Origin of the sequence: Gardnerella sp. DNF00497B (genome assembly GCF_049262725.1) — a bacterium.
Taxonomy (GTDB): domain Bacteria; phylum Actinomycetota; class Actinomycetes; order Actinomycetales; family Bifidobacteriaceae; genus Bifidobacterium; species Bifidobacterium leopoldii.
Genome location: NZ_CP058400.1, coordinates 749729 through 1211101, shown reverse-complemented (window position 1 = coordinate 1211101; position 461373 = coordinate 749729). Strand labels below are relative to the sequence as shown.

Sequence of the window (461373 nt, the reverse complement as noted above, 5' to 3'; positions counted from 1 at the left end):
ATGGGATTGTTTAAAGATTTCAATACTAGCCGTAAAGAGCATGAAGCTGAGCTTAATTCTCGTTATGCTAATCGTAGAAATAGGGAATTTTAAATAAAAAACGAGTTTTTCATAATTTCGTTACTTTGCTAAGTTTAGTTAAGTTAAGTATTGAAGTACTATATTGAATGTTTGCATGATTGCGTCGTGCGTCATGCGGCACGATTTCGTGTGAGCGTTGCATGTGGCTTTTGTTTGTGACGGTTATTTGTGACGGTTTGCGTGGGTCTTGCTAAAAATTACACAAGGAGTTCGTACGTATGCGCACAGCAGAAATTGCAAAGCGTTATCTTGACTATTTTGCTAAGAATGGTCATATGGTTGTTCCTTCGGCTTCTCTTATTTCGCCGAACCCAACTACGTTATTTACTATCGCAGGCATGGTGCCGTTTATTCCTTACTTGCTCGGAGAGCAGACGCCTCCTTCGCGTCGTATGGCTTCGAATCAGAAGTGCGTTCGCACTCTAGATATTGACGAAGTTGGTAAGACTACTCGTCACGGCACTTTCTTCCAGATGGTTGGTAACTTCTCGTTTGGCGATTATTTTAAGGAAGAAGCTATTCACTACGCTTGGGAGCTTTTAACTAGTCCTCAAGATAAGGGCGGCTACGGTTTTGACCCTGAAAAGCTTTGGGTTACTACTTATACTGACGACGATGAAGCACGCGCAATTTGGAAGAACGAAGGCTTCGACCCAGAGCATATGCAAGTTTTCGGTATGGAAGATAACTTCTGGACTACCGGCGGTCCTGGTCCTGGCGGCCCATGCTCCGAAATCTACGTGGATCGCGGTCCTAAGTATGGTCGCGACGGAGGCCCAGCTGCTGACGAATCTCGCTTTATTGAGATTTGGGATTTGGTTTTCGAAAATTACCAGGTAGATAACGTCAAATCTAAGACTGATTTGCATATTGCTGGCGAACTCGATCAAAAGAATATTGATACTGGCGCTGGTTTGGAGCGTTTGGCTTACCTTATGCAAGGTAAGGAAAATATTTACGAAACTGACGAAGTTTACCCAGTTATTGAAGCTGCAGAAAAGCTTAGCGGCGTAAAGTACGGCGATAATAATGATGCTGACGTGCGTTTCCGCGTTGTAGCAGATCACGTGCGTTCCGCACTTATGATTATGAGCGATGGCGTGCGCCCAAGTAATGTTGGCCGTGGCTATGTGCTTCGTCGTCTTCTTCGCAGAACTGTTCGCGCAATGCGTATGCTCGGCGTTCAAGATCCAGTTTTGCCAACGCTGTTCCCAGTTTCTAAGTCTGCTATGGAACCAAGCTATCCAGAGCTTAACGATACTTTCCACGAGGTTAGCGAAGCTGCTTACGGTGAGGAAGACGCGTTCCGTCGCACTCTTGAAAAGGGCACAACTATTCTCGACTTGGCTGTTGAAAAAGCTAAGAAAGAGCACAAGGATGACCCTATGGTTGGCGGCTCCGACGCGTTTACTTTGCACGATACTTACGGCTTCCCAATTGAGCTTACTCTTGAGATGGCAGCCGAGCAGGGTGTTAAGGTCGACGAAGCTAAGTTCCGCGAGCTTATGAGCGAGCAGAAAGGTCGCGCTCGCGCTGACGCTTTGAAGAAGCGTCACAATGTGGACGTTAGCGTTTACGACGATATTAAGAAGTCGCTCGAAAAGCCAATCGACTTCCTCGGTTACACTGACTTCTCAAGTCGTTCAAACGTTTTGGCAATTGTTGAAGCAGGCAAGGGTTCTGTTAAAAGCGTCACAGCTCCTGCAAACGTTGAGATTATTCTCGATCGCACGCCATTCTATGCTGAGCGCGGCGGTCAGATTGCAGATCAAGGTGAGATTATTTCCGACGACGGCGCAATTTTGGAAGTCGACGATGTTCAGCGTCCAATCAAGGATTTGATTGTTCACAGCTGCCGACTTACTGAAGGTACTTTGAGCGTTGGTTCTCCTGTAAACACGAATATTGATCAGGTTCGCAGGGCTGCGTTGGCGCGTTCTCACACCGCTACTCACACTCTTCACAAGGCTTTGCGCGAAGAGCTTGGTCCACAGGCTACTCAGCGTGGTTCTGTAGTTGATCCAGATCGTTTGCGCTTCGACTTCCAGTGGCCAAAGGCTGTCGATAAAGATGCGCTTTCTCGCGTTGAAGCTCGCGTAAATGAGCGTATTCGTGACGATTTGCAGGTAGTTCCTAAGGAAATGCCAATCGACGACGCTTTTAAGCTTGGAGCAATGCACTTGTTCGGTGAAAAGTACGGCGATGTTGTGCGCGTTGTTGAAATCGGCGACGGTTGGAGCCGTGAGCTTTGTGGCGGTACTCACGCTAAGAGCACTGGAAAGATTGGTATGGTAACTATTCTTTCCGAGTCTTCTATTGGCTCTGGTGTGCGCAGAATCGACGCTCTTTGCGGTGAAGCTGCGTACGAGTATGGCGCTCGTGAACACACTTTGGTTGCGCAATTAGCAGACATGGTTAACGCTCGTCCAGACGAGTTAGCTGAACGTTTGGAATCTTTGCTTAACAAGATGAAGGATTCTGATCGTAAGCTTGCATCTGTTTACGAAGCTCAATTAAATGAAGCTGTACCAACATTAGTTGATGAAGCAAAGAATAGTAACGAAAAAGTTAAGTTGGCTCTTAAGAATGTTGGCAACTTTGGCTCATTCGATGCTTTGCGTAAGACAGTTCTAGATATTCGCGCTCGTTTAGGTGAAGATGCTCCAGTGGTTGTTGCACTTGCTGGTGTTAATGAGGACGATCGTCCAATGATCGCAGTCGCTACAAACGAAGCTGCTCGCGGTCTTGGTGCTAAGGCTGGCGACTTGGTGCGTACTGCTTCCAAGGTGCTTGGTGGCGGCGGTGGCGGCAAGCCAGACTTCGCTCAGGGCGGTGGTACAGACGCTTCTAAGATTGATGAAGCTCTCGAAGCTGCGAAATCAGAAGTAGCTAAGCTCGCCTAGTGCGTGTCTTACAGCTTAAAAATTTACGAATCATACCAAAAGCAACACGAAATATGGTGTGGTTAGGTATTGATTTAGGTGACGCAAGGGTCGGACTTGCACTTTCCGACCCTGGTCTCACCTTTGCACATCCTATTGGTAATGTGCAAGTGTTTGGAGATTCCTTCCGTGCTATAGATGAAGTGCTTGAAGTTATTGAAGATAACAATGTAGAAAAAGTTGTTATAGGCTTGCCTTTGCAACTCGATGGCACTGAAGGAAAATCTGCTAAAAAAGCTCTGCGCTGGGGGAAGAATCTAATAAAACGCATGCAAATATTGCATGATGAAAAAGATTGGGCATTGGATTATATGCCAGAAGTAGTTTGGAAAGATGAGCGTTTGACAACAGTAAGTGCTCATCGTCAGCTTTTGCAAGCAGATCTTTCTACTAAAAAGCATCGCCCAATGGTGGATCAGCAGTCGGCAGTGTTGATTTTGCAGTCTGCTCTCGATTCAAAATATGCGCAACAAAACTAGTAAAAGTAAATGAACAAAAGTTAGAAAGTAGAAGAGGAGTGTCAAATGTCTGATAGTTTTGATGAGTTCTTTGACAATCATGCACAATGGACTGAGCATGATGATTCTCCTTCATCGTCTACTTCTAACGGTTCAGATTCGTCAGGAAAATCTCGCAAACGAGCAAAAGCGCGTCTTGCTGCAAAGAAGCGTAAACGTCGAGCAAAAGCAGTTTTAGCTATATTGATTGTGTTCGTGCTATGTGTTGTTGGTTACGTTGGATACAGTGCTGTGCGTGCGTGGCGTTTGTCTCAGAACAGTGAAGCTGTTGCAGATTGGTCGGGTCCTGGTTATGGATCTGTTGAGTTTACAGTCGATACTGGCGAAGGCGCTATTACAGTTGCTGAAAAACTAGTGAAAGCGAATGTTGTTAAATCGCAAGCTGCATTCACTTCAGCTGTTTCTGCAAATAATAAAATTTTGTATCCTGGCGTTTACTCACTGAAAAAACATATGGCTGCTATTGATGTAGTTGATATTCTTTCAGATCAAACAAAAGCAGGCGGATTCCTTGATGTTCGTGCAGGGGATCACGCAGCAGACGTTTTGCAAAAAGCTTCAACATTATCTGGAATAAGTTTAGATAAATTCAAGGCTGCGTTAGCTGATGGCGCCGCAGGAATTCTGCCTGCTGAAGCAAACGGTAGCGTTGAAGGCTGGCTAGAGCCTGGAGTTTATAACGTAAAAGCTATGAAAAGTGCGGATGCTATTCTTTCCGCAATGATAAAAAAGCGTATTGAAAAACTTGATTCTCTTGGAATTCCTAAAGGTAAAGATAGAGAAAAAGCCTTAATTATGGCGTCTATTGCCGAAGCTGAAGTGAATAATCGCGAATATTATGGCAAAGTTATTCGCGTAATACTGAACCGTTTGGCAAAAGATATGCCGTTAGGAATGGATTCTACTGTTGGTTACGGCGCAGGAGTAAAACCTATTAAACTCACGCAAGCAATGCTTGACGATGCAAATAATCCGTATAATACACGTATTCATAAGGGTTTGACCCCTACGCCTATTGGCATTGCTGGCGACAGCGCGTTGCTTGCAACCATTAAGCCTCAAGATGGTCCATGGCTTTACTTCGTCACCACGAATTTGAAGACTGGTGAAACGAAGTTTGCGGATAACAAAGACGACTTCTTGAAATTCCGCGACGAGTACAAGCGCAACAATCCCGAAGGCAACTAAACTGTTAAATAAAAATATAGCTTTTAACCACATAGATGTGTTGAGGTTGTAACAGTTTCGCAAGTTTTCGTAATCTGCTTTAATGAAGCAATTAATTATTACGATACTATCGGTGCTACCAACGCTCACATGTTTAATTTCAGTTTGCGCAACAGACATAAAAAGTCGCGTAGTGCCAAGACTTTGGGTTGTTATTGCAGGAATTTTTCAATCTTTTGCGAATCTCATATATTCGATTATTTTATTTAGAAATATTAGCGTGCTTATTTTCGGCTGGATTTCTTGCGTAATTATTTTTGTAATTTACTGGAGTATGCGAAAAATTTCCGCAAAAAATGCTATTGGCTTCGGAGATGTTACGAGCGCGTCAATGATTGCGCAAGCCTTGGTATTATTCGGCTTTGACTGCTTAATTTACTGGTTCGCTTTAGTTGGAGCAGTTGGCTTACTTTGGCTTTTGCTATGGAAAATTTACTGCAAAATCTGCTCTCCAACCAACGCATCAATACCATTCGTACCAGTAGAAGCAATATCTGCAATACTCGCAGCATTGCTGTCAATAACAACCAGCTCAATACTTGGTAGTTAGTAGAGTAGAGTATTTAGACGCGTAAATTACTTGAGAATGGAGAAATGGCATGCTTAGATGGCAAACGGCAGGGGAGTCGCACGGTGAAGCGTTAGTAGCCATGATTGAAGGTTTGCCGGCTGGCGTGCACATTACTAGCAACGATGTAGTTTCGGCACTTGCTCGCCGTCGCCTTGGTTATGGTCGTGGAGCGCGTATGAAGTTTGAGCAGGACAAAGTGCGTCTTTTAACTGGAGTTCGCCACGGAGTAACACTTGGTTCTCCGATTGCTGTAGAAATCGCGAATACAGAGTGGCCAAAGTGGACCGAAGTAATGAGTGCAGATCCTTTGGATCACGAGGTTGAGCAAGTTGGCAGAAATGCTCCTTTGAGCCGTCCTCGCCCAGGTCATGCGGATTTAACTGGCATGCGCAAGTACGGTTTTAATGATGCTCGCGAAGTTTTGGAGCGTTCGAGTGCTAGGGAAACAGCTTCGCGCGTTGCTTTGGGTGCTATTGCTGATGCGTTTTTACAGCAGGCTTTGGGTGTGCGCACTGTTGCGCATGTTATCGGCATCGGCGGCGAATACACTAACAAAAGTTTAGCTTTACCAACACCAGACGATGTTGCCGCTCTAGATGCTTCTCCAGTTCGCACTCTCGACAAAGATGCTGAAGCTAAAATGATGGCTCGCATCGACGAAGCAAAAGCAAATGCAGATACGCTCGGTGGAGTAGTGGAAGTGCTTGCTTACGGTATGCCTGCAGGAGTTGGCACATACGTTGAGTCGGATCGTCGCTTGGATGCAGCTCTCGCGAGCGCGATTATGGGAATTCAGGCTATTAAAGGCGTGGAAATTGGCGACGGTTTTGCAGAGGCAGATCGCCCTGGATCGGCCGCGCACGACGAAATGGTAACAGGCGAAAACGGGAAAATTAAGCGTCTTACTAATCGAGCTGGAGGAATTGAAGGCGGAATGTCGAACGGCGAAATTATTCGCGTGCGCGCTGCAATGAAACCAATTCCGTCTATTCCACGCGCTTTGTGCACAGTGGATGTGCTTACTGGCGAAGCTGCTCAAGCTATTAATCAGCGCTCAGATTTCACTGCTGTGCCAGCTGCTTCTGTAGTTGCAGAAGCGATGGTAAGGCTTACTTTAGCTAAGTATGCTTTGGAAAAATTCGGCGGAGATTCTTTGCAAGAAACGCGCCGAAATGTGGAGTCTTACGTAGCTTCCTGGCCGGAGAATATGAAATGAGCAACACTAAACTTCCGCTAGCTGTTATTATTGGCATGCCTGCTGCTGGAAAAACGCGTGTTGGCCGTGAAGTTGCGCATCTTATGAATCTGCCTTTTTATGATACAGATGACATGATCGAGTGCGATATTGATATGTCAATACCGCAATATTTCGAGGAATATGGCCAGGATGCTTTTCGTGAAATAGAAGCTCGCATAGTGCGAGAGGCAATTTTAGGAGATACATCTGCAGAAGATTCTACAAAGGGAATAGTTTCGCTTGGTGGCGGTGCGCCTATGCGTGAAGAAACTCAAAAAGTTTTGCGTGAGTATATGCGTAGTGGTGGTCGCGTTGTGTATTTGCAAGCAAATGCTAAAGAGGCTATTGAGCGCGCAAGCTGGAATAATAATCGTCCTATGTTTTCTGGAGAAGATGCGCAAAAGCGTTGGATGGAATTATTTGAGCAGAGAGATCCTGTTTTTAAGGCGGTGTCGAATATCCACATGCAAACAAAAGGTTCGACTCCGTATATGGCTGCAGAAAAATTAAGGAATATGATTATGCAACGTATTGTGCACGTAACAGGTGAGGGAATTGAACCATACGATGTGCGAATTGGTGACGGTGCAATGCAACTTCTGCCGCAAATGCTTGGAACTGAGCCGGTTAAAGTGGCGTTAGTTCACACGCAACCTGTTCAGCGTCATAGCGACAAAGCTCGAACTATTTTGCGCCAATCTGGTTACGAAGTTTTCGACATGCTAATTCCGGATGCAGAAGCTGGAAAAACTATTAAAGTTGCAAGCGGATTGTGGGCTAACTTGGCAGAAGCTGGTTTTACTCGTTCGGATGCAATTGTTGGTTTAGGCGGGGGAGCAGCAACGGATGTCGCTGGCTTTGTTGCTGCAACTTGGATGCGTGGAATTCGCTATGTAAACTGTCCTACTTCGCTTCTTGCGATGGTTGACGCGTCTACGGGCGGTAAAACTGGTATTAATACGGATGCTGGAAAGAATCTAGTCGGCAGCTTTTACACTCCAGCTGGCGTTTTAGCAGATACTTCTACGCTTGCAACTCTTCCAAACGATATTCTTATTGAAGGCTTGGGTGAGGTTGCAAAATCTGGTTTTATTCGCGACGGTGAAATTTTGAAGATTCTTAGCGATGCCAATAATGCGAAGCTTTTGCGTGAATTTAATGGGGATGATTTAGAAAATAATAACGAACTTCACGAACTGCTCGTGGAGCTTATTGAACGCACAGTTAAAGTAAAGGTGTATCACGTATCGAGCGATTTAAAAGAGCAGGGTTTGCGCGAGTTTTTGAACTACGGGCATACGCTTGGCCACGCGATTGAGCAGATTGAGCATTTCCGCTGGCGTCATGGAAACGCTGTAGCTGTTGGCATGGTTTTTGCGGCGGAGCTTGCGCAAATTTTAGGATATTTGGATGCGGGAGACGTTGCGTATCATCGTTCGCTTTTGGATTCGCTTGGATTGCCAACTTCGTGGCAGTGTGCAAAAGATGCGGATGCTGCTTTTGAGTGCGTGCTTAACCTTATGCATCGCGACAAAAAAGCGCGCGGCAACATGCTACGTTTCGTAATTTTGGATGGTATTTCGAATCCTATTCATCTTGACAACCCGCCTATTGAAGCAGTTAAAGAAGCTTTTGAGCGCGTTTATAAGCAAAATTAATTAATCTTGCGAGGTAAAAATGGAAAATCAGCATACAAAAAAAGTGCTTGTTGTAAACGGACCGAATTTAGGTCGTTTAGGCGTTCGCCAGCCGGACGTGTACGGTAGCGAGAACTTTGAAACTTTGCGCGAGAAATGCGAAAAGTGGGGTGCGGAACTTGGGTTTGAAGTAGAAGTGCGTCAAAGTGACGACGAAGCTCAAATGGTTCACTGGATGCACGAAGCTGCCGATACTCATACGCCCGTTGTTATGAATCCTGCCGCTTTTACGCACTACAGTTACGCGCTCGCGGACGCGGCTCACATGGTTTTGGATACTGGAGTTCCACTAATGGAAGTGCATATTTCTAATCCTGCTGCGCGCGATGCTTTTCGTAAAATTAGCGTAATTAGTCCTGTTGCAACCGGCACTATTACAGGCATGGGATTGTACGGCTATAAGCTCGCTTTGGAAGCCGTTGCGTATCTTGTTTGATTTTGTTCGATTTTTTGCGAATCAACACCCAGCGTCGAGGCTCGAAGATACTATGGAGTTCCATGGTTAGAAGACAACATGGTAACTCTCAGGAGCATATTACAAAGCATATTTTTGTCACTGGTGGCGTAGTTTCGTCCCTCGGAAAAGGCCTTACAGCATCATCTTTAGGCCGACTTTTACGCAGTCGCGGATTGCATGTATTACAACAAAAACTCGATCCTTATATCAATGTTGACCCGGGTACAATGAACCCATTCCAGCATGGTGAAGTCTATGTTACGGAAGATGGTGCAGAAACAGATCTCGATATTGGTCATTACGAGCGATTCCTCGATGTTTTCTTAAGCCAGAAAGCGAATGTTACAACTGGTCAGATTTATCAGTCTGTGCTTCGTAAGGAGCGCGCTGGCGAATATTTGGGTCAGTGCGTGCAGGTTATTCCGCATATTACTGGTGAAATCAAGTCGCGTATGCGCGCTCAAGCTTCCGACGATGTAGACGTTATTATTACGGAAATTGGCGGAACGGTTGGCGATATTGAGTCCCAGCCATTTTTGGAGGCAGCTCGCGAAGTTCGTCGCGATTTAGGTCCTGAAAACTGCATGTTTGTGCACGTTTCTTTGGTGCCTTATATTGCTGCAGCTCACGAATTGAAAACTAAGCCAACTCAGCATTCTGTTATGATGCTTCGCTCTCTTGGCATTTCTCCAGATGCGCTTGTCTTGCGTTCGGATCGTCCGCTTAATCAAGGCATTAAAGACAAGATTTCGCTTATGTGCGATGTCGATGCTGAAGGCGTTGTGAACTGCGTCGACGCTCCAAGCATTTACGATGTGCCGAAGATTTTGTTCAACGAAGGCTTGGACGCTTACGTTGTGCGCGAACTTGAGCTTCCATTCCACGATGTTGATTGGAACGAGTGGGAAGATTTGCTTGAGCGCGTGCATCATCCAAAGCATGAGCTGAACATTGCAATCGTTGGTAAGTATATTGATTTGCCAGATGCGTACCTTTCTGTTACTGAAGCTATCAAGGCTGGCGGTTTTGCAAACTGGGCTAAGGTAAACGTGCGCTGGGTTGCTGCAGACAAGTGCGAAACTCAAGAAGGTGCGGCTGCGGCTCTTGACCAAATGGATGGCATGGTTATTCCAGGCGGCTTCGGAATTCGCGGTATTGAAGGTAAAATTGGCGCACTTCGTTACGCTCGCGAGCACGGTTTGCCAACGCTTGGTCTTTGCCTTGGCTTGCAATCTATGGTTATTGAATACGCTCGTCACGTGCTTGGACTTGAGGATGCTAATTCCACTGAGTTCGAGAAGGATTGTGGCGATCCAGTAATCGCAACTATGGAAGAGCAGAAGGATATTGTGGCCGGTAAGGGAGATATGGGTCACACAATGAGACTTGGCTCTTACCCTGCAACGCTTGAAGAAGGCTCTATTGTTGCTGAGCTTTATGGCACTACGCATGTTACTGAGCGTCACCGTCACCGTTATGAAGTGAACGTGGCATATAAGGATCGTTTGCGTGAAGCCGGCTTGCGTATTAGCGGTCAAAGCCCAGATGGTAATTTGACTGAGTTTGTGGAGCTTCCAAAGGAAGTTCACCCATTCTACGTAGCAACTCAAGCTCATCCAGAGTTTAAGTCTCGCCCAACTAAGCCTCATCCACTGTTTGCTGGCTTGGTTGCGGCTGCTCTTGAGCATCAAGAGGCTTCTCAAAATAGCAAGGAAGATAAGTAGACTTAAGTAAGATTTAAGTAAGGCTTAAGTAAAGCTTAAGTGGGACTTAAGTAAGAATTAAGTAAATAGAAATAAGCGGTAAGACTTGGTTTTCCTAAGTTTTGCCGCTTTTTAATTCGTAAACGACCTTTTCTTTACAGCGTTGTAAAGTTTCTGCCGTTTTTTGGTGCGTAAACGACCTTTTCTTTACACTTGCGTAAAGTTTCTGCCGTTTATGTTTTATTAGATTGTGATAAACATTACGTTTTGCACGTAACACGGCTATACCAAGAAATCGCATTACGCGGTAACCTTAGATAGGTGATAATTGAGTGGGGAGAGTGCAAAAGTAGCGCTTTGGGGAGCAGCTTTTGCCAATTAATACGTACCGCGCGCAGGTGTGCGTTAAGTATGGAGGTGTAACAGGCTTTATGAGCGATACTAGCAATATGAGCGATACTAGCAATATGAATGATACTGGCGTTACTGGCGATCCAAGCGTTGCAGCAAGTGATGGCAATAATTCAGCAAAAAATAAAGCTGCAGACGTTGAAATGAGCCAGTATGTGGCAGATCGCGCTCGCGTAAACGAAGAGAAAATCCGTAAAGACGAGCAGATTGTCGCTGAATTTGGCGATTACAATTACGGTTGGCATGATTCGGATGCTGCAGGCGAGGCTGCGAAGAAGGGTATTGACGAGTCGGTTGTTCGTGCAATTTCCGCTGACAAGCACGAGCCGGAATGGATGCTAAATCTTCGTTTGCAAGGTTACCGCGCATTTTTGCAAAAGCCGATGCCGGATTGGGGCGTGGATTTAAGCGGTTTTGACGCGGATGATTTTAAATACTACGTGCGTCCGGTTCACGATCAAGCGAAAACTTGGGACGATTTGCCGGAAGATATTCGCAAAACTTACGACAGGCTCGGCATTCCGGAAGCTGAGAAAAAGCGCTTAGTTTCAGGCGTTGCAGCACAGTATGAGTCGGAAGTTATTTACAATTCGATTCGCGAAGACTTGGCTGCGCAAGGTGTAATTTTTGTTGATACGGATACGGCAGTGCAAAAGTATCCGGAGCTTGTAAAAAAGTATTTTGCAACTGTGATTCCAGTTGATGACAACAAGTTTGCGGCTCTTAACACAGCAGCTTGGAGTGGCGGCTCGTTCGTTTACGTTCCAAAAGGCGTGCATGTAGATATTCCGCTTCAGGCTTACTTCCGCATTAATACGCCGAACATGGGTCAGTTTGAGCGCACGTTGATTATTGCAGACGAAGGCTCTTACGTTCATTATGTTGAAGGTTGCACGGCTCCAATTTATTCCACGGATTCTCTTCACGCTGCAAACGTTGAAATTGTTGTGGAAAAGCATGCGCGCGTGCGATACACAACCGTTCAAAACTGGTCAAATAACGTGTATAACTTGGTAACTCAGCGAGCTTACGTGCGCGAAGGCGGCACAATGGAGTGGGTTGACGGCAACATCGGCTCCAAAGCTACTATGAAGTATCCTGCTTGCATTCTTGCTGAGCCGTACGCAAAAGCAGAAACTATGTCTTTGAGCTTTGCTGGACGCGGTCAGTATCAAGATACGGGTGCGAAAATGATTCATTTGGCTCCGCACACGAGTTCAACGATTGTTGCTAAGTCGATTTCGCGCGGCGGCGGACGTTCAGCTTACCGCGGTCTTGTGAAGATTATTAAGGGCGCGAAGGGCTCTAGTTCGTCTGTTGTGTGCGATGCTTTGCTTGTTGACGATTTTTCGAGGTCGGATACTTATCCGCATGTTGACGTGCGTGAAGACGACGTTTCGATGGCTCACGAGGCCACTGTTTCCAAGGTTTCGGAGGATCAGCTTTTCTACTTGATGAGTCGTGGACTTGAAGAAAAAGAGGCTATGGGCATGATTGTTCGCGGCTTCGTAGAGCCGATTAGCCGCGAGCTTCCAATGGAGTACGCGCTTGAGTTGAATCGCTTAGTTGAGTTGCAAATGGAAGGATCCGTGGGCTGATGAGCGAAGATTTAAAAGAGAATTTAGGCAATAAAATGACGGAAAAAGAAATTAATATTCCTGTAGCAGATCCTAATGATCCGTATGTGGTTCCTGCGGCAATGCCTTCTAGCGCAGACAAATCCATGCGCTCGTTCAACGTGGAAGATTTTGCGATTCCAACTAGAAAGCAGGAAGATTGGCGATACACTCCAGTTGAGCGAATTTCCGAGTTTTTCGAGCGTTTTGAACCATCTAATAGCATTCAAGTAACGCTTGAAGGCGTTGGTGGAGCTGCTTTGGATGATTCTTATGTTGGAAGCGACGGTTCCGTAAGTTTGCAAGTAAAGCCGCAAAACGAGGCTCCTCACACCGAAATGAAGCCTTCTGATCGCGCGGCTGCAGTTGCGTGGAATGCAACGAAACAAGCGCGCGTGCTTCACGTATCTGGCGAAATTAAAAAGCCAATCGTGCTGAAAATTCAGGGTAATAATGTTAATGCGCTTGACGCACTGCACTTAGTAATCGAAGCGGATTCTCGCTCGAATGCTGACATTATTATCGAACATACCGGCTGCGCGAAACTTGCAGAAGGTGTGGAAATTATCCTCGGAAAACACGCGCACGTTTCTACTACATTTATTCAAGAGTGGGATTCGGGCAGCAAGCACGTTGGAAACCAGCGTATTCACGTTGGGGAGGGAGCTTCGCTTCGCCACACGATGGTCACTCTTGGCGGAGATGTTGTGCGCATTCGCATGGATCAGGATTTTGGCGGCGAGCAGGGCGATTTGAACATGCTCGGCATGTATTTTGTGGATCCGGGCGAGCATGTTGAGCATCGCACGATGGTTGTGCACAATTATCCGGAATGCAAGTCGCGAGTAGTGTACAAGGGCGCTTTGGAAGGAAAAGGCGCGCATTCAACTTGGGTTGGAAACGCGCTTATTAAGCCGGAAGCTCCTGGCACAGATTCGTACGAGTTGAATCGTAATTTGGTGCTCACTCCTGGAGCAATCGCTGATTCTGAGCCGAATTTGGAAATTGAAAACGGAAATATTATTGGTGCCGGTCACGCAAGTTCAGTCGGTAGATTTGACGACGAAGAGCTTTTCTACTTGCAATCGCGCGGAGTTAGTGAGATTGAAGCCAGAAAGCTTGTTGTGCGTGGATTCTTTAACGAGCTGATTGAAGAAATTGGCGTTCCGGAAATTGTTGATCACTTAATGAAGGCAATTGAGCGCCGTCTTGCAAGAACGGAAGAATAGGAGAAAAACATGTCAACTTTGGAAATTAAGGATTTGTACGCTTCTGTAGAAACAAAAGAAGGTCGCAAGCAAATCTTAAAAGGCGTGAATCTTACAGTTAATTCTGGCGAAACGCACGCAATTATGGGTCCTAACGGATCTGGAAAGTCTACTCTTGCATACACTTTGGCAGGGCACCCAAAGTATGAAGTTGATTCGGGTCAAGTTCTTCTCGACGGCGAAGATATTTTGAAAATGACTCCTGACGAGCGCGCAAAAGCCGGACTGTTCCTTGCAATGCAGTACCCGGTAGAGGTACCGGGCGTATCTATGACGAACTTCCTTCGCACTGCAAAAACTGAAGTCGAAGGCAAAGCTCCATCTTTAAGAAGCTGGGTGAAAGAACTTAGCGAGGCTATGAAAAAGCTTCGAATGGATCCAAAATTTGCGTCGCGTTCTGTAAACGAAGGCTTTTCCGGCGGTGAAAAGAAGCGTGCGGAAGTTTTGCAACTAGAGCTTTTGAAGCCAAAGTTTGCGATTTTGGATGAAACTGATTCTGGTTTGGACGTTGACGCGCTTCGAATTGTGTCTGAAGGCGTGAATCGCGCCAAAGAAAACACCGGTTTGGGCATTATGATGGTCACGCATTACACGCGAATCCTCAAGTATATTAAGCCGGATATTGTGCACGTTTTTGCGCAAGGTCACTTTGTAAAGACTGCAGGACCGGAGCTTGCGGACGAGCTGGAAGAAGAAGGCTACGACAAGTATTTGCCGGAAGGTACAACTGAGTCGGCACTGGCTTAAGCGCGGTTCAAGTACAGTTTAATCTATCTGTATATTCGTAAGAATAGCGTCAAAATAGCGGTTTAATATGACTACAGTGACTACAGAAAATATTATGCGAGAATTTAGCGATTTGCGCTCGCAGTTTCCGATTTTAAGTCGCACAGTTCACGGCACTTCGCTTCACGATACTGTGCACGGAAAACCTTTGATTTACTTGGATTCTGCAGCTACTTCGCAAAAGCCGCAAGTTGTAATCGACGCCGAAAAAGAATTTTACGAAACAATTAACGCTGGTGTGCACAGGGGAGCGCACGAGTTGGCTGCACTTTCGACGGTTGCGTTTGAACAAGCGCGTGCGAAAGTTGCGTTGCTTGTTGGAGCGTGCGCGGATGCTGGCAGCGAGGAAATTGTTGTTACTTCGGGAGCTACAGGCGCGCTTAATCTTCTCGCAACTGCTATTGGTAACGCTAGTGCGAAGGCGAGAATTTGCAAAAAAGACAGCGCTACTTTAGCTGACAGTGATTCTGCTGATTCTGCTGATTCTGTCGATCCTAAGCATGATTTCCGCAAAAATTTTGCGCTTCAAGAAGGCGACGTAATAGTCGTATCTCGCGCGGATCACCATTCTGTCTTGCTTCCATTCCAGGAGCTGGCTCTTCGCACGGGAGCAGAGCTTCGCTGGATTGACGTAACAGAAGACGGTCGCGTGCGCACGGATGCAGATTATTTGCGAACAATTATTGACGAGCGCACGAAAATAGTTGCAGTTACGCATATTAGCAACGTTACTGGCGCTATTACGGACGTTTCGTCGATTTGCAAGCGCGCTCACGAAGTCGGCGCGATTTTTGTGCTTGACGCATGCCAGTCAGTTCCGCATATTCCAGTTGATTTTCACGCATTAGACGTTGATTTTGCGGCATTTAGCGCGCATAAAATGTATGGTCCTACAGGAGTTGGATTCTTGTATGGTCGTCGCGAGCTTTTGAATGCGCTTCCGCCTGCGAATTTTGGCGGCTCAATGGTGGAGCTTGCTTGGCTTAACAAGCCGGCGCAATACATGGATGCGCCTTATCGCTTTGAGGCTGGAACTCAGCCTGTTGCGCAAATGGTTGCGGCAGGAGTTGCAGCGGATTGGCTGCGCTCGTTGGACATGAACCGAGTTGCAGAGCATGAGCAGGAAATTGCTGCAGAATTGCTAAAATTACGGGATGTTCCAGGCGTTCGCGTTTTGGGTCCGACTGATTTAGAGAATCGAATTGGCACAGTTGCTTTTGAAGTTGAAGGCGTGCATCCGCACGATGTTGGACAGTTTTTGGACGCGCAGGGCATTGCGATTCGCGTCGGGCATCATTGTGCTCAGCCGATTCACCGTCATTTTGGCGTGTACGCTTCGAACCGCGCTTCTGTTGGCGTTTACAACACAGTTGATGAGGCTCGTGCGCTTGTTGAAGCAGTCTCACACGTTCGCGCCTACTTTGGCGCATAATATTGTTAGCGAGCGAGTTGGAGAAGTTAGCGAGTTAGTCAATCGAATCGGCGAGTCAACGAGTTAGCGAGTAGGTAAGGAGTGTGTATGTTTGATATGGGTTTTGGTGCTGGTTTTGGTGCAGATGCTGGTTTTGCAGATGCGGCTGGTGACGGCTTAGAAAGCATGTACCAAGAAGTAATTTTGGATGCTGCGCGAAATCCGCATGGCAAAACTCATTTCGAAAGTACGGATGAGCTCGCACAAGCGGAATTGCAGGAAGAATCTCAAGAATCTGCAGAAAATACAAAATCTGCCGAAGTTACCTTAAATAATGCTCACGAAAGTTGCGCTGTTGCATCTGGAGAAAACTCTGCTTTAGGTCAATCGCACCAATTCAATCCAACTTGCGGCGACGAAGTCACAATGCGCGTGGAGCTTTCACGTGGCGAAAATAATGACAAAACCCCAATAGTATCAAGTATTAAGTGGGACGGTCACGGCTGCTCGATTTCGCAGGCAAGCCTTTCAATGATGGTTGATCTAGTCGAAGGAAAATCGGTTGACGAAGCCTTGCAATTAGACGCGCTTTTCCACAAACTTATGGAATCTCGCGGCGCAGGTTTTGAAAACGAAGAGGACGAAGATGCGCTGGAAGATGCAATGGTTTTGCAAGGCGTATCGCGCTACCCAATGCGAATTAAGTGCGCGCTTTTGGCGTGGGAAGGCTTAAAAGACAGCATTGCAAAAGCCTCGCAAAACTTAAATCCGCAAATTCTTGGCAACTTGTAAAATCGAATTTTGGTACAAGCAAAGCAAGGAATATTATGGCAGAAAATCAATTGGCATCTGAGGTGACGCATGAAACGCATCCTGCGAATTTAAGCGCAAATGACATTGGCCGAGTTACAGAAGATGATATTTTAGACGCTTTACACGATGTTGTGGATCCTGAGCTTGGCATTGATGTGGTTGATTTAGGCTTGGTTTATGGCATTGAAATTGATGAGCTTGGGCGCGCAATTATTACTATGACGCTTACTACTCCTGCATGTCCGTTAACTGAATTGATTGAGGATGAGTGTGCGAATGCGCTCGCAGGCTTGGTGGAAGAATTTCGTATTGACTGGACGTGGAAGCCGCGTTGGAGTGTTGAAAACATTAATGAGGACGGTCGTGCGCAGCTTGAGGCACTTGGCTACAATCTCAACAGTTTGCAAGCGAGTTTTGCTGCAGGAATGTACGGTTCTGGCGTAGTTGGCGATGCGTCGATGAGTGCCGGTATTCCGCCAACTGTGTGAGTATTTGGTTGGTGTGCTGTTTTGTTTTGTTGTTTCTGTTTTGAGAGCAACGTATTGCACAAGTGGGAATTATGGGCGCTGAAATAAAAGCAGTTAGTACAAGCGGTATCTGTGATATTCGCGAAATCAGTGATGTGCGCGATATAAATGATATGCGCGATGATGTGCGCAAAAATAGTATCCGCGAGTATGCTTCGCGCGGAATGACTGACGTTGTTTTCGACTTGCAATTGCTTGTAGATTGGGATGTGCGCCGCACTCTGGATGCAGATTATCCGGATTTTATTGGGGAAGTGCTCTTTAGTTTCGAGCCGGAATGGGGTTTTGAGTTTCACGAGTCATTGCGCGAGGCTGGGTGGAGCAGAAAGCAAGCGATGGATTCGTTTGATGAGCATCACGGACCGGCAGTTACGTGGCTATATCGCTTGTATTTTGAGCGTTTCGAGCGTGGTTTTGCTGGCGAGCGCGCGGATGCTTCGGCTGTGGCGCGTGAGTTGATTGCGAGCGGCGTGCGCGTGTGGGCACTTGGTAACGCTTCTTGCGATTGGTTAAACTGCGCGCGCAAAACTTGCCCAATACTCGGTGAGTTAAACGGTGTTTGTGCATCTTACGAATCGCATTTGCGCAAACCTGACGTAATGCTTTACCGCGCGTTTTTGCAACACACCGGTCTTTCTGCTGCTTCCACGCTTTTTCTCGAAAGTGATTCTCGCGCCGCTTCTGCAGCGTCGTTGCTTTATTCTTAAGCTGCGCGCGTGCGCGACGACCTGCTTGAGCGCTGCGATTTAGCGCGCGAAAGCAATTCGGAGCGCCGAGCTTGCTCAGGGTTGAAAGCACAGTGTGCTTTCAACGCAAGCGAGGTCTGCCTTCGTCTCGATTGACGAAGGCAGGGCAGGTTCGCGTGGCGGTGCTTTAGAAACTAGGTTGTGATTGGTGTGCGCTGACGACCTGCTTTCGCGCATGTTCCTCACGGCTTTTGGTAGCCGTTCGGCTGATTTGGCATGTGAAGCACAGTGTGCTTTCAACGCAAGCGAGGTCTGCCTTCGTCTCGATTGACGAAGGCAGGGCAGGTTCGCGTGGCGGTGCTTTAGAAACTAGGTTGTGATTGGCGTGCGTAACGAATGAATCCGGCGCTCAAGCACTTTATTGCGCGCGCTCGGCCGCTTCGAGCGAATCGTAGCCATACATGCGCACAGTATTCGCAATTATCATTTGCGTAAGATTTAGATTTTCCGTGCGCAAATTATTTACAAAACGCTGGTATTTTGCGAAAGTTGCGTCAGAATATGTGCTTAATTCGCCTCGCAAATACGTTTCAAAAGACGTATTTTCTGCCGTATCCTCGCTAGTTTTAAGCACGCGCATCGCAAGACCTAAATGCGGGTAGCGATTGCGAAAATCCGCAGCCCACTCGACTTGCGTTAAAATAATCTGCTCCTGCGCGCTTTTTCTAGGCTCCAAAATCGGCTTAATATAAGGCTTAATCGTGCGCTCAAAAATTTCCGGCGCAGTCGACTCCATCATTCGCGCATACTTTTCCGTAATCAAATTGCGTCCATCGCTATTCGCGCGCTCAAGATCCTGTTTATAAGACTCCTGCAAATCAAGCGGCCACGCCAAAAATTGACTCATGCGCATAATACGAAAAGTTGGCCAGTTTCCTTGGCAATTCGCGCGTCCGCCTTCGTTTTGCGTGAGCTGGAACTGATCCCACTCGAGTTTAGTGATTTCTTCCGCAAGCTTTTGCGTTCTCGGATTTTGCGTTCTCGGATTTTGCGTTCTCGGATTTTGCGTTCTCGGATTTTGCGTTTTCGGAAGATTTTGCGTTTTCGGATTTGCTGATAAATCGCACATCATAAGCTCCTTAAGCACGCCGCACGCGAATTAATATGCGCTTCAACATACGGCCGCTGCCATTCCAAAAAAGTTTCGTCGCAATCGCTTAAGCCCTCGTATTGCAGTTCGCGCACAATATCTTCGCAAATGCTGTCAATTATTTGCGAAACTTGCTTTTGCGCAAGTCCAGCGCCCTTGCCGCCTTCGCCAAAACCGTCGCCGCCAAAGCAAGCAGCGGAAGAAAGTTGCATTATCGACTCAAGTTTGCTGCACACTTCCGGAAGCCTAGAAGCCATGCGATTGCTGAGCTTGCGCAATGCTGCAAACTGCCACTTGTAGTAAGGCAAGTAGCCTGCAGTTACGGGATTGTTGAGCAAAAACACGATTGAAGCGGTCGCGCGCACGAATTCGTTGATAGAAAGCCACGCTGCGGAAGCGTCTTTGCGCGCGATCATGCGTGGGAAATTGTACTGGCCAGCTTGCGAAATCATGCCAAGTCTTCTGGAGATTAGTGAGATTCGCACGTCGTCCGGCATGAGCTTGAAGCTTTGGCGCGCCTTTGAGAACTCTCCAAGAGGATCCGCGAAAATTTTGCCATTCGTTGCTGCTGCAAGCGTTGATTCGCTTAGCGATAGCCATAAGTGCGGCTCGTTTTGGCTTGGAGCGGTGGGGAAGCCGGTTAGATTTTCAAAAAATTCGCTTATGCTGAACACTCCGACGCGCTTGCTGCCTTCGCATGATTTTGCGCGCGGTGTTTCGTTGCGAGAGCCAAAACCGGCGTATTTTCGCGGAAGTGCGTCGTAAGCAGTCTGCAAATCCGCGCCGATTTCCGCGTAATCTTCGTTGGTAAGCCATAAGCAGAATCCTGGTCCAAAATCGTGGTCTCGCGAAATCTCGTCGTCAAAACCGTAACATTCCGATCCGTGTCCAACTAATCCCGCAGCTATGCGGTTTTTGTATTTTGCAAATTTTGGCTGATCAAGTAACGGCTTTCCGTAAGTTTGCCAATATGATTGCGCTAATTGCATGCCAGTTTTTATATTATGGTTTGCTGCGTTCTGGTTTGCTGCGTTCTGGTTTGCTGCGTTCTGGTTTGCTGCGTTCTGGTTTGCTGCGTGTGAGTTCGTTGAGTGTTGTTCTGTTATATCTTGGTTTGCTGATCCTTGAATTTTTGTAGATTTTTTCGTAACTTTTTCTGCCAACTCGCGCGTCTGTCGCAAATTTTCCGCCGTAATCGCGTAAGATTCGCTATCTTTTCCGTAGCATCTCGCAATCAAATCAAGTGCCTTACTGTAACTTTCCTCAGCCTGAGCGTACTCGCCGCGCGCGCACTGTACTTGCGCAAAACCTGCCAATGCAGAAGCGTAGTGCGGCTGATTTTCGTTATTCCCCGCGACGTACATGCGAACGCTGGTCGAAGCGTGTTCAAAAGCGGAGTCAAGAGTTGCGGATTTGCTGTTTGTGCTGGTGTTAGGGTGCGAGCACTCCTGTGAGCACTCCTGCAACATTGCAAGCGCAAGATTCGTGTGCGTGGCGGCAATATCGATGTCGCGCTCAGGATCCGTGCTCGTATTTTGCAAAATTTCAAGCGCATGATTGAGCTCCTCAATTGCATCATGAGTGCGACCGGTTTCGCTGTAAAGCATCGAAAGATTGTTGTGAAGCGCGGCAAGCTTGCGGTTTTTAGCGCCGAGCGTTTCGGTGGATTCGTTAAGAGCTTGAGTGTAAATTTTTTCGGCGCGATCGTAGCTGCCTGCCGCGCGAAGGCTTGTGGCGGCGTTAATTAGCGTAGTTGTGCCGGCTTCGGTGCCTGCTAAATCCATCTTTTTTGCCAAATCTAGCGCCTTATCAATGATTGGCTTGTTTTTTGCGTACTCTCCGCGCGAACGATAAAATCCCATGAGTTCGTTGAGAACTGAAAGCTGCAGGGGATTGGTTTCGGCAAGTTTTCGCAAAAGATACGTCTCGATCGCGTCAGCGCCCGCGTGATTCGCAAACATTTCGTCAAGCTCGTTATAAAATTGCGCAGCGTTCTCCATCAAAGCCCCCTTGCTATTGCGCTTGTTCACAATCAATCGACTTCAACTTTACAGTCATGTAAAGAAACTGCCGTTTTTACGTCAAAAACCGGCAGAAACTTTACAGCCGCGCGCAGTTTATGCCGCCTTCGCGCCAAAAAACGGCAGAAACTTTACACACGTGTAAAGAAAAAGTCGTTTGCGTGCGAAATAGCGGCAGAAATTTTACAGCCTTGTATAGGAAACGTCGGAATTGCGGGGGGGGGGTAATGCCAAAAATCAAAAGTCGGGCTGGCGGGATTTGAACCCGCGGCCTCTTCGTCCCGAACGAAGCGCGCTACCAAACTGCGCTACAGCCCGATGCTGAAACTCGCGAAAGCATATGCGCATAAAAGTTCCAACAACGTCCGTAATGTTACAGGTTGGCTAATACAAATTATTGTAAAGCGTGTGCAAGTTGCGCAAAGTAAGTCCCGCGCAAGTATATTGCGTACAAGCTGCGGAATTCCTTTGTAAACATATTACAAATTATCGCTACAGCTTCTGTGTAAACATATCGCAAATTAGCACTGCAAGTCGCGTATAAAACCTGTATTACCTACTGGCTACAATTAGCGTTTATGACTGACACCAATACTGCAATGTCTGCCGCGCAAAGTGCCGCAGAATCTGCCGATAAAAATGCAGCAGAAAACGAAGCAACAGATACCGTCAATGAAATTGACACTGTTGAACATGCCGAAATGTTACTCGCTCAAGACGAAGCAATCGCCAAGCGCGTAAACGAAGGCGCAACTCTGGATGAAGCAATCGACCCAAGCAATAAAGAATTTGGACCGCAAGCTCATCCTGAGCAGGTACAGATGCGCGTTGCTAAGCGCGCAATGATGCTTAAGGAAGGCGTGCAGCCTTATCCTGTGCATCTTAACGTTACGGATACTATCGAAAAGGTGCGTGCTGATTTCGATGGCAAGCTTGAAGCTGGCGAAGAAACCGATACTGAGGTTGGTATTGCAGGCCGCGTGCTTTTCTTGCGTAACGCTGGCGGCTTGTGCTTTGTTAAGCTTTCTGCCGGTGACGGTACTACGATTCAGGCGATGGTTTCCAAGAAGGAAATTGGCGAAGAATCCATTAAAAGCTTCAAGCAGATGGTGGATTTGGGCGACCACCTTTACGTGCGCGGTCGCGTGATTTCTTCTAAGACCGGTGAGCTTTCCGTATTCGCAACCGAGTGGGCGATTGCAGCTAAGGCTTTGCAGCCGCTTCCGGCTTTGCACAAGGAATTAAGCGACGACACTCGTACGCGTAAGCCATATATTGGCATGATTGCGGACGAGAAGATTCGCGATATGGTTCGCAGGCGTTCGCGCGCTGTGGCTTCTCTTCGCCGTACTTTCGACAGTCATGACTTCTTGGAAGTCGAAACTCCAATGTTGCAAACGGTTCACGGCGGTGCTGCTGCTCGTCCATTCACAACTCACATGAACGCTTTCGACATTGATCTTTATTTGCGCATTGCTCCGGAGCTTTTCTTGAAGCGCTGCTTGGTTGGTGGCATTGAGCGCGTGTTCGAAATCAACCGCGACTTTAGAAACGAAGGCGTGGATGCAACTCACGCTCCAGAGTTTACAATGCTTGAGGCTTACCAGGCTTACGGCACTTACGATACGATTGCTGCTCTTACCAAGGAGCTGATTCAAAAGGCTGCACTAGACGCTTTCGGTTCAACTAAGGTGACTTTGCTTAACGGCGAAGAGTACGATTTTGGTGGCGAATGGAAGCAGATTACCATGTACGGCTCGCTTTCTGAGGCTTTGGGCGAGGAGATTACTCCGGAAACTTCTGTTGAGCATTTGGGCGCGATTGCGGACAAGCTTGGCGTTGAGCGCGACGAAGTTGAGAATCACGGCAAGTTAGTTGAGCACTTGTGGGAGCACTTCTACGAGGATAAGCTTTACGCGCCAACGTTTGTGCGTGACTTCCCAGTGGAGACCAGCCCGCTTGTTAAGGGTCACCGCACGAAGCCTGGAATGGTTGAAAAGTGGGATTTGTACGTGCGCGGCTTTGAGCTTGCAACCGGCTACTCCGAGCTTAACGATCCTGTTGTGCAGCGCGAGCGCTTTGTTGCTCAAGCTAAGGATGCTTTGGCTGGAGACGTTGAGGCAATGGATATTGATGAGGACTTCATTGAGGCTCTCGGCGTCGGCATGCCTCCTGCTGGCGGCATGGGAATGGGTATTGATCGCTTGCTGATCGCTCTTACGGGCGCAACTATTCGCGAGACGATTACATTCCCACTCGTAAAGCCTCTTCGCTAGTTGACGCAAAGTCAAAGTTAATGCAAGTAGTCGTATGAAACGAATAGACTAGGTAATTATGACATACAAATTAATATTGCTCCGACATGGTCAGAGCGCATGGAATAAAACCAATCAGTTCACTGGTTGGGTTGATGTACCGCTGACTGAGCAGGGTGTTGAGGAAGCTAAGCATGGTGGCGAGCTTCTTAAAGAGAAGAACGTTCTTCCAGACATCGTGTTCACTTCTTTGCTTCGTCGCGCTATCAATACCGCGAATTACGCGCTTGATGCAGCAGACCGCCTTTGGATTCCAGTTCGTCGCAGCTGGCGTTTGAACGAGCGTCACTACGGTGCTTTGCAAGGCAAGAATAAGTCTGCAATTCGTCAGGAATATGGCGATGAGAAGTTCATGATTTGGCGTCGCTCTTACGCAACTCCACCTCCTGAGATTGATCCAAATGATCAGTATTCCCAGGCTAACGATCCGCGTTATGCTGGCGAACCAGTTCCAGAAACTGAGGCTTTGGCAAACGTCGTGACTCGCGTAACTCCTTACTGGGAGTCGGATATTATTCCAGAGCTTAAGTCCGGCAAGACTGTAATGATTGCTGCTCACGGCAACAGCTTGCGCGCAATCGTTAAGATGCTCGATAACTTGAGCGAGGAAGAGATTTCCAAGGTGAACATTCCAACCGCTATTCCTCTGCTTTACGAGTTGGATGAGAACTTCAAGCCAATCAAGCCTCGCGGTGAGTATTTGGATCCAGAAGCTGCTGCTGCCGGTGCTGCCGCTGTGGCTGCTCAGGGTCAGAAGTGAGATTCTGATTCGCTGGCTTTGGAGCGCTTAAGTTAGTTTTGAGAGCTTAAGTTAGCTTTTACAATAAAAGTAGGTTTGCAATTAATTTGCAGACCTACTTTTTTATTTACGTTTTATTTTCATGCGCACTTTGAGTAACTTGAAATTGCGTAGCGCGTTTCGCTGTAGCCGCTTTACGCTACAAATCTCGTTACGCTACAACAGTGTCTTTATCTGGCTCTGGCTTCTTGGACGGATCGAATCCGGAAACAATAAACACAATTTGCCTTGCGACGGCAACGCAATGGTCTCCAATTCGCTCAATAAAGCGGCTAAGCAGAACGACATCAATTAACTGCCTGCGCGTACCCTTCCAATTTTCGCCTTCTACCAGCTCAAAAATCTTCCCGTGCAATTTGTCGAGCGCATCGTCGCCAGCAATAATAGTTTCCGCAATTTGCACGTCGCGATTTGCAACCATGGTCGTTAAGCGACCTGACAGTTCGCGCAAGAAATCAACCATTGCAACAATAGTTTCGCGTCCTTCTTGTGCAATAGCAGATTCAGGCCAGGTTCGTCTAGTAATTTGAGCGATATGACTTGTTAAATCTCCCATGCGTTCAAACGTTGCAGCTAATCGCATTGTAGCTACAACTTCGCGCAAGTCCGTTGCCACAGGGTTTTGGCGAGCAAGCAAAGTCAAGCATTGGTCAATAGTGTTTGCTTCTAAAGCGTCTAAGTCTGCGTCTTTATCGATAACAGTTTGAGCAGCTTCCAAATCCGCGTTTAAAAGCGCGCTTCCAGCATCGTTCATAGCTTTTGCTACAAGTTCTGCCATGCGTTCGATGTTTGAAGCAATTGCCTTCATTTCTTCGTTGAAAATTACTCGCATGGTGCGTCCTTTCTCAGTGCTGTGAGTTTATTGAACGCCTAGTTTGCACGTCGCTATAAGTCAGGCATCCTATGTAATTATAGACGACGCTGATAACGAAGCGACCGAAACTTTACGGCGGTGTAAAGTTTCTGCCGTTTTTGTGGTGATTTTCGACCGAAACTTTACAGCCGTGTAAAGTTTATGCCGCTTTTTAGTTGCATAGTTACAAAAGCGCGCAAAGTATGAGATTATAGGAGTATGCCTCAAGGTTCTTCTGCGGTTGTGATCGTTGTATTTGTTGCTTTCGGCGTGCTTGCGTTGTGCGTTGTGCTTTCGTTGTGTGTGTTGATGTCGGATTGGTTTTCTACAGTTTGCCGTCTTTTTAAACGAGCGTTTAATTATATTCGTGGCGCAAAGTATGGCGCAAGGTATGACGCAAAGTATGACGAAAGCGACGACATAAGCGACGATTCAAGCGACAACGCAAGTGACGATATCAGCTACGACGCGTCCCAAGTTTTGGCAATGCTCGACATGCCAACTGTTGTAATTGATGCCAACAATGACGTAATTCGCGCAAGCTCCGAGGCTTATTTGCTGGGTGTTGTTAGCGATGATTCGTTATGCCAGCCTCGCGTTCTTCAAGCTGTTAATTCCGTGCGAGCTTCTGGCGGATTCGAGCGCTTCTCTTTGGTTACTTCGACACCTGAGCGTTATGTGTCAATAACTGTAAATCCTCAAGAGTCAACCACTGTTTCGCGCCCTAATTGGCTTACTGTTACGGCTGGAAGCATTGGAGGCGGTATCGTAGTTGTAATTATTGAGGATACGAGTGCAGCTCACCGTTTTGCGCAAACTCGCGACGACTTTATTTCCAACGTTTCTGAGCAGTTAATGCGATCTACTCGCAACTTAACTCAGCTTACGAAAGTTTTGCAAAACGAACAAGTATCTGCGCAAAAAATTAAAGATATTGCGCAAATTGCCGGTAAATCTTCCAAGAAACTTGAGCACATGCTTGAAGATTTGTTGTGGCTGGTTCGCGCTCAAAATCCTATTGACTTAGATTCTGCGCAAGTATTTTCTTTGAATGATGTTTTGTCGTATGTGCAAAATCAAGTTGCTTCATTTGCTAAGGATTGTTGCGTACGCGTTGTGTCAAAAGTCGATTCGCGTTTGTGCGTGCGCGGTGAAATTTCGCAAATTCAAGCTGCAGTGCGGAAATTAGTTGAGAATGCAATTACGTATTCTCCAAAAAATTCTACAGTTTCGCTATCTGCGTCACTATCGACAGATGGTCAATACGCTGTGATCCGTGTTGTAGATCGCGGAGTTGGCATTGATTTGCAAGATCAGTCGCGAATTTTTGAACGATTCTATCGTGCGAATAATCAAAATAGTCAAAGCCAGGATGGCGTTGGTTTAGGGCTTGCAATTGCCAAGCATGTGGCACTTACGCACCACGGAAATATTACTCTTTGGAGTACGCTGGGGCAGGGTACTACCGTAAGTTTTGCGTTACCAATTGCAAATAAATAAGCAACAAATTAGTAAGTTAGAAAATCAGTAAGTCAGCAAGCCAGCAAATCAGCAGTAAATAATTCAGCAAATCAGCAATAAACTATTTTCCTAAGCGCCTGTAGTCCCAGCGGTCAAAATGTTCCCAAATTAATAGCAGAACGCCAATAATTGTTCCCGATGCGCAAAACAACACAGGAAACCAAGTTGTAATATGCAATAACGCAACGATAAGCGCAATTATTGTTGCGACTAGCCACGCGATCGTTCCTATAGCAAAAACCTTTCGCAAATCAACTCGCAGCGGTTTTGGTGCTGCTTTTCGTGCATCAGGATTAACTATAGGTGCAAATTTCATACTTCCAACCATACAACTTACCGAAGTCTAAGTGTGACGAGTGCAGCTTAAGCGCGAAAATTGGCGGATTTAGGCTATGTGCGTTTCTTACATCCTAACCACGTTGTAACCTTTCACATAGAAGATTGAAAGAAAGTCAGTTGGGGGTGTGGCGTTCGTGCGCTGCGTTCCACGTTTAACATAAGAAAGTGATTAGTATGAGACATGCTGCACATGGTGCCACAAAAGCAAAGAGGCGTGGTGATTCGCCGCTTTCGCTGTTTGTCGCTCAGCATGGCGCGCATGGTGCGCATAGTGTGCGTGGCATGCGTTCTGTTCAAGCTAATCGTGTTAGTGAGCGTTTGGCTGCGGTTGCTACTAGCAATGGTGCTGTTGTAGAGCTTCCAGAAGCTGTTTCTGAGCGTTTGCAGGAGCTTGTTCCTCAAAGCAGGCGCGCGCTTAGGTTGTCTAAACTTGCTAATGAGCGTCGTCGCAATGTAATACTTTCAACTTCTCTTGTTGCAATGGTTGGTACTGTTGCAGCTACTATGGCTTTAACTAAGGTTAATAGTTTTGATTCTCGTGCTTCCGAATTTGAGCCATCTATGACTGCAGTTGGCGACGCATCTTCAACAGTTTCGCGTTCTAGCCAACGCGAGTCTCTTGATCCTATGGCAACTATTAATAACGCTGTTGACTCTATTGAGAATGCTGCTAAAAAATCGCATAATGCGGACTCTGCTGATGCTGCAAATAGTGCGAATGAAAGTAGTTCTGCTCGCTCGAATTCGAAGCATAAAAACTTAGCCGATAAGGTTGCTAATTCAGTACAACCTGGCACTTTTTCTACTATATCTTCGAAGTCTGATTCGTGGAATTTAGGTTCTGGTTCAGGCTTTAATATTGCAGAGATGTCACGTTCTGCTGCGAATAATCCTAGGGTTGCTTTGTTGATGGATAAAGACTTTGACGTTTTGCCGAAGGGCTTTAATCCAAATCACGCAACTGGTGATACCGGTAACGCGTATGAGTTCAGCCAGTGCACGTGGTGGGTGTATGTTCGTCGCCATCAGTTAGGTTTGCCTGTTGGCTCGCATTTTGGCAACGGAAATATGTGGGCTGATTCTGCGCGCAATCTTGGCTATTGGGTAGATAATTCCGCTCGTCACGTTGGCGATATTATGGTGTTCCGCTCAGGTCAGGCTGGTTCTGATCCGTTCTACGGGCACGTTGCAGTTGTTGAAAAAATTAATTCAGACGGTTCTATTGAAACTTCTGAATGTGGTGCTTCTTACCAAGGACGAACTTTCTCGCGCAAGTTTGACGCTAAGGAAGTTTCTCAATATCAGTTTATTCATTACTAAATTTGTACTACTGAAGCTTTGTTACTAAAGCTGCTTTATTAAAATTAGTTTGTTTATTACTAAAATGAGTTTGCTTGTTACTGGCGTTGCTAATTTCTCTCGTATGTAATGCCCCGATGATATACTGCAAAGAGTATGCTAAAACAAAGTAGAATTTTCTCAGTTTTTGTATCAGCTGCCGCAGCAGCTTCAATGCTTACTGTTATGGCGCCATTCGCCATGGCAGAGTCTTCGCATGAGCTTTCCGAGTCAGCTGTCACTTCTACGCGCGCATTTCCAAAGGTGACGAATGTGCGTCGCGATATTTTAACTGAATCCACTTCTACTGATGTCGACGCAAATTCTCATTGGGGTGGCATAGAAAGCTTGAATGTACCTCAAACTAAGACTCCTAGCGAACAAGCTGCTGAAACGGCACGCCGTGCTTTTGCTGGAAATGCTACTGCAAGCCGTTCTGGTTTCCGCAGTGGTGTTGAACAGGTTCCTCTTGCTTCTGTAGTTCCTCCTGATGGTAAGTCTGTTGCCTCTCTTTTGAATTTTGCTACTCAATTCTTAGGCAAAGTGCCGTATCGCAGCGGTGGCAATACTCCTGCTGGATGGGATTGCTCCGGTTTTGTGCAGTATGTTTTTGCTAGTGTTGGTATTTCTTTGCCTCGTACTTCTGGAGCGCAGGCAACTGTTGGAACTCCAATCCCAAGTTTGGCTCAAGCGCAGCCTGGAGATATTATCGCGAATGCGCAGCATGCTTCTATTTATGTTGGCAACGGCATGGTAATTAATTCGCAGCTTGCTGGCACTAAGTACGATCCTATCCGCTACGTGTTCCCAGGCGGGTACTCTATTCGTCGCATTCTGTAGCTTCTATAGTTTCTGTAGCTTCTGTAGTTATATATCGCAAAACTGCCAACACTCAATCTAAAATTACGCTACAATAGTATTTACAAGTTGTGCGCGAGTGACGCTGCTGTCGCGAGTGCAAGTATGAGGAGGTTGGCAATGATCCCAGAAAAAGCTGTATTGGTTGGAGTTGACGGCTCACACGCGAGTTATAAAGCGGTTTGGTGGGCTGCAAATTACGCAAAGCATGCTGGGTTGCAATTGCAAATTGTTTGCGCTTATTCGTTGCCAAGTTATGCTGCTGTTTCTTTTGATGCCACCTACACTGCGATTGGTGACGATAATGCAGCTCATCACGATGCGCAAGAAATTCTATCTAAAGCAAAAGCTGTTGCTCTTGAGCAGGGAGTTGACGCGACTACGCTAATTGTTACGGGCGATCCTTCTTCGGTTTTCGTGGAACTTTCTCGTAACTATCAGCTTATTGTGATTGGTAATCGTGGAAAAGGTGGCTTGGCAGAGCGTTTGCTCGGCACAACTAGTTCTTCGCTTCCAGCTTATGCGTATTGCCCAATTGTGGTTGTGCCTTACACTGACGATGACGGTCAGCGTATTCACTTGAATAATACGATTACGCGTGTGGCTGTTGGCTCTGACGAGTCAAAGTGGGGGCTTAAAGCTCTTGAAATTGCGGCTGATTTGGCGGATAGCTGGCATGCTGAGCTTGATGTTATTTCCGCAGTGCCAAGAGTGCAAGGTGCTGAGGGCGATACTGCTGTTATGGGATCGTACATGGAGGATCTTGAGGAGCGCGTGAAGCCAATTTTGCAGCGTTTGCCGGATTTGCAAATTCATCGAACTGTTGTGCCTGGTTCTGCCGTTGAAGCTTTGACTCAGGCTAGTTTGAATCATGATCTTGTGGTTGTTGGTTCTCGCGGTCGCGGTGGCTTTACCGGTTTGCTGCTTGGTTCGATTAGCCAGGGATTGTTGCAGCATTCTTCGAGGCCTGTGTACGTTGTGCCGCGCAAGTATGTGGAATTTAGTGCAGCTCAGGTTGCAGCAGCGCAAAAGCAGCATTCTGAAGCGTCTATTGACGATATTTCCGGAGTACATGAGGTTGATGTGCCGAAGGCTGGTAAAGAAGCTGCTAAGGAGATTGAGCAAACAATCGATCCGCTGCGATAGCGCGAAAGCATGTCGTTACGTGCGCAGTCGCTCATCTGCACCAGTAACGAAAAACGGCAGAAAACTGTGCGGCTGTGTGCAGTTTCTGCCGTTTGCCAGCCGGATTCCGACCAAAACTTTACAGCCGTGTGCAGTTTCTGCCGCTTCCCAGTCGGATTCCGACCAAAACTTTACAGCCGTGTGCAGTTTCTGCCGCTTCCCAGTCGGATTCCGACCAAAACTGTGCGGCTGTGTGCAGTTTCTGCCGCTTACCAGCCAGATTCCGACCAAAACTTTACAACAGTGTAAAGTTTTGGTCGCCTACGCGCTGTACTGCGCTCAAGCATGTCATCGCGACCGCGTTTGGAGCGTGAGAGCGTCTAATCTTGCGATTCTTGCGGCTCCGCTTCAGTATTCTCGCGCTTTTTCAGCATAAAACGCGCGCGCCTGGCATCTCGCTTAGCTTTCTTTTCAGCGAGCTTTTCCTTGTTCATCTCGATTGCGCGCTTGTAAATCTTAAGCAGCTCAAGCGCTTGGCTCTTAAAATCGTTATTCTTCGAATACTCGAGCACGTTCGCCTTAAGCTGAGCCTGCTCAGCCTCGCTCATATTCAAAACTTTACTAAAAACAGTCTTAAAATCTTCCTTAGTATCCCACTGATACCCGTTTTGACCGCTAATAATCTGCTTCTCATTCGGCACATCATGCTTTACAAGCGCAAACAGACCGGAAGCCATTGCCTCTAGCATCGAAAGTGAGTGCATTTCGGAAAGTGATGCTGTTGTGTAGTAGTCCATTGCGTGCAAATACTTTGGAATTTCCGTGTGAGCAATAGGCCCAAGCAAGCAAATTCTGTCGTCAAAACCATTATCTGCCACGCGCTTGCGCAACGATTCCAAATCAGGACCGCCGCCAATAACAAATAAGCGCGCTTTTTCGCGAGGAAAATCGCAATACATAAAGTTGTCAATTAATTCTGAAATATTTTTTTCAGCGCCGATTCTACCAACGAAAACAAACAGCTTAGTAGAGTCAGAAACGCCATATTTTTCGCGGAAAGCTTTGCGGAATGCAAGTCGCTCAGGCGTTGGTAGGAACTTCTTATATTCCACAGCGTTATTCAGCACAATTACTTTTTTATCAACCTTCTGACGGTCAATATATGCCTGTGCTTTAGGAGACATGCTCGTAATAATTGTGGCATTTTTCGAGAATCGCATAAAATATTTCGCCGAAATATTGCGAGAGAACTCAGTAAAATGCTTTAAGCCAATGTAAAACAGGAATTTATCGTATTCTGTGTGAAGCGTATAAATAACGGGAATATGCTCTTTTTTTGCTACTTCCAAGCCGATTTCGCCAATGCCAAATTCGTTTTGAATATGAATGACATCCGGCTTAAATTTAAGAGGAAGTTGCTTTCGCATGTGACCAATCGGGAGCGCAACGCGGTATTTGTAAAGCTTTTTAAGCAATATGCCCGGAACGTAAACAACTCCATCTTCAAGCTTGGTTTTGCGCTGTTTTTCGGAGCCGACCGTGACTACTAGCACTTCATGACCAAGCTCTTCATACATCTTTTTGAGCATATAAGACTGTGTTGCGACGCCATTTATGTACGGTGGATACGTTTCGGTAAAAATAGCGATTTTCAAAGTTTCCTCCGGTTGCATACATGCATGCGTAGCGTCATTATTGCGCAAATATCTTGTGTACTCAATTGTGCCACATGTGGTGAATTTTAGTGTGATTTTAGTGCGATTTTTCGCGACTTTTGGCGCGACTTTTGGCTTATTCTAGCTGCGAACCGTAACGTTTACGCTAACTTGCGCGCCTTTTTCGAGCGTATGCTTAACAGTACAACCCCTGGAAATGTGGCGTTCCATGCGCTCTTTTAGTGCGGACGCATCTTCCTGGCTGAGCGCAGGTTTTGCGCAAGTTGCGTCAAGAGTGACATCTTCTTGAAAACGCAAGTACGTGCCTTCTTCCGCGTCGTACGTGCCGTTTACTACAACTCGCGCTCCAGCGCCCTCGCCAATAGCGTGTTCTGCAGCGTATTGGCTGCTAAGAGCTGTGCAACCAGCTAAAGCGATTTGCATTAATTCAACCGGGTTGAACATGCCTTCGCCGTGACCAAACTTCAAGCTCACACCGTCGTTGCTGTGTGCTTCCCAAGTGCCGTCCTCGTTGCGCTCTACCCATAATCTTCTAGACATTTTTGCTCCTTTGCTGTAGTCGTTTTTGTTCATGTTATCGTAAGGATTGTAACTTTGCGCTCAATTGTCGAATCTAGCGTTTTGCGTGGTAGACATATGGTTTTACGAGCGCAATTCTTTAAATTTATTAGTGCTTTGTTAACATGGCAGCATGGCTTTAACAGAAGAAGAACTTGCAGCAATTCGCGCGCGGGTACCACAAAAACCAGCGTCTAATATTCCAACTCCTTACGAGGATTTAGTGCGAAAAATCCTCACGGAAGGCACTCTAAAATCAGATCGCACAGGCACTGGTACGATTTCGCTTTTTGGCCAGCAAATCCGCTTCGACATTAGCAAATATTTCCCGCTTATCACCACGAAAACCGTGTTTTTCAAAGGACTTGCGTACGAGTTGCTTTGGTTCCTTAAAGGCTCGAGTAATGTGCGTTGGTTGCAAGAAAACGGCGTTCATATTTGGGACGAGTGGGCGGACGAAAATGGCGATTTGGGCCCTGTTTACGGAGTGCAATGGAGGAGTTGGCCGGCGCCGACAGCGGAAAATCCAAACCGCACAATCGACCAAATCGCAAACGTGCTGGATCTTATGAAGAATCACCCGGATTCTCGTCGCATGATTGTTAGCGCTTGGAATCCTGCGGAAGTTGAGCATATGGCGTTGCCGCCTTGCCATTCGCTTTTCCAATTTTACGTTGCTGACGGCAAGCTTTCGTGCCAGCTTTACCAGCGCTCTTGCGATATGTTCCTTGGCGTGCCGTTTAACATTGCGTCTTACTCGCTTTTGACGATGATGATGGCTCAGCAAGCAGGTCTTGAGCCGGGCGAGTTCGTGTGGACGGGCGGCGATTGCCATATTTATGACAATCACGTTGAGCAGGTGCTTGAGCAGCTTTCGCGCGAGCCGTACCCGTATCCGCAGCTTGAAATTCGTAAGGCGGATTCGATTTTTGACTACGATTACAGCGATTTTAAGGTGGTTGATTACAAGCATCATCCGACGATTAAAGCACCGGTTGCGGTGTGATTGATTGCAAATTATTTTGCTTGATTTTGCTTGATTTAGTTTAATTTTTAGCTTGTTTTAGCGTGTGAGGTGCGTATATGGCAAACAGCGTGTCGCATAATTTCCCTGTGCGACTGATTTGGGGCGAGGCTTCTGGTTTGGACGGCAAGCCCGGCGCTATGGGCGTAAACGGAGGCATGCCGTGGCGACTTTCGCCGGATTTGCGCTATTTTAAGGCGATGACTATCGGTTGCCCTGTGATTATGGGTCGCGGTACATGGGATGCGATGCCTCCGAAATTCCGTCCGCTTCCGGGTCGCGAAAATATTGTTGTTACGCATAATCCTGATTTTGTAGCAGATGGAGCGCGTAGTTTTACTAGCATTGACGCGGCTTTGGATTACGCGCGCGAATGGCTGGAAAATAGGGAAGTGCTGGAAAGTCAGGAAAGCGTATCTCAAAACGTATCTCAAGACTCGCCTCAAGATGGCCCAGCAATCTGGGTTATTGGCGGAGCTGCGATTTTGCGCGAAATGCTTGCGAATTATCACGCAGACGCAGCTTACGTAACGCAAATTGATGCGAAAGTTGCAGCGGACACATTTGCTCCGAATATTCATGCATTAGTTGATGCAGGAAAATGGCATGTTGCGCGTGAAGGCGAGCTTGAGGAAGCGCCGCTGAAGGTTGGTAGCGAAAGCAATCCTGCACGATACCGGTTTATGGTATATGAGCCTGTGCAGTAAACGAGAAATCGCAAAGTAAACGAGACAGCAAAATAAACGAGGAAGCATGACTGAAGAATCAAGCAAAATCAAGGTAGACGCACGTCACCCATACACTGTTATGACGGTTTGCACAGGTAATATTTGCCGCTCGCCAATGGCGGAAATTGTGTTGCGCAACGAGTTTCAATTGAGGGGATTGGGCGACGTTGTTGCTGTGCGTTCCAGCGGTGTAAGCGACGAAGAGTACGGAAATCCGATTGATCGCCGCGCGCAAAGAGAATTAACTAAGCGCGGATACAGGCTTCCTGCTTCGCATTTTGCGCATCGAATTGAAGCGGATGAGATTGCGGAAACGAACCTGTTTTTGCCTATGACGGCTTCGCATATGCGTTCGCTTTTGCGTTTGTTGCCTGCGCAAAAGCGCGAACTTGTGCATATGTATCGCGCGTTTGATCCGTCGCTTCCTAAGCCTCAGCCGGGTCGCGAGATGTTGCTCGACTTGGCAGATCCGTGGTACGGAGGTCCTCGCGAATTTGAGGTTGCGATGGATCAGGTTGAGCAGTGCGCGCCTTATATCGTCGATTGGGTTGCCACGCGCATTGAGAGGGCTTGAAAGCGGCAGAAACTTTACAGCCGCGCGCAGTTTATGTCGTTTGCGCGCCAAAAAGCGGCAGAAACTTTACAGGCGTGTAAAGAAACGGTCTCGCAAGCTGACCAAAGTAGATAGTTAAGTTTGCGTCGCGTTTTCTCGCGTTTCCTCATATTTGCGGACATAGTTGCGAATATAGTTTAAATTTGTAGGTATAGTTTTACAGGCATCAATTACCGCTCTGTTACTTTTATTTGGGAGGATTTATGGCAGGTTTGGCTGTCGAAGACGTGCGCGCTCGCGTGCAAAACGCCTGGAATGACGTAGTTTCCGTGCTGAATAAGAAGATTTCACTGGCTGCGGTGTCGGCTAAGGGCATTGCTGGCGAGCATATGCGCAAGTCCGCGCAATACGTGGCTGGGGTATTGCGTGAGGTTGGTATTGACGCGCGCGTCGAGCAGTCTACGAATCCGGACGGCACTCCAGGAGCTTTCGAAGTGGTCGGCTCGCGCATCGTAAACCCAAGCGCGCCAACGGTTTTGCTCTACGCGCATCATGATGTGCAGCCAGTTCCAGATCCATCTGAGTGGGAAACCAACCCATTTGAAGGTACCGAGCGCGACGGTCGCCTCTACGGACGCGGCTCAGCCGACGACGGCGGCGGAATCGCAATTCACTACGGAGCTTTGCGCGCACTGAGCGACGATTTGCGCGTAAATATTAAGGTTTTCATCGAAGGCGAAGAAGAAATGGGCTCGCCAAGCTTCATTCCTTTTATCGAGTCGCATAAAGCCGAATTTGAATCAGACGTAATTATCGTTGCCGACTCCGGCAACTGGTCCGCCGAAATCCCAAGTCTTACAACGAGTTTGCGCGGAAATACCGACGTGGACGTGAAGGTTAAAGTGCTCGGCCATCAAGTGCATTCCGGTCAGTTTGGCGGCCCGATTTTAGATGCTTACACGCTCGCTTCCATGCTTATTGCCTCGCTTTACAACGAGGCTGGCGACCTGGCAGTGCCTGGAATTGAAGCACAGGAGCCGGTTGGCGGTTTGCAGCGCGATTTGGACGAAGCGCAAGTGCGTGCCGACTCTTCCGTGGTCGATTCTTATAAGCTTGCCGGCACCGGTTCTCTCGCAGCGCGCATGTGGACTAAGCCGAGCTTGACGGTAATCGGCATGGATGCACATCCTGTTGAGGGCAGTTTTAATGTGATTGCGCACGAAACTAAGCTGCGTCTTTCGCTTCGTACCGCGCCTTCGCAGCGTCCGGAAGAAGCGCAAAAAGCTTTGTGCGACTTCTTGGTATCTCACGCGCCTTTTGGTGCAGAAGTTACTGCAGAGCCGATTGATAACGGTATGGGTTGGGCAATGGATCCGGATGCTGTTGCAACGAAGGATGCGCTCGCTTCTATGCGCGATGCTTTCGGCGTGGAGCCGGTAAATAAGGGCGAGGGTGGTTCGATTCCGTTTATTCCGGAGCTTCAGCGCATCTTCCCGAAGGCGCAGGTGCTGGTGACGGGTCCGGAAGATCCTAAGTCCAATGCGCACAGCCCGAACGAGTCGATTTCATTGCCTGGTTTGCGCGGAAATATTGTGACGGAAGCGCTGCTTTTGGATCGATTGGGCGAGTAATTCTGACTAATTTTGCGCGCAGGCGGCAAAAACTTTGCAACACTGTGAAGTTTCTGCCGCTTTTTGCTGCGTAGCCGACTTTTTCTTTACACGCGCGTAAAGTTTCTGCCGTTTCCTCCGCGTCTGCATGCGTCTAGTCTGTTGAGTAATCTGCAAACATGACATGGAATCCATTTGCAAAGAAAACTGCCAATAATGAGGGCGCGTCTACTCCTTCGTTGCAAAAGAAAGTAGCGGATGCAGAATCGTCTGTAGCGACGAAATCTCGCGAAAAAAACGCGCCGACTCCTAAGCGCAACGCTGCTCAGGCGCAAAAGCTTCGCCCACTAGTACCAGCAGATCGCAAGGAAAGCGCAAAACGCGCGCGTGCTCGTCTTCGCGAATCTGAGAATTTGCAATACAACGCAATGCGCACTGGCGATTTGGCGCATATGCCAAAAATTGAGCAGCTTCCGTGGCGTGTGTATATTCGCGATTACGTGGATGCTCGAATTAATATTGGCGAGTTTTTCATACCAGTTGCAGTGCTGATTATGATTTGCTTGTTTGCGCTATCTAAGTTTGTGATTGTTTATTTTGTTTTTGCAGTGTTCTTGTACGCGTATTTGTTTGCATCTGTAATTGACATGTTTGTTATGTGGCGTAAGTTGCGTAAGGAGCTGATTCGTCGTTTTGGTGATGTGGCTGTGTCGCGCAAGTCGCGTTCCGGCATGTACGCATTCAGCCGCGCTATGCAGCTTCGTCGCTGGCGTTTGCCTAAGCCGAGTAGCGCAAAGCGTGGTAACTGGCCGAAGTAAGTGCAGAAATAAGTGCAAATTTATTAATATTTGCACAAGCTACTATTATTATTTGGGATACTCAAAATAACGCGAATATTATGGGGTAAACGCATGGCACAAGATAAAGCACAAAGCAAATCGCAAGGCGCGTCGAAGGGTGCGACGCAAGGCATGAAGCAGACTAAGAAAAAGCAGGGCATGTTCTCGCAGATCATACGTATTTATAAGTACACGCATTCTGACGATAAGCAGCTGCCTTTGTGGTTGTCTTGCGCGTTTGCTGCGCCGATTTTGGTTGCTGTAATTCTTGGAATTGCATCTCGTTGGTCCATTTTGATGTGGATTATGATGCTTATTACAGCGGTGATGCTTGGTCTGCTGCTGTTTACTGTTGTGCTTACGAAGCGTGCAGATAAAGTTGGTTATGCAAAGTTGGAAGGTCGTCCGGGTGCGGCTGCCGGCATTATTTCTGCGATTAATAAGGGCGGTTTTACTTTTCCGCAGCAGCCTGTGTGGGTGGATGCGCGCACGAAGGATGCGCTTTGGCGAGGCACTGGTTTTAACGGAATTTTCCTCGTTGGTGAGGGTAATTACGAGCGTTTAATGCATGCTATGGATCGACAGGAGCACGCTATTAAAAGCGTTACTGCCGGATCTAATATACCTGTATACCGTATTGCTGTTGGTAATGGCGAAAATCAGGTGAAGCTTAAAGAATTGCGCGGAAAGGTGTTGCGCTCGAAGACGCTACAGCCTGTGAAGCACAAGTTTGCGTTGTTTGATAAAATTCATCCGAACCGCCGATTCTTCCTTACTAAGACGGAGCTTGCGATTTTGAATGAGCGTTTGCGCACGTTGCAAAGCAAGAGTGGATTTGGCATTCCGAAGGGCATCGATCCAACGCGTCCGCAGCGCATCAGCCGTCGTGCAATGCGCGGTAAGTAAATTATTCTTGCGACGGATTGGCGACAGTTACTTTACGTAAATGTGAAGGAACTGTCGCTTTTTGATGAGATTTCGACATTTTCTGTACACAGCTGTAAAGTTTTGGTCGGAATTTGGTTGGGAAGCGGCATAAACTTTACACCGTTGCACAGTTTCTGCCGTTTTTTGGTGCGCAAGCGACCTTTATTTTACACGCGCGTAAAGTTTCTGTCGTTTTTCGTTACTGGTGCAGATGGGTGACTGCGCGCGCTGTGCTGCGCTCAAGCATGTCGTCGCGCGCACAAAACACAACCGAATTCCCAATAAACTACCATGCAAACCTGCCCTGCCTTCGTCAATCGAGACGAAGGCAGACCTCGCTTGCGTTGAAAGCACACCGTGCTTTCAACCCTGAGCAAGCTCGGCATTCCGAGTTGCTTTCGCGCGCGCTGTGCTGCGCTCAAGCATGTCGTCGCGCCCTCGTTTGGAGGGTTGGCGTCTACGCGCTGCCGTACAATCGTCAATCGACACGGGTGCTCTGTGTTTTCGCTTATGTAAGCGTGAACATTCAGAGCTGAGAGAAAACCGCTTGAACGTGAATCCGGGTAATACCGGCGCACGGAGGTCTGTTTTTCCCGTGCCTGGAGAGGTGTTGCAAGGTTTCTTTGTAACGCAAAGTATTGCATGTAACGCATCGCAATGTAACGCGTTTGACGCACAGCATCGTAATGTACACATGTAACGCAAAATATTGCATTGCGCACAATGTAACGCATTGCAACACGTAACAAGAAAGGCACATTTTTATGTCAGAAGAAAATTATCAGTCCAACATGCAGTGGCGTGTTGCAGACATCGCAGTTGCTTCCGTAATTGGCGTTGTTTCTGCTTTTATTTATTGGGTTGTTGCCATTTTTAGTGAGGTTCCATGGACTGCGCTAAACAGCATTCTTCCAGGTTTTGCAGGTCTTATTAACGGTCTTTGGCTCTTCGCTGCTCCTTTGGCCGCAGTAATCGTGCGTAAGCCGGGTGCTGCTATTTACGCTGAAGTCGTAGCTGGCGTGCTCGAAGCTTTGATGGGCAATCAGTGGGGTGGTGCTGAAACCTTCGCTATTGCAGTGGTTCAGGGTCTGTTTGCTGAAATTGCGTTCATTATTTTCGCTTACAAGAAGTGGAATTTGAACACAATGATTCTTTCCGGCGCATTGACTGGCATTGGTTGCTGGGGTTACACCTTCCTCGGTAAGTTGCAGGCTGTTAGCGTATTCGGCAAGTATGGTCTTCCATACTTCGCCAGCACAGTGGTTTCCGGAATTGTGTTTGCTGGTGTTTTAATGTGGTTCTTGTATGTGGGAATCGCTAAGACCGGCGCGTTGGATCAGTTTGCGTCCGGTCGCGAAATACGCGAAAAATAGCGAATAACGTATTCGCAAAAATTAAAAATCTATCATTGCCATAAAGGATTTACTATGCCTGATGCTGTTAAATCGCAAGAATCTGAAACTTTCCTTCCATCAGCTTCAAGCGATTGCAATAGTGACAGCAGCGCTAATAACGCTAATAAAGCTAGCAAAGCTAATAACGCTGAGCTTCGTTTTGAGCATTGGGGTTATCGTCATGCTTCCCGTCGCGCTTTTGCTGTGCGCGGGTTGGACCTCACAATTAAGGCGGGGCAGCGCGTGTTGCTGCTTGGTGCATCAGGCATCGGTAAATCCACGATTTTAAGCGGCGCGGCAGGTCTTATTGGCAATGATTTTGTGGCGAAAAATAGCGCAAAAGATAGCGTAGAAAATAGCGAAGATAGCGCAAAATCCCAGCAAACCACTCTCGTCGAAGATGCCGATGGTGGTGTGAGCGAGGGTTGCGTTTTGGTTGACGGCGTGCCGGTTCGACGTGCGCGCGGTCGTGTTGGTTTGGTTTTGCAAGATCCGGATGCACAGGCGATTTTCCAGCGTTTGGGGGATAACGTTGCGTTTGGTCCGGAAAATATGAACGTTCCGCGCGGTGAGATTTGGGATCGCGTGCGCAAAAGTCTTAAAGAAGTTGGGTTGGATGGCTTGCAATTGCATCGCTCAACTTCGCATTTAAGTGGCGGTCAGATGCAGCGTTTGGCGCTTGCTGGCGCGCTCGCTATGCAGCCGAGTGTGCTGCTTTTGGACGAGCCGACTGCGAATTTGGATCCGGATGGCACGCAGCAGATTGTTGGTGCTGTGCGCGCGGTTTTGGATTCGACGCATGCCACGATGGTGCTTGTGGAGCATCACGCGGAGCCGTGGATTGACATGATTGACCGCGTGGTTGTGCTTGGGCTTGAGAATGATGAAGCTGCGAACGGAAAAGATGCGAACGGCGAAACCGTTCATAGCGAAACCGTTCACGACGACGATATTGCGCGCGCGGCTTCTTCGCGCACGGTGATTGTGGCGGACGGCACGCCAGACGAGGTGTTTAATCGCACTGATTTGGACTTTGAGGATCTGGGTATTTGGCTTCCGGAGCGTTACAAGCACAACGCAAAGTCTTCCGAAAAGTCTTCCGCAAATGCGGAATCTCCTGAAAATTCTTCCGCAAGTAATTCTTCCGTAAGTAATTCTTCCACAAATGCAGAATCTTCTGAAAAATATTACGAAAACTGCAATCCAGCGGAAGGCTACGGAGAAGTGCTACTTTCCACGAAGGACCTCGCAATCAGCCATAATAGCGAGCCGATTGCGCGTCACATCAATCTTGAGTTTAAAGCCGGGCAGATTACGGCTTTGGTCGGCGCGAACGGTGCTGGAAAATCAACGCTTTCGCTCACTTTGGCTGGTCTTTTGCCGGCAGTAAGCGGCGAGGTTGTGGCGAGTGATGCTCTTGCTCAAGGCGCGAATGGTACGGATCCAATGAAGTGGAAGTCGCCTGATTTGGCGAAGCGCATTTCGTACGTTTTTCAGAATCCGGAGCATCAGTTTGCGTGTGGTTCGGTGTTGGATGAGGTTATGTTGGGACCGCTTCGCACGGGTGTTTCGGCGGATGAGGCGCGCGCGAAGGCTCAGGAGCTGCTGAAGCGATTCCGTCTGGCTCGTTACGCGAAGGCGAATCCGTACACGCTTTCGGGAGGTGAAAAGCGTCGTCTGACTGTGGCAGCGTCGCTTGCTGCGGCTCCGCGTGTGCTGATTTTGGACGAGCCGACTTTTGGGCAGGACCGCAAAACTTGGTTGCAAATTATTCGCTTGATTGCAAGCCTTCGTAGCGGGGGTGTGAGCATTATTGTGGTGACGCACGACCGTGAGCTGGTTGAGGCGTTGGGTGCGCGCTTGGTTGAACTTGTGCCGGATGCGAAAGCTGAAGCTGCTGAAATGAGTGCTGCTGAAGCAAAATCTACCGAAGCGCTTTCCGCAACTACCGGCGCAACCGACATTTCGCGCATCAAAGTGAGCGCAGTAAACAATCGCGACGAGGAAGCGAAACTTTCCAGCAAATCGCCACTTCTTGCGTCAATTAATCCAGTATTTCGCATTTTTGGAGCGTTCGCGGCTTCGATTCCGCTACTTTTTACGCTTGATTGCGTTTCTGCTTCGGTTGCGTTGCTGCTGGAATTTGTGATTTTTGCGTGCATTAAGCTTCCGCCATGGCGTGTGATTCGCCTTTCGTGGCCTGTGTGGGTGGGCGCGCCGACTTCCGCGCTCACTGTGTTACTATACGGCAAAAGTGGCGGAAATACTTGGTTCCAGTGGTGGCTGATGCATGCTACGGATCGTTCGGCTATGCTGGCTGTTGCAACTTCGCTTAGGATTTTGGCGATTGGCGTGCCGTCGATTGTGATGGTGATTGGGCTTGATGCTACGGATTTGGCAGATGCTTTCAGCCAGGTGTTGCATTTGCCGGATCGATTCGTGTACGGCGGTTTGGCTGGAATTAGGCTGTTTGGCGTGCTGCAGGATGATTGGGCGGCACTGACTGCGTCGAGGCGTTCGCGCGGTTTGGGTGATGAGCATCGCGTGAGGGCGTTCTTCCCGCAGTCGTTTGCGCTGCTTGTGCTTTCGATTCGACGTTCGACGACGCTCGCCACTGCTATGGAAGCGCGCGGTTTTGGGGGAGTTGGTGCGCGTTCGCACGCTAGGGTGAGTCGTGTGCGTGCGCGCGACTGGTGGATTTTTGCTGTGTGCGCGATTGTGCCGTCGGTTGCTGTTGCGGCTGCGCTTTACTTTGGCACCTTTGCCTTCCTCGGTGGCGCGTGATGGCTGCGTGCGCGTGAGTTTTTGGTGCGTATGCGGCATAAACTGCGCGCTCCTGTAAAGTTTCTGCCGTTTTTTGCTGCACAGGCGGCATAAACTGTGCGTGCCTGTAAAATTTCTGCCGTTTTTTGGCGCGTAGGCGACATTTATTTTACATGGCTGCACAGTTTTTGCCGTTTTTTCGTGCGTAGCCAACCTTTCCTTTACACCGCTGTAAAGTTTCTGCCGCTTTTTGCTTCGCATCCCCAGTCACAATCTAGTTTCTAAAGCACAACCATACTAACCTGCCCTGCCTTCGTAATAAAGCCGCAGGCAGACCTCGCTTGCGTTGAAAGCACACTGTGCTTTCAACCCTGAGCAAGCTCGGCGCTCCGAGTTGCTTTCGCGCGCTGTGCTGCGCTCAAGCAGGTCGTCGCGCATCCTCACTAGCGTGTATACTTTCTCGAGTTGCGGGCTTGTAGCTCAGTGGATAGAGCGTCTGCCTCCGGAGCAGAAGGTCGTGGGTTCGAACCCCATTAAGCCCACTTTTGATTTTTCTACTTTCCCTACTTATCGTCGTAGTGGCCTCTGCAGGCGTAGATTATAATCGAGTCATCTGTAAATGAGTAAACGATTCTATCCTTATCGTTTACTCGTCTACTCCAGCAGCCAGAATAGTTTCCTTTGAGTGGTTCAGGCTTACCTTTTCCGTCTATTGGATTCCGCATAATCTCTTTAATAATATTGTTGAGCTTTTTGCGAGTCTTATTATCGCTTTCCCAATAGAGATAGTCGTTCCAGGCATCTGGAGTCCAAGCAATCTTTCTCATTGTTTGAACCATACGTCCTAATTCATTATTAGATTGTGCTCTTCGAGCTTGATGGTTCCATTTCTCACGCCGTCAATCTGCGATTTCAAATATGCTTGATTTGACGGTTCGTAAAACGGATCTAGCGAAAAATCTAGCGGTATCCTCTTTTCGCGACCAATAGTTTTAATAAACACGTTCAGCGCGGCGCTCATAGAGATTCCGAGCTCTTTGCAAACTCGTTCCGCGTTGAGTTTGTCTTCTTTCTTTGCTCGAAAGTTTACGTTTACTATATCTGTTGTTGCTGTAGTCATTTTGACTCCTATGTCTATGGTGAATTTTGTACTTTTTCTCATACTCTCATATAAGTATACAATAATTCTATATAATGTAACGTAAATATCATTAATTATGCAAGCAATTATTGATGATTTTAGCGCGCGACGACCTGCTTGAGCGCTGCGATTTAGCGCGCGAAAGCAACTCGGAGCGCCGAGCTTGCTTAGGGTTGAAAGCACGGTGTGCTTTCAACGCAAGCGAGGACGTGAACGCGGCTAATCCGCGCGAGCGACACGACCTGCCTTTTCGCTTGGAGCGTAGCGCGCGGCTGCACAGTTTCTGTCGCTTTTTGCCGCGTAGCCGACTTTTTCTGTACACGCGCGTAAAGTTTCTGCCGCTTTTTGGTGCGCGTAGGCGACATAAACTGCGCGCGGTTGAGTCGTTTCGGTCGTGCCTGTCTACTCGTTGCTTTTCCTGTACTGTTTTGTAGAATAGTTGTATATGCGCTGATGCGTTTAAACGATGCGTTTATATGTGATTTGCGTGATTTTAGTAACTTAGTGATTTGTTTCTGTGATTTGTTTCTGTGATTTTGCAGTGTTGCTTGTGATTTATGGGTCTTGTGTTAGAAGTTACGTTTTTGTTGCACTGCGCTAGGTTTTACGCACATTTTTAGGAGGGGTTTTATGGTAGAGCAGAATAAAAATTTAATTATCGCGGACGCTAGAAGTGTGCCATCTAAAGTGCTTATAGACGCTAAAAGCGTGCCAGTTAAAGCGCTTATAGATGCTAAAACGATAAAAGAGAAGATCTATAACATTCGCAATCAAAAAGTTATGCTTGATTTTGAGCTTGCTGAAATTTATGGGTATACTACGGCAAGATTCAACGAGCAGGTAAAAAATAACATAGAAAAGTTTGATGATGACTTTATGTTTCAGCTAACTGCTGATGAGTTCAAAAACTTGATGTCGAAAAATTCTACATCAAGTTGGGGTGGTCGCAGAAAGCTTCCATATGCTTTTACGGAGCAAGGTATTTATATGCTCATGACTGTGTTAAGAGGCGAACTTGCCATAATTCAGTCGAAAGCGCTTATTAGAACCTTTAAGCAAATGAAGGATTATATTGTTGAAAACAGGGATTTTATTGGCGCGAATGAGTTAGCGCAGTTGGCGATTCAAACGAATCAGAATACTAAAGATATAGCGGAAATAAAATCTCAAATGGCAACGAAGGAAGATTTTAATAAGGTAATGGATAATTTTATTAATCCAAATACGTATAAGCATTTTCTTCTTATGGACGGCAATAAAATAGAAGCGGATCTTGCGTATTGCAAAATATATAAGTCAGCTAAGAAAAGCATTTACGTTGTTGATAATTATATTGGTCTTAAAACTTTGGAACTATTACGTTTTGCTGGTGAAGGGGTGGGAATAGTAGTTTTTAGTGATAATGCTAGGAATAAGAATATGCTTACGGAAAGCATGTTGGGAGATTTTGTAAGCGATTATCCTGGTGTTGATTTGAAGTTTAAGACTGCTGGCAGAAAGTATCACGATAGGTATGTGGTTATAGATTATGGGACGGCTGATGAGGCTGTTTACGTTTGTGCGCGACGACCTACCTTTGCGCTTAAAGCGTAGCGCGCAAAGGTAATTCGGAGCGCTGAGCTTGCTCAAAGTTGAAAGCACGGTGTGCTTTCAATGCAAGCGAGGTCTGCCTTCGTCAATAAAGACGAAGGCAGGGCAGGTTTGTGTGGTGGTTCATTGTGAATTCGGTTGTGTTTTGTGTGCGTGCGTATGCGGCATAAACTGCGCACGGCTGCACAGTTTCTGCCGTTTCTTCCGGCTCCGCACTTCTGCTCGCGCTTTCTGTCTGCACTCGCGTAAAGTTTTTGCCGGATTAAGGTGCGCAAACGACCGTTTCTTTACATAGCTGTAAAGCTTTTGCCGTTTTTTGGCGCGGAAACGACTTTTTCTGTACATGTGCGTAAAGTTTCTGCCGGAATCTGGCTGGGAAGCAGCATAAACTGCGCACGGCTGTAAAGTTTCTGCCGGATTTTGGTGCGTAGACGACCTTTATTTTACACCGCTGTAAAGTTTCTGCCGGAATCTGGCTGGGAAGCGGCATAAACTGCGCACGTGTGTAAAGTTTCTGCCGGATTTTCTTTCTGACGCGATGACATGCTTGAGTGCTGCACAGTATATATAGCAGCATGGCATATAGTGACGAAGCACACAGTATATATAGACGAATCATACAGCAGCACGGCATATAGTGACGAATCTCACACGCCACACAGCAGCGAAGCACACAGCACACAGCACACACTGCATATACCAGCACAGTATATAGCAGTGCGATGCATGCGCCATAACAACATGTAGTACTTTGTGTTGGGAAAGTGGTCGGTTTTTAGACACGCCGAAGACGCGATTTCGTCGTTTTGGCGTCGGAAATTATTCATTATAAATGCGTTTTACAGTAGATTTTTTAGCGATATTCGTGAATTATAGAAATTTTTTATATGCACGAATATAACACGTGTTTTGCTTGAAATCATTCATGGGGGGGGGGGTATAAATATTAGAGGCTTTTCAGCAACCATGCTTGCATATAGGGCATTGTTATACTGACTACCTGTGGTTAGCTCTGTCTATGGCATTTGCAGTAGTATGCGTACAAGGTTTTAGTACGCTAAGCATTGGCATCGTATGCAGGTTGAGTACGTGAAGTCTTAAAGATTAGAGAGTTGGAATTTGGGATATACTGCGGCTTGTGCGGCGGTTGAGGACCAGGAAGGCGAGAAAATGTTACCAGCAAAGTTCCGTGGATTCGCATCACGCGTGGGTCGTCTTGCGTCGCGCGCTTTGGTCTGGCGTAAGACCAGCGCTAACGACGCCGTTCGTACTTCCAGCACCGCAGTTATTTCTTCCAGCAATGCCAATACTTTCGGCGCTGCCAGCACTTCTTTCGACAATGCAGTCACTTCCAGCAACGCAGCCACTTCCGGCAGCGTCACCATCGCTCGCGCAGCACGCCCATCTCACACTCTTCGCCGCGCGCTCTTCGCAATGTTCGTAGTCGCCGCCACCATAGTAACCATGCTCATAGTGCCGCCGGTAAAAGAAGCTAATGCAGCTAATGTTAGTTGGGATTACATTGGTAATGGATATATTTCTCCTAACTCTGTTGCGAGTTATGATGTATATAGGGATTTCGGTGTTCAGCCGCCAGATATAAATACAGTAACCGTTAATGGAAAGAAAACAACAACTATCACTTGGAATGTTCTTTTTAATGCCACTTCTTGCAGAATTAAAAAAATTGCGGATCCATTTATAGACTGTGATGAGGAAGCTGCTGAGCATACTTATGGTGGTAGACCTGACTTTTATCTTATTCTCCCTGCGGATCTTAAGGACAATACTATTAAGATTACGCGTTATAGAACTAAGAGTGACGGTCGACATCCTGTTAAGAGACAGGATGGTGGCTATTCATTTATTAATACGTACTCTTGGGAGACTCGAGGCGAAAATCAATCACCAGGTGATTTTAATGGTGGAAGCAATGAAACCAAATTGCCTGGTGATAAAGGATATGATGGCCTATGGGATAATTCTATTTCAAAATGTGGTATGGGTTCAAACAATGCTTGTGAAATTAATACATGGCGTAGAGCTGGTAAATTTGGCAGAATTCTTAAATCTTGGGAACAAGATAATGGTGTAGATGCTATTCGCTGGATTGTTTCTGCTGAAGTTAAAGATGGAGTGAATCCTTATGACATGCCTTTCCTTGCTGGCTGGATTTCGCTTAGAGGTGACAAGCATAAGTTTACAGCTTGGGGTCCGTATGATCACGATGGTGATGGCATACCAGACTTGGAAGAGTTTAAGTATGGTTTAAATCCTAAAAATGATGATGACATCCAATTCCCAAAGAGGTCTAAAGAGGACGCTGTTTACGGTGAAGTTACTTCCGTGAAACCGTATATAAATACTGGTGAGTGGGTTGGTGATTCTTATAACGGCAATTTTAAATATTATAAGGACATGCCAAATCATGGAGGCAGAACTACGTCTGAGATGATTCCAACTGATGCTGGAATAGAATTTACGTTTAAAAAGAATGAAATTGGGAATAAGGAGATACTCCCGTCTGGTGTTACTAAGGCTAGTAGTCCTAATAATATGAAGCCTGGTCAGGCATATATTAATCCAAGAACAGGCGAAGTTAAGTATAATCCTAAGACGTCTGATAGAGGCAAAACCATACATTTTGATGTTCAAATAAACTATCCTGATCCTAGACCTAACAATTGTAAAATGAACAATTCAATTGTGAAGGTTAAACGCGTTGATATACACGTCGTTTCACAGGCGTCCCGGTATAACCCTGAATATGAAACATTGAAGAATGTGGAACCTACGTCATCGAATGCTTTTACTGAGCGTCCTAAGAGCGTGCGACCAAATGGCAAGTATTGGGTTAAGGAAGGACCATTGCCTGAAGGAACTACTTTTACCTTAAGGCAATATAAAGGTAATGGTGGAAAGGGTGGCAACATTGGTGACCCAGTGCTTAAGTGGTCACATATTGAAAATGAAGATAAGAAAACAGGTAGAGTACATTTTAAGCCAGGTAGAAAAGAAGCTGGACTGAAGGGAAAAACTCCTGTTATTGTTACGTATCCAGATGGTTCTACATCTGAGGATTCTGATGCTGCTAACTTCAATGGCGGTAAAGGTGTAGTGTACGCCAGTGTGGAGGTCAATAAGCTTCCAGTTGGCGATCAAGATATGCATTTGAATATTCATAATGGAAATAATGAATATAGTCTTGCTGGTGCTCCAATCAGAGACTCTGATATTTTGCATTATACGAACAGCATGCCTATTAAGCCTAATTTAGTACTTGACTCATGGTCTAATGTTCAGCCTGGTAAAATTGTTTTCCGAACATTGTGCAGTGAGGATCCTACAGCTAACAGTAAGTACACATTTTTATCTAATGAAAAGCAAGAATTTAATGGCTTGAAAATTGGTAAGCCTGTACAATGGGAAAAGCTCAATATAGCTAAAAAAAATTGCAAAGATAAGCAATGTGATGCGAAAAAATATTTGTACACTGACGATAGTGATACAGCTGAGCGTTCTCGAGCTGTTATTAGTGGAACGCCTAAGAATAATGGCAATTTTAGGTGTGTTGTATTTGCATTGCATGAGGGTAGTCAGATTCTCGGTAACCTTGATAATCTTGGCAAAAATCATCCTGAACAGTTAGCTATGTTTACTAGTCTTACTTCTAAAGATATAGCTTCGCGCACATTCCGTTTCCAAGTGCACCCAATGGCAGAAATGTACAATCCTAAGTACGAGACTTCTACTGTGCAGGCAGGTAACTTTGATAAGAATAATAACGTTTCTAAAGTTCCAAGAAGCTTCAGAAATGCTAATGGAGTTACGAATAATCCTAGCTATGTGAAGAACAATGCACCTTTGCCAGATGGAACTTGGTTTGAGCCTTCGAATCTGAATAACAAATTGTCGAAATGGGCTTCTTTTGAAGATGGCCAAGACAACAAGCCTGCTAGTAATAATGTAGGTAATCATCATAATGATGGAGATGGTGCAAAATACGGTAAGGTAACTTTTAGTCCAGATAAGTGGCAGGAAGCAGACACTTACAATTATCCGGTAGTTGTGCATTATCCTGATGGTTCTAAGTCAACTGACCGTGGGTCTGCTAATGGCGGCAAACCTGTGAATGCTCCAGTTAATGTAGAGCGAAAAACAGCAAATCCAGATTTTCATTTGAATCTGTACACTGGCAGAACTGGCGGAACTATTATTATAGATAACGATCCACAGGGTGTTACTTTCAAAAAGAATCAAAATGTTGATATGTTAGTAGACTCATGGTCTGCTTATAAGCCTGGGCCTATTAATCAGCGAGTGATTTGTTACAAGAAGGATCCTAAAACTGGACAGCCAATTGCTGGCTCGTATCAAGTTGGTGGAATTAATGGGTTGAGCCTTACTGGTGACAGTAATGGTAAGCCTAAGCAGTGGCAGCATGCTGATGTTGAGCATAACAGTGATAAGCGTAAAACATGTAATCGTAATGATAGGAATGGTTGCAAAACTGGAACTTATCTTTACGACTATGATGTAAAAGACAATGTTGATGGCAATAAGGAAACCACAGAACGAACGAAAGCTTATATTAAAGGTAATCCTAAAGATTATGGCGATTTTGTTTGCACGGTTTATGGATTGAAAACTCTTTCGCATAAAGGTAACAAAGGAAATCTTGTTTCTCGTTTCGATGCTGTTGTTAAAAATATCAAAAATGATGCAAGTGGAACACTGAGTAATATTAACGCATTACTCAATAACACAGTAGATGCAAAGAATCCTCAGAATAACTCTGTGCGACACATTGATTGGGAATCTGTTACTTTCCCAATTCACGTGCATCCTGACGCATACTATTACAATCCTGTTTATGATCTTTCAAAAGTGATAGCTGGAAATAAAGTAACATCTAATTCTCCAACGAGTGTGAAGCCAGGTAGTGGAACTACAGATAATATTTATATTCAGAAGGATGCATATGACGCTATTAAGGAAGGCGCTTTGCCTCCTGGCACTTGGTATGAGCTGAAAAAGTATTCTAAGCCAGATAGAAGTAAAACTAAGTATGGCAAAGATTCTCTTGAATGGGCTAAGTGGGATCCTGCTACAAATAGTAACGAACCGGACAACAAAAACGACCCTAATAACCATATAGGTAAGCATCATGATACTGGTGATGGTGCAATATACGGTAAGGTGACCTTTAGACCTGATAAGTGGCAGGATGCCGCTACATATTATCAGCCTGTTGTTGTGCATTATCCTGATGGTTCTACGTCTGAGGATGCTGAGGCTGGTAACAATCAGTTCAGTAAGACTCAGAATGCTAAAGACACATTCAATCCTGTGTATGCTCCTGTTGCTGTTGGTCGTGAAGACGATAAAAATACGCTTAATCTTAACCTGTATAAGCATTACTACGATAAGGGCATGGGCAACGGCTACGACCTTAAAGTAGGCGAGTCCTTAACTAACGATGCAACCTTCGACTCGTGGATGACTAAGTCTGTTGGTAAGTTACATCAGCATGTAATCTGCTCTAAGAAGGGAACGGACGGTAAGTATAGCGAGTATACATATAATGCTTTGCCGGGTCATTTTGATAAAAAAGGTAAGAATGCGAAAGATGACGAAAAAGACGGATTGAGGTTTAAGAGCCAGAAAATCTGGGATCACGCGAGCTTTAAGCAGCAGGAGCAGTGCCGCGCAGATAGTAAGAAATGCGATAAAAACAACTATCTGTACGACAGTGACGGCGCTTCCGAGCAGACGCGCGGATATTTTGGCGGAAAGGCTCAAAAGACTGGAGACTACCAGTGCAAGGTCTACGTTATAAGTGGAGATAAGAAGTCCACTGAGTTTGAGAATGCGGTTAAAGCTAAACTCAAGAAAGATACTTCTGCTGACCCAGCTGTTGGTATGTTTGATAAGACTAAGGACAATAAGTATCCGTACGGTGAAGACGGTAAAGGTTATAAGACTGACTCTTTCGAGGTCCGCATTCACAACGACGCTCACTTCTATAATCCCGTGTATGAGAATGTGAATGTTCAGGCTGGTGGAAGTGTTGAAACTGCTGTGCCTAGTAGCAAGAAGCCTGTTGCTCCTGCAAATGATCCAAACAAGTATGATTACATCAAGGAAGGATCTTTCCCAGATGGTACTTGGTTTGAGTTTAAGACAGAAAAGGGCAAGGATGGCGTTACTCGCGAACTGCAACCAGAATGGGCATATTGGGGAACCGATAACAATGAAGACCAAAGCAATAAGCCTGACAATCTTGCCGATCCTAATAATCACAAGGGCAAGCACAGTGAAAAAGGCGACGGTGCTAAGTATGGCAAGATAACATTTAATCCAGACTTATCTATTAAAGCCAATTCATACAAAAAGTATGTTGTTGTGCACTACCCGGACGGTTCCACTTCGGACGATCCTGATGCTGGCAATAACCAGTTTAAGGCTTCATCGAGCGCAACCAGCACTATGAATCCGGTGTTTGCTCCTGTAAAGGTTACGAAAAAGAATAACTTTAACGACCTTCAAATGGAGTTGCTAAGGTCTGAAGATGCTGATCCTAAGCAAGATTCTCTAGGTACCAGTAATCCACTTACCGTTATGAGCGGCACGAGTCTTACTAAGAACCCGTATGTGCGCGCGTGGAGCGTTACTAATAAGAATCCGATTACATTCCGCATGTTGTGTACAAAAGATGGTCAGCAAAAGTGGAGTCGTGGCCTTGATGATTCGTTGAATATGCATTTGGACGATAAGAAGGGTGGTTACGGCGAGTTCGTAGAGCCATGGCCGTTTGCAACTCGTGAACAAAGAATCGCATGTAGCATGAATGATAACAATTGCTACCCTAATTTGCTGTACGGTTTTACAAAGGGAACTGGTCCTCTCGACAAAGTTAGCGCTGTTGCGCGAAGTGAAGTAGAGATTTCTGGTATTCCTCAGCAAGCTGGGACATACACATGTTCCGTGTATGCTCTTAAAGGCGATAGAGTTGAAAATGTAGGTAACACCGACAAAAAGCATGTTCTTGGCGGCAATCTTGATAAATTCCAAGATATTTATGACCATGCAGATAAAACCAATGACGGAAAGTATATAACAGGCATTGATTGGTCTACTTTGCAGCCAAGTCAAGGTGTGTTTGGCAAAAAGCAAATGGGCGCATTTGGAAACAATTGGCAGCGTATTACCTTCAAAGTGAACGTGATCGATCCGCCTAAATTCGCTCTGCCAAAGACCGGCGGAATGAACTGGAACGTGCTGCTTGGTGCGTTTGCTGTGATTGGCACGGGCGTGATGGCGGCTGGGTTCTTCCTTGAGCAAACCAAGTGGGGGCGCGCGATGCTCGAGGCGTTGCTGCGTAAGACACTGCTTAAAGATTTTATCTGCAAAACTGCCAAAAAGCTTCGCGCTTTAAGGCGACGTAGCGAAAGGTGGCGATGCTGATGAAAACATTTGCACGCAATCCTGCTAGCCGGCTAGTCGTAAGACGTAACTGACTCGCAAGCTTGCAGTGCGATTCTCGCTAAAACTTGTTGCGCAATGCGACGCGCGCAAACAGTGGCTAGCGGAAAACGGTGGCTAGTTCACATACCCTGGTGCGCGGCAAAAAAGTAGCTAGCGGCAAACAGTGGCTAGATCACTGAATGCGGCACGCGTACGGAATGTGGCTCTCACTCGCAAGTTGTGGGAACCTCTGCATGTGGGAACCTCTGAATGTGGTCACACTCGCAAACCGCAACACAAAATAAAACAATAAACGTATTTTCCTCAAAACCTGCCCACAAGGGCACTGAACAAAGGAGAAGAAAGTGAATAAATTCACTAAACAATGCGTGGCGGCATTCGCCTCGCTCGCAATGGCTGGCACGCTGTGCGTCGCCGGCGCCGTGGTGGCAAACAACGTGGCATTTGCTACGGGTGCTGACCAAACAGCTGCTAAGCCAGCACCTTGGTCTGACGCTGGTAAGAAGCTGAAGGGTAAGATCACCATCAATAAGTGGAAGTATGAAGGTGAGAATATCAAAAATACGCCAGTTAATGGTGCAAAGTTTAAAGTTACCAAGGTTACAAAAATTGGCGCAAACAATGTTGACGTTACTACTTATGCAGGATGGGAAGATATTGCTAAGCAAGTAACTAAATTAAACACCAATGATGAGTCAGGTGTTACCCTTGCTACAAATGGTACAGAAAAAGAAATTAAAAATGGTAAAGCTGAATTTACTGATCTTGATTTAGGTCTTTACAAGGTAGAAGAATCTTTCGTTCCAAATGGATATTCCTCTGATGTTAAGCCTTTCTACATGACTGTGCCTCAGATTGATAAAGTTAATGGCGGCGGAGCCAAGTTTGTATACGAGGTTTCTGCTAATCCAAAGAACAAGGATGTTTCTGGTAACATCACTAAGGCTGTGGATGACACTAAGAAGTTTGTAGGTGCTGGAGATACAATTGCCTATACTATTTCTGCAGCTGTTAACAAGAGCAAGCCTACTAGTGGTAATTTAAAAGAAACTGATATTCAAGGTTATACCGTTTTCGATGATGCACCAACTGACGCTTTTGAAACCATTGATGAATCTGTTGTAAAGACAGTTAAGTTTGGTTCAAGCAATTTAAGTAAAACAACAGATTATACAGTCGAAAAAACGACTGATAAGACTCAGGCTAAGAAACTTGCCGATGGTTATACGCGTATATCTGTGAAATTTACTAGTGAAGGTTTAAAAAAGATTGTTGGAGTGTTGAATACAGATGCAGATCCATCAAAACCATCTAAAGTTGTTGTAAGTCTTGAATTTAAGATTAAAGACAACCGAGATAAAAACAATAATCAGAAAAAAGATGTCACTTCCGTAGTAAACAAGTCTGGTTTTACTAATGGTCATGGCGATAACGAAAACCCTGGCGATCCTGTTGTTCCAGGTGAAGGTACTCCTGGTTCTGTAGCTAAGACTGAATTTGGTTACCTTCAGGTAAATAAGGTTAACGCTTCAGATAATGCTAAGAAACTTGCTAATGCAGAGTTTAAGTTATTTGCAGAGCAAGATAAGGCTAATGCTTGCGCTAAGGGTCTTGCTGAAGGAAAAGCAATCGCAAATGTAACTGAATGTGCATCTGCTTCTACATTTAATGGCAAAACTAACAAAAATGGTGAATTTGATACTTCATATAAGGCTAAGGCGGGAACTGCTATTTATCTTGTAGAAACTAAGGCTCCAGAAGGTTATGCTCTTTCTGACACTCCTAAGGCAATTACAATTACTGCTAATCAGACGCATACAGAAACGTTCGAAAACGTTCCAACCAGTGATCATGACTGGTTCAACCTTCCAAAGACTGGTGCTGCAGGCGTGATCATCTTTGCGTTGGCTGGCATGTGCTTGGTTGCTGTTGGCATGTTCATCTTCTTGCGCAACCGCAAGAAGGATGAAGAGCAGCAGGCTGCCTGATTGTAGTTGGTGACTGCTGAGAAAAAAATCAGCAGTCACTGCTGCATGAATGTAAATATCTGTTTGCATGGCATAAATATTGGAGCTGGGTGCGACTTGTTGCTCCCGGCTCTATATTTGTGCGCTTTAATTGAACTAACTAGCGAGCGCAAAATAAATAAATCGTAAATCAAATCTAAATCCAACGAAAAACTCACGAAACGAGGAAGCATGAAATTAAACGACGCTGTTGCTAAAGTATATGCTTTCCTCAACAAAATTGCCCTGAATATCCCCATCGTAAGTAAGCTTTTTAAGAATCGCACTGCTGAAACTAGTACTGCTGAAACTACCGCAATCGAAACTGCTATATCCGAAACTAATCCTGCAGATCAAAACTCTTCCGAGCAGACTTCCGCAAGCGCACAGCCCATCGTAGGCGCGCAAAAATCTAAGCAAAAATCCAAGCTCCGCCGCATCGTTGAACCAATCGCATTCGTGTTGGCAGGTATTTTGTGCTTCAGTTACCCTGTTGTTTCAACGCTTTGGAACAATCGCGTGTCGAAGGAAATTTCTAACGCGTACGACAAGTATAACCACGATCAGGCTGGTGATGTGCGCCGCGCTCACATTCGCGCCGCGAAGCTTTACAATAAAACTCGCAAGAATATGCTTACCACGGATCCGTATGGTCCGAATGGTCAAAAAGACGTAACTAACACGCCTGAATACAAGCGTTATCTTAAGGCGCTTGAGGAACCTATGGGCATTATCGGCATCGTAAAAATTCCGAAAATTGGTGTAAAACTTCCTATTTATCACGGCAGTTCGCAAGAAGTTTTGGCGCACGGCGCTGGTCATTTGTACGGTACGGATTTGCCGGTTGGCGGCAAGAACCGCCACACAGTTATTACCGCGCACACAGGTCTTGCTGACGCCACCATGTTTGACGATTTGGTGAATTTAAAGAAGGGCGACTACTTCTACCTCGACGTGCAAGGCGAGACTTTACGATACAAAGTGTTCCGCATCAGCGTGGTTGAGCCACACGATATTAGTTTGTTGCAGCGCGAAAAGGGGCGCGACTTGGCGACTCTGCTAACGTGTACCCCGTATGGTGTGAACTCGCATAGGCTTTTGGTGACTGGGTATCGTGTGCTGCCGGACCCTGTGAAGCCGCCGGATGACCACGTGCAATGGCCGCTTTGGATGACGCTATTCGTGATTGCAATGGCGTTCTCATTGATTATTTTGTCCATGATGATTGCCGCTGCAACGTCTAAGCGAGGGCGACAGCTCGACATTCGCGGCAAGCATTTGCTGATTCTTTCGCGCAAAATGCTGCGTAAGTTGCGTCGCGAGTAGCGCGACGACTGTGCGGTGAGCGTTGTGACTGCGCACGCTAAATCGCAGCGCTAAAGCAGGTCGTTACTAACGCAGTCACTAATCTGCACCAGTAACAAAAAACGGCAGAAACTTTACGCGCGTGTAAAGAAAAAGTCGGTTACGCGCGAAAAAACGGCAGAAACTTTACAACCGCGCGCAGTTTATGCTGCTTCCCAACTAGATTCCGGCAGAAACTTTACGCGCGCGCTGTGCTGCGCTCAAGCAGGTCGTCAGCGCACACCAGTCACAACCTAGTTTCTAAAGCACAGCCATACTAACCTGCCCTGCCTTCGTCAATCGAGACGAAGGCAGACCTCGCTTGCGTTGAAAGCACACTGTGCTTTCAACTCTGAGCAAGCTCGGCGCTCCGAGTTGCTTTCGCGCGCTAAATCGCAGCGCTCAAGCATGTCGTCGCGCCTGCGTTTGGAGAGCAAAAGTAGCGCCAACCCTCCAAATGTGAGATAAGTTCCCCGCAAATGGAGTGATTCGCAGCAGATAACCCTCCAAATGTGAGATAACACTCGCGCGAGTTTTGTAGGTGAGCGCGTTACTGCGCGAGCGTAAAATTTAGGTCATTTGCGCCTATCGTCGGTTGGCTGAAAAATTTACGGTTTAACTTGCGAGGTGCGCCAACATTAGTTGGTAAATCAGCAATATTTTTTTAAAAAACATTGTCAAAATGCAAGGTTGTTGAAAAATTCTGTAAATTATATGTTAACTACAGATTTTTTACATGTTACTTGCGGAAAGGTGTTTGCGAGAAAATGGCGTAATTTAGCCATTTTCCTATCCTAAATACAATTTTTTCAAATTTTATTTGCTAAATTAACAAGTTAAAAAAATTTTTTCTCTTTAAACAAGTGCTAGAGTATATGAAAAATATTTTGTTGCACTTGCAAAAATGCATCATTATTTGCTGTTTGCATGGGGGGGGGGGTATGCCTCTTATGCGATATTTAGCGGAAATGATTCAAACCAGCGTAACAAAAATATTTACACCCGTATGAAAGATTTTGGCAGTCAGTATGAAATGTTTTGGCAGCTGGCATGAGTTTGTTATAGCTAGAACCGAAATTTTTCCGGGATAACAACCACCATTTTGAAGGAGAGTATGTTTATGAAGTTCAAACGAACGTCATATCTGACTCGTTTAGCAGCATTAGGCGTGGCTGCGGCGACGCTTATGGTACCGCTTGGTACAGCAAATGCTAAAGACAATAGTGCTGAGAACAATAATCTCGCACAAGTTGTAAATCAAAAGAATAAGAATAAGAAGAATAAAACTACTAAATATCTTGATCCTAAGATTGTTAGCAGAATAGTTAATAATCCATTTAATAGGACTGGTACTTCTAATAAGCCTGTTACTGTTATCGTTACTTTGAAGAAACAGCCAAAACTTCCTTCGGAACAAGCTGAAGACAGTAATAAAGTTGACCAGAATCGTCTTATTGGAAAATGGTCTTCAAAATATGGCATGACAGTACGTCGCCAATTTGGTTACCTGATGAATGGTTTTGAAGCAACATTACCAGCTAACAAAGTTGCGGCTTTACGTCATGAACATGAAGTAGCTTCTGTTGCAAAAGAACGTTTGTATTATCCTCTTGAAAATTATGCTCGCGGTTTGCAGGGTGTAAATGAAGAATTTAAGAAGCGTGGACTTGATGGAACTGGAATGCTTGTGGCTATCATCGACACTGGTATTGATCCAAGTCACCATGATATGAAGCTTGATTTCAAAGCTGAAAAAGCTCGTAAGATTCAGAAGACATTCCCGTCTAATGGTGTAAAGTTCACCAATAAAGTTCCTGCTGGATTCAACTATGCTGATGAAAACTACACTATTACAGATAGTGGTGCAGAGCAGCATGGCATGCACGTAGCTGGTATTGTGGCAGCTAATGGTGATGATGAGAATAAGCCAGCTGATAAAAACGGTCATATTAACGGCATTGCTCCAAATGCTCAGCTACTTGCAATGAAAGTATTTTCAAATAAGCCGGGAGCGCACGGAGCTCGTGATGCTGATATAGTTGCTGCAATTGAGGATTCTGTAAAGCTCGGTGCAGACGTTATTAACATGTCTCTCGGCTCAGATAACGGTTTTGGTGGAACTTCTAACGCTACATCTCTCGCTTTAAAGAAGGCTCGCGAAGCTGGTGTGCTTCCAGTTATTTCTGCAGGAAACTCCGGTTTAAGCTTCTCTACATCTGGAGGAACTAATGATGCATTAGGAAAGTGGGATGATGCAACTCTCGGCTCGCCATCTTCTTATCCTTCTGCTTTCAGCGTTGCTTCTGTAGAAAATTCTTATATTATTCAAACCGCTGGTTCATATACGGATAAAGCTAATAAGACAACTGAGATTCCTTACTCTATAGCCTCAGGAAAAGCTGATGGTAAAGAACATGAGATTGTGAATATCGGTCTTGGCAAAAAAGATGAAGTTAAGGATTTGAATCTTCACGGAAAGTACGCTTTAGTTGAACGTGGCGCAATAGCATTTAGTGAAAAATTCCAGAATGCTATTGATAAGGGTGCTGATGGTGTAATCGTTTATAACAAAGCTGGCGATTCGGCACAGTTCCTCGGCATGGCTGGAGTTGATAAGTTCACATGCTTTGGAGCATCAATTCGTCGTGAAGATGCTTTAAAGATTGTTGATGCACTCAAAGCTAATGCAAGTGGTACAGTTAAGGTTTCCTTCTCTGATAAGACAATGGGCATTGCAAATCCTGATAAGTTGCATCCTTCTAGCTTTACTTCTTGGGGTCCAACGCCAGAACTTGATTTTAAGCCTCATATTGCTGGCATCGGCGGTAACGTGTGGTCTACTCAGAACAACAACAAGTACACTAATATGTCTGGTACTTCTATGGCTGCTCCAAACGTTTCCGGTCTTTCAGCTTTGGTGATGGAAAGCTATATGAAGCGTTTCCCTAAGCTTTCTCCAAAAGATCGTGCTACTCGTGTTGAACAAGCCTTGATGAATACGGCTGAGATTCTCAATAATTCCAGCAATGTACCATTTGCTCCCCGTCAAATCGGCGCTGGCTTAGCTCAGGTTGATAAAGCTGTTGCTACTAACGTGATTGCAACAGTCAATGGCAATTCGTACGTGGCTCTACGCCAGGTTAATGGAGATCGTAAGTTCACTGTTAAACTGCATAATTATGGAGATAAGGCTGTAACTTATGAAGTTCCTAAACAAAATGTTGTTAATGAATCTAATAATGCTAATGCAGAAACTACTACCTCTATTAGCTCAGAAACATTAGCTTCTTCGACTAATACAGTTACAGTAGATCCTAAGTCAGAAAAGGAAGTAGAGTTTACATTAACTCCAGACGTGACTCGCGACCATTATGTTGAAGGTTGGGCGCGTTTTACTTCAAAGACTTCTGGGGAACCAGATTTGGCTGTTCCATATCTTGGCTTTGTTGGCAATTGGGATAAGGAACCAATTCTTGTAAAGCCTGGCGAAGAGTATCTTCAAAATGCAATTAATATGACTACTTCGCTGATTGCCGAAAGTTATTTTGGTGATGTGCAAGTTAATGATGAAGCTCCTGGTCATTTAGAATTTTCTCCAAATGGTGATGAGTTATTCGATAAGATACGACCATCATTAGCATTATTCCGTAATGCAAGTTTAATACAGTATTCTGTTTTGGATAATTCTGGTAAGACTGTTGCAGAAGTAGGAGAGGAACATGACGTTTCTCGTTCTAATTTCTCAGAATTATTACGTGATCCAAGAGCATTAAATAGTTCTATTGATTTTGATGGAACTATTTATGATAAGACATCTACTGATATTGCGCATTTTAATAAGAAACTTCCTGATGGCAAATATATTTATCGAGTAAAAGCTTGCTTGACTAAGGATATGTGCCAGACGACTGATATGCATTTTAACCTTGATACTAAAGCTCCAACCGTTACAATTAGCGAACCTGATAATGATGGTACAATCACCATTACAGCTCATGATGAGTTAAGTGAAACGTTGAGTGATCCAGGTGTAAAAGTTAATGGTAACAGTGATTATGTCAAGGTTGATGAGAAGGACTGCAGCGAAACTCATGACGCAAATGGCTATACTCGCACTTGCAAAGTTAATGTAGGTAAGGATGCTTATTACGTCAATGTCAGTTTGCATGATGGCGGTTTCAATGAAACCAATACTTCCAAAGTGTTTAAGGGATTTGCTAATAAAAAGATTCTCATAAATAATGAGGTTAATCTTAAGAATATTGGCATTAAGGATGTCACTGCTAAAAAAGATAACGGTGTTGATAAATACAGCATCGAAATCTCTGGACGTATTGCTGATGGTTGCAAGGATGTGAAAGCTTATGTTCAATCAGGAACTGAAGCAGAAAAAGAATTAGCTGTTAAGACAGATGATTCTGAATTTAGCTTTACTGCCCCTATTAAACAAGGTGCTAATACAATAAAAGTTAAAGCAAAAGGTTCTGATGGTAAAGAAGTAGTTGAAACTCTTGCAACTAATTTCGACGGAAAAGCACCAACAATTAAACTAACTAATGCAGATAGTAATGGGAATGTAACAATTGACCAAACTGGTGCAGTAGAAGTTAAAGGTGAAGTTAAGGACGATACTAATCCAAAGCAGAATCTTACGTTTACTGTCAAGTATAGTAAAGATGAGGTTGTTGATGGTGAAGTCCAGAGTGAACAAGTGGAAGAGCCTGTAAATGTTGCTACTGATGGCTCATTTACTGTAAAAGTTATTCCATCTGCTAGTACATATTCAGTTACCTTGGTTGCTAATGATGGAGTTAACACAGCTACTCAGAATGTAGGTTTCGCTAATCGCGTTATGCCAACAAAGACAGAGCCAAAGCTTTATAATATTTCACTGAGTAATGCTAATAGCTTAGGAGCATACAACTGGATTGTTCCTGGAAATAGTGGTACTTCGCTCGATTCATTCACCGCAAACGGCAAAGTAAGTAACAAAGCTACAGAAATACTATTTACAAAAGCTAATCGAGTTAAAGATGATGGTTCGGGGTATGAGGATTTTGATCCTATAGCTGCAACAATCACTAAGTCCACTAATGCAAATGCTGATTCTACATTCACGGTAACTCTGCCAATGCATCCTGGAATAAATGACTTTAGGATGATTGTCAAAGAGGGAAGTGATGTGGTATTAGACACTCCAGTTGCTTTCTACTTCGACAGACAGGCTCCAGAAGTAATGTTTAGTACTCCAAAGTTGTATGGCGGCAGAATATTCACTAATAATGACACTGTGAAATTCAAGGGTGTTATTAGTGATGATTTTGCTGGCTATACTCTTAAGATTAATAATCTTATTGCTTCAGACAACTTCAGTACTGATTCTAAAGGCAAAGAAACTAATGCTCAGAGCTTCGATAGAGATGTTGAAGTTAAAAATGGAGAGTTTGTGTTAATCCAAGCCATCGATCAGATGTCTAGCGCACTGTATGGTCGTGCTCCTGTTGTTGTTGATAAGGATGCTCCTTCTGTGACACTTGGAATAAAGGACAATGATCATGTTGAAGCAAATCATAAGATTTCTGTAACAGCTAAAGATGATCATTTGAAGTTATTGCGAGTGAAGATTGATGGTAAAGAAGTAAATCATGCAAGTAATGGTCTTAAAGAAACGGATATTAAGCTGAGTAAGAATAATCCTTACGATGCTACTTTTGCCGATCTGAAAGATCTGAAGGATCCGCTGAAGGTAGATGTTGATTTCAATTCACTTTCTGCCGGAAAGCACTTAATCACAGTTGAAGCTGTTGATTATGCTGGTAACGTTGCAACGAAGAATACTTCCGCAGAATTCTTCGTTGAAAAGAAGTCGAATGATGGTCATGGAAACGATCATGGTTCCTCTTCTGTAACTGTCAATCCTCCTTCCGCTTCAACTCCAGCACCTAAAGCTCCTGAATCTACCGCAAAGCTAGATCAGTCGCTTAAGGGAAGCCTTGTTGCTGGTGAACACATGAATGATGTTGTTCGTGCTGGTAAGAGCAATCCTGTGAAGTTGTATTTCGCTGGCATGGATGCTCCTGCTAAGGGTGATGCTGGCTCTAAGTCTCACAAGACTAAGGTCTCTTCTGCCACGAGCGAGTTCATCAAGGAACTTAAGAAAAACAAGGTTGCTTACGCTTATGCTTACATGTATTCTTCGCCTGTGTTATTGAAGGGCGCAGATGGATCTAAGTATGTGAAAGTAACTTTGGATAAGAATGGTCAACCTCAGTTTAATGTTGTGATTCCAGCTGGCTACTTCGGTAAGCATACGATTGTTTTGCTTAACGATAAAGGTGAGCAGCTTGCTTGGGCTAACGTGTGGGTTGTTCCTGAGAATGCTACAGCGTTCGATGAAACAGTTGCAGAGATTAACCTGAAGTATTCGGAGCTTCATTCTGGTACTGGATTCGGCAACGGGCTTGGTACTGGATTTGGTAACGGATTAGGTGCTGGTTCTGGATTTGGCACATTTACTGGCACTACTTACGTTGGTACAGACGGAAATGCCGCCAGCGGAAGTGGTAGCGCAGGTGCTGCATCCGGCGATGCTGCTGCCAATGGCAACGCAAGTGCTGCGAATGGCAACGCAAGTGCTGCGAATGCTAACGCTGCTGCAAAGCAGAAGGCTGCTGAAAAGGAGCAAGCTGCCGCTAAGTCTGCCGCCAAGAAGATGACTTCTGACTTGGCGATGACTGGTAGCAGTGTGATTGGCATGGTTGTGACGTTTATGGTGTTGCTTGCAAGCGGTGCTGTAACGTTTAAAACTCGCCGCCATCATGCGCACGCAAACAAGTAAATAAACAAAATAAGTAAAAAAGTAAATAAACAAAGAGCACTCTTCATCTTCTAGTAAGGTGGGAGTGCTCTTTTTGTATGTAATATATTTTGTGGAATAACCTGAATAACCCATATTTTGTTGTATGTAATATATTGCGAATATTCTAATTGCTCCATAAATTTTAAGGTTAAAATAACGTAATTTTAGATATTTTTCGCAAAATCTTTTAAATCTTAAATAGTGGTTGAAATCTGCCTTGGGGGGGGGGGGTATAGTTGCAAACACTGTGTCTGCAATTAAGAGAGGTTTTGCAGTGCTGTGTGGTTTCTGATTTTGTAATGATGACTACACAAATTTTGAGAGTTTGAACTTAACGAAGGTGATTAGAGATGTTTCCGCAGCGTCGTCGTAACAGTCTTTCTAAGATTATGCGCGTAATTTGCGGTTTCACGTCCTGCGTGCTGACTCTAGCAACTCTCGCGATTGTGCCTATCACTCCGTCGAGTGCTTCAACCGAAGAAACAGTTAAGACTTCAGCGAAGGCTGGTACTGGGGAGAAATCCGGTGCTTCGGAGCAGGGGGACAAGACGAAGGCTGAGCCCAAGACTGAGCAGCAACAGCCTGTTAGTAATCTTGAACAACATACTTCCGCAACGGCTAATACAAATCCTAAGAACGAAGTTTCCAATAAAGATAAAGAAGCTGATCAAAACAGTAAAAATAAAAAAGCTAAAAACGCTGCTGAAGCCGCGCAAACTGGTTCGAACGGTGACAGAAGTTCTACCAACACTACCGAAAACGGAGCGCAATTCTATAATCCTGAGTATTTACGTACTCTGAATATTGTTGCTGGAAATCTTTCTACAAGTGCAAACAATAAGTCGGGCGCTCCTAGGAGTAAGCCAATTCACGGCAATAGGAAAATTAAGCGTGGATATCTTCCTGTTGGTACGCGGTTTGAAATTAAGCCAGATGCAAATGATAAAGAAGACGCGTACGAGTGGGCTAATTTTGAAGGCGAGCAATGCGCTGTAGCCAATGATGCGTCAGCCAATAATAAACAGTGCAAGGAAACGAAAGCTATTCCATCCGATAATTCAAAAAGTTATGGCGTTATAACTTTCCGTCCAAATAGGTGGACTAAAGCAGGTCGTTACAAAGTGCATGTAATTGTGCACTATCCAGATGGAAAATCTACTTCCGATGATGCAAATGCTGGAAATAGCAAAGGTGGTAAGCCTTCGCCTGTTTATGCAAATGTAGTTGTTACGCGATTTGATCCTCACGATAGTGATTTACAACTTTCAATAATTAGAAAAGACAAAGAAGATTTGAAATATGGACAATCTGATAACTCAGATTTAGTGTTATTGGCTGGTCAAGAGGTTAAGAAAACCACTTTTGATGCTTCTGCGCATTTTGGCATAGGCAATATTAATCAGCGTGTGATTTGCTATAAGAAAGATAAGAATGGAAATCCTGTTGATGGAAAATACGAGTCTGGTGGAATTAACGGGCTTGAATTAAAACAAGATGCTAACGTAACAGTTTGGAAGCATGCCAGTTACGATCAGCAAAAGAAGTGCTTTGATGATCCTGCTAATGGCTGCAAGATGGATGATTTACTTTATGACGATTACGTGTACAACGAGTATGTTAAAACACATCCGAATTTTGAACCTAAGCGAGTAAATGAGCGTACAGTAGGACAGTTTAAGGGAACTGTAAAGAAAACCGGTGATTTTGTGTGCAAAGTTTATGCTTTAAGAAATTCTGTTAAAGATGACGGCGCGCAAGACAAGCAAGATGATGCTTTAGTAAAGAAGTTTGATCAAATAGCTGCAGAAAAACACAATAAGATTGATGAAATTGATTCTGCGCTAAAGTCAGAAAATTTGTTTAAGTCAAGTAAAGGCATTACTTGGGAAGCTAAGACTTTGAACATTACTGTTCGCAAAATGTCTTACTATTATCAGCCTAATTATGGTGATGGAATTAATACTCTTCCAGGTCAATATGCGACTTCTATTGTGCCGCTTAACCAGTGCGGAGTTGGCGAAAATTGTAGTAAGAAGTTAGCTAGAACTCGTAATCTTCCTGACGGAACTTGGTTTGAAATAAAGCCATATAAAAATGATTCTGAGCATCCAGTTCCTGATTGGGCCTCATTTATTGATGAAGATGACAGTGATCAAAGTAACAAACCTACCAAAGCTGGAAGTGAAGTCGGAGAAGATAGTAGTGATGCTTCCGGTGCAGTGTACGGAAAAATTACTGTAAGAATGAGCACTTGGATTAAAACAGGGCATTACAATGTGCCAGTGGTTGCGCATTATCCTGATGGCTCCTCTTCAGAGGATGAAGATTCTAGTAACGAAGGTAAGCCTATCTATTTGAAAGTCTCGGTCAATAATTCTCCACGGATTAATAATGATGATTTAAAGTTACGTGTGACGACCGAAAAAGCTTCTGCTGATGGTGAGTCTGACTCGCAAAACGACGATTATGGTGATGTAGATCCAGACCAGGGCATCACAATGATGCGCGGAATGCGATTTTTGAATCCGTATATTGATGCGTGGTCATTGCGTGAAGTGGGTAAGAAAATTTCGCTGAAAGTTTTGTGCACTAAGGTTAGCAAAGATAGCAAAGCTAGCAAAGACGGCTCTGTTAACGCTAATAGCTCTAGTGGTGTGGGTGTTTGGTCTAGTAGCGTTAATGGCTTGACTGCTCCTACGGAGAACCAAATTCATAATTGGGATCATATTAAAACTGTTGCTGAACTTGAAAAGTGCAAGAATAATTCAGCTTCGTGTGATGCAAGTCGTACCCTATTTAGACGAGACGTTGAAGCTAGCGATTGGGATGAAGAAAATCCATTCTATGCAGTCGAACGCACGGATTCGATTATTGGCGGTGCGCCTAAAGAAACGGGCGATTATCAATGCGTTGTGTATGCGTTGAAGCCGACTGCGCTTGCTGCTTATACAAATAAAGTGGGTAGCGCAACTTCCGTACAAAATGGCGATACTCTTCTTAACGGCGTCGCTGGTCTCGAAAAAGGCAAGGACTGGACGATGACCGCGGTCAAAATTCACGTTGTTGAGCCTTTTAAACTGCCAAAGACGGGATTCGCCGGCTGGAACATGATTCTTAGCGTTGCTACAACGATTTTCACAAGTCTTATGGTTCTTGCGTTTGCTCTCGACCAAACACAGTGGGGGCGCGCATTTATGAAAAATTTTGTATACCAAAATTCTGCTCAAAAGGTCAGTGAAATAGCTGTTCAAAAGGGCACTGAAGTATCTGCTCGCAAGGGCACTGAAATAAAGGAGAAGAAATGAATAATTTCACAAAACGATGCGTCGCCGCATTCGCCTCGCTCGCAATGGCTGGGACGCTGTGCGCGGCGGGGGCTGTGACAGTGTCCAGCGTTGCGTGGGCTAGCAAGCCTGCTGTGAATCATGGTGGTGGTCAATCTCAAGGTGGTGTTGCTGGTCTTGGTAATCCATCCCAACCTGTGGAGTCAGGAAAAGCGCCGTGGGAGCTTGGTACTGAAGCTTCAACAAAGACTGGCTCTATCACCATTTACAAGTGGGAAGATGAGGTTGGCGCTGATAAAAAGCAGTTGAAGAAAACTCCTGTAAAAGATGCCGGGTTCACTGTAAAAAAGGTGACGAAGCTTAATGCAAGTGATACGGATAAACTTGACTTAACCAAGTATGCCGATTGGGTTAAGGTAGCCAATAAGATTGATGGTTTTAATAAGGGTACTGCTACTGGATTAACCACTGAAGATGTTACTGGTTCTCCAAAAAATACTGATGCTAATGGCGTTGCAAAGTTCGAAAGTCTTGGAATCGGCTTGTACCAAATTACAGAAACAGCAGTTCCAAAGAACCATTCCGCTGCCGAATCAAAGCCATTCTATATGACAATCCCAAGGATTGAAAAGGGTACTGATGGTAAAGTAGTCTACAACTATGCTCCATACGCGGATCCAAAGAACAAGGATTTGAGCGATAGCGTTAAGAAGACTGCGGATACTTCTAAGACTGTTGGCGCTGGCGATAAGATTTCCTACACCATTAGCGCTGAGCTTGACAAGATAAAGGAGAAGCCTGAGGCTGGAAAAACCACTGCTGATCTTGCTGACACTGATTTTAACGGCTATTCTGTAGTCGATCTCGCTCCTGCTAACTACTTCACAACTTATGAAAACGTAGTTACAAAGGTACAACTTGGAACCGGCGAAGCACCTGTAGAGAGTGATACGACGCTTCCTACTACTGACTACACCGTTAGCGGTCCAGAAGATTTTACGGATACAACCGATAATACTACACGCAAGAAGATTACTATCTCCTTCACTAATGACGGTAAGACTGCGCTTGCTACAGCTGCTAACAATAACGCTGGCAAAGTTGTAAGGGTATTTGTTACTTTGGAGTTCACTCTTGCTGATTCGACAACCCTTGGCAACAAAATTGTTATTAACAAGGGTGGCTTAATTCCTTCGCACACAACTGGTAATCCAGACGTTGTTGAAGGTAAAAAGTACAAGGAAGTGAAGTTCTCGAAGTTTACTATTCAGAAGCTTTCTGCAAAGGATAAAAAACCAATTACAACAGGAAGTGCAAAGTTCAAGCTGTTTGCTGATGAGACTAGTGCAAATACGTGCTCTCAGGCTATTACCGACGGAAAGAAAGATAACGATTTGAATACCGCTTGCTCTGCTGCTTCTACTAATTTCGGTGAGAAAGAAACAAATAATACTGATGCTAAGACTGCTGAATATTCAGTAGTTCGCGGTAAGACGTACTACGTTGTGGAAACTGCTGCTCCAACCGGCTACATTCGTAATCCTAAGGCTGTTGCAGTAAAGGTTGAGGATACTGATGAAACCAAGAACTTCGAGTTTGAGGACGTTCCAGACGATAGCCAACACTCATGGTTTAACCTTCTTCCAAAAACCGGTGCTGCTGGCGTGATTCTCTTCGCAGTTATCGGCATGTGCTTCGTTGGCTCCGGATTCTTTGTGTACATGCGTCGTCGCAAGAAGGAAGAGGAGCAGGCTAAGCTCCGCGCTTAGTTAATCCCTTTCTTTAAGCATTAACGAAAATGGGGAGTCGGGCGCGCGTTAACTAACGCTTTCCCGGCTCCCTGTTTATTTATTGGAGGAATTATGAAGTTGGCTGATTTTGCAGAGTCTGCTCGCGCGCTATTTAAACGACTGACTCGTATGCGCGCTAATAAGTCCTCCAAAAGTGTGGAAGATTCAGCGAGCTCGCAGGATTCCGCAAGCTCGCAAACTGCGCAGTCTCCGCAATCGCGACAAGAGCAGTCTCCGCAATCCGCACAAGAGCAATCTTCCCCAAAACCAATGTCCACACTTCGCAAGCTGGCTGAGCCAATTGCGCTTGTTACTATTGGCATTTTGTGTTTCAGCTATCCTGTGGTTTCTACTTTGGTCAACAATCATGCTGCCAAGGAACTCTCAATCGAGTACGACAAATTAAATAAGGAAAAGCCTAAAGAAAATCGCGCGGAAATTTTGCGAAAAGCGCGTGAATACAACGCTCGCCACAAGGCGATTATTAGCGCGGACCCGTATAACGGCAATAGCGACTACATGGACACTCCCGAATATAAAGAGTACGAAAAAGTGCTTAGTGAGCCGATGGGAATTATGGGCATCGTGAAAATACCGAAAATTGGCGTGAGACTGCCGATTTACCACGGGACTACTCAAGATACTCTCGCAATGGGCGCGGGGCATTTGTACGGCACGGATTTGCCGGTGGGTGGCAAAAGCAGGCACACTGTTGTGACGGCGCATACGGGTATGCCGGATGCCACGATGTTCGATGATTTAAACACGCTGAAAAAAGGTGACTACTTCTATTTTGATGTGCAAGGCAAGACTCTTCGGTACAGAGTGTTTCGCATAAATGTGGTGGAGCCGAACGATATTCGTTTGCTGCGGCGCGAAAAGGGGCGCGACTTGGCGACACTGATTACGTGCACGCCGTATGGAATTAACACGCACAGGCTGCTCGTGACGGGGTATCGCGTGCTGCCGGATCCTGCTAACGTGCCAGGCGACCATATGCAGTGGCCGCTGTGGATGACGCTGTTTGTGATATCGATGGTGATGTCTGCGGTGTTGATGGCGATGATGCTGGTTGCGTCGTTGCGAAAGAAGAATGGTGTGAGTAGTCTGCAAGGCAGGCATTTGCTGGCGGTTTCGCGCAAAATGCTGCGTAAGTTACGGCGCAAGTAGCGCGACGACCTGCCTGAGCGCAAATCGTCGTGTGCTTGCGTGGTTTTTGGCTGGCGGGTTTCTTGTGTGGCTGTGATTGTCGTGAATTTCTTTTGCTGTGGAGCGAGTTTTTGGGGATTTCTCTCCTCGCAAGTTCCCGTCCTTCGTCGCTCTGGCTGTTAAAGACGATTATTGTGTTCGCCTTTCTTTAAAGAATGTTGCTTCCTCAGTCCTCTTTTATTGCTCGTAAAGAAATCCCCCAAACTCTGCGTGTTTAATCGTTAATAACCGTGCTCATCGCAGAGATTTTTCGATTTTTCTTCTTCGCTTGGCGAATCAGCAGCCTGCGGCTCTGACGTTCGCCGCGCTCAGTGCGAAAAATCTCAAATCTCACCGCACGAATATTTGTTCCGACCAAGCAACACCCACCCTCACTACTAGTAAAACCGCTAGTGTTTTGTGGTACGGTAGGAGTGCCTGGTGTGGCGCATGCAGTAGCACGGATGCTAGTGTTCGTTAATCAACAGGAATCAGCGTCTGCAGAGCATTGATGCAAAGCTTCTTTACTCGTCAGATTGTGCTTTCTTAAGATAATAAAGAAAGCACAATCGTGTGCGCGCTTGCGCGTAAAGCCCACTGGGCTTTACGCATTATGCAAGCGCTACCGCATTAGTGTATCGAGAAGCGCACTGTGCTGCTTCTCGATACACTAATGCGACACGCCGGCTTGCGTACGCTCTCATTCTGAGTATAGTAGTTACTCGGTTCGCGAAACGAGCCAAGATAACCAACGCCCCTTTAGCTCAGTTGGTTAGAGCAGCTGACTCTTAATCAGCGTGTCCAGGGTTCGAATCCCTGAGGGGGCACAAACAAAACCCAAGCTTCACCGCTTGGGTTTTTTCATATCTAATCCCTCCGTCATGCATATGCAGCAGCGCGCGTTTGTCCTTCTTTGCAGTCAAGCTGGAAACATGACCTCGTCAAATATGATGCCGCAATTATTCCAGGATGATGCCCATCTTGAACAGCCGCAACCGTCGCAACAACCGCTGCTAAATTTAGCACAGTCGCAGCTAACAGTAGAGCAGCAGCCGCAACCGCTTACTCCGCAGCAAGCTCAGCCGCGCCAGCTTCCTTTGAAAGCCGCCGACACGACTGCCGAAAATCCATGGCCTGTTGCTGTTTTAAGCCAAAAGTTCCACAGTGCAGTAGAACGCTGGCCAGCAGCGTGGATTGAGGGTCAAATCGTCGAAATTAACATGCGCCGCGCATCTTCCGGCTACATCACTCTTCGCGACAGCAACGAAGAAGTGTCGATTTCCGTAATGGGCTTCAGCAATTTCGTGCAGCAGGCGCGCGAACTTCGCCAGGGCGACCGCGTAGTCGTTCACGGCAAGGCGGATATTTGGGTGAAAGCCACACGTTTAAGCTTCGTTGCGGACGAAATCCGCCGCGTCGGTGCCGGCGACTTAAAAGCGCAAATTGACGAGTTGCGAAAAAAGCTTAAAGGCGAAGGCCTGTTTGACGCGGAGAATAAGGTGTCGCTGCCGGAATTTCCTAAGTGCATCGGTCTCGTGTGTGCTCCTCAAGCTCGCGCAGAGGGCGATGTTATTACGAATGTGAATTTGCGCTGGCCTGTTACGCGTTTTAAAGTTGTTCACGCGCACGTGCAGGGCGTGCAGTGCCCGGCGGATATTATTGCCGCAATCAAGCAGCTCGATGCAGACCCAGAGGTTGATGTTATTATCGTTGCCCGCGGCGGCGGTAGCTTTGAGGATTTGATTGGTTTTTCGGATGAAGGCGTGGTTCGCGCTACTGCTGCGTGCGTGACGCCGATTGTGTCTGCAATCGGTCACGAGGACGATTGGACGCTGATTGATTTGGCTGCAGATATGCGCGCTTCGACTCCTACGGATGCTGCAAAGCGCGTTGTTCCGGACGTGCGCGAGCAGTGGCAGCTTATTGATAACGCGTTGCAAACTATGCGCATGCGAATTTCTGCGCGCGTTGACAATGAGATTCGCCTCGTTGAAGGTTATGCGAATCGCCCGAGCCTTACGCGCCCGAGCACTATGCTTGAACCGCACGAGCGCTTGGTTGAGCAGGCTGTTGAGCGAATGCGTCACGGTTTGGTGCGACTTCTTGACGATGCGAGCTTGACTGTTGAGAAGGCTCACGCGAGCTTGACTGCGTTAAGTCCGCAATCGGCTTTAAATCGCGGGTACGCTGTTGTGCAGCTCAGCGGTGGGCGAGTGCTTGACGACGCGGCTTTAGCGAAAGTTGGCGACGATATGACAGTTACGCTTAAAAGCGGTGTGGTTCTTGGTAAGGTGACTGGAACAAAGTCGACTGGAACAAAAGTAGCTGCCGGAAAGTCAGCTGGCGTGCAGAAGTCTGAAACAAAGTCGGCTGACGTAAAGTCGGCTGCCGGAAAGTCTGCTGCCGTAAAGTCAAGTAAGTAATTTTTTAGATATTTTAAATATTTTAGATATAACGAAAGGTTAGATATGAGCGAGAAAGTAACGAAAAAAGCGGAAGAAGTAGCGGCAGAAAGTAACGAAAGCACAGAATTTGCAAGCACTCTTACGAAAGAAGAGCGCGCTGCGATTGAGGCGATGCCGTACGAAGAAGCTCGCGAAAAGCTGGTTCAGGCGGTTCAAGCGTTGGAAGCTGGCGGTTTGACGCTTGACCAGTCCATGCGTCAGTGGGAGATTGGCGAGGCGTTGGCAAAGCGCGCGCAAGGTTTGCTTGCCACTGTTCGCGCTAAGTTGGACGCGGCACAAGCGGAGCAGTCGGCAACGGCGGCTACAGCCGGCACGCAGTCGAATCTTGAATCTTGAGCGCGCGCCGCAGTGGCACGCCATGGTGTATAATTGCCATTTGTTGCCTCGGTAGCTCAGTGGATAGAGCACCACTCTCCTAAAGTGGGTGTCGTCAGTTCGATTCTGATCCGGGGCACTTTTATTACTTGTTTGCTTTGTTCGTATTATTAGCGAGTTGCGAAATCCTTCCTAATGTTAGGGGATAGTGTTAGATTATTTCTAACTTAAGCGATGATCCGTTATCGGCGGGGAGTTTTCGGAAGAACGGCGAGTGTTCGTAAGATTCTCGCTTATTAGAACCGACGGGGTTGGCCCGTACAGCCAAACACGAGAGGCTATGAGAATAGTTCGATTGCGTTGCGTACTTGCGTTACGCACGTAACCTACGTAACTTGCGTTGCATAATCATCTTATAGCAAGCGAGGTGGTACCGCGGCAATAACTGTCGTCCTCGCAGGGAAATATTCACCCTGTTGAGCGAGGAGAGCACAGTGAGCGAATCCACTAATCCAGCAGCAAACGCGTCCGAAAATACGTCCGCAAATACTTCCGAAAATACGTCTGCAAATCACGTATACCCAAAGGTAAGTGTTTCTGCATCAACGCAAGAAAACGCCGGCGCGCAAGTTGCACCAAATCCTTCCTTCCCAAAGCTTGAAGAATCCGTTCTCCAATACTGGGATGCAAACAACACTTTCCGCAAGTCAATCGAATACCGCCCGTCCGGCAAGGGTAGCCAGAACGAGTTCGTGTTCTTCGATGGCCCTCCATTCGCAAACGGTCTTCCTCACTACGGCCACCTGCTCACAGGCTACGCAAAAGACGTCGTTCCGCGCTATCAGACTATGCGCGGCCGCAAAGTAAACCGCGTTTTTGGTTGGGATACTCACGGTCTTCCTGCAGAGTTAGAAGCGCAGAAGGAACTCGGCATCGAGTCAGTTGAGCAAATCGAAAAAATGGGCATCGCGAAGTTTAACGATGCTTGCCGTGCCAGCGTTTTAAAGTACACGAACGAGTGGCAAAACTACGTACATCGTCAGGCTCGCTGGGTTGATTTCGAGCGCGGCTACAAGACGCTGAACATTCCATACATGGAATCCGTAATGTGGGCATTTAAGCAGCTTTACGATAAGGGCTTGGCTTACAAGGGCTACCGCGTGCTTCCATACTGCCCGAAGGATCAGACTCCACTTAGCGCGCACGAGCTTCGCATGGATGCAGACGTTTACCAGAATCGTCAGGACACCACCGTTTCCGTTGCCGTTAAGCTTCGCGACGAAGCCGACGCTTACGCAGTCTTCTGGACCACTACTCCTTGGACCGTGCCAACCAACTTCGCAATCGTAGTCGGCGCAGACATCGACTACGTGGAAGTTCGCCCAACTGAAGGCAAGTTCGCAGGCAAAAAGTTCTACATCGGTAAGCCTTTGCTCGGCTCCTACACTAAGGAACTTGGCGAAAATTACGAAGTTGTGCGCGAACTTAAGGGCGCGCAGATGGCTGGTTGGCGCTACTACCCAGTATTCCCATACTTTGCAAGCGAATCTGCACTCGCAGAGGGTGGCACTCCTGGTCCTAACGCTTTTACGATTTTCACTGCAGATTATGTTGACACCGCTGAAGGTACTGGTCTCGTTCACCAGGCTCCTTACGGCGAGGACGATATGAACACGCTTAACGCGCACGAAATTCGCAGCGTTGACGTGCTCGACGCAGGCTGCAAGTTTACAAGCGACTGCCCAGATTACGAAGGCTTGTACGTTTTCGACGCGAACTTGCCAATTTTGCGTAACTTGCGTGCAGGAGACGGTCCGCTTGCTCAAATGCCGGAAGATCAGCGCGCGTTGCTATTCCAAGAAAAAAGCTACGTGCACAGCTATCCTCATTGCTGGCGTTGCGCAACTCCGCTTATTTATAAGCCTGTTTCTAGCTGGTTTGTGTCTGTTACGAAGATTAAGAAGCGCTTGCTTGAGCTTAATCAGGAGATTAATTGGATTCCTGGAAACGTTAAGGATGGCCAGTTTGGTAAGTGGCTTTCTAACGCTCGCGATTGGTCGATTAGCCGTAATCGTTTCTGGGGTTCGCCAATTCCAGTGTGGGTGAGTGACGATCCAAAGTATCCTCGCGTAGACGTGTACGGCTCTTTGGAAGAGCTTAAGACTGATTTTGGCGACTATCCGCGCGACGACGATGGCAATGTGAATATGCACCGCCCGTATATCGATCGTCTTACTCGTCCAAATCCGGATGATCCTACTGGAAAGTCGCAAATGCACCGTATTACGGACGTTCTCGACTGCTGGTTTGAGTCCGGTTCCATGCCTTTCGCGCAGTTCCATTATCCTTTTGAAAATAAAGAATTCTTCGAAGATCACTTCCCATGCGATTACATCGTTGAATACATTGGTCAGACTCGCGGCTGGTTCTACACGCTTCACATTATGGCTACGGCTCTATTCGACCGCCCGGCTTATAAGAACGTGATTTGCCACGGCATTGTGCTTGGTTCCGATGGCCAGAAGATGAGTAAGCATTTGCGCAATTACCCGGATGTGAACGGCGTTTTCAACGAATACGGTTCGGACGCAATGCGCTGGTTCCTCATGTCTTCGCCAATTTTGCGCGGTGGCAATTTGATTGTGACTGCAGACGGCATTAGGGATACTGTTCGTCAGGTTATGCTTCCAGTTTGGAGCTCGTATTACTTCTTCACGCTGTATGCGAACGCTGCAAACGGTGGTAAGGGTTACGATGCTCGTCGCCTTCGCGCGGATGAGGTTGCAGGACTTTGCAATATGGATCGTTATTTGCTTGCTCGCACGCGTTTGCTTGTTGAGCGCGTAGAAAAGTGCTTGAACGAGTTTGCGATTAGCGATGCTTGCGCGGCAGTTGGCGATTTTATTGACGTGCTTACGAATTGGTATATTCGTGGCAGCCGTGACCGCTTCTGGAATGAAGACGAGACTGCTTTCAACACGCTTTACACTGTGTTGGAAGTGTTCATGCGTACGATTGCTCCTCTTGCTCCTATGGAAGCTGAGGCTGTGTGGCGCGGTCTTACCGGTGGCGAATCCGTGCATTTGGCTGATTGGCCTTATTTGGTTGAGCCTGAGACTCTTTCGGATGGTGAGCCAAATCCTAAGGCTGGCGAAGTCACTGAGCTTGGCGCTGTTCTTGCGCACGACGATGCTTTGGTTGCTGCTATGGATAAGGTTCGCGAGGTTGTGTCTTCTGCGCTTTCGTTGCGTAAGGCGGAACAGTTGCGTGTGCGCCAGCCGTTAGCAAACTTGACTGTTGTTGCAGAAAATACTGCCGCTGTTGAGCCTTACGAGCAGGTTCTTGAGCGTGAGCTTAACGTGAAGAATGTTACATTCTGCACGTTGCAGGATGCAAGCGAACACGGTTTGAAGATTGTTCACGAGCTTAAGGTGAACGCGCGCGCGGCTGGTCCTCGTTTGGGTAAGCAAGTGCAGTTTGCTATTAAGTCTTCTAAGAGTGGTGATTGGCATGTTGACGGCTCTGGCGCTCCTGTTGTTCAGACTCCAAACGGCGAAGTTGCGCTTGTTGAGGGCGAGTATGAGCTTGTGAATCGCGTTGAATCTTCGGATGCTCAAGCGGCTCAAAATACGGCTTCTGCTGCAATGCCAACTGGCGGTTTCGTTATGCTCGACACTGCTTTGACTAGCGATTTGCTTGCTGAAGGTTATGCTCGCGATGCTATTCGCGCTGTTCAGGATGCTCGTAAGGAGAACGGTTTGGATATTAGTGACCGAATCGCTTTGACTTTGAGTGTGCCAGTTTCGGACGTTGCTAAAGTTGAGCAGTTCCGTGATTTGATTGCGGAGGAGACTTTGGCTACGAGCTTCGAGGTTGTTGAGGCTGATTCTAGCGCAACTGATCTTAGCGTAACTGTTAAGCGCGCGTAAAACACAACTAACAGCTAGCTAACTAAACAAAACGTGCCGGTGTATTTCAATAATACGTCGGCACGTTTTTGTTATTGCTGCGCTATATATGTTGAGGCTCGCCATTACGATAGTAAGCGTTTTTAGGAGGTAGTTTATGGCATCGTCGGCAGCAATTGGCGTTTTTGATTCGGGGCTTGGAGGCATTTCCGTAGCTCGTCAGTTGCATGCTGCTCTTCCGCATGAGCGAATTGTTTATTTCGGCGATTCTGCAAACGCGCCATACGGCATTAAAACGCCTGAAGAAGTTAAAAAGCTGAGCTTTGCAATCGTCGAGCATTTTGTTCGTTTAAATGTAAAAGCCATCGTAATTGCTTGTAACACCGCCACTTCCGCAGCTGTGAACGATTTGCGCGCGCATTACAATATACCTATCATAGGTATGGAGCCGGCGCTTAAATTAGCTTGCGATTTAGGTAAAGGTGAGTCTCAGCGCGTAATCGTAGCTGCAACTCCGCTTACTCTTCGCGAGCGCAAGTTTGCGGATTTGCTGCAACGTTTTTCGCAAAATAACACGATTTTTTCGCAGCCTTGTCCTGATTTAGTGCGTATTGTTGAGCGTGGGGAGCTTAATGATCGTGATGTAGTTTTTGCTGCTCTTCATAAGTATTTCGACGAGTATGATTTAGACAGTATTGATTCGGTTGTGCTGGGTTGTACTCATTTTGTGTTTTATAGGGATTATTTCCGCGAGTTTTTGCCTGCGCGCACGAATATTGTTGACGGCAACGAAGGAACTATTAATCATTTGCGCAAAATATTGGAACTTAATAATGAGCTTGCAAGCGATTCTCAAGAAGGCAGCATAACTCTTACTAATTCGGATACAAGCTTGCGCATGCAGCAACTTGCGAAGAGCTTGTGCTGAAAGACTTGCGTTAAAATCTTGCGTTAAGACTTTGCGCTAAAAATCGCTCTTATTCAGCCAAAAAATACTTTAGAATATTGGCACAAAATCAAAGTAAGCAATGCCGCAATCCAAAGCACGTCTATGAGCAAGTCGTATCGCAAACGGTAGTAGCTTTCAACCAAGCTAAAACGCTTAACAAGCAATTTTTGCGAACTTACGCTTGCGTGAGTCAACGATATAAATTGCATTGTTGTGGAGAACATAAGCACAATGCACCACGGGCACAACGCGTGAATTACGAACATAGATTGCGAAAACAGCCAGTAAGCGTAGGCAAGTGCGCATAATCCACCAAGCCAAGTGCAAATTGCAAACCATCGCGGCACACGTACGCGAATCATTCCAATAACTGCGAGCGTTACGAATACGCTTTCTGCAGCAATTCCAAAGAATGCGTTTGGGAAGCTTAATTCGCCAAATTTCACAATTTCTGCCTGCCAAGTTTGCGCAACTCTAGAGCAGGATACTACGCTGTTGAAGTCGCAACTGAGCAGCTTATTAGGTTCGCGTGCTAAAGCAAGGGTTTCAGCAGAAAGTATAAGCGAAGTTACGAGTGCTACCGCAGAGAAAAATAGCATAATGCCATACGTCCATACTGCAGAGTGCCTCCATCCGCTAAGTGTTGTTTCATAGTCTTCTTTAGCGGCGTTAGTTTGCTCCATTGCTGCTCCTAAAAGTTACTAATTGCGAATGATGTGAATAATAATAAATAATAGCAAATAATTATGTGTGCATATTCATTTCTCGTTACATGGCACAGTTTACGATGATTATATGACCGCAATAAGCAACAACCAACACGACGCATCAAATCATGCTAGCGATAGCAACTCCAGCATGATGAATTTTGCGCGCGAACGCTGGGATTTGCACTGTCATACTGTTTATTCAGACGGTACTGCAACTCCAGAAGATTTAATTACGCAAGCTAAAATCGTTGGTTTGCAAGGTGTTGCTATTACCGATCACGACACAACTGCAGGATGGCATGATTTTCAAGAGGCTGCTAAGGCTTCGAATATGCCAGTATTATTTGGTTCGGAGATTACCGCGCAAGACTCAGGCGTGTTTGTGCACATGCTCGCATACCAGTACAATCCGCAAAATAGCATGATTGTGAGCATGTTTGAGCTTACTAGGAAGCGTCGTTTTGATCGCACAAAGCATATGGTTGAATGTATGTCACGCGATTTTCCAATTACTTGGGATGACGTTTTAGCTCAAGCGAAGCTCGGTGACTTAACTACAATCGGGCGGCCGCATATCGCTGATGCTTTAGTAAAAGCTGGCGTTTATAAAACGCGTTCTGAGGCTTTTGCTGGGCCTATTTCTCCGTGTAGCCCGTACTATATACCAACTCCTTCTCCAAATGTTCGTGAAGTTATTGAGGCTGTTAAAGATGCTGGGGGAGTTGTTGTTATTGCGCATCCTGCTGATCCTACGCGTAACCGCGTGCTTCTTTCGGACGATCAAATTATATCGTTTGTTAAAGCTGGTCTTGACGGTTTAGAAGTGTATCATCGCGGAAATTCTAAAGCACAGCGTGAAAGACTGCTTTCTTTAGCGAGTAAGTGCGATTTGCTTGTGACGGGCGGCTCGGATTGGCATGGCTATGGTAAGCCAAATCGTTTGGGCGAAGAAACAACAAGCCGCGAAGTAGTATCGGAAATACTCTTGCGCGGCTATAAGCTCTAAAATGTTGCTGTAGAGTTTCTGCCGTTTTTAGCGAAATTCCGCTATTTTAGTTGAGGGCTCCGAAGCCTACTGAATGCTTTGGCGTATCGCCGATGAGTGCGTAAGACAGCGACGAAGCTGAGACCATAATAGTGCGCCCATTTACGTCCGTAAACTCAAGCATATCTTTGGAATCATCAATCACTTTGCGTACTTCTTCTGCGCTTTGGTTGGTTTCAAAATCGATGGAATCAGAAACGTTTTTTACTCCTAAAACAACTCGCATACATGCTCCTTTTGCTTTTTACGCTATTTATCGTTTTAATTAGTATTTAGTATTTTATTTATCTTAGTCTAAGTCTGCTTGTGCGTCGCGCATCGCTCGTTCTTCACGTTCCAGAAGAGGAATGATTACGGTTTCTGGTTTATCGTCATAGTCTTGCATATTTTTTTCTTCATCTTCAGAAAGTTTTGAGTCAGAAGAAGTATTTGAGTCAGAAGAAGTCTCGTTTGCACTATCGACCTTACTGTCACGCTCAGCTATAACTTTATCCTTAACCTCAGAATCATTGTTGTTCTTGGTGTCCTTAGCTTCCTCAGCGCTACCAGCGTTATTGACGCTTTCAGGCTCATCACTAGCATAGCTATCAGCAGATTTACTCATTGCAGTTTGCACAATAGTTTCTGCGGTTTCGTGTACTGTTTGAGTTTTTACATGAGTAATTACTTGAGTTGCTGTGTCATCAGCGAGTTGTGCTGCTTTTTCAGCCTCCTCAGCGTTAGCTGCGTGTGTGCCAGCATATTGAACTTTGCGCTCATGAGTATCGTCGCTTATAGTTTTGTTGCTATCGTAAGTCTCGTCTTGAGCGTTATTTAATTCAGTATTTCCTTCTGAAGTAATGTCTCGCTCATTAGTTTCGTCGCTATTTCCAGTGTTTAGTTGGTTTTCAGTAGAATTATTCTTAGAAATTTGGCGACTTTGCGTATTGTCATTTTCAAGAAGCGTTCCAACTGTAATAGTCGAGGCAGGATTTCCTGCGGCACGACCAGTTTTAGCAGTTTGTGCATTACTAATACGACTAAGCTCGTGCGCTAAACGTTCAACTTGAGCCTTAAAACGCATAATACTGGTGTTATCTGCACGTTGCAAAGCTTGAACAAAATCGCCAACTTGTTCCATTTGTAGCCACAAGTTTGCGCGGAGCATAATCAAACTATCTAAACGAGAACCCATAATTCTGCCGTATGCAGAAAGCACTGCGTTTCGGCGCTGTTCGTTAAGTTTTGCAAAAATCCAAGCCAAATCGCGCGCAGGATCGTTAATTTGCATTCTTTGCCAATTTGTTACAGCAGTAATCGTTGAGCCGGTAAATAAAATGTCACCATCCATAAAACCGCCGTGTACTGGGCAAGTTTCAAATGACCACAATCCTTCAGTTTCCAACACTCTCGACCAACTGTCAGTAATTTCGGTTGGAATATGGCCGGCTTGACGAAGTCTTTTAATCCAACCGGTTAACTGTGCTCGAATTTGACCAGTAGTAAAAGCAGGGTATTTTCCGCGCGTCACGAAAGTAGGGCGCAAGCGATGAATAGCGCCGATTGCAGTTCCAACATTTGCGCAATCGTCGGTAGTAAGAAGACGCAAGTCGCGAGCGCTACCTTCAAGATGTTCACAAATAAGCACAGTGTCTTCATCGTTGTCGTTGGCAATAATGTTTGACATTCGTGTAGATTGCTGTTGAGTAGATTGCTTTTGCGCATATTGCTGGGTGCCAGCAACTGTAGAATTTCCAGCGGTTACATTATTTGCAACATTTCCAGTGTTATTATTGGCATCTTCGCGTTTTCCTGGCATAAACGTGAGCATAGTGTCGTAAGCGAATCCCAAAGCTGCCAAATCTTTACTGTGCTCAAGAGTCCATGCTGCACGAGCCCGGTCATGCAAACGCTTGCGACCTTTACTATCCGCACTGATAAAAACGTCGTAAAGTTTACCGGAAATATCTTGCACAACGGCGTGAGAAATTCCAGCCGCGGTATCAGTGGCATTAACTTGCTCACTTTGGCGCGTTCCTGCAAACTGTACTTCGGGCATGGCTGCAGATGCCAGTGCTGCCAACTTGAATCTACTGAGTTGTGTCACACTCCCACAGTAATACAAAGCACCGAAATTTTGCCAATTTTTTGTAAGTTATACACATATTTTTATTCTTGTTGCGTAAGCGTTGTTATTGCTGCAACAATAGAATTATGAATTCTTCACCAGAAACTTCGCAAGTGACTTCGCAAGTGACGTCTAAAACTTCGCAAGTGACTTCTCCAGGAGCGCTTTTAGACGGGTTGGATGATTCGCAACGCGAAGCTGCTACCGCGCTAGAAGGGCCTGTGCGCATTATAGCTTGTGCAGGAGCTGGTAAAACGCGCACTATTACGCGCAGAATTGCGTATGCTTGCGCTACTGGTAAGTGGGATCCTGAAAGAGTTTTGGCAGTTACTTTTTCTGTAAAAGCAGCTGCGGAAATGAGATCGCGTATTGAGGCTCTTGGTGTAAGTAATGTTGGATGCGTCTCAACATTTCATTCTGCGGCTTTGCAACAAATTCGCAGCGTGTGGAACGACGTCTGTTCAGCACAATTTCCATCAATTATGAATGATTCTCAGCAAATCATAGCTTCTGCGCTTAAACGTTATCCAGATTTTGCGGATATGACTTTGTTGCAAACTCGCGATATTTTGGCAGAAATTAATTGGGCGAAAGTTTCGCTTATTGCGCCTGACGATTACTTGCGTGTGTGCGCTTCTACGCATCGTTTGCCTCCTGCAGGCTTAGAGCCGCAGCAATTTGTCGATATATATGAAGCTTACGAAACCGAAAAAAATGCGCATACTTGCATCGATTTTAACGATATTCTTCTACTCTGCTGCCATATTTTACGAAATTTTCCGGAAGCTGCAAACCGTATTAAGCAATCAATCGGATGGATCACAGTTGATGAATATCAGGATGTGTCTCCTTTACAGCATGAATTGTTGCGATTATGGATGGGGCAGAACCGCGATATTTGCGTAGTGGGCGATCCTGCGCAAACAATCTACTCGTTTGCAGGTGCGAATAGTTACTATTTGCTTTCATTTCCGCAAGAATTTGCGCCTCTTGGTGCAGATATTAGTTTGAATACTGACTACCGCTCCACAGAACGCATCGTAGGTCTTGCTAATAGAGTGCTTGCTGCTTCTGCACATAAAAAGGATTACGTAAAAGTTAAAGCTGTAACGAAAGGTGGTGTTCGCGTTAGTCAGCAAGTTTTTGCCACCGATGTTGAAGAAGCTTTGGGCGTGGTTGAGCAAATTGCAAAACTTGTAAAAAGCGGTGCTGCGCATCTTGGGGAGTGCGCAATACTAACGAGAACCAATGCTCAACAGCAAGTAGTTTGTAAAGCGTTAAAAGCAGCAAAACTTCCGTATCGCGTGAGAAAAGACGTGGGGTGGCAGCGAAATGTTTTAGAGGATGCACAAAGCTATGGTGCTCAAGGTATTTCTGACGTTTTTGCATCTTCTAATATTTCAACTGTTACTGTTTCAACTATTCATGCTGTTAAAGGTTTAGAGTTTGCGCATGTTTACGTAATTGGCTGTTCTGAAGGGCTTATTCCTTTTGGCTCTACGGCTGATGACAGTGCCTTGGAAGAAGAGCGCAGACTTATGTACGTTGCAATAACTCGCGCAGAAAAGACTTTGCATCTTTCTTACGCTTCTAGAAAAGACAGTGGAACTGGCATGAATCGCGTGCCTAGCCGCTTTCTTGCTTAATCTCGCGGCATAAATTTTACGCTCGTGCACAGTTTATGCCGTTTTTTGGCTTGCAACCGACTTTTTCTTTACACAATTGCACAGTTTATGCCGTTTTTTTGGCGTGAAAGCGGCATAAATTTTACATAGTTGCACAGTTTATGCCGTTTTGAGCGTTGATGTCGATTATTTAGCTGGATTGTTGTTGGGGCAGGAGTTTTATTCGCCGTCAGCATCAGTTTCGTCGGAATTGCCGGTTTCGTCGCCGGTTTCGCTGTTTTGCTTCTTTTGGCGCGCATCCTCTTCCAAAAGCTTGCTAAGTTCAGCATCCCAATCATTTGTGCCTAAATCGTCTTCTGTTAATTTTTCAAACGATTTTTCGTTAGGCGCATTTTCGATAGCGTTAGCAGTATTTTTGTTACTTTCGTAATTGTCCGCACTTTCGTGACTTTCGCTAGTTTTTTCAGTTGCTTCATTAGTTTGATTAGACTGAGTTTCTGTTGCATTTTTTGCAGCAGCTTCCGTTGCATCCTCCGCATCGGATTCTTTCGTAACTTCGTCACCAGCTTTACTTTCGTTACCAGCACCGTCACCTGCATTACCAACGCCAGCGTCTTTCGTAACTTCGCTAGCTTCCGGCAAAGTTGGCAACAAATCTGGATGACTCCACAAGCTATCTCGCTCTTCAATACCGCGCTCGCGAGTCAACTTTTCCCACAATTGTGATGCTTCACGCATACGGCGAGGGCGCAAGTGCAAACCAAGTAACGATTCAAACGTCACTTCTGCAGGCCCTCCCGCAGCTCGCTCGCGACGCATCATCTCTCGCAACTGCTCAATGTGCACAATATGAGCCATTCCAGACTGCCATGTGACGCAATCAACCCAACCTTCAACAAGTGCAAGCAAAGTTTCCAAACTGTGCAAAGCTTGACGCTGCTCTTCAGAATCATTGCTGCCAATATTTTGCAAATTAACAGCTCCTGAAATTGCTTCCGGATTCATTGTTTCCACGTCGCGAAGCTGTTCTTCCATAGCTTCTAAGTCAATGTTTATTCCGTTTGCGTACTTAATAATCAGCGCTTCAAATCGTGGCATAAGCCATGGCACGGATGCAAATAATCTTGCGTGTGCAGCTTCTCGCAAAGCCAAATAATTCATGACTTCTGTAATATCCAATTCCCACACTTTTGCATACTCAATGCAATTATATGGAATTAATCCGCCTGCAGGATTTTGTAAAAGCGCAAGACCTTGATCAAAACTGCCGTGCACTTCGTGTGAAAGTGCTCCAGCTGCTTGACCTAGTTGCATAGCAAACGAAGTGTTTCCAAGCAGTTTCATTAGTTGCGCTGGATTATTCATTCCTTCAGGCAGCGGAATTGGCACAACTCCTGCAAATAATCCTTTTACTTCAGCATCATCCACATCGCGGAATCGCTCTTCAATAACAGAAGTGAGTGCTTCGTTTACTGATTTTGCAACAGGATTAGCGAATTTAACCCAAGCTTCCAGCGTTTTTTCTACCCAATCAGCTCTAGATAATACTTCTGGCGTTCCAGGAGCAGGATTGAAATTGCACGTTATATCTAGCCACAAGTTCGCTTGGCTTAAAGCTCTTCGTGTGGCATCTGCTACGTCTGCATTTACATTTCCTTGATCGCCATTAGCGTGCTGTAGAGCAATAGATTGCGCTAACTTGCGATTAATTGGCCCTTCTTCAAGTGTTGCTTCCATTTCGTATGGATTATTAAGACCGCCTGCACTAAAAGCTTGCATCATTCCGCGAACTTCGTCTGGTTTAGGAAGCTTATCTGGATTCTGATTTAAGAGTTGTTCGCGTAGCTCAAAAGGAAGCTGATCAAGTTGTTTCCATGCTTCTTCTCCTTGTATTGGCCCAAAGCATTCAATGAGCCATTGGTGAATTGCATCGTCATTCATGAGCGTATCCTTCTCGTGCCACGTGTTGCATAATTTACAGTTTTTATTTTTATACGTTTCGTATCTGCACGTATTTGTACGTATTTTATGAGTATTTATACGTATTTTACACGTCTTTATATGCGAGTTTAGCGCATCTTCTTAATAAAAATATTTTTTAATACAAATATTCTACTCGATAATATGGTTTTATGCGCTATAACTTGCGTGCAAATATATTTTAAAGCAAAACTATATAGGGCTTGTGTCATGATACAAACATGTTTCGCTTTTCTACAGGTGCTAGTGTATTCCGTACGTGTTTTAGATTCTTGCGCTCGCTGCCTCATGCTTTAGTTTTGTACATTACTTCGCATTCTTTGCGATATTTTGCAGGATTCTTTACAGTAATTGTTGCAATTTTTGCGTTGTCGCTTCCAAGCGCATACGTTGTAGAAGAGCCTGGTCCAACGCAGGATGTTTTAGGATCCCTATCAAATACTCCTGTGATTGATATGTCTGGTTCTCGAGTAAAAGAGAATCATGATACTGGTAAGTTATTGTTGATTACTGTCAATGTTTCTGGTGTTCCTGGATATGAAGTTTCAACATTTTATTCATTGACTTCATGGATGGATCCTCATAAAACTTTGTTGCCTCGTGAAGCTATTGTGCCAGTAGGGCAGAGTGCTGATGAGTATGAGAAGGAATCCACAAATGAGATGGATGATTCGCAAAGTCTTGCTCAAAATGTTGCGTTGCAGTACGCGTCTAAGCATCTTGGAATTAAAAAAGAAGATGTAAAAGTTCGTTTACATATTGAAGATATTGGTGGACCGTCTGCTGGAATGATGTACACTCTAGGGATTCTTGACAAACTTACTCCTGAACAAGAAACTGGTGGTAAGACGATAGCCGGAACTGGAACTATTGAAAAATCGCAAAAAATTGGCGAAATTGGCGGTATTCGGTTAAAGATGATTGCAGCTAAAAGAGATGGGGCCACTTGGTTCTTAGCACCTTACGATAATTGCAATGAAGTTGTTGGGCATGTGCCACAAGGCTTGCGCGTTGTAAGTGTAAAAACATTGGATGATGCTTACAGAGCGTTAAAAGCTATTGGTTCTGGTCATGGGGCAAATAAATTGCCAAGCTGCAATGTGAAATAAAACTACAAACCAAATAAAGCAGAAAATAGATAAAGCAGAAAATAGATAAAAAAGAAAGTGGGCGATGAGGGACTCGAACCCCCGACATCCACCGTGTAAAGGTGGCGCTCTAGCCAGCTGAGCTAATCGCCCGTTCGCAACAAATTAAAAACATACATGATGGTGTGTACGAATGCAACGTGTGGCGCGCGTCGTAACAATCGCGTACAGTATACTGAATAAGAACATGTGCTCAGGAGGTCGATATTCGATGGCTCAGAAACCTGATACCGCTCGTAATGCTTCAGCAATGGAGCGTGTGGGTAAGCGTAAGTTAGGATATAACGTCGCGCAGGTGAATGCTTTTCTAGAGCGCGCTCACACTTTGTACGAAAGCGATGAAGCTCGACTCACGCAGAAAGATATTCAAGAGGTTTCTTTTGACTTGGAGCGTAATGGTTACATTATTGGTCAAGTTGATGCTGCGTTATCGCGTTTGGAACGTGCGGTAGTAGATAAGTGCACTGAGCAAGAATTGGCGCAATGCGGACGAGTTGCATGGAAAGCTCGTGTAGAAGCGCTTTATCGTAAACTTTTGCAACATGCTCAAAGAGATTATCGAGATCGTTTTGATCGTGGCTCTTCGCGTCACCCATCTTATGCGCGTAAACAAGTGGATATTATGGTCGATCAAGCCTTAGATAAGATTGCTCTTATGCTTGGTCATGAGCTTGAGTGGGAAACCGACAAAGAAACATTGCAAGATATTGATTCTGCTTATGTTTCTAATGTGATTTTTACGCAGAAAAATGGTAAGCACGGTTATGATGAGCGTCAAGTTGATTATTATTTAAACGCTTGTGTGCGTTTGCTTAGCAGCTTGGAATCTTTTGAGCGTGTAGAACAGTATGTTGATGCGGATAATAGTAGTTCCTCATACTCTCGAGCAGAATCTGAATCTTATTCTGCTCCTGCTTCTGTTCCTCCTTCCGTTCCACCTTCTGTTATTCCTGTAACTAAAGCTGAAGAGCCTGCTAAATCTTCAGAATCTACGGAATCTTATAACCATTATGAAGAGCCTGTTCCATCATTTGCTCCTTCAAGAAAGCCTGCATCTGATTTCAGTGCTGCTTCTGCTGCTTCTTCCGCTTCTGCCACTGAACCTTCTGCTTCTTCAATATTCAAACCTGTTGAGGATGCTGTGGAAGATGAAGACACTGCGGATAGGTTGCCTAAGATTGCACCTCGCTCAATACCTAGCGTGCCAAATCATGATAAACAAAGCATTTTTGCTCCTGTAGATTATGCTAATCAAGATTCCAATGATTCGTTTGAAGCGTTAAATAAGTCTGAGCGCGCAATATTTACACCTCATGCTGCTGCAAGTAAGCCTTCTAATGTTCTTAACGATACTGATAGCAATGATGAGCTTTTGCAAAGCGCTACAGTAATGCGAAACTCTTCTGAATCTTCTGTACTACCTCCTTCTTTCACTCCTGCAGCTCGTAATCGCAATAATTCACCTGCTGCACCTAAGCCTGTTGCTGCTCCTGCACCGGCTCCTGCTGAGTCAATTCCATCATTTGCTCCTCAAGATCCTGCACAGCATTCGTCGCAGCATTCCTCGCTTAATATTCCGGAGTTGCATGTTTCTGATTTGCAGCCGAGTAAGCCATTGAGTTTAGATATTCCAGATTTGTCATTCCCAATTATTGGCCATATTGATGAATCTACTAATTTCGGTAGCTCTTCTCAAAGCGGCGACGATTCGGAAAATAACGATCGTAATTAATCTAACTATTAAAAAAGATATAGTTTGATTCATGCCATTGTATCGCGATGAAGCTGTTGTGCTTCGTACTTTTCCTTTAGGTGAAGCGGATAGGATTGTTGTGCTTCTTACTAAGCGGCATGGTAAAGTTCGTGCTGTTGCGAAGGGAGTTCGTAGGCTTAAATCACGTTTTGGTGGTCGTCTTGAGCCGCTTATGCGTGTTGATTTGCTTCTTGCGCAAGGTAAATCTTTGGATGTAATCTCGCAGGCTGTTTCTATTGCTGCTTATGCTGGTGAAATTTGTGCAGATTATACGTCCTATGAGTATGCAAACGTCATGCTTGAAGTTGTGGATTTGCTTGTTTCTAACGAATATACAGATGAATACAGGCGTGAATATCAAGATACGCTAGGGCAGTATCGTCTGCTTACTGCGGCTTTACTTTCATTGTCTAAGCATAAGCATTCTCCTGATGCTATTGGCATGTCGTATATATTGCGAGCATTGTCATTAGCTGGGTGGTCTCCGCGACTACAGGCTTGTGTTGTATGTGGCAAAAATGAAGATTTATGCTATTTTTCGCCTTGCACAGGTGGAATGATGTGTGCAAGCGATCACACTCCGGATTCAATAGTTTGTGCTAATTCGACGCGTTTGCAATTGTGTGCGCTTGCGCAAGGAAACTGGTCTGTTCTTGACGGAGTGTCGGTTGATTCTTCTACTATGCGATGCGTTCAGCAATGGGCTGAATATTATCTTGAGCGACCTATTCGTTCGATGGGGTTGTTACATTCGTAAGTATGGCTTTTGAAAACGTGGATTATAAGTCGCTTGATATTCCAGCGGCTCCTTTTAGTGACCCTTCTCGCATACCAGATTTTCCTAAGGGCAAAGTGCCTCGTCATGTCGGTGTGATTATGGACGGAAACGGACGCTGGGCAAAAGAGCGCGGAATGATTCGAACCGAAGGTCATAAAGCTGCAGAACCGGTAGTTTTTGACGTTATTGCAGGAGCTATAGAAGCAGGAGTTCGTTATTTAAGCTTATACACTTTTTCTACCGAAAATTGGAAGCGATCTCCGCAAGAAGTGCGCTTTTTAATGGGATTTTCTAGGGAGATTATTCATAGGCGAGTTGCACAAATGAACGAGTGGGGAGTGCGAGTTCGTTGGGCAGGTCGTCGTCCTCGTTTGTGGAAGTCTGTTATTGACGAGTTGGAAAAAGCGCAAGAAATCACCAAAAATAATAAAACCATTGACGTTGTTTTTTGCATAAATTACGGCGGTCGTGCGGAAATTGCGGATGCTTGCGCGCAAATTGCGAAAGAAATTCGAGACGGCAAAATTAAAGGCGATCGCGTAAGTGAAAAAATGATTGCTGAGCACTTGTATAATCCGGATATTCCAGATTGCGATTTGGTGATTCGCACTTCCGGCGAGCAGCGCACTAGCAACTTTTTGCCTTGGCAAGCATCCTACGCGGAACTTGATTTTGTGCCGGAACTATTCCCGGATTACGGCCGCGAAGCGCTGTGGAGATCAATCGACCGTTATGCGCATCGCGACCGCAGATTTGGTGGCGTAAAAAACGCCTAGTATCTCACTAAGATTTGTTACTTTTCGCTAGCGAGCCAAGCGCAAGCTGCTACAACTGCAGCTGCTAATCCGCGATTAAGAGTGGGCTGCAAATCTGGGGCGAATGCCGGATTGTGATTTCCAGGAGCATTCTGCATATCCGCAAAACCACCTAAGCCCCAGTAAGCGTAAGGAGTTTTAAAAGCGTTCGCGACTATAGAAAAATCTTCCGAAGCAGAAGCGCGCGAAATATCTACAGAATCTTCTCCAAAGTATTCATCAAAAGCTTTACGCACGCGCAAAGACGCATTCTGATCATTATTCGTAAGCGGATAGCGATCATAATACGTAAACTCTGGTTCTTTAGGACATCTTGCAAGCTCGCACTCTCCACGCACAATTCGTTCAATAGCATTGTGCACAAATTCTTGAGTATCTTCGCTATAAGTTCTTGTGTTAATTAAAAGCTCGGCATCATCAGGAATAATATTCGACTTACTTCCTGCATTAAGCGCGCCAACTGTAACAATTGCGTAATCTTTAGCTGCAAGTTCGCGAGAAACAATCGTCTGCAATTTAAGCACAATTGATGAAGCAACAACCACCGGGTCAACGCTCAACTCAGGCATAGAACCATGCGAACCTTTACCAAAAATGTGCACGCGAATCGAAGCTGCAGTAGTTAAGAATGCGCCCGAACGAATACCGACTGTTCCTGCAGGAATAGCACCCAACACATGCTGACCAAGGTAAACGTCGGGCTTTGCAATCATGCTCGTAATGCCATTTTCCACCAAGTCTTTTGCGCCTTGAGCTGTTTCTTCTCCAGGCTGAAAAATGCCAATGTACGTTCCTCTCCAAGCATCTTTATGTTCATTAAAAGCCTTCAAGGCACCAAGTAGGCTGGAAATATGAAAATCGTGACCGCAAGCGTGTGAAACTCCAACCGTTTTGCCATTTTCGTCTTGCGTGCTAACTGTTGAAGTGTAATCTTTTCCTGAATTTTCTTTAATTGGAAGCGCATCGATATCCGCTCTCATAGCAACAACAGGACCTTCGCCGTTTTTAATTTCTGCCACAACGCCTGTTTTTCCAACTCGCTTTGTTTCAATCCCAGCTTTGCTAAGAATATCAATAATTGTTTGAGCTGTATGATCTTCTTTCATTGACAGTTCAGGATGTTGATGAAAGTATTTGTATTGTTTTTCTCGTTCTGCTTGGGTTTCATCTAAATCGGATAATATTTTTTGAACTGCCGTAAGTTGCAGCATAAATTCCTGCTTTCCTTTGTTTTATTATAACTTTTTTGAGTTTTGAGATTATTTGAGATTATTTGATTTCAGTTTTATTTTTCTTTATTTCGTTCGTTGAGAATTTTATCTACAAGCGCACTTTTTGCGTCAATTTGATTGCTAAAACCAGGGCGAATATCTAATTTTAGTATTACTCCGGTACGGTATCCTTTGCTGACTAAAGCCATTGTAGCGTCTTTTACAACGCGCATAACGTCATCAAATTCGCCCTCAATATTCGTGAACATTGCGTTAGTTTCGTTCTTTAATCCAGAATCGCGAATTACTTGTACGGCATCCGCCACGTACTCGCTCAACTCGTCTCCGACTCCGCTTGGAACAATACACAACGCTGCGACCGTGTTAGTTTTGTGAGCGTTTGTGTGGTCGTTTGTATTCCCGTTATTATTTTCACTCATAGTAACAATCCCTTTAAAATCGTAATCTTACGCAAATTTAGCAAAACAAGACAACGCCAAATAATGCGTCAACAAACTTATAAATTTGCGTTACTTTAACAGTTACTTTAACAATTTTACAAGCGTCACAGGGTTTTTCTATAATAGCAACGTTTTCACCCGAATTTTCTAGTTTTACGAAAAGGTGTATTGTGGCTGTTTCAAAGCTTGATGAAGTCGTCTCCTTGGCTAAGCGTCGAGGATTTGTGTTCCCAGCCGGCGAAATTTACGGTGGCACGCGTTCTGCGTGGGATTACGGCCCACTCGGTGTTGCGTTGAAAGATAATATCAAGCGCGAATGGTGGCGCTACATGGTGACCACGCGTGGAGATGTTGTTGGAGTGGATACTTCCGTTATTCTGCCTTCACAGGTGTGGGTTGCTTCCGGTCACGTTTCCGTGTTTAACGATCCTTTGATCGAGTGCTTGAATTGCCATAAGCGTCATCGTGCAGATAAGTTGGAAGAGTCTTATGCTGAAAAGCATGGCGACAAAATGCCAGAAAATGGCTTAAAAGACATTGCTTGCCCAGATTGCGGTACTCGCGGAAACTGGACTGAGCCACGCGACTTCAACATGATGCTTCGCACTCATTTAGGACCGGTTGAAGACGAAAATAGCTTGCATTATTTGCGTCCAGAAACAGCTCAGGGCATTTTCGTTGACTTTAAGAACGTCATGACTTCTACTCGTCAAAAGCCACCTTTCGGTATTGCAAATATTGGTAAGTCTTTCCGCAACGAAATTACGCCTGGAAACTTCATCTTCCGCACTCGCGAGTTTGAGCAGATGGAAATGGAATTCTTCGTAGAGCCTGGAACCGACGAAGCTTGGCACCAGTATTGGATTGACACTCGCGTGCGTTGGTATGTTGATTTGGGTGTGAAGCCAGAAAACTTGCGCATGTATGAGCATCCTAAGGAGAAGCTCAGCCACTATTCCAAGCGCACTGTCGATATTGAATACAAATTCGGCTTCCAAGGTTCGGATTGGGGAGAGCTTGAGGGTATTGCAAACCGTACTGACTACGATTTGTCTGCTCATGCTAAGCATTCCGGCGAGGATTTGAGCTACTTTAACCAGGCTACTGGCGAAAAGTATGTGCCTTACGTTATTGAGCCTGCGGCTGGTCTCACGCGCTCGCTTATGGCATTCTTGGTTGATGCTTACGACGTTGACGAAGCTCCAAACACTAAGGGCGGAGTTGACAAGCGCACTGTTCTTCGACTTGATCCTCGTTTGGCTCCTGTTAAAGCTGCAGTTTTGCCTTTGAGCAAGAAGCCAGAATTGCAAACTGTTGCTCGAGATTTGGCTGCAGATTTGCGTCAGCATGATTGGGTTATCGATTACGATGAGGCTGGTGCTATTGGTCGCCGCTATCGTCGTGAGGACGAAATTGGTACTCCTTTGTGCGTAACAGTCGACTTCGATACTTTGGAAGATCATGCTGTTACAATTCGCGAGCGCGACACTATGCAACAAGAGCGCGTTTCCTTGGACAAGGTTGCAGATTACGTTGCTAGCCGAATTAACGAAAAACGTGTTAAGTATCCGCAAGGTCCTGTTGAAATCGTTGGTACTCGTGCAGCCGACGGCGCTACGGATATTGCTAAAGAAGCTGGCGAAGACGAGTCTAAGCCTGTACAAATCGCTACTGCTGGCGGATTGTACTAATACGCGTTTGAGTAGTGCTTAAGCATTAATAAGCAAAATTATTATTATAGTGAACGGAGTTAAAGCAATATGAATTTTTCTATAAAACCAGTGGATTTAGGGAAAGTTCATATTGCAACTCCTGTTGTTCTATCTCCAATGGCTGGGATCACTAACTGGCCATTTCGCGTAATTTGCCGCGAATTTGGTCCGGACGGGCTTTACGTAGCAGAAATGATTACAGCGCGAGCTCTAGTTGCACGAAATCCAAAAGCGCTTAGACTTTGCCGTTTTGCTCCTAGCGAAAAAGTGCGCTCTTTGCAGCTTTATGGTGTAAATCCTTCTATTGTTGAGCAGGCAGCTCGAATTGTTGTCGACGAAAACATGGCTGACCACGTTGACTTAAACTTCGGCTGTCCAGTTCCAAAAGTGACGCGACGCGGCGGCGGTTCTGCTCTTCCTTGGAAAACTGATTTGTTGCAAGAAATTTTGCATCGCGTTGTTTCTGTTTGTGAGCCAGCAGGAATCCCTGTTACGGCTAAATTCCGTGTTGGAATTGACGAGAATCATGAAACTTTTATTCAAGCTGGTCATATTGCACAAGAAGAAGGATGCGCTGCTGTAACTTTGCATGCTCGCACAACTGCAGAATATTACGGTGGTCATTCAGACTGGCAGCGTATTGGTGAGCTTGTAGAGGCGCTGAATATCCCCGTTTTTGGCAATGGTGATATTTGGGGTGCTGAAGATGCGCTCGCAATGTTTAAGGAAACTGGTTGCGCTGGCGTTGCTATCGGTCGAGGATGCCAAGGTCGCCCATGGTTGTTTGCTGATATTCGCAATGCTTGCGAAGGTAGCGATAATCGTGTGAATCCTACTTTGGCAGAAGTTGGTTCCGTTATTTTGCGTCACTTGAAGCTTTTAGTTGAGTTTTATGATGGTGACGAGCGTATGGCTGTTCACGACTTGCGTAAGCATGTTGCTTGGTATTTAAAGGGCTTTCCTGTTGGTGGTGGCACTCGTAAAGCGTTTATGGAGTGCGAGTCGATTGAGGATGTTCAACGTAATCTCGATATGCTTGATGGTTCTCTTCGTTTGCCAGAAAAGGTGTTAGACACGCCGCGTGGACGAGTTAGATTTGCTAAAAAAGTTCATTTGCCGTATGGGTGGTTAGATTCTCGTACAACTAGTCACGAAGAGCGAGAGGCGTTATTTGGTGATGATCCAATGGATGCAAGTTACTAGTGTTTTCTAGGGCTTTCGTCATTTTTTTGCTCTGATTATTTCGAGAATATTCTATTAAAATCACCTTGTGCTCATATTTGCATATAGCACGGTGTATTATCAAAGCAGTGACATTTTTTCAGTTTATTGTGAAAACGTCGTCAGTATCGAGCGTTTTGCGCTAAAATATTGTGTAAACGTGCGTGAGTGACAGGAGATAACGGTGAGCGAGATTGCCCAGACTGACAATTTCAACGACAAAACCATCATCAAGGTAGTCGGCGTCGGTGGTGCCGGCGGTAACGCCGTCAATCGGATGATCAGCGAGGGCCTACAGAATGTAGAGTTTGTGGCCATTAATACTGACGCTAAAGATTTACTGCGTTCTGATGCTGATGTAAAGATTTCATTATCTGATGCTTCGAGCCGAGGCTTAGGCGCTGGTGCTGATCCTGAAAAGGGTGCTAAGGCTGCGCAGGATCATCAATCAGACATTGAAGAGGCACTTAAAGGTGCTGACATGGTGTTTGTTACCTGCGGTGAAGGCGGCGGCACAGGTACTGGTGCAAGCCCAATTGTGGCTCGTGCGGCTCATCAGCAAGGTGCTTTGACTATTGCTGTTGTTACACGTCCATTCGGTTTTGAAGGACCGCAACGTGCTGCATCTGCAAAACTTGGTATTGAGAATCTTCGCAAAGAAGTTGACGCGTTGATTGTTATTCCAAACGATCGTCTTTTGGAAATTTCTGATCGTACTATTGGAATTATTGAAGCATTTAAGACGGCAGATACTGCGTTGCTCGCAGGTGTGCAAGGCATTACTGATTTAATTACCATGAATTCTTACATTCATGTTGATTTCTCTGATGTTACAGCTGTTCTTCGCGGAGCGGGTACCGCATTGTTCGGTATTGGTGCTGCAAAAGGCGAGGATCGTGCAACTCAGGCAGCTGAAATTGCTATTAGCTCCCCATTGCTGGAAGAAAGCATTGAGGGTGCTCACGGTGCTTTGATTAATATCGCAGGTCCAAGTGATTTGAAGCTTCAGGAAGCTTCTGCTGCAACTGAACTTGTTCGTAAAGCTATTCATCCAGAAGCTCAAATTATTTGGGGTCTTTCCCTCGATGATTCTTACGGCGATGAGGTTCGAGTTACGGTTATTGCTGCTGGATTTGATGCTCATCCTAAGGCGGAGGAGTCCTCAGCTAAAGCTGGTCAGTTTGTTGATATGCAAGCAGATGTTAAGCCTGTAGCTCCTGCACAGTCTACCTCATCTTTCAAAGAGGAAGCTCAAGCTGCTCCACAAGTAGAACAACCTGCTTCTATGCCTTCTATGTTTGAGCCTGCAATGAATCAGCAATATTCTCCTGCGGCAGCTCCTGTACAGCAGCCTGCCGAACCTGACGAATTAGATATTCCTGATTTTCTGCGTTAAGCGTGACGAGAGGAGGGTTGCTTCATGGCTGGCTTTATGAAGAACGTGATGTCATACGTTGGTATGGCAGATGTGCCTGAGGATGATGATTATGCTGAATCTGATGTTCAAGAAACGTCATTCGATAATGATCGCTCGGTAACTCCTGCTGTGTCGCAACATGGTAATGATTTGCGTGGTGGTTCTGCTCGTGCGAATGCTAGTCGTATGAGTCGTATCACTACAATTCATCCTAAGTCTTACGATGATGCGCAAATGGTAGGTCGTGCTTTGCGTGACGGTGTTCCAGTGGTTTTAAACCTTACTGGTGTAACTGAATCGGTTGCGTATCGTATTGTTGATTTTTCTGCTGGAGTTGTATTTGGTGTTCGCGGTTCTATTGAGCGTGTGACTCCTAGGGTATTTTTGCTAAGCCCAGCACAAGTGAATATCAAAGTAGAGGATGCTCCGAACGACAATACCGCGCGTGATTTGTTCTCCTAAAAATTGTATTTGCTAAAGAATTAATTGAGCAGCGTTTGTTTAACAACTTTCGCTGCTTTTTTATACTTTTTGGTAGCATAAAAGCGATGCGTACGAGCATGACTAAAATCATGCGAATTTAAACTAAAGGCATATAGCCCAAATAACGAAAGTAATCTCATGAGCATTGAAAATGAAAACGAAAACACTATGCAAGCCAAGCAACGCACTGTATTGTCGTTTGTGCGTCGTTCTGGGCGCTTAGATGCGCGTTTACAGCACGCTCAGGAGCGTTATGCAAGTCAGTACCTGCTAGACGTTACTGAAGCGCCTGGCTCATTTAGATTGCGCGAAAATTTGAACATTACGCATGATTGGATTAGCGATAAGTGGGGGAATGATAATCCGCTTATTGTTGAAATTGGTTCCGGGCAAGGCGAAAACATTGTTGCTGCAGCTGAACGTTTGCCGGAAACTAACTTTTTAGCGCTTGAAGTTTATGATCCAGGCGTTGCTCACACAATGCTTCTTGCTGGAAAGCAAGGTTTGACTAATCTTCGTATTGCGCAAATTAACGCTCCTGATTTCTTCGCTGCGTGCGACTGCGGAGTTTTAGAAGAAGTTTGGACTTTCTTCCCGGATCCATGGCCTAAAATGCGCCACCATAAGCGTCGTATTGTGCAGCCAGAGCTTGCCTCTACAATACACCAGGCGTTGCGTAGAGGGGGTGCGTGGCGCATTGCTACAGATATTGAGGACTACGCTTTGCATGTGCATGAGATTATGGATTCTCGCGAAGATTTTGCAAATATTGGCGAATTAAGCGCAAGTCTTCCAATTGAGCATGTAGGGAAAGGTACAGCTGATACTGCAGCAGCTCTTCCGCACGCAGATTTTAGCGAGTCTGAGCGCTTTGCTGGTCGAGTTCTTACGAATTTTGAGCGCAAAGGCTTGGAAGCTGGTCGCACGATTCACGACTTCACCTACATAGTACAATAATGCTTTGCCGCCGCTGTTCTCGTAGCTTTGCAGTTGTACTTAGCCTCAACACGCCGTGAGTTGCGCGACTCTTTTTTGAGTGTTAATATCATATGGTTTGGTTCGAAGCCCCCTTCGTCTAACGGTTAGGACACCAGACTTTCAATCTGACAACAAGAGTTCGACTCTCTTAGGGGGTACAAATTACAACGCCGCTGGGTTTCCAGCGGCGTTTTTCGTTTTTCGTATTTCTGATTTTTGTATTTCTATTTTTACTGCTTACCCTATTTTTGCGCAGCAATTAGTTTTTCATATATTTTTTCTATAAATCGATATAACATCTGACAATGTATTAAATATCACAAAAGGTATGTTGTGCTTTTTAGAGATGATACACTTTCTCATTGGTACTTCTGCCCGGGCTGCGTAGGTCAGGAAGTATTCAATTCAGTAATTTACAATGCGCAGCAGCTTAAAAAAGGATTTCCTATGAGCGATATTTTCAATACAAATAATAATGGATTAGAATCATCTAATTGTGTAACGGATCAAGTGGATAGTAATGCTGCTTCTAGTATTAATAGGGTTGTAAGCATGCGTTGGCGTGTTGCAGATATCGCATTAGGTGCTGCTCTTGCTGCTGTTTTTGGCGTTATCTTGTATGGCTATGGCTTAGTGTTTATTCCTTTGATTCGTACTTTGAATGCAGCTGTTCTTCCTGGTTTTGCAAGCATCACGCATGGTGTTTGGTATTTGTCTGGAACTCTTGCAGTTTTGCTTATTCGTAAGCCAGGTTCTGCAGTGTATGTAAATGTCGTTGCAGCATTTGTACAGGTGCTTCTTGGAACTCCGTTTAATATGCGAGATACGCTTATTTCCGCACTTTTGCAGGGTGTGTTTGCGGAGATTCCGTTCTTAATTTTCCGTTTGCGAAAGTTTAATTTGACTTTAAGCGTTGTATCTGGATTATTGGTAGCGTTTGAATATGGAGTTTACTTAACATTTACTAAGTATCAAGGTAAGGCTCCAACTTATATTACTATTCACATGCTTAATGAGCTTATTAGTGGATTGTTGCTTTCTGGAGTGCTTGTGTGGTTTGTGTATTTGGCTTTGCGCAAAACTGGTGCTCTTGATAACTTCGCATCTGGACGTTCTGACCGAGCTTGAAATCATCTGGATTTCAAGCTCCTTCAGAGCGTCGAGCTTGCTCAGGTTGAAAGCACTGTGTGCTTTCAACGCAAGCGAGGTCTGCCTTCGTCGTTATTGACGGAGGCAGATTTTGGTTGGTGTGGTTTTGTGTTGGGTTTTGTTTGTTTGGATTTTGACTGAGCTTGAAATCATCGGTATTTCAAGCTCAGTAATCTTAAGCAAGGTCAAAAATTCGACTCACTGAGTTGGCGACGTTTATGGGTATGTGCTAATCTAGTCGTTGCTAACTTTGTTAGCGTGGGGCTTTAGCTCAGTCGGTTAGAGCAGCGGACTCATAATCCGTCGGTCCAGGGTTCAAGCCCCTGAGGCCCCACAAGATATTAATAATGCCACTTCATTATGGTTTATGAAGTGGCATTTTTGTATCTTATAATTTAAATTTTATTTTTTGTTTTATTTGTTATTTTCTGCCAATGACAAGTAATCTGGTATTTGCTTTGGATACTTAGGCCATGCTCCTTCTTGAGTGCACACGAATGCTGCAGTATTAACAGCTGCGCGATGCGCCTCTTGTAAGCTTTCTCCTTTAAGAATATGCGCTGTGAATGTTCCTGAGAACGAGTCCCCAGCACCAACTGTGTCAAGAACGTCAACGTGTGGAGTTGGGATAGTTGAGCTTTCTCCAGTGCTAGTAGTAATCGTACTAAAAGTAGAGCCGCCTGTAAGAATCACATAATCTAGTGCATAACGCGCTTGGAACCACTTGCAAGCTTCCTCGTCTGAAGTGTCGCGAATATTGAACATGTCGCGCAATAAGAATAGTTCCGAATCGTTAAGCTTAAATACTGTGGCTTCTTGAAGTAATGTGTCAATAAGATCCTTAGAGTAGTGATCGCTTCTAATATTAATGTCGAAGAACTTCATTGCTCCAGGCTTAGTATGCTTTAACAATTGTAAAATTGTGTCGTGAGTTTCTTGAGAACGTAAGCTTAGAGTGCCAAAACATACTGCATCTGCTCGTTCTACTAAATCAATGAGTTCTCGAGTGTAAAGAATATGATCCCATGCTATATTTCGTAGAATAGTGTACTCTGGTATTCCATTTTTTAGTGTTACTTCTACAGTGCTTGTTGGCCAAGCGTTGCGTTGAATAATTGAAGCGATGCCAGCTTTGTTTACTTTGTCAATCAGCTCATCGCCGAGTTGGTCTTGACCAACAGCACTAATCATGCAACTTTGCGCTCCGTGACACTGTGCGTGATATGCAAAATTTGCTGGCGCTCCGCCAACACGTTTTCCGTGTGGGAGTAAATCCCATAAAAGTTCGCCGAGTGAAAGAACAATTGGCTTAGTCATAAATATTCCTTTCGCGCGCGTCAGTGCAGCAAATTTGTAGAGCTATACTTTTTACTAAATATCTTCTCGCTTCTTCAAAAGCATTTTGATGCAAATTTTGCTTGTAAAAATGCTATATAAACAATTATGGTGCGCCCTTTCGATAAGTAACATGCGCAATGCGTGTTACGTTTCTATAGAGCGCACCATAAGTGCCATATTGCGTACGTTTAACTTAGCTTATGCTGGCGTACTATATTATTATTTCGTTTTATTATATTTTTCTATTATTTTGATTTGCTGCTTAATGTTGGAAAATATCACTTTTGTGAGCTTGTTCAGCCATCCATGCTTCTACATCATCGATTTGCTTTGGAATGTCAATAGAAAGCCATTCTGGACCGTTTTCAGTCATTAGCACATCATCTTCAATACGAATTCCAATTCCGCGCATTTCTTCAGGAAGCATCAAATCGTTAGCTGCAAAGTATAATCCTGGCTCAATAGTGAATATCATTCCTGGAGTAATTTTTGCGCCCTGATAAGACTCATAGCGTGCTTGTGCGCAATCGTGCACATCCAAACCAAGATGATGAGCAACGCCGCAAGCGTGCCAACGACGATGCTGTTGACCTTCTGGCGAAAGTGATTCTTCAACGCTAACTTTCAAAATTCCCCATTCGTGCAAGTGTTCGGCTAGAACGCGCATGCAAGCATGGTGAATATCGGAGTAGGTTGCACCTGGCTTAGCTGCCTCAAAACCGGCTTGTTGAGCGTCAAGAACGCACTGGTAAAGCTTCTTTTGCAAGTCAGTGAATTTGCCATTTGTTGGGAAAGTTCGTGTAATGTCAGCAGTGTAGAGGCTGTTAACTTCAACGCCGGCATCAATAAGTAGCAATTCTCCGCTGGAAACAACGCCAGTATTGCGCATCCAGTGCAAAATTGGTGCGTGCTTGCCTGAAGCAACAATAGTGTCGTAGCCTACTTCGTTTCCTTCCTCGCGAGCAACAGAATTAAAAGCACCCTCAATCATGCGCTCGGAATGCTCATGACCTAAAGCATTAGGCAAACGCGTAAGCATGCGGTCAAAACCAAGTTTTGTGGCTGCAATAGCTTTGCGCATTTCGCGAATTTCGTAGTCGTCCTTAAGCATTCGTGCTTCTGCAGCGAATTCGTGCAATTTGTCGTCTGCGCAAGTGTTTGCATCTTCATCAGTAAATCCACTTGCTTCGCGCATTGTTTCAACTTTTGCAGTAAGCTCAGGATCCGTTTCTCGAACAATTCGCACGCGAATGCCCTCACCATTAGCGTCGTCGCTTACATTCTTTGCAATAGCGTCGTCAAGTTCTGCAATATCGCGCGTTTCAATGCCGGTCATTGCTTTAAGTTCTTTTAAGCCTGCACGAGGGCCAACCCAATATTCTCCATAGTGAGGATCCTTGTAAAATGCTGAAGTGCTGTTATCTGCGCGTGGAGCTACAAAAAGCTCAGGCACATGTGTTTTTCCAGCCTTAGCTTCTTCGCCATCTTTGTTGACTGGCTCCATAACAAGCACAGCACCAGCCTCATAGTCTTGACCTAATCCAGTGTAGTAGGCAAATGTAGTGTCTGGGCGGAAAGCATAATCACAGTCGTTATTACGTACCTTTGGTTGTCCTGCAGGAATAACTAAACGTTCGCCTGGGAAACGTTTTGAAAGAGCCTCTAAACGAGCTGGAATATACCTACTAGATTCAAGAGCCTTAACTTCTGGCTCTTGGTTATCCCAGTTATTCGTCATAAAATCTTTAAAAGAATCACTGTTTGGACGAAGTGAACGGTTATTTACACGATCTTCTGTCTTTTGTGTTCCGTCAGCCTTTAGCTCTTCGCCGTGCTCAGTTGGCGTATATTCTGCCATTATGAGGCTCCTTAATTTTTGCTTGTTAATTTTTGCTTGCGCAAATTATACAAATAGTAAATAAACAGTCAATAAACTAACATAGTCTTATTTAGTGTTTTATGCGAGTTTTTTAGTGCAAAATAGCAAGATTTTATACGCAATTTACAAAGTGCGTTTAAAACGCTTTTGTCATGTGAATATTGTCACAACATATTTATATGCGTGTGTTGTTGGTATCAACTAATCTAGATAGTTGGAAAATGAGTGAGCGAGCGTAAAAATTAGGGGGAGTAGTTATGTCTATTGAAAATCCAAATCGCAATAATGAGCGAATTGTTGATATTGAACGCAATATTATGAGCCGAGCTCCAGAACATAATAAAACTAATCTCGACTTGGACCGCATGCGTCTTATTCTCGATATTTTAGGTCATCCAGAGCAGTCTATGCGTGTTATTCACATAACTGGTACGAACGGCAAAGGTTCTACTGCTCGAATGGCTGAGTCGATTTGTCGAGCATACGGTTTGCGAACCGGATTATATACTTCTCCACATTTGGAGCGCGTAAACGAGCGCATTATGATTGACGGACAGGAAATTAGTGACGATCAGTTCGTTGATGTGTGGGATCAAATGAAAGACATTATCGACATGGTTGACGCTCGCATGGAGGCTGACGGTAAGCCAAAAATGAGCTTTTTTGAAGTGCTTACAGCCATGGCAATTTGGGCTTTTGCGGATGCTCCTGTTGATGTTGCTGTTATGGAAGTTGGCATGGGTGGTGAATGGGATGCCACCAATGTTATGAATGCTGATGCTGCAATTATTGGGCCGGTTGATATGGATCACATGCAATGGCTTGGAAACACTGTTGAAGAGATTGCTCGCACGAAGGCTGGTATTATTAAGCCAAATTGCACTGTTATTTTGGGTCCTCAGCCGCATGAAGCTAAGGTTTTGCCAATTATTAAGGAAGTTGCGGAGCGCAATCATGCTACATTATTGCGCGATTCTTCTTATGGAGATGGCGAACTTGAAGTTGTGTCTCGTACTCCTGCAGTTGGTGGACAGGTTGTTACTTTGCGTACGCCTCTTGGCACTTATGAGGATGTTCCGGTTGACAAGTTTGGCAAACATCAGGCTCATAATGCTTTGGCAGCTCTTGCCGCTGCAGAGGTTGTGCTGCCTGTAAATGGTGCTTTGGATGGCGATTTAGTTGCAGAGGCTTTAAGCCAGGTTAAGGTTCCTGGTCGTATTGAGCAGGTTCGTACTTCGCCTACGATCATTATTGACGGTGGACATAACGTGAATGCTGCTGAGTCTCTTCGCGAAACTATTGAAGAAAACTATCATTTTGAGCAGCTTATTGGCGTTGTGGCAATGATGGCAGATAAGCAAGTTGAAGAATACTTGGGTGTTCTTGAGCCTATTTTGACGAAGATTGTTGTTACGCGTAATTCTTGGCGCGACCGTGTAATGGATCCAGAAGAGCTCGAAAAGATTGCTGTAGGCGTATTTGGCGAGGATCGCGTAATTCGTGTTGACGAGTTGCCGGATGCTATTCAAACTGCCGTTGATTTAGTTGATGAAGACGATGAGCTTGGTGTGGGCTATGGTCACGGAGTGCTTATTTGCGGTAGTTTCGTCACTGCAGGAGACGCGCGCACAATGCTTGTTGAGCACGTGAATCCGGATCTAAAAAAGCCAAAGGATCAGCGCGTAGCAATCCACCCAAATATTGACGAGTCCTGAAAATTAAGCCATCTTTTGCTACTTAATTCGCAAAGATTTAGCTTTTTCTACAGTATTTTTTACGAGTACTGCTTGAGCGTCAACTAACGGTATTTGCGGGAGAGGGAAAGCTTCATTAAGCACGCTTAATTCTGTGCAACCCAAAATAAGTGCGTCGCAACGGCACGCTCCTGCAGGATCGAGCATGTCGCTTAAAACGGACTCGTAACGGCGTAAATTAAGATCGCCTGTGCCTTTTACATCATCATAAATAAGCGATGTAATGCGTTTTTGTAAATCGTCGTCGGGTGCTACGAATGTGTATCCTGCTTCTTCTATAGCGCGCTGATACACTTCAGCTTTACGCGACCCTGCAGTACCTAAGAATCCAATACGGTTACATTTAGACTTTGGGTAACGTTTAGAAACTTCAGCTACAGCACCACGTGGCATATGCATAATTGGCACGTCGGTAAGTGCTTGGAACTTATCGTAAAAGTAATGCGCAGTATTGCACGTGAGCACAATAAATGAAGCACCCATCGCAGTTGCTTTAGCTATGTCGTCTGCAAGAGTAGGGAATGGGCTTTCGGATGATTCGCCAACAATATATGCTGTTCTATCTGGCACAGAAGCATCATTGAACACCACATAATCTAAAAACTCTTGATCATTATGCGCATGCGTTTCTTTGTTAAGTAAACGAATATAGCTTTCTGTTGCAAGTGTGCCCATGCCGCCAAGTACAGCAAAAAACGGACGTTTCATTGTCTCATATTCCCTTCAAAGTTACGTAATAATTTTCACGCTTTATTGCGGAAAAATTCTGCATAACGTCTTGTGTAAATTGAAAACATATGACGAATCATCAACCAGCGTAGCAGATTCATATCTTTTTTATATTCTAGCGTAGTGCCCCAATCGCCACGACGAATCATATTAAGACCGCGCTTCTTTTCATCGCCTTCTGCTACATAATTGCAAAATATCGATCGCGGAATCTCCATCCACAGCTTTTCTCCACGGCCGAACACAGTATTCCCGTCAAAAGGCTTATGGTCAATTAAATCTTCAACAAAATATTTAGCAATATTAAATCCGTTTAAAGTGACGAAATAGCTTGAACGTCCTTGACGTAAATTGATTTCAAAAAGCTTATATTTTCCGTCTCTCTCATCGTATTTCATATCAAAATTAGCTACGCCAACGTAATGTATATCTTCCAAAAATGCTTTAATATTTTGGAAAACTTCTTCATTGTAGTCTGGAATAATAGCTGCATAATTTCCGATTGCTTCTGGAGTTGGATCCTCTAGTAGAGGGTGTCCTAGAAACATCATGCGCACATGATGATTGCTATCAACGTAAGCATTTAGCACACGCATGCGGCTGTCGTCTCCAGGAATAAAGTCTTGCAAAATCATTTCGTCATCGTAGCCAGCTTTGTACGAGCGTTGAATAAGAGTATCAAGTTCTTGCGGAGTATTGATAATAAAAGCTTTTTTGCGTCCCTCAAAATCAATGTCAAGCCATTTAGTGCTATTCGCTGGTTTCATAGCAATAGGGAAGCTGAATGGCAAATCTTCATAAGCGTGCGCTGCTACTTCTTGAGCGTTTACAACTTTAGTTTTTGGATGAGGAAGATTGTATTTTTCACAAGTTTTATAGAATGAGCTTTTAAGGCTAAGCTGGCGATTGAGCGAATTTGGCAATGTGTGGAAAGCAAAATATTCGTGCAATTCATCACCGCATTGGCTTAAAAGGTTCGCATATACGTCGCCGCAAGGAATAAGCAGAAGCTTGGTATTAGGATGATCCTCATGCCATGATTTAGCAAAATTAAGCATTGTATTGCGGAATGTAGGAAGTTCTCCAAAGCCTGGAACAATTCTCACATCGACAATTTTGCTAAATTTCGTAGGTGAAAGTTGGAAGTGCGCAAAAGCAATTGAAGTAATGCCATATTCTTCATGGAATGCTCGAGCCATGCCATATGCGTTTATATCGCTACCGAGTAACACAGGTTGAAATCGTTGATTATTCATTTGTATCTTCTTCATTTGTTTTTAGTTTGTTTGTTATTTAGTTTGTTAGCTAGCTTGTTATTTAGTTTATGTAGTAATTGCGTTTATTTTATTCGTATATTTTCATACTTTCGCATAAGCGTATTACAGACCAAAAAGACGCTTTATTACGAATGAATCACCCTCATATGGCACATGCTTTCGTTTGTTTTTAATCCAACGTTCATCGCCCTTACCAATAGCAAGAAGAATGTTTAATTTTCCATTTTTTTGTTCGCTGTTTGCAGCATCGTTGTAAGCGTATTCTATTGCTTCAGCTCTGTCGATAATAATGCGTGAAGAAACATTTGGGTCCGTAACATAACTTTGCATATCCTCGCAAATATGCATTACGTCTTCAGTATCAGTATCTTCAGTAGTGAAAATAAACTGTTCTATGCGGTTTTGCGCGGCTTCAACAATTTCTTTACGGCGGTCGACAGCTTTATCTCCTGTGGAACCAGTTATTAGTGTGATTCGAGGATTAAATTTGCCGTAGCGTTCTTCTACAAAGTCAAGAACTGATTTTGTAGAAATGTAGTTATGCGCATAGTCGACAACTGCAATCATGTTTGAGTGCGTGTCTTTGAAAACTTCCATGCGTCCAGAAATTTTCACGTTCTCAATAGCGTGTAGTGCGTGTAAATCAGTATCCTGATTAATTCCCAATTCTCCTGCAATAGCGATCGCAGCTAAAGCATTTTCGTAGTTAAAATCTCCTGCAATAGACAATGCGAATTCGTCAATAGGGCAGTAGTGCACGTCTTCTTCGTAGTCGTTATCTTCATAGTCGTCGTCTTCGCTTGAGTCTCGCATAGCGATGCAGTGTGATTCACTATTTTCTACTGGCATTGCAATGTAGTCAGGAGTAAGTAATTCTGTGTAGTCATCATCGTTAGCAGGAGCGCAATAATTTATGCGATCGTCGTCAATATCATCGAAATTGTCATTTTCGCAAGCGTCGCTTTCTATTTCATCTTTTTTAATGCGAGCAAAAGTTGTTACGAGCACATTGTTGCGTTCTGCATCTTGTAAAAGAAGATCTGCGTGATCTGTATCAGAATTTAATACTAAACGCTTAGTATTTGCAATAATTTGTCGTTTGCAATACAAGTAATCTTCAAAAGTTGGGTGTTCAATAGGGCTAATGTGGTCTGGGCTAATGTTTAAGAATGCTGCAACATCGAATTTAAGACCATATACGCGATTCACCTTATAAGCTTGTGAAGAAACTTCCATAACAAGATACTTCATGCCGTTATCTACAGCTTCGCGCATCATTTTGAAAGCATCAAAACTTTCAGGAGTAGTTAAATTAGATTCAACGTAATTTTTTCCGTCTACGCAATTATCTACTGAAGAAAACAGTGCTGCTTTACCGTGCGAATGGGAGTTTAGAATAGCGTGAGTAAAGTAGGCTGTAGTTGTTTTGCCTTTAGTTCCAGTAATTCCAACAATAGTGAGTTTTTCTTGTGGATTTCCAAAGAATGCTGCTGCAAGCACGCTCATTGCTTTTTTAGCATCCGTAACAATTAAACCAACAGCTTTTGTGTATTGTGCGTAGTTTTGTTCAGCAACATATGCAGCAAGTCCTTTGTTGTCTGCATTTAAAAGATATTCCGACTGAAAATTGCCTTTAATAAACAGAAGTGTCCCAGGTGTAATATCGCGAGTATCGTAAGTTGCGTTAGTAAAGCACTCATCTGCATCAATATTTGGGAAATAATACGGATTTAAAGACCATATTTCATTGCGAGAATGAGTAGAGTCTACAGTTTTTTCTTTAGTATTAGCACTATTAGTATCTTCTGCGTTACAATATTGAATCATTTCGCGTAACAAACCATAGTGTTGCAAAATTTCACTTGCGTTTGCTAGTGACAACGTGTTATGCATGATCATAATTTACTTCTTTTCGCCAAATGTTTTATAGCCATGTTCCAGTAATAGGCTCACGTCCGTGAGATTGCAGCCATTGATTGAAGCTATCTCGCCAATTAATATAAGCTTCGCGCTGCCAATCCATCATAGTATTCAGCCTCATGCAACTTACTGACTCATATAGTTTGCTCATTGGAGCAATCAAATCAAGAGCTGCAACTGTGTCTGCTGTAGCATCGTGGAAATCTCCGATTGGTTCAACTCCATAAAATTGAGATGTAATAGTGAGAGTACGCTTGCCGGATCTTCTAGAAACAGCTCTATCGATAACAAGAGGATCAACAGTAAGAATGTCATTAGCGTTTAGTGCATGTATTGAACAAGTTGCGCGTTCTTCTAGCGCAGTAAGATGCCAACGCTTCAAGTCGTGACGTAACATTGCAATATCAAATGGAGCGTTATAAGCAAGTAGTGGAATATTCTTAGCTTGAGCCATGCTTACTGCGCGTGCAAGGAATTCAAGTTCTTCTTCAGGCTCTCCGCCGTGTTCTTGAAGGTATTCGTCTGTGAAACCATTTACTTCGCTTGCCTTAGGATTCATAGGCTGATGAGGGTTAATTAACCAAGTTGATACCACATCTCCATCGTGAGCTAGTTCAGGATTGCGTAATACTAGAGTTGCAGAAACAATGGCATCTTTACCAATATTTGCACCTGTAGTTTCAGTGTCGAAACCAAGTAACCATGATTCAGCAAGTAATGTATTCTCATCTTGCTTAGGTGCTAAATCTAAAGCATTTAACAATTCTTGAATATGAGTTGGCATAGTCACAATACTACCGCAATGTCACGCAATGTCACACTATGCCGCGCTGCATTATTGTGCTGCGATGTGTTATCATCTCGCGCTGCGCTACACTATGCAACACGACAAATTAGTAGCTATATGTGCAAAGTAAAAGTATTATTGACTATATGAGTGAGCAAATCGAGAAGACAAATGTTATGTGCTCTAAAAGCGTAAGAGCTAAAAAACAAAGTGCAAAAAAATGTAATGCTCGCTTATTTAGTGATCGTTTAGTAGATACTAAGCAAAGTTCTGCAATGGAAAGTCGACGCAAAAGATTTGAACAACTTGTATCTACTTGCGTTGATCCTTTGTACACTCAAGCTATGCGTCTTACGCAAAATGCGCAGGATGCGCAAGATTTAGTGCAAGATACTTTTGAGCGTGCTCTTAAATCTTTTGAAACTTTTCAGCCTGGCACAAATTTTGCTGCCTGGATTAACAGGATTGAACGAAATTTGTATTTTAATCAGTACGCGAAAGCAAAACGAAGCCCTAAACGTGCTAACGATGAAACTGGCGACTACAATGATTGGGATATCTATGAGGCTTCTAATCATTGCGCAAAAGGGATGCTTTCTGCTGAACAAGAATATTTAGAAGGGTTTGCTCCACAAGAGATTATTGCTGCGCTTAGTAAGTTGCCGCCTGAGCGTAGAAAAGTTTTTATTGAAGTCGCTATTCGAGGTAAATCTTATAAACAAATTGCCCAAGAAGAAGGCGTAAAAATAGGAACTGTTATGAGCAGACTTAACCGCGCTCGCATGCAACTTAAACGTGAGCTTTCTGATTATTGTGGTGAATAAAAGTATGCTAAAACGAAAAAGCCCACGATTGACGTGGGCTTTACAGTATGTATAAGCGAATTTATAGCTTAAGCATTTGGCCTTTTGCCATGATTCGCTGCTTTTTTACGACGCGCCTTGCGCTTGCGGCCACGCATACCCATAATGCACTCCTTAACGATTAATGAACAACCTTAGGGATTATCGCACGTTGCCAAGACGTTATATTTGTCAACGTACTAATCTCGTGCGAGTAATCACTTGTTAGTAACAATATTTGCAGTAATAAAGCTTATGTTGCTTATGCTGCTATATCAGCTACAGTTGCGTTTAATAATGTTACGATATCTTGAGGATTAAGAACTACGTCCAATCCTCGTTTTCCTCCAGAAACAAGAATCTCATCAAATTGCATTACGCTACTATCTAGTACTGTTTCATGGTGCGTTTTTTGTCCGAATGGTGAGATTCCGCCAACTACGTAGCCGCTTTCTCGTTGCGCAACTTCTGGGCTTGTCATACTTGCTTTCTTTGCGTGTACTGCTCCTGCAATTGCTTTCATATTGAGACGTCCGTTTACTGGAACAATTCCAACTACTCGCTTTTCACCAGTGTCAACCATAAGAGTTTTGCAAACTTGAGCTGCGCTTACGCCTAGCTTCTCAGCAGCCTCAATTCCATAGCCGTCGTCCATGTGATCAGCGTCATGCTCGTATTGCGCTATGCGGAAGGTGATGCCTGCGTTTTCGAGTTGCGCAATAGCTGGAGTTGCTTTTCCGGTTTCTGCATGTTTTTTACTCATTTTGTTACCGTGCCTTATACTCAACTGTCAAATTGTGTTACATGATATGCTATACCGACTGTTGACTTAGTGTATATTAAACATATAAACCCCTTGTGGAGCTTAGAAAGCAGCACAAGGGGTTTATATATTAAATATTCGCACAACCAGCTATTGCTGATTGATGCTTAGCGAAATCACTCGGAGATTTCAGCGAAGTAAAGAAGAGTGCGAATCATGTTGGAAGTGAAGCCGTACTCGTTGTCGTAGAAGGTAACGGTACGAGCCAAAGTTACACCGTCAACAGTGTTCACGTCGGTCTGAGTTGGATCGAAAACGCCACCGTGGGTGTCGCCGATGATGTCAGAAGACACGATGCTGTCTGCATTGTAACCGAAGTACTCGCAGTTTTCGAAAGCCTTCTTGAAAGCGTCGTTAATTTCTTCAGTGGTTGCTGGCTTCTCAAGAACAGTGGTCAACTCGGTAACAGAGCCGTCTGGAACCTGAATGCGCTGTGCGTGACCCTGGAGCTTGCCGTTAACTTCTGGCACAACCTTGCCGATTGCCTTAGCAGCGCCGGTGGAGTGCTCAATGGTGTTGCAAGCTGCGGAACGGTTATTGCGTGGCTTAGAGCCGCGTGGACCGTCGAGAATCATCTGAGTGCCGGTGTAGGCGTGAATTGTGGTCATGAAGCCGGACTTGATTCCCCAGTTGTCTTGAAGCAACTTCACCATTGCAGCCATGGAGTTGGTGGTGCAAGAACCAGCGGAAACAATGTTGTCAGAAGCCTTCAAGATTTCGTGATTAACGCCGAACACAACTGTTGGAGTGGTTTCATCCTTAGCAGGGGCAGAAATAAGAACCTTCTTAGCACCCGCGTTCAAGTGAGCCTGGGACTTTTCTGCAGAAGTGTAGAAACCGGTGCATTCGAGAACGAATTCAACGCCATCGTTCTTAACCCATGGAATGTTATTTGCGTCTTTTTCGGCGTAAACCTTGTAAGTCTTGCCATCTACAACGATTGCGTCTTCGGTGGAGGTTACCTCAACTGGGGTGCCGTCATCGTGGCGGAATGTGCCGTGGGTGCTGTCATACTTGAGCAAGTAGGCGAGCATCGAAGGGGTGGTCAGATCGTTGATGGCTGCGACTTCGATGTCACCTGCTTGACCGCCGCGAGCCTGAAGCTCAAAAATACGACGGAATGCGAGACGACCGATACGACCGAAACCATTAATACCAATCTTGACTGTCATGTGGTTCTCCCTTGAGTGAGACCTCGTGCGCAACGTTTTAAGTCGCGCTATTTTCGCGATGAAAACTCACGCATTTAGGTCATCGTTATTTGAATTAACGGTGTTCATTTTAGTGTGCGGTATGTACGAAGAGTTGTAATATAGCTCACTTTTATTGCAATCATGCACTATGAGAACAGTGAGCGTTAACATGCTGTGTTTTATGAGTGTTTTTGTGAATTTTTTGATAGTTTCCAGTTGCGTTTTTGCATAACATTTTACGAATCAATATTGTTCAATTGAACAACGAGTGTAATTTTAAAAAGAAAAAGGCTGACGAGTTTTTCAAGTAAAAGAACCTCGTCAGCCATTTGCATAAACTAAAGTTTGCGCCTATTCGTTATACGTCATTGCTTCAGCAGCTGCAGTAGTCGAATATGTTGGAGTAGTCTCGCTTTCAAGAGGAACTGCTAATGCCTCAGATATAGAAGTATCGACTTCGCCTAAATCTCCAATTGGTCTTTTAAACCAGCTCACCTGTGGTAATGGAGCATTAATAGGGAATGTTACAATAAGTGTTCCTTCATGAACGTCAATATGAGCAGGCGTATCATTTAATAATTCGTTACTTAAACCTTGTACTGCATCTCCATGCATGGTTGCGTGTTTAAGCTGATACTTTAATCCAACTTCATTTACATCATTAGAAACTGGAGTATGAGAAAAAACGGAAACTATGCGCAAATCATCTCCAGATGATGCTGGAAAATCAAGAGATCCATCATGTATTGCTGTAACAATTTGACCGTCGCCGTACAAGAATCCAATTCCGCCGCGGCGCGCTAAACGAACCATAAGTTGAATATTAGAAATAGTATGGTCAACTCGACCACCTAATCCTCCAAAAATATGAAATTCTCGAGCGCCTTTAGCCCAACCGACTTTCAACGCAGAAAGTAAGTCAGGATCATCTTTTTCTGCAGGCAATCTAGTAATAACTGCATCAGTAGGAAGTTTTAATCTAACAGAGTCAAAATCGCCGATGAGCGCATCCACATGCAAACCTAATTTACATGCATGATCCCAGCCTCCATCAGCTGCAATTGTTAAAGCGCGATCTGGCACATGTTCACGCGTATGATCGTAATAATCTCCTGCTGCTAATACTACGCAGCGTTGCAAAGGTTCCATAACAACATAATAACGCTGCATTTGTACTGATGACATACATTTATAACAAGAGTTTATAAGCGTAGTGTCAATCAACATTTGACTACGTTTTATGCCATTTTTCGGATTTGATATTAGCGCATTTGATTGTTTTTATTCCGGCAAATACAGGAATTTTTAGACTAATACTCGCTTAACATAAAGTGCTTGGTGTAGTATTGCATGGCAAGTTAGATTTTCCAAGTTATTATGGATTTTCGTTAATTATTTGCTAGTAGACTAACGTAATGCTGTGTTGTATATTCTACGAGGAGAAATAAATGTGCGGAATTGCAGGGTTCATTAATGACACCCCAATTAACGTCAAAAGCCAAATTGTAAAAGATATGACAGATGTGATTGCGCATCGTGGTCCTGACGAATATGGAACTATGATTGACGAACATGCAGCACTCGGTTTTCGTCGACTTAGCATTATAGATCTTCACGGTGGATCCCAACCTATGTACAACGAGGATGGGAATCTTGCAGTTACTTTCAATGGTGAGATTTATAACTACAAGCCACTTCGCGAAGAACTTATTAAAGCTGGTCACACTTTCCACACTGATTGCGACACAGAAGTATTAGTGCACGGCTACGAAGAGTGGGGTAAAGGCTTACTTAATCGTTTACGCGGAATGTTTGCATTCGTTATTTGGAACAAAAGTACTCAAGAATTGTTCGGCGCTCGCGACCATTTCGGTATTAAGCCTTTTTATTATGCGCAAATGAATGGTACTTTTATGTACGGATCCGAAATTAAATCTTTACTGCGCCATCCAGATTTTAAGAAGGAGCTTAACGAAAATGCGCTTAAGCCGTTTATGACATTCCAATATCCTGCAATTAACGAAACTTTCTTCAAGGGCGTTTTTAAGCTGCGTGAAGGTAATTGCTTTACGTATAAGAATGGCGAAATGAAGATTGAGCAATATTACGATCCTAATTTCAAAGAAACAAAGCAACGCTTGAATGAATTAGTTGATTCTATCGATAAAACAGTTTGTGATTCTGTTCAAGCTCACCAAATTGCGGATGTTGAAGTTGGTTCGTTCCTTTCTTCTGGAGTTGATTCAAGTTATGTTGCAGCTGTTGCACGCCCTGAACACACATATTCTATTGGTTTTGCTGGTGGAAGATACAATGAATCCAAACAAGCAAGCGAATTGGCAAAAATTATTGGCTTAAACAATAAATCTGAAATTATTGACGCTGCTGACGCATTCCGTTATTTCCCACAAATTCAGTGGTATTTGGACGAACCTGATTCTAATTTCTCTTGCGTCCCATTATTCTTCCTTGCAAAATTAGCTTCGCAAGATTTACGCGTTGTGCTAAGCGGTGAGGGAGCAGATGAATTATTTGCAGGATACATTGATTATGGTGTTCATACGCGTTCTAAACTTATTAAAGTTGTGACTCGCATGCTTGCAAAGTTGCCAAAAAAGTTGCGTTACGCGATTGGTCGAGCTGCAAAGGGTAAGCATTTCCACGGAGCGTGGCATTTGTACGCTAATTTGGCTCCAGCTGAGGAGCATTTTATCGGTCAGTCAAAGGTTTTCAATGAGGAAGATGCTGTAAAACTTTTGAAACCTGAGTATCGCAAAGGTCCTAGCGTTCGCAGCATTGTCGATGCTATTTACAATAGAATTGCTGGTAAGGGACTTTCTGAAGTGAAGAAAAAGCAATATCTCGATATGCATCAATGGATGCCAGGAGATATTTTGCTTAAGGCAGATAAAATGACTATGGCACATTCTTTGGAGCTTCGCGTGCCTTTGCTTGATCGTGTTCTTATGGATGTTGCAGAAAAAGTTCCTACTAAATATTTAATTACTGATGAAAATACGAAGTTTGCTTTCCGACAAGCTGCGTCCCGTCATTTGCCAAAAGCTTGGTATGACAGAGAAAAGCTTGGTTTCCCTGTGCCAGTTAAGGATTGGTTGCGTGAGGAACGTTTTTATAAGATTGTTCGTAAGACGTTTGAAAGTGACGATGCTGCTAAATTCTTCGATAGAGATGCTTTACTTCGTATGATTGACGATAATTATGCAAAGAAAAATGACGATCGCCGTAAGATTTGGACAGTTTACACATTCCTGACTTGGTATGATGTGTACTTTAATCACGATGGATTGAAGCCTGAGCCAATGCAGTTAGCGTAGAAATCGCATAGTTCTAGCTTTGATTTGTGGCAGTCAAAACACGTTTCGTGTGTTGACTGCCTTTTTGTCAAGGCTTCTAGTAGAATAGATATTCGGCTTGAGTAATCAAGAAAGTGGGATGTCCCCACCTGGAAGCCTACTGTGGTTTCGGGTTCATGACTTCGGTCACGCAAGTTAGCTTCTTGTGCTGCTTGCTGCGCTGTTATATAGCGTTTTATTGATATGAAGTAGTGAATCTTAAGCTCTTGGACTTCTTGGTGTATTACATCTTACAAGTATTTAGAAGGATTGGAGTCATCATTAGCGACGAACCACGCATTAACGAGGAAATTCGAGTCCCTCAGGTGCGCCTTATTGGTCCAAAGGGCGAGCAAGTGGGAGTTATCGCAACCTCTGTCGCGTTAAACCTTGCAAGGGAAGCTAACCTCGATCTTGTCGAAGTTGCGCCTACTGCTAAGCCTCCAGTAGCCAAGCTTATTGACTACGGTAAGTACAAGTACAACGAAAAGATTAAGGCTCGTGAAGCACGTCGTAATCAAACCGTCGCAGAGGTTAAGGAAATTCGTTTCCGCCTTAAGATCGACGATCACGATTTCGATGTGAAGAAAGGTCATGTGCTTCGTTTCTTGAACGGCGGAGACAAGGTAAAAGTAACTATTATGTTGCGTGGCCGTGAGCAATCTCGTCCGGTTGGTGGCGTTGAATTGTTGCGCCGACTTGCAGATGAGGTCTCTGAAAGTGGCACAGTAGAGTTTGCGCCAAAGCAAGAAGGTCGAAATATTATTATGACTCTTGCTCCAAAAGGCAAGAAAATTCATACACAGTCTGAGCAACGTCGTCGTGGCGCTGAATCTCGCGCTGAGCGTCAAGCTCGTCAGGCTGCTCGTCTTGCAGCTAAGCAAGAGGTTCAGTCACAAGCTGCAGCTGCAGTAAATGCTATGCAATCCGATCAACATCACAAGGAGGGCAGCAATGCCGAAGATGAAAACTAATTCCGCAGCGTCCAAGCGCGTTCGTCTTACCGGTACCGGTAAGGTGATGCACGATGGTAGCGCCATGCGCCACAACTTGGAGCACAAGTCGGCTCGTAAGCGTCGTGCTCTTTCTGAAGATAAAGTATTGGCTACTGCGCAGAGCAAGAAGCTTAAGGGCTTGCTCGTTAAGTAAGTAACAAGTAAGAATTGCTTGTAAACGAATACGCAATCGAAAATTTTTAAGAAAGCTGAGGAATACTTATGGCACGAGTAAAGCGCGCAGTAAACGCTCACAAGAAGCGTCGCGTTGTTCTTGAGAGGGCTTCTGGCTACCGCGGTCAGCGCTCCCGTCTTTATCGCAAGGCAAAGGAACAGCTGCTCCACTCATTCACTTATAACTTCCGCGACCGCAAGGCTCGCAAGGGTGATTTCCGCAAGTTGTGGATTCAGCGCATTAACGCAGCAGTTCGCGCTGAAGGCATCACCTACAATCGCTTCATTCAGGGCTTGCACTTGGCAGGCATCGAATTGGATCGTCGTGCTCTTGCTGAGCTCGCAGTTTCCGATATTGAAGCTTTCAAGGCTGTTGTTGAAGCTGCTAAGGCTGCGTTGCCAGCTGATGTAAACGCTCCAGTTGAAGCCTGATTTTGCTTTAATAGAGTTCTATTTTAAGCCCACCAATTTAGGTGGGCTTTTTCTTTTAAATCAACAAATTTACTTATTAGCTATAATTATTTTTATGCGCTCAAATCTTGATTCTGACAATAGGAAAAATAATATTCCTGAAGAGTTTGCACTTCATATTCAACGCTTTATTGCGCATATTGATATTGAGCGTGGTCTTTCTAAAAAAACAGTATCTGCATACGCTTCAGATTTGCAAGATTACACATGCTGGCTTTACGACGAACGAAAAATAAAAGATATTACTACTATTTCTCAATTAGATATTGAATCATATATTCGAACTTTGAATGAATTAGGGTTGGGGACTAGGACAGTTGCGCGTCGACTTGCAAGTATTCACGAGTGGCATCGCTTTATGCTTGCTCATGGTGACATACAAGCTGACGTTTCAGCGCAAGTAAAAGCTCCAAAACAAGCAGACTACTTACCGGATGTTTTAAGTATTGAAGAAGTAAATAGAGTTATTGAAGCTGCAGGGAATTTTGGAAGTTCCGATGCTATTTCGATTAGAGATACTGCGCTTCTCGAGTTTTTATACGCTACTGGAGCGCGAATTTCGGAAGCAGTTGGCGTAAAATTCGAAGATATTGATTTAAATGAGTCCGTTGTAAAACTTACAGGTAAAGGCTCTAAGCAGCGTTTAGTTCCGATTGGTGGGTGTGCTGTTCGTGCTCTTCGTAACTATATGGAGAAATCTCGCCCAGAATTAGCGTCCAAGGGCAAACGTGAATTGCACACAATTTTCTTAAATAAGAGAGGTAATGTACTTTCTCGCCAATCAGCATGGGCAATAGTAACGCAAGCTGGCGAGCGTGCAAAACTTGACAAACCATTGCATCCGCATACGCTGCGCCATTCTCTTGCCACGCATCTTATTGCAGGTGGTGCTGATGTGCGCACAGTTCAAGAGTTACTTGGACATGCTTCAGTTACAACAACTCAAATTTATACGCATATTAGTCCTGACGCATTAGTTGAAGCTTACGTAATGAGTCATCCTCGAGCTAAATAATTTTATGCTCAGAGTTTCGTGAGTATACCTGTTGATAAAGTGGGGAGCATGCCTACTGATTTACTTGGACGCGAATACGAAACTTTTCATGCACCAGAGCCGTTAACTTCACACGGTCCTGCTCGCATTATTGCAATGTGCAACCAGAAAGGTGGAGTTGGTAAAACTACAAGTTCCATTAATATTGCTGGCGCACTAAGTCAGTATGGTCGTCGCGTTTTGATTGTTGATTTCGATCCGCAAGGTGCGGCAACAGTTGGACTTGGAATTAACGCAAATGCGCTTGATAATACAGTTTATACGGCATTATTTGATTCGTCTGTGGACGTTCACGACGTAATTCGTCATACTGAAACAGAAAATATTGATATTATTCCTGCAAATATTGATTTATCTGCAGCTGAAGTTCAGTTAGTAACCGAAGTAGGACGAGAGCAAATATTAGCAGGTGTATTACGCAAAGTGCGTGACGAATACGACGTTATTATAGTTGATTGCCAGCCTTCTCTCGGCTTGCTTACTGTAAATGCGTTAACAGCAGCTGATGGCGTGATTATTCCACTTGCTGCAGAGTTCTTTGCTCTTCGAGGCGTGGCTCTTCTTATGCAATCAATTGAGAAGGTACAATCTCGTATTAATCCAAATCTTAAAGTATTTGGAGTTCTTGTCACTATGTATACTCGCACGCTTCATAGTGAGGAAGTGTTGCAGCGCATTTATGAAGCTTTCCAAGATAAAGTTTTGCATTCCGTGATTTCGCGTTCTATTAAGCTGCCAGATTCTACAGTTGCTGCAGTTCCTATCACTATTTTTGCTCCTGAGCACAAGACTGCAAAAGAGTACCGCGAAGTTGCGCGTGAGCTTATTGCTAAAGGTGTTGTTGCTTAAGTTCTTGTGATTCTGCGTTAGTATGTTTTGTAAAGCTGTCTTAGCTCGCTAGTAAAATCGGTGCGGTTTGGCAGCTTACCTATTTGGGCGCTCGTCAATAAGGTATATGGCTACTGTTTTAGCTGATGTTTATAGCTTAAATGGTTGCATGTTAATAATTACTTAAACGCGAAGAATGGAAGAGGTTTGTGATGACTGTTCGCGGTGATATTCGAAATGTGGCAATTGTGGCGCACGTAGACCACGGTAAGACCACTCTGGTAAACGCCATGCTTCAGCAGTCGCACGTATTTTCTGAGCGTGAAGAAGTTCCAGATCGCGTTATGGATTCCAATGATTTGGAACGCGAAAAGGGCATTACTATTCTTGCTAAGAACACTGCTGTTCAGTACACAGGTCCATTAGCTGAAAAGTATGGTCATCCAGAAGGTATCACTATTAACGTTATTGATACTCCAGGTCACGCTGATTTCGGTGGTGAGGTCGAGCGTGGTATCTCTATGGTTGACGGCGTTGTTTTGTTGGTTGACGCTTCTGAAGGTCCTCTTCCACAGACTCGCTTTGTGCTTCGTAAAGCTTTGGAAGCTAAGCTTCCTGTTATTTTGTGCGTAAATAAGGTAGATCGTCCAGATGCTCGTATTGAAGAAGTTGTTGGCGAATCTACAGATTTGCTTCTTGGCTTGGCTCAGGATGTTGTTGAGGAAGGTATTGACCTCGATCTCGACGCTTTGCTTGATTTGCCAGTAATTTATTGCGCTGCTAAAGCTGGTTATGCTTCTGTTAATCAGCCTGCGAATGGTGCTCTTCCGGATAACGATAATTTGGAGCCATTGTTTGATTCTATTATTTCGAACATTCCAGCTCCTGAATACGAAGAAGGCGCTCCTCTTCAAGCTCATGTTGCAAACATTGATTCCTCTGACTTCTTGGGTCGTCTTGGTTTAGTGCGAATTTACAATGGTACTTTGGAAAAGGGCAAGACTTACGGTCTTTCTCGTGTCGATGGTTCCATTGAAAACTTCCGTGTTTCTGAGCTTCTTCGCACTCAAGGTTTGGAGCGCACTCCTGTAGCTTCTGCAGGTCCTGGCGATATTGTGGCTGTTGCAGGCGTGAACGACATTATGATTGGTGAAACTATCGTTGACCAGAATGATCCAAAGCCGCTTCCATTGATTCATGTCGACGATCCTGCAATTTCTATGACTTTCGGCGTGAACGATTCTCCTCTTGCTGGAACTGAAGGCAAAGATCATAAGCTTACTGCTCGTATGATTAAGGATCGTTTGGATCGCGAGCTTATTGGTAACGTTTCTATTAAGGTTATTCCAACTGAGCGCCCAGATGCTTGGGAAGTTCAAGGTCGTGGCGAGCTTGCTTTGGCTGTGTTAGCTGAGCAGATGCGTCGCGAGGGCTACGAGCTTACAGTTGGTCGTCCTCAGGTCGTTACCAAGACTATTGATGGTCAAATTAATGAGCCTATGGAAAGCACTACGATTGATGTCCCAGAAGAATACATGGGTACCGTCACTCAGCTTATGGCTGATCGTAAGGGTCGTATGGATTCTATGAGCAACCACGGTTCTGGTTGGGTTCGTTTGCAATTTACTGTTCCTTCTCGCGGTCTTATCGGTTTCCGCACTGCTTTGCTTTCTGCTACTCGCGGAACTGGTATTGCAAGCTCTATTTCCGCTGGTTATGCTCCATGGGCTGGTCAGATTGTGACTCGTCAGAATGGTTCCATGGTTTGCGATCGCAAGGGTGTTGCAACTCCTTATGCTATGCAGCGTTTGCAAGCTCGTGGTATCTTCTTCGTTGATCCACAAAGCCCAGTTTACGAAGGACAAATCGTTGGTATTAACAATAAGCCAGATGAGCTGGATGTAAATATTACGCTTGCTAAGCACATGACTAACATGCGTTCTTCAACTGCTGACGTGCTTGAAACTTTAACTCCACCAATTAAGATGAGCTTGGAAGAGTCTCTTGACTTCGCTAACGAAGACGAGTGCGTGGAAGTTACGCCTGAAGCAATTCGCGTGCGCAAGATTATTTTGAGCCGCGATGAGTGGTACAAGTGGCGTGCTAAGCAGCGTCGTCAAAACAACAACGCTGCATGATAATCGCAATATACCAATTAGTGATGGAACGTTAGGCTTATTATGTCGTCGAAACCGTGGTCGCATCGCTTGCCTTCGTGGGGCAGGTATGCGACCACGTGTGTTTCTGCGCTAATATGCGCGTTGATTGGTACGTTTGCTCATCGCTGCGGTGCAGTGGATAATATTCCTTACGGATTTGCATTATCTATGCTTTTGCTATTTTTGTCTGCTTGGTGTGCAAGATCTCGTAGTGGTTGGAGTGGATTATTTATTCACGCAATAGTTTTTTCATTTGTAGCTTGGCTTATTGCTTTAGATTTTGTTGGTAGCGCAATTCTTGTACCTGTTGGTTTCACAATACCGTTGCCATGGTGTTCGCAATATGTTGGATATTTTTGGCTTTTCGGCATTCTTGTTGCTCACTTAGTTTTGCTTTGTATGCCTCAGCGTTGGTTTGTTATTGAATAGTAAAATAAGTAAAGAATTTGCAATAATCTAAGTGTGACTTAGAGTTAAGTTTTGCATAAAAGCAGTATTAAGCAGTATTTTTTACAGTAGTCTTGATTACAATATTCTTAACTGCAACAGTTTTTAAGGAATAGTTATGAATGGTAATAAGAACAGTCAGAGTGCTCGTAAATTATGCTATTTAGGGCCGGAAGGTTCTTTTACGTATCAAGCAGCTTTAAAAGTTCAGCAGCAGTTACAATCATTTGATAATTTGCGACTTATTCCAACTGCTTGCGAGAATGTTCTTAGTATTGCTAGTGAAATTGAAGAGCATCACCATTGGGGTGTTATTGCGTGGGAAAACAATATTGAAGGCGTTGTAATACCTAATTTAGATTTACTCATTGATGCAAAAAATATGGTTGGTATTGCTCGCGTAGGTGTTGATATTAGTTTTGATGCTGTTGTTTGCAAATCAGATTCAATCGATAACTGCTCTACTATTGTTGCTCACCCTCACGCGTTGGCGCAATGTCGTAAGTTTTCTCAAGAGCGCGGTTTACAAGAAAAAACTGCGTCTTCAAACGCTGCCGCTTGTAGGGATTTAGTTCCTGGCGAAGTTGCTTTATGTCCTAAAATTTGTGTTGATTTATACAATAGGCAGATTGTGAGCGAAGCAGTTGAAGATTTTTCTGGCGCGCGAACTGAGTTTTTAGTGCTAGCTCCTCGAGATCAGGCTTTAGATTTTGTTAATGTGCAGCGAGAAAACTTTTCATCATTTTCCTCAATTATTGCGTTTATTCCGCGTTGCACAGGTGCTGGAGTGTTAGCAAATTTGCTTGATGTTGTGCGTGATCACGGTCTTAACATGACTTCTTTTATGTCTAGACCGATTAAAGGGCAGGATGGTTTATACAGTTTTATTGCCACTGTTGATGCTGCTCCTTGGGATTCTACGTGTAAAGCTATGATTCAAGAGGTTGTTGAACATGGTGATTGGGTTCGAGTTTTAGCAGTGTATTCTTCTGATAAACGCAAGAATCCGGTGATGAATGATTGGATGCTACCTCATGGTGGAGTGTGCGTTGAACCTTCAGTTGATGCTTTACGTAATTTGAACGTAATGCGTGCAGAAAGAGAATTATTATGGTAGAAGATGCTGAATTTTCGCAAAAATTTTCTGTTGGCATTGTAGGTCTTGGTCTTATTGGTGGATCTCTTGCAAAACGACTTGCTAAACTGGCAAATTGCAACGTATATGCATGGAATCGTCATAATGAGCCTTATGACGAAGCTAAAAGTTTAGGAATTACTTGCGTAGAAAAAGTGCAGGATTTAGCAAAACTTCGTCCAAATGTTTTGATTTTATGCAATGCTTTAGCTGCTATGTCAAGTATTTTGCATGAAATTGCACCTTATATTGACAAATCTTGCACAACTATTAGCGATGTTGGCAGCGTAAAAACTTTAGTTCGAGAGCAAGTAAAAGACGCAGGTTTGCAAGATTGCTACGTTGGTGCGCATCCGATGGCTGGTAGTGAATTTACTGGTTGGAAAGCTTCTAGTGATGAGCTTTTAAATGGTGCTTTGTGGGCTTTAACTGTTGATGATTCTACTGAGTTTTGGCGAGTTTGCAATGTTTTGCAAATGATTGTTTCGCTATGCAAGAATCGCGCAATAGTTTTGGATGATGCAACGCACGATAATTCTGCAGCTCTTATTTCTCACATGCCTCATGTTATTGCAACAGCTCTTGCAAACGTATTATGTGAACAATCTAATCGTGCTATTGCTTTACAACTATCTGCAGGTTCCTGGCGAGATATGACACGAGTTGCTCTTACTGATCCTCAACGCACTCGTGCTATGGTAAGTGAAAATCGGCATAATACTGCGAAATTATTGCGTTCCGTAATTTCTGAGCTAACTTTTGCTGCAAATATGTTAGATAATGATGTTGAAACCGCGGATGCTTTAGAGCAAGAGTTTTTTGCTAAAGCTCAATCTTGGAGAGAATATAAATACCAGCAGCGCAACTCATCTAAAACTAGTACGCAACAAAGCGACGATGCTAAGCAAAATGATGATGCAAATAGCAGATTGTGGAAGTATGATTCTCAAATCAATTGGCAGCAGGAATTACTAGAATCCGCGCGCTCAGGTGAATCCATTATTGAATTTTACGGATTTAATACCAACGAATCTTCGCAACTGCTATTGCGCTCAGATGCTTCCTTGAGAAATGTGTAAAACTTGCTCCTCATCAGACAATTCTACACACTAAGCGGCTTTTGGAATTTGCGTTCTGGGATTGGCTTTAATCGGTAAATAGTTTTGGCATCAATGAACATTTCTTCGGCAGCTCTAGTGCCGTTTGCTGCAGGATCTCGAAGCAAATGAAGCATTACACCGTCCCACTCGAGTACGTGCCCAATCGCATCATGATACTCGGTTTTTTGTGTTCCATTGTTATTGTCTTCTATAATTTTGTAAGTTCTTACTACTATGCGCGAGCCTGCAGGTATTTGCTGTGGTAGTGTAGTTAAATTCCGTGTTTGTGTGTTCATAACATGCTCCTTGTTGTATTATGCATGTGACTGAAGTATATGGCAAACGTTTTGTTTTAAACTTTTATGGAAGGGTGAGTTAAGTATGAGCAACAATAAATTTGTTTCTGAAAATTTCTTAGGCTTACCTTCTAAATATATGAGTTTAATAGATGATTATATTGATTATGTTCGTGCTAATAAAGGATTGGGGGAGCGCACACAGAAAGCTTATGCCAGTGATATTTTGCAATGTTTGGCATGGTGTAATCGGCACGGATTTAATAATATTTCGGAGCTTACTACGGATGATTTGCGTTCGTGGATGGCTGATGAGTCGCGAAGTCATGCGCGTTCAAGTTTGGCTCGCAAAGTAGTCGCGGTGCGTGGTTTTTTTGCGTGGTGTCAGCATGTTGAATACATAAGTAGTAATCCTGCAGAAATTTTAATGACGCCAAAAATTAAAAACATGCTACCATCTGTTTTGGATGAATATCAAGCAGAATCATTAATGAATAATGTTGATTCTAAAGCTAATGTTTCATCTTCGTGTACCAAAAATCAGAAAGCTGTAGGACTTCGCAATGCTGCAATTCTGGAGCTTTTATATGCGACTGGTATTCGTGTTGGTGAGCTTACTAGTTTAAATATTCAGGATATTAATTTTTCCTCGCACACTATAAAAGTTACTGGTAAGGGAAATAAGCAGCGTGTTGTGCCTTTTGGGGTTCCTGCTTATAAAGCTTTATCTGCTTGGATTTCTAAAGATGGACGAGAAATTTTATTGCGGAATTCTGTTGAAGAGGCAGTATTTCTTGGTACTCGCGGAAAGCGTATCGATCAGCGTTTGGTAAGGCGGATTGTGCATGATGAGGCTAAGAGTGCGCATGTTCCGGATATTTCTCCTCATGCTTTGCGGCATAGTGCTGCGACGCATATGTTGAATGGTGGAGCAGATTTACGCGAAGTGCAGGAATTATTGGGTCATTCATCGCTTAATACTACTCAGCGTTACACTCATGTTTCTATTGAATCTTTAAAACGTAAGTATTCTCAAGCTTTTCCGCGTGCATGATATTAAATGCTTTAAGTATTCAATTATTCATATTTAACATGTTTTTTACATAATAAATATGTTAATTTACATTTTTGTAATATACATATACCTGTAAAAAACAATAAATTTTACTATATAAATAATAAAATTTTCGGTATTTATAATTAAATCTAGACTTAAATAATTAATTATTACTAATATACAATATTTTTTTCAATTTTCTTTTACTATTGCATTGTTTGTAAAAATACGTATCATTGAATTTTAATCAACGAAGAGGCCTCGTCATTGGCTTGCGAGAATCCATCTGGCAATAAAAACCGGATGGATTTTTATGTTTTAGCTGATGCTTGGCTTTTTTGTGATATGACAATCCTGCCTACCAGACGTTAGGAGAAAATATATGAAGAATAGGGCTTTGGCTTTCGCTGCTGCTGCCTGCTCGCTGGCAATGTTACTTGGTGGCTGTGGCTCTTCCGCTAAGAATGCACAAACAAACGGTGGCAAGGTTATTATTACCGTTTCAAACTCTGAGCCACAAAACGAATTAGTCCCTGGAAACATTAACGAAAATGCTGGCGCTCGTCCTGCCATGTTGGTTAATTCCACGTTGGTAACTTTCGATGAAAAGGGTAATCCTGTAAATGAGGATGCTGAAAGCATCACTCCAAATGCTGATGCTACCCAGTACACCGTGAAGGTTAAGAAAGGAAAGAAGTTCAGCGATGGCACTCCTATTACAGCCGAAAGCTTTGTGAAGGCTTGGAGCTTCGTCGCTAACGCTAAGAATGCTCAGAAGTGTGCTTCCTTCTTCCAAACCATTAAGGGTTATGCTGATTTGCAGAAGGATGGTACTAAGGGTGACGAACAGCTTTCTGGTTTGAAGGTTGTTGATGAAAATACTTTTACCGTTGATCTGGAACAGCCAGATTCTGTATTCCCAATTAAGGTTGGCTACTTGGCATTTGCTCCACTTCCGGAATCCTTCTACAAGGATCCAAAGGCTTATGGCGAAAAGCCTGTTTCTTCTGGTCCATACTTGTTCAAGTCTTGGGATCACAACAAGCAGATCGAAGTTGTAAAGAATCCTGATTACAATGGTCCGCGCAAAGCTCAGAATGATGGCGTAACTTTCAAGGTTTATACAGATGGTAACGCTGCATACCGCGATGTGCAGGCTGGAAACCTCGATATGACTGATAATATTCCAGATACCCAAACTAAGACTTTCCAGAAGGATACAACTGTTAAGGCTTACAACCGTCCAGGTTCTGTAATCCAGCAGTTCACTATTCCTTCAAGCCTCCCACACTTCGATGTAAAGACTGAAGAAGGTAAGCTTCGTCGTCAAGCTATTTCTATGGCTATAGATCGTAAGGTGATTATCGACAAGATTCTCAATGGCACTGCTTCTCCTGCAAACGAATTTACTTCTCCATTGACTCCAGGCTATAAGGCTGATCTTAAGGGTCACGAGAACGTAGAATTTAATGCAAAGAAAGCTAAGGAACTTTGGGCTAAGGCAGATAAGATTTCTAAGTATGATGGATCTCTTACTTTCTCCTACAATGCCGATGGAAATGCAAAGTCTGTGTTCGATGCTGTTGTGAATTCCCTCAAGAATAATCTCGGAATCAAGGCTGAAACCACTCCAATTCCTACATTCCAGGAATTCCGTAATGCTTGCGCTAAGCGTCAGATTAAGGGTGCATGGCGTGCAGGTTGGATGCCAGATTATCCAAGTGCAGAAAATTACTTGACTCAGGAATTTGCTTCCGTTGCAGCTGATGGCAATGGCTCCAACGAAGGTGATTATAAGAATCCAAAGTTCGACGATTTACTTAAGAAAGCTGCATCTTCTAAGCCAGAAGAGGCTATTAAGCTCTATCAGCAAGCAAACGAAATCCTTCTTGAGGATCTTCCATCTGTCCCATTGTTCTACTCGAACGCTAAGGCTGTGATGGTTCCAACTTTGAAGGGCTTCACAATGGATTGGCAGAATATGCCGCTGTACTATCAGCTTCACAAATAAGCTGGTAGCTAATTAAGAAAACAGCATAGTGTTACATACTTTTTAGAAAGTTAGTAAGTAACACTAGTTGGTTCCTCTCAATAATTTGATATCGCTTATTGCGAAATTGCTGCTCCAGCTAAACTAGTTAAATAAAACTATTGAGCTGGAGCGGCACTTTGTTGTTTTTTGAGTAAGTTTTAACAATTCAAGGAGAATTCGATGGGTAAGTACATTCTGCGTCGTATTTTGCAGATGATTCCTGTTGTTCTCGGCACAACATTATTAGTTTATGCTTTAGTATTTGCTTTGCCTGGAGATCCAGTAAAAGCAATGTTTGGAGAAAAACCTGTTAATCCTGCAGTGGCTGCACAAATACGAGCCGAGTATAACTTAGATAAACCATTTATTATTCAATATTTACTATTCTTAAAGAATGCTCTTACCCTCGATTTTGGTCATACTTTTGCAGGTCAACCAGTTATCGATGAAATTGGTCGTGCATTCCCAGTTACTGTTCAACTAGCAATTATGGCATTCGCTTTCGAAGCAATATTTGGTGTCATATTTGGCATAATTTCAGGTTTGAAGAAAGGCAAGTGGTATGACAGTGTGATCCTGGTTGTATCACTTCTTCTTATTTCTGTTCCAACATTTGTGACAGGTTTCGTAGGACAATACTTATTTGGTGTTAAATGGCGTATATTACCAGTTACAGCTAGTAACGATCCTGGATTCTTCGATTTGCTTCTTCCTGCAATGGTTCTTGGTTCTGTGTCTATGGCGTACATCATTCGACTTACAAGATCTGAAATCTCTTCAAATATTTCGCTTGATTATGTGCGTACAGCTCGTGCAAAGGGCTTAAAAGAAGGCTCTGTTATTGTTCGCCACGTTTTGCGCAACTCGCTTATACCTGTCGTCACCTTCTTAGGCCAGGATTTGGGTGCTCTTATGGGCGGTGCAATGATTTCGGAAACAATCTTCAACATTCATGGCGTTGGATTCCTCACATATCAAGGGATTCTAAAGGGAGAAGGAAACCTTGTTGTTTCCATTGTCACGCTTTTGACATTGATATTTGTATTTAGCAATTTTCTTGTTGATATGTTGTACGCGGCTCTTGATCCGCGCATTCGTTACGCGTGAGGGGAGTACACTATGGAAGATAATTTGATGAAAAATGATTTGATTGCAAATAATGCTTCAAATTGCAATATATTACCGGGGCAAGAACGCTACGTTGCACCATTAGACGATACGCCTATTCAAGAAGTGGATTCCGTAGACGAATCCGCTGCTGCAACGAGTATGTGGGCAGATACCTGGAGAACTTTGCGCAGGAATCCATTGTTTATTGTTTCTGCAGTTTTGATTATTGCAATTATTTTTGTTGCATTCTTCCCAAGCATTCTTACAAAGCACAATCCTAATTATTGCGTTTTGGAACACTCTCTTGAGCCAGCTTCAGCCGCGCATCCATTTGGTTTTGATATGCAAGGTTGCGATATTTATGCTCGAGTTGTTTATGGTACTCGTACATCGCTAAGTGTTGGTTTGCTTGCAACTATTTTGGTTGTACTTGTTGGTTCTTTGATTGGTGCGTTAGCAGGATTCTTCGGAGGCTGGGTTGATACTATTCTCAGCCGAATAACTGATATCTTCTTGGCCTTACCAATGCTTCTTGGTGCAATCGTAGTTTTACAAATGTTCCGTACATCTAAATCAATTTGGAAAATTGTGCTTGTTATGGTGCTTTTTGGATGGGTTAGCGTTGCTCGTATTGCACGAAGCGCTGTTATGGAATCAAAAAATCTTGAATTCAATACCGCATCTACTGCTTTAGGATCTACTCCAATACGTAATCTTTTCAAACACATTATCCCGAACTCTTTGGCTCCAATCATTGTTGTTGGAACAACTTCGCTTGGAACTTATATTGTGTTGGAGGCAACATTAAGCTTCCTTGGAATTGGTTTACCAAGTACTACCGTCAGCTGGGGTGGAGATATTTCTACCGCTAGAAATGTTCTTACTACGAACCCAGAAGTCTTGTTCTATCCGTCTATTGCACTCGCAATTACTGTGCTCGCCTTTATTATGATGGGTGATGCTGTAAAGGATGCATTAGATCCGAAGAGCCGTAAGGCGTGAATTTAGCGTGGAGGAATAAAACTTATGAATACAACACGTAAAGATATAGACATTCGCGCCATGCAGCTAGAGCAAGGGCCATTGTTGGAAGTAAAAAATCTCCAGGTTGATTTCACAACAGACTCAAAAAAAGCTGTTCATGCTGTTAGAGATGCTAGCTTCTGTGTTTATCCTGGTCAGTGGGTTGCAATTGTAGGTGAATCTGGTTCAGGAAAGTCCACTTCTGCAATGGCTGTTCTTGGTCTTCTTCCTGGAACCGGTCATGTTACAGGTGGATCTATTAAGCTCAAGGGTAAAGAAATTAGCAGTTTGAAGCCAAAAGAGATTGCTGCTTTGCGAGGTACTGCAATGGGTCTAGTTCCGCAGGATCCTATGAGCAACTTGAACCCTGTGTGGCGTATTGGCGAACAAGTTAAAGAAGCATTAATCGCAAATGGTGTTGACGTTGATCACGAGAAGCGTTCTTCATTAGCTGAGGCTCTTGCAGGCGATTCTGTTCAAGTCAAAAGCAATGAGGATGAAACATTCCTTGGCTCTAAAGAATTACCAGATTTGATTGAAGTCGCTAAGAAAGCTTTGAAAGAAGTTGGGCTTGATGAGCATAATAATGCTGAAAAGTTCAATGAAGCTATTGATTACTACAAGAAAGAGTGGGTTCCAGGCTCTGAAACTCGTTGGCGCGTAGCAGACGATTTAATCAAATATGGTGTGAATGACGACAAAGCTTGGGAAATCGCCAAAAAGTATGTTGTAGGTGCAAGCGTTGAAGATCGTATTGCTGGTTTGCTTGACGAAGCTGGTTTGCCAGATGCTGCAACTCGTGCACGTCAGTTCCCACATGAGTTTTCCGGTGGTATGCGTCAGCGCGCTTTGATTGCTATTGGTTTGGCTTGCCGACCGGATTTGCTTATTGCAGATGAGCCAACTTCCGCTTTGGATGTTACTGTGCAAAAGCGTATTCTTGACCATTTGCATACACTAACTGATTCGCTCGGAACTTCTGTTCTCTTCATTACACACGATTTAGGCTTGGCTGCCTCTCGCGCGCAGCATGTTGTTGTTATGTATAAGGGTCGTGTTGTTGAATCTGGCCCATCGTTGGAAGTTTTGCAGCATCCTCAGCATCCGTATACAAAGAGACTTGTTGCTGCCGCTCCAAGCTTAGCTTCTCAGCGCATTATTTCTGTTAAAGAACACGGTGGTAACGCTGATAACTTGCTTGAGCATCACGTAGTAGGTGAGCAAACTCTTGAAAAAAGTGAGCATATTATTACTGTGGATCACTTAACTCGTGAGTTTAAGCTTCCTCGCAAGAAAGAGCTTTTTAAGGCTGTTGACGACGTTTCATTCTCTATTAAGCGTGGTACAACGTTAGCTATCGTTGGTGAATCTGGTTCAGGTAAATCTACCGTTGCGAATATGGTTTTGCGACTTCTTAAGCCAACAAGTGGAACTGTTACTTACGAAGGTAAGAATATTTCCGATTTAAAGGGTGCGGATTTGCTTGACTTCCGTCGCCATGTGCAGCCAGTTTTCCAGAATCCGTATGGTTCTTTGGATCCTATGTACTCAATTTATCGTTCAATTGAAGAACCTCTGCGTATTCATAAGATTGGTGATAAAAAGAGTCGTAAAAACCGTGTGGTAGAGCTTCTAGACATGGTTCGTATGCCTGCTTCAGTTATGACTCGATTCCCGAACGAACTTTCTGGAGGACAGCGTCAACGAATTGCAATTGCTCGTGCTATGGCTTTGGACCCAGATGTTATAGTTTGCGATGAAGCTGTATCTGCTTTGGATGTGCTTGTGCAAGATCAGGTTTTGCACTTGCTTAACGATTTGCAGGCAGAGCGTGGTTTGAGCTATTTGTTCATCACACACGATTTGGCTGTCGTTCGTCAGATTGCAGACGAAGTTGTTGTTATGCAGCATGGAAAGCTTGTTGAGCATGCAACTACAGATGAGGTATTCGATCATCCACAGATGGAATACACTCGCGATTTGCTCGATGCAATTCCAGGAGGAAATTTGGAGCTTGGTTTAGACTAAATAGTACAAGCTGATAAAAAGGTGCAGGTTTTATAGAATCTGCACCTTTTTATTTTTCTATTAATTCCGTGTTTATTGGTTGAGCAATCCATAACTTGTAATCTGTGTTGGTTGCGTGATTTATGTCCGTTGTTTAGTGATGGAGCTGTTTGTGTTGTGTGCATATTAGAGTTGATTACATGATTACAATTACGACTTCGAATTTGAATGGTATTCGTGCAGCTGAGCGCAAAGGTATGCTTAACTGGTCTGACGCGCATACTCCAGACGTGTGGTGTATGCAAGAAGTGCGCGCTCCGCAGGATGCAATCGACCCAATTATGACAAAAATTGAAATGGGATATCGTACGTCTGAAAATATCGTAAATTCTATAAAAAACGATAATTTTACTTATACGAATGAAGTTTGTCGTGTAAAAGGTCGAGCTGGAGTAGCTCTAGTTACGTCTCTTCCTGTAGTAAACAAATGCTACGGTTTGCCTGGTTTAAGTGAGGATGTTGATTCTGGGCGATGGGTTGAAACTGACGTGCGTACCCCTGAAGGGTATGAAATCACTATTGCTTCTGTGTATGTTCACGCTGGAAATGTGGACGATCCGCAAAAAATGAAACAAAAATTCCGCTTTTTAGACACAATGCTTACTCGTTTAGGGGAGCTTCGAGATGCAGCAGCAAGTGGCGGAAATCAAGCGATTTTGTGCGGTGACTTTAATATTGCGCATACTTCACTTGATATTAAAAACGCTAAGGCTAATGAAAAAAGTGCAGGATTCTTGCCAGAGGAACGTGCGTATATTGATCGCTGGATTAACGAATATGAATTTGTGGACGTTATGCGCATGCTTGCAGGAGATATTCAAGGACCATACACTTGGTGGAGCCAGCGCGGTAAAGCTTTCGACAATAACGTTGGTTGGAGATTAGACTACCAGTTCGCAACTCCTGAAATTGCGGAAAGCGCTCGCGGATTTGTGATCGATCGTGCTGAAAGCTATGATGCGCGATGGTCTGATCATGCGCCGTTAAGTATAAAGTATGACGTGTGATGCGTAAGTATTAATTTGCATAATGTGAAATAACTAAGTAATCGCATGTGTATATGAATGTACTATATACGCAAATTTTTCAGTGCTTTGCTTGTGCTATTCTGGTGAAGTTAGGCAATTTACAATAATAAGTAATAAATATATTTTTGTAGATTTGTTGTTTTAAGAAATGAGGAATAATGGGTTGGTTATTTGGCCGACATGAAGAAGAAAAATCTTCAAAAGTTGAAGACAAAATCGTAGAGGTAAAAACTGGTCCATGGGATTTCAATGATGAAGATGCTCCTGATTTTAGCGATTATCTAGATTTTGGTTCAATCTATATTCCATACTTTCAAGGCATTGAGTTGCGAGTAAAAAAGCAGCATGAAACATCGCAAGTTCTTGGTATGACAGTAACTTATGGTTCTTCAAGCGTAGAAGTTGAAGCTTTTGCTGCGCCTAAAACATCTGGTATCTGGCTAGAAGTGTGCAAAGATTTGCTTGATGGAAATAGTCAAGCGTGTACAGTACAAGGCGAATTTGGTACTGAGCTACTGTTACCTGTAAAAGTTGGAGAAAAAACCATTACAACGCGTATTGTTGGCGTTGATGGTCCTAGGTGGATGCTTCGCGGAGTATTCTCTGGGCCTGCAGCAACAGAGCTTGCAGATAATAATAACGAAACAAAACAATTAGATGAATGGTTTAAGGGGATTGTTGTAAATCGTGGTGAAGAGCCGCTTGCGCCTCGCGATTTTATTCCTATGCATGATCCAATAACTAGAGAAGAAAAAGAAGCTGCTTTAAATGCAGAAAATAGCGGTAAAGATGGGGAAAATAATACGTCTGATGAAGATGCTAATAATGCACTAAAAAAAGACGATAAACCATTAGGTTACGACCAACAAGTAGAAGTAAAAACTACGCTTACACGCGGTCCAATGTTTGCTGAAATTAGATAATGCAAGTAGTAGAAAGTTAATTGAATGGATTCACAAGAATCTTTACAGAAATCCGAAGAAGAGTTTTCTTCGCAAGAGTTTTCAAATGAAGTAAAACTCAACGATTCTGCGCAAACCAACGATTCTGCGCGAACCAAAAAACGCTCAGGACTAGCGACATTGGCTTCAATCGGAGCCGAAGGATCTACATTTTCTGTAATTGATTCAATGGGTGGCGTTCGAGGCGTAATCGAATCCATGCTTCCAGGCTTGCTGTTTGTTATTTGCTTCGTTGTAACACGAAATGTGCAAACAACGGTTATTGTTGCAGCTGTGATTGCTGTTTTGCAAGTTGTGATTCGTCTTATTCAGAGGCAATCGCTTATGGGAGCAATTAGTGGACTTATTTCCATTGGAATCTGCCTTGTTTGGGTGTGGACGAGTCACCAAGCGCGCGACTACTATATGATGGGCTTTATTACGAATGCTGTTTATGGTGCTCTTCTTGCTATTTCGCTGATTGTGCGCGTGCCTGCTTTAGGGATTGTGATTGAGTCAATTCGCAAAATGCCTACAGAAAACTTTGGTGCGTGGCTTCACGAATGGCTCGATTATAAGCCGCTTAAGCGAGCGTATATGTATGTGACAGGATTGTGGATTGCTGTTTTTGTGCTGAGGCTCGTTTTGCAAGTGCCATTATATTTGACGAATCACGTTGTGTGGCTTGGTACCGTTCGCTTGATTATGGGATTGCCGTTCTGGGCGCTCGCAATTTGGGTTTCTTACTTGATTATTGCAACGCCGTTTATGCGACTTCATCATAAAAATCATGAAGAGAAGCAGAGCGAAGAAAATCAGCTTAACTAAAATCAGCCTAACAAAACGCAAAACTAGGGGGTAGCTTATGCAAGTGACGATGCGAATCGAGCGATATGCGGATCAAGGCAGATGTGTAGGTCATCTTGACGGACGCGTTGTATTCGTGCGATTTGCGCTGCCTGGTGAGCTGGTTATTGTGCGTATGGATGAGCCGATGCGTGCAAAAGCGCACTTTTTTACCGGTGAAGTTGTGGAAGTTTTGGAGCCTAGTGCGAATCGTGTGGAGCCGCAATGGAAGCTCGCTGGTCCTTTGGCTCAAGGCGGCGGAGTTGGTGGCGCAGATTTAATTCACGTTTCTTTGCCTGGGCAGATTCGTTGGAAGGCTTCCGTAATTGCCAATCAATTCCAGCGTTTAGCGCATATGGATGTTGCGGATAACGATGTTAGAGTTGAGCGAATGCCAGGTGATGAGGAGCTTAACGGATTTAATTGGCGTACGCGCATGGAGTTGGTTGCTGATGATGAAGGGCGATTGTCTATGCGAAAGCGTGAGTCGCATGATCGCATTGCGATTGATACTATGCCGCTTGCATCGCGCGCTGTTTTAGCTGTTGCGGATTCTTTGGATTTGTGGAATCGAGAATTTGAGCCAAATTCGCAAATTCGCCTTGCTGTTCCAGAGCCTCGAGTTGAGGGCTTGGACTTTGGTGTTTCTGGTGATAAGTCTGCGCTCCTTAGTGCGATTGGCGAAAATTATGCGCTTATAGTAAATGATGAGTTGGTTGCAGGATCTGCTTTGTTGCGAGAGCGCGTGCGCGTTGCGGTTGATGATGATTCATCGCGTGCGCGTACTTTTGATTACGATGTTGATGCGCGTGGTTTTTGGCAGATTCATCGCGCAGCTCCAGAGCATTTGGTGAACTACGTTTTGGGATTAGTCCGTTCTGCGCTTGGTGGGCGTACTAAGAATACGGTTTTGTGGGATTTGTATTCTGGATCTGGTTTGTTTACGATTCCGCTTGCGACTTTGGCTAATATTGGCGGAGATTCTTCTTGCGCTGCTGGCGCTTTTGGTTCTGCAGAGCCAGCCCGTGTGCTTAGTATTGAGGGTGCGCCGATTGCTGTAAAGAATGCAAGGCGAAACATTGGGCGCGCAGGTCTTAGCAGAGATGTTGTTGAAGCGCTTGAAGGCGATGTTGCGCAAACGCTTGAATCGCAGGTGTTTAAGGCGAGTAAGTCATCTAAGATTGTGCGCCGATTTGCGCATCCGGATGTTGTTGTGTTGGATCCTCCGCGCGCTGGTGCTAAAGCTCAAGTTTGTAAGCAGATTGCGAAGTCTGGAGCAAGAAGCGTTGTGTATGTTGCTTGCGATCCGACCAGTCTTGCTCGCGATGTTGGCACATTTAAGGAGCTTGGTTACAGTGTTCAGTCTTTGCGCGCGTTCGACTTATATCCCAACACTCACCACGTCGAGAGTGTCGTATTGATGTCAAAGGCTGATTAGGTGGGTGCAAATTTGCCCTTGTGTAGCAAGGCTTAGCGAGGGCTATCGTTAAAAGGTTTAATGTGCGGCGGCTTTAAGCTGGGTTCTCGTGATTTTTGAGTGCAGTTTGGCTGTTTGAGGGAAGATGTCGACGCTCTAGGGTTGAGTGCACAGGATGTTAACGTTAAAAGGTGCACACACTTTGCACCCACCCTGTGAAGTGGGAAAATATAGCTCAAAAGGTAAAATGAAACCTGATTATTAGTATGTGCACGAGGAGGTGCTTAAGGAATGGATAATAAGAAGTTTATCGCAGAGACGAAAGATGTTCGTTTAACGGTGAAACGTGCTGATACTTTTGGTGTGAGCTTTGTTAACTGTGAACAAGATATATTGAGGGTTGAGGAAGCGCAAAATGTTATAAGGCTTATTCAAACTAAAAAAGTTTCAGCTTCGAATTGGCTGAGGTGGTTTACTCAGGGTATGCCTGAAATTGTTGTGAGTTTGCCACATGATGTGGAAGTTTGTGAGGTTGAATCTGATTCTAATCAAGTGCTCATCACGGATATTGAGATTGGTAAGCTTTATGTAGAAGTGAACAATGGCAAGGTAGAAGTTGTTAATTTGAAGGCGGATGATGTCTTTCTTAAATGTTATAATGGGTTGGCTTCAGCAACAAACGTAGAAGTAACTCATGTTTGTACGCTTGATACGTTAAATGGCATGAGTATTTTAGAAGGAACAATCACCAAGGATGCAAGCCTTGAAGTAGATTGTGAGAATGGTGTCACCGAGGTTTCAGATAAGAAGAAGGTAAATTGTAAAAACGATGGATTTGCGCATTACATGGTGCACTGTCTTAATGGGAAAGCTATTGCGAAGTAGCAGACATATAGATCAAAAAAGAAGCAATAAAACTTGATATAAGTTGGAATTAGAGCGTATATAGACATACCGATAAAGGAGGAAGCCGTATATGCTCTATGTAAAATTTGATGATTTCGAAGATGTTAGCGTCATGGGAAATGAGAAAGATCATGGAATGTTTATTCCGATTAAGGATGGGAATGTGTATGCTGAGTGCGAACGGTGCGGTGTAGTTGAAAGGATCACCTCACCATGCGAATTCATTGCTAGCACATTTAGGTCAAGAGTGAACTTCAATGAAGGTTATGAACTTTGCGAGAAGTGCTTGCAAGAGGTTGAGTTTGTTACTGTCGCTTTGAGAACTGGAAAATTACCTAATCGAGAATTGAAATGACTGAAAAGCAAAGCAGTGATAACCGTAGTAATACATGAAAAACTAAACGTTAAAAGGTGCACACACTTTGCACCCGGGCGGTAAATGATAATTTAGGGAGGCGTTTTATGTCAGTAATTAAAATTGAAAACCTCACTTTCTCATATTATGGATATGTAAAACCCATATTTAAAAATGTATCGTTTTCCTTTGATACAAACTGGAAAACGGGATTGATAGGAAGAAATGGAATCGGTAAATCAACTCTATTTAAGTTACTTTTAAATCAAGAAACTTATCAAGGTAAAATAAGCAAGGATGTTGAATTTATTAAATTTCCACCAAATATAAGCGATACTTCAAAATTAGGAATTGAGTTATATAAAGAACTAATATCAGATGATGAAGAATGGAAGTTATTTAGAGAACTCAGTTTGCTAAATGTAGATGAGAACCTTGTTTACAGAGAGTTTGAAACGCTTTCTAAAGGGGAACAAACAAAAATCCTTTTAGCTATTTTGTTTACAAGAGAAGATGGCTTTTTACTTATTGATGAACCAACAAACCATTTAGATATGGACGGAAGAAAAATTGTAAGTGAATATCTGAAAAGTAAAAAAGGATTTTTGCTTATATCTCATGATAGAGATTTTTTAGATGGTTGTATCAATCATGTTATTTCTATTAACAGGAATTCTATTGATGTCCAATCGGGAAATTTTACATCATGGTATGAAAACAAAGTGATGAAAGACCAATTTGAAATTAGTCAAAATGAGAGATTAAGAAAAGATATTAAACGATTAAAAGAGTCTGCAAGACAAAGTCAAATTTGGTCTGATAAAATTGAAAATACTAAAAATGGTGTGAAAGTATCAGGTGTAAAACCAGACAAAGGACATATAGGTCATCAATCAGCCAAGATGATGAAAAAATCTAAGAATTTGGAGAATAGACAAAACAAGGCAATAGAAGAAAAACAGAGTTTACTAAAAGATATCGAAATAAAGGAAAGCCTATTACTGCATCCGCTACATCATCATAAAAATCCTCTAATATCGGTTAGCAATTTATCATCATGCTATGGAGAGAGACAGATATTAAGCAATGTAAGTTTTGAGATAAAGCAAGGCGATATAGTGGCTATATATGGGGGTAATGGTAGCGGAAAATCAACCTTGATTAAAATTTTATTAGGTATAAATCACGAGTATACAGGTGAGATAAAATTAGCAGGTAATTTAAAAATCTCGTATATTCCTCAAGACACATCTAATTTAACAGGTAGCCTAAATGAATATATTCACAAGCAAGATGTTGATGAAACATTGTGTAAAACAATTCTAAGAAAATTAGATTTTTCAAGAGAATTATTTGAAATGGATATGAAGAACTATAGTGATGGACAAAAAAAGAAAGTTTTAATTGCTGTAAGTTTATCAAAGCCAGCTCATATATTTGTTTGGGACGAACCACTGAATTATATAGATGTAATATCAAGAATACAGATTGAGGAAATTATAAAAGAAGCAAAACCTACACTCATATTTGTGGAACACGATAAGCGATTTGTAGAAGATATCGCTAATAAAATAATACAATTTTAAGTAAAATCCAAATCCCAGTTTGTAGTGCCTTAGACTTTTATCATCATACGACATTCCCCTTGTCAGCTTCTCTCCTGCAACGAACGTTAAGGCTCTTTTATTGATGCATGGTTATCATAAGGGTAGTCTTGATACACGTGAGACTGTCGTATTGATGTCAAGGGCTTAATAGGTGGGTGCATTTTTGCCCTTGTGCAGCAAGGCTTAGTGAGGGCTATTGTTAAAAGGTTTAGCGTGTGGCTGCTTTAGGCTGGCTTGGCGTGATTTTTGAGTGCTATTTTTCTGTATGAGGTAAGATATCGACGCTCTAGGGTCGAGTGCACAGGATGTTAACGTTAAAAGGTGCACCCACTTTGCACCCACCCTGCACCCACTTTGTTGAGTGGTAAAATATAGCTCAAAAGTTAAAATGAAACCTGATTATTAGTATGTGAACGAGGAGGTATTTAAGGAATGGACAAGCTCGTTCGTTTTTGCCGTGAAGTAGCGACATTCGGCTTGACGGTTGCCTTAATCGCGATGCTGGTTGCCTTAATATGGGATGGCACACTTGCTATTAGAATTGGTTTTACCTCTTTTGCTATTGGTGTCACAGTGATCTCGCTTAAGACTGTCCTTCGAAAGACTGATTGAATTTTGTTTGGTTCAAGTCAATAGTTGAATATCTCACGTTGGGTGACTATTACTGATCTCTGTCAGTAATAGTCACTTCTTTTTATGAATCTTAAAGTCAGGCTCAATGTCCGTCCTGTTTAGCCGGTGATTAGTTAGGGTAATCGTTAAAAGATTAACAACTGTATCAATGAAAATGCACGGAAATTGCAGAACCAGGATGAGTATGAGAAAAAATATACGAGTCTAGTGAACAGGTTTAATACTGTAGAATCAAGGCTTAAGGAAGTAAAAGCTCGCATTGTTGACAAGCAAATGAGGCATGATGAAGTTGAATATTTTATCGAGGACTTGAAAAAACAGGACTTGTTAACAGTGTTCGATGAAAACGTCTGGCTTAGTATGGTTTACTATCTAATCGTGCATCAAGATGGAAAGGTTGATATTATCTTCCTTGATGGGAGTGTAATGAAAGTAGACGAGTAAATAACAAATATACAATATATGAAGGCAAGTCAATATAGATTTTTTCTTGTATGATTAACTCAAGAAAAGTTAGCATAAAAGGTTGGCAAGCCATGAAAAAACTGACAAAATCCTTGACAGACAGACAGCGTAGTTCTGTCTCTTTTCACGTAGAATTTTTAATTGGCAGAAATATATACCTGATGTATAGGTATGCGTTCCTTCCTATCTTTATGAAATTTTTCAAAACAATAAAAGAACATTATTAGATTAAAAAGGAGGATTTATGAAAAATACGAAAAAATGCCCAAAGTGTGGGGGAAGTGAAATTATATTTGTGCCTGGATCTGCTGGGGTTTATGGGACTGGAAATAATATTATGACTGGCCATACAATTATGTCGGCAGTACCTATTGATAGGTATATTTGCACTGCCTGTGGTTTTAGCGAGGAGTGGATTGACCTTGATAATATGGATAAATTAAAAAAGAAATATGATGAGATTTAAATGAGAGTTACTTTTATATGAGGGTGGGATAATAGTTAAAACAGCAGGTCGAGGATTAAAATCGACCTGTTTTTATGTTTAAGGCACTTAGCTTTCAAGATATAATGAGTATTAGAAGATAAATTTGTAAAAGCTCATTTCAATAGATGAAGGAGGTGCTTTCATGTCCAATTCAAACTCAAATTACACTAAGCAACTCATTGATGATTACTGTGTGCTAGATACCGAAACGACCGGCTTTTCTGCGTATTATAATGAGATTATTGAGATTGGTATCTTAAAAGTTAGAAATAATGAGATAGTAGACCGTTATGATCAGCTGATTAAACCGAGTATAGAAGTAGACGGTTTTATTACAGCATTAACAGGAATAACTAATGACATGCTGGAAGGTATGCCATCTATAGACAGTGTGAAAACGTCTGTGCTTTCGTTCATAGGTGATGACATTATCCTTGGTCATAGGACTTCTTTTGATATGCGCTTTTTGAATGAAGGCTTTAAGGAACAACTGACTAACCGGTATATGGATACGATGCAATTTGCAAGAAAACTGTATCCTGAGCTGAAACATCACAGACTCTCCGATTTAACTGACTACTTAGGATTACACAATAATGAACACCGTGCTTTATCAGACTGCACATCAACGAAAGAATTATATGATGCTGTTAAAACACGCATGGCTGAGAAGAATCTAGTAATTGAAGATTTATGGCCTGTTAGCGGAAGTCACGGTGGTAAAGGGATAGATATCAAAGCAATTAAGCCTGATGAAGTGGTTGTTGATAAAGATGGATTTTTCTATAATCGGCACGTGGTTTTCACCGGTAAGCTTGAGAAAATGCTTCGAAAAGATGCTAAGCAGATTGTAGTGAATCTCGGCGGTGTTTTAGATAATAGTGTGACTAAGCAGACGAACTGTCTGATCCTTGGTGACAATGATTACAATGCAATTCTTAAAGGTGAGAAGTCTTCAAAGCATAAGAAAGCGGAAAAGCTCAAGCTTGAGGGGCAAGATATAGAAATTATTGATGAGCGTACTTTCTATGATTTGCTAAATGTGTGAAATTGGATGATTGAGAGGTGATTACGTGTCTAAAATAAATGTTGAAGGTTCAGAAATCAGTATTATTGCCATTGACAATAGAGATTATATTTCTTTAACGGATATGGTTAGAAATATTGATAACGGTTCTGCTTTGATTGAAAAGTGGCTTAGGAATAAGAATACGATAGAGTTTTTAGGTATTTGGGAAGAAATGTATAACACGAATTTTAATTCCACCGAATTCGAGGGAATTAAAAATGAAGCAGGACTTAACCGTTTTATATTATCTGTTAAGCAATGGGTGGAGAAAACCAATTCTATCGGTATCGTTGCTAGAGCGGGAAGATATGGTGGAACTTATGCTCATAAAGATATAGCGTTTGAGTTTGCTTCTTGGGTATCGCCATAATTTAAATTATATTTAATCAAAGAATTTGAACGTTTAAAGGAAGAAGAACAGAAGAAGTTAGGATGGGATATTAAAAGAAATTTGGCAAAAATAAATTATAGAATTCACACAAATGCCATTAAGAACAAACTTGTACCAGATAAACTTTCAAAAGAAAAAATCAATTTTATTTATGCAAATGAAGCGGATATTCTTAACGTTTCTTTATTTGGAATAACAGCTAAAGAGTGGCGTGATGAAAATCCGGATTTAAAAGGCAATATTAGAGATTATGCAGATATATCTCAGTTTGTTTGCCTTTCTAATCTTGAGAATCTTAATGCTGTATTTATAAATGAAGGTATGAGTCAATCTGAAAGATTGGAGAAATTAAATGCAATAGCTATTGAACAAATGAGGATACTATCTGAAAGTGAATCAATTAAAAAATTGCAATAAGTTGCGTCGTATCATTGGGAAACAGTAGCGGTGTCTCGGGAAGAGTTTCATATGCCATAAAACTATATGAACAAAGATGAGTTGTATCTCTTTGTGTCGCGAGATATTCTGGATTCTCATTATGATTTGTCTAAAGTTACTCTTGGAGATAAGCGTATCAAGTTAGTTGACTCACAGTTTAATTTGTCTAGTTCAGGACTTAAAACTTTATTTTTAGTTGGGAAATTTGATTTAAAAGACAAGTCAAGTTCTGATATTCTTAAAGTACCAGGGATTAATAAAACAGGTAATGTTGCTGTAAGTTATAAGAAGAAATAGTAATATTTTGCACTCAAAAACCAAGCTATTAAGCCAATCTTAAACCTTTTAACGATAGCTTTTCCTATCGTTAAAAAGTGCACCCACTATCCATAGTGTGCACTCAAAAAAGTGTAGCTATACTTGGAGTTCTCTCAATCCACGTTGAGAGCGTTGTATTGATGTCAAAGGCTGATTAGGTGGGTGCATTTTTGCCCTTATGTAGCAGGGGTTTGCGAGGGCTATCGTTAAAAGGTTTAATGAGTGGTGGCTTTAGGCTGGGTTCTCGCGGTCTTTGAGAGTGATTTTGCTGTATGAGGGAAGATATCAACGCTCTGGGGTCGAGTGCACAGGATGTTAACGTTAAAAAGTGCACCCACTTTGCACCCACCCTGTGAAGTGGGAAAATATAGCTCAAAAGGTAAAATGAAACCTGATTATTAGTATGTGCACGAGGAGGTGCTTAAGGAATGGATAATAAGAAGTTTATCGCAGAGACGAAAGATGTTCGTTTAACGGTGAAACGTGCTGATACATTTGGCGTGAGCTTTGTTAACTGTGAACAAGATATATTGAGGGTTGAGGAAGCGAAAAATGTTATAAGGCTTATTCAAACTAAAAAAGTCTCAGCTTCGAATTGGGTGAGGTGGCTTACTCAGGGTATGCCTGAAATTGTTGTGAGTTTGCCACATGATGTGGAAGTTTGTGAGGTTGAATCTGATTCTAATCAAGTGCTCATCACAGATATTGAGATTGGTAAGCTTGATGTAGAAGTGAACAATGGCAAGGTAGAAGTTGTTAATTTGAAGGCGGATGATGTCTTTCTTAAATGTTATAATGGGTTGGCTTCAGCAACAAACGTAGAAGTAACTCATGTTTGTACGCTTGATACGTTAAATGGCATGAGTATTTTAGAAGGAACAATCACCAAGGATGCAAGCCTTGAAGTAGATTGTGAGAATGGTGTCACCGAGGTTTCAGATAAGAAGAAGGTAAATTGTAAAAACGATGGATTTGCGCATTACATGGTGCACTGTCTTAATGGGAAAGCTATTGCGAAGTAGCAGACATATAGATCAAAAAAGAAGCAATAAAACTTGATATAAGTTGGAATTAGAGCGTATATAGACATACCGATAAAGGAGGAAGCCGTATATGCTCTATGTAAAATTTGATGATTTCGAAGATGTTAGCGTCGGGGAAATGAGAAAGACCATGGCATGTTTATTCCAATTAAGGATGGGAATGTGTATGCTGAGTGCGAACGGTGCGGTGTAGTTGAAAGGATCACCTCACCATGCGAATTCATTGCTAGCACATTTAGGTCAAGAGTCAACTTCAATGAGGGTTATGAACTTTGCGAGAAGTGTTTGCAAGAGGTTGAGTTTGTTACTGTCGCTTTGAGAACTGGAAAATTACCTAATCGAGAATTGAAATAACTGAAAAAGCAAAGCAGTGATAACCGTAGTAATACAGGAAAAACTAAAGGGTTAGACCAATTTCTGAAAATAGCCTAACAATCTCACATCGAGACGGTAGCACTTTTGTCCAAACTTGATGTCGATAAGCATATAAATATTGAAATTGAGCTGGATGAGTTTGATTTGACAAGTGCTGAGAGTAAGGCAACATATGCTCAAATCAAAGAATATGTTTGGAATAAATTTGAATTAAAAGTTTCGACATTATATATTGCACAGATAAAAAGGAAATGTGGAATAGAATTACGAGAACATTACAACAAGTCTAAAAAGGAGAAACAAATTATTCCACAGTGTACACCTGAAAAAGAAGAAGCCATTATGAATGCCTTGAGACACTTCAAAATGATTGAATAGAAAAGAATGACAGCATACGACTTTCTGCATTTATTACATTCCTACTTGGTATAGGAACAACTATTATTCTTTTCTTGCAAGGTATCAATTAGAAAATAGGGTCAATATAAAGAATGGTAGGATAATATCTATATATAAACCATGGAGGTAGGCATATGAGGTCTTATGAAAGTAAGGAAGAATTAAAGAATGAGATAAAGAAAACTTTTGAAAAATATATTTCAGAGTTTGACAATATACCAGAAGAACTAAAAGATAAAAGACTAGAAGAAGTTGATAGGACACCAGCAGAAAATCTTGCCTATCAAGTAGGCTGGACGACTTTAGTATTAAAATGGGAAGAAGATGAGAAAAAAGGTATAGATGTTAAAACACCATCAGATAAATTCAAGTGGAATCAACTTGGAGAATTATATCAATGGTTTACAGATACCTATGCCCATAAATCTCTATATGAACTAAAAGAACAACTAACAGAAAATGTAAAAAAAATTTATCTTATGATAGATGAATTAACAGATGAAGAATTATTTAAACCACATATGAGAAAATGGGCAGATGAAGCAACCAAAACTGCTACTTGGGAAGTATATAAATTTATTCATGTAAATACAGTAGCGCCATTTGGAACATTTAGGACTAAGATTAGGAAATGGAAGAAATTAGTTCTATAGATAGAAAAGTATAAATAAGTTTACTTAGGAGGATTTTATGGCAGTTGCAAATATCAAAGTTACATTAAATTGCCCAATAGGAAAGGTCGAGTTTACCTTCCTTGATGGGATCGTAATGAAAATAGACAAGTAAATAACGGATATACAATATATAAAGGCTAGTCAATATAGATTTTTTCTTGTATAATTAGCACAAGAAAAATTAGCATAAAAGGTTGACAAGCCATGAAAAGACTGACAAAATCCTTGACAGACAGACAGACAGACAGACAGACAGACAGACAGACAGACAGACAGACAGACAGTGTAGTTCTGTCTCTTTTCACATAGAATTTTTTAATTGGCAGAAATATATACCTGATGGATAGGTATGTGTTTCTGCCTATTTTTATGCAATTTTTCAAAACAATAAAAAGAACATTATTGGATTAATAAGGAGGAAAATATGAAAACATTAGTAAAAAAGACAATGGGTTTATTGATGGCTACATTAGTAGCATTTGGTGTAATGGCTGGAACTACACAGGCATTTGCGGCTGAAGGACAACTTGTATATAAAGTTGATAGTCAATTAAATGTAAGCGGATCCTTTTTCTTAAAGAAAATTACAGGAACCGTTGATGTGAGTAAGACTGTAACTGCATCTCCAGTCACTCCAATTGAAGGGCAAAAAGACTCTTATGCAGGTACTATAAGCGCAAGCGTGGAAGCTGCTGACCTTTTTGAAGGAGCCTACAAAGTATATGAGAAAGAAATAAAAGGACAAGGTTTTGGACCTTGGAAATTTGAAAATATAATCATGTCCAGAGAAGGCGAAAAGTTCCCTATTGCTCAGTATACGGTAAAATTCCCTTCTAACTTCCACGTTGATAAGACGGGAATTAAAGCTACGGAAAATTCATCTGCTATCAGTGGTATTGAGGCTGAATATGTAGAAAAGGATAATTCAGTTGTTATCACTATTCAATTAGGAAATTGGAATGATTATCAAGAATTCTTTAAGCTTGTAGAAAGTGAACGTAATCAAACTGGGCATGAAATTAACGTAAATATCCCATATACCGTAGAAGGAAAAGAAGAATTACTTGGAACTATAACTGGTTCAGGAATTTGCCAATTATACAAATTTGGCAATCACCCAGTTAGTGATCCAATCGTTAACATCACCTCCCCATTAAAGTCACTTGAAATCAAGAGACCGTAGGAGGCTTTGTATGAAATTACTAAAAAATATGGCTGTAACGATAGTATCAGCCACATTGATTGCATCAACAGCATTTGTGTCACCAGTGTTTGCTGCGGATAAGAGCGAACCGCTTCCATATTTAATTAAGGATTTGTTGGCTGCTCCGTCTGAATATTTGACCGATAGTGCACTAAAGAATACGTATTGGGTTGATGTGGAAAAGAAAGAGATAACCGATGGTTTTACAGGGAAAACTTATTATGGGGTATTCCCTAAGTATTTAACCTCTCCAAGTAAAACAGCGATTGCTGATTTTCCATTTAACTCTTTAGACGGCATGACTAGTACTCCAAATGCGGGGATAGTGAATAGCTCTAATACGTATTGGTTCTTGCCTGGGATGAATTTTGAAGAAAGATATGGTTATCTCGCAGGGCAAGATACGGCAGAAGGAGATACAAAACCAGGACAACATCCTACAAGCCCTATCGAAAAGCGTGTCAACCCATTTGGCTTTGGGAAAAATGATTTATTAACTCAAGATGAAATTAAAAATCCAGTTGATAAACTTAAAGTATACGGTGATCTAAAGCTCAAGGATGCAACGGATTCCAAAGCGGTTGGTGAACTACAGCCTGGGGATCAACTGAATCTTGATTTTTCAGTTAGTATCCCATGGTTTAAGCGTTATCTCAATGGTTGGACGCTAAACTATACAAGACTTGGTGGTATGAATGACTCTGATGTTGAGAAATTCCACAATAGCTACGGTAAGGTTGATGCAGGATTTGCTTTTACGTTAGATATTCCAGATGGTGTAGAAGTAGCTAAGGATGTGTCTGCTAAAGTTAGTGGGCTTCAGGGGTTTTCAGCTAATGTAACCAAGACAACTAATGGTAAAACACTCATTGTTACATTGAAGAAAGATAATCCTGGAACAACTCAGAAATGGCAAGACATTATTAAAGAAGTTAAAAATGTAGATACCAGCAATATCGTGATTTCAGTAACTGGTCTATCTGTGAAAAAGACAGCTACTGAAGGTACAAAATATAGAATTCGTGGAACGGTATCCGGTTTCTATGATTTCGCCAATTCTTCCACAGAGAATTTTGTGAAAGCAACCACTGCAAGAGATAATAACTGTGCTAATCGCAATTATTTCTTTTTTGCAGCTGAACAGGATTCTAAAGGGTTAGATGCGAACGGAGAAGAAAATAAGTCTAAACAAATCTCTTATTCCTTCCAAGTGAAGAAGCCTGCTCAAAGCACGGTTACTTTCAAGGATGGCGATAATACGCATGCAACAGTAAAGGTAGAAACTGGTAAGGCTATTGATACTGATGCGTTGACTAATGAGTCTATGCCTGCTGATCCAATGAAGGCTGGTTATACCTTCAAGGAATGGAATACAAAGGAAGACGGTAAAGGTACTGCGTTTACGGGAGCAAGCGTAGTAAATGGTGATATGACTGTATATGCCATTTATACAAAAGATTCTGTGCCGACACCGGATCCGACTCCGAATCCTCCGGCACCAAATCCGGATCCAACTCCAAACCCACCTACACCTACACCGGATCCAGTGCCTAATCCACCGACTCCGGAACTTAAGCCAAATCCTCAGACACCAGCTCCTCAGCCGCAGCCTGAAAAGCATATTGGCATGATTCCTAAGACGGGTGAATCAGCATCATTTGCAGGATTGCTCGCAGCTATAGGGTTCTCGATTGCAGGACTTGCAATTCTTCGTAAGAAGAAAATGATGGAAGAAAACAAGTAAGTAGGCACTGCTTGTTTTAAGTAACGAGCATTGGTTATTAGAAGATGGCTCTAGCGATATGTTAGAGCCATCTTTTTGTATATTATCTTTTGATTGTTATTTGAGATATATTATTTCTTATTTTCAATAAGAAATAATATGATGCTCCAAGTCAAAGTTTCAGGATTCCTATAAATAGTTTCAGAGTTCAAGGGCAAGGTTTCATTGTATACAACACGTAATGAAACTAGAGATACTACAGGAAATGATACAAAGTTTGGTGGATGCTGCTTAGAAGAACACTGTAAATAAGGACTTATTGTAGGTTGATGAAACAGAAGAACGTGAATGAAAGTCTGGCGTGAATTGACGCTAGACTTTTTCTTTTTTTGGGGGGTGTCTTTTTTGCTTTTAAGGGTGTGTGCTATTTAGACAAGGGGGTGTTCTTAGGTTTAAGACATGAGGAATATCCTACACTTTTTCTAACAAAAAAGAGGTAACTTCTAAAATTTAAAAGTCACCCCCTGTACTTTTACGTGTTATTTTTCTTCTTTTGGTGGCGTGTATGGCTTACCTTCTTTGTTGTAGGTGAGATTAAATACCATATTAGATAACCACTTCTTGAATGAAGGGTTATCTTGGAATTGTTTGAATAATTCCATGTTATCGGACATGATGGCAATAATTACTTGTTGTAAAGCTCGTTCGCTTTCTAACCGTGCACTTTGCTCATCAGAATTACGCATGGCATTTTGATATTTTTTGTCCCTTGAAACCATTGCCGGAATTTCCAGAATTTGCCTTTTAACGTTATCGGCATCTTTCCAATCGATATTTCCGAAAATATCATTGAAATTAGAAAGGATGGTAGACAGCAAATCCATCTCAGGATTTAAGATGTGTGGCACACTTGCTGATGGAACGGGAGCCACTTCATTATCTACATCTTCTAATTTTATGGATAGACTATCTCTTGCTTCATTTCGATAGCTTTCCAAGTCAATTGAGTCAAGAATTCCTTGAGATAAGTCTTCTTCCTGTGGTGAAGGAAGCTTTGGAATAAGAAGATTTAGGAATATAGATAGTTTTTCCCATTCAGCATTACCGTATGGCAGAATGGCACCTAAGAATCCATAGGTCCTTACAAAGGATTTAGCCGCACTTTTGAAGGTAATCTGATCATCTGTATCCAATTGCTTGTAGAGTGCTGCGCATGCGTCTAAATGAGGGTCGAGTTGTTCACGTTCTGCACCGTTTAAATAGTTATTAACAAGCAGGTCTACATTATTTTTAGTATAAATCTGATAATTTTCCATTGTTGTTACAAGGTCATACAACTTATTGGGATCAGTTTCACCGGAGAGAATTGTTGTCTTATAGTATGTCAAAAAAGACTTAGCAATATCTTCAGGCTTATTTGCAAAATCAAGCACAAAAGTATCATGTTTTTGTGGGTGAGAACGATTCAATCTTGATAGCGTTTGTACAGCCTTAATGTCATACAAGAGCTTATCGACATACATTGTATGCAATAGTGGTTCGTCAAAGCCTGTCTGGAACATATCAGCCACAATAAGCAGACGATACGGGTCTTTCTTAAATTCTTTCGGAATGTTAGCATCTGGAAAACCGTTTAATCCTGCTGAAGTTAAAGGTGGTTCTTGACCGTTATACGCATGTTCACCGGAAAAAGCGATAATAGCTTTATATGGACTATGGCGATCAGCTAAGCATTTATTAATCGCAAAGTAGTATTCAATACAGCGTGGGATACTTGCTGTTACAACCATTGCGCGTGCTTGACCACCAATTTTTCCTTTTGCTATAACCTGTTCGTGGAAATGCTCTACCATCATGGCAGCTTTTTTAGCTATGGTAAAGCTATTGCCCTCTACAAAACTACGAAGCTTCTTCTGTGCGCGCTTTTTATCAAACATTGGGTCATCTTCCACGGTTTTTATAAGCTTATAATAGCTATCAATAGCTGTGTAGTTTTTCAAAACGTCTAGAATAAAGCCTTCTTGAATAGCCTGTTTCATTGTGTAAACGTGGAATGGCTTGTGCTTTATTTCTCCTGCTTCCTCGTAAGGTACACCAAAAGACTCTAAGGTTTTATTCTTTGGTGTAGCAGTAAAAGCAAAATAGCTGGCATTACTAAGTAACTTTCTGCCTTCCATCATGATGTTAATTTTATCTTCGTTGTCGTTAACATCATCTGAAGCACGACCAGATAGAGCTAAGTTCATCTGAGCGGCGTTTCTGCCGCTTTGACCTGAGTGGGCTTCATCGATAATAATGGCGAAATGGTTGTTTTTATGCTCCGGCCCAATTTCTGAAACTATATAGGGGAACTTTTCAACGGTAGTAATGATAATACGCTTACCATCAGTAATTGCTTTTCTTAACTCGCCTGAATGGTCTGCCCATATGACTGTACTGTTTACCTGCATAAACTGTTTGATCGTATCACGAATTTGCTTATCTAGAATTTTTCGATCGGTGACAACGATTACGGAGTCAAGAATCGGGTGCCCGTCATGTTCAAGCTCTATGAGCTGATGAGCGAGCCATGCAATGGAGTTTGATTTACCACTGCCGGCACTATGTTGAATAAGATATCTCTTTCCAGCACCATGTGCTTTGACATCGGCTAAAAGTTTGGTCACAACATCTAGCTGATGGTAGCGTGGAAAGATTTGTTTTTCTGTCTTCTTCTTGGTCTCTGGGTCAATATCGATAACAACCTGAGCATAGTTTTCTATGATGAGAGCTAACTTTTCCTTTGTTAAGATATCTTTCCACAGGTAATCTGTCATAATGCCATTCGGGTTCGGCGGATTTCCAGCACCATCGTTGTAACCTTTATTGAACGGCAAGAACCAACTATCTTTACCAGCTAGTTTTGTACAGAACTTAATTTGTTCATCATCAACAGCAAAATGAACCATACAACGCTTAAAAGAGAATAGAAGCTCTCGTGGATCTCGATCCATCTTGTATTGTTCTACAGCATCATCTGTATTTTGTTTGGTGAGCTGGTTTTTTAATTCAAAGGTGATTACAGGAAGCCCATTAATGAACACACAAAGATCCAGTGCTAGTTTGGTTGCATCAGAAGAATAACGAAGTTGCCTTGTTACGCTAAAAATATTTTGCTCAAAATGTTCTTGTGCTTTTATATTATTTTCACTCGGTGTGAGATAAAACAGAATAATGTCTGCAGGGTAAACTTTGATTCCATTACGCAAAACATCGATAATACCGCGTTTAGCCAGCTCTGATTGTAGGCGGTTCAGGAACGAGTGTCTTTTTTGTTCAGATTGTCCTATGCCTAACAAATCAAATTGTTCAGGCTGCGTTGTTTTAAGAAAGCGGAAAAGTTGCGTTTCGTCAATGGCATATTCCTTGTTGTAATCAGCGTTGGTGCCTTCTTCATAACCATTATGTTCAACAAGCCAATTGACAATGAGTGTTTCTAGGCCGTTTTCTTTTGTGTTGGTAAACGTCGTCATCGCACTTATTCCTCCGCTTTTTTCTTTGCTGTTTTCTCAAGGCTTTTTATTGTGTCAAGGTAAGATTTTTCAACGGGAGAAAGATTATTGACAATAAAACGCTGATATTCTTTATCTGCTTTTTCTATTGCCTGCTTATGGCTGACTTTGCCTGCACCATTTAAAAGCTTTTCTCCGGTAGCAGAAAGAATGTGATCTAAGTGTTCCACATAATCACTCATATGCATAGGATTGTGACGCATAGCTTGCACTTCAGCAAAATCGAAATATCCTGAAACAATACTATTCAATATCTTCAGCTCATCTTCTGATAAATAATTTTTAGCAATATGCGTGTCTTTTGCTGTTGGAAAATCGCCGGAAAAAGTAGTAAGGCCCATAAAAGGTTTATTCGCATCCGCTCGCTCAAAAATCACTTCAGCTGCGGTGTGTCCATGAGCAGCATAGTGAAGCTTATTTTGCACCATCTTGAAGAATGCAAGGGATTCTCTGCTTTTTGGGTTATAGTCCACGCTTGTGGCATATAAATCCAACACTTGACGATACATGACTTTTTCTGAAGAACGAATATCACGAATACGATCTAAGAGTTCATGCCAATAATTGCCACCTCCGAGCTGTTTTAAGCGTTCGTCGTCCATGGTAAAACCCTTGATCATGTACTCTTTCAAACGTTCAGTTGCCCAACGACGAAAATTAGTCGCAATTTTGGATTTAATGCGGTAACCAAGGGAGATAATCATGTCGAGATTGTAGTGTGGAATATCTCGTGTAACCTGCCTTGTACCCTCTGTTCGAACCTGTCGGAAATTCCGACAGGTTGAAACTTCATCAAGTTCATCTTCTTCATAGATGTGTCTAATATGTTCAGTTATGTTTGTACGAGATGATTGAAATAGCTCAGCCATTTGTTGTTGCGTCAGCCAAACTGTTTCATCCACGAAACGCACGTCAATTTTTGTTTCACCATCATCGCTTTGATAAATGACAAGGTCGCCTTGATTATCGGCACTAGATATTTTTTTGTCTTCAGGCATAATTACACCTCCTCTGGTATTTCATCTTCGCTCTGTAATGTGTCGTTATCATCTGATTTATAGAGAGTTTCTTCAACCTGTTCATAGTCTGGTATCTCAACATCTCGCACATCTATCTTACCGGTAACCACGTCGGCAATAAGGCTTGATTTTAGGTCGTGCAATGTTTTTAGTTCTTCATGTTTACTTAAAATGCATTTATCTATACTCTTTGACCTTTTATCAACTTCCAGTAATATATGTTTTTGCTCTTCAATAGGTGGTATACCAATAGTAAAATTTTTTATATAAGTTAATGGAACACGTTTTTGCCCTGCTGATCCAGTCATTGCTCTTTCACCTAATTTTCTAAATTCTTGCAACACGGTGATTAGGTAGAGAAACTTAGGCAGTATTCTACTATTAGCTCTTAGGTTGATAAGCTCTGTTGTTCCAAATCCTATTGTGGTATCTAACTCATCAAGACAAGCACCTTTACCATTTTCAAAGCAAGGGGTTATCTTAGCAATTACTACATCGCTTTTTGAAAAAGAAGAAAATCCTGAACGTACTTCCTTTAGGGGACGCTTAATAGAACAATCAATATTCCCAGTTTCACTAATATTTTCCATAGGTAAAAATGTAACTAAATCTAGATCTTTTAGCTTAGCTATTTCATTAGCAATAGAAGCATTGATGCGAGATACATGTTTCAACGAAAGTATTTCCCAATGTTGGGGAATTTTTCCTAGCCAAGAGATGCCGCCGTCTTTCATGGGAACGGTTTTATCCAGACCATGCGTAACAGCGTCGCTAATGGTTGCTTTTTTAAGTTCCTTCAGTTCCGTTATTTCTTGTTGCTTGAGGTTGATGAGCTTATTGATGCTCGATATTTTCCAATCGAGAAAACGCACAATTTGCTCTTGCTCCTCGCGTGGTGGTATGGGTAGAAATATAGATTTCATTTCGCTGTATCTTGTGGTCCATAAATCGGCAACTATACCTCGACCATAACGATAATATTCTTCAGAAAATGGCTGACAACGTAATAAATAATGAACAAATAATTGCTCAAGTTTCCTTTTTGGCTCTAAAACAATATTAATCAATGATACAGAGCCATCTAAAGCTGAAACACCGCAGGACCCCTTTCTATCTGAGCGGCTATTAATTACAAAGTCACCAGCTAGAACAAGTTTTCGATTATCGCTATCACTTGATTTTGCTGCATCCGTCAACTGGTGTAGAATACCGCTTTTTGTCACAGAAAGGGGCTGATAATCTTTATCTGAAACTTTTGTCTTTCGCTCTAAAAACAAACTGTTAATCTTCTTATATTCCCAATGCTTCGGTATTTTTGGCAACCACTGAATGCCGGTTGCCTTATATTCCTCGTATGCTTTTCTCATTTCAACCCCTCCATGATGCTATCTACCAAAGTTTTTGTTTCTCTTTCGAGGCAGGTGAGGTTGATTAAAATGTCATCCATGTTCCTAAGCTTAACAGGCTTGTAGAAGTATTTCGTAAAGCTAATCTCATATCCAATCTGGCGTTTGCTGCTGTCTTCATACGCATTGGGAGCATACGGCAACACTTCTTTTTGCATAAAAGCGTCAATACCGCCTTCGTACGTAAAGGGCACAATTTCCGTGTCGCGTAAATCGGGGTCTGCTTCATCTTTGACGGCTTTGGCTGTTTCGTCTCTTTCAGTGATGAATGGACGGATTTTTTTAAGCTGGGCAGCTTTGAGCTTTGTAGCTTTCGCAAACGTCGTCCAGTCATCAAGCGGAGTATAAGCAGGTAAATTCTCTAACGCAGCTCGTACAGTTTGTAAATCCTCATCTTTTTTGAAGGTATCTGCTGGTATTTCCCGCTTAGGATAGATACGCAAACGTAACGGTCGCTCTACAGTAATTGACCAGTAGCCAAAGTCTTCGTTCCTAAAGATTTTGCTGACTTCGCTTTCTTCCATTCCCATGAATATACGTACAATTTCTTTGCGGAGTTCAGGCGTAAATTCGCAGTTTTTCTTACCCATATTCTTGCGCAAAGCCGACTTCATAGCAGTGGCATCAATGAGTTGAATCTTACCTTTGCGACGCTCTTCTTTGCGGTTAGAAAGAATCCAAATATAGGTGGCAATACCTGTGTTATAAAACATATTGTCTGGCACAGCAATAATAGCTTCTACCAGGTCGTTTTCGATAAGATAGCGGCGTGCATTGCTTTCGCCGCTTCCAGCATCACCTGTGAAAATAGAAGAGCCATTGTGAACTTCAGCAATTCTGCTACCAAGTTCGGTATCGTTTTTCATCTTCGATACATTGTTAAGTAAGAACAAAAGCTGACCGTCGCTCACACGAGGAATCATGTTGAGTTCTTCGCCGCCTTCCAAGTATGCATTAAAGCGCGTATCAAGAATTTCTTTCTTTCCGCCCATCTTGTCAGCATCTGTTTTCCAGTTTTTGCCATATGGTGGATTGGAAAGCATGAAATCAAATTGTAGTGAAGGATTGGCATCAAGAGAAAGCGTAGAACCATAGGCAATATGCTCAGCCTGTTCGCCATCACCCTTTAGGAGCATGTCTGCCTTTGCTATTGCGTAGGTCTCTGGGTTAATTTCTTGACCAAAAAGATGAATTGATACTTGCTTGCCACGTCTTTGAGCAAGAGTTTCTAGGCGCTCCTGAGCAACAGTGAGCATTCCTCCCGTTCCGCACGCTCCATCGTAGCAGGAGTAAGTGGCGTCTTTGATTTTGTCTGCAACAGGAATAAAGATTAAGTCGCTCATAAGCTCAACGACATCACGGGGTGTCCAGTGTTCGCCAGCTTCTTCATTGTTTTCTTCGTTGAAACGGCGCAAAAGTTCTTCAAAGATAGTTCCCATGCCGTGATTATCAAGTGCAGGGTGTTTAAGGATTGTTTGTTTTCCGTCTTTGTAAATCGGATTTGGCGAAAGATTAATGTCTGGTGAGACGAATTTTTCAATTACAGCACCAAGGATACCAGCATCAACCATCGTTTTGATTTGTTCTCTGAATTTAAACTTCGCTAAAATTTCTTGAACGTTTGGTGAAAATCCGTCTAAGTAAGTCTCAAAATCGGTTTGTAAAGTTTGCATTTTTCCACGTGAAGTTAAATCACGTAGAGAAAAAGGTGAGGAATTACAGAAAGCTTGTCCTGCTGTTGCGCAAAGCACTGGCCATTGGTTGTCAATTCCAGCACTATCAAGCTGTTCTTTCAGTTTAAGGACAGCTTCTTTTGTAGGTTCAAGAACGGCATCAAGGCGGCGAATAACCGTCATTGGCAGAATAACATCACGATATTTACCACGAACGTAGACATCTCTTAAGCAGTCATCAGCAATACCCCAAATAAAACTAACAATAGCATTATGCGTTTGATTATCCATTATTTTACCTCATTGTTATTTATTTGTTTCACTTCGCAAATATCGGCAATACCACATTCAAGATATTGGCAGATGCGTAGTAGTGTTTCTGTGTTAACGTTTTCGCCTTTATTAAGCCTTGCTACTGAAGCGGCTGATATTCCAGCATCACGTTTTAAGTCTTCTTTTTTCTTTTGCTTATCAATCAGCAATTTCCATAGATTTGTGAAATCGAGTTTGATATGCAATTGTGTATTGTTGTTAGGCATTTTTCTTTTTTCCCCATTCCTTTCCAAATAATGCTTCGGAGTCATGGTCAAGATGCAAGCGAGTATTGTTCTTTATGATCTCTTTAGCCTTATTGTCGTATTTATCAGCTTCGTCAAGTGCGATGAAGATTTGCTTATTCTTAATCGTGTTATAGTGTGCGAGTATTCGATTTACTGCTTCTGTTTCTATTTGCTTAAACAGGAAAGAGTCCTCCATTATAACAGGCAGTTTTGAATGCTCTAATAATGCAAGATCAAAACTTAAAAGACTTCTATAACCTGAACCTGTGCCTGTATCATCAGCAATCGCATAACTGTATGAATCAATCTTCTTTAAGTTAAGCTTTGGTGGATTTCTTTTCTCGTCAGTAAAGCTACCGTCGACTTTTTTCAAATAGTCGTTAATTGATTTTTCTATCTCATGCAGAATATCTTTTGTGCTTTTTTCTATAACTACTTGAGCTTGTTTAAGTGTCTCTCTATTCTTTTCCTTTGTCTGGAAGTTTTGGTTGGCACGCTGAAGATTTGAAATTTCAGTTTTTAACTCATGATACGTTTGAGCACTTGCCGCAGTAATGTTCGGAGCAGTAGTAATATGAGTGATTTGCTCATCAAGTATCCTAAGCTTACTATCTACAACTTCTAGTTTTTCTTCGGTAGTCTTAATTTCCTCATTTACTTGTTTGGTGAGTAATTTCTTAATACCGGTGTGAAATCCTTCAATTTTAGAAAGATAATCGGCATCAAGTTCTGGTACAAACTCTTTAAGTTGTTCAAAATCGGCTTTGCTAAGACGTTTACTTGCGAGCGAATGATTATTAACTAATGCATTTAATTGATTGTTTAACATTGTTCGTTGCCTGAGTAAAGGCGTTTGAGCATGCTTTAATTCAGCAACCGTTTTAGCTTGTTCCTTGGTTAATTCTGATGGTAGTTTCTCACCGAAAGATTCCTGCACGGCTTGTAGTTCATCTTCTAATTCTTGAATTCTCTTAATGTTCTCTTCGAATTCCTTTTTATTTGAAGCCATATTTAGGCAGTAAATTGTTGGAGCTGTTTTTGCCGCATCAATAGCACTCTTTGCTTCTTCTTCAGCGGTGAGAACATTTTGTACAGGTTTTAGCATATCGAAAAGAGCAAGTAGCCTGACAATACCGCTACGATGTGTATCTGTCCTATGTCTTGAGAGCGGAAGAGTTGGTTTGTCGTTATCTCTTTGCCAGATTCTAAAAGTAGGACTTACAGCATCTCTCCACGTAATACCAATAGTGTCCATTCCATATGCGTGAGCAAGCATTTCACGATAGTCTTTTATGGGCATAGAGCTAATAGGGTGATAGTTATTATCGCAGACAAGAACCTCATTAGGCTTTTCAGTTCCACGAATGTAACAGTGTTTGTGTCCATTAAAGTTAAAGGCGTAACGAAAATTGTGGTCACCGATATGAGTCTTTACATCTTTTGAAAGTGTTAAATAATCTCCTCCACCAAAGACAAAATCTAAGATCATTAGAAAGGTACTTTTCCCGATAGAGTTTGTAGCACCTTCTGTGCCAAGCACTATATTCAGTCCGTTGCTAAATGTAATTGGACAAGGGGTACTATCTTTAAATTCGTCACAATACAATTCAGTTAACACGGCATAACACCCCCAATTCTTCATTTAAAGCAATTTTACCTAAGACGTACAAGCAGATAAGTGCGTCTATGTATTCATCAGTTGTTGGACGTTTATTTATAGGAATTTTTGTATAAAGGTTTAGAGGCGTGTATTGATGCCCGTTTAAAGCCTGCAGTATCGGTATAAAATATGAAAAAGTAGATTTTTCAAAAGGCACTGCCTTACTCGGATATTTCATCGAACACCTCACAATTCTGTACGAAAAATGCTGCAATAACTAATGCTTCCTGCGAATTCTCAGATACTCCGGCATGCCTTGCAATCCAGTTTCTAATATCGTAGAAAATTTGGCGCTGGTCATCTGTTTTTTCAGCCACTTCTTTGTAACAAGAACCTACTTGATCACAAATTCTGCTAAACCGTTTAGTCGAGCCATTATCAAGGCTTTCAAAAATAGACTGCACATAAAAATAATATGTGTCAGCCAATGTCTTAATCGACTTAGCCAGCATCCATTCCTCTTTTTTGATTTTTTGTGTAACTTTTTTGGGATTCCAATTTTCAGGCCTATTTTTCTTTAATGCTTCATCCGTAGGTTTTTCTACGAGTTCATTAAGAACACCTTTTATTTGATAGTCAAGATTATTGTTTTCAAAAACCTGTTCGATTTCTTGTTTTAACATATAGTCTTTGTAAATTTTTCTCAGCGTTTCCCAACTCGATGGTTCAGAGCCATCTTTACTTTTTTTGTAGTTTCCCTTGCGATAGCATGTAACACAAATCAGTATTCGTTTCATTTCATCAGAATCGGGAGCATCAGAAAATTCAACAGGATCATAGAGAACAGTAGTACTTGTTCCGTAACTAATCGTTAAACTATTGACATGGCAGATGGGACAAGTGTTATCTGATATATGGATGAGCCATCCGTCGTTTGCGTCTAAATCAATAGACCTTAGCTTATTTTTCAAACAGCACGCATAAAGAAACGTGTTTGAAAGGAATCGAGCTAAGGTTTCTTTTTTGCACAGTAAAAGCAATTCATTCTTTTGTGCAGCAGAAACCTCGGGATCATCTTGAATAAGGTCATACATCTCTCGGAGGAGGTCATTGACTTTATATTTTATGAGTTCTTTTTCTATATCTTTAAATTCAGCAAGTGCATCATCGTCTAAATCGCCAGCTTGGATTCGCTGCACTATTGCTGCATTCATTTCGACTGATTGATTTATAAGCTTACTGGCAACACTATCATCGATGAAGAGAACATTACCTTTGCGATCAGTAATATCATCTCTATCAATTAACCAGGATAACAATCTTAGTACTGTGTAATGCTGTCCAGCCATACTTTGCGTAGGAATCGTTTTATTTGTAGGTGTTAATGTAGTGCCAACATGGTTATTCCACCAAGAATGCTGTTCTTTAAGAGCACGTTGCATCGTAGCTGCAAATGTTCCAAAACAAAGCTGAGTCATATCTTTCCTCCTTCCGTACGCAAAATTTGAAAGTCTGCAACAAGACTCCAACAAGTCTCCGCTAAAGCCAATTGAAATCAGATTTTAGATAATTTAATTAACGAAACGGAGAGCTGTATTCGTGCATAAAGCACGTCTTTATTATACACGAATGGCTCTTAAAAGAGAACCTTTCGTTTCGTAAAAAGACGATGCGAAAAGGAGGTGATGAAAATGCAAAAGAATACTAAGCAGACCTCGAAGCGAGTAGCTTCCAAGGCTAGCAAAGTGATGCGTGACGGACGCTATAGCAAGACAGCTAAGTCTGTAGCTGGCAGTGCTCTCGCACAGACAAAGAAAAGTGGAAAGTAACCACTCTAAAAAATCTAAGTAATTGCAGGTCTGATTATTCAATCAGAATGCACCAGCCGAGGCATATGCCTCAACCTCTATGCGGAAATATCCCTTAGCTAAGGATTATTCGGAGTCCGCATAGAACAACTAAATAAGTACAGCAGTCTTACCGAATAAGGCAGCTGCAAGTCAAGATGAAGGAATTCTTCATTCTAGCTTGTGGTGTTTTGTCATGCCTTATTTGAGCTGAATTCAAGAAATTCCTTCATCGGAAATCAGATGGAGGATTTTTTATGAAAATTCGAGTTCGTTGTGACAAGCATTTTACAACATTCGACCTCAAGCTTGATGAGGTTAAAGGGTGGCTTAATATCGACCTTCTTCCCGATGAAAGCGAAGAAGAGTTTGAGAAAAGAGCACAAGAAAAGGTAGATGTTGAGTTTAACCGTCCCGAGTATAACTCTCTGCATAAATATGAGAGGCATAAAGGTTTTATTAAGCCTTACAGCGGTGACGACGGTGAGGAAACCGATGATTATGAGTCTTGCATGAGTGATGTTAGAGACTCTGGCATCTTTTTCAAAACAGTAAATCAGATTAAAGCTTCAGAAGAATATAGGGCAGTAGAGTCGTTTGTTTACTCGATTTTAAAGCCGGATGTGGCGGATCTTTTTATGGCTGTCCGTATTAGGAATATGGCGATTAACGAAAAAGCTGCATCCATGCTTAGCCATGATGCGTTTGAAACAGAGGCTGATTACAAAAAAGCCGTGGATCGCTTGGCTAACAACATTACACATAAGCTGAAGCGCGCTGAGAAAAAGTTAGTAAAGAATTTCAAAAAAGCGTCAGATTTTGGCATCCGCCGTGGCTACTTCATAGGAGGAACCAATTCCTCCAATAATCCGAAGGAGGTCATGTAGATGACAATCAAGAAAAGAATTGAACAGTTAGAGCTGATGGCCAAGATTCAAAATCAGCAAATCAAAGAACTTCAATATTCAGTTAGCGAGCTATCGCAGAGATTAAAGGGAGGTGTTCACCATGCAAGCAATGATTCCAATGAATAATTACGGCATTATGGCTGACAAGAACAACACCGCCAGAGTAGACAGCCGATTTATCGCACAGTTCTTTGAAAAAAGGCATTCTCATGTGATTCGTGATATCCAGGCAATAACTGAGCCCAAATCTGGGCTCAGTGAAGAATTTACTGAACTCAACTTTGAGCTCAGTAGTTATAAGGATTCAACAGGCAGAAAGCTCCCGTGTTACTTGCTAACCAGAGATGGATTCACCATTTTAGCAATGGGCTATACAGGTCCTAAAGCAATGAAGTTCAAGGAGCTCTATATTAAGCAGTTCAATAAGATGGAAGATTTCATAACAACCCTTGTGTCTGCAAGAGAGATGTTTCCGGTTCTTACAGAAAATATAAGTCTTGTTTATGACCACCCGAAAGCTTATCACTACAGCAACGAGTGCGACATGATCAACCGTCTTGTTTTAGGGATGCCTGCAAAACAAGTAAGAGAAACAAACGGCCTTGAGAAAGGGCAAAGCATACGTCCTTACCTCACATCAGGGCAAATGTATCTAATTGATCGTTTGCAGAAAATTGATGCAGGTCTTCTTATCTCAACACCAGATTTCCAAGCTAGAAAACGCCAGCTTGAATGGTATTTAACCAAGATAGATAAGGAGGCTAAAGATGAGTAAGTCTTATAAAAAGCATTTAGAAACGACACCGAATTTTAAGCCTATCGTCTACATTTGTGCTCCCTACCGTGGAGATAAGGAAAGAAACGTGAGTCACGCTATTCGGTGTGCGGCTTACGCGTATTCACGCGGAGCAATCCCCATCACTCCACACCTGCTTTTCCCGTTCATGGATGATGAGAATCAAAAGCATAGAGGGGATGCGATGTTTATGGACATTATCCTCTTAGGCAAGTGCAACGAACTATGGGTGTTCGGAGAAAAAATCACAGGCGGCATGCAAGTAGAAATCAATCTGGCAGAAAAACGAAAACAGCCGATTAAGTATTTCACGGATAAGGATTTAGGGGGTGAATATTGATGCTTGAATGCAAAATTTATACAGCTTCCTGTGTGGGAAACAGTAGTAACTGCTTGTATCCTGACGAAATAAAAGTCTGTGATCGAGATAGTTTTAATAAGGCTATCTCTTTTGACCATGTCACAGCACAGTTTACTAACAGTTATCGGTCTAAAGATAATTTCATTTCATCTACCTGTATTCCGATGGACTGTGATAACGATCATTCTGATGTTGGTAAAGACTGGGTGACGCCTTTTGATATTGCTTTAGCGTTTCCGAACGTGTGCTTTTACGCGTCTTATAGTAGAAACCACATGAAAGACAAGCATGGGAAGTGTGCAAGACCACGTTTTCACGTTTATTTTCCAATTGAAGAAGTAAGCGATGCTAAAGCTTATGTGGAGCTTAAAACAAGGATTCAATCAGTATTCCCGTATTTTGACAGCAACGCTCTTGATGCGGCACGTTTCCTCTACGGTGTTAAAACTCCGCTGGTAGAACTTTATGAGGGTGAAAAAACAATCACTGATTTTCTCTCGGAAGAAGCTTTTGGTGAATTTGATGCAGGAACAGAAGAAATACCATCAGGGCAGAGAAACTCTAGGCTTAGTCATATTGCCGGAAAACTCATCAAACGTTATGGGGCGACAGATGAAGCGCATGAGAAGTTTTTGAGTGAAGCTGAGAGGTGTAATCCTCCTTTGCCTGACGCAGAATTATCTAAAATCTGGTATTCGGCTAAAAAGTTCGGGCTTAAAGTAGCAAGTCAGGAAGGTTATATTCCGCCTAGCGAGTATGGCAAAAGCTATGAGGAGTATAAGCCGGATGATTTAACGGATATTGCGATGGCTGAGGTTTTTGCCAAACATAACAAGAATAAGGCTGTTTATACGATGTCTGCCGGCTGGCTTTACTGGACGGGAAAGAAGTGGGAAGCGTCTGAGCTTAAAGTTATGAAACTTTACATGCTTATTGCTAAAAAGGTTTTGAAAAATGCCGGTGTTGAGTTTAAGACAGCTTACGAACAGTTCATTCAAGCCGAATCATCAGGTGATAAAGAGCAGGCGGATAAAGCAAAGAGTGAAGTGAATCAGGCAAAACAGTATCTTTCGTTTGCTAAGAAGATGAATGATCACAGCAAAGTGTCCGGGATATTGAAGCTTGCTAAATCCATGCTGGAAGTTGCAAACGAAGAACTGGACCGTGATGCTTTCATTCTAAACACGCCTTGCGGAATCGTGGATTTAAAGACAGGCATGCTAAAAGCACATGATCCGTGTTCGTACTGTACGAAAATGACCGCTGTTTGTCCTTCACAGGAGAACATGGGATTGTGGCAGACAACACTTGATATGGTTACCGCAGGCGATAAAGAGTTTCAGACATTTCTTCAAAGCCATGCGGGTAGTACGCTTATAGGTCAAGTGTTTGAAGAATCGCTTTTGCTAGTGTACGGGTCAGGCGGCAACGGTAAGTCGACCGTGTTTAACGCGGAAGCACATGTGCTTGGAGATTATGCGGGGAAAATACCTGCAGAGTCTTTAACTACTCGGGCTAAAAACGTGAAGGTGGATTTAGCGGAGCTTTGCGGTAAAAGGTTTATTCTTGCCTCGGAAACCGAGGAAGGACAAAGGCTTTCTATTTCCATGCTGAAACAGATAGCAAGCGTGGATGATATTTCAGCTGAGAGGAAATATTATGCTCCTTTTACGTTTACACCAAGCCACTCAACTATTCTCTACACGAACCATCTTCCGAAGGTCGGTTCAAACGATAAGGGAACGTGGCGGAGAATCTTTGTTGCACCGTTTACGAAAGAAATCAAGAATCCGAAAACAGACTATGTTGATGAACTTTTGCGAAAAGCAGGTGGTGCAATACTTCAATGGATGATTGAAGGAGCCAAGCTTTATATCCAAAACAGTTATAAATTCCCTACTTGTAAGGTGGTAGAGCAGGCTAAGGACGCTTATCGGGCTGAAAACGACTGGATAGGCCATTTCATTACTGATTATTGCATTAAGGGTGTGAATGAAACGGAGATGAGTAGGAGTCTTTACTTGTCTTACCGTCAGTGGGCAAACCTTAACGGTGAATATGTTAGAAACGATAGGGATTTTTCTAAGGCTTTACTGTTAGCGGGTTATAGCAAAAAACGGACGGGTAAAGGCTACCAGTGGTGTGGGCTTTCCATTAATCCGAATTTGCAGGCACAGGAGGATTTTCTTTGATGTAAAGCACGGTAAAACTGAAAGATACTTCCTGAAAAATGTATAGGCGTGTAGGCAAACGTTTCGTATGGTAAAAACCGGGTTCAAAGAGAAAAGTTCTATGAGATTTTTTCATACACGAAAATAGGCGTTGCCTACACGCTACCATGCACGCTTTCAAGAAAGAAAAGCCTGATAAATAAGGTTTTTGTATTATAGTGTACCCTTTTTCTTTACTTTTTATATAAGAGAAAAAAATAAAAGAAATATAAGTGTATATAGAGAAAAGTAAAAGATGGGTCTAAAGCATACATGGCTACACAAAGAACATTCGCCTGATGTAAACGGGGCAAAATAAACGAATGAAACAACTCTATTCAATAGATAAAAAATAAGATTTGAGAAAGGTGGAATAAACCATGATTAACAAACAAGAGAGAACAGTAGAAACCTACAAGCAAGCAGGAGCAACAATGCGACTGACTAAGAGTCTGATTAGCCAATTAGTGGTCGATATCAGCCCGGTGCTTTTAGCGAAAGACCAAGACAGACTGCTAAAAGCCATGAACATGATTGATGAAGTATCCTCACACGCTGAGGACAACATGTTCAAAGATCACCCACAATTAAACAATCACTATATTGACGTGTTTTACGGCGATGTTTCCGATGAGCCAAGAAACGAAGTTGATAAGAAAATCATTGAGATGGCAAAAGAGGTATCTGATGGGCTTTTTACGAGAAAAGGAAACTGAGCGAAAACTCGTCCGTGAAGTCAAAGCTGCGGGAGGACTTTGTTTAAAGCTTACCAGTCCTTCCGTTGACGGGCTTCCTGACAGGCTAGTTTTACTTCATGGCGGCAAGATTGGTTTTGTCGAGCTTAAAGCACCAGGTAAAAAGCCTAGAGTTTTACAGGTGAAACGGATGAAGGATTTACAGGCTTTAGGTTTTAAGGTTTTCGTGGTTGATGAGAAGAGTCAGATTGGAGGTGTGATTGATGCGATACGAGCCACATGAGTATCAAAAGTATGCGACTGATTTTATTATTACACACCCGGTTTCAGCGGTTTTGCTTGAAATGGGACTTGGTAAGAGTGTGATAAGTCTTACAGCGATTAACGACCTGATGCTTGACTCGTTTGATGTTTCCAGAACTCTTGTTATCGCTCCTCTTAGGGTTGCAAACACTACGTGGCCTTTAGAGTTAGAAAAGTGGGAGCATTTAAAACACTTGACTTATTCTGTGGTAACGGGTAGTGAGAAGGAGCGGATTCAAGCACTAAAAACGCCTGCTCACGTTTATATTATTAACCGTGAAAACGTGGAGTGGCTGATAATGAAAAGTGGCCTGCCGTTTAATTTTGACATGGTTGTGATAGATGAGCTTTCAAGTTTTAAATCGTATCAGGCGAAACGTTTTAAAGCATTACTGAAGGCTAGGCCGAAAGTTAAAAGGATTGTTGGTCTTACAGGAACTCCTTCTTCTAACGGGCTAATGGATTTGTGGGCTGAGTTTAGGCTGCTTGATATGGGTCAAAGGCTAGGCCGCTATATTACGTATTATCGGCAGAACTTTTTTAATCCTGATAAGCGTAACCAGCACATGATTTTTTCTTATAAGCCTAAAGATGGTGCTGAGAGTTTAATCTATAAGCAGATAGCTGATATTACGATTTCGATGAAGTCGAAAGACTATTTGAAAATGCCTGCGTGTGTGATAAACGAGGTGAAAGTAGAGTTATCCGGTAAGGAGCGAAAACTTTACGATGAGCTTAAAGCAGATATGGTGGTGTCGTTGGAGGGTAAAGAGATTGATGCGATTAACGCAGCGTCTCTTTCAAATAAGCTTCTTCAAATGGCAGGCGGCGCGGTTTATAACGAGTGTAAAGAAAGCGTTCATATTCATGATCGTAAGCTTGATGCTTTAGAGGATTTAATCGAGGCTGCTAACGGTAAACCGGTGCTTGTAGCTTACTGGTTTAAGCATGATCTTGAGCGGATTAAGAATCGTTTTAACGTGCGTGAGATTAAAACGAGTGCTGATATTGCTGACTGGAATGCCGGCATGATTCCTGTAGCGTTGATTCATCCGGCTTCTGCAGGTCATGGTCTTAACCTACAGGCTGGCGGCTCTACACTTATCTGGTTTTCCCTGACTTGGAGTTTGGAACTTTACCAACAAACAAACGCCAGGCTTAACCGTCAGGGTCAAACCGACACGGTTGTAATCCATCACATCATCACTAAGGACACGATTGATGAAGACGTGATGAGGGCTTTAAGCATGAAGGCTAAAGTGCAGGATGCTTTAATCGAGTCGGTTAAAGCAAGACTATCAATTAACGAAGTGAGGGAAAGGGGTTCTAGAGAGAACTTACCTCAAAATGGAGGTAAGAATGAACAAAAAAGAATACTTACGGCAAGCCTATCTTCTTGATAAGCGGATTAAGGCTGACATGGATGAAGTAGTAAGACTGCGTGAGCTTGCTACAAGTGTTTCTTCATTAAGATACGACCGAGAGTATGTGCAAACGACTCGAAGTATAGAAGCTCCGTTTGTGAAAGCTCTTATAAGGGTTATGGATTTAGAAGCAAAGATTAACATGGAGATCACGCTGCTTATCAGTTTGAAAGAGCAGATTTTGGATGTGATTTCTAAACTTGAAAGTATGGATGAGCAGATGATTTTACGCTACCGTTACATGAGTAACATGACGTGGGAGGATATTGGTAAAGAACTCCATGCAGGTGTCAGAACAGTTATCAGATGGCATGGTAATGCGTTAGAGCATCTTGTTTTTCCTGAAAACCCTATTCGAATCTAAAAATTGAGAAAAGTTGGCATGCTTTGGCATGGTTTGGCATGAGATGGCACTGCCTTCTATATGGTATTATAAACTTAGCAAAAATTATAAATACTAAGCCTTGAAAGACTAATCTTTCAGGGCTTTTTTCATGCCCGAGGGAGGATGAGTCTTGCCAAGAAAACCTAAAAGACCATGTTCTTATCAAGGCTGTCCGAACCTAACTGACGGCAGGTTTTGCGAGGAACACTTAAAACAAGAGAACAGACGCTACGAAAAATACGAGCGTCCTTATGATGCTCACAAGCGTTACGGCAGAGCATGGCAGAAAGTCAGAGATTCTTATGTGAAAGAGCATCCTTTCTGTGAGCTTTGCTTTAAGAACCATATGCTTGTGCCTGTTGAGCAGGTTCATCATATTAAACCGATTGCTGAAGGCGGAACGCACGCTAGAGAGAATCTTATTTCTCTTTGTAAAAGCTGTCACTCTAAAATTCACGCTAAGCGTGGAGACCGCTGGCATAACAAAAATGACCATCTCAAGTTAGATGGTCATTTACATGTTAAATAAGTCAGCGTGGCTTCCTGTGCGGGAAGCAACGAGAATAAGCTCATCTTCGTTGACAGCGTAGATTAAAAGCCAATCTGGTAGGATGTGACATTCTCTAAATCCTTGGTAGGATCCGCTAAGAGCGTGGTCTTTGTATTTTAAGTCTAATGTTTCTCTAGCACAGAGTTTGTCAAGGACCTCTTTGAGTAAATGGGTATCAAGACCTCGCTTTTTGATGCGTTTATAGTCCTTACGGAACTTGGATGTTGTTTGAATTTGAAGCATATAACCTAATCCTCTGCATTGAGTGCTTTAAGAAGCTCATCTGTGGTTTTATAGGATTTGGTTTGAATCTTACCGGACATGATGTCACGTGCTTCTTGCATTGCAGCTAGCGTTTCAGCATTAAATCTTGGTTGCTTGATTGTGAAAGGGAAACCACCTTCCATAATGGATGTACGCAAGAAAATATTGATGGCATCTGTTACAGAGATACCAAAGCTACCAAAAAGATCTTCAGCGTTTTGTTTAACTTCGGGTTCAATACGAACGTTAATGTTTGCAGTTTTAGCCATGGTTTTGCACCTCCTACTGCCTATATTGTACTTCAAAAGTGAAACAAATGCAATCAAAATGATGCCCAGGGGCGGTCAAAATCTCTAAAAACCTATGCCCCGGGGAACGGGCGCAGGGTCTCGCGTGCAAAAACAGCATATTCAAAAGGGTAATAGGCAAAATCAGACACAAAAATTTTTTAATAGTTAAAACTCATGCGGGAAGGAGGCGGAAAGTTTGCCTACAAAATCAAATAATATCGGCGGTCGTGGCGGCAGACGCGTAGGTGCCGGGCGAAAGAAGAAAGCAGTTGTTGAAAAAGCGAATGACGGAAACCCCGGTGGCAGGCCTTTAAGCGTTCTTGATATTCCGGAGCTTGAAGGTGCTGAAATGCCTCAGCCTCACGAGTTTTTATCCGCTACGCAAAAAGACGGTACTCAGCTTCAGGCTAGAGAAATTTTTGAAGAAACATGGAAGTGGCTAAAAGACATTGGTGTTAGCAGTAAAGTGCCGTCTCCTCTTATTGAACGGTATGCGATGAGCTGTGCTCGTTGGATTCAATGCGAGGAAGTAACCAGTAAACTCGGGTTTCTTTCCAAGCATCCAACCACTGGAAAACCGATACCATCGCCTTTTATCAACATTGGTATTAACTACATGAATCAGGCAGTCAGGCTTTGGAATGAGATTTTCCAGATTGTGAAAGAAAACTGTTCGACTGAGTTTGATGGTGTTTCACCTCAAAACGATTTAATGGAACGCCTGCTTTTAACACGTAAAAACATATAAGGAGAAAAATTATGATAGAAAAAGTAAATCCAAGTCACCCGGACAAGATTGCGGATCGTATTGCCGGGGCAATTGTTGATCTTGCTTACAAGATTGATGAGAATCCTAAGATTGCTGTTGAAGTGATGCTCGGGCATGGTAAGTGTGCCGTGTTTATTGAAAGCACGGTGATGTTTAAGTTTAAGGATATTAAAAATATTATCCACCGTTTAAGTCCTGGGAAAGTAAAGATTGATATTACGGTTGTGCCGCAGGATAAGCATTTAAGCCAAAACCAAAACGGTATGGTTCGCTGTGGCGATAACGGGATTTTTAAAGGCGTGCCATTAACAGCTGAGCAGAAGAAACTTTCTACTATTGCTCGAAAGGTTTATGAAAAGTATCCGTATGACGGCAAGTATGTTCTTGATGGTGAAAAGCTTATCATCTGCCAGTCTCACGCTAAACGAGAAGACTTATTGAAAGACTATCCGAGTGCGTTTGTTAATCCTTTAGGTGATTGGACGGGCGGTATCAACGTGGATACGGGAGCGGTTAACCGAAAACTCGGCTCAGACATGGCTGATTCTGTCACGGGCGGCGGTCTTCATGGTAAGGATCTTACGAAAGCTGACGTGTCGGTTAACATTTACGCGTTTTTGAAAGCACAGGAAACCGGTCGGGTGGTTGAGTTTTCTTGTGCTATCGGGGATGAAATGGTTGATGGTAAACCGTATGCGCAGATTGTGAAAATTGCGAAAGATTACATTGACTCGGTGGGTGGTTTTGAAAAGTTCGCTTGCTGGGGTCTTTTCTAACGGGAGGAAAGCTTATGGAAAAAGAAATGCAGTATTATTTGGCTGACGTAAGTGAGCTTATCCCGTATGTGAGAAACGCTCGCACGCACTCTGAGGCGCAAGTAGCTCAGATAGCGGCAAGTATTCGCGAGTTTGGTTTTCTATCCCCAATTCTAGTGGCTGAGGATAATACGATTCTCGCAGGGCATGGCAGGCTTGCCGCGGCATTAAAACTGGGTCTTAAAAAAGTTCCGTGCGTGAAAGAAAATCATTTAACTGAAACACAAAAGCGTGCGTATATTATTGCGGATAATAAGCTTTCACTTAACGCCGGCTGGGATAGTGAGCTTTTAGCAGTCGAGTTATCGGAGCTTGAAGGGGCTGATTTTAATCTTGATCTTCTCGGGTTTGACGAGGCGGAGCTGTCCGGTATTTTTGATGCTGATAAAGACGTGAGTGATGATGATTTTGATGTTGAAAAAGAGCTGGAAGAACCGTGTTTTTCTAAAACGGGTGACATATGGATGCTTGGTAAGCATCGTGTTATTTGCGGGGACTCAACCGATTCTTCCACGTTTGAAAAACTGCTGGGTGAAACGAAAGTAAATCTTGTTTGCACGGACGCACCTTATTTCGTGAACCTTGAAAACGCGTCAGGGAAAATTAAAAATGATGATTTAAGTGATAAAGAAGGCTACGAGTTTTTAATGAAAGTTTTTACCAACTTCAAAAACTCTATGGCAGCTGACGCGTCTATTTACGAGTTTTACGCGACCATGAAAGCGCGTGTTTTCTATGATGCTTTTGAGGACGCGGGGTTTAAAGTGGCGGCTGGTTTAATTTGGAAAAAGCCGAGAGCTCCACTTATGCGAACGGACTGGAAGTTTAATATGGAGCCGATTATTTACGGTTGGCGTAAAGACGGTAAACATAAGTGGTATGGCGATCAGAAACAGACAGCCGTGTTTGAATTCGACGGGATTAAAAACTCGAAGGAAGAAGGCTGTGGGCATCCTTCCAGTAAGCCTGTGCCGCTGATTGCTTATCTTATTAAACAAAGCACGCAAACAAACAGTCTTGTGTTAGACGGGTTTTTAGGCTCAGCGTCCACGCTTATAGCCTGCGAGCAGATTGGCAGAGTTTGTTTTGGAGTGGAGCTTGAACCTAAATTCATTGATGTTGCGGTTAAACGGTATATGAAGTTTCACGATGATAAAACCAAGGACGTGCTTCTTATACGAGATGGGAAACAGTATAGCTACGAGCAGGCAATTGCAATGATGAAAGAGGCTGGCGATGAGTAAAACACTTACACTCGCCAGCCTTTTTGATGGCTCGGGCGGTTTTCCTTTAGCAGCTACGCTTACAGGGATTAAACCTTTATGGGCAAGTGAAATCGAGCCGTTTCCTATAAGAGTTACCACTAAAAGATTACCTTATGTTAAGCATTTAGGTGATGTGTCAAAGATTAAAGGCGATGCTGTGGAAGCGGTTGATATTATCACGTTTGGAAGCCCATGTCAGGATATGTCGATTGCGGGTAAACGGGCAGGTCTTAGCGGTTCTCGCTCGAACCTGTTTTTTGAAGCGGTTCGGATTATTAAAGAGATGAGGAGGAAAACAGGTGGACAAAAACCAAGATATATCGTTTGGGAGAACGTTCCGGGAGCGTTTTCCTCAAATAAAGGAGAAGACTTCGAGAAAGTTATCAAAGAAATCTGTGCTGTCAAAGGACATACGTTTAATGCTCTTAGACCTGAAAAATGGAGCAGTGCAGGACTTGTCATGGCAGAAGATTTCTCACTCGCATGGCGGGTACTTGATGCTTCATACTTCGGAGTACCCCAGAGAAGAAAACGTATCTTTCTTGTCGCAGATTTTGATGGACAAAGTGCCGGAAAAATATTATTTGAGCAAGAAAGCCTGTCTGGGGATTTTACGGCGAGCAGAAAGCCGTGGCAAGAAACTGCCGGATATTCTAAAACAGGCACTGGTGATGCAATCGAAAGATACTGTTTAAACGATCAGGGCGGAAGCAGAATGGACGTGTTTGAAAACAAAAGCGGCACGCTTACAGCAAGCGTGGGAAACCATCCACCGCTCGTGTTTGAAAATCACGGGCAGGACTCAAGGTATAAAGGACCTCTTAGCGTGTCTCAAACCGTGCTTTCAACGTTTGGAACTGGTGGGAATAATCAGCCTTTTGTGGTTTGTGATAAAACCTGTTTTGATGTTCGTCTAACATCGCTCAACACGAAAAACAAGCGTGCTAAAGTGTATGAAACGAAACTGGCAAGAACAATTAACACAGGGCTAAATTCCCCTGAAGCTAATCAAGGTGGTCTTGCAATAGTGTACTCTACGAGTAAAAACTCGCATCACACAAACGCTCGTGCGGAAATGACAGACACGCTTGTGGCAAGTGACTATAAAGATCCTCCTGTCGTAAACGATATGAATGAGGATAAACACTATGTGGTTAGACGTTTAACACCGAAAGAATGTGCAAGACTGCAGGGCTTTCCTGACTGTTGGTGTGATAATCTTCAAACAGAAAATCCAAGCGATGAAGAGCTTATCTTTTGGCAGGATGTGTTTGAAACACATCGAAAACTAGTCACAAACGCCTGTAAGTCGAAAAGTAAAAATCAGATAATCAAATGGCTTAAAAATCCCCACACTGATTCGGCAGAATACAAGATGTGGGGCAACGGCGTGGCACTTCCCTGCGTGTATTTCGTTCTTGAAAATATCGCTTATTTTCAGGGAAAAGAAAGCACATAAGACTTGCTAAATACCTTCTTTAGAGTGATGTATATACACAAGGAAAGACCTAAAGGAGGTATTAAAATGAGCTTAGAATATGGTTTAAAAGGTTCTAAAAGAAAACCACTCATACAAGCAATAGAAGATTTAACAGGTCTTAAAGCCACGTATCTGAAAACTCCCAGCATGGCTTACAAGATAGGCCCTTTCACCGTTGGTAAAACTGGGACAGTAACATCTACGGATGATGAAGACCTAAAGGATCTAAAACAAATACTTGAGGGTGACTATGGTATAAGCCTTCCTAAAACACAAGATGAAAGCACACGCATGCTTACACTCGAGTTTCCAAAAGATAAGCTGGATGTGGTAAAGCTTAGAAAAATCATCAAAAACAAGGGTGATTTAATTAAAAAAGCACTCGATGTGACAAGCCTTGAAATAGAAGAAAACGATGAAACGGTTAGTTTTCCCTGGTTTAAAGATGTAAGCCAAGACCGTATGGATACTTACATGAAGCTTATTTTGGCTCTTTGCAAAATGAGTTTGGAAGTAAAACATGTGAATGAAACTAAGCATAAGCCGGTTAATGATAAGTATGCTTTCAGATGTTTTCTTCTTAGACTCGGGTTTATCGGAGATGAGTTTAAAAAGGATAGAAAGATTTTGCTTTCCCGTTTAGCAGGCTCATGTGCTTTTAGAATCGAAAGATGTGAATGATGAGAACATTAAGTAGAGAACAGGTTGAAAAGCTTAGAAAAACTTATCCGATAGGTTGTGTGGTAGAGCTTATCTTAATGGATGATGTTCAGGCACCTCCTATCGGCACTAAAGGCAGAGTACGAGGTGTTGATGATATGGGTTCAATCATGGTTTCTTGGGAAACAGGAAGTGGGCTAAGCGTTGTTTATGGCGTGGATAAATGCCGAAAGATTAGCGACTTGTAAGAACAATAATTAGTGGAAATACCAGCGGTTTTATCCCATTTATTGCTTGATAATATGTGCTTTTAGAGTGATATATAGTATCAGCAAAAGCAAAGAAGCAAAGGAGAAAACCTATGAAAAAAGAAACCTTACAAAGACTTACAAGCGAAGTTAAAGCCTGCAGACGCTACGCTTTAAACGCAATCAAAAAAGCTGAAGAAGGAAAAATTAGCTCGGCTATCAGCATGCTCGATATCGCGCAAACATCAAAAACCTGTGCCATGCAAGCTCACGAGGAGCTTTGGAAGGTAAGCGAAGGAAAACTAAACGATACGGAGTTTGAACTGTTTGCGGATGCTGAAACCTTGGACAAGGATATTCAAAAAGCCTACCAAGTGATTAAACAGGCAAGAAACTAAAAGAAGAATTGGCGAAAAACAAAGAAAAATCGTGGAATTACCTGCGATTTTTTCTCATTTATGACTTGCTATTATGTGCTTTTAGAGTGATATATAGTACTAGCAAAAAGCACAGAAACAAAGGAGAAAAACCATGTGGGAACAAGATACGCTTAAAGTAGAAGATCAGGTTGTAAGCTACAGCATGAAGGTTTTTGAAGAGCCAAGCGAATATGGGATTAACCAGGGAAGAATTTCCAAGCTTACTTTGAAAAACAATAACAAGGTTATCGCAAACTACGATAGAGGCTGGGATATTATGCCAACAAGCAAGCTTGCAAATGAGGCTTTAGAAATGATCCTCGATGCTAGAAACTAAAAACTGAAGTTTTATTAAAAGCAGCAGGGCTTTTAAGGCCCTGTTTCTCGTTAAGAAAAACTAAGAAATGATGTGGACGCTGAAGGCGTCTTTTTTTATGTTTGGGTTATTGTTGTACGCTTTTCAAAATAAAATTAAATTGATAGTTGAATAAAGTTGAAAATAAAAGCTTATTATTGAATATTATTAGAAATTGTGTTAATGTAAGGGAGAAAGGAGCGTGCTTATGAAGAATGATTGGATCTTTAATCTCGATGATAATGAAATAGCATTTATTAAGCAGTTCATTTTATCGTCTGGATCATTGAAGAGCATGGCTGACTATTATGATAGCTCCTACCACATAATCAGAAGTAATCTTAATCAGTTAATTGAAAAGGTAAAGCTTATGGAGGTGGATGAAGACCCGTACGTGAAGTTCATTAAGTCTTTAGCTTTGCAAGATAAATATGATTATGAAACTACGAAGAAACTGATTGATAAATACAATGAAAGGAGACAAGCAAATGAATAGAGAGTTATTGCTTCTATATTTAGTGATGGGCATTGTTTTAGCCGGACTTGAAATTTACGTTGTTAAAAGCAGAAAAGCAAATAAATGGATTATACCTGGTGCAGTTTGGATTATTACGATTGCTGTATCCATCCCATTTTCAGTGAATTTTGGCGCTTTTTCTTCGTTATTGCAGGCTGTCGTTTTGGTAGGCTTTTATATCGAAGATTGGCTTCATAGAAGGAATAGTGAGGACGAAAAATTCAAAATAAAGAACTTAGGATGAAATATCATTCGAAAATTTATCTTGATAGTTTAAAGCGGTAAATCGGAAGGTTTACTGCTTTTTCTTTGAAAGGGCGCAAGTAAGCGTCTTTTTTTATGCCTAAAGAAAGGAGGAGCTTAAGTTGCAAGCATACGAGGTTACTAAGTTTAAAAAAGAAGATTCAACCTATAGTAAAGAGCTTGCGGATTATGCTGTAAGTTTTATCGAATGTTTAACACACACGAAGGGAACGTGGGCTGGTAAGCCTTTTAAGCTCCTAGCCTGGCAGGAGCAGATTATTAGAGACTTGTTTGGCGTGGTGAAACCGAATGGTTACCGTCAGTTTAATACCGCGTATATTGAAATACCTAAGAAAATGGGTAAAAGTGAGCTTGCCGCTGCAGTAGCATTGCTTTTATGCTGTGGGGATAATGAGGAGCGAGCCGAGGTTTATGGTTGTGCGGCGGACCGTCAGCAGGCAACAATCGTGTTTGATGTGGCGGCGGACATGGTTAGAATGTGCCCGGCTCTTAATCGTAGGGTTAAAATTTTAGCTTCGCAAAAACGTATTATTTTCCTACCAACTAACAGTTTCTACCAAGTGTTGTCGGCTGAAGCGTACTCTAAACACGGGTTTAACATTCACGGTGTCGTGTTTGATGAGCTTCACACGCAGCCAAACCGTAAACTTTTTGACGTGATGACTAAAGGCTCCGGGGATGCTCGCATGCAGCCACTGTATTTTCTGATTACCACAGCCGGTACGGATACGCATTCAATCTGCTATGAGACGCATCAGAAAGCAGTGGATATTCTCGAGGGTAGGAAAATTGATCCAACTTTTTACCCCGTGATTTATGGTGCAAAAGATTCGGATGATTGGACTGATCCGAAGGTGTGGAAGAAAGCTAATCCTTCTCTTGGGGTTACGGTTCAAATGGAGAAAGTTAAAGCTGCTTTCGAGTCAGCTCGGCAAAATCCTGGTGAAGAGAATGCTTTCCGTCAGCTTCGTCTTAACCAGTGGGTGAAACAGTCTATTCGTTGGATGCCGATGGAAAAATGGGATGCTTGCGGTTTTCAGGTGAACGAGGAAGAACTCGAGGGCAGGGTTTGCTACGGGGGTCTTGACCTTTCAAGCACTACCGATCTTACGGCTTTTTCGCTTGTGTTTCCGCCTTTAGATGAGTCGGATAAGTTTCGTATCCTACCATATTTTTGGGTGCCTGAAGAAACCTTGAGTTTACGTGTGAAACGAGATCACGTGCCGTATGACGTGTGGGAAAAACAAGGGTTTATTAAAACTACGGAAGGAAACGTTGTTCACTATGGGTTTATTGAAAGATTCATCGAAACATTAGGTGAACGTTTCAATATTCGTGAGATTGCTTTCGACCGTTGGGGCGCAGTGCAAATGGTGCAAAACCTTGAAAACATGGGGTTTACCGTGGTTCCGTTCGGACAAGGATTCAAGGATATGAGTCCGCCTACCAAGGAGCTTATGAAGCTTACACTCGAACAGAAAATCGCACACTCTGGGCATCCGGTGCTTCGCTGGAACATGGACAACATATTTATTAGGACAGATCCTGCAGGAAACATTAAGGCAGATAAGGAAAAATCAACCGAGAAAATAGACGGTGCTATCGCAACCATCATGGCGCTTGACCGTGCTATCAGATGCGGTAATACGAACACTCAAAGCGTGTATGACGCTCGAGGAATCCTATTCATGTAAGGAGGTGCGTATGAACATTTTCAGTAAGATTTTTAAGAGCAGAGATAAGCCTGAAAACAAGATGTTAGGCGGCGGTTATCGTTTCTTAATGGGTACGTCCTCATCCGGTAAGAGGGTGAATGAGCGTTCAGCGATGCAGATGACGGCGGTTTACTCGTGTGTGCGTATCCTTTCTGAGGCTGTGGCGAGTCTGCCGCTTCACGTGTATGAGCGGACGAGTACGGGTACGGCTAAAGCGGTTAAACATCCTTTGTATAAGGTGCTTCATGATGAGCCGAATCTTGAAATGACAAGCTTCGTGTTTAGAGAAACCTTGATGACGCATCTACTGTTATGGGGTAATGCTTACGCGCAGATTATTCGAAATGGTAAAGGCGAGGTTTTAGGCTTATACCCTTTAATGCCTGATCGTATGAGAGTTGACCGTGATGAGAGTGGTCAAATTTTTTACGAGTATACGGTAAATGATAGTGATGTTTTAGCGGGTAAAGAAACGAGTGTGAAACTTAAACCTTTTGACGTGCTTCATATTCCCGGTCTTGGTTTTGACGGTCTTGTTGGCTATTCGCCTATTGCGATGGCAAAAAACGCTATCGGTATGGCGATAGCTACGGAAGAGTATGGTGCATCGTTTTTCGCTAACGGTGCTACACCAAGCGGAATCTTGGAATACCCCGGTACAGTGAAAGATCCGTCTGCTATGAGGGATAGTTGGAATAAGGGGTTCTCGGGTTCTAACTCGCATAAGATAGCGATTTTAGAGGAAGGCATGAAGTATACGCCTATTTCTATTTCGCCTAACGAAGCACAGTTTCTTGAAACTCGTAAGTTTCAGATTAACGAGATCGCTCGTATTTTTAGAGTCCCACCACACATGGTTGGTGATTTGGAAAAATCAAGTTTTTCTAATATTGAGCAGCAGTCGCTGGAGTTTGTGAAATACACGCTGGATCCTTGGGTGACGCGTTTTGAACAGTCTATTACGAGGCGGCTTTTTACTGATAAGGAGAAAGAAACCTATTATGTAAAGTTTAACGTGGATGGTCTTCTTCGAGGAGACTATCAGAGTCGTATGAATGGTTATGCTACCGCTCGTCAAAACGGTTGGATGAGCGCAAACGATATTAGACAGTTAGAAAACTTGGATAAGATTCCCGCCTGTGAGGGTGGTGACTTGTATTTGATTAACGGTAACATGCTCCCACTTAACCGTGCGGGAGCGTTCGCAAACAGTAGCGGAAAGGAGGAACAAGGTAATGAGGAAGTTTTGGCAGTGGAAAAACCAGAAGGAAAACAGTGAGAATAATGAGATTTTGGAGAGGACACTGTTTCTTAACGGTACGATTGCTGAAGAATCATGGTTTGATGATGATATTACACCACAACTTTTTAAAGACGAGTTAAACGCTGGTAGTGGAAATATTACCGTGTGGATTAACTCGCCTGGCGGCGATTGTGTGGCTGCGGCACAAATTTATAACATGCTCATGGATTACAAGGGTTGTGTGACGGTAAAGATTGATGGTATTGCGGCTTCGGCGGCCTCGGTTATTGCGATGGCTGGCACAAAGGTTTATATGAGCCCGGTGTCAATGCTTATGATTCATAATCCTATGACTGTTGCTTTTGGCAACAGAAACGAAATGGAAAAAGCAATATCAATGCTTGATGAGGTCAAAGAGTCCATTATTAACGCTTACGAGATTAAAACAGGGCTTAACCGTGTGAAACTGTCGCATTTAATGGATTCGGAAACGTGGATGGATGCTAACAAGGCGGTAGAACTCGGGTTCGCTGACGGTGTTTTAACTAGAGGTGAAACCACTGATATTGGCATACCACAGGTTTCAACATTGTATTCGAAAGCAAGCGTGCAAAACACGTTATTGGAAAAAATATCTAAAGCCTGCCGGATAAGCGGTAAGGAAACAAACAATATTAGTGCAGACGATCTTATGGATCGTCTTTTTTTAATCAAAAATTGGAGGTAAACATGATGAACACTATTTCAAACATGGTTGAGAAACGTAATAAGGCTTGGCAGGGTGCGAAAGCTTTCCTTGAGTCTAAACGTGACAAGGACGGGCTTATTTCAGAAGAAGACGCGAAAACTTACGATGAGATGGAAGCGAAAGTGAAAGCTTATAGTATGGAAATTGAGCGCTTGGAGCAGATGGAAAAAATGGATAAAGAGCTTTCAAAACCAACATCAGAGGCGATTGTTGCAAAACCTATGAAAACAGGTGTGAAGCCTGAAAAACAAGTTCGTGCGCGTGACGAGTATAAGCAGGCAATGCTTACAGCTCTTAGAAGTAATTTTAAACGAGTCGATAACGTGTTGCAGGAAGGCGTGGACGCTGACGGCGGGTATCTTGTGCCGGAAGAATACGATAATCGTCTGATTGAAACGTTAAAAGAAGAAAACATTATGCGTGTTCTTGCCACCACAATTACTACTAGCGGAGAGCATAAGATTAATATTGCGATGAGCGATCCTGCGGCGGCTTGGATTGAAGAAGGCGCAAGCCTTAACTTTGGTGATTCCAAGTTCGCACAAATCCTGCTTGACGCTCATAAGCTTCACGTTGCGGTAAAAGTTACTGAAGAACTCTTGCATGATAATGCATTTAATCTCGAGAATCATATTCTCACATCCTTCGGCATGGCGTTAGCTAACGCTGAGGAAGACGCTTTTCTTAACGGGGATGGTGTTGGAAAACCAACTGGTATTTTCAACAAGAAAGACGGTGGTACGTTCCTTAAAGAAACTGCCGGTATTAAAACTGATGATCTGATTGATCTTGTTCACGCTTTGAGGCGACCATACCGTAAAAACGCGAGTTTTATTATGAACGATAAAACAGTCGCGAGCATACGAAAACTTAAAGACAATAATGGCGCGTACGTTTGGCAGCCTTCATACCAAGATGATGAGCCGAACAGGATTCTCGGATACCCGGTATACACGTCTGCTTACGCGCCTGAAAACATGGTGGCTTTTGGCGACTACTCGTACTACAACATTGGCGACCGTGGTTCACGCTCGTTTAAAGAGCTTACCGAACTTTTCGCTGGAAACGGCATGATAGGTTTCGTTGCTAAAGAGCGTGTAGACGGCAAACTCGTGCTTAAAGAAGCAGTACAGATTCTGCCTGTTAAAACAAGCGTAGCAGCTTAAAAGTTAAGGAGGGGTGTTGATGATAGTTACGATTGAGGAAGCAAAAAACTATCTTAGGGTGGATAGTCAAGAAGATGATGAGCTTATCAACACCCTTATTCATTCTGCTGAAAAACTCTGCCAGGGAGTAGCTCGTAAAAACGATACTAGTTTGATTAGTGAAAACTTTGACGAGTATAGGCTCGCAGTCTTATACGCTACAGGCTACTTGTATGAGCATCGGGAAGAAGCAGACCACCACGCGCTTATGCTCACTTTACGTTCGATGCTTTTTACTGTTAGAAAAACGGGGTTTTAAATGAGAATAAGTTTATTAAACGAGCGTATTATGCTGCTTAAAAACAGTGTTGAAATTGATGATATTGGTAACCATAAGATTAAGTGGAGTAAATATTACGAGTGCTACGCGACGGTGAGTGCTGAAAGCCCATCTGAGCAGACTTCGGCAGGAAACGTGTGGGATGAGTCAAAAATAGATTTTACTATCCGCTATTCGAAAGAAACAGCCGTAGTCTCATCTCTTGGTTACAGGATTATTTTCCATGATACGGTTTATGAGATTTTAGGTGTTGACCACATGAATTATAAGAAGAAAAGCCTGAAACTTCACTGTAAGAGGTGTAAAAAGTGAGCAAAACAGGAGTAGACAATCTTTCAAACAGGATAATAAAAGAGCTTAAAACTTACGCGGATACTACGAGTGAGAAAGTAAAAGAAGCAGTTAAAAATGTGAGTAAAACCGTTAAAGAAGATATAGAAAACACTGCTCCGAAACACACGGGTAAGTATGCGAAAAGTTGGGCGGTTAAAACTGTTAAAGAATCAGAAAACGCTCTCACACTGGTAGTTCATTCAAAAAACAAGTATCAGCTTACACACTTGTTAGAGTATGGGCATGCTAAACGAGGTGGCGGACGCGTGGAAGCAAGAGCACACATTAAGCTTGCGGAAGAAAAAGCGGTTAAAAGTTTCGAAGAAAAAATAAGGGAGGCGATAGAACATGACTAGACTTTTAAGCATTATGAAAGAGATAGGTTTTCCTTTTGCTTATCACCATTTTGCTGAAGGAGAGTCCCCTTCTCCACCGTTTCTTCTGTTTCTAACGCCTGCAAGCAGTAATTTTGCAGCAGACGGGAAAGCGTATTTTAAAGCAAACGAAGTTCATATCGAACTATACACAGATTATAAGAATCCTAGTGTGGAAGAAAAAGTTGAAGCCGTGCTTGATAGGCACGGCATTTTTTATAACAAAACAGAAGCGTTCATAGAGTCGGAAAAACTTTATGAAACACTCTACATTTTTGAAATGGAGGTAACAGAAAATGGGTAACAAGGTTAAATACAATCTGAAAAACGTGTACGCGGCAAAACTTAAAAAAGACGCAGGCGGAAGTTTTAACTATGATACGCCTAAACCTATTCCGGGAGCTGTGAGCATAAGCCTTGATGCGGAAGGTGAATCCTCACCGTTTTACGCTGACGGGATTGTCTACTTCAGGTCGACTGCTAACAACGGTTACAGTGGCGACTTGGAAATGGCTCTTATACCTGAATGGTTTAGAACAGAAATATTAAAAGAAAAACTTGATAAAAACGGTGTGCTGGTAGAAAAAGCAACTACCGGTGAAGCAGAAAAGTTCGCACTCCTTTTTGAGTTTGACGGTGACGTTAAAGCAATCCGCCACGTGCTTTATAACTGCTCGGCTTCAAGGCCGTCTATTGCCTCGGAAACTAAGGAAGACACGATAGAACCGGGTACTGAAACACTCTCGCTCACAGCTGATCCTAGAGAAGATGGGCTTGTGAAATCCCGTAGCGGAGATACGACATCTGATGAAACTTACGCTAACTGGTATAAGAGCGTGTACGTTCCTCAAAACACGACAGAGGTTAAACCTAAGTAAAAAGGGGTGGTGAACATGATTGAAAAAACAGTAAAAATCGGCGGCAAAGACGTGAAGTTTCGCTCTTCCGCCACTATTCCAAGACTGTATCGCATCAAATTCAAGCGTGATATTTTTCAGGATCTTTCCAAACTTGAAAAATCGTATAAGACTAAAAGCACTGGGTTTGAGATTGACGATCTGGAGATTTTTGAAAACGTAGCCTACATCATGGCCTACCATGCGGATAACACGATTCCTGAAACGATTGAAAAATGGCTCGATGAGTTTGAAATGTTTTCTATCTACGAGGTGCTGCCTGAAATTTTAGAGCTTTGGGGTGCAAATTTACAAACACAGGTTCAATCTAAAAAAAAGTTACGTCAACTACAAGAGAAATGACAACCGCGTTATTTCTTCTTAGATGCACAGAAATCGGGATAAGTATTTGCGAGCTGGATCTTTTAACCATCGGCATGATTTTAGACATGTGGACGGAGAAAGCAAACGATAACGTGAAATACGATAAGCTCGCAAGCCAGGCAGAATTCGACAGGTTCTAGACGAAAACCAAACATTCTTATACCTAACGTTAAAACATCTGATTTTTTTCATTCCTAAATTAAGAGTAAAAGGAGGTGAAGTTATGGCAAACAGGATTAAAGGTATTACCGTTGAAATCGGTGGAGATACGACAGGCTTGGATAAAGCGTTAAAAGACGTGAATACGACTATCCGATCCACGCAAGCTCAGCTTCGTGACGTAAACAGGCTGTTAAAACTCGATCCGTCCAACGCTAAACTTTTAGCACAAAAACAGCAGTTGTTGCAGCAGGAAATAGCAAACACTTCCGAGAAACTTAACGCTTTAAAACAGGCGGATAAGCAGGCTAAAGTACAGCTTGAAAACGGGGATCTCGGTAAAGACAAGTATGATGCGCTGCAGCGTGAGATTATTGAAACCGAGCAGAATCTTAAAAATTTAGAACAGCAGGCCAAGAAAGTCCCATCAGCGTTAGCAGTTTCTATGAAAGAAACCGGGGATAAAATTAAAAGTGTCGGTGAGAAAACAGCCCAAGTCGGCACAAGCTTATCCACGCATGTTACCGCACCGATTGTGGGGCTTGGAGCCGCATCGTTAGCCGCGTTTAACGAAGTTGATGCAGGCATGGACACAATTGTTACTAAAACAGGCGCAACAGGAAAAGCACTGGAAGGTATGCAAGATAGCATGAAAAATCTTGCTACCAGTATTCCTACTGATTTTCAAACCGCAGGTGCTGCTATCGGCGAGGTGAACACAAGATTCGGTTTAACAGGTAAAAGCCTTGAAGACCTGTCAGGCAGGTTTATTAAATTTGCTCAAATTAACAACATGGACGTTTCCACGGCTGTTGATAACACGCAGAAAGTTGTGGCTGCTTTTGGGCTTAAAGCACAGGACGCCGGAGCTTTACTTGATACGATGAACGCAGTCGGTCAGCGTACCGGTGTCAGCATGGATACGCTTGCTAAAACCATGGTTACTAACAGTGCCTCCTTACAGCAGCTTGGGTTTAGTGCATCGGATGCTGCTAATTTCTTAGGCAATGTTGAAATGTCCGGTGCTGACACGTCACAGGTTATGACAGCTCTAACTAAAGCACTAGCTGCTGCTACTGCTAAAGGCACGCCTATGAAACAGGCTTTAGAGAATATTCAAAACAGTATGGTGAATGCGAAAAGCGACACTGAAGGTTTAAAAGTAGCTTATGAGCTGTTTGGTAAGCGTGCGGGCGCGGCTATTTATCAGGCGTGTAAAAACGGTTCACTGTCTTTTGCTGAGCTTGGTACTTCCCTTAAAGATAATGCCGGCAGCGTGGAGAAAACGTTTAACGAAACGCTTGATCCGATAGATAAGTTTAAGACTTCAATGAATAGTCTGAAAATCGTGGGAGCAGATCTTGGCAGTTCTCTTGCAACGGTTTTACAGCCTATGCTTGAAAAGTTCGCTTCCTGTATGAAATCTTTAAGTGAAGCTTGGAACGGGCTGTTTCCGGGAATGAAGGATGCGATAGTAAAAATCACGCTTATTGCTGCAACAGTCGGGCCTGTGCTCATTGTGATCGGGAAAATTATTAGTGCTGTTGGAACAATCACTTCTGCTCTGGGAGGTCTTATCGGACTTCTTGGAGGAACAGCCACAGCCACTACTGCGGTAGGTGTGGCAGGAGGAGCAAGTGCTGCAGGAACAGCGGCGGCAGGGACAGCAGCCGGAACAGCGGCTGTTGGGTTTGGTGCGTTAAACGTTTCACTTCTTCCTATTATCGGTATTATTGCGGCGATTATTGCCGCGGTTGTGGCGATTATTGCGATTATTAAAAACTGGGGTGCTATAAGCGAATGGTTTAAAAACCTGTGGCAGGGTGTTTGCCAGAGCGTGAGCAGTATTTGGCAAAACATCTCGGAGTTTTTCCAAAACGTGTGGCAAGGCTTAGTTCAGGTTTTTACCGGCGTGTGGGATACGATTAAAAACGTGCTCACGGTAGCTCTCATGTTTATCGTAGAGCTTATAAAAGGCTATTTTTCGCTTATCACACTACCATTTAGGTTTATTTGGGAAAACTGTAAAGACGTGATTATAGGCGCATGGGATGCGATTAAAACCACGGTAAGTAGCGTGCTTGAAGCCATAAACAGTGTAATAACAAGTGTTATGAACACGATTATGTCGTTTATAACAAGCGTGCTAAACACTATAAGCAGTGTGTTTACGAGCGTGTTCAATGCGATTTTAAGTGTTGTAACGTCTGTTTTTAACAGTATAAAATCGGTGGCTGAAACGATATGGAATGGAATTTGCAGTGTTATAACCAACGTGGTAAACACGGTTAAAAATACGGTTTCTACAGTGTTTAACGCGGTAGCAGGCGTTGTAGGCAACGTTTTTAACGGTATTAAAAACACAGCCGTATCAATTTGGAACGGTATTAAAAACGCTATCATCACTCCGATTGAAGCGGCGAAAAACAAGGTTAAGGCAGTAGTTGACGCTATAACAGGCTTTTTTGCAGGTATTAGACTTAGTCTTCCTCATATTAAACTGCCTCATTTTAGTATTAAAGGACACTTCTCACTCGCACCACCGTCTGTACCGTATCTTGCTATCGACTGGTATAAGAAGGCAATGGATAAGCCGATGCTGTTAAACGGGGCTACTATCTTCGGCGAGAAAAACGGGCATTTGCTTGGCGGCGGTGAAAAAGGCCCTGAGGTGATTATGGGACTTGATGCTTTGCAGAATATGAGCGCGGGAGCAAACACGCAAATGCTTAGTGTTATGAACCAGATTCTAGCGATTATGGACTCGTATTTCCCACAGTTTTCCAACCAGAGTATTGTGCTTGACTCAGGCGAGCTTGTGGGCGGTATTGCACACAAGATGGACAGTGAGCTTTTCAAACTTCAAACAAGAAAAACAAGGGGGTGGTAAAAGTGTATGGCATGACAATAAACGGGTTGCATAGTTTTAAAGATTTAGGCTTAGTTCCAACACTTAAGCCACATGTTAATCTACCCTCCCCAAGGTTTAGCTATCTGGAAGTGCCCGGAAGATTGGGAAGTTTTGATCTTACAGAAAGTTTAGCAGGTGAAGTTTTATACGAAATGCGTGAAGGCAGTTTTGAGTTCATTGTCGCGGATAAAGGCGTGTGGCAGAAAGCTTACGAGAGGCTTAAACGTGATGTTCACGGGCTTAAAACAACCCTTGTATTGGACAGTGAATCTCCCTTTTACTATCAGGGTCGAGTGTGGGTAAGTGATTTTAAATCAGATAAAAACTATGAAACGATTACGCTTAACTACAGGCTAAACCCTTATAAGCACAGTGTTTTAGACATTAAAACAGGTGGCGTGTACACGTTAAAAAACGTGCAGGTTAAAGACGGGAAAGAAATCAGGCTTACCCGTGATTTTGATATGACGCTTATACCTGAATTTACTAATAAAACACTAAACACAATAAGCGTTGATTTTAAAGGAAAAACCTACAGTCTAAAACAAGGGGTATCTCGTTTTCCTGAACTTAGAACACGCGAAAATAATATGACGCTTACGTTTCAAGGCACAGGCACACTTGATATTTCCTACCTAAGGGGGTGGTTATAAATTGTACAGAATAACTCTTGATGAAACAGCCTTGTATTATCCGGGCGACACTAAGAATGTTCTTCTTGACGCGACGCTTAACGTGGAGCTTAACACTGCAGGCACGCTTGTGTTTACGTGTCCGAAAGGAAATCCCTGCTATGAGAAGTTTTTGAACAGAAAATCAGTAGTGAGCGTGTATCGCGGTGAGAAAGAAATTTTTATCGGAGAGGTAAGAGAACAGGAGAAAGACTTAAACCAAAACAAGAAAGTAGTGTGCGCAGGTCTTTTAACGTATCTGGCAGACAGTATTCAGCCGCAGAAAGAATATCATGATCATACACCTTACCAACTGTTGGAAAAATTCCTAAACATTCATAACGAGCAGGTGGATGACAGGAAGAAGATTCATATCGGAAAAGTCAGCGTGACAGATCCCAATAATTCCTTGTACAGGTTCACTAATTTTGAAACAACGCTTGAAGCGATTATGGGAAAAATGGTTGATAAGCTGGGCGGATACTTAAAACTAAGACGAGAAAAAGACGGGCTGTACCTTGATTATCTTCGCTTGGAAGAAATGGGTAAAATGGCAAAACAGCCGGTTGAGTTCGGTTTGAACCTGCTTGATTATACTGAAAACTTATCGGCAGAAGATGTTACTACAGCGATTATCCCTTTAGGTAAAGAACTGGAAAGTGAAAACAGTAAAAACGAGGTTCTTAAAAAATACACTGATATTACAAGCGTTAATAACGGGAAAAATTATCTTGTTTCCACTCAGGCCAAGAGCGCGTTTGGTTGGGTTTGTAAAGTCGTTAGATGGGATGATGTTGCTGTTCCTGAAAACCTGTTACGTAAAGCCTCTCTTTGGCTTAAAGATAATCAGTTCGAACAGACAGAGCTTAACTTAAGCGCGGTTGACTTATCCGAGTTTGACCTTGATTTTGAAACTATTGAGTGTGGAGACAGAGTTAGGTGCATAGCATCGCCTTTTGGCATGGACCGTGTATTTCCCGTGATGAGACAGTCTATTCCATTGCAAAAACCCGGTGAGATGAAAATCGTCCTGGGCAGTCAAACCAGACGAAGCTACGTGCAAAGCTCGCATGACTCTGTGCAAAGCCTGCGTGAAGAAAATCTTGCAACAAGAAAAATAGACAACGAGCGCGTGCAAAGTGAAATCAACAATATTAAAGCACAGATGAACATCACCTCAGGCGGCTACAAGGTAACAGAATATGATGATTCAGGCAGGTGGCTAAGAGACCTTTACATGGATACGCCTGATAAGAATACTGCTACAAAAGTATTACAGGTTAATATGAACGGGATTGGCGGAAGCCATAACGGTTTTGCAGGACCTTATAATACGGCGATTACTTTAGACGGGCGTGTTTACGGAGATAGGATTATCGGGCATTCGATTGATGCTGAGAAACTTTCAGTTTCTTACACTTCGCAGGTGGAAAAGCAGATCGCGGACGCAAAACAGGAAGCTATTTCTGATAGTGATGAGAAGCTTAAAAGCTACTATACGATAAACGAGGTTAACACCAAGTTTTCTGTAACGGATCGAAAGATTGAGTCAAGTGTTGAAACAGTTAATCAAAAACTGGAGCAGAAAAACGGTAACTATTACGGCACGTATACTCCCTACTCTTCTAATGCTCCGGCTAACTCTTGGACAAGCAGAAGTGAGAAGTTAAACCACGTGGGAGATTTTTTCTTCGACACTCAAACAGGCTACGCCTACAGGTATCGGGTTAAAAGAGACTGCTTAGAGATTAAGTTTAACAGTAATTGCCGTACGGAAAGCGCAAACTATGATTGGGTGGAAGTTTTCTATGAGTCTGAGGGTAAGATTCGCGTTTTACCGAAACTCGGCGGTGCGAACATAGCAGATAAAAGCATCTTTGTGCCAAGCAATACGTTTTGGCTTTATTTTAGAAGCGATGGCTCAAGCCATGATTATTACGGTTTTAAGATTGATGCGATAAGAAAAAGCAGTTCAAGGCAAGAAGTTGAAGATAGTTTAGCGGTTTTACCTAATGATGCCGGAAACATAATAGAACTGTCAGGCAGCAACTATCCTGAGTCGGAGCATGATCCGTATCAGGATAATACGAGAAAACTCTGGCGGTATACGTCAAATGAGAGTCTTGACAGCTACCTGGAGTTTGATTGGGTTAGAGTCAGTGATAAAGACATTCAGGCGGCTAAAGAAACAGCTGACAGAGCTATATCTAAAGTTTCTATTGTTGAAGACTCGATTACTTCCATGGTGAAAAAGGGTGAGTTCGGTTCGTTTATGCGGCAAAACTACAACAGTTTTCTGATTGGATTTAACGAGTCAAGCAACTATGTTCAAATCACTGCAGGGCAAATAGGTCTTTACAATGGGTCGATTGACCAGTATCACAAGCGTGCGGTCTTTGATGAAAGCGGTAACCGTTTCTATCGTGAAGGCTCATATGTCGGCATGATCGGCACGAATCATAAACGTTACGTTGAAGAGTGTAAGGGTCTTGAGTTCGATTTGAGTTACGAGGGTCAATATATGGCTTTCGCACAACAAAAATCATCAAATCATGATGAGCTTAATACGATGCTTTGTTTTTCACGCTCAAACGGTATGTATGACGAGTATGGCTTGCATTTAGGCTGCAACTTTTATGCCCACGGTTTCAAGGTTATAAAACCGCAGTGGGAAGAAGGATTTGGAACTACGGCAACCATTCATTATGTGCAGGTGCTTGATGTGGATGAGTACGGCAAAGTAAGAAGATGGGGTGAAAACGGGCGCATGGTATTTAAAAACGGTATCCTCATGGACTTGACTTTCTACAACTAAGGAGATGAATATGGCAGAACTTATTATTAACACAAACGAGGTTGTGATAAACGAAGGTACTAAAAACAGTGACATAAAAGTCGCTAAAACTGGTGATGAGAGTATGGAAATAGAGCAGTTTATCAGCAACAGTAAGTACGCAAAGATGATAGAAGACATCAATCGCAAACTGGATATTCTAATCGAGGAAAAGGAGGTGGAAGATGGAAAAGCCGACCATTAACTATGCGATAGCTACACAAAAGTTTAGAGCGAAGTTAAGCGATGAGATAGTGTCTTTGCAAAAAAGCATCCCTATCCCGACCTACATGGTTGAAGGCATCATCGCGTCAATTTTAGCTGACATCCGCTCAGCTCTGATAGCTGAAAACACGATGGAACATGTTGCTTTTAGTGAGGAAAACACAAAGTATTACGAAGAACAGTTAGAAAAACTAAACGAGGAAATCCTAAAACTTAAAGCAGAAAAAGAAGAAAAACCATAAGGAGGAAAGCCTTATGTATAGAGGAACAACACCTACAAACGTGTTCAGGACAGATGTGGATTTAGAAAACGCATCTGTCCTTTTTGTTAGCTATAAGCAAAACGGAAAAGTTGTTTTAGAAAAAAGCTTAGAGGATGTGAGTGTTAAAAAGACGCTTGTAACAGTCAATCTCACGCAGAAAGAAACACTTTTGTTTCAAGACGGTATTGTCACGATTCAAATCAGAGCCAAGTTTCCCGACAATACGGCTATCGCTTCAAATCTGATACGAACAACAGCTGAAGAAATAGTAAAGGACGGTGAGATTTAATGGCAGAACTACAGGCAAGTTTTAAACACAATACAGATATGAGCGCATCTTTTGAAAGCATCATAAAAGTAACAGGCGAAGAAACAACGGATTACAACAGGCTTACTAACCTGCCGAAAATTAACCAAGTAAAGCTTATAGGCAATAAAACGCTTTTAGAGCTGGGACTTTGCTCTATCAGCAATATCGAACTCGAAGAACTACTTAAATAAGGAAGGAAATTATTATGCAAACCAAATTTTTAGACAACAACGGACTTTTATACGTTTGGAAGAAAATCAAGGAAAGCTTTGTGAAAAAAGAAGAGCTGACAAAAGCCTTGGAAACCGTGCCGAAGAAAGTCACGGATTTAAGCGATGCGGCAAACTATGCACAAGTATCTTCACTGCCAACCAAGGTGGAAAACCTGCTGGATGCGTCAGAATACGCGAAGAAAACCGACATTGTGACAAACGTAGAAAATCTTCAAGGCATTGACGCGTATGCGAAAACAAGCGCATTACCGACAAAAGTAGAACAGCTGGAAGACGCAGCGAATTATGTGAAAAAGACAGACCTTACTGAAGAGGTAAAGCATCTTGTCGGCAACATTCAATCAATTGATTTTAAGGTGGTTGATAGCCTGCCTCAGACAGGTGATAAGGCAACAATCTATCTTATAAGCGATAACAAGGGCGAAAACGATGCGTATGATGAATACATTTATGTAAACGACAGGTTTGAAAAAATCGGTACAACATCAGTTGATTTAAGCGACTATGTGAAAAAAGAAGATGTTAAAAGTATCAGCAATGAAGAAATTGATGCACTGTTTGTGTAGGTGAAGCTTATGGCAGATAAGTTTTTAGGCAAAGAAGGTTTGTTTAGGCTGATAGAAAAACTGAAAGGAAAATTTGCCACACTGGACAGTCCTGCTTTTACGGGAAAACCGACTGTTCAAACACCAACCTATATACCGGACACCAGAGGAAAAGAAATCGTTAACCGTGAATACGTGGATTTTGTAACAAAGCTGTTGATACATCAGGACATGCCTAAGCTCCCTAAGCAGTTCAAATGGGTTATTACACCTGATTCTTGGCAGGAAGTACTAGATGGTTATGTGTATGGCTTTTTTTACGAAAAATATTACAAGCCACATAAAGAACAGTACCCCAACAATGCACAGGAACAGAATGTAGCACTTGATATAAAAATCGACTTTGAAAGACTTCCGTCTATGAGGTTTTATGGCACGGGAGATATTAAGGAGGTTTGCAAACTAACTATGGCAATCGGCAGTGATTGGAGGATTTACTGTTATGGGGATAAACCTTCAAACGAAATACCGGTAATTATTACATTTATGCAGGTAGAAGATGTAACTGATCTTATTAAGGAGGCGGTAGAATGAAAGAATTTTGGAATACACTACAGCTGGCTTTCACAGTAGTAGGCGGCTGGCTGGGATACTTTTTAGGCGGGTGCGATGGTTTAATCCTCGCACTTCTTTTATTTGTGGTAACCGATTACATCACAGGCGTGATGTGTGCGGCGATTGATAAAAAGCTCTCAAGTAGCGTGGGTTTTAAGGGCATCTTTAGAAAGGTGCTCATTTTTATGCTTGTTGGCATAGCAAACATTATAGATTTTCAGGTTATTAAGCAAGGAAGCGTGATTAGAACCGCGGTAATTTTCTTCTACCTATCTAACGAAGGACTTTCACTCATTGAAAACGCGGCTCACCTGGGGCTTCCCGTGCCTGAGAAATTAAAAAACGTTTTAGAACAATTACACGACAAAGACAGAAAGGACAATACTCATGAGTAAAAAAGGAATAGACGTATCAGTATGGCAGGGTGACATTGATTTCAACGCGGTGAAAGCATCCGGTGTTGAGTTTGTGATCATTCGAGTAGGATACGGTATCGGACACAAAGACAAGTGGTTTGAGGAAAACTATCGTAAAGCAAAAACAGCCGGTCTTGATGTTGGAGCTTACTGGTATTCGTACGCAAGCTCTGCAGGTGAGGCGGCTGAGGAAGCTCAAAGCTGCGTGAACATACTCTCAGGTAAGAGTTTTGAGTATCCTATTTACTTTGATTTAGAAGAAAAAAGCCAGCTTAACCGTGGGCGAGCTTTCTGCGATTCGCTGATTACAAGTTTTTGTAATAAGCTTGAAACTTACGGGTATTATGCAGGTTTTTACACCTCGCTTTCAGTAGCTAATAACCTTGTGTCCGCTCATATTAGAGACCGTTACGCTTTGTGGATCGCACAGTGGAACACGCACTGTGATTATCAAGGCTCATATGGTCTTTGGCAATACTCGTCAAGCGGCAGCGTGGATGGAGTAGCCGGCAGAGTTGACATGGATTATGCTTACGTAGATTATCCAAGCGTGATAAAAAACGCCGGTCTAAACGGATATAAAAACGGCGGCTCTTACACTGCTCCTCAAACATCAAGCATTGATGATGTGGCGCGAGAAGTTATTAACGGCGCTTGGGGTAACGGCAGCACGCGTAAACAGCGTTTAACTTCTGCCGGATACGATTATGCGAGCGTGCAAAATAAAGTTAATAAGCTTCTTGGTGTTAAAGCCTGTAGAAAGTCAGTTGATGAGCTTGCACGTGAAGTAATCCGAGGCACGTGGGGTAACGGAAATGAGCGTAAACAGCGTCTAACTCAAGCCGGATACGATTATGATACGGTACAAAAACGAGTAAACGAACTCTTATAAAACAGTTTGAAACATGTAAAGCCCGAGGCTTGTTCCTACATTGGAGCAATCCTCGGGCTTTTTTTATTTTTAAGGTTAAATTATCAAGCCAAGAGGTTAAAAAACACTGTTTTTTCTTTGCCTGTGATGTAAGGAGGCACAGGCAAATGAATGTGGAAGAAAAACAGAAAGTCAAATTACTAAGAGATGAAGGTCTTAGCTATACGCAGATTGCAAACCGTATGGATGTTTCCGTTAATACGATTAAAAGCTACTGCAAACGTAATAGTCTAGGCGTAATCCAGTCTATGAAAATACAGACGGCATTATGTGAATCTTGTTCAAAACCAATCAAGCAAAACAAAGGAAGAAAAGTTAAACGTTTCTGCTCTGACGCGTGTAGAAACACTTGGTGGAACAAGCATACACAGTTGGTAAAAAGACAGGCAAACTATGAGTGTGCTTGTCTTAACTGCAAAAATTCTTTTATCTCTTACGGTAACAAGGCAAGAAAATACTGCTGCCACGCCTGCTATATAGAACATCGTTTTGAAGGTGGACGTCATGCAAATAAGTAATGATGCTCACGGGCTAAAGGATGTTAAAGCGAGAGCTTGGACAAAAGAGAGTATGCAGGCGGATTTTCGTTTTGAAATAGCCGAAAAACTTACCGTTTCACTCTTTAAAAAAGGGCTTATCAGCGAGCAAGAAAAAGAAAAAATAAGCCGTCTTAACAGGGAAAAATTTCACCCGTTTTACAAGGAATTATTGGGTTAAAAGCTTGATAAACACTGCTTTTAGAGTGATGAATAGTATTAGCTGAAAGTGAGGGAAATAGTGAAAGAAATAATAAAAATAGACTCTACAATACGAAAAACTGGTTTTGAGAAAAAGACGCGGGTTGCAGCGTATGCGAGAGTTTCTAGTGATAGTGATGAGCAGCTTCTCAGTCTAGAAGTGCAAAAGGAGCATTACGAAAACTATATTAAGTCTAATCCCTGCTGGGAGTATGCGGGGCTTTACTTTGACGAGGGTATTAGCGGCACGAAAATCGGTAAGCGTGAAAGTCTTAAACAACTGCTTAAAGACTGTCAGAGCGGTCAGATAGACAGGATTGTTACAAAGTCTATTAGTAGGCTTGCAAGAAACACGGTTGACTGTCTTGAAATAGTTAGAAAACTTACCGGTCTCGGTATTTATTTGTATTTTGAGAAAGAAAACATTGATACCGAGCATATGAGTTCGGAGCTTATGCTTTCTATCCTGAGTTCTATTGCGCAAAGCGAGTCAAAATCCATCTCGGAAAACAACACGTGGTCAATTCAAAAAAGGTTCGAAAACGGAACCTTCGTCATTCCCTGCCCTGCGTATGGGTATAAAAACGAGAATAAGAAAATGATTATAGTTCCAGAGCAAGCCAGGGTAGTAAAAGAAATTTTCAACATGGCTCTTTCCGGCATGGGTGGAGAAGCAATAGCACGAGTATTGACCGATAAAAAGATTCCAACTAAAAAGGGCGGAAGTTGGACTTCAAGTACCGTGAATGCTATTTTGAACAATAAAACATACACAGGGGATGTGATTTTTCAGAAAACATTTACGGATGATAGTTTTAACCGTCATAAAAACTGTGGCGAGAAACAACAGTATGTTATTGAAAACCATCACGAGGCTATCATCAGTCATGAAACTTTTAATCTTGTAAAAGAGATTATCGCGTGGAGAAGAAGTGAAAATAACATAGTATGTGGTAGTGGTAAGTACAATAAGCTTTATGCGTTTTCAGGTAAAATTCGTTGTGGTGAGTGTGGAAGCAAGTGTAAAAGACGAATAATTTATCAACATAATAAGGCGTATGGCATATGGGTTTGTATAACGCATCTTGAAGATATTCATGCTTGTTCACAAAAGTCTGTTATGGAAAGTTATCTTAAAATTTCCTTCCTGCAAATGTTAAACAAGTTAAAAGCAGGATACGTTCAAATATTAACGCCTTTCATAAAAAGCTTAAGAAACGTGAATAATAAAGACGGTTTGAACAAGGTTATCGAACTCGAAGAAAAAAAGCTTAAGCTGCAAGAACAAGAGCAAGTACTCAGTAAGCTTTTAGCCGGTGGCTACATTGAGATGGATTCCTACTATCTGGAAAGCAATCAGCTTAAAACGGAAATAGATACTTGTCTTAAGGAAAAACTTCAGCTTTCCAACAGTTTAAACGGTAACTTAACGCACTTAAACGAGGCGCAAAAACTTCAACGGTTCGTAAGTGTCACAGAAGTATTTAGCGAGTTTAAGGATGAGGATTTTCTGGATTTTGTAGACGATGTCGTAGTTAAAAGCAGAACAAGATTTCTTTTTATTTTGAAATGTGGATTGGAATTAGAAGAAGAGGTGAAAGAAACATGGCACGCATCCCATATGGTTACAGAATAGTAGACGGTAAAGCGGTTATAGATGAAGTAAAAGCTCAAGAAGTAAGAGAGTTTTTTTGTTTCTATCTTGAATTTAAAAATATTTCTCAAGCTGCTAAAAAATCAGGTATAAAAAGGGATTGGCCAGTCACGGGCAAAATTCTTAGCAAGAAATTGTATTTAGGAACAGAGTTTTATCCTCAGATTATCGATGAGGATATGTTTAGACAAGTACAACAAATAAGGCATGAGAATGCTATCAGGAATCATCGTTATAAAGAGCCTAAGCCAATAAAGGAAATTCGGTTTATTACAAGCTACCAGTTAGAAAAGGTAGAAAAGAAATACGATGATCCTTATCGGCAAGCAGTATACGCTTACAGTCAAATCAAGGAGGTGTAAAATGAGTGCCAACGTTATAATTATTCCACCAAGAAAAATAGCGGGGAATACGGTAGATAAGCATGAAGATAAGCCGAAGTTAAGAGTAGTAGCGTATTGTCGTGTCAGTACTGACAGTGAAGAACAGGCAACAAGTTATGACACGCAAGTTCAGCATTATACGGATTATATTTCAAGAAATCCTCTCTGGGAGTTTGCTGGCATTTATGCTGATGACGGTATTTCAGGAACTAGCACGAAAAAACGTGTCGGTTTCAATGACATGATCCACGATTGCATGAGTGGCAAGGTAGACATGGTTATCACTAAGTCGATTAGCCGTTTTGCGAGAAACACTATAGACTGTTTAAAGTTTGTTAGACAGTTGAAAGACAAAAACATTCCGATCATTTTTGAAAAAGAAAACATCAACACCATGGAAGCAAGTGGAGAACTATTGCTTACTATCATGGCTTCTTTAGCTCAACAGGAATCAGCGTCGCTTTCTCAGAATGTGAAGCTTGGACTTAAGTTTCGCTACCAGGAAGGCAAAGTGCAAATCAACCATAACTGGTTTTTAGGATACACAAAAGACGATGAAGGGAATCTTGTAATTCTTGAAAAGGAAGCAAAAGTCGTAAGAAGGATTTATAGAGAATATTTAGAAGGAGCAAGCCTTAGAGATATAGCGGAGGGCCTTGAAAAAGACGGCATTAAAAACGGTGCCGGGCATTTAAAATGGAATTTATCTAATATTAAAGGCATCTTGCAAAACGAAAAATATATTGGTGATGCTCTTTTACAAAAAACCATCACGACAGATTTTATTAACCATGTTCGTATAAAAAATGATGGAACAGAACCACAGTATTATGTCAAAGATAGTCACGCGTCTATTATTCCAAGAGATATTTTCTTTAAAGTTCAAGAAGAAATGTTAAGACGAGCCAACATGTTTAGCGGTGAGGAGAATAAAAAAAGGAGAGTTTATTCCAGTAAGTACGCTTTATCCAGCCTGTGTGTTTGTGCTAAATGCGGGGATGTTTACAGAAGAATTGCTTGGAACAACCGAGGAGTGCATTCTGTTGTTTGGCGTTGTTGTACCAGATGGGAAAATGGTCCTAGTGCTTGCGATGCTCCGACAGTACAAGAGAACGAACTGCAGTCTGCTACAGTGAAAGCCATAAACAAGGTGTTTAGTATATCGGATGAAGTATTGGATACGTTGAATAACAATATTAGAGAAATTATCGCGGGCAACAACTTAAGTGAGATTGAAACGGTTGATAAAAGAATTGCAGATAAACAAGCGATACTATTAACCTTGCTTAAAGCTAAAAAAGACTACACGAAAACTGCCAACGAGATTGATGAGCTTAAAGTTAAGAAACAGCAGCTTCTTATAGAAAAAGCAGGTCAAGAAGATGCTAAAAGACGAATCAGAGAAATGGAAGATTTTCTGAAAAGTGAGAGTCGCGATATTAGTGAGTATGACGAGAAGCTGGTAAGAAAGTACATCAGGAAAATAAAAGTTTACGAGGACAGGTTCAGTATAACTTTTAAATCAGAGATTAGTGTGGATATTGAAAGGGCATCGTAAAAGCCAAAAGAATGTGAGCGTTTGAAATGTTACAAAAGTCAGCCTAGGGGTAATCCTCTCTAGGCTGTTTTTTTGTTTTTATGCTAAAATCAAGTTATTAAGCCAATCTTAAACCTTTTAACGATAGCTTTTTCTATCGTTAAAAAGTGCACCCACTATCAATAGTGTGCACTCAAAAAGTGTAGCTATACTACCCGTTCTCTCAATCCACGTCGAGAGTGTCGTATTGATGTCAAAGGCTGATTAGGTGGGTGCAAGTTTGCCCTTGTGTAGCAGGGGTTAGCGAGGGCTATCGTTAAAAGGTTTAATGCGAAGCGGCTTTAAGCTGGGTTCTCGCGGTTTTTGAGCGTGATTTTGCTGTATGAGGGAACATGTCGACGCTTTAGGGTCGAGTGCACAGGATGTTAACGTTAAAAAGTGCACCCACTTTGCACCCACCCTGCACCCACCTGTTTATGTGCGGTTTGCTTGTAGTATGTTAGCGATTTTGGTATAGGGTGGGTTGAATATTTTTTGAAAAATTGTAGTTTTAAGTGATTTGGGAATATCGATAATATTGTTTCAAGAAAAATTGTGATATGAGTTGCTAGCGTAAAGTTCTTCTTTATAATTGGATTATAATAATCGGTTTTTGGGGTTGGGGGTATTTTATGTATAGTAGGAATACTAATTATACTAGGCAGATTATTGATGATTACTGTGTGCTAGATACCGAAACGACCGGCTTATCTGCGTATTACGATGAAATTATTGAAATTGGTATTTTAAGGGTCAGGAACAATGAAATAGTAGACCGTTATGATCAGCTGGTTAAACCGAGTGTAGAAGTAGATGGTTTTATTACAGCATTAACAGGAATAACTAATGACATGTTGGAGAGTATGCCGTCTATCGCTGATGTGAAAACGGCTGTGCTTTCATTTATTGGTGAGGATATTATTCTTGGGCACAATACTTCTTTTGATATGCGTTTTTTGAATGAGGGTTTTAAGACTCAATTGTCTAATCAGTATATGGATACGATGCAATTTGCTCGTAAACTGTATCCTGAGTTGAAGCATCACAGACTCTCCGATTTAACTGATTATTTGGGTTTGCATAATAATGAACACCGTGCTTTAGCTGATTGTATTGCGACGAAAGAATTATATGATGCTGTTAAAACACGCATGGCTGAGAAGAATCTAGTCATTGAAGATTTATGGCCTGTTAGCGGAAGTCACGGTGGTAAAGGGATAGATATCAAAGCCATTAAGCCTGATGAAGTGGTTGTTGATAAAGATGGGTTTTTCTATAATCGGCACGTGGTTTTTACTGGTAAGCTTGAGAAAATGGTTCGCAAGGATGCGATGCAGATTGTAGTGAATCTCGGCGGCGTCTTAGATAATAGTGTGACTAAGCAAACTAACTATCTAATACTTGGGGATAATGATTATAATGCAATTCTTAAAGGTGAGAAGTCATCAAAGCATAAGAAAGCAGAAAAGCTCAAGCTTGAGGGGCAAGATATAGAAATTATTGATGAGCGTACTTTCTATGATTTGCTGGAAGTATAGTCTCAGATATAAGCCGTAAATAGTAAAAGGAATACCAAGCATTAGATTTAAAAGTGTTAGGTTAAAACTCAGAATGGAAAGTCAAAGTTTCAGAGTTCAAGGGCAAGGTTTCATTGTATCCAACACATAATGAAACTAAGATCACGCTGAGGATGGTTTATATTCCAGTACCAAAGGACGAGGATTAGTCCTATGAGCTTATGCTGTAGCCAGCACAAGTTATACGCATCAAAGATATGAAAGGGGTGAGTTATATGATACTCCCTGAAAATTTGATGAACTTGATTCGTCAGGGCGAGGGGCTGACAGTCGAATTCAAAAAATCAACAAAAGATATTACGAAGGATGTCTACGATACTGTTTGCTCTTTTTCTAATCGGGATGGCGGTCATATTTTCTTTGGCGTGAAGGATAACGGTACGATTCTCGGTGTTGATAAAGACTGCGTTGAACAGATGAAGAAAAATTTTGTTACTACGATCAACAATGAGAGAAAAATGTATCCTCCACTCTATTTGACTACAGAGGAATATGAGATCGATGGGCGTATTGTTCTTTATGTCTATGTCCCGGTTGGAAAAACCGTTTATCGCAATGCGGGCAGAATATTTGATCGCAATAATGAGTCTGACATCGATATTACAGATAATGCGGATATGGTTTTCAACCTTTATGCCCGTAAGCAAAGTACCTATTTTGTGAATAAGGTTTACCCTGCCATCCCGGTTTCAAGCCTTCGCCATGATCTTATGGATCGAGCAAGGAGAATGACGAGAGTGAATACTGAGCACCATCCGTGGATTGACATGACGGATGAGGAGATGCTCAGAAGCTGTGGGCTTATACTTGAGGATCCGGAAACGAACAAAGAAGGTATCACACTTGCGGCAGTCTTACTCTTTGGTACGGATAACCGTATCATGTCCGTGTTACCGCAGCATAAGACAGACGCTATTTTCAGAGTGTTCAATGTTGATCGTTATGATGACAGGGATGTGGTGATCACAAACCTGATTGAAAGCTACGATCGTTTGATGGAATTTGGAAAGAAGCATCTGAATGATGTTTTTACATTGTATGGTGTCCAGCGGATAAGCGCCAGAGATAAAATCCTGCGTGAGATTATTTCCAATTTGTTGATGCACCGTGATTTTTCCAGTGGATATGTACCGAAGCTTGTCATTGAACGGAATAAGATTACAACAGAGAATGCGAACCTTGCGCATGGACACGGCAACCTGAATCTGAACACATTCAAGCCATTCGCAAAGAATCCGCCGATAGCAAAAGTGTTCCGTGAGATCGGTCTTGCTGACGAGCTTGGAAGTGGTATGCGCAACAGCTATAAATACACGAAAATGTATTCTGGTGGAGAGCCTGTCTTTACAGAGGCAGATGTTTTTACGACAGTGATTCCTCTTTCTGAGGCTGCAACTGCCACGGTCGGGCCGATTACCCAAGGTACCCCACAAGTCGTCCCTCAAGATACCCATCAAGTCACCCCCCAAGATCTGGAACAAAGGTTATTGAGATTAATTGATTTTTGCAGTACACCGCGAAGTAAGCGTGAGATGATGGATTACCTTGGCCTTACGGATAGCAAGAATTTCAGAGAAAGGTATCTTGTTCCTTTGCTTAGTGCAGGAAAAATAGAAATGACGATACCAGATAAGCCAAACAGCAGGAACCAGAAATATAAAAAAGTGAACATTGAAGATTAAAAAGCGACCATTGGAGACATAAACCATATATCGAATAGAGGAAAACTGACATTCAATGTATAGTTTTGGTTTCACCAATAGGTATGTCGAGATGATGGGATTTCGGACTTATTTCCTCAGAGCGAAGTCTTGAAACGAAGGTCAAATCTACGGATTTGCATATCATAGGCGGGAACATGTCCTTTGAACTTTTCCGAGAACGTATGAGGGCAAAAATCGGTGTGTTTTCCTCAAAAAATGCGCTTTGACCAATTCCAGCTAATGAGCACGAATCTGGCTACACACTCGACACCAAGATGAAGCAGTCGAGTCATACAGAAAATCAGTGGCGCTCCTTTACAAATCGCGCTGAATTGGAATAGCGTTTTTTCTGATACCTACTATGCGTGCATTCTAGTTGTAGTGTTTTCGTTCTGACATTTGTTTGTGTTCATGAAGGTGAGTATAAGACTAAATAATCTTGTTAGAAAGAAAAAATTTGTGCTAGTTTGAAAGATTTAATAAAATACGCTCATTGGTGTAGCATACGTAAATAACAGTACCCGACGCGCATCTTAACAATGCGGATCAATTCGGGTTTTCTGATTTTTAAGGAGAGAGAATGATGCGTAAAACAATGAAAATGTTATCTGTACCGATTGTTAGTATCTCACTAGTATTGTGTTCAGCTGAAGTGTCTTCCGCTAACACATTGACAGAGCGCGGTAACTTCACATATGCTGCTGGTAGCCTATCTTCTACTACAACTATGACAGATGCAGACTTGGATGCGTTGATCCGTGCATTTGAATCAGTGCCTGCTGATTTGCAGTATGCTAATCCACGTACAACTTCAAATTATGAAGCACGCTTAAATGCAGCATTGCATGGCTTAACGTTTAAGTCACTGATGCGTAGGAATAGGGTTTCTATTGGACATTACGCACCGATGGTTAATTGGGTCGGGTGTGCATTAGCGATAGCTTCATTTGTATTTCAATATAGTGTGCCTATTGCTAAGGCACTTGGTTGGCTGAAGCGAGCGAAGCAAATATATAGAACTGTGTCGGCTATCTGGAAAGCGCGAGGAGAGCTTGAAGCTCATCTTGGTCCTGATGGAGCTAAGTTTTTGGAAATGATTCTCGGTATCGAGCCAATTACTCGTAATTGCCTTTCCTAGGGTTAGATGATGAGTGAGACGAATGTAAGGCCAGTGCTTTTCAAGCATGCTTTTTGGGATAATGTGATTATAGAAACTGTTGCTGGCATTTGCACGCTTATTATTTCGCTGCTTGTACAGCAGTTCGTAGGGCACCGAGTACTAGGTTGGGAAACTGTGGTCATACTCGCGTTGAGTGTTGTGGTGTTTTCGCTGCTAAGTGCAGCGTGTCTGCAGTGGTATAGGCATCGTAGACCGGATGACGGGTATTTGCTTATTGGAATTATCGATTTTGTGCTCAGGCTGTTGGTGACTTCTGGTATTGCTTTATTGCTTGTTTCCGATATCACGTTGCTAAGCATTATTATTGGCGCAGCGATTACTAGTGTGTTGATGTTTGTTTTTGAAAAGCCTTGGCAGCCAGGTATGACGGATGCGCAATTACAGGAAGCTTCAAAGAAATCGGTTGAGCTTGGCGTTCAAATGCTTGAAGAAGAACGCGTAAAGCGCGCCGAGGCGAGAAACATGATTGCATTACAGCATGCGAGCGCAGGTAAAACAGACACTCCTAGAGGTACGTCTCTAACATTCTCATCGTTAATCGTTGCGAATATGCTGATGGAAGCAGTATATGCTGTTGTTACATTTTTGCTTGCATTGATGCTGCAATGGTGGATGCTTTGTACTATCGCTGGCTGGAGCACGCTACTCGTCATATTCTTTGGCAATATGCTATTTTCTTGCGCGGCGGCTGCGATTATGGTTCTGATGGGCGCATTGAAGGCTGATCAACAGAAATGCCTAACAAAAAGTTGGCCTTTCTTAGTTATTGTTGTATTGCTTCGACTGCTGATTTTCGGTGTTCTCGCTTGGCTTCTTACACCGGGTTTGGCATGGGTGAGCGTAGTTGTTGGTATTGTGCTTACCAATATTGTTCTCGTTATCAAGTGGCACCCACGGAGAAGAACCGCAGTAGCTGCGTAAGATTCTGTAAGACTGTTTTCTTCTTCTTTAAGCAAAAGGCTCTACGTAACCCGTTATATCTTTCCTTTTTCCTTGCTATTAGTATTTATAGTTTTTGTTTAAAAAACTTAACAGCCATTTCATAAACAAATGTAACAGTTTTTTACGTGTTATATCTTGGCAATGTTGTATTAAAAAAGAGCCGCATGTTTCGCATATCTCCATCGTGTTTTATTTGCACTGGTTTTACCATTCTTAACCATCTTGTTGCTACATACACTACCAATGGGATTATTGCAAGAGTTCATCATTTAATTACAACAGTAGATTAGGTTAGTTTCATTAGAGTATTCTAATTGTAGTCTATTTGCATAATTTAGTATTTGGGGGAATAACCCTATTTCTATTTGTTACAAGTAAAACTTAGAACACCTTATACATTTTATGTGTTATCAAAAATAACAACAACAATTGTATGGCAAAAAATTATTGGATAGAATGAGTATTAAACCTATTTGGTGTGCGACTCCGTGGAGTAAGTGAGGAGAATATTCTTATGTACAAGGTTCTTATGTTCGTGCTGAAGTTGGTTCTGTTTACAGCTGTGAATTTTATGTTCCTTTACTTGTCGATGGTGGTATTCGGCCATGATTTTGGTGTGATGTTCAAAACGTATGGGAATGCGCTCGGTCCGCTTATGTTCATGCTTGCTTTGATGACAACGATGTCGTTGCCTAATGAAGGAACCATTTTTGAGGATAAGCGGCAAAAAAGTGTGTCTAAAAACCCGAGTTATCGTTGAAATACCACGGAAAACTCGCTGTTATTAAGCTAAAAAAGCTTAACATTCAGCATTACTTGACATTGAAAACAAAAGGGGCTTAGGACAATTTTTAGACATTTTGTGCAACCATAGCACGATGTTCCATAATTGTCTTTTAAGCCCCATTTTAATTCTGTGATTGTTGTAAAAATCAATATAAGTATGAATAGCTTGACGTAATTCTTCTGTACTATCCCAGCTACTGCGACTTAGATAACAAATTGCGAAAAAGTTATGCAATGAGAACGTTATTTGCAATTTTTATATTGCGAGCATGCTGTTAGCGATTAAGCCCTCACTTTGGTGTAAATTCATTTCCTTCCCTTTATCTGCTATTTTTATGTTCAAACTCAAACGAGAAAATAAGCGGGGCTTCCTACCATCACGGTGCTTGATCGTATTATCTGATGTAGTAATGCGAACATAAAAATCGTGTATGACAGTCGAAAAATCCCATTCGTGCAATTGTGTTGCAATATGCGATACAGTATTTTATGGTGTGTGTATGGAGGTTGGTTGATATGGCAGTTACTAAAAGTGCGAATGTGAGTGTGAGAATATCATCCTCTAGTAAATAAACAAGTAACCAGTCTGGCTTGATGTGGCATTCGTGAACTTAACGTTGTACATCAGTCTTGCAACAACGCTTTCTTAAGGTCTTCCATAGAGGAATACGATGGTACGTTAGGGTCTCTGGAAATTCTTCTAGCTTCTTCCATAGCAGCCAGTGATTCAGTGTTATATTGTGACTGCTTAATTATGAATGGGAAACCGCCTTCCATTATGGAAGTTCGTAAGAAAATATTGATAGCATCAGTGACGGAAATTCCGAAGCTGCCAAATAAGTCTTCAGCACTTTGTTTTACACTTGGTTCAATACGTATGTTGATGTTTGCAGTTTTAGACATATTATTACTTCCAACTACTTATAATGTATTGCAAATGTTAAACAAATGTTTTGTGGTTGCTTATATTTGAGTTTTTGACGTAATGCTCATATAATTTTCCACGTAAAGCACATTTAAGTTTATGAGGTGTTGCGCTATGACTGCCCAAATGATCGCTAGTCTTAAGAACGGTTTGAAAGGCATATAAAAGCACATAAAACAGCTTAAGATACATATTCTTTAGCAGTATTAAACACGCATTGCACATGATGTTTGTCATTATGTTTGCACGTGCGCGCTGGTTTTTACACGTTTTTTGCATGTTTTTGCGCGTTCTTATCGTTTCTTGTAAGCAAGCGTTATCTTTTTATCTAACTGATTTTCATTGTTGAAATTTATTCAATAACAGTAAGAATTAAGCTTTAATAACAAGTAAGAACGAAGCAATAATAATGAATAATAATATAGAAAACGCAACTGATAGTCGCGATAACAATAATAAGCAGTCAACTAGCAACTTAATATTGCGTATTGATAATGTAACAAGATCTTATTCTCGTGGATTCGGTCATAAGAAAACAACTCGCCAAGTTTTACATAACGTATCTTTTGATATTCATTCTGGTGAAATATTTTGCTTGCTTGGTCCGAATGGTGCAGGTAAAACAACTACTGTGAAAATTGTTGGTACGTTGTTAGCTCCTGATAGTGGTAGTGTTCGTATTGCCAGTATTGATGCTGTGAGTAATCCTCGAGAAGCACGTAAGCACGTGTCGTTACTTCTTGGAGGTGAGCGAGGATTTTATCAAAGGCTAAGTGCATTAGATAATCTTCGTTATTTTGCGGATCTTTCCGCTGTTCCATATAGGGAGCAAGGTAAGCGTATTCATGATGCTCTTGAGCAAGTTGATTTACTTGATAAAGCTCATGATGCTGTTCAAACTTTTTCAAGGGGAATGTGGCAGCGATTGCATATTGCTCGATCGCTGGTTGCTAGAACGGATCTTATGCTTTTAGATGAGCCTACCACTGGTTTGGATCCTGAAAATGCTAGGAAAGTACGTGAAATTATTCATGCTTTACGAGATCAAGGAATAGCGATTTTGCTAACTACGCATGAGATGAGTGAGGCTGAAAAATTAGCTGATACTGTTGCTGTAATAAATCACGGTAATATTATCGCTCAGGGAAATGTTCAGCAGTTGGCTTCTTTGCAGCATATTGATCATGTAACAATGTACGCGTATGACGGTGAACTATCAAGCGGAACTCCTAGTGTTAAGGAAGAATTGCAAAAACTTGACGGAGTGTTGTGGTGTGATATTTTTGAATCACACGGAGTGTTAAATATCACTATCGCGTGGAGCAAAACAGTATCTCAAGAACGAAATATTAAAATTCCTGTTGATGGGATTACACGTTTAGGTGATCGCGCTGCAAGTTTGGAAGAAACGTATCTTGCTATTGTGCAAAATGATAATATTTCTGCATCAAATACTTCTACTTCTTCTTCTGCTGCTACGCCGTCTTCTTCGCCGTCCTCACTCCCATTAAGTAAGTAGGAGGCTTAATAATATGAATACTTCTACTCGTTCATACGCTTCTGTGATTCGTGGCATGTGGTTTCAGCTTAAAAGTTTAGCGAAAACAACGTTTTTCTTGCAAAATGCGATACTTGCTCCAGTATGTTTTGCGTTGATGAAAATTGTTGCCTACTATGGTTTTTCTCATGATTGTACCAACTGCCTTAATAATATTTGGGTTGATTCTTCTATAGCTGGATTATGGTCTGCTACAACTACTGCTGTTGGAATTATTGGATACCAGCGTTATTTAGGAACATTACAATATTTAATTTTAAGTGTTATCTCACCTTCTGCAGTGTTTCTTCCTATTGTAGGATCCGCAGCTTTACTTGGGTGTATTGGTATGCCGCTTGCGATTATTGCCGTTGCTGTTTTCTGCCATGGGTTCTTTATGATAACATTCACGCAGTTAGTTGGATACTTACTTTCTATGCTTGCTTGCGTAGCTTCTGCTGCATTATTATCTGGAATTTTTGTATTATGCCGTAAAGCTACAGTTTATGAAGGTTTGATTTTAATTCCTGTATGGATGCTTTGTGGAATAGTGATTCCTGTAGAATCAATGTCATTGCCAGTTCGCGTTATTGCGTTTATTCATCCGCTTACGTCTGCAGTGTGGGTGGCTCATGCGCAATCGTTTAATGCTACTACTGTGTTAGCGATTGTGTTATGTGTTGTATTATCTAGCGTTTTGCTTGTTATTGCAGGTTTTATGTTACGTCATGCTATTCGACTTGCAACGCTTAATGGAAGTTTGAACATAATATGATACGAAATAATAATCAGGTTGAAACTATGCGAAATAAAATTATTCAAAATAGTAAGTGCGCTAGATTGCATCAATATAATCAATATTCACAGTATGGTCACGTGAGCGTGTTATCTAGTATACGAACTGGTGCAAGAGTGAGTATACAGAGTATACCTAGCTTAAATAGTTGGAATACTGCTGTTATTCGTATGATTATTGAGCCTCTTTTATCCACGTTCTTATACGTTTTTCTAGCTGGAGCTGTAAGCGGAGGATTCAATGGAGCAGCTAGTGTAGCGACTAGCGCTGGTTTTAATCATAGTTTGATTGCTTCAACTCTTGCTGCTGTGATGGGTGCGTGTTCTATTTCCACAAGTATGACTGTGTCAGAAGCACTAGCATGGGATCGTTTTGAAGGCACAACACCATTCGTGCTTACAAGCGCGAAAGTTGCATTACCATTATGGTTCGGTCGTATTATTGCGCTCGTGACTATTTCTTTAGTGAGTGATGCTGTGACTTTGTTTATAACAATGCTTGTAGTAAGCCCAAGTGCTTTCTTTGTGATTAATATGAGTGTGTTGATGCTGTTGTTCCTTATTGTTCCTGTTGCTTCTACGGGATTTGGTATCGCTATAGCTGCTATAAGCATGATGATGAATGATGTTTATACTATTTCTAACGCGCTTAGTGCAATACTTCCTATTGTTTGTGGTGTGATTGCTCCAATTAGCGTATTTCCTAAGATGATGCAATACGTGTTATATGTGATTCCAGTAACTCATGTTACTCAAGCATCTCGTAGTATAATTGATGGTTCTGTAAATGTTGGCGTATCGCTACTTGTGATTCTTATTGTTGGTGTGTTATGGGCAATTGTTGGTGTGATCATATGGAATGTTGGTGTGGCGGTTCAACGACGTAAAGGTACTTTAACAAATATAGGGTTTTAGCTGATAAATATGGGATTTAGTTAATTAAATAAGGATTTTATTAGCGGGTAGGTGTGGGTGATACTAAAAGCATATTGATTATTGCGTAAGATTGTTCAGCAAACTATTAAGCCAATCTTAAACCTTTTAACGATAGCTTTTCCTATCGTTAAAAAGTGCACACACTTTGCACCCATCTGTTTATGTGCGGAAATGTTGTTTAAGAAATTTTTATATTGCAATTCTGTCAAAAATTGTTTTTTATTGATTTTATTATCGCTTATTTGAATATATTCAAAGATGGTTCTTCTTAAATAAGATATGTTTTGAATCACAATACAAGAGTTTATATGTGTAAGTGAGCAGCGATATAGAAAAAGGAGCTGGGTTTGTGGCTCAGCTCCTTTTTCTTAATTATTTTCAATTATTAGTTTACTTTTGTTTAATTTTGTAGGTGAACTTTTTTACTCGCGATTCTTCTTGCGAGAGAAGAATGCTGCTGCAGCTCCCAGTACACCAATCATTGCGCTGATCAATCCTACTCGTTCCACTTCAGCACCAGTCTTTACTAATTGGGACGAATGCTTTGCAGGAACCTTGTTGCCAGACTTAGTAGATACGTTGGAACCTGAAGCACCAGTGGATGCATTACCAGCTTTGCCGTTGCCAGCATTACCGGTTTCAGCGTTACCAGCGTTGTTAGCATTATCAGCGCTACTTGATTCATTGGTGCTATTTTGAGCGCCGGAATCTGTAGAGATGCTACCACCAGTAGTAGATCCGCTATCTGAACCGCCATTATTAGACGTGGAATCGTTACCTGAATCAGAACCAGAACCGGAATCAGAACCAGAATTTCCGTTGTTGTTTCCGGCTTTACCAGTGGTTTCGTCGGAAGCGGTGTTACCCTTCTTATCTTTAGCTTTTACCTCACTGCCGTCTTTGACTTTGTTTGCTGGAATAGTGACTTTACCAGTGTTTTCGTCAACGGTTACGCCTTCTGGAGTGTTTTCACCCTTCTTCCACTTACCGTTTTCTTTCTTGACAGTGAAGTTGGTTGGGGTGGTGTTTTCACCTTCTGGCGTATAAGTGATTTCCAGACTATCAGTACCGGCTGCTGGTGTTACGTCAACAGAACCATCGTTTTGAGGCTTGACGGTTGGAGCAGTTGGTTTTGCTGCTGGTGTTTCACCGGTTACGGTCGTGTTGACTGGGTCTCCGGTTACGCCATCCTTGCTTGGAGTGAGTGTGAGGGTGGTGTTCGGGTCTTGCTTATCAATATCGACAGTGAAGTTTCCGTCGTTTCCAGCGGTTACCTTACCAACTTCTTTACCGTTCTTGCTGATAGTGACTGTTGCGCCTGGAGTGGTTTTACCACTCACGGTTGTCTTGTTGTTACCAGTCTTGTTTTCAGCTTTCGGATTGCTGACAGTTGGTTTTGCTGCTGGTGTTTCACCGGTTACGGTCGTGTTGACTGGGTCTCCGGTTACGCCATCCTTGCTTGGAGTGAGTGTGAGGGTGGTGTTCGGGTCTTGCTTATCAATATCGACAGTGAAGTTTCCGTCGTTTCCAGCGGTTACCTTACCAACTTCTTTACCGTTCTTGCTGATAGTGACTGTTGCGCCTGGAGTGGTTTTACCACTCACGGTTGTCTTGTTGTTACCAGTCTTGTTTTCAGCTTTCGGATTGCTGACAGTTGGTTTTGCTGCTGGTGTTTCACCGGTTACGGTCGTGTTGACTGGGTCTCCGGTTACGCCATCCTTGCTTGGAGTGAGTGTGAGGGTGGTGTTCGGGTCTTGCTTATCAATATCGACAGTGAAGTTTCCGTCGTTTCCAGCGGTTACCTTACCAACTTCTTTACCGTTCTTGCTGATAGTGACTGTTGCGCCTGGAGTGGTTTTACCACTCACGGTTGTCTTGTTGTTACCAGTCTTGTTTTCAGCTTTCGGATTGCTGACAGTTGGTTTTGCTGCTGGTGTTTCACCGGTTACGGTCGTGTTGACTGGGTCTCCGGTTACGCCATCCTTGCTTGGAGTGAGTGTGAGGGTGGTGTTCGGGTCTTGCTTATCAATATCGACAGTGAAGTTTCCGTCGTTTCCAGCGGTTACCTTACCAACTTCTTTACCGTTCTTGCTGATAGTGACTGTTGCGCCTGGAGTGGTTTTACCACTCACGGTTGTCTTGTTGTTACCAGTCTTGTTTTCAGCTTTCGGATTGCTGACAGTTGGTTTTGCTGCTGGTGTTTCACCGGTTACGGTCGTGTTGACTGGGTCTCCGGTTACGCCATCCTTGCTTGGAGTGAGTGTGAGGGTGGTGTTCGGGTCTTGCTTATCAATATCGACAGTGAAGTTTCCGTCGTTTCCAGCGGTTACCTTACCAACTTCTTTACCGTTCTTGCTGATAGTGACTGTTGCGCCTGGAGTGGTTTTACCACTCACGGTTGTCTTGTTGTTACCAGTCTTGTTTTCAGCTTTCGGATTGCTGACAGTTGGTTTTGCTGCTGGTGTTTCACCGGTTACGGTCGTGTTGACTGGGTCTCCGGTTACGCCATCCTTGCTTGGAGTGAGTGTGAGGGTGGTGTTCGGGTCTTGCTTATCAATATCGACAGTGAAGTTTCCGTCGTTTCCAGCGGTTACCTTACCAACTTCTTTACCGTTCTTGCTGATAGTGACTGTTGCGCCTGGAGTGGTTTTACCACTCACGGTTGTCTTGTTGTTACCAGTCTTGTTTTCAGCTTTCGGATTGCTGACAGTTGGTTTTGCTGCTGGTGTTTCACCGGTTACGGTCGTGTTGACTGGGTCTCCGGTTACGCCATCCTTGCTTGGAGTGAGTGTGAGGGTGGTGTTCGGGTCTTGCTTATCAATATCGACAGTGAAGTTTCCGTCGTTTCCAGCGGTTACCTTACCAACTTCTTTACCGTTCTTGCTGATAGTGACTGTTGCGCCTGGAGTGGTTTTACCACTCACGGTTGTCTTGTTGTTACCAGTCTTGTTTTCAGCTTTCGGATTGCTGACAGTTGGTTTTGCTGCTGGTGTTTCACCGGTTACGGTCGTGTTGACTGGGTCTCCGGTTACGCCATCCTTGCTTGGAGTGAGTGTGAGGGTGGTGTTCGGGTCTTGCTTATCAATATCGACAGTGAAGTTTCCGTCGTTTCCAGCGGTTACCTTACCAACTTCTTTACCGTTCTTGCTGATAGTGACTGTTGCGCCTGGAGTGGTTTTACCACTCACGGTTGTCTTGTTGTTACCAGTCTTGTTTTCAGCTTTCGGATTGCTGACAGTTGGTTTTGCTGCTGGTGTTTCACCGGTTACGGTCGTGTTGACTGGGTCTCCGGTTACGCCATCCTTGCTTGGAGTGAGTGTGAGGGTGGTGTTCGGGTCTTGCTTATCAATATCGACAGTGAAGTTTCCGTCGTTTCCAGCGGTTACCTTACCAACTTCTTTACCGTTCTTGCTGATAGTGACTGTTGCGCCTGGAGTGGTTTTACCACTCACGGTTGTCTTGTTGTTACCAGTCTTGTTTTCAGCTTTCGGATTGCTGACAGTTGGTTTTGCTGCTGGTGTTTCACCGGTTACGGTCGTGTTGACTGGGTCTCCGGTTACGCCATCCTTGCTTGGAGTGAGTGTGAGGGTGGTGTTCGGGTCTTGCTTATCAATATCGACAGTGAAGTTTCCGTCGTTTCCAGCGGTTACCTTACCAACTTCTTTACCGTTCTTGCTGATAGTGACTGTTGCGCCTGGAGTGGTTTTACCACTCACGGTTGTCTTGTTGTTACCAGTCTTGTTTTCAGCTTTCGGATTGCTGACAGTTGGTTTTGCTGCTGGTGTTTCACCGGTTACGGTCGTGTTGACTGGGTCTCCGGTTACGCCATCCTTGCTTGGAGTGAGTGTGAGGGTGGTGTTCGGGTCTTGCTTATCAATATCGACAGTGAAGTTTCCGTCGTTTCCAGCGGTTACCTTACCAACTTCTTTACCGTTCTTGCTGATAGTGACTGTTGCGCCTGGAGTGGTTTTACCACTCACGGTTGTCTTGTTGTTACCAGTCTTGTTTTCAGCTTTCGGATTGCTGACAGTTGGTTTTGCTGCTGGTGTTTCACCGGTTACGGTCGTGTTGACTGGGTCTCCGGTTACGCCATCCTTGCTTGGAGTGAGTGTGAGGGTGGTGTTCGGGTCTTGCTTATCAATATCGACAGTGAAGTTTCCGTCGTTTCCAGCGGTTACCTTACCAACTTCTTTACCGTTCTTGCTGATAGTGACTGTTGCGCCTGGAGTGGTTTTACCACTCACGGTTGTCTTGTTGTTACCAGTCTTGTTTTCAGCTTTCGGATTGCTGACAGTTGGTTTTGCTGCTGGTGTTTCACCGGTTACGGTCGTGTTGACTGGGTCTCCGGTTACGCCATCCTTGCTTGGAGTGAGTGTGAGGGTGGTGTTCGGGTCTTGCTTATCAATATCGACAGTGAAGTTTCCGTCGTTTCCAGCGGTTACCTTACCAACTTCTTTACCGTTCTTGCTGATAGTGACTGTTGCGCCTGGAGTGGTTTTACCACTCACGGTTGTCTTGTTGTTACCAGTCTTGTTTTCAGCTTTCGGATTGCTGACAGTTGGTTTTGCTGCTGGTGTTTCACCGGTTACGGTCGTGTTGACTGGGTCTCCGGTTACGCCATCCTTGCTTGGAGTGAGTGTGAGGGTGGTGTTCGGGTCTTGCTTATCAATATCGACAGTGAAGTTTCCGTCGTTTCCAGCGGTTACCTTACCAACTTCTTTACCGTTCTTGCTGATAGTGACTGTTGCGCCTGGAGTGGTTTTACCACTCACGGTTGTCTTGTTGTTACCAGTCTTGTTTTCAGCTTTCGGATTGCTGACAGTTGGTTTTGCTGCTGGTGTTTCACCGGTTACGGTCGTGTTGACTGGGTCTCCGGTTACGCCATCCTTGCTTGGAGTGAGTGTGAGGGTGGTGTTCGGGTCTTGCTTATCAATATCGACAGTGAAGTTTCCGTCGTTTCCAGCGGTTACCTTACCAACTTCTTTACCGTTCTTGCTGATAGTGACTGTTGCGCCTGGAGTGGTTTTACCACTCACGGTTGTCTTGTTGTTACCAGTCTTGTTTTCAGCTTTCGGATTGCTGACAGTTGGTTTTGCTGCTGGTGTTTCACCGGTTACGGTCGTGTTGACTGGGTCTCCGGTTACGCCATCCTTGCTTGGAGTGAGTGTGAGGGTGGTGTTCGGGTCTTGCTTATCAATATCGACAGTGAAGTTTCCGTCGTTTCCAGCGGTTACCTTACCAACTTCTTTACCGTTCTTGCTGATAGTGACTGTTGCGCCTGGAGTGGTTTTACCACTCACGGTTGTCTTGTTGTTACCAGTCTTGTTTTCAGCTTTCGGATTGCTGACAGTTGGTTTCACGGTTATGGTTAGCTTTGCGGTGCCGGTTTTTCCTGCCGAGTCTTTTACCGTGAAGGTTATAGTATGTGTGCCAACTTCCTTCGGCTGCATATTCTTAACTGTAAGATCAAAATCCTTTTCTTTATCAGTATTAGTTGTTTGACTTGATTTTATTCGAGATGAGAGTTCGTTAAGTTCAAGACCTAAACCTTGCATCAAAGCATTTGCATTAGGTACTTCTTCAACCTTCACATCATCTTTAGCAACAATGTGAATCTTCAGATCTTGCCCAACTGCTACAGACAATGAATCGGCAGTAGCAGTAATTGTTGGGTTTTGAGTATCCTTAGGCGCAGTAGCTTGTTTTTTGTCACTGTTTTCTGAAGTTAGTTCAAATCCTTGAATTGTTACTTTAGGAGTCTTTTCATCAGGCTTCTTTACAGTCGTTGTTGCATATACGTCGCCTGCAGGAATTTCACCATCAACAGTAATCTCCGCTTTACCACCGTTAATCGTTGTAGTAGAGCCGATTTCCTTGCCATTTTTATCAAACAGTTTAACTGTTGTAGTAACTTTAGCGTCAGTAGGAATGCCGCTTCCAACAGATACTGTTACTTTCTGCCCTTTCTTTCCAGCAAGATTAGTCAGATTAGTGTCGATAACTGGCTTCTGTGGTTTAACATTGATGGTTACATCTGCAAAATTCTTGGACTTATCGGAGTATTCTCCCTTAATCTTTCTTTCATAGGTGAATACGCCAACTGTATCAGTTTTTGGAGCAGTGCCGTTCCACCTTAAGTCTGGCTGCTTTTCAAGCTTGTTGCCGTCTTTAATCTCAACAAGTTTTGTCAATTCCGGTAATTTATCACCAACGGTAACATCAATGGTTTTACCGGTAATAGGATGTTCGTCAGCAAGTGTAGTAACTTCGACTTTAACTTTGCGTGTGGTAACGTTGCCAGAGCCATCCTCGGAAGTAATAGTTACTTCCTTGCCGTTCATTTTTTTAGTAACTTTGATGTCGACTGATGGAAGCGGTTTCTCTTCGCTTCCATCGCCTTGCGTGACTGTAGGATTTTTTGTTAAACCAGAAATACTAAACTTCTCAATATAACCCTTGTTATCGGTGGTAGTGAAGCTTAGTTTATCGCCTATATTAAGTTGAATGGTCTGATTGTCAGTTACTTCAGTGCCTTTGTAATAAATTTTTGGCGCTTCACTGTCATCCTTGTGGCGTTGTAATTTTTTATCTTCGTCAGATTGTGGATCTCGTCCAGAAACCCACGCGTAGGATGAGCTTGTTGTTCTTCCATATGTTGCAGAATCTGCCCAAGTCCAAGCATTATGTATATTAGCGTACTTTTCATCATACGTCGTAGCTTTTTCGTTAATTGCTGTATCGTTAAGCTTTACTGCGGCATGCATATGGAATGCAAGATTTACTTCTGTAGTTTGAATACCTATTCCATAATTCTTACTACTATATGGGTACGCTGGGTACGTTGCTTTACCAAGAGCGTAATCATCGTGATTCTCATGGAATAGATTCTTCATATTTGCTTCATATTGTGAATCGCTTGTTAGATTCGGTCCTAAACTATACTGGAACATTGAAGCACCGAAGTTCTTCTCGTTATCGTTAGGGAAGCTTATAGATGTTGATTGGTTGTCTACTTTTTCAAACTTGTCAAAATCGCGCGAAAGAGTAAAGTTCATCTTGCGTTTTATTTTGTCATTTTGTGATGCATCTTTAAGTTTGTAAGCGTCAAAACGTAAGTCGCGAATTGTGTCGTTTTCGAAAAAACCATCGGGATTTAACTTAGCAATTTGGTACGGTACTTGCCATATATACCACTGCCTGTTTGAGAGCTTTACCATCGACTGAGCATCATTGTTGAAGAACACGTCGAATACGAGATATTTAGCACCATTTATTGTTTCGATATGTGCATACATATCCGTTTTTTTAATCAGAGTATTGTGCTCATCGCTACCATACTCGTCGGAATTCATTGTCGTTTTATCTTTATTTTCATCATTAGTAGAACGATAACGCTGGAACTCAAGAATACTAGGAGTTTTAAGCCAGTCTGGATTGTTAACAACTACATCAGCTTCACGATCTTGATACACAGAACCTGTGCTATTCGTAAGCTTTTTAGCTGTTGAAGTGTACGTTGGTGTAGTAATTGTGGTTGCTGTAACAGCCATGGCAGGCTGGCTGCCTAAGCAGGTTGCTGCTGTCAACAAAGCAGCCATTGTTGCTAACGGAAGCGTATGTATTTTGTGAGCAGAATGCTTTCTAGAAGATTTTGATGATGTATGTTTTGAAGGTTTAGCGGTTGTCATAACAATCTCCTTAATTTTCCCTAATCTTTAATGAATTTTTAAACAAATAAATAGAACGAATTCTATGACAAATCTCTCCAATGCTAGTAATAAAACTCTCTATTTAAATGGGTCTACTTAAAATTCTATCATTTTTTGTTATTTTTCATGATATTTTTCAGTTTTAAATTAGTTTAAACTGTAAAATTTCCTACGGGGGGGGGGGTGCTCTAAAAGAAAATTTTTTGCGAAATGTTATAACAACATATATTTTTCGAAAATTTTTTATTATTTTCGTAATCTGTAATACGTCTTATGGTGTGTTGCAGATTTGTGATTGGGTAATCGCTGAACAAATGTTGTAGTTCATTACCTCACTATAATTTTGATACTAAATCGTTTAGTGCTTTATCGAATTCAGACATTCTGTTTTCTTGATTAAAGAATGGAAGACCTATAATCTTGTATCCTCTTCCTAAAATATCGTTAATCTTGTAGTTGTTCTCAATCTGCCCTAAGAATTTTTCTTTCCACTCATCTTCAAATAAAAGTTGACTACCTTTAGGCTCAACATATGCTTGATATGTTTTTAACATCCTCATACTCTTTCTCACGAATAAAGAGTATGAAATCAGGCTCAAAACGTTCACCTGAATCAAAAGAATAAATGGCAAGCTCAGGGATTCTCTCATTCTTAATAAGATAGTATTCAAGTCTTTTTGATTTAAGCTTCGGCTCCGTAAAAGTCGAAAGAATGTGAGCATTTGGAATGTTGAAAATCCAGCCTAGGGGTGCTTCTAGGATGTTTTTATGCTCAAAAATCAAGTTATCAAGCCAATCTTAAACCTTTTAACGATAGCCTTTCCTATCGTTAAAAAGTGCACTTATTTTGCCTATACATCTGTTTATGTATGGAAATAAGATCCTGTGGATTATCGGATGATTTTTAGCTACAATTATTTTGTAGATTGCATATATGCATTCTTTGTCCATAATTTACATCCCGTCAGTTTTATTAGACTCAAAGATGATTTGTACTACGAGATGAATGAATATTGGGCAGATGATAGTGAATAACAGAGTGAAAATTGAACATGATAATCGTAGCTGCAATTAGGTAAAGATTAAGTTGTAGAGGAGGCATAAATGAAGCATATCAAGTATTATGCTTTTTTGACTGTGGTAGTTTGCATTATGTCACTTATTTCAGGTTGTAAGAATCAAAATAGTTTTAGCGATAATAATAGAGAAGTAAAAACAGAAAATAAAAAGTCTGCAAGGAATGAAAAACACTCAGAAAATAATGAAGATGTTGACTGGAAAGAGGTAAGTAAAAATGGTGTTGATGAAACCTTGCTCATAAAAAACATAGATGAAAAGGTTCTCACATATGTGGCTAAACAATTACAAAATCTATGCGACGAGATCGGTGAAAAGGGGATCAAAGATAAATACCATTGGCTGACAGGACAATGGTATAACGATGTAATATATTCTAAACAATACAAGAGTGTTGTGTCGTTGGGTAAAAAAGCAATGAAACCATTATTCCTAATAATATATAAAAGCAAAGAGGCTGGGATGTATGAATGGGTTTGTAGTAAAGCGTTAGATGAAATATCTGGTTTTGATTTCTCGGGATTAAACAATGGCGTAGGCTGGAGTAATTCTAGAGAATTTTTAAAGGCATTTACCGATAAAATTATTGAACAAAAAAATTAACAACTCTCTGTTTACAATTGTCTTGGACGCCTACTAGGCAAGGTGAGATTGAGCATTATCAAGTCTCTTATTTGTGATTGCTAGTGGAGAAACTCGTAGTAGTTTTAGGATGGTTTCTCAGGGCTTTAGATGCAAATTTTGCTTTTTTTTTAAACGAGAGTATAGTGTTATCAAATTTGTCAAATAAGCTATTGGATTTGTGTAGTTTGTAGTGAATTATTTAAGTTGGATAGCAATTTGCAAGTAATCATGCGAGTAGTTATGTAAGTTTGCATTATTTTGAAAAAGTTTTTAGGGGAGAGTTAGTTGCTGTGAAGACGATTTTTAGCAAAGATAATATTTTTATTCGTATGAGATCTATTAGTCCGGCATTGCGATGGGCGCTTGTTGGCTTTTGTTTTTCTATGCTCGGCAATCAGGCGTATGAAGGCTCGGTTTTGCCTTCGATTATTATTGTTGGCTTGCCGGCTTGGGTGATTGGTTTTCGTAAGACTTTTATGACGGTTGCCGATTTTCTTTCGCCATGCTCTGGTTGGATAGTTGATAAGCTTGGCGGTTTTCGCGCTCTTGCTATGACTGAAGGCGTAGAAGGCGTGCTAAGTTTGCTACCGCTTCTTATGCTTGGCTCTCCTGCGTGGAAGTGGTCGCTTGTGGCTCTTTCTTGCGCGTTGTTGATTACTGGGCAAGTTATTGATATTGCTAGCGAAGTTTTCGAGGTTGATGCTGCCGGCGGCGATGACGGCATGATTATAAACTACAGCGGCATTGTGAGCGTTTTGGCGAGTGTTACAGGAACCTTGCTCGGCTCTCCGCTTGGATCTTGGATTGCAAGCTGGTCGATTCCTGCGGTTTTGATTTTCTCGTCCGTGACTTCTTTTGCGGCTTGTGCTACGCGATTTATTATGAAACAAGATATTTCGCAAGCGTCTTGTGCAGAAGAGGAAGCGTTGCAAGATGTAGAGAATGAATCGTCAGAATCGCAAGAAAATCAAGAAAAGCAGACGGAACTGGAAAATAAAGCAGATTCCAAATCTGCAGATAATCAATCTACTATTAAGAAATCTGCGAATCCATCGTTCAAGAGTAAAATCATGCTTCTTGCCGGATCTCTTTTGGTTGCTTTTATTCCTGCATGCTCTGTTTCTTATATTCTTCTTGGTCTTGGTAAGCAATATGGCTCTAAATCCTTAACAATACTGTATATTTTCAGTGGCGTAGGAAGCGTGCTTGCGTCCGTTTTATATGCGCATTCGTCTCAAAAACTCGGTTTAAGAAAAATAGCGGTTTTAGGAATTGTTGTGAGCTTGCTTGCTTATTGCTTTATGTTTAGTAGTCTTTTGCCAATAATGTGGGTTGCATTCTTCCTTGAATCGATTGGTGGAATGTTGTTGGTGGAGCCGATTATTGTTGCGCGTCAGATTCTGTTCAAAGGAAGTGCGCTCGCTAAGTTTTCTGGTTGGGCGCGCCTTGCGTTTGCGATTGGTGCTACTACTGGATCTTGGATTGGATTTGCATTCTCGTCTACGTTCCAATGGCATCTGTTGCCTATACTTGCGCTGATTTTTACTGCCGGTTTGCTGGCTGTTTTACCACAGTTGCCGAATACCAGCTATGCGGCGCTCGCATGATTATTTGTAATATTTAATATTGAATATAGTTATGACCTTAATCACATGGTAGTTTTTGCCTATATTACTTGAATTATTACGCGGGGGGGGGGGTATCCTTTGCTCTGTTAACAAGCTCTTTTACAAGATGTGAGTTTATGTCTGCAGAGCGAGTTGAAGAGAAAATATACAAGTGAGGACTGCTAATGGTTAAGAAAACACAAGCTGCTAAAAACGCTTTACATGTGTCTAAGAATTACGCGTATTTGAAGCCGAGTACACTTCGTTCAATGGCGAAAGAGATAAGTGGAACTCGTTTAGAAGCATGTAAGTCGTATGCGGTTTCACGTTTACCGAAAATTGCTGTGACTGCAACATTGGCAAGCTTGCTTGCTTGTGGTGCTGGTTTGCCAACTCATCAAGCTTGGGCTAATGGTTTTAATCTTCCTGATGGTAGCTATAGGTATGCGAATCGTGATTCTTCTGCGAAGGTGCAGAAATACGTAGATATTAACGCAGTTCCTTGTGATAAGAATAAGGAAACTGATAAAGACAAGGCTGATAGGGCAACATTCGGTCAGTACTATAAGGTTGAGTACCAGTTTAATTCTCATGGTGAATGGTGGGGCGGTCGACCATTCTGGTGGGCGAGCGTGCCTAAGGACGTCACGATTGTAGACGATAGCATTACTTTGTATAAGGACGAAGAGTTGACTGGTGGTTCGGCTTCTCAAAAAACAGGTACACAATATACAAAGGCTACTTGGGATCGGTCTGTAAGCCGTTTCTGGTTTGATAATAATAAAGAGCAAGGTGCTGAATTTAAGAGTAACTGGGAAAGAATGACCGGTGAAGCCGGCGGTTATGATAAATCTGGTAATACTCTCGGTACTTCTAGGGAGTATAAGAATGCTACTAGCGCTTTGATTATTAACTGGGAGAGTAGAGGCAATAGAAGATCTAAGATTAGCTTCGTTATTAAACTGAATAATAAAACGGAGCCTTTGAAGTTTGCTGCAGGTGTGTATCAGGTACTGGGTAACTGGCATTACACTGTTGGTAAGGTTGCGCTTGCGCCGACATTGCCAGAGTATTCCAAGGAATTAGAGCTTACTTATCCTAAAGATAAAGTAGAGGTTGATTCTTCGAAATATGGCAAGAACCTTGCACAAGACGAAAAGAATAATGTTCTTACAAAGTTGTGGGAAGCTAATAAGAATAATGCTGATGTACTGAAAAAGCTTAAAGATATGCCGGAAGTTCCTACTGAAGAGGCTTTCAAGAAGGCTGTAAAAGTCAATAACGATGGTAGCGCAACGGTAACGTACAAAGATAACTCTACGGATACTATTTTTAAGGAGAATCTGACTAAACGCTACGTGCCATTGTCAGAGCGCACAAAAATTACGTATCCAGCTTTGACTTCTGTGAAGAATCCAACTGCTCTTGATCAGTCAGAGAAGAAGCAAGTTGAAGATGCTATTAAGAATGCTAATAAAGATAAGAATATCAAGAGTGTAACTGTTGATGCTAACGGCAAAGCGACTATCACGTTTGATGATAAAATTGGCACTCCTTCCACTAAGACAATTGAAGGCAAATATCTTGTAAAGAAGCAGCGTTCACTTGCGGATAAGTTTACACCGTACTATCCAGTTCCAATGGCTGTTGGAAACCCACAAGGGTTGACTCAAGGTGAGCAAACAGAACTTGTGAAGAAAGTTTATGAAGCCAATAAAACTAAAGCTGACTTCATAGATGCAATTGGTAAGCCTAACAATCTAGAAGAAGCTAAGAAATCTATTACAGTAGATAATAAAGGCAACGTGACTATCACTTATACTGATAAGTCTACTGATAAGCTCGATGGCGGCAAGCTGGTGTATCAAGCGAAGAAGCTTAATGAGACTACTTACATTACGCTTCCAGCTCGTACACCTGTACAAGATGCTAAGAAGATTCAAGAAAAAGAACAGTCAACTATTAGGCAAGCTATCTTAACAGCCAATAATGAGCTTCAAAGCAAGCTAAAAGGTAAGAATGAAAATAGTGCTATCACATTTGATGATAATACGCATACTATGACTGTTAAGTTTAATGATGATTCAACTTCTACCTTCGACTACTCTGAATTGGTATACACCAAGGGGAATCCAGAAAATCCAACGATGCAAAATGCTAGCAGGAATGGTTACAAATATAACATCACTAAGATTGCTGTTAAAGATAAAAGTAAGCTTACTTCAGATGATTGGCATAAGTTTGTTCGCAAGTTTGTACAAGATAACTGGGAAGCTAATCAAGGACAAACCGCAATAACTGATAGATTTATTAATGGCACTAGCGGTTTATTAGATAAGCTGAATACTACTGGCGATAACATAGGAAATGGTATGCAGCTATATAAATATAAGGATAAGTGGCATACCAAAAGCGGCTCAAATCTAACGTTATCCAATGGAAATTTTGGTCAGAATGGTATTGTTTCAATATATCAAGGTAATTCTATAGAGATTAAGAAGAATGGCAACTTTGGTCAGGAAACTGCTTTTATGCTTTCTGCAGATGATTGCTTCGTTTCAGATTCTGCCGCTCCTAATCCTAAAGAGCTTAAAAAGGAAGCTAATGATCTTATTGACAAGATTCTTAAGAAAAATGGCTTGAATGATCAAGAGATTAAGAAGTTCAAGGAAGATCATCAAGGTGAAATCAACAATATTACTAAGCCAGAAGATGTAGACAAGATTATTAAGTCTGCTGATAAGCATGGTAAAGATGAGAAGAAAAAGAAAGATGCTCAACAGCAGATTAATGATGCTAAGAATAATCTTGGTTTGACTCCTGAGCAAAAGACTGAACTTGATAAGAAGATTGGTAATGAGACTGATCCCGAAAAGATTCGCGAAAAGATAAACGAGTTCCAAAAGGATCAGGATCAAAAGAAGCAGGAAGAGCATAATAAGCAGCAGCAACAAGCTGATCAGCAGGCTGAGCAGGAGAAGCAACAGCAGCAGCAGAAAGATGATGCGAAGGTTGATACTGATATACAAACTCAGAATCAGCAAGAACATCAAGACGCAGGCAAGGCTGAAGAAGCTAAGAAGACAGCTGAACTTGAGAAGCAAAAGCAGGCTGCTATTAATGAAATTAACGGGAATGACAAACTCAAGCCTGAGGAGAAAGAGCAGTTTATTAAGCAAGTTAGTGAAGCTCAGAATGCTGAAGATGTAAAAAAAGCCAAAGATGATGCTACACTAAAGGGCAATCAGAATCAGGCTGCTGCTGATAGCAATAATAACAATGGTCTTGATGCTGCTAAGGCTGCTGCTAAAGACAAGATTAGTAAGCTGAATAATCTCAGCGAACAGGATAAGCAGAAGTATCAGGGTGAAATTGGTAACGCTGGAAATCTTGATAAAGTTGCAGAGATTCTCAACAATGCTGAGTTTGAGGATGCTAAAGCTGCTGCTAAGAAGAAGATTGCTGAGTTGAAGCAGAATGGTGATCTTACTGATCAAGAAGCTATGAACTTCAATACGAAGTTGGATGATAAAAATACCGACTCTATACAAGACATTGATTCTATTCTTCAGGAAGTTGAGCTTGCAAAGACTAGAAAAGATGCGAATGCTGCAATAGATAGTCTTAAGAATCTTAATAATGCACAGAAGAAGGCTCTTAAGGAAGAAGTTGCAAATCCTGAAACTAACCCTCAGAGTAATTTAGACACTATCGAAAAAGTGAAAACCGCTATCACTGCTGTTGTTACTAAGGCTAAAGAGCTTGATGGCAAGATGAAGTCGCTCAAGGATCTTGTGACTCTTGTTAATGGTCAGAAGTCTACTCTTATAGCAAAGCCTGATTATAAAGATGATAAGAAGACTGCTTTTGACACTGCATTAACAAATGCATCTACTCTTGTTGATCTAACTAATGGTACGAATGCTGATGGTGCCAAGGTTGATGAGATTAAGAAGGCATTAGAAAAGGCTGTTCAGGATCTCGGTGGCAAAACTGTTGATAAGTCTGCGCTGCAAACACTTATTAACAATGATGCTGATTTCAAGAAGACGATTGCTTATATTAATGCAGATCAGACTAAGAAAATTACTTACAATGAAGCTATTGCTGATGGTAATGCAGTGCTTACTGATGCTAATGCAACTGCTGAGAAAGTAGCTCAAGCTGTTGATGCTATCAATTCTGCTAAAGCTGCTCTTGATGGCAAAGTCAATATAACTGGACTTGAGCAGAAAGTTGCTGAGGCTAAGAAGCTGAAGAAGTCGACTAACCCTCAATCTGCTGGCGATGCTAAGTATGAGAATGCTTCTGAAGCAAAGAAGCAAGCTGTTGATACAGCTTTGCAACAGGCTGAGTCTGCTCTTGCTGATGCTAAATCTACAGCAACTCAAAAACCTGGTGAGGCTGCTAAGACTCCTGAGCAGAAGCAGAAAGCTGTTAATGATGCATTAACTCAACTTACTAATGCCATTAACGAACTTGATGGTGTTGATACTCAGGCGCTTCAAGATGAAGTTACTAAGGACAATGCTCTGAAGAATAATGCGAAGTGTAAGAATGCTTCTGAAACAAAGAAGTCTGCGTTCAATACTGCTCTTGGCAACGCGCAAGCTGCTCTTAATGAAGCGACTCGTAAAACTCAGTCCACTAAGACTCGTGAGCAGAAGCAGAAAGCTGTTAATGATGCATTGACTGCACTCAAGCAAGCTGTTCAAAATCTTGACGGTAATGACGTGAGTGAGTTGCAGACTGCTATCACCAATGCAAAAGCTAAGCAGCAAGAAGTTGTTTACAAGAATGGTACTTCTGCTAAGAAAAAGGCTCTTGATGATGCTTTGAAGACTGCCGAAGATCTTGTTAAGACTCCTCACGGTCACACTGATCCTGAAATCAGCACAGCTTTGAATAACTTGAATACTGCGATAAACGGTCTTGATGGAACGGTTAATACAGCTGAGCTTCAGACGGCTGTTGATAATGCTAAGAAGTTGACCGGTGTTACTACTCCTAAGTCTCAGGACGCATATAAGTATGAGAATGCTTCTGAAGCAAAGAAGCAAGCTATTGATTCGGCTTTGCAACAGGCTGAGTCTGCTCTTGCTAATGCTAAATCTACAGCAACTCAAAAACCTGGTGAGGCTGCTAAGACTCCTGAGGAGAAGCAGAAAGCTGTTAATGATGCATTAACTCAACTTACTAATGCCATTAACGCTCTTGACGGTAACGACAAGACTCAATTGGTAACAAAGCTCACAGAAGCAAAAGATAAGAAGAATGATGTTTCTTATAAGAATGCTTCTACTGAGAAGCAAGCTGCTCTTGACGATGCTATAGCTTCTGCAGAAGGCATTGTAAAGAAAGCTGGTGCAACAGCAGATGAGATTACTCGCGCTATCACTGCTCTTAAGAATGCTGTTACTGGTTTAGATGGTCATGATGCTTCTGGTTTGCAGGCGGCTGTGACTGATGCTGAGTCGAAGAAGAAGACTGTTGCTTACACGAATGCTTCTGATACTAAGAAGACTGCGTTTGATCAGGCTTTGCAAACTGCTCAGACTATTCTTGCTAAGAAGGGTGCAACAGAGAAAGAAATTTCTGATGCTACTACTGCTCTTAAGAATGCTTCTAATGCTCTTAATGGAACTGTAGATACGTCTAAGTTGCAGGCTGAAGTTGACAAAGCTGATTCTTTGAAGAAGTCCGTACAGTATACGAATGCTGTTCAGGATAAGAAATCTGCGTATGATACTGCTCTTACGAATGCTGAGTCTGCTCTTGCTGATGCGGAGAATGCTCAATCAGCGAATACTCCTGATCAGAAGCAGACTGCTGTTAATGTTGCGCTGCTTCGACTTCAAACCGCAGCTGCTGCACTAAATGGTGTTGATATTACTGATTTGCAAGCTGAGATTGCTCTTGAGAACAGTGTGAAAGAATCTGTAAAATACGCGTATGATACTGCTGAAAAGCAGCAAACATATAATAAGGCTTTGCAAGATGCGAAGGAGCTTATATCTAAGCTAGCTGATCCTGCTGGTAAGGGTGTGGATCTTGCTGCTAAGTCTCAATCAGATCGTCAAGCTCTTGTTAATACTGCGTTAAAGAATCTTAAGAATGCTAAAGATGCTTTGAATGGTGTTAATAAGACGGTATTGCAAGCTGAAGTTGATGATGATTCTCACTTTAGCAAGTCATTTGCCTACTTGCTTGGTGAAGCTCCTGATTTGGATGTATATAAGAAGGCGTTGGCTGAGGCTAAACGTGTGCTTGCTGATCCTAATGCTACCCAGGCTCAAGTTGATGCTGCGTTGAAGGATCTTCAGGCTGCAAAGAACAGTATTGCGAATAAGTATAACGGTGCTGGAACCGGCAATATTGGTTCTGGTTCTGGAACAGGCAATGCCGGAACAGGTAATGCTGGAACTGGTAATGCTGGAACCGGCAATACAGGAACTGGTGATACTGGTTCTGGTTCTGAAGCTGGTTATGGTGTGAATGATAATGCGCCTACTACTGTGGATAAGGGCGAGCTGAACATTCAGATTCAGGGTGCTGAGTCTGATTCGCAGCCTGGAAATGCTGGTAACGGTAACGCTGGTGCTGGTGCTAATACTGGTAATTCTGCCAACGTAGCTGGTAAAGCTGGTGCTGGCGCAAACTCTGGTAATGCAGGTAACGCTGCTAACACCAATGCTGCCAACGCTAACGCTAATAATGCTAATGGCGCAAATTCTGCTGCTATGAATGCAGCTGTTGAGAATAATCCGGCTGTGAAGCAGGCGGATGCTCAAGTTGCTAAGGCTCAGGCTGCTCTTGATGCTGCTTTGGCTGAGGCTAAGAAGGTTGCTGCTGATCCTAACGCTACTCAGGCTCAGGTTGATGCTGCGGTTCAGAATCTTTCTGCTGCTCGTAAGGCTTTGGCTGCTGCTAAGGCTCATGCGGCTGATGTTCGTGCTTCTGTGCGTGCTCAGGTGTTGAAGAGTGGTAGTGTTGCTCAGCTTAGTAAGACTGGTAGTGACGTGTCTGTGTTTGGCTTGTTTGCTGCAACTCTTAGTGCTGCTGGTGCTGCGCTTTTCTCGGCTAAGCGTCGTGGTACTTCTCGTCATAGTAATAAGTAGGATATTTGCTAGCTGGTCTGGTTATTGCAGATCAGCTAGTTTTAGAGCTGCTTAATGTTTGCTTAATTGTATTCAGTAAGTTTGCTGAGTATTGGGTTAATTAGCATAATGAAGTTAATGTAAAATGTGCCTCACTTTGCGTCTTTCTTTACTACGCAAAGTGAGGCATTTTGCTATTTTAGTTTGCGATTACACGGGAAGTTATTGTTGCTTACTATATTTTAAGAGTTATCTTGCTTACAAAGCACTTATTGAAGTGTTTAGTCACTGAGTTGCTAAGTTATTGAAACATTGAAACATTAAACCTTAACGATTTGCATATATATGCATCCTTATGTATAATCTTTAAAAAATAAAATCTTGCAAGTGCTAATACACGTAAAAGAGTATAAAACATTCTGCACAAATTACTATACAGGAGACTCTCATGCACAAGATTGTTCAAAAATGGAATAACATTGACCTTATTTTACGCATTGTAATTGGTCTTTTTCTCGGTGCTGCGCTTGGTATTTTTGTGCCAGCTCACGTCTATGTGCTAGATCTTATGGGAAAACTTTTCGTCAGTGCGCTTAAATCTGTTGCGCCAATTTTAGTATTTTGCCTAGTTATTGGTGCGCTTGCGCAAGCAAAAAGTGTTGGCAATATGAAATTGGTAATAGGGCTGTACGCGCTATCTACGTTTACTGCAAGCCTTGTAGCCGTATGTGCTGCTATGATTTTCCCTGTTGATTTTACTTTTGCTCATGTTGCAGCAGCCTCTTCGCCGTCTCCTCAAGGAATTGGTGAGGTGCTTAATTCACTTGTGCTAAATATTGTTGTTAATCCTGTAGACGCTCTCGTTAAAGGTAACTTTATTGGTATCCTCTTCTGGGCGATTGCTTTCGGCGTTGCTCTGCGATTAGCCGAGCCTTCTACAAAAGCATTTTTCGATAACGTTTCATCTGCTATTGGAAAAATTGTTCACTGGATTATTAACGCAGCACCTTTTGGCATTATGGGTCTTGTTTATACAACAGTTGCAAGTAACGGTCTTCGTATTTTTAGCGAGTATGGTTTCGTTATTGCTTTGTTAGTAGGCACTATGGCTGTTACTGCTTTGATTATTAATCCTATTTTGGTTTTCGTACTTACGCGTAAGAATCCGTATCCTCTTGTTTTTAGGACTTTGCGTGATTCTGGTGTTACAGCGTTCTTCATGCGTTCTTCTGCTGCGAACATTCCTGTAAATATGAATTTGTGCGAAAAGCTTGGATTTAACAAAGACAATTATTCTGTTTCAATACCGCTTGGTTCAACTATTAATATGAGCGGAGCTGCTATAACTATTTCTATCATGTCTTTGTGCGCTGCTCACACGCTTGGTATTCGCGTTGATATTCCAACGGCTGTGATTCTTTCTGTGCTTTCTGCAGTTTCTGCTGCAGGCGCATCTGGTGTAGCTGGTGGTTCGCTTTTGCTTATACCTCTCGCATGCTCGTCATTTGGCATTTCAAACGATATCGCTATGCAAGTAGTTGCTATTGGTCTTATTATTGGCGTTATTCAGGATTCTTGCGAAACTGCACTTAACTCTTCCACGGATGTTCTCTTTACTGCGGTTGGCGAATATCGCATGTGGCAGCGTGCAGGTATTAAGTTTAAAATGGGCAGGGATCATGAGCCAGTGCAGCTTAAAAAGTAGCTGTTCTAGCTGTTACTAGTTTTTGCTAAGTATTCTTGCTAGTGCGCGTTCTTACGTTTTTACGTTTTTATGAGCGCGCACTTTTATTATATTTGGATGTTTATTGTAAATGAATCTAACAGATGTTCAAATAAAATAGTAGAAGTGGAATCAGTATTTTAGCGCGCATTAGACTTTAGGGAAGTGGTAGGTTGTGTTTGCAGGAATGCTGCGGTTGATCCACGCGTTTGCTGCGATTATACTTCCGCTTCCTATTGTGGTTTCTCCGCCTAAGATTGTTGCGTTTGCGTAAATTACAACATTATTCCCAATATTTGGATGTCGCTTTCCACCTTTTATAGGATTTCCGTTCTCGTCTAGCGCAAAACTTTTCGCACCAAGCGTTACTCCTTGATAAAGCTTAACATGTTCGCCGATTACAGTTGTTTCGCCGATTACAATGCCAGTTCCGTGATCAATGCAAAAATATGCACCAATTTTTGCTCCTGGATGAATGTCAATTCCGGTTTTTCTGTGAGCATATTCGCTCATAAGTCTAGGAATTAGCGGTACGTTAAGTTCGTAGAGTGTGTGCGCTGTGCGGTGAATAAGCATTGCATAAAAACCAGGGTATGCGAGCGTTACTTCCACTTTGCTTGTACAAGCAGGATCGCCTTCGTATATTGCTTGAATATCTGTTAAAAGTAACTTTTTAATTGTAGGAAGTTTATGTATGAATTGATTGCAAGTTTCTTGAATTTTAATTGAGTTGCTTGTATAGGATTGAAGTTCGTGGAATATAATGCGTTCTATAGTGTCTAACGCGTTTGAAGTAACGGTATTCAAAGTAGCAGTGAGTTGCGCAGTATCGTTACTTACATTGCGTGCATACAACTCAGGCAAAAGTAACACCTGAGTTGCATGTATGAGCGCAATAATATTGTGATAGTTAGGTATGAATGTAGCTTGCCTTATGTCAGAATCATGAATTGAATTGAGTTTGTTTATAAGGTCAAGATGCTCATTCATACATTAATCTCCAGTATTTTTTTGTTTTCTTTATTTTCTCGTTTTAATTACTAATTAATATTTGCATATATTATTTAATCAAAACTTGCGTGTTTATAGTAGTGCTACTAAATACAGTTAGTTTTCAAATAATGCAGTAGACAAGTATCTATCTCCTGAATCTGGAAGTATTGCAACTATGGTTTTGCCTGCATTTTCTTCTCTTTTTGCTTCTTGGATTGCTGTCCAAACCGCAGCTCCGGAAGAAATGCCTACGAGAACGCCTTCTTTTTTGCTTATAAGCTTGCCGCTTTCAATTGCGTTTTCATTTGTTACATGAACAATACGATCGTAAATGTTTTGGTTGAGCACATCTGGCACGAATCCTGCACCGATTCCTTGAATCTTGTGCGCTCCTGGCTTGCCGCCTGCGAGCACAGGGGAGTCGGCTGGTTCTACTGCAATTACTTCAAGCTGCGGATTTTGCTCTTTTAAATATGTTCCTGTACCAGTAATTGTGCCGCCTGTTCCAACGCCAGCGATAAGCATATCCACGTTTTCGTCAGTGTCTTGCCAAATTTCTGGGCCGGTTGTGTTGTAGTGCGCGTGCACATTTGCTTGATTGGTAAACTGTCCTGGAGTCCACGCGTTTGGCGTGTTTTCAACGATTTCCTTCGCTTTGGCAATTGCGCCTTTCATTCCTTCTGCAGCAGGTGTGAGCACGAGTTCTGCCCCGTATGCTTTCATAAGTTTTCGGCGTTCAATAGACATGCTTTCTGGCATCACAATAATGCTTTTGTATCCTTTTGTTTGTGCAATCATTGCAAGACCAATGCCAGTGTTTCCAGAAGTTGGCTCAACAATTACTGAGCCTGGCTTAATTGTGCCTGTGGTTTCTGCTTCTTCAATCATCTGCTTTGCGATGCGGTCTTTTACGGAACCTGCTGGGTTGAAGTATTCGAGTTTTACGAGGATTTTTGCTGCTAGATTGTACTCTTTTTCAATGTGAGCAAGCTCCAGAAGCGGAGTGTGACCTACGAGTTCTTGCACGGACTTGTAGATGTTAGACATAATATTTCCCCTTACTTGTTTGTTTTGTTTAATTTAATTTGTTTAATTTTGTTTATTTTTAATTTTTAAAAAATAATTTTTTATTAATAAAGAGATTGTTGTTTATTAGTTGTTTCTAAAAAATGCCATTTATCTGTTTAATATCTAATCCGTATTAAATTGTTATCTTTTCAACGTTTTATATTCGAATTTTGGCATAAAAAAAGAAACAGCGCGCTGTTTCTTAAATCGTAATTTGCTGTGTTCTAACGTAAATGCTTTTAACACAGGCTAGATGTTATGCACAGTTAGTGCTTGAAAACATCATTTCGATTAAGAAATGCGCAACAGCATACGTTACAACAACAATTTGTCATCATATTTGTATGATACATGTGCACTCCTTTACTCGTCGAAATGGTGATAAGTGGAAACTATAGCGAATGGATTTGCGTTTGTCAAACTTAATTTAAGTTCGCTAATCTTAATTTGTGCTTTATGATCCTATTTTATGTTTGCCAAACTTAATTTTAAGAAATTATATGTTACTTTCATGTATCTTCGTTATTGCTGCTTTTGAGAGTTGGTTGTTTAGCAGATTTGATAGTTTATTTGTGAGTTATCTTATACTGGAATTTGCTAAGTTTGTTTGTTATAATTGGCATGTTAGTTCGGTACGGAAGTTGACAAACTGAGATCATGAAAAATATAATCCTCGACAGACAGACAGACAGACAGACAGACAGACAGACAGACAGACAGACAGACAGACAGACAGACAGACAGACAGCGTGATGCTGTCTTTTTCGTAACATAATTTTTATCGTCTCACCACTCTATACATTGTTTATTTTGTATTGAAATAGGTTAGTGGTTCTGCATATTTACACGCATTTTTGGTTTTGCGTTTGCGCTATATCAATTTTCAAAATTAATAAAAATTATTATTACGATAATCATTAGTTTGGTTGGAAATAAAAATGAATAATAAAATAATAAAAAAAGTTATTAATTTGGTAGTTGCTTTTGTAGCTACGATTGGACTTTTTGCTGGAACAGTGACAGCTCAGGCGGTTGAAGTTAGTAATAAGAATAAGCAACCGCTACAAATATCTATAAACTATGCAGAAAAATTAGGAAAAGGTCATACAACACCTGGAGCACTTGGACAGCTTAGCTCTGACATGGAACGTATGTGGAAAGAACTTCCTATAACAGTTATCGATGGGCAAGGGCATGAACTTGAAGTTAAGAAAGAATTAAATGGTCACTGTGAACGTACTGTTGGCAATTTTGCAAACGGCGAAAAAGTAACAATTAAAGTTGATACTTCAAAGCTTCCTGATGACTATCATCTTTCCTGGGAGTCTGATTACACGTATCCTAAACCAATTAAAAATTATTCTCAGTTCCAAGTAGTTGTTGATAGTAGTATGCCTGTACGTATTTCTTTAGCTAAAATGAAGGTGAAATTTGACCTACAGGGAGGCAATATCAATGGTAATACCAAGAGTATTGTGAAATTTGTCAATAAGAATAACGGTGTTGATTTCCCATCTGATCCAACAAAAGATGATTTGGTGTTTGGCGGCTGGTTTACCGAGTTACCTAATACTGAATCTTATAAGAAACTTGGGATTGTAGGCAAACGCTACTACTGGAATAGCAAATCGCTGTTTTCTGATTATAGTTGCGACTGGATGAGTTATAACGACACTAATACAGACCCATTGTATGACGGAGTATTTTTACTTCGCGCACAGTGGAATGCAAAAGTTTCGTTTGATGCAAACGGCGGAGCGTTTAGCAATGCAAAACAAAAAATAAGTGCTTTAAGACGGCAAGGTTTGAAGATTAAAATATTAGCTGCTCCTACGCGCGAAGATTATCAGTTCTTAAACTGGGTGGATGCTGCTGGTAAAGCCTACAAGCCTGGTGATATGTATACGTTGAATGCTAATACTGCGTTTACTGCTCAGTGGAAGCAGATTCGAAGCACGGTTACATTTAAGGATGGCGATAAGACTCAAACGGTAAAGGTGGAAACTGGTAAGGCTATTGATATGGATGCGTTAAAAGATCAGTCAATGCCTAAGAATCCAACTAAAGATGGCTACACGTTTAAAGAGTGGAATACTAAGGCGGATGGTAAAGGTACTGCGTTTACTGGTAAAACCATAGTAAATAGTGATACGACTGTGTATGCCATCTTTACGAAGAATCTGAAACCAGCACCTACTCCAGATCCAATTTTGCCTGCACCTTTTGAGCCTGAATCAGGGATGGAGAATCCATTGTCAGTTCCTGAATCTCAAACTCCGGAGACTAAACAAGAGCTATCTCATGCGCCTAAGTCGGAGCATGAACATAATACAGCGCATGAATATGTGAAATCTCCTGTTGTTGAGCATAAGACTGAAAAGCATGTTCCAGATATGCCTAAGACTGGTGAGTCAGCTTCAGTTGTTGCGTTGATTTCTGCTTTAGGTTTTGCTATTGCTGGTTTCGCTGTTGTGCGATTGAGGAGAGTGTTTGAAGCAAAATTCGTAAGATAACTAGTGTTTACTTGCGTAAGTTGAAGTTTTACGCGCTTTTATAAGGCTTCGTAAAGTCTTATAAAGTAAATGAGGCGGCCTTGACTAGTTGATAGTTAAGGCCGTTTTGTTTACTGACGCTTGTTTTTGTTTACTTATATAGCTGATAAGTAAACAAATTCGGGGAAGTGCTCTTGTTTTTATTTACTTGTGTACCCTCTAAATAAACAAATTCGGTGAGAAGCTCGCTAGTTAGATCTCTTACGAAACTCACGTTGGAGGTTCACAGTACTTCCAATCCAAGTGAGTTTTTGTATTGAAGGGAATTGAAATCCCAATGATTTCAATCTCGGTCAAAGCGCTATAGTAGTACACGAATGCACGGGTTGTCTTTGGTGCATTAAAGTCCTATGTTAAAAGAAGAGATAGGTGACTTGATATACTGAGCGATTACGCTAGAAAATTTAGGGTTTCAACGTTGATTGCACAGTATTCGGGGGTGTTATTGTCAATGAATTTAGCAGATGTTCAAATAAAAGAGTATGAAAAGTATAATAGCAAAGATATTTTAAGGTTGTATGATTCCGTTGGTTGGTCTGCGTACACAGATGATTTAGTTGCTTTGGAAAATGGTTTTAACAATTCGCTCAAGGTTTTAGCTGCATATAAAAGTGATGAGCTAGTTGGCATTGTTAGAGCTGTTGGCGACGGATATACGGTTGTTCTTATCCAGGATATCCTTGTTTTGCCTAAGCATCAAAGGCAGGGGATAGGGTCTGCTTTGTTAAAGGCGATTGTGGATTGTTATCCTAATGTTCGTCAAATTCAATTGACTACGGATTGTACTGAAAAAACTATTGCTTTTTATAAGTCAGCTGGCTTTATTGAGTTAGCAGAAATCGATTGCTGCGGTTTTATAAAAGACAGGACATGATGCAGAAAATATGATTCTCTAGTGGCCATTAAGTGCGAATTTGCAGCAATTGACCATTTTGTGATCTTTGCGTATTAATGTGTGTATTTGTATATAGGATTGAATGGTTTGTAGGATGGAGTTGATTATATGACAGAATATAATTTACCAATTTTAGAGTATGATTCCGATAAAAGTGCAGTTTTAATGCCAAAACACGATAATATTTCTGTTCAGCTTCCATCTAAAGCGGTTTTTGCTTTCTTAGGCGATGAAATTGATCAGTATGCTTTAAGTAGGAAAGCTACAATTATAGCAAATTTTGAATCTGCAACTAAAAAATATCCGATATATGTTTTGGAAGAAAAAGTAGGAGATACAGTAAGAGAAAATACAAACAGCGCAGTAGAAGAAGAAACGCAAAAAATCTGCTTAGTACAGGCCCCGGTTGGCGCTCCGGCCGCTGTTCAGATCTTAGATTGGTTGATTTCTTACGGTGTTAGTGAAGTTGTTAGTGCTGGTTCTTGCGGATCGCTAGTTGATTATGCGGAAAACGTTTTTCTGGTTCCGTATAAAGCTTTAAGGGATGAGGGGACTTCTTATCATTATTTGCCTCCAAGTCGTTATGTTGATGTTTCAGAGCGTTCGAGGCATGCTATTTTGCAAACTTTGCAGGCGCATAATTTGCCTTATCATGAAGTTAAGACGTGGACTACGGATGGATTTTTCCGTGAAACTAAGACGAAAGTTGCTAACCGTAAGCAGGAGGGATGCGCGGTTGTTGAAATGGAGTGTTCTGCTTTAGCAGCTTGTGCGCAAATGCGCGAGATTGTTTGGGGTGAGATTCTTTATACTGCAGATACTTTGCATGATGTTGAAAATTATGATGAGCGCAATTGGGGTGGGGATTCTAAAGCGTATGCTCTTGAGCTTTGTATTGAAGCAGTGTTGCGCATTTGACACGTTTACGCTGATATCACGTATAAAACCATCGTTCTAATTTGATTTTTTTTTTAACTCTATGCTTATTATTTCTAACAAGCATTACATGTAAGTGTGTTTAACCATTTATAGGTGTTGTCAAGTAGATAAGCATGAACAATCAGGATAAGTATGATAGTGTAGCTTTCAACGTTTTGTAGCGGGCGAATCGGCAAAACAGAAGCGAAAATGCTAGCTACGAAAATGCTATTAGATAGGAAATAGTAGAAATATCGAAAATAGCTATAAAGGAAGTGAGAGGTAGCGAGAATGAACAAAACTGACAATACAGCAAATCAGCAATCGTCCGCGAATCAGCAATCATCCAAACTGCATCCCGACGTAAAAAATTACGTAAAACTATTTTTCAAAGAAAACAAGCTTGTAGCTTTTCTTTCGATGATAGTTTTTATTTCCTTGTCTATGATTTACACTGCTATTTCTTGGATTTTGCAAATTATTTTCGACTATATGGCAGGTAAAGGATCCTACTCTTTAACTACTATTTTGCTGCTTGTCGTTTCCTTTATGCTGGCAATCTCCCTGATTTTCGCGTTGAAGCGCAGTTCGTACCCTCGCTTTCTTGAAAAAGCAATGAATCAGTATAAAGAGTCTGTTATCAAGAAGCTTTTACAGAAGAGTTATAGTGATTTTTCGCTCGCGAATTCCGGCACGTATCTTTCTGTACTTACTAATGATTGCGAGCGTATTCAAGAAAAGTATTTGAAGAAGATTTTTGACTTTGTTCAAGACGTTCTTATGCTGGTAAGTTCGCTAGCTCTTATGATTTACTATAGTCCACTGCTCACTGTTATTGCTCTTATTATTTCCGTGCTTCCTATGGCGTGCTCGATCCTTACAGCTAGCGGAATTGCCACTCGAGAGGAGCAGGTTTCTAAGTCGAATGAGTCTTACACAGCTTTGACGAAGGATGTTTTGAATGGAGTTTCGGTTATTAAGAGTTTTAAGGCGGAGCAGGAGGTGATTAACCGTTATCAGAATCAGTCGATGGAGCTTGAGCATACGAAGAATCTTCGCGAAAAAACGATGACTACTGTTTCTGCTCTTGGAACGATTTCGAGCCTTGCAACTCAGCTTGGCGTGATGCTTGTTGGCGCTTGGATGGTTAATGCTCATGTTGGTGTTATTACTGCTGGAATGGTGTTAGCTTTCACCAATTTGATGAATGGTGTACTTCAGCCTATTGCAAGTCTTCCGCAAATGCTCGGCGAGATGAAGGGCGCTAAGAAGCTGATTAGCAAGATGGCTGATTATATGAGTAACGTTAAGGAAGATTCTGGCGAGATCATTGACGATTCTGTTAAAAACGTTGTTTTGCGCAATGTTTCGTACGCTTATGATGCGGATCATAAAGTCTTGAAAAATGTAAATCTAACTTTGCAAACTGGAAAATCTTACGCGATAGTAGGACCTTCTGGTGCTGGTAAGAGTAGTTTGATTAATCTGCTTATGGGCTACTACAAGGATTATGAAGGTAGTGTGAAGCTGGATAATCACGAGCTTAGTGATGTGAGCAAGAGTTCGCTTTACGATAAGACGACTCTTATGCAGCAGTCTGTGTTTATGTTTGATGCTTCGATTTTAGATAATATTACGCTTTTTAAGCCATTCCCTGATGTGGAAGTGGATCGTGTGATTCACTTGGCTGGTTTGGATGATTTGATTGCTGCTAAAGGCAAGGATTATCAGTGCGGCGAGAATGGTAGTCATCTTTCTGGCGGCGAAAAGCAGCGTATTGCTATTGCGCGAAGCCTGCTTAAAAGGTCCGAGATTCTGCTGGTTGATGAGGCTACGAGCGCGTTAGATAACGAGACAAGTGCGAACGTAACGCAGTCTATTTTGAATTTGCAAGGAATTCTTCGACTCGTGGTAACTCACCGCTTGGATGCCAATTCGCTTAAGCAATATGATGAGATTCTTGTGATGAAAAGCGGCGAGCTTATTGAGCGCGGAAGCTTTGAGGAGCTTATGAATCAAAAGGCTTACTTCTACTCGCTTTACACTGTGTCTATGTGAGGATGTTGATCTGGCTTGGGCTTGGCTTTCGTTTGGCTTGCGCTGAGCAATTTTAAGCTCAGTAGAGACACTGGTGCAGATTGCGTACTGCGCGATGTCTCTGTTTGGCACTAGTGGCCATTAGGTGCAAAATTGCGTTGTTTGGCTACTTTGTGATTGGTTAAATGTGGTTTGACTATTTACACTTTACGATTTGCTTGCGCATTTGATACGTTTATGCTGATATAATATATGAAATCAGTGTAAACGTATCATTAAGTAGGTGGGCAAATGTTAAAGGATCAATTGTGCAATTACATAGAGAAAAAGCAAGTTTTAAGCATTGATAGTGTCATCAAAGAACTTGGAATTAGCCCGTCTAGTGTTTATCGATTTATTAAAGATGAGAGCTTAGAACGCGTATCAAAAGGTGTTTACGTTAAGAGCAATTTGTGGAATGATGAAATGAATTTATTGTCAAAGCGCACATCTGTTGCTGTTTTTTCACATGAATCTGCCCTTCTTCTACATAATTTGACTGATAGAGAACCTTCTTCTTTAACAGTGACTGTTCCGTCAACTTATAATGCAAGTAGTCTAATTAAGACTGGTGTTAGGGTGTTTTATATAAAACCAGATTTTTTAGGAATTGGTAAGACGAATCTTATGTCGCTTGAAGGTAATCTTGTGCCTTCTTATGATTTAGAGCGCACAATTTGCGATATTTTGCGTTCTCGTTCTCAAATAGATGCACAGGTGGTATTTGGTGCGTTAAAAGCTTATGTTAAAAGAAAGGATAAGCGACTTGATATACTAAGCGATTACGCTAAAAAATTTAGGATTTCAAAGTTGATTTCACAATATTTGGGGGTGTTGTTATGAGAATGAAGGATGCTAATCAGCTTAAAGCAAAAATAAAGAATGTTGCACTCCAAAAGGGTGTAGATCCTCGCGTGCTAATGCGCGTATATATGATGGAGCGTTTTTTAGATCGTGTTTCTCGCTCGCGGTATAAAGACAATTTTGTTCTAAAAGGTGGAATGCTGATTTCTTATCTTGTTGGCGTAAATCTTCGTACAACAATGGATATTGATACAACTATGCAAAATATTTCTCTTAGTGAAGATGATGTGCGTATTTTTATATCAGATGTAATATCTATCAATATCGATGATGGTGTTAAATTTACGCTACAAACGCTTGATTCTATTATGCAAGAATCTGACTATCCAGGGGTTCGAGCTAGCCTAATTGCAGATTTTGATGGTACAAAAACTCCTGTTAAAATCGATATTTCAACTGGACATGCTATTACTCCATCTGCTATGGAAGCAGAATTGCCTTTAATGTTCTCATAATCTATCTCTTTATTGACTTATCCAATTGCAACGATTTTAGCAGAAAAGTTGCAAACAATTCTTGTGAGGGAAGAATTTAACACGAGAATGCGAGATTTTTATGATTTGCATGCTCTTAGAGTGTCTCAAGGAGATAATGTCTTTAAGAAAGAAGAGATTGCTAAAGCTTTTTACGCTACTTCTCAAACGAGAAACACCCTTTATTTACTGAGTAACGTGAATGAAATTTTCGATAGGATTAAAGATAGTGAAGTGATGAGAATAAAGTGGAAGGATTACCAAAGGAAAGCACCTTGGGCTAAAAGTCTTTCTTGGGAAGAAATAATGCAAGATATGAATTTCTTTTTGATGTTCTTTCATAATGAGGTTGTAGCTTAAGTTATTTTATTATCTGAATGGCTTTTATTAAATCATCGGGAGACGTGCGATAGTGGCCAATCGTTGCGAATTTGCAGCGATTGGCTACTTTGCGATTGGTTGATTGGTATTTAAAAATAAACGCCAGGGAGTTTATTCAACTCGACTGGCGTTTATTAGTCATTTGTGTTATTCGCTAGTTGCGTTTTTACTTGCTGTGTTTGCCAAAATAATCTGCTAAATAAACTGTGATATTACAATGCCGGCAGCCATAAGCGGAATATTGAAAATAAGGAATGTTGGAACGCAAGTATCCCAAATATGACTGTGCTGACCGTCTGCGTTTAAGCCGGAAGTAGGTCCAAGTGTGGTATCGGAAGCAGGGGAGCCTGCGTCTCCAAGAGCTGCAGCAGAAGACATAAGAAGAATCGTTGCAGGAGTGCTGAAACCAATGCTCTGGCACAGTGGCACGAACAAAACCGCAAGAATAGGAACCGTGCCAAACGAAGTACCAATGCCCATAGTCACAAGCAAACCAATAAGCGTAATAACAAATGCAGCAACAAGTTTGTTTTGTCCCATAGAAGCTACACCAAAGTTTACAAGCTCCTCAACTCCGCCTGTCGCTTGGATCACGTTAGCATATCCGCCCGCAATGAGCATCACAAACGCAATAAGACCCATGAGTTTTACGCCGCCAGTAAGCTGATTGTCAATGTCATTCCACTTTATTGCTCCAAAAATAATCATAGTTGCAAGACCTGCAATAGACGAAAGCGAAAGATCCTTACTAATAACTTGCACTACTACAACAACAATAATTGCGAGAATAGTCACATAATGGCGTAAATTAAGAGGTCCGACAACGGCGTCGGCGGCACGAGTGTCAGTTTCTGTAGTTTTGTATTCGCGAGGTTTTCTGTAGAGCACAAACACTGCAAAAAGTAGTGATGCAAACATCGCAAGACCTAAATACCAGTTCACAGCACTAACGTCTGCAACACTAACCTTCATGCCATTTTTAGAAAGATTCGTAGCAATAACAGTTTGAAAAATAAGACCAAAGCCAAATGGAATGGCAATATACGGAACTTCAAGACCAAAAGCAGTGCAGCATGCTGCAGCTCGGCGGTCAAGCTTCATCTTATTCATAACTCTCAAAATAGGCGGAATAAGAATAGGAATATAAGCAATATGAACCGGCACAATATTTTGAGACATGCATGCAATAATAGTTAGTACCGCAAGTAGAGCGTACTTTTTCATGCCAATAATTGAGCTAATTTTTTTAGAAATAATTTGAGCTAAGCCTGTTGCAGTAATTGCTTCCGCAAAAGTACCAAGCAAAATGTAGGCGAGTGCAGTTTGTGCGTTGGTGGAGAAACCGTCGCAAAGCAAAGCCATAATTGTGTGATTTCCGTCACCGAAAAGAGGAAGATGACCGGCAATGCCACCTGCAATGCAAGCTACTATCATTGATAGTAAAACATTAAGTTTTGCAAGACTAAGCGCGCATAGCACTACAACCGACACAATAACCGGATTAAATATAATATTTAAAATTTGCAAACCTAGCATGCCGTTCACCCCTTTAAATGCTTGAATTTTAATATATTGTTTGAAGCAATACGTTTTATTTCGTATTGCTTACGCTTGTATTTTTGCATATGTATTCTCACATATGTATTTCTTACATTTAGTAATTAAGGACAATATAGCATGGAAGTGTTTACAACATGTTTCTTAATTAAAGATGAAATATAAACAATTCAACAGAAAGATTGAAGTAGCTTAACAATTGTTTACCCAAAAGAGTACCCTAAGGTATCAGTGGTGAAGAATTAAGAATAATCACCAAATGTCCGGTTTTGCACCGTTTTATGCAGCATTGCAACGTGAGTTTATCGCTAAAAATAGCGATAAAGCAATGTGAAAAGTAAAAATTGTTTTGCTAATTGCGAAAATCTAAAAATAAACAACAAACACAAACAACAAAATTAAAAATTGAAAATTGAAAATTGGTTATTTAGAGTAAGGAGGAATGCCTGGCGCTCTAAGCGAAATTTAGATACTGCGTTGTGTCTAAGCAATAAGCGTCAAACATACAAATTATGCAAGAGGAACAAACGTTTTTAGAAGCTAAAGAATTAGGGTTAAAAAGATTTAGAAGATCGCCATTTTGGGATGTGTCGCTAAAAGTTGCACCTCATCAAATCGTTGCAATTTCAGGCGAACATGGTTCTGGAAAATCAGCTTTGCTGCTTGCATTATCTGGTTATATGAAATTCACTAATGGAATTCTTACTATTGCGGACGTAACTCTTCCTAATGATTTCCAAGAATCTCGACAATACGTTGGTTTGGGATTATTTAGCGGAATTAACGAATTTTATAAAACGCAAACAATAGAAGAAGTTCTTATGAGCGAGTTGAAACTAGCAGCGCGCTCGCCTCTATTTTTGAAGCAATACAAAAATGATGTTAAAAACCGTGAAGCTTTACAGCAGTACGCTTACAACGTGTTAGCTCAATGGAAAGTATTTTCTCCTCACGAAACAGCAATAGGAGAGTTGACTCCGTGCGAGCGCATGCGTTTGGCAATTGCGCTTGCTTTGTTAAAAAAGCCGTGGCTGCTATTTGTTGATGGAATTGAAACGGAGCTTACTAGCGAGCAAAGCGAATGCCTATTTTCCGATATTCGCGCGTATGTTAGTAAAAATTACTGCTCTTGCCTTGTTGGAGTTTTGCAAAGTGAGTTAGAAAAGCAAGCTGATCAAGTCTTAAGACTAAGCCCAAATCATGGGGAATCAGAAAATTCTCATATTGATTCACAGCTTGGTACAAGTGAAGCAAATGGTGGTGAAAACAATGCGCGTTAATACTCTTGCTCTTGCATTTCGAGAGCTTAACAATACGTTGAAAGGAAAAGCTCGAAAGCTTGTTATTGGAACCGTAGCTTTGATTCCACTTTTATACGGATCGCTTTATTTGTGGGCATTTACTAATCCTTATAAGACTTTGAATACTGTGCCTGTAGCTGTTGTTGTTGAAGACAATGGCGCTGTGATTAATGGCAAAATGCGTAACGTTGGAAACGAAATTAAAACTCGTTTAAAGAATCAAAAAGATGGTAGTGAGGGCTTCCAATGGAATTTTGTTAATAGTGATGAAGCAAACAAAGGTCTTAAAAATGGCAACTATTTTATGGTAGCAACCATTCCAGCTTCCTTCAGTAAGTGCATTGCTTCTGCGCAATATGAAACTCCTACTAAAGCAAAACTTCATGTAAAGTACGATCAGGCAAGTAATATGCTGGCATCTCAGATTGGCAAAACTGCTTTCCATACTATGCGTAGCGAAATCAGCGAGGCGATTGCTCAAGAGTATTGGGAGAACATGTTTGCGAAAGTTAATTCTGCTTCTGATTCTCTTGGTGACGCAGTAAATGGTGCTGGTGCTTTGCATGAAGGCTCAAAATCTTTGCAAAATGGAGTAAATAAGCTTGCGGATGGATCTAATCAACTTTCACAATCTTTGCGAAAACTTCAAGGCGGATTAAGTGAGCTTCAAAAAGGAGCGAATACTCTTTCTAAAGCAAACGCTAGAAGTAAAGCAGGCGCGCAATATCTTGCTCAAAAAACGCAAGATTTAGCAAACGGAGCTCAACAATTAAGCAAAGGAACTCAAAAACTATCGGCAGCAACAAGCGAATTTTACGATGGTGCGCAAAAGCTTTCTGCTTCTAGCAGTGAATTAGAGGAACGCGTTAAGGCTGGAAATGCTGAAACAAAAGCACAAATTATGGGTCTTCTTATGAAAGCGCAAGATCCTAGAGTTACTAAGGAAGACGTGCTTGCTAGTTTGCAAGGTTTGGCTGGAGGATTAAGTGAGAATTCTGATCTTCTAGAAACAAATCTTTCTGCTTTAAGCGCTGGAGCAGACAAGCTTTCTGCTGGAAGTTTGCAAATAAAGGGCGGAGCTGACGCAATATCTCAAGGTTTTGAAGCTGTTAATACTGGCTCAAATAAGCTTGCTGCTGGAGTGAATAGTCTTGCTGAAGGCTTGGCTCAAGTAAGTAACGGTAGCGAGAAACTAAATAATGGTGTGAATGCAGCTGCACAAGGTTCAGCGAAAATAGTGAACGGTTCTGATCAGCTTAATTCCGGAGCTAAGAAGCTATCGGATAATACTCCAAAGCTGGTTGAAGGCGCAAAAAAGTTGCATGACGGGCTTAAGAATTCTCAAAAGTCTGGAAAAATCAACAATATCGTGCAAAAAAGTAAGATAATGAGCGCGCCGGTTTCCTTGGAAGAACACGAGTATTCTCACGTTGAAAATTACGGAACAGGTTTCGCTCCTTACTTTATTTCCATCGGACTTTGGGTCGGTGCTCTTATGGCAACCTTTGTTTTGAGAGTTATGGATAGGCGAGCGATACTAAATGGCATGAATCCGCTTAAGAGTGCGCTTATTAGCTTAACGCCGTTTGTGATTATGGGCGTTGTACAAGCTGTAATTCTTATGGGCGTAGTGCACGTTGTGTTAAAGTTGCAAATTGACAACGTTCTTGCGTTCTATGGTCTTGGAATTATTGCATCCATAATGTTTATGGCAATAATGCAAATGATTATGGTGATTTTCCACATACCAGGGCGAATAGTTGCAATTGTGCTGCTTATGTTGCAAATCACAAGCTCTGCAGGAACATTCCCAGTTCAAATGACGCCGGCATTCTTTAGAGCTGTTCACCCATACTTGCCAATGACGTACTCGATTATGGGGTTGCGTCAAGCAATGGCTGGAAAGAACAGTGGCGAAATAGTTTTCGGCATTGAAATGCTTGTGCTTTTCGGCGTGATTGCGATTGCTATAACAAGCATCGTTGCGCGCATGAAGCGTACTGTAACGATGTTTGATTTGCATCCTGTGATAACGCTTGAGGCGTAAGCGTCGCTTATCTAATACTAACCTGCGTAAGAGTGAATAGCTTTTGCGCAGGCTTTTTATATTTAAGTAACCTAAATTTATGCAGTTTCCAAACATTACAACGTAGTATTAGAATATTTAACTTGCTTGCTTACAATTAGTTAAAGTTTGAGAAGGGGTAGTTATGCCTAATGGAATTGCGGTGAAGCTAAAAAAATTTATTGCATTAGCACTTTCGCTGTTTCTTTTTATGCCATTATGTTCAGGATGCTCAAATCAAAATGGCGCAAATACAGAAGCTGTTAATAGTGCAAAAAAAGTTAATGTTATTAATGCAAAAGTAGCAGCTTTATATAAAAAAGTTTTAGCAAACGCTGATAAATATAACCTTAATGAAGCTGATTCAGAAATTGATACTAGCAAAAGTAAGTATTCTTACGCGTTAGCCAATATGAGCGATAGGGATATTCCGGAGCTTATTCTTCGGAAAAATTATAAATATGTGTCACGTTCGAAGGTTTTTGCTGCAAATAAAGATTACAGTGACGTTGTTTCTTCAAATGATTTAATTTGCGATGGCGTTGGAGACATTGGCGGTTTTAGGGCTTCGTTATCGCAATACGCAGACAGCAATTCATTAAGCTATGTTGAGTGGTCTTCTGGAACAGGGGATACTGAGGTTTACAAGGTTACTATGAATATTGCTGATAGTAATCCTCTTAAAAAAGAAAAATACTGGTCTGGAATAATCACTGATCTTCCTAAACAGAATGTAAAAGATATTAATTTTGTCAGTACAGATGACACTACACTTCTCGATAATTTGGCAAAAACTGAAGATAATACTTATAAGAAGTCTGTAAGCAATAAAGGCGGCGACTCTGATTCAGAGGATAAGGATTCTAAGAAGTCTAGTAAGAAAACCGATTCTAAGAAAGCTGCTAGTGGCGAATCTTTAGATAGCAAGATTAAAGCTGAAAAAGCAAGCGGAAGGCAAGTAGTTTCTGGAACTGTGCGATTTTTGTCATACAACCAGGTTCTTGAAGCGCAAAATATTCAAGATCCTAATCCTGGATCAGATACTAATCAAACTTTCATGATTCTTATTCTGGATAATAAAACCAGCGTTACTTTGCATCACGGCGGCGATATGGGCAATCCACCTCATCCTAGCGATGCAACCATGATGGCGATTGATGATGGCAGTCAGGCTAAACAAATCATGGAGAAGTACGTTAATAAGAAAGTGTATATAAGCTTTACAGTAAACGATGGAGTTTTCCCTTCGGATACTGGATTGCCTTTAGGCGAGCCTCGTTTGTTTAGTCTTAAAGTTATTGAATAGCTATTGGATAGTTATTGTTCAATTATGAATAGTTGCAATAGTTGCTACAAATAAAATAAAGACCCCACATTTATTTGTGGGGTCTTTTGTTATTTTGCTTTTGTTTTACTCTGAAAAACTAGTAAAACGTAATTAAAGTCAACAAATTCCAGAAAGTAAGTTTGCTAGAAATTTGTTTTTAGAAAGTAGATGCGTATACTTCGGCAATTGCAGATTCGTTCATATGCATATAGGAGTTCTTCAAAAGTCGCTGCTGCTCTTTAACAACGCTTGAAGCCCAACTTTGAATCATATCCTCGGTCATGCCATACTCGTGAAGCTTGTGCTTAGGAAGAATCGTGTTAAGCACTTCGTCAAGCTTGTCTAATACGTCCGCTTTTTGGCATTCAAGAATATTTGCCATGAAGCCGAAAAGCTTAGAAAGCTCAGTGTTTTCTGTGTTATTCTCGTTTGCGTCGTGCTTAGCATAGTATCGCAAAACGCTTGTAAGAAGCGCAGCATTTGTTTCGCCGTGAGCCACGTGGAAAGTGCCACCAAGCGGATAAGCCATCGCGTGAACGCAACCGCAACCAGCGTTACCAAACGCAATTCCAGCGTAAAGGCTTGCCGAAACCAAATCGCTTACAACTTGGCTTTTTGCGCTGCTGCCTTCCTTCACAACTCGCATATAACTTTGCAAAATAAGTCCGCAAGCCTTGTAACTAAACATTTTTGTAAGCTCGGTTGCAATAGGAGAAAGTGCGGACTCAATCGAATGTGTAAGAGCGTCAATAGAGCTGGTTGCAAAAACGTAATCCGGTAGGCTCTTTAACAATTCCGGAATAAGAACCGCGTCAGTAGCGTAGCAAGCATCGTTCGCCAAACCCTTCTTGGTATTGCGCTTAGTAAGCGAGAACACGGCAACGTTCGTAACTTCGGAGCCAGTGCCGCAAGTAGTTGGAACAAGAATAAGATCCGCACCTTTTTGTGCAGGAATCTTGCCGTCGACCAAATCTTCAAGCGGGCTTGTTTGCTTTAACGCGCAAACCTTCGAAATATCCAAAACAGTGCCGCCGCCAATTCCAATCACGCGCTTTGGAGTTGTGTGAATGTCGCTAACGATTGCATCAACCATTGCGTCGCTCGGCTCACCCTTGCCGTATTTCTCTTGGAAAATCACGTCGCAATCAAGATTCAAATCGCCAAAATAAGGCTCCCAAATGTACTGGTTTGTAATAACCAAATCACCCTTGCCGAGCTTGAATTCTTGCGCAAAGTCGCGTGCTTGCTCGAACTTATGAATAGTTGGTTTAATAGAAAGCTGCTTCATCCTAGACTCCTTTGTTTTAATCTGCATGTCTTACGCTAATATGCGCGTCGTGTGCGCGCTTTTGTGCGCGGATGATTAAAAAACCAAGCAACTGCTCCATTATAGAACAGATTGCTTGGTTTAATAAATGCGATTTAAGCTAATAGCAGAAGCTAATCGCAGAGATTAATCATCAAAGATTACAGATATTAATCATCCCTTCAACAAAGCCGTGTAAGCAGCCATCGTAATGTAGTTGTATGGCTGGTTGAAGTGAGGCATGAAGAAGATGTCGCACAAAGCAAGTTCCTTAATCGTGACTTTCTTCTGAATAGCCAGCGAGAACAGGTGAATTGCGGCAGACATATCGTAGTTAGAAGCCAATTGGCAACCAACAATAACCTTCGTATCCTTCTTGTAAACGATGCGAATCTTCACCTCTGGATTCTCAACTTCCATAAACGCAGGCTTTTGAGTATCTTCGAAATCAACGTAATCAACATCCATGCCCTCTTTTTGAGCGGCAGTTAAGCTCAAGCCGGTGCAAACAAGCTTGTAGTCGTAGATCATCATTGCGCTAGAACCTTGCACGCCCTCGGTTTCTACAGGAGTTCCGCAAACGTTGTGACCTGCAATCAAGCCGCTTCGAACTGCGTTAGTAGCGAGCGCAATGTAGTTTACGCGGTCTCGAGCGTTGTCGTAGATTGTAGCGCAGTCGCCAATTGCGTACACGTCTGGATCGGAAGTTTGCTGCTTCTTGTCAACGAGGAAAGCGCCGTTAGCATACTGCTTTAAGTGATCTTTTCCGAGCGCAACGTTTGGGTGGAAGCCAATAGCGCAAATCACCATGTCTGCATCGTAAGTGCCTTTGCTTGTTTTAACAGCCTTGACTTCAGTGTCTCCAACAATTTCTTCAACAGTTTGACCAAGTTCAAACTTAATGCCTTTATCTTCCATAATTTGCTTCAAATTATCGGAAAACTCTGGGTCAAAGTATCCATTAAGAATATGGTCTTCCATGTCAATAAGAGTTACGTTCTTGCCAAGGCGCTTAAAAGCTTCCGCAAGTTCCACGCCAATGTAGCCTCCGCCAAGAACCACGACGTTACGGAAATCGCGCTCTTGAAGCTTAGCGATAACAGTTTGAGCATTCTGGAAAAGCTTTACCATTTGCACGTTTTCCAAGTCAATGCCCTTAATGCGAGGCTTGTTTGGAAGGCTGCCGGTAGCAAGAACCAGCTTGTCGTAAGAATCGTGAATAACAGTGCCGTCTTTAAGCTCTACTGTTACTTCTTTCTTTGCGTAATCAATGTCGAGAACTTTACTTTCAAGATTTACTTTAGCGCCTTTTTTAACGAAATCTTCTGGCTTCTGGTAGAACAGTCCGTCGCTGCTTTGAATTTGCTTGCCAATCCACAAAGCCATGCCACAACCAAGGAAGGAAATATTGCTATTCTGATCGTAGATTGTAAGCTCGTTTCCTGGGTAGCTCAAAATGGTGTTAGCGCAGGCAGTACCGGCGTGATTTGCGCCAATCTGAATGATCTTCGTCATCGGTAATCTCTTTTCGTCGTTGAATTCTGTTGAAATTATTGTATGTGCTTCAACTGCTTTGTTTAATTCACGCTGCTGCGCGAATGCACATCCAATGCATAATACTATTACACGAATGCGAGTCTTACCAATTTTGATTTTGTGCGTGTTGTGGGGGGAGTTGTGTGGTTATTTCACAATCTGACTATCACTAATCTTTTCGCGAACATGAATTACATAGTAGAATCCTGAAGTTTGTATACAGTAGCATTCACATATGTACAGTTTTTTGTGATGCGTTTTAATGTTTTAATAAAGTGATATTCGTGTGAAGGGGTATTGTGATGCGTATTTTGATTACTGGTTTTACGCCGTTTAATAATGAGTCTATAAATCCGTCGTGGGAGATTGCACAATCAGTGCATGCGCCTGAGGGTGTGGAACTTGTTCGTTTGCAGATTCCTACGGAATTTAACAAGGGCGCGCGAAAAGTTATTGAGAAAATAGAGGAAGTTCAGCCGGATGCTGTGCTTTCATTAGGACAATTTGGTGGTTCTGCTTGTTTTAACGTTGAGTATGTTGGAATTAACTGTAGAGCTGCTCGCATACCAGATAATAGTGGGTATAAGCCTTGGTATGAGCCTGTTGAGCAGGATGGTGACGTGGCGTATAAAGCGACTTTGCCAGTTGTGAATATAGTTGAGGCTTTGAATAAGGCGAAATTGCCGGCGTCTGTGTCTTTTTCTGCGGGCGCGTACGTGTGCAATGACGTACTTTACAGTGTTTGTTATTATTGCCAGACTAGGAAATTGCCGATTAAGAGCGGTTTTATTCACGTTCCGTATTTGCCTGAGCAAGTTCTTGATAAGCCGAGTACGAGTTCTATGAGTTTAGCTGATATGCTTCGAGGTATTGAAGTTGCGCTGCAAGTAATTGCGGATGATTGCAAGTGATTGCAGATAAATCGCCAGCAAATCTTTAATTTGTAAGTAATTGCTAATAAATAATATGGAGTATTTATTTTCTATGCTCGCTCAAGCACGCGTTCAATAGCGTTATTTTGCGAAAGAAGATACACGCAATACTGGTTCATGCTTATGCCTTCGGCTTGAGATTGCTCAGCCAACTGCCTGTGTAATTCTTTAGGAAGACGTAACTTGAATTGTCCGGAATAGTCATCTAATTCAGTGCGAGACGGCTCTTTTATGTTGATTTTGCTTTCAAGTGCTGCTTCAATCCAAGCGTGCTTAGCGTCCTGCGCATTTGCTGCTGCTTCTTGTTCGGAGTCTCCTGAACTTATGCATCCGGGCAAATCAGGGTAGTAGGACACAAATCCGCCTTCGTCTGGATCCTTTACAATTTCCAACTTATACGGTAGTGACATGTAGTAGCTGAGTGTTTTATTTGTTAGTGTTTTGGCGTTGTTTTTATGAGTGATATTTTTGCTAGCTTTATTTGTTTTAGTCATATTTGATTTCATATTATGCTGATTTTTAAAAGTTTTATAAAAGTATAAGTGGTGTTATATGTGGTGTCAATGTGTTAATGTATTACAATTTGTAGAATTGCATGAAATACCCCAAAACCACCACTTATGTTGAAGGTGTGGTATAAAAGTCTTATGTTTTCTAAACGCGCTATTACCATTTTTGCGACTACTGTCGTAACTGCTTTAGCGCTGGGTGCGTTGAGTGCTTGCGAGCCGCAGGGTAAAGCTGTGGGGAATACTGGTCGCGTTGGAGACATAATTCACGACGGTGTGGATATTGACGATATTCATCTACTTGTAATTGGTTCAAAATTAGCTGCGCTTGATGACGAAGTTATGAAGCATTGTAAAACGTCAAAATTGAGTGCCTCTTATGTGCCGCTATCCAATGTTGCTAATCCTAACGAAGCTGCTCAGCAAGCTATTCGCGCTGCAAGCGAGCAGCCTGTTTCATTAATACTTATAGACGCGCTCGACGTAACAGGCGTTGACGACCTGCATAATGCTAATAATCAACCTAATATAAAAGAGAATAACAAGCTTAATAACAGCACTCGCAATAAACAAAACGAAAGCAAAGCATGGATTTCTGCGCTGCAATACGCGCGTTATGCTGGAGTGCCAGTTGCGTTAATAAATCCTGTAAAAGCGCCAAAAGACGCAACTTTATACGCCGCTACTTTGTATTTTGATGGCGATGGAAGTGAAATCGGCAAAAATATTCATGAATCTGATTTATCAAAAAATAGCGAATCTTTAAACAATAAAAGCAAGGGATCAAAATTTGAGCGTTCGTCTTTGCTAAGCATTGTTCGAGCAATAATTGACAATACGCCACACAGCAGGGAAGTGATTATAAATGACAAATAACGAACAAAATGCAATAGCGTCTACAGAAAGCAGCAAAAATAACGCTATTGCGGTGCTTCCTAAAGTAGAAATTTCTGGTTTGAGTGACGAAGAGGTTGCGGAGGCAGTTTCTCGCGGAGATGTGAATATTACTTCTAAGCAGACTTCTCGTTCTTTAATGGATATTGTGCGCGCGAACGTGTTTACATTGTTTAACGCGATTATTTTCACAGCAATGGTTGTCGTGCTTGCCACGGGTTCGTGGAAGGATGCTGTTTTTGGTGTAGTAATTCTGGTAAACACTGGAATTGGCATTGTGACTGAGTTAAAAGCAAAGCACACTTTGGATAGGCTTTCTATATTGATTGCCGCTCGCGCAATGGTGCGTAGAGGCGGAGAAAATATTGAGATTGCGCACAAAGATATTGTGCTTGGGGATGTTTTGTGGCTCAGAGCCGGCGAGCAGGTTCCAGCAGACGTAGAAGTGCTGGAATCGTGGGGATTGGAAATGGACGAGTCCATGCTCACAGGCGAATCTGCTACAGTTCGAAAAGCCCAAGGTGACGACGTTTATTCCGGATCTACTGCAGTTTCTGGAATGGCTTTAACGCGTGTTACTGCCGTAGGTGAGCACAGTTATGCTGCAAAATTGGCTGCGCAAGCGAAGGTTTATACCAAAACAATTTCCGACTTAAGTCGTGGAATTAATACGATTTTGAAGTATATGACGATGGTTGTGGTGCCTTTGTGTGTGCTGCTTGTGTGGTCGCAAATGCACAAGGTTGGCGGATTTGTTGAAGCTTGGCAGACTGGTGCTTGGAGGGGAGCTGTTGTCTCTGCTGTTGCAGGCGTTGTTGGCATGATTCCAGAAGGATTGGTTCTTCTTACTTCGCTTAATTTTGCGGTGGCTGCTATGCGACTTGCGCGTAAGCAAACGTTAGTTCAGGAGTTGGAATCTGTAGAAACTTTAGCGCGCGTAGACTGCTTGAACCTAGACAAAACTGGCACTATAACCGATGGTGGTATTGCATTCGTTGGTGTAGAAAATCTAGATAATAGTAGTGTAGAAATATCTTTACAGACCAGCTTGCAAACTAATCAAGCTTTATTTGATTTATCCAATGAAGAAAATCCTAACGCAACAGGCGTTGCAATTATGCAAGGGCTTGATGCTCAAGGAGTTGCAGCTAGCGCGCATGTATCTAATCGTCTTCCATTCTCGTCTGCTAGAAAATGGAGCGCTGTGCAATATGTGCAAAGTAGTGGAGAGCGTGCAACTTGGTATATGGGTGCTCCGGAAGTGTTGCTAAGTGCGATTAATTATGCAAATTCTAATGAACTTTTAGCGAAAGTTAATTCTTATGCTGAGCAAGGCGAGCGCGTGCTGCTTCTTGCAAAAGTAAGTAGCGAAAGTAGTACTGTAAGTAGCGTCGATAGTAGCAGCTTAAGTAGCGTAACAGAAACAGATAAAACTTTTGGCGATTCTCCCACTATTTGCGCAAATGCTCAGCCTGTTGCTTTAGTTCGCTGCTCTGAGCGTATTCGTGAAGACGCTCGTAAAACTCTTTCGTGGTTCCGTGAGCAGGGTGTGCGCTGCCGAGTAATTTCAGGAGATAATCCTAGAACTGTTGCGGCTGTTGCTGCAAAAGTTGGCTTAACAGGAGATCGCAAGCCTGTTACAATGGACGCTAGAAAACTGCCAGAAGATATTAACGAATTGGCTAAAGTGCTTGAAAATGTGGATGTGCTTGGACGTGTGCTTCCTCATCAAAAGAAAGCGATTGTTCAGGCGCTTCACACTCAAGGTCATGTGGTCGCTATGACTGGTGACGGCGTGAACGATACTTTGGCTCTTAAAGAAGCTGATTTGGGCGTTGCTATGGGCAATGCTGCTCCTGCTGCAAAAGCTGTAGCCCAAGTGGTTCTTGTCGATTCACGATTCTCGCATTTGCCTGATGTTGTTGCTCGCGGTAGGCAAGTGATGGCAAATATGGAACGTGTGGCTGGCTTGTTCCTTGTAAAAACTGTTTATTCTGCGCTTATTTCTGCAGGAGTTGTGCTTCTAGCGTTACACTTCCCGTATTTGCCTCGTCACATTACTTATATTGGTTCTTTAACTATTGGTATTCCAGCATTTTTGCTCGCTCTGGCGCCTAATACTCGTCGATATATTCCAGGATTCTTGAAGCGAGTTGTTCGTTTTGCTGTTCCTAGCGGATTTGCTATAGCTGCTTCTGTGCTCGCTACTGCTGTTATAGCTCCGCGAGTTTTGGGATTAAATCTTGACGATGTTGTTGCAAATAATTTGATAGCATCTCGTTTTATTGTTTCAAACGTGCAAGCTTTGGCAACTACTCGCAGTATTTGTTCCGTAATCGTATTTGTTCTCGGCATACTCGTGCTTGCAAGCGTCGCCAAGCCTTTGTGCTCGTGGAGAGGAATTATGGTTGCGCTATTTGCTGCAGCTGGAGTTGCTGGAGCTTTTATACCGTTTACTGCAAAGTTCTTCGAAATTCACGTGCCGACTGCAGGAAGTGCGTTTACGGTAATGCTTATAGCTGTTGTGTTAGCTGTAATCTTATGGTTTGCGTGTGTGAGTTTAGCAAACTTGTTATCTAAACAAAGTAAGAAGTGAACAATCTAACATATTTCTCATGTAATTAGTGTGTCGACGTGAGCTTAATAATGCTTACAATAGATACGTGTTTAGTATTTTAGAGATGTTTTCAGTTGGAGTTGGTCCTAGTTCTTCACATACAGTAGGTCCTATGCGAGCTGCATGCTCGTTTGTTTCATCGCTTAAAAAAAGTGGTAGTCTTGCAAACGTTGCACATGTAAGTGTGACTCTTTACGGATCGTTGTCTTTGACAGGTCTTGGTCATGGTACTGATCGTGCTTGCGTTGCAGGTCTTGAAGGAAATCTTCCAGATAATGTAGACACTGATCATATGCTTACTATTCGTCAGGAATGCAAAAAAACTGGCACTTTAACGCTCGCAGGTGAACATACTATTGCTTTTGATTACGATAAGGACGTAATTTTTGAAAAATGGATGCGAATGGTTGTTCATCCTAATGGAATGCGTTTTGTTGCAACTGATTCTGACGGAAATAAAATCGATGAGCAAGTTTGGTATTCAATTGGCGGCGGATTTATTCGTCAAGGGTGTGCAGATGATGCAATGGTTGGCTTGCATGAGCGTGTTACTGAGCAAGATGAAAATAATGCCAATAAGAATGGTGTAAGCGAGAATAATAGCGAAAGTAATAACGAAAGTAAGAACGAGAATAATAACGAAAGTAATAACGGAAATAATAACGAAAGTAATAACGGAAATAATAACGAAAGTAATAACGGAAATAGTAGCGATAATGCTGCAAACTCCTCAAATCAAACAAAAGATTCCACTGTACCTTATCCTTTTACTTCATGCGACGAGCTTATAAATATTTGCCGAGAAAAGCATATGTCAATAAGCGATGTTGTGTGGCAAAACGAGCTTGCATTGCATGAAGGTGATGCCGACTACGTGCGCAACTATTTGCTGCATGTTTGGAAAGTTATGAGTAAATGTGTAGAAAACGGATGCAACTCAAAGCAACCGATTTTGCCAGGAGGTCTTGATGTGCCTCGTAGAGCTCCTCACATGTATGAGCGCTTAGCTGCAAATTCAGACATGCTTCGCAACAATCGTCGTCGTTCGGATGCTGCTTTAGAAAGTTCAGATTCTGCGTGGGTTAATCTTTTTGCGCTCGCTGTTAGTGAAGAGAATGCTGGTGGTGGGCGTATTGTTACTGCTCCAACGAATGGTTCTGCAGGAATTATTCCTGCAGTATTGCAGTATTATTGGCGATTTGTTGATTCTGCTGATGAAGACGGAGTTGTGCGATTCTTGCTTGCTGCAGGTGCTGTTGGTTACTTATTTAAGCGAAATGCTTCAATTTCTGGAGCTGAAGTTGGTTGCCAAGGAGAGGTTGGTTCTGCCTGTTCAATGGCTGCTGCAGGATTGTGCGAAGTGTTGGGAGGAACCCCGGAACAGGTTGAAAATGCTGCAGAAATCGGTATAGAACACCATTTGGGATTAACTTGCGATCCTGTAGGCGGTTTGGTACAAATTCCTTGTATTGAACGCAATGCTATGGCTGCAAATACTGCAATTAATGCCGTTCGAATGGCAATGCTTGGAGATGGCTCGCACATGGTAAGCCTTGACAAAGCGATTAAGACTATGAAAGAAACTGGTCATGACATGATGTCTAAATATCGCGAAACCTCAAAAGGCGGGCTAGCTGTAAACGTTGTTGAGTGCTAATTTGCTAATATTTTGCATTAATTCGCTGATATTTTGAGATTAATTTTTGCTAAGTTATACACAATGCGTATATTTCATGTACATACGTAACGTTTCAGTGCTAATCTAGGACAGGTTAATCTAGGAAGTGTTAGTCTAAACTGCATTTATTCGAATGTGCATTTACTTAAATGTACTATTTAAAATGCGCTGCTTTAGTAATGCAGGATGGTTAAAAGCTGTCTGTGTAGATGTTATACTGTTCAGATTATACTGTTTGGAGTTTGTAAAGGAGGAAATATGGCACAAGATATGCCAGAAGTGATTGCAGAATTTGGCACTACGCCAACGGTGACGTTCCCTGAATCTGAACCGCCAGCAGGTCTTAAAGTTGTTGAATTAGTTGAAGGTAATGGTCCTGTAGTTCGTGCCGGTGACACTGTAACTGTGAATTATCATGGTGTGGTTTGGGGTAGCGAAAAGCCATTTGATTCAAGCTTTGCTCGTCATACTCCAGCTAGTTTCGGTATTGGTGTCGGTCAAGTGATTCAGGGCTGGGATCGCACTGTTCCAGGTCATAATGTTGGATCTCGTTTGTTGATTTCTATCCCTCCAGAGTATGGTTATGGCTCTCGTGGCATACCGCAAGCCGGTATTGGTGGCGGAGACACTTTGGTATTTGTTGTTGATATTATTTCAACTCGTTGATAGAAGAGCGTGAATTTTATTTTCGCGCGAATAGTTTTTATTTTTAGAGATTGTTGGATAAGGAGGTAGCAATGGCTGAAGAAAAAACTATTTTACTTACGCAGGAAGCGTATGACAAACTAAAAGAAGAGTTAGCGCATCGTGAAGGTGAGTATCGAGAAGAAATCACTGAGCGTATTGCTGCAGCTCGTGCTGAAGGTGATTTGTCTGAAAATGGTGGTTATCAGGCTGCTCGCGAGGAGCAAGGAAAGAATGAAGGTCGCATTAATGAGCTTATTGTGAAGCTTCGTAATGCGAAGATTCTTGAAGCTCCGAAGGATGGCACTGTTGGCAATGGTTCTTTGGTTACTCTTGAGCTAGCAGGTCGAGAAATGACTTATGTTCTTGGTTCTCGCGATATTGCTGTAGCTACAGATTATGACGTTATTAGCCCGGAATCTCCAATTGGAGCGGCTATTATGGGTGCTCATACTGGTGATACTGTTAGCTATGCGGCTCCAAATGGACGTGAAATTTCAGTGACAATTAAGGATTCACATCCACTTGCGTAAGTAAGTATTAATCTCCCCACCTAGTTCGTTTGTGAATAGGTGGGGAGATTTTTTTAGGGTTTGGGTTTTAAGTTTTAGGGTTTTAAGTTTCAAGTTTTGCGTTTTGCATTTTATAACTTGTTTTTTATGGTTTGCAATTTATGTTCTCTGCTGCTTTAGCTCTATGAGCTAATGACAACTTACAACTTATTGTGTTAAATTCTATTGTTTGTTCAGTAGTTATATTTGTTAGATTTTTCGCAATACTGTAACAACTTTTCCCATAATAGTTGCGTGTGATCCGTCAATAGGAGAGTACGCCGGATTATGTGGAATAAGCCATACGTGACCATGGTCATTTCTGAAAGTTTTAACAGTTGCTTCGTTATCTAGCAGTGCTGCAACAATGTCTCCATTTACAGCCTCATGCTGCTCTCTAACTACTACATAATCGCCATCGCAAATAGCGGCGTCAATCATCGAATCGCCGTGTACTTCAAGCATAAAAAGATTTCCTGTACCTGTAAGACGTTCTGGCAATCGCATTACATCTTCAATATGCTGTTCTGCTGTTATTGGAGCTCCTGCTGCGATTCTTCCCACTAGAGGAACATCTCTAGAATTTATAACAGAATCAGATTCGTATGCGCTAATATTGGCAACTCTTGAAGAATTTTTATTAATTTTGTTATTTGAATTGTTTTCAACAATTGAATTATCAAGAATTTCAATAGCGCGACCTTTATTTGCATTAATTCGCAAAATCCCTTTATCTTCAAGTGTTCGCAATTGATGTTTCACAGAAGATGGGCTTCTAAGTCCAACTGCTTCTCCGATTTCGCGGAAAGAAGGAGGGAATCCATGAATTTTTATATTGTTTTGGATGGCATTGATAATATTGCGTTGGCGGTCAGTAAGTGACATTGCGTTAATATCGCTAGCATTAATGCCGTTGTTATCATTATTTGTGCCATCGTTATTCATGGTGCTCCTTTCGCTTTTACTATTTTAACGCACTTTCTTAGAAAAATCAAACATCTGTTCGACACGCCGTTGCAACTATCGAACAAATGTGTCATTATTAATACACCTGTTCGATAGAACAAATGTTCAGTCGATTAAGGAAGGAGAAAGGATAGTTATGAGTACATCATTAATTAGAAGTGGCAGGGAAGCTAGAGTAGGTATACAAGAAAATACTTATTTGATTCGTAAACGCTGCGTTTCTAATAAGCATGCGCGCAAAACTAGAGTTTTTCGTGTAGCTGTACTTTTGATGACAGCAATAACATTCTGTACATTGTTTATGCCAAAGACTGCTGTTTCTGCGATACCTGAAAGAGTTGTTACATATACAGTTCGTCCTGGAGATACGTTATGGAATTATGCTGCTACTATTACTCCTAAAAACGGTGATATATCAGATAATGTAGAGCGTTTAATGGCTTTAAATCATCTTTCTTCTGAAGATTTGGTAATCGGACAGTCTATTAATGTTCCATTAAATGATGCTCAATAGTTGATTGAGTGCAAATAGTATGAAATTGGGGGGAATATGAGAAGGGAAAATATTACTATATTTGAAATTGAAACTGATGAGATAAGTTTTACTGAAAATGATGATGTAATATTCAGTGTGTTTTATGGAGTATTTCGGATTATGGACAATAAAATCGTATAATATTCGGAAATATTTGAATAAAGTGAATAATATTATGTAGTTTTTCGCTATTTTTTAGTATGCTGAATATATGCATTGTCCTTTTTGTAAAAATTCTGATACGAAAGTTATAGATACTCGTATCAGCGAAGATGGTTACTCTATTCGCCGTAGACGTGAATGCCAAGTTTGTGGTAATCGATTTACTACAGTAGAAACAACTCAGTTGCTTGTAATGAAGCGTTCAGGCTCTATTGAACCTTTTGATCGAGCAAAAGTTGTTGCCGGTGTTAGCAAAGCATGTCAAGGACGCCCTATTAATGCTGAGGCATTAAAGACGATTGGTATGCGAGTAGAAGCTGATTTGCGAGCACGAGGTTTAGCGCAAGTTACATCTGAAGAAGTTGGCAAAGCTATTCTTAAGCCATTGCGTGAATTAGATGAAGTTGCATATCTTCGTTTTGCAAGTGTGTACCAAAACTTCACGGGTCTTGAAGATTTTGAACATGCCATTGAAGATTTGAAGCGCAGTAAAACAGAAGAATAATAATTTTATCGATTATTGTTACAGAATATCTATTCCCTGCGCTTTTGCATTATTTTGAGTTCTATTTCTCAAAATTTGCGTCATCTTTAGTGCGTATTATATGCAATTTTTGAGTTGGTCTAGTCATTGCAACATATAGATTGGCTGCAGCAGCTAGTCTAGATGCTGCTTCCTGTTCAATTTGAGAAGGTTGCAACACTATGACAGCGTCATATTCAAGACCTTTTACTTCCTCAGCTGTGCAAACGCTGCATTGGCAATCATCGGCATTTTGTTTGTTTAACTGATTCCATAATTTTTCAGGTAATGCATGTTCTAATGCTTGGTTTACAACCTTTTTAGCATGGCTAACCATGCTGTTAGGAGTAATGATTGCAATACGACCACTACCATCATCAGAGACAAATTTTTCGAATAGTTTTGTACAAGATTCTGCAAGTGCAGTATCGAGTTCATCTTGTGATTCAACCGTTTGTGATACAAGTGAATCAGGTACTGAGCGAACTGCATGAACAGTAGAAATGTATAATCCTGAATCTGTTGCAACCTTGCTTGCTGCTTCAGAAACTTCACTAGGATTTCGATAATTAATTGTTAACTCGTAAAGATCCCAATTTGGTTCTCCAAATAGAGAATTCATATTCTTCTGCCATCTGTGAGTTCCTCCGAGCGCAGAAGTCTGTGCAACATCGCCAACAATAGTAAAGGAGCGTGAAGGACAACGACGAATAAGCATTCTCCAATCCATTGCTGTGAGCTCTTGAGCTTCATCGACAACTACGTGACCATATGTCCACTCGCGGTCAGAAGCTGCTTTACGGGCAAGCATTCCTGCATCGTCGCCTTGCAGATTATCAAGAAGCATATCGGCGGTTACTATGCCATTTCCAATACCAGCTTGTGCTAGAGTGTCAGCTGCAAATTGCTGTTCTTCAAGTTTTTTTGCTTGTGCTGCAGATCTTTGAGCGTCAAGTTTTGGATCAGGACCAAGCAATTCCATAGCTTCATCAAGTAATGGAATATCAGAACGAGTAAGCGGGCTGCCTTTTGGTCTAGTAAGTGAGTTGATATCTTCGTTGCTTAACCAAGGTGCGTATGTGCGTAATTTGTCAGGTTTAGCAAAAAGTTGGTCAATAAGCCATTCTCCAGTCATAGGTAACCATGCAAGATTTAAAGTAATGCGCAGTTTATCGTCAAGACGAAGTTGAGAAGTTATATCGTTTAATTCAACTTGATCTGGAACATAATCAAGCTTTTCCAAATAACGATTTTTCAATATGCTGAGCACAGTTTTTATAAAAGTATTTCGCGCCTGGTTATGCGGCTGGTGAGTCCGTTGAGCATCTGATTGAGCTATCTCAATATCTTCTTTTAGAAGAGGAATACTAAATCCTCCAACATGAATTGTTGGAAGATTTTTAGGAACGCGAATACGAGCGGCAATTGCATTCGCAATAACTGTTCGCATACGATACATTCCCTTTAATTTTGCTGCATATGGAGAATCTTCAGCTGTAGCACAAATTCCAGGAATTAAGTCGGAAATAGTTCTACTTACTACACCTGTTTCACCAAGAGAAGGGAGTACTTGATCAATATAACGCAAGAATGCCGAACTTGGACCAACAATAAGAACTCCTGAACGCTCAAGTTTGCGCCTGTGAGTGTATAACAAATAGGCTGCTCTGTGCAAAGCAACAGCTGTTTTTCCTGTGCCAGGACCTCCCTGTACAACAATAGTGTGATCAAGAGGAGCGCGAATAATTCGATCTTGTTCTGCTTGAATAGTGGCAACAATATCAGTCATTTTGCCGGTTCTGCGAGAACCTAAAGATGCGAGCAGTGCTCCTTCGCCAGTAAGAGTACCTTGTTGTGAAGCTTTTCCTATTTCATCAGAATGTATGTCAAGTACTTCATCTTCAACACCAATAACGTCTCTGAAACGGAGTGTAATGTGACGACGCATAACAATATCGCCATGATGCGAAGGGGTTGCCTCATAAAAAGGTCGTGCAGCTTCAGCGCGCCAATCTGTAAGAATAGGATCATGGTTTTCGCTAAGCAAACCAATGCGACCAATGTATCGCCTAATGCCTTCTGTGTTATCAAGCCTTCCAAAAACAAGACGATCCTCAACAGCTCGTAATTGTGTAAGACGATCTTCGTACATGGTTGCGAATGAGTCGCGCTCTGTGCGCTGTGTTGGTGAACCGTGCGAACCTGACGCGCGCACAGCGTCTAAGCGTGCGCGAATAGTATTACGCAAATCGTCTAGACGGCTATAAGCTCGGTCAACAGCTTGTTGTTCTTCACCAAGTTGTGAGGAATAGGTAGACATACGCATCCATTCTTCGTAAAATACCGCAACCAATTGTGCCAAAAATTAGGCATCTAAGTATATCTCGACGCTTATACACCAAAATTGTATTTCTATGTTGATCTAACGAATATTATTTGCGAGGATCTCCGAACCATGCAGAGTAAATCAATGAAAAATTGCGATTTCCATATGCTGAGCACGAATTTCCTTCGCCGTATCCAGCTTTTAACGATTCTATATTTGGCTGATAAGGAGTATAGATATAAAGCAATGCAGTAGCCTTATTTTCGATATAAACATTGCTAGATCCGCATGATTTATTTGGCGAATATTGAATTGTGTTAATCGTGTTAGGGTGGTAGTTATATTGATCGTTATGAAGAAGATAATATCTATATCTTCTTGCGGAACCAATTACTTGTTTAAAGAATCCTGCAAAACGTGGGTTGCAATGAGAATCATCTGGACAATCTAATCCCATAGCTGATTTGTATTGGAAATCGCTAGGATCAGTGTCTGTTACAAGATGTTGTTCTTTTTGCAGCATTGTAAGTAATACTTGTTGACTGATATGACATGCTTTTGCTGATTTGTATATTATGTCTGCAGAAGATTCTTTGCTTACACCTTGATACTTTGAACATAGTGAATCGGCAGGAATAGTGTGAGTATTAAAGTACGCATTTTTTAAGCAATTTTTACCAGTGCATTTTGCTCCTTTTTTGCGTATAAAATTGCGTACTTCATCTTTACTCATTGCGTTATCGTCAAAAAATTGAGAATCAGAAATAATATTGCCTGGATTAAAATCAAAGCGTGACACAAGTTGTTCTTGTTTGTTGCGAAGATCAGAAACAGTCTGTTCCCAACGTATCCACTGAACAACAGGAATGATAATAGCAATGCCTATGACAGCAATAATAATGTTTCGTAAAATTTTATTGGAGTAAAACTTATGCTTTAAAGAACTGTTGTTTTTATTGTGATGAGCACCACTATTATGTTCACTATTTAGGTTGACATGAATAGAATCATGTTTCTTTCTTCTCTGCACCATGTTTCCTCCTACTTAGCTTGTTACATTATAAGTGATATGCGAATCATTTTATTATTGTGATTATTTTTTAAAATTGTTCCCAATTTTTATTGTTGATTGTAACTATCAAACTGTAGAATTATCCGATTGAGTAGCTACGCGCGAAGAATTTGTTGCGATTAACTTTAGATTGTTAGGGCAGATTGATTTATTTGCAGTAGTTTTCTGCACAAATGTTGGAATTATTAGGATGTGGCAGGAGAGTAAGATAATGATGATTGGAACTAAACGAATTGATTGTTCTTCTATGGATCCTTATGATGACCCAGAAATGCGCAATAAGGTTGCTGTTCGTGCGTTAATACTACTGCTTATTACATTTATTATTAGCACGTTGTGCTTGCAAGGTTTCAACCTTGTTTATAAACAAGTTGGTATAGATGTGAAAGCTGTTGATCAAGCGCCTCTTATAACAGGTTTACCTGGCATTATTTTAGGAATCGTATGCTTTATTTACGGTTCTTTAGGCGACTTTGTGTCATTAAAAAAGCTAGTAACCATTGGATTAACATCTTTGTTTATAGGCTCAGTTTTTGGATTTGTAGCTAATTCTTGTTTTGAGCCAAATTTGTGGACAGTTATTGCTGCTCGTATTATGCAAACAACTGGTGAACAAGTAGCAGGTTCATCATTCTTAGTAATTGCAACAAAATATTTGCGAAATGATTTGAAAGTTATCTTCTTCGGATTATTTACAGCATCGTACCAGCTTTCTGCATGTATTGGAGTGTTTTCAGCAGGATTGTTAAGCTCTATTGCTTGGCAATATTTATTCTTAATTCCAGCATTAACTATTCTAATATTGCCGGCATTATTGCATTATTTACCAACAAAAAACGGCAATGGTAAAAAAATTGATGTTGTTGGTTTTACAGTCTTTGGATTTGCTGTTGCATCTCTTACATTGTTCATTTCATACAGAAACTTGTTGATGCTTATTTCAGCAATTATATTGTTTATAATTTTTGGTATTTACATTAGTAAAGCTAAAGAGCCATTCGTTACGCCAGCTTTCTTCAAGAATATTCGTTGGCTTTCTGGCATAATTTTGATGGGCATAATATACTTCACGAATTATTGCATAAGTCCACTGTTCAATAGAGTTGGAAAAACTTTGTATAATATGACTACTTCACAAGTAGCTTCTTATTTAGTTTGGGCTTTTATTGTTGCTGCAATATTCGGTTCATGCTCAGGCTTAATAATTAGTCGTATAGGAAGAAAAACAGGTTTATTATTAGCAATATTGTTTATACTTTGCGGATGGATTGGTATTGCAGTATTAATAAATTCTGGATTCTTGGCTATAGCTTTGTGTGCATGCATTTATTATGCAGGTTGTGGAATGGTGTATTCTCCACTGGCCTCAACAATTCTTTCATCTCTTCCAGTTGAAGAATCTGGCAGAGGGTGCGGAATGAATGATTTAGCTATTAGTGTTTCTGCGTCTGTTGGTGTAGTAATTTTTGACGGAATATTAGATAAAAACATGTTGAGTGGGGATTCTATAACCGGTGCTTCTGGTATTTCGTCTGGATTTGCAAACATATCTCTTATGTGTGCTGCTGTTGCATTATTAGGAATTATCGTATTTACATTCAGAAACTTTATCACTAAAGAAAGCAATGCAATCGAAGTAGACGAAGATCAAGAACAAGACCAAAAATAATAGTGAAAGCAAAAGCAATAGAATTATAATTGGCAATAACTTAGCAACTGTGCAAATAAAGTTTGTTTGCAACGTTATGAGCAATATTGTTTACAACATTGCAAGCGCTAAGAAAAATATATGCATATATGCGAAACAGTTTTCACCTTCCGTCAATCATCTTTCGCATGCGTTGTATGCTAATCGGATATGCAGTTCCCAATTCTTGCGCCCAAAGAGACACATAGAATTCTTCGCACATCCAACGTAATTTCTCAGCGATCATTTGCGACTCGTCATGAGCGGGTCCCGCTGGGATTTTCTGAGTGTCTTCTTGAGTTTTTATTACAAGCTTATGTGCTTCATCTGCTTGCCAAGCCCAACGTACGTCACGGTTTTTATCTGCTTTAGCTTTAGTAAGACGAATCACGTCTGCATGCAAGTAGCGTTCAATACGAGGTAGAGAATCAGATGGAGTTTTGGCAATAAATCCTTCGTATACAAGACTTGCAGTGTGTTCTCGGATTGATTGCAACACTGAAAGCAACGGTAAATCAGCCTTGCCGGAAACAGCTTTACTTGATTCTGCTTGACGCTTCAATATTGCGATCACATCGTGTGCAACAGCATAAACAGTGTCTTCATATACTTCAGATACGTTTGCAACAGTTTCGCGTAATAAATTGTCGTCAGTAATATTATCCGTGTTCGCAATTAGTCGTTTTACTGCAGCCATTTGCAAGTCTTCTGCTAAAGCATTAGAAGTTGAATAAGGTGCAGCTGCGAGCATTAAAGCTTCAGAACCAAGCCAGCGAGAAGTAATACGCTTATTGTCTAAATGCAGCATATTCAATGCGCTTTGCCAAACCATTTGTGCGCGTGAAAGGTTTGTAGCACCAGATTTGTGTAATAAATCTGCTCGTTCAATTACATGACCAGCTTGTGCTGCTTTATTTGCTTTGATATTTACAACTTCTCGTGCAGATTCTTGTGCTTCTTTCGCAAAACGCTGTTGCAATGCAATTAATGATTTGTCTGTTCCAAGAAGAGTAGGTTTTACGTGATTAGAGTACTTGTTGCGACCTGCAAGTTTATTGCGACTTTCGTTAGCTTTTCTCTCTTCAACACTAAACGTCATGCGCAAGTATGGCGAAAGTCTGCTTATTTGCTCGTCATCGAAAACTTCAGGATGTATTTGCGCGCCAACTACACAAATTGCAGCTTTAGTGAAAACTTCTCTAAAATCTTGCCATTCGCTTTTTATATTGCTTTCTGTTTCTCCAGTCCCAGGAAGCTCGTCGTAATGTTCGTCAATCCAAGCGCGAATTTTTTGAGCAGTGTCAGGAGCTGGAACAAACTGTACTCGTAGAGCTTTAGGCAAAGATTTAATCATGCCAATAATAAGCTCATCAAGCAAACCTGGAACATTCCAAGTAAATTCTTCAGGAGTTAAACGCGAAAGTACGTAAAGCGGCACATGCACTGTTACGCCGTCCAAAGGATTAGCCGGATCATACACATAACTTAAACGCAACCTTATAATCTGACCGTCTGTACCAACTGTATTCCAATGGTCAGGATAATCAGCTAAATCAGTGCTTTGCGTAGTTTGTAAACGTTCAACTTCATCGGGATTAAAGTCTAACTTGTGCGGATCTTCTTCGCGGTTATCTTTCCACCATTTTGCAAGAGCTGCAATAGTAGTTGCTTCTTGAGGAATGTGAGTGTCGTAAAAAGTAAATAAATCTTCGTCGTTTACAGTTTCGCTTATTTGGCGAGTGCGATTTGCTTGATTATCTGCATCTTCAAGCACATTGTGATTATTTAAAATAAACTCATCGTGTGCAAAACGCTGTTGCACATCTGCCTCAACTAAGCCTTGACGAATCATAATCATTCGAGCTTCGTAAGGATTAACTCTAGCCCATTGAACTGTGCGATCTTGAACAATAGGCAATCCGTATAGTAATACCTTAGATTTTGCTACAGCAGCACCTTTAGAAGCGCTCCAATGAGCGTCTGAATACGTGATTCTAGTAAGATTTTTAGCAAGAGGCTCAGCCCAAGCAGGATCGATTTGTGCGCAATATCTTGCCCAAAGTCTAGATGTTTCAACTAATTGCGTACACATAACCCATGAAGGAGTTGTTTTAGAAACAGATGAAGCCGGGAATATTGCGAATCTTCCTCCGCGCGCGCCTTGATAGTCGTTTTTAGCCATTTTTTGAGCGCGTTTCATAGCGCGAATTTTTGCTGATCCATGCAAATTAGCAAAATCTGAAGCTTTCGGTTCACGCACTACTTGCATTCCCAACATAGAAAGTAATCCTGCAAGCATCGACGAGTGTATTCCTTGCGAATCCCAAGAGCAGCACAAGCTATGAGCAGCCTGCTGATTATTAGGAAGTTGACGAATTTCCAAAGATGGCCTTTTAGATGGAATAGGCTCGCCAACTTTATAATGTAATTCTTTACACAAGTCTTGAAGTTGATTAACTAAATCTTTCCACTGTTTTAAACGCAAAAAGTGGAAGAATTCCGCTTTGCAAAGTTTGCGAAGAGCATTATTGCTCATATTTCCGTCTGCTTGGAAAATATAATCCCAAATATTTAAAGCAGTTAAGAAATCGCTTGTTTCATCGGCATAACGATTATGAAGTTTATCTGCTTCTTCACGCTGTTCTTCAGGGCGCTCGCGAGGATCTTGCAAACTCAAAAACGCAACAATTACCAGCACAGCAGCAAGAGTATTCGGAGTGGTTTTACGAGCTGCTTCAACAATCATGCGTCCTAAACGAATGTCAATAGGCAATTTCGAAAGCTCGCGTCCAATATGAGTTAAAGTAATGAAACCTGATTTTCTGCTTATTGCGCCAAGCTCGTTAAGCTCATTAAAGCCGTCGCTTACTGCTTTCATATCAGGAGGGTCAATAAAACCGAAATTCGTAATATCTTCGCCAGTTTTAGCAACGCCTACTGAAAGCATGTGTAATACTACTGCTCCAAGCGAAGTGCGCAGAATCTCAGGATCGGTAAAACGAGGTCGAGTTTCGTAATCTTCGCGCGAGTAAAGTCTAATAGCAATTCCGTCCGCGATTCGTCCGCATCGTCCAGAACGCTGATCTGCGCTCGCTTGAGAAATCGGCTCTATAGGAAGCCTTTGCACTTTTGCAGACTTAGAATATCTGCTAATTCTCGCAAAACCAGGATCGACAACGTATCGAATCCCAGGAACAGTAAGCGAAGTTTCAGCAACGTTCGTAGCAATAACAATGCGTTGATGAGAGTGATGTTCAAATACGCGATGCTGATCTTTTGCAGAAAGACGCGCAAAAAGCGGCACTATTTCAATAGCATCCGCTCGTTTCATATCACTTGCTCGAGTGCCAAAATATGAGCGTAATCCTGCTTCAAACTCTCGAATATCGCGCTCGCCGGAAGCGAAAACCATAATGTCGCGCGCGCCTTGCTCGTGGCTTGAATGAATAACTAATTGAGCGCATGCGCGAGTTACTGCAGATGTCATATCTTCATCTGTAATATCGTCTCGATTGCTTTCGTTAGATTGGCTTTCTGCGACAGTTTCCTCATCCATTGTTATGTCTGCAAAGCCGGGGACATGTCGCATAAGTGAAGGCGCGGAGCCAAGTGGCTCATAAAGCACTCGAACAGGGTACGTGCGTCCAGAAACTTCAATAACAGGAACTTTTATGCGTAAAGCTTGTTCGAAATGTTCACGGAATTTTGCAGAATCTATTGTTGCCGAAGTAATAATCAGCTTCAAATCGCGTCTTTGCGGAAGTAAAGTTGTTAAATACCCTAGCAAAAAGTCAATGTTAAGACTGCGTTCGTGAGCTTCGTCAATAATAATCGTGTCGTATTTAGTAAGAAGAGGATCTCGCTGAATTTGCGCAAGTAAAATACCGTCAGTAACAATTCGAAGCTTTGTTTTAGGTGAACTTTCGTCGGTAAATCGCACTTGGTAGCCGATTTCTTCACCCAGTTTTACTTCCATTTCGCTTGCGATTCGCTCAGCAACAGTGCGTGCAGCTAAACGGCGAGGCTGAGTGTGTACGATTTGCTTACCTCTTCCGCCTCTTCCAAGTTCAAGCGCCATTTTTGGGATTTGCGTAGTTTTGCCGGAGCCGGTTTGTCCGGAAACAATCACGACTTGTGAAGACTTAATTGCTTCTATTATTTCGTCGTGTGCTGCGCAAATAGGAAGCTCAACAGGGTAGTCGAATTTCATAGTGTATATTTCTTTTCGTAAATTTTTTACTTTTTTGGTACTTCTTTAGTGCTTTTAGTATTTCTTTAGTGCTTACTTTTTAGTACTTCTATAATTCGGTATCCTTTAGAGCTTGCATATTTTTCAACGTTGTAGTTTTCGCCAAGATTTTCAGCAAGCCAAGGAATAAGTGAGTCTGAGCCAAGATTTTTTTGCACAACTAAGTAAGCTGCTCCTCCCACTTTTAAACGCGGAATCCAAGTCATCAAAATGTCGTGCAACATTTCTTTTCCAACGCGAATTGGTGGATTGGACCATATGAGATCAAAATTATTAAATTCCAAAGTATTATTTTCTTTTAAAGCGTCATCTACTAAAGAAATGCGAATATGCTTTAAGCCAGCGTTTTTTGCGTTTAGTTCAGTAAGCTCTAGCGCTCGCTCATTTACATCTACAGCTACAATTTCAGCTTCTGGAGATTCTAAGCCCATTGCAATGCTTATAGGACCCCATCCGCATCCAATATCAAGGAATTTGCCATTTTCTGGTGGTTTTGGAGCATGTTTTAGTAGCACAGACGTGCCTAGATCAAGCTTAGAAGCGCTGAATACTCCGTTTGAGACTTGTATAACAGTTTCATGATTTCTCAAAGTTACATGTAACGTTCTTCGCTCATCGCAAGATGATGGTGTTGCAGAAAAGTATTGTTCGCCACTGATTTTTTGCGTTTTTTCTGATTTTGGTGATTTGGTTTTATCGTATTGTTTAAATTGTTGATGACTTTCCATGATCTCGCTCAAAAATACCGTATTTCGCCTATAAATTTAAATTTATTAATATACTTTTTACTATTGTATCTTTATTTACATATCATACATATAGGTTGTGTTCATATATTGTCGTCTCAAGTCACCATAATAAGACAAACGTTGTAAAACGCTATTTACAATGAAATAGAGGAGGGACAGTTGGCGGATAGTAATGTGGCATCCGGGCGAGATGATGTGCTTAATTCAAACGATCTTTCCTCCCTCGAAAATGATTCTAATAATATGAATGAGCATCATCTCACCAATAATGCAGTGCTTTATGCTCATTCGGATGTGCTTTTAGACACTACTTCTGACAGTGAAAAGCATGATGAAGCTTGGCAGGAGCGTGAATCTCGTAATGCTTTAAAGCGTGTAGCTGGTCTTGGTGAATTACAAGATGTTACCGAGGTTGAGTATAGAAAGCTTCGTCTTGAGCGCGTTGTGCTAGTAGGAGTGTGGTCTAGTGCAAAAGGAACTCTTGCTCAAGCTGAAGAATCGTTGCGTGAGCTTGCAGCGTTGGCACAGACTGCTGGTGCTGTTGTTTGCGATGGCATGTTGCAACAAAGATATAGGCCAGATGCTGCAACTTATGTTGGTTCAGGTAAAGCGCGTGAGCTTGCAGCAATAGTTGCTCAACATGATGCAGATACGATTATTGTTGATGATGATTTACCACCTAGCCAGCGTAGAGCTTTAGAAGATGCAACCAAAGTTAAGGTTGTAGATCGCACTGCTGTTATTTTGGATATTTTTGCTCAGCATGCTACAAGCCGTGAAGGTAAAGCTCAAGTTGAGCTTGCTCAATTGCAATATATGCTACCTAGGTTAAGAGGCTGGGGTGCTGCTCTTTCCAGGCAGGCTGGTGGTAGAGCTGCAGGAGATGCTGGTATTGGTTCTAGAGGTCCTGGCGAAACTAAAATCGAAATGGATCGTCGAGCTATTCGAAATCGTATTTCTAAACTTCGCCACGATATTGCAAATATGGCACCTGCGCGCGATGTAAAACGCGGTTCTCGTAGACGACAAGATATTCCAACTGTAGCTGTTGTTGGATATACGAATGCTGGCAAGTCGTCTATTATAAATCGTCTTACTGGTTCACAAGAATTAGTAGAAAATGCACTGTTTGCAACTCTTGATACTGCAGTACGTCGTTCTCAAACTCAAGATGGTAGAAGCTATACTTTGGTAGATACTGTTGGTTTTGTTCGCAGACTTCCAACTCAATTAGTTGAAGCATTTAAATCCACTTTGGAAGAAGTTGGACAAGCAGACGTTATTTTGCACGTAGTTGACGGTTCGCATCCAGATCCTATTTCGCAAATTAATGCAGTAAACGAAGTTCTTGCTAATATTTCTGGTGTAGAAGATATACCTCAAATTATGGCATTGAATAAATCAGACATGATGAGTGATGCTGCGCGAGAACGTTTTTCTTCTCTTTATCCTGATGCTGTTATTGTTTCTGCATTCAGTGGCGAAAATTTACAAATATTGCGCAATCGTTTAGAAGAATTGTTACCGTCTCCTCGTGTTCGTGTAGATGTAACTTTGCCGTACGAGTTTGGTGGATTATTATCAAAAGTTCGTGAAAATGGTGTAGTTGAAAAGGCAGAATATGTAGATTCTGGGGTTGAACTTATTGCTTGGGTCGGACCATCGTTAGCTGCAAAACTTATGAAAGTAGCATTGTAATAATAAATTCCGGTGGTGCGATTAGAGTAAAGGTGTTCATACCAAAAGCTCTTAATGTGAGAGCAGCCCTTAGTAATGCATAAATCGTGGTATTTTGTGTGCTTATAAGGGTGTGATAGGTTGTTGAAAAGAGGTTTTTGCTCATGGTGAGTTCGCAGGTTAAGCCAACTAAGCTTGCAATTATTGGTGCCGGCGCAGTCGGATCTACTCTCGCTTTCGCTGCTGCTCAGCGTGGTGTTGCGCGTGAGATTGTGCTTGAAGATATTGCTAAGGAACGTGTTGAAGCTGAAGTTTTGGATATGCAGCATGGTTCTAGCTTCTATCCTGCAGTTTCTATTGCCGGTTCTGACGATGTGGAAATTTGCCGTGATGCTGACATGGTCGTGATTACTGCTGGTGCTCGCCAGAAGCCAGGTCAGACTCGTTTGGAGCTTGCAGGAGCCACTATCAACATCATGAAGTCAATCATTCCGAACGTTGTGAAGGTTGCTCCTAACGCAATTTACATGTTGATTACTAATCCTGTTGATGTTGTTACGCACGTTTCTATGAAGCTTTCTGGTCTTCCAGCAAACCAAATGTTTGGTTCTGGTACCAACCTTGATTCCGCTCGTCTTCGTTTCTTGATCGCTCAGCACACTGGCGTTAATGTTAAGAACGTTCACGCATACATTGCTGGCGAACACGGTGATTCTGAAGTTCCTCTGTGGGCTTCTGCAACCATTGGTGGTGTTCCAATGTGCGATTGGAACGCTCTTCCAGGTCATGAGCCACTTGATGCTGCTAAGCGCGAAGAAATCCATCAGGAAGTTGTTAACGCTGCTTACAAGATTATCAACGGTAAGGGTGCAACAAACTACGCTATTGCTATGTCTGGTGTAGATATTGTTGAGGCTGTTCTTCGCGACACTAACCGCATTCTTCCAGTGTCTTCTTTGCTCGATGACTTCCACGGCATTTCTGATGTGTGCATGTCTGTGCCAACATTGCTTAATCGCAATGGTGTAAACTCTCGTCTAAACACTCCAGTTTCTGATCGTGAGTTGGCTGCTTTGAAGCGTTCTGCTGAAACTTTGCGCGAAACTGCTGCTAAGTTTGGCTTCTAGTTTTAAAGAATAATTTATAAATTATTAAACCGCTTCTTCTCTTAATTGAGGAGGAGCGGTTTTCTTGTTCAAAACAACAACATGCCTCACAGAATTTTCTGTGAGTTCGATATATTATTACATTATGGCTGATTTTTCTAACATTCTTGCTACTCGTCCTGATTTTAATGACAGTGATCGTGAGTGGCTTCATCATTTGGTGGCCGATTGGCAGGTTATTGCAGATTTGAGTTTTGCAGATTTGCTGCTGATTATTCAAAATGGTGACGGTGATTATGTTGTTGCTGAACAATGTCGTCCTTCAACAGCTATTACTTTGCGTACTGATGATTTGTTAGGTAAAAAATTAGATGATTCTTTAGTACCTGAGCTTAATGAGGCGATGAAATCTGAGACAAGTTTCCACTCTTCAACCTTACGTTCTATTGGTAGAGCTACTGTATGCTACGTTTACGCTCCAGTTCGTCATAGGGGTAAAACCATCGGATTAGTTATGCGCGAAACTAATTTGGCAACGCGTGAATCTAACGGTCGTTATGAAACCGAAAGTATCAATGCTGGTAAAACTTTATTTGACATGATTCCTCGTGAACAATTCCCATATCATGAATCTGTATTAAATCAGCGACATAATGCTCGAGTATCCGATGGTTTTATTGTGCTAGAAGACGATGGAATAGTTCGTTATGCTTCCCCTAATGCCATTAGTTGTTTCCGCAGACTCGGTGGATTAAATACTATGCAAGGTGAATATTTAAGCGAATTTGGCACTAGGTTGTTGCATACAAACGATAATGTTCCCGAAAGTTTACCTCTTGTATTAACTGGAAAAGCTGATGTAGATTGTGAACTTGAAGCGAACCATTCTATAGTTTCCATGCGCTCCTTGCCTCTGTGGGGTCCAAATAATCGTGTTGGAGCTGTAGTGTTATGTCGTGATGTTACTGAAGTTTTGCGACGTGAGCAAGAATTGCGCACTAAGAATGCCACTATTTCTGAAATACATCATCGCGTAAAAAACAATTTACAGGCTGTTTCTGCTCTTTTGCGTTTGCAAGCCCGTAAAACAAAATCTATTGAAGTTAGAAAAGAACTTGAGGAAGCTCAACGTCGTGTGCAAACTATAGCACTAGTTCATGAAGGCTTGAGTCAAACTGCTGACGAAATTGTTGATTTTGACAAAGTTATTTCGAGTTTGTTGAAAATGTCAATTGAGTTGGCGTCTCAGAATCAAAATATTGATATTGATTTTGTTGGAAAATTTGGCAGATTAGCAGCTCAGGATGCTACACCATTATCTCTTGTTTTAACTGAGTTAGTGACGAATGCAGTTGAACATGGTTTTGAAGGTCGTGAAAAAGGTCATATTCGTATTGCAGTTGGTAGGGGCGGAGACAATCTTAATATTGTCGTTGAAGATGATGGAGATGGTATAGATAGCGAGTCTTCTCATGGAATGGCTAAACCATCTGGCTCTGGCCTTGGAACGCAGATCATAAACACATTTGTCACTAACGATTTTGGTGGTACAGTTCGTTGGTCTCCTCGAAGAGAAGGCGGAACTAGGGTAGTGTTAGACATTAAATTGCGCGTATCTGGTATTGAGTAGCTTTAGTAAAAATTGTTTTCCAACGTGCATTAAATGTTATACATTTAGTGTAAAAAGTATAGGAACAATTAAAATTGCTAATAAAGATGCAAAATACCTTGAAAAAACTTTCTTTTCATGATTTCCTTACATTCAGGGGAACTTCTAAAGCTCACCGTTGTAGGTAAGAAATGAGGATAATAATTCATGAGCAACTCGTTTGATTGGCGCACAACAGCAGCATGTAGTGACAAAGATCCTGAACTGTTCTTTCCTCTTGGCAGTGCTGGTACAGCAGTTCAACAGCTTGAAGAAGCAAAAGCAGTATGTCGCTCATGTGATGTTGCAACAGAGTGCTTAAAATGCGCATTAGAAACTAACCAAGATTACGGTGTGTGGGGAGGATTAAGCGAGGATGAGCGTAGAACTCTAAAGCGTAGAGCAATGCGCGCACGTAAAAGTCAAGATGCGTCACTATGAATAAATTTTATTCTAGGTGCACTATTTGAGTTAAACTTGCTGATCCTGGAGTGATTAAAACACATCGTCCTGGAAGTTGATAGTCTTCAATATCAAAACTTTTAGATAAAGCAGAAGGTATTCCAAGCATTGTATCTGTGCCAATATCTCCTGTTGGAAATATTATCCTCACTGTTGCTTGCTCAGGTAAACGTAAGTAGCGAGAAGTGCTAGTGCTCATAATAACTGGGTATTGTTTACTATTTAATCTTTTTTGAAAAGCAATAGCAGTTTGTCTCGTATTTAGCGGATCAAGCAATTCATCCGCATCGTCAATAATGATTGGCGTATTTTCGTTGTAAATGTTATTAATGTTTTGTTCGTATAGTGATTTTCCTGAATATATTGGCAGGTTTAAAGTTTTAGAAATTATTTTTAATATTGTTGTTTTGCCTTGTTTTCTACTTCCAATAACAGCGATATTTCCAAGGTGAATTGGTAATAGAGCAGGATATAAGTGTATGGTATCGTCTTGCAAACCAATAATAATATGCTTCGTATGAAATTCTTGAGTACGTAAACTTTGAGATATTTTTTGCTCCGAATTTTTGTATTTGTAATTATTTGAATACTCTGCAAGTTGTTTTGATGAAAGAATCGACGGCAATGGTTTGCTAAATAATTCTGGAGAATGATCATGATGGCAGAATCTACCAGCTAACTGTATTGCTCGTACTAAATGTGCAGGATTGCTGCTTTGAGCACATCGCAAAGCAGCTACTCCTTCTCCAATATTGTAATATGCGGCTCCTGGTGTATTTGGGCTTATTCTAGCTGCATGCGCTGTTCCTAATAATTCTTGCGATTGCATTCCGTCTCTAACTCTCAAGCAAATATTAATAGAAATATTAGCTTTCATATCTGCGCTTACTTGTACGAGTGGATTTTGAGTTCCAGCAATAATATGCATTCCCAAAGATCTGCCTACTGATGCAATTCGTATAAGACGAGGCATGTAGTCGGGAAGTTGATCTTTTAAAGCATGAAATTCGTCAATAACAATAAGCAATGAAGGCTCAGCTGGAGTTACTTGTGCAATATTATTACACCCATGATGAGCTACTAGTCTTTCTCGTCTATCTAGTTCTAGTTCGAGACCTTTTAGAGCGCGTATTGCGTGTTTAAGATTTAAATCTCCTACGTTTCCCATAGCATGTGGGAGTTTAGATAGTATGTCAAAAGTTGCTCCTCCTTTAAAATCCATAAAAACAAACCGTAGCTGCTGTGGGCCGTATTGAAAAGCCAAAGCTAAACACCAAGTCGTAAGAAGTACTGATTTACCAGAACCAGTTGTTCCAGCAACTAAAGCATGTGGTCCATTGTTAATTAAATCTAAATAGCAGTATCCATTATTGCTTATTCCAAGTGGAGCTATAAGGTGTTTAGTTTTTGAATTAGGTAAGTAGTTATAAATATTTGTATTTAGATTTTCCTTCATACTATTAGATTGGTTTTTTGTGTCGTATGTTCCTGCATTTTTTAACCATATTTGCAATACTTCTTTCCAGTGATGTTGCGTATTAGAAATTGCATTTCTTCTCATAAGTAATGTTTCTAAACTTACTGGTGTAATAGTATCTGGCAAACTTTCTACAGTTTGTTGATTATAAGTTAAGTTATTTGACGATTGCGTAGTGTTTAATAATTGAATTTGCTGATTTTGTTGAACACTTTGAATAGAATTTTTCTCAGATATGTATTGAAAAATTTGTGGAATAAGACTTGCTATGTACATCATAATGCTTGGAATAATCATGGTTAGCATCATCCAATTATTTTGCATCCATGCCATTATAGCCAATGCTATGTGAGCGAATATGGGAACTATACTCGCTGCCATCTGTACATGCATAAGTACTTTAGTTGTAGACATTCCTGTATTAGATTTGTTACTCATAAATGTATGAGACAATATTTTTGATTTTTGTGCAATACTTATGCAAGATTGTGGTTAAAAGATATGAGTTTAGTGCTTTCTAAGTTATGGTATCTAATTGAAGTGTTGCTTATACAACAATACTTCGAAATTATTGTTGCTCCGCAAGAGTTCCAACTGATCCAGGTTTATGAGTGCCTGATGCAAGTTGGTTGAATAAATCTAAGTTTTTAGCATCATCGAGAAGCACAGATGAACCAACTCCTGGAACTTGATAGTCAGGATTCGTCCAATATACTGTTCCAGATATGCCTGACGGTCCAGTTGCTTCTTTGAATGCTTGAGCCATTTCCCATAATGTTCCTGGATTGGTTTTCTCGTCAAAAATAACTGAAGCAAGTCCCGTTTCAGCAAGCTTTTTTACTTTTCCAAAATTCAATAATGTATTGTGATCTAAAGCTTTTTTCATAATAGCTGCAATAACCATTCGTTGACGTGCAGCTCGTCCAAAATCAGATTCTGGATCTGCGTATCGCATTCGCGAAAATGCTAACGCTGTATTCCCATCAACGTGATGGCATCCAGAAGTCCAATTTAACCCGCTAAACTTATCGCTTACGGTACGGTTGTAGCATAAATCAATGCCGTCTATAGCGTTAACAACATTAGTAAGACCGCCAAAACGTATTTCTGCAACATGGTCAATGCGATGACCTGTAATTTTTTCTATTGCTGCTGTTAATGCTTTATTTCCAGCTGCTTGCGCAACGCTATTAATTTTTACTTGTTCGCCATTTAAAGAAACAAGAGAATCTCGAGGAATAGAAATTAGAGAGCTGTGACCATTGCTCGGCTTTGTCAATACAAGAATAGTATCTGTTCTAAATCCTGTTATCTCTTTAGCTTCTTCGCCTTCTCTTTGATCAGAACCAAGAATAAGCCATGCTTTGCCTTGAGTGCTAGGAGTATTAGTAAGCCAAGTAGTGCGGTTAATTCTTGAGTCAACCCAGTTCCATGAATATACCCCAAAACCAGTTACACCTACTGCCAGAACAACAAAAAATGCAATAAATGCATGTAAAATTCTGTGCGGTTTGTGCGGTAGTATTTTTGCTGCACTTCCAACTGCTTTATTTATAGTTGTTGGAATACGCATTTGTGAAATAGAACTTGTGCGCGGTGCTGGTCTTGGTTGCAATTGCGATGTGTAAGAAACAGGTCTAGAAGAACATTGTTCTGGACTTTTTAAGATTCTTGTTCTTTGAGTTGTAGGCGCAAAAGACGGCGCTTGTGATGGAAGCGCATTAGACTCTATTTTGCCTCTTTTTACGCGTTTTGGAGTGAAACTAGGAGGCACGTTTGAGTTAGATGAATCGTTATTATGAGAAGGAGTGAAGATAGGTGGGTTTATATTATCTTCAGAAGGGTCCTCATACAATCTCGAATTCATGCATCCTCCAAAATAAGCATATGCGCCATATATCTTCAATGACTATGAGTATATAATATACAAGTTATGCTCGTACATTAATATTCATAGATTACATCTTGCTTAATTGTTTACTTTTTTCTAGGCACAGCGCAAAGTACATTGTTTGCATACTTGTCTGCAAAGCCAACGTATTGTCCTGTTTGTGGATCGTGAATAGTTCCATTTTCAGGATTTACAATTCCTCCAGTATTTGGATCAATAAGTTGTCCTTGAGAATTTTTTATTAATCCTGTTTTTGGATCAACATGTCCCATCTTCTTTGGATTTGTAGTTTTATTAAGTTTGTCGTTTTCGCTTATATTGCTATTGTCATCCGTATCTTCATTGTCTTGATCGTTCGTATCCTTAGGCGAATTATTGGCATTCTTTTTGTTAGTGCCGTTAGTTTTATGATTTAGCGATAGCGGTTTATTTTCACGCATTAAATCCCAAATATTGTCTGCTTCGTCAGACCATACAACACGATTTGGATCATAAGGATCTGGAATAACAGGAGTAGTACGAGCATAAATATGTGAAGAATCTAATTTACGCATGCTTAATGCCAAACCGACCAAAGTGGTAGGATTGGCCAAGCCTTCACTTATATTTAATGCTCCCAACGATGCTTTTGCAAGCTGGTAAAGCTCACTTGTCTGAGTAAATAAGTTTTTAGACAGTGCTTGATGTAAAAGCTGTTTAATCAAGTATTGCTGTCTTGTTGTTCGCATTATGTCAGAGCCATCGCTTGCTGTATCGTGGCGCATTCTAGCGTATTGAGTAGCAAGTCGACCATTAAGATGCTGCATTCCTTGTTTGAAATTTACACCCGTATAGGCATCGCGAGTTGCTGTTGGGATGCATACGGATACTCCACCAACTGCATCAATCATATTGCTTAATCCACTGAAATCAGCGACTATAAAATGATGTATATTTAAACCAGTAAGTGAATTAACAGCTTTTAACGAGCATGATGCTGCTGAGGCTAAATCTCCGCCTTGTGCATATCCTAAGGCGAAAATTGAATTAAACATCACATGTTTTCTTGCAGGAATATGTCCTTTTGTAGTGTCGCATGCTGGTGCGTTTACCATAGAATCTCGTGGAATAGAAACGATATTCATGTATGATCTATCTGCGCTAATTTGAACTACCATAGTAGTATCTGACTGATGATCACCAGTTTCACCGTCGTGTGTGAAGCTTTGATTGTTCCCATCTCGAGAATCTTGACCTAAAACAAGAAAAGTTACTGGTTTGCCTGCGTTAATATCAAGTGTCTGATTAGCTTCTGGATCTTTAGATATGACGTTTACAACTCTGTTACTTACAGCAGAAGAAAAATCTAACCACACTGCAGCTATGATTGTTGAAAAGAATGTAAGTACTGAAATAACAAGCATACACAGTATCTTGCGCGTGCGGTTAATCATTCTATAACCAAGACTATGATGAGGAGTTGAATTCCAATCTTCGCCTGGTTGGTACCGCATGCCTTCATGATACCGTGAAGTTGTCATCGTACCTTCTTTCTCAATAATGAGGAACCTTTTAGGTTGTGGCAATATCATTTCTTTTGCCATCGAATAAATCAATATTCAATGGACACATATAACGCGCCATTATAGTACATGGCAATGAGATTTATGACACCTGGTTGTGTTGAATATTATTTGATCTTTTAATGAAAATTTTAATAAGTTTAAGCAAATATTCTAATTAAATTTATATGGAATGCACTGGTTAATATGAACAAAAATATTAATAAAATATGTATAAATTTATTTAGAATTACGACTTGTGTTTTGGTGGATACATACCCCCTGCGTAAACTGGTAAGTATGGATTCGATAACCGCTCATAATCTTACATTTGAAGACGAAGTTTTACAGGTGCTGTCATCTGCGAAAGATGCGCATCCTCATGATGTGGATTCGTCCATTATGGCAATGATGTGTGTGGAGCGAGATACTCGTTTTTATGCTGATACGTTACATGCAGTACTAAGCCAATCAATTCTTCCTGGAACTTTGGTAATAGTCGATTGTGCTAGTCGAGTAAAGCAGACTATGCAAACGAATTTACAAATAAAAATTAATTCATCTATGCTTGCGGGAGCAATTAATACTAGAAAATCATTATTGCAGAATGCTAATAATATCGATTCCAATAATACAATTGATAGCGATTCAAAATATAGACCAAATACTAATCGCGTAAATAATGCTCGCGTAAACAATAGTGAAAATAAATCTGTACGCATAATTATTATTCCCATTTCTTATGCTCATTCTTTTGGAGATGCAATAGAAAAATCTTTGCGCAAGATTTTGCCTTGTGCAGGAGTTTCTGCATTATGGCTTTTGCACGATGATTCTCGTCCTGCAGACTTCCATTGCTTAGAATATTTGCGTGAAACTTGGCGCAATACTCCGACTGCATCAGTATTGGGAGCTAAACAAGTTGATTGGCAAGGAAATATCTTGCACAACGTTGGAATGTATGCTTGGCGTCACGGTGTTCATACTCTTACTGTTGACGGCGAGCCAGATCAAGAACAGTATGATGGGCGTGGAGATGTGTATGCAGTATCGCTAGCAGGTGCTTTAGTCACATTAACTGCATGGCAAACTTTACGCGGTACGCAACCATGGATGACAACTTTTGGCGAATCAAGAGATTTTTGTCGTAGAGTATGTCTATCTGGAGGTCGTGTTGTTGTAGTTCCTTCAGCTCGTATCGCACACAGGCGTGCAAGGTTAGAAGGTATCCGTACTCGTAACGGTGATGCTAGAAATCATAATAATTCAGGATCTAAATATGGTGTAGCAGCTTCTCTCGTAGCTAAGCAGCGTTACAAATACACTGATATTAGTATTTTTTTGTGGCCTCTTATATGGATTCTTAGTTTGCCTGCTTGTTTCGTTGGCGCTTTGCATTCGCTGTTTGCTAAACATCCTTATATAGCGTGGATCCGTCTGCTTTTGCCATGGCTTGCTATCATGCAATTACCTAGAGCAGTTTTTGCTCGCAGAAGGATTGCAAGGAATACTCGTGTTCCATTAAAGCGACTTGTTCCTCTTATCGCAGATCGTCATCAAGTTGCACGTTGGCGTGATCGTAGTTCTGCTTTCCAAGCTCAACAGCATTTCGTGCTGTTAAGTCCTCTAGCGAAACGGCATTTGCATATTCGAGTGTTGCGTAGGTGGAGTGCTGTTATTCTTGCGTCTCTTCTTCTTTTTGCAGTCATATTGAATTTATATGGCTCTCCATGGCGTGAAATTTTAAGTGGCGCTTCTTGGAATGCGCAGCAATGGTTACCAACGGGTGCAGATTTCAATCAACTATGGAATTCTGCTATTGGTGCATGGGTTCCTGATGATGGTTTTGGACCTGCAATTCCTCCAGCACCATGGCTAAGTATTTGGGCAATCGCATCAACTGTGGTTGGCGCTAACCCGTTATTGGCTGTCACATTAATGTTCTTCTTAGCTGCTCCAGCTATGTGTTTAAGTTTTTGGGCTCTTGCTGGCGTATTTACGCGCTCGGATACTGTACGTGTATGCGCTGGTATTTGCTGGACTATGATTGCTATTGCTTTTGGTTTGTTTGCACGCGGTGATTTGCCAATGTTAATGACTATGGCATTTTTGCCTGCAGCATTTGCTTTTGCGTTCCATGCTGTTGGAATGTACGTAACAGAAGATCCTGTGCGTCCTGTTAAATCCACTCAATGTGCAGCATGCGCAGCATTATGCTTTATGGTTCCAGTAGCTGCAGAACCGCAGCTTGTTTTGCCTCTTATTGTTATTTTTATTGCAGCGTTTATTATGGTACGCTCTCATCGTATTATGTTTGCGCTTATGCCTATACCATCGATAATTGTTCTGCTTCCTACAATAGGAAGTGCTATTAGATATGGCGGATCTGGAATGTGGCGTCAATTGTTCTCTAGTATGGCTTTGCCATTGAGAAGTGTGCAAGGTGCTCCACGCGTAAGCGATTACGCTGATGTTTTGTTGCACGCTTTTAATATGGCTTCTCCTAATGTTGAAATTAATATGCCATTGATGAGCTTAAGAACAATAATAATGGTAATTTTTGCAATTCTAGCTGTTGTTATGGCTGTTACGTCATTAACTTTGCCTTTTGCTTTGCGAGTTTCTCGAATGATGTGGGTTGTGATTATTTCCGGAATGCTGTTATCTCTTATTGCTGCTCGTGTTGTAGTTGCATCCGATATTTCGGGACCTGTTGCTGCAAGCGTTTTGCCTGGAGTCGCATTATCTACTGTCGGCATTTTATCTTGTATGTGCATGGTTGCCGGTCAAGCTGTTCGACGCTTTGAGCCACTACGTACTTCGAAGGAATCTGAGTCCCAAATTTTTGATAACTATAAAACTCGTGCAAGTAGACGTGCTGCAATGCGTCGTTCTGCGGCACAATTGTTGCAGCACATAATTCGCGTAGCACGCGCTGTTCTTGCAAGTGGCATGTTGACTATGGCGGTTCTTTTGGGTCTTTTTGCTGTATTGAGCGGACCTGCTACATCTATTTGCGCAAATAACAATGAGCTCCCTATGGTTGTTTCTGATTATTTGCGAAAAGACGATACTCGGCGAATACTTGCTTTAAGAGCTCAAAGTATCCATGATTTGTCAATCTCTATTATGCGAACATCTAAGGGAGATGCAATAGACGAATCTCCAGCACTTCGTGTTAGACAAGTAATGTTTGGTGATTCATCAAGTAATAAAGCAATATATCGCGCCTCAGCACAATTGTTATCTCATGCAGATAATGGCGCAATTTCAACGTTAAAGCAACTTGGAATTGGCGGTATTTATATTGTTAATAGTTCAGAAAATAAGCAGGTTTCCCATAAAACTTCTATGTCAATACAACAATTGTTACATCCTTCTGTGCAAACTGTAAGTAATGTTAACAAAGAAGCTACTGAACAATTAATTGCACACGTTAACGCTTCTGACGGTACACAATTGGTTGTTTCATCACGGCAAGGAACTTATTGCAGATTTGATGGTGTGCCTGATTCTAAGTCGTTGTCTTCTACATCTCCGTATTATCGATCTAGGCCTCTTGCGTGGAGAGTTCCTTGGATTATTGTTTCTTCTATGGTATTACTGCTGTACTGTATTGTTGCCGTGCCTCGATTTGGCAGACATGCAATGATAGAACGTTCAGATGACAGGCATGAGGAGGAATTAGATGAACTGGCATAAAAATCCTCATGAGGGCTCTAAGCATGGTGAAGTAAATGCAGATGTAGATATTAATCGCAAGAACAAAATAGTCAGTATTGTCTCACTTGCTATTTTTAGTGCAATAATACTTATTGCTTCTGCATGTGTTGTTGCATTATGCCTACCAATGCCTCACTTTGTAGATAATCCTAATACTCCATCTAGTGGCGTTATAAGTAGTGTTGGTTCTACTCGTTTGCAAACTATTTGTCCTATTCGATTGTCTCTTCCAGATTTGACTCAATATGGTGATAGCGAATATAACGAATCAGAAGGCGATTTACAATCTTCTGCTCGTTATGGTGCTTTTGGAGATGTGTATAGTTCTAGCTTGCGTAACATACGAGATAACAATGATCAATCTATTACGTTGAATTCAAAATCAACTGATGATGATACGTCAGCTTTTATTGCTAACAATAATGTAAATCATGACGCTCAAGTTCTAGAAGGACATTTATCACGAGTTGGATCTGGCACTGGAATATCTGCTTCCATGGTTTCATGGGCTACTAAAGGTGACGTAAAAGGTTTATCTGCAACTACCTGTTCCATGCCGTCTATGAAACAGACATTCCTAGTTCCAGAATCTGCTGATGGAATTTCTATTCGTTTAGAAGCATTTAATGCTGCTTCAAAATCTACTGTTGTTCGTGTTAAAGCTTGGTCTGCAGAACATGGCAACAATCAGTTAAATCTTTCTACAGGAAGTGCTTTTACTGTTCCTGCTCGTTCTCACGCATATTTTGATCTTGCTGCTGCTTCTCCTAAGACTTCTGGATTATACGTGCAAGTTGAAAGCGAGCAGACACCTATAGCATCATTTGTAAAAGTCGTTCATATGAGTGGCTTATCTGTAAAAGGTGTAGATATTGTTCATGAATTAAGCACTCAATCTAACACAAATATTCTTTCAGGTATTAGTGAAGGCGATCAATCTAAGTTATATGTATGGCCAAATAAAGATGGTAATGTAACACTTTCATGGATGAATGATACAGGTTCTAAAGAAGTAAAGAATTTGACGTTAAAAGCACACCATTTGCAAGTTGTCGATCTTGGAAAAGTTCCAGAGCATGTTAATGCTTTGAGCGTAAGTGGAGATGTTCCTACTCAAGTAATGATGTCTATTACTAAAGATGGCAAAGATAATCAGTCAGATGTAGCTTTTATTACACCATCTAACGTGCAAGGTAGTGGCGCAATTGTTTCACCTGTTTCTGCTAATGAAACAGCTCTATACCTTTCTTCTTCAAGCGATAAAGATACTTCTGTGCGTTTGCAAGGATTTGATTTAAATGGTGTATTAGCTGCTACAAAAAACGTAACGATTCCTGCGAATGCATCTTTAAGAATTCCTGTTTCAGACATTTCGCACGATGTAGTTATGTTTATTGCGAAATCGCATAGCAAAGTTTCTTTGTCTGCCCGTATTCATAAAGATGAAATCGATAAGGCTGGTATAGCAGGTATTTCTTGGCTTTCTGCGCAATCTTTGGAGCCGCAAGAAATGAAGGTATACGTTAAAACTGACAATCATATTGTGCAATAATACGAATAAAAATATTGCTATAAGCGACTATAAATTAATTAAAATACTTGATAATTTTAATTAATTTAAAAATTGTTTACAGACCCCAATCTGGATCAATTTCTTCTGGTCTGCGACCGTATAGTTCTGCTAAGCGTTGCACAAGCTCATCTCTGATAGCATATTGAAGTTCACTTCTGCTGCTTACATGAGTGCATAGCGGAAGCCTATACAATACAATTCTAGATTGCATACCACGGCTAGCTGGAAACGCTTGTGAAAGTATTCTGCGGTTTTGTTCCCATAACAGTGGTTGTGAAGGTGGCACATCTTCTACTGCAAATTGAACGTCTTTAGTTAATGCTCTCCAAGCACTGTTAAGACGTCTAATTTGAGCCGCTACCATAGCATCGAACATTCCGCTAGCGGTTCTATATTGTGGCAGGCGAGTACCAAATATTGGTGCCCTAAGACCTCTACCATGCCTATTTCTATAGTGACGTTCTTCCCAAATTAGACCTGTCATGCTTCCACTTTACGAGAAGGCTAGGGCAATAATATGTAAATAATTAATATGCGGTGTGTGAAATACGCTCACACTATAGAATACTGTATATATGGTTTTAAAAGTCAGGAGGATTTGTAATGCTCAAACCAATAGTGCATGATTGGAATGAGTTTAATCTTGACTTGAGCATTGCTGAATCGTCTCTTATTGCTTTTGATTTAGATAACACACTGGCATGTTCTAAAAAACCTATGCTTAAATCGATGGCTGAATCATTAAGTAAGCTGATTGATATAATTCCTGTTGCTGTAATAACAGGTGGCTGCTTAGAGTTAGTTAAGAAGCAAATTTTAGATATGCTAACTACTGGCACTAATCTTAAAAATATTCACATAATGCCTACTAATGGAACTAGTTATTATCGTGTGAATAATGACATGTCATTGCAATGTGTTTATGAGCATAGTATCGATTTTAAGCAAGCGCAATGCGTTATTGATGCAATACACAAGTGTGCAAAAAATATGGGCGTTTGGAAAGAACCCGGCGATCCAATGCTGTGGGGAGAACAGATAGAGAACCGCGGTAGTCAAATTACTTTTTCGGCACTAGGACAACTAGCTCCTATTGAATATAAAAAAACTTGGGATCCTAGCGGTTGTTTGAAAGCTCAACTTGCACAAAGCATTTCTCAAGCTTTACCTAATTTTGCTGTACGCGCTGGAGGAGATACTAGCATCGATATATACAGGCGCGGTGACGATAAAGCTCAAGCTTTGCGAATGCTATCTCAATATTGTGATTTTAATATTGAAAAAATTACTTTTATTGGCGATCGTATGTATCCTGGAGGAAACGATTATCCTACTGCCTTTACAGGAGCGTTAGTTGTTAAAGTAAGTAATCCTTCGGATACCTTAGAGCTTTGTAATAAGGTACTTAATATTTTAGAAATATAGAATTTTATTAATTTTTCATTTTAAAATACCTTTTATCCACAATAACATTTTTTATTTGCATAGTTAATAAGCGATCGCATATGCTGTCATTATGGTTGGGAGACGCAAGGTTATAAACCACCAAAACAAAAAGAAGTATAGAAGCGTGACATCTCATGGGGGATTAGCATGTCACGCATCTGTACCTTGTGGTGTATGTGAAAACAAGGATGTTGATTCTGTAAATTGGCGTTTTGCTACTTGGAAGAATGTAGCGATTGCTTTATTTAATTTATTTTTGCCTCGCGCATGTGCAGGCTGTGATACTCCAGACTATATATTGTGTGACAACTGCAAGAAAGCGTTGCAATGCTGGAAACGTGTACCATTTACCAGAACACTATGTGGATATCGCTACGCTTGCGGCTTGTATTCTACGGTTGTTCGTCGCGCAATATTGTTATGGAAGGATCATTTCGATATTGCATGTGACAAAATATTTGGTGAACTTATTGGCGATTTAGTAGTAGAAGTTATATCTAAATTTTTGCGCTCGCATTCTTGTTATATAAGTGAAAATCCTATATTTGTTATACCAGTTCCGTCATCTAAGTATTCATCAAGACATCGTGGGCGTAAACATATGTTGCCTGTTGCAAATTGTGTTGCTAAACGATTGTGTAATAGTGGCATTAGGGCATACGTTTTAGATATTGTAAGTATGAATGCTAGAATTACTGCGAAATCAGTGCAAACTTCCGGTTTTCGTGGAAGGTCTAACAGAATTTCTAAAGCGTTTAGCATCGATTTCAAAGAATTGAGAAAGCAAAAGTCTGAAAATCAACGCGAGTACAAAGCTATTGTATTGGATGATATTGTAACTACTGGCTCAACTATGAATAGCTGCGTTTCAACTCTACAGAGTAGTGGAATTACTGTTTTGGCATGCTTTTCTTTAGCGTGTGTATGCAATAAGGATGATCGTACAGCAGATTACGAATGTTAGTTTACTATTGTATTGCTATAGTTTAGCGGAAGCGTAATCTCAAAGTTTGGACCACGCTTATCGTCTACTACTTTTACAGTTCCATGGTGCAATTGTGCAGCCCAACGAGCAATTGACAATCCTAATCCTGTTCCTCCTGATTCTGTGCCAATTCGCTGATTTCCTTTAACAAATCTTCTGAAAATATCGGCGCGATCTTCTTGAGGAATTTGTTCTCCAAAATTCACAACATTACATATTACAGAGTTTTGGTTGTGATTAATATGAGCACTTATAAGGACACGAGTTCCATCATCTGAATGTTTTAGAGCGTTGGAAATAATATTAGTAAAAAGTTGCGAAAGGCGAGCTTGATCTCCTGTTAATTCAATCTCATCATTAATTTGAACTTCAATATTATGATTATGACCTGAATCAGCTATTTCTAGTGGCTCAATAATTTCGTCAATAAAGTCTGTGAAATTAAATGAAGTTATATTAAGGCTTTCCGCACCTGCTTCAACTCTAGATAAATCAAGAAGGAAAGTAATAAGATCAGCGAGTCTATGAGTTTGGTTTAATATAGCTTCCATATTAGATGGAGTAGGATCAACAACTCCGTCTGCAAGATTTTCAAGCATTGCTTGTAAAGCAGAAACAGGAGTGCGTAATTCGTGACTTACGTTTGCTATAAGCTCTCTACGCATCTGATCTGCATGTTCAAGTTCTTCTGCCATTTCATTAAATGCAAGAGTTAATTTACCTACTTCGTCACGACGATTTTCTACAGCAACTCGTACAGAGTAGTCGCCATCAGCCATGGCTTCTGCAGCATTTTTCATTTGACGAAGTGGTGCTGTAAGTCCTCTAGAAAAAATGTATGTAATTCCTAGAGCAACAATAAGCGTTAATGGCATTGCAATCCAGCCATTTAGACCAGTTTTAAGTAAAAACCATGCCATTACAAAAGCAATTGCTGTTGCAAAAACAATAATTGCCGAAAGTTCAATTTTTAGAGATGAAAAAAATCCGACAGGTCTATTTGGATAATTATGCTTTATAGAAGAATTCGTAAATCGAGTTTTTGACTTATTTCTAAGTTGAGGATTTGAGTTTTTATTTAATAAATTACGTTGCTTAGTATTTTTATATTGTTCAGAATTAGCAGTATCTATTTTATTTTTTAATACCATTTACGAATTTTCCGAAGCTAAAGTGTTGTAACTATTTACTATTTATGAAAGTTATAACTATTTATGAAACTTGTGATTGCAGAACTTTGTCGTAATCACTAATAGGTGGCTCGAATGCGTATCCTATTCCGTGTACAGTACGAATCCATTCCGATCCAATTTTATGCCTTAAAGACTTAATGTGCGAGTCCACTGTGCGAGTTCCAGAGGCATCTGGCCAATCCCACACCTCTTCAAGTAACTCTTCACGCTTAAATACGGTATGAGGATGACGAGCTAGAGTAGCGAGCAAGTCAAACTCAGTTGGTGTAAAATGTACCTCTTTGTCGTTTAAAGTTACAAGTCTTTGACGAGGTCTAATAATAAGTGACCCAAAATTAATTGTTCGTTCATGTTCCATTGTCTTTGCTATTTGCGATGCGCGTTCTACGCGTCTCAGCAATGCTGCGCAACGAGCAATTAACTCACGTGGCGAAAATGGTTTAGTCATGTAATCATCTGCGCCTGCGCTTAAGCCAACAATTTTATCGGCTTCTGCATCGCGTGCTGTTAACATGAGGATAGGAACAGGCATTTTGGAGATAATTCGTCGAGTTGCTTCAATCCCATCCATAATAGGAAGCATAACATCCATAATTATGAGATCGGGTTTTAGTTGTTCAGCAGCTCTAACAGCAGACGCTCCATCTGCAGCGACTCTTGCTCTCCAGCCTTGTGCAGTAATGCGTTGTGCAATTGCTGTAGCAAGATCTGGCTCATCCTCAACAACGAGAATCGTACGAGCATTTACGCTAGCTGATGGAGCGTTTAGCATATTTTAAAAAGACCTTTCAGTGTTGTACTGGTTTCAAGAATACCGCACCTAACGCTGGAACAGTGATTCTTGCAGAGTATGGTCGAGAATGATACTCTTCAGCAGCAGCAGTGAATGTGCCGTTGTGAATATTAGATCCGCAATACTTTGCATCATCAGTTGTGAGTATCTCTTCCCACTGTCCACCTTTTGGTAGCGCAACCTGATAGTCTTGCCAAGCTTGACCTGAGAAGTTTACTACTACAACGATTTCTTCTCCGTCGTCGCCAATACGCATGTAGCTTAAAGTATTGTGATCGGAATCGTCGCTTGTAAGCCACTGGAAACCATCAGGAGTAAAGTCTTGACTCCAGAATGCACGAGAGCTCTTATACAGAGTATTCAAATCTGCAACAAGCTTTTGCACACCTTGATGGAACGGCCATTGCAGCTCATTCCAGTTAAGCGAAGTATTGAAATTCCATTCGCTGGATTGTCCAATTTCTCCACCCATGAACAGAAGATTCTTTCCTGGATGAGACCACTGGTATGCAAGCAATGCGCGTAATCCTGCGAATTGTTGCCATTCGTCGCCTGGCATCTTTCCAAGTAACGAACCCTTACCGTACACAACTTCATCGTGGCTTAATGGCAACACATAATGCTCAGAGTATGCATAAACCATTGAGAATGTAATTTCGTTATGATGCCAACGACGGTTAATTGGTTCTTCTTTAAGGTATTGCAAAGTGTCGTGCATCCAGCCCATATTCCACTTCAAACCGAATCCTAAGCCGCCCATATCGGTTGGTGCAGTTACGCCTTGGTAAGCAGTGGATTCCTCAGCAATCATCATGATGCCAGGATTATTCTTGTATGCAGTTGCGTTTGCTTCCTTAATGAAGTCAATTGCTTCAAGATTTTCGCGTCCGCCGTAGATGTTTGGTCTCCACTGTCCTGCTTCACGGCTGTAATCCAAGTAAAGCATTGAAGAAACTGCGTCAACGCGCAACGCGTCAACATGGTATTCGTCAAGCCAGAAGCAAGCATTAGCAACCAAGAAGTTACGAACTTCATGACGACCAAAGTTGAAGATGTAAGTACCCCAATCAGGATGCTCGCCTCGCATAGGATCAGGATCCTCATACAATGCTGTGCCATCAAAACGACCGAGTGCAAAGTCATCCTTAGGGAAGTGAGCTGGAACCCAATCCATAACGACGCCAATACCTGCTTTATGGAGTTTATCTATCAAGTACTTAAAGTCATCAGGGGAGCCAAGGCGAGAATCGACTGCATAATAACCTGTTACCTGATATCCCCAAGACCCAGAGAATGGATATTGCGTCAGCGGCATGAACTCGACGTGAGTAAAGCCTTCTCTTTGCACATAATCAACTAAATGATCAGCAAGTTCGCGATAATTACCCAGATCGCGATTCCAGCTGTTAGCTTGCACTTCGTAAATGCTTATTGGACCGTTGTGAGCGTCTGTTTTTGCGCGCTTATTCATCCAATCGGTATCGTGCCACTTAAACTCAGAATCAACAACAACAGATCCTGTGTTTGGTGGAACTTCATGAGAGCGCTCCATCGGATCGGCTTTCATAATCCAATTACCAGATTGCGTAAGAATTTCGTATTTATATACTTCGCCCGCTGTAACTCCTGGAATAAAAAGTTCCCAAATGCCAGAAGAGCCGAGCGAGCGCATAGCGTGGCGACGACCATTCCAGTAATTAAAGTTACCAACTACGCGTACTGCACGAGCATTTGGTGCCCACACTGAGAAAGCAGTACCAGTAACTTTCTTTACCATCTTTCCAGTTTCAGGAGATATAAGCCCCCATGAATCTGTTATTGTTTTGACATGTGCGCCTAATGCTTCCCAAAGACGTTCATGACGACCTTCTCCAAATAAGTACATGTCAAGTTCGCCAACTTGAGGCAAATAACGATAAGGATCGTCATCTGTGGATTCAGAACCGTCTATTTCCACAGTGTAAACGCGATAACTAGGAACAGACCAAGACTTTGTTTTTGTGTGCTTTACTGCAGGAATAACAGCTGTAAAGATGCCGTTATATTCGTGTTTAGCTTCGTATTCACCGTTCTTAGTAAGAATAACAACTCTCTTTGCCATAGGGCGCAATACGCGGACGGTTACAGTGTCGGCACCTTTGCCAGTTCCAAGGTGACCTCCGAGAACCTCATGTGGATTGTAATATTCTGCATTGCTCACCGCAGCTAATACGTCCTGTCGGACTGGGACTGCGACTGCATCTTCATTGATGTTAGTAACTGTACTCATGCTGACTATCATACATGCTTTATTGCTGTAAGTCGCGTGTGTTTCGCGCTATTGTGAAAAAAATATGAAAATTTTTTCAAGTCGTGACCTTATGGGAAACTGTTATGAGTTTTTCTGTGCATACGGAGGGTTCTGTGGAATATCAAGTCGGCGATATGGTCGTCTATCCTCGTCATGGTGCGGCTCGTGTTGAAGAAATTAGTGAGCGCACCGTAAAAGGTGTAACTCGTCAATATTTACGATTGGTAGTGTTATCATCTGATGGTTTAGAAATTAACGTACCTGTCGATAATGTTAAAAAAGTTGGCGTGCGAGACATTGTTGGAGCGCAAGAAGTTGCAAAAGTTTTTGAGATTTTGCGTACTCCAATAGTTGAAAAAGAAATGAATTGGTCTAGACGCTACAAGCTTAATGTAGAGAAGATTGCTACTGGCGATGTTAACAATATTGCTGAAGTAGTTCGTGATTTATCTCAGCGAGATGTTGATGAGCATGGTTTGTCTGCAGGAGAAAAGCGAATGCTTGCTCGCGCTCGCAGTATTTTAATTTCCGAAATTGCTTTGTCTGAAAAGATTGATGAGATTGAGGCGGAGCGACTTTTAGATGTGAATCTTGGATACAAGGAGCCTCAAAAAGGCGATGAAAATCACCATACTGTAGCTCCAGAAGAGCCTGCATCGCGAACTTTAGCGCTGTTAGAAGAGCGTAATAAGAAATCTAAGAAAAAGTGATTTGCGTTATGCAAAATAAATAGATATTAATTGTTCATATTATTTTAAGCCCTTCTAAACGTTGGTATATTGGCGAGTTAGAAGGGCTTTTGCTTATATATTTGCTTACGTATTTATTGTATGTTTTGCTTTTGTTCTTGCTTAAAACAGATAATAAAAAATCCTTGCATTTACAAAATGCAAGGATTTTTTATTTTAACAGATTCACCTAAATTTACTTACCTGGATCTTGTTGACCTTGGTTAGAATTTTTAGGATCGGTATTCTTTGCTACGTGTGGCTTCTCAGTGATTGGCTTTTTCTGAGGCTCTTTGTCATCAATGTCTTTACGCATATCCTTTGTTGCTTTTACAGCATTATGTAGGTCGTCACAAATCTTCATAATCCATTTATCAAGCTGATCTGCGTATTTTGGCATAAGTTCGCTTACTCGCACTGTGGACGTATAGCTGCGTCCTGCGATTCCGTTTAGCAAGTTTAGAACATCGTTTCCTTGTTGGCTATCGCTAATCAACACATCGATTTTGCGACCTTCAATAAGCTTCTGAAACTCCTCAACGCTTGAATGTTCTGGTTCATTATTGTTATTTAGTGCGTCAGCATATTCTTTAGGTGAGCTATCTTTCAAATTGGCATCAGACATTAGCCAGAAAAGAATAGGAGATGTAGAAGCATACTTTGCGTTACCATTTTCTTTAGAGAAATCACTTAAGTAGGTGGTTAATTTCTTTTCCTTTTCCTGCCATTGTGCTAGTCGCTTAGAAAAAGCTTGTTTTTTTGATGGCAAAACTTTGGAGAAGGTGTCAGCCATGGCAGATGCCATTGCGTCCCTAGCATCGTGAGAAAACCAAAGATATGGATTGTCTCCGTTAAGTGCTCCTACAGTACCTGCTGCACTAAGCACTTCAGCTTTAGCTGGGTGTACTTTGTTTGCCCAATCATCGTAGCCTGCACCATTTGTAACTAATACTTGTGCATTCTGCATATTTTTTAAATCTTTTGAGCTAGGTTTAAACGACGATATGTCTGTATCTGAGCCAGTCATAACTGATTCAACTTTGACGTCAGAGCCACCGATCTCTTGAGCTAAGCTACCCCAGGTGTCAACAGTGGATACAACAGAAATATTTGTTGCAGCTTTTGGTTTTTCTTTTGGTTTTTCCTCAGTTTTTCCACAAGCTGCAAATCCAAGTATTACTGCAGAAGCAATAAGGCATGTTATGGCAGTTTTTCCAAACTTCTTTACTGCACAAAGAACGGTACGCATCACTGTGACTCCTCCCGTGATAATGGTGCGTCGGCGCACGCAAAATTGTTAGTCGACCCATATCTTCTATACTTCACGATAGCCTATCCTTACGAATTGTGCGAGTTGGGAGGAAATTTTTTATGGCTATTGTGTTAGATGGTAAAGCTTTAGCTAGTAAAATTAAAAAAGATTTGGCAGCGCGCGTTGCTATTTTACATAAAAAAGGCATTAATCCAGGTTTGGGTACGTTGCTTGTAGGTAGTGATCCTGGTTCGTTGAAATATGTTGCTGGTAAGCATCGTGATTGCGAAGAAGTGGGGATTAATTCTATTCGTTGCGATCTGCCAGAAGATGCTAGTGAAGATGAGATTCTTGCTGCTTTACAGAAATTAAATAATGACCCTCTTTGTACTGGATTTATTGTGCAACTGCCATTGCCAAAAGGAATTGATGTTCAAAAAGTTATTTCTTCTATTAATCCTGCAAAAGATTGTGATGGAATGCATCCGTATAATTTGGGTGAACTTGTTACGCATATTTCCGGTAATATTACAACACCTTTGCCGTGCACGCCGCGTGGAATTTTAGCTTTGCTTGATGAGTACGGTATTGAACTTTCTGGTAAGGAAGTTTGTGTGCTTGGTCGTGGCATTACGGTTGGACGTACTATTGGCCTTCTTTTAACCCGCAGGGGAGTAGATGCAACTGTTACGTTGTGCCATACACATACTCGGAATGTGCAGGAGATTATGCGTCGTTCTGATGTAATAATTGCCGCAATGGGTTGTGCTGGTTTTGTTAAGCCAGAAGATATTAAACCTGGTGCTGTTCTTGTTGATGTAGGCGTATCTCGTGTTTTTGATGAAGAAGCTGGTAGATACCGCGTAAAAGGTGATGTTGATTCAGCTTGTCGCGAAATTGCTGGAGCGTATTCTCCGAATCCTGGTGGAGTAGGTCCGATGACTCGAGCTATGTTGCTGGCGAATGTTGTAGATATGGCTGAGCGAGCAGTTAATTGCAAATAAAATGCGACACGCCCGAAGTAAAACGTAAATTTTGGCTATGCCTGTATATAAAATCGACAAAGCGTGTGCATGGCATACATGCGTAACGTAAATACATAATTAAATATCGAGTAATATCCACCCCAAGAAGAAACCACTAATAACTAATGGCAGAGAATAATAACGAAGTCGCCAAGGTTGCGATTAATGATATTGGCACCGAAGAAGACTTCATCAAGGCAGTCGATTCAACCATCAAGAATTTTGATGATGGTGATTTAGTTGAAGGTACCGTCGTAAAGATTGATCACGACGAAGTATTGCTGGACATCGGCTACAAGACTGAAGGTGTAATTCCTTCCCGTGAACTTTCCATCAAAAAAGACGTTGATCCAGATGATGTTGTCGAGGTTGGCGACACCATTGAAGCCCTTGTTGTCACTAAGGAAGACAAGGAAGGACGTCTTATTCTCTCCAAGAAGCGTGCACAGTATGAGCGTGCTTGGGGTGACATCGAGAAGATTAAGGATGCAGACGGCATCGTTGAAGGTACCGTTATTGAGGCTGTTAAGGGCGGCTTGATCGTAGATATCGGTTTGCGTGGCTTCTTACCAGCATCCTTGGTTGAAATGCGTCGCGTTCGCGATCTTTCTCCATACATTGGTCAGAAGATTAAGGCTAAGATTCTTGAGCTCGATAAGAACCGCAACAATGTTGTGCTTTCTCGTCGTCAGTTCCTCGAGGAAACTCAGTCTGAAGTTCGTGAGACCTTCCTCTCGCAGCTTAAGAAGGGTCAGATTCGTGAAGGCGTTGTGTCTTCTATCGTAAACTTCGGTGCATTCGTTGATCTCGGCGGTGTTGACGGTCTCATTCACGTTTCTGAGCTTTCTTGGAAGCATATCGATCACCCATCTGAGGTTGTTAAGGTTGGCGATAAGGTTACCGTTGAGGTTCTCGACGTTGATCTCGATCGCGAACGTATTTCCCTTTCCCTTAAGGCAACTCAGGAAGATCCATGGCAGCGCTTCGCTCGCACTCATGTTCCTGGACAGGTTGTTAAGGGTAAGGTCACCAAGATCGTTCAGTTCGGCGTGTTTATCTCCGTTGAAGATGGCATTGAGGGCTTGGTTCACATTTCTGAGCTTGCAAACCGTCACGTAGAGAATCCAGAAACTGTTGTTAAGGCAAATGAAGACGTATTCGTCAAGGTTATTGATGTTGATCTTGATCGCCGTCGTATTTCCCTCTCCTTGAAGCAGGCTAATGAGGCTGTTGATCCAAATTCTGAAGATTTCGATCCAGCTCTTTACGGTATGCCAGCTGAGTACGATGCTGAAGGCAACTACAAGTACCCAGAAGGCTTCGATCCAAACACTAACGAGTGGATGGCTGGTTACGAGCAGCAGCGCGAAGAGTGGGAAGCTCAGTATGCTGCAGCTCACGAGCTTTGGGAAGAGCACAAGGCTTTCGCTGCTAAGGAACTTGCAGCTGCAGCAGAATCTGCTGCTGCTGACGGTCAGCAAGAAGAAGCTGAAAAGAAGCCAGCTAAGGAAGAAAAGAAGGAAGAAGTTGCTTCCAACTATTCTTCTGAAACAACTAGTGAAGGTGCTTTAGCTGATTCTGATCAGCTCGCAGCTTTGCGCGAACAGCTTTTAAGCGAAAAGAAGTAGTTTTCTACTAAAAGCGTATGAACGAAATGCCCTGGTGAGTAATCATCAGGGCATTTTGTTCATTGCGATTATCACAATGTGCTCTAAATACTCTGATTTTATAATTTATATTCTGTAATTAAATGTGAGTACAACAAATTTTCTTTTAAGAAGCACGATTATATGATTTTGTTAAAGCATTAATTAAGTTATTAAAAGGATTGGTGAAAATTATGAGTACATTTGATAACAATCAGAAGAATGCTCAGTTCCCTTCATACGATGGGAATAATTCAGCGAATAATGCTACTTTAGTAAGTTCTCGACATAAGCTTGCTGCCGGTCTTTTAGCGATTTTTGTAGGTGGTTTAGGGATTCACAATTTCTACCTTGGTTTTAAAGGCAAGGCTATTGCCCAATTGTTGATTTCTGTTCTTTCTATTGGTTTGCTTGCAGGTATTTCGATTATATGGTCATGTGTTGAAGGAATTTGCATTCTTTGCTCAAAGCCTGGGACTAAGTGGCATAAAGATGCTGATGGTGCAGAATTACAAGATTAACCATTTGTTTTCTTTTAATAACAATGCCCTGGTAATTATTTACTGGGGCATTACTTATAATTTATATATGACAATAATGCGGATTGCGGTAACAGGCGGAATTGCAGCCGGAAAATCTACTGTAGTAAACCATTTGCGTTTGCTTGGTGCGTTTGTTATTGATTACGATGTTTTAGCGCGTAAAGTAGTGGAACCGGGAAGCGCAGTATTGCAACAAATAGTAGGTATTTTTGGGGAAAATGCTGTTAAGAATGATGGTTCTTTAAATCGTGCGTTTATTGCAGAGCATATTTTTGGAGATGGCTATGAACGTAAGCAAGCATTAAGTAAGATTGAGTCTATAATTCATCCTGCTATTTATGATTGCGCAAAGCTTTTAGAAAGCGAGTATATTAGTAAAATTTCTAAGGAAAATTGCAATGCTAAAGAAAATCGCAATGAGGTAAGCAGCGTAAGCTCGGTTATTGTGCACGACATTCCACTTCTTGCGCAAGTAATCGACAGCATTCCATTTAGTTTTGATCATATTATTACTGTTGAAGCGCCTCAAGAAATTCGCGTTAAGCGAATGATAAGCGAGCGGAACATGACTGAGAGTCAGGCTTTAGCGCGCATAAATAGTCAACTTCCAAGTAAAGTTCGAAAAGATATGGCGGATTTTGTAGTTGATTCCACTAAACCAATGGAATCTATGCTTAACAGTGTTGACGATACGTTGAAATCATGGTTGCGCGAAATAAACAATAAAAGTGCTGAAATTGCGAAACTGGGGAAGTAAAAGATTATGTCGAATAAAATTCAGCGCACAAACAAGCCTTTTGTAGTAAAAGCGCCGTATGCGCCTTCGGGTGACCAGCCGCAAGCAATCGAAGAGTTAGCGAATCGCATTGAAAACGGAGAAAACGACGTTGTTTTAATGGGTGCTACTGGAACTGGTAAAACTGCTACAACCGCTTGGCTTATTGAGCGTTTGCAACGACCGACACTTATTATTGAGCCGAATAAAACTTTGGCAGCTCAGCTTTGCGCGGAATTTCGCGAGCTTATGCCAGATAATGCCGTGAGCTATTTTGTGTCTTATTACGATTACTATCAGCCGGAAGCGTATATTCCGCAAACAGACACGTATATTGAAAAAGATTCGAATATTAACGACGATGTTGAGCGGCTTCGTCATGCTGCTACAGCGAATTTGCTTACTAGACGCGATTGCGTTGTTGTGGCTACTGTTTCTTGCATTTATGGACTCGGTACTCCAGAGGAGTATGCCGAGCGAATGCTTATGCTAAGCGTTGGCGAGCAACTTGAGAGAGATGATTTATTGCGTCAATTTGTGAGTATGCAATACAAACGCAATGACATTGCCTTTACGCGCGGAACTTTTAGAGTGCGTGGTGACACAGTTGAGATTATTCCAGTGTACGAAGAATTAGCTGTGCGAATTGAGTTCTTTGGTGACGAAATCGACAGAATTACCATGTTACATCCTCTTACAGGAGAAGTAATTCGCCAGGAGAGTAGTGTTCATATTTTCCCAGCATCTCACTACATTGCAGGACCGGAGCGCATGGAACGCGCGTTAGAGGCGATTGAAAAAGAGCGTGACGATAGAGTAGCGCAGCTTAAAAAGCAGAATAAATTGCTGGAAGCTCAGCGTTTGGAAATGCGAACTACGTACGATTTGGAGATGCTGCGTCAGGTTGGTGTGTGCCCAGGAGTGGAAAATTATTCTAGGCATTTTGACGGACGCGATGCAGGCACACCTCCGCATACTTTGCTTGACTTTTTCCCAGATGACTTTTTGCTAGTTTTAGACGAGTCGCATGTAACAGTGCCGCAAATTGGAGCTATGTATGAAGGTGATGCTTCGCGCAAAAGAACGCTTGTGGAGCATGGTTTTAGGCTTCCTTCTGCAATGGATAACCGCCCGTTAAAGTGGAAAGAATTTTTGGAGCACATTGGTCAAACTGTGTATCTTTCTGCAACGCCTGGAGATTATGAGCTGGGGCTTTCAGATGGCGTAGTTGAGCAAATTATTCGCCCAACTGGGTTACTTGATCCTAAGATTGAGGTTCGCCCTGTTGAAGGCCAGGTTGACGATTTGCTTGCGGAAATCAAGGAGCGAGTAGCAAAAGATGAGCGCGTGCTTGTTACTACGCTTACAAAGAAAATGGCGGAAGACTTAACTGATTACTTTTTGGAGCTTGGTATTAAAGTTGAGTACTTGCATTCTGATGTTGATACTTTGCGCAGAGTGGAGCTTTTGCGTGAGCTTCGCGAAGGCAAAATTGATGTGATTGTTGGCATTAATTTGCTTCGTGAGGGTTTGGATTTGCCGGAAGTTTCGCTTGTAGCGATTTTGGATGCAGATAAGGAAGGTTTCTTAAGATCTTACCGTTCGCTTATTCAGACGATTGGTCGTGCTGCTCGTAACGTTTCTGGAACTGTTCTTATGTATGCGGATACTGTTACGGATGCTATGAGTAAGGCGATTAGCGAGACAGAGCGCCGCCGTGAAAAGCAAATCGCATATAACAAGGCTCATGGAATTGATCCTAAGCCTTTGCGAAAGAAGATTAGCGATGTTAACGACATGCTCGCTAAAGAGGATGTTGATACGCAAACTTTGCTAGCAGGCGGTTACAGAAATGCTAATAAGGCTGGGAACTCGCATTATGGAGTGCCAAAAGAGCCAAATCTTGGGCGGCAAAGCAAAGAAAAGCGTATGGCGAATATTTCTGAGCTGCCGCAAGACGATATTATGTCGCTGATTAAAAATTTGAGCGATCAAATGCATGTTGCTGCTGAGCAGTTGCAATTCGAGCTTGCAGCGCGATTGCGCGACGAAATACGCGATCTAAAGAAAGAGTTGCGGCAAATAGATGCGGCTGATAAGTGATGCTAATAAATGAGCATTGCAAATTGATGAGCGTTGCAAATCAAAAATGTTCGTGCAATTGATTACTTTTATCTACTGAAAATATTTGACGCGTATGTCAAAATATTTATTGATTTTTCTAACATGCTGTAATTTTGGGCTTAAAACTACTTAATTAGTAAGAGAGTTTAATTTATTCAATCATGTGAATTAAAGATTATTGGATTACTTTAGTTAGTTTAAGTTATATACAATGCAATGACAATATGTTGAATGTAAACGAATGTTTGCGTATAGTAAAAGAAGATGGAGGTGTCGTATATGACTACTACGAATTTAAATATTAGAACAGATAAGGGAATTAAAGAACAAGCTGATAAGATTTTTTCAGAACTCGGGCTCAATATGACAACAGCGATTAACATATTTTTGCGAACAACTATTCGTGAGAACGGGATTCCATTTTCTCTTAAATTAGAGGTTCCAAATGATACAACGATTGCTGCTATTGAGGAAGGTAGACGGATTGTGTCTGATCCTAGTGTAAAGGGTTATCGGAATATGGGAGATCTTAAGGTGGCTCTTGATTTATGAAATATGAAGTAAAATTCACGAATCAATTCAAAAAAACCTTAAATTAGCTAAGAAGCAAAATAAAAATACGGATAATCTTTTAAAAGTAATTGATGTTTTAGCTAACGGTGGTGTACTAGAAGCTAAATATTGTGATCACGGTCTGACTGGAAAATATAGCGGAACAAGAGAATGTCATATTGAACCCGATTGGCTTTTAGTTTATGAAATTAAAAATGAAATTCTTGTTTTGATGTTATACAGGCTTGGTACGCATTCAGAATTATTTAAGGAATAAAATAACACATTTTAAATCTACAGCTTTTGTTGATAAAAGGTTTAGTGTGTGGCTGCTTTAGGCTGAGCTTGTGCAGAATAAGCAGGTTGCAAAGTAGTCTGGCTGGTGTAAATCGTAAGCATGCTAGGCATTTGCGCTAGCTAGTGTTAGCTATATAGTGCGCTAATCGAGGCTAATCGCAAGCTAAACGCGATTAATAAGAGAGCGTATCTAGTCGTGTTTAATCGTAGTAAATAGGTATTCCTTGAGTATTTTTTGTGAGCGTTCACAAAACGCCGAATAAATACAATAAGCGGTCACAATACGTTGATACACTAGAAAGCGGAATTGGGCGTTTTATGGTTTTATCATTAAATCGCTCATAAAAAAATAAACAGAAATAGAAAATAGGTAGGCATTATGCGTAAAGCCAAAATCGTTGATACTATTGGTCCAGCTACCGAATCCTTGGAAGGTATTACCAAGCTTGTTGAAGCTGGTATGGATGTTGCTCGTTTGAACCGTTCTCACGGCACTCCTGAAGATCATTTGCGCGTTTACAACAACGTTCGTGCAGCTTCCAAGTCCACTGGCCGCAATGTTGCTGCTCTTGTTGATTTGCAAGGTCCAAAGATTCGCTGTGGATGGTTCAAGAAGAACGCTGAAGGCGAAGATAAGGTTTATTTGGAAGAAGGTCAGGAGTTCATCATCACTACTGATGATGTTGAAGGTGACGAGCACCGCACTTCTACAACCTTTAAGGGCTTGCCAGGAGATTGCCACGCAGGCGACCCAATTCTTATCGATGATGGTAAGGTTCGCCTTGAGGTAACTAAGGTAGAAGGCAACGACGTTCACACTAAGGTTATTGTTGCTGGTCCAGTTTCCAGCCACAAGGGCATTAACCTCCCAGGCGTTGCAGTTTCCCTCCCAGCTTTGACTGAAAAGGATGAGGCTGATCTTCGTTGGGCTATTCGCACTGGTGCTGACATTATTGCTATGTCCTTCGTGCGTTTCGCTACCGATATTGATCGCGCTCACGAAATCATGGACGAAGAAGGTCGTCGCATTCCAATCGTCGCCAAGATTGAAAAGCCACAGGCTGTTGAAAACTTGGAAGAGATTGTTAAGACCTTCGATGGCATTATGGTTGCACGTGGTGATATGGCTGTGGAAATGCCTCTCGAAGAGGTTCCACTTGTCACCAAGCGCTGCATTGAGCTTTCTCGTCGCTATGCAAAGCCAGTTATCGTTGCTACTGAAGTTCTTGGCACAATGGTTAACTCTCCAGTTCCAACCCGTGCAGAAGCTTCTGACTGTGCTAACGCTGTTCTCGACGGTGCTGACGCAACAATGACTTCTAACGAAACTGCTGTTGGCAAGTATCCAGATGTTACCGTTAAGACTATGTCTCGTATTTCTCAGTATGCTACTGAGCACGGCTATGATCGCATTCCTGCTGTTGAGCTTGACATGTCTAGCACCGGTGCAGTTTCTTCTGCAGCTGTTGATTTGGCAGATAAGCTTAATGCTAAGGCTATTGTTGCCTACACTCAGACTGGTCGCACAGTTCATCGCATTTCTCGTGAACGCCCAACCGCTCCAATCTACGGCTTGACTAACAATGAGCACACTTATCGTTGGTTGGCTTTGAGCTGGGGTACTGAAGGCTTCTTGATTGATGAAGATTACCATGACATGAATCGTCACGATTTGATGATCTTCACTGACAAGGTTCTTCGCGAAGCCGGTAAGGTTTCCGATGGTGATCAGATTGTTATCTTGAGCACTGCTCAGGGTGAACGCCAGGCTGGTCGCACTGACTCCATCTACGTTCACACCGTCGGTGCTTGCGACTAATTGCTTGATTCTGCGTTCTTGTACTAATACGCTAGTTCTTCTAGTTTAAGTGCATTTGCGCAGTAGTATAGTTTGCATAATGCGCGCTAGCTGTTTTGCAGTTTGCGCGCATTATGTTATGTATGATCAATATTGTTGATTTGCGACACGCGCAAAACGCTTTAACTATTTGCATGTGGCTTAAAGTGTGCTATAGTCAACAAGTCGCAAAAAAATGCGGAAAATTAAAAATGCCCCTGTATCCCAATTGGTAGAGGAAACAGCCTCAAAATCTGTGCAGTGTGAGTTCGAGTCTCACCGGGGGCACGTGCACGACGTCGCTTAGCTTGCTAGGCGACGTTTTTATTTTATATTTTAATGTCTCGTACATAAACAATAAGCGTATAATAATAAAAGTATTCTCGCACAATGAAAGTGCTGTACGTGATGTGAAAGGAACAACGATGATCCACAGTGCACGATTGCAAGTAAGTGAGCGTAAAAGAAGTAATTATGCTTGCGAATTAATCAATAATTACAAGCGCAATGTAATGTGCTCTTTTACTGCAATTGCTGCAATTGCTGCTGTAGCAACAGTATTAATGTGTATTTTTGCTATTGTTCCAAACTCTTCGGCATTTGCTTCAACTAAATCAACAGACGGTCTTCCGTCAAAAGGTGTGATTGTTACTGCTTTTCAGCAAAATTGGAAAAGTATTGCAAAAGAGTGTAAGCGAACTTATGGTCCTGAGGGTGTGAGTTATGTACAGGTTTCGCCGCCGCAGGATCATATTAAAGGTAAAGCGTGGTGGACTTCTTATCAGCCAGTTAGTTACAATCTAAATTCAAAGCTTGGCACTGAAGACGAGTTTAAAAATATGATTACTACTTGCAGGGCAGCTGGTGTTGGAATTGTTGTTGATGCTGTAATTAATCACACAACCGGTGATAGTAATAAAGATACTGTAGGTGTTGGCGGTAGTAAGTATGATGCGGCAAATCAAAGCTATCCGGATGCTGGTTACACAAAAGATGATTTTCACCAAATAGATAAAGATATTTACACATATAAAGATGCGCAAGTCGTTTGGAATTATCGTTTAGTTGGTTTGCTTGATTTGGATACTTCTAAGCCTCATGTACAAAAAATTCTTGGTAACTATTTTGCAAAATTGCTGAAAATGGGTGTTGCGGGCTTTAGAGTTGATGCCACAAAACATATGTGTCCTGAAGATGTGAAAGGCATAAAAGAAGCTGCTGCTAAAGCTGCTGGAATGAAGCCTGAAAATATTTGGTGGATGCAAGAAACAATTGGTTTTCCTGAACAAGATCCTAAAATTCAGCCAGATCAATATGTTGGTACAGGTGAAGTAGATGAGTTTGAATACTCGTATCGCTTGCGTAATTATTTCTATGGCTCAATTGAGAATTTGTCTCATATTACAGATCAGCTTATTCCTAATAAGAAAGCAGCTATTTTTGTGACTAACTGGGATACTGAGCGTGACAATTCGACTCGAGTTCTCACTTATAAGGATGGGGCAAAGTACGAGTTAGCTAATGCTTTTATGCTTGCTTATCCGTATGGAACACCAAATATTTATTCTGGATATAAGTTCACTCAGCGCGATGACGGTGCTCCTGGTGCAACTGATACGAACATTCCAGATGTAAAGTGCGGAAAGAATTCTCAGTGGCAGTGCACTCAGCGTTGGACTTCGATTCGTGGAATGATTGGATTCTACAATGCTGTTAAGGGCACGAAGGTGACTCAATGGCAGGATGACAACGATAATAACATTGCTTTTAGTCGCGGAAACAAGGGATTCTTGGCGATTAACAATACTGATAAGCCTAAAAATGTGAGTTATAAAACTGATTTGCCTGATGGTGAGTATTGTAACGTATATGCTTCACGTAAATGCTCTAGCACAGTTACTGTAAATGGTGGGAAAGTAGAGATAACTATTCCAGCTAATTCTGCTATTGCTTTGCATGTTAAGGCTGTAGAGCATTTTGGAAGTACTTCCACGTTTAGTACTGTGGCGATGATTGTAATTGTTTTCGCTGTGCTATTGATTGAGTTAGCTCTGATTCTGTGCAAAAAATAAGGCAGGTTCTAATAAGTAAATTGCGAAGTAAAGGACGATCTGGAAGTAAATTTGTATTGACATTATTACAGTTTTTGTATAGTTATTGCAATATTGTCAATATGTAGATGTTATAATTTTCTCCGCTGATAATGCACGTTTATAACGATGGCTGGCAACATAGTAGTGCTAGCCATCGTTTGTGCATTGAGGCTATTAATGCGCCCAAGGAAGAAGCGTGTTGATACCAATGGAGGAAAGGATACTGATGAGTCATCGTCGACACTTTGCATCGAAGATGGTTGCTGTTGCTACGTCTGTTGCAATGCTTGTAACTGGTTTTGCTGTTACGGGTAGTGCAAACGCTGTTAGCGATAGTTCAAATAAAGAAAATCTAACTCTTAACCGTAAGGGCGTTATTGTTACTGCATTCCAGCAGAATTGGAAGAGTATTGCTCAAGAGTGCACTAAAACTTACGAACCTGAGGGTGTGAAGTATGTGCAAGTGTCTCCTCCGAATGATCATGTAAAGGGTTCTCAGTGGTGGACTTCTTACCAGCCTGTGAGCTATAAGCTTGATTCTAAGCTCGGTACTGAAGTTGAGTTTAAGCAGATGATTCAGACTTGCAAGGCTGCTGGTGTTGGAATCATTGCTGATGCTGTTATTAATCACATGACTGGTGCTGGTAATAAAGATAAAGTTGGCGTTGGTGGAAGTGAATACGATGCTGCTACGCAAACTTTCAAAACAGCTGGATATACTAAGGATGATTTCCATCAGAGTGCTGAAAATATTAAAAATTACAAGAATGCTGAAGAAGTTTGGACTCACAGGCTTGTAGGTTTGCTTGATTTGGATACTTCAAAGCCGCATGTTCAGCAAGTTTTAGGCAAGTATTTTGCAGATTTGCTTAAGATGGGTGTTGTTGGTTTCCGTGTGGATGCCGTTAAGCATATTTCGCCAGCGGATATGAAAGCCATTAAAGCTGAAGCTGCAAAGCAGGCAAATACTACTCCTGACAAGATTTGGTGGATGCAGGAGACGATTGGCGATCCTTCTGAAGCTCCAGAAATCCAGCCAGCTAAGCATTTAAACGAAGGCGAAGTCAACGAATTCCAGTATTCCTACCGTTTAAAGAACGATTTTTATGGATCAATTTCGAATCTAAAGAGTATTACTAATGGGCTTGTTCAAAGCGATAAAGCTTCGATTTTTGTAACAAATTGGGATACTCCTCGCGAAAATTATGTGCGCACTCTTACTTATAAGGATGGTCCTCGCTACGAGCTTGCAAACGCGTTTATGCTTGGCTACCCGTATGGAAACCCAAACATTTATTCAGGGTACAGGTTTGCGGATGGACATAAGGATGATGGTGCGCCTAATGCGACCGATACGTCTGTTCCAGATGTAAATTGTTCTCCAAAAACTGGCTGGCAGTGCACTCAGCGTTGGACTTCTATTCGTGGAATGATTGGCTTCTTTAATGCTGTGAATGGTGCTCAAGTCACTAATTGGCAGGAGAGTGACAATAATAACATTGCATTTAGCCGCGAGAAGAAGGGTTTCTTAGCAATCAACAATACGCCAAACGCAAAGAGAGTTTTGTATAAAACTGATTTGCCAAATGGTGAGTACTGCAACGTTTATGCTGCAGGTGACTGCTCTAAGACTGTTAAAGTTGAAGATAGCAAGGTTGCTGCGACTATCGCTCCTTATTCTGCAATTGCTTTGCATGTGGATGCAACTAAGGATAACGTTAAAAAGATTGCAGCGCGCAATGAATCTGATCCAAAATACAATGTCGACGATGTTCAAGACCAGTCAACAACTGTATATTTCAATGCTAAAGGTAAAGCAGGTAATCCAAGTTCTGTAAATATTCATTATCAAATAAGTGGTGATAATTGGACTGCAGTTCCTGGATTGCCAATGCGCAAAGTTTGCAATGATTGGTTTGCAAAGACTATTACTAATCGTGGTGAGTTTAAAGCTGTATTTAACGACGGTGGAAGTAATTGGTATCACGTAAATGGTCAGAAGAGTGGCGATTTCACTATTCCTGCTGGTGCAAAGAATTATGTAGTAAACAAAAATCTTGTCGGGAATGCTGATGTTTCTGATGTTCCTTGCAAGGTTGAATCTTCAAAACCTTCTGCATTAAAGACGAAGATTGTTATTCACTACAATCAAAAAAACACGAATAAAGGTGTTTATATCTGGGGTCTTAAAGATGCAGATGGTAAAGAGATAAAAGGTACCTGGCATGCATTTAATGGTCAAGATGCTTTTGGTAAGACTTACACAATTGAAGCTGATGGCACTTACGAGAGTGGAAAAGTCGGATTTATTATTACTACTGATCCAGGAACTGATAATAAAAATTGGCATAAGGACGGAACAAAAAACCGTTTTATTTATAATATCGAAGATGGAGTAGGTCAAGCTTGGGTTATAAGCGGGAATGAAGATACTTTTGCTGAACCACCAGTTGAAGTTGCGGACAAACTTAATAAGATTCAAACGTTAAACGTTACTGTTCACTACCGTAGAACAAACAAGGATTACGCTGGTTGGAATCTCTGGACGTGGTATGGTAAGCAAGAAGGCGTAAAGCAAGATTTCACGGCTCATGATGATTTCGGCAAGATTGCAGAATATACGTTTACGGATAGTAATGGCGTAAAAGATCCGAAGTTTATTGTGCGATATTCTATGCAAGGCAACGATTGGGTTGCTAAAGATCCTGGTGAAGGCGATCGTGCAATTCCTGCAAAGGCAATCACTTTAAGCCAAGATGGTAAAACTGGTAATGCTGAAATCTGGCTTATGCAGGGCGATAGTAGAGTTTACTTAAGTCCAAACGTAATCAACACGAAGGCTAATGCTATTAATGCTGATATTACGTCTTTGAAGGAATTTACTGTAAATGCGAGCGGTGACCCTTCAGAGATTAAGAAGAATGACGTAACTATAACTGATGTTACAGATTCAAAGAAAGAGAATCATACGGCAGTAGATATTTCGCAAGTTGCTGTTGTAGATAATAAGATCGTAATCACCGCAAAGAACGAATTAGATCTTAAGAAAATGTATGAAATCAGCATTAAGGGTGTTGGTGGAATGCCTAAAACAGTGTCTATGTCAACTGTTAAAGGCTCTAAGATTGTTCGCACTGATGAGTTCGATAAGAAATACGCTTATGCTGGCGACGACTTGGGTGCTGTTGTAAATGGTAATTCTACGACTTTCAAGCTTTGGGCACCAACTGCTACGAAAGTTGAGCTGGTAACTTATCAGTCTGATGCTGAGAATGCTCCAGAAGCTAAAACGCAAGAGATGAAGCTTGAAAGCAATAATAGTGTGTGGAGTATTACTACAAGCGATGCAAAAGTTGGCACTGCTTACACGTACAAGGTTCATTTTGCAGATGGTGCTGTTAATAATTCTCCAGACCCTTATGCAAAAGCTGCTGTGCGAAATGGAATGAGATCTGTTGTATTCGGTGGCAGTATGGCAACACCTGTAACTCGCATGGCATCGTTTGGTAAGCGCCCAACTGATGCGACTATTGCAGAAATGAATATTCGCGACTTTTCGATTCATGAAAGTTCTGGCGTAGATGTTGCAAAGCGCGGCAAATATCTCGGTGTAATTGAATCTGACACTAAGAATGGAAGCAAGCCAACTGGTTTGGATTATTTGAAGTCCCTCGGCATCACTCACGTGCAAATCATGCCAATGTATGATTTTGGTTCTGTGAATGAAGCAGGAGATTTGAGTTACGGCAAGTCAGGTGCTCAAAACTGGGGCTACGATCCAATCAATTACAACGTTCCAGAAGGTTCGTATGCGTCTGATTCAGCAAACCCTGCTACGCGTATTGCGGAACTAAAGCAAATGGTTGACGGTTTGCATAAGGCTGGCTTGCGCGTGATTATGGATGTTGTTTATAACCACGTTTATAACGCTCAAAAGAACGCTTTTGGCCAAACTGTGCCAGGTTACTACTTCCGTTACAACGATGACGGCAGCTTTACTAATGGATCTGGTTGCGGAAACGATACTGCTTCTGAGCGCAAAATGATGCGAAAGTATATTGTTGACTCTGTAAAGTATTGGGCTAAAGAGTACGGTATTGACGGCTTCCGATTTGATTTGATGGGATTGATTGATCTTGAAACCATGAAGGAAGTGCGTAAGGCTGTTTATGACATTGATAAAAACTCTATTATTCTTGGCGAAGGCTGGGATATGAGCCAATTGCCTTATGGAAACCGCACTATTCAGCCTAATGCGTATAAGCTTGCAGACAATAATGGCGTTGCATTCTTTAACGATTCCTTCCGTGATGCTGTAAAAGGCAAAGGAGATGATGATGTTGCTGGATTCGTGTCTGGAAATAGAGGCAGTGACAATCTGGTAATGCAAAATCTTTACGGTTGCCAGCCTGGAAACTCAAGTTGCACTGATAGACATTATGCGAATGCAGGTCAGACTGTGCAATATGTTGAAGCTCACGACAATCTTAATCTTTACGATAAGTTGAAGAAATCTTTGCCTCATGAGTCAGAAGAGAATCTTAAGAAGCGAGTAATGCTTGCTAATTCGCTTGTAATGTTTGCTCATGGCATGCCATTCTTTGAGCTTGGTCAAGAGTTCTTACGAAGCAAGAACGGCAATAAGAATAGCTACAATGCTGGTGATAGTGACAATTCTGTTAAGTGGGATTTGGTTAATAAGAATTCTGATGCTGTTGAATACTTCAAGGCATTGATAAAGTTAAGAAACGAAATTCCAGCTTTACGCGATTCTACATATTCTGATGTTAATAAGAATATGCATTGGATTAAGAGCAGCGATGGTATTAATGCGTTTAGTGTTGATGCCAAAGATAAAACGTATGTGTTTATTTTCAACGCTAATAGTAGTGAATCTACTGTGAATATTGGCAAAGGAAAGTATCACGTGCACATTGCTGATGGAAAAGCTAATGGTGATGATGCATCAAAGTTCCCTGAAGCATCTGTAGACGATAGTGGAAATTACAAGGTTTCTGCTCTTTCTACTGCAGTGCTTGTGAAGGTTGCTGAAAAGAAGAATAATAAGAATTCTATTGATCTTGAAAAGGTCGCTGAATATAAATTGCATCCTGCTGACGTAAGCGAACTAGTTAATGGTACTGTGAATCCTGCGCCTGAGCCATCGCCGGCACCTGGTCCTGTAAATCCTCAGCCTGGTCCTCAACCTCAGCCTCAGCCTGGTCCTGGTCCTGTGACGCCAACGCCTCAGCCACCTGCTCCTGCTCCTGTAGTTCCAACACCAGCTCCTGGACCTCAGCCGCAGCCTGGTCCGCAACCAGCGCCAGTTCCAGCTCCAACTCCTGGTCCTGTGAATCCTGCTCCGGCTCCTCAGCCTGGTCCACAGCCTTCGCCATCACCTGCTCCGGCTCCGGTGCCAACGCCTCAGCCTGCACCAACACCGTCTCCGGCACCGGCTCCTCAGCCTCAGCCATCTGAGCATGAAACTCCAGCTAAGCCGGATCAGACTAAGCCAGATCAGACTAAGCCGGATCAGTCTAAGACTGAAACTCCAGCTGAGCAATCTGAACAGTCCGCACCTGCTAAGTCTGAACAGTCAGCGCGTGCTAAGTCTGAACAGTCTGCACCGGCAAAGTCTGAGCATTCTGCGCCAACTAAACCAGCAGAATCCACTCCTGTACCTGTTGCTCCGAAAACTGTTCAGCAGCTTAATCCAGAATTAAAGGGAACTCTTAGCGTTGGTAACAATAACGTTGCAACTGCAGGTGTTGTTAACAGTGTAAGAATTAATCTTGTAAACAGCGAGTTCATCGAGCGTTTGCAGCGCGATGGAGTAGTTTATGCATACGCGTACATTTACTCGTCTCCTCGTTTGCTTAAGGGTGCTGATGGTTCAAAGTTTGTGACTGTTCGCATGGTTAATGGCAAGCCTCAGTTTGATGCTCAATTCCCAGCTGGATACACCGGAAAGCATACGGTTGTTTTGGTTGACGAGAAAGGTAATCAAGTTGCTTGGACAGATATCACAGTAACAAACAATGCAGTTTCGCAACAGCTTCATAGTTTAAGTGCGACAGGCAGTAATATATTCGTAGTTACTGCTGTATGCTCAATACTTATTGCTGCTGCGAGCGTATTGCTACTTCGTATTAAGAGTCACAAGCGCTATAGGAATTCGTGAGGTTTTATTAGTAAATAAATAAACTAATAAGTTCGCTCATTATAAAAGCCGAGGATAATTGCATTTGTTGCGATATCCTCGGCTTTGTGTTTGAAGCAGGGTATAGAATCAATAAATAGTTTGTTTTTTGTAACTGTATGCGAATGTTTTACTAATAAGGAAGAGAAAGAAGAAAATCATGTACTGCGTTAATTGTGGAGCTATTTTAAAAGATAATACAAGGTTCTGCACGCAGTGTGGTACAGAAATTACTTCTCCAGCAAATAATACTCAGTCTCAGCAAGCAGAGCAGCCTCATCCTGAAGCGCAAACGCAAGTATTTTATACCAGCAACATTCCTAATCAGTATTATCGCCCTGAAACAAATACACAATACCCGTATCAACAACAATACGGGTATGCGCAAGTTGCTGCTGAAAATGATGCGAAGCGAAGGAATATTATTATAGCTATTATTGTTATGATTGCTGTTATTCTTTCAAGTATTTTTGGGTATTGCATTTGGGATTATATGAGACCAAAACAAATTCCTTACGAAACTTTGCGAAAAGAAATTATGAAATCCAATAAATACGCGGATTATAAGTTGAAAATTGTTGACTCTGACGTATCTAAATATCCTCATGTAAAACTGTACTTTTCGCTTACTGATAGTAGTGGAAAAGCTTTGGAAATTGATTCTCCTACTGCTGCAATTCGTGAGAAGATTGGTGGTGGCAGAGAAGCTGAAAGACTTATCCATAAAGTTGAGCGCATTAAAGATAAACAAGGTGTTAATTACGAAATTCTGCTTGATAAATCTGGATCTATGGAAGATTCTATAGATACGATGAAACGTACTATGAGTGATTTTGTGCGCAATCTTAATTATAAGGTTGGCGATACAGGAGAGCTTATATCTTTCGATAGTTACTTAATGTATATGGCAACGTATACTAACGATAAAGATCGATTGCTTACAGGCATTGATAATATGACTCCTTACGGCATGACAGCTTTGTATGACGCACTTTATACCGGAATTACTAATGCTTCTAATCATCCTGGCTTTAATTGCGTAATTGCGTTTACTGATGGTCAAGATAATGAGAGTACTCATACTGCTGATGAGGTTATTTCTTTAGCTAAAGAAAAAGGTATTCCTGTATATTTGATTGGTACTAGTGAAGCTGATTCAAGTACTCTGCAAAATATTGCGAATGAAACGAATGGTTACTTCTGGGATATGAATTCAATTTCAGATATGCAAGAGGTAATGAATAGAATTCGAGTCAATCAAGATAATGTTTATTGTTTAGAATATGATTCTGATTCTTCTTCGAATGCGTATGCTGATCGAGTGGTTTCTGCATTGGTTGCAGATTCCAAGAATCATCAGTCTGGTGGTATTGGTGATGATTTGTCGTTTAAGCCAATTAAGAAGAAGAATTATAAGAAGGGTGCAACTCGCTTCGTGCTACATAAGGGCGATGTGAAGTGGACTGAAGCTAATAGTGCATGCATGCAAGATGGTGGTTACTTAGTAACTCTTACCAGTAAGAGTAAAGAGAAAAAGGTAATCAATATGGCGAAAAAGGAAGGCGTTAAGTATGTGTGGATTGGCGGTTATACTTCGCAACGTGAGAATGGTGACGTATTTGCGCACTGGGTTACTGGTGAAAAAGTAAAGTATGAAAACTGGTTGCCAGGAGAACCAAGTCGAAACGATAAAGATGGAGAGCCTGAGTTCTATCTTATGCTTTGGCGTTTAAATGATGAGTGGTCTTGGAATGATCAGCGCGATGATTTATTTACGACTCCTACATTGCGTAAAACCTTTAGCGGTAAAATTGGCTATGTTTGTGAGATAAATAGGCATTAGTATTACGCTACTACTTTTTGGTTCATTTTTAGCGAATTAGAGGAAACTCGTTATGCGAAAGCAAAGGACACGTAAACTACAAAGCAGTCCGCATTATGTAGATGGTCGCACTATGCAATATCGTAGTGCTCAGCATCATAATCAAATTGCAAGTGTTGTTCCAAGAAAGCGTTTTGCTGCTATTTTAGTGGCTATTATAGCTATTGTTTTACTTACAATATCTATGTTTGCTGCAGTATCTGTTATGCGCTCGCATTTTTTTAATGTTTCTTCTAAAACTTATGTTAGTAAGAAAACAGTTAACCCTGCGGATGTGGCTACTAAAAAACTTGAAGCACTAAAGCAAGCACGTAAAAGGCAAGCAAGACGGGGGATTGACCCTAATAGCAGTGTTGTTAAAAATGTGCTATCAAAGATGTCTCTTGAAGATAAAGTTGCTCAAATGTTCATAGTTAAGCCTGAAGAATTAGCTGGAACATACGGAACTGTGGTATCTTCTGGCTCGCAAATGCAGCAGTCGTTTAATTCCATACCTGTTGGCGGAATAATGTATAGCAGGGAGAATATTCAGAACCCTAATCAAACTCAGCAAATGATTTCTGGGTTGCAATCAATAAGCGAATCTAGAGTGTCACTGCCTGCTTTAGTAGCTGTTGATGAAGAAGGTGGCACTGTTGCGCGAGTTAGCTCAAATCCTCAAATGGGTGTTAATTCCTCGCCTAATATGAGGGATATTGGAGCGACTAAGAAAACTCGCAAAGCTTATAAAACTGGTGCTTACATTGGTAATTATCTTTCGAATTTAGGTTTTAATGTTGATTTTGCTCCAGTTGCTGATGTGATTACTAATCCGGATAATAACCTGATGATCAAGCGTTCATTCGGCTCTAATGCTTCGCTAGTTGCAAATATGACAGATGCGTTCACAGATGGTTTGCAAGAGCATCACGTTTTTGCCACGTATAAGCATTTTCCTGGTCACGGCTCAACTTTTGAGGATTCTCACAAAGGCGTTACTGTTTCGAACCAAACTTCACTTGCGTTAAGAAAAATAGATTTAGTACCATTCAAAGATGCTGTAGATACTGGTGTTAAGTTTATTATGGTCAGTCACGTGTCGTATCCGAAGATTACAGGTGATGATATTCCTGCTAGCATGTCTGAGAAAATTGTTACTGGTTTAGCTCGTAAAAAGCTTGGTTATAAAGGTATTCTTATTTCTGACTCTTTAGGAATGGGCGCAATATCGTTGCGCTATTCTCCTGGAGTTGCTGCAATTACAGGAATTAAAGCAGGCATCGATATATTACTTTCTCCTGCAAATTTGCGTCAAGCGTATTATTCTGTTGTTAATGCAGTTCGTCAAGGTGATATACCTGAGTCTCGAATTGATGAGTCTGTAAAGCGAATTATTGCAGTAAAATTGCAAATTGCTCAGCAATTAAAGAGTCAAAATGTAAAAAATTCTAAAATAACTAAATGAATCAGCGTGTTGCATTTATTTAAGTAAATTTTTTCTTTTACATTATTTCGGGAGTTTCTTTATTTAAAACGAGATTTTCTTTGCAAAATAAGGATTTACGAATAATAAATTTATAAATATTTTTGTAATAATTATTTCATTAGGAGAATATTTTTGAAAAAATGTTTGCATTTGTACTTTTATGGTGTTAGCATCATTTCCAACACAAACAAATATCGAATACTTCGGTTGAGGTTTGTGTGTGAACCACAGTTAGTATTAATGAGTTAAGGAGGCAGACATCATGCTTAACATGAACATGAATGCTGAATCTTTCGATACTCTTAATGCTGCACGTATGTGGTGGTGGCAGTCTTCTCTTTGGCGTGAGTTTACTCTGAAGTTTTAGAAGCTGCGTATAAAAGCTTGTAAAAGACCTCCGGGTAAGCTCCGGGGGTCTTTTTGTATACAAGCCTTAAATTTCAAAAATCACAAATCACAAATCACAAATCACAACAAAATATTCGATAGCTTTGTATTTAAATAATATGAAGCTTAAACAAGGAGAGAAATCATGGCTAATGAAACTAATGAAAAAGTTATGGAAGCTACTAGCGGCGTCGCAGATGCAACTGCTGATGTTGCGTCGGTAATGATGAAAAATGCGAAAGTTAAGAATCATGCACTAAATATTACTTCGTTAGTGCTGGTTGCAGTTCTATTTGCAGCAGGATGCATTCTTGATTTTACTGTTGCCAAGCCTCTTTCTATTGGAAATATCCAGCCTGAGTTTGTTATTGCTTCATTCTGCTTGGCGATTTTGTTGGTTCGTCCAAAGATTTATCAAGGAGCTATTATTGGAGCTCTTGCTGCAACATTAATCCAACTTAATACTTCGATTCCATTCCTTGAATATGCGTGTGACATTCCTGCTGCAATTATTATGACAGCTATTTTAATTGGATATGTCCATCTCTTCCCAAAGGATGCTGCTCGTAAAGTAAGTGTTTTCCCATTTATTGCAACTTTTGTTACAACAGTAATTTCTGGTTGCATTTTCGCTTCTATTGCTGCTTACTTTATTCTTCATTCTCCAAACATGGTAATCGTAATGATGCCAATTATTTTTGGTACTGCTGCATTTAATGCGATTATTGTTGAAATTCTTTATACTCCATTGCGACTTGTATTGCACAAATAATAAATAATGTAACTAAGAAATTCTTATGATTGCATGTTTAATTGCACGTTATACATCATTATTAACGAATGTGTTTAATGCGTATAAATGTATAAAGTCATAGAAGTATAAATATAAAGGTATAAAAGCAAGTTGGCATCAGTCTAATATGATTGATGTCAACTTGTGTTTTTGTGTTATTAATTTTTTAGCGTTTGCTCGGTGTGTTAGAGTTAGGAATGTTATGTCTCAGCAAGAAAAATATGTTGCAGATAATCATTTAGTTGATTCTGCCGAACCGTGTAAAGAGCCTATGAAAAAAAGTGATGAATCAGTAAAAGAAGTGCCATTGCTTGAATTAAGCAATGTATCTTTTCGTTACGATACTCATAGTGATGAAAGTGTTGCAAATAAAGATAAAAAAGACAATGAAGATAATTGCAACTATGCTCTTCATAAAGTAAACCTTAGTATTCATCAAGGTGAATTCGTTGGAATTATTGGACCTTCTGGGTCTGGTAAAACAACTCTTGCTTCACTTTTTTCTGGAGCAATTCCTCACCATTATTCGGGAAAGTTTTTCGGAACTGTCAGAATTGCTGGTCATGACACTACTACTCTTGAGCTCACTAATATTGCTTGTTTAATTGGCTCTGTTATTCAAGATATTGATGCGCAAATGGTTGCTGCAAACGTTGAAGATGAGTTGCTTTTTGGTTTAGAAAACTTCGGAGTTTCGCACGATGAAATTCCTGAGCGTATAGCAAATGCACTAGAAACTGTTGGTATTAGCAATTTGCGGAATCGTGATTTAGACACGCTATCTGGAGGTCAAAAGCAGAAGGTCGCAATAGCTGCTATTTTGGCTTTAAGGCCTAAAGTGATGGTTTTAGATGAGCCTACTTGTGCGCTGGATCCAGTTTCTTCACGTATGATTTTCGACGTTTTAAGTGATTTGAATAAAAACTTTGGTATTACTATTGTAGTGATTGAGCAAAAAGTAGCTTTATTAAGTGAATATTGCAAGCGTCTTATAGTGCTTTCTAAAGGTGAGCTTGTTCTCGATGCTCCTGTTTGCGAAGCTCTTAAAGATATAGAGTTACTTCGTAAAGTAGGTATTAATTATCCACGTACTACGCGATTGCTTAAACAATTGCAAGATGAACAAATTTGCGATCCATCACCTCTTAGTGTTGGCGTTGATGAAACTGTAAATACTATTGTTAAAACTTTGCGTTCTGATTATTCTAAACTTTCTAATCGCGATGATGCGTATGATGTAGAAGCTGATTTAGAACTTAATAAAGAAGATTCTAAAAGAGCTAACAATGCAGTTAATAATACTGATAAGCCATGCCTTTCAATAGATCATGTGAGTTTTGCTTATGCAAATGATGTCAAGGCTCTAAAAGATATTTCATTTGATGCTTATGCTGGTGAATTGATCGCATTAATTGGCAAAAACGGTGCCGGAAAAACTACTATTACAAAAATTATTAACGGTCTACTAAGACCTACTGAAGGTAGTGTAACAATTGACGGTATCGACACCAAGCCATTGCGAATTAGTCAAATAGCAAAATATGTTGCGACATTATTCCAAAATCCTGATCATCAATTATGTAAAGAGACTGTTCTTGAAGAAGTAGAGTTGAGCTGTATTTTAATTGGTGAAGATTCTAGTCAAGCGAAAACGCATGCAATGGAAATTATTGAGAAACTTGACTTAAATCCTACTGACAGTCCATTCATGCTTTCTAGAGGGCAGAGACAAATGGTGGCATTGGCTGCAACTGTCGTAACGCGTCCTAAAATACTTGTTCTCGATGAACCAACTTGTGGGCTTGATTACCATGAATGCGTGAGAATTATGCAAGTAGTTGAGGAGTTGCGAGCTCACGGTTGTTGCGTGATTATGGTTTGTCATGATATGGAAGTTGTGCTTGATTATGCAACTAGACTTATAACGATTAATGATGGAAAGCTTATTATTGATGGTTCAGCGCATGATGTTTTTGAAAAACCAGACGTCTGTTCAGCTGCTTCTTTATATCCACCATTATTGTGTGCTGTTTGCCAAGGTTTGGTTTCTAACGGTTTTAAGCAATGCTATGGATTGTATACGCGAAAAGAATTAGTTGAAGCGTTGCGTTTTGGTAAAATCGCAAAACTTAGTCAGAATAAGCAGCATAATCAGCAGAATAGTTAGAAGTAAAATAAAGGCATCTGATATTTATGAAAACGAGACTATTAACATATCAATCAGGCAACACATTCCTTCACCGCACAAACCCTATTGCGAAGCTAATTCTTGCTGCGAGTATTGTAATAAGCGTATTTATTGCTAAACAGTATTCTGTACTTATTGCGCTAGCTGTTATTATTTTTGTTGGCATGGCTTTTACTCATGTTGTTAAAACATTATTTGGCCTTATTAAAGCTATGCTAATAATTTCTTGCGTAATGTTTTTGCTACAAACTGTTATTGCTCAAAGTGGGAACTATATTTTTCTATGGTTTACGTTAAGAGGTATTGATATTGGAGCGAAAGCTTCTTTGCGTTTGTTCTGTTTTGCTTTTCCTCTTGTTACAGTGCTAACAGTAACTAAATTAAACGATCTTGCAAATGCTGTAGTCCAATATTTGCATATTCCATATTGTTATGCTTTTACTATAACTACTGCGGTTCGTTTTGTGCCTATTTTTGCGCAAGAAATGTCTCAAATCACAGAAGCTCAAATGGCTCGCGGAGTTGAATACGATAGTAAAAATCCATTTAAAAAATTAAAACTTATGATGCCTCTTATTGTGCCTCTTTTGGTTTCTTCAGTGCGTAAAGCAGATAGTTCTGCGCTAGCAGCGGAAGAGCGCGGCTTTTATTTGCGTACACGCAAGTCTTCGTATTACAAATACCCATTCGGATGGCGTGGATTCTTGTCTTTAGTTATTTCTGCACTTATTATTGCTTTACCAATATGCACTTCAATCTTTTTGCCAAATTTAGTGTAAAATATTTGTGTAAATCATAAATAAATAAATCATAAATAATTTATGAGGCTTTTGATGAAAAGTGTAAAAATTTGGCTTAAGGGTGCAAGAATTTACACGCTTCCAATAGGCTTAGTTCCTGTTGTTATGGCGTTTGCGGTTTCATTTAGAATGATGCGATTTTCGTATTTTGAAGAACCAATTATGCATCTAGAGCAATGTTTTATACAATTTTTCTTGTGCTGCATGGTTGCTGCGTTTATGCAAATCGCCGTCAATTATGCCAATGATTATTGTGACGGATTGAATGGCTTGGATGAGAATCGTAGTTTGCGTGCTTTAAGTAGCAATAATTCAAAGCCTTTATGCGATGTATCTTGGCGCCTTGCAAATGCTGGAATTTCCCCGAAATCTGTGCTTAAAGCTGTAATAATTTCTGCTTTTATTTCTTGTATTTTTGGTTTGATTATTGTTTTGCGAACTGGAATATATTGGTTTATTTTACTTGGAATTGCGTGCTTTGCTGCAGCCTGGTTTTATGCCGGGGGTAAACATCCTTACGGTTATAAGGGTTGGGGAGAAGTAAGTGCGTTTGTATTTTTCGGTCCTGTTCCTTTTATTGGTTCGTTATGCGCAATTACATACGGAATTGGTATTCCAGAAACTAGCATATTTATCAATAACGGGCAAAGGATTTTGGCTTGTTTGCTAATATCTTGCATTCCTGGTGCTTATTCGGCTTGCTTAATGATGGTAAACAATCTTCGAGATATTAAAAGCGATAAAGAGCATGGAAAAATAACTGCTATGGTTAGAATTGGTGAGCGCAATGGTAGGCGTTTATGCGCTGCTATGAGCATTGTTTCTGCTGTTCTATTGATCGCATATTCTATTTTGATTATTGTGTTACCTTCTGCAGTGCCATCAATATGGCGCTTTTATAGTGTTGAAGTTTTCCTCAGTTTTAGTGCGATTGTATGCAATACTTCATGGCATTTATTTTTTGCTGCTTTTCAGTGGCTCTTATTGTTAGTCATTGCAATTAAAGCTTATAAGTTTACTAAATGTGTGCTTATAGGTGATTACAAGAACGCTTTTCCTATGTGCGTTGCTCAGGCAATACTTGGTGCGCTGGCTGTATTATTATCTGCGATTATATAAAATAAGCAAAATAGTGCTAATTGTATGTGCTTGTTCGCGCGTCTTGCAATTCTTATGATATTATTAATTGACACGAACATGGTGCGCGTGCGGTATTTTAATGACTTGCAAATTGTGTTATGATGCGCAATTTCCACTAGTGTTTGTGAGTGTGCCGTTGCGTGAGCGCCATGTTAAAGATGCATGGCGATGTTGCCCTGTGAATGTGTGGCAATGAAGTGAGGTTTTGAATATGCCAGGTATGGATGAAAATGAAGGGACAGAGCCAGCGATGCCTGAGGTACTTACTGATGATGAGCTGCGCAAAGCTGCAGATGATGAAGCTGCTCAGCGAGAATCTAAAGAAAAGAAAAACAATCATATTCGTACTGTGGTAGTTGCAGAAGATGAATCAGTTAATCGTATGGATTTAGTGGCAATGCTTGAAGATAACGGATATCAAGTTGTAGGTCAGGCTGCTAACGGTCAAGAAGCTATTGAGTTGACGCGTGAAAATCATCCAGATGTTGTATGCATGGATGTTAAGATGCCTGTTATGGATGGCATTACCGCCGCTGCAACAATCTGTGATGAGAATATTGCTCCTGTAGTAATGCTCACTGCTTTTTCACAGTCAGATTTAGTAAAACAAGCAACTGGTGCTGGAGCGATGGCGTACGTTACTAAACCGTATGAAGAATCTAAACTTCTTCCTGCTTTGGAAGTTGCTATGGGTCGCTTTAGTGAAATCAACGATTTATTAGATAGTGTTGAACGTGCAGAAAACAAGTTACACGATGCTGAAGATCAGTTGAAGAAAACAGAAGAAAAGTTGAAGAAAGCTGAAGATACTTTAGAAGAACGTAAGCTTGTAGATCGTGCTAAAGGTCTTCTTATGGATAAGGCTGGATTCTCTGAACAGGGTGCTTTCCGCTGGATTCAAAAAACTTCTATGGATCAGCGTATCCCTAAGAAGCGTCTTGCAATGGCTATTATTGCAAAGTATAGCGATGATAAAGCAGAATCTTCATCTGAAAATTAGTAGGGTTATATTTATTCATTTTTATATAACTGCATAGTTATTTATTAGTAATTACGGAACGTGGGTGAGTAGTCAACAGTGAATACCGACATCGTTGAAGAACATTCTTCGGAACTTAAGAATGAGAAAGGAACGTTGTTGGTTGTCGATGGCCATTCTCTTGCGTTCCGTGCTTTTTTTGCAATATCTGCAGATAATTTTTCTACTCGCTCTGGGCAAGCAACAAATTCCATTTGGGGATTTATTACTATGCTTTCGCAGGTTGTAAAAAAAGAGAAGCCTGACCGCTTAGCTATTGCTTTTGACGTTAAAGGTGGAACTTTTAGAAATACTATGCTTCCTCAATATAAAGGTACTCGTGATGCTGCTCCGCAGGAGCTTCTTTCGCAGCTTCCTATTATTCAACAGATGCTTAAAGCTCTTGGTATCACTTATATTGAGAAACCAGGTTATGAAGGTGATGATGTTATCGGCACCCTTGCAACAATGGGAGCGAATGCCGGTTATAGAACTTTGGTACTTTCTGGCGATCGTGATGCATTCCAACTTATAGATGACAATATTACTGTTTTGTATCCAGGACAGCATTTTAAAGATTTAAAAGAAATGGATAAGGATGCTGTTTTTGAAAAATATCATGTTACGCCTAAGCAATATCCTGATCTAGCAGCGTTAAGAGGAGAAACTGCAGATAATATCCCAGGAGTTCCAGGTGTTGGAGATGGGTACGCTGCTAAATGGATTAATCAATTCGGCAGCCTAGAAAATATTATTGAACATTCGAATGAGATTAGCGGTAAAAAGGGAGAAGCTTTAAGAGAAAATATTGATCAAGTTCGTTTAAACCGTAAAGTTAATGCTTTAGTTTGCGATTTGGATTTAGGCGTAACTGTAGATGATTTGTGCTTTGGTGATGTTGATGCTGCAAAATTAGGAATCTTGCTGTCTCAACTTGAATTTGGCGAATTAAAAAAGAGAAAGATTCTCAAAACTTTTAGCAACGGTACGCAACAATCTATTGAAAATAATATGCGTATAATGTTTTCGTCTACGTATGAAGGTAATGCTAATAACGATGAGCTAGTTCAAGGTGATCAATCAAATATTGACGCAGAAAATTTTCAAGAAATGCTAGCAAGCATTGACTTGCATCATGTTAAAACTGTAGAAGACTTTATTAATTGGGAGAATTCCGTTTCTTCTTTACTTTATACAGAAATAAAGAAAGATTCAAAAAATACTGAAGATACTTTCGACCAACTAAGTTCCGAAGAAGAGAATTTTGAAGAATTAAGTTCCGAAAAAATTATAAATAATTCTCGTAAATGTGCCGAACCTATACTGAAAAATCAAGAAGTTGTAATATACGCTCATGAGTGCAAGAAGAATTCAAAACATCATTTTGAGTTGACTGCAGATTCTTTAATAATTCTTGTTGCTCATAAAGCTGTGTTATTGTACGCGTCTGATTTGCAATCGGCAGATCGAGCTTTGCTCGAGATGTTGCGAAAGTTCTTGCAAAAAAATTCTTCAATAACAGTATTGCATGATTATAAAAAGCATTTGGGATTGCTAAAATCGCTAAAATTATTCGATTCGAATAATTCATTTGGCACTCCACTTCTTGATACTCGATTGGCATCATATTTATTGGAGCCTGATTTTCGAGCTGAAACTTTAGAAAATATGGCTGAACATTATTTAGATATTCAGTCAGATGAAGATAATTTGGGTGAAAATGAAGCTAAGCAGGGTGAGCTCGATCTTCTTATTGACGATGAAACGCCAGCCAGTGAAGAAGAAAATAATGAAAAGCAAACTCAAGCGCGTGAAGCTAAATTCTTAAGAACTGCGCTTCTTATTCGTCTTTTGGCTCTTCATTTTGCTTCAACACTTGATGATAGAAAACAAACTGGTTTGATGACTGATTTGGAAATGCCTATTTCGCGAGTTTTGCGTGGCATGGAAGACGTCGGTGCTGCAGTTGATATGCAACGTTTAAGTGGTATGCTTAAGCAATTTTCTGCAGATGCTGAGTTCGCGCAAAATATGGCTTGGAAAGTTGCAGGTAGTTCTGTTAATTTACAAAGTCCTAAGCAGTTGCAGCAAATACTTTTTGAGCATTTTGGTCTTAAACCTACTCGTCGCACAAAGAATGGCTCGTACACGACTAATGCCGAAGCTTTGCAAGCTATGTACGTTAAACTCGATCCCGAAGAGCCTGCAAGTCAATTCTTGGGCGCCTTACTTAAACATCGCGAAACTAATAAATTGAAGCAGATTGTGCAAAGTTTAATTGATGCGGCTCATTATGATGATAGGCGCATCCATACAACTTTTGAGCAGACTATTGCGGCAACTGGTCGTTTAAGTTCTGCTGATCCTAATCTCCAGAATATTCCTAATAGGAATGCTGCTGGTCGTGAGATTCGTGCTGCTTTTATTCCAGGAGAAGAATTTGAATATTTAATGAGTTGTGATTATTCACAAGTTGAGCTTCGTATTATGGCTCATGCATCTCATGATAAAACTCTTATTGAAGCATTCCGTTCCGGCGCAGATTTTCATAAATATGTTGCGAGCTTAGTTTATAAGATTCCTGTTGAACAAGTAACGCCGGATCAACGTTCTCATGTAAAAGCTATGAGCTATGGATTAGCATATGGATTGAGTACTTATGGACTAGCCAAACAGCTTTCTATTAGTCCGGCTGAAGCTGAAATGTTGAAGAATAAGTATTTTGATACTTTTGGCAATGTTCATGACTATCTGGAATCTCTTGTGTCAAAGGCAAAAGAACTTGGATATACAGAAACTATGTTTGGTCGACGTAGGTACTTCCCGCAGCTTTCTTCCAATAATCGTGCATCTCGTGAAGCTGCTGAGCGCGGAGCTCTTAACGCTCCAATACAAGGTACTGCCGCAGATATTATGAAACTTGCTATGCTTCGTGTTGATTTGGGATTGCGTGAAGCAAAAGTTCGTAGCCGAGTAATATTGCAAATACATGATGAATTGATTTTAGAAATTTCACATGGTGAGCAAGAGCAGGTAGAAAATATTGTGCGTAAAGCTATGGAAAATGCTGTGCATTTAGATGTTCCTCTTAATGTTTCTACTGGAGTTGGTGTAGATTGGCAACTAGCAGCGCATTAACACTACTTAAAGGTAGAAGAAATGATTAGATTAAGCAAAGTAATTGAAGCTATAGAAACATTGTACCCATTAAGCTTTGCTGAAGAGTGGGATGAGCCTGGTCTTATTGTTGGAGACTTGAATTCCCAAATTCAGCGAATCGTATGTGTCAGTGATCCTACGATTAGCGCAGTTGATCGAGCGTTATCAATGGGTGCCAACCTATTAGTGACTCATCATCCGCTATTTTTCAAAGCTGTGCATGGAGTTTCAAACGAAACTGTTCGTGGCGAAATTGTACAGCGTTTAATTAGTAATAATTGTGCGCTATGGGTTGGCCACACTAATGCGGATGTCGCGTGGCGTGGAGTTGCTCATGCTGCGGCAGAGTATTTTGGTCTTCATAATTTGCGTCCAATTGTTGTTTCTAAACAGATCGATTCTGCTGGACGTAACATTGGCTTAGGCAGAATTGGTGTTTTGGATGTGCCAATATCATTGCGTGATTTTGCGCAAAATGTTTTTAACGTTCTTCCTCATACAAAAGTTGGTGTTCAAGTTGCTGGAAATCTTGATGCGAAAGTTAGTACAGTAGCTGTTTTGCCTGGTTCTGGGGAAAGCTTGTTAGATGAAGTTCGCAAGGAAAAAGTTGACGTATATGTTACAAGCGATTTGCGTCATCATCCTGCACTTGACGCAATTGAGCGAGCTAAATATGAATCGAAACTGCGTCTTTCTTCTGGTGAAGATTACATTCAACACACATATCCTATGATTATTAACACTTCTCATAGTGCTATTGAATCATTGTGGTTTACTTATGCGATTAATGATATTGCTGACTGCATAGAAGAAATGTATGGAGAGCGTCCAGAAGTTGCTTGGTTAGGTGAAGCTTGCGATCCATGGAATTACGTTATTAATTGAGGCTTTCATTTAAAATTCAAGCTTTTTTAAATAACGTCAACATGACGTGAAAACTACTCGAATATATGAGATACTTATATTATGCATATACGACCAGGTTCCATGTATCCGCTTGGCGCAAACTATGATGGCGCTGGCGTGAATTTTGCGCTGTTTTCCGAAGTTGCAAAGCGCGTTGAATTATGTTTATTTGATGAGCATGATAATGAAACACGTATTGATATGACTGAGCAGAACTCATACGTGTGGCATAACTATGTTTCAGGCATACAGCCTGGTCAGCGTTATGGTTATCGTGTTCACGGACCCTATGATCCTTCTCATGGTTTATGGTGCAATCCTCATAAGTTGTTGCTTGACCCATATGCCAAGGCGATTGAAGGAAATATAGACGGTGATGAGAGTCTTTTCTCGTATTGGTTTGATAATCCAGATGATATTTCAGCAATGAATACTTTGGATTCTGCGGATCATACGATGAAGGCTGCAGTTATTAACCCGTATTTTGATTGGGGTAATGATCAGCACCCTATGATTCCGTATCATGATTCTGTTATTTACGAAGCTCATGTTCGTGGAATGACTAATCTTGATAAACGTGTTCCTCCAGATATTAGAGGCACTTATGCTGGACTTGCACATCCAAGCGTTATTTCTTATTTAAGGAAGCTTGGTGTTACTGCAATAGAATTGATGCCTATCCATCAGTTTGTAAACGATTCTTTCTTGCAAAATAAAGGATTAAGTAACTACTGGGGATACAACACTATTGGTTTCTTCGCTCCTCAAAATTCTTATTCCAGCTCTGGTCAGCGCGGAGAGCAAGTTAACGAATTTAAGTCAATGGTTAAGGCGTATCATGCTGCAGGCATGGAAGTGATTCTAGACGTTGTCTACAATCACACTGCTGAGGGCAATGACCGTGGTCCTACTTTGAGTTTCCGTGGTATTGATAATCGTGCATATTATCGTCTTGTAGATAATGATCAGCGTCATTATTTTGACACTACTGGTACTGGTAATTCCTTACTTATGCGTTCTCCAAAAGCGTTGCGGTTAATCACAGATAGTTTGCGTTATTGGGTAACTGAAATGCATGTCGATGGCTTCCGTTTCGATTTAGCAGCAACTCTTGCTCGTCAGTTCCAAGAAGTAGATAAACTTTCTGCATTCTTTGACATTATTGAGCAGGATCCCATTATTTCAAGTGTGAAGCTTATTGCTGAACCTTGGGATATTGGTGTTGGTGGATATCAGGTTGGTGGATTCCCTCCAAGTTGGTCTGAGTGGAATGGAAGATATCGCGATTGTGTTCGCGACTTTTGGCGCTCACAACCATCTACATTACCTGAATTTGCTAGCAGGCTTATGGGTAGCTCAGATTTGTATGAGCAAAATGGACGAAAGCCTGTAGCTTCCGTGAACTTTATTACAGCTCACGATGGCTTCACTATGAACGATTTAGTTAGCTATAACGAAAAGCATAATGAAGCTAATAAAGAAGGCAATTGCGATGGTGCGAACGACAATCGTTCGTGGAATTGCGGTGTTGAAGGACCTACTAATATTCACGATGTTAACGAATTGCGTGAACGTCAAATACGTAATTTGTTCTCAACTCTTTTGATGAGCCAGGGCATTCCTATGATATGCGCTGGTGATGAAGTCATGCGCACGCAGAATGGTAATAACAATGCTTATTGCCAAGATAATGCTATTTCGTGGATAAGCTGGGATTATAACGAAACTCAGCGAGATATGTTCGATTTCGTTTCTAAGCTTATTCACCTGCGTTTGAAGCACCCTGTGTTGCATCGTCGTCGTTTCTTTACGGGTCGTTCTGCTGGAGATGATGTAAGCGATATTCCACAAGTTGAATGGCTTGACCATAACGGTACTGTTATGGATATGGAGGACTGGTCAAATACTCATGCTTTATCTGTGATGATTTATTTGAATGGTTCGGATATTCCAGAAACTGACTGGTATGGAACGAGAATGGTTGATAATGACTTTATTCTTATTTTTAATGCGCATTATGAACCTATTACTTTTACTTTGCCAGATAAACGTTATGGTGAGAAGTGGAAGTTGATTGTGGACACATATAATCCAAAGGGTCCGGAATTGTTATATGAAGCAGGATTTAATATTGTCGCACAATCTCGTAGTTTCTTGCTTCTTATGAGCGAGCATAAGCCAGAATGTTGAGTATTATGCTTTATTCGTAAAGAAGTTCGTGACTTGTAAAAACTAAAAGCAGCGCAGAAATTTAAGTTTCTACGCTGCTTTTGTTAGTTTAATTTATCTTTTGTTCTTATTCTATTTGTGCTTTTGAGCTTCTATTTAATATTAAAGCTTGATTTATTTTTGATTGAAGACGATCGCTTTGCATAGCCGCAACTTGTCGTGAAAATACAATAATCCATCCAAGAAATAGCAGACATGATAATGCTTCAACATTTGTAAGAGTATTATTTCCATGTACCCACTGATTTCCTGCCCACGCAGTAAGAATAACCGCTAAATCGGAAGCAATATAGAATGTGCGAGAAAGCCTAGGAGCAAGCCATGGAAGGCAAACAAGCATTGTGCAAATTAATCCTGTCACTCCTCGAGCACATAAATCATGTAAGAAAGGATGTGGCGTGTATCTAAAAGTTCCTATTCCAATAAACGATATTCCTCCAAGAATCAGCAAAGCTGCCATAACAGTTGTGCGCATCTTGAAGTGTTTAATCAGTTTTTGGTTATTGTGTTGTAGCATTTCGTGCTGTGTTGCAACGAATTCAGTAATAGCAAAGTAGCTCGTTATGATAATGCAAATTCCTGACAAAACAAGTGTTGCATTAAACATACTAGCTGCAAATGTTGTGCGGTCTCCAAGTTGAGAGAAATTATTGTTATACCAGTACGGATCATCTGTCGTAAGACCTGCAGTTGCAGCTCCAGAAATAACGAATAATGGCAGGAGGGAAGCCACAGTTTTAGCTTCAAGAAGTTCAGCTTGAATAAGAGTTGCGTATCCAACTATTCCAGATAAAGCTGAGCATAATACTGGTAAATAGCTGTTCATTGCCGCTCTGCCAATAATGCTATTAATAATAGATAGCAAAGCAAAAGACATAAGAAACATCGTTGCGCCGTAAATCGTAGAAAGCGCTGTTATTTCAAACGCGTGCTTAGCTACTCGAATTAAGTGATGGCTGATAACTTTTTTATTTGTACGCAAGTATCCAACAATAAAAGCGCCTACGCTGCACAAAGACACAATAGTTGAAGCTGTAAGGAATAGTCGCTGGCTAATTTGCCAAAACGCTGGCATTGTTGCCATATACATTCTCATAATAATCATTCCACAAGCTGCGCAAACTATGAATGATATTAACCCCATTGCCTCTGTTCGCTGGAAGCGTCCCATACTTAGCCCCTTTTTCTTTAAACTAATTCTATTGTATCGTTTGGTGGCTAGTAATGAGTTTTGTTAGTCGAATTTTGTAATGAAGAAAAAATTTTCATAATACGTGTGTCGTAATTTGCATTTGTCTGCAAAGTGCGCTATTGTAATTGATTGTGCTTGGAACTGGTGATCAGTTCAAAAGCCTCGGGGTGTAGCGCAGTTTGGTAGCGCGCCTGCTTTGGGAGCAGGATGTCGCAGGTTCGAATCCTGTCACCCCGACTTTTTATATCTAATGAAATATGCTTATTTTTTTGCTTTTTATTCTTATTTAGCAGTACATGTCAATCGATAGTATTCATAGTATGAGTGGTATTAACGATATTGCAGATTGCACTACTTTTTGGAAAGCGCCGTATGCTAATCATCAATTAAAAGCTTATATTGAGGTTCCTGGAAGTAAATCTTTGTCGAATCGTTATTTAATTTTGGCAGCTTTGGGCACAAAACCAGTAGTTTTACAAGGATTATTGCGCTCGCGCGACACGGAGCTTATGATTAGCGCTTTATCTACATTTGGCGTTAGATGTGAGTCATTAAATGAAGATGGAACTAAGCTTCGTGTAATTCCTCCAGAAGACGGAGTTTTTAGGATTCCAGATAATGCTGAAGTGTATTGTGGTTTAGCTGGAACTGTAATGCGTTTCGTTGCAGCTTTAGCTTTATTTGCAAATAAAGCTGTGCGATTTGATGGCGATAAGCAAGCTTATGCGCGTCCTATGAAGCCAGTTCTTGACGGTTTAGAGCAGCTTGGTGCTCGCGTAAAATATCACGAAGAAGAGGGTTTCTTACCTTTTACTATTACGCCGCCTGCGATTGAATCTAGAATAAATGATTTTTCTGAAAAAATTGTGCAAATTGATTCTTCTTCATCATCACAATTTATTTCTGCGCTGCTTCTGATTGGTTCACGTATTCCTGGTGGATTAGAGCTTAAACATATTGGTGATACATTACCAAGTATGCCGCATATTCGCATGACTATGGACGATATTTGCAAAGCGGGTGGGGTTGTAAATATGACTAGCAACGCAATGTGGCATGTTAAAGAGAGCAAAATAGCTTTATCTGATACTGTTACTATAGAGCCTGATCTTTCTAATGCTGCGCCATTTTTAGGAGCATCATTGATTGCTGGAGGAAGTGTCAGTATACCTAATTGGCCGTTTTCTTCAACTCAACCTGGAGGATTGCTTCCTGGAATATTAGAGAAAATGTGCGCAAAAGTTAGTTTTGAAAAAACAAGCGATGACGCTGGAATAATGCATGTGGAAAGCGATGGTTCGATTAAAGCAATTCCGTATCTTGATTTGAGTGCAGCAGGGGAGATTGCTCCTAGTATTGCAGCTATTCTTGCTTTTGCGGACGGTCCAAGTGAACTTCATGGTATCGCGCATTTGAGAGGGCATGAAACGAATCGTTTGCAAGCTTTAGTTAATGAATTGAATCGAGTTGGGATTGGTGCTAAAGAGCTCGAAGATGGCATTCGTATTGAGCCAAGTAATCATATGCATGGGGAAGTAATGGAAACTTATGCGGATCACAGAATGGCAACTTTTGCTGCAATGCTTGGATTACGCATAGAAAATATAAGAATCAAAAATATTTCTACTACTCGCAAAACGATTCCTGATTTTCCAGGAATGTGGCATAGAATGCTTGAATAATAAATAATCCCGAGCCTTTTTGACCCGGGATTATTCATATTTATTTATTTTGTTCTACGCCGTTAAGCGCAAACAATTTAGTGCTCAAACTTGTTGCCGTAGCTATCTTCACCAGCTTCAGCAATGGTTGCAGCCTTGCGCGCAATAGCCAACTCTTCGTTCGTTGGAATCACAGCAATAATCACAGAGCTGTCTGGAGTGGAAATAACGCGTGGCTCCTTAGAACGAACCAAATTCTTTTCCTTATCGAGCTTAACGCCGAATGGCTCAAGCTTTTCGCATACGCGAGCGCGCACAATTTCGTCGTTTTCGCCGACACCAGCTGTGAAGGTAATGACATCAACGCCGCCCATTTGAGCAGTATAGTTGCCAATATAACCAACAATGCGGTGCACGTATACGCCGAGAGCGAGCTTAGCGTTTTCATCGCCTTCTGCGATGAGCTTGTGAATATCACGCAAATCGCCATGACCAGTCATACCCATCATGCCTGAACGCTTGTTGAAGAGAGTGTCAAGTTCGTCCACGTTCATGTGAGCGTTGCGAATAAGGTGGAATACTACAGCTGGGTCAATATCGCCAGTGCGACCGCCCATCATCAAGCCTTCGAGTGGGGTTAAGCCCATAGAAGTTTCGACTGGTTTCCCAGAAATCTGAGCAGAAGCAGAAGCACCGTTACCAATGTGCAAAACAATCTGCTTCAAACCTTCTGCAGGCTTACCGACAACGCTTGGAACAACAGAGCCAATGTATTCGTGAGAAGTGCCGTGAGCACCATAACGACGAATATGATAGCGATCTGCGATTTCCTTGTTCAAAGCATAAGTTGCTGCAACCTGTGGCAAATCATGGAAGAATGAAGAATCGAATACCATAATTTGTGGAACATCTGGCAAAAGTTCAGTCATGACTTCAGCGCCAACAGCTTCTGGACCGTTGTGAAGTGGAGCCAAAACTGCCAAATCCTTAACCTTATTGATTGTCTTTTCATTGACTAATGCAGGCTTAGGGAATGTTAAGCCACCCTGAACAACGCGGTGACCGACAGCAACAATGCCAGACTCTGAAAGCTTTGGACCATATTCTTCGAAGAATCCAAGTACGCGCTTCAAGCCCTGCTCGTGGTCGTGAACTGGCTCATTGAACTCATGCTTTTCGCCATTGAATACGTGCTTGTAGTGGCCGTCAACTGGCTCGCCAATCTTCTCAACGATGCCGGAAGCGATACCTTCACCGCTTTCCAAGTCAACGAGTTGATACTTAATCGAACTGGAACCAGAATTGATAACAAGAACGGTTTTTGCCATGTGGGCATCCTCCATAAGTATTGATAAGGCTTATAAATTGCCACGCTCTAGTTTAGCGTTAAGTTCCTACAAACTTAAAGATATTGAGTGCAATGCAATACCTCAAGGTTACGTACGCACTGTGATGCTGTTTTAGGAGCTTTATTATGTTTATTCTGATTGTGCTTCTAACGCGGTTAAAGCAACGGTATTAATAATATCTTGTACTAAAGCTCCTCTAGACAAATCATTTACAGGCTTATTTAATCCTTGCAAAATTGGACCAACAGCCAGTGCTCCGCTAGAGCGTTGCACGGCTTTATAAGCGATATTTCCTGCGCATAAATCAGGGAATACAAATACATTCACATGACCAGCAATACTATTATTTTTTGCTTTTGCTGCAGCAACTGTAGGAGACCATGCTGCATCAAACTGTATAGATCCAACAATTGCTAAATCAGGTGCTTTTTCTTTCGCAATGCGTGTTGCTTCCTCTACAGTATCAACATCTGGCCCTTTTCCTGAACCAAGCGTTGAATAGGATAGCATTCCAACTTTAGGGTTGAGTCCGAAAGTCTCAGCAGTGTGTGCAGACTGAATAGCAATATCAGCAAGCTGTTCTGCACTAGGATTTGGGTTGATTGCACAATCTGCAAATACAGATACGTGATCTTTGAAGCACATAAGGAATGCTCCAGAAACCAGCTTAGAACCAGGCTTAGTTTTGATAACTTGAAGAGCAGGACGTACAGTGTTAGCGGTTGAATTAACTGAACCAGAAACAAGACCGTCTGCTTGACCTAGTACTACTAGCATGGTGCCGAAGTAGCTTGCATCTGTTAATTGTTCACGCGCTTGCTTTTCTGTCATTCCTTTCTTTGCTCTTAATTCGCAAAGTTTTGTAATCATATGGCTTAGCATTGCTTCATCGTGCATAGATTGGAAACTAGCTTTGCAAAGAGAATTGAGATTTAGTTCTTCTGCTCGAGCAAGAATAGATTCGCGTTCTCCAATGATAATTAGATTTACAATATCACGTTCTAGCAAATAGTTTGCTGCTTTAAGAATACGATCTTCTTCTCCTTCCGGAAGAACTATAGTTTTCTTATTTTCTTTTGCTTTCCCTAATAAACTGTATTGGAAAGCATAAGGTGTAGTTGGAACTTTAAATGGTTGGTGGAGAGCATTAAGAACATCATTTTCTCGAACGCAATTTACGAATGTTTCTAATGAAGAATTTTTAGTTTCTTCATCTATTGGTGGCAAAACCCATAATGGAGTTTGGCTTACTCGGGATGCTTCGTCGTTTGAGTTTGCATAATTCCTAGAGCTATAGTCACGCATTAACTCAGCTCCAAGTTCTGGATCGCAGTTTGTAACAAATACTCCTAAAACTTGTGTGCATGATTTAAGAACGCAAGCATTTGCAGAATCTATAGTTTGTAAAATTTGTTGTGAGTTTCTGCCTTGAGCTGAAACTGTGAGAAAAACAGGTGATGCCAAGTCAGCTGCAACAGTTGCGTCGAAAGAAAACAGTTCTGGATCATATGCTGGGTTTGCGTCACTAGAAACAATAATAGAAGCTTGAGCAGAGGTGGATTGCAACAATTCGTTATAGCGCGCAACGATATCTCCTCGCACTGTGTCTTTATTTGTTCTAACTATTTCTGGAGTTGTTGCAATAACTTGCTCTAATTTCGCTGAAGTATTTGTGATACCCAAAAGTTGTTTAGTAAAAGTGTCATTTGGTTGAGCGCATGGACGAAAAACAGTAGTGCTGTAGTTATTAGACAGAATATGTGTTATTCCGAATGCAACAGCATTTCTGCCGTACATATCTTCGTTGCCGATAATTGTTACATTAATATGCGACACGATGCGTTCTCCTTTGATACTTCGTGTTACTGCTAGGTTTATATTGTTAATGTAAGTTTTGCATTTTGCAATATAAACAAACTTTTTCTATTGTACGGCTTATCTATGTTGTACACGCACAAAATAGTAATTATAAATGTAATTTATTTTGCATATAACTAGTTTTATTGCATTGTTTGTTTTAATACACAAAACGGGAGCCAATCTTTCGATTGACTCCCGAAATGTTTTAGCTAACCAATTTTAGCTTTATCAGCTTAAAACTACTCGTTATCGCCTGCGGTTGCAGCGGTAGCGGTGACAGCGCCTGGCTTATCGGTCTTAACGCCTGGCCATACCCAATCGGTGTAGTCTGGGTGATCAAGACCCTTGTCGACTGCATACTGGAAGGCTTCGAGGCGGAAGTCCTCGAGCTTCTTGATTTCGTCGGCATACTTAGCGGCGTCAACCATGCGCAATGCTTCAGCGGTAAGCTCGTAACGATCCATGTCGTTCACACGAACCATATCGTATGGCGTTGTGGTGGAGCCCTGCTCCTTGTAGCCATGAACGTTGAAGTTATCGTGGTTTGGACGATCGTAAATCAAGCCGCGAACGTCATGTGCATAGGAGTGATAAGCGAAGAGGACTGGCTTGTCAGCAGTGAAGAGCTCAGTGAACTCTTCGTCAGTCAAAGCTTCGTTGTTTTCCTTAGCGGACTGCAACTTGAGCAAGTCAACAACGTTAACAACCTTGAACTTAACGCCAAGCTTGTTCAACTTGTCGGCAGCTGCCATCAATTCCTGCTGTGGAACATCGCCAACACCAGCGAGAACAACCTGAACTTCGTCATTGTTCTTAGCGTTGGAAGCCCACTTCCACTCAGCAGCACCCTTCTCGAGCTCTTCGCGAGCTTCGTCGAGAGTCAACCAAGTAGCAGCTGGCTGCTTACCAGCGAAGATAGCATTAATCATGTTGGTGGACTTGTAAGCCTTTTCAGCAACAGCAAGCAACATGTTGGAATCTACTGGGAAGTAAATGCCGATTACGTGATCGTTGTTGAAGGTCTTGTTCAAGAGCACGGAGGTTACGCCTGGATCCTGGTGCGAGAAGCCGTTGTGATCCTGACGCCATACGTGAGAGGATACCAACAAGTTCACAGAGGAGATTGGCTTACGCCATGGGATCTCACGAACGGTAGCCTCAAGCCACTTTGCGTGCTGGTTCAACATGGAGTCGATAACGTGTACGAAGGACTCGTAGGAGCTCCAGATGCCGTGACGACCGGTGAGCAAGTAACCTTCGAGGAAGCCTTCCATCTGATGCTCGGAAAGCTGCTCGGTGACTTGGCCGGTAACAGCCATGTGCTCATCGACTAAGCCGGAGAGATAGCCAGCATCCCACTGCTTGTTGGTTACTTCGTAAGCAGCCTGCAAACGGTTGGAAGCAGTCTCATCTGGTCCGAAGATACGGAAGGAATCTGGGTTGTTCTTGATGATGTCACGAGTGTAAACACCAAGACGACGGGTAGCTTCGAGCTGGCCCCAGCCGTGACCGAATTCCTTAACTTCCTTGACTTCGTAATCTTCAAGCTTTGGAAGCTTCAAGTCTTCACGAATGCGACCACCGTTGGCGTTTGGATTTTCACCAATGCGGAGTTCGCCCTTTGGCATGAAGGAAAGAACGTCTTCCTTCACAGCGCCCTTTTCATCGAAGAGCTCTTCAGGCTTGTAGGACTTCATCCAGTTCTTCAAAACCTCGAAGTGAGCTTCGGTATCGCGAGCAGATGCCAGTGGCACCTGGTGTGCACGCCAAGAACCTTCGGTCTTCTTGCCATCGATGAACTTCGGGCAGGTCCAACCCTTTGGAGTGCGGAAGATAATCATTGGGTAGTAAGGACGAGTTACATCGTTAGTCTGAGCCTCAGCCTTAATATCGCAAATTTCATCGAAGATAGTTTCGAACATGTCAGCAAAGCGACGGTGGATGGACATATGATCCTCATCGTCGAAGCCAGCAACGAACTCGTATGGTTCATAACCCATGCCGTGGAAGAACTCATGAAGCTCTTCATCGGAAATACGGGAAAGAATTGTTGGGTTAGCAATCTTATAGCCGTTCAAGTGCAAGATTGGAAGCACGATACCATCGGTACGTGGGTTCACAAGCTTGTTGGACTGCCAACCGGTAGCCAAAGGACCGGTCTCAGCTTCACCATCGCCAACGATTGCTGGAACGAACAAGCTTGGGTTGTTCATAACAGCGCCGTAAGCGTGAGAAAGTGCGTAACCGAGCTCGCCACCTTCATGGATGGAACCTGGGGTTTCAGGAGCGAAGTGAGAAGGAATACCGCCTGGGTAAGAGAACTGACGGAAGAACTTCTGCAAACCAGCTTCGTCCTTAGTAATCTTTGGATAGTACTCAGTGTAAGTACCGTCGAGGTAAGACTGAGCAGTACCAGCTGGGCCGCCGTGGCCTGGACCCATGATAATCACGGTGTTCTGCTGGTGATCAGCGATAAAACGATTAATGTGGCCGATAAGGAAGTTAAGACCTGGAGTGGTGCCCCAGTGGCCCACCAGACGATGCTTAACGTCTTCGCGAGTGAACGGCTCCTTCATTAGAGGGTTGCTGCGAAGATAAATTTGGCCGATTGCAAGATAGTTGGCAACGCGCCAGTACTTGTCTACGCCTTCGATAGCTGCCTCGGAAACTGGAGCGTTTAGCTTCTTCCAAGGTGTGCCAATAACAGGACTCGTCATGTGTACTCCTGTACTCAAGCACTTTTCAGTGCAATTTGATCATTACCATTTGGTTATAGAGACTGGAAAACAAATGTATTACAGCTCTTTTTCCATCCGTTTCAGTATAGTGCCAGCGTCTGACTTTTGTTCGTTTGGTTACTTCTTCGTGCATTTGTGTTGAAAAAATGTGTGATTATGTGCGTAAAAAATGAGCCATTTGTATAGATTATGTTATATTTAATGTTCATTTTATACTTTATAGTTAAGCGTTTCGCACAAAAATCTACCAACGTTATTTGCAGTGTTAGACTGTACGTGTAACTTTTGTGTTTAATTTTCGGCGTTTTGTAATTATATAACGTCGCAAAGTTTCACTATTATAAGTTGAATCGTGTTAGAACATATATATAAGGAGAATCATGGCAAAAGGACCAGTGCTTGTCGTTGATTTTGGCGCTCAATATGCTCAGCTTATTGCTCGTCGAGTGCGCGAAGCAAATGTGTATTCAGAACTTGTTCCTCACTCTATGCCAGTTGACGAAATGCTTGCTAAGGATCCTCAAGCTATTATTCTTTCAGGTGGTCCTGCTTCTGTTTATGAACCAGGTGCTCCTGACATTGATCCAAAGATTTTTGAAGCAGGTGTACCGGTTCTTGGTATTTGCTATGGCTTCCAGGTAATGGCTCATGAGCTTGGTGGCGATGTCGATAAAGCTGCACTTGGTGAGTATGGCAAGACTGCTGCAACTATTGATGATTCTGAAGGTTTACTTTCCGGATCCCCATCTGCGCAGAATACTTGGATGAGTCACGGTGTTGCTGTTAAGCGTGCTCCAGAAGGTTTTACGGTTTTGGCTCACACAGAAGGTGCTCCAGTTGCAGCAATGCAAGACGAAAGTCGCAAACTCTACGGTGTGCAATGGCATCCAGAAGTTAAACACACTCCATTGGGTCAGGAACTTATATCTACATTCTTACATAAGTGTGCAGGGCTGGATAATAATTGGAATCCTTCTAATATTATTGAGGATCAAGTTGCTAAGATTCGTGAAGAAGTTGGCGACGCGCAAGTTATTTGTGGTCTTTCTGGCGGCGTAGATTCTGCTGTTGCTGCAGCATTGGTACATAAAGCAATTGGCAATCAGCTTACTTGCGTTTTTGTTGACCACGGTTTGCTTCGTAAAGGCGAAGTTGAGCAGGTTAAGCATGATTTTGTTGAAGCAACAGGCATTAAACTTATTGCAGTTGATGCAGAAGATGACTTTTTGAACGCACTTAAAGGCGTGAGTGAGCCGGAGCGCAAGCGTAAGATTATTGGCGAGAAGTTTATACGCACTTTTGAAAAAGCTCAGCGTCAAGTTATCGAAGAAGCTGGAAAATCTGGAGCAGAAGTTAAGTTCCTTGTGCAAGGCACGCTTTACCCGGATGTAGTTGAATCCGGTGGCGGTGATGGTGCTGCAAACATCAAATCTCATCACAATGTTGGAGGTTTGCCAAAAGATTTGAAGTTTAAGCTTATTGAACCTTTGCGTACTTTGTTTAAGGATGAAGTTCGTGCTATTGGAACTGAGCTTGGACTTCCAGATGAAATTGTTTGGCGTCAGCCATTCCCAGGACCTGGTTTAGGTATTCGTATCGTGGGCGAGATTACACGCGAACGCTTAGCTGTTCTTCGTGAAGCAGATGCTATTGCGCGCGAAGAGCTTTCTAAAGCTGGATTGGATCGCGACATTTGGCAATGCCCAGTCGTTTTGCTTGCTGATGTTCATTCTGTTGGTGTTCAAGGTGATGAGCGTACATATGGTTCTCCAATTGTTTTGCGTCCTGTGAGCTCTGAGGATGCTATGACAGCTGATTGGTCTCGTGTGCCTTACGATGTGTTGGCAAATATTTCTACTCGAATCACGAATGAATGCCGTCAAATTAATCGTGTAGTGCTTGATGTAACGTCTAAGCCGCCTGCCACGATTGAGTGGGAGTGACAGTTTTTGATGAGAATTATTGACCGAAATATAAACATATGTTTATACAGTAAAACATATGTTTATTTTCATTAAAAACTGTAATAATTACTGATTTTTATAAAGCACTTCATGAAAATGGAGTGCTTTTTTCTGTATATTGGTGTGTCGAATTTTCTAAAAACAGGTAAATTTTCGAATTTTATCGATATTTAATGAATATTTTAGTAGTAAATACTGTTGTTTTTAATTGTTTATAATGTTTAAACGATATAATGAATTTTACATGAAACAACAGTATGAGCTGTAACAGTAGTTGTTGGCTGGGTGTAAAAACTGCTGCTCGTAGTAGCTCTTACTACTTTGCTTCATTGCGGAACCGTGAATTTTGTATGTGTAGTTTTACTGTGCTACGAAACTAATCGTGTATTTCGAATAGTTTCGCCTACGGTATCGTTTGCGAAGTTTGTAAGATATTTTTTGCCGCCAATAATTGCGTAAGCCGCTCAAACTATATCGATTAATATGGTAAGGAGAGTTACGTGGACGGCATTCTGTCAGTACTGCTCGATATTTTCAGACAGCCATCTGTTATAGTTGCGCTTATTTCCTTTATTGGGCTTGCAGTGCAAAGAAAGAAATTCTCGGATATTTTGCAAGGATCAATCCGTACCCTTGTTGGTTTTCTTGTTTTAGCAGCTGGTTCTGGAGTTATTACTGAAGCGTTGAATCCATTTGGCAAAATGTTTCAATACGCATTTCATGTGCAAGGCGTAGTGCCGAATAATGAAGCAATTATTGGAACTGTTTTATTGAAGTATGGCTCTGAATCTGCGCTTATTTTCTTCTTTGGAATGATTGTTAATATTATTCTTTCTATTACTTCTCGTTTTAAATTTATCTATTTAACGGGTCACGTAGCTTTCTATATGGCAAGTATGCTTGCTGTTATATTTAATGTTGCTGGTTTTAGCATGTGGGAAGTCCTTTTATGGGGTTCAATTGCTCAAGGATTGTTTACGACAATTTCTCCTGCACTAGTGCAACCATTTATGAAAAAAGCTTCAGGCAAAGATGATGTTGCTTTAGGACATCCTGCTGGTACTGGTGTTGCTTTAGGTGCGTTAATTGCAAAAATTACTGCTTCAAAAAAGCGTCCTTCTAAGTCAACTGAGGATATTAAATTCCCAGCCGCATTGGGATTCTTGCGTGATACAACAGTTCTTATCACGCTTTCTATGGCTGTTATTTATATTGTAGTGGCACTTTTTGCTGGATCTTCGTATGTTGAAACACATTTATCTAATGGTCAAAACTCCATTGTTTTCGTTATGTTGAAGGCTGCAACTTTTGCTGCAGGTGTTTATATTATTCTTGCAGGCGTGCAGATTGTTCTTGACGAAATTGTTCCAGCTTTTAAGGGAATATCGGAAAAGCTTGTTAAAAATGCTCGTCCTGCTTTAGATGCACCAATGACTTTTGGCTTTGCTCCTAATGCTGTTCTTATTGGCTTCTTGGCTAGTTTCTTTGGCGGTTTGCTTGGAATGACGTTTATGGCGATTTTGGGAACGACAATTATTATTCCTGGAATTGTTGCGCATTTTATGGCTGGTGGTGCTGCAGGAGTATTTGGTAATGGTCAAGGTGGAATACGTGGTTGCTTGACTGCATCATTTATTAATGGCCTTTTCATTACTTTCCTTCCGTTGTTCCTTTTGCCAGTGCTTGGCAATTTAGGAAGTGCAAATTCTACATATTCTGATGCAGATTATGGCGTATTTGGTGTAATACTTGGTCACGTAAATATTGTCGGTGGTCGTACTGTTCTAATTTCTGTAATACTTATTGCACTAATATTGTTCTATTCTGTTTCGATATTGATGAATAAACGCGATTCTAATAATTTTGAAAAAGTTGAAGAAATAAAATAAGTAAAGAAAATAAAAATACAATTAAATAATTGTGTAGACATAGATTAAATTCTTTTTACTCATTTTCCTATTTGTTTGTACATTTTATGTTAGGGCTGATAGGATAACAGAGTTATTAGTTTTGCATGAGCCGTTGTTACTATGCTGTGTTTTACACAAACTAGTATCAGCGGCTTTTTCATGCTAGCGCTTAGTTAGGGGAGAGTGATAATGGTCGACGGTGTGCCTAAATATATTGCTGTGCGAGATAATCTACGCGCTCGTATTGATTCTATGGAAGCTAACGAACAATTACCTCCTGAAATTGAATTGTGCAAACAGTACAATGTGAGTCGTATCACTTTGCATGCAGTTGATAATCTTATTACTGAAGGATTACTTGTTCGTGAGCAGGGTAGGGGAACATTTCGAGCTTCTTCAATTATTCATACTTATAATCAGGAAGTGATTTCTGATCGCGCGCAAGGATTTTATGAGCAGGCTTATTCTAATGATGCAAAAGTTAGAATAAAAGTTATTGAAAAAGATGTTATTCACGATGAAGATGCTGCTGCTCGTTTAGGTCTTGATCCAGAAGATGAGTTGATATGTTTGAAACACTTGCGCTATGTTGACGATGTTTTATCGCGTTATAGTGTGATTTATTTGTCTGCTTCGCGTTTTCCTAAAATTTTGACGCATGATTTTTCAGATGATTCGTTAGCTGATTTTTTGTTCAAAGCGTACGCTGTTCAGCTTGTAGAAAATGAGGTGTCTGTGCATGTAGAAGAGCTGTGTGACCGGCTTGCGGCAGTACTGAATGTTGAAGTTGGAACTTCTGTAATTGCAGCTTATTCTACTGTAAAAGATAAGTTTGGCACGATTATTGCTTTTGGTGCAGCTGTTTATACGCCAAATTCTGGCGAGATTCGTTTCCATTTGCATTCAAATGCTGCTTAATTAAATTTTTTAGGGCTAGCTAAGATGATCTTCTTAGCTAACACCTTTTTTGCGTTAGAAAACAATAAAACCTTGCTGGCTTTCCAGCAAGGTTTTTTCGTGTCCGGAGCGGGAGTTGAACCCGCACGCCTGTAACAAATAGGCACTAGCACCTCAAGCTAGCGCGTCTACCATTCCGCCACCCGGACAGGTGTTTTAGACAACAGATAAGACTATAACATCTTTTTTTCTTCTTCGCTTCGGCGTGTTGAAAAAATTACGAATTTTCAAAATATTTATATATGAAAATAGTAATAATAGTTTTAAATTATGCTATTTTCAGTATAAAAATCTCCTTTACTATCTTGTTTAAAATCAATAACATTCACTGGCTTTTTTGCCAAGTTTCCATCAAAGTCAATGAACGAGTGTTGTGGCAATGAAGAAATATCATGTTTTGGATAGTCTCTTCTAAAGAAAGCACCTCTAGATTCATGTCTAGCAAGTGAAGATTGTAATACTGCTTTTGCAAGTAGTGACATGTTCTTTATTTCCCATATTGCAGTAATTTCTTGGTTAAAAACTAAATTATCGCTATGAATGTGTAATGACTGAATTTTAGGATCTATAAATTCTTGTATGTCATTGAGTGCTTTCTTAATTGATTGTTCGTCGCATGATATTGCAACAGCGTTTTCCATGATTTTTCCTAAATCTGCAAATAATTTATAAGGATTATCTTCTTCTATTTGTGAAGATTCGTCGTTATAACTGTTGTCTGTAAAATCTGTAACTTGCTTCGCACTCGTTTCCATAAGCTGATTAAGTTCATTATTTCTTTGTTTATATAAGACTTGTAGTGCAACATTACTTGAGATAGTTTTATTGGTTTCGTTCGTTTCATTGATTTCGTTACTGTTAGTTTCATCATCCTTGTTTAAGTTTTTCAATTCTTTTGCTATTGTTGCTCCTGCGCGATTTCCAAAAAGGCATGCGTCAAGCAAGGAGTTTCCTCCTAATCGATTAGCTCCGTGCACTCCTACACATGAGCATTCTCCGGCAGCGTATAAACCATAAACAATATTTTGGTTGTTATTTTGCCATCTATATACTTTTCCATTCAAAGTTATCGGTATTCCGCCCATTGTGTAGTGAGCTGTAGGGCGAATTGGGACTAAATCGCAAGTTGGGTCAAGATGAGCATATTTTTCAATAGTTTCTGTAACTTGTGGCAAGTATTCTAACATATTTTCTCGGCTGATATGTGTCATATCTAGCCAAACACAATCGTTATGCGAATTGCTTTGTTGCGTAGTTGTTGAATCGTTTACACCTCTTCCTTCGCGAATTTCTTTGGCAATTGCACGAGAAACAACATCTCTTGGAGCTAAATCTGCATGTACTTCATCGTATTTTTTCATAAAAGCTTCGCCATTTGAGTTCCTAAGCACGCCGCCTTCAGCTCTTGCTGCTTCTGAAAGCAGAATGCCAGTATGAGCTAGTCCAGTAGGGTGGAATTGAATGAACTCGCAGTCTTCAAGTTGTAATCCTGCTTTTAGAGCTAAAGCCATGCCATCGCCTGTTAAATCCCACGAATTAGATGTTGTTGCAAATAATCTTCCCGATCCGCCTGTAGCTAAAAGTAAGAATCTAGACCTTATTGCTCGCAAGTTTCCTGCAGATAAATCAAATGCAACAATTCCTTCAACGCTCATAGTTTGATCGTTTATAGCAACATCTGTTACGTAACAATCTTCAGCAAATACAATATTCTCGGAAACACATTGTTGCCATAAGCTATGCAAAATTTGGTGACCAATACGATCTGCAGCAAAAGCCGCACGTTCAATTGGATTCTTTCCAAAATTAGCAGTATGCCCACCAAAACGGCGTTGATTAATATACCCATTTTGCGTTCGAGAAAATGCTACGCCATCATGTTCAAGCTGAATAACTGTTTTCGGCGCTTCTTTTGCAAGTAGCTTTGCTGCATCTTGATCGCTTAGCCAATCTCCGCCATGAACTGTGTCATAATAATGCCATTGCCATTTGTCTTGTTCAACATTTCCAAGGCTTGCTGCTATACCTCCTTCAGCAGAACCCGTGTGTGAACGCAATGCTGGCACTTTAGAAATCACTAAAATTGATGGTGTTTTTCCTCCTTTTCTCATACATGCGTATTCTTCGGATTTAATTAATCCTAGTGCTGCAGATAATCCTGCAGCTCCAGTGCCAACAATAATAACATCGTAGTATTCGCTTGATTGCATACTTTTATTTTCTCACATATCTTGTATTGGGCGCGTTATTTTACGCTACTTTTTGCTGTGATAATGTTAAATTTTCTTTATTTTGTACAATAATTCCTTCCAATTCTAGCAATGCAATTTTCCCAGAAATTTCAGCAATAGATGGTATGTAATCTAATTGTTTTTCTTTGTAAGAAGCTTTTATTATTTCGTATATTCTGTCAACATTTGCAAGTTCACGTTTGCGTTTGCATGTTGTAATTGCGTCGATAATTAGTTTTTGCGTATTGTCATAATTTTTATAGTCTATACTTAATTTTTCTGGTTTAGGTTGAGAATAAGCAAAGTAATGATGAGATTGAGGAAACAGAATATCTATATCTTGAGTTGAACACAATATTATAGCTTGTGAATCGTGTATTAGCTTGTTGCATCCTGCGTTATTAGGCTGATTGATATCTCCTGGTATAGCGTATAGTTCGCGATTTAAATCAGTTGCCCATGTTGCAGTATTTAGCGCTCCGGATTGTAATCTTGCTTGAGCAACTATAATTTTTGATGCTAGAGCTGCAATAATTCTATTTCGTAATAAAAATCTGTGGCCTACAGGTGTTGTATCTGGGCATAGTTCGCTAATACACGCTCCGCCTTTTGCAATAATTTGTTCAAAAAGCTGATAATTGCATCTGGGTCCCATATGATTTAATCCTCCAGCAAATACAGCAATGGTTTTTCCTGTAGGCTTATTTTCATCTACATCTTGTGCATCTAATGCGCCCCAATGTGCTGCTGCATCAATTCCGTACGCTCCACCAGAAATAACAGTATGGCCTTTCGAAGCGCAATCATAAGCAAATTGATATGCAAGTTCTCTTCCGTAGTCTGTGCAAGAGCGTGAGCCAACAATAGCAAGTGGATTATGACATTGTGTTAATGCTTGTGGATTCCCTACACCCCACAAGCATAAAGGTGGTGAGAAATGACTCTGAAAAGCCAAATCTTGTAATTGTTTCGGCCAATATTTGCTGTGTGGTGCAATAATCCATTGCTTTCCGCCAGAAGTGAACCATTGACATAGTGATTCATTATTCCATGTTGGTAAATGCAATAATCGAACGCACCATTTTGAAATAGAATTGTGTAACACTTCTAAAGACTTAGGCGCATTATTGTTGTGATAACCCCACGCTGTTAAGCCCTTCTTGAAATAATTTTCTAATAGCGCAAGTTCTTTATGGTTTTTTATGAAACTTAACATTGTAGATACTAATTCTTGATTTTTGTTACGTTTTCTTGAACTAAAAGTTTTAGAATTGGCATCGTTTTCTTGATCTGCTACTTCACTAATAATTGGAAGTTGCATTTGTTGAGCTGAGCCTGTTGATTGTTGTTTCGTATAATTTTTCACAATTGTTTTTAATATTGAAACAATTTCTTTAGCGCTTTTAGATCCCAATAGTAGCGTGTACATAATTGCATCCGCTCCTTCAAGGCAGAATGTAAGTATTGCACGAGATATTGTTTCTTCGTCTGGTGAAGAAAAATCGCTAGATGCACTAATGGTTTCTTCAGTGTTATCCGTGTTGTTTATGTTCTTAGTATTCATATTCGTGTCCTTAAACTGATAGCTTGTGCAATGTCTGTCATGTCTGGTGAAGTGTGTCCAGAAAGATCAGCAAGCGTCCACGCGAGTCGCAATGCTCTATCTGCTCCGCGCAAACTCAGTTGATGCTTTTCTAATGCACGGTTGATAAGTCCTACAGCTTGCTGTGAAGTGTATTTTCTAAGCCATGTTCCAGATGCTTGTGCGTTGCAATCCCAGCCTTGTTTTATAAAACGGTCGCGAGCAATTTTACGAGCTTCTATTACGTTATCTCGCATTGTTTTGCTATTCAGATACGTGTTTTTAACTGAGTTTTGTGCATTGTCGTGATGATGGTTTGAAATAATAATTCGTTCTACCGGAGGCACATCCATTTGAATATCAATACGGTCAAGAATTGGACCTGAAAGGCGTGAAAAATATCGTGCTCTTTCGCGCTCTTTGCAAGTACATCGTTCTCCATTTCCGTATGCGTATCCGCAAGGACAAGGATTTGCAGCAACAACAAGCTGGAATTTAGCTGGATAAAGAGTTGTCCCTTTTGAACGAGAAATAGCAATATGCCCTGATTCCAATGGTTCTCTTAGGGTTTGCAATACTCTAGGAGAAAACTCTGGAGCCTCATCCATAAACAGCACTCCGCAATGTGCTCTAGTAATAATCCCAGGTTTTGCAACTCCTGTTCCTCCTCCAATAAGAGAAGCTGCTGAAGCAGTATGGTGAGGTGCTTCAAATGGTGGAATATTGCTAATTCCGTAGTAGGGTAGCGTGCCGCAAAGTGAACGAATAGATGCGACTTCAAGCTGTTCTTGTTCATTAAGAGGACACATAATGCTTGGTATTCGAGATGCGAGCATGGTTTTTCCGGATCCTGGAGGTCCAATCATCATCACGTGATGTCCTCCAGCTGCAGCAACTTGAAGAGCCCACTTTGTGTGTTCTTGCCCTATTACTTCAGACATATCTCCAATTTCATATTTTGGTTCAATTTGTAGTGGAGAAGTGCTTTCTTCGTGAATTGACGAATTATAATCTTCTTCTCCATTGTTATAATTTCCATTTCGTTCAAGAACTTGCATATGTTTATACGCAGGGTCTTCTTCAATAAGCTTGAGTGATTCTTCGCTCAAACTGCCATGCAATTGCGTCACTAAATCTAAAATATGGTGTATTCCAATAGATTCAATTCCATCTACAAGTTGCGCTTCGGCAAGATTTTCTTGCGGAATAAGCATTCGTTTAAAATGCATCTTTTTTGCGTAAAGTGCAATAGGAAGAATGCCTTGAATAGGTAATACTGTCCCGTCAAGATTTAGTTCTCCTAAAATAACTGTATTTTCTAATTCTGTAAGTGGAATATACTTTTCTGCGCTTAGTATGCTTGCTGCGATAGCTAAATCGTATGATGCTCCGCTTTTTGGCATTGAAGCAGGTGATAAGTTTACTGTTACCCTTCCTTCAGGCCATTTGCAATGCAACGCAAAATGAGCTGATTTAACGCGCTCTCTTGCTTCGCTTAATGAAGTGTCAGGTAAGCCGATAATAGAAAAGTTTGGCATATTTCCAGATATAAAAGCTTGCAGCTGAATAGTAAAAGCTTTAAGACCAATAAGTCCTATTGATGTTGCGTTTCCAATATGCATTAGAATGCTCCTTGAACATGCTTGAATTGGATTGATGAATTATCTTCAATTTCTTCCAAAGATTGCAATTCATATGCAGAATCTGGATAAGTGTATTTGTTAATAATAAGAATAGATACAGCGTCAAATCGAATACGGTAATGAGGTATGTCGCTTCCGAATTCTTCCAGCCATTTCATACCAGTTGTACGTAATTTGCTACATTTTTCTTGAGTAATTGCTTCAAGTGGAGTGCCACAACGTACGCTTCTTCGAGTTTTTACTTCCACGAATACCAATTTTTGTTCTGGAGTAATCATCACCAAATCTAGCTCTCCATTACGGCAATGCCAGTTTCGGTCAATAATGTGCCACCCTTTTTGTATGAGTCGCAAAGCTGCGTATGTTTCTCCCAGTTTTCCCAACTCTTTACTTTCAAGAGAATCATCTTGAAGCTCGTTGGACACTTGTTCAAGTTTTTCTTGCAAAAATACTTGAGCAGTCTCAGCGTCGTCAATCTCGTCAAGCGAGATAATTTCATCGTCAATAATGTGTTTTTGTGTAATCATGCTGCTATTTTCTGTGCTTATTGAGCAGTAATCCAGATTTTTTAAGCATTGTGGATAAAAGCTGCATACGGCGTGTTGTATTAGAAATTCAGTATATTTTCTGTATTTTTCTAAAACAGATTTCGCTATTTTTTGCAAACTGTTAATTCGTTATAGCTAATTTTGATAACCGCAGGTATGTACGAATGAACCATAGTGGCATATTGTCGTTATCACTTAAATAAATATGTAAACAGAAAACGGAAAAGTAAGTGGATGCGCAAAGTGAGCTGAAGCAAACTAATCTACTGTTTGAAAAGTCGCAAAACTGGAGGGGTATTATGAGCGATATTGAAGAAACGCAAGGAAAGTATCATTTTGAAACCTTGCAGTTGCATGTTGGTCAAGAGCAGGCGGATCCGGCAACTGATTCTCGTGCAGTTCCTATTTATCAAACGACGAGCTACGTGTTCCACGATTTTGATCATGCCGCTGCTCGTTTTGATTTGCGTGACGCTGGAAATATTTATGGCCGTTTGACGAATTCTACTCAAGATGTTTTTGAGCGTAGAATTGCAGCTCTTGAAGGTGGAACTGCAGCTTTGGCTGTTGCTTCTGGTGCGGCAGCTGTAGACTATGCTATTCGTAACATCACTCAGCAGGGCGATCACATTGTGTCTTCAAAGAATGTGTATGGTGGAACTTATAACCTTCTTCGTCATACTCTTCCTCGAGATGGTGTAACAACTACTTTTGTGGATCCTAAGAATCCTCAGAACTTCGAGGATGCAATTCAGCCGAATACGAAGCTCGTGTACTTTGAAACTTTTGGTAATCCTAATGCTGATTTGCCTGATTTTGAGGCTATTTCCGAGATTGCGCATCGCCACAATCTTCCTGTTTTTGTTGACAACACTTTTGCAACTGCGTACCTGTTCCGCCCTCTTGAGCATGGTGCAGATATTGTAGTTGAGTCTGCTACGAAGTTTATTGGCGGCCATGGCACAACTCTTGGTGGCATTATTGTTGAAGGCGGCAATTTTGATTGGGCTAAAGTCCCTGGAAAATTCCCAACTCTTACTGAAGCTGACCCTAGCTATCATGGTTTGAACTTCTATGATGCTTTAGGATCTGTGGCTTTTGTGACTCGTATTCGTGCGATTATTTTGCGCGATACTGGCGCTTGCATTAGCCCGTTTGCTGCATTCTTGCTTTTGCAAGGCACGGAAACTTTGAGTTTGCGTGTTGAGCGTCACGTTGAGAATGCGTTGAAGGTTGTTCAATATTTGCAAACTGTGCCAGAGGTTGAATCTGTAAGTCATCCTTCTATTGAAGGTCGTTCTGATCACGAGCTTTATAAGCGCTACTTCCCGAATGGTGGAGGCTCTATTTTCACGTTTGATATTAAAGGTGGAAGGGATGCAGCTCGCATATTTATTGACAATTTACAGCTTTTCTCATTGCTTGCAAATGTTGCTGACGTAAAGTCATTGGTTATCCATCCTGCATCTACTACGCACTCTCAGGAAACTTCTGAAGAGTTGGAAGATCAGGGCATTCATGAAGGTACTATTCGTTTGTCTATTGGAACTGAACATATTGACGATATTCTTGCCGATTTGCAGCGCGGATTTGACGCTGTTCGTAAAGCAGGACTTGCTTAAATAGAAAAGAGAAAGCAAAGTAAAAAATTATTAATTAAAAATATTCCTGAAGATCCATTACCATTTTATTCGGAGCGCATTCGTATTTGTATGTGCTCCGATTTTTTATACATTATGTAAATTTACGCATCATACTTTAGGATGAGATACTGATTTTTTCTCAATAATTTCCGCCTTACGCACGATAGTAACCAGCAGTCTTTTCACGTAAATTTAAGTATTAGCAGTAGATAACTATGCGATTACTACTTTTTAAGAAAAGGAGCAGTTATGAACAGTCCGTACGAAACAAGCTCATACGAGCAAGAAAATGCTTTAGATTTTAGAGCAGATTTTAACCAAAACTTGATTGGTGAGACGGCAGTTGCAGCTTTGCATGTTGTTAAAGATTTTGGCAAGGGTGCAGGCATTGTTCACGCTTTGCGAGACGTTAGTGTTAGCTTTGAGCGCGGCAAGTTCACTGCGATTATGGGCCCGTCTGGCTCTGGAAAGTCAACTTTAATGCATTCTTTGGCTGGTCTTGACAGCGTTAATTCTGGAAAAGTTTTGGTAGATGGCCTAGATATTACAGGAATGAGCGATAAACAGCTTACGCTTATGCGACGCGAAATGGTTGGGTTCATTTTCCAAAGTTTTAATCTTCTTCCAATGTTTAGTGCTGAGCAAAATATTCTTATGCCTCTTACTTTGGCAGGCAAAAAGCCAGATAAGCAATGGTTTAATACTTTGGTTTTAACTCTTGGCTTGCAAGATCGCTTAAAGCATAGGCCTGCTGAGCTTTCTGGCGGTCAGCGACAACGCGTTGCAATTGCTCGAGCTTTAATCTCTAAGCCTTCCGTAGTTTTTGCGGATGAGCCTACCGGTAATCTTGACTCTGCTTCCAGCTCAGAAGTTTTGCATTTTTTGAAGAAGTCTGTAACGGAACTTGGTCAAACTGTGATTATGGTTACTCACGACGCTGTTGCAGCGTCTTATGCGGATCGAGCAATCGTGTTTGCAGATGGTCAAATCGTTGAAGACGTGCAAAATCCTACTGCAGAAGGAATGAGCAAGATGCTTATGGAACGCAGCGAGGCTGGCGTTAATAATCAGCCTGCTCAATTGCAATAAAAGGTGGTGAAGTTAGAATGTGGAAAATCGCACTAAAACTTATGCGTAAAAGCGTGCGCATGCTAATCGCCTCTGGAATTGCAATTCTTATAGGCAGCATGTTTATGAGCGCTACTTTGCTTTTTGCAAACAGCGTTGATGACTTGATGGTTCGTAACGCAACAAATGAATTCGGTAGCGCAAATTATGCAATCTCATTTAAAAATCCTAACAGCTCTCCGAGTAGTGAAATTCATTACAAAGACCTTCATTTAGACAAAATATCGAAGATGCCTGGTATCAACGGTATTCGTAGTGACGATGCGACTGCGCTTGTAAGAGTGGAAAAAGGTGATAAATCAGTTACAAGTATTGCTTGGTCTAGTGGTTTGTATGGAAATCTTCCTGTTTATAAATCAACAGAAGGTAGAGATCCGCAAAAAATAGGCGAAATTACGCTTATTAAAAGTATTGCAAAATCAATACATGCAAACATTGGCGATACTATAACTTTGGTTAAAGTAGATGACACTGGCGGAGATAAAGAAAAATCGTACGATGTTCGTGTGGTTGGTCTTGTAGACGATGGAGAACATTCTCAAATACCAGTTTCAAATCGCGGCACGTATCTTGGTGGAGTAACGAATGATTTTTGTGCAAAACTCAACAATCTTAAGAATTTTGACAATGAAGTTGTGCAAAGCAAAGTGTACATGAGTATTGATGAATCTAAAATAAACGATTTATCTCCTAAGATTAACTCTTTGCTTCCTTCGAGATTCTCTCTTATGTCTAGGCATGAAGTTGGCGTAAGAGCTGTTCGAAATGTGTCTAACGGCACTAATTTTGTAACCATGTTCTTGCTATCTTTTGGTATCCTAGCGTTGCTTATTTCTTCGCTTGTTATAGCAAACACATTCCAAGTATTAGTTGCACAGCGTAGACGAACTCTTGCGCTTTTGCGCGTAATCGGCGCACAGTCACACCAGCTTTATGCGGCAGTTTTGCTTGAAGCTGCAATACTTGGAGTTATTTCTGCAGGTGTTGGTGTGCTTTGCGCAATCGGATTTATGGGCGCAATTAGTAATGTGAATATTAATTCTGGACCGTTATCTAAGATTCCTTTGATTGTTTCACTTCCGGCAATTGTGTGGCCAATAGCAATTGGCACGATTGTAACAGTTCTTGCATCTATGAGTGCTGCTCGATCTGCTACAAAAGTAACGCCTATGGAAGCGCTGCGACCAATGGATTTGATTAAAGATAAGCGTGCAAGCATTATTCGCGCTGTTTTTGGCGTTCTGTTTATTGTTGTAGGTATTTTAGCTACGGCTTTAAGTGCTACTTCTTTGGCAAGCATGATTGCGGGTAAGTCGCCTACTGCTGGTTCTGACTCTTGGATGACTTTGCTTGGAGCAATGTTTGGTTGTGCGCTTGTTTTTATTGGCATTATTATTACAGCAACATTCTGGATGCCGTTTGCTATGAAGGCAACTGGAGCAATTATGGCGCTTTGTGGGCCCGCGTCTAAAGTTGCTAATGCAAACGTGCAAAGAAATCCTAGAAGAGTTGCAGCAACTGGAACAGCTTTGCTTATTGGAGTAACGCTTGTTTCTACAGTAGTAACGGGCGCAATTTGTGGTAAAGCAACTCTTAAAGGTGTTGTTGATGACCATTACAGTGTTGACATTATTATTCAAGGCAAGAATGTTGATGAATCTTTAGCTGCCGACATTTCAAAGATTAGTGGAATAAAGCATACTGAGTTGCTTCCTGCAGTTCCTATGACTTTTAAGAACGCTAAGGGCAAAACTGAGTATGCTATGGCAGCTGGAGTTGATAATGTAAATCAACTTAAAAATGTAATGCACACTGATCTTGATGGCGTTAATATAAACAAAGATTCTGTGCTTTTGCCTAAGTTTAACGAAGAAGGGGGAGAACCCTTTGAACTTAAAAAAGGAAACCTTAATCTACAAGCTTATGTAGAAAAGTACAGTTCTGGTGAAACAGACAGTGATGATATTACGCCATTTACCGGAATGAATACAGACCCGAGTAATAACGATAAGAGCATTACTGTAAAGCAAGTTCAGTTTAAGAAGTATAGGAATGTCAATATATATTCAAGGAATACTGCTTTTGTGAGCAAATCTTACTTCAATAACTACCTTAAGCCTACAACGCATATTCTGCTTATTTCGGTAGACTCTAGCAAAGCTAATCTTGTAGATATTGTTAAGAATATTAGAAATATTACATCTAGCTATGCGGAGGTTATGGCTGGTGGAAGCGTGTTCCAGCGAGCGCAGTGGGAAAGTGCTATCGACGTAATGATGATGTTGCTTGTTGGCTTAATAGCAGTAGCTGTTGTGATTGCTTTAATAGGTGTTGCAAACACATTAAGCTTGTCTGTTATTGAGCGAACCAAAGAATCTGCAACTTTGCGAGCAATCGGCATGACAAGAGGACAGGTTAGAAGATCTCTTGCGTTGGAAGCAACGTTGATTTCCTTAACAAGCACCGTTTCTGGCTTGATTGTTGGAACAGCGTTTGGGTGGATTGGATCCTACATGGTGTTTAGCGCAATTGGCAAAGTTCCGTTTGTAATTGATTGGACTATTTACGCGGTTCTTGCTCTAATCGCTTTGCTTGCAGCGCTTCTTTCCAGCGTTCTTCCAGCTCGTAGAGCAGTAAAGTCTTCGCCAGTAGTTGCGCTCGCGGAGGACTAAATTTCGTAAGAACATATGTGAAAAGATAGTCTGTAGAAGTTAAGTTGCAGAAAAAATAGAGATAATGCCGGTATGTAAATTTTACTTATCGGCATTATCTTTTTCTTAGGCTTTTTCGACACTCTGAAAAAATTTGTAATATTGTTATTATTTTTTAAAAATTATTGTGTATAACTATTCGAATTATATAATATTATGTGCATAATTGGCATTTTTTATTAATGGTCTTCAAAAATAATACGATTATTATTCATTATGACAAGTTTTATCGGAAATATTCCGAATAAATAGCGTTGAAAATGTATTTATTCCTTTGTTATGCTCAAGGATGACTGCTGACATAAGTTAGACATGAAGGCCGCTACGAGCAAGGAGTAACAAATATGGTAACGGTCAAGAAAAAATCTGCCGCAGCAATCGCAGGATTTGTTTTGTTCCTGCAAGGCCCAATGCCAGCATGGGCGCAAGAAGCTGTTGAGGATGTACAAAATACGCAAGCTCAAACAGAGGTGACTGCAAAAGCATCTACTGAAGAAGCAATTGAAAAAGCTGAAGAGCAGGTTCAGCAATTAGAAGCTCAAATTGAAGAGTATAAGAAAAAAGTTGCAGAATTTGACGATCTTTTAAGTAAAATCTCTGAAACTGAAAAAGGATTTGAAAACGTTGAGAAAGATAAGGAAAAGGAACTTTTAGAAGCTGAAAATGCATTGAAAATGGATTCCGAAGCCGCAAAAGTAAAAATTGCAGAATTTGAAAAATCCAAAGAAGAAAAGGATAACGAGCTTATTGGATTAAAAGCCGCATATGAACTTTTAAAAGAGCAATATGATCATGCAAAATTAGCTCTTGATGCTTTGCAAAGTGACGAAGAAGAAAAAAGTCAAACAAAAGAAAGAGCTGCAGCTAATATAAAACAATATGAATCACAGATTTCAGATCTTCACAAAGAAGTAGATAATCTTAATGAATCTATTGCAAGTGATTCTGCTCAAATTAAAGAGTATGATACAAAAATCGGTGAATTGGAATCCGCATTAGAAAAAGTTGATCCAAACGATGGTGATAATATTTATTCTATAGCGGAGCAGTTTAGAAAAGTCTCTAATGATCAAACTTCACTTAGCAAAAAAGTTGAAGAAAATAAGAAACTTGTTGCTGCTAAAGAAAAAACTGTGAAAGAATTAGAAGTTCTTTTCCAGAATGCAAAGCAAGAATTTGAAAAAGTAAGTGAAGATCTTCAAAAAATTAAAGATCAAATTGATGAGTCTAAAAAAGATGTAGCTAGTAAGCTTGAAGCTTCCAACAGTAAAGATTCTGAAGTAAAGAAAGCAGAGTCTGAAACAAAGCTTCTTAATAATATTATTGAGAACTATAAGTTAGTTGACGACAAAAAGAAACTAGATGAAAAAATTAAGTCATTAAGAAATGGCTTTGAAGGCGCTAAAACATTTAAGAACAATCAGATTCAGGAGAGAACTGCGAAAAGTGATTTAAAGAAGCAAGCTGAGGATTCTTTAAAGGACGCAGAAAAGAATCTTGAGGAAGCTAAAGCTAAAGTTACTATTCTTAAAGCTCAATTGAAGAAGGAAAAAGATCAAAAAGATCAGCAAAGTGGTAACAGTTCTGCTGGTAATAATGAGGCAAAAGAATCAGGAAAACAGACTGGTCCTACTGCTCCAGCACCTTCTGATTCTAAAAAAGATAATGAATCTCAAGAGCATGCTGCTCCAGTCCCTGCACCTCCAGTAGCATCTGCTCCGAAAGTAGCTGCTCCTGCCGAATCCGATACACAATCAAATGCTGCTTCTGAGGTTCCTAAAGCTAAGGTTCCAGTGCCATCTGTTAATTCTCCGGTTGTGCCGCCAGCTTCTGCGGCTCCAACAGTACCAGTTCCTACTGTTCCTACTGTTCCGTCGGCACCTGCTGCTCCTGCAACCCCTGCGGTTCCAGCAGTTCAAGTTGAAAATAATTCAACTCATGTTGTTCCTGCAGCTTCTGCGGTTCCAGCAGTGCCAAGCTCCAAGCCTTCTGATGCAAATACTCAGAAAGTAGTAGTTCCGGTTGTTGAAATAGTTAAAAAGGTTTCTTCTGCAGCCGAATCTCATGCTCCAGCTGCTGCTAATACTTCTTCTTCGCCTGTGACTCCGACAGACAATACTTCAAAAACAAACAAGTCAACCGAATCACAGGTTTCAGAAGAAAACTCTACGAAGCCTGAAAATAACAAGGGTGATGTTGAGGAAGTTGAAGAAAAGACTCCTGTTGAAAGCAATAAGCCACAAGCTCAAGCTAAAGTTGCAGGCGAAAACAAGTCTTCTGGTAATATGCTTAGCACTATAATGCTAGGCGTTTTGGGTGCATTAACTATTTCTGGAGCTGCTGCTGCCGGCGTGACTGTTATGCGTCACCGTCGCCTTCCAAGAGCATAAATTAAAAGGCTACTAGGTACGTTGATAATCTAAATTGCGGCTATTTGTGTCTATGCATAAACAGCCGCAATTTTATATTTTTACGGCTTAACTAAGCCATTTTCGTAAGCGAAAACTACAGCTTGAACGCGGTCTCTAGCATCGATTTTTCCTAAAATATGCGCAACATGCGTTTTTACTGTGGGCAAGCTAATAAATAGTTTGTCAGCAATTTCCTGATTTGAAAGTCCGTGAGCAATTTCAACAAGAACTTCGCGTTCTCTATCAGTAAGTTCTGGAATAGCAGAATTTTCGTATGTGCAGCTTTGTGTTTCTTGTACATCCGGATTTGTTTGCGCAGTCGAACTTGCTTGTACATCGTAACTTGCTTGTGCGGTATAATTCGCAGCACTGTTTTCTGTAGTATTTGTTGCTACTTTGCTTTGCTGAATCATAGTTTCAATCAAACGCTTCGTAGCAGTCGGAGCAATAATTGCGTTTCCTTGATACACTGTTCGTATTGAATTAAGCAAAGTTTCAGGTTCAGTATCTTTCAAAAGGAACCCGGAAGCGCCAGCATGAATTGCAGCCATAACATATTCGTCTAAATCAAAAGTTGTCAGAATAATAATTTTAGTATTTTCGTTAGTTTTTTGCTGCAGAATCTTGCGAGTTGCTTCCAATCCGTCCATTACAGGCATGCGAACGTCCATAAGAATAATGTCTGGATGATCTCTTTCTGTAATCTCTACTATTTGTTTTCCATTCGCTGCTTGAGCAACAACTTGCATATCTTGCTGCGAGTTAATTACCATAGCAAATCCTGCACGAACAAGCTCCTGATCGTCTGCTATTGCAACGCGAATTACTCCATTGTTTTCCATATTTTCTATAGTATCAACTTATTCTTGCTTATTTAATGCACTGTGTTGAATTTGCTCATCGAGCGAAGGAGCAGGGCGAACTGCAATTTCAGTTACATTCGCACCATTATTTGCTGAATTAACGCTTGATCCTGTTTTTCGCAAAATTCCAAGCAATTTTCGCATATATTTTAGTGCTGAGCGACCTTCATCTCCAATATTTTTGAAAGCTTTACTAATTTCTTCACTTTGTCCCTGTGATTGCTCTGGGTCTGATGACTTTCGATTTTCTGTATTGTTATTTGCTTTTTCGTATTTATTTAGCATATCAATTCCGTTATTTGCGGCATCGATTACTTTATGCAGTGTAACAGCAACTTTTTGCTGAATATTTGAGCTAAGTCGCTGCCTTTCTGCGTTTGCTGCAAGTACTTCTAGCTGTTTTTGTTCTTGCTCGAGTTCTGTTCTGCGTGTTTTTAGAAGCAATAAATTATTGTCATCGTTTCTTCGGTAATAAGCAAACGCAATAACTGTAAAACAAATTAACGCAACTGCGAAACCAAAAACTAATCCTACGGATGCCATTTGCATAATGATATAAAAATTAGTCGTGTCTATATTCGATGTAAAGAATTGTATTGGAGTTGCATTTTTTGGAATATTTCTTGATGCGATGCCAATTTTTAGTGCAAAAATAGCAGATTCTAAAAGTACTATTGCGCTAATCCATTGCCATGCGCGCTTTTTGCCGTATAGAACCGCAGCATAAATAATGCTTGGAATGAATAAGTTAGCAAACAAAATATTAGGTAAGAATATTAGCTGTATTGCAGAAAATATTGCGGCAACAATTGCGCATGTTGTTGGAGATTTTCTACGGAACATAAACGGCACCATGGTTGCAAGAGTAAATACTCTATAAAATATTTCTAACGAAAGTGAGTCGAAATATTGTGAAGACATTCCATCTCCAAGAATAAAATCATAAGTTGGCACAAAAAGCATCAGAACAATCCAAGGCGCTGCATAAATAATGTCTCCAATAAGCCAATGTTGTTCAAACCATTGTGATACTTTCTCAATCTTATTTTGTGAAGCATTTACTTCTGGAAAAACTTTTGATGAGGTTGGAACATTTGCATTTGCCGGTTTTGTTTGCGCTACTGATTGATTATTAATTTTTGCATTCTTATAAGTAACGTTAGGAATACTATTTAATACAGAAGCAGTAGTATTTGACGGGTCTGTGCTGTAAGAATATGGAATAAAAGCAACAATACTAAACGTTCCATCGTTTAGTTTCCCGTAATTAAGCGTTCCGTGAAGATTTTCAATGCGTTCTTTCATGCCAATTAAGCCATAACCGTTTTTATGCTGCGCATTGCTATTTTGCGTTTGGTTAACTTCGATTTTGTGTATTTCATTTGTAATTTTTAGTTTTAAACCTTGGTTGTTCCATTCTTCATGAATGTTTACTTTAACGCATTCGCCTGCATGCTTTCGAATATTAGTAAGTGCTTCTTGAATAATTCTATATGCTACAGTTTGTGCAGCTTTGTTGAGTTTATGAGAAGAATTTATGCCATCAACAGTATGCCAAAAAATATTATTTGGTGAAGCAATTCGCGCTTGCTCAATAAGTGATGGCACGTGATTCAAATTTGTGTCGTTAGAAGGTGCATCAGTTAAAGCTTCTAGCAGCCTACGCATGTCGTGAACGGCGCGCTCAGCTTCATTTTTAATAATATGCATTGTTTTTTTAGCGAGCGAAATATTTTGTGTTGCGGCATAACGGCCGCCATCTGCTTGCACAATAATAATAGAAAGCGTATGAGCAACAATATCGTGCATATCTCTAGCGATTCTTGCTCGCTCTGCAGTAACAGCAATGTGTTGAGCTTTTCGGCGGTACGCGCGAATAGCGTTATTGTGTTCTTGCAAAAGTTGAATAGTATGCACATGAGTGCGCTGCCAGTAGCCAATAATAACCGTAATAGTGGTAATAATAATCGCAAAAATTATGGAAGGAATCGCAAAATTAAGTATATTTGAAACGCAATTTTTTATATTACTGCTATTTATATTTCGTACACTGCAGGTATAACTAGATTCCGAATGATTATTGCCATATATTGGTCCCATTACAACATTCCACGATATTAATGCGCAAGATAATATGGTTGTTATGTAAGCTGTAATAACAAAAACTTTCGTATGCGTTGGGTTTCCGCGCGCAATAGCGTTAACAAGCAGCACGAAACCAAAGAAATCAGCGAAAAGTTGAGCTGGACCAAATATTACTTGCACAATGCAAATAACAATAAAAATAATAGCCGCCTGTTCAGGCCATATCTTTCTTACTGAAAGTAGTAGTGCAACAACGATATTTGTAAGCGCTACTGTAACCAGCGAACCCTGAGTCAGTAAACCGTCAACATAGCTTATACTATATCTATTGTTTGAAAGTATAAAAAGAATAAGTGGAATAATACCCCATAATATGTCGTTTAATGTGAGCTCTTTTCGTAAGGGCTGTATAACACTTTGAAACATATTAGGTACTTTCATAATTACTAGGCTAGTGCATAGCACTTTATAGAACAATCGAACTTGAGTATGATTTATATAAGAATGTGTAATTGACATTGCATGTAGCATGCAAGAGTACAGAAAGGGAGTGCGAAATGGCGTTACTTACAAGCTATTATGTTCCGGGATTGCATATCGAAGAACGTGCAATTGACGTGCCGCTTGATTGGGAAGGAAACACTCCTGGTGGAGCTATTAAAGGCGAAACAATCCGATTGTTCTGTAGAGTAGTTTGTGCTCCTGAGCATGTACATGATAATTTGCCTTTATTAGTATTTTTGCAAGGAGGTCCTGGTGGGCAGTGTCCACGACCACTTTCGCCTTCTAGTGATGGCTGGATTCAAGAAGCTATTAAACATTTTCGCGTAGTCTTGCCGGATCAGCGTGGTGTTGGGCGTTCTTCAAGAGTAGACGCTTCAACTATGAAGCGCATGGCAGATGACGGTGTAAGCGTTGAGCGACAAGCCTGGTATTTAAAGCGTTTCTTGGCTGACTCTATTATTCGCGATTTTGAATATCTGCGACTTACTGAATTCGATGCTAAGCCATGGGTTTCACTTGGTCAAAGCTATGGTGGCTTCTTGACTCTTACATATCTATCACTATTCCCTCAAGGATTAATTGCAAGCTTTACAACAGGAGGTATTCCTCACGTTCCAGCAAATGCGCGTGAAGTCTATGAGCATACTTTTCCTCGTATGGCGCGTAAAACTGAGCAATTCTATGAGCGCTATCCGCAAGATGTTGCTCGTGCTGCAGCTATTGCAGATCGTATTGCACAGGGTGATGTTGTGCTTCCGAACGGTGAAAAACTTACGGTTGAGCGATTCCAAATGTTGGGTTCTTCATTTGGAATGAAACCAAGTTTTGAACGAGTGCATTGGTTAATTGACTCTGCGTTTGCAGATGGTGATGGTTCCTTGAAAGCATTTAAGCACGGCGGAGGAGCTTCTGCAGGTAGTTTAAGTGACGATTTTGTGTATGGTGTCATGGATTCTACAGCTTCTAGTCCACTTTATTGGCCATTACAAGAATTTATTTATGCTGATGGTGAATTGGAACACCCAATTTTGTGGGCTGCTCAGCAGGTTCGAGAAACTATGCCAGAGTTTTCTGGTTCTGCTCGCCCTATTATGTTTACAGGCGAAGCAATGTTTCCTTGGATGTACGATCAAGAGAAAGCTTTGCAACCATTCCTTCCAGCTGTTGACTGCTTGATGAAAGATAAGCAGTTTGGCAAAATTTACGATCAAGATCAACTTGCTAATAACGAAGTTCCATTGCAATCAGCAGTGTATTTTGATGACATGTATGTCGATTCTGGTCTTCAGCTTGACACTCTTTCTCGTATTGCCAACTCCCACTATTGGACAACGAACGAGTTTGAGCATGATGGTTTGCATGGAGACATTGTTTTCCGTCATTTGTTTGATGAGGCGCTGAATCGTGGTGATTTAGAGGGAATTTATAAGAGATAAGCCATATATAAAGGTAATAATTTTAATATGCGCAATGATTATAGTGCACTCTTTGCTATGCTATACATCTGTTTGCTTAGTAATGAGTGCGCTATTGTTTTATCAATGCGCTAAAGGGGGTCGTGTATGAGTACTTGTGTATCTGAAACTGTTGGTTTTATAGGTTATGGCAACATGGCACAAGCAATCGCTAAAGGTGCACTGAATGCTGGCGTATTACAAGGTGAAAATATTGTTGCTTGCGCGCATAATTTTGAAAAACTCGAGCGTAATACTTCGCTGATTGGCGCTCGCGCTATGCACACTGCTCAAGAAGTATGTGAAGCAAGTGATGCGATTATTATTGCTGTAAAGCCATATCAGGTTGCTGAAGTACTTAAGCCAATTTGTGAAATTATTAATGAACGAGGTATTGCTGTTATTTCCGTTGCAGCCGGTTGGACGCTTGAGCGTTACATGGAACTACTTGGCAAGGAAGCTCATGTTCAGTGCATTATTCCTAATACTCCTATTTCTGTAGGCCAAGGTGTGACTTTAGCTGAAACTACTCATACGCTTACTGATAGTCAACTTTCAATGTTTAATGCTTTATTTGAGCCAATTTCTTTGGTAGAGCGAGTGACTAGTGATCATATGAATATTGCAATGTGTATTTCTAGCTGCGCTCCAGCTTTTACAGCAATGTACATGGAAGCATTGAGTGATGCTGGTGTGAAGTATGGTTTGCAACGTGATTGTGCTTACCGTTTGGCTGCAAAAATGATTGAAGGAGTAGGTGCGTTATACATGGATTCGCGCACGCATCCTGGTGCTATGAAAGATGCAGTGTGCTCTCCTGGAGGAACCACTATTCGTGGCGTTGCTGAGCTAGAATCTCGCGGATTTAGGGGAGATGTGATTGCTGCAGTTGATGCTATTGAAAATAAATAGTAAATAAAATCAAGTTGTGTCGGCTTTCCCGGCGCTGGTCTAAACTAGGTAAATATGTCTTTAACTATTGGAATCGTTGGATTGCCAAACGTTGGTAAGTCCACTATGTTTAATGCTTTAACCCGCAACAACGTTTTGGCGGAGAATTATCCGTTTGCAACTATTGAGCCTAATACTGGTATTGTTCCGCTTCCGGATCATCGTCTTCCAGTTTTAGCTAAATTAGTTAATACTGAAAAGATTGTTCCAGCAACAGTTACTTTCGTTGATATTGCAGGCATTGTTAAGGGTGCTTCCGAGGGTGAAGGTTTGGGCAATAAGTTCCTTGCTAATATTCGCGAAGCAGACGCTATTTGCGAAGTTGTGCGCGCATTTAATGATGATGATATTGTGCATGTTAACGGCAGAGTAGATCCTGCTGACGATATTGACACGATTAATACTGAGCTAATTCTCGCCGATATGCAAACTATTGACAATGCTCTTCCAAAGTTGGAAAAGGATTTGCGCGGTAAGAAAGTTACGCAGGAATACGTAGACGCTGTAAATAAAGCTAAGGAAATTCTTGAATCTGGAAAGACTATTGACCAGGCTCATAACGAAAAGCTTATTGATAAAAACGATGTGTATGATTTACACTTGCTCACTGCTAAGCCATTTATTTACGTGTTTAACGTGGATGATTCGGAGTTGGCTGATGAAGATTTGAAGTCTAAACTTTCTGCATCTGTCGCTCCTGCAAAAGCAATATTCCTTAATGCTCAGTTTGAGTCCGAGCTTACTGAACTTGACGAAGCTGATGCTCGTGAAATGCTTGAAGATGCTGGTTTGAAGGAATCTGGTTTGGATCAACTTGCGCGTGTGGGATTCGATATTTTAGGTCTTCAAACCTATTTGACTGCTGGTGTTAAGGAAGTTCACGCTTGGCAGATTCATAAAGGTTGGACTGCTCCACAAGCTGCTGGTGTGATTCACACTGATTTTGAGCGTGGATTTATTAAGGCAGAAATCGTATCTTATGATGATTTCGTTGCTGCTGACGGTTCTATGGCAAAAATTAAGGAAGAAGGAAAGCTTCGTCTTGAAGGTCGCGACTATGTGATGCAAGACGGTGATATTGTCGAATTCAAATTTAATGTATGATTATTTTCATGTTCGTTCAAAAAAATTTATGATTTTTATGTTACGAGTGATTTTAATATCATAATAAATAAAAGATTTATTTTTTTTTTAAGCGTTGCTCTCCTCGGTTTGCTGTTAAACTAGGGGGAGCGACGTTTTTGCTTTTACAATGGAGATGTTATGCAATTTATTCGTAACTTTGTGAGCGATATACGCAAGTGTGTTCGCATTGTTGCAAGATTTTGCAAATGGTGGAAGCGTAGTTCTAATTTTGCTCGTTGTGTTGCATCAGCTTTATTGGCTACATTATTGATTCCGTTCTTCTGCTTTGTTGGTTTTGAAACTTCTAATGTTGTTTCTGCTTCTTTAAGGCATAGTGCTCAGTTAAAAAAAATTAATTTGAGTGAGCGTGAAAAAATTGATTGCAAAATAAGCAAACTGAACGGTAATGATAAATCTTTTATTAAAAAATATTGCAAAAATTATCTAGAAAATAAGTCTTTACTTAAACCTAATTTTTGGAAATATCCTACTGGTGGAGCCTATCCTAATCTTACAGGAATAAAGGTTTCGGATTTGCATGTGAATGTAAATTTGAAAAAACAGCGTGTTTATATTATTGCTCATGGGAAAACTGTGTATTCAATGGTTATGAGTTCTGGAATAAAAGACTCGACTCCTCATGGTAATTATCAAATTAATGGTCGTGGTGATCATTTCTTTAATCAAGATGAAAAAGTTGGAGCGGATTACTGGGTTGCTTTTATTGGATCGCAATATTTATTCCATTCTGTGCCGACGAATTATAATTTTGGAGAATATATTCCGTCAGAAGGCATGAAGCTTGGAAAGCCTGCATCGCATGGTTGTGTGCGTTTAAGCGTTGCGGATGCCAAATGGTTTTATAAAAATATTCCTGATGGAACGGCTGTGCATATTGGATAGATTTTTCAAGAATACACGAAAATAAATTATCGAGAATATAAAATGAGGATCTTCAAACGAAGACCCTCATTTGTTAAGCAAAACTATTTTTGTAATGTTTTATTTAGAAGAACAGTACTGCAGCTGCATAAGCCAAAGCAACTAAAACAATAGAAGCTAGGAAGCTTGCTGCAAATGCTGCGCGACCTTGCTTAAAAATAGCTCGGAAGTTTACGTTAATTCCAAGTGCAGCCATAGCCATGCCAAGGAAAACGTATCCTGCTTCTACAAGAGTTGATGCGTGAGCTGTTATGAAAGGAACATAAGTTCCAATAACGGATGCTGCAATAAAGCCAAGCATAAACCATGGGAAGCTAATCTTATGCTTTCCGCCATTTTCAACTTTGCTATGACGAGCATTCCACCAAATTGCAATAAAGATGGAGGCTGGAACGAGCATAAGAACTCGTGAAAGCTTCATGATTGTTGCAACATCGATACTATCGAATGCTCCGCCAGCTGCAACGGCATGTGCGATTTCGTGAAGTGATGCACCTGCTGTAATGCCAAGCTGCTGCTTAGTCATGCCAAAGTTAGGCAGGATGAAGATTTCAGCAAGAGCGTAAATAGTGCCCATAATTGCAACTGTTGCAACAGCCATAACTTCGTTCTGTTCTTTCTCATCTTCCTCTTCTGGAAGAACTGGCATTGAGCCAGAAAGACCCATAACTGCAGCAGCTCCACAAATACTTGTGCCTCCTGCTGTAAGCATTGCAAGCTGAGGATTTACCTTCAAGAGTTTAGCAATGTTATAAGTTACGCAAACCATTATTGCAACTAACACAGCTGCAATAGGCAAGCATTTAATGCCCTTGGTAAACAAATCATGCAAATTCAGCTTAAATCCGAGGAGAATAATACCTAGGCGAAGAAGTTTGTTTGCAATCAAACCAGCAGCGCTTTTAACGCCTGCTCGCCTTGAATCATTATTCATTTTGTACACGTGCAATGGCAGCTGCAGAGCCATGCCAACAAGCAACGCAATAATAAGAGCACCAAGTAATTGGAAACCTGGGTACTGCTTAAGCCAGCTACCAATGAAGGAAGCTAGAAGTGTCAATACAGCAATAAGAGCCATATCGATGGTGCAGATTTTCTTTTTCCATGTATCAAAGAAATTAACCATTTAGCCAAGTATTCTCCCATAATCGGACAAAAACGAACATAAATTAAAAAATTAAGCAAATTTTATATAATTTTGCTGCAAATAAACGCGACACGCCGACAGAAAATCACATAATCGAACATAATAACTCAATTTATATCGCATATATCTTTTGCTAGTAAATAATTCCTTGAAAAAATAAATAAAGCTGCGATTATAGTAAACGTATAAAGGAGATTTTATGAACAAGTGCACTGTGAAGATTAAGCGTGTGTATGAAACGGTTAGTGAAGATGATGGTGTGAGAGTCTTGGTTGATAGACTTTGGCCGCGTGGTATAAGCAAAGAATATGCTCATATTGATAAATGGCTTAAAGATATTGCTCCTACTTCGCAGTTACGCAAGTGGTTTAATCATGATCCGGAGCATTTTGAAGAATTTTCACATCGTTATGTTGAAGAACTTGATTCAAATCATGAAGCTGTTGGTGTGATTATGGATTTGTTTAGTAAGTATCAAACTATAACTTTGTTGTATGCTGCAAAAAATCCAAAAGTAAATCACGCATTAGTTTTGCAAGAATATTTACAAAAATTACTTGCTTGAATATGTGTTTACTAATTTTGCGATTGTTTAACTTTGCCTAACTTTAATTATTTTATAAACATAAGTTAGTAAGTATCAACTTTAGTTGGTGTTCATTGCATTCTTTTCAACACGCCGACTTTGCTTGATATTCCAACAAAAATAAAAAACAAAACTGTAATTTTTTTCTTATGCTCGACACTTTCGTTTTGCAACATTAGAATGTCCCTTTGGCATATGGGTCGGTGGTGCAATGGACCTCCCAGAAGCTGCCATCCCAGCGCTCAATGAGTGCTTGTTTTTTAGCGACACTTGTTTACACAACATTTTGCATAGCTTGTTTTTGCAAGGAGAAGAAATGAATTCATTATTCACGTGGCAGCTTCACGGTAATGGCAAAACGTTAAAGCCTGGTGAAGTTGTAGAGCCAGACGAGCGTTTGACTTGGACTCGTACTGCTGGAATTGGTGCTCAGCATGTTATTGCAATGTTTGGTGCTACGTTCTTGGTGCCTATTCTTACAGGCTTTGATCCATCAACAACATTGATGTTCACTGCTATTTCTACAGCACTGTTCTTACTTATTAACGCAAATAAGCTTCCTAGTTATCTGGGAAGCTCTTTTGGTCTTATAGCACCTGTTATGGCTGTAACAACAGCTCATAAAGGTATTGCAGTTGCAAGCTTTGGCATTATGTGCACAGGTTTACTTCTTGCTCTTATAGGTGTGCTTGTACATTTTGCAGGAGCTAAGTGGATTGACATTATTATGCCGCCTGTTGTAAACGGTGCAATCGTTGCAATTATTGGTTTTAATTTAGGACCTGCAGTTTGGACTAATTTCCAGAAAGCTCCAGATACGGCTCTTGTGACATTAGTTGCTGTAATGCTTATTGCTGTAGTATTTCGCGGTCTTCTTGGTCGTTTAAATATTCTTTTAGGTGTTCTCGTTGGTTACGCTTATGCATGCTTCCAAGGTCAAGTCGATTTTAAAAAGATTGAAGAAGCTTCTTGGATTGGTTTTCCTAAATTCCACACTCCACAAGTTGATTTCTCTGTTCTACTTATGTTCTTGCCGGTAGTACTTGTTCTTATCGCAGAAAATGTTGGTCACGTAAAGTCTGTAGCTCAAATGACTGGTCGCGACTATGACTCTAAGATTGGAACTGCATTATTTGCAGATGGTTTTGGTACAGCTATTGCTGGTTTATTCGGTGGCTGTGGTACTACTACGTACGGCGAAAATATCGGTGTTATGGCCGCAACAAAGGTCTATTCTACTGCAGCTTATTGGTGTGCTGCAGCTTTTGCATTCATCCTGAGCCTTTGCCCAAAGTTTGGTGCTGTTGTAAACTCAATTCCAGCTGGTGTTCTCGGTGGCGTGACCACTTTGCTTTACGGCATGATTGGCATGATTGGCGTAAGAATCTGGGTAGAAAACAAAGTGAACTTCGATAAGCCAGTGAATATTATGATTGCTGCAATCGTTATGATTATTGGTATTGCTAACTTCCAGTTTGCTATTTCTGGCATTCAGTTCAACGGTATTGCAATCGGAACCGTTGTGGTGTTGGTTGTATATCACTTATTGAAGGCTATTGGAAAGCTTACTGGTACGATCGCTAAAGATGATCCTGATGTTGCCTAGCTTAAATGCTCCAATTTGATTTAATTTAATCGCTTTAAGCGCGCTTGCATTAATTTGCGGGCGCGCTTTTTGTAATTAGTTTTGATTACATAATATGTAGAGTGGGAATAATTAATATAGTACTATTAACTTTATGTTGAAACTCATCATAGAAATAATTATTGGCGTTGCATGGGCTGCTTTTGGCGTGTATATGGCTAAAAAACCTAAAAATACTAAGACGCATAAGCGTGCCGATTATACAAGCGACGGAAAGAAAAAGCGCCAACAAGATAACGATTCTACTGATTCTATTGAGCAAGATGTAATTGTAGAAAGCATTGATGAAGATAATAAAAGTGATGATGTTGTTGCTAAAGACGATTCTAAAGAGGATGCTAAAGACGATTCTAATAGTGAAAACAAAGGTAAGACTTTTTCAAAGTTTACAAAAAAAATAGAAGATTGGGCAGACTATTATAGTGATGATGGTGACCTTGGTGACCTTGGTGACCTCTTTAGTGATTTATTAGAAGCTAAGAAAAAACTAGAGAACAAAGGCGATTTTCCAAAAAATAGCGAAAGTAATAATATCAATAAAAGCGATTATAAGAGCACTGAAAATAAGGAGCATAAGCGTTCTATGAGATTAGAGTTTAATGTAGGTAAATTTATTGGCGGCTCAAGAAGATGGCGGTGGATTCTTGCGATAGTAGTGTTAATCGTTGTGCTTGCTATAGCTGTAATATTTGCTCTCGCAAGGTTCATAACTGATTGCATGTGGTATTCACAGCTAGGCTTTGAAAGCGTTATTTGGATTCAACTTGCAGCAAAAGTAGGCGTTTGGGTGCTTTATGCAATATTAATGTCTGCTTTTGGCTACTTGTCTGCAGCTTTGGCAATAAAAGCGCGTCCAAGCAATGCAGATGGAACTTATATTCGAATTAAAGGCAATGTTATTGATTTAAAGCAGGGAATTAGTTCAAAGCTTGCTTTGCATGTTGCAGGAATTTTTTCATTGATTGTAGGCGCGGTATTTGGATTTAAATTCTACAATCATTGGGCGCAAATTTTGTTAATGTTTAACGCCCAACCTTTTGGCATTAAGGATCCGCAATTTGGAATTGACAATGGGTTTTATGTATTCGTACTACCAGGATTAAGGTTATTTATAAGTGCATTTGTGCTCTTATTGGTAATATCCTTTGTTTTCTCTATTATTACGCATCTTCTTATGGGAGCAATTCGTTTTAGTATGCCTATCGACGGTAAAGGCATATTAAGCATTACAAAACGAGCACGTAGACAAATCTCTATATGGTTTATGCTTGTGATTTTGACGTGGGCACTTCAACAGATTTTAGATATGTTCGCTTTAGTAACGCTTGATGGCCCTAGAATTACAGGCGGTTCATACACTGACATGAATGCTGGTGTTCCTGGAAGCATAGCAATGGCAGTAATCACAGTGTTAGTTGGGTCTGTTATTGCATTTTGGTTTATGAAATCTCACGCTTTATCTGTAGAAGCACCAATTTCAGTTCGTTTTAAAACTGCTGTAAAAGCTTGGAAAACTCCGACTATTGCTTTAGCTTTTATGATTGTTTGCTCAATTGTTATATCTTTTGCCTGGCCGGCACTTGTGCAGCGATTTAAAGTTGCTCCTAATGCTCAAGAATTGGAAGCTACTTATATTCAGCGTAATATCGATGCTACAAAGTTTGCTTATGGGCTAAATAATGTAAAGAAAGAATCGTATAACGCTACTTCTAAAGGTAAATCAGGTGCATTATCAAAAGAAGCAGAGTCAACTGCGCAAATTCGTTTGTTAGATCCACAAGTTACGTCTCCAACTTTCCGTCAATTGCAGCAATCGAAGCAATACTACACTTTCGCAGATACGCTTTCAGTTGATAAATACGATATTGACGGTGTAAGTCAAGATACAGTTATCGCTGCACGTGAACTCGATTTAGCTGGAAACGATAATCGAAACTGGGTTAATGATCATACAGTTTATACGCATGGCTACGGAATTGTTGCAGCCTACGGAAATAAAGTAACTACAGATGGTCAGCCGCAATTCATGGAGTACGGTATTCCTGCTCAAGGCAAACTTACTAAGTCACAAAAGTATGAACCACGTATTTATTTCTCTCCGAATGCTCCTGAGTATTCTATCGTTGGATCTCCAAAGGGGACAGCTCCATGGGAGTTTGATTATCCGACTGGTTCTCAAGGTGCATTAACTACTTTTAATGGCAATGGTGGTCCAAGTTTAGGCAATTTCTTCTCTAAACTTTTGCATGCAATTAGGTTTGGGTCTGATCAGATTCTTTTCTCTGATCGTGTGACTTCTGAATCTCAAATTTTGTATGATCGTGATCCTAAGACACGCGTGTCTAAGGTTGCTCCTTACTTAACTTTGGATGGTCGAGTTTATCCTGCAGTAGTAGATGGTCGCGTTAAGTGGATTGTTGATGGCTATACTACTTCTGATTCTTACCCTTATTCTCAGATGACTGATTTTGGTAAGGTAACTCAAGATTCCACAACAACAACTTCTCATTCTATTAAAGGATTGACTAATCAACGAGCAAACTACATCCGTAATTCTGTGAAAGCTACAGTTGACGCTTATGATGGTTCTGTTGATTTGTATGTGTGGGATACGAAAGATCCTGTAATCAAAGCTTGGAGATCAATTTTCCCAGGTCACTATCGTGACATTTCTAAGATTTCTGGTGATTTGATGAAGCATTTGCGTTACCCAGAAAGCTTGTTTAAAGTTCAACGTCACTTATTAGCAAAGTACCATGTGGATACAGCAAGTCAATTCTTCTCTGGAGAAGACTTCTGGCAGATTCCTGTTGATCCAACTGAATCTCAAAAAGCACAAAAAGAAGATATTTTGCAACCTCCATACTATTTGACTTTGCAAACTGGAGACGCAAAGAAACCAGTATTTTCGCTTGTTTCTACTTATATTCCAGCAGGTAAAAGTACTCGTGAAATATTAACTGGTTTCTTGTCTGTTGATTCAGATGCGGGGGATACTCCTGGCAAGATTGGTCCAAATTACGGTAAGATTCGTTTGCAAGAATTACCTAAGATATCTAATGTTCCAGGACCTGGTCAAGCTCAGAATAATTTCAACGCTAATGCAAATGTTTCTAAAGAATTGAATTTGCTTGAATCCGGTTCTACTAAAGTTAAACGTGGCAATTTGATTACATTACCTCTTGGTGGAGGACTGGTTTATGTAGAGCCTGTTTATGTGCAATCTAGCGGTTCTACTAGCTATCCTTTGCTTAAGAAGGTGTTAGTTGCGTTTGGAGATCAAGTTGGATTTGCAGATACGTTAGATGAAGCACTTAATCAAGTATTTGGCGGAAACTCGGGTGCTTTGGCTGGTGATGCTTCTAATAATTCTTCTTCAAACAATGCTGCTGAAAGTAATGAATCTAAGGATGCTGATTCTAAAGAAGGTAGCTCTAAGGAAAGTGAGTCTAAGAATTCAGAAAAATCTCATTCTATGAGCCAAAAAGCTAAAGAAGCACTTAAACGTGCAGCTCAAGCGTTAAAAGATTCTGATTCTGCTATGCGATCCGGAAACTGGGAAGCTTACGGAAAGGCGCAAAAAGAGCTGAGCGATGCTATTAATGAAGCAATGAAAGAAGAATCAGGTAAGTAGTAAGTTTTCATTAATATCTCAGTTTGTGAGTTACAAAAGTAGCGAATGTTGCGTTATTTTCGTCACTTTTGTAACTCACATGTGCTGTTTTAATGCAATTCACAATTGGTTATCTGGATCATCATCTTCGTCTGCTGAACCAATCATAATTCTTTCACAAACGTTAACAATGCACATAAGAAGCGCAGTAAGAATTATTATTACTATTGTTGCAGAAAAAATAAGTGGTGTTCTAAATGAGTTATAAGCGAATTGAAGCCAAATTCCTAGCCCATCTTTGGCTCCCAAATATTCTGCAGTTGAAGCAGTTCCAAAAACATAAGCTGCACTAATGCGTATGCCACCAAAAATTTGGCGAGCTGCAACCCTTAATTTAACATGCCACAAAGTCCAAGTTCTATTTGCTCCACAAGTTAAAGCAACATCTGTATAAAAACTTGGAACGGCGTCAAGACCTCGTATAGTTTGCACAGCAATAGGGAACATGCTGAAAACCATTACTATTACAATTTTCCCCGATATTTCAAAACCAAACCAAATCAAAAAAATTGGCGCAATAGAAATTAATGGCATAGTTTGCGCTGCGCATAAAAGCGGGAATAAAGCAGATTTAACAAGCTTACAAATATGGAAAATAACACCTAAAAGAATTCCAACTACTATTGCAATAGAAAAACCGATAACTGTTTCTTGTGTTGTAATTAATGCTGCAGGTAATAGAGTTGGCAAAGCGTCAGCTGTTGATTGAACAATTGAAGATGGTGTTGGAATCAAATTTTCCGAAATTTTATAATATTCGCATGCATACTGCCAAAAAACAAGTAAAACTATTACAGAAAATACAGTTGGCAGATATTTAATTAGCATACGTTTAAAACGCGATTGCGTCATGAAAACTCGATTCCTTTCTTTAAATGACTTCGATTGCTGCCCCAATCGAATTATTTAAAACTACAAATAGCACGTACATTCTATTAGAAGCGCACAACTTCTGTGAGTTTAATAGTGTACGAGATTTTTTATTTGTCTATTTAATCATGCATAATCTAAATGTTTCGTGAGTCAATGTGTGGCAAACTGTAGCAGATTGAATCTGCTCAGGGGCATTGAACGGCGCGGGCTAGGCCCTTTGTTACCGTTTTCTGCCGAGTTCGTGTCACTTTCCCAGAAGAACGGTACAAGAAACAAAGTAGGGAACTCATGAATATGCGTATTGTAAAGCGTACTCTTGCGTTTATTCTTTCTGCGTGCTGCGTATTTTCTTTCTCGGCATGTGGATCTGCAAGTAGTAGTAAGAATGCAAATCTTCGTAAAGTGTCGTTTATGCTATTTTGGGCACCGGATACTAATCATATTGGTATTTATGTTGCTAAGCATAAAGGATGGTTTAAAGATGCCGGATTAGATGTCAATATACTTGCTGTTGCTCAGACTGGTTCGGAACACGCAGTTGATAGTGGTGTTGCTGATTTTGCTCTTAGTACTTTGACAAATGCTGCTGATTTTTCAACAAAGGGAGCAAATCTTGAGCAAGTTATGCAAGTTCAGCAAAAGCCAAGTGCTATTTGGTGTTCACTTGCTTCGAACAATAAGATTCATTCTCCAAAAGATTTTGATGGTCGTACTTTTGCAACTTTTGGTTCAGCTGAAGGTGATGCTGTAATTCGTAGGATGATTCAACACGATGGCGGTCAAGGTAAGTTCGACAAAGTTACTGTTGGAACTTCAACTTTTAGAACTCTTGAATCTGGCAAAGCTGATTTTGGTGGCTTCTACGGCACTTGGGAAGGTGTACAGTCTGAAATGTTTGGACCAAAGCTTCGCTGCTTCATGGAGGGCGACTACGGTGTGCCAGGTCAGCCAGATACTATTGGAATAATTGCAAATAAGCGTACTGTAGCTAAAGATCCTAAGCTTGTTCGAGCGTTTGTTAAAGCTGCAAAGCGCGGATATGAATATGCTTATGAACATCCTGATGAGGCTTCTGAAATTCTTGTGAAAGAAGCAAAAGATGCTAATCTTGACATAAAGTTTGTTAAGCGTAGCATGAAGATGATTGTTGACGGTCAATATTGGGGCAATCGCGCGGATATTAAGAGCGGAAAATTTGTGTTCGGAACCACTGATGTTAAAGGCGCTCAAGCTTACTTTAACTTCTTAAGTAAGGAAGGTGCTTACACTGATTCTAAAGGCAAAGTAACTCATAAAACTCCGCAAGCAAAAGAATTGTCTACTGACGAATTTTTGAAATAAATAACATAATGACTTGAGTCTTGATAGAATAGGCTGAAGTATATAAGGGCGTATCGAGTAGTTGTAATTTTACGTTCAGCTACAATCGATGCGCCCGTTTTGTTGTTTTGCTAAATATTTGAATGGGGAGTGGTCTGCCATGGCATCGGATTTTTGGCTTATTGCTGGCTTGGGAAATCCTGGTACAAAATATGAGGGTACTAGACACAACATGGGTTTTATGGTTGCAGACGTTTTGGCACAACGTTGGTCAGTATCTCTTTCGGATCACAAAGGTTTAGCTAAACTTGGCAAAGGTGTTATGAATCTTGATGGTCGCGTAGCAAAGTTTTTCCTTGCTAAACCGTTGACTTTTATGAACGATTCTGGTGCTGCAGTATCTTCTATAAGCTCCTATTATCAAATAGAACCGGATCATATTGTGATAATTCACGATGATATGGATTTAGATTTTGGGCGCATTAAAGTAAAAGCAGGAGGTTCTGCTGGAGGACATAACGGTATTCGTTCTATAGACCGCTCTCTTGGTACTCCTCAATATTCTCGAGTGAGAATGGGTGTTGGTCATGCACAGCGTGGTGCTCACGCGCACGATAATACTGTCAATTGGGTTCTTGGAGGTTTTGCTGCAGCTCAAAAATCTGATCTTCCAAACTTTTTAGCAGATGGTGCTGATGCTGCAGAAAGTATTATTTTCCATGGATTAGCAGCAACGCAGGAGAAGTTTAATGGCCGCTGATAGCAGGTCTAATATCAAAAACAACAAGAATGATAAGACTGATGATATTTCAGTAATAAGCTTGAGAGATATTCTTAATGATTTATCAACTAAGGATTCACTTTTTAAAGCTTTATCTGAATATAATCTTGATGCGATATCTGATTATTGTTGCGAAAGTGCAAATAAAAATCGTAAAGATTTAGATTCAATAAGTGGAGATTTAACAATTTCTTCTCCTATTGGCATTCGTTCTGCTATTGTTGCTGCATTAGCTAAGAAAAAGCCGGTTGTTGTTATTGTTCCATCGAGTAGAGATGCTGAAGATTTTATTGCATCTGTACGTGATTGGTACGATGGTGATGCTCAAGACGTTGCTAAATTAGAAGCGTGGGAAACGTTACCTCATGAAAGGCTTTCGCCTAGAGCAGATACTGTTGCTAGCAGGATTGCAGTGTTTCGTAGGCTTTGCCATCCTGAAAATAACACATCACTTTTTGGTCCGATTCGCGTGTTGGTTATGCCTGTGCGATCGCTTATTCAGCCTGTAGTTGAAGGCATTGGTGATATAGATCCTCTGTTATTTGAGTGCGGAAAAGAATTAACTCTTGAATATGCTGTGAAACGTTTGGTAGAAAACGCATATACTCGTGTTGATTTGGTGATGGAACGCGGAGAGTTTGCTGTTCGCGGTGGAATTATTGACGTTTTTGCGCCAACGATGACACATCCTGTGAGAATTGAATTTTTTGGTGATGAAATTGATACTATAAAGCAATTTCATGCTTCTGATCAGCGCACTTATGGCAATAATATTGCAAGTATTTGGGCTACGCCTTGTCGTGAGCTTCAGATTACGGAAAAAATTTGCAAGCGTGCGCGTTCTCTTATTGGCGCAATTCCAAATGCTGACGATATGCTTGAATCAATCGCAAATTCTATACCTGTAGAAGGTATGGAGTCTTTGTTGCCTGCACTAGTTGATCGCATGGAATCAGTGCAAAATATGCTTCCAAAGGAATCTGTTATTATTCTATCTGATCCTGAAAAATGCCGTAGAGCTGCAGATGACGTAACTGCTACAGCTAACGAATTCTTAGCAGCTAGTTGGCATGTTGCTGCTTCTGGACACGGTTCTGGAGCTCCAATAACATTCGATCAAGCTAATTTCTTGGATTTTGATGAAACGATTTCATCGTTAGAATTGTCTAATCATGATGTATGGAAATTAACATCTTTTGGTGTTGACAATCAAATTTATGGAAATATTGCTTTGCCAGCATCGGCGCCACAAGAGTTTCGAGGAGATGAATCGAAAGTTTCTGGTGGTATCACTTCTCTTGTTGACAATGGTTTTGCTGTAACTATTACAGCTGCGGCTTCTGGTACTCTTGCACGCTTGAGACGCGCTATATATGTGACTGGTGTACATGAATTTACTACAGTGCGCTCAAGTATTTCGGATGGCTTCATTGATAATGTTGCGCGTATCGCGCTTCTTACAGAGCGTGATCTGACAGGTAAATCTTCTGCATCAGCTCAACTAAAAACTCCAAAACGCAGGCGCAAAGCTATTAACATAATGGAGTTAAAGCCTGGTGATTTCGTTGTGCACGAACAGCATGGTATTGGACGTTTTGTTGGGATGAAACAACGTAATATTGCTGTTTCGGGTGGTAGTGCAACTCGCGAATATTTAGTAATTGAATATGCTCCTAGCAAACGTAATGCTCCTAACGATAAGCTGTTTATTCCAACAGATCAGCTTGATTTAGTTAGTAAATATATTGGTGCCGAAATACCAAAGCTTAACAAGCTCGGCGGTTCCGACTGGGCTCAAACTAAAGCAAAAGCTAAAAAGCATGTTCATGAAATTGCTGAAAATCTTATTAAACTTTATTCAGCAAGGCAGCAATCTCGCGGATTTGCATTTAGTAAAGATACTCCTTGGCAAAAAGAGTTGGAAGACGCATTTCCTTATCAAGAAACTGCTGATCAGCTTACAACTATTGACGAAGTAAAAGCAGATATGGAAAAGCCAATCCCAATGGATCGCTTAATTTGTGGAGATGTTGGTTTTGGTAAAACTGAAATTGCGTTACGTGCAGCTTTCAAAGCAGTGCAAGATTCTAAGCAAGTTGTTGTTTTAGTTCCAACAACCTTGCTTGTTCAACAGCATTACGAGACTTTTACAAATCGATTTGAAGGATTCCCAGTAAAAGTTGCTGCAATGAGTAGATTCCAAACATCTAAAGAAATTGAAGAAACTTTAGCTGGATTGCAAGATGGGAGCATTGACGTTGTTATTGGAACGCATAAGCTTTTGAATCCTAGTATAAAGTTCAAAGATTTAGGTTTGGTTATTATTGATGAAGAGCAGCGTTTTGGTGTGGAACATAAGGAAACGCTCAAAGCTTTGCGCACAAACGTTGACGTATTAAGTCTTTCGGCAACGCCAATTCCTAGAACTCTTGAAATGGCTGTAACTGGTATTCGTGAAATGTCTACTCTCGCAACTCCTCCAGAAGATAGGCTTCCAGTGCTTACATACGTTGGTGCGTATGATAATTCTCAAGTTGCTGCATGCATTAAGCGCGAATTGTTGCGTGGGGGTCAAGTTTTTTACGTCCATAATCGTGTTGAAGATATTAGTTCTGTTGCAAGTAAGATTCAGGAGCTTGTGCCAGATGTCCGTGTTGCTATTGCTCATGGAAAAATGGGTGAGAAGCAGCTCGATGCTGTTATTCGTGATTTTTGGCATAGAGATATTGATGTGCTTGTTTGTACAACGATTATTGAAACAGGTCTTGATATTTCTAATGCGAATACACTTATTGTCGACCACGCAGATAGATTCGGTTTAAGCCAGTTGCATCAGTTGCGCGGTCGAGTAGGTAGAGGTCATGAGCGTGCTTACGCTTACTTCTTGTATGATCCTTCAAAGCCTATGACGCAACAATCTCACGATAGACTCTCAACAATTGCTCAGCATACTGCACTTGGTTCTGGTTTTGATGTTGCGATGAAAGATTTGGAATTGCGCGGAACTGGAAATTTGCTTGGAGATGAGCAAAGTGGCCACATTGAGGGTGTTGGATTTGATTTGTATGTTCGTATGGTTTCTGAAGCTGTTGAAAAATATAAGGAACCTGAAAGAGTTGAGCCTGTTTGTGTAACTATTGATCTTCCTGTTGAGGCTTCTCTTCCAGTTGATTATATTGCTTCTGACAAGCTTCGTTTGGAAGCGTACCGGAAGCTTGCTGCTGCTAAGGATAATAGTGATTTGCGAGAACTTCACGATGAGCTTCTTGATCGCTTTGGTAATCCGCCTGAAGAATTTGAGTCTTTGTGTGATGTTGCTCGTTTGCGTTTTAAAGCACGCGAGATTGGTATTACGCAAATCAGCTCTCAAGGAAAATCAGTGCGAGTTGTTGGCGTCGATCCAAAAGAGTCTGTGATGATGCGTTTGAAGCGTATTTATAGAGGATTGCAGTATCGTCCTCTTACTCATATGCTTATTGTTCCAGCTCCTTTTGAATCTTCACTCGGGTCTGGTTCAATGAATGAGCATGAAATACTCTCCTGGGTGCGTCAGCTTCTTGATGACGTCGCTTGGTAAATTTTCTTGTGTTTATTTTATAAATAAAGGCGGCCGCTATTTTGCAGTCGCCTTTATCAATTATTTTTTTTCGCGTTCTTACTGTAACGCTTCTCTAAGCTCGTCTTCTATTTCAACGTGATTATTTGGACGCTTTTGTGCATCAAGTTGGCTTCGATCAATATTCCAGTTTTTCTCAATGATTCCGTCTTTAATCATAAGAATTCTGTCAGAAAGTCTTACTGCTTCAGAAATATCATGCGTGACCATTATTGTGGTCCAGCCATGTTTCTGTCTTAGATTATCAAGCAAATCTTGCATGTCTAAACGAGTTAAAGCATCTAATGCGCCGAAAGGCTCGTCTAAAAGTAGTAATTCAGGATTATGAACTAAAGCTCTAGCTAATGAGACTCGTTGTGCTTGACCACCTGAAAGTTCTGATGGCCATTTTGACCCGCAATTATTAAGTTGCATATCGTTAAGAGCTTTTTCTGCAATAGATTTTAGTTCTGATTTGTTTCCTTGCATGCCGAAAACTACGTTCTTACTTACTGTTATCCATGGTATTAATCTTGCGTCTTGGAAACCTATTGCTTGATGTTGTGTGACGTTTATTGTTCCAGAATCAGGTTTGATTAATCCTGAAATAACTTTAAGAAGAGTGGTTTTTCCGCATCCTGAGCGTCCGATTAGAGATACAAATTCACCTTTTTTAATATTTAGATTTATATCTCGCAATATTTTAGCGTTATTTTTAAAAGTCACGCCAATATGTTCTAGAGTAACGCAGTAAGAGTTATCTTTAGTCTCATAGTTTTCTTCTATTTGAGTGTTCATATTTACTCCTACTGCGTTGCTCTAAATCATGTTTATATAATATTTATATAACTTTGTTATACAAGCATGTAATATAACTTTGTTTTAATTTTGATTAATCAGTTATATATTATTTTATTTTGATATTTAATTTTTTGTTTTTACTGATATGTGTTTTATAGATATATGGATTAATTTACTTCGTGCAATCCATTACAGAATCTTTCAAATTCTTTGGAGCTTGCTTAATTAAACCATATTTCACGTATTCTTTAGCCTGAGTTTCCATCATTTTCAAACCTTTTTCATCGATTGGGCGAATAGTTGGATTGTCAAACTTTTCAATTTGCTTAATAATAGTTTCGTTTGCTCCGAGCTGCTTGTAAGCGTTTCCAATAACATTGTTTTCTTTATGAGACTTTTTTGCTTCGCGAACAAGAGCCTTGTACATCTTCTTAACAAGATCCGGATGCTTTTGGGCAAAGCTCTTAGAAACAATGTGAATAGTAACATTCATATTGCCGTACTTTTTAGCATTTACAAGCAATTTTGCGCCTGGAGTTGTCATTGCTGCAGCAAGATTCTGATCGAATGAGGAAATTGCATCAATCTGTCCAGAAGTAAATGCTGCCTGGAAGTTCTTAGGGCTCATCTCAACTTTGTTAACTTTAGAAACGTCTAAACCACTTTTATCGAATGCGCGGTGAAGCATGTAATCGCCAGTATCACCGTTGTGAATAATAGCAACTTTCTTTCCGTATAAGTCTTTTAGTGTTTTCACGCCGCTTTTTGCGGATACAACGATTCCTTGAGAATCACCATTGTAATATTCGAGCGCAAAAGCTACCCATGGTTGTCCTTCAGCAATCAAATCAATGAAGCGTCCGGTTCCAGTAGTTGTAGCATCTGCATTTCCGCTCATAACAGCAGTAAGACCATCAACTGGAGTGTAAGGACCAGTGTAATCTACTTTAGATTTGCCAAATTCGTCTTGAAGGAATTTCTCATTTTTCAAAGTAGTTAAATAATTTGCTGTAGAAAGATAAGCGACTCTCATAGTTCCAGCGTCTTCTTTTGAAGAAGCGCTTGATGATTTTTGTGAGCTTCCGCAAGCTGCGAGAGATACTGTTGCGCAAACAGCGCAGATTAATGCAATAATGCTCTTTTTAGAAAATTGCATTTTTAAATTAGTCATGATATATAGTTCCTTTTGTTTGTTGTTTTATTTATCTGTTGTTTGTTTGGTTGTTATTATTTGGTTGTTGATTCTAAATATTGACTAATTCTTGAAAAGCAATTTAATGCATTTTAAAAAGTAGTTAACTTTAGAAAAATGTTGATATTACTAGATTATTGGCGTGATTTTCTATCTAATCTGCGTTCAGGTATAAGAAGATATTCTAATATGTTTGCAGTAAGCTCAGATCCAAGACCTGCAATTGCGTACATAATAACGCATGCCATCATTTGATCTGGCCTAAAGAATTCTTGCGCTCTTGAAAGAATGTATCCAATTCCAATAGAAGAATTAACTGTTTCGCAAGTCACTAATGCAACCCATGCTACAGATATTGCAAATCGCAAACCTGTCATAAAACTTGGAAGTGTACCGCGAAGCAAAATAGATATAAAAATAGTAGATTCTTTAACGTGATAAACCTGCGCTAATTCGAGAAGTTTCGGATCAATATTACGCACTCCGTCGCGAATATTAACGTACATAGGTCCAAAAACGCCAACAGCTATAAGCGCTATTTTCATCGTTTCATCTATTCCGAGGAAAATTATTAATATTGGAGCTAAAGCCGGGAATGGAATTGACCTCAACATGTGGCTTGGTTTATCAACTACAATATTGCCAAGCTTACTGCCTCCCGCAAGTATGCCTGCAGGAACAGCAAAAATAATTCCTAACAAAAGTCCTAAAAGAACTCGTAAAATACTTATTCCTAAGGATTTTAACAATATGCCTTCGTTGTTTAAATCAATAAAAGCTTGTATTACTTCATATGGGGACGGCAAAGAACGGTCTTCGATTGGAGAAAGAGTTGTAAAAAACCACAAAACCAAAATGAGGATAGTTGAAATCCACACTTTGAAAGAAGATACCGCTTTAAATGCAATCTTCAATATGTTTTTCGCTTTATTAGGCGAACTGTAAGTCATGCGACAATCCCTTCGATAGTTTTAGCTATATCAGGTTCAACGAGTGTATTCTCAGCGCAACACTGTATGTATTGTTGTTTGGCACGATGTAGTTGCGCACCCCGTGTCTGTGGTCATTATCTCCCAAGGGTATGGACATGTATATTTGAAATCGATATTTATAAACGATATTGCTTAAAAATATACAATTGGCTCATATGACTCGAATTAAATCAAAATATTGTGAACGTTCACGGCATAAATACGCTGGTACTCAATATAACGTCCATAAAACGCACTAATCTTGGAAGAGTCATCACAACCCATAGGTATAAAGGAGTAGTTGTGGCAGCTATTGAAAGCGTATATGCACGCGAAATTTTGGATTCTCGTGGAAATCCTACTGTTCAGGTTTATTTGGAGACCGAAGATGGCGCTCAGGGTATTGGTTTAGTGCCTTCTGGTGCTTCTACTGGTGAGGCTGAAGCTTGGGAACGTCGCGATGGCGACAAGTCCCGTTATCAAGGCAAGGGCACGTTGGAAGCTGTTAAGGCTGTCAACGAGGTAATCGCACCCAAGGTTATTGGCATGGATGCCACCGATCAGCGCGCTCTTGATGAGACGATGATTGAGCTTGATGGCACGCCAAACAAGGGCAAGCTTGGTGCTAACGCAATTCTCGGCGTTTCCCTCGCTGCTCTCTACGCTGCTGCTGAGTCTGCTCAGCTTCCGTTGTACCGCTACATTGGCGGCACCAATGGTCACATTCTTCCAGTTCCAAACATGAACATCATGAACGGTGGTGCTCACGCTGATTTCGCAACCGATATTCAGGAGTACATGATTTCTCCTTATGGTTTCGCGACCTACAGCGATGCTTTGCGCGCTGGTGTTGAGGTTTATCACACCTTGAAGAATGTTTTGAAGAAGGAAGGCTTGGCTACTGGTCTTGGTGACGAAGGTGGCTTCGCTCCAAAGATGAAGTCCAACGAGGATTCCTTGAAGTACATCATGGATGCAATCGAAGCCGCTGGCTATGAGCCAGGCAAGCAGATTGGTATTTCTCTTGACGTTGCTTCTTCTGAGTTCTACAACAAGGAAACTGGTAAGTATCGTTTCGATGGCGAAGAGCGCGAATCTGCTTACATGCTCGATTACTACGAGAAGCTCATTAACGAGTATCCAATCGTTTCCATCGAAGATCCATTCCAGGAAGAAGGCTGGGATGATTGGGCAGAAATCACCAAGCGTCTTGGTGATCGTTTGCAGTTCGTTGGCGATGACTTGCTCGTCACCAATCCAAAGCGTTTGGCTAAGGGTATTGAGCTTGGTGCAGCTAACTCCTTGCTCGTGAAGTTGAACCAGATTGGTTCCGTTACCGAGACCCTCGACGCTATTGAGCTTGCAACTAAGAACGGCTTCACTTCTATGGTTTCCCATCGTTCTGGTGAAACCCCAGATACCACCATTTCTGATCTTGCTGTTGCTAAGAACACCGGCCAAATCAAGACTGGTGCTCCTGCTCGTGGCGAGCGTATTGCTAAGTACAACCGCTTGCTTGAGATTGAGGAAGAGCTTGGTTCTACCGCTCAGTATGCTGGTTACAGCGCATTCAAGGCTTGCAAGAAGTATATGAAGTAACTTTTAGTTTTAAGTAACTTAGTGGCTTCTTGAGTCTTTGAGTTTTAACGGTCAGTCGTGTTTACGGCTGACCGTTTTTTATTAAATATTTTTGAAAAAATCACAACACGCAAAAAATTTTTCTTAAATTTACTTTCATTCTCCGCATAATGGTGATATTTTTGTGAGAAAATCGAAACAGAAGGAGATGTTTCATTATGCGAAAAGTAGCAGTTATTGGTATGGGAAATGTTGGCGCAGCTGTTGCTCATCAGCTTGTTGTTGGTGGTTACGCCGACGAGCTGTACTTATATGACAAGAATGAAGCTAAGGTTAAGGCTGATGCATTGGATTTTGAGGATTCAATGGACAATTTGCCTTTTAATGTAAACATTACTGTCAATGATTACGATGCTTTGAAAGATGTTGAAGTTATCGTAAGCGCTATGGGCAATATTAAGCTTTTAGACGTCCCAAATCCTGATCGTTTCGCAGAACTTAAACATAATCGTGTTCAAGTTGAAGAAGTTGGCGCAAAGATTAAAGCTTCTGGCTTCCATGGTGTTCTAATTGATATTACGAATCCTTGCGACGCTATTTGCCAGCTTTATAAAGAAACAACCGGTCTCCCTTATGAAAAAGTTATTGGCACTGGAACATTGCTTGATTCTGCACGTCTTCATCGCGCTGTTGGTAAATTCTTCGGAGTGCATCCAAAAGCCGTGAAGGGCTATAGCTTGGGTGAACATGGTGATTCACAGTTCGTTGCATGGTCCACAGTTAAGGTTCTTGAGCAGCCGATTGTTGAGTTTGCAAAAGAAAAGAACATTGATTTAGATGCTGTCGATGAAGAAACTCGTCAAGGCGGCTTCACTGTGTTCTACGGAAAGAAGTATACAAATTACGGTATTGCTGCTGCTGCAGTTCGTCTGGTCCATGCTGTTCTTTCGGATTCGAAGGAGCAAATGCCTGTTTCGAACTATCGAGAGGAATACCATTCTTATCTTTCTTACCCAGCAATCGTTGGTCGCGAAGGTATTGTGAAGCAGTGCCAACTTGACTTGACTGAAGAAGAGTTGCAAAAGTTGCAGCATTCTGCAGATACAATTTTGAGTAAAGCTCAAGCAAAGTAGATGAGTCAAAAATAAAATAACTAAAAAATACTACTTTTGAATCTAAAATATTTTTACAGACTTTAGACAAAAGCGTATTGAAAAATGTCGTTGTAGATTTAATTGCTCCTAAAGAGTGTTGAATTTACAGCGACATTTTTGTTATAAAAATTTTTGATATTAGCTTATTTATTATTTGAATTTATAAAGTTGGCTAGTCCTAATTGTTTATGATATATACTTTTAACTATAAATTGAATTATTTTTTTTGGGGGGTGGAAATATGATTTCTAGTGCATACATAAGTGTTGGAAGCAATATAGGTGATAGATTACTTAATTTGCGCCAAGCTGTTTCGCTATTGAAGCAAAATTCGCATATAAGCAATATTATCGTTTCTTCAGTGTATGAAACTGAACCAGTTGGTGACGTAGTGCAAGACAGTTTTTATAACATTGCTTTACGTTTGGACACTGATTTAACAGCTTTTGAATTGCTTGATTTTATTCATGATATTGAACAGCGTCTTCATAGAAAGCGCATAGTTCGTTGGGGTCCTCGAACAATCGATTTAGATATTATTGATTTTGGTGGTCAAACTATAAAAAGTGAAAATCTTACGATTCCGCACAAAGAAAGAGATAATCGCAGATTTGTATTAGTTCCTTTGCTCGAAATAAGCGCAGACGATGCAAATTATCATGAGCTCATCCAAGATAAGCTTAATAAAACTAGCGACACTAATTGGATTAATATTATTGAAAGTAGCGAAGTTTTTAATTAGTTTGGAATATAAATTTAGTTTTTTAAATATGAGGTTTTAGAAAGAAAGAATACAAATGCGAATTATTGAAAGCAATTTGGAGAATGCATCTTCTAAAAATATTGCAGATATAGCGTTACTGCAGGATCTTTGTGTAAATCAAAAAATTTTATGCACGTGGGAAAATATTAGCGAAAACGATTTAAGCAAAGTAGCTGATTTTCTCGATCATTTTGATACAGCTATCAAAGTTTCCGAGTCTTCTATTGACTTCATTTTGCCGCTTATTGCTCTTAAACCTTTTATGCAAGAATGCGAAAAAGCATGGTACGAAGATCGAGAATTACTTGCAAGTTTGCGCTCGCTATTAAAGCAAAAAGCAATTGTGTGGAATGCAGGGCGATTCTGCTTTGATACACTTGACAAGCCGATAGTTTACGCGATTTTGAATATTACTCCTGACTCATTCTATGACGGCGGCAAGTACCAAAGTGAGGACGAAGTAAATAGCCATATTAAAGAAATAGTTGAAGCCGGTGCTGATGTTATAGAAGTAGGCGGTCAAACTACAAAACCTGGCGGTTATTTAGAAATTACTCCAGAAGAGGAAATAAGTCGCGTTATACCTGCTATTAAGTATATTCACAAAAATTATCCTCAAATTGCTGTAGCAGTAGACACTTACAAGTTACCTGTAATGGAAGCTGCAATTGAAGCTGGCGTAGATATTATAAATGATGTTCGTGCGTTTGATTCTCCAGAAAAAGTAAAGCTTATGGCAGATTCTAACGTTGGATTAGTAACAATGCATAGCAATAGAGATACAGAATATGACAATTTAACAAAGGTTATGTGTCAATTCTTTAGTGATAATTTAAAAATGCTTGTTGATGGAGGAGTTGACTTAAATAGGATCATTCTTGATCAAGGAATTGGCTATGCAAAGGTTGCTGATGGTGAACAAGATTATGCAATGATGCGCAATATTAATCAATTGCATCGTTTTGGTAGACCAATATTGGTTGCGATTTCTAGAAAAGGCTTTGGTAAGAAGCTTTTTAATTTAGATAAAGAAGATCGTTTGCCAGTTACTTTAGTTGCAGAAACAGCGATGTTTATGGCTGGTGGACGTGTAATACGTGCTCATGATATTGCAGAAACAAAGCAATTAGTTGAAATGATCGATGTTATTAATAGAAATTACTGGTTTAAGTAGAAAAATTTGAATATTTTTTTGCAGTTTTGTTCGTCAGTTTTTTAATTTTAATAACGAATAAATGTAGAGTGACTGTAAATGTAGCGTGACTGTAAATGTGGTACAACAGCATTTTGCATCTAAAGCACGTAAGATATTAGCGGAATACATGATGTTTTCACGTCGAATACATCAAGTAATTTAGAGAGTATGGTTATGAAAAAGCGTCGTAAAACGGCATTAGGTGAGGATGTAGTATCACCATTGCAACAGCGTCGACTACTTTCAGGACCGCTCGTGTTTTTATTTATGGTTTTTGTAGTTACCGTTGGTTCAATTGAATGCATTTCAACAGTTAGAAATTATGCGTTAAGCTTGTCGGAGCTTCATGCACTTCAGCGTGAAGAAAGTGATTTACGTGAACAAAAGCGTACGTTGGATAATAATATTGACCGATGGAAAGACAAAGCATACGTTACCGCTCAAGCTAGAGATCGCCTCGGCTTTATTTTTCCTGGTGAGCAGGCTGTTCGTGTAGAGCATCCTGAGGCAGTAACTGGAAAAGTTCCGAATGAATTTGCTCAAGAAAATAGCGAAACTAAGACTCATTCAGTCTTGCCTTGGTATAGTGACTTAATGTATGCAATACATAAAGCAGACAAACCAGATACCGTGCCATCCTTATAACATATAAACTGATAAAGTAAAGAATTATTTATTTGTAAAACAGCTTTAACAGGAGTAGAAACGCATGGCTAACAGCCAAGAAAGTTCAGATAAAATGCAGAACAGTAATAAGAATTATATTCCAAAAGAAGCTGTAAAACCTTTATTTACTACACCTGCGAGTGATGCTGAGCGTGCAATTGTTGAAAAGCAACTTGGAAGATTCCCTAGAGGAATGGTAGCCGTTGGTGCGCGTTGCGTTTGTGGTAGGCCTCTTGCTGTTATTACTAGACCGTGCTTAGAAGATGGCACTCCATTCCCAACTACATGCTACCTTACCAGTCCTGAAGCTGTAAAAGCGGTGTCTCGCGTAGAAGCAGACGGTATTATGCGAGAATATAACGAGCTATTACAATCGGACGAAGATCTAAAGAAACAATATGAGCGTGCACATAAGTATTATTTGGAATTCCGTCATGAATTAGCTGTGTCTTTGGGGGATAGTGAGGAGCATATTAGTCAGATGAGCGCTGGTGGAATGCCAGTTCGTGTTAAATGCTTGCATGCTTTGCTTGCGCAAACATTGGTAATGGGCAAAGGTGTAAATCCGATTGGTGACATGGTGTTAGAGCGCATTAAAGATGAGTTTGATCCTAACGTGTGCCGTTGTACTACTCCGTGGAGCGATGATGCATATGCTACTGAAACGGAAGTTGTTGTGGAAGACGAAACGGCTAAAACTGCAGAGGGTGAAGCTGTAAAAAGTGAAACGACTACTTGCGCAGAAAAAACAGTACAGGTTGCTGCAATTGACTGCGGTACAAATTCTATTCGACTAAAAATTGCGCAAGTTTCTGAGCATGGAATGAAAGATATTGTTCCTCGTATGCTTCGCGTCGTTAGACTCGGTCAGGGAATTGACGAAACTCATCGTTTCGCAGATGACGCTTTGAAGCGAGTGAGGGAGGCTGCGCACGAATTTGCGCAAGTTTTGAAAGAACATCCAGTTGATGCGATTCGTTTTGTGGCAACCTCAGCTACACGAGATGCTGAAAATCGTGAGATTTTTGAACAAATGATGATTGATGAGCTTGGTGTTCGCCCTGAAGTTATTAGTGGTACCGAAGAAGCGGCTCTTAGCTTCCTTGGAGCAACAAGCGTTGTGTCTCGCGATGAGTTGCAGCCACCGTATCTCGTAGTTGATTTAGGTGGAGGCTCTACTGAGTTAGTGCTTGGAGGGGATGGTGACTGCTTGCCAGCGCACAAGGTTTCTGCAGCATACTCCATGAATGTTGGTTCCGTTAGAATGACGGAAAGGCATTTGCATACTGATCCTCCGACTGAAGAGGAAATTCAAGCTGCGATTGAAGATATTGACAAGCATATTGATGATGCTTTCAAAGTCGTTCCTGCAGGACGAGCTCGCACTATTATTGGCGTTTCTGGAACTGTGACAACTATGGCTGCTTTGACTATGGGATTGCAGCATTATGATCATACTGCTGTCGATGGTGTGCGTATTGGATTAGAGCAGGCTTATGCTGTTAATAATCGATTTTTGCGTATGCCTAAGGACTGCAGGCGCACGTATGCGACGATTCACCCAGGGCGTGTGGATGTTGTTGGCGGTGGAGCAGTGATTTGGAGCCGAGTGTTGGAGAGATTAGCAAAAGCTGCGTATGAGGATCACGGTGGGGTTTTAGATACGTTTGTTGCAAGTGAGCATGGTTTGCTTGACGGAATCACGATTGATTTGGGAAGAAAGTTACTCGCCACACGCTGAGCTTGTTCTTTGCTTAGATGTATGGCATAATAATTGATTGCTGCCTCTGTGGCGGAATTGGCATACGCATCAGACTTAAAATCTGACGCCCTTACGGGCTTGTGGGTCCGAGTCCCACCGGAGGCACAAACGAAACGCTGCACAGCTGTTTGCTGTGTGGCGTTTTTGATGAATGTACAATCATGTGGATTCCAGCCAAAGGTACTGGTTGAAACCCCTAGTTCCTCAATTTTCCCCACTATTATGAGTAGAGCAAGAGTATTAGGTATTATTTCGGCAATATGCGCCATCACTGCGGCAACAAATGTTATTTTACAAGTGCCGTTTGCTGGCATTGGATTTACTTTAGCTGCTGGCATAGCTGGCTTATCAGCTGGACTATGCAGCAGTAAATCCTCTAATAAGCGTGAGTGAATTTCTTCCTGTACGATTATAAGTAATAAAACAAGAGTGTTTTCCTACATGTGCTTGTTAGTCATGTTTTGTCATATTGTAGCGGAATACAATGTTTAATAATGATTAATTCTCTTGATTTATTCGTAATATTATGAAAGAATCGATGATAGATTTTGGGTACTACTAGTTTCCAGAATCCGTTGTTTTATAAATTTTATCGCGTTTACAATTTAGCCAAGTCATTATGATAACGGATAGAGTGTTGACGCGTGAGCGCTGCCCAATCTATTTGCAATCGCCACCCTGAGATAACAATTGGGGGTGGCGATTCTTTTTGACCTATAACCCACATTTGCACTTTACTTAGCATATTTGCGATTGACAATCCCGTATTTGTCTTATAGTCAGTTCGATTGTTATAATTGTTGCGAATTTGCAATGCAATAGTTGTATTGCTTAACAACTGAAGTAGAAGGTGAATTATGCTTTGTAATTTTTGCGGTAAAGAGAACGACGCAAATAGTCAAGTATGTGCTAATTGCGGAAATCGCTTAGGAAACCCAAATGTGCAGCAGACTGTTCAAAATACTCAGCAGCCAGCAAACGATACTTTAAATTCTGTTAAAGATGGCTTTAAGAATTTTAATGAGACAATAGATTCAGTAATTGAAGATTCAGATCCTGAGCTTTTACATAAGTACTCCTTGATTGCTTATATGGCAGCTTCTGTTGTTGCAATTATTGCTCCATTCTTGCCACTTATCACTGTAAATTGCTTTGGTCTCTCCAAGTCGTTTAATTTTGTAAACAATAATAACACTCCTGGCGATGGAATTTTCTATATAATTATTGCTATTGTTGCTTTAGTTTTTGCTTTTATGAATAAGTCAAAAATAATGATGATTGTTGGCGGTGTTGCTGCCGTATTTATGATTTTTGAGTTTTTCCATATTAATGGCAAGATATCTTCCCTCAAATCGCAGTTTGGCGGATTCTCGATGCTTGGATCTGTAAGTTATGGCATTGGTTTCTACTTATTCATTCTCTCTGCACTTGCTTTGCTTGGATCCTCTGTATTGTACTACCTGTGTGAAAGAGTGCTAAAAGCAGAGAAATAGCATTACTTTGTAACATGTTTTGTACAATGTTTATGCATGTTGACAGCTTGTGATTACATAGTCATAGACAAAGTAATTGATAATAGTGAACCCCGGCTTAGGCTGGGGTTCATTGCGTATACGGCAAAATGCGAATGATATTGAGAAACGATATCGCCCAAATATTTTAATATTTTAGGAGGCTGGAAAGTGCATAATCATAACGATGTAATTCAAACTAACGGCACTGGTTCACGCTCAAGCAGTGTGAATGCAAATGTCAACTCTTTCGATACTCATTACAATAACGCCAACGCAGCTTCCCAAGCAGCCGCAATTCACGCAAGTCATGCACATCAGCATCGTTTGCTTCTTACGCTTTCTCTTACTGCAACTGTGTTTTTTGCTGAGGTAATTGGTTCTTTTCTAACTAATTCTTTGTCGCTGCTTATAGACGCAGGTCATATGCTTACAGACATTTCAGTTCTTGCAGCTTCAACAGTTACTGCAATTCTTATGCGTCGTCGTCCAAATAGTAAGCGTACGTGGGGCTGGGCGCGTCTTGAGGTTATTACAGCTGCTGCGGGAGCTCTTATTTTACTGCTTGTAGGAGTGTATGCTCTTGTTGAAGCTGGAATGCGTCTTTTTGGTAGTGGTCATCAAGGCATTCATGATGTAAATCAGCTTCTATTCTTTGGTATTCTTGGCTTAGCTGCGAATTTAGGCTCTCTTGTAATTCTTATGTCTCAATCGCAAGACAATATGAATATGCGTGCTGCTTTTCTTGAGGTTATGAACGATGCTCTTGGATCTGTTGCAGTCGTAGTTTCAGCTATTGTAATGATGAGCACAGGTTGGGCAGGTTTTGATGCTTTAGCTGGCGGTATTATTGCGCTTCTTATGATTCCACGTGCGCTAAAGCTTCTTAAGAATGCTGTTAAGGTTCTTCTTGAGCAGACTCCTGAAGGTCTTGATTTAAACAAAGTTCGTGAACATCTAGAGCATGTTCCTCATGTTCTTGCAGTTCATGATTTGCACGCTAGTACTGTCTCTACTGGTATGCCGATTTTTATGGCACATGTCGTTGTGGATCCTAATATGACAATGTCTCAATGCTCTCATGTGCTTTCTCAGCTTCAGGACTGCTTACGCGAACATTTTCCTGTTTCTGTGTCTCACACTACTTTTCAACTTGAGCCTAAAGGCTATACAACTTCCAGTGCTTCAGAGCATCATGAATAGAGTTTATAAGGTTTTGCTTATTTACAAGTTTTGTTGCAATGAATGTGGCAGGTTTGCATAAATATGTGAATGTGTATTTCCTGTGTCGTAATCGTTTTTGAAGTAAAGTTATATTTATGCCGTTAAAAGAACTAATTGATAATACTCACAGTGAGCGCGTGCGCAGACTCGTTTCTTTAGGTCGCGCAAAGTCGCATGATTTGCAGCGTTTTTTAGTTGAAGGTCCGCAAAGTGTGCGCGAAGCTGTACGTTATGCCACAGATTCGTTATGTGATATTTATGTTACTAAAGATGCTTGTGAAGGTAATGAAAAGGAAAGTTCACAATTTTCTTCTTTGCGGGAAATAGTTAAAGAAGCTTTATCTCGATCTTGTTATGTTCATCCTGTTGAACCGAGTATTATGCAAAAAATTAGTGCTGATTCACAGGGAATTGTTGCGGTTGCTAATTCGAAATCTTTAGATGATATCTATTTTAGTGAGTTTAAAAATTTGCAACAATCAGCACAAGTAAAATCAAAAAACGATTTTAAGCCTCTTCGTATTGCAGCTTGCTGGCAGGTAAGAGATCCTGGCAATGCTGGTGCTATTATTCGCGTTGCAGATGTTGCTGGATGCGATGCTGTTGTTTTTGTTGATGATTGCGTAAGTCGTTGGAATTCTAAGCTTGTGCGTTCGACTGCAGGTTCACTATTTCATCTTCCTGTAGTGCAATTAAGCGTTCAAGACTGGTTCGAATGCGCTGCAAAATCAAATATTCGAATTATTGCAGCTGATATTTACGGAACTGACAAGATTAAACCTGTGCCATTTCCAAAAATTTTAGTCAATTCCGAGGTTATTAGCAGTTCTTTGGCTATTTTATTTGGCAATGAAGCTAGAGGCTTACCTAAAGAAGTATTGCAACAGGTTGATGATATTTCAATAATTCCAATATATGGAAAAGCAGAATCAATGAACCTTGCAACAAGTGCAGCAGTAATGCTTATGGGCTTGGCTATGTCGAGTCATGAGCGAAAAATATAGCTTTGGGCAATATTTTGCAATATCGTATATAAACAATGAATACGTATAACACAGATAGGAAGGGTGCTGTGACCGATAATAAGCCATTCGATATTAAAGCTGTAACTAAAGCAGTAAAAGAAGGTATTGCTAGCGTTACAGCTGCTCAAACTATGGAAGAACTGAAGGCTGTTAAAACTAAGTATGCTGGCGCACAGTCAGTGATGACTGTTGCAAGCAAAGCAATTGGTTCTTTGCCTGCAGATCAAAAGAAGGAAGTTGGCAAGGTAATGTCAACTTTGCGAGCTGATTTTGGTCGAGCTTTTGCAGAAGCTACAGAGCGAATTAAAGCCGTTGAAGAAGCTAACATGCTTTCTGCAGAGACTGTAGATATGACTCTTCCAATTAATCGTAAGCCTTTAGGTGCTCGTCATCCTATTGCTCGTATTATTGAAGATTTTGAAGACTTCTTTGTGTCTATGGGTTGGCAGATTTCTGCGGGTCCAGAAGTTGAAACTGAATGGTTTGATTTCGATGCATTGAACTTTGGACCGGATCATCCTGCGCGTCAAATGCAAGATACTTTCTACGTTCAAGGAAATCAAGCTAAGGATGCCGCAGGCTTTGTTGGTTCAAATATGGTTTTGCGCACGCAAACTTCTTCTGATCAAGTACGTGCGTTAATTGAGCGTGGAGTTCCTCTGTATATTGCTTCTCCTGGTAGAGTGTTCCGCACTGATGAACTGGATGCAACGCATACTCCAGTTTTCCATCAATGTGAAGCTTTGGCTGTGGATAAGCATTTAACAATGGCTGATTTAAAGGGTGTTCTCGATCGTTTGGCTGTTGCTATGTTTGGTCCAGATGCAAAGAGCCGTTTGCGACCAAGCTACTTCCCATTTACTGAGCCTAGTGCTGAGCTGGATCTTTGGTTCCCGGATAAAAAGGGCGGTCCAGGCTGGATTGAATGGGGCGGATGCGGAATGGTGAATCCTAATGTCCTTAAATCTGCTGGTTTAGATCCAGAAGTTTATACTGGTTTTGCTTTCGGAGTAGGTTTGGAGCGAACTTTGCTACTTCGACATGACATTAACGATATGCATGATTTGGTTGAAGGCGATAAGCGCTTCAGTGAACAGTTTGTGATGGGGGAGTAAAACTCATGCCAATGGTAGATATTGACTGGCTTAAAGATCATGTTGAAGTGCCAGAAGGTTTAACATACGAACAGCTTGCTAAAGATTTAGTTCGTGTTGGTTTAGAGGAAGAAGAGATTCACACTTCTCAAGTTACCGGTCCAATTGTTGTCGGTTACGTAGTTGACGCAACTCCTGAACCGCAGAAAAATGGCAAAACTATTAATTGGTGCCATGTTGATGTCGGAGATAAATACAACGATGTTGACGAAAACGGTAAAAAAGTTCCTCGTGGCATTATTTGCGGTGCTCCTAATATGGCTGCTGGTGAAAAGGTTGTTGTAACTCTTCCTGGTGCTGTTCTGCCTGGAGATTTTAAGATTGAGCCGCGCAAGACTTACGGTCATATTTCTGACGGTATGTGTGCTTCAGAGCGTGAGCTTGGTTTGGGAGATAGCCACAATGGCATTATTTTGTTGCGTGAATATGGCTTTTCTAAGGCTGAATATGATGAGTTGAAGCCTGGCGATGATGTAATGGAGTTGTTGCATCTTAATAAGCCGATTTTGGAGATTAATATAACGCCTGATCGTGGTTATGCTTTCTCTTATCGTGGTGTTGCTCGCGAATATCATCATTCAACTGGTGCTGTTTATACGGATCCTGTTTCAAAGTTGAATGAGCAGGTATCGCAAATTAATGATGAAGGTCACAAGACTTCAGATATTGACGTGAGCATTGAAGATACTAATCCAATTCATGGTGTACCTGGTTGTGATCGATATTATGCGCGTGCTGTACATGGTTTTGACTCCACTTGTGCAAGCCCACGTTGGATGCAGCGTCGTTTAACGCGTGCAGGTATGCGCAGCATCTCTCTTGCTGTTGATATCACTAATTATGTCATGCTTGATTTGGGTCAACCTCTTCATGCTTATGATTTGGACAAAATTGAAGGTCCAATTGTAGTTCGCCGTGCACATGAGGGCGAACATCTTACGACTTTGGATGGCAAAGATCATGAATTGCATGTTGAGGATTTAGTTATTTGCGATTCTCCTCATGGAAACCACGGTTCACGCGTGCTTGGCTTAGCAGGTGTTATGGGAGGCATGTACGGCGAAGTTACGAGTGAAACGAAAAATATTTTGATTGAGGCAGCTCACTTTGATCCTGTTTCAATTGCTCGCACTGCTAGACGACATAAGATTCCTTCTGAGGCTTCTCGTCGTTTTGAACGTGGCGTTGATACTCAATTGCAGCCAGCAGCTGCGCAAATGGCTGCGAATCTTTTGGAACAGTTTGGTGGAGCTAAGCCATCTACATCGCCGTGTGATGTTAATAATACTCAGTCGCGAAATGTGATTGTGTTTAAAGCTAATGAAGTGCAGCGAGTTGCTGGTTTGGAAGTTGATTTGAATCGCATTAGCGATATTCTTACCGATATTGGTTGCTCTGTTGCTGGTGGTGGCAATGGATCCTTCTCCGTTCTTCCTCCAACTTGGCGTCCTGATTTGAATGAGCCTTGCGATCTAGTAGAAGAAATCGCTCGACTTATTGGATATGATGAGATTCCTGTTAAGGTTCCTGCAGTTCCTGTTACTGGTCGAACCGGTTTAACCACGCAACAGCAAACTAGGCGAGCTATTGCTTATGAGTTAGCAGAAACTGGTTTTGTTGAATCTTTAAGTTATCCATTTGTTGGTGAAGAAGACATTAAGGCTTTCCGCCAAAATGTGGACGAAGTTGCTGAAGTAAGTGTTCGTATTGCTAATCCTTTGGCTGGAGACAGACCTTGGCTTCGTCGTTCTGTTTTGATGACTTTGGCTGGCACTGTTCGACGCAATCTTCATCGTGGTTTAACAGATATTTCCATGTATGAGCTTGGTCATGTGTACTTTAGCGATCCAAATGCTCCTGCAATTCCTGCATTACCTGGTTCTGTTAGACCTTCTAATGCTGAACTTGCTGCGCTGGATGCTGGATTACCGGAACAACCTTTGCATGTTGCTGCTTTGCTAACTGGTCATGCTGAAGAAACTGGTTGGCTTGGTACTCATAGAGATGTCGATTGGAGTGATGCTGTTGAAGCACTCCAGCGAGTTGGTAAGAGAATTGGTGTTAAGTTCATTCTCGAACAGTTTAAAGCTCAAGATGCTCCATCTTCTTGGCATCCTGGTCGTAGTGCTCAAGTTTGTGTTCTTGCTGAAGATGGTTCAAGCGTCAATCTCGGTGTTGTTGGCGAATTGCATCCGCATGTTTGTGAAGCATTAGATTTGCCTAAGCATTCTGCAGCATTCGAGCTTGATCTAACTGAATTGTTTAAGAATATGCTTATGAAGCCTGTTCAAGCTAAACCAATTTCAACTTTCCCTCCTGTAAAGCAAGATTTTGCTTTCACTGCACCAATTGAGTTGAAGGCGAATGAATTGCAGTCTGCTATTGAAAAGTCTGCTGGAGATTTGCTTGAATCTGTTGAGTTGTTCGATGTGTATGAGGGTGAACAGCTTGGAGAAGGCTTGCGTTCTCTTGCTTATTCTGTAACGTTCCGAGCAAATGATAGAACGCTTTCTGGCGAAGAGATGGAAGAAGTTCGTAAGAAGATTACGGATGCTGCTGAAGTCTTGCACGCAACTTTGCGAGTGTAAAATATAATATATTTTAATTAATGCGATTGTGCATACGTTCTAATAATAGTATGCATAATCGCATTTATTGCATTATTGACTCTTTTTTCTTTTTATGTAAAGTAACATTCATTTTTTAATGAGAATCTAGCGTTTTCATGCATAATAGATATGTGTGACGAAGAACACATAAATAATTTTTTATGCATGTAGATATGTATACACATATTCGTATATATTTAATTGAAAATATGTTTATGAAAGGTTTTGATAAAACTATGATGAATCCAGAAACGGATGCAGAATCAAATAACGAAGTGTCAATAAAACAGCAACGTCCTGCAACAAAAGCAGCGCGTTTAAACGCTATTGAACAAGCGTTACTGGCAGAAGTGATTACTTCTCAATCTCAACTCGCTAAAGTGTTGGCGCGTCATGGTTTTAATGTTACTCAAGCTACTTTGAGCCGAGATTTAGATGAGTTAAATGCCGTTAAAATTCGATTGACGGATGGCAGGATTGCGTATGTGCTTGGCGATGGTACTGGCAATCGTCATGCTATGGATACTGTGCGAATTGATCAGCAAGTTGCTCGCACTTTAGCAGGTCTTGTCACTGAAGTTGGGCATGCAAATAATATTGTTGTTATTCACACTCCATCCGGCGCTGCACAATACGTTGCAAGTGTTATAGATCGTCAGCCTTTGAAAGGTATTTTAGGATCAGTTGCTGGAGATGATACTGTTATTATGGTTTGTGTTTCAAATGAAGAAGCTGAAAATCGAGCAAATTGGATGCTTTCAGTAGCTTCTCGTTAAACAATTTATTAAGAAATATTGTGGCTATTTAAATAAATATTATATTAGAAAAATTTGCAGTAACGAAAAGAATTTATACGCGTGCAGTGCATTGCTGAGCTGCGCGCGTTTTTATATGTATAACTATAATTGATATATTTTTTATATTTTATAATAACTCTTCAAAGATGATAAAAATATAATAATTTTTTAGCGCATCTGTTGATTTTATTTTATATGTATAATATGCTCTTTATTGTTTATTTATTCAATACATGACCTGGGAGGTCACTATGACTAATAAAAAACGTATTGTCTTGGCGTATTCAGGTGGCCTCGATACTTCTGTAGCAATTCCATACCTTAAAGAGCAAACAGGTCAAGACGTTGTAGCTGTGTCACTAAACGTTGGTCAGGGCGGTGAAGCGCTTGAAGTAATTAAAAATCGTGCTTTGGCTTGTGGTGCAGTTGAAGCATATGTTGTCGATGCTCGCGAAGAATTCGCAGATAACTATTGCATGCTTGCATTAAAAGCTAACGCAATGTATGAAGACGTGTATCCATTGGTTTCTGCTCTTTCTAGGCCTTTGATTACTCGACACTTAGTGAATGCAGCTCATCAATTTGATGCAGACACAATTGCGCACGGTTGCACAGGTAAAGGAAACGATCAGGTTCGTTTTGAAGTTGCAATCCAATCTTTGGATCCAGAATTAAAAGCTATTAGCCCAATTCGAGACTTGTCACTTACTCGTGATGTTGAAATAGAGTTCGCTAACAAGCATAAGCTTCCAATTGAACAGAGCAAGAAAAGCCCATATTCGATCGACCAAAACGTGTGGGGTCGTGCAATTGAAACCGGTTTCCTAGAAGATCCATGGAATGCTCCGACTGAAGAGTGCTACTCTTATACGCAAAATCCTCTTGAATCTCAAGAACCGGATGAAGTTACAATTACTTTTGAAGAAGGTATTCCAGTCGCAATTGACGGTCATAGCGTAACGCCTTTGCAAGCAATTGAAGAAATGAATGCAAGAGCTGGAGCGCAAGGAATTGGACGAATCGATATTATTGAAGATCGTCTTGTAGGAATTAAATCTCGCGAATTGTACGAAGTTCCAGGTGCTCAAGCTTTAATTGTTGCACACCAAGAGCTTGAAAATTGCTGCCTGGAGCGTGAGCAGCACAGGTTAAAGCGTGCTCTTGATAAAAAGTGGGCTGAATTTGTCTATGATGGTCAGTGGTTCTCTCCAGTTGTGCGTTCTCTTAACGCATTTATTAATGAAACTCAAGAGCATGTTTCTGGAGAAATTCGAATGACTATGTATGCTGGCAAAGCTGTAGTTACTGGACGCCGTTCTGATGAATCATTGTATGACTTTAATTTAGCAACATATGATTCTTCAGATACATTTGATCAGCGTGCTTCCAATGGATTCATTGAAATCTACGGATTGTCTAGCAAGGTTGCAGCAGCAAGAGATATGCGCGTTGCAAACAACAACTAATACGATATATAAAAAGATATAAAGGTAATAAACTATGCACGATGCAACAAAAGCAGCAGCCGCAGAACTAGAAAATAATGAAACTAATAATACTAATCACCCTATTGCATTGTGGGGTGGACGATTTAGTTCAGGTCCTTCAGCAGAGCTAGCGAAACTAAGCAAGTCCACACAATTTGATTGGCGATTAGCGGATGATGATATTGCTGGTTCTAGAGCTCATGCGCATGCGTTGCATCGTGCAGGTCTTCTTAACGAAAAAGAGTATGCTGATTTATCTTGTGCATTAGATGAATTGCAAAAGCATGTAGATGACGGAACTTTCGCACCCATTGAGGAAGATGAAGATGAAGCTACAGCGTTAGAGCGCGGTTTACTTGAAATTGCTGGAAATGAGCTTGGCGGAAAGCTTCGTGCAGGTCGCTCTAGAAATGATCAAATTGCAGCTTTAATACGTATGTTTTTGCGTAGGCATGCGCGCATTATTGCATCATTATTGTTGTCAGTTTGCCAAGCGTTGCTGAATCAATCAAAAAATGCAAAAGACGCGGTGATGCCGGGTCGCACTCATATGCAACATGCTCAACCAATTTTGCTTGCGCATCAGTTAATGGCACATGTTTGGCCGCTTTTACGAGATGTAAATCGCTTCATAGATTGGGATTTGCGTGCAGATGAAAGCCCTTATGGAGCAGGCGCTTTGGCAGGCAATACTCTTGGTCTTAATCCAGAAGAAGTAGCTAAAGAGCTTGGTTTTTCAAAAGTTTGCGCTAATTCTATAGACGCAACTGCAAGTAGAGACTTAGTTGCAGAATTTTCATTCATTGCAGCAATGGTTGGCGTTGATATATCACGATTAAGTGAAGAAATTATTATTTGGAATACTCAAGAATTTGCATTTGTTCGTTTAGATGATGCTTATTCAACTGGCTCATCGATTATGCCTCAAAAAAAGAATCCAGATATTGCAGAACTTGCTCGCGGTAAAGCTGGTAGATTAATAGGCGATTTAACTGGTTTAATGGCAACTCTTAAAGGTCTTCCTACTGCTTATGCTCGCGATTTGCAGGAAGATAAAGAAGCTGTTTTTGATCAAATTGACACTTTAGAAGTGATGCTTCCAGCTTTTGCTGGAATGGTAGAAACTATGAAATTTGATCTAAATAGACTTTATGAACAGTCTTCTACTGGTTTCGCTCTTGCTACAGATATTGCAGAATGGCTTGTAAAAATGGGTGTTCCATTCCGTAATGCTCATACTTTGTCTGGTTTGTGTGTAAAGCGAGCTGAGGAAATTGGGGGAGATCTTGCTGATTTAAGCGATGATGATTTTTCAAATATTCTAAGCGGTTTTGTTGATAGCGAAGAAATTGCGAATATTAGAACAATATTGACTAGTGCTGGATCTGTGTCTGCCAGATGCGGTCGTGGCGGTACAGCCTTCGTGCGAGTTAAAGAGCAAATTGTAGAGGCTGAAAACGCAATGGATAATTATTATAAATTTGCAAATTCGAAAAGCGATGGTTCTGCTTATATTTCGTCTATAAAATAATTTTAAAATTAGATTATTAGCTGTAACGTTATAGTGCCAAGTATCGTACGTTATGATATTTGGCACTTTTTATTATGCGTGTCGTCATGTGCTGCAAAAATTGAAAGGCTTGTGGACGCGCAAAGCGCCCGATATTTATCGGTATTCTGTATTAAGGAGATACGAATGGCTCAGGTCAGGAACTACAAGGAAGCAGGTTTTGCTTCTTTGTTTGAAGAGCTTAAGTGGCGTGGATTAATTTCACAATCTACTGATGAGCAGCAACTTGCTCAAGCGCTTGACGGAGAACCATTAACGTATTATTGCGGTTACGATCCTACTGCTGCTTCATTGCATATTGGTAATCTTGTGCAGCTCATTAATATGCGCCACTTGCAGGCTGCAGGTCACCATCCTATTGCTTTAGTTGGTGGTGCCACTGGTTTGATTGGTGACCCTCGTCAAAGCGGAGAACGCACTCTTAATTCTAAAGATATTGTGGCTGGCTGGGCTGAACGTTTGCGTAAGCAGATTGGCAGAATTTTGCCTCTTGATGGTGAAAATCCTGTTCGTTTTGTCAGCAATTACGACTGGGTTTCTAAGATGTCTGCTATCGACTTCTTGCGTGATGTTGGTAAGAATTTCCGTGTTGGCACAATGCTTTCTAAGGATATTGTTGCTCGTCGCTTAAATTCCGATGAAGGTATTTCTTTTGCTGAGTTTAGCTATCAAGTTTTGCAAGGCAACGACTTCTTGTACTTGTTTGATAATTACAACGTAACTTTGCAACTTGGTGGTTCGGATCAGTGGGGTAATCTCACTTCCGGCATGGATTTGATTCGTAAGGTTCGTGGCGCATCCGTAAATGTGTTTACTAGCCCAATTATTACAGATAATCAAGGTCGTAAGTTTGGTAAGTCAGAAGGTAACGCCATGTGGCTTGATCCTTCTATGCTTAGTCCTTATCGCTTCTACCAGTTCTGGTTCAATCAGCCTGATGATGAAGTTGTTAAGTTGCTTAAAGTGTTCACTTTCTTGCCAAAAGATGAAATTGAGCGTTTGGCTCAGCAAATTCAGGATGATCCTGGAAGTCGTGAAGCTCAGCGCGTGCTTGCGTGGGAAGTTACAAGTTTCGTTCACGGTGAAGATTTAACGAACCAGGCTATTGAAGCTTCTTCCGCTTTGTTTGGACGTGGTGATCTTTGCAATATTGATGAGCAGACTCTTGAAGCTGCTCTAGATGGCGTTAAGGTTAAGGCTGAAGACGGTAGTTTAGATTTCGCTAAGGCTAAAGTTGCAGATCGTGTTGTTGAGGCTGCAGTTGCCGCAGGTCTATTCCGCACTGTTTCCGAAGCTCGTCGCGCTATTGAAGCAGGCGGTTTGTATCTAAATAATGAACGTGTAAGTGGTGTCGACGATGTGTTAAGTGAGGGCTCTTTCTTGCACGGTCGTTTCGCTTTGCTTCGCCGCGGCAAGAAAGCTATCGGTGCCGTAGAGCGCGCTTAATAAATGTTTGTGATTTATTAAAAAATACATCTGTTGTAAGCTTGCTGCTTGATGTATGCTATAGCTTGCTTACAGCAGATGTTTAGTTGTTTTATGAATATAATTAAAATGTGATTTTGTAATAAAATTGCACATAGATGAGAGGTATGCCAGAATGGGCGAAGAACGCGAACACTCGCGGAGTGGTAAGAAATCTTTTGGTGAACGTGGCGGATTTGGTCATCGCAATGGTAGTAAAAGTAGCGAGCGTCGCGGCGGTTTCCATAAAGATGGTTTCCATAAAGGCGGTTTTAAGAAGGGTGGTTTCCGCCGTAATGATGATGACCGTGAAGAGAGCTTCCGCTCTGGCGTAAAGCGTGATGGTGATCATCGTTTTAACCGTCATGACGATCGTAAAGATGACCGTCGCGGTGGTTTTAAGAAGAATGGTTTTAAGAAGGACGGATTCCGCTCAGAGAATCGCGATAATGATCGTCGCTTTGATCGTAACCGTCATTTTGATCGTATAGATGATCGTCGCTCTAGAGATTTTGAACATTCTGGTGAAGAAGGTGGCAACCCACGCTACAAGAAGTTTGATGGTGAGCATCGTTTTAACCATCGTGACGATCGCAGGGATAATCGTCGTGAGAACCATCGCAATGGCGATTTCCATAAAGATTTCCATAAAGGCTCTAAGGGTGGCTTCCGTGATGATCGCAGAGACGATCGTCGCGATGAGCGCAGAGATAATGAGCGTCGTTTTGATCGTCGTGACAATCGTATAGATGACCGTCGCACAAATTCGCGTAGTAACTTCCGCTTTGAAGATGGTCCACGCCGCAATTCTGACGGAACTGTTTCTTATCCATCTCAAAATCCTTATACAGCACGCCGCCCTGGTGAGCCTAAGATGCCAAAAGGTTTGGAATGGGCAATGCTTTCTAAAGAAGATCGCGAGCGTTTGCGCGGTCTTTCAAAAGAGCATGCTGAAAATATTGGTCTTCATATTCTTGCAGCCTATACTTTGCAAGAAGAAAATCCTGAACTTGCATTAGAACATGCAAAGTGGGCTGCTAAGCAAGCTTCTCGTATTGATTTTGCTCGCGAAACTTTAGCTTTTGTGGCCTATCGTCAGGGCGATTACAAGCTTGCTTCTAAGGAATTCCGCACTGCAATGCGAATGAATGGCTACCTTGATTATTTGCCATTTATTGCCGATTGCGAGCGCGGTATGGGAAATCTAGATAAGGCTTTAGAAATTTGCATGTCAGATGAAGCAAAAACCTTAAGAGGAGAAGTAAAAGCCGAAATGTTCCTCGTTTATGCAGGCGTTTTGGCTGATACTGGTCATGCTGATAAGGCTATTGAATTGGTTCATGCAATGGGTCGTTCAAAGGGTCTTCCTGGGGAGTATCGTATGCGTGCAGTTCAAGCAGAACAATACTTCTTGGAAGAAGCCGGTCGTAGTGACGAAGCAATTGAATTAGAGTCTTTGCTTGATAAGCTTGAGCAACAGTATGCAGATGTTGATGACGAAGATATAAATCCTGATGATATTGTTATCGACTATGATTTAGAGCATTTGAATGATGACATGATGGATGAAATTGGCATGAGTGAAGATGATGCTCAATTTGCTCCTGATGAAGAATCTGATGAAGAATCTGAAGTAACTGAAGATTCTGAAGATTTAGAAGACTCAGAAGAGACAAGTAACTCTGAGAATGCGGATAATACGGATACTATCGAGATGAGTGCTGTTCACGCTGACGAAGAGTAGTTCGTAACATTTGAATATTTGCGCCCGGCTGCTTTTAAGTAAGCCGGGCACTTGCTGCTTTAAGAGTTGATATTTATAAAATAGGCTTAATAAAATTTGAATCTAAATTAAGTGCAGTGTTTAGCAAACTTAAATGAGGTATAGTATGCAAGTTGAAACGAAAAAGAATTTTTCTTCATGTAATCGTCCGTTAAGCGATGCATTTCGTCTAGCACTGCTTGATTTAGATGGTGTTGTATATCGTGGTGGAAATGCTGTTGAATATGCGTCTGATTCCATTTTGTTTGCGCAAAAAAATGGAATGGCAATTGAATACACAACTAATAATTCTTCGCGTTTCCAATCTGTTGTTGCAAAACAACTGGAAAGTTTTGGCTTAAAAGTAGAACCATGGCAGATTATAACGTCTTCTGTTGTTGCAGCAAGAATGGTAGCTCGCAATGTTGAGAAAGGATCTAAAGTTCTTGTTCTCGGCGCTGAACATTTGCGTCAAGAAGTGCAACGCGTAGGATTACAACTAGTAGATTCGTGCGAAGATAACCCTAAAGCTGTTATTCAAGGCTGGTATCCTCAAATGACTTGGCAAGAAATGGCGGAAGTTTCTTTCGCTGTTGAGCATGGTGCAAAATATTTCGTTACTAACCGCGACTTAACTATTCCAAGAGAGCATGGTATTGCTCCTGGATGCGGTTCCATGATTCAAGCTGTTATTAATGCTACGGGTGTGGAGCCTATTTCGTCTGCTGGAAAACCAGAATCTGCAATGTATGATGAAGCAAGGTTTTTGGTTGCTGCTAATGCTAAGCATGATGATTCTGAATGTGAAGAATACACTGAAAAAGACGAGTATGGGAATCCTGTAATTAGTATTGAGCATTCATTAGCAGTTGGAGATCGTTTAGATACTGATATTGAGGCTGGGACAAGAGGAGGCTATGCTTCTCTGCTTGTTCTTACTGGAGTTACAGATCCTTGCATGCTTATGCTTGCACCAAAACATTTGCGTCCAAGTTTTGTTTCTAAAGACTTGCGAGGATTAAACGAATCTCATAATGCTCCTGAACGCGTTAACGGTACTACTTTTACTTGTGAAGATGCTATAGCAAGAGTTGTGAATAATAATATTATTGAAGTTAATAACACCAACGATTGCAATGCTTTGAGAGCTGCTTGTGCGCTGGCATGGAGTTTGCAAGATTGCGGTGAAAATATGGAAAATTATACTCTTCCGGAGTTTTCCTTATGACTGTGAATGAGGATTTAAGTAAACTTTCAAATAACAATATTTCACAACGTTTAGATTGTGCTTTGGTTAGTCGTGGTTTAGCAGAAAGTAGGACAACTGCTCAGCGTTTAATTCATGCTGGCGTAGTGAGTGTTGACAATCGAAATATTACAAAATCCTCATTTTTAGTAAACAATTCACATGCAATAACAATCGATGAATCAAAAAATACGCAATCTTGTATTAGATACGTTTCTCGCGGAGCGCTTAAGTTAGAAGGTGCTTTCGAAGCGTTTTCTAAAAATGGTTTAACTACTTCCAAATCAACTAAAGCTCTAGATATAGGTGCATCAACGGGCGGTTTTTGCGACGTTCTTTTGCAAAGAGGCGTTCATTCTGTAATAGCTTTAGATGTTGGTCATGGTCAATTGCATCCAAAAATAGCTAACAATTCACATGTAATTGAAATGAGCGGTGTAAATATTCGAAATGTGTACGAAGAAAACTTGCCATATAAGCCAAATCTTATAGTTTCTGACGTTTCTTTTATTTCTCTAACGCTTGTTATTCCAGTAATTTCTAGAATAGCTCAATTGCATGCAGATATTGTGCTTTTAGTTAAGCCGCAATTTGAAGTAGGAAAAGGAAACCTTGGAAAAGGTGGAATAGTAACTGACGAAACTTTAAAAATTAAAGCTTTAGAAACAATAAAAAGTTGTGCAAATCAAAACGGTCTAAAGGTTATCTCCTCTTGTGAATCTCCTATTGAAGGAACACATGGCAATACGGAGTATCTTCTTTATGCGCGTTACGAGAAATAAGAAATAAGTTAATCATTGAATGTTTAACATTTTTCAATATGTATCCTAACAATTACAATAGTAGTAGTTGTGTTTAAACAGTACGAAGGGGCTGTATATGCAGGAACATTTCGATACTAATTCCGCTTCGGCGGCTCGTCGTGCTCTTGTAGTTACTCACGCTAGGATTGATGTTCACAGTAATGTGGTAAATCAAGTCAAGACTCAACTTATTAAAGCTGGATTCGTTGTTGACGTATTCAACAGTGCTTCTGTGTCTGATTTTGCTAAAAAAACTACTCGTATAGTTGACGAAAATACAGAAATAGTTGTGGTGCTAGGGGGAGATGGCACCATGCTTCAGGCTGCTGAGTTAGTGCATTGTACTACTGTTCCAATTATCGGCATAAATCTTGGCCATGTTGGTTTTTTGGCAGAATTTGAAAGTTTTCAAATTAATGATGCTATTCGTAGGATTGCAAACAAGGATTACACTATTGACAGGAGAATGGAAGCTCATGTAGATGTGTGGCTTCCTGGCGAAAGCGAGCCTTTAAGTGATTGGGCGTTGAACGATATAACTCTTGATCGCGAAGACAGAGGTCGAATGGTAGAACTTTCAATACGAGTAGACGATGTTGAAATGTCATCTTTTGGTTGCGATGGTGTAATAGTTTCAACTCCTACTGGTTCTACAGCTTACGCATTTTCAGCAGGTGGATCAATTATGTGGCCAAATGTAGAAGCATTGCAATTAGTGCCATTAGCTGCTCATGCTCTTTTTGCGCGTCCTCTAATTATTGGTGCCGGTTCTACTTTTACTATTGACATTCTTAATGAATCGTCTTCTGGAGGTTGGATTTGTTGCGACGGTAGAAGACAGCGTGCGCTCCCTCAGGGATCAAGGATTCAAGTTCGTCAATCAAAAGATGAGCTATTATTAGCTAGACTTTCTGGCGCTCCTTTTACGAAGCGTTTAGTTACAAAATTTGATTTGCCAATAGTTGGATGGCGTGAGCACAATAATAATTCTTTAAAATGAATTATTTAAGTAGAAAATAATATTAAATATAGCATTTATAAAACGAGGTACAGCGTGCTTGAAGAGTTAGAAATACGTAATCTTGGGCCAATTTCACATGCGCTTATTACTCCTTCGTCTCACATGACAGCTATTACGGGCGAAACAGGTGCCGGAAAGTCAATGCTTTTAAGTGCTATCAAGCTTATTTCTGGATCCAAAGCAGAAGTTGCAAGGATTTCTCCAAATGCTAAAGAAGCGTGGGTCCAAGGCATATTTAGTATTCCTAAAACAAGTGAATTAGTAGATGCTGTTGGCAAATCCGGTATTGAATTAGAGCCTTCAGAAAATGACGAAAATAAATCAGATATGTATGTTTCTAGAACAGTACCACAAGAAGGTCGTTCAAGAGCAACAATTTCTGGTTTCGCAGTACCAAAAACAGTTCTTGAACAAGTATGTTCTCGATTGATAGTGATTCATGGACAAAGTGACCAATTACGCATAGCAACAAATTCAAAACAACGCGAATTGCTTGATACTGTATCTAAAAATAGTGAATTACTTAAGCAATACGCATGTGCGTATCAAGCGTGGAAAGATGCTAAAGAAACATGTAACCGACTAGAAAATCAAGCGTCTTCTTCACGGCAACGTGCAGATTACCTTAGAGAATCATTAGCGCGAATACGAGATGTGAATCCTCTCCCTAATGAAGATAAAGAATTGCGCGCAAAAAGAGAAAGAATTGAGAATTCTGCTCAAATTGTCAAAGCAGTGAGCATTGCGCTCGCATCCCTTGATTCCAGTCAAATAGATTGTGGTGCTTCAGAATCATCTGAAGATGCTTGTTTCCTTGTAGATAAAGCTTCTCAAGCATTACGAAATATTCGTGTAGATGATTCTTTCAATTCTATTGCAAATCAACTTGACGATATTCATGCTCAACTTGACGATATCGTAATGCAGCTTGCTCAACAGTTGGATATCGATGTAAGTGAAAAAGATTTAGATGATTTAAATTCTCGTATTCATGATCTTACTGATTTAACTCGTAGGTGGGGCCCAACATTAGATGATGTACTTGATTGGTCCGAAAAAGCTCAGTTTGAACTTGAAGATTTAGATGATTCTCCTGAAGCTATTGCCAAAGCGCGTGCTAAATGTGCTCAACGATATGATGATGCTCTTAAACTTGCTGAAGAATTATATAAAACTCGTTTAAATGCAGCTCATGATTTTGGCACTTTAGTTAGTGAAGAATTAAACTCTTTGGCCATGCCAGGTGCTCAATTAATTATCAGTGTAAATAAGCGTTGCGAAGATTTATCTGGTTCTATTCCGCTTGATGCTAACGGATGTGATGATGTAGAGTTTTTGTTCCGACCATTTCCTGCTTCTTCAGATTTGCCGATGAGCAAAAGTGCTTCTGGTGGTGAATTAAGTAGGCTTATGCTTGCAATTGAGCTTGTTATTGCGAAGTTGACAGATTGCGACGAAGAAAATATGACATTTATTTTCGACGAAGTAGATTCTGGTGTTGGTGGTGTTGCGGCAGTAGAGCTAGGTAAACGTTTGGCTCAACTTTCTAAACATGCTCAAGTTATTGTTGTTACTCATTTAGCTCAGGTTGCTTCTTTTGCAGATGTACAATTTGCAGTACAAAAAAATCTTGTTGAAAATGGCGATAATAGCGAGAATAGCTCTTTTGCTAAAGTTGCAAATACTTCTGTTATTGAGCTTAATGATTTGATGCGTGAACAAGAGATTGCTAGGATGCTTGATGGAAGTGAATCAAAAACTTCACTAGAACATGCTCGTGAACTATTGAATGCAAGTAGGAAGATCATTGATGGATTTACAAAATAATTCGTCTATTGTTGCAGCGATTTTTGATTTTGACGGCACATTACTTGATTCTTTAAGCGTTTGGGATGATATTGATCGAGTAAGTTTTGCGAAACGTGGTATGAGCGTTCCCTCAATCTTTGCTAGTACAACTGCAACAATGAATCCTAGACAAATTGCAGAATATGTTATTAAAAATTACGGGTTCACTGATTCTCCTGAAGCTTTGATGAAGGAGTGGTCAGATATGGCTTTTGACGCTTATGCTAATCATCTTCCGCTAAGAAAAGGCGCGTATGAATATGTGCATTATTTGCATTCTAATGGTGTAAAGCTTTTTCTTGCCACAACTCTTTCTAAACGCTTGTGTATTCCAGCTTTAAAAAGAGTTGGTATTTTTGATTGTTTTGATTTTCTTCATTTTGGAGAAGATTTATCTGAAAAAGGTAAGCATAGTCCTAAAACTTATACCGATATTGCTAATCAGCTTAAAGCAGATCCAGCTGAATGCATAGTTTTTGAAGATTCTGCTACAGCTTTATGTTCAGCTCAGCAAGCTGGTATGCAAACATGCGGAGTAGTTGATAATTCAAACGTAAAAATTGATTTAGATTCGTCGTTTAATAAGTGTTTAGCAGTATTCTCTGATTTTTCTTTCGCTCCAAAAATCAGCGATATAAGTTGAAAATATGCTATTTGGTTGAGTTGATGAGGTTTCACATACCCCGGGTTTTGTCGCATACACAAGTGCATGCGGATGGCCATCCATCTCGATTTGACGTTACCGCCAAACTCTAGCAGTCTACCCGAAGACTTGAGCGAGCAGCTCTAAAGCGTCTTCTGCTTGACCTTGCTCCCAATGAGGCTTGCCATGCGGCTTACTGTTGCCAGAAGCCCGGTGGTCTCTTACGCCGCCGTTTCACCCTTACCCGAACGAAACGTTCAGGCGGTCTATTCTCTGTTGCGCTATCTCTCAGGTCGCCCTGGGCGGACGTTATCCGCCATTGTGCTCTGTGGAGCCCGGAAGTTCCTCAGTCACTCCGAATGAACATTGTGACCGCGGCCATCGTGAAACCTCAACCTTCCTAATTATAGCAGATAATATTAATATCGTAAAAAATTCGTTATTTTATAAGAAATTCCGTAATAAACGTTAATTTTTTTATTTTAATTTAATAAATTGCTAGGTTTGTATGGATTTAGCAGATATAATAGAAGAACCGACGGCATCGTGGCAGTCGGGTTGTACAAATCGAGCTTAAGGTTCGAGTCTATATGGGGAGGTTTCGCATGGAAATCGTCATTACTGGTCGTCATACGCAGATTAATCAAAGGTTCCGTGACGTTGTAGAAAGTAAGATGAATCGTGTGACCGCCATTGCGCCTGATGCGCAGCGCGTGCAAATCGTGTTGACTCATGAAGGCAATCCAAGGCAGGCTGACACAGCAAAGCGAGTTGAAATCACTGTTGTTGCAGGAAGCACTGTGATTCGCGCAGAAGCTTCTAGCACTGATCAATTTAGCGCATTAGATATGGCGCTTGATAAGTTGACGCTTCGTTTGCGTCGTACTCGCGATCGTCGTAAGGATCATCGCCGTGGATATACGGAAATGACTCCTGTAGATATGGGTGCTGTAGAACCTGAGATTGAAACTACCGTTGAAGAGCCAGAAGAAAATGAGGTTAATAGCGCAGATGCTGCTGTTGCTTCCGATTTAGGTCCTGGTGAATCTGTGGAAGTAAGTGTTGGCGACACTCCTATTGTGATTCGTCGTAAGCTACATATTGCAGAGCCTATGAGCATAGATGAGGCTTTGTATGAGATGGAGCTTATTGGACATGATTTCTTCCTGTTTGTAAACAAAGAAACTATGAGACCATCTGTAGTATATCGCAGACATGGTTGGAGCTATGGCGTGTTTGAAATTGATACACCTGAAAATGTTGCTAAGCAAAAGTAATGGTTAAAAACATGTCTAAAGTGCGCGAATAAGTGCGCGTGCCCGTCTAGCACAATGTTGGGCGGGCATTTTTATGTAGAAATCAGACTCGCTAACTTACAAAAATCGTAGCCGTCGCGTAATATAGGCACAGTTTACGTCTATGTTGGCTAGGCCGTCGTCATAGACATGACCTAAGGGAGCAAAACGTGGTAGATATCGTCGATAAAGCCTTGCGTATGGGTGAAGGCCGTCAATTGAAGCGCCTTGAGAACGTAGCCAAGGCTGTGAATGCGTTGGAAGATGAAATTTCCGCGCTTTCCGATGAAGAATTGAAGGGTCAAACTGCTAAATTCAAGCAGCGTTTAGACAATGGTGCAAAGCTTGATGATTTGATGCCTGAAGCCTTCGCTACTGTGCGAGAGGTTTCAAAGCGTACGCTTGGCCAGCGTCATTTCGATGTGCAGCTTATGGGTGGTGCTGCATTGCATTGGGGCAATATTGCAGAAATGAAAACCGGTGAAGGTAAAACGTTGGTCGCTACTTTGCCAAGCTATCTGAATGCTTTGGAAGGCAAAGGCGTGCACGTTGTCACAGTCAACGATTACCTTGCTAGCTATCAAAGCGAACTTATGGGTCGTATTTATAGATTCCTTGGCATGAGCGTTGGCTGCATTATTACCGACCAGCAGCCACCTGAGCGTCGTAAGCAATACAATGCTGATATTACTTACGGTACAAATAATGAGTTTGGCTTCGATTACTTGCGCGATAATATGGCGTGGGAAAAGAGCGAACTTGTGCAACGCGGTCATCACTATGCAATTGTCGATGAGGTTGATTCCATTCTTATCGATGAAGCTCGTACGCCACTTATTATTTCAGGTCCTGCTGAAGGTGATGTAACTCATTGGTATCGTGAATTTGCAAAACTTGTTTTGAAGCTTACTCGCGATGTTGATTACGAGATTGACGAAAAGAAAAAAACCGCAGGTATTCTTGATCCTGGCATTGCAAAAATTGAGGATTACTTGGGCATCGATAACCTTTATGAGCCAAGCAATACAGCTCTTATTGGTTATTTGAATAACGCTTTGAAAGCTAAGGAGCTTTTCCTTCTAGATCGTGACTATGTTGTCACCAACGGCGAAGTTTTGATTGTCGATGAGCATACTGGTCGTGTTCTTCCAGGTCGTCGTTATAGCGAGGGCTTGCATCAAGCAATTGAAGCTAAAGAAAATGTGGAAGTTAAGGCAGAAAATCAGACTTTTGCTACTATTACTTTGCAAAACTATTTCCGCATGTACGACAAGCTTGCTGGTATGACTGGTACTGCTGAGACTGAAGCTGCAGAGTTCATGGGAACTTACAAGCTTGGTGTTCTTCCAATTCCTTCCAATCGTCCAGTAATTCGTAAAGATAAGGACGATTTGATCTTCCGCACAAAGAAAGAAAAGCTTACTGCTATCGTGCGCGATGTTGCTGAACGCCATGCTAAAGGACAGCCTGTGTTGCTTGGTACAGCTTCTGTTGAATCTTCTGAGATTCTTTCTTCACTCCTTGACGTTGCTCGCATTCCTCACCAGGTTTTGAATGCTAAGCAGAATGCTAAGGAAGCTGCTGTTGTTGCTGTTGCTGGTCGTAAGGGTGCTGTAACTGTTGCTACTAACATGGCAGGTCGTGGTACTGATATTATGCTTGGTGGCAATGTTGAATTCTTGGCTGATGCAAAGTTGAAGGCTGATGGTTATTCTCCAGACGATACTCCTGAAGAATATGAGAAGCGTTGGCCAGGCGTTTTAGCTGAAGTTAAAGAGCAAGTTAAAGACGAGCATGAAGAAGTTAAGAAGCTTGGTGGCTTGTATGTTCTTGGCACTGAGCGTCACGAATCTCGTCGTATTGATAACCAGCTTCGAGGTCGATCTGGTCGTCAGGGCGATCCTGGCGAATCTCGCTTCTACTTGAGCTTGGAAGATGATTTGATGCGTCTGTTCAACACTCAGCTTGTTGCTCGTGTTATGGCTAAGGGATTGCCAGAAGGCGAACCAATTGAGTCTAAGTACGTTTCTAACGGTGTACGCACCGCACAGAAGACTGTTGAAGCTCGTAACTTTGAAATGCGTAAGAACGTTTTGAAGTATGACGATGTTATGAATAAGCAGCGTACTGTGATTTATGCAGAGCGTCAGATGGTTCTTAAGGGTGAAGATATTCACGAGGACATCTTGAAGTTCATCAGTGACACCGTAGAAAGCTATGTGCGTGGCGCAATGAACGGTTCTGATAAGCCAAAGAATTGGGATTTGGACGGCTTAAAAGATGCTCTTAACTCTGTAATGCCTGTACTTCTTGATTGGGATCAGGTACGTGAAACGATTATCAATCTCAAGGGCGAAAAAGCTGTTTCTGCTTTGCGTGATTTGATCGTCGACAGTGTAGTAAAGGTTTACTCTCTCGTCGAAGATCGTCTCGGTGCTGATCCACTTCGTCAAATTGAACGTCGCGTTGTTCTTTCTGTTCTCGATCGCAAGTGGCGTGAACATCTTTATGAGATGGATTATTTGAAGGATGGTATTGGTCTGCGTGGTATGGGTCAGCGTGATCCGCTCGTTGAATATCAGCGTGAAGGCTACCAGATGTACAATTCGATGATTGAGGCAATTAAGGAAGAAAGCATTCAGCTTCTATTCCACATTGATGTCAATCAGATTGCTTCTACTGAAGATATTTCTTCTGACGATGAACTTGATGAAGATGTTGCGCAAGCTTCGTCTGAGGTAGATGCTGAAGATCAAGCTGCTGGTATTGTTGGTCCTGCACCTTTGAGCCATGCTGAAGGCGATGTTCCATTAACCATGCGACCAAAGAATGAAGAATGGAAGACTCCATGGTCTGATGGGCGTACATTCCCAGGAACAAATAAGAATGACGAATGCCCATGTGGTTCTGGTCGTAAGTACAAGCTTTGCCATGGTCAAAACGAAGCTGAAAACGAAGCTGAGTGATTAAAGCTTACTAAAGTAAAATAAAGAAAAGGCGGTGTGATCAGAATCATGCCGCCTTTTATTATATTCGATTGATTATTAGCTATACTCGAGCACCATCTCCATAATCGCTGTAATCTTCTTTATACGGATCAGGTTTTTTGCGATTCATAAGTAATCCTGCTCCACTAAGTAGCATTAATAAGCCGCATATAATACCAACAATGTTCGCTATAGTAGGAATAAAAGCACTTACAATAACACCGAAGATACCTATAACAAATAGAATCCACAAAACTACATTAACTAGAGATACGTTATAAAATTGTGGATTTGGAGGCACAAAATCATCGCCATAGTCTTCCATAGTCTTATCTAAATCGAGCCAACTTGTGCGGGTATTATCACGAGGACCTTTAGCAGTTATAATCGTGTGAGAATCTTGCATTCTAGTAGGAATAATATAAGATTTATGACTACTTAGATTTTTTAAGTTAAATTTATTTTTTATTACACTTTTTTGATTTTTAGAATTATTGTCGCTTGCTATAGTGTTGCGCTCTTTCTTTTTTTCTTCTTTCTGAGCGTGCTTTTCAAAACTTTTTGCGCTACGTGAATTAGCAATATCGTTCATGTCATCAGAATGTTCTGCAACAAAAGATGACCATTCGTCATCAAAATCTCCGTTGTTTTGTTTTTGATTATTTTTTAACGATTCTGACGTTAACTCGTCATCACGGCGAGGGTCGTTGGTATTCTTAGAAGAAGTCATGAACTATACTGTAGCAAGTCTTCCTGATTCTATGCTTAAAATGTTCGAAATTGGACTTGCAAGAAAGGATATGGTATGTTGTACTGGTTCTTCGTGAAGGGACTTGGGGGTATTGCCCGCATGAGGATTCATCCATCAGCGCAAGGTGTTAAAAATGTTCCTAAAAAGGGTGGAGCTATTATTGCTGCAAATCATCTTGCTGTTATTGATGACGCGCTTCTGCCATTGACTTGTCCTCGTATGATCCACTTTATGGGTAAAGCAGAATATTTTGAAGGCAAAGGTTTAAAGGGTCGTTTTAAGAAGTGGTGGTTTACTTCTGTGGGCGTTTTCCCTGTAGATCGTTCTGGAGGCGCAAAATCTCTTGGCGCTTTGAATCATGCTCGTGAAATATTAGAAAAAGGTCAGCTTTTTGGCATTCATATTGAAGGCACAAGAAGCCCAGACGGTCGTTTATATCGTGGTCATACTGGTGCTGCACGTCTTGCTCTTGAAACAGGTTGCCCGATTATACCTGTTGCAATTATTGGAACTAGAGAATTACAAGTGCATGGTCAAGTTATTCCAGCAAAAGGCAAGACTAAGGCGATTTATGGCGAGCCTATTCAAGTAGAGCGTGTTTGTGACGAAAGCGAGATTACTCACGAGCGTTTACGCGAAATTACAGATAAAGTAACTAAGTCTATTCAGCAAATGAGTGGTCAAGAATACGTTGATGAATATGCTCAAACCGTAAAAGAACGTATGCGTCAAAAACGTGAAGAAAGTAACGAAAATAAGTAAAATATAATGCTGATTCTCATGCTATTAGATTAACATTATTACATATTTAAATTTTATTTATGTTCAAATATGTAAGCGGCGAAAGTTATTGAGCTTCCGCCGCTTACATAATACTTAAGACACGCTTATATTACTGTAAGAGTAATAATAGAAGGATTTCCATTAGAATCCTTCAATGGCACTTCGCTTCCAGCTCCAGGGGATTGGAAGCGCACTACGTGCATTAAATCACCAAGTGGAGCAGAAACACGAACTTTAAGCCCTAGACTTTCAATAATCCTTCTAGCTTCATCACTGCTCTTTCCGCAAACGTTTGGCAATGTAACAGTTTTTGGACCTTTTGAAACAACAACTTTAACGCTATCGCCCCAATGTAAGTCAGAACCAGCTTCAACAGAAGCTCGGATAATCTTACCCTTTGCTACAGTATCGCTATTTTCTTCTTCGTACTTTACATCCAGCTTAGCGTCAGTCAAAGCTAAGTCAGCTTCACTCTTTGTCTTCCCAACAATATCTGGCATTTGTACAGGCTTAGGTCCCTTAGAAAGTAAAATACTTACTTCTTCGTTATGGTTCATGCGCGTGCCAGGTTTAGGGTTAATATCAATTAAGCTGCCAGCTGGTATATCTATAGAATACGTATCTCCTGACTTATCGTGAATAATGTTAGTAAAGCCTGCTTTACGCAATGTTTTCAAAGGATTTTTGCCATTGTAAGTCTTTGGATCTGTAATATCGTCCGGGATTGTAGCCTTACGAATTCCACGCGAAATTACAACATTAAGAGCACTATTATTGTGCTTTTGAATATGGCTTCCGACAACATCAGGATTTGTTGAAACTACTTTTCCTTCTGGCACATCGTCACTATAATCTTTTGAAACTGTGTAAGGAATTCCAGCAACTTTAAGCGTGTGCTCATATCGTTGCCAATTGACATCAGTTATTTTGCAAGATGCATAATTGTTGCATTGAAGGTCGTCAGGCTTAGGTAGCGTCCAATAACTGCCAGGACCTAAGAAATACCAAAAACCACCAATAGCAGCAATTGCTAATACTCCAGCTGTACTTAAACCTGCAATAATGAAAACACGCTTTTTAGAAGAGCGGTTAGACTTGTTTCCTAAGTCCTTTTCTGTATATGACAGGCCCAATGGTTTTGTTGCATTTAATTTGTTGTTAAAATTGCGAGAGCTAATAGCAATTGTTGGCATATTGCTATCGTCAAATTCTTCTAAAGGATTATCTTGCGAATTGTATGACACATCTTCTGCATTAGTAGCATGCCATTGCATAGCTTGTGTTTTTTGAAGATTATTCGCATCGAAAGCACTGTCGGACTTTGCTAGTGAATTGTCTATTGCTACATTATTGACTTCAGGATTATGTAGATCATTATTTGTGCATGAATCGAGTTCACCTACAGAATTATCTCTAGGTATTGCAACAGTTTCGTCTGTAGCATTTTGCAATAAAGAGTTGGAATTAGCAGAAAAATTAGAGCCTGAAGTATTTATCGCTCGTGTAGCATCTGAGTCATTATTAGGATTCAATTTGTCCGAATAATTTGCTTCAGGGGGAACACGCAAATTATTAATAGGAGAAAAGTCTGTTTCTTCTGAAAACTCTTGTGGTTCTTCTGCTTTGTATTGCCAATCTTCAGGGTTTAATTGTGTAGAAAGTGCACGTAATTTTGCTAATGCTTCACTTGCATCTTTAGGTCGTTCGTTCATGTCGCGAGCAGTGAGGTTTGCTATGAATTGTGCAACTTTTTCGCTAATTCCAGGGCAAGCTGTAGCAATTGAAGGAGTGTTTTCATGCACATGCTTGAAAACAAGCGTAACAGGATTATCTGCAGTAAAAGGCACTCTTCCTGCAAGCATTTCCCAAGCCATCATGCCCGCTGAATACAAATCACCTTGAGGAGTTGCAAGATTATGCTCAATAAGTTCAGGAGCAAGATAAGCTGCTGTGCCAAGAAGCAATCCTGTAGAAGATAATGTTGCTTGCGAAATTGCTCTAGCTAAACCGAAATCAGTAATCTGAACATGACCTCGATCGTTAATTAAAATATTTTCCGGCTTAATATCTCTATGCACAACTCCAGCATTATGTGCAGAAGCGAGACCATCCAAAGTTTCTGCAAGTAAACGCAGCGTATCTCGCACACTGAATGTGCCTTGCATATTCATTTCATAACGCAAATTAACGCCATGAACATATTCCATCACAAGATAATCAAGCCCATCATATTCGCCCGTATCATAAACTTGCACAATATGTGGATTGGCAATTGCTGCAGCAGAGGTTGCTTCTCTGCGGAATCTAGCAATAAATTGCTGGCGATGCACTCCTTGAGCAAGTTGAGTGTGCATGATTTTAATTGCTACAGGTCTATCAAGGCGTTCATCTTCTGCTTGATACACAGTAGCCATGCCACCCTGAGCTATTTTGCGCACAATGCGATAGCGATTTTCAATGCGCATACCTGGCTGCGCCTGCGTAGCTTCATCCATTGTCACAATCCTTATACGCGTAAAACCATTTTTGCTACTTACGAGTGTACAAGCAAGATAGTAAAGAAGGCTAATTTCGAGCGTTATTTACTAAATATTATTGTACATTACGCCATGCTTCTGGTATAAATCGTTTGCTAATTTCATGCAAAATAGTTTTTCCACTATCGCTCAATGTACTTGATTCGATTGCTTGTTGTGAATCATTCCATAGATTCTCAATTCGCTTTTTTGATTTTTCAATAGCACCAGAAGTATGGTAAATCTGTATTATTTTATTTACATCATCTTCACTCCTAGTACTACTCGTATAAGCTTTTAATAGTATTTCTCTTTCGTTATCGTTTCCGTATTGCAAAGCATCTGCAAGAAGAACTGCACGCTTACCTTCTCTAATATCACCGCCAATAGGCTTACCTGTAATCTTGCTATCTGAAACAATATCAAGCAAATCATCAGCAATCTGGAAAGCAACGCCTAACGAATTGCCAATAGAATTAGCAAGATTGTATGCTTCAGTTGGTTGCATATTTGCTGCAAGAAAGCCGAGAGTTAATGGAGCAACAGTAGTGTAACTGGCTGTTTTCCATCTAAAAACATTCAAAGATGATTCCGCAAGTTGTATTGGATTATCTAGTTGCATCATTTCTATAGACAAATCCAATACTTGACCAATACCAACATTTCTTTGCATAGACGCAAATGCTGCTAACAATTCCTCGCCATAAGTAAAATTCTTCGCACAATTTCTTGCAATATCGAAACTTTCTGTGGCAAGTAGATCTCCTAGCATTAAACCTAAGCCTGTGCCAATATGCTTATTATTGCAAGCTTTACTTAATGCACAATACGCACTAGGCTTTCCACGTCTCAAATAAGATTCGTCAATAATATCATCATGAATTAATGCAGCTGTTTGAAATACTTCTAGAGCACAAGCTATGTCAAATACAGACTGTTCATGGATTTTTTGAATATTGGTTTCTTTTGATGCAGCGTAAAATGCTGAAATCGTAAGAAGAGCTCTAAGACGTTTTCCGCCTTCGCTTGAAACAATAGCTTGCTTTATTACTTGCTGTAGTGTTTGCGCACATGTGGATGAAAGATTATCTTCTAGTCCCGTATTAAATTGCTGAGAAATTAAAAAAGTAATTCTAGATTCAATATCGTTAAGACTGTAATTGTTGCCTATAAATGTGCTCATATTATGAAAGTTATCCACAGGGCTGAACATTACAAAACGCAGTTATTATTATGGTTTAATAAGCTTTTCACCGCGGAAATAGTTTTTTATTGAATGCTGACTTATGTCTTGAGAAACTTCAATATATCAAAAAATGCTATTACATAGTTTGATTATCAAAATAAAAAATCATGTAAAAAATGAGGGGGAGTATGCATGGAAATTGTAGAGGATGATTTGAAAACAAAGATATCGCATAATTGTATGGATGACTTTGATATGCAAAGTCTTATGCAAATTTATGGTGAAAGCGCTAATTCTTTTAATGGTTGTTTAGATTTTGCAGGTTCAGAAGATTTTGAAAGTTTTGCTGGAAGAGAAATTTCAGATATTAATGGGAATATATATCCTTCCAAAGAGTGCAGCTTTTTTATGACTTTTTCTAAGGAATATATTTACAACAACTGTAGTGATAGTGTGCAATGGATTAAAGGATTAGAATATTGGGTTCCGGCAGTTTCGGAAGCTTTTATAGAAAATGTTGATCGAAATGGCAAGCAATACGCCATTAGAGATATTGCAAGCAGAGCGCTTATGCGATGGTACAATATGTTTGCTTACGATGAAAAAATGTTTGGATATGATCTAGTAAACCTGCCAATAGCAATGTTGCATAATATTAATGTTCGTGACGCAATGCTTATTTCTATTCTGGATGAAAATCAAGAATGGTATGACGAAAAAACTTTGTCGGAATTTGCTTGGTGTCCTCACACTTCTGAAGTATCTCGTAATTTGCGGCATTGTTTAGAAGCAAAATTCACTCAAACAAATAATAAGCCTGATATAAAGAGAGCTATTTTCGCGTGCAAAATTTTAAAATCTATGGCTATTATTACTAAAAGCATTCCAAAATTATCTGTGCAAGTTTACGCTTTATTAGCTTATATCAGCTGGTGGTTTAGGCTAGGAGAAGTAAAGTATTATTGTGATTGTGCATTGCGCATTGATCCTGATTGTTCTATGGCAAAAATAGTGTGTGGAGCATTCGAAAATGGTCTTGAGCCAGCATGGATTGAATAATTCGCCACGCCGCAAAAAATTAGTTGGGGAATAATCGTCTTGCTTAAATGGTTTACTACTTAAGGTAAAACTTGCCCTTGCATGAACTATGCCTATATGCGTTACAAGGGGATAATACAGGAGGAACAGTTTGACGAGTGAAGTTGGATCAACGGTCGACAGCGACGAAATGCAAGATGATACTAAGCCTGTAAAAACTCGCAAGGCTAGCGCTGCGCGTAAAACCAGTACTCGAACTTCGTCAGCTGATAGCAAGACACGCAGTTCTCGCTCAAAGAAAACTGAAGACAACAAGATTGATACTGAATCAGTATCGTCTGATGCTAAACATGACGAAACTGAGGATAGCGTAGATATTGAATCTCAAGATCAATTATCTATTGACGATCCTTTAGATGACGATCCACATCTTGATGTTGATGATGAACATTTGAATCTTGATGATTTAGACGATATCCAGCCAGAAGATATATCTGATGTTGACGATTTAAGCGATATTGACGTTGCAGATGATCTTGATGATGAAGAGTCTGAAGATCTTGATGAAATTGATGATCACGACGAAATTAAGCATGATGCTCCGCAAGTGCCACAAGCAAAAGGCGCATTTGTTGTACGAGACGATGACGATGATGATAATCTAACTCCGTCTGGTAATCCTAAGCGTCGTGTAATTGCTACAGGCGCTACTGCAGATCCTGTTAAGGATTATTTAAAGCAGATAGGTCGCGTGAGCTTGCTTAACGCTGAGCAAGAAGTTGATTTGTCAGAGCGTATTGAAGCTGGATTGTATGCTCAGCATTTGCTTGATACTCAAATTGATCAAATGGAGTTTAAGCGTAAGCGTGAGCTTAAGTGGGCTGCAGCAGATGGTAAGAAAGCTAAAGATCATCTTCTTGAAGCAAACTTGCGTCTTGTTGTTTCTCTTGCTAAGCGTTATACGGGTAGAGGCATGCTTTTCCTTGATTTGATTCAGGAAGGTAACCTTGGTTTGATTCGTGCAGTTGAAAAGTTTGACTGGAAGAAGGGCTTTAAGTTCTCAACTTACGCAACTTGGTGGATTCGCCAGGCTATTACTCGTGCTATGGCAGATCAGGCTCGTACTATTCGAGTTCCAGTGCATATGGTTGAAGTTATTAATAAGCTTTCTAGGGTTCAGCGTCAAATGCTTCAAGATTTAGGTCGTGAACCTACACCAGATGAGCTTGCTCGCGAACTAGATATGCCAGTAGAAAAGGTTCAGGAAGTACAAAAGTACGGTCGTGAACCGATTTCTTTGCACACTCCTTTGGGTGAGGATGGCGATTCTGAGTTTGGCGATTTGATTGAAGATACTGACGCAATCGCACCGTCTGATGCTGTTGCATTCTCGCTTCTTCAAGAACAGTTTAGGCAAGTTTTGGAAACTTTGGCCCCTAGAGAGGCTGGAGTTATTAAGATGCGCTATGGCTTGGAAGATGGTCAACCAAAGACTTTAGACGATATTGGTCGCGTTTATGGTGTTACTCGTGAACGTATTCGTCAAATTGAGTCTAAAACAATGTCTAAGCTGCGTCATCCTTCTAGATCGCAAACTTTGCGTGACTTCTTAGATCAGTGATTGTGTGAAGTTATATTACAAAGTGTCGTATTGTTGCTTTTGCGATAGTACGACACTTATTGCTTAAAATAATCGGTTGTACGTTTAATAAGTGCAAGGGGTAGAAGTGGTCTCTCATAAAGAGCAATATGATGCTGATAGCTTGACTGTGCTTGAAGGCTTAGACGCAGTTCGTAAGCGTCCAGGCATGTATATTGGCACTACAGACAGTCAAGGTTTAATGCATTGCCTTTGGGAGATTATTGACAACGCAGTTGACGAAGCTTTAGCTGGAGCTTGCGATCATATTATTGTTACTCTTCACGACGATGGATCTATTGAAGTTGCAGATAACGGTCGTGGTATTCCAGTAGACGTTGAGCCTAAAACAAAACTTACAGGCGTTGAAGTTGTTTTAACTAAGCTTCATGCTGGAGCAAAGTTTGGCAACGCTTCTTATAATGCTGCAGGCGGTTTACATGGCGTTGGCTCTTCTGTTGTAAACGCTTTGAGTTTGCGTTTGGATGTCGAAGTTGATAGAGACGGTAAAACGCATCATATGGCGTTCCATCAGGGACATCCTGGAGTTTATAGTGATGCAGATCCAGAGCATCCATCTCCTGCTTCTCCGTTTAAGCGCACGCGAAAAAATAAGCCTACTGAGCTTGAAATTATTGGCACTGTTTCGCCAAAAACTACCGGCACTCGTGTACGCTACTGGGCGGATCCAGAAATTTTTAACTCAACTGCGCATTTCAGCTATGAGCAGCTTATTGCTCGCGTGCGTCAAACAAGTTTCCTGGTTCCAGGCTTAAAAATTACTGTTATTGACGAGCATGTGCCTGAAGGTGAATCTGCAAATATTGAAGAAATTGATTCTCCAGAAGACAATGTTATAGAAGATAATGCTGCAGAAGATAATCTTCTTGAAAACCAGTCTGATAATAGCGATGACTCTGTGCCTGAATTTGAAGAATTAGAATCTGAAACAATATTAGAAGATGAAGATGATTCTGAAGATGAGACTGAAAATATCGCGAATGAAGATGCTGAATCTGAAGAATCAGTTGCACAATCTGTTGCAAATGCTGAGTCTGCTAACTCAATGCAAAATAAGCATCATCCTCGAGTAGTTGAATTTTTGCATAATGGTGGCGTCAAAGATTTCGTTGATTTTCTTTCAAAAGGTGAAGCAGTATCGGATATTTGGCGTATTTCTGGCGAAGATACATATGTAGAAGAAACGCAAGCTGTTGATTCTGCAGGAGATTTACATGCTCAACAAGTAACGCGTAAGTGCGGCGTTGACATTGCAATGCGTTGGGTAAACGGCTACGATTCAACGATTATTAGTTTCGTAAACGTTGTTGAAACTCCTGGCGGAGGTATGCACGTTGACGGATTCTTGCAAGGATTGACCAAGCAAATTCGTAAAGCTGTTGAAGACAACGCACGCAAATTAAAAGTAAATCTTAAAGATTCGAATACGAAAATTGAGCGAGACGACATTACAGCAGGATTGGTAGCAGTCGTAACTGTTCGCATTGCTGAGCCTCAATTCCAAGGTCAAACTAAGGATGTTCTTGGAACCGCACAAGTTAAGCCAATTGTTACTAAAATGACTGATGCTCAATTTGGTGAGATGATTACTGGATCTAAGCGAGGATTCAAAGAGCAGTCTGCTAGGGTTTTGGAAAAAATCGTTTCCGAAATGCATGCTCGTGTTCAGGCGCGTAAAACTAAGGAAGTTACGCGCAGAAAGAATGCGCTTGAGTCTGCTTCAATGCCACCAAAACTTTCTGATTGCCAGCCTGGAAACGACGATGTTGCAGAACTTTTCATCGTCGAGGGTGATTCTGCACTTGGCACTGCAAAAGCTGCTAGGAACTCTGCTTTCCAAGCGCTTCTTCCAATTCGCGGTAAGATTTTGAACGTGCAAAAGGCAAGTCTTGCACAAATGCTTTCAAACAAAGAGTGTGCTGCAATTATTCAGGTTGTTGGAGCGGGATCGGGCGCAAGTTTTGATATTTCGCAAGCGCGTTATAACAAGATTGTTATGATGACTGATGCTGATGTTGACGGCGCGCACATTCGTATTTTGCTGCTGACGCTGTTCTATCGTTATATGCGTCCGCTTATTGAGCACGGTCATGTTTATGCTGCAGTGCCGCCTCTTCACAGAATTGCGCTCGCTGGAAAGCGAAAGGGTGAGTATATTTATACTTACTCAGACGACGAATTGGCTGGAAAGCTTGATGATTTGCAAGCTAAGGGCATTGATTTTAACAGCGATATTCAGCGCTATAAGGGCTTGGGCGAGATGGATGCGGATCAGCTTGCAGACACTACTATGGACCCTAGAACCCGTATGCTTCGAAGGATTCGTATGGAAGATGCTCAGCAAGCGAGCGAAGTATTCGATTTGCTGATGGGTGATGATGTTCCTCCGCGCAAGCAGTTTATTGTTGATAACGCTGATGACTTTGATCGTTCCAAAATCGATACCTGATGTCGGCATGTTGTTTGCGTTGCTTTATGTCGCCTTGTATATTTATATTCCTTTATATTGCTTTATGAAGGCGTGTTTGCGTTAGAAATATGAAGTACTAATGTTTGGGAATTTTATGATTAACCTTCTTCTTGCTGTTATTTATCTTGCTTTTATTAGTTTGGGTTTGCCGGATGCTCTTTTAGGAGCTGCGTGGCCTACGATGAGTCACGATATTGGTGCGCAAATTTCTTGGGCTGGCGGAATATCAATGGTTATTTCTGCAGGAACAATTATCTCTGCATTACTTTCGAACAAACTTACGTGCAAATTTGGCCCTGGGAAAGTTACGCTTATTTCAGTTGCTCTAACAGCTTTAGCGTTACTAGGTTTTTCTTTTGCTCCGAATTATCTTGTGCTTATTTTTCTAGCTATACCCTACGGTTTAGGTGCTGGAGGAGTGGATGCGGCTCTTAATAACTACGTTGCAGTGCACTATGAGAGTTGGCATATGAGCTGGCTTCACTGCATGTGGGGAATTGGTGCTTCTGCAGGTCCTTATGTTATGGGTTTTGCGCTTTCGCATGGTCAAAGATGGACTGCTGGATACCAGTATATTGCCGTTATGCAGATTGCTTTAACACTTGTGCTGCTCATGAGTTTGCCGTTGTGGAAAAACAATAAAAAGAATGAATTGAATAAGATCGTTGAGTCAAAAACAAAATCTTTTGAAAAGGTATCTTATGCGGGAATTTTGCGCATTCCAGGAGCTAAAAATATACTTATTATGTTCTTTTGCTATTGTGCGTTGGAACAAACTGCAGGCTTGTGGGCTAGTAGTTACATGGTTTTGCATGGAGGAGTTAGCCGCATTGTTGCAGCTGGTTGGGCAAGCCTGTTCTATGTTGGTATTACGGTTGGTCGTTTTGTAAGCGGATTTCTTACTATGCGTTTTAACGATGCAACCATGATTCGTATTGGGCAGTGCGTAATGCTTATGGGCATTCTGGTGTTGCTGCTGCCTTTGCCGAATCATATTGAGCTTGTTACAGGATTCATTATTATTGGACTTGGTTGCGCTCCTGTTTATCCATGCATCATTCATTCAACTCCGCATTATTTTGGTGCTGATAAGTCTCAAGCAATTGTTGGCATGCAAATGGCAAGCGCATACATCGGCTCTATGGTAATACCTGCGATTTTTGGAATAGTTGCACAGAATGTTTCCATGATGCTGCTTCCAGCTTATTTGCTTATTCTTCTCGCTGTAATGACTTTTATGCATGTGCGTCTGATGCGCGTTTATGCATAATAATCTCTTATAATAAAATTAAGCCCTTAAAAAGTTGAAATACTACAACTAGAAGGGCTTAATTTTATTGATAAGCAAATGATTAAGCGTTTTTTAAGTGCTAATATTATTTGCTTTACAACGTCAAATTTTAACTACAAGGTTTTTATAATATCGAACCTTAACCAATTTAAAGGTTCTTCAATCTTGTAATAAACATTGTCGTCGTCTGGAGCTGGCGCGAAAGGCACTGGCTTGTTCTTTTTCGTTGGCACAAACGGGCTAGTTGGATAATCGGGTCCAGTAACTCCATCAGGAATAGCTACTTGTGTTTTATCGTACAGCTTTGGATCTCTTCGCATAATGAATGGTCGGCTAAAATCAGGCTTATTTTTCCCTTTGCCTTTAAAGTATCCGCTCTTTTCAAGTTCATCAAATTTTGTATTTACAGGAACAAGCACAAAGAAATCATGCATTTTGTAGGTTAATCCTGTATTAGCATCTTTGTTAGAACCTTTATACATTCCTTGATCATCAAATTTTTCAGGGCTGTTTTCTGCGTTTATATCTTTACCATGTTCACAAACTCTTACACCTGGTGATGGGGAAAATATATTGTTTCCGCAAGATGGCAAATCTAATCCTTTGTAGAATTCTACTGCGCCAGTATCGCCGGAAAGTAAATGATTTTTCATCATATCATTCATAGGTAATTTTTTATCGTATAGAATAGATCCAGATATATCTTGCGAATAGTTATTCATGCTAAGATAATTTTCATCACTTATCATAATAGGCTTAGCTCCATCATTCATGAGATCGCCAACGCGTGTCCCTAACACAACTGTAGATTCACCTTCAACAAACGATGGCATTTCATTGAAGTATAAGCATTCGCCGCCTTTATTACACCAAACTCCTGCAATTGGAGAAAGGCCTTTTGTTACGCGGACATCAGCATTATTTATTCCGTCCAGATGCTCTTTTTTAGTTAGTACTTCTTTTGTTTCACTTGCATCAACACCGTAGTATAGAGTAACTTTTTTTACTTCTTTCAAATTTTCTTCACCCAATGCAGGGTAGGAGCCCACAATTTTATCAATATGATTACGAGAAGAAAATCGTGGTTTTAATTCGTATTTCGTTATTCCAACTTTTTCCAGTATTTGTTTTGCGCTGTCTATATCTTTTCCTAACAAGTCTGCAGGTACTACTTTTTTGTTGCATTTACTAGCAATAGCAATATGCATATTGTCACCTTCGTAAGCTGCATTAAAAGCTTCTCCGGGCATAGGATAAGTTGAAATAATGGTTCCAGGCTTTACTGTTGCAGGAACTTTATGAACTTCTACTTTTAAGCCCATTGCTTTTACTTCGTCAGTAATTTCGTCTACAGTTTTCCCAATAACGTTTTTTGGCATACCTGGACCAAGAGATTCCACAACTGTTATTTTTGTGGAATGATTAACTTTACTACCTGGTTTAATGCCTTTTAATGAAATGAAGGAACCTTTTTTGCGTTTATTAAGTTCCCTAACAATTTGTACTTTAAAACCTTTTGAGCGTAAATTCGTTGCAGCAGCTTGAGCATTTGTATCTTTAATTACTGGCACTGTAGCCATACCTGAATTTGTCTGTACTCTCGTCATGTAATAAATTGTTCCAATGGCTGCAACTATAGCTAGAACGATTATTGCGCAAATAATTGATATGAATGCACCTTTTTTCTTATGATTTTTATTACCTTTATTAGGTTCTTTTTGCAACTCTTGTGCATGTGTTTGTTGCTCTACTTGATTTATTTCTTGTTCTTTAGTTTTATCTTCGTAATTTTCGTTAGGCGTACCGCATTGTTCGCAAAACTTTGCATCGTCTACCATGCTACTGCCGCAATGAGTGCAAAATGACATATTTTCCCTTTCTCTTTAAAAAATTTACCTAATTTTTAATAGCTTTAGTTTTATATTATCTATTTTCTTATTGGTGACTAATCACTAATAATTTTCTAAAAATTGTTCGTAATGCTATCCAATATGTGCAATTGGGGAAACAAGCTCAGTTCCAGAAGCATCCCTACGCATATCTGGTTTAGGTAGCTCAACATTGCTTCCGCCTTCTGTAACGGCTTGCAATGGATAGTATCCAACGTACGCGTGTATCAACGTATCTTGACCTTTAAGGAATCTTTGCGAGCGCACGCCACCAGTTGCGCGACCTTTTGTTGGGTACATGTCAAATGGAGTAATCTTTGCAGAACCGTTTTCGGTTCCAGGAAGAGCTTCACTGTCTCCAGCAACGGTGAACACTACTGTTCCAGAAGCGGAGAATAAACCATTTTCGCCTTCTTCGTAATGCCACTCTATTGATTTTTCTGGCACTACTGCGAAGGTTGCAACTTTAGCGCCTTCTGCTAAACGAATACCTGCCATTCCGCCTGCTGTACGTCCTTGTGGCCTAACTTGTTTAGCGTCAAAAGTAAGTAATGAAGAATCACTACTAATGAACACAAGTCTGTCGTTGTCTTCCGCTGGGGCTGCAGCAATAACGGTGTCGTCGTCTTTTAAGTCAATTATGCTCCATGAATCCATGGTAGTTGGAGCTTCAAAATTCCATCTTTTAACTACACCGTTTCGTGTGCCGATTGCAAGTGGAGTAGCGTTTTGTGAGGCATCAAATGCTATTGCTGAAACTACATGTTCTCCTCTTACTGGATCCGTGCTTTGTGTGGAAGTTAGCAATTCTTGTGCTTTTACTCCATGGCTGAGCAGCGCAGGTTTTCCTTCTTCATAGTTAAGTTGTGGCAAATCTGCAACATGAGCTAGAACTAGTCGACCAGATGAAGTAACAAGAGCACAAGTTGAACGCGTTGTTGTCGCAAACATTGTTTTACAAGGAGTGTTAAATACGTTGTTATTGTGCGAATTCCAATGTTCTAACACTGCAATGCTTGTTCTGGCAATTAACCCTGAAGTACTTAATGCTACTGCACAAGGCTCGTCACTTAATTGCATTGCAACAGAAGATGCGTCAGCTTCTCCAGTTTTACGAGCTGCATTAGCTGCTGCAGCCAAATCTGCTTGAGTTGAAGTAATTTTATTTGCTGATTGCACAGCTTTAATCGCAATATCCTCACTGTTTTTATTTATGCTGGAGGCTACTGGAGTAAAACTACCATCTTCATTTTCGTCAAGCAAAATTGTTCTGCGTGGAGTATCCCATTGTTTAACTGCAGTATCCATATCTGCTATTACGACGTTGTCGAGTTTCGCTTCAGAACTTAATATTTGATTTAGCTCTTCAATTTTTTTGAGCAAATCGTCGCGTTCAGCTTCGAGCTCTATTCGGCTCATTTTAGTAAGTCTGCGAAGACGTAAGTCAAGAATATACTGTGCTTGAATTTCATCAAGATCGAATACTTTAATTAACTTAGTTTTTGCACTATCTGCATCTTCAGATGAACGAATAACCTGAATTACTTCATCAATATCAAGAAGTGCAAGAAGCAAGCCATCAACCAAGTGTAAGCGTTCTTGAGCTTTTTTGCGCCTAAATTCGCTGCGTCTGCGTACTACTGTTCTGCGGTGAGAAATCCAAACGTCTAATAGCTCTCTCAATCCCATTGTGTGAGGTCTGCCGTCAACAAGTGCAACATTGTTAATAGTAAAGCTCTCTTGCAAAGGAGTGTGCTTAAAAAGTTGAGCAAGCACAGCGTTAGGATCAAAGCCTGTCTTAATCTCAATAACAATACGAGTTCCGTTATGTCGATCTGTTAAATCAATAGCACCTGAAATACCGTCTAATTTTCTTGATTTAACTCCTTGAGAAATTCTTTCCAAAACGCGTTCTGGTCCAACCATAAACGGAAGTTCTGTAACAATAATAGCTTTTTTGCGAGCAGTAATATTTTCTATATGTGTTGTAGATCTTGTAGTGAATGCTCCGCGACCTGTTGCGTAAGCTTCGCGAATGCCACTTCGACCGATGATAATTCCTCCGCTAGGCCAGTCAGGTCCTGGAACTAGTTTCATAAGATCATCTAGGGTTGCGTCAGGATGTTTCATAACATATTTTGCTGCAGCAACTACTTCGCCTAGATTATGCGTTGCCATATTAGTTGCCATGCCTACAGCAATTCCAGAAGCGCCATTTACTAAAAGATTTGGAATAGCTGCAGGAAGCACAGTAGGTTCTTTTAGTTTATTGTCGTAATTTGGTACGAAATCAACTGTGTCTTCGTTGATATCCGCGTTCATACCTAGTGATGCAGGAGCTAAACGCGCTTCGGTGTATCGAGAAGCTGCTGGACCGTCGTCAAGAGAACCAAAATTACCGTGTCCGTCAACAAGTGGCAAGCGTAGGGAAAATGGTTGAGCTAAGCGAACCATTGCCTCATAGATTGCAGAATCACCGTGAGGATGAAGTTTACCCATTACTTCACCAACAACGCGCGCTGATTTCATATAAGCATGATCAGGACTCAAATTCATATTGCCCATTTGATACACAATGCGTCGCTGCACTGGTTTCATTCCGTCTCGTGCGTCCGGTAAAGCTCGAGCATAAATAACTGAATAAGCATATTCCAGGAAGGATTTGCTCATTTCTTCGTTCAATGGTGTTTCAACAATATGCTCTTTAACTTTTCTTGGATCGAAAGCTTGCTGTGTTGAGTGATGGCGTGAGGGCATATTTAGAACTCCTTGAATGACATTACGGCTATCAATCTTACCAATTTATATGCACAAACAGCATGTTTTTGCTGAATTTTTCAGCAATTTGATTAGTTATTTATATAAATATTTATTATTCGCGTTTTGTCCAATGCAATATAAGTGGTTCAATAGTAAGTATGAGTGCTGAAATACCGTCTGAAAATGATCTTTTACAATTCGTTGGTAATGTTAAGTACGGTGATTTTTCTAATTTCGTAGTTAATGAAGATTTTTCTTATGATTTTAATGAAAAAAATCTTGGTGGAGCGTTACATATATCTTCGGTTCTTCCAGCTTTAAGTGATGCAATAGATGCTCCTGTCAAAACAGCTATTCATAACGATCCACACGCTTTACGAGAAAGCCTTGGTTTCCCTAAATCTAATTCTGCAATTGTAGTGCTAATAGATGGTTTAGGATACTGGAATATTCTTATGCGCAAAGGTCACGCTCCTTATTTACGATCCTTACTTAACGAATCAATAAATCAAAGACCAATTAGCACGTGCGTCCCAAGCACAACTGTTGCTGCAATGGCTACTTTTGGAACAGGCACATGTCCGGGTCTTACTTGTATGACCGGTTACACGCAAAAGAATTCTCAAACTGGTAAACTTGCGCAGCTTATTCAATTTAATGATGCGCCTGATCCGCTAGTTTTGCAGCAAGAGCCAACTATATTTGAAAGTTTAGTTTCTAATGGAGTCCGTGCAGATAGCGTGGGATTACCAAAGTTTGAAAATACTCCTCTTACCAAAGCTGCTTTTCGTGGAGCAAATTATATTACTGCTGGAACTCCTAGAGCTCGCATTCTTAAGGCTGCTAATAGCAGTAAAACTCCAGGTTTAACTTATATGTATTTACGTGACGCTGATAAAACCGGTCATAATTATGGTTGGGATTCTCAGCAGTGGGTTTCTGTTTTTGAGCAAATTGACGAGCAGTTGCGTCTTTTGCGAGCAAATTGTGCTCCTGGAACATTAATTGTTATTACTGCAGATCATGGGATGATTAAATCTGATCCCAATAAGCGAGTTGATATTGCTAAGCATGATGAGTTGATAAAAGGCGTATCGATGGTTGGCGGTGAACCTCGTTCTGTAATGTTGTATGCTAACAGTGACGCAAATCCTGAAGATATTATTTACCGTTGGCGTGAATATTTTGGAACTAATGCAATTGTACGTAGTAAAAAACAAGCCATTGACGATGGTCTTTTTGGTTTAGTAAACAACAGGGCAGAGGCTGTTATTGGCGATGTTATTGTGCAAGCTTGTGGAGCTTACACAATTGTTGATTCTCGCATTCAATCTGATAAAGCTATGAGTTTACCTAGCGTTCATGGATCAATGACTCACATGGAAATGGATATTCCGTGCCTCATAGATTTAGTGTAATTAGTGAGTTTTTGCTTCTAGTATTGAAAATGTTTTTATAAATCACAACTTAGCAAATAAAATGTGTGACACTCAAATTTTACTAAGAGTGTCACACATTTTGTCAATAAGCGAAAAATTTATTTTTAAACTTCTTATTTAGCTTTCACCAAATAATATTTCATCCCAGCTTGGTACTGCTGCTCTTCCAGCTTTACGTTTATTGTGCTCAGGAGATGATTTTTCTTGACCATTAGCATTAATTTCTTGATTATTTTTAGCAGAATTTTGATTACTTTCAGCAGCATTTTTTTGCAAATTCGTACTAACAATATCTGCTTTTTCAGCATTTTGAACTTTTGCAGCCAATGATTTTTGTGCTTCATTAGACTCATTGACGATTTTGCTATTCGTTTCGTTTCTATTAATAAATTCAGCATCCGGTTGTATTAGCGAAGGCTGCTGAGAATTATCTTCTTTAATAAATTGCGTATTTGTTTTAGTAGAACGCTTAGAATAGCCTTTTTCTAATACTTGCTGTATGTCAGAATTATTGTCCTGATTTTCGAAGAAAGATTGGGCTTGTGCATCTGCAAGTTTGTCACTGTTTCTAAGTTCCCATTGAGAAACAGCTCGTTCGATTCTGGCAGAACGAATAGAATTTCCTGGAAGCTCTTCAGTGTTGAATGGGAAATTAATGCTTACAGTGTCTCTATAAGCTCCACCATATGGAGACTGTTTAGAAGTATCCGCTGCATTAACATCTTCACCAAGCAATAATCTAGACGAAGGGTTCGCGCATGTAACAGAGTTGTCATGCATGTTCCATGTCCACTCAGCTTTAATAGTGCGAGTAGCAGTTTTGAAAGTAGCAGTAATTCGCCATGGCTCTAATCCTCTGCGCGTTGCTTTCCATTGCACTGTTTCCATGCCAATATGTGCTTTAGCTAACGTTCTTTCAATTAAATCTGCAATAGTGCGCATATTGCTTTGTTTAGGAGCAGGTACTAGAAGGAACTGCTCAATTGCATACTGCTTTTCGGTTTCAACGCCTGCAGAAAAACGCCTAACTTGTGCTTCACTAACGTTGTATCTTTGTGCTACATGTGAAGGTGCAACTCCTGCGCGAATCAATGCCTGAATTTGCGAAATAGGCAATGTTGCATTAGATTGCATAGAATTTGCGCCAGCGTTTGCTGAGTTCTGTTCATCGCTGTTTTTACTCGTAATTTTATGTGAACCAGCGATGGCGCGTTCCAGCGTGTCGTCCACTTGAATACGTAACGGCGTGTTTTCACAAATGAAAATCAAATTACCGTCTGCGTCAATATGGTCGAAACTCGCCTCTTTTGGCGGATTTTCAAGCATTATGCACCACTTTCTTCGCTTTTAACAATACTATTTATATACTTTAGTCCATACACTGCATTCTTTACCATTTTATTTAAAATAAAAAATGTGTAATATACGGGGTAGCATTCGTGTATGCTATGCGCGTAAGTAGCTTTAAAAACGAAAGGACCATAATGGCACAGGATTATGATTCTCCTCGTAGCAAAGATGAGGACGAAGAGTCGTTGGAAGCTTTGAGTAAAGGTTCTCAAAATTCAAGCAGCGATATTGACGATGATGAAAATGCTATTGCTGAAGACTACGAGTTGCCAGGTGCTGATTTAAGTAACGAAGATGCATCCGTAACTGTTATCCCTATGCAAGGCGATGAATTTATTTGTTCTGAATGCTTCTTAGTTAAGCATCGCAGCCAGTTAGCTGAAACTAATGCTGATGGTCAGCCTATTTGCAAGGAGTGCGCAGCTTAAATGGCATATGACGAGACCTATACTGGCCCCGAACAGGTTGAGGTATTAATTAAGTATCTCGATGATGAAACATCTACATTACAGCCGCTTTGCTACGCGCATGCAGGTGATGCAGGTGCCGATTTAAGAACTACCCAAGATTTTACCTTGCGTCCTTTCCAGAGAGCGCTTGTTCCTACTGGAGTTGCTATAGCTTTACCTGCAGGTTATGTTGCTTTAGTGCATCCTCGTTCTGGTTTAGCAGCAAAACAGGGTGTGACTGTGCTAAATGCACCTGGAACAGTTGATGCCGGGTATCGTGGTGAAATTAAGGTTCCTCTTATTAATTTAGATCCTGAGAACACAGTGCAATTCCATAAAGGTGATCGTATCGCTCAAATGGTTATACAACGTTATGTAGAAGCACAATTTATTCCCGCATCTAAATTACCTGAATCTGATCGCTCTGATAAAGGTTTTGGCTCCACTGGCGTACAATAATCTTTTTATAAATATCCGACCGGTTTTTAAAACTGAGTCGGATTTATTGTATGTATTTTTTGTTTTTGTAGTGTATTGAGCGAATTGCAGGTAGGATAGTAAAAGTACCAGGAGGTGCCAAATGGGTGAACTTCAAGAGGATGTAAAAGGATCCAATAGGCTCGGATGTGAAATCAGCGAAGATTCTCGAAATCCATTATTGCCAATATTGAGCATGTGCCAATGGCATCATCCTAATGAGGATATGAGCATTCTTCATAGAGCTTATGATCGTGCTGTAAAGCAGCATACAGGTCAAAGACGCAAATCTGGTGAGCCATACATTATTCATCCTCTTGCTGTAGCTCAAATTCTTGCAGATCTTGGAATGGGACCAATTGTTGTTGCTTCAGGATTATTACACGACACTGTAGAAGATACAGATTACACGCTAGAAGAATGTCGAGCTGAATTTGGCGATACTGTAGCAGGTCTTGTAGATGGTGTTACAAAAATATCCAACATGGAATATGGCGAAAGTGCTCAAGCAGAAACTATTCGTAAGATGGTTGTTGCAATGAGCCGCGATGTGCGAGTGCTTGTAGTAAAGCTTGCGGATCGTTTGCACAATGCTCGCACTTGGAGGTATGTTAAGCCATCAAGTTCACATAAAAAAGCAAGAGAAACTCTTGACGTATATGCGCCTCTTGCTAATCGTTTAGGTATGAATGCAATTAAAACTGAACTTGAAGAGCTGAGTTTTAAAGTACTGTATCCAAAAATTTATAATGAAATTGTTGTTTTAGTTGCTCGTAGAGCAGGTCAGCGCGAAGTTTATTTACGACAAATTCTTGAAGAAATTAATGCAGATCTTGCAGAACAACACGTTAAAGCATCAGTAAAAGGTCGACCAAAAGATTATTTCTCTATTTACCAAAAGATGATCGTTCGAGGTCATGATTTTGCTAATATTTACGATTTAGTTGGCGTGAGAATAATAGTCGATTCTATTCGTGACTGTTATGCAGCATTAGGTGCAGTGCATGCTCGATGGAGCCCTGTTCCAGGACGTTTTAAGGATTACATTGCAACTCCAAAGTTGAATATGTATCAAAGCTTGCATACTACAGTTGTAGGCCCTGGTGGAAAGCCAGTAGAGATTCAAATACGCACATGGGATATGCATAGGCGTGCTGAATTTGGTATCGCAGCGCATTGGAAGTACAAAGCTAATGGTCAGGCTGGTCGCGCTTTAAGTAAGCCTGATAATGATGATTTAAAACGCGAAAATAATATTGATGACAAAAAAGAGCTTAGCGAAGCAGATAATCTTAAGTGGATTCAACAGCTTGCTGATTGGACTAGTGAGACTCCAGATTCAGATGAATTCTTAGGTTCATTAAAGCAAGATCTTGGTGCTTCTGAAGTTTATGTTTTTACTCCAAAGGGGAGTATTGTTGCGCTTCCGCAGGATGCAACTCCTGTTGATTTTGCATATTCTGTGCATACTGAAGTTGGTCATCGCATGATGGGTGCTCGTGTAAATGGACGTTTAGTTCCTCTTGATACGAAGCTTTCAAACGGTGACACTGTAGAGGTACTTACTTCAAAGTCGGATACAGCTGGACCATCACGCGATTGGCTGAGTTTTGTAAAATCTCCTCGTGCTCGAAATAAAATACGTCAATGGTTTAGCAAGGAACGCCGCTCTGAGGCGATTGAAGAGGGCAAGGATGAGCTAACTCGCGCTATGCGTAAACGTAACTTGCCTTTAACTACTTTGATGACGCAGCAGGCATTAATTGGCGTTGCTGATGAATTGAATTTGCCTACTAATGTTGAGTCTTTATATGCGGCTATTGGCGAAGGCCAAGTTTCTACACAGAATGTTATTTCGCGTTTAGTAAAAGATGCGGGCGCTGATGAAGTTGCAGAAGAAGTAGAACAAGAAGCATTGCCTTTACGTCATGTTGAGCGCAGCCATAAGTCTAACGGCGCTTTGGGAGTATCAGTTAAGGGTGTTGGAGACGTTTGGGTAAAGCTTGCAAAATGTTGCATGCCAGTTCCAGGAGATATGATTATTGGTTTTATAACACGAAACCAAGGTGTGTCTGTGCATAGGACTGACTGCCAGAACATGCTCGATTTGCAAAAAACTCAATCAGAGCGCGTTATTCCTGTTCAATGGACTAGCGATAAAGGCTTGTTCTTGGTTAAGGTCCAAGTTGAAGCATTGGATCGACAACATCTTCTTTCGGATGTTACTCGCGTTCTTTCAGATCATGGAGTAAATATTCTTTCCGGAACTATTGCTACAGGCGATGACCGTGTTGCAACAAGTCAATTTACCTTTGAAATGGCAGATCCTCAGCACTTAGCAACTCTACTTGCTGCTATCCGTAAAATTGAAGGCGTTTTTGACGTTTACCGCATTACGGGAGCAAAAGATAGCGCAGAGCCGCGTTTGCGAAAAATGGAACGAGGAGATTTATAAAAGATGGGCACCCCAGCTTTGGAGTGCCCATCTTCGTTTTTGCGCAAATAGTATTTGTTTAATGTAATAAATACGAAAAACGCTTAATTTCAGGCAGTGACAGCCTTCTTCAACAAGGAGCCAGCAGAAATACGTACACCGTAAGAAGCTGGAATCTTGATTGTTTCACCGGTACGCGGGTTGCGGCCAGTGCGCTCAGCACGCTTTACGCGTTCTGCGGAGAACAGACCAGTAAGCTTCAAACCTTCACCGGACTGTAAAGCCTCAACGAACACATCCTGGAATGCGTTGACGGCGGCTTCGGCCTGTGCCTTGGTCAGGTTGGACTTCTGTGCGATCTTAGAAACGAGATCAGACTTGTTGTATGCCATGCAGCATCCTTTGTGTCAGGGGACCTTCTCTTCAAAGGTCACGTTCATACTAGATACTAGTACATTTTCCCTACAAATGTAGCCATTTTTGCATTTTTTCTTAATATTTTTATTTATTTTTTGTTATTTTTTATTTAAAACATACTCGTATTAAATCAGATACGATATTTGCTAATAAAAATACACAAATGTTTGTAAATCTCACTTATATAAGCTCATTATTGCTAAGCCACTTCATTGCAAACGCGCCTAACGGAATTCTTAACCAGTAGAACATAAGTCTATACAGAAGGGTGGCAGACAAAGCAACTGTTGGAGGAACACCTACAGATGTAAAAGCGAAAGTAAGAGAAGCTTCGACAGCACCCAAGCCGCCTGGTGTAGGCACTGCCGATCCAGCAGCGTTAGCAAGTAAGAATAGTAAGATTGTTTCCCAAGGATTTGCGTAATATCCAAATGCAAGTAAAGAAATCCAATAACCCAATCCAATGCATGAAACAAGCACAATAGCACCGAAAGAGCCCGCAATAAGTTGCATAGGATGTGAAATAAGTTCCTTAATTTGACGACCGTAATCAGATAATATTGGCAAATAATGTTTGCGAATTGTTTTACGAGCGGACGGGATAACCATTAAAACACAAACTATAAGAGTGATTATTCCAATGAAAGTAATGAGCATATGAGTAGGAATCATTCCAGAAAGCACATTTTTACCGGTGAAAACGCCTATAGAAAGTAATACTAAAGTTGTCATTAATGCTTGAATAAGCCATACTGCACTAGTAATTGCTGTAGCTTGAGCCGGAGTGTACCCGTTTTTCTTTAATAATTGCATATTTACAAATGCAGGACCAACACCAGCAGGCATAGAAACTGCTGTGAAACCAGAAGCTGCTTGAGATGCAAACAAAACATGTGCAGAAGGTTTTTGATCATCCATGAATGAGCCGAGAGTAATTGCAGATCCAATCCAAGCAAACATGCTGCAAGCAAAGCACATAAATACCATTACATTATCTGCGTGACGCAAGGCAGCAAATATTTCCTGAGGATGCCACTGTGTAGCGATAACAGCAACAGCAACAATTGAAAGAACTAAGCTAACAAAGAAACGTATATTGAAACGAGCTAAACGCACAGTATCATAATCTTCTTCATCTGTGCTTAAAGCAACTGTTTCACTTAGCTTATTGCAAAGATTTTGGAAAACTTTTTTATTCCAAGATGGCAAAGATCTCGTAGAAGCAGGAATAGCGGCTTTTTGCATAAAAGGCAATAGCGCAGATAACTTTTCTACACCCCATGTGTTAATAGCAGCTTTAAGAGCAGTGTCAATATCTGTGCAAGATGCAATAAGCGTTAAAAGCTGAACTTTATCAAGTGCAATATTTGTATCATCGCTGGCAACATCGCCATTTTGCCAACCTGCAATAACTGGGGTTCCATCTTCAAGCCTAGCAATAGTTTCAGGAGTGATGCGTCTATGCGTAATACCGCGAGTATTAGCCGCATCGACATAACGCATTAATTTTGCTGCATCATCAATAGTTAAAGTGTTCAAATTACAAGGCAGCAGAGCGTTAGAAGCATGAAAAACCATTATTGAAGATTTATCACTGTCGCTTACTCCATAAACATTCGCTGTTGGTAAATGCATATTTCGTAAAACAAGAAGCATAGAAAGATGGTGATGAACAGAATGCCTAGCAGAACGATCTCTACGAGTCGGTATATCTACTAAACGCACCCACTGCCATAATTGATTTAAATAACCTGGTAAATGAACTTGATTATCTAATACTGAAATTACATAACGTATGCCGTGAATGTCTGTTGCATCATACAATCTTGAATTTTCAATTAAATCGTCATCAAGACTTGAACGAAGAACTCCAGTATGATCAGCTTGCTGAGTTCTACGAGTTAATTGAGTAAGATTATCTATGCCAATATTTTTTAAAGCAAGAACAATATCGTCACCCCAAGCACCCTTACTGCGTGTGCCTTTTGCGAAACGAATAAGCGTACCAATTGCTCTTCCTAAGCAGCATGATACAAGAACAGCGGAGTAGGAGTCCCAAGATGAAAATAGAAGTATTGCTGTAACAATGAATAAAGCATTCCAGCCCCACATTACATGCTTATATTCGCGTCTAGGACCACTAACTGTAAGAAAAGCAACTAGAACAGCATACATGTCTGGAAGCAAATCAGCCCAAGTGTTATTGGACCGCATTTGTAAAGATTCAATCAAAGCTATATTGTGTGTAGAAAATATCGCAATAGATAACAGCCATACTGAACCATAACTTATAAACAGTGTAATAACAGAAATAGCGGTATCAATCCAACGCCTGTCAGAAACCATGTGTGCAATAACTTCTGCAACAACAATGAGAGTAAGACCTTGCTGTATCAGAACAAATGAAAGATTATTAAAAGATAATCCTATAATTTGAGTAGCACTTCGTGCATCAATCTTCATAGCATCAGCCGTTGCTGACAAACACATTGACGACAACAAAGTAAAAACGCCAATTACAACTGATGATATTGCATACAACAAATCAGCCCAACTACGTACTAAGCTAGGCTGAGTATCTTCAATAACAAGATTTGGATTTATGCTAGATTGCATCGCTTTACCGTCTACTTAATCAATAAAGTCCACCAATCGTGAAGCAAATCCAGTGTAAGATTCTGGTGTCATTGCTTGCAAACGAGCTGCAGTATTGGCATCAAAGCTACGAGATTTAATGAATTCTTCTACGTCACTTTGTGAAATATGGTGACCGCGCATTAATTCTTTTACTTGCTCATATGGTCGTTCCATACCAGGTACGCCAGCAATTTCTTCAGCACGCATTGCTGTTTGAATTGGCTCTCCAAGAACTTCCCAATTTTCGTCTAATTCTTTTGCCATAAATTCTTTATTAGGATGAATAGACTTCAAACCGCCTAAAAGATTATTCAAAGCAAGAAGAGCATAACCGAAAGCTGAGCCAACATTCCTTTGAGTAGTAGAGTCTGTAAGATCACGCTGCCAGCGGCTTTCAGTAAGAGTTGCACATAATGTGTCAAACAGTGAGCAAGAAATCTCAAGATTAGCTTCAGCGTTCTCAAAACGAATAGGGTTAACCTTATGAGGCATAGTAGAAGATCCTGTAGCTCCCTTTACAGGAACTTGCACAAAAATACCCCTAGAAATATACATCCATACGTCAACTGCAAGATTATGCAAAATATGGTTTATGTGACTTACAGTGCTATAAAGTTCAGCTTGCCAATCGTGGCTTTCAATTTGAGTTGTTAATGGATTCCATTGAAGACCCATTCTATTTTCAACAAACTCTTGAGATACGCTAATCCAATCAACTTCTGGGAAAGCAGCTAAATGAGCTCCAAAAGTTCCTGTAGCACCATTCAACTTTCCTAAATACTCTTGATTATCAAGATGACGAAGTTGACGACGTAAACGATATGCAAACACTGCCAATTCCTTACCCAAAGTAGTTGGAGTAGCAGGCTGACCATGAGTTAACGAAAGCATAGATAAATCTCTATATTCGTTAGCATTCTTAACTAAATAATCAACTATCCCTTCTAAATTCGGACGATAAACGTTTAAAACAGCTTGCTTTACGCAACGCGCAATAGAAAGATTATTAATATCTTCACTTGTGCATGAAAAATGTACTAAAGTTTTTAAATTTGAAAGCTCAGTAGCATGACCAAGCTTATTCTCTGCTTCGTCTAACGCATCGTCAATGTAGTATTCAACAGCTTTAACATCGTGATGAGTAATAGCCTCATGCGCAGCATGACGAGCAATTCCTTCAGCATCAAAATTTTCAGGAATAGAACGCAAATATGAGCATTCTTCATCAGTTAAAGGATTAACACCCTTAACAATTGGCTGGAATTGATTAGCTTCATAACCATTTGCGAGAAGAATCATCCACTCAACTTCTACACGCATGCGCTCGCGATTTAACGCAGGTTCGCTTAAATATTCAACGAGTGCGGATGTTTGATTATGATAACGTCCATCGAGAGGAGTCAGAGCTATTGCAGGAGAAATATCGGTAAGCTTCATAGTTTAAGGTTACATCATGCTGCGAATTAGCTTAATTTTACTCAATAAGAATTTAATTATTTTATTTTTTTCATTATTCCTTGCCACAATGTAGTACTTTGCAATTTGCCATTAATAGTATTCTGAAAATGTTGATCTTGCTCGCGCACACTTTTAGATCCGAGTTGAAGAGCATCTTCATAAGCTGCAGTATGGTAATGCAAATCATGAGTTAAAGTTCCTTCTTCTGGAACATCATTAACGAATATTCCGTCATTATCGAATTTTTTAATCGAATATTGTTTGCCAGAAAAACGCGTAACTCCAGGAGGTAAAGAACGCTTAGATTCTTTAACATGAATTGCATGCCCATGAATAGTCACCCAATTATTTCTACGAGGATTCTCCTTGCCATCTAAAGATGGTACAATCTCATCGTCCATCTCAATACTAGTAACCCAAGTCTTCTTAGGAATTGGATGATTTGCAATAGGAGATCCAGCAGTAACAACATGCTGTATGTTGTACTGTTTAGAGTAATCGCTTGCAATGCTTGCTGCAACAATGCCTCCCTGAGAATGGCCTACTAAAGCAACAGGCTCGTTAGGCTTAATTCCAGAACGTTTCATAGCTTCTACAACCATTCGAGTGCTATCAGCTTGTTTTCTCATTAAAGAACTATGACTCATTACTTCTGCGTTTTGTGCCCAACCAAAAGGAGAGTGTGCTTTACCGTCAGTTCCTGGAATTATTACTAACCATGACGAACTGCCATCGCTGCGCTTAAAACGTTGAATTGCAATAGTAGCAGCATCTGGATTAACAAGTGGTGGCCTAACGCCCAAATTTCCGCTTCCAAGTTCCGTTAAATTTTCTAAAGTTTCAAGCAGATTACGTCCAGGTCTAGCAAGAACAGATCCAGGTTTTCTCCACGTCTCATTTACTTTAGTGAGAAGTAAATTATTACCTTGCTTTCGATCATTAATAGGCGCGCTTACGAAGCTAAGAGCACTAGAAATAAATGGAATAGCTTGTGATAAATATTTTTGAGCATTGGATAAAAAGTTTAGTGAGGTTTCACGCTCTTTTTTATTTATGGGGCCTTTCGCATTTCCGGCAATAAATATTGGCAAACTTGTAATAGGATTTAAAATAAGGTGCTGCGATAAACCTCGAATAATTCCTTGTTGCATACTCTTAGTTGCGTAGGACCATTTAGCAAGATATTGGAAACCTGAATGATTTTTATCATCTTGTTTGACAACAAGACTTGCGGACAATAAAACGTGTAAAGCAAAAATAGGGTTTGCAAGAGCCAAGAAAGAAATTTTATTGTCTAACTCGTCTTTTGCACGAAATTCTGCATCTTCATATAAATTATTTGCTCTTACAATAAGAAAAGCAAGATTTTCTAAATTTTGAGACATTAAATAACATTTATGAGCATACTCATGACATATGCTTTCAGTTAAAAATGATTGCGAAGAATCATGAATATATGCTCCTGATTCTTTTTGTATACCATAATTTTGACCGGCAATAACCATCGCTGCATTAAGCCATAAATTTTTTAGCGTAAGCAATTCTTTAGCAACATTGTTGAGTTTTCTGGAAAAACTAATATACGCTTCTCTATCAGCAACGCTAAGCGTCATTCCACCTACAACAGAGGACTTAACTTTCCAAGACATACTATATTCCTCCGCGAATGTTATATAACGCATACGCTTGTGCGGAAATATTTTTCATACTATGACGAAAATGTTCGGCTGCAAGCCCTTGCCAATCTTCTAATTCAGTCGCTGCGGATTCTGCTATAACGCAGCGAGCGCACTCTTGAGTGCGTTGTATAAGCCATTGCCATTCGTAATATGTGTGCATAATCGTTATTACACACGTTCATTAATAAAAAGTCACTAAAAAATATTCAATGTGGTTAAAAGGTTATTCAATGCTTATTGCTTCGCTTATAACCAATCTTGAAGATTTAATTACCAAGGCTTATTGCTGCTTTCATCAGTTTTAGTACGTTTTTCTGTCTTTTCTAAACCTTGCTGGTCTTCTTGATCCTGTGAATATTTAGAATCCACATGATCGTTCTGTTTTAGCAAGTTTTCAACTTTATTGCGCTGAGTATTGTCCAACTGAGGCTTAGACGAATCTGACTGCTTTTTATCTTTAGAAGAATTGTCAGAATTATCGTTTTTAAAATGATTGTTATGCTTTTCCGGTTTCTGTTGCTTATTAGTATTGTTTTGATTCTGCTTTAATTTTTCTGTTAACTTTCTTGATAATTCAGCATTTTTGTCAATACTATTTCGAAGTTGAGGAAGCAGCATCATTTCTTGAGATTTAGCATCATCAAATTGAGCATCAGTTTGCTGTTGCTGAGTTAAAAGCACATTCTTGTCGCTATCGATACTCTTGGCAGATTTTATGTTAGAAATAAGGCTATCAGTAGCAGCATTATATGCGTATTGTGCTCTCCAATTTACGATAGCAAAATACGCTATTAATATCGCAATAATCAAGAACAAGAATGTAACAATGCGAATAACTGTGCGACTAGACATGTGCTTCATACTAATTTCCTTGAAGTTATAAACCACGACATTAATTCCCAAATTAAAAGTATCGACGCAAATATTGCAAACGGCCAAATAATTGGTTCAGGTCTCAAACGAGGCTTTGCTGTCTCGTTCATTCTCCATTGGTGTGAAAGAATTGGTTTTGCTTCGTCTCCAAATGTTACATTTAAAGATGAGTGCATATACTTGCCGCTAAGCTCATCGGCAATATTTCGTAAGTTCTTTTCATCAAGCTTTGAAATGCCAGGATTGCCCGTAGCAGGATCAATAACCCATTGATTAGAGGTATTGTTTTCGCTGTAGTCGTCAAGTTGCAGCTGTGTTTTTTCCAAAGGTATTTTAGCTCCTTTAGATGAGCCTATTCCAATAACAAATGCGTTAGTAATATAAGCTCTGAGCGATGAAAATGTGCGGCGCTTCCGTTGAGTTGTTTCCTCACCGTCGCTTATAACATACAAAACTGTTGTGTCATCTGGATGAGCATCATGTATAGCTTTTGCAGTAAGCAAAGTTTGATCTATAGGTGCGTCAAGACTAGTTCCAGTAGCTACGCTAGTTGGCTCAGTTCGTAGAGTATTTATCCAATTGTCAACTGCTCTAGCATCAGGCGTCAATGGGACATCAACAGACGTAGAAGCACCAAAAGAAATAGCAGCAAAACTTGAGTTAGCATAGGATTTTGTTATTTGATGAATAATATTCCTTGCTGCTTCAATACGCTCAATCTTACTATTTTTTGCATAATCAGCGTCTTTTGCTCTCATTGAACCTGTTATATCTAGAGCAATAATCACGTTTGTTGCATTTACTGCTCTTTGTAAAGTTGAACGCATAATACTTGGAGATAGCACGCAAATTATTAACATTATACATATGCCAATACGTCTTAATCTCATGCAAAAAGTTTCATCACTTGATTCAGGTTTCCTGCGTATAGGCACAATTTCAAAAAACATTGCTGCCAACAAAACCAATATTGCAATAATCGCAATAATCCAACCATATGATGGAGAAAAAACCAACTGACCTGCTTGAGAAGTGTCAGAAGCTTCAGTTTTAGCATGTGCAAACAGTAGGGTAGTAGCAGAAAATAGTGTTGTTGTCATCGCTTCATCCTCTTTGCAATAGCTAGCCAAATCACAACGCTAAACACAGTAAACAAAACCCAAAGACCAGGATCGTCACTAAATGCAGACTGAGCAGCGCCTTGAGGAATTGCTGTATGTCTTTTTTCAATTTCTTTTACTAAATTAATAACGGAATCAGAATTGCGTTGAGACAGGAAAATTCCACCATGAGATTCAATAAGCCGTTTCATTTCTAATGTAGTGTCATCATTCTCATTCTGTTTTGCGCCAGAATATAACCCATCGACAGTAATTTTAGCCTGCTTTGTTAAATCTAAAGCTTGCTTTAATGAGTAAGTTTGTTTTCCAGAAACAACATTATCTGTAGCAAGAACAATAGAAGAACTTCTATTAAAACGGCTTTGTATTTTATGGTTATTATGAGCAGAACCATAAATAAAACCTGGAAGCATTGCTGCGCAACTAACTAAACCGTCTCCAATAAGCGATGTTGCGTTTTTGCGATTTTGAGTTCCTTCAAGCCAGTCAGAAATTTCTTGATATTGACGTTGTTGTAAACGATTAATGCGACTTTGCGATTGAACTCCGCCAAGCAAATTTGCAGCATATTGCAATTGTTTTTTAGCCAATCGATAGTCGTCAGTCAGTGGAAAAACTGTCCTAGATGTGGAGTTAAAAATGCTCAATCCAATGCGTTCACCCTGAAAATGCTCAATAAAATTAAGATACGCTTGAATCACTTCGCGATCATATGGTAGAGCAGAACCTGAAACGTCTAAGCATAAAACAATGTCTCTAGAACTAACTTGCTCGTTCGCATTAAACACTCGTGCTGGCCTGGAAGCAACAGCAAGCGCACTGCACAAAGATACTACCAATGCAGCCGTAGCAAACCTTCTAAACATTCGCCACATATACCATGAATGACTAGTAGTAGTTCCTTGTAGATCATTGTCAAAAGTAAAAGTATAGAATTTTCGCGTAATATTACTAGTTTGACTCTTATACTTCTTTTTTAAAATATTGCTACGAATGGAATCTAAAATTAGTAAGACAGCAAAAATTGCTACAGAAACAACAACGCCTGCAACAAAAAGCAATGGCCATTGCCATCTCCATGGCCATATGTATTCCCAAACATTATTACTCATCAACGTTTGTCCTTCGTTTGCCAGCCTTCAAGCAATACTAAAACCCATTCAGCAGCCTGCTCAACAGTAGTATTTCGCGCTTGCTCGTTTGCTTTGCGATCAGCAAATTCTGGAGGATACAAAGCAGATATTGTTTGGCGTAACATATCAGCACCTTTTTTATTGCGCCATTTCAAGCGCAAAGAAGCCAATTCTCCCAAAGTGTGAGTTTGAATATCTTCACCGCTCATCTTCGAAATATAAGATCTAGCAATAGCCGCCAATTTTGCACAAGCCTGATCTTTAGTAAGTTCATTGTTATGATACTTCTCAACAATCGCATCAATATCTTTACGCCAAGCTTGTTTGTTTACATTATGAACGTGAACTGCTTCTGTAGAATTGCTACTTTCAGCTAATTTCTTTGGCTTTTTAAAAGAAAAATATAAAACCGCAAAAGCAATAAAGATAACAACAAGCGATGCAGAAAGTAGTATTAAAAAAAGCGTTTCATCATGTAAAGGCTTTTGAATATCTTCCAGGCTCATTCTATTCAACCTCCTTGCTAAATGAGTCAGCAAGATAATTTGTACGGCTCACTTTTTGCGCAGAAATATGGAAAACTTCTTCACTTGAAGAACCATGAATTATTGAAGATTGAACACCAAGCAGCATATCGTATAAAGCGTTTATCCTAATATTTCTACGAGCTTCAACTTCATTTTTATTTGATTCTTTTTTCAAAAACGCCGGTACTTTACGTAAAGTAATTCCATCAAATATTTGCAAATCAATTGCAGAATCAAAAGGATTAATAGGAGAAATAACAATAACAACAAGCTTATGGTTTTGCGTAATTTTGCGCAAAGATTCAGCGTTATGAGCTTGTAATGCATACTCATCAGTTATTAAAACTACCAGACCATTATTGTCAATATTTTTTAGTAGCGAAGTAAGCAACGCATCAATATCTCTGGTATTTTTACGAGTATTAAGCAACGTATAATCTAGATTTCGCTCAAAATCAGAAAAGTTGCTGGCAGCATGAACATTGATAGCATTTTTTCCATCTGCACACAACAACGAAACAGCATCATGACGTTTTAAACTCAAAGACGCAAAAAAGCATGCAGAATTAGACGCAACTTCATACAGAGATTCTCCAGAAACACAAGCTCCATTCATATTTATGCTTGTATCTAAAGCAATCCAAGTATGAGAAGACGAAGTACGCTCTCTAGAAGACACCATAGGCTGTCCAGTTCGAGCGCTCGCAGACCAGTTCATCATGCGAGCTTCATCTCCTGGCTGCCATGCGTGTATGTCAATAACATCACCTGTGCCAAAACGCCTGTGCGAAGGATGGTCTCCCTCTAATAAGCCTAAAGCTTTACGCGCAATAGGCAAATCAATTCGCTGATCCAAAAGCTCAATTTTGCGACGCACGGCTTTAGCAGGTTCAGATAATACTAACCGCTTCGTACGCATCATGGCACAGGAACCGTCTTAACTAATGCATCAATTACTTGATCTGTAGTAATAGAATCAGCTAAAGCTTCAAAAGTTAAAAGTATGCGATGCCTTAACACTTCATGCGCAAACGATTTAATATCTTCAGGTATCACATAATCGCGTCCAGAAAGTAAAGCGTGAGCTTGAGCAATACGAATAAGTGCAATTGATGCACGAGGGCTAGCTCCCATACGAACCAATGAATTAATCGTAGGAAGTGGATGCGTACCTTCACCGCGAGAAGTGGCAACAAGATCAACTACATACTTCATAACTGCTTCAGAAACGTGTATGTGACGCGCTGCAGTACGCATAAAAACAACATCTTGCAAACTTATGCGTTGAGTATTTAGCTTTGAAGGATCAACGACATCCGATCCTCGTTGAGTAAGTAATTGCAGCATACGAACTTCCTCGTCAGGATTAGGGTAAGTCATAACTGCTTTTACCATAAAACGATCCATCTGGGCTTCTGGAAGATTAAATGTTCCTTCTTCCTCAATTGGATTTTGCGTAGCAATAACCATAAATGGTTGAGGCAGAGGAATTCTTTCGCCTCCAATAGTTGTTGCTCCTTCTGCCATAGCTTCAAGCATTGCAGATTGAGTTTTTGCGTTTGAACGATTAATCTCATCCAACAAAATAACATTTGCATGGATAGGACCAATTTGCGTAGTAAAACGTTGGGAAGCAAAATCAAAAACTTGAGTACCAACTAAATCTGCTGGCATTAAATCCGGAGTACACTGCACACGACGGAAACTACCTGACATAGCTGTTGCAAGAGTTTGAGCAGCAGTAGTTTTTGCGAGACCTGGTACTGATTCAATAAGAATGTGTCCGCCTGCAATAAGAGTAAGGATAAGAGACTCTCGTAAAGCGTCTTGACCGACTAAGGTTTGTGCAAAACGTGCGCGCAAAATATTTGCAATTTGCTGGCAACGACGTATGTCATCACTCGAAATAGTTGCAGTAACTTGCGCACTTGTATTAGAAACAGCAGACGGCTGAGGTACAGCTGATCCAATGCCAAGCTTAGAAGCAATTGAAGTTTTATCGGTTAACGGTTTCTTCTGTGGTTGCGGTGGAAATAATGCCATAAGAGACATTTTAACCGATATGCAGTACTGACATGTTCAAAAATGGCATTTTTATTGTCTTTATAAGATAATTTGCAATATTTAAGACAATTAGATTTCTTGAGAATCTAGGGACCAATTAATCGGCGAAACTCCCATATTAATTAAGGCCTGATTAGCTCTTGAAAATGGATGCGATCCAAAGAATCCTCGCATTGCAGAAAGAGGGCTTGGGTGCGCTGATGTAATAAGAGTTGCATTCGTCAGCAAAGGAGCCAAACTTTGCGCATTACGACCCCATAAAATAGCTACAAGCGGCAATGGATTACCATTGCAATCAGTTCTATTGTTTAATGCTCGAATAGCTGCATCGGTTACAGGCTCCCAACCTTTTCCTTGGTGGCTATTTGCCTTACCAGCCTCAACAGTTAAACATCGGTTAAGAAGCATCACACCCTGCCTGGTCCACGGTGTTAGATCTCCACTCTTTGGAGTTTCTACGCCTAAATCGTTTACTAATTCTTTATAAATGTTTATGAGACTTTTTGGCAGTGGGCGCACTTTTGCAGCTGTGCAAAAACTTAAGCCTACTGGATGGCCCGGCGTTGGATATGGATCCTGGCCAACAATTAAAACTTTAATGCTTTTTAGTGGAATAGAAAAAGCACGCAAAATATTGTGGCTAGCAGGAAGAATATGATGTCCGCTTTCTATCTGCTCTCGCAAAAATACTCCCATTGCGCGTATTTGTGGCTCAACTGGCTTTAATGCTTCAGCCCAATCAGGATCCATTAGCTCGTTTAAAGGTTTAATATTTTGAGGATTCATATTGCTACTGTATGTCAAGGCATACCATAAAAGGAAATTAATTGTCAAGGCATACCATAAAAGGAAATTAATCAAATTTTCTAAATTTGTGCTTTGTGCTAAGCATTGGATAATATAGATTCATTGTTGTTTAAATGATCTTTTATAAGGAGTGCAATTATGGCGCGAAATAATCAGAACGTGTCGTATACGCCTGATGCTTTTGATGAGCCACCAGAGGGACCAGTTGGAGTTCATCGTGGAAATCCTGCGTGGTATGCCGTAATACTTCCTTATTTTGTTGCATTAATCATTGCGGCGGTTGTTGGCGTTTTGGTTTGGGCTATTGCTTCTGGTGAAATCTCACATCTTCCGTTGCCTTGGAACCATCAGCAACAATCATCTCAATCAGCATCTCCTACTAAGCCTTCTGAAAACAAAAAGTCTGCTAAAAGCGACGAAGATAAATCTTCTGAAGACGAAGATGATGACGACGATAATAATAAATCTGAAGAAAATAAATCAGATAAGAAAGATGCTGATGACTCTAAAGATAATTCAGCAAATGATTCTAAAGCACAAACTTCACTGGACAAATCAGTTGCTGTGAAAGTTCTTAACGCAACCAAGATAAGCGGTCATGCTGCTGCTGGTGCAGATAAGTTAAAGCAAGCAGGATACGCAAATGTGACAGCTGGAAATCCAACTGGTAAAGTCCCAAGCGAATCTGTTGTTTGGTATAAAGACGATTCCCAAAAAGCTGCAGCTGAAGATATTGCAAAGACTTTAGGTATTAGCGCTGTCGAAAACGAAAAAGAAATCGTTTCTCCGATTGTAGTTGTGCTTTGCAAGTAATATTTTTCGCATAAAAATAACCGGTTAGAATTATTTCTAACCGGTTTTTGTGTATAAACGCCAAAAAAGTTGGCACTCGGGTACATAGAGTGCTAATCTTCAAATTAGCACTCAAGCCTTGAGAGTGATAATAAGCAGCTGACGGCTTATTACTCAAGATTGCAGTGAAAAGTCCATAAATAACGTATGTGGAGGAATAATGGCAAAGATTATTGCCTATGAAGAGGACGCCCGTCAGGGTATGCTCGCAGGTCTTGATAAGCTTGCAGACACTGTTAAGGTTACACTTGGTCCAAAGGGTCGAAACGTTGTGCTTGACAAAGCCTACGGCGCTCCAACCATTACTAACGATGGTGTTTCTATTGCTAAGGAAATTGATCTTGAAGATCCATACGAGCGTATTGGCGCCGAACTTGTTAAAGAAGTAGCTAAGAAGACTGATGACGTTGCAGGCGACGGAACCACAACTGCTACTGTTTTGGCACAGTCTTTGGTGCATGAAGGTTTGAAGAACGTTGTTGCAGGAAGCAACCCAATTGCTCTTCGTCGCGGCATTGAAAAGGCTGCTGAAGCAATCGTTAAGGAATTGCTTGCTTCTGCAAAGGATGTTGAGACCAAGGAACAGATTGCTGCTACTGCTACGATTTCTGCAGCTGATCCTGAAGTTGGCGAAAAGATCGCTGAAGCTTTGGATAAAGTCGGTCAGGATGGTGTTGTCACAGTTGAAGACAACAACAAGTTTGGTCTTGACTTGGACTTCACTGAAGGTATGCGCTTTGATAAGGGTTATATTTCCCCTTACTTCGTCACTAACGCTGACGATCAAACTGCTGTTCTTGAAGATCCATACATTTTGCTCACTTCTGGCAAGGTTTCAAGCCAGCAGGATATCGTCCACATCGCTGAGCTTGTTATGAAGTCTGGTAAGCCATTGCTTATTATTGCTGAAGATGTTGATGGTGAAGCATTGCCAACGCTTGTTTTGAACAAGATTCGTGGAACTTTCAATACTGTTGCTGTTAAAGCTCCAGGATTCGGCGATCGTCGTAAGGCTATGCTCCAGGATATGGCTATTTTGACCGGTGCACAGGTTGTGTCCGACGATCTTGGTTTGAAGCTTGATTCAATCGATGCTTCTGTTTTCGGTCATGCAGCTAAGGTGATTGTTTCTAAGGATGAAACAACTATCGTTTCCGGTGCTGGCTCAAAGGAAGATGTTGATGCTCGCGTAGCTCAGATTCGCGCCGAAATTGAGAACACTGATTCTGATTACGATCGCGAAAAGTTGCAAGAGCGTCTTGCTAAGCTCGCTGGTGGCGTTGCTGTTATTAAGGTTGGCGCTGCTACTGAAGTCGAAGCTAAGGAACGCAAGCATCGCATTGAAGATGCAGTTCGTAATGCTAAGGCTGCCATTGAGGAAGGTTTGCTTCCAGGCGGTGGCGTAGCTTTGGTTCAGGCTGCTGCGAAGATTGAAAAGACACCAGCTATCACAGAGCTTAAGGGTGAAGAAGCTACAGGTGCTGCGATTGTGTTCCGTGCTGTAGAAGCTCCAATTAAGCAGATCGCTCAAAACTCTGGTGTTTCTGGAGACGTCGTTCTCAACAAGGTACGCGAACTTCCAGAAGGCGAAGGCTTCAATGCTGCAACTAACACTTACGAAGATTTGATGGCTGCCGGCGTTACTGACCCAGTTAAGGTAACTCGTTCTGCTCTACAGAATGCAGCTTCTATTGCTGGTTTGTTCTTAACTACTGAAGCTGTTGTTGCCAACAAGCCTGAGAAGGCAGCTGCTGCACCACAAGCTGGTGCCGACATGGGCTACTAAATAAAAAATAAAAGTGGCTCAAAAGTCTAAAACTCAATAGTTTAAGTAAATGGCGGCATGCTCAATGTAAGCGTGTCGCCATTTACTTTTTCATCACATTAATCAGCTCATCCCAAATAACGAAGTAGTTTGCGTTTCAGCATCAAGATACACTCCTGATGCATGTTGCATAGCTTGCTGAATTGCTTCTAGCGATTGTTCCATTTGTTGTTGCGCTGCTCGCCATTGCTGAGCGGTCGACGCAAATCGTGTAGCCGCCGATCCAGTCCACACGCTTTGTAATTGCTGTAAATTGGCATACATCCCGTTGACTGCATCTCTAATTGCACTAACCGAGGTTCCAACGGCTGCCGCAGCCTGCTGAATTTGCTCTGAATCAACTCGAAATTGTGCCATATTTCCCCTCCATTTGTTTTGCGTCTAAATAAACGCTTCTTTATAAATTATTTTTGCGAAACATTTCACATAAATTAAGCAAAGATTTTTATAATGGTACTTTTACTTGTGTGATGTCACGCTATTATGAATATATGCCATCAAAAAAGTACGAAAAAGATTTATGCGCCAATGTGGTTAAAAGCTTAGCTTGCACGCGCGTTGCAAATTTTAACTACCAGCATCTTCACTCAAAACTATTTTTAGCTAAACGCGTATTGCTTTTATTAATGGCATTTTTATTTAGTTTTTCTTTTATTCTTCCAACTCTTCCAATAAATTCGCTCATATTTTCACCTTTAAATGGAGTAAATACAATTAATGCATATGCTGAAAGTAATGAGCAAAATTCTGGAATAGTTGCAACAGACTCAATAACAGACACAGAAAATTTGCTTGGGGATTCTGTCAGTAAAGTTGCTGACATGATTGAGACAACAAAAAAGCGTACAGGGGTAAATGTTAGGCTCTTATATTTGTCTACTTTTGGAAATACAAAAAATCCATCAAAATGGGCTAGTGATTTGTTGATTAGTACGCTTCCAGCTAAAAATACTGTGCTGCTTGCACTAGCAACTCATGATGGAAGATTAGTTGTAGCTGTTTCACCTAATTCCGATGAATGGCTCAAAAATAAAAATACTGTAGACTCGTTATCCGATGCAGCTTATAAGCCATTAGTAAGCACAACTGGAACGCATTGGGATCAATCTGCAATAATGATGATGAAACAAATAATGCGTGCAAAACGTACGTCAACAACTTCTTCTGCAAGTCTTATTTCTACAATTATTATGCTATTAATATTGTTGGCATTATTCTCAATAGTCGCGATTATTCTGTTTAGAAAGAATCGCATACAACGTCAAATACTTGCTGGTGTTAGAAAAGCTCGTAGAAGGCACGCTCGTCACAGGTAGACAAAAAATATTCGATAACTTGTTTTATTTTCAGCAATTATTCAGGAAACATTCAGCTTGATAAGTGATGCTAATCAATATGAGTAAGAACGTTGAAGCATCTATTGTCGTGGTCGATGACGAGCCATCAATCCGTGAACTTTTGGTAGCATCTTTGCATTTTGCTGGGTTTGAAGTAGAAACTGCCGCATCCGGCTCAGAAGCTGTTGAAGTAATTGAACGAGTAAATCCGAATCTTATCGTTATGGATGTTATGCTCCCAGATATTGATGGTTTTACTGTTACGAGGCGTATTCGTCAAAATGGAATTAAAGTTCCCGTATTGTTCCTAACTGCAAGAGACGATACACAAGATAAAATTATGGGTCTAACTGTTGGTGGAGATGACTACGTTACAAAGCCATTCAGCTTGGAAGAAGTAGTGGCAAGAATACGAGCAATTCTTCGCAGAACACAAGAACCTGATGAAGAAACTCATATTATAAAAGTTGCAGATCTTGAGATTAATGAAGATTCTCATGATGTAACTCGATGCGGTATGCCAATCGAACTTAGCCCAACTGAATACAAACTACTTCATTATCTTATGGACAATGAAGGTCGAGTTCTGTCAAAAAGCCAGATTTTGAATCATGTATGGCAGTACGATTGGAGCGGAGACGCAGCGATAGTTGAATCTTATATTTCTTATTTAAGAAAGAAGATTGATGGCATTGAAATTACTGACGATTCAGGAAAGCCGCAAAAAGTAGTTCCTCTTATTGAAACTAAACGTGGCATCGGTTATATGATTCGAGAACCTAAGGCAGGTCAAGCCTGATCATGCAATCTAGTAATAATAACTACGATAATGCTGAATCAACTATTAGCAACAGTACGAATAATAACTCTAAAGATGATTCAGATGTTAGCACTGCTGGAAAAAGTGTTGCGATAGTGCTAAGCGAAAATGACAAAAGAGATAAAAAACCTCGTAAAACCTGTTGGCTACGTCGTCGCATAAATACAATACCACTGAGTACGCGCTTAGTTGCATGTACTCTCGCTATTTTAACTGTAGCTGCTTTTTGCATATCACTATCGATCCAGCAGCTCGTAGGAAATTATTTGCTAGAAAAAACTGATGCACAATTAGCCGGTCAAGCGCAATTTGTTTATGACAATGTTGATTCATTGCGCATGAAAAACTCAAATCAATCTTCAGTAGGTCCGAATAATTACTTTATGCAAGTTAGGGATACGCATAATAAGATTATTTCTACTCCGTTAATACCAAAAATTAAAGGATCGATTGTTTCGGTTCCTAAACTTCCTGCAGACGGTTTTGATAGTAAAAAAATTGTTACTCACAAACCTTACACAGCACCTGCAATCGTCAGGGGAAATACCAATAAAGTCGATGCAATCACTAAAAAAGCTGCAAAATCACCATGGAGAGTTTTAGTATTAACGTGGGGTCAAAAGAATAACTATAACTCAGAGTTAAGCGTTAGCGGTTACGTCTATATTGCTTTATCTCTTAGCGATCAAATTGACACCGTTAGCACACTTACTCGTTACTGCATAATGGTAAGTATTGCAGTTATTTTGTTTGGAGCAGTATTTGCAGCAATTATTATTCAATCAGCTTTAAGACCGTTAAAACGAATTGAAAAAACAGCTTCAAAAATTGCTTCTGGAGATTTAAGCAAACGAGTTCCATCTGCTCCTGAAAATACTGAGGTTGGATCTTTAGCAGCTTCTCTTAACTCTATGCTCGCTCGTATTGAAAGAGGATTTAATGAGCAAGAAGATATGACAGAAAAAATGAAGCGATTCGTTTCAGATGCGAGTCATGAATTACGTACTCCATTGGCTGCAATTCATGGATACGCTGAATTGTATACAATGTGGCGCAACATGCCAGGAGAGCAGGAGAGAGCAGATGACTCTATTGCTCACATTAAAGCTTCTAGCGAAAGAATGACTGAGCTAGTAGAAGATTTACTTTCTTTGGCGCGTTTTGATGAAGGTCGTGGAATTAATATTTCACAGCAAGTTAGCTTGTCTCCAATACTTTCTGACGCAGCTAATGATTTACATGCACTTGATCCTGCTAGATCCGTTCAGCAAGGCTATTTGACTATCTCGGATGAGTGGAAGCTTATGAATTGCACAAATTGCAATTTTGAGCGTAAGCTCCAATTCCATGCTGGAAAACTTCCAAGTGTTATGTTACTTGGCGATGGAGCTAGATTACGACAAGTAATGACAAATATCGTAGGAAATATTCATAGATACACCCCTGTTGATTCTCCTGTAGAAATTGCAGTAGGAGTTATGAAGGCATCTATAACTCCAAATGAATTATCTAAATTACCTTCTGTAAAAGAATCACTGAAGGAGTTTTTGGAAGCAGCGGAAGTTAGCCAATCTACTGATACTGGTCATAAGTATGCTGTAATTCGAGTTGTTGACCATGGTCCTGGAGTTCCAGAAGAATCTTTATCTAGAATTTTCGAGCGTTTCTATATTGCTGACCCATCAAGAGCTAGAGAAAAAGGTGGAACTGGCTTGGGTATGGCAATTGCGCAATCTGTAGTAAAAGCACATCATGGTTTTATTTGCGCAACTATATCTTCTCCATCAGAAGCATCGACCGATTCTAAAACTAATCTTGATGACACTATGGATGGGTCTGAGCCGATAGATGTTAAACCTCATGGCTTAACTCTTACTGTAGTGCTGCCAGTTAATGAAATTGAAGATCCTTCTAAACTTGTTAGCAATTAAAATATTGGCATGAGTAACACTTGCGTAGGTTAAAAAAATTTTATTGCCCGCGTGTATGCGCTACAATGTAATAAGGAAACAAGTAATAATAATATTTGGTACACTATCTATAGACCTATCGCATATGCTGATGCTTTATGCCTTGTGCACTTCAGCGTGCGAAATGAGAATTATTTGGAGTGAGGTGTGTTATGCCCAATGGGCGCGTGCGTTGGTACGATACGCAGAAGGGGTACGGCTTTATTGTTGGAGATGATGGTAAGGATGTTTTCCTGCCAGCAGCAGCATTGCCAGTTACTGTAAAAACTTTACACAAGGGTACACGAGTTGAGTTTTCTGTAATTGAAGGTCGCAAAGGACCACAGGCGATGGGTTTGAATGTTATTGCAACAGCACCGTCGCTTGTCAAGGCTACTCGTCCTAAAGCCGAAGATATGGCGGCTATTGTAGAAGATCTTATTAAACTTCTTGATTCTGCTGGTAATGGTTTGCGTCGACGTCATTATCCATCAACTGCTGAAAGCAAAAAACTTGCTACATTGTTGCGTGCAGTGGCAGATAATTTTGACGTTCAGGAATAGTGTCTGGAATATTATTTATGACTGATGAAGTGATGGATCCACAAGAACTAGCTAGAAGTATAGCTGTGGAAACTTCAGAACGTACTGGTGCAGTAGGTGATTTTGTATCTTCTACAGAGCTTGGTGACGGAGTTACAGACTTTCGTTTCGTAAGCAATTTAGTTGGATATGAAGGCTGGCAGTGGTCAGTTACGTTGTATCATGATGAGGAAACGCAACGTTGGACTGTGAATGAATCAACGCTTGTTCCTACTGAAGATTCTTTGCTTCCACCACCATGGATTCCATGGAAAGACCGATTGAAACCAAGTGATCTTTCTGTAATGGATTCTATTGGCACATCTGAAGACGATTCTCGACTAGAAGATGGCTTCCGTCAAGTAAATAATATTGATGATAGTAATTCTGAAAAGAATATAGAATCAGCAAATTCAGATGATAATTCTGAGTCTAAAACTGAAGATGACGCTAAAGCTAATACTGAGGCTGAAGATAATACTGAAGCTAATACTAGCGAAGAAGATGCAGACACAAACGCAAACGCAAAAAAAGATATTAATCAAAATCAAGAATCTTGCGATGCAAATAATGATTTTGACGAAGATCTTGAAGAAGCTGTTTCAACGCTAAGACTGTCTCGCAGACGAGTAATGACTGCGGAAGCAATTTCGCAAACAGCTAAACGCTGGTACGCAGGTCAACATGGTCCAAAGTCGTTATCTACAAAAATTGCCGATGGCAAAGCATGTTCATCATGCGGATTCCTCATTCCTCTAGCTGGAAGTTTAGGCTCTATGTTTGGTGTATGCGCAAACATGTGGAGCCCAGACGATGGGCGAGTTGTCTCGCTTGATCATGCTTGTGGTGAGCATTCTGACATTGAACCACCTGAGCCATCGCAGCTTTGGATTCAATCTGAGCCTGCATACGACGATTATCATATTGACATTTTGCAACAAGCTCCACGAGATGAGCGAGCAGACGTTGAGCTTATTGAGGAAGCAATTGAAGACAGTAAGATGCATCGTCGTAAGCGCAGAAAATTAGATTCAAAATTGCGCAACAAAAAAGAAGCCTCAACAGACAAAGATGAACAAAATAATTTATCTGAACCTGATTTAATTGACAATTCAACTATTGACGAAAAATTATATGAAAATAATGATGACAAAAATCGTGAAATTGAAGTTAAAAATCAAACTGAAAAAATTGAAGAGACTGTAGCTAATGAATCTGAAAAATCTGAAAAATCCCAAAACGATGCAGATTATCCTGATTCTTCAGAAGTAAACTTGCCAGACGAAAATTCTGTTACAGAAGAAATACCGTTAACAGAAAAAGTTGAAGAGCCACAAGAATCTGAAGACACTTCAAAAACTACAGCATCCGCATCAATGCGATTATATAAAAGAAAATCTCGCAGACAACATAAGTAATTATGCAAGAAACGAAAATATGAACATTTAGATTCATCATTCATGATTATTGTGATGCTATGGAATGCTGTACGAATGAGTAAATATATACGACGCTTCGCGTCATGGCGACTCGTTACCATGGAATGAAAGAAAAGAACGGAAGGCAGTTATGTTTGAACGGTTCACTGATCGCGCACGACGCGTGATTGTGCTAGCTCAGGAAGAGGCTCGCTCACTTCAGCACAATTATATTGGTACTGAGCATATTTTGCTCGGGCTTATTCGCGAAGGTGAGGGCATTGCCGCGAAAGCGTTAAGCTCAAAAGGCGTAGACCTAGAAGGCACTCGCAAACAGGTTGAAGAGATGATCGGCAAAGGCACTGTTTCGCCTGCTGGTCATATTCCTTTTACGCCTCACGCTAAACAAGTGCTTGAACTGAGTTTGCGCGAAGCTCTTCAGCTTGGTCACAGTTATATTGGTACTGAGCATATTTTGCTAGGGCTTATACGCGAAGGCGAAGGTGTGGGCACGCAAGTACTTATAAAGATGGAAGTTGATCTTGGAGACTTGCGAAGCACTACTGTTGATTTAATTCGTGGAGATAATGCTCCTAACGGTAGCGAGAAGGGCGAGTTAGCTAATGCTGGAAGTGTACAAGATAAGCGAAATCAATCCGGCTCTGCTCTTCTTGATCAATTTGGACGCAATTTAACATTTGAAGCTCAAGAAGGAAAGCTTGATCCTGTTATAGGTCGTTCTGAAGAAATTGAACGCGTTATGGTTGTACTTAGCCGACGCACGAAGAATAATCCTGTGCTTATTGGCGAGCCTGGAGTTGGTAAGACTGCAGTTGTAGAAGGTCTCGCACAGAAAATCGTTGAAGGCGATGTACCTGAAACGTTAAAAAATAAGCAAGTTTATTCACTAGACTTAGGTTCAATGATTGCAGGATCTCGCTATCGTGGCGATTTCGAAGAGCGCTTGAAGAAAGTGCTTAAAGAAATTAAAACACGCGGCGATATTGTGCTTTTTATTGATGAAATTCACACTATTGTTGGAGCAGGTTCTGCTGATGGAGCTCTTGGCGCATCCGATATGCTTAAACCAATGCTTGCGCGTGGAGAGCTACAGACAATTGGTGCTACTACTACTGACGAGTATCGCAAGTATATTGAAAAAGATGCTGCTTTGGAGCGTCGTTTCCAGCCGATTCAAGTTCCAGAACCTACAATTGCTGAAACTATTGAGATTCTTAAGGGATTGCGTTCTCGCTACGAAAATCACCATCATGTAACTATTACCGATGGAGCTTTACAGTCTTCTGCTGAGCTTTCTGATCGTTACATTCAAGATCGTCACCTTCCAGATAAGGCTATTGATCTTATTGATGAAGCTGGTGCGCGCTTGCGTATTAAGCGATTGACTCAGCCACCTGAGCTCAAAGAATTAAACCATAAGATTGCTAAGATTTCCGAAAAGAAAGATGAAGCAATCAAGCAGCAAGATTTTGAAGAAGCTGCAAATCTTCGCGACGATCAAGAAAAGCTTGAGAATGAAGCTGCAGAGAAGGAAAAGGCTTGGCGCGAAGGCGAGTCTAACGTCAAGATGGTTGTTGACGAAGACATGATCGCTTCCGTTGTTTCAAGCACTACAGGCATTCCTGTAGTAAAGCTTACTCAAGCGGAATCGCAGAAGCTTCTTCAAATGGAATCTGAACTTCACAAGCGTATTGTTGGTCAAGATGAAGCTGTGTCTGCTTTAGCTCGCTCGATTCGTCGTGCTCGAGTTGGTTTGAAGGATCCTAAACGTCCTTCTGGCTCGTTTATTTTTGCTGGTCCTACTGGAGTTGGTAAAACTGAGCTTGCCAAGGCACTCGCAAACTTCTTGTTTGATGACGATAATGCCTTAATTAGAGTTGACATGTCAGAGTTTGCAGAAAAGTACGCTGCGTCTAGGCTTTTCGGTGCTCCTCCTGGATATGTTGGATATGAAGAAGGTGGCGAGCTTACTGAAAAAGTTCGCAGAAAGCCATTCTCCGTGGTGCTTTTCGACGAGATTGAAAAAGCTCATCCAGATATTTTCAACACGCTTTTGCAAGTACTCGATGACGGTCACTTAACAGATGGTCAGGGTAGAAAAGTGGACTTTAAGAATACGATCATTATTCTTACCACAAATCTTGGTACTCGCGATATTGCGAAGGCTGCAAACACTGGCTTTACACTTGGAAATAACGCTGATTCCACGTATCAGCGCATGAAAGATCAGGTTAATTCTGAGCTTAAGCGTCATTTCCGTCCAGAGTTCTTAAACCGTTTGGACGACACTATTGTGTTCCGTCAGCTTACAGAGCCAGAAGTTCGTAAAATTGTTGACATGGACGTGAAGTTGCTTAACGACAGGCTGTTTGACCGTCACATGTCTCTAGAAATTACGGATGCCGCTAAGAATTTGCTTGCACAGAAAGGCTTCGATCCTTTGCTTGGTGCGCGCCCGTTGCGTCGCGTAATTCAGAGAGATATTGAGGATACTATTTCTGAAAAGATTTTGCTTGGTGAACTTTCTGACGGCGAACACATTAAGGTGGATGCTGAAGGCGAAGGATTGCTGGGGGAGTTCACAATTAAAGGCGAAAAGTTTGAGACAATAGACACAACTGCTGCTGTTGCTACTGAAGAGAACAAATCTGAAGAAAATAAATCTGAAGAAAATAAATCTGAAGAAAATAAATCTGAAGATAGCGAAAAAGAAGATAGCGCAGCTAAAGAAGATATTACTGCTAAAGAAGATAGCAATAAGAATAAGTAATCTACGCAATAACTAACTGAATACACTAAAAGCCCGGCGCATAAATCTCGTCGGGCTTTTCTACTTATTTAACTTAAATTCATTCTTGAGTCATGCGAATATAGGATTTGAAGAGAATTTCCAAACGCTCGTCATTATTGGAGCAAGGCTTTGTAGCACCAAAAGCAACGTCTACTATTCTATCTAGCTCGTCATGAGCTTTGCGCAAATCTTGAGGCATGTAGGTCGGATCAAAAAAGTTCATTGGCACCAAGTCATGATTTTGACCATATAAAACGTTACATTGGACTTTTAGAAAGATATGTCACATATTGTCGAATTTCCATTATTTGTTGTTGATAATATTTTCAATGTTTCTGCCTGCATAAAAGATACGAACAACCATTACGCTACATTTATCTTCATCTACGAGGTAAAAAGCTGTGTAGTTATCTATGTGAACCCTGCGTATTCCCATAGAATGCCACGGCTCCCACTCTACAAGCGTATATCGCATAGGCATAGTCTCAAGAGAACGTATAGCATGCTTAATGCGGTTGACTTGTTTTTCAGCTGTTTTAGGAACTTGTAAATTAAAGCGAATGTATTCGTATAGCCCAGTGAGATCAAGGAACGCTTGTGGAGAATAAATGACGCTATAGGTTGTGCTCATACGCCGTATTCCTTAGCGAAGAATTGGTCTACTTCATCTGCACTATAAGATTTGCCAGTCGAAAGTGAGTTGATGCCTTTTTGCAATTCCTTATCCAACTCATCTCTTGTTAAGCTGCCTAAAGCAAGCGGTTTTTCTTGCGTATTAGTCGGCAGACGAAGTTCAAATGGCATGCCTTTTTGTAAAACGATTTGACTATAAAGCATTTGGATTGCTGAAGATGGTGTTATTCCAAGCTGGTTCAATATGCTTTCAGCGTTTTCTTTAAGATTTGTATCGATTCTTGCATATACAGCATTCGTATTTGTCATTGTGTTTGCGTCCTTTCTTCACTCATTTTACAAAATAGTTGCAAGCATACGCAAGCAATTGAAAGCAAAAGTTTAATCACTATTCAGATTATAGCTTTCCGTTGTTGGTTTAGGTGTTTTGCGTACTTTAGGCGGTTTTGCGTACTTAGCGAAGGCTATCCTAAAAAGTTTAGCGCGCTGCGGCTTTAAGCTGGTTGATTCAGAAAGTAGTACGTAGCAATCGTCAAACACTGTTACTTTCTCAGATAGTTGACTGAGAATTTAACGGTGTTTAGATCTTGGCTTATGCCCCCAATAATATTCACCAGATTGGCTTTACACACTTTTTGGCCTATAAACCCAATGCTTAAATTGCAGAGACGCTTATCAAAAAAGAACTCCCAGATTTGAGCACTGTTAGTAGGCTTAGGGGGCTGCTGTCATCAGGGAGTTTATCACTATTTCTAGATATTAGCTATTACTATTCAACTACTCAAAATAAAAGAGGGAGCCGAAACTATGTCAGCTCCCACAGGTGTGTGTCCGCAAACGCACACCGCAATTACATTTTCATTGTACCTTATAGTCTTTAAAAAGCTAATTAATCCATCAATAACACTTCCTATAGTGAAGTGAGCTTGTCGTACATATAAGCGTATACAAATTTTGACATTTTTACAAATTTTATGACTATGTTGTTGCAGCCATAATTTTTAAATATAATAAAAATATATTTATCTGATTATTTTTCTCATACCGAGTAGGGATATGTGATATTTATATGTAATTTATAGGGGGAAGAATAAGAATTATAAGCAGATTATATCGATACAAGATAACTGTATGTAAAATATAATTTAAGAAGAGAGTCATTGCGGCAGTAATTTGATTACTAAGTTTAAGGGGAAAAGAGCTTGATTATATAATATATCAACAAAATTATTTGCCTCGTTTGACTAAAAATTGAAGACTTATTGAAACGGTGGTTGATTTTAAGGAAATGAGTAAATGAGTAAATCAATTCTTGATTATGCTTTTGAGCAAAATGTTGATGAACAAACATTGTATGAGAAATATCCTAAGGTTTTCTCTGCTTTATTGTTAGATCATACAACAAAACGCAATATTTGCTGGGCAACTAACGATTATAAAAATTATGGTCATATTCATCAAGCGCATTCCGAAATAACCATTGCTTCAATTACTGGTAAATATGCAGGGTTGATTGCACCTAGAACATCAAAATCTCGCGAATTGCAAACATCCCGAACTAAAAATAAGGCTGAGGTATTTACCCCATCTTGGATTTGCAATGAACAAAATAATATTGTTGATGAAGCATGGTTTGGTAGATCTAATGTTTTTAATCGTACTAATGACAAAAGTTGGACTTCTACCACAGAAAAAATTGAGTTTTCAGATAATCGCTCAAAAAATTGGATGGCGTATGTAGATGAACGTCGAATGGAAATAACATGCGGAGAGGCTCCTTATTTAGTTAGCAGATATGATGCAACAACTGGCGAAATAATTCCACTTAAGCAACGTATCGGACTTTTGGATCGCAAGCTTAGAGTAGTTAAAGAGAACACTAGTGATGAAATAGATTGGCTCAAGTGGTCTAAACGTGCATTTGAATCTATATATGGTTTTGAATATCAAGGAGATAGCCTGCTTCTAGCAAGAGAAAACCTTCTTGCAACATATGTTGATTATATGCGTGATTCACTTAATAGAAAACCTACAGAATCAGAGCTTTTAAGCATAGCAACTATTATTTCTTGGAACATCTGGCAAATGGATGGACTTACAGGATATCCGCCTTATTGTAGTGAGATACATGCAAATACTCAGCCAACTTTATTTGATTTTGAAGAAACTGAAAAAAATATAGACTCTCAAACTTCAACATCCTGCCAAATAAAAGATTGGCGCACTAATAAAACCAACACATTTAATGACTTACTTTTACAGGAGAAAAACAATGAAGCAAGTAGACAATCTTGAATTGCTAGATAATATTATTTTTGGAAGAGTTACACCTCACATTTATGCTTTCCAAACAGGCACAATTCCCAACTATCTAAAAGTTGGAGATACCTATCGTCCTGTCAGCATTCGATTAAAGGAATGGGAGCACAAGTTCCCAGATTTGAAGAAAGAATATGAACATACAGCAACAGTGACTGACGATGTCTATTTTCGTGACCACGCTGTTCATCATTACTTAGAAGTATCTCTTGGCAAAGAACGATTAAAACCACAAGATTTACCAAAAAAGGATCTATACTATAGCCGTGAATTTTTTAAAGATGCTACTCCTTCTGACATTGATGAAGCCATAAACGATATTTGTGAAAAATATAGTGAACATAGTGATAAATATGCCTACTATGATTCCAATGAGCGCTTGGCTGTTACAGTACACTATGAACGAGGTGCAAAGTGGACACTACGCCCGAATCAACAAGAAGCGGTTGATAATTTTATAAAAGCAGTGAACTTGGGGCGTACAAATCTTTTAATGTATGCTGTTATGCGATTTGGCAAATCATTCACATCACTTGCATGCGCCAAAGCCATAAATGCAAAGACTGTGCTTATTGTTTCTGCTAAAGCAGACGTTCGTGAAGAATGGAAGAAGAACGTAGAACAACCCGGCAATTTTGAAGGCTACAACTTTTTAACTTCAAAAGAATTATTAGAGAACGATAACGCAATTTCAGATATTCATGCCAAAGATGAAACGGCAGTTATTTTCCTAACATTACAAGACTTGCAAGGTACTGAGATTAAGGCAAAGCATGCACAAGTCTTTGAAAATAAAATTGACTTATTAATTGTTGATGAAACACATTTTGGTGCCCGTGCTCAAAGTTATGGCGAGATTTTGCGCAATGTGCAAACAGACGAGAAAAAAGACCTAAAAGACAATATTAAGTTTCTTGATAAGCAGGAAGATGACCAAATAGATCTGGAAGATGCCAATAAGCAAATCAAGGAATTAAAGGCTAAAGTGCGGTTGCACCTCTCCGGAACACCTTATCGCATATTAATGGGTTCAGAATTTGAGCCAGAAGATATTATTTCTTTTGTTCAATTTACAGATATCGCTCATGAACAGGAAGCTTGGGATGCTGAAAACTTAGATAAGGATGATGTTGAGGAATGGGACAACCCTTATTTTGGTTTTCCCCAAATGATTCGTTTTGCTTTTCACCCAAGTAAGCGGGCTATAGAAAAAATGAATGAGCTGAAAAAGCATGGTGTAAGTCTTGCTTTATCTGCTCTCTTTAAGCCGCAATCCATTAGAAAAGACACAAAAACAAATGCGCATCAAAAATTTGTACATGAAGATGAAGTTTTTGACCTTCTAAAAATTATCGATGGTACTTCTAGTGACTCAAAACTTTTAGGATTTTTAGACTACGATAAAATTAAGCAAGGTCAAATGTGCAGGCATATTGTAATGGTTTTGCCATATTGTGCTTCTTGCGATGCAATGGAAAAGCTAATTTCAGATCATGCTTTAGAATTTAAGAATCTCGGCGAGTATGAGATTTTAAATATTTCAGGCGTAGAATCACAACACTACTTCCACGCGCCAACAGATATTAAAAATCGTATTGCAAAACTTGAATCAGAAGGTAAAAAGACGCTCACTTTAACAGTAAATAGAATGCTTACTGGCTCAACTGTTGAGCAATGGGACACTATGATTTATCTAAAAGATACAGCGAGTCCGCAAGAATACGATCAAGCAATATTTCGCTTACAAAACCAATATGTTCGTGAATTAAGTGACGGCACAAAAGTTATAAAAGAGTGCCTAAAACCGCAAACTCTGCTGGTAGATTTTGACCCACATCGTCTTTTTACTATGCAGGAGCAAAAATCTTTAATTTACAATGCCAACACTGAAAAGAATGGTAATTCATTGCTTGACAAGCGTATTGCTGACGAGCTTCTTATATCGCCAGTTATTACAATGAATCATAATCGCTTAGAACAGGTGCAAGCTACTGATATCTTAAAAGAGGTTAGCCACTACAACAATTCTCGTTCAATTACCGACGAGGTAATGGATTTACCGATAGATCTCTCAATCCTAAATAACGAGCATATGCGGGATGTAATTGAAGCACAAAATCCATTTGGATCTAAGGCAGGCTTAACTCTGGAAGCCCATGCAAGTGAAACAGATGGGCAGGATTTTGATGTCAATGATGACGCAGATGACGCGCTGGATGATTATAATGATGACGCAGAGCCACAGAGACAGTCACCTCTCACAGCTATAACAGATGATAAAGAAATCAAAGACTTAGAAAACAAGATACGCACGTATTATCAGCGCATCCTCTTCTTCTCGTTCCTTTGCCCAGAATCAGTAAGGTCACTGGACGACATTTTAGAAACATTGCATCACGGTAAAAATAATAGAATTGCTCAAAATCTAGGTATCAATACGTATGATATCGAGGTTTTGCGAAATTCACTCAATGCTTTTAAGCTCAGTGCATTAGATTATAAAATCCAAAATATATCTACACTTGCCACTGACGAAAACTTAAAGCCCCTTGAGCGTGCTGTAACTTCACTTGCCAAATTTAGCCGTATGTCTGCTTCTGAAATCATAACTCCCATAAAAGTGGCAGATGAAATGGTGGAGATGCTCTCCGAAGACCAATTGCGCAACATCATTAAATCAGGTAAAAAATTACTTGATATTGCATCAAAAGCAGGCGAATATACAGTAGCACTCGCAAAACGTTTACAGGCATTAGGCTTTACGCTTGAAGAAATAAGAAACAGCATCTACGCTATTCCTACTTCAAGCGTTGCATATGAGTTCACAAGACGTTTCTACGAAATACTTGGACTAAATACTGCTTGTATTGCTAAGAACTTTACAAGCTACGACCTTCTCGATATTAAAACAAATAACGAGGAGGTGGACTATAATCGAATAATTGAACTTCTCAGTCAGAAGAAAGATTTTGATGAGATTACATTACAAGATAACATTCAAGGGGGTGAAAAAGTGGAATTTGGAGCAATCGTAGGAAATCCGCCGTATCAGGAAAATTCAAAAGATACTAGCGATAAACCTATTTACCCAATGTTTATGGATTTGTCTCATTACTTGTCCTATTTAGTTTGTCTTATTACTCCAGCAAGATTTTTATTTAACGCTGGAAAGACAGATAAATCCTGGAATCTTAAGATGCTTAATGATAAGCATCTTAAGGTTAGCAAGTATATTGCTAAATCAACAGATACATTTCCAGATGTGGATATTAAAGGTGGGTTAGCTATAACAGAGCGAAACAAGACAGCATCGTTTGGTGCAATTGATACATTTAGCGCGTTCCCTGAATTGAATATTATTCTTCACAAAGTAAAGAAATCAAAAGACTTTGTTGGGTTGGATAAGAGCGTTGTACTTCAGAATAAATTTAATTTAAAAAAGCTTTATCAAGATCATCCAGAATTTAAAAATATTATAGGAAGTAATGGCAAAGAAAAGCGTTTAACAACGCCAATCTTTTCACAGCTGTCCGTTTTTACTGATAGTCAGCAAACGGAAAATGATGTACAAATTTTAGGTTTGATAAAAAACAAGAGAGAATATAAATGGATTAATCGTAATTATTTAGAAGAACACAAAAATCTTGATTACTATAAAGTTATCGTACCTGCGTCAAATGGAACAGGCGCGATTGGTGAAATATTAAGTACACCTCTAATTGGTGAACCCCTAATTGGTGTCACGCAATCATTTATTACCATTGGTACTTTTGATTGCTATGAAGAAGCTAATGCAGCGTATAAATATATCAAAAGCAGGTTTGCTCGTACTATGCTTGGTACGCTAAAGATTACACAACATAACCATACGGAAACTTGGTCTAATGTTCCAATACAGGATTTCACTAGCTCGTCCGACATAGACTGGTCAAAATCCATTGATGATATCGATCGGCAACTTTACCGCAAGTATGGTCTTAATGATGAAGAGATTGCCTTTATTGAAGAAAAAGTACAGCGTATGGAATAGTACGAGGTATGCCATGGAAAATAAAAGCAAACTAATCCATTTACTTGATGCTTGCGCAGATCGTCTTCTATACACTTATCGCACAGCACACAAGAAAAAGGACTATTAAACACTAGGGCTGCAGATGATTACAGATGTAAATATTTACCAACATGTTCCATTTAATAGAGATTCTGAAATGTCGAAATTGGACAAAATACAGCCAATATGTTTTATATTTGGATCTAATGGATCAGGGAAGACTACAATTAGTCAGTTTATTAAAGATAAAACCGATGAGAATTCCGATGATACAACATGGGATGAGCGTTCTAATACCAAGGTATACGTTTATAATCGCAATTTTGTTAGAAAAAATTTTTTGAGTGGTACAACAATACCTGGTGTTTTTACTATTGGTCAGGAAGAAGTTGCTGCTAAACAAGAAATAGAACGATTGTCGAATGAAATTAAGAAAGAATCTGTAAAATTAGAAAACTGCAAAAACAATTTAAAAGATGCAGAGGAAGAAAAGCAAAGTATTGAAAAACGAATTGCTGACAAATACTGGGAAGTAAAAACCTCGCTTCCACAAGATTTAGACAAACAGTGGGCGAATGTAAAAGGTAAGCAAGATTTTAAAAAACTTATTGATGAGAATATTGAAACAAAATTATATTTGAATAATTATTTATAGCATGTTGAATATAATCGTTAGAGAAGTTATAAATTATTAGAATTCATATTAAATAAAAACTAAAAGAAAGGAGAAGAAATGAGTCATATTTATTCAGAGAATATAAAAATTAATGATGAATTACATATTTACTATATAAGTTTTGATTTACTTGATAGTGGCTATTGCCAGTCAAAAGATAAATTTTATGATGAGTTATTTAACGATATACCTGCTTTTGCCTTTGGAACAGACGTAATGAATATGAAAAAAGATACAATAGGATTGGTTCCAACTGTAAGAGAGGCTTTGAAGAAAATATATTCTATTAAAGAAATCCAAGAAGCTAGTAGAGAATATTTAGATTCTAAATCTACAGAAGATAAATATATCAAAAGAGGTGAATTTGGCGAATTACTACTATATCATATCTTACATGAGTATTTTGGTGCAGATTCATTAATTTCTAAAATATATTTTAAAGACAGTATTAACGGTGTCGCACATGGTTTTGATGCAGTACATGTAGACACTGATAAAAAAATTATATGGTTGGGAGAATCTAAGCTATATAGAAATCCAACTACAGCAATTGATGAACTCGTAAAAGATGTAATGAGTCATTGTAATGTTAATTTTCTAGAAGATGAATTCCAAATTATAACAAATAGAATATGTGACTCTAAAACTGCATGCGATGATTATATTTTAAAACTGTTGGATTATCGTACGAAAAATCTTGAAAAATTAGCAAATATTAACATTTGTCTGTTTGCTGCATTTGAAAGTAACAGCTTAGTTCACTTCAATGAAGTTAATTTCAAAGAAACATTAAAAGAAGAAGTTAACAAATTATATGATAGAATGGATAAATCGTTGAGTAAGCACAAATGGAAGGAACATCTTAATGTTTATTTGTTAGCATTTCCTTTGGATAATAAGAGAGAATTCGTATCTTCTCTTCATCAAAAATTAAAAGGAGGCCAACAAATATGAGTAATAATGATGTTGAATTTAATGTTAATTTTTTAAAAGATTTTGAATATAATTGGGAGTGTGCTAAATATTGTACCTCGGTTATAGATACGTCTAAAGCAAGAACTTTTCTGATAAATATATTAGAAAATTGGGAACAAGTCAATGACGACATCAAACCTATTTGGCTGGATTTGATTGAAAGAGCTGGGTTTTATCCTTACTACATTGATAAAATCAAAAGTGTTAAAAGTTATAATCAATCTTTACAATCTAGCATTCGTAGTGCTTTTTTCAAATCAGATTTTTTAAATGGCGTATATTTTCATGAAAAGCAAAAAGAAATTGAAATAGCAGTTAGTTTAAAGAAAAATATTGCAGTTAGTGCTCCAACAAGTTTTGGCAAAAGTCTTCTTATTGAAGAATTTGTTGCTAGAAAACAATATAAAAATATTTTAATAATTCAACCTACACTTGCTCTAATTGACGAAACAAGAAAAAACATGAGCAAATACCGAGACTATTACAACATTGTTATAAGCACAAATCAAAAAGCGGCAGAAAATAATATATTTATATTAACTGCGGAAAGAGTCCTTGACTATACAAGTTTACCAAAAATTGATTTTTTTGTTGTTGATGAATTCTATAAAGTTAGCAGTTTGAGAAATGACGATAGAATAGATGCTCTAAATATTTCTATAATGAAGATTATGGAACACAAGCCTCAAGCTTTGTTTTTGACTCCTTGCGTAAATTCGCTTTCAGACAAATTTATTGAAAAATATAATGTTGAATTTTTTAAAACGGATTATTCATTAGTTAATACCAATATAAAGGAAGTTCGTAAAAATAATAGACCTTTGAAAGGTAATCAAAAAAAGCGTGAACTATTTAAATTACTTGAAAAATTAAAAAAACCAAGTATAGTGTATGTAAAATCACCAAATGAAGCCTATAAATTAGCTAATGAATACATAGCTTATTTAAAACCTACTAATTTTTGTAATAGTAGATTGCCAATATTTGAATGGATTGATGAAAATATATCTACTGAATGGAATCTTAAAAAACTTATGGAGAATGGAATAGGAGCTCACAATGGAGCTTTGCCTAGACATATAGTTTCTTCCGAAATTGAAATGTTTAATAAGGGAATCCTTTCAATTATGTTTGCAACCGCGTCATTAATAGAAGGTGTGAACACTATTGCAAAAAATATTTTAATATATAGCCAAAATAAAGGAAATAGTCGTATTGATTTTTTTGACTTTTCTAATATTAAAGGTAGAGCAGGTAGAATGGGAAAGTACTACACTGGAGATGTTTATTTATTTAATGAAGAATTGCAGCATGAAGAATTTTCAATTGATGTTCCTTTTGTTGATCAATATAACATATCAGATGAGATATTATTCAGTATACCTGACGAATACGTTGAAAATAAAAATAGAAAAAAGCTATTGACTTCAAACATGCCAGTAGATCTACAGAAAATAATTAGAAAAAATATAATTTCTGTTGAGGGACAGAAGAATTTATATAATTATATTAAAGCAAATGTTGATAATTTGTCTTATTTAAAGTGGACTGGAATTCCGTCGTACAATGATTTATGGAAGACTCTTTATTTAGCATACAAATATTTAGATAATAAGGATAATGAAAAATTTGCGCAATCCAAAGCTATAATGTCATTAAACATTGTCAACAAATCGTTAAAAGAAATAATTCTTAAAAGAGAGAATTTTTTAAAGACAAAAAAATCAATTAAAGATCCTCATGAAAAAGCTATAGAAGATGTTCTGAAGTTTGTTAGAAATGATGCTAACTATAAAATTCCAAAATTGCTTTCAGTAGTAGAGTCTATTCAAAAATATACTTTTGAGAATAATTGCAATAATGAATATGGTGACTATAGTGCATTCAATGCTCTTTTAGAGAATGAAAATATAGGTGAAAAATTCAGATTTTTGATAGACTTTGGAGTTCCATCATCTGCTATTAAAAAAATAGAAAATCACTTTAACCAATGCAATGAAATAAATGACGACACAGAAGTAATATCATTTCTGAAACAAAATATTAAAGTTTTAAGAAGAATATTACTGGATTATGAATATTATCTTTTGGAAAGAGCTTTAGGCATTTAAT

The 461373-nt window shown here is 41.1% G+C and carries 351 protein-coding genes, 11 tRNA genes, 1 other RNA gene, 5 pseudogenes and 1 riboswitch (1 of these 369 running past the window's edge); of the genes and pseudogenes, 270 read left to right on the top strand and 98 right to left on the bottom strand.

Annotation, left to right across the window (positions count from 1 at the left end; genetic code table 11):
- The 16 genes from HXT26_RS04590 to HXT26_RS04515 form a co-directional block, all read left to right on the top strand.
- Positions 1–93: the 3' end of a hypothetical protein gene (locus HXT26_RS04590; RefSeq protein ID WP_004105270.1), read on the top strand. The gene continues 153 nt to the left of window position 1, outside the view; the window shows 93 of its 246 coding nt (coding positions 154–246); its start codon lies beyond the left edge, outside the window; the stop codon is at positions 91–93.
- Between the two features lie 206 nt (positions 94–299).
- Positions 300–2984 (top strand): alanine--tRNA ligase, encoded by a 2685-nt coding sequence (gene alaS / locus HXT26_RS04585; RefSeq protein WP_004119277.1) that lies wholly within the window; start codon positions 300–302, stop codon positions 2982–2984.
- Between the two features lie 53 nt (positions 2985–3037).
- Entirely contained in the window at positions 3038–3502 is a 465-nt protein-coding gene (ruvX, locus tag HXT26_RS04580; protein ID WP_004119274.1) for a Holliday junction resolvase RuvX, read from the top strand.
- A 45-nt stretch (positions 3503–3547) separates the two neighbouring features.
- Positions 3548–4729, top strand: a complete 1182-nt coding sequence (gene mltG / locus HXT26_RS04575) for an endolytic transglycosylase MltG (RefSeq protein ID WP_064340386.1) — start codon at positions 3548–3550, stop codon at positions 4727–4729.
- Between the two features lie 172 nt (positions 4730–4901).
- On the top strand, positions 4902–5318 hold the full coding sequence (locus HXT26_RS04570; RefSeq protein ID WP_004105258.1) for a hypothetical protein: 417 nt from the start codon (positions 4902–4904) through the stop codon (positions 5316–5318).
- Positions 5319–5367: 49 nt separating this feature from the next.
- Positions 5368–6555, top strand: coding sequence for a chorismate synthase (aroC, locus tag HXT26_RS04565; RefSeq protein ID WP_112928516.1), 1188 nt, complete (start codon positions 5368–5370; stop codon positions 6553–6555).
- Complete coding sequence (locus HXT26_RS04560; protein WP_004119266.1) at positions 6552–8234, top strand: bifunctional shikimate kinase/3-dehydroquinate synthase; 1683 nt, start codon at positions 6552–6554, stop codon at positions 8232–8234. Before aroC ends, HXT26_RS04560 begins: the two co-directional genes overlap by 4 nt.
- 19 nt (positions 8235–8253) lie before the next feature.
- Positions 8254–8709 (top strand): type II 3-dehydroquinate dehydratase, encoded by a 456-nt coding sequence (gene aroQ, locus HXT26_RS04555; protein WP_004105240.1) that lies wholly within the window; start codon positions 8254–8256, stop codon positions 8707–8709.
- 62 nt (positions 8710–8771) lie between these two features.
- Positions 8772–10454 (top strand): CTP synthase, encoded by a 1683-nt coding sequence (locus HXT26_RS04550; RefSeq protein ID WP_004119263.1) that lies wholly within the window; start codon positions 8772–8774, stop codon positions 10452–10454.
- A 428-nt stretch (positions 10455–10882) separates the two neighbouring features.
- Complete coding sequence (sufB, locus tag HXT26_RS04545; protein WP_117008644.1) at positions 10883–12442, top strand: Fe-S cluster assembly protein SufB; 1560 nt, start codon at positions 10883–10885, stop codon at positions 12440–12442.
- Positions 12442–13689, top strand: coding sequence for a Fe-S cluster assembly protein SufD (sufD, locus tag HXT26_RS04540; protein WP_174164189.1), 1248 nt, complete (start codon positions 12442–12444; stop codon positions 13687–13689). Before sufB ends, sufD begins: the two co-directional genes overlap by 1 nt.
- Positions 13690–13698: 9 nt before the next feature.
- Positions 13699–14475: a Fe-S cluster assembly ATPase SufC gene (sufC, locus tag HXT26_RS04535; RefSeq protein ID WP_004105229.1), complete on the top strand. Its 777-nt coding sequence runs from the start codon at positions 13699–13701 to the stop codon at positions 14473–14475.
- A gap of 94 nt (positions 14476–14569) precedes the next feature.
- Positions 14570–15946, top strand: coding sequence for a SufS family cysteine desulfurase (locus HXT26_RS04530; RefSeq protein ID WP_422112099.1), 1377 nt, complete (start codon positions 14570–14572; stop codon positions 15944–15946).
- An 87-nt stretch (positions 15947–16033) separates the two neighbouring features.
- Positions 16034–16717 (top strand): Fe-S cluster assembly sulfur transfer protein SufU, encoded by a 684-nt coding sequence (gene sufU / locus HXT26_RS04525; RefSeq protein ID WP_174191507.1) that lies wholly within the window; start codon positions 16034–16036, stop codon positions 16715–16717.
- A gap of 35 nt (positions 16718–16752) precedes the next feature.
- Positions 16753–17226: a metal-sulfur cluster assembly factor gene (locus tag HXT26_RS04520; RefSeq protein ID WP_116971342.1), complete on the top strand. Its 474-nt coding sequence runs from the start codon at positions 16753–16755 to the stop codon at positions 17224–17226.
- Between the two features lie 71 nt (positions 17227–17297).
- Positions 17298–17972, top strand: coding sequence for an HAD family hydrolase (locus tag HXT26_RS04515; RefSeq protein ID WP_422111951.1), 675 nt, complete (start codon positions 17298–17300; stop codon positions 17970–17972).
- Between the two features lie 397 nt (positions 17973–18369).
- On the opposite strand, the gene HXT26_RS04510 is transcribed toward HXT26_RS04515, so the two are convergent.
- The 3 genes from HXT26_RS04510 to HXT26_RS04500 form a co-directional block, all read right to left on the bottom strand.
- The gene (locus tag HXT26_RS04510) at positions 18370–19080 is read right to left on the bottom strand and encodes a DUF4125 family protein (RefSeq protein ID WP_422112098.1); all 711 of its coding nucleotides are present in this window, start codon (positions 19078–19080) and stop codon (positions 18370–18372) included.
- Positions 19080–21101 carry a DUF4037 domain-containing protein gene (locus tag HXT26_RS04505; protein ID WP_422111950.1) on the bottom strand — a complete coding sequence of 674 codons (2022 nt, stop codon included), beginning with the start codon at positions 21099–21101 and terminating at the stop codon, positions 19080–19082. Before HXT26_RS04505 ends, HXT26_RS04510 begins: the two co-directional genes overlap by 1 nt.
- Positions 21102–21366: 265 nt before the next feature.
- A tRNA-Pro gene (locus HXT26_RS04500) sits at positions 21367–21440 on the bottom strand.
- Positions 21441–21700: 260 nt separating this feature from the next.
- Between HXT26_RS04500 and lysS the strand changes: the two genes are divergently transcribed.
- Entirely contained in the window at positions 21701–23398 is a 1698-nt protein-coding gene (gene lysS, locus HXT26_RS04495) for a lysine--tRNA ligase (protein ID WP_004105214.1), read from the top strand.
- A 58-nt stretch (positions 23399–23456) separates the two neighbouring features.
- Entirely contained in the window at positions 23457–24197 is a 741-nt protein-coding gene (locus tag HXT26_RS04490) for a phosphoglyceromutase (RefSeq protein WP_004105213.1), read from the top strand.
- Positions 24198–24387: 190 nt separating this feature from the next.
- Here HXT26_RS04490 and phoU read toward each other — a convergent pair whose 3' ends face one another.
- Entirely contained in the window at positions 24388–25068 is a 681-nt protein-coding gene (gene phoU / locus HXT26_RS04485) for a phosphate signaling complex protein PhoU (protein WP_004119228.1), read from the bottom strand.
- A gap of 240 nt (positions 25069–25308) precedes the next feature.
- Here phoU and HXT26_RS04480 point away from each other — a divergent pair, with 240 nt between their 5' ends.
- A complete protein-coding gene (locus HXT26_RS04480) occupies positions 25309–26589 on the top strand; it encodes a sensor histidine kinase (protein ID WP_422111949.1) in 1281 nt (426 codons plus the stop codon).
- Between the two features lie 82 nt (positions 26590–26671).
- On the opposite strand, the gene HXT26_RS04475 is transcribed toward HXT26_RS04480, so the two are convergent.
- A complete protein-coding gene (locus HXT26_RS04475) occupies positions 26672–26938 on the bottom strand; it encodes a DUF2530 domain-containing protein (protein ID WP_004105210.1) in 267 nt (88 codons plus the stop codon).
- A gap of 185 nt (positions 26939–27123) precedes the next feature.
- Between HXT26_RS04475 and HXT26_RS04470 the strand changes: the two genes are divergently transcribed.
- From HXT26_RS04470 to HXT26_RS04460, 3 genes are all read left to right on the top strand, one after another.
- Positions 27124–28269, top strand: coding sequence for a CHAP domain-containing protein (locus HXT26_RS04470; RefSeq protein ID WP_004105209.1), 1146 nt, complete (start codon positions 27124–27126; stop codon positions 28267–28269).
- Positions 28270–28404: 135 nt separating this feature from the next.
- Positions 28405–29127, top strand: a complete 723-nt coding sequence (locus HXT26_RS04465) for a C40 family peptidase (protein ID WP_032842321.1) — start codon at positions 28405–28407, stop codon at positions 29125–29127.
- A gap of 138 nt (positions 29128–29265) precedes the next feature.
- A complete protein-coding gene (locus HXT26_RS04460) occupies positions 29266–30291 on the top strand; it encodes a universal stress protein (RefSeq protein WP_004105206.1) in 1026 nt (341 codons plus the stop codon).
- 359 nt (positions 30292–30650) lie between these two features.
- On the opposite strand, the gene HXT26_RS04455 is transcribed toward HXT26_RS04460, so the two are convergent.
- A complete protein-coding gene (locus HXT26_RS04455; protein WP_112928873.1) occupies positions 30651–31925 on the bottom strand; it encodes a glycosyltransferase in 1275 nt (424 codons plus the stop codon).
- Between the two features lie 141 nt (positions 31926–32066).
- Positions 32067–32486, bottom strand: coding sequence for an OsmC family protein (locus HXT26_RS04450; protein WP_422111948.1), 420 nt, complete (start codon positions 32484–32486; stop codon positions 32067–32069).
- Positions 32487–32637: 151 nt separating this feature from the next.
- Between HXT26_RS04450 and HXT26_RS04445 the strand changes: the two genes are divergently transcribed.
- The 9 genes from HXT26_RS04445 (at position 32638) to HXT26_RS04405 (ending at position 42884) form a co-directional block, all read left to right on the top strand.
- Complete coding sequence (locus HXT26_RS04445) at positions 32638–33510, top strand: thymidylate synthase (protein WP_064340453.1); 873 nt, start codon at positions 32638–32640, stop codon at positions 33508–33510.
- A 77-nt stretch (positions 33511–33587) separates the two neighbouring features.
- Positions 33588–34235: a dihydrofolate reductase gene (locus HXT26_RS04440; RefSeq protein WP_422111947.1), complete on the top strand. Its 648-nt coding sequence runs from the start codon at positions 33588–33590 to the stop codon at positions 34233–34235.
- Positions 34236–34281: 46 nt separating this feature from the next.
- Positions 34282–34830 (top strand): low molecular weight protein-tyrosine-phosphatase, encoded by a 549-nt coding sequence (locus HXT26_RS04435; protein ID WP_004105200.1) that lies wholly within the window; start codon positions 34282–34284, stop codon positions 34828–34830.
- Between the two features lie 242 nt (positions 34831–35072).
- A complete protein-coding gene (locus HXT26_RS04430) occupies positions 35073–36440 on the top strand; it encodes a dipeptidase (RefSeq protein ID WP_422111946.1) in 1368 nt (455 codons plus the stop codon).
- A gap of 158 nt (positions 36441–36598) precedes the next feature.
- Positions 36599–37237, top strand: a complete 639-nt coding sequence (locus tag HXT26_RS04425; protein WP_004105197.1) for a DUF3043 domain-containing protein — start codon at positions 36599–36601, stop codon at positions 37235–37237.
- A 153-nt stretch (positions 37238–37390) separates the two neighbouring features.
- Positions 37391–38164, top strand: coding sequence for a DUF4191 domain-containing protein (locus tag HXT26_RS04420; protein WP_032835341.1), 774 nt, complete (start codon positions 37391–37393; stop codon positions 38162–38164).
- Between the two features lie 785 nt (positions 38165–38949).
- Positions 38950–39558: an ECF transporter S component gene (locus HXT26_RS04415; protein WP_004105192.1), complete on the top strand. Its 609-nt coding sequence runs from the start codon at positions 38950–38952 to the stop codon at positions 39556–39558.
- Positions 39559–39612: 54 nt separating this feature from the next.
- Positions 39613–42363 (top strand): ATP-binding cassette domain-containing protein, encoded by a 2751-nt coding sequence (locus HXT26_RS04410; protein WP_422111945.1) that lies wholly within the window; start codon positions 39613–39615, stop codon positions 42361–42363.
- 448 nt (positions 42364–42811) lie between these two features.
- Positions 42812–42884 (top strand) — tRNA-Arg (locus HXT26_RS04405).
- Between the two features lie 21 nt (positions 42885–42905).
- Here HXT26_RS04405 and HXT26_RS04400 read toward each other — a convergent pair.
- Together HXT26_RS04400 and HXT26_RS04395 are read right to left on the bottom strand one after the other, a co-directional pair.
- A complete protein-coding gene (locus HXT26_RS04400) occupies positions 42906–43169 on the bottom strand; it encodes a Txe/YoeB family addiction module toxin (RefSeq protein ID WP_080550925.1) in 264 nt (87 codons plus the stop codon).
- A gap of 17 nt (positions 43170–43186) precedes the next feature.
- On the bottom strand, positions 43187–43462 hold the full coding sequence (locus tag HXT26_RS04395) for a type II toxin-antitoxin system RelB/DinJ family antitoxin (RefSeq protein ID WP_004105185.1): 276 nt from the start codon (positions 43460–43462) through the stop codon (positions 43187–43189).
- A gap of 651 nt (positions 43463–44113) precedes the next feature.
- Between HXT26_RS04395 and HXT26_RS04390 the strand changes: the two genes are divergently transcribed.
- From HXT26_RS04390 to murI, 15 genes are all read left to right on the top strand, one after another.
- Positions 44114–45076 carry an ORF6N domain-containing protein gene (locus tag HXT26_RS04390; protein WP_422111944.1) on the top strand — a complete coding sequence of 321 codons (963 nt, stop codon included), beginning with the start codon at positions 44114–44116 and terminating at the stop codon, positions 45074–45076.
- Positions 45077–46243: 1167 nt separating this feature from the next.
- Positions 46244–52540 (top strand): Rib/alpha-like domain-containing protein, encoded by a 6297-nt coding sequence (locus HXT26_RS04385; protein WP_422111943.1) that lies wholly within the window; start codon positions 46244–46246, stop codon positions 52538–52540.
- 365 nt (positions 52541–52905) lie between these two features.
- Positions 52906–54549: a SpaH/EbpB family LPXTG-anchored major pilin gene (locus HXT26_RS04380; RefSeq protein ID WP_415696239.1), complete on the top strand. Its 1644-nt coding sequence runs from the start codon at positions 52906–52908 to the stop codon at positions 54547–54549.
- Between the two features lie 210 nt (positions 54550–54759).
- Entirely contained in the window at positions 54760–55893 is a 1134-nt protein-coding gene (locus HXT26_RS04375; protein ID WP_422111942.1) for a class C sortase, read from the top strand.
- Positions 55894–56193: 300 nt separating this feature from the next.
- Positions 56194–56379 carry a hypothetical protein gene (locus HXT26_RS04370; RefSeq protein WP_410297506.1) on the top strand — a complete coding sequence of 62 codons (186 nt, stop codon included), beginning with the start codon at positions 56194–56196 and terminating at the stop codon, positions 56377–56379.
- Between the two features lie 652 nt (positions 56380–57031).
- Positions 57032–62749: a S8 family serine peptidase gene (locus HXT26_RS04365; RefSeq protein ID WP_422111941.1), complete on the top strand. Its 5718-nt coding sequence runs from the start codon at positions 57032–57034 to the stop codon at positions 62747–62749.
- A gap of 371 nt (positions 62750–63120) precedes the next feature.
- Positions 63121–66075: a hypothetical protein gene (locus tag HXT26_RS04360; protein WP_422111940.1), complete on the top strand. Its 2955-nt coding sequence runs from the start codon at positions 63121–63123 to the stop codon at positions 66073–66075.
- Positions 66072–67823 (top strand): SpaH/EbpB family LPXTG-anchored major pilin, encoded by a 1752-nt coding sequence (locus tag HXT26_RS04355; protein WP_421791695.1) that lies wholly within the window; start codon positions 66072–66074, stop codon positions 67821–67823. The genes HXT26_RS04360 and HXT26_RS04355 overlap by 4 nt, the downstream gene beginning before the upstream one ends.
- A 93-nt stretch (positions 67824–67916) precedes the next feature.
- On the top strand, positions 67917–69014 hold the full coding sequence (locus HXT26_RS04350; RefSeq protein ID WP_422111939.1) for a class C sortase: 1098 nt from the start codon (positions 67917–67919) through the stop codon (positions 69012–69014).
- 771 nt (positions 69015–69785) lie between these two features.
- A tRNA-Lys gene (locus HXT26_RS04345) sits at positions 69786–69859 on the top strand.
- 120 nt (positions 69860–69979) lie between these two features.
- Positions 69980–71455, top strand: a complete 1476-nt coding sequence (xseA, locus tag HXT26_RS04340) for an exodeoxyribonuclease VII large subunit (protein ID WP_421792038.1) — start codon at positions 69980–69982, stop codon at positions 71453–71455.
- A gap of 45 nt (positions 71456–71500) precedes the next feature.
- Positions 71501–71833 (top strand): exodeoxyribonuclease VII small subunit, encoded by a 333-nt coding sequence (locus tag HXT26_RS04335; protein WP_116971402.1) that lies wholly within the window; start codon positions 71501–71503, stop codon positions 71831–71833.
- 45 nt (positions 71834–71878) lie between these two features.
- Positions 71879–71951 (top strand) — tRNA-Arg (locus HXT26_RS04330).
- Positions 71952–72306: 355 nt separating this feature from the next.
- Positions 72307–75741, top strand: coding sequence for a mupirocin-resistant isoleucine--tRNA ligase (ileS, locus tag HXT26_RS04325; RefSeq protein WP_422111938.1), 3435 nt, complete (start codon positions 72307–72309; stop codon positions 75739–75741).
- 136 nt (positions 75742–75877) lie between these two features.
- Positions 75878–76648 (top strand): glutamate racemase, encoded by a 771-nt coding sequence (gene murI / locus HXT26_RS04320; RefSeq protein ID WP_422111937.1) that lies wholly within the window; start codon positions 75878–75880, stop codon positions 76646–76648.
- A 53-nt stretch (positions 76649–76701) separates the two neighbouring features.
- Here the strand turns inward: murI and HXT26_RS04315 are convergent, their stop codons facing one another.
- On the bottom strand, positions 76702–77352 hold the full coding sequence (locus HXT26_RS04315) for a vitamin K epoxide reductase family protein (protein WP_101885943.1): 651 nt from the start codon (positions 77350–77352) through the stop codon (positions 76702–76704).
- Positions 77353–77464: 112 nt separating this feature from the next.
- Here HXT26_RS04315 and HXT26_RS04310 point away from each other — a divergent pair, with 112 nt between their 5' ends.
- The gene (locus tag HXT26_RS04310) at positions 77465–78385 is read left to right on the top strand and encodes a PHP domain-containing protein (RefSeq protein ID WP_422111936.1); all 921 of its coding nucleotides are present in this window, start codon (positions 77465–77467) and stop codon (positions 78383–78385) included.
- Between the two features lie 46 nt (positions 78386–78431).
- On the opposite strand, the gene HXT26_RS04305 is transcribed toward HXT26_RS04310, so the two are convergent.
- Positions 78432–78650 carry a DUF3107 domain-containing protein gene (locus HXT26_RS04305; protein WP_004573894.1) on the bottom strand — a complete coding sequence of 73 codons (219 nt, stop codon included), beginning with the start codon at positions 78648–78650 and terminating at the stop codon, positions 78432–78434.
- A 63-nt stretch (positions 78651–78713) separates the two neighbouring features.
- Positions 78714–80462, bottom strand: a complete 1749-nt coding sequence (locus tag HXT26_RS04300; RefSeq protein WP_422111935.1) for a phosphotransferase — start codon at positions 80460–80462, stop codon at positions 78714–78716.
- A gap of 155 nt (positions 80463–80617) precedes the next feature.
- Between HXT26_RS04300 and HXT26_RS04295 the strand changes: the two genes are divergently transcribed.
- Positions 80618–82177, top strand: a complete 1560-nt coding sequence (locus tag HXT26_RS04295) for an ATP-dependent helicase (RefSeq protein ID WP_410294644.1) — start codon at positions 80618–80620, stop codon at positions 82175–82177.
- Positions 82178–82375: 198 nt separating this feature from the next.
- Here the strand turns inward: HXT26_RS04295 and HXT26_RS04290 are convergent, their stop codons facing one another.
- On the bottom strand, positions 82376–84097 hold the full coding sequence (locus HXT26_RS04290) for a zinc-dependent metalloprotease (RefSeq protein WP_422111934.1): 1722 nt from the start codon (positions 84095–84097) through the stop codon (positions 82376–82378).
- 260 nt (positions 84098–84357) lie between these two features.
- Here HXT26_RS04290 and HXT26_RS04285 point away from each other — a divergent pair, with 260 nt between their 5' ends.
- Complete coding sequence (locus HXT26_RS04285; RefSeq protein WP_422111933.1) at positions 84358–85245, top strand: PDZ domain-containing protein; 888 nt, start codon at positions 84358–84360, stop codon at positions 85243–85245.
- Positions 85246–85303: 58 nt separating this feature from the next.
- Here HXT26_RS04285 and HXT26_RS04280 read toward each other — a convergent pair.
- Positions 85304–85377 (bottom strand) — tRNA-Val (locus tag HXT26_RS04280).
- Positions 85378–85495: 118 nt separating this feature from the next.
- On the opposite strand from HXT26_RS04280, the gene HXT26_RS04275 reads away from it, so the two are divergent.
- The 3 genes from HXT26_RS04275 to HXT26_RS04265 are packed head-to-tail and all read left to right on the top strand — an operon-like array spanning position 85496 to position 88591.
- On the top strand, positions 85496–87016 hold the full coding sequence (locus tag HXT26_RS04275; RefSeq protein ID WP_004573899.1) for a DivIVA domain-containing protein: 1521 nt from the start codon (positions 85496–85498) through the stop codon (positions 87014–87016).
- A 31-nt stretch (positions 87017–87047) separates the two neighbouring features.
- Complete coding sequence (gene recO, locus HXT26_RS04270; RefSeq protein WP_004573900.1) at positions 87048–87794, top strand: DNA repair protein RecO; 747 nt, start codon at positions 87048–87050, stop codon at positions 87792–87794.
- 2 nt (positions 87795–87796) lie between these two features.
- Positions 87797–88591: an isoprenyl transferase gene (locus HXT26_RS04265; RefSeq protein WP_004105147.1), complete on the top strand. Its 795-nt coding sequence runs from the start codon at positions 87797–87799 to the stop codon at positions 88589–88591.
- Between the two features lie 17 nt (positions 88592–88608).
- Here the strand turns inward: HXT26_RS04265 and HXT26_RS04260 are convergent, their stop codons facing one another.
- Both HXT26_RS04260 and HXT26_RS04255 read right to left on the bottom strand, forming a co-directional pair.
- Positions 88609–89841, bottom strand: coding sequence for an amidohydrolase (locus HXT26_RS04260; protein ID WP_174143518.1), 1233 nt, complete (start codon positions 89839–89841; stop codon positions 88609–88611).
- 74 nt (positions 89842–89915) lie between these two features.
- On the bottom strand, positions 89916–90281 hold the full coding sequence (locus HXT26_RS04255; RefSeq protein ID WP_174164134.1) for an MTH1187 family thiamine-binding protein: 366 nt from the start codon (positions 90279–90281) through the stop codon (positions 89916–89918).
- Between the two features lie 191 nt (positions 90282–90472).
- Here HXT26_RS04255 and HXT26_RS04250 point away from each other — a divergent pair, with 191 nt between their 5' ends.
- The 8 genes from HXT26_RS04250 (at position 90473) to HXT26_RS04215 (ending at position 97596) form a co-directional block, all read left to right on the top strand.
- Complete coding sequence (locus tag HXT26_RS04250; RefSeq protein ID WP_116442638.1) at positions 90473–91993, top strand: glycine--tRNA ligase; 1521 nt, start codon at positions 90473–90475, stop codon at positions 91991–91993.
- A gap of 69 nt (positions 91994–92062) precedes the next feature.
- Entirely contained in the window at positions 92063–93217 is a 1155-nt protein-coding gene (gene dusB / locus HXT26_RS04245) for a tRNA dihydrouridine synthase DusB (protein WP_004573903.1), read from the top strand.
- Between the two features lie 202 nt (positions 93218–93419).
- The gene (gene ftsZ / locus HXT26_RS04240) at positions 93420–94631 is read left to right on the top strand and encodes a cell division protein FtsZ (RefSeq protein WP_032835254.1); all 1212 of its coding nucleotides are present in this window, start codon (positions 93420–93422) and stop codon (positions 94629–94631) included.
- 24 nt (positions 94632–94655) lie between these two features.
- Complete coding sequence (locus HXT26_RS04235; protein ID WP_004105139.1) at positions 94656–95114, top strand: cell division protein SepF; 459 nt, start codon at positions 94656–94658, stop codon at positions 95112–95114.
- A 159-nt stretch (positions 95115–95273) separates the two neighbouring features.
- Positions 95274–96092, top strand: coding sequence for a tRNA (guanosine(46)-N7)-methyltransferase TrmB (gene trmB / locus HXT26_RS04230; protein ID WP_422111932.1), 819 nt, complete (start codon positions 95274–95276; stop codon positions 96090–96092).
- Between the two features lie 107 nt (positions 96093–96199).
- Positions 96200–96271, top strand: a tRNA-Glu gene (locus HXT26_RS04225).
- A gap of 289 nt (positions 96272–96560) precedes the next feature.
- Positions 96561–97241, top strand: coding sequence for an ECF transporter S component (locus HXT26_RS04220; protein WP_032835265.1), 681 nt, complete (start codon positions 96561–96563; stop codon positions 97239–97241).
- Positions 97242–97522: 281 nt separating this feature from the next.
- Positions 97523–97596: transfer RNA gene (locus tag HXT26_RS04215), tRNA-Ile, on the top strand.
- Positions 97597–97676: 80 nt separating this feature from the next.
- Here HXT26_RS04215 and HXT26_RS04210 read toward each other — a convergent pair.
- Both HXT26_RS04210 and HXT26_RS04205 read right to left on the bottom strand, forming a co-directional pair.
- Positions 97677–98579, bottom strand: a complete 903-nt coding sequence (locus tag HXT26_RS04210; RefSeq protein ID WP_004105130.1) for a carbohydrate kinase family protein — start codon at positions 98577–98579, stop codon at positions 97677–97679.
- Between the two features lie 283 nt (positions 98580–98862).
- Complete coding sequence (locus tag HXT26_RS04205; RefSeq protein WP_422111931.1) at positions 98863–100458, bottom strand: aminopeptidase P family protein; 1596 nt, start codon at positions 100456–100458, stop codon at positions 98863–98865.
- 278 nt (positions 100459–100736) lie between these two features.
- Here HXT26_RS04205 and HXT26_RS04200 point away from each other — a divergent pair, with 278 nt between their 5' ends.
- On the top strand, positions 100737–102194 hold the full coding sequence (locus HXT26_RS04200; RefSeq protein WP_101885951.1) for a bifunctional folylpolyglutamate synthase/dihydrofolate synthase: 1458 nt from the start codon (positions 100737–100739) through the stop codon (positions 102192–102194).
- An 18-nt stretch (positions 102195–102212) separates the two neighbouring features.
- Here the strand turns inward: HXT26_RS04200 and HXT26_RS04195 are convergent, their stop codons facing one another.
- The 4 genes from HXT26_RS04195 to HXT26_RS04180 all read right to left on the bottom strand — a co-directional run bounded on the left by HXT26_RS04195 (position 102213) and on the right by HXT26_RS04180 (position 106943).
- Positions 102213–102941 carry an aspartate/glutamate racemase family protein gene (locus HXT26_RS04195; protein WP_004573907.1) on the bottom strand — a complete coding sequence of 243 codons (729 nt, stop codon included), beginning with the start codon at positions 102939–102941 and terminating at the stop codon, positions 102213–102215.
- A gap of 35 nt (positions 102942–102976) precedes the next feature.
- Positions 102977–104218 carry a carboxylate--amine ligase gene (locus HXT26_RS04190; RefSeq protein WP_101885952.1) on the bottom strand — a complete coding sequence of 414 codons (1242 nt, stop codon included), beginning with the start codon at positions 104216–104218 and terminating at the stop codon, positions 102977–102979.
- A gap of 123 nt (positions 104219–104341) precedes the next feature.
- Positions 104342–106138: a UDP-N-acetylmuramoyl-L-alanyl-D-glutamate--2,6-diaminopimelate ligase gene (locus HXT26_RS04185; RefSeq protein WP_422111930.1), complete on the bottom strand. Its 1797-nt coding sequence runs from the start codon at positions 106136–106138 to the stop codon at positions 104342–104344.
- Positions 106139–106163: 25 nt separating this feature from the next.
- Complete coding sequence (locus HXT26_RS04180) at positions 106164–106943, bottom strand: exonuclease domain-containing protein (protein WP_422111929.1); 780 nt, start codon at positions 106941–106943, stop codon at positions 106164–106166.
- A 149-nt stretch (positions 106944–107092) separates the two neighbouring features.
- Between HXT26_RS04180 and HXT26_RS04175 the strand changes: the two genes are divergently transcribed.
- Entirely contained in the window at positions 107093–107770 is a 678-nt protein-coding gene (locus tag HXT26_RS04175) for a sigma-70 family RNA polymerase sigma factor (RefSeq protein ID WP_116971433.1), read from the top strand.
- Between the two features lie 68 nt (positions 107771–107838).
- Here the strand turns inward: HXT26_RS04175 and HXT26_RS04170 are convergent, their stop codons facing one another.
- The 4 genes from HXT26_RS04170 to HXT26_RS04155 form a co-directional block, all read right to left on the bottom strand.
- Positions 107839–107913 carry a 50S ribosomal protein bL37 gene (locus tag HXT26_RS04170; RefSeq protein WP_369803150.1) on the bottom strand — a complete coding sequence of 25 codons (75 nt, stop codon included), beginning with the start codon at positions 107911–107913 and terminating at the stop codon, positions 107839–107841.
- Positions 107914–108050: 137 nt separating this feature from the next.
- Complete coding sequence (ybaK, locus tag HXT26_RS04165) at positions 108051–108551, bottom strand: Cys-tRNA(Pro) deacylase (RefSeq protein WP_004105119.1); 501 nt, start codon at positions 108549–108551, stop codon at positions 108051–108053.
- Between the two features lie 176 nt (positions 108552–108727).
- A complete protein-coding gene (gene gap, locus HXT26_RS04160) occupies positions 108728–109783 on the bottom strand; it encodes a type I glyceraldehyde-3-phosphate dehydrogenase (protein ID WP_004573912.1) in 1056 nt (351 codons plus the stop codon).
- A 372-nt stretch (positions 109784–110155) separates the two neighbouring features.
- Positions 110156–110953: a thiamine diphosphokinase gene (locus HXT26_RS04155; RefSeq protein ID WP_032835267.1), complete on the bottom strand. Its 798-nt coding sequence runs from the start codon at positions 110951–110953 to the stop codon at positions 110156–110158.
- 299 nt (positions 110954–111252) lie between these two features.
- On the opposite strand from HXT26_RS04155, the gene asnB reads away from it, so the two are divergent.
- The 10 genes from asnB (at position 111253) to HXT26_RS04105 (ending at position 121499) form a co-directional block, all read left to right on the top strand.
- Complete coding sequence (asnB, locus tag HXT26_RS04150; protein WP_004105112.1) at positions 111253–113139, top strand: asparagine synthase (glutamine-hydrolyzing); 1887 nt, start codon at positions 111253–111255, stop codon at positions 113137–113139.
- A gap of 230 nt (positions 113140–113369) precedes the next feature.
- A complete protein-coding gene (gene infC / locus HXT26_RS04145; RefSeq protein WP_012913964.1) occupies positions 113370–114131 on the top strand; it encodes a translation initiation factor IF-3 in 762 nt (253 codons plus the stop codon).
- The gene (gene rpmI, locus HXT26_RS04140) at positions 114112–114306 is read left to right on the top strand and encodes a 50S ribosomal protein L35 (protein ID WP_004128670.1); all 195 of its coding nucleotides are present in this window, start codon (positions 114112–114114) and stop codon (positions 114304–114306) included. Before infC ends, rpmI begins: the two co-directional genes overlap by 20 nt.
- 68 nt (positions 114307–114374) lie before the next feature.
- Complete coding sequence (gene rplT / locus HXT26_RS04135; protein WP_004105106.1) at positions 114375–114758, top strand: 50S ribosomal protein L20; 384 nt, start codon at positions 114375–114377, stop codon at positions 114756–114758.
- Positions 114759–114852: 94 nt separating this feature from the next.
- Positions 114853–115812: a site-specific tyrosine recombinase XerD gene (gene xerD, locus HXT26_RS04130; RefSeq protein WP_422111928.1), complete on the top strand. Its 960-nt coding sequence runs from the start codon at positions 114853–114855 to the stop codon at positions 115810–115812.
- A gap of 48 nt (positions 115813–115860) precedes the next feature.
- Positions 115861–116700, top strand: a complete 840-nt coding sequence (locus HXT26_RS04125; RefSeq protein WP_004105096.1) for a ParA family protein — start codon at positions 115861–115863, stop codon at positions 116698–116700.
- 191 nt (positions 116701–116891) lie between these two features.
- Positions 116892–118817: a translational GTPase TypA gene (gene typA, locus HXT26_RS04120; protein WP_004105095.1), complete on the top strand. Its 1926-nt coding sequence runs from the start codon at positions 116892–116894 to the stop codon at positions 118815–118817.
- Positions 118818–118859: 42 nt separating this feature from the next.
- Complete coding sequence (locus tag HXT26_RS04115; RefSeq protein WP_004573915.1) at positions 118860–119267, top strand: hypothetical protein; 408 nt, start codon at positions 118860–118862, stop codon at positions 119265–119267.
- A 136-nt stretch (positions 119268–119403) separates the two neighbouring features.
- Positions 119404–120402, top strand: a complete 999-nt coding sequence (locus HXT26_RS04110) for a prephenate dehydratase domain-containing protein (RefSeq protein WP_174164125.1) — start codon at positions 119404–119406, stop codon at positions 120400–120402.
- On the top strand, positions 120396–121499 hold the full coding sequence (locus tag HXT26_RS04105; protein ID WP_415688661.1) for a prephenate dehydrogenase: 1104 nt from the start codon (positions 120396–120398) through the stop codon (positions 121497–121499). Before HXT26_RS04110 ends, HXT26_RS04105 begins: the two co-directional genes overlap by 7 nt.
- 23 nt (positions 121500–121522) lie before the next feature.
- Here the strand turns inward: HXT26_RS04105 and HXT26_RS04100 are convergent, their stop codons facing one another.
- Positions 121523–121816: a DUF6725 family protein gene (locus HXT26_RS04100; protein ID WP_415688663.1), complete on the bottom strand. Its 294-nt coding sequence runs from the start codon at positions 121814–121816 to the stop codon at positions 121523–121525.
- Positions 121817–121901: 85 nt separating this feature from the next.
- Between HXT26_RS04100 and HXT26_RS04095 the strand changes: the two genes are divergently transcribed.
- The 24 genes and pseudogenes from HXT26_RS04095 to HXT26_RS03980 all read left to right on the top strand — a co-directional run bounded on the left by HXT26_RS04095 (position 121902) and on the right by HXT26_RS03980 (position 145445).
- Positions 121902–122870 (top strand): tyrosine recombinase XerC, encoded by a 969-nt coding sequence (locus HXT26_RS04095; RefSeq protein ID WP_004573919.1) that lies wholly within the window; start codon positions 121902–121904, stop codon positions 122868–122870.
- A 385-nt stretch (positions 122871–123255) separates the two neighbouring features.
- Positions 123256–124884 (top strand): peptide ABC transporter substrate-binding protein, encoded by a 1629-nt coding sequence (locus HXT26_RS04090; protein ID WP_101885958.1) that lies wholly within the window; start codon positions 123256–123258, stop codon positions 124882–124884.
- A 201-nt stretch (positions 124885–125085) separates the two neighbouring features.
- Entirely contained in the window at positions 125086–126012 is a 927-nt protein-coding gene (locus HXT26_RS04085) for an ABC transporter permease (protein WP_004105077.1), read from the top strand.
- Between the two features lie 12 nt (positions 126013–126024).
- Complete coding sequence (locus tag HXT26_RS04080; protein WP_004105075.1) at positions 126025–127017, top strand: ABC transporter permease; 993 nt, start codon at positions 126025–126027, stop codon at positions 127015–127017.
- A 24-nt stretch (positions 127018–127041) separates the two neighbouring features.
- Positions 127042–129066 (top strand): dipeptide ABC transporter ATP-binding protein, encoded by a 2025-nt coding sequence (locus HXT26_RS04075; protein ID WP_410295640.1) that lies wholly within the window; start codon positions 127042–127044, stop codon positions 129064–129066.
- Positions 129067–129245: 179 nt separating this feature from the next.
- Positions 129246–130112: an exodeoxyribonuclease III gene (locus HXT26_RS04070; protein ID WP_422111927.1), complete on the top strand. Its 867-nt coding sequence runs from the start codon at positions 129246–129248 to the stop codon at positions 130110–130112.
- Positions 130113–130291: 179 nt separating this feature from the next.
- A complete protein-coding gene (locus HXT26_RS04065; protein ID WP_004105066.1) occupies positions 130292–131056 on the top strand; it encodes a DUF3710 domain-containing protein in 765 nt (254 codons plus the stop codon).
- Positions 131057–131080: 24 nt separating this feature from the next.
- Complete coding sequence (locus tag HXT26_RS04060; RefSeq protein ID WP_421789245.1) at positions 131081–131902, top strand: DUF3159 domain-containing protein; 822 nt, start codon at positions 131081–131083, stop codon at positions 131900–131902.
- Between the two features lie 37 nt (positions 131903–131939).
- Positions 131940–133358, top strand: a complete 1419-nt coding sequence (locus HXT26_RS04055; RefSeq protein WP_422111926.1) for a class I SAM-dependent RNA methyltransferase — start codon at positions 131940–131942, stop codon at positions 133356–133358.
- A 270-nt stretch (positions 133359–133628) separates the two neighbouring features.
- Positions 133629–134222 (top strand): DUF4097 family beta strand repeat-containing protein, encoded by a 594-nt coding sequence (locus HXT26_RS04050; protein WP_004114736.1) that lies wholly within the window; start codon positions 133629–133631, stop codon positions 134220–134222.
- A 91-nt stretch (positions 134223–134313) separates the two neighbouring features.
- A complete protein-coding gene (locus tag HXT26_RS04045; RefSeq protein WP_004114737.1) occupies positions 134314–134598 on the top strand; it encodes a hypothetical protein in 285 nt (94 codons plus the stop codon).
- Between the two features lie 107 nt (positions 134599–134705).
- A complete protein-coding gene (locus HXT26_RS04040) occupies positions 134706–136184 on the top strand; it encodes an Lsa family ABC-F type ribosomal protection protein (protein WP_422111925.1) in 1479 nt (492 codons plus the stop codon).
- Positions 136185–136637: 453 nt separating this feature from the next.
- Positions 136638–136817, top strand: coding sequence for a hypothetical protein (locus HXT26_RS04035; RefSeq protein WP_004128547.1), 180 nt, complete (start codon positions 136638–136640; stop codon positions 136815–136817).
- A gap of 186 nt (positions 136818–137003) precedes the next feature.
- Positions 137004–137282: a hypothetical protein gene (locus tag HXT26_RS04030; RefSeq protein WP_004128533.1), complete on the top strand. Its 279-nt coding sequence runs from the start codon at positions 137004–137006 to the stop codon at positions 137280–137282.
- A gap of 265 nt (positions 137283–137547) precedes the next feature.
- Positions 137548–137769: a hypothetical protein gene (locus HXT26_RS04025; protein ID WP_004128528.1), complete on the top strand. Its 222-nt coding sequence runs from the start codon at positions 137548–137550 to the stop codon at positions 137767–137769.
- Positions 137770–137932: 163 nt separating this feature from the next.
- The gene (locus HXT26_RS04020) at positions 137933–138838 is read left to right on the top strand and encodes a BRCT domain-containing protein (protein ID WP_064623273.1); all 906 of its coding nucleotides are present in this window, start codon (positions 137933–137935) and stop codon (positions 138836–138838) included.
- A gap of 25 nt (positions 138839–138863) precedes the next feature.
- Positions 138864–139667: pseudogene (locus HXT26_RS04015) on the top strand (KilA-N domain-containing protein).
- Positions 139668–139985 (top strand): annotated as a pseudogene (locus HXT26_RS04010) (hypothetical protein); the annotation flags it as partial.
- 449 nt (positions 139986–140434) lie between these two features.
- Positions 140435–141028 (top strand): hypothetical protein, encoded by a 594-nt coding sequence (locus tag HXT26_RS04005; protein WP_422111924.1) that lies wholly within the window; start codon positions 140435–140437, stop codon positions 141026–141028.
- A gap of 91 nt (positions 141029–141119) precedes the next feature.
- Positions 141120–141403 (top strand): annotated as a pseudogene (locus HXT26_RS04000) (hypothetical protein).
- Between the two features lie 105 nt (positions 141404–141508).
- The gene (locus HXT26_RS03995; protein ID WP_219620829.1) at positions 141509–141802 is read left to right on the top strand and encodes a hypothetical protein; all 294 of its coding nucleotides are present in this window, start codon (positions 141509–141511) and stop codon (positions 141800–141802) included.
- Positions 141803–141957: 155 nt separating this feature from the next.
- On the top strand, positions 141958–142476 hold the full coding sequence (locus HXT26_RS03990) for a ClbS/DfsB family four-helix bundle protein (RefSeq protein ID WP_010248268.1): 519 nt from the start codon (positions 141958–141960) through the stop codon (positions 142474–142476).
- A 445-nt stretch (positions 142477–142921) separates the two neighbouring features.
- A complete protein-coding gene (locus tag HXT26_RS03985; protein WP_064340703.1) occupies positions 142922–143680 on the top strand; it encodes a hypothetical protein in 759 nt (252 codons plus the stop codon).
- Between the two features lie 10 nt (positions 143681–143690).
- Entirely contained in the window at positions 143691–145445 is a 1755-nt protein-coding gene (locus HXT26_RS03980) for an InlB B-repeat-containing protein (RefSeq protein WP_258003521.1), read from the top strand.
- Positions 145446–145963: 518 nt separating this feature from the next.
- Here HXT26_RS03980 and HXT26_RS03975 read toward each other — a convergent pair.
- The 8 genes from HXT26_RS03975 to HXT26_RS03940 are packed head-to-tail and all read right to left on the bottom strand — an operon-like array spanning position 145964 to position 156711.
- A complete protein-coding gene (locus HXT26_RS03975) occupies positions 145964–148936 on the bottom strand; it encodes a type I restriction endonuclease subunit R (RefSeq protein ID WP_422111923.1) in 2973 nt (990 codons plus the stop codon).
- A gap of 5 nt (positions 148937–148941) precedes the next feature.
- The gene (locus tag HXT26_RS03970) at positions 148942–149973 is read right to left on the bottom strand and encodes a virulence RhuM family protein (RefSeq protein WP_285085143.1); all 1032 of its coding nucleotides are present in this window, start codon (positions 149971–149973) and stop codon (positions 148942–148944) included.
- Positions 149974–149975: 2 nt separating this feature from the next.
- Positions 149976–151361 (bottom strand): restriction endonuclease subunit S, encoded by a 1386-nt coding sequence (locus HXT26_RS03965; RefSeq protein WP_285085144.1) that lies wholly within the window; start codon positions 151359–151361, stop codon positions 149976–149978.
- Complete coding sequence (locus HXT26_RS03960; RefSeq protein WP_422111922.1) at positions 151358–153364, bottom strand: type I restriction-modification system subunit M; 2007 nt, start codon at positions 153362–153364, stop codon at positions 151358–151360. The genes HXT26_RS03965 and HXT26_RS03960 overlap by 4 nt, the downstream gene beginning before the upstream one ends.
- Positions 153364–153612, bottom strand: a complete 249-nt coding sequence (locus HXT26_RS03955) for a helix-turn-helix domain-containing protein (RefSeq protein ID WP_285085146.1) — start codon at positions 153610–153612, stop codon at positions 153364–153366. Before HXT26_RS03955 ends, HXT26_RS03960 begins: the two co-directional genes overlap by 1 nt.
- Positions 153605–155251, bottom strand: a complete 1647-nt coding sequence (locus tag HXT26_RS03950; RefSeq protein WP_285085147.1) for a DUF2326 domain-containing protein — start codon at positions 155249–155251, stop codon at positions 153605–153607. Before HXT26_RS03950 ends, HXT26_RS03955 begins: the two co-directional genes overlap by 8 nt.
- Positions 155241–155471: an ABC-three component system middle component 7 gene (locus HXT26_RS03945; protein ID WP_285085148.1), complete on the bottom strand. Its 231-nt coding sequence runs from the start codon at positions 155469–155471 to the stop codon at positions 155241–155243. Before HXT26_RS03945 ends, HXT26_RS03950 begins: the two co-directional genes overlap by 11 nt.
- A complete protein-coding gene (locus HXT26_RS03940) occupies positions 155455–156711 on the bottom strand; it encodes an ABC-three component system protein (RefSeq protein ID WP_422111921.1) in 1257 nt (418 codons plus the stop codon). Before HXT26_RS03940 ends, HXT26_RS03945 begins: the two co-directional genes overlap by 17 nt.
- A gap of 213 nt (positions 156712–156924) precedes the next feature.
- On the opposite strand from HXT26_RS03940, the gene HXT26_RS03935 reads away from it, so the two are divergent.
- The 11 genes from HXT26_RS03935 to HXT26_RS03885 all read left to right on the top strand — a co-directional run bounded on the left by HXT26_RS03935 (position 156925) and on the right by HXT26_RS03885 (position 164691).
- A complete protein-coding gene (locus HXT26_RS03935; protein WP_180947116.1) occupies positions 156925–157062 on the top strand; it encodes a hypothetical protein in 138 nt (45 codons plus the stop codon).
- A 275-nt stretch (positions 157063–157337) separates the two neighbouring features.
- Positions 157338–157967, top strand: a complete 630-nt coding sequence (locus HXT26_RS03930) for a hypothetical protein (RefSeq protein WP_422111920.1) — start codon at positions 157338–157340, stop codon at positions 157965–157967.
- Positions 157968–158114, top strand: a complete 147-nt coding sequence (locus HXT26_RS03925; protein ID WP_180946766.1) for a hypothetical protein — start codon at positions 157968–157970, stop codon at positions 158112–158114. It abuts the gene before it with no gap.
- A complete protein-coding gene (locus tag HXT26_RS03920; RefSeq protein WP_057002103.1) occupies positions 158089–158763 on the top strand; it encodes a Rha family transcriptional regulator in 675 nt (224 codons plus the stop codon). Before HXT26_RS03925 ends, HXT26_RS03920 begins: the two co-directional genes overlap by 26 nt.
- On the top strand, positions 158756–159124 hold the full coding sequence (locus HXT26_RS03915) for a hypothetical protein (RefSeq protein WP_422111919.1): 369 nt from the start codon (positions 158756–158758) through the stop codon (positions 159122–159124). Before HXT26_RS03920 ends, HXT26_RS03915 begins: the two co-directional genes overlap by 8 nt.
- Positions 159124–161337: a phage/plasmid primase, P4 family gene (locus tag HXT26_RS03910; protein WP_422111918.1), complete on the top strand. Its 2214-nt coding sequence runs from the start codon at positions 159124–159126 to the stop codon at positions 161335–161337. The genes HXT26_RS03915 and HXT26_RS03910 overlap by 1 nt, the downstream gene beginning before the upstream one ends.
- Before the next feature lie 398 nt (positions 161338–161735).
- A complete protein-coding gene (locus HXT26_RS03905) occupies positions 161736–162071 on the top strand; it encodes a hypothetical protein (protein ID WP_422111917.1) in 336 nt (111 codons plus the stop codon).
- Complete coding sequence (locus HXT26_RS03900; RefSeq protein ID WP_422112097.1) at positions 162043–162333, top strand: VRR-NUC domain-containing protein; 291 nt, start codon at positions 162043–162045, stop codon at positions 162331–162333. The genes HXT26_RS03905 and HXT26_RS03900 overlap by 29 nt, the downstream gene beginning before the upstream one ends.
- Positions 162314–163753: an SNF2-related protein gene (locus tag HXT26_RS03895; protein WP_422111916.1), complete on the top strand. Its 1440-nt coding sequence runs from the start codon at positions 162314–162316 to the stop codon at positions 163751–163753. Before HXT26_RS03900 ends, HXT26_RS03895 begins: the two co-directional genes overlap by 20 nt.
- Entirely contained in the window at positions 163713–164141 is a 429-nt protein-coding gene (locus tag HXT26_RS03890; protein ID WP_422111915.1) for an RNA polymerase subunit sigma-70, read from the top strand. The genes HXT26_RS03895 and HXT26_RS03890 overlap by 41 nt, the downstream gene beginning before the upstream one ends.
- Positions 164142–164292: 151 nt before the next feature.
- Complete coding sequence (locus HXT26_RS03885) at positions 164293–164691, top strand: HNH endonuclease (RefSeq protein ID WP_422111914.1); 399 nt, start codon at positions 164293–164295, stop codon at positions 164689–164691.
- Here the strand turns inward: HXT26_RS03885 and HXT26_RS03880 are convergent.
- Positions 164677–164955, bottom strand: a complete 279-nt coding sequence (locus HXT26_RS03880; protein ID WP_422111913.1) for a type II toxin-antitoxin system YafQ family toxin — start codon at positions 164953–164955, stop codon at positions 164677–164679. The two genes, HXT26_RS03885 and HXT26_RS03880, sit on opposite strands and share 15 nt — an antisense overlap.
- 5 nt (positions 164956–164960) lie before the next feature.
- Positions 164961–165245 carry a type II toxin-antitoxin system RelB/DinJ family antitoxin gene (locus HXT26_RS03875; protein WP_422111912.1) on the bottom strand — a complete coding sequence of 95 codons (285 nt, stop codon included), beginning with the start codon at positions 165243–165245 and terminating at the stop codon, positions 164961–164963.
- A 217-nt stretch (positions 165246–165462) separates the two neighbouring features.
- Between HXT26_RS03875 and HXT26_RS03870 the strand changes: the two genes are divergently transcribed.
- The 42 genes and pseudogenes from HXT26_RS03870 to HXT26_RS03665 all read left to right on the top strand — a co-directional run bounded on the left by HXT26_RS03870 (position 165463) and on the right by HXT26_RS03665 (position 199860).
- Complete coding sequence (locus HXT26_RS03870; protein WP_076002841.1) at positions 165463–166014, top strand: P27 family phage terminase small subunit; 552 nt, start codon at positions 165463–165465, stop codon at positions 166012–166014.
- 11 nt (positions 166015–166025) lie between these two features.
- On the top strand, positions 166026–166811 hold the full coding sequence (locus HXT26_RS03865) for an S-adenosylmethionine synthetase N-terminal domain-containing protein (protein WP_422111911.1): 786 nt from the start codon (positions 166026–166028) through the stop codon (positions 166809–166811).
- Between the two features lie 14 nt (positions 166812–166825).
- On the top strand, positions 166826–168094 hold the full coding sequence (locus tag HXT26_RS03860; RefSeq protein ID WP_422111910.1) for a site-specific DNA-methyltransferase: 1269 nt from the start codon (positions 166826–166828) through the stop codon (positions 168092–168094).
- Positions 168087–169574 carry a DNA (cytosine-5-)-methyltransferase gene (dcm, locus tag HXT26_RS03855; protein WP_422111909.1) on the top strand — a complete coding sequence of 496 codons (1488 nt, stop codon included), beginning with the start codon at positions 168087–168089 and terminating at the stop codon, positions 169572–169574. Before HXT26_RS03860 ends, dcm begins: the two co-directional genes overlap by 8 nt.
- Before the next feature lie 66 nt (positions 169575–169640).
- Positions 169641–170276 carry a virulence protein gene (locus HXT26_RS03850; protein ID WP_422111908.1) on the top strand — a complete coding sequence of 212 codons (636 nt, stop codon included), beginning with the start codon at positions 169641–169643 and terminating at the stop codon, positions 170274–170276.
- Positions 170276–170503, top strand: coding sequence for a DUF4314 domain-containing protein (locus tag HXT26_RS03845; RefSeq protein WP_422112096.1), 228 nt, complete (start codon positions 170276–170278; stop codon positions 170501–170503). The genes HXT26_RS03850 and HXT26_RS03845 overlap by 1 nt, the downstream gene beginning before the upstream one ends.
- Positions 170504–170616: 113 nt before the next feature.
- Positions 170617–170901: a transcriptional regulator gene (locus HXT26_RS03840; RefSeq protein ID WP_422111907.1), complete on the top strand. Its 285-nt coding sequence runs from the start codon at positions 170617–170619 to the stop codon at positions 170899–170901.
- 133 nt (positions 170902–171034) lie between these two features.
- Entirely contained in the window at positions 171035–171259 is a 225-nt protein-coding gene (locus tag HXT26_RS03835) for a DUF7678 domain-containing protein (RefSeq protein WP_004117088.1), read from the top strand.
- Between the two features lie 226 nt (positions 171260–171485).
- Positions 171486–171584 (top strand): annotated as a pseudogene (locus tag HXT26_RS03830) (hypothetical protein); the annotation flags it as partial.
- Positions 171585–171647: 63 nt separating this feature from the next.
- Positions 171648–171773: an SHOCT-like domain-containing protein gene (locus HXT26_RS03825; RefSeq protein ID WP_422112103.1), complete on the top strand. Its 126-nt coding sequence runs from the start codon at positions 171648–171650 to the stop codon at positions 171771–171773.
- Positions 171766–172038: a hypothetical protein gene (locus HXT26_RS03820; RefSeq protein WP_103043221.1), complete on the top strand. Its 273-nt coding sequence runs from the start codon at positions 171766–171768 to the stop codon at positions 172036–172038. The genes HXT26_RS03825 and HXT26_RS03820 overlap by 8 nt, the downstream gene beginning before the upstream one ends.
- 121 nt (positions 172039–172159) lie before the next feature.
- Positions 172160–173752 carry a terminase large subunit gene (locus HXT26_RS03815; RefSeq protein WP_422111906.1) on the top strand — a complete coding sequence of 531 codons (1593 nt, stop codon included), beginning with the start codon at positions 172160–172162 and terminating at the stop codon, positions 173750–173752.
- A gap of 10 nt (positions 173753–173762) precedes the next feature.
- On the top strand, positions 173763–175052 hold the full coding sequence (locus HXT26_RS03810; protein WP_422111905.1) for a phage portal protein: 1290 nt from the start codon (positions 173763–173765) through the stop codon (positions 175050–175052).
- The gene (locus HXT26_RS03805; RefSeq protein ID WP_410309509.1) at positions 175009–175743 is read left to right on the top strand and encodes a head maturation protease, ClpP-related; all 735 of its coding nucleotides are present in this window, start codon (positions 175009–175011) and stop codon (positions 175741–175743) included. Before HXT26_RS03810 ends, HXT26_RS03805 begins: the two co-directional genes overlap by 44 nt.
- Positions 175744–175745: 2 nt before the next feature.
- Entirely contained in the window at positions 175746–176930 is a 1185-nt protein-coding gene (locus tag HXT26_RS03800) for a phage major capsid protein (RefSeq protein ID WP_422111904.1), read from the top strand.
- A gap of 19 nt (positions 176931–176949) precedes the next feature.
- Entirely contained in the window at positions 176950–177228 is a 279-nt protein-coding gene (locus HXT26_RS03795) for a head-tail connector protein (RefSeq protein ID WP_422111903.1), read from the top strand.
- Positions 177229–177561: a phage head closure protein gene (locus HXT26_RS03790; RefSeq protein ID WP_422111902.1), complete on the top strand. Its 333-nt coding sequence runs from the start codon at positions 177229–177231 to the stop codon at positions 177559–177561.
- A complete protein-coding gene (locus HXT26_RS03785) occupies positions 177558–177938 on the top strand; it encodes an HK97 gp10 family phage protein (RefSeq protein ID WP_004117070.1) in 381 nt (126 codons plus the stop codon). The genes HXT26_RS03790 and HXT26_RS03785 overlap by 4 nt, the downstream gene beginning before the upstream one ends.
- Positions 177931–178260: a hypothetical protein gene (locus HXT26_RS03780; RefSeq protein WP_422111901.1), complete on the top strand. Its 330-nt coding sequence runs from the start codon at positions 177931–177933 to the stop codon at positions 178258–178260. Before HXT26_RS03785 ends, HXT26_RS03780 begins: the two co-directional genes overlap by 8 nt.
- A complete protein-coding gene (locus tag HXT26_RS03775) occupies positions 178253–178834 on the top strand; it encodes a major tail protein (RefSeq protein WP_422111900.1) in 582 nt (193 codons plus the stop codon). Before HXT26_RS03780 ends, HXT26_RS03775 begins: the two co-directional genes overlap by 8 nt.
- 15 nt (positions 178835–178849) lie before the next feature.
- Entirely contained in the window at positions 178850–179215 is a 366-nt protein-coding gene (locus HXT26_RS03770; protein WP_048730035.1) for a hypothetical protein, read from the top strand.
- A 244-nt stretch (positions 179216–179459) separates the two neighbouring features.
- The gene (locus HXT26_RS03765) at positions 179460–182285 is read left to right on the top strand and encodes a phage tail tape measure protein (RefSeq protein ID WP_422111899.1); all 2826 of its coding nucleotides are present in this window, start codon (positions 179460–179462) and stop codon (positions 182283–182285) included.
- An 11-nt stretch (positions 182286–182296) separates the two neighbouring features.
- Entirely contained in the window at positions 182297–182959 is a 663-nt protein-coding gene (locus HXT26_RS03760; RefSeq protein ID WP_422112095.1) for a hypothetical protein, read from the top strand.
- Position 182960: 1 nt separating this feature from the next.
- The gene (locus HXT26_RS03755; protein ID WP_422111898.1) at positions 182961–185792 is read left to right on the top strand and encodes a phage tail protein; all 2832 of its coding nucleotides are present in this window, start codon (positions 182961–182963) and stop codon (positions 185790–185792) included.
- Between the two features lie 10 nt (positions 185793–185802).
- Complete coding sequence (locus HXT26_RS03750; RefSeq protein ID WP_422111897.1) at positions 185803–186015, top strand: hypothetical protein; 213 nt, start codon at positions 185803–185805, stop codon at positions 186013–186015.
- Positions 185996–186277, top strand: coding sequence for a toxin (locus HXT26_RS03745; RefSeq protein ID WP_075523962.1), 282 nt, complete (start codon positions 185996–185998; stop codon positions 186275–186277). The genes HXT26_RS03750 and HXT26_RS03745 overlap by 20 nt, the downstream gene beginning before the upstream one ends.
- Positions 186278–186290: 13 nt before the next feature.
- A complete protein-coding gene (locus HXT26_RS03740; RefSeq protein ID WP_020757764.1) occupies positions 186291–186587 on the top strand; it encodes a hypothetical protein in 297 nt (98 codons plus the stop codon).
- Positions 186587–186799, top strand: coding sequence for a hypothetical protein (locus HXT26_RS03735; RefSeq protein ID WP_020757763.1), 213 nt, complete (start codon positions 186587–186589; stop codon positions 186797–186799). Before HXT26_RS03740 ends, HXT26_RS03735 begins: the two co-directional genes overlap by 1 nt.
- 14 nt (positions 186800–186813) lie before the next feature.
- A complete protein-coding gene (locus HXT26_RS03730; protein WP_422111896.1) occupies positions 186814–187407 on the top strand; it encodes a hypothetical protein in 594 nt (197 codons plus the stop codon).
- 9 nt (positions 187408–187416) lie between these two features.
- Positions 187417–187980, top strand: a complete 564-nt coding sequence (locus tag HXT26_RS03725) for a hypothetical protein (RefSeq protein WP_421789312.1) — start codon at positions 187417–187419, stop codon at positions 187978–187980.
- Positions 187977–188396, top strand: a complete 420-nt coding sequence (locus tag HXT26_RS03720) for a phage holin family protein (protein ID WP_064340487.1) — start codon at positions 187977–187979, stop codon at positions 188394–188396. Before HXT26_RS03725 ends, HXT26_RS03720 begins: the two co-directional genes overlap by 4 nt.
- Positions 188389–189309 (top strand): GH25 family lysozyme, encoded by a 921-nt coding sequence (locus tag HXT26_RS03715; protein WP_422111895.1) that lies wholly within the window; start codon positions 188389–188391, stop codon positions 189307–189309. Before HXT26_RS03720 ends, HXT26_RS03715 begins: the two co-directional genes overlap by 8 nt.
- Positions 189310–189455: 146 nt before the next feature.
- Positions 189456–189866 (top strand): RNA polymerase subunit sigma-70, encoded by a 411-nt coding sequence (locus HXT26_RS03710; protein WP_422111894.1) that lies wholly within the window; start codon positions 189456–189458, stop codon positions 189864–189866.
- Positions 189853–190065: an SHOCT domain-containing protein gene (locus HXT26_RS03705; RefSeq protein WP_004117908.1), complete on the top strand. Its 213-nt coding sequence runs from the start codon at positions 189853–189855 to the stop codon at positions 190063–190065. Before HXT26_RS03710 ends, HXT26_RS03705 begins: the two co-directional genes overlap by 14 nt.
- Before the next feature lie 60 nt (positions 190066–190125).
- Positions 190126–191721 carry a recombinase family protein gene (locus HXT26_RS03700; protein WP_422111893.1) on the top strand — a complete coding sequence of 532 codons (1596 nt, stop codon included), beginning with the start codon at positions 190126–190128 and terminating at the stop codon, positions 191719–191721.
- Entirely contained in the window at positions 191691–192101 is a 411-nt protein-coding gene (locus HXT26_RS03695; protein ID WP_422111892.1) for a DNA recombinase, read from the top strand. Before HXT26_RS03700 ends, HXT26_RS03695 begins: the two co-directional genes overlap by 31 nt.
- 1 nt (position 192102) lies before the next feature.
- Complete coding sequence (locus tag HXT26_RS03690) at positions 192103–193680, top strand: recombinase family protein (RefSeq protein WP_422111891.1); 1578 nt, start codon at positions 192103–192105, stop codon at positions 193678–193680.
- A gap of 650 nt (positions 193681–194330) precedes the next feature.
- Positions 194331–195236 (top strand): exonuclease domain-containing protein, encoded by a 906-nt coding sequence (locus HXT26_RS03685; protein ID WP_422111890.1) that lies wholly within the window; start codon positions 194331–194333, stop codon positions 195234–195236.
- 254 nt (positions 195237–195490) lie between these two features.
- The gene (locus HXT26_RS03680) at positions 195491–196957 is read left to right on the top strand and encodes an RNA-binding domain-containing protein (protein ID WP_422111889.1); all 1467 of its coding nucleotides are present in this window, start codon (positions 195491–195493) and stop codon (positions 196955–196957) included.
- 601 nt (positions 196958–197558) lie between these two features.
- The gene (locus tag HXT26_RS03675; RefSeq protein ID WP_422111888.1) at positions 197559–198116 is read left to right on the top strand and encodes a hypothetical protein; all 558 of its coding nucleotides are present in this window, start codon (positions 197559–197561) and stop codon (positions 198114–198116) included.
- 9 nt (positions 198117–198125) lie between these two features.
- Positions 198126–199079 carry a hypothetical protein gene (locus tag HXT26_RS03670; RefSeq protein ID WP_422111887.1) on the top strand — a complete coding sequence of 318 codons (954 nt, stop codon included), beginning with the start codon at positions 198126–198128 and terminating at the stop codon, positions 199077–199079.
- Between the two features lie 535 nt (positions 199080–199614).
- Positions 199615–199860, top strand: coding sequence for a hypothetical protein (locus HXT26_RS03665; protein WP_004573997.1), 246 nt, complete (start codon positions 199615–199617; stop codon positions 199858–199860).
- A 39-nt stretch (positions 199861–199899) separates the two neighbouring features.
- Here HXT26_RS03665 and HXT26_RS03660 read toward each other — a convergent pair whose 3' ends face one another.
- A complete protein-coding gene (locus HXT26_RS03660; RefSeq protein WP_217428672.1) occupies positions 199900–200121 on the bottom strand; it encodes an IS3 family transposase in 222 nt (73 codons plus the stop codon).
- A 389-nt stretch (positions 200122–200510) separates the two neighbouring features.
- Positions 200511–200789, bottom strand: a complete 279-nt coding sequence (locus HXT26_RS03655) for a type II toxin-antitoxin system RelB/DinJ family antitoxin (RefSeq protein ID WP_116971429.1) — start codon at positions 200787–200789, stop codon at positions 200511–200513.
- 431 nt (positions 200790–201220) lie between these two features.
- Here HXT26_RS03655 and HXT26_RS03650 point away from each other — a divergent pair, with 431 nt between their 5' ends.
- Genes HXT26_RS03650 through HXT26_RS03640 form a run of 3 tightly spaced genes read left to right on the top strand, consistent with a single transcriptional unit; the run spans position 201221 to position 204058 of the window.
- Positions 201221–202330 carry an ABC transporter ATP-binding protein gene (locus HXT26_RS03650; RefSeq protein ID WP_422111886.1) on the top strand — a complete coding sequence of 370 codons (1110 nt, stop codon included), beginning with the start codon at positions 201221–201223 and terminating at the stop codon, positions 202328–202330.
- A gap of 13 nt (positions 202331–202343) precedes the next feature.
- Positions 202344–203123: an ABC transporter gene (locus HXT26_RS03645; protein WP_174164103.1), complete on the top strand. Its 780-nt coding sequence runs from the start codon at positions 202344–202346 to the stop codon at positions 203121–203123.
- Positions 203120–204058 carry an ABC transporter permease gene (locus HXT26_RS03640; protein WP_410294770.1) on the top strand — a complete coding sequence of 313 codons (939 nt, stop codon included), beginning with the start codon at positions 203120–203122 and terminating at the stop codon, positions 204056–204058. Before HXT26_RS03645 ends, HXT26_RS03640 begins: the two co-directional genes overlap by 4 nt.
- A gap of 443 nt (positions 204059–204501) precedes the next feature.
- On the opposite strand, the gene HXT26_RS03635 is transcribed toward HXT26_RS03640, so the two are convergent.
- Positions 204502–211767, bottom strand: coding sequence for a beta strand repeat-containing protein (locus tag HXT26_RS03635; protein WP_422111885.1), 7266 nt, complete (start codon positions 211765–211767; stop codon positions 204502–204504).
- Between the two features lie 356 nt (positions 211768–212123).
- Positions 212124–212348, bottom strand: a complete 225-nt coding sequence (locus HXT26_RS03630; RefSeq protein ID WP_241760354.1) for a hypothetical protein — start codon at positions 212346–212348, stop codon at positions 212124–212126.
- Between the two features lie 544 nt (positions 212349–212892).
- Here HXT26_RS03630 and HXT26_RS03625 point away from each other — a divergent pair.
- From HXT26_RS03625 to sstT, 4 genes are all read left to right on the top strand, one after another.
- Entirely contained in the window at positions 212893–213468 is a 576-nt protein-coding gene (locus tag HXT26_RS03625) for a hypothetical protein (RefSeq protein WP_410294771.1), read from the top strand.
- A 311-nt stretch (positions 213469–213779) separates the two neighbouring features.
- Positions 213780–215096: an MFS transporter gene (locus tag HXT26_RS03620; RefSeq protein WP_410294772.1), complete on the top strand. Its 1317-nt coding sequence runs from the start codon at positions 213780–213782 to the stop codon at positions 215094–215096.
- Between the two features lie 185 nt (positions 215097–215281).
- Positions 215282–222214, top strand: a complete 6933-nt coding sequence (locus tag HXT26_RS03615) for a GA module (protein WP_422111884.1) — start codon at positions 215282–215284, stop codon at positions 222212–222214.
- Positions 222215–222641: 427 nt separating this feature from the next.
- Complete coding sequence (gene sstT, locus HXT26_RS03610; RefSeq protein WP_064621988.1) at positions 222642–223898, top strand: serine/threonine transporter SstT; 1257 nt, start codon at positions 222642–222644, stop codon at positions 223896–223898.
- Positions 223899–224066: 168 nt separating this feature from the next.
- Here sstT and epsC read toward each other — a convergent pair whose 3' ends face one another.
- Positions 224067–224906, bottom strand: a complete 840-nt coding sequence (epsC, locus tag HXT26_RS03605; protein WP_422111883.1) for a serine O-acetyltransferase EpsC — start codon at positions 224904–224906, stop codon at positions 224067–224069.
- Between the two features lie 117 nt (positions 224907–225023).
- Entirely contained in the window at positions 225024–225956 is a 933-nt protein-coding gene (cysK, locus tag HXT26_RS03600) for a cysteine synthase A (protein WP_116971440.1), read from the bottom strand.
- Between the two features lie 959 nt (positions 225957–226915).
- Here cysK and HXT26_RS03595 point away from each other — a divergent pair.
- From HXT26_RS03595 to HXT26_RS03570, 6 genes and pseudogenes are all read left to right on the top strand, one after another.
- Positions 226916–228490, top strand: coding sequence for an InlB B-repeat-containing protein (locus HXT26_RS03595; RefSeq protein ID WP_174164092.1), 1575 nt, complete (start codon positions 226916–226918; stop codon positions 228488–228490).
- A 490-nt stretch (positions 228491–228980) separates the two neighbouring features.
- Entirely contained in the window at positions 228981–229403 is a 423-nt protein-coding gene (locus tag HXT26_RS03590; RefSeq protein ID WP_004119964.1) for a GNAT family N-acetyltransferase, read from the top strand.
- Between the two features lie 129 nt (positions 229404–229532).
- Entirely contained in the window at positions 229533–230342 is an 810-nt protein-coding gene (locus tag HXT26_RS03585; protein WP_422111882.1) for a nucleoside phosphorylase, read from the top strand.
- A 291-nt stretch (positions 230343–230633) separates the two neighbouring features.
- Positions 230634–232400, top strand: a complete 1767-nt coding sequence (locus tag HXT26_RS03580; protein ID WP_174164090.1) for an ABC transporter transmembrane domain-containing protein — start codon at positions 230634–230636, stop codon at positions 232398–232400.
- A gap of 270 nt (positions 232401–232670) precedes the next feature.
- Positions 232671–233261 (top strand): type IV toxin-antitoxin system AbiEi family antitoxin domain-containing protein, encoded by a 591-nt coding sequence (locus tag HXT26_RS03575; protein ID WP_004119958.1) that lies wholly within the window; start codon positions 232671–232673, stop codon positions 233259–233261.
- A pseudogene (locus HXT26_RS03570) lies at positions 233258–234115 on the top strand (nucleotidyl transferase AbiEii/AbiGii toxin family protein). Before HXT26_RS03575 ends, HXT26_RS03570 begins: the two are co-directional and overlap by 4 nt.
- 216 nt (positions 234116–234331) lie before the next feature.
- Here the strand turns inward: HXT26_RS03570 and HXT26_RS03565 are convergent.
- A complete protein-coding gene (locus tag HXT26_RS03565; RefSeq protein WP_032842528.1) occupies positions 234332–235672 on the bottom strand; it encodes a Na+/H+ antiporter family protein in 1341 nt (446 codons plus the stop codon).
- Between the two features lie 533 nt (positions 235673–236205).
- Between HXT26_RS03565 and HXT26_RS03560 the strand changes: the two genes are divergently transcribed.
- The 3 genes from HXT26_RS03560 (at position 236206) to HXT26_RS03550 (ending at position 240365) form a co-directional block, all read left to right on the top strand.
- Entirely contained in the window at positions 236206–236973 is a 768-nt protein-coding gene (locus tag HXT26_RS03560; RefSeq protein ID WP_032842527.1) for an ATP-binding cassette domain-containing protein, read from the top strand.
- Positions 236963–239041: a YhgE/Pip family protein gene (locus tag HXT26_RS03555; protein ID WP_422112094.1), complete on the top strand. Its 2079-nt coding sequence runs from the start codon at positions 236963–236965 to the stop codon at positions 239039–239041. The genes HXT26_RS03560 and HXT26_RS03555 overlap by 11 nt, the downstream gene beginning before the upstream one ends.
- Positions 239042–239204: 163 nt before the next feature.
- Positions 239205–240365 carry a hypothetical protein gene (locus HXT26_RS03550; protein ID WP_422111881.1) on the top strand — a complete coding sequence of 387 codons (1161 nt, stop codon included), beginning with the start codon at positions 239205–239207 and terminating at the stop codon, positions 240363–240365.
- A 178-nt stretch (positions 240366–240543) separates the two neighbouring features.
- Here the strand turns inward: HXT26_RS03550 and HXT26_RS03545 are convergent, their stop codons facing one another.
- Together HXT26_RS03545 and nox are read right to left on the bottom strand one after the other, a co-directional pair.
- A complete protein-coding gene (locus tag HXT26_RS03545) occupies positions 240544–241674 on the bottom strand; it encodes a 4-hydroxybutyrate dehydrogenase (RefSeq protein WP_422111880.1) in 1131 nt (376 codons plus the stop codon).
- Between the two features lie 192 nt (positions 241675–241866).
- On the bottom strand, positions 241867–243207 hold the full coding sequence (gene nox / locus HXT26_RS03540) for a H2O-forming NADH oxidase (RefSeq protein ID WP_116442661.1): 1341 nt from the start codon (positions 243205–243207) through the stop codon (positions 241867–241869).
- A gap of 323 nt (positions 243208–243530) precedes the next feature.
- Between nox and HXT26_RS03535 the strand changes: the two genes are divergently transcribed.
- Entirely contained in the window at positions 243531–244139 is a 609-nt protein-coding gene (locus HXT26_RS03535; protein ID WP_064340260.1) for a pyroglutamyl-peptidase I, read from the top strand.
- A gap of 71 nt (positions 244140–244210) precedes the next feature.
- Here the strand turns inward: HXT26_RS03535 and HXT26_RS03530 are convergent, their stop codons facing one another.
- Positions 244211–244654 (bottom strand): toxin-antitoxin system HicB family antitoxin, encoded by a 444-nt coding sequence (locus HXT26_RS03530; RefSeq protein WP_116442662.1) that lies wholly within the window; start codon positions 244652–244654, stop codon positions 244211–244213.
- Between the two features lie 153 nt (positions 244655–244807).
- Between HXT26_RS03530 and HXT26_RS03525 the strand changes: the two genes are divergently transcribed.
- The 5 genes from HXT26_RS03525 (at position 244808) to HXT26_RS03505 (ending at position 251075) form a co-directional block, all read left to right on the top strand.
- A complete protein-coding gene (locus tag HXT26_RS03525) occupies positions 244808–245545 on the top strand; it encodes a hypothetical protein (protein WP_032842525.1) in 738 nt (245 codons plus the stop codon).
- Positions 245535–248159, top strand: coding sequence for an HAD-IC family P-type ATPase (locus HXT26_RS03520; RefSeq protein WP_422111879.1), 2625 nt, complete (start codon positions 245535–245537; stop codon positions 248157–248159). Before HXT26_RS03525 ends, HXT26_RS03520 begins: the two co-directional genes overlap by 11 nt.
- Before the next feature lie 85 nt (positions 248160–248244).
- A complete protein-coding gene (locus HXT26_RS03515) occupies positions 248245–249837 on the top strand; it encodes an L-serine ammonia-lyase (RefSeq protein WP_422111878.1) in 1593 nt (530 codons plus the stop codon).
- Positions 249838–250116: 279 nt separating this feature from the next.
- A complete protein-coding gene (locus tag HXT26_RS03510; protein WP_116971448.1) occupies positions 250117–250524 on the top strand; it encodes an FKBP-type peptidyl-prolyl cis-trans isomerase in 408 nt (135 codons plus the stop codon).
- Positions 250525–250595: 71 nt separating this feature from the next.
- Complete coding sequence (locus HXT26_RS03505) at positions 250596–251075, top strand: GreA/GreB family elongation factor (RefSeq protein WP_004107146.1); 480 nt, start codon at positions 250596–250598, stop codon at positions 251073–251075.
- Between the two features lie 228 nt (positions 251076–251303).
- Here the strand turns inward: HXT26_RS03505 and lexA are convergent, their stop codons facing one another.
- On the bottom strand, positions 251304–251978 hold the full coding sequence (gene lexA, locus HXT26_RS03500; RefSeq protein WP_100066613.1) for a transcriptional repressor LexA: 675 nt from the start codon (positions 251976–251978) through the stop codon (positions 251304–251306).
- A 217-nt stretch (positions 251979–252195) separates the two neighbouring features.
- On the opposite strand from lexA, the gene HXT26_RS03495 reads away from it, so the two are divergent.
- Both HXT26_RS03495 and nrdR read left to right on the top strand, forming a co-directional pair.
- Positions 252196–252573, top strand: a complete 378-nt coding sequence (locus HXT26_RS03495; protein WP_064340256.1) for a LysM peptidoglycan-binding domain-containing protein — start codon at positions 252196–252198, stop codon at positions 252571–252573.
- 232 nt (positions 252574–252805) lie between these two features.
- Positions 252806–253261, top strand: a complete 456-nt coding sequence (nrdR, locus tag HXT26_RS03490; RefSeq protein WP_004119918.1) for a transcriptional regulator NrdR — start codon at positions 252806–252808, stop codon at positions 253259–253261.
- A 61-nt stretch (positions 253262–253322) separates the two neighbouring features.
- Here the strand turns inward: nrdR and HXT26_RS03485 are convergent, their stop codons facing one another.
- Positions 253323–255599, bottom strand: a complete 2277-nt coding sequence (locus HXT26_RS03485; protein WP_004119900.1) for a HelD family protein — start codon at positions 255597–255599, stop codon at positions 253323–253325.
- 112 nt (positions 255600–255711) lie between these two features.
- Positions 255712–256638, bottom strand: a complete 927-nt coding sequence (locus HXT26_RS03480) for a hypothetical protein (RefSeq protein ID WP_004119897.1) — start codon at positions 256636–256638, stop codon at positions 255712–255714.
- 250 nt (positions 256639–256888) lie between these two features.
- Here HXT26_RS03480 and HXT26_RS03475 point away from each other — a divergent pair, with 250 nt between their 5' ends.
- Entirely contained in the window at positions 256889–258346 is a 1458-nt protein-coding gene (locus tag HXT26_RS03475; RefSeq protein ID WP_004107137.1) for an MFS transporter, read from the top strand.
- A gap of 142 nt (positions 258347–258488) precedes the next feature.
- Here the strand turns inward: HXT26_RS03475 and hrpA are convergent, their stop codons facing one another.
- The gene (gene hrpA, locus HXT26_RS03470) at positions 258489–262574 is read right to left on the bottom strand and encodes an ATP-dependent RNA helicase HrpA (RefSeq protein ID WP_421789360.1); all 4086 of its coding nucleotides are present in this window, start codon (positions 262572–262574) and stop codon (positions 258489–258491) included.
- 65 nt (positions 262575–262639) lie between these two features.
- Positions 262640–263341, bottom strand: a complete 702-nt coding sequence (locus HXT26_RS03465; RefSeq protein ID WP_421789362.1) for a class I SAM-dependent methyltransferase — start codon at positions 263339–263341, stop codon at positions 262640–262642.
- Positions 263342–263605: 264 nt separating this feature from the next.
- On the opposite strand from HXT26_RS03465, the gene hflX reads away from it, so the two are divergent.
- The 4 genes from hflX to HXT26_RS03445 all read left to right on the top strand — a co-directional run bounded on the left by hflX (position 263606) and on the right by HXT26_RS03445 (position 268234).
- Positions 263606–265060, top strand: a complete 1455-nt coding sequence (gene hflX, locus HXT26_RS03460; protein WP_101886183.1) for a GTPase HflX — start codon at positions 263606–263608, stop codon at positions 265058–265060.
- A 143-nt stretch (positions 265061–265203) separates the two neighbouring features.
- A complete protein-coding gene (locus HXT26_RS03455) occupies positions 265204–266166 on the top strand; it encodes an L-lactate dehydrogenase (RefSeq protein ID WP_004107125.1) in 963 nt (320 codons plus the stop codon).
- Between the two features lie 124 nt (positions 266167–266290).
- The gene (locus tag HXT26_RS03450) at positions 266291–267775 is read left to right on the top strand and encodes a sensor histidine kinase (RefSeq protein ID WP_004107121.1); all 1485 of its coding nucleotides are present in this window, start codon (positions 266291–266293) and stop codon (positions 267773–267775) included.
- Between the two features lie 186 nt (positions 267776–267961).
- On the top strand, positions 267962–268234 hold the full coding sequence (locus HXT26_RS03445) for a WhiB family transcriptional regulator (protein ID WP_004107118.1): 273 nt from the start codon (positions 267962–267964) through the stop codon (positions 268232–268234).
- Positions 268235–268241: 7 nt separating this feature from the next.
- On the opposite strand, the gene HXT26_RS03440 is transcribed toward HXT26_RS03445, so the two are convergent.
- The 3 genes from HXT26_RS03440 to HXT26_RS03430 all read right to left on the bottom strand — a co-directional run bounded on the left by HXT26_RS03440 (position 268242) and on the right by HXT26_RS03430 (position 273143).
- A complete protein-coding gene (locus HXT26_RS03440; protein ID WP_422112093.1) occupies positions 268242–270065 on the bottom strand; it encodes an FtsK/SpoIIIE domain-containing protein in 1824 nt (607 codons plus the stop codon).
- Between the two features lie 235 nt (positions 270066–270300).
- Complete coding sequence (locus tag HXT26_RS03435; RefSeq protein WP_032842522.1) at positions 270301–271599, bottom strand: LCP family protein; 1299 nt, start codon at positions 271597–271599, stop codon at positions 270301–270303.
- Positions 271600–271709: 110 nt separating this feature from the next.
- Positions 271710–273143, bottom strand: coding sequence for an LCP family protein (locus HXT26_RS03430; RefSeq protein ID WP_064340731.1), 1434 nt, complete (start codon positions 273141–273143; stop codon positions 271710–271712).
- Between the two features lie 321 nt (positions 273144–273464).
- On the opposite strand from HXT26_RS03430, the gene HXT26_RS03425 reads away from it, so the two are divergent.
- On the top strand, positions 273465–276866 hold the full coding sequence (locus HXT26_RS03425) for a glycosyltransferase family 2 protein (RefSeq protein ID WP_422111877.1): 3402 nt from the start codon (positions 273465–273467) through the stop codon (positions 276864–276866).
- Entirely contained in the window at positions 276853–278439 is a 1587-nt protein-coding gene (locus HXT26_RS03420; RefSeq protein ID WP_004119870.1) for a DUF5719 family protein, read from the top strand. Before HXT26_RS03425 ends, HXT26_RS03420 begins: the two co-directional genes overlap by 14 nt.
- Positions 278440–278515: 76 nt before the next feature.
- On the opposite strand, the gene HXT26_RS03415 is transcribed toward HXT26_RS03420, so the two are convergent.
- Positions 278516–278944, bottom strand: a complete 429-nt coding sequence (locus HXT26_RS03415) for a metallopeptidase family protein (RefSeq protein WP_004119868.1) — start codon at positions 278942–278944, stop codon at positions 278516–278518.
- A 119-nt stretch (positions 278945–279063) separates the two neighbouring features.
- Here HXT26_RS03415 and HXT26_RS03410 point away from each other — a divergent pair, with 119 nt between their 5' ends.
- Both HXT26_RS03410 and HXT26_RS03405 read left to right on the top strand, forming a co-directional pair.
- A complete protein-coding gene (locus tag HXT26_RS03410; RefSeq protein WP_004119866.1) occupies positions 279064–279885 on the top strand; it encodes an HAD-IIB family hydrolase in 822 nt (273 codons plus the stop codon).
- A gap of 91 nt (positions 279886–279976) precedes the next feature.
- On the top strand, positions 279977–280870 hold the full coding sequence (locus tag HXT26_RS03405; protein WP_410299606.1) for a ComF family protein: 894 nt from the start codon (positions 279977–279979) through the stop codon (positions 280868–280870).
- Here the strand turns inward: HXT26_RS03405 and HXT26_RS03400 are convergent.
- The 3 genes from HXT26_RS03400 to glgB form a co-directional block, all read right to left on the bottom strand.
- Complete coding sequence (locus HXT26_RS03400) at positions 280867–282042, bottom strand: sensor histidine kinase (protein ID WP_004107079.1); 1176 nt, start codon at positions 282040–282042, stop codon at positions 280867–280869. The genes HXT26_RS03405 and HXT26_RS03400 overlap by 4 nt on opposite strands.
- A gap of 61 nt (positions 282043–282103) precedes the next feature.
- Positions 282104–282856, bottom strand: coding sequence for a response regulator transcription factor (locus tag HXT26_RS03395; protein ID WP_004107076.1), 753 nt, complete (start codon positions 282854–282856; stop codon positions 282104–282106).
- Between the two features lie 16 nt (positions 282857–282872).
- Positions 282873–285146, bottom strand: a complete 2274-nt coding sequence (glgB, locus tag HXT26_RS03390; RefSeq protein WP_004119841.1) for a 1,4-alpha-glucan branching protein GlgB — start codon at positions 285144–285146, stop codon at positions 282873–282875.
- A gap of 134 nt (positions 285147–285280) precedes the next feature.
- On the opposite strand from glgB, the gene HXT26_RS03385 reads away from it, so the two are divergent.
- Complete coding sequence (locus HXT26_RS03385) at positions 285281–285877, top strand: CarD family transcriptional regulator (RefSeq protein WP_180946758.1); 597 nt, start codon at positions 285281–285283, stop codon at positions 285875–285877.
- Positions 285878–286091: 214 nt separating this feature from the next.
- Here HXT26_RS03385 and HXT26_RS03380 read toward each other — a convergent pair whose 3' ends face one another.
- Positions 286092–287144, bottom strand: a complete 1053-nt coding sequence (locus tag HXT26_RS03380) for a metal ABC transporter solute-binding protein, Zn/Mn family (RefSeq protein WP_004119288.1) — start codon at positions 287142–287144, stop codon at positions 286092–286094.
- A 122-nt stretch (positions 287145–287266) separates the two neighbouring features.
- On the opposite strand from HXT26_RS03380, the gene HXT26_RS03375 reads away from it, so the two are divergent.
- From HXT26_RS03375 to glgX, 21 genes are all read left to right on the top strand, one after another.
- On the top strand, positions 287267–288151 hold the full coding sequence (locus HXT26_RS03375; RefSeq protein ID WP_174191543.1) for a bifunctional methylenetetrahydrofolate dehydrogenase/methenyltetrahydrofolate cyclohydrolase: 885 nt from the start codon (positions 287267–287269) through the stop codon (positions 288149–288151).
- A 146-nt stretch (positions 288152–288297) separates the two neighbouring features.
- Complete coding sequence (gene rpsA, locus HXT26_RS03370) at positions 288298–289800, top strand: 30S ribosomal protein S1 (protein WP_004107061.1); 1503 nt, start codon at positions 288298–288300, stop codon at positions 289798–289800.
- Positions 289801–290012: 212 nt separating this feature from the next.
- Positions 290013–290339 carry a TM2 domain-containing protein gene (locus HXT26_RS03365; RefSeq protein ID WP_004119289.1) on the top strand — a complete coding sequence of 109 codons (327 nt, stop codon included), beginning with the start codon at positions 290013–290015 and terminating at the stop codon, positions 290337–290339.
- Positions 290340–290406: 67 nt separating this feature from the next.
- Positions 290407–291117: a dephospho-CoA kinase gene (gene coaE / locus HXT26_RS03360; protein ID WP_032835422.1), complete on the top strand. Its 711-nt coding sequence runs from the start codon at positions 290407–290409 to the stop codon at positions 291115–291117.
- A gap of 6 nt (positions 291118–291123) precedes the next feature.
- Complete coding sequence (gene uvrB, locus HXT26_RS03355; RefSeq protein ID WP_116442674.1) at positions 291124–293238, top strand: excinuclease ABC subunit UvrB; 2115 nt, start codon at positions 291124–291126, stop codon at positions 293236–293238.
- Positions 293239–293538: 300 nt separating this feature from the next.
- The gene (locus HXT26_RS03350) at positions 293539–293811 is read left to right on the top strand and encodes a type II toxin-antitoxin system RelB/DinJ family antitoxin (RefSeq protein WP_101885994.1); all 273 of its coding nucleotides are present in this window, start codon (positions 293539–293541) and stop codon (positions 293809–293811) included.
- A 13-nt stretch (positions 293812–293824) separates the two neighbouring features.
- On the top strand, positions 293825–294088 hold the full coding sequence (locus HXT26_RS03345; RefSeq protein WP_219619725.1) for a type II toxin-antitoxin system YafQ family toxin: 264 nt from the start codon (positions 293825–293827) through the stop codon (positions 294086–294088).
- 399 nt (positions 294089–294487) lie between these two features.
- On the top strand, positions 294488–295927 hold the full coding sequence (gene pyk / locus HXT26_RS03340) for a pyruvate kinase (protein ID WP_004107046.1): 1440 nt from the start codon (positions 294488–294490) through the stop codon (positions 295925–295927).
- Positions 295928–296159: 232 nt separating this feature from the next.
- A tRNA-Leu gene (locus HXT26_RS03335) sits at positions 296160–296233 on the top strand.
- A gap of 224 nt (positions 296234–296457) precedes the next feature.
- The gene (locus HXT26_RS03330; RefSeq protein ID WP_410294546.1) at positions 296458–298017 is read left to right on the top strand and encodes an alpha-amylase; all 1560 of its coding nucleotides are present in this window, start codon (positions 296458–296460) and stop codon (positions 298015–298017) included.
- A 247-nt stretch (positions 298018–298264) separates the two neighbouring features.
- A complete protein-coding gene (gene pulA / locus HXT26_RS03325) occupies positions 298265–304219 on the top strand; it encodes a type I pullulanase (RefSeq protein WP_422111876.1) in 5955 nt (1984 codons plus the stop codon).
- Positions 304220–304397: 178 nt separating this feature from the next.
- Entirely contained in the window at positions 304398–306080 is a 1683-nt protein-coding gene (locus HXT26_RS03320) for a VWA domain-containing protein (protein ID WP_422111875.1), read from the top strand.
- 52 nt (positions 306081–306132) lie between these two features.
- Entirely contained in the window at positions 306133–307563 is a 1431-nt protein-coding gene (locus HXT26_RS03315) for a glycoside hydrolase family 3 protein (protein ID WP_422111874.1), read from the top strand.
- Between the two features lie 553 nt (positions 307564–308116).
- Complete coding sequence (locus tag HXT26_RS03310; RefSeq protein WP_422111873.1) at positions 308117–308743, top strand: hypothetical protein; 627 nt, start codon at positions 308117–308119, stop codon at positions 308741–308743.
- A 223-nt stretch (positions 308744–308966) separates the two neighbouring features.
- Positions 308967–310931, top strand: a complete 1965-nt coding sequence (locus tag HXT26_RS03305) for an ABC transporter ATP-binding protein (RefSeq protein WP_217430171.1) — start codon at positions 308967–308969, stop codon at positions 310929–310931.
- 26 nt (positions 310932–310957) lie between these two features.
- The gene (locus HXT26_RS03300; protein ID WP_004106997.1) at positions 310958–311731 is read left to right on the top strand and encodes an energy-coupling factor transporter transmembrane component T family protein; all 774 of its coding nucleotides are present in this window, start codon (positions 310958–310960) and stop codon (positions 311729–311731) included.
- Positions 311732–311785: 54 nt separating this feature from the next.
- Positions 311786–312871, top strand: a complete 1086-nt coding sequence (gene menA, locus HXT26_RS03295) for a 1,4-dihydroxy-2-naphthoate octaprenyltransferase (RefSeq protein ID WP_422111872.1) — start codon at positions 311786–311788, stop codon at positions 312869–312871.
- Positions 312872–313103: 232 nt separating this feature from the next.
- A complete protein-coding gene (locus HXT26_RS03290) occupies positions 313104–313892 on the top strand; it encodes an ANTAR domain-containing response regulator (protein WP_004119309.1) in 789 nt (262 codons plus the stop codon).
- A gap of 78 nt (positions 313893–313970) precedes the next feature.
- Positions 313971–317048: a DNA polymerase I gene (gene polA, locus HXT26_RS03285; protein ID WP_004106991.1), complete on the top strand. Its 3078-nt coding sequence runs from the start codon at positions 313971–313973 to the stop codon at positions 317046–317048.
- Between the two features lie 21 nt (positions 317049–317069).
- Complete coding sequence (locus tag HXT26_RS03280) at positions 317070–317954, top strand: Nif3-like dinuclear metal center hexameric protein (RefSeq protein ID WP_004106979.1); 885 nt, start codon at positions 317070–317072, stop codon at positions 317952–317954.
- Positions 317955–318035: 81 nt separating this feature from the next.
- Entirely contained in the window at positions 318036–320165 is a 2130-nt protein-coding gene (glgX, locus tag HXT26_RS03275; RefSeq protein WP_032835386.1) for a glycogen debranching protein GlgX, read from the top strand.
- Between the two features lie 106 nt (positions 320166–320271).
- On the opposite strand, the gene HXT26_RS03270 is transcribed toward glgX, so the two are convergent.
- Positions 320272–321375: a hypothetical protein gene (locus tag HXT26_RS03270; protein ID WP_004119320.1), complete on the bottom strand. Its 1104-nt coding sequence runs from the start codon at positions 321373–321375 to the stop codon at positions 320272–320274.
- 184 nt (positions 321376–321559) lie between these two features.
- Here HXT26_RS03270 and HXT26_RS03265 point away from each other — a divergent pair.
- Together HXT26_RS03265 and aroA are read left to right on the top strand one after the other, a co-directional pair.
- Positions 321560–321633 (top strand) — tRNA-Pro (locus HXT26_RS03265).
- Positions 321634–321716: 83 nt separating this feature from the next.
- On the top strand, positions 321717–323078 hold the full coding sequence (gene aroA / locus HXT26_RS03260) for a 3-phosphoshikimate 1-carboxyvinyltransferase (protein ID WP_004119323.1): 1362 nt from the start codon (positions 321717–321719) through the stop codon (positions 323076–323078).
- 77 nt (positions 323079–323155) lie between these two features.
- On the opposite strand, the gene HXT26_RS03255 is transcribed toward aroA, so the two are convergent.
- The 3 genes from HXT26_RS03255 to HXT26_RS03245 all read right to left on the bottom strand — a co-directional run bounded on the left by HXT26_RS03255 (position 323156) and on the right by HXT26_RS03245 (position 328983).
- Positions 323156–324385 (bottom strand): acetate/propionate family kinase, encoded by a 1230-nt coding sequence (locus HXT26_RS03255; RefSeq protein WP_004106960.1) that lies wholly within the window; start codon positions 324383–324385, stop codon positions 323156–323158.
- A gap of 150 nt (positions 324386–324535) precedes the next feature.
- Positions 324536–326242 (bottom strand): phosphate acetyltransferase, encoded by a 1707-nt coding sequence (gene pta / locus HXT26_RS03250; protein ID WP_004119325.1) that lies wholly within the window; start codon positions 326240–326242, stop codon positions 324536–324538.
- A 263-nt stretch (positions 326243–326505) separates the two neighbouring features.
- On the bottom strand, positions 326506–328983 hold the full coding sequence (locus HXT26_RS03245; protein ID WP_004111342.1) for a phosphoketolase: 2478 nt from the start codon (positions 328981–328983) through the stop codon (positions 326506–326508).
- A 401-nt stretch (positions 328984–329384) separates the two neighbouring features.
- Here HXT26_RS03245 and guaA point away from each other — a divergent pair, with 401 nt between their 5' ends.
- The 3 genes from guaA (at position 329385) to HXT26_RS03230 (ending at position 333796) form a co-directional block, all read left to right on the top strand.
- Entirely contained in the window at positions 329385–330947 is a 1563-nt protein-coding gene (gene guaA / locus HXT26_RS03240) for a glutamine-hydrolyzing GMP synthase (RefSeq protein WP_004106945.1), read from the top strand.
- Positions 330948–331468: 521 nt separating this feature from the next.
- Complete coding sequence (locus HXT26_RS03235) at positions 331469–332857, top strand: PTS ascorbate transporter subunit IIC (protein ID WP_004106942.1); 1389 nt, start codon at positions 331469–331471, stop codon at positions 332855–332857.
- Between the two features lie 210 nt (positions 332858–333067).
- Positions 333068–333796 carry a GntR family transcriptional regulator gene (locus HXT26_RS03230; RefSeq protein ID WP_422111871.1) on the top strand — a complete coding sequence of 243 codons (729 nt, stop codon included), beginning with the start codon at positions 333068–333070 and terminating at the stop codon, positions 333794–333796.
- 100 nt (positions 333797–333896) lie between these two features.
- On the opposite strand, the gene HXT26_RS03225 is transcribed toward HXT26_RS03230, so the two are convergent.
- From HXT26_RS03225 to HXT26_RS03205, 5 genes are all read right to left on the bottom strand, one after another.
- Positions 333897–333984: transfer RNA gene (locus HXT26_RS03225), tRNA-Leu, on the bottom strand.
- A gap of 114 nt (positions 333985–334098) precedes the next feature.
- Positions 334099–336045, bottom strand: a complete 1947-nt coding sequence (locus HXT26_RS03220) for an FAD-binding protein (RefSeq protein ID WP_422111870.1) — start codon at positions 336043–336045, stop codon at positions 334099–334101.
- A 40-nt stretch (positions 336046–336085) separates the two neighbouring features.
- The gene (gene dprA / locus HXT26_RS03215) at positions 336086–337630 is read right to left on the bottom strand and encodes a DNA-processing protein DprA (protein ID WP_422111869.1); all 1545 of its coding nucleotides are present in this window, start codon (positions 337628–337630) and stop codon (positions 336086–336088) included.
- A complete protein-coding gene (locus HXT26_RS03210; RefSeq protein ID WP_174164047.1) occupies positions 337627–339270 on the bottom strand; it encodes an ATP-binding protein in 1644 nt (547 codons plus the stop codon). Before HXT26_RS03210 ends, dprA begins: the two co-directional genes overlap by 4 nt.
- The gene (locus HXT26_RS03205; RefSeq protein WP_004119341.1) at positions 339270–339818 is read right to left on the bottom strand and encodes a YraN family protein; all 549 of its coding nucleotides are present in this window, start codon (positions 339816–339818) and stop codon (positions 339270–339272) included. The genes HXT26_RS03210 and HXT26_RS03205 overlap by 1 nt, the downstream gene beginning before the upstream one ends.
- 320 nt (positions 339819–340138) lie before the next feature.
- On the opposite strand from HXT26_RS03205, the gene HXT26_RS03200 reads away from it, so the two are divergent.
- From HXT26_RS03200 to HXT26_RS03185, 4 genes are all read left to right on the top strand, one after another.
- Positions 340139–341461 carry an O-acetylhomoserine aminocarboxypropyltransferase/cysteine synthase family protein gene (locus HXT26_RS03200; protein ID WP_004106910.1) on the top strand — a complete coding sequence of 441 codons (1323 nt, stop codon included), beginning with the start codon at positions 340139–340141 and terminating at the stop codon, positions 341459–341461.
- Positions 341462–341731: 270 nt separating this feature from the next.
- Entirely contained in the window at positions 341732–342571 is an 840-nt protein-coding gene (locus tag HXT26_RS03195) for an ABC transporter ATP-binding protein (protein WP_004106907.1), read from the top strand.
- 17 nt (positions 342572–342588) lie between these two features.
- Positions 342589–345282, top strand: coding sequence for an FtsX-like permease family protein (locus HXT26_RS03190; protein ID WP_116442686.1), 2694 nt, complete (start codon positions 342589–342591; stop codon positions 345280–345282).
- Positions 345283–345665: 383 nt separating this feature from the next.
- On the top strand, positions 345666–347711 hold the full coding sequence (locus tag HXT26_RS03185; protein WP_004106902.1) for a hypothetical protein: 2046 nt from the start codon (positions 345666–345668) through the stop codon (positions 347709–347711).
- Positions 347712–347791: 80 nt separating this feature from the next.
- Here HXT26_RS03185 and HXT26_RS03180 read toward each other — a convergent pair whose 3' ends face one another.
- Both HXT26_RS03180 and HXT26_RS03175 read right to left on the bottom strand, forming a co-directional pair.
- The gene (locus HXT26_RS03180) at positions 347792–348574 is read right to left on the bottom strand and encodes a response regulator (RefSeq protein ID WP_004119349.1); all 783 of its coding nucleotides are present in this window, start codon (positions 348572–348574) and stop codon (positions 347792–347794) included.
- Positions 348575–348592: 18 nt separating this feature from the next.
- The gene (locus tag HXT26_RS03175; RefSeq protein ID WP_422111868.1) at positions 348593–351121 is read right to left on the bottom strand and encodes a sensor histidine kinase; all 2529 of its coding nucleotides are present in this window, start codon (positions 351119–351121) and stop codon (positions 348593–348595) included.
- A gap of 116 nt (positions 351122–351237) precedes the next feature.
- Between HXT26_RS03175 and HXT26_RS03170 the strand changes: the two genes are divergently transcribed.
- The 4 genes from HXT26_RS03170 to HXT26_RS03155 all read left to right on the top strand — a co-directional run bounded on the left by HXT26_RS03170 (position 351238) and on the right by HXT26_RS03155 (position 355617).
- Positions 351238–352620 carry an alpha/beta fold hydrolase gene (locus HXT26_RS03170; RefSeq protein WP_422111867.1) on the top strand — a complete coding sequence of 461 codons (1383 nt, stop codon included), beginning with the start codon at positions 351238–351240 and terminating at the stop codon, positions 352618–352620.
- 126 nt (positions 352621–352746) lie between these two features.
- Positions 352747–353550, top strand: coding sequence for a pyrroline-5-carboxylate reductase (proC, locus tag HXT26_RS03165; protein WP_004106891.1), 804 nt, complete (start codon positions 352747–352749; stop codon positions 353548–353550).
- A gap of 54 nt (positions 353551–353604) precedes the next feature.
- The gene (ychF, locus tag HXT26_RS03160) at positions 353605–354693 is read left to right on the top strand and encodes a redox-regulated ATPase YchF (protein WP_004106888.1); all 1089 of its coding nucleotides are present in this window, start codon (positions 353605–353607) and stop codon (positions 354691–354693) included.
- 159 nt (positions 354694–354852) lie between these two features.
- Entirely contained in the window at positions 354853–355617 is a 765-nt protein-coding gene (locus tag HXT26_RS03155) for a L,D-transpeptidase (RefSeq protein ID WP_004106885.1), read from the top strand.
- Between the two features lie 103 nt (positions 355618–355720).
- Here HXT26_RS03155 and HXT26_RS03150 read toward each other — a convergent pair whose 3' ends face one another.
- Positions 355721–356782 carry a YeiH family protein gene (locus tag HXT26_RS03150; RefSeq protein WP_032842515.1) on the bottom strand — a complete coding sequence of 354 codons (1062 nt, stop codon included), beginning with the start codon at positions 356780–356782 and terminating at the stop codon, positions 355721–355723.
- 220 nt (positions 356783–357002) lie between these two features.
- Between HXT26_RS03150 and HXT26_RS03145 the strand changes: the two genes are divergently transcribed.
- The 3 genes from HXT26_RS03145 (at position 357003) to HXT26_RS03135 (ending at position 362668) form a co-directional block, all read left to right on the top strand.
- A complete protein-coding gene (locus tag HXT26_RS03145; protein ID WP_004106880.1) occupies positions 357003–357368 on the top strand; it encodes a DUF488 domain-containing protein in 366 nt (121 codons plus the stop codon).
- 337 nt (positions 357369–357705) lie between these two features.
- Positions 357706–358995 carry a uracil-xanthine permease family protein gene (locus HXT26_RS03140; protein ID WP_004119362.1) on the top strand — a complete coding sequence of 430 codons (1290 nt, stop codon included), beginning with the start codon at positions 357706–357708 and terminating at the stop codon, positions 358993–358995.
- Positions 358996–359128: 133 nt separating this feature from the next.
- Entirely contained in the window at positions 359129–362668 is a 3540-nt protein-coding gene (locus HXT26_RS03135; protein WP_422111866.1) for a UPF0182 family protein, read from the top strand.
- Positions 362669–362767: 99 nt separating this feature from the next.
- Here the strand turns inward: HXT26_RS03135 and HXT26_RS03130 are convergent, their stop codons facing one another.
- Positions 362768–363559, bottom strand: a complete 792-nt coding sequence (locus tag HXT26_RS03130) for an ABC transporter permease (RefSeq protein WP_064340214.1) — start codon at positions 363557–363559, stop codon at positions 362768–362770.
- 309 nt (positions 363560–363868) lie between these two features.
- Here HXT26_RS03130 and HXT26_RS03125 point away from each other — a divergent pair, with 309 nt between their 5' ends.
- From HXT26_RS03125 to mfd, 3 genes are all read left to right on the top strand, one after another.
- A complete protein-coding gene (locus HXT26_RS03125; RefSeq protein ID WP_004106862.1) occupies positions 363869–364921 on the top strand; it encodes an ABC transporter substrate-binding protein in 1053 nt (350 codons plus the stop codon).
- Positions 364922–365060: 139 nt separating this feature from the next.
- Positions 365061–365660, top strand: a complete 600-nt coding sequence (gene pth, locus HXT26_RS03120) for an aminoacyl-tRNA hydrolase (protein ID WP_004111397.1) — start codon at positions 365061–365063, stop codon at positions 365658–365660.
- Complete coding sequence (gene mfd, locus HXT26_RS03115) at positions 365650–369258, top strand: transcription-repair coupling factor (RefSeq protein WP_422111865.1); 3609 nt, start codon at positions 365650–365652, stop codon at positions 369256–369258. The genes pth and mfd overlap by 11 nt, the downstream gene beginning before the upstream one ends.
- A 78-nt stretch (positions 369259–369336) precedes the next feature.
- Here the strand turns inward: mfd and HXT26_RS03110 are convergent, their stop codons facing one another.
- The 3 genes from HXT26_RS03110 to HXT26_RS03100 all read right to left on the bottom strand — a co-directional run bounded on the left by HXT26_RS03110 (position 369337) and on the right by HXT26_RS03100 (position 372219).
- A complete protein-coding gene (locus tag HXT26_RS03110) occupies positions 369337–370074 on the bottom strand; it encodes an ABC transporter ATP-binding protein (RefSeq protein ID WP_064340217.1) in 738 nt (245 codons plus the stop codon).
- 175 nt (positions 370075–370249) lie between these two features.
- The gene (locus HXT26_RS03105) at positions 370250–371248 is read right to left on the bottom strand and encodes an ABC transporter substrate-binding protein (protein ID WP_422111864.1); all 999 of its coding nucleotides are present in this window, start codon (positions 371246–371248) and stop codon (positions 370250–370252) included.
- Positions 371249–371403: 155 nt separating this feature from the next.
- Entirely contained in the window at positions 371404–372219 is an 816-nt protein-coding gene (locus HXT26_RS03100; RefSeq protein ID WP_422111863.1) for an ABC transporter permease, read from the bottom strand.
- Positions 372209–372333: riboswitch (TPP riboswitch) on the bottom strand. It overlaps the preceding gene by 11 nt.
- Before the next feature lie 210 nt (positions 372334–372543).
- On the opposite strand from HXT26_RS03100, the gene eno reads away from it, so the two are divergent.
- The 23 genes from eno to HXT26_RS02985 all read left to right on the top strand — a co-directional run bounded on the left by eno (position 372544) and on the right by HXT26_RS02985 (position 399522).
- Positions 372544–373839, top strand: coding sequence for a phosphopyruvate hydratase (gene eno, locus HXT26_RS03095; RefSeq protein ID WP_004106847.1), 1296 nt, complete (start codon positions 372544–372546; stop codon positions 373837–373839).
- Between the two features lie 197 nt (positions 373840–374036).
- Positions 374037–374951 (top strand): L-lactate dehydrogenase, encoded by a 915-nt coding sequence (locus tag HXT26_RS03090; protein ID WP_004106846.1) that lies wholly within the window; start codon positions 374037–374039, stop codon positions 374949–374951.
- A 262-nt stretch (positions 374952–375213) separates the two neighbouring features.
- A complete protein-coding gene (gene folK, locus HXT26_RS03085; protein ID WP_004119382.1) occupies positions 375214–375714 on the top strand; it encodes a 2-amino-4-hydroxy-6-hydroxymethyldihydropteridine diphosphokinase in 501 nt (166 codons plus the stop codon).
- A gap of 55 nt (positions 375715–375769) precedes the next feature.
- Positions 375770–376909, top strand: a complete 1140-nt coding sequence (folP, locus tag HXT26_RS03080) for a dihydropteroate synthase (RefSeq protein WP_410295054.1) — start codon at positions 375770–375772, stop codon at positions 376907–376909.
- 189 nt (positions 376910–377098) lie between these two features.
- On the top strand, positions 377099–377575 hold the full coding sequence (locus HXT26_RS03075) for an FtsB family cell division protein (protein WP_004106839.1): 477 nt from the start codon (positions 377099–377101) through the stop codon (positions 377573–377575).
- Positions 377576–377669: 94 nt separating this feature from the next.
- Positions 377670–379337 (top strand): DUF501 domain-containing protein, encoded by a 1668-nt coding sequence (locus HXT26_RS03070; RefSeq protein WP_162861605.1) that lies wholly within the window; start codon positions 377670–377672, stop codon positions 379335–379337.
- A gap of 42 nt (positions 379338–379379) precedes the next feature.
- Positions 379380–379463 (top strand) — tRNA-Leu (locus tag HXT26_RS03065).
- 117 nt (positions 379464–379580) lie between these two features.
- Positions 379581–379751: a hypothetical protein gene (locus HXT26_RS03060; RefSeq protein ID WP_410297094.1), complete on the top strand. Its 171-nt coding sequence runs from the start codon at positions 379581–379583 to the stop codon at positions 379749–379751.
- A 464-nt stretch (positions 379752–380215) separates the two neighbouring features.
- Complete coding sequence (locus HXT26_RS03055) at positions 380216–380851, top strand: zinc ribbon domain-containing protein (protein WP_004119400.1); 636 nt, start codon at positions 380216–380218, stop codon at positions 380849–380851.
- 189 nt (positions 380852–381040) lie between these two features.
- Positions 381041–382072 carry a cation diffusion facilitator family transporter gene (locus tag HXT26_RS03050; protein WP_410294523.1) on the top strand — a complete coding sequence of 344 codons (1032 nt, stop codon included), beginning with the start codon at positions 381041–381043 and terminating at the stop codon, positions 382070–382072.
- Positions 382073–382188: 116 nt separating this feature from the next.
- Positions 382189–383097, top strand: coding sequence for a TrmH family RNA methyltransferase (locus tag HXT26_RS03045; protein WP_410294522.1), 909 nt, complete (start codon positions 382189–382191; stop codon positions 383095–383097).
- 35 nt (positions 383098–383132) lie between these two features.
- Positions 383133–384233 (top strand): phenylalanine--tRNA ligase subunit alpha, encoded by a 1101-nt coding sequence (pheS, locus tag HXT26_RS03040; RefSeq protein ID WP_116973279.1) that lies wholly within the window; start codon positions 383133–383135, stop codon positions 384231–384233.
- A gap of 5 nt (positions 384234–384238) precedes the next feature.
- Positions 384239–386860, top strand: coding sequence for a phenylalanine--tRNA ligase subunit beta (gene pheT, locus HXT26_RS03035; RefSeq protein WP_116442693.1), 2622 nt, complete (start codon positions 384239–384241; stop codon positions 386858–386860).
- Positions 386861–387117: 257 nt separating this feature from the next.
- Complete coding sequence (locus HXT26_RS03030; protein WP_032842537.1) at positions 387118–387657, top strand: arginine repressor; 540 nt, start codon at positions 387118–387120, stop codon at positions 387655–387657.
- Positions 387658–387929: 272 nt separating this feature from the next.
- The gene (locus HXT26_RS03025) at positions 387930–389144 is read left to right on the top strand and encodes an argininosuccinate synthase (protein ID WP_116442694.1); all 1215 of its coding nucleotides are present in this window, start codon (positions 387930–387932) and stop codon (positions 389142–389144) included.
- Between the two features lie 34 nt (positions 389145–389178).
- On the top strand, positions 389179–390696 hold the full coding sequence (argH, locus tag HXT26_RS03020) for an argininosuccinate lyase (RefSeq protein ID WP_415688480.1): 1518 nt from the start codon (positions 389179–389181) through the stop codon (positions 390694–390696).
- 165 nt (positions 390697–390861) lie between these two features.
- A complete protein-coding gene (gene tyrS / locus HXT26_RS03015) occupies positions 390862–392181 on the top strand; it encodes a tyrosine--tRNA ligase (RefSeq protein WP_004119411.1) in 1320 nt (439 codons plus the stop codon).
- A gap of 154 nt (positions 392182–392335) precedes the next feature.
- The gene (locus HXT26_RS03010) at positions 392336–393943 is read left to right on the top strand and encodes a hypothetical protein (protein WP_415688481.1); all 1608 of its coding nucleotides are present in this window, start codon (positions 392336–392338) and stop codon (positions 393941–393943) included.
- 145 nt (positions 393944–394088) lie between these two features.
- A complete protein-coding gene (locus tag HXT26_RS03005) occupies positions 394089–395189 on the top strand; it encodes an HAD-IIA family hydrolase (protein ID WP_415688482.1) in 1101 nt (366 codons plus the stop codon).
- Complete coding sequence (locus tag HXT26_RS03000) at positions 395186–395989, top strand: TlyA family RNA methyltransferase (protein WP_004119418.1); 804 nt, start codon at positions 395186–395188, stop codon at positions 395987–395989. Before HXT26_RS03005 ends, HXT26_RS03000 begins: the two co-directional genes overlap by 4 nt.
- A gap of 97 nt (positions 395990–396086) precedes the next feature.
- Positions 396087–397010: an NAD kinase gene (locus tag HXT26_RS02995; RefSeq protein WP_112928631.1), complete on the top strand. Its 924-nt coding sequence runs from the start codon at positions 396087–396089 to the stop codon at positions 397008–397010.
- A gap of 54 nt (positions 397011–397064) precedes the next feature.
- Positions 397065–398858, top strand: coding sequence for a DNA repair protein RecN (recN, locus tag HXT26_RS02990; protein ID WP_116442699.1), 1794 nt, complete (start codon positions 397065–397067; stop codon positions 398856–398858).
- Positions 398842–399522, top strand: coding sequence for an HAD family hydrolase (locus HXT26_RS02985; RefSeq protein WP_101886023.1), 681 nt, complete (start codon positions 398842–398844; stop codon positions 399520–399522). Before recN ends, HXT26_RS02985 begins: the two co-directional genes overlap by 17 nt.
- A gap of 20 nt (positions 399523–399542) precedes the next feature.
- Here HXT26_RS02985 and rnpB read toward each other — a convergent pair.
- Positions 399543–399916: RNase P RNA component class A (gene rnpB, locus HXT26_RS02980), an RNA gene on the bottom strand.
- A gap of 211 nt (positions 399917–400127) precedes the next feature.
- Here rnpB and hpf point away from each other — a divergent pair.
- Together hpf and secA are read left to right on the top strand one after the other, a co-directional pair.
- Positions 400128–400799: a ribosome hibernation-promoting factor, HPF/YfiA family gene (gene hpf, locus HXT26_RS02975; protein WP_004106803.1), complete on the top strand. Its 672-nt coding sequence runs from the start codon at positions 400128–400130 to the stop codon at positions 400797–400799.
- 188 nt (positions 400800–400987) lie between these two features.
- Entirely contained in the window at positions 400988–403783 is a 2796-nt protein-coding gene (gene secA / locus HXT26_RS02970) for a preprotein translocase subunit SecA (RefSeq protein WP_004106800.1), read from the top strand.
- Positions 403784–403865: 82 nt separating this feature from the next.
- On the opposite strand, the gene HXT26_RS02965 is transcribed toward secA, so the two are convergent.
- Positions 403866–404534 carry a hypothetical protein gene (locus tag HXT26_RS02965; protein WP_004106798.1) on the bottom strand — a complete coding sequence of 223 codons (669 nt, stop codon included), beginning with the start codon at positions 404532–404534 and terminating at the stop codon, positions 403866–403868.
- A gap of 75 nt (positions 404535–404609) precedes the next feature.
- Here HXT26_RS02965 and HXT26_RS02960 point away from each other — a divergent pair, with 75 nt between their 5' ends.
- Complete coding sequence (locus HXT26_RS02960) at positions 404610–405317, top strand: lysophospholipid acyltransferase family protein (protein WP_032835394.1); 708 nt, start codon at positions 404610–404612, stop codon at positions 405315–405317.
- Positions 405318–405442: 125 nt separating this feature from the next.
- Here the strand turns inward: HXT26_RS02960 and HXT26_RS02955 are convergent, their stop codons facing one another.
- Both HXT26_RS02955 and HXT26_RS02950 read right to left on the bottom strand, forming a co-directional pair.
- Entirely contained in the window at positions 405443–407833 is a 2391-nt protein-coding gene (locus HXT26_RS02955) for a Stk1 family PASTA domain-containing Ser/Thr kinase (RefSeq protein ID WP_415696193.1), read from the bottom strand.
- A gap of 97 nt (positions 407834–407930) precedes the next feature.
- Positions 407931–409037, bottom strand: a complete 1107-nt coding sequence (locus tag HXT26_RS02950; protein WP_064340567.1) for a polyprenyl synthetase family protein — start codon at positions 409035–409037, stop codon at positions 407931–407933.
- Positions 409038–409232: 195 nt separating this feature from the next.
- On the opposite strand from HXT26_RS02950, the gene HXT26_RS02945 reads away from it, so the two are divergent.
- The 4 genes from HXT26_RS02945 (at position 409233) to HXT26_RS02930 (ending at position 415478) form a co-directional block, all read left to right on the top strand.
- Positions 409233–410099 (top strand): hypothetical protein, encoded by an 867-nt coding sequence (locus HXT26_RS02945; protein WP_064340566.1) that lies wholly within the window; start codon positions 409233–409235, stop codon positions 410097–410099.
- 130 nt (positions 410100–410229) lie between these two features.
- Positions 410230–411699, top strand: a complete 1470-nt coding sequence (locus tag HXT26_RS02940; protein ID WP_004106787.1) for an RNA polymerase sigma factor — start codon at positions 410230–410232, stop codon at positions 411697–411699.
- 106 nt (positions 411700–411805) lie between these two features.
- Positions 411806–414187: a DNA gyrase subunit B gene (locus tag HXT26_RS02935; RefSeq protein WP_421776934.1), complete on the top strand. Its 2382-nt coding sequence runs from the start codon at positions 411806–411808 to the stop codon at positions 414185–414187.
- A 115-nt stretch (positions 414188–414302) separates the two neighbouring features.
- On the top strand, positions 414303–415478 hold the full coding sequence (locus tag HXT26_RS02930; protein WP_410297088.1) for an MFS transporter: 1176 nt from the start codon (positions 414303–414305) through the stop codon (positions 415476–415478).
- A 134-nt stretch (positions 415479–415612) separates the two neighbouring features.
- Here HXT26_RS02930 and HXT26_RS02925 read toward each other — a convergent pair whose 3' ends face one another.
- Positions 415613–417337 (bottom strand): PASTA domain-containing protein, encoded by a 1725-nt coding sequence (locus tag HXT26_RS02925; protein WP_422111862.1) that lies wholly within the window; start codon positions 417335–417337, stop codon positions 415613–415615.
- Positions 417338–417481: 144 nt separating this feature from the next.
- Entirely contained in the window at positions 417482–420145 is a 2664-nt protein-coding gene (locus HXT26_RS02920) for a DNA gyrase/topoisomerase IV subunit A (protein ID WP_101892144.1), read from the bottom strand.
- Positions 420146–420306: 161 nt separating this feature from the next.
- Between HXT26_RS02920 and HXT26_RS02915 the strand changes: the two genes are divergently transcribed.
- Positions 420307–421566 (top strand): alkaline phosphatase family protein, encoded by a 1260-nt coding sequence (locus HXT26_RS02915; RefSeq protein ID WP_004106779.1) that lies wholly within the window; start codon positions 420307–420309, stop codon positions 421564–421566.
- A 138-nt stretch (positions 421567–421704) separates the two neighbouring features.
- On the opposite strand, the gene sepH is transcribed toward HXT26_RS02915, so the two are convergent.
- A complete protein-coding gene (gene sepH, locus HXT26_RS02910; RefSeq protein WP_422111861.1) occupies positions 421705–422913 on the bottom strand; it encodes a septation protein SepH in 1209 nt (402 codons plus the stop codon).
- A 158-nt stretch (positions 422914–423071) separates the two neighbouring features.
- On the opposite strand from sepH, the gene HXT26_RS02905 reads away from it, so the two are divergent.
- From HXT26_RS02905 to HXT26_RS02895, 3 genes are all read left to right on the top strand, one after another.
- Complete coding sequence (locus HXT26_RS02905) at positions 423072–423365, top strand: DUF4193 domain-containing protein (protein ID WP_004106775.1); 294 nt, start codon at positions 423072–423074, stop codon at positions 423363–423365.
- Entirely contained in the window at positions 423366–423845 is a 480-nt protein-coding gene (gene dut / locus HXT26_RS02900; RefSeq protein WP_004106773.1) for a dUTP diphosphatase, read from the top strand. It abuts the gene before it with no gap.
- A gap of 121 nt (positions 423846–423966) precedes the next feature.
- Complete coding sequence (locus HXT26_RS02895; RefSeq protein WP_004119477.1) at positions 423967–426318, top strand: RelA/SpoT family protein; 2352 nt, start codon at positions 423967–423969, stop codon at positions 426316–426318.
- A gap of 89 nt (positions 426319–426407) precedes the next feature.
- Here HXT26_RS02895 and HXT26_RS02890 read toward each other — a convergent pair whose 3' ends face one another.
- From HXT26_RS02890 to HXT26_RS02840, 11 genes are all read right to left on the bottom strand, one after another.
- Positions 426408–426689, bottom strand: a complete 282-nt coding sequence (locus tag HXT26_RS02890) for an HU family DNA-binding protein (protein WP_004119480.1) — start codon at positions 426687–426689, stop codon at positions 426408–426410.
- 205 nt (positions 426690–426894) lie between these two features.
- Positions 426895–429330, bottom strand: coding sequence for a lysylphosphatidylglycerol synthase transmembrane domain-containing protein (locus HXT26_RS02885; protein ID WP_410297084.1), 2436 nt, complete (start codon positions 429328–429330; stop codon positions 426895–426897).
- A 15-nt stretch (positions 429331–429345) separates the two neighbouring features.
- Positions 429346–430788, bottom strand: coding sequence for an adenylosuccinate lyase (gene purB, locus HXT26_RS02880; RefSeq protein ID WP_422111860.1), 1443 nt, complete (start codon positions 430786–430788; stop codon positions 429346–429348).
- A 56-nt stretch (positions 430789–430844) separates the two neighbouring features.
- On the bottom strand, positions 430845–432458 hold the full coding sequence (locus HXT26_RS02875; protein ID WP_422111859.1) for an esterase/lipase family protein: 1614 nt from the start codon (positions 432456–432458) through the stop codon (positions 430845–430847).
- Positions 432459–432758: 300 nt separating this feature from the next.
- Positions 432759–433349, bottom strand: coding sequence for a DUF6466 family protein (locus tag HXT26_RS02870; RefSeq protein WP_422111858.1), 591 nt, complete (start codon positions 433347–433349; stop codon positions 432759–432761).
- Complete coding sequence (locus HXT26_RS02865) at positions 433346–434461, bottom strand: vWA domain-containing protein (protein ID WP_174164382.1); 1116 nt, start codon at positions 434459–434461, stop codon at positions 433346–433348. Before HXT26_RS02865 ends, HXT26_RS02870 begins: the two co-directional genes overlap by 4 nt.
- Positions 434458–435594, bottom strand: a complete 1137-nt coding sequence (locus HXT26_RS02860; RefSeq protein ID WP_117008798.1) for a vWA domain-containing protein — start codon at positions 435592–435594, stop codon at positions 434458–434460. Before HXT26_RS02860 ends, HXT26_RS02865 begins: the two co-directional genes overlap by 4 nt.
- Positions 435594–436121, bottom strand: a complete 528-nt coding sequence (locus HXT26_RS02855) for a hypothetical protein (protein ID WP_422112085.1) — start codon at positions 436119–436121, stop codon at positions 435594–435596. Before HXT26_RS02855 ends, HXT26_RS02860 begins: the two co-directional genes overlap by 1 nt.
- 1 nt (position 436122) lies before the next feature.
- Positions 436123–437064: a DUF58 domain-containing protein gene (locus tag HXT26_RS02850; RefSeq protein ID WP_422112084.1), complete on the bottom strand. Its 942-nt coding sequence runs from the start codon at positions 437062–437064 to the stop codon at positions 436123–436125.
- Positions 437061–438185 carry an AAA family ATPase gene (locus tag HXT26_RS02845; RefSeq protein WP_415696182.1) on the bottom strand — a complete coding sequence of 375 codons (1125 nt, stop codon included), beginning with the start codon at positions 438183–438185 and terminating at the stop codon, positions 437061–437063. Before HXT26_RS02845 ends, HXT26_RS02850 begins: the two co-directional genes overlap by 4 nt.
- Before the next feature lie 90 nt (positions 438186–438275).
- Complete coding sequence (locus tag HXT26_RS02840) at positions 438276–438992, bottom strand: uracil-DNA glycosylase (protein WP_004106746.1); 717 nt, start codon at positions 438990–438992, stop codon at positions 438276–438278.
- A 159-nt stretch (positions 438993–439151) separates the two neighbouring features.
- On the opposite strand from HXT26_RS02840, the gene HXT26_RS02835 reads away from it, so the two are divergent.
- Entirely contained in the window at positions 439152–439826 is a 675-nt protein-coding gene (locus tag HXT26_RS02835; protein WP_004106743.1) for a LytR C-terminal domain-containing protein, read from the top strand.
- 199 nt (positions 439827–440025) lie between these two features.
- On the top strand, positions 440026–441651 hold the full coding sequence (gene groL / locus HXT26_RS02830) for a chaperonin GroEL (protein ID WP_004119509.1): 1626 nt from the start codon (positions 440026–440028) through the stop codon (positions 441649–441651).
- 102 nt (positions 441652–441753) lie between these two features.
- Here groL and HXT26_RS02825 read toward each other — a convergent pair whose 3' ends face one another.
- On the bottom strand, positions 441754–442047 hold the full coding sequence (locus HXT26_RS02825; RefSeq protein ID WP_422112083.1) for a WXG100 family type VII secretion target: 294 nt from the start codon (positions 442045–442047) through the stop codon (positions 441754–441756).
- Positions 442048–442100: 53 nt separating this feature from the next.
- Between HXT26_RS02825 and HXT26_RS02820 the strand changes: the two genes are divergently transcribed.
- From HXT26_RS02820 to HXT26_RS02795, 6 genes are all read left to right on the top strand, one after another.
- Positions 442101–443006 carry a hypothetical protein gene (locus HXT26_RS02820; protein WP_410295858.1) on the top strand — a complete coding sequence of 302 codons (906 nt, stop codon included), beginning with the start codon at positions 442101–442103 and terminating at the stop codon, positions 443004–443006.
- Positions 443007–443085: 79 nt separating this feature from the next.
- Entirely contained in the window at positions 443086–443826 is a 741-nt protein-coding gene (locus tag HXT26_RS02815; protein WP_422112082.1) for a response regulator transcription factor, read from the top strand.
- 2 nt (positions 443827–443828) lie between these two features.
- On the top strand, positions 443829–445778 hold the full coding sequence (locus tag HXT26_RS02810; protein WP_410295857.1) for a sensor histidine kinase: 1950 nt from the start codon (positions 443829–443831) through the stop codon (positions 445776–445778).
- Positions 445779–445969: 191 nt separating this feature from the next.
- A complete protein-coding gene (locus HXT26_RS02805; protein WP_004106732.1) occupies positions 445970–446359 on the top strand; it encodes a cold-shock protein in 390 nt (129 codons plus the stop codon).
- A 17-nt stretch (positions 446360–446376) separates the two neighbouring features.
- Positions 446377–447795 carry a DUF3027 domain-containing protein gene (locus HXT26_RS02800; RefSeq protein ID WP_004106731.1) on the top strand — a complete coding sequence of 473 codons (1419 nt, stop codon included), beginning with the start codon at positions 446377–446379 and terminating at the stop codon, positions 447793–447795.
- A gap of 151 nt (positions 447796–447946) precedes the next feature.
- Positions 447947–450586, top strand: coding sequence for an ATP-dependent Clp protease ATP-binding subunit (locus tag HXT26_RS02795; RefSeq protein WP_422112081.1), 2640 nt, complete (start codon positions 447947–447949; stop codon positions 450584–450586).
- A 79-nt stretch (positions 450587–450665) separates the two neighbouring features.
- On the opposite strand, the gene HXT26_RS02790 is transcribed toward HXT26_RS02795, so the two are convergent.
- From HXT26_RS02790 to HXT26_RS02780, 3 genes are all read right to left on the bottom strand, one after another.
- Positions 450666–450830 carry a type IIL restriction-modification enzyme MmeI gene (locus tag HXT26_RS02790; protein ID WP_223293642.1) on the bottom strand — a complete coding sequence of 55 codons (165 nt, stop codon included), beginning with the start codon at positions 450828–450830 and terminating at the stop codon, positions 450666–450668.
- An 81-nt stretch (positions 450831–450911) separates the two neighbouring features.
- Entirely contained in the window at positions 450912–451238 is a 327-nt protein-coding gene (locus HXT26_RS02785) for a type II toxin-antitoxin system RelE/ParE family toxin (RefSeq protein WP_004119526.1), read from the bottom strand.
- Positions 451235–451549 (bottom strand): type II toxin-antitoxin system RelB/DinJ family antitoxin, encoded by a 315-nt coding sequence (locus HXT26_RS02780; protein ID WP_004119530.1) that lies wholly within the window; start codon positions 451547–451549, stop codon positions 451235–451237. Before HXT26_RS02780 ends, HXT26_RS02785 begins: the two co-directional genes overlap by 4 nt.
- A 987-nt stretch (positions 451550–452536) precedes the next feature.
- Here HXT26_RS02780 and HXT26_RS02775 point away from each other — a divergent pair.
- The 5 genes from HXT26_RS02775 (at position 452537) to HXT26_RS02755 (ending at position 461372) form a co-directional block, all read left to right on the top strand.
- Positions 452537–453535 (top strand): hypothetical protein, encoded by a 999-nt coding sequence (locus HXT26_RS02775; RefSeq protein ID WP_004119533.1) that lies wholly within the window; start codon positions 452537–452539, stop codon positions 453533–453535.
- Positions 453513–457589 carry a DEAD/DEAH box helicase family protein gene (locus tag HXT26_RS02770; RefSeq protein WP_004119535.1) on the top strand — a complete coding sequence of 1359 codons (4077 nt, stop codon included), beginning with the start codon at positions 453513–453515 and terminating at the stop codon, positions 457587–457589. Before HXT26_RS02775 ends, HXT26_RS02770 begins: the two co-directional genes overlap by 23 nt.
- Positions 457590–457713: 124 nt before the next feature.
- Entirely contained in the window at positions 457714–458265 is a 552-nt protein-coding gene (locus tag HXT26_RS02765; protein ID WP_421788876.1) for an AAA family ATPase, read from the top strand.
- 78 nt (positions 458266–458343) lie between these two features.
- The gene (locus HXT26_RS02760) at positions 458344–459240 is read left to right on the top strand and encodes a HamA C-terminal domain-containing protein (protein ID WP_004119543.1); all 897 of its coding nucleotides are present in this window, start codon (positions 458344–458346) and stop codon (positions 459238–459240) included.
- Positions 459237–461372 (top strand): DEAD/DEAH box helicase, encoded by a 2136-nt coding sequence (locus HXT26_RS02755; RefSeq protein ID WP_004119546.1) that lies wholly within the window; start codon positions 459237–459239, stop codon positions 461370–461372. Before HXT26_RS02760 ends, HXT26_RS02755 begins: the two co-directional genes overlap by 4 nt.
- Position 461373 lies beyond the last annotated feature (1 nt).

Coding starts and splice junctions, on each gene's coding strand:
- HXT26_RS03740 (WP_020757764.1), top strand. CDS start 186,291: ATGTATAGAGGAACAACACCTACAAACGTGTTCAGGACAGATGTGGAT.
- HXT26_RS03530 (WP_116442662.1), bottom strand. CDS start 244,654: ATGACTAAAACAAATAAAGCTAGCAAAAATATCACTCATAAAAACAAC.
- HXT26_RS03970 (WP_285085143.1), bottom strand. CDS start 149,973: ATGCCTGAAGACAAAAAAATATCTAGTGCCGATAATCAAGGCGACCTT.
- HXT26_RS04055 (WP_422111926.1), top strand. CDS start 131,940: ATGCAAGTGACGATGCGAATCGAGCGATATGCGGATCAAGGCAGATGT.
- HXT26_RS03155 (WP_004106885.1), top strand. CDS start 354,853: ATGCAATTTATTCGTAACTTTGTGAGCGATATACGCAAGTGTGTTCGC.
- HXT26_RS03940 (WP_422111921.1), bottom strand. CDS start 156,711: ATGACTCAGCTTTGTTTTGGAACATTTGCAGCTACGATGCAACGTGCT.
- HXT26_RS04295 (WP_410294644.1), top strand. CDS start 80,618: ATGAATTCTTCACCAGAAACTTCGCAAGTGACTTCGCAAGTGACGTCT.
- folP (WP_410295054.1), top strand. CDS start 375,770: ATGCGAATTATTGAAAGCAATTTGGAGAATGCATCTTCTAAAAATATT.
- groL (WP_004119509.1), top strand. CDS start 440,026: ATGGCAAAGATTATTGCCTATGAAGAGGACGCCCGTCAGGGTATGCTC.
- HXT26_RS03945 (WP_285085148.1), bottom strand. CDS start 155,471: ATGAAATATCCGAGTAAGGCAGTGCCTTTTGAAAAATCTACTTTTTCA.
- HXT26_RS02775 (WP_004119533.1), top strand. CDS start 452,537: ATGAGTAAATCAATTCTTGATTATGCTTTTGAGCAAAATGTTGATGAA.
- HXT26_RS04355 (WP_421791695.1), top strand. CDS start 66,072: ATGAATAATTTCACAAAACGATGCGTCGCCGCATTCGCCTCGCTCGCA.
- HXT26_RS03515 (WP_422111878.1), top strand. CDS start 248,245: ATGTTTTCAGTTGGAGTTGGTCCTAGTTCTTCACATACAGTAGGTCCT.
- HXT26_RS03485 (WP_004119900.1), bottom strand. CDS start 255,599: ATGTCTACCTATTCCTCACAACTTGGTGAAGAACAACAAGCTGTTGAC.
- pth (WP_004111397.1), top strand. CDS start 365,061: ATGGCATCGGATTTTTGGCTTATTGCTGGCTTGGGAAATCCTGGTACA.
- HXT26_RS03590 (WP_004119964.1), top strand. CDS start 228,981: ATGAATTTAGCAGATGTTCAAATAAAAGAGTATGAAAAGTATAATAGC.
- HXT26_RS04105 (WP_415688661.1), top strand. CDS start 120,396: ATGGTAGAAGATGCTGAATTTTCGCAAAAATTTTCTGTTGGCATTGTA.
- HXT26_RS03425 (WP_422111877.1), top strand. CDS start 273,465: ATGGATTCGATAACCGCTCATAATCTTACATTTGAAGACGAAGTTTTA.
- HXT26_RS03145 (WP_004106880.1), top strand. CDS start 357,003: ATGAACAAGTGCACTGTGAAGATTAAGCGTGTGTATGAAACGGTTAGT.
- HXT26_RS03100 (WP_422111863.1), bottom strand. CDS start 372,219: ATGACTTACAGTTCGCCTAATAAAGCGAAAAACATATTGAAGATTGCA.
- HXT26_RS03195 (WP_004106907.1), top strand. CDS start 341,732: ATGAACAGTCCGTACGAAACAAGCTCATACGAGCAAGAAAATGCTTTA.
- HXT26_RS03585 (WP_422111882.1), top strand. CDS start 229,533: ATGACAGAATATAATTTACCAATTTTAGAGTATGATTCCGATAAAAGT.
- HXT26_RS04190 (WP_101885952.1), bottom strand. CDS start 104,218: ATGAATAATCAACGATTTCAACCTGTGTTACTCGGTAGCGATATAAAC.
- HXT26_RS04300 (WP_422111935.1), bottom strand. CDS start 80,462: ATGCCCGAAGTACAGTTTGCAGGAACGCGCCAAAGTGAGCAAGTTAAT.
- HXT26_RS04075 (WP_410295640.1), top strand. CDS start 127,042: ATGAATACAACACGTAAAGATATAGACATTCGCGCCATGCAGCTAGAG.
- HXT26_RS02780 (WP_004119530.1), bottom strand. CDS start 451,549: ATGACAAATACGAATGCTGTATATGCAAGAATCGATACAAATCTTAAA.
- HXT26_RS03705 (WP_004117908.1), top strand. CDS start 189,853: ATGCAAATAAGTAATGATGCTCACGGGCTAAAGGATGTTAAAGCGAGA.
- HXT26_RS03405 (WP_410299606.1), top strand. CDS start 279,977: ATGGTTGGGAGACGCAAGGTTATAAACCACCAAAACAAAAAGAAGTAT.
- HXT26_RS02825 (WP_422112083.1), bottom strand. CDS start 442,047: ATGGCACAATTTCGAGTTGATTCAGAGCAAATTCAGCAGGCTGCGGCA.
- HXT26_RS03615 (WP_422111884.1), top strand. CDS start 215,282: ATGGTTAAGAAAACACAAGCTGCTAAAAACGCTTTACATGTGTCTAAG.
- cysK (WP_116971440.1), bottom strand. CDS start 225,956: ATGTCTAACATCTACAAGTCCGTGCAAGAACTCGTAGGTCACACTCCG.
- HXT26_RS04445 (WP_064340453.1), top strand. CDS start 32,638: ATGGCTTTAACAGAAGAAGAACTTGCAGCAATTCGCGCGCGGGTACCA.
- lexA (WP_100066613.1), bottom strand. CDS start 251,978: ATGTCACTTACTGACCGCCAACGCAATATTATCAATGCCATCCAAAAC.
- HXT26_RS03110 (WP_064340217.1), bottom strand. CDS start 370,074: ATGAACACTCAAATAGAAGAAAACTATGAGACTAAAGATAACTCTTAC.
- HXT26_RS04385 (WP_422111943.1), top strand. CDS start 46,244: ATGTTACCAGCAAAGTTCCGTGGATTCGCATCACGCGTGGGTCGTCTT.
- HXT26_RS03730 (WP_422111896.1), top strand. CDS start 186,814: ATGCAAACCAAATTTTTAGACAACAACGGACTTTTATACGTTTGGAAG.
- HXT26_RS03300 (WP_004106997.1), top strand. CDS start 310,958: ATGAAAACGAGACTATTAACATATCAATCAGGCAACACATTCCTTCAC.
- HXT26_RS03445 (WP_004107118.1), top strand. CDS start 267,962: ATGAGCAACTCGTTTGATTGGCGCACAACAGCAGCATGTAGTGACAAA.
- HXT26_RS04035 (WP_004128547.1), top strand. CDS start 136,638: ATGGACAAGCTCGTTCGTTTTTGCCGTGAAGTAGCGACATTCGGCTTG.
- HXT26_RS04255 (WP_174164134.1), bottom strand. CDS start 90,281: ATGAGTGAAAATAATAACGGGAATACAAACGACCACACAAACGCTCAC.
- HXT26_RS04435 (WP_004105200.1), top strand. CDS start 34,282: ATGACTGAAGAATCAAGCAAAATCAAGGTAGACGCACGTCACCCATAC.
- HXT26_RS02785 (WP_004119526.1), bottom strand. CDS start 451,238: ATGAGCACAACCTATAGCGTCATTTATTCTCCACAAGCGTTCCTTGAT.
- HXT26_RS03895 (WP_422111916.1), top strand. CDS start 162,314: ATGCGATACGAGCCACATGAGTATCAAAAGTATGCGACTGATTTTATT.
- HXT26_RS04095 (WP_004573919.1), top strand. CDS start 121,902: ATGAGCAACAATAAATTTGTTTCTGAAAATTTCTTAGGCTTACCTTCT.
- HXT26_RS02770 (WP_004119535.1), top strand. CDS start 453,513: ATGAAGCAAGTAGACAATCTTGAATTGCTAGATAATATTATTTTTGGA.
- HXT26_RS04530 (WP_422112099.1), top strand. CDS start 14,570: ATGCGAGAATTTAGCGATTTGCGCTCGCAGTTTCCGATTTTAAGTCGC.
- HXT26_RS04475 (WP_004105210.1), bottom strand. CDS start 26,938: ATGGTTGGAAGTATGAAATTTGCACCTATAGTTAATCCTGATGCACGA.
- HXT26_RS04070 (WP_422111927.1), top strand. CDS start 129,246: ATGATTACAATTACGACTTCGAATTTGAATGGTATTCGTGCAGCTGAG.
- HXT26_RS03760 (WP_422112095.1), top strand. CDS start 182,297: ATGACAATAAACGGGTTGCATAGTTTTAAAGATTTAGGCTTAGTTCCA.
- HXT26_RS03790 (WP_422111902.1), top strand. CDS start 177,229: ATGAGAATAAGTTTATTAAACGAGCGTATTATGCTGCTTAAAAACAGT.
- HXT26_RS04335 (WP_116971402.1), top strand. CDS start 71,501: ATGAGCGAGAAAGTAACGAAAAAAGCGGAAGAAGTAGCGGCAGAAAGT.
- HXT26_RS02810 (WP_410295857.1), top strand. CDS start 443,829: ATGCAATCTAGTAATAATAACTACGATAATGCTGAATCAACTATTAGC.
- HXT26_RS03070 (WP_162861605.1), top strand. CDS start 377,670: ATGCAGAACAGTAATAAGAATTATATTCCAAAAGAAGCTGTAAAACCT.
- HXT26_RS03980 (WP_258003521.1), top strand. CDS start 143,691: ATGAAATTACTAAAAAATATGGCTGTAACGATAGTATCAGCCACATTG.
- HXT26_RS04115 (WP_004573915.1), top strand. CDS start 118,860: ATGTCGTCGAAACCGTGGTCGCATCGCTTGCCTTCGTGGGGCAGGTAT.
- dprA (WP_422111869.1), bottom strand. CDS start 337,630: ATGAATACTAAGAACATAAACAACACGGATAACACTGAAGAAACCATT.
- HXT26_RS03775 (WP_422111900.1), top strand. CDS start 178,253: ATGGGTAACAAGGTTAAATACAATCTGAAAAACGTGTACGCGGCAAAA.
- HXT26_RS03655 (WP_116971429.1), bottom strand. CDS start 200,789: ATGTCTAAAACTGCAAACATCAACATACGTATTGAACCAAGTGTAAAA.
- HXT26_RS04020 (WP_064623273.1), top strand. CDS start 137,933: ATGTCCAATTCAAACTCAAATTACACTAAGCAACTCATTGATGATTAC.
- HXT26_RS03150 (WP_032842515.1), bottom strand. CDS start 356,782: ATGGTTAATTTCTTTGATACATGGAAAAAGAAAATCTGCACCATCGAT.
- HXT26_RS03565 (WP_032842528.1), bottom strand. CDS start 235,672: ATGCTAGGTTTGCAAATTTTAAATATTATATTTAATCCGGTTATTGTG.
- asnB (WP_004105112.1), top strand. CDS start 111,253: ATGTGCGGAATTGCAGGGTTCATTAATGACACCCCAATTAACGTCAAA.
- HXT26_RS02840 (WP_004106746.1), bottom strand. CDS start 438,992: ATGAATCCTCAAAATATTAAACCTTTAAACGAGCTAATGGATCCTGAT.
- HXT26_RS04080 (WP_004105075.1), top strand. CDS start 126,025: ATGGAAGATAATTTGATGAAAAATGATTTGATTGCAAATAATGCTTCA.
- HXT26_RS04490 (WP_004105213.1), top strand. CDS start 23,457: ATGACATACAAATTAATATTGCTCCGACATGGTCAGAGCGCATGGAAT.
- guaA (WP_004106945.1), top strand. CDS start 329,385: ATGGCAAAAGGACCAGTGCTTGTCGTTGATTTTGGCGCTCAATATGCT.
- HXT26_RS03420 (WP_004119870.1), top strand. CDS start 276,853: ATGAACTGGCATAAAAATCCTCATGAGGGCTCTAAGCATGGTGAAGTA.
- HXT26_RS02895 (WP_004119477.1), top strand. CDS start 423,967: ATGGGTGAACTTCAAGAGGATGTAAAAGGATCCAATAGGCTCGGATGT.
- HXT26_RS04505 (WP_422111950.1), bottom strand. CDS start 21,101: ATGGAGAACGCTGCGCAATTTTATAACGAGCTTGACGAAATGTTTGCG.
- HXT26_RS03450 (WP_004107121.1), top strand. CDS start 266,291: ATGGCTGATTTTTCTAACATTCTTGCTACTCGTCCTGATTTTAATGAC.
- HXT26_RS02965 (WP_004106798.1), bottom strand. CDS start 404,534: ATGACTTCTTCTAAGAATACCAACGACCCTCGCCGTGATGACGAGTTA.
- HXT26_RS04315 (WP_101885943.1), bottom strand. CDS start 77,352: ATGGAGCAAACTAACGCCGCTAAAGAAGACTATGAAACAACACTTAGC.
- HXT26_RS04275 (WP_004573899.1), top strand. CDS start 85,496: ATGGCTCAGAAACCTGATACCGCTCGTAATGCTTCAGCAATGGAGCGT.
- HXT26_RS04210 (WP_004105130.1), bottom strand. CDS start 98,579: ATGACTAAGCCAATTGTTCTTTCACTCGGCGAACTTTTATGGGATTTA.
- rpsA (WP_004107061.1), top strand. CDS start 288,298: ATGGCAGAGAATAATAACGAAGTCGCCAAGGTTGCGATTAATGATATT.
- HXT26_RS02945 (WP_064340566.1), top strand. CDS start 409,233: ATGGAAATTGTAGAGGATGATTTGAAAACAAAGATATCGCATAATTGT.
- HXT26_RS03410 (WP_004119866.1), top strand. CDS start 279,064: ATGCTCAAACCAATAGTGCATGATTGGAATGAGTTTAATCTTGACTTG.
- HXT26_RS03255 (WP_004106960.1), bottom strand. CDS start 324,385: ATGGCAAAAACCGTTCTTGTTATCAATTCTGGTTCCAGTTCGATTAAG.
- HXT26_RS03395 (WP_004107076.1), bottom strand. CDS start 282,856: ATGCTAAACGCTCCATCAGCTAGCGTAAATGCTCGTACGATTCTCGTT.
- HXT26_RS02800 (WP_004106731.1), top strand. CDS start 446,377: ATGACTGATGAAGTGATGGATCCACAAGAACTAGCTAGAAGTATAGCT.
- HXT26_RS02850 (WP_422112084.1), bottom strand. CDS start 437,064: ATGATGCGTACGAAGCGGTTAGTATTATCTGAACCTGCTAAAGCCGTG.
- HXT26_RS03850 (WP_422111908.1), top strand. CDS start 169,641: ATGAGCTTAGAATATGGTTTAAAAGGTTCTAAAAGAAAACCACTCATA.
- HXT26_RS03105 (WP_422111864.1), bottom strand. CDS start 371,248: ATGACTAATTTAAAAATGCAATTTTCTAAAAAGAGCATTATTGCATTA.
- nrdR (WP_004119918.1), top strand. CDS start 252,806: ATGCATTGTCCTTTTTGTAAAAATTCTGATACGAAAGTTATAGATACT.
- HXT26_RS03465 (WP_421789362.1), bottom strand. CDS start 263,341: ATGGAAAGTCATCAACAATTTAAACAATACGATAAAACCAAATCACCA.
- xseA (WP_421792038.1), top strand. CDS start 69,980: ATGATGCCGCAATTATTCCAGGATGATGCCCATCTTGAACAGCCGCAA.
- HXT26_RS03690 (WP_422111891.1), top strand. CDS start 192,103: ATGAGTGCCAACGTTATAATTATTCCACCAAGAAAAATAGCGGGGAAT.
- HXT26_RS03930 (WP_422111920.1), top strand. CDS start 157,338: ATGAAAATTCGAGTTCGTTGTGACAAGCATTTTACAACATTCGACCTC.
- HXT26_RS03840 (WP_422111907.1), top strand. CDS start 170,617: ATGAAAAAAGAAACCTTACAAAGACTTACAAGCGAAGTTAAAGCCTGC.
- nox (WP_116442661.1), bottom strand. CDS start 243,207: ATGACGAAGATCATTCAGATTGGCGCAAATCACGCCGGTACTGCCTGC.
- HXT26_RS02925 (WP_422111862.1), bottom strand. CDS start 417,337: ATGGTAGACGATGCAAAGTTTTGCGAACAATGCGGTACGCCTAACGAA.
- HXT26_RS03810 (WP_422111905.1), top strand. CDS start 173,763: ATGAACATTTTCAGTAAGATTTTTAAGAGCAGAGATAAGCCTGAAAAC.
- HXT26_RS02790 (WP_223293642.1), bottom strand. CDS start 450,830: ATGAACTTTTTTGATCCGACCTACATGCCTCAAGATTTGCGCAAAGCT.
- HXT26_RS03665 (WP_004573997.1), top strand. CDS start 199,615: ATGTACAAGGTTCTTATGTTCGTGCTGAAGTTGGTTCTGTTTACAGCT.
- HXT26_RS03650 (WP_422111886.1), top strand. CDS start 201,221: ATGAATAATAATATAGAAAACGCAACTGATAGTCGCGATAACAATAAT.
- recO (WP_004573900.1), top strand. CDS start 87,048: ATGCCATTGTATCGCGATGAAGCTGTTGTGCTTCGTACTTTTCCTTTA.
- pyk (WP_004107046.1), top strand. CDS start 294,488: ATGCGTAAAGCCAAAATCGTTGATACTATTGGTCCAGCTACCGAATCC.
- HXT26_RS03910 (WP_422111918.1), top strand. CDS start 159,124: ATGCTTGAATGCAAAATTTATACAGCTTCCTGTGTGGGAAACAGTAGT.
- HXT26_RS03750 (WP_422111897.1), top strand. CDS start 185,803: ATGGCAGAACTTATTATTAACACAAACGAGGTTGTGATAAACGAAGGT.
- HXT26_RS03835 (WP_004117088.1), top strand. CDS start 171,035: ATGTGGGAACAAGATACGCTTAAAGTAGAAGATCAGGTTGTAAGCTAC.
- HXT26_RS03635 (WP_422111885.1), bottom strand. CDS start 211,767: ATGACAACCGCTAAACCTTCAAAACATACATCATCAAAATCTTCTAGA.
- HXT26_RS04310 (WP_422111936.1), top strand. CDS start 77,465: ATGACCGCAATAAGCAACAACCAACACGACGCATCAAATCATGCTAGC.
- HXT26_RS04420 (WP_032835341.1), top strand. CDS start 37,391: ATGAAGCAGACTAAGAAAAAGCAGGGCATGTTCTCGCAGATCATACGT.
- HXT26_RS03535 (WP_064340260.1), top strand. CDS start 243,531: ATGCGTATTTTGATTACTGGTTTTACGCCGTTTAATAATGAGTCTATA.
- sufU (WP_174191507.1), top strand. CDS start 16,034: ATGTTTGATATGGGTTTTGGTGCTGGTTTTGGTGCAGATGCTGGTTTT.
- HXT26_RS03440 (WP_422112093.1), bottom strand. CDS start 270,065: ATGGCATGGATGCAAAATAATTGGATGATGCTAACCATGATTATTCCA.
- glgB (WP_004119841.1), bottom strand. CDS start 285,146: ATGAGTACAGTTACTAACATCAATGAAGATGCAGTCGCAGTCCCAGTC.
- sufD (WP_174164189.1), top strand. CDS start 12,442: ATGAGCGAAGATTTAAAAGAGAATTTAGGCAATAAAATGACGGAAAAA.
- ruvX (WP_004119274.1), top strand. CDS start 3,038: ATGGTGTGGTTAGGTATTGATTTAGGTGACGCAAGGGTCGGACTTGCA.
- HXT26_RS04200 (WP_101885951.1), top strand. CDS start 100,737: ATGTCTATTGAAAATCCAAATCGCAATAATGAGCGAATTGTTGATATT.
- HXT26_RS03845 (WP_422112096.1), top strand. CDS start 170,276: ATGAGAACATTAAGTAGAGAACAGGTTGAAAAGCTTAGAAAAACTTAT.
- HXT26_RS03045 (WP_410294522.1), top strand. CDS start 382,189: ATGCCGTTAAAAGAACTAATTGATAATACTCACAGTGAGCGCGTGCGC.
- HXT26_RS04465 (WP_032842321.1), top strand. CDS start 28,405: ATGCTAAAACAAAGTAGAATTTTCTCAGTTTTTGTATCAGCTGCCGCA.
- HXT26_RS04050 (WP_004114736.1), top strand. CDS start 133,629: ATGGATAATAAGAAGTTTATCGCAGAGACGAAAGATGTTCGTTTAACG.
- HXT26_RS03915 (WP_422111919.1), top strand. CDS start 158,756: ATGAGTAAGTCTTATAAAAAGCATTTAGAAACGACACCGAATTTTAAG.
- HXT26_RS03000 (WP_004119418.1), top strand. CDS start 395,186: ATGACTGTGAATGAGGATTTAAGTAAACTTTCAAATAACAATATTTCA.
- HXT26_RS03170 (WP_422111867.1), top strand. CDS start 351,238: ATGGCGTTACTTACAAGCTATTATGTTCCGGGATTGCATATCGAAGAA.
- HXT26_RS02955 (WP_415696193.1), bottom strand. CDS start 407,833: ATGGATGAAGCTACGCAGGCGCAGCCAGGTATGCGCATTGAAAATCGC.
- HXT26_RS04205 (WP_422111931.1), bottom strand. CDS start 100,458: ATGGCAGAATATACGCCAACTGAGCACGGCGAAGAGCTAAAGGCTGAC.
- HXT26_RS03975 (WP_422111923.1), bottom strand. CDS start 148,936: ATGACGACGTTTACCAACACAAAAGAAAACGGCCTAGAAACACTCATT.
- HXT26_RS03955 (WP_285085146.1), bottom strand. CDS start 153,612: ATGCCTAACAACAATACACAATTGCATATCAAACTCGATTTCACAAAT.
- HXT26_RS02845 (WP_415696182.1), bottom strand. CDS start 438,185: ATGGCATTATTTCCACCGCAACCACAGAAGAAACCGTTAACCGATAAA.
- HXT26_RS04470 (WP_004105209.1), top strand. CDS start 27,124: ATGAGACATGCTGCACATGGTGCCACAAAAGCAAAGAGGCGTGGTGAT.
- epsC (WP_422111883.1), bottom strand. CDS start 224,906: ATGAATGAGCATCTTGACCTTATAAACAAACTCAATTCAATTCATGAT.
- HXT26_RS04065 (WP_004105066.1), top strand. CDS start 130,292: ATGGGTTGGTTATTTGGCCGACATGAAGAAGAAAAATCTTCAAAAGTT.
- HXT26_RS03315 (WP_422111874.1), top strand. CDS start 306,133: ATGCGAAAGCAAAGGACACGTAAACTACAAAGCAGTCCGCATTATGTA.
- hflX (WP_101886183.1), top strand. CDS start 263,606: ATGAATGAGCATCATCTCACCAATAATGCAGTGCTTTATGCTCATTCG.
- HXT26_RS03735 (WP_020757763.1), top strand. CDS start 186,587: ATGGCAGAACTACAGGCAAGTTTTAAACACAATACAGATATGAGCGCA.
- HXT26_RS03415 (WP_004119868.1), bottom strand. CDS start 278,944: ATGACAGGTCTAATTTGGGAAGAACGTCACTATAGAAATAGGCATGGT.
- HXT26_RS04520 (WP_116971342.1), top strand. CDS start 16,753: ATGGCAGAAAATCAATTGGCATCTGAGGTGACGCATGAAACGCATCCT.
- HXT26_RS03060 (WP_410297094.1), top strand. CDS start 379,581: ATGAGTAGAGCAAGAGTATTAGGTATTATTTCGGCAATATGCGCCATC.
- HXT26_RS03005 (WP_415688482.1), top strand. CDS start 394,089: ATGCAAGTTGAAACGAAAAAGAATTTTTCTTCATGTAATCGTCCGTTA.
- HXT26_RS03780 (WP_422111901.1), top strand. CDS start 177,931: ATGACTAGACTTTTAAGCATTATGAAAGAGATAGGTTTTCCTTTTGCT.
- HXT26_RS04350 (WP_422111939.1), top strand. CDS start 67,917: ATGAAGTTGGCTGATTTTGCAGAGTCTGCTCGCGCGCTATTTAAACGA.
- HXT26_RS03525 (WP_032842525.1), top strand. CDS start 244,808: ATGTTTTCTAAACGCGCTATTACCATTTTTGCGACTACTGTCGTAACT.
- HXT26_RS02960 (WP_032835394.1), top strand. CDS start 404,610: ATGTTGTACTGGTTCTTCGTGAAGGGACTTGGGGGTATTGCCCGCATG.
- HXT26_RS02865 (WP_174164382.1), bottom strand. CDS start 434,461: ATGACAACAACACTATTTTCTGCTACTACCCTACTGTTTGCACATGCT.
- HXT26_RS04060 (WP_421789245.1), top strand. CDS start 131,081: ATGGATTCACAAGAATCTTTACAGAAATCCGAAGAAGAGTTTTCTTCG.
- HXT26_RS03825 (WP_422112103.1), top strand. CDS start 171,648: ATGGAGGTGGATGAAGACCCGTACGTGAAGTTCATTAAGTCTTTAGCT.
- HXT26_RS03985 (WP_064340703.1), top strand. CDS start 142,922: ATGAAAACATTAGTAAAAAAGACAATGGGTTTATTGATGGCTACATTA.
- HXT26_RS04025 (WP_004128528.1), top strand. CDS start 137,548: ATGAAAAATACGAAAAAATGCCCAAAGTGTGGGGGAAGTGAAATTATA.
- argH (WP_415688480.1), top strand. CDS start 389,179: ATGCACGATGCAACAAAAGCAGCAGCCGCAGAACTAGAAAATAATGAA.
- HXT26_RS03495 (WP_064340256.1), top strand. CDS start 252,196: ATGAGTACATCATTAATTAGAAGTGGCAGGGAAGCTAGAGTAGGTATA.
- HXT26_RS03305 (WP_217430171.1), top strand. CDS start 308,967: ATGTCTCAGCAAGAAAAATATGTTGCAGATAATCATTTAGTTGATTCT.
- HXT26_RS03190 (WP_116442686.1), top strand. CDS start 342,589: ATGTGGAAAATCGCACTAAAACTTATGCGTAAAAGCGTGCGCATGCTA.
- aroC (WP_112928516.1), top strand. CDS start 5,368: ATGCTTAGATGGCAAACGGCAGGGGAGTCGCACGGTGAAGCGTTAGTA.
- HXT26_RS03550 (WP_422111881.1), top strand. CDS start 239,205: ATGCCTAATGGAATTGCGGTGAAGCTAAAAAAATTTATTGCATTAGCA.
- HXT26_RS03075 (WP_004106839.1), top strand. CDS start 377,099: ATGGTTATGAAAAAGCGTCGTAAAACGGCATTAGGTGAGGATGTAGTA.
- HXT26_RS02795 (WP_422112081.1), top strand. CDS start 447,947: ATGTTTGAACGGTTCACTGATCGCGCACGACGCGTGATTGTGCTAGCT.
- HXT26_RS04125 (WP_004105096.1), top strand. CDS start 115,861: ATGCCTACTGATTTACTTGGACGCGAATACGAAACTTTTCATGCACCA.
- HXT26_RS03330 (WP_410294546.1), top strand. CDS start 296,458: ATGTGCTCTTTTACTGCAATTGCTGCAATTGCTGCTGTAGCAACAGTA.
- HXT26_RS02995 (WP_112928631.1), top strand. CDS start 396,087: ATGCAGGAACATTTCGATACTAATTCCGCTTCGGCGGCTCGTCGTGCT.
- HXT26_RS04550 (WP_004119263.1), top strand. CDS start 8,772: ATGGTTAGAAGACAACATGGTAACTCTCAGGAGCATATTACAAAGCAT.
- HXT26_RS03180 (WP_004119349.1), bottom strand. CDS start 348,574: ATGGAAAACAATGGAGTAATTCGCGTTGCAATAGCAGACGATCAGGAG.
- HXT26_RS02885 (WP_410297084.1), bottom strand. CDS start 429,330: ATGCAATCTAGCATAAATCCAAATCTTGTTATTGAAGATACTCAGCCT.
- aroA (WP_004119323.1), top strand. CDS start 321,717: ATGAGTGGTATTAACGATATTGCAGATTGCACTACTTTTTGGAAAGCG.
- HXT26_RS02890 (WP_004119480.1), bottom strand. CDS start 426,689: ATGGCATACAACAAGTCTGATCTCGTTTCTAAGATCGCACAGAAGTCC.
- hrpA (WP_421789360.1), bottom strand. CDS start 262,574: ATGAAATTCGACTACCCTGTTGAGCTTCCTATTTGCGCAGCACACGAC.
- HXT26_RS03475 (WP_004107137.1), top strand. CDS start 256,889: ATGATGATTGGAACTAAACGAATTGATTGTTCTTCTATGGATCCTTAT.
- HXT26_RS03720 (WP_064340487.1), top strand. CDS start 187,977: ATGAAAGAATTTTGGAATACACTACAGCTGGCTTTCACAGTAGTAGGC.
- HXT26_RS04400 (WP_080550925.1), bottom strand. CDS start 43,169: ATGAGAAAGATTGCTTGGACTCCAGATGCCTGGAACGACTATCTCTAT.
- dut (WP_004106773.1), top strand. CDS start 423,366: ATGGCATATGACGAGACCTATACTGGCCCCGAACAGGTTGAGGTATTA.
- dcm (WP_422111909.1), top strand. CDS start 168,087: ATGAGTAAAACACTTACACTCGCCAGCCTTTTTGATGGCTCGGGCGGT.
- HXT26_RS04515 (WP_422111951.1), top strand. CDS start 17,298: ATGGGCGCTGAAATAAAAGCAGTTAGTACAAGCGGTATCTGTGATATT.
- HXT26_RS03140 (WP_004119362.1), top strand. CDS start 357,706: ATGAATTCATTATTCACGTGGCAGCTTCACGGTAATGGCAAAACGTTA.
- HXT26_RS03580 (WP_174164090.1), top strand. CDS start 230,634: ATGAACAAAACTGACAATACAGCAAATCAGCAATCGTCCGCGAATCAG.
- HXT26_RS03480 (WP_004119897.1), bottom strand. CDS start 256,638: ATGGTGCAGAGAAGAAAGAAACATGATTCTATTCATGTCAACCTAAAT.
- HXT26_RS03725 (WP_421789312.1), top strand. CDS start 187,417: ATGGCAGATAAGTTTTTAGGCAAAGAAGGTTTGTTTAGGCTGATAGAA.
- HXT26_RS03560 (WP_032842527.1), top strand. CDS start 236,206: ATGCAAGAGGAACAAACGTTTTTAGAAGCTAAAGAATTAGGGTTAAAA.
- HXT26_RS04360 (WP_422111940.1), top strand. CDS start 63,121: ATGTTTCCGCAGCGTCGTCGTAACAGTCTTTCTAAGATTATGCGCGTA.
- HXT26_RS03375 (WP_174191543.1), top strand. CDS start 287,267: ATGGCTATTGTGTTAGATGGTAAAGCTTTAGCTAGTAAAATTAAAAAA.
- HXT26_RS04110 (WP_174164125.1), top strand. CDS start 119,404: ATGAATGGTAATAAGAACAGTCAGAGTGCTCGTAAATTATGCTATTTA.
- HXT26_RS02950 (WP_064340567.1), bottom strand. CDS start 409,037: ATGAGCACATTTATAGGCAACAATTACAGTCTTAACGATATTGAATCT.
- HXT26_RS03890 (WP_422111915.1), top strand. CDS start 163,713: ATGAACAAAAAAGAATACTTACGGCAAGCCTATCTTCTTGATAAGCGG.
- HXT26_RS03200 (WP_004106910.1), top strand. CDS start 340,139: ATGAGCGATATTGAAGAAACGCAAGGAAAGTATCATTTTGAAACCTTG.
- pheS (WP_116973279.1), top strand. CDS start 383,133: ATGAATACGTATAACACAGATAGGAAGGGTGCTGTGACCGATAATAAG.
- HXT26_RS02765 (WP_421788876.1), top strand. CDS start 457,714: ATGATTACAGATGTAAATATTTACCAACATGTTCCATTTAATAGAGAT.
- HXT26_RS03670 (WP_422111887.1), top strand. CDS start 198,126: ATGAGTGAGACGAATGTAAGGCCAGTGCTTTTCAAGCATGCTTTTTGG.
- HXT26_RS04090 (WP_101885958.1), top strand. CDS start 123,256: ATGAAGAATAGGGCTTTGGCTTTCGCTGCTGCTGCCTGCTCGCTGGCA.
- HXT26_RS03400 (WP_004107079.1), bottom strand. CDS start 282,042: ATGGTATTAAAAAATAAAATAGATACTGCTAATTCTGAACAATATAAA.
- HXT26_RS02855 (WP_422112085.1), bottom strand. CDS start 436,121: ATGAGCCTGGAAGATATTCAAAAGCCTTTACATGATGAAACGCTTTTT.
- HXT26_RS03090 (WP_004106846.1), top strand. CDS start 374,037: ATGCGAAAAGTAGCAGTTATTGGTATGGGAAATGTTGGCGCAGCTGTT.
- HXT26_RS03860 (WP_422111910.1), top strand. CDS start 166,826: ATGGAAAAAGAAATGCAGTATTATTTGGCTGACGTAAGTGAGCTTATC.
- HXT26_RS03125 (WP_004106862.1), top strand. CDS start 363,869: ATGAATATGCGTATTGTAAAGCGTACTCTTGCGTTTATTCTTTCTGCG.
- HXT26_RS02835 (WP_004106743.1), top strand. CDS start 439,152: ATGGCGCGAAATAATCAGAACGTGTCGTATACGCCTGATGCTTTTGAT.
- rplT (WP_004105106.1), top strand. CDS start 114,375: ATGGCACGAGTAAAGCGCGCAGTAAACGCTCACAAGAAGCGTCGCGTT.
- HXT26_RS04440 (WP_422111947.1), top strand. CDS start 33,588: ATGGCAAACAGCGTGTCGCATAATTTCCCTGTGCGACTGATTTGGGGC.
- HXT26_RS02875 (WP_422111859.1), bottom strand. CDS start 432,458: ATGTCTTGGAAAGTTAAGTCCTCTGTTGTAGGTGGAATGACGCTTAGC.
- HXT26_RS02915 (WP_004106779.1), top strand. CDS start 420,307: ATGAGTGCTGAAATACCGTCTGAAAATGATCTTTTACAATTCGTTGGT.
- HXT26_RS03820 (WP_103043221.1), top strand. CDS start 171,766: ATGAATAGAGAGTTATTGCTTCTATATTTAGTGATGGGCATTGTTTTA.
- HXT26_RS04265 (WP_004105147.1), top strand. CDS start 87,797: ATGGCTTTTGAAAACGTGGATTATAAGTCGCTTGATATTCCAGCGGCT.
- HXT26_RS03680 (WP_422111889.1), top strand. CDS start 195,491: ATGATACTCCCTGAAAATTTGATGAACTTGATTCGTCAGGGCGAGGGG.
- HXT26_RS04180 (WP_422111929.1), bottom strand. CDS start 106,943: ATGCCAACTCATATTCAAGAATTGTTAAATGCTTTAGATTTAGCACCT.
- HXT26_RS03765 (WP_422111899.1), top strand. CDS start 179,460: ATGGCAAACAGGATTAAAGGTATTACCGTTGAAATCGGTGGAGATACG.
- HXT26_RS03055 (WP_004119400.1), top strand. CDS start 380,216: ATGCTTTGTAATTTTTGCGGTAAAGAGAACGACGCAAATAGTCAAGTA.
- tyrS (WP_004119411.1), top strand. CDS start 390,862: ATGGCTCAGGTCAGGAACTACAAGGAAGCAGGTTTTGCTTCTTTGTTT.
- sufB (WP_117008644.1), top strand. CDS start 10,883: ATGAGCGATACTAGCAATATGAATGATACTGGCGTTACTGGCGATCCA.
- HXT26_RS02920 (WP_101892144.1), bottom strand. CDS start 420,145: ATGCCCTCACGCCATCACTCAACACAGCAAGCTTTCGATCCAAGAAAA.
- hpf (WP_004106803.1), top strand. CDS start 400,128: ATGGAAATCGTCATTACTGGTCGTCATACGCAGATTAATCAAAGGTTC.
- HXT26_RS03675 (WP_422111888.1), top strand. CDS start 197,559: ATGATGCGTAAAACAATGAAAATGTTATCTGTACCGATTGTTAGTATC.
- HXT26_RS03685 (WP_422111890.1), top strand. CDS start 194,331: ATGTATAGTAGGAATACTAATTATACTAGGCAGATTATTGATGATTAC.
- HXT26_RS04395 (WP_004105185.1), bottom strand. CDS start 43,462: ATGACTACAGCAACAACAGATATAGTAAACGTAAACTTTCGAGCAAAG.
- HXT26_RS03430 (WP_064340731.1), bottom strand. CDS start 273,143: ATGACAACTTCACGGTATCATGAAGGCATGCGGTACCAACCAGGCGAA.
- HXT26_RS04460 (WP_004105206.1), top strand. CDS start 29,266: ATGATCCCAGAAAAAGCTGTATTGGTTGGAGTTGACGGCTCACACGCG.
- HXT26_RS03365 (WP_004119289.1), top strand. CDS start 290,013: ATGAGTACATTTGATAACAATCAGAAGAATGCTCAGTTCCCTTCATAC.
- HXT26_RS03455 (WP_004107125.1), top strand. CDS start 265,204: ATGGTGAGTTCGCAGGTTAAGCCAACTAAGCTTGCAATTATTGGTGCC.
- mfd (WP_422111865.1), top strand. CDS start 365,650: ATGGCCGCTGATAGCAGGTCTAATATCAAAAACAACAAGAATGATAAG.
- alaS (WP_004119277.1), top strand. CDS start 300: ATGCGCACAGCAGAAATTGCAAAGCGTTATCTTGACTATTTTGCTAAG.
- HXT26_RS03210 (WP_174164047.1), bottom strand. CDS start 339,270: ATGCATATTGGAAACGCAACATCAATAGGACTTATTGGTCTTAAAGCT.
- HXT26_RS03245 (WP_004111342.1), bottom strand. CDS start 328,983: ATGACGAGTCCTGTTATTGGCACACCTTGGAAGAAGCTAAACGCTCCA.
- xerD (WP_422111928.1), top strand. CDS start 114,853: ATGCGCTCAAATCTTGATTCTGACAATAGGAAAAATAATATTCCTGAA.
- HXT26_RS03990 (WP_010248268.1), top strand. CDS start 141,958: ATGAGGTCTTATGAAAGTAAGGAAGAATTAAAGAATGAGATAAAGAAA.
- HXT26_RS04220 (WP_032835265.1), top strand. CDS start 96,561: ATGAGCGATATTTTCAATACAAATAATAATGGATTAGAATCATCTAAT.
- HXT26_RS03905 (WP_422111917.1), top strand. CDS start 161,736: ATGATTAACAAACAAGAGAGAACAGTAGAAACCTACAAGCAAGCAGGA.
- HXT26_RS04365 (WP_422111941.1), top strand. CDS start 57,032: ATGAAGTTCAAACGAACGTCATATCTGACTCGTTTAGCAGCATTAGGC.
- dusB (WP_004573903.1), top strand. CDS start 92,063: ATGAATTTTTCTATAAAACCAGTGGATTTAGGGAAAGTTCATATTGCA.
- HXT26_RS04425 (WP_004105197.1), top strand. CDS start 36,599: ATGACATGGAATCCATTTGCAAAGAAAACTGCCAATAATGAGGGCGCG.
- HXT26_RS03185 (WP_004106902.1), top strand. CDS start 345,666: ATGGTAACGGTCAAGAAAAAATCTGCCGCAGCAATCGCAGGATTTGTT.
- rpmI (WP_004128670.1), top strand. CDS start 114,112: ATGCCGAAGATGAAAACTAATTCCGCAGCGTCCAAGCGCGTTCGTCTT.
- HXT26_RS03625 (WP_410294771.1), top strand. CDS start 212,893: ATGAAGCATATCAAGTATTATGCTTTTTTGACTGTGGTAGTTTGCATT.
- phoU (WP_004119228.1), bottom strand. CDS start 25,068: ATGCGAGTAATTTTCAACGAAGAAATGAAGGCAATTGCTTCAAACATC.
- HXT26_RS04005 (WP_422111924.1), top strand. CDS start 140,435: ATGGATAATAAGAAGTTTATCGCAGAGACGAAAGATGTTCGTTTAACG.
- HXT26_RS04390 (WP_422111944.1), top strand. CDS start 44,114: ATGGTAGAGCAGAATAAAAATTTAATTATCGCGGACGCTAGAAGTGTG.
- HXT26_RS03520 (WP_422111879.1), top strand. CDS start 245,535: ATGACAAATAACGAACAAAATGCAATAGCGTCTACAGAAAGCAGCAAA.
- HXT26_RS03030 (WP_032842537.1), top strand. CDS start 387,118: ATGATGAATCCAGAAACGGATGCAGAATCAAATAACGAAGTGTCAATA.
- HXT26_RS03880 (WP_422111913.1), bottom strand. CDS start 164,955: ATGCTTCAAATTCAAACAACATCCAAGTTCCGTAAGGACTATAAACGC.
- HXT26_RS02760 (WP_004119543.1), top strand. CDS start 458,344: ATGAGTCATATTTATTCAGAGAATATAAAAATTAATGATGAATTACAT.
- HXT26_RS03640 (WP_410294770.1), top strand. CDS start 203,120: ATGATACGAAATAATAATCAGGTTGAAACTATGCGAAATAAAATTATT.
- HXT26_RS04195 (WP_004573907.1), bottom strand. CDS start 102,941: ATGAAACGTCCGTTTTTTGCTGTACTTGGCGGCATGGGCACACTTGCA.
- HXT26_RS03025 (WP_116442694.1), top strand. CDS start 387,930: ATGACTAATAAAAAACGTATTGTCTTGGCGTATTCAGGTGGCCTCGAT.
- HXT26_RS02860 (WP_117008798.1), bottom strand. CDS start 435,594: ATGAGTAATAATGTTTGGGAATACATATGGCCATGGAGATGGCAATGG.
- mltG (WP_064340386.1), top strand. CDS start 3,548: ATGTCTGATAGTTTTGATGAGTTCTTTGACAATCATGCACAATGGACT.
- HXT26_RS04560 (WP_004119266.1), top strand. CDS start 6,552: ATGAGCAACACTAAACTTCCGCTAGCTGTTATTATTGGCATGCCTGCT.
- ybaK (WP_004105119.1), bottom strand. CDS start 108,551: ATGAGTAAAAAACATGCAGAAACCGGAAAAGCAACTCCAGCTATTGCG.
- HXT26_RS03645 (WP_174164103.1), top strand. CDS start 202,344: ATGAATACTTCTACTCGTTCATACGCTTCTGTGATTCGTGGCATGTGG.
- HXT26_RS03900 (WP_422112097.1), top strand. CDS start 162,043: ATGGGCTTTTTACGAGAAAAGGAAACTGAGCGAAAACTCGTCCGTGAA.
- aroQ (WP_004105240.1), top strand. CDS start 8,254: ATGGAAAATCAGCATACAAAAAAAGTGCTTGTTGTAAACGGACCGAAT.
- HXT26_RS02870 (WP_422111858.1), bottom strand. CDS start 433,349: ATGAAGCACATGTCTAGTCGCACAGTTATTCGCATTGTTACATTCTTG.
- folK (WP_004119382.1), top strand. CDS start 375,214: ATGATTTCTAGTGCATACATAAGTGTTGGAAGCAATATAGGTGATAGA.
- HXT26_RS04450 (WP_422111948.1), bottom strand. CDS start 32,486: ATGTCTAGAAGATTATGGGTAGAGCGCAACGAGGACGGCACTTGGGAA.
- HXT26_RS03595 (WP_174164092.1), top strand. CDS start 226,916: ATGAATAATAAAATAATAAAAAAAGTTATTAATTTGGTAGTTGCTTTT.
- HXT26_RS04480 (WP_422111949.1), top strand. CDS start 25,309: ATGCCTCAAGGTTCTTCTGCGGTTGTGATCGTTGTATTTGTTGCTTTC.
- HXT26_RS03960 (WP_422111922.1), bottom strand. CDS start 153,364: ATGGATAATCAAACGCATAATGCTATTGTTAGTTTTATTTGGGGTATT.
- HXT26_RS03710 (WP_422111894.1), top strand. CDS start 189,456: ATGAATGTGGAAGAAAAACAGAAAGTCAAATTACTAAGAGATGAAGGT.
- HXT26_RS02755 (WP_004119546.1), top strand. CDS start 459,237: ATGAGTAATAATGATGTTGAATTTAATGTTAATTTTTTAAAAGATTTT.
- HXT26_RS03320 (WP_422111875.1), top strand. CDS start 304,398: ATGTACTGCGTTAATTGTGGAGCTATTTTAAAAGATAATACAAGGTTC.
- HXT26_RS03130 (WP_064340214.1), bottom strand. CDS start 363,559: ATGACGCAATCGCGTTTTAAACGTATGCTAATTAAATATCTGCCAACT.
- HXT26_RS03380 (WP_004119288.1), bottom strand. CDS start 287,144: ATGCGTACCGTTCTTTGTGCAGTAAAGAAGTTTGGAAAAACTGCCATA.
- HXT26_RS03505 (WP_004107146.1), top strand. CDS start 250,596: ATGGCTGAAGAAAAAACTATTTTACTTACGCAGGAAGCGTATGACAAA.
- HXT26_RS04290 (WP_422111934.1), bottom strand. CDS start 84,097: ATGAATGACGATGCAATTCACCAATGGCTCATTGAATGCTTTGGGCCA.
- HXT26_RS04155 (WP_032835267.1), bottom strand. CDS start 110,953: ATGGAACCTTTGCAACGCTGCGTAGTATTAGCAGCAGGAGATTATTAC.
- HXT26_RS02985 (WP_101886023.1), top strand. CDS start 398,842: ATGGATTTACAAAATAATTCGTCTATTGTTGCAGCGATTTTTGATTTT.
- HXT26_RS03220 (WP_422111870.1), bottom strand. CDS start 336,045: ATGCAATCAAGCGAATACTACGATGTTATTATTGTTGGCACTGGAGCT.
- glgX (WP_032835386.1), top strand. CDS start 318,036: ATGCATATACGACCAGGTTCCATGTATCCGCTTGGCGCAAACTATGAT.
- HXT26_RS03920 (WP_057002103.1), top strand. CDS start 158,089: ATGCAAGCAATGATTCCAATGAATAATTACGGCATTATGGCTGACAAG.
- HXT26_RS04375 (WP_422111942.1), top strand. CDS start 54,760: ATGAAATTAAACGACGCTGTTGCTAAAGTATATGCTTTCCTCAACAAA.
- HXT26_RS04085 (WP_004105077.1), top strand. CDS start 125,086: ATGGGTAAGTACATTCTGCGTCGTATTTTGCAGATGATTCCTGTTGTT.
- sstT (WP_064621988.1), top strand. CDS start 222,642: ATGCACAAGATTGTTCAAAAATGGAATAACATTGACCTTATTTTACGC.
- HXT26_RS02815 (WP_422112082.1), top strand. CDS start 443,086: ATGAGTAAGAACGTTGAAGCATCTATTGTCGTGGTCGATGACGAGCCA.
- coaE (WP_032835422.1), top strand. CDS start 290,407: ATGACAATAATGCGGATTGCGGTAACAGGCGGAATTGCAGCCGGAAAA.
- murI (WP_422111937.1), top strand. CDS start 75,878: ATGGCATCGTCGGCAGCAATTGGCGTTTTTGATTCGGGGCTTGGAGGC.
- HXT26_RS02905 (WP_004106775.1), top strand. CDS start 423,072: ATGGCACAGGATTATGATTCTCCTCGTAGCAAAGATGAGGACGAAGAG.
- HXT26_RS04260 (WP_174143518.1), bottom strand. CDS start 89,841: ATGCTGCAACTTACGGCAGTTCAAAAAATATTATCCGATTTAGATGAA.
- HXT26_RS04415 (WP_004105192.1), top strand. CDS start 38,950: ATGTCAGAAGAAAATTATCAGTCCAACATGCAGTGGCGTGTTGCAGAC.
- gap (WP_004573912.1), bottom strand. CDS start 109,783: ATGACAGTCAAGATTGGTATTAATGGTTTCGGTCGTATCGGTCGTCTC.
- HXT26_RS03290 (WP_004119309.1), top strand. CDS start 313,104: ATGCCAGGTATGGATGAAAATGAAGGGACAGAGCCAGCGATGCCTGAG.
- HXT26_RS03205 (WP_004119341.1), bottom strand. CDS start 339,818: ATGATTACACAAAAACACATTATTGACGATGAAATTATCTCGCTTGAC.
- HXT26_RS03695 (WP_422111892.1), top strand. CDS start 191,691: ATGGCACGCATCCCATATGGTTACAGAATAGTAGACGGTAAAGCGGTT.
- uvrB (WP_116442674.1), top strand. CDS start 291,124: ATGTCGAATAAAATTCAGCGCACAAACAAGCCTTTTGTAGTAAAAGCG.
- HXT26_RS03280 (WP_004106979.1), top strand. CDS start 317,070: ATGATTAGATTAAGCAAAGTAATTGAAGCTATAGAAACATTGTACCCA.
- HXT26_RS04100 (WP_415688663.1), bottom strand. CDS start 121,816: ATGAACACACAAACACGGAATTTAACTACACTACCACAGCAAATACCT.
- sepH (WP_422111861.1), bottom strand. CDS start 422,913: ATGCTTGAAAATCCGCCAAAAGAGGCGAGTTTCGACCATATTGACGCA.
- lysS (WP_004105214.1), top strand. CDS start 21,701: ATGACTGACACCAATACTGCAATGTCTGCCGCGCAAAGTGCCGCAGAA.
- HXT26_RS03575 (WP_004119958.1), top strand. CDS start 232,671: ATGTTAAAGGATCAATTGTGCAATTACATAGAGAAAAAGCAAGTTTTA.
- HXT26_RS04430 (WP_422111946.1), top strand. CDS start 35,073: ATGGCAGGTTTGGCTGTCGAAGACGTGCGCGCTCGCGTGCAAAACGCC.
- HXT26_RS03715 (WP_422111895.1), top strand. CDS start 188,389: ATGAGTAAAAAAGGAATAGACGTATCAGTATGGCAGGGTGACATTGAT.
- purB (WP_422111860.1), bottom strand. CDS start 430,788: ATGAAGCTTACCGATATTTCTCCTGCAATAGCTCTGACTCCTCTCGAT.
- sufC (WP_004105229.1), top strand. CDS start 13,699: ATGTCAACTTTGGAAATTAAGGATTTGTACGCTTCTGTAGAAACAAAA.
- HXT26_RS03310 (WP_422111873.1), top strand. CDS start 308,117: ATGGCTAATGAAACTAATGAAAAAGTTATGGAAGCTACTAGCGGCGTC.
- HXT26_RS03555 (WP_422112094.1), top strand. CDS start 236,963: ATGCGCGTTAATACTCTTGCTCTTGCATTTCGAGAGCTTAACAATACG.
- HXT26_RS03630 (WP_241760354.1), bottom strand. CDS start 212,348: ATGAGGATGTTAAAAACATATCAAGCATATGTTGAGCCTAAAGGTAGT.
- HXT26_RS03230 (WP_422111871.1), top strand. CDS start 333,068: ATGGTCGACGGTGTGCCTAAATATATTGCTGTGCGAGATAATCTACGC.
- HXT26_RS03805 (WP_410309509.1), top strand. CDS start 175,009: ATGAGGAAGTTTTGGCAGTGGAAAAACCAGAAGGAAAACAGTGAGAAT.
- HXT26_RS04235 (WP_004105139.1), top strand. CDS start 94,656: ATGGCTGGCTTTATGAAGAACGTGATGTCATACGTTGGTATGGCAGAT.
- HXT26_RS03865 (WP_422111911.1), top strand. CDS start 166,026: ATGATAGAAAAAGTAAATCCAAGTCACCCGGACAAGATTGCGGATCGT.
- menA (WP_422111872.1), top strand. CDS start 311,786: ATGAAAAGTGTAAAAATTTGGCTTAAGGGTGCAAGAATTTACACGCTT.
- HXT26_RS04045 (WP_004114737.1), top strand. CDS start 134,314: ATGCTCTATGTAAAATTTGATGATTTCGAAGATGTTAGCGTCATGGGA.
- HXT26_RS03435 (WP_032842522.1), bottom strand. CDS start 271,599: ATGAATTCGAGATTGTATGAGGACCCTTCTGAAGATAATATAAACCCA.
- HXT26_RS04510 (WP_422112098.1), bottom strand. CDS start 19,080: ATGTGCGATTTATCAGCAAATCCGAAAACGCAAAATCTTCCGAAAACG.
- pulA (WP_422111876.1), top strand. CDS start 298,265: ATGAGTCATCGTCGACACTTTGCATCGAAGATGGTTGCTGTTGCTACG.
- HXT26_RS03545 (WP_422111880.1), bottom strand. CDS start 241,674: ATGAAGCAGCTTTCTATTAAACCAACTATTCATAAGTTCGAGCAAGCA.
- HXT26_RS03925 (WP_180946766.1), top strand. CDS start 157,968: ATGACAATCAAGAAAAGAATTGAACAGTTAGAGCTGATGGCCAAGATT.
- ychF (WP_004106888.1), top strand. CDS start 353,605: ATGTCTTTAACTATTGGAATCGTTGGATTGCCAAACGTTGGTAAGTCC.
- HXT26_RS03135 (WP_422111866.1), top strand. CDS start 359,129: ATGTTGAAACTCATCATAGAAATAATTATTGGCGTTGCATGGGCTGCT.
- HXT26_RS02805 (WP_004106732.1), top strand. CDS start 445,970: ATGCCCAATGGGCGCGTGCGTTGGTACGATACGCAGAAGGGGTACGGC.
- HXT26_RS03875 (WP_422111912.1), bottom strand. CDS start 165,245: ATGGCTAAAACTGCAAACATTAACGTTCGTATTGAACCCGAAGTTAAA.
- HXT26_RS04285 (WP_422111933.1), top strand. CDS start 84,358: ATGTTTCGCTTTTCTACAGGTGCTAGTGTATTCCGTACGTGTTTTAGA.
- HXT26_RS04305 (WP_004573894.1), bottom strand. CDS start 78,650: ATGCGAGTTGTTTTAGGAGTAAAAAACGTTTCTGATTCCATCGATTTT.
- HXT26_RS04175 (WP_116971433.1), top strand. CDS start 107,093: ATGAGTGAGCAAATCGAGAAGACAAATGTTATGTGCTCTAAAAGCGTA.
- HXT26_RS04410 (WP_422111945.1), top strand. CDS start 39,613: ATGCCTGATGCTGTTAAATCGCAAGAATCTGAAACTTTCCTTCCATCA.
- HXT26_RS03965 (WP_285085144.1), bottom strand. CDS start 151,361: ATGAGAAAAGCATACGAGGAATATAAGGCAACCGGCATTCAGTGGTTG.
- HXT26_RS03770 (WP_048730035.1), top strand. CDS start 178,850: ATGATTGAAAAAACAGTAAAAATCGGCGGCAAAGACGTGAAGTTTCGC.
- HXT26_RS03350 (WP_101885994.1), top strand. CDS start 293,539: ATGACTACTACGAATTTAAATATTAGAACAGATAAGGGAATTAAAGAA.
- HXT26_RS03935 (WP_180947116.1), top strand. CDS start 156,925: ATGCAAAAGAATACTAAGCAGACCTCGAAGCGAGTAGCTTCCAAGGCT.
- typA (WP_004105095.1), top strand. CDS start 116,892: ATGACTGTTCGCGGTGATATTCGAAATGTGGCAATTGTGGCGCACGTA.
- HXT26_RS03010 (WP_415688481.1), top strand. CDS start 392,336: ATGGGCGAAGAACGCGAACACTCGCGGAGTGGTAAGAAATCTTTTGGT.
- HXT26_RS02930 (WP_410297088.1), top strand. CDS start 414,303: ATGATTAACCTTCTTCTTGCTGTTATTTATCTTGCTTTTATTAGTTTG.
- HXT26_RS04040 (WP_422111925.1), top strand. CDS start 134,706: ATGTCAGTAATTAAAATTGAAAACCTCACTTTCTCATATTATGGATAT.
- HXT26_RS03510 (WP_116971448.1), top strand. CDS start 250,117: ATGGCACAAGATATGCCAGAAGTGATTGCAGAATTTGGCACTACGCCA.
- HXT26_RS03795 (WP_422111903.1), top strand. CDS start 176,950: ATGATAGTTACGATTGAGGAAGCAAAAAACTATCTTAGGGTGGATAGT.
- HXT26_RS03800 (WP_422111904.1), top strand. CDS start 175,746: ATGATGAACACTATTTCAAACATGGTTGAGAAACGTAATAAGGCTTGG.
- HXT26_RS03745 (WP_075523962.1), top strand. CDS start 185,996: ATGGAAAAGCCGACCATTAACTATGCGATAGCTACACAAAAGTTTAGA.
- pheT (WP_116442693.1), top strand. CDS start 384,239: ATGCCAATGGTAGATATTGACTGGCTTAAAGATCATGTTGAAGTGCCA.
- HXT26_RS04185 (WP_422111930.1), bottom strand. CDS start 106,138: ATGATCATGCATAACACGTTGTCACTAGCAAACGCAAGTGAAATTTTG.
- HXT26_RS03175 (WP_422111868.1), bottom strand. CDS start 351,121: ATGAAAGTACCTAATATGTTTCAAAGTGTTATACAGCCCTTACGAAAA.
- HXT26_RS03270 (WP_004119320.1), bottom strand. CDS start 321,375: ATGGGACGCTTCCAGCGAACAGAGGCAATGGGGTTAATATCATTCATA.
- trmB (WP_422111932.1), top strand. CDS start 95,274: ATGAGCATTGAAAATGAAAACGAAAACACTATGCAAGCCAAGCAACGC.
- proC (WP_004106891.1), top strand. CDS start 352,747: ATGAGTACTTGTGTATCTGAAACTGTTGGTTTTATAGGTTATGGCAAC.